420 protein-coding genes, 3 tRNA genes, 1 other RNA gene, 4 pseudogenes and 2 riboswitches (2 of these 430 only partly in view) are annotated in these 455,155 nt (G+C 64.0%); of the genes and pseudogenes, 264 read left to right on the top strand and 164 right to left on the bottom strand.

Annotation, left to right across the window (positions count from 1 at the left end; all coding sequences use genetic code 11):
• The 4 genes from K2U94_RS16960 to K2U94_RS16945 form a co-directional block, all read left to right on the top strand.
• Positions 1–62 carry the 3' portion of a DUF6129 family protein gene (locus tag K2U94_RS16960; RefSeq protein WP_243068336.1) on the top strand. It extends 208 nt beyond the left edge of the window, so the window shows 62 of its 270 coding nt (coding positions 209–270); its start codon lies off the left edge, out of view; the stop codon is at positions 60–62.
• Positions 59–1,252, top strand: coding sequence for a DegT/DnrJ/EryC1/StrS family aminotransferase (locus K2U94_RS16955; RefSeq protein ID WP_243068335.1), 1,194 nt, complete (start codon positions 59–61; stop codon positions 1,250–1,252). The genes K2U94_RS16960 and K2U94_RS16955 overlap by 4 nt, the downstream gene beginning before the upstream one ends.
• 34 nt (positions 1,253–1,286) lie before the next feature.
• Positions 1,287–1,586: a 2Fe-2S iron-sulfur cluster-binding protein gene (locus K2U94_RS16950; RefSeq protein WP_243068334.1), complete on the top strand. Its 300-nt coding sequence runs from the start codon at positions 1,287–1,289 to the stop codon at positions 1,584–1,586.
• 117 nt (positions 1,587–1,703) lie between these two features.
• Positions 1,704–1,919: a hypothetical protein gene (locus tag K2U94_RS16945; protein ID WP_243068333.1), complete on the top strand. Its 216-nt coding sequence runs from the start codon at positions 1,704–1,706 to the stop codon at positions 1,917–1,919.
• 69 nt (positions 1,920–1,988) lie between these two features.
• Here K2U94_RS16945 and gcvPB read toward each other — a convergent pair whose 3' ends face one another.
• The 4 genes from gcvPB to K2U94_RS16925 all read right to left on the bottom strand — a co-directional run bounded on the left by gcvPB (position 1,989) and on the right by K2U94_RS16925 (position 6,324).
• On the bottom strand, positions 1,989–3,539 hold the full coding sequence (gcvPB, locus tag K2U94_RS16940; protein ID WP_243068332.1) for an aminomethyl-transferring glycine dehydrogenase subunit GcvPB: 1,551 nt from the start codon (positions 3,537–3,539) through the stop codon (positions 1,989–1,991).
• Positions 3,536–4,882, bottom strand: a complete 1,347-nt coding sequence (gcvPA, locus tag K2U94_RS16935) for an aminomethyl-transferring glycine dehydrogenase subunit GcvPA (RefSeq protein ID WP_243068331.1) — start codon at positions 4,880–4,882, stop codon at positions 3,536–3,538. Before gcvPA ends, gcvPB begins: the two co-directional genes overlap by 4 nt.
• Before the next feature lie 10 nt (positions 4,883–4,892).
• Positions 4,893–5,564 carry a DsbA family protein gene (locus tag K2U94_RS16930; RefSeq protein ID WP_243068330.1) on the bottom strand — a complete coding sequence of 224 codons (672 nt, stop codon included), beginning with the start codon at positions 5,562–5,564 and terminating at the stop codon, positions 4,893–4,895.
• A 127-nt stretch (positions 5,565–5,691) separates the two neighbouring features.
• The gene (locus K2U94_RS16925) at positions 5,692–6,324 is read right to left on the bottom strand and encodes a DUF721 domain-containing protein (protein WP_243068329.1); all 633 of its coding nucleotides are present in this window, start codon (positions 6,322–6,324) and stop codon (positions 5,692–5,694) included.
• Between K2U94_RS16925 and mutY the strand changes: the two genes are divergently transcribed.
• The 3 genes from mutY to ypfJ all read left to right on the top strand — a co-directional run bounded on the left by mutY (position 6,323) and on the right by ypfJ (position 8,647).
• Positions 6,323–7,387, top strand: a complete 1,065-nt coding sequence (mutY, locus tag K2U94_RS16920; protein ID WP_243068328.1) for an A/G-specific adenine glycosylase — start codon at positions 6,323–6,325, stop codon at positions 7,385–7,387. The two genes, K2U94_RS16925 and mutY, sit on opposite strands and share 2 nt — an antisense overlap.
• Before the next feature lie 38 nt (positions 7,388–7,425).
• On the top strand, positions 7,426–7,695 hold the full coding sequence (locus K2U94_RS16915; RefSeq protein ID WP_243068327.1) for an Imm74 family immunity protein: 270 nt from the start codon (positions 7,426–7,428) through the stop codon (positions 7,693–7,695).
• A gap of 64 nt (positions 7,696–7,759) precedes the next feature.
• On the top strand, positions 7,760–8,647 hold the full coding sequence (ypfJ, locus tag K2U94_RS16910) for a KPN_02809 family neutral zinc metallopeptidase (protein WP_243068326.1): 888 nt from the start codon (positions 7,760–7,762) through the stop codon (positions 8,645–8,647).
• A gap of 2 nt (positions 8,648–8,649) precedes the next feature.
• On the opposite strand, the gene K2U94_RS16905 is transcribed toward ypfJ, so the two are convergent.
• The 3 genes from K2U94_RS16905 to K2U94_RS16895 form a co-directional block, all read right to left on the bottom strand.
• Positions 8,650–9,093 carry a cupin domain-containing protein gene (locus tag K2U94_RS16905; RefSeq protein ID WP_243068325.1) on the bottom strand — a complete coding sequence of 148 codons (444 nt, stop codon included), beginning with the start codon at positions 9,091–9,093 and terminating at the stop codon, positions 8,650–8,652.
• Between the two features lie 7 nt (positions 9,094–9,100).
• On the bottom strand, positions 9,101–10,927 hold the full coding sequence (locus K2U94_RS16900) for a B12-binding domain-containing radical SAM protein (protein WP_243068324.1): 1,827 nt from the start codon (positions 10,925–10,927) through the stop codon (positions 9,101–9,103).
• A gap of 137 nt (positions 10,928–11,064) precedes the next feature.
• The gene (locus K2U94_RS16895; protein ID WP_243068323.1) at positions 11,065–11,589 is read right to left on the bottom strand and encodes a transposase; all 525 of its coding nucleotides are present in this window, start codon (positions 11,587–11,589) and stop codon (positions 11,065–11,067) included.
• Between the two features lie 116 nt (positions 11,590–11,705).
• On the opposite strand from K2U94_RS16895, the gene K2U94_RS16890 reads away from it, so the two are divergent.
• A complete protein-coding gene (locus K2U94_RS16890) occupies positions 11,706–12,809 on the top strand; it encodes a PA0069 family radical SAM protein (RefSeq protein WP_243068322.1) in 1,104 nt (367 codons plus the stop codon).
• 3 nt (positions 12,810–12,812) lie between these two features.
• Here the strand turns inward: K2U94_RS16890 and K2U94_RS16885 are convergent, their stop codons facing one another.
• A complete protein-coding gene (locus K2U94_RS16885) occupies positions 12,813–13,679 on the bottom strand; it encodes a hypothetical protein (RefSeq protein ID WP_243068321.1) in 867 nt (288 codons plus the stop codon).
• A 224-nt stretch (positions 13,680–13,903) separates the two neighbouring features.
• Between K2U94_RS16885 and K2U94_RS16880 the strand changes: the two genes are divergently transcribed.
• Entirely contained in the window at positions 13,904–14,284 is a 381-nt protein-coding gene (locus K2U94_RS16880) for an SHOCT domain-containing protein (RefSeq protein WP_243068320.1), read from the top strand.
• A 199-nt stretch (positions 14,285–14,483) separates the two neighbouring features.
• Positions 14,484–14,813 carry a hypothetical protein gene (locus tag K2U94_RS16875; RefSeq protein WP_243068319.1) on the top strand — a complete coding sequence of 110 codons (330 nt, stop codon included), beginning with the start codon at positions 14,484–14,486 and terminating at the stop codon, positions 14,811–14,813.
• Between the two features lie 27 nt (positions 14,814–14,840).
• Here K2U94_RS16875 and K2U94_RS16870 read toward each other — a convergent pair whose 3' ends face one another.
• The 4 genes from K2U94_RS16870 to K2U94_RS16855 form a co-directional block, all read right to left on the bottom strand.
• On the bottom strand, positions 14,841–15,563 hold the full coding sequence (locus tag K2U94_RS16870) for a hypothetical protein (protein WP_243068318.1): 723 nt from the start codon (positions 15,561–15,563) through the stop codon (positions 14,841–14,843).
• Positions 15,564–15,696: 133 nt separating this feature from the next.
• Positions 15,697–15,912 (bottom strand): hypothetical protein, encoded by a 216-nt coding sequence (locus tag K2U94_RS16865; protein WP_243068317.1) that lies wholly within the window; start codon positions 15,910–15,912, stop codon positions 15,697–15,699.
• A gap of 58 nt (positions 15,913–15,970) precedes the next feature.
• Positions 15,971–16,396: a hypothetical protein gene (locus tag K2U94_RS16860; RefSeq protein WP_243068316.1), complete on the bottom strand. Its 426-nt coding sequence runs from the start codon at positions 16,394–16,396 to the stop codon at positions 15,971–15,973.
• 780 nt (positions 16,397–17,176) lie between these two features.
• Positions 17,177–17,542: an H-NS histone family protein gene (locus K2U94_RS16855; protein ID WP_243068903.1), complete on the bottom strand. Its 366-nt coding sequence runs from the start codon at positions 17,540–17,542 to the stop codon at positions 17,177–17,179.
• Positions 17,543–18,413: 871 nt separating this feature from the next.
• Here K2U94_RS16855 and K2U94_RS16850 point away from each other — a divergent pair.
• Positions 18,414–18,821 (top strand): H-NS histone family protein, encoded by a 408-nt coding sequence (locus tag K2U94_RS16850; protein ID WP_243068315.1) that lies wholly within the window; start codon positions 18,414–18,416, stop codon positions 18,819–18,821.
• 1 nt (position 18,822) lies between these two features.
• Here the strand turns inward: K2U94_RS16850 and K2U94_RS16845 are convergent, their stop codons facing one another.
• The 3 genes from K2U94_RS16845 to K2U94_RS16835 all read right to left on the bottom strand — a co-directional run bounded on the left by K2U94_RS16845 (position 18,823) and on the right by K2U94_RS16835 (position 24,681).
• Positions 18,823–20,289 carry an exopolysaccharide biosynthesis polyprenyl glycosylphosphotransferase gene (locus K2U94_RS16845; protein ID WP_243068314.1) on the bottom strand — a complete coding sequence of 489 codons (1,467 nt, stop codon included), beginning with the start codon at positions 20,287–20,289 and terminating at the stop codon, positions 18,823–18,825.
• A gap of 417 nt (positions 20,290–20,706) precedes the next feature.
• On the bottom strand, positions 20,707–21,897 hold the full coding sequence (locus K2U94_RS16840; RefSeq protein ID WP_243068313.1) for a polysaccharide biosynthesis/export family protein: 1,191 nt from the start codon (positions 21,895–21,897) through the stop codon (positions 20,707–20,709).
• Positions 21,898–22,356: 459 nt separating this feature from the next.
• Complete coding sequence (locus tag K2U94_RS16835) at positions 22,357–24,681, bottom strand: polysaccharide biosynthesis tyrosine autokinase (RefSeq protein WP_243068312.1); 2,325 nt, start codon at positions 24,679–24,681, stop codon at positions 22,357–22,359.
• A 499-nt stretch (positions 24,682–25,180) separates the two neighbouring features.
• Here K2U94_RS16835 and K2U94_RS16830 point away from each other — a divergent pair, with 499 nt between their 5' ends.
• Genes K2U94_RS16830 through K2U94_RS16810 form a run of 5 tightly spaced genes read left to right on the top strand, consistent with a single transcriptional unit; the run spans position 25,181 to position 37,144 of the window.
• Positions 25,181–31,858, top strand: a complete 6,678-nt coding sequence (locus K2U94_RS16830) for a DUF4082 domain-containing protein (RefSeq protein ID WP_243068311.1) — start codon at positions 25,181–25,183, stop codon at positions 31,856–31,858.
• A 10-nt stretch (positions 31,859–31,868) separates the two neighbouring features.
• Positions 31,869–32,201, top strand: a complete 333-nt coding sequence (locus K2U94_RS16825) for a hypothetical protein (RefSeq protein WP_243068310.1) — start codon at positions 31,869–31,871, stop codon at positions 32,199–32,201.
• Entirely contained in the window at positions 32,179–34,512 is a 2,334-nt protein-coding gene (locus K2U94_RS16820) for a peptidase domain-containing ABC transporter (protein ID WP_243068309.1), read from the top strand. The genes K2U94_RS16825 and K2U94_RS16820 overlap by 23 nt, the downstream gene beginning before the upstream one ends.
• A complete protein-coding gene (locus tag K2U94_RS16815) occupies positions 34,509–35,930 on the top strand; it encodes an HlyD family type I secretion periplasmic adaptor subunit (RefSeq protein WP_243068308.1) in 1,422 nt (473 codons plus the stop codon). The genes K2U94_RS16820 and K2U94_RS16815 overlap by 4 nt, the downstream gene beginning before the upstream one ends.
• A gap of 20 nt (positions 35,931–35,950) precedes the next feature.
• Complete coding sequence (locus K2U94_RS16810; protein ID WP_243068307.1) at positions 35,951–37,144, top strand: hypothetical protein; 1,194 nt, start codon at positions 35,951–35,953, stop codon at positions 37,142–37,144.
• Positions 37,145–37,251: 107 nt separating this feature from the next.
• Here K2U94_RS16810 and K2U94_RS16805 read toward each other — a convergent pair whose 3' ends face one another.
• Entirely contained in the window at positions 37,252–38,136 is an 885-nt protein-coding gene (locus tag K2U94_RS16805) for a glycosyltransferase family 2 protein (protein ID WP_243068306.1), read from the bottom strand.
• A 223-nt stretch (positions 38,137–38,359) separates the two neighbouring features.
• Between K2U94_RS16805 and K2U94_RS16800 the strand changes: the two genes are divergently transcribed.
• The 9 genes from K2U94_RS16800 to K2U94_RS16760 all read left to right on the top strand — a co-directional run bounded on the left by K2U94_RS16800 (position 38,360) and on the right by K2U94_RS16760 (position 48,195).
• Positions 38,360–39,151: a WecB/TagA/CpsF family glycosyltransferase gene (locus tag K2U94_RS16800; protein WP_243068305.1), complete on the top strand. Its 792-nt coding sequence runs from the start codon at positions 38,360–38,362 to the stop codon at positions 39,149–39,151.
• Positions 39,152–39,154: 3 nt separating this feature from the next.
• Positions 39,155–40,273, top strand: coding sequence for a non-hydrolyzing UDP-N-acetylglucosamine 2-epimerase (wecB, locus tag K2U94_RS16795; RefSeq protein WP_243068304.1), 1,119 nt, complete (start codon positions 39,155–39,157; stop codon positions 40,271–40,273).
• Positions 40,266–41,546: a UDP-N-acetyl-D-mannosamine dehydrogenase gene (wecC, locus tag K2U94_RS16790; RefSeq protein ID WP_243068303.1), complete on the top strand. Its 1,281-nt coding sequence runs from the start codon at positions 40,266–40,268 to the stop codon at positions 41,544–41,546. The genes wecB and wecC overlap by 8 nt, the downstream gene beginning before the upstream one ends.
• 88 nt (positions 41,547–41,634) lie before the next feature.
• Positions 41,635–42,690 (top strand): Gfo/Idh/MocA family protein, encoded by a 1,056-nt coding sequence (locus K2U94_RS16785; RefSeq protein ID WP_243068302.1) that lies wholly within the window; start codon positions 41,635–41,637, stop codon positions 42,688–42,690.
• A 34-nt stretch (positions 42,691–42,724) separates the two neighbouring features.
• Positions 42,725–44,257, top strand: coding sequence for an oligosaccharide flippase family protein (locus K2U94_RS16780; protein ID WP_243068301.1), 1,533 nt, complete (start codon positions 42,725–42,727; stop codon positions 44,255–44,257).
• Entirely contained in the window at positions 44,257–44,766 is a 510-nt protein-coding gene (locus K2U94_RS16775; protein WP_243068300.1) for an acyltransferase, read from the top strand. Before K2U94_RS16780 ends, K2U94_RS16775 begins: the two co-directional genes overlap by 1 nt.
• Before the next feature lie 137 nt (positions 44,767–44,903).
• On the top strand, positions 44,904–46,013 hold the full coding sequence (locus K2U94_RS16770; RefSeq protein WP_243068299.1) for a DegT/DnrJ/EryC1/StrS family aminotransferase: 1,110 nt from the start codon (positions 44,904–44,906) through the stop codon (positions 46,011–46,013).
• Between the two features lie 41 nt (positions 46,014–46,054).
• Positions 46,055–47,059, top strand: coding sequence for an NAD-dependent epimerase/dehydratase family protein (locus tag K2U94_RS16765; RefSeq protein ID WP_243068298.1), 1,005 nt, complete (start codon positions 46,055–46,057; stop codon positions 47,057–47,059).
• Entirely contained in the window at positions 47,056–48,195 is a 1,140-nt protein-coding gene (locus K2U94_RS16760) for a DegT/DnrJ/EryC1/StrS family aminotransferase (RefSeq protein ID WP_243068297.1), read from the top strand. Before K2U94_RS16765 ends, K2U94_RS16760 begins: the two co-directional genes overlap by 4 nt.
• Before the next feature lie 10 nt (positions 48,196–48,205).
• Here the strand turns inward: K2U94_RS16760 and K2U94_RS16755 are convergent, their stop codons facing one another.
• On the bottom strand, positions 48,206–49,507 hold the full coding sequence (locus K2U94_RS16755; protein WP_243068296.1) for a glycosyltransferase family 4 protein: 1,302 nt from the start codon (positions 49,505–49,507) through the stop codon (positions 48,206–48,208).
• Positions 49,508–49,683: 176 nt separating this feature from the next.
• Between K2U94_RS16755 and K2U94_RS16750 the strand changes: the two genes are divergently transcribed.
• Positions 49,684–51,159 (top strand): class I SAM-dependent methyltransferase, encoded by a 1,476-nt coding sequence (locus tag K2U94_RS16750; RefSeq protein ID WP_243068295.1) that lies wholly within the window; start codon positions 49,684–49,686, stop codon positions 51,157–51,159.
• Positions 51,156–52,457, top strand: a complete 1,302-nt coding sequence (locus tag K2U94_RS16745) for an O-antigen ligase family protein (RefSeq protein WP_243068294.1) — start codon at positions 51,156–51,158, stop codon at positions 52,455–52,457. The genes K2U94_RS16750 and K2U94_RS16745 overlap by 4 nt, the downstream gene beginning before the upstream one ends.
• A gap of 33 nt (positions 52,458–52,490) precedes the next feature.
• Here the strand turns inward: K2U94_RS16745 and K2U94_RS16740 are convergent, their stop codons facing one another.
• Positions 52,491–53,270 carry an FkbM family methyltransferase gene (locus K2U94_RS16740; RefSeq protein WP_243068293.1) on the bottom strand — a complete coding sequence of 260 codons (780 nt, stop codon included), beginning with the start codon at positions 53,268–53,270 and terminating at the stop codon, positions 52,491–52,493.
• Positions 53,271–53,401: 131 nt separating this feature from the next.
• Between K2U94_RS16740 and K2U94_RS16735 the strand changes: the two genes are divergently transcribed.
• Both K2U94_RS16735 and K2U94_RS16730 read left to right on the top strand, forming a co-directional pair.
• Positions 53,402–54,451 carry a glycosyltransferase gene (locus tag K2U94_RS16735; protein WP_243068292.1) on the top strand — a complete coding sequence of 350 codons (1,050 nt, stop codon included), beginning with the start codon at positions 53,402–53,404 and terminating at the stop codon, positions 54,449–54,451.
• Positions 54,448–55,296 carry a right-handed parallel beta-helix repeat-containing protein gene (locus K2U94_RS16730; protein WP_243068291.1) on the top strand — a complete coding sequence of 283 codons (849 nt, stop codon included), beginning with the start codon at positions 54,448–54,450 and terminating at the stop codon, positions 55,294–55,296. The genes K2U94_RS16735 and K2U94_RS16730 overlap by 4 nt, the downstream gene beginning before the upstream one ends.
• Positions 55,297–55,335: 39 nt before the next feature.
• Here K2U94_RS16730 and K2U94_RS16725 read toward each other — a convergent pair whose 3' ends face one another.
• Complete coding sequence (locus K2U94_RS16725; protein WP_243068290.1) at positions 55,336–56,421, bottom strand: 2OG-Fe(II) oxygenase; 1,086 nt, start codon at positions 56,419–56,421, stop codon at positions 55,336–55,338.
• Between the two features lie 1,176 nt (positions 56,422–57,597).
• On the opposite strand from K2U94_RS16725, the gene K2U94_RS16720 reads away from it, so the two are divergent.
• From K2U94_RS16720 to K2U94_RS16710, 3 genes are all read left to right on the top strand, one after another.
• Positions 57,598–59,541 (top strand): Ig-like domain-containing protein, encoded by a 1,944-nt coding sequence (locus tag K2U94_RS16720; protein WP_243068289.1) that lies wholly within the window; start codon positions 57,598–57,600, stop codon positions 59,539–59,541.
• Positions 59,542–59,851: 310 nt separating this feature from the next.
• Entirely contained in the window at positions 59,852–61,582 is a 1,731-nt protein-coding gene (locus tag K2U94_RS16715) for a type I secretion system permease/ATPase (protein WP_243068902.1), read from the top strand.
• Complete coding sequence (locus K2U94_RS16710; RefSeq protein ID WP_243068288.1) at positions 61,582–62,895, top strand: HlyD family type I secretion periplasmic adaptor subunit; 1,314 nt, start codon at positions 61,582–61,584, stop codon at positions 62,893–62,895. The genes K2U94_RS16715 and K2U94_RS16710 overlap by 1 nt, the downstream gene beginning before the upstream one ends.
• A gap of 70 nt (positions 62,896–62,965) precedes the next feature.
• On the opposite strand, the gene K2U94_RS16705 is transcribed toward K2U94_RS16710, so the two are convergent.
• Entirely contained in the window at positions 62,966–63,511 is a 546-nt protein-coding gene (locus K2U94_RS16705; RefSeq protein ID WP_243068287.1) for an acyltransferase, read from the bottom strand.
• Between the two features lie 497 nt (positions 63,512–64,008).
• Between K2U94_RS16705 and K2U94_RS16700 the strand changes: the two genes are divergently transcribed.
• Positions 64,009–66,057, top strand: a complete 2,049-nt coding sequence (locus K2U94_RS16700) for a PQQ-dependent sugar dehydrogenase (protein WP_243068286.1) — start codon at positions 64,009–64,011, stop codon at positions 66,055–66,057.
• A gap of 69 nt (positions 66,058–66,126) precedes the next feature.
• Here the strand turns inward: K2U94_RS16700 and K2U94_RS16695 are convergent, their stop codons facing one another.
• Both K2U94_RS16695 and K2U94_RS16690 read right to left on the bottom strand, forming a co-directional pair.
• Entirely contained in the window at positions 66,127–67,203 is a 1,077-nt protein-coding gene (locus K2U94_RS16695) for a nucleotidyltransferase family protein (RefSeq protein ID WP_243068285.1), read from the bottom strand.
• Positions 67,190–68,314, bottom strand: a complete 1,125-nt coding sequence (locus K2U94_RS16690; RefSeq protein WP_243068284.1) for a hypothetical protein — start codon at positions 68,312–68,314, stop codon at positions 67,190–67,192. The genes K2U94_RS16695 and K2U94_RS16690 overlap by 14 nt, the downstream gene beginning before the upstream one ends.
• A 340-nt stretch (positions 68,315–68,654) precedes the next feature.
• Between K2U94_RS16690 and K2U94_RS16685 the strand changes: the two genes are divergently transcribed.
• From K2U94_RS16685 to K2U94_RS16670, 4 genes are all read left to right on the top strand, one after another.
• A complete protein-coding gene (locus K2U94_RS16685) occupies positions 68,655–68,909 on the top strand; it encodes a hypothetical protein (protein ID WP_243068283.1) in 255 nt (84 codons plus the stop codon).
• Positions 68,910–69,060: 151 nt separating this feature from the next.
• Positions 69,061–69,342: a hypothetical protein gene (locus K2U94_RS16680; protein WP_243068282.1), complete on the top strand. Its 282-nt coding sequence runs from the start codon at positions 69,061–69,063 to the stop codon at positions 69,340–69,342.
• Between the two features lie 431 nt (positions 69,343–69,773).
• Positions 69,774–70,814, top strand: coding sequence for a tRNA dihydrouridine(20/20a) synthase DusA (dusA, locus tag K2U94_RS16675; RefSeq protein ID WP_272884878.1), 1,041 nt, complete (start codon positions 69,774–69,776; stop codon positions 70,812–70,814).
• Positions 70,815–70,842: 28 nt separating this feature from the next.
• Positions 70,843–71,364: a DUF2937 family protein gene (locus K2U94_RS16670; RefSeq protein WP_243068280.1), complete on the top strand. Its 522-nt coding sequence runs from the start codon at positions 70,843–70,845 to the stop codon at positions 71,362–71,364.
• A gap of 6 nt (positions 71,365–71,370) precedes the next feature.
• On the opposite strand, the gene K2U94_RS16665 is transcribed toward K2U94_RS16670, so the two are convergent.
• Positions 71,371–72,111 (bottom strand): adenosylcobinamide-GDP ribazoletransferase, encoded by a 741-nt coding sequence (locus K2U94_RS16665; RefSeq protein ID WP_243068279.1) that lies wholly within the window; start codon positions 72,109–72,111, stop codon positions 71,371–71,373.
• A gap of 87 nt (positions 72,112–72,198) precedes the next feature.
• Between K2U94_RS16665 and moaA the strand changes: the two genes are divergently transcribed.
• The 5 genes from moaA (at position 72,199) to K2U94_RS20595 (ending at position 75,503) form a co-directional block, all read left to right on the top strand.
• Positions 72,199–73,245 (top strand): GTP 3',8-cyclase MoaA, encoded by a 1,047-nt coding sequence (moaA, locus tag K2U94_RS16660; protein WP_243068278.1) that lies wholly within the window; start codon positions 72,199–72,201, stop codon positions 73,243–73,245.
• 110 nt (positions 73,246–73,355) lie between these two features.
• The gene (bufA2, locus tag K2U94_RS16655) at positions 73,356–73,613 is read left to right on the top strand and encodes a BufA2 family periplasmic bufferin-type metallophore (RefSeq protein ID WP_243068277.1); all 258 of its coding nucleotides are present in this window, start codon (positions 73,356–73,358) and stop codon (positions 73,611–73,613) included.
• Positions 73,614–73,675: 62 nt separating this feature from the next.
• A complete protein-coding gene (bufB, locus tag K2U94_RS16650; protein WP_243068276.1) occupies positions 73,676–74,512 on the top strand; it encodes an MNIO family bufferin maturase in 837 nt (278 codons plus the stop codon).
• Complete coding sequence (locus tag K2U94_RS16645) at positions 74,509–75,303, top strand: HvfC/BufC N-terminal domain-containing protein (RefSeq protein ID WP_243068275.1); 795 nt, start codon at positions 74,509–74,511, stop codon at positions 75,301–75,303. The genes bufB (K2U94_RS16650) and K2U94_RS16645 overlap by 4 nt, the downstream gene beginning before the upstream one ends.
• Before the next feature lie 74 nt (positions 75,304–75,377).
• The gene (locus tag K2U94_RS20595; protein WP_272884877.1) at positions 75,378–75,503 is read left to right on the top strand and encodes a hypothetical protein; all 126 of its coding nucleotides are present in this window, start codon (positions 75,378–75,380) and stop codon (positions 75,501–75,503) included.
• A 75-nt stretch (positions 75,504–75,578) separates the two neighbouring features.
• Here the strand turns inward: K2U94_RS20595 and K2U94_RS20590 are convergent, their stop codons facing one another.
• From K2U94_RS20590 to K2U94_RS16620, 5 genes are all read right to left on the bottom strand, one after another.
• Positions 75,579–78,086 (bottom strand): caspase family protein, encoded by a 2,508-nt coding sequence (locus tag K2U94_RS20590; RefSeq protein ID WP_272884876.1) that lies wholly within the window; start codon positions 78,084–78,086, stop codon positions 75,579–75,581.
• A 211-nt stretch (positions 78,087–78,297) separates the two neighbouring features.
• Positions 78,298–78,747 (bottom strand): L,D-transpeptidase, encoded by a 450-nt coding sequence (locus tag K2U94_RS16635; RefSeq protein WP_425332555.1) that lies wholly within the window; start codon positions 78,745–78,747, stop codon positions 78,298–78,300.
• Between the two features lie 247 nt (positions 78,748–78,994).
• Positions 78,995–80,416, bottom strand: a complete 1,422-nt coding sequence (cysG, locus tag K2U94_RS16630; protein ID WP_243068273.1) for a siroheme synthase CysG — start codon at positions 80,414–80,416, stop codon at positions 78,995–78,997.
• A 13-nt stretch (positions 80,417–80,429) separates the two neighbouring features.
• Complete coding sequence (locus K2U94_RS16625) at positions 80,430–81,431, bottom strand: glycosyl transferase family protein (protein WP_243068272.1); 1,002 nt, start codon at positions 81,429–81,431, stop codon at positions 80,430–80,432.
• A 70-nt stretch (positions 81,432–81,501) separates the two neighbouring features.
• Positions 81,502–82,302, bottom strand: a complete 801-nt coding sequence (locus K2U94_RS16620; RefSeq protein ID WP_243068271.1) for a sulfite exporter TauE/SafE family protein — start codon at positions 82,300–82,302, stop codon at positions 81,502–81,504.
• Between the two features lie 314 nt (positions 82,303–82,616).
• Between K2U94_RS16620 and K2U94_RS16615 the strand changes: the two genes are divergently transcribed.
• From K2U94_RS16615 to K2U94_RS16580, 8 genes are all read left to right on the top strand, one after another.
• Positions 82,617–83,921, top strand: coding sequence for an OmpP1/FadL family transporter (locus K2U94_RS16615; protein ID WP_243068270.1), 1,305 nt, complete (start codon positions 82,617–82,619; stop codon positions 83,919–83,921).
• A gap of 182 nt (positions 83,922–84,103) precedes the next feature.
• A complete protein-coding gene (locus K2U94_RS16610) occupies positions 84,104–84,568 on the top strand; it encodes a HyaD/HybD family hydrogenase maturation endopeptidase (protein ID WP_243068269.1) in 465 nt (154 codons plus the stop codon).
• On the top strand, positions 84,565–84,990 hold the full coding sequence (locus K2U94_RS16605; protein WP_243068268.1) for a hydrogenase expression/formation protein: 426 nt from the start codon (positions 84,565–84,567) through the stop codon (positions 84,988–84,990). The genes K2U94_RS16610 and K2U94_RS16605 overlap by 4 nt, the downstream gene beginning before the upstream one ends.
• Entirely contained in the window at positions 84,980–86,059 is a 1,080-nt protein-coding gene (locus K2U94_RS16600; protein WP_243068267.1) for a hydrogenase small subunit, read from the top strand. The genes K2U94_RS16605 and K2U94_RS16600 overlap by 11 nt, the downstream gene beginning before the upstream one ends.
• A gap of 3 nt (positions 86,060–86,062) precedes the next feature.
• Entirely contained in the window at positions 86,063–86,722 is a 660-nt protein-coding gene (locus tag K2U94_RS16595; protein WP_243068266.1) for a hypothetical protein, read from the top strand.
• Positions 86,719–88,026: a (Fe-S)-binding protein gene (locus tag K2U94_RS16590; protein WP_243068265.1), complete on the top strand. Its 1,308-nt coding sequence runs from the start codon at positions 86,719–86,721 to the stop codon at positions 88,024–88,026. Before K2U94_RS16595 ends, K2U94_RS16590 begins: the two co-directional genes overlap by 4 nt.
• 135 nt (positions 88,027–88,161) lie before the next feature.
• Positions 88,162–89,910: a nickel-dependent hydrogenase large subunit gene (locus tag K2U94_RS16585; RefSeq protein ID WP_243068264.1), complete on the top strand. Its 1,749-nt coding sequence runs from the start codon at positions 88,162–88,164 to the stop codon at positions 89,908–89,910.
• A 66-nt stretch (positions 89,911–89,976) separates the two neighbouring features.
• Complete coding sequence (locus K2U94_RS16580; protein WP_243068263.1) at positions 89,977–90,450, top strand: hypothetical protein; 474 nt, start codon at positions 89,977–89,979, stop codon at positions 90,448–90,450.
• A 4-nt stretch (positions 90,451–90,454) separates the two neighbouring features.
• Here the strand turns inward: K2U94_RS16580 and K2U94_RS16575 are convergent, their stop codons facing one another.
• The 3 genes from K2U94_RS16575 to dsrA all read right to left on the bottom strand — a co-directional run bounded on the left by K2U94_RS16575 (position 90,455) and on the right by dsrA (position 93,580).
• Positions 90,455–90,937, bottom strand: coding sequence for a methyltransferase family protein (locus K2U94_RS16575; protein ID WP_243068262.1), 483 nt, complete (start codon positions 90,935–90,937; stop codon positions 90,455–90,457).
• A 48-nt stretch (positions 90,938–90,985) separates the two neighbouring features.
• Complete coding sequence (locus K2U94_RS16570; RefSeq protein WP_243067184.1) at positions 90,986–92,113, bottom strand: Mrp/NBP35 family ATP-binding protein; 1,128 nt, start codon at positions 92,111–92,113, stop codon at positions 90,986–90,988.
• 186 nt (positions 92,114–92,299) lie between these two features.
• On the bottom strand, positions 92,300–93,580 hold the full coding sequence (gene dsrA, locus K2U94_RS16565; protein WP_243067183.1) for a dissimilatory-type sulfite reductase subunit alpha: 1,281 nt from the start codon (positions 93,578–93,580) through the stop codon (positions 92,300–92,302).
• Between the two features lie 311 nt (positions 93,581–93,891).
• On the opposite strand from dsrA, the gene K2U94_RS16560 reads away from it, so the two are divergent.
• On the top strand, positions 93,892–94,248 hold the full coding sequence (locus tag K2U94_RS16560; RefSeq protein ID WP_243067182.1) for a gamma-butyrobetaine hydroxylase family protein: 357 nt from the start codon (positions 93,892–93,894) through the stop codon (positions 94,246–94,248).
• 5 nt (positions 94,249–94,253) lie between these two features.
• Here the strand turns inward: K2U94_RS16560 and dinB are convergent, their stop codons facing one another.
• Together dinB and K2U94_RS16550 are read right to left on the bottom strand one after the other, a co-directional pair.
• Complete coding sequence (gene dinB, locus K2U94_RS16555; RefSeq protein ID WP_243068261.1) at positions 94,254–95,351, bottom strand: DNA polymerase IV; 1,098 nt, start codon at positions 95,349–95,351, stop codon at positions 94,254–94,256.
• A gap of 28 nt (positions 95,352–95,379) precedes the next feature.
• Positions 95,380–95,643, bottom strand: a complete 264-nt coding sequence (locus K2U94_RS16550) for a helix-turn-helix domain-containing protein (RefSeq protein ID WP_243068260.1) — start codon at positions 95,641–95,643, stop codon at positions 95,380–95,382.
• A 290-nt stretch (positions 95,644–95,933) separates the two neighbouring features.
• Here K2U94_RS16550 and hyfB point away from each other — a divergent pair, with 290 nt between their 5' ends.
• The 6 genes from hyfB to K2U94_RS16520 are packed head-to-tail and all read left to right on the top strand — an operon-like array spanning position 95,934 to position 103,048.
• Positions 95,934–97,937: a hydrogenase 4 subunit B gene (gene hyfB, locus K2U94_RS16545; protein WP_243068259.1), complete on the top strand. Its 2,004-nt coding sequence runs from the start codon at positions 95,934–95,936 to the stop codon at positions 97,935–97,937.
• A 4-nt stretch (positions 97,938–97,941) separates the two neighbouring features.
• Positions 97,942–98,898 (top strand): respiratory chain complex I subunit 1 family protein, encoded by a 957-nt coding sequence (locus K2U94_RS16540; RefSeq protein ID WP_243068258.1) that lies wholly within the window; start codon positions 97,942–97,944, stop codon positions 98,896–98,898.
• Position 98,899: 1 nt separating this feature from the next.
• Positions 98,900–99,562: a hydrogenase-4 component E gene (locus tag K2U94_RS16535; RefSeq protein ID WP_243068257.1), complete on the top strand. Its 663-nt coding sequence runs from the start codon at positions 98,900–98,902 to the stop codon at positions 99,560–99,562.
• Positions 99,559–101,007 (top strand): hydrogenase 4 subunit F, encoded by a 1,449-nt coding sequence (locus K2U94_RS16530; RefSeq protein WP_243068256.1) that lies wholly within the window; start codon positions 99,559–99,561, stop codon positions 101,005–101,007. The genes K2U94_RS16535 and K2U94_RS16530 overlap by 4 nt, the downstream gene beginning before the upstream one ends.
• A 49-nt stretch (positions 101,008–101,056) precedes the next feature.
• Positions 101,057–102,523: a hydrogenase large subunit gene (locus K2U94_RS16525; RefSeq protein ID WP_243068901.1), complete on the top strand. Its 1,467-nt coding sequence runs from the start codon at positions 101,057–101,059 to the stop codon at positions 102,521–102,523.
• A gap of 9 nt (positions 102,524–102,532) precedes the next feature.
• Positions 102,533–103,048, top strand: a complete 516-nt coding sequence (locus K2U94_RS16520) for an NADH-quinone oxidoreductase subunit B family protein (RefSeq protein WP_243068255.1) — start codon at positions 102,533–102,535, stop codon at positions 103,046–103,048.
• Positions 103,049–103,257: 209 nt separating this feature from the next.
• Here K2U94_RS16520 and K2U94_RS16515 read toward each other — a convergent pair whose 3' ends face one another.
• The 3 genes from K2U94_RS16515 to K2U94_RS16505 all read right to left on the bottom strand — a co-directional run bounded on the left by K2U94_RS16515 (position 103,258) and on the right by K2U94_RS16505 (position 104,909).
• Positions 103,258–103,704, bottom strand: coding sequence for a DUF6481 family protein (locus K2U94_RS16515; protein ID WP_243068254.1), 447 nt, complete (start codon positions 103,702–103,704; stop codon positions 103,258–103,260).
• A gap of 416 nt (positions 103,705–104,120) precedes the next feature.
• Positions 104,121–104,567, bottom strand: a complete 447-nt coding sequence (gene trxA, locus K2U94_RS16510) for a thioredoxin (protein ID WP_243068253.1) — start codon at positions 104,565–104,567, stop codon at positions 104,121–104,123.
• A gap of 99 nt (positions 104,568–104,666) precedes the next feature.
• Positions 104,667–104,909: a hypothetical protein gene (locus tag K2U94_RS16505; RefSeq protein ID WP_243068252.1), complete on the bottom strand. Its 243-nt coding sequence runs from the start codon at positions 104,907–104,909 to the stop codon at positions 104,667–104,669.
• A 152-nt stretch (positions 104,910–105,061) separates the two neighbouring features.
• Here K2U94_RS16505 and K2U94_RS16500 point away from each other — a divergent pair, with 152 nt between their 5' ends.
• From K2U94_RS16500 to K2U94_RS16490, 3 genes are read left to right on the top strand one after another with little or no spacing between them, the layout of a single operon-like run.
• On the top strand, positions 105,062–105,493 hold the full coding sequence (locus tag K2U94_RS16500) for a CoA-binding protein (protein WP_243068251.1): 432 nt from the start codon (positions 105,062–105,064) through the stop codon (positions 105,491–105,493).
• Between the two features lie 56 nt (positions 105,494–105,549).
• On the top strand, positions 105,550–106,059 hold the full coding sequence (gene parS / locus K2U94_RS16495; protein WP_243068250.1) for a type II RES/Xre toxin-antitoxin system antitoxin: 510 nt from the start codon (positions 105,550–105,552) through the stop codon (positions 106,057–106,059).
• Positions 106,059–106,493, top strand: coding sequence for an RES family NAD+ phosphorylase (locus K2U94_RS16490; protein WP_243068249.1), 435 nt, complete (start codon positions 106,059–106,061; stop codon positions 106,491–106,493). Before parS ends, K2U94_RS16490 begins: the two co-directional genes overlap by 1 nt.
• Before the next feature lie 21 nt (positions 106,494–106,514).
• Here the strand turns inward: K2U94_RS16490 and K2U94_RS16485 are convergent, their stop codons facing one another.
• On the bottom strand, positions 106,515–109,934 hold the full coding sequence (locus tag K2U94_RS16485; RefSeq protein ID WP_243068248.1) for an acyl-[ACP]--phospholipid O-acyltransferase: 3,420 nt from the start codon (positions 109,932–109,934) through the stop codon (positions 106,515–106,517).
• 208 nt (positions 109,935–110,142) lie between these two features.
• Here K2U94_RS16485 and K2U94_RS16480 point away from each other — a divergent pair, with 208 nt between their 5' ends.
• The 4 genes from K2U94_RS16480 (at position 110,143) to K2U94_RS16465 (ending at position 113,105) form a co-directional block, all read left to right on the top strand.
• The gene (locus tag K2U94_RS16480; RefSeq protein ID WP_243068247.1) at positions 110,143–110,832 is read left to right on the top strand and encodes an SDR family NAD(P)-dependent oxidoreductase; all 690 of its coding nucleotides are present in this window, start codon (positions 110,143–110,145) and stop codon (positions 110,830–110,832) included.
• Between the two features lie 236 nt (positions 110,833–111,068).
• Positions 111,069–111,512, top strand: a complete 444-nt coding sequence (locus tag K2U94_RS16475; protein ID WP_243068246.1) for a type II toxin-antitoxin system RatA family toxin — start codon at positions 111,069–111,071, stop codon at positions 111,510–111,512.
• Entirely contained in the window at positions 111,509–112,396 is an 888-nt protein-coding gene (locus tag K2U94_RS16470) for a 1,4-dihydroxy-2-naphthoate polyprenyltransferase (RefSeq protein ID WP_243068245.1), read from the top strand. The genes K2U94_RS16475 and K2U94_RS16470 overlap by 4 nt, the downstream gene beginning before the upstream one ends.
• Before the next feature lie 64 nt (positions 112,397–112,460).
• Entirely contained in the window at positions 112,461–113,105 is a 645-nt protein-coding gene (locus K2U94_RS16465) for a hypothetical protein (RefSeq protein ID WP_243068244.1), read from the top strand.
• Positions 113,106–113,114: 9 nt separating this feature from the next.
• Here K2U94_RS16465 and K2U94_RS16460 read toward each other — a convergent pair whose 3' ends face one another.
• Complete coding sequence (locus K2U94_RS16460; protein WP_243068243.1) at positions 113,115–114,533, bottom strand: hypothetical protein; 1,419 nt, start codon at positions 114,531–114,533, stop codon at positions 113,115–113,117.
• Between the two features lie 200 nt (positions 114,534–114,733).
• On the opposite strand from K2U94_RS16460, the gene K2U94_RS16455 reads away from it, so the two are divergent.
• Complete coding sequence (locus K2U94_RS16455) at positions 114,734–114,937, top strand: hypothetical protein (RefSeq protein ID WP_243068242.1); 204 nt, start codon at positions 114,734–114,736, stop codon at positions 114,935–114,937.
• Positions 114,938–115,055: 118 nt separating this feature from the next.
• Here the strand turns inward: K2U94_RS16455 and K2U94_RS16450 are convergent, their stop codons facing one another.
• A complete protein-coding gene (locus tag K2U94_RS16450; protein ID WP_243068241.1) occupies positions 115,056–115,259 on the bottom strand; it encodes a hypothetical protein in 204 nt (67 codons plus the stop codon).
• Here K2U94_RS16450 and K2U94_RS16445 point away from each other — a divergent pair.
• Positions 115,249–116,052: a DUF2147 domain-containing protein gene (locus K2U94_RS16445; RefSeq protein WP_243068240.1), complete on the top strand. Its 804-nt coding sequence runs from the start codon at positions 115,249–115,251 to the stop codon at positions 116,050–116,052. The two genes, K2U94_RS16450 and K2U94_RS16445, sit on opposite strands and share 11 nt — an antisense overlap.
• Before the next feature lie 8 nt (positions 116,053–116,060).
• Here the strand turns inward: K2U94_RS16445 and K2U94_RS16440 are convergent, their stop codons facing one another.
• Positions 116,061–116,666: a response regulator transcription factor gene (locus tag K2U94_RS16440; protein ID WP_243068239.1), complete on the bottom strand. Its 606-nt coding sequence runs from the start codon at positions 116,664–116,666 to the stop codon at positions 116,061–116,063.
• A 239-nt stretch (positions 116,667–116,905) separates the two neighbouring features.
• On the opposite strand from K2U94_RS16440, the gene K2U94_RS16435 reads away from it, so the two are divergent.
• Entirely contained in the window at positions 116,906–118,861 is a 1,956-nt protein-coding gene (locus K2U94_RS16435; RefSeq protein ID WP_243068238.1) for a PAS domain S-box protein, read from the top strand.
• Here K2U94_RS16435 and K2U94_RS16430 read toward each other — a convergent pair.
• The 5 genes from K2U94_RS16430 to K2U94_RS16410 all read right to left on the bottom strand — a co-directional run bounded on the left by K2U94_RS16430 (position 118,845) and on the right by K2U94_RS16410 (position 124,704).
• Positions 118,845–120,140 carry an alpha/beta family hydrolase gene (locus K2U94_RS16430; RefSeq protein ID WP_243068237.1) on the bottom strand — a complete coding sequence of 432 codons (1,296 nt, stop codon included), beginning with the start codon at positions 120,138–120,140 and terminating at the stop codon, positions 118,845–118,847. The genes K2U94_RS16435 and K2U94_RS16430 overlap by 17 nt on opposite strands.
• Positions 120,141–120,207: 67 nt before the next feature.
• Positions 120,208–121,086, bottom strand: coding sequence for a LysR family transcriptional regulator (locus tag K2U94_RS16425; RefSeq protein WP_243068236.1), 879 nt, complete (start codon positions 121,084–121,086; stop codon positions 120,208–120,210).
• A gap of 88 nt (positions 121,087–121,174) precedes the next feature.
• Entirely contained in the window at positions 121,175–123,007 is a 1,833-nt protein-coding gene (locus K2U94_RS16420; RefSeq protein WP_243068235.1) for an AsmA family protein, read from the bottom strand.
• Positions 123,008–123,132: 125 nt separating this feature from the next.
• Positions 123,133–124,275 carry a glycosyltransferase family 4 protein gene (locus tag K2U94_RS16415; protein ID WP_243068234.1) on the bottom strand — a complete coding sequence of 381 codons (1,143 nt, stop codon included), beginning with the start codon at positions 124,273–124,275 and terminating at the stop codon, positions 123,133–123,135.
• A gap of 48 nt (positions 124,276–124,323) precedes the next feature.
• The gene (locus K2U94_RS16410; protein WP_243068233.1) at positions 124,324–124,704 is read right to left on the bottom strand and encodes a DUF423 domain-containing protein; all 381 of its coding nucleotides are present in this window, start codon (positions 124,702–124,704) and stop codon (positions 124,324–124,326) included.
• Between the two features lie 73 nt (positions 124,705–124,777).
• On the opposite strand from K2U94_RS16410, the gene K2U94_RS16405 reads away from it, so the two are divergent.
• On the top strand, positions 124,778–126,028 hold the full coding sequence (locus K2U94_RS16405; protein ID WP_243068232.1) for a glycosyltransferase family 4 protein: 1,251 nt from the start codon (positions 124,778–124,780) through the stop codon (positions 126,026–126,028).
• Here K2U94_RS16405 and K2U94_RS16400 read toward each other — a convergent pair.
• The 4 genes from K2U94_RS16400 to K2U94_RS16385 all read right to left on the bottom strand — a co-directional run bounded on the left by K2U94_RS16400 (position 125,989) and on the right by K2U94_RS16385 (position 130,746).
• Positions 125,989–127,347, bottom strand: a complete 1,359-nt coding sequence (locus tag K2U94_RS16400; RefSeq protein ID WP_243068231.1) for an O-antigen ligase family protein — start codon at positions 127,345–127,347, stop codon at positions 125,989–125,991. The two genes, K2U94_RS16405 and K2U94_RS16400, sit on opposite strands and share 40 nt — an antisense overlap.
• Complete coding sequence (locus K2U94_RS16395; protein WP_243068230.1) at positions 127,344–128,534, bottom strand: glycosyltransferase; 1,191 nt, start codon at positions 128,532–128,534, stop codon at positions 127,344–127,346. The genes K2U94_RS16400 and K2U94_RS16395 overlap by 4 nt, the downstream gene beginning before the upstream one ends.
• Positions 128,535–128,589: 55 nt before the next feature.
• A complete protein-coding gene (locus K2U94_RS16390) occupies positions 128,590–130,032 on the bottom strand; it encodes an undecaprenyl-phosphate glucose phosphotransferase (RefSeq protein WP_243068229.1) in 1,443 nt (480 codons plus the stop codon).
• Between the two features lie 156 nt (positions 130,033–130,188).
• Entirely contained in the window at positions 130,189–130,746 is a 558-nt protein-coding gene (locus K2U94_RS16385) for a polysaccharide biosynthesis/export family protein (RefSeq protein ID WP_243068228.1), read from the bottom strand.
• A 257-nt stretch (positions 130,747–131,003) separates the two neighbouring features.
• Here K2U94_RS16385 and K2U94_RS16380 point away from each other — a divergent pair, with 257 nt between their 5' ends.
• Genes K2U94_RS16380 through K2U94_RS16370 form a run of 3 tightly spaced genes read left to right on the top strand, consistent with a single transcriptional unit; the run spans position 131,004 to position 134,420 of the window.
• On the top strand, positions 131,004–133,391 hold the full coding sequence (locus tag K2U94_RS16380) for an exopolysaccharide transport family protein (RefSeq protein WP_243068227.1): 2,388 nt from the start codon (positions 131,004–131,006) through the stop codon (positions 133,389–133,391).
• A gap of 36 nt (positions 133,392–133,427) precedes the next feature.
• Positions 133,428–133,910: a glutathione peroxidase gene (locus K2U94_RS16375; RefSeq protein ID WP_243068226.1), complete on the top strand. Its 483-nt coding sequence runs from the start codon at positions 133,428–133,430 to the stop codon at positions 133,908–133,910.
• 57 nt (positions 133,911–133,967) lie between these two features.
• On the top strand, positions 133,968–134,420 hold the full coding sequence (locus K2U94_RS16370; protein WP_243068225.1) for a DUF4260 domain-containing protein: 453 nt from the start codon (positions 133,968–133,970) through the stop codon (positions 134,418–134,420).
• On the opposite strand, the gene K2U94_RS16365 is transcribed toward K2U94_RS16370, so the two are convergent.
• From K2U94_RS16365 to K2U94_RS16340, 6 genes are all read right to left on the bottom strand, one after another.
• Positions 134,387–135,349 (bottom strand): division plane positioning ATPase MipZ, encoded by a 963-nt coding sequence (locus K2U94_RS16365; protein ID WP_243068224.1) that lies wholly within the window; start codon positions 135,347–135,349, stop codon positions 134,387–134,389. The two genes, K2U94_RS16370 and K2U94_RS16365, sit on opposite strands and share 34 nt — an antisense overlap.
• Before the next feature lie 204 nt (positions 135,350–135,553).
• A complete protein-coding gene (locus tag K2U94_RS16360) occupies positions 135,554–136,753 on the bottom strand; it encodes an FAD-dependent monooxygenase (RefSeq protein WP_243068223.1) in 1,200 nt (399 codons plus the stop codon).
• A 43-nt stretch (positions 136,754–136,796) separates the two neighbouring features.
• A complete protein-coding gene (locus K2U94_RS16355; RefSeq protein ID WP_243068222.1) occupies positions 136,797–137,039 on the bottom strand; it encodes a zinc-finger domain-containing protein in 243 nt (80 codons plus the stop codon).
• An 82-nt stretch (positions 137,040–137,121) separates the two neighbouring features.
• Positions 137,122–137,607 carry a DoxX family protein gene (locus K2U94_RS16350; RefSeq protein WP_243068221.1) on the bottom strand — a complete coding sequence of 162 codons (486 nt, stop codon included), beginning with the start codon at positions 137,605–137,607 and terminating at the stop codon, positions 137,122–137,124.
• A gap of 12 nt (positions 137,608–137,619) precedes the next feature.
• On the bottom strand, positions 137,620–139,362 hold the full coding sequence (bufB, locus tag K2U94_RS16345) for an MNIO family bufferin maturase (protein WP_243068220.1): 1,743 nt from the start codon (positions 139,360–139,362) through the stop codon (positions 137,620–137,622).
• Positions 139,363–139,388: 26 nt separating this feature from the next.
• Positions 139,389–139,682: a BufA1 family periplasmic bufferin-type metallophore gene (locus tag K2U94_RS16340; RefSeq protein ID WP_243068219.1), complete on the bottom strand. Its 294-nt coding sequence runs from the start codon at positions 139,680–139,682 to the stop codon at positions 139,389–139,391.
• A 176-nt stretch (positions 139,683–139,858) separates the two neighbouring features.
• Between K2U94_RS16340 and K2U94_RS16335 the strand changes: the two genes are divergently transcribed.
• The 5 genes from K2U94_RS16335 to K2U94_RS20585 all read left to right on the top strand — a co-directional run bounded on the left by K2U94_RS16335 (position 139,859) and on the right by K2U94_RS20585 (position 146,414).
• Positions 139,859–140,431: a sigma-70 family RNA polymerase sigma factor gene (locus tag K2U94_RS16335; RefSeq protein WP_272884875.1), complete on the top strand. Its 573-nt coding sequence runs from the start codon at positions 139,859–139,861 to the stop codon at positions 140,429–140,431.
• A gap of 10 nt (positions 140,432–140,441) precedes the next feature.
• A complete protein-coding gene (locus K2U94_RS16330; protein WP_243068217.1) occupies positions 140,442–141,080 on the top strand; it encodes an NrsF family protein in 639 nt (212 codons plus the stop codon).
• 24 nt (positions 141,081–141,104) lie between these two features.
• Entirely contained in the window at positions 141,105–141,875 is a 771-nt protein-coding gene (locus K2U94_RS16325; RefSeq protein WP_243068216.1) for an alpha/beta fold hydrolase, read from the top strand.
• Between the two features lie 108 nt (positions 141,876–141,983).
• Positions 141,984–142,814, top strand: a complete 831-nt coding sequence (gene cysE, locus K2U94_RS16320) for a serine O-acetyltransferase (protein ID WP_243068215.1) — start codon at positions 141,984–141,986, stop codon at positions 142,812–142,814.
• 615 nt (positions 142,815–143,429) lie between these two features.
• A complete protein-coding gene (locus K2U94_RS20585) occupies positions 143,430–146,414 on the top strand; it encodes a hypothetical protein (protein ID WP_272884874.1) in 2,985 nt (994 codons plus the stop codon).
• Between the two features lie 157 nt (positions 146,415–146,571).
• On the opposite strand, the gene K2U94_RS16310 is transcribed toward K2U94_RS20585, so the two are convergent.
• Positions 146,572–147,291: an HAD-IA family hydrolase gene (locus K2U94_RS16310; RefSeq protein ID WP_425332530.1), complete on the bottom strand. Its 720-nt coding sequence runs from the start codon at positions 147,289–147,291 to the stop codon at positions 146,572–146,574.
• Positions 147,292–147,438: 147 nt separating this feature from the next.
• Here K2U94_RS16310 and K2U94_RS16305 point away from each other — a divergent pair, with 147 nt between their 5' ends.
• The 4 genes from K2U94_RS16305 to K2U94_RS16290 all read left to right on the top strand — a co-directional run bounded on the left by K2U94_RS16305 (position 147,439) and on the right by K2U94_RS16290 (position 150,569).
• Entirely contained in the window at positions 147,439–147,792 is a 354-nt protein-coding gene (locus K2U94_RS16305; protein WP_243068214.1) for a hypothetical protein, read from the top strand.
• Positions 147,792–148,028 carry a hypothetical protein gene (locus tag K2U94_RS16300; RefSeq protein WP_243068213.1) on the top strand — a complete coding sequence of 79 codons (237 nt, stop codon included), beginning with the start codon at positions 147,792–147,794 and terminating at the stop codon, positions 148,026–148,028. Before K2U94_RS16305 ends, K2U94_RS16300 begins: the two co-directional genes overlap by 1 nt.
• Complete coding sequence (locus K2U94_RS16295) at positions 148,015–149,463, top strand: NAD-dependent succinate-semialdehyde dehydrogenase (protein ID WP_243068212.1); 1,449 nt, start codon at positions 148,015–148,017, stop codon at positions 149,461–149,463. Before K2U94_RS16300 ends, K2U94_RS16295 begins: the two co-directional genes overlap by 14 nt.
• Positions 149,464–149,558: 95 nt before the next feature.
• Positions 149,559–150,569: an acetylserotonin O-methyltransferase gene (locus tag K2U94_RS16290; RefSeq protein ID WP_243068211.1), complete on the top strand. Its 1,011-nt coding sequence runs from the start codon at positions 149,559–149,561 to the stop codon at positions 150,567–150,569.
• Positions 150,570–150,588: 19 nt separating this feature from the next.
• On the opposite strand, the gene K2U94_RS16285 is transcribed toward K2U94_RS16290, so the two are convergent.
• A complete protein-coding gene (locus K2U94_RS16285; RefSeq protein ID WP_243068210.1) occupies positions 150,589–151,278 on the bottom strand; it encodes a fumarylacetoacetate hydrolase family protein in 690 nt (229 codons plus the stop codon).
• 300 nt (positions 151,279–151,578) lie between these two features.
• Between K2U94_RS16285 and K2U94_RS16280 the strand changes: the two genes are divergently transcribed.
• On the top strand, positions 151,579–153,207 hold the full coding sequence (locus K2U94_RS16280) for an FMN-binding glutamate synthase family protein (RefSeq protein ID WP_243068209.1): 1,629 nt from the start codon (positions 151,579–151,581) through the stop codon (positions 153,205–153,207).
• A gap of 19 nt (positions 153,208–153,226) precedes the next feature.
• Here the strand turns inward: K2U94_RS16280 and K2U94_RS16275 are convergent, their stop codons facing one another.
• On the bottom strand, positions 153,227–153,784 hold the full coding sequence (locus K2U94_RS16275) for a hypothetical protein (protein ID WP_243068208.1): 558 nt from the start codon (positions 153,782–153,784) through the stop codon (positions 153,227–153,229).
• Positions 153,785–153,933: 149 nt separating this feature from the next.
• Positions 153,934–155,607 (bottom strand): electron transfer flavoprotein-ubiquinone oxidoreductase, encoded by a 1,674-nt coding sequence (locus K2U94_RS16270; RefSeq protein WP_243068207.1) that lies wholly within the window; start codon positions 155,605–155,607, stop codon positions 153,934–153,936.
• 159 nt (positions 155,608–155,766) lie between these two features.
• Here K2U94_RS16270 and K2U94_RS16265 point away from each other — a divergent pair, with 159 nt between their 5' ends.
• From K2U94_RS16265 to K2U94_RS16220, 10 genes are all read left to right on the top strand, one after another.
• Positions 155,767–156,621 carry a uracil-DNA glycosylase gene (locus tag K2U94_RS16265; protein ID WP_243068206.1) on the top strand — a complete coding sequence of 285 codons (855 nt, stop codon included), beginning with the start codon at positions 155,767–155,769 and terminating at the stop codon, positions 156,619–156,621.
• Complete coding sequence (locus K2U94_RS16260; RefSeq protein ID WP_243068205.1) at positions 156,621–157,241, top strand: ribonuclease HII; 621 nt, start codon at positions 156,621–156,623, stop codon at positions 157,239–157,241. Before K2U94_RS16265 ends, K2U94_RS16260 begins: the two co-directional genes overlap by 1 nt.
• A gap of 185 nt (positions 157,242–157,426) precedes the next feature.
• A complete protein-coding gene (locus K2U94_RS16255; protein ID WP_272884873.1) occupies positions 157,427–158,629 on the top strand; it encodes a site-specific DNA-methyltransferase in 1,203 nt (400 codons plus the stop codon).
• Positions 158,630–158,868: 239 nt separating this feature from the next.
• Positions 158,869–160,044: an acyltransferase family protein gene (locus K2U94_RS16250; protein ID WP_243068204.1), complete on the top strand. Its 1,176-nt coding sequence runs from the start codon at positions 158,869–158,871 to the stop codon at positions 160,042–160,044.
• 234 nt (positions 160,045–160,278) lie between these two features.
• Positions 160,279–160,932, top strand: coding sequence for an outer membrane protein (locus K2U94_RS16245; RefSeq protein ID WP_243068203.1), 654 nt, complete (start codon positions 160,279–160,281; stop codon positions 160,930–160,932).
• Positions 160,871–161,809 (top strand): oxygen-binding di-iron domain-containing protein, encoded by a 939-nt coding sequence (locus tag K2U94_RS20670; RefSeq protein ID WP_336606173.1) that lies wholly within the window; start codon positions 160,871–160,873, stop codon positions 161,807–161,809. The genes K2U94_RS16245 and K2U94_RS20670 overlap by 62 nt, the downstream gene beginning before the upstream one ends.
• 269 nt (positions 161,810–162,078) lie before the next feature.
• Positions 162,079–163,077: a methylmalonyl Co-A mutase-associated GTPase MeaB gene (gene meaB, locus K2U94_RS16235; protein ID WP_243068201.1), complete on the top strand. Its 999-nt coding sequence runs from the start codon at positions 162,079–162,081 to the stop codon at positions 163,075–163,077.
• Positions 163,078–163,080: 3 nt separating this feature from the next.
• Complete coding sequence (locus K2U94_RS16230) at positions 163,081–163,659, top strand: pyroglutamyl-peptidase I (protein ID WP_243068200.1); 579 nt, start codon at positions 163,081–163,083, stop codon at positions 163,657–163,659.
• A gap of 27 nt (positions 163,660–163,686) precedes the next feature.
• On the top strand, positions 163,687–164,370 hold the full coding sequence (locus K2U94_RS16225) for a TerC family protein (RefSeq protein WP_243068199.1): 684 nt from the start codon (positions 163,687–163,689) through the stop codon (positions 164,368–164,370).
• Complete coding sequence (locus K2U94_RS16220) at positions 164,367–165,407, top strand: glycosyltransferase 61 family protein (RefSeq protein WP_243068198.1); 1,041 nt, start codon at positions 164,367–164,369, stop codon at positions 165,405–165,407. Before K2U94_RS16225 ends, K2U94_RS16220 begins: the two co-directional genes overlap by 4 nt.
• A 6-nt stretch (positions 165,408–165,413) precedes the next feature.
• Here the strand turns inward: K2U94_RS16220 and K2U94_RS16215 are convergent, their stop codons facing one another.
• Entirely contained in the window at positions 165,414–166,262 is an 849-nt protein-coding gene (locus K2U94_RS16215; RefSeq protein ID WP_243068197.1) for a ChbG/HpnK family deacetylase, read from the bottom strand.
• A gap of 158 nt (positions 166,263–166,420) precedes the next feature.
• Between K2U94_RS16215 and K2U94_RS16210 the strand changes: the two genes are divergently transcribed.
• Positions 166,421–166,894, top strand: coding sequence for a hypothetical protein (locus tag K2U94_RS16210; protein WP_336606172.1), 474 nt, complete (start codon positions 166,421–166,423; stop codon positions 166,892–166,894).
• Between the two features lie 125 nt (positions 166,895–167,019).
• Positions 167,020–168,576 carry a murein biosynthesis integral membrane protein MurJ gene (gene murJ, locus K2U94_RS16205; protein ID WP_243068196.1) on the top strand — a complete coding sequence of 519 codons (1,557 nt, stop codon included), beginning with the start codon at positions 167,020–167,022 and terminating at the stop codon, positions 168,574–168,576.
• On the opposite strand, the gene K2U94_RS16200 is transcribed toward murJ, so the two are convergent.
• On the bottom strand, positions 168,573–170,798 hold the full coding sequence (locus tag K2U94_RS16200) for a transglycosylase domain-containing protein (protein WP_243068195.1): 2,226 nt from the start codon (positions 170,796–170,798) through the stop codon (positions 168,573–168,575). The two genes, murJ and K2U94_RS16200, sit on opposite strands and share 4 nt — an antisense overlap.
• 141 nt (positions 170,799–170,939) lie before the next feature.
• On the opposite strand from K2U94_RS16200, the gene K2U94_RS16195 reads away from it, so the two are divergent.
• Positions 170,940–171,461, top strand: a complete 522-nt coding sequence (locus tag K2U94_RS16195; protein WP_243068194.1) for a YcgN family cysteine cluster protein — start codon at positions 170,940–170,942, stop codon at positions 171,459–171,461.
• A gap of 235 nt (positions 171,462–171,696) precedes the next feature.
• Here the strand turns inward: K2U94_RS16195 and K2U94_RS16190 are convergent, their stop codons facing one another.
• Positions 171,697–172,374, bottom strand: coding sequence for a spermidine synthase (locus K2U94_RS16190; protein WP_243068193.1), 678 nt, complete (start codon positions 172,372–172,374; stop codon positions 171,697–171,699).
• A 149-nt stretch (positions 172,375–172,523) separates the two neighbouring features.
• Complete coding sequence (locus tag K2U94_RS16185; RefSeq protein ID WP_243068192.1) at positions 172,524–173,909, bottom strand: M20/M25/M40 family metallo-hydrolase; 1,386 nt, start codon at positions 173,907–173,909, stop codon at positions 172,524–172,526.
• Between the two features lie 95 nt (positions 173,910–174,004).
• On the opposite strand from K2U94_RS16185, the gene K2U94_RS16180 reads away from it, so the two are divergent.
• Positions 174,005–174,262, top strand: a complete 258-nt coding sequence (locus tag K2U94_RS16180; RefSeq protein ID WP_243068191.1) for a 4a-hydroxytetrahydrobiopterin dehydratase — start codon at positions 174,005–174,007, stop codon at positions 174,260–174,262.
• On the opposite strand, the gene K2U94_RS20460 is transcribed toward K2U94_RS16180, so the two are convergent.
• Together K2U94_RS20460 and pepN are read right to left on the bottom strand one after the other, a co-directional pair.
• The gene (locus K2U94_RS20460) at positions 174,263–176,554 is read right to left on the bottom strand and encodes a PAS domain-containing sensor histidine kinase (protein ID WP_243068190.1); all 2,292 of its coding nucleotides are present in this window, start codon (positions 176,552–176,554) and stop codon (positions 174,263–174,265) included.
• Positions 176,555–177,047: 493 nt separating this feature from the next.
• Entirely contained in the window at positions 177,048–179,708 is a 2,661-nt protein-coding gene (gene pepN, locus K2U94_RS16170) for an aminopeptidase N (RefSeq protein WP_243068189.1), read from the bottom strand.
• Positions 179,709–179,900: 192 nt separating this feature from the next.
• On the opposite strand from pepN, the gene K2U94_RS16165 reads away from it, so the two are divergent.
• Positions 179,901–180,494, top strand: a complete 594-nt coding sequence (locus K2U94_RS16165) for an LOG family protein (RefSeq protein WP_243068188.1) — start codon at positions 179,901–179,903, stop codon at positions 180,492–180,494.
• Positions 180,495–180,500: 6 nt separating this feature from the next.
• On the opposite strand, the gene K2U94_RS16160 is transcribed toward K2U94_RS16165, so the two are convergent.
• The 3 genes from K2U94_RS16160 to K2U94_RS16150 form a co-directional block, all read right to left on the bottom strand.
• Positions 180,501–181,289, bottom strand: a complete 789-nt coding sequence (locus tag K2U94_RS16160; protein WP_243068187.1) for a hypothetical protein — start codon at positions 181,287–181,289, stop codon at positions 180,501–180,503.
• A gap of 118 nt (positions 181,290–181,407) precedes the next feature.
• Positions 181,408–183,588, bottom strand: coding sequence for a glucans biosynthesis glucosyltransferase MdoH (gene mdoH / locus K2U94_RS16155; RefSeq protein WP_243068186.1), 2,181 nt, complete (start codon positions 183,586–183,588; stop codon positions 181,408–181,410).
• Positions 183,576–185,105, bottom strand: a complete 1,530-nt coding sequence (locus tag K2U94_RS16150) for an OpgD/OpgG family glucan biosynthesis protein (protein ID WP_243068185.1) — start codon at positions 185,103–185,105, stop codon at positions 183,576–183,578. The genes mdoH and K2U94_RS16150 overlap by 13 nt, the downstream gene beginning before the upstream one ends.
• Positions 185,106–185,287: 182 nt before the next feature.
• Here K2U94_RS16150 and glmU point away from each other — a divergent pair, with 182 nt between their 5' ends.
• Positions 185,288–186,667: a bifunctional UDP-N-acetylglucosamine diphosphorylase/glucosamine-1-phosphate N-acetyltransferase GlmU gene (gene glmU / locus K2U94_RS16145; protein ID WP_243068184.1), complete on the top strand. Its 1,380-nt coding sequence runs from the start codon at positions 185,288–185,290 to the stop codon at positions 186,665–186,667.
• Between the two features lie 230 nt (positions 186,668–186,897).
• Here glmU and K2U94_RS16140 read toward each other — a convergent pair whose 3' ends face one another.
• Both K2U94_RS16140 and K2U94_RS16135 read right to left on the bottom strand, forming a co-directional pair.
• Positions 186,898–187,857: a SphA family protein gene (locus tag K2U94_RS16140; protein WP_243068183.1), complete on the bottom strand. Its 960-nt coding sequence runs from the start codon at positions 187,855–187,857 to the stop codon at positions 186,898–186,900.
• 370 nt (positions 187,858–188,227) lie between these two features.
• Entirely contained in the window at positions 188,228–189,295 is a 1,068-nt protein-coding gene (locus tag K2U94_RS16135; RefSeq protein ID WP_243068182.1) for an MBL fold metallo-hydrolase, read from the bottom strand.
• A 421-nt stretch (positions 189,296–189,716) separates the two neighbouring features.
• Between K2U94_RS16135 and glmS the strand changes: the two genes are divergently transcribed.
• The 4 genes and pseudogenes from glmS (at position 189,717) to K2U94_RS16115 (ending at position 194,342) form a co-directional block, all read left to right on the top strand.
• Positions 189,717–191,546: a glutamine--fructose-6-phosphate transaminase (isomerizing) gene (glmS, locus tag K2U94_RS16130; protein WP_243068181.1), complete on the top strand. Its 1,830-nt coding sequence runs from the start codon at positions 189,717–189,719 to the stop codon at positions 191,544–191,546.
• Positions 191,547–191,789: 243 nt separating this feature from the next.
• Complete coding sequence (locus tag K2U94_RS16125; RefSeq protein ID WP_243068180.1) at positions 191,790–192,836, top strand: glycosyltransferase family 2 protein; 1,047 nt, start codon at positions 191,790–191,792, stop codon at positions 192,834–192,836.
• Positions 192,837–192,944: 108 nt separating this feature from the next.
• Positions 192,945–193,055 (top strand): annotated as a pseudogene (locus K2U94_RS16120) (IS481 family transposase); the annotation flags it as partial.
• 669 nt (positions 193,056–193,724) lie between these two features.
• Positions 193,725–194,342 carry a sulfotransferase family 2 domain-containing protein gene (locus tag K2U94_RS16115; RefSeq protein ID WP_243068179.1) on the top strand — a complete coding sequence of 206 codons (618 nt, stop codon included), beginning with the start codon at positions 193,725–193,727 and terminating at the stop codon, positions 194,340–194,342.
• Positions 194,343–194,557: 215 nt separating this feature from the next.
• Here K2U94_RS16115 and K2U94_RS16110 read toward each other — a convergent pair whose 3' ends face one another.
• Both K2U94_RS16110 and K2U94_RS20840 read right to left on the bottom strand, forming a co-directional pair.
• Positions 194,558–194,767, bottom strand: coding sequence for a hypothetical protein (locus K2U94_RS16110; RefSeq protein ID WP_243068178.1), 210 nt, complete (start codon positions 194,765–194,767; stop codon positions 194,558–194,560).
• Positions 194,768–195,095: 328 nt separating this feature from the next.
• Positions 195,096–195,221, bottom strand: a pseudogene (locus K2U94_RS20840) (transposase domain-containing protein); the annotation flags it as partial.
• A 115-nt stretch (positions 195,222–195,336) separates the two neighbouring features.
• Between K2U94_RS20840 and K2U94_RS16100 the strand changes: the two are divergent.
• Positions 195,337–196,389, top strand: a pseudogene (locus K2U94_RS16100) (IS110 family RNA-guided transposase).
• 356 nt (positions 196,390–196,745) lie between these two features.
• On the opposite strand, the gene K2U94_RS16095 reads toward K2U94_RS16100, so the two are convergent.
• Positions 196,746–198,155 (bottom strand): class I SAM-dependent methyltransferase, encoded by a 1,410-nt coding sequence (locus K2U94_RS16095; protein ID WP_243068176.1) that lies wholly within the window; start codon positions 198,153–198,155, stop codon positions 196,746–196,748.
• A gap of 687 nt (positions 198,156–198,842) precedes the next feature.
• On the opposite strand from K2U94_RS16095, the gene K2U94_RS16090 reads away from it, so the two are divergent.
• Positions 198,843–199,238: a DUF3126 family protein gene (locus K2U94_RS16090; protein ID WP_243068175.1), complete on the top strand. Its 396-nt coding sequence runs from the start codon at positions 198,843–198,845 to the stop codon at positions 199,236–199,238.
• Positions 199,239–199,241: 3 nt separating this feature from the next.
• On the opposite strand, the gene K2U94_RS16085 is transcribed toward K2U94_RS16090, so the two are convergent.
• Positions 199,242–199,898: a hypothetical protein gene (locus tag K2U94_RS16085; RefSeq protein ID WP_243068174.1), complete on the bottom strand. Its 657-nt coding sequence runs from the start codon at positions 199,896–199,898 to the stop codon at positions 199,242–199,244.
• 127 nt (positions 199,899–200,025) lie between these two features.
• On the opposite strand from K2U94_RS16085, the gene K2U94_RS16080 reads away from it, so the two are divergent.
• The gene (locus tag K2U94_RS16080; protein WP_243068173.1) at positions 200,026–200,556 is read left to right on the top strand and encodes a gamma carbonic anhydrase family protein; all 531 of its coding nucleotides are present in this window, start codon (positions 200,026–200,028) and stop codon (positions 200,554–200,556) included.
• Between the two features lie 120 nt (positions 200,557–200,676).
• On the opposite strand, the gene K2U94_RS16075 is transcribed toward K2U94_RS16080, so the two are convergent.
• Complete coding sequence (locus K2U94_RS16075) at positions 200,677–201,282, bottom strand: PilZ domain-containing protein (RefSeq protein WP_243068172.1); 606 nt, start codon at positions 201,280–201,282, stop codon at positions 200,677–200,679.
• Positions 201,283–201,397: 115 nt separating this feature from the next.
• Positions 201,398–202,018, bottom strand: coding sequence for a PAS domain-containing protein (locus K2U94_RS16070; RefSeq protein WP_243068171.1), 621 nt, complete (start codon positions 202,016–202,018; stop codon positions 201,398–201,400).
• Positions 202,019–202,454: 436 nt separating this feature from the next.
• On the opposite strand from K2U94_RS16070, the gene K2U94_RS16065 reads away from it, so the two are divergent.
• Together K2U94_RS16065 and K2U94_RS16060 are read left to right on the top strand one after the other, a co-directional pair.
• Positions 202,455–203,228, top strand: a complete 774-nt coding sequence (locus K2U94_RS16065) for a rhomboid family intramembrane serine protease (protein WP_243068170.1) — start codon at positions 202,455–202,457, stop codon at positions 203,226–203,228.
• A 90-nt stretch (positions 203,229–203,318) separates the two neighbouring features.
• Positions 203,319–203,750: a CBS domain-containing protein gene (locus K2U94_RS16060; RefSeq protein WP_243068169.1), complete on the top strand. Its 432-nt coding sequence runs from the start codon at positions 203,319–203,321 to the stop codon at positions 203,748–203,750.
• Positions 203,751–203,770: 20 nt separating this feature from the next.
• Here the strand turns inward: K2U94_RS16060 and K2U94_RS16055 are convergent, their stop codons facing one another.
• Positions 203,771–204,820 carry a patatin-like phospholipase family protein gene (locus K2U94_RS16055; RefSeq protein ID WP_243068168.1) on the bottom strand — a complete coding sequence of 350 codons (1,050 nt, stop codon included), beginning with the start codon at positions 204,818–204,820 and terminating at the stop codon, positions 203,771–203,773.
• 275 nt (positions 204,821–205,095) lie between these two features.
• On the opposite strand from K2U94_RS16055, the gene argS reads away from it, so the two are divergent.
• The 5 genes from argS to scpB all read left to right on the top strand — a co-directional run bounded on the left by argS (position 205,096) and on the right by scpB (position 210,947).
• On the top strand, positions 205,096–206,874 hold the full coding sequence (gene argS, locus K2U94_RS16050; protein WP_243068167.1) for an arginine--tRNA ligase: 1,779 nt from the start codon (positions 205,096–205,098) through the stop codon (positions 206,872–206,874).
• A 71-nt stretch (positions 206,875–206,945) separates the two neighbouring features.
• Positions 206,946–208,325, top strand: a complete 1,380-nt coding sequence (locus K2U94_RS16045; protein WP_243068166.1) for an SPOR domain-containing protein — start codon at positions 206,946–206,948, stop codon at positions 208,323–208,325.
• Positions 208,326–208,331: 6 nt separating this feature from the next.
• Positions 208,332–209,342, top strand: coding sequence for a beta-N-acetylhexosaminidase (nagZ, locus tag K2U94_RS16040; RefSeq protein ID WP_243068165.1), 1,011 nt, complete (start codon positions 208,332–208,334; stop codon positions 209,340–209,342).
• 43 nt (positions 209,343–209,385) lie between these two features.
• On the top strand, positions 209,386–210,222 hold the full coding sequence (locus tag K2U94_RS16035) for a segregation and condensation protein A (RefSeq protein WP_243068164.1): 837 nt from the start codon (positions 209,386–209,388) through the stop codon (positions 210,220–210,222).
• Complete coding sequence (gene scpB, locus K2U94_RS16030) at positions 210,219–210,947, top strand: SMC-Scp complex subunit ScpB (protein WP_243068163.1); 729 nt, start codon at positions 210,219–210,221, stop codon at positions 210,945–210,947. Before K2U94_RS16035 ends, scpB begins: the two co-directional genes overlap by 4 nt.
• 74 nt (positions 210,948–211,021) lie before the next feature.
• Here scpB and K2U94_RS16025 read toward each other — a convergent pair whose 3' ends face one another.
• From K2U94_RS16025 to K2U94_RS16010, 4 genes are all read right to left on the bottom strand, one after another.
• The gene (locus tag K2U94_RS16025) at positions 211,022–212,677 is read right to left on the bottom strand and encodes a DEAD/DEAH box helicase (RefSeq protein WP_243068162.1); all 1,656 of its coding nucleotides are present in this window, start codon (positions 212,675–212,677) and stop codon (positions 211,022–211,024) included.
• Positions 212,678–212,748: 71 nt separating this feature from the next.
• Positions 212,749–214,269, bottom strand: coding sequence for an anthranilate synthase component I (trpE, locus tag K2U94_RS16020; protein WP_243068161.1), 1,521 nt, complete (start codon positions 214,267–214,269; stop codon positions 212,749–212,751).
• An 11-nt stretch (positions 214,270–214,280) separates the two neighbouring features.
• Entirely contained in the window at positions 214,281–216,188 is a 1,908-nt protein-coding gene (locus K2U94_RS16015; protein ID WP_243068160.1) for a peptidyl-prolyl cis-trans isomerase, read from the bottom strand.
• Positions 216,189–216,392: 204 nt separating this feature from the next.
• Positions 216,393–217,211: a helix-turn-helix transcriptional regulator gene (locus tag K2U94_RS16010; RefSeq protein WP_243068159.1), complete on the bottom strand. Its 819-nt coding sequence runs from the start codon at positions 217,209–217,211 to the stop codon at positions 216,393–216,395.
• Positions 217,212–217,246: 35 nt separating this feature from the next.
• Between K2U94_RS16010 and K2U94_RS16005 the strand changes: the two genes are divergently transcribed.
• A complete protein-coding gene (locus K2U94_RS16005) occupies positions 217,247–218,011 on the top strand; it encodes a class I SAM-dependent methyltransferase (RefSeq protein ID WP_243068158.1) in 765 nt (254 codons plus the stop codon).
• A 111-nt stretch (positions 218,012–218,122) separates the two neighbouring features.
• On the opposite strand, the gene K2U94_RS16000 is transcribed toward K2U94_RS16005, so the two are convergent.
• Entirely contained in the window at positions 218,123–218,650 is a 528-nt protein-coding gene (locus K2U94_RS16000; RefSeq protein ID WP_243068157.1) for a hypothetical protein, read from the bottom strand.
• A 365-nt stretch (positions 218,651–219,015) separates the two neighbouring features.
• On the opposite strand from K2U94_RS16000, the gene tpiA reads away from it, so the two are divergent.
• The 5 genes from tpiA (at position 219,016) to kdsA (ending at position 223,587) form a co-directional block, all read left to right on the top strand.
• Positions 219,016–219,765, top strand: a complete 750-nt coding sequence (gene tpiA, locus K2U94_RS15995) for a triose-phosphate isomerase (protein ID WP_243068156.1) — start codon at positions 219,016–219,018, stop codon at positions 219,763–219,765.
• A 149-nt stretch (positions 219,766–219,914) separates the two neighbouring features.
• Positions 219,915–220,316, top strand: a complete 402-nt coding sequence (gene secG / locus K2U94_RS15990) for a preprotein translocase subunit SecG (protein ID WP_243068155.1) — start codon at positions 219,915–219,917, stop codon at positions 220,314–220,316.
• Positions 220,317–220,443: 127 nt separating this feature from the next.
• Entirely contained in the window at positions 220,444–222,072 is a 1,629-nt protein-coding gene (locus K2U94_RS15985) for a CTP synthase (RefSeq protein WP_243068154.1), read from the top strand.
• Between the two features lie 10 nt (positions 222,073–222,082).
• Positions 222,083–222,721 carry a hypothetical protein gene (locus tag K2U94_RS15980; RefSeq protein ID WP_243068153.1) on the top strand — a complete coding sequence of 213 codons (639 nt, stop codon included), beginning with the start codon at positions 222,083–222,085 and terminating at the stop codon, positions 222,719–222,721.
• An 11-nt stretch (positions 222,722–222,732) separates the two neighbouring features.
• Positions 222,733–223,587 carry a 3-deoxy-8-phosphooctulonate synthase gene (gene kdsA, locus K2U94_RS15975; protein ID WP_243068152.1) on the top strand — a complete coding sequence of 285 codons (855 nt, stop codon included), beginning with the start codon at positions 222,733–222,735 and terminating at the stop codon, positions 223,585–223,587.
• A gap of 24 nt (positions 223,588–223,611) precedes the next feature.
• On the opposite strand, the gene K2U94_RS15970 is transcribed toward kdsA, so the two are convergent.
• The 4 genes from K2U94_RS15970 to rpe form a co-directional block, all read right to left on the bottom strand.
• The gene (locus tag K2U94_RS15970) at positions 223,612–223,827 is read right to left on the bottom strand and encodes a hypothetical protein (RefSeq protein ID WP_243068151.1); all 216 of its coding nucleotides are present in this window, start codon (positions 223,825–223,827) and stop codon (positions 223,612–223,614) included.
• Positions 223,828–223,949: 122 nt separating this feature from the next.
• Complete coding sequence (locus K2U94_RS15965; protein ID WP_243068150.1) at positions 223,950–224,702, bottom strand: sulfite exporter TauE/SafE family protein; 753 nt, start codon at positions 224,700–224,702, stop codon at positions 223,950–223,952.
• Positions 224,699–226,009 (bottom strand): adenylosuccinate lyase, encoded by a 1,311-nt coding sequence (gene purB / locus K2U94_RS15960; protein WP_243068149.1) that lies wholly within the window; start codon positions 226,007–226,009, stop codon positions 224,699–224,701. Before purB ends, K2U94_RS15965 begins: the two co-directional genes overlap by 4 nt.
• Positions 226,010–226,115: 106 nt before the next feature.
• Positions 226,116–226,796 carry a ribulose-phosphate 3-epimerase gene (gene rpe, locus K2U94_RS15955; protein WP_243068148.1) on the bottom strand — a complete coding sequence of 227 codons (681 nt, stop codon included), beginning with the start codon at positions 226,794–226,796 and terminating at the stop codon, positions 226,116–226,118.
• A 118-nt stretch (positions 226,797–226,914) separates the two neighbouring features.
• Here rpe and K2U94_RS15950 point away from each other — a divergent pair, with 118 nt between their 5' ends.
• Complete coding sequence (locus K2U94_RS15950; protein WP_243068147.1) at positions 226,915–228,156, top strand: NAD(P)/FAD-dependent oxidoreductase; 1,242 nt, start codon at positions 226,915–226,917, stop codon at positions 228,154–228,156.
• On the opposite strand, the gene K2U94_RS15945 is transcribed toward K2U94_RS15950, so the two are convergent.
• The 10 genes from K2U94_RS15945 to K2U94_RS15900 all read right to left on the bottom strand — a co-directional run bounded on the left by K2U94_RS15945 (position 228,147) and on the right by K2U94_RS15900 (position 237,892).
• Positions 228,147–228,464 carry a GCG_CRPN prefix-to-repeats domain-containing protein gene (locus tag K2U94_RS15945; RefSeq protein ID WP_243068146.1) on the bottom strand — a complete coding sequence of 106 codons (318 nt, stop codon included), beginning with the start codon at positions 228,462–228,464 and terminating at the stop codon, positions 228,147–228,149. The genes K2U94_RS15950 and K2U94_RS15945 overlap by 10 nt on opposite strands.
• 312 nt (positions 228,465–228,776) lie before the next feature.
• Positions 228,777–228,992, bottom strand: coding sequence for a hypothetical protein (locus tag K2U94_RS15940; protein ID WP_243068145.1), 216 nt, complete (start codon positions 228,990–228,992; stop codon positions 228,777–228,779).
• A gap of 87 nt (positions 228,993–229,079) precedes the next feature.
• On the bottom strand, positions 229,080–229,553 hold the full coding sequence (locus tag K2U94_RS15935) for a hydrogenase maturation protease (RefSeq protein ID WP_243068144.1): 474 nt from the start codon (positions 229,551–229,553) through the stop codon (positions 229,080–229,082).
• Positions 229,550–231,025: a Ni/Fe hydrogenase subunit alpha gene (locus tag K2U94_RS15930; protein ID WP_243068143.1), complete on the bottom strand. Its 1,476-nt coding sequence runs from the start codon at positions 231,023–231,025 to the stop codon at positions 229,550–229,552. Before K2U94_RS15930 ends, K2U94_RS15935 begins: the two co-directional genes overlap by 4 nt.
• Before the next feature lie 7 nt (positions 231,026–231,032).
• Complete coding sequence (locus K2U94_RS15925; RefSeq protein ID WP_243068142.1) at positions 231,033–231,593, bottom strand: NADH-quinone oxidoreductase subunit B family protein; 561 nt, start codon at positions 231,591–231,593, stop codon at positions 231,033–231,035.
• Position 231,594: 1 nt separating this feature from the next.
• Positions 231,595–232,311, bottom strand: a complete 717-nt coding sequence (locus K2U94_RS15920; RefSeq protein ID WP_243068141.1) for a 2Fe-2S iron-sulfur cluster-binding protein — start codon at positions 232,309–232,311, stop codon at positions 231,595–231,597.
• The gene (locus K2U94_RS15915; protein ID WP_243068140.1) at positions 232,308–234,095 is read right to left on the bottom strand and encodes an NAD(P)H-dependent oxidoreductase subunit E; all 1,788 of its coding nucleotides are present in this window, start codon (positions 234,093–234,095) and stop codon (positions 232,308–232,310) included. The genes K2U94_RS15920 and K2U94_RS15915 overlap by 4 nt, the downstream gene beginning before the upstream one ends.
• 267 nt (positions 234,096–234,362) lie before the next feature.
• Positions 234,363–235,052, bottom strand: a complete 690-nt coding sequence (locus K2U94_RS15910; protein ID WP_243068139.1) for a response regulator — start codon at positions 235,050–235,052, stop codon at positions 234,363–234,365.
• On the bottom strand, positions 235,049–237,748 hold the full coding sequence (locus K2U94_RS15905) for a sensor histidine kinase (RefSeq protein WP_243068138.1): 2,700 nt from the start codon (positions 237,746–237,748) through the stop codon (positions 235,049–235,051). The genes K2U94_RS15910 and K2U94_RS15905 overlap by 4 nt, the downstream gene beginning before the upstream one ends.
• Before the next feature lie 3 nt (positions 237,749–237,751).
• On the bottom strand, positions 237,752–237,892 hold the full coding sequence (locus K2U94_RS15900) for a potassium-transporting ATPase subunit C (protein WP_243068898.1): 141 nt from the start codon (positions 237,890–237,892) through the stop codon (positions 237,752–237,754).
• Positions 237,893–238,364: 472 nt separating this feature from the next.
• Here K2U94_RS15900 and tuf point away from each other — a divergent pair, with 472 nt between their 5' ends.
• From tuf to K2U94_RS15880, 4 genes are all read left to right on the top strand, one after another.
• Positions 238,365–239,555, top strand: a complete 1,191-nt coding sequence (gene tuf, locus K2U94_RS15895; protein ID WP_243066920.1) for an elongation factor Tu — start codon at positions 238,365–238,367, stop codon at positions 239,553–239,555.
• 237 nt (positions 239,556–239,792) lie between these two features.
• Complete coding sequence (locus K2U94_RS15890; RefSeq protein ID WP_243068137.1) at positions 239,793–240,251, top strand: nuclear transport factor 2 family protein; 459 nt, start codon at positions 239,793–239,795, stop codon at positions 240,249–240,251.
• 80 nt (positions 240,252–240,331) lie between these two features.
• Complete coding sequence (locus tag K2U94_RS15885; RefSeq protein ID WP_243068136.1) at positions 240,332–240,856, top strand: DUF4188 domain-containing protein; 525 nt, start codon at positions 240,332–240,334, stop codon at positions 240,854–240,856.
• 79 nt (positions 240,857–240,935) lie between these two features.
• Positions 240,936–241,011 (top strand) — tRNA-Trp (locus tag K2U94_RS15880).
• A 206-nt stretch (positions 241,012–241,217) separates the two neighbouring features.
• Here K2U94_RS15880 and K2U94_RS15875 read toward each other — a convergent pair.
• Complete coding sequence (locus K2U94_RS15875; protein ID WP_336606171.1) at positions 241,218–241,562, bottom strand: H-NS histone family protein; 345 nt, start codon at positions 241,560–241,562, stop codon at positions 241,218–241,220.
• A 536-nt stretch (positions 241,563–242,098) separates the two neighbouring features.
• Positions 242,099–243,357 (bottom strand): IS3 family transposase gene (locus tag K2U94_RS15870; protein ID WP_243065398.1). Its coding sequence is split into 2 segments (ribosomal slippage): positions 242,099–243,018 and positions 243,018–243,357, totalling 1,260 coding nucleotides; the frame shifts between segments, so codons are not numbered across the junction.
• A gap of 120 nt (positions 243,358–243,477) precedes the next feature.
• Here K2U94_RS15870 and K2U94_RS15865 point away from each other — a divergent pair.
• Positions 243,478–243,891, top strand: a complete 414-nt coding sequence (locus tag K2U94_RS15865; protein WP_243068135.1) for a CYTH domain-containing protein — start codon at positions 243,478–243,480, stop codon at positions 243,889–243,891.
• A 550-nt stretch (positions 243,892–244,441) separates the two neighbouring features.
• Here the strand turns inward: K2U94_RS15865 and K2U94_RS15860 are convergent.
• Positions 244,442–244,939, bottom strand: coding sequence for a hypothetical protein (locus K2U94_RS15860; RefSeq protein ID WP_243068134.1), 498 nt, complete (start codon positions 244,937–244,939; stop codon positions 244,442–244,444).
• A 213-nt stretch (positions 244,940–245,152) separates the two neighbouring features.
• On the opposite strand from K2U94_RS15860, the gene K2U94_RS15855 reads away from it, so the two are divergent.
• From K2U94_RS15855 to K2U94_RS15820, 8 genes are all read left to right on the top strand, one after another.
• Complete coding sequence (locus K2U94_RS15855; protein WP_243068133.1) at positions 245,153–245,815, top strand: hypothetical protein; 663 nt, start codon at positions 245,153–245,155, stop codon at positions 245,813–245,815.
• Between the two features lie 125 nt (positions 245,816–245,940).
• The gene (locus K2U94_RS15850; protein WP_243068132.1) at positions 245,941–246,663 is read left to right on the top strand and encodes a DUF1614 domain-containing protein; all 723 of its coding nucleotides are present in this window, start codon (positions 245,941–245,943) and stop codon (positions 246,661–246,663) included.
• A gap of 127 nt (positions 246,664–246,790) precedes the next feature.
• The gene (locus K2U94_RS15845; RefSeq protein WP_243068131.1) at positions 246,791–247,081 is read left to right on the top strand and encodes a HypC/HybG/HupF family hydrogenase formation chaperone; all 291 of its coding nucleotides are present in this window, start codon (positions 246,791–246,793) and stop codon (positions 247,079–247,081) included.
• Positions 247,082–247,234: 153 nt separating this feature from the next.
• The gene (locus K2U94_RS15840; RefSeq protein WP_336606170.1) at positions 247,235–247,969 is read left to right on the top strand and encodes a TerC family protein; all 735 of its coding nucleotides are present in this window, start codon (positions 247,235–247,237) and stop codon (positions 247,967–247,969) included.
• A 172-nt stretch (positions 247,970–248,141) separates the two neighbouring features.
• Positions 248,142–248,333, top strand: coding sequence for a preprotein translocase subunit SecE (secE, locus tag K2U94_RS15835; protein ID WP_243068129.1), 192 nt, complete (start codon positions 248,142–248,144; stop codon positions 248,331–248,333).
• A gap of 43 nt (positions 248,334–248,376) precedes the next feature.
• Complete coding sequence (nusG, locus tag K2U94_RS15830) at positions 248,377–248,910, top strand: transcription termination/antitermination protein NusG (protein ID WP_243068128.1); 534 nt, start codon at positions 248,377–248,379, stop codon at positions 248,908–248,910.
• Between the two features lie 116 nt (positions 248,911–249,026).
• Positions 249,027–249,629, top strand: a complete 603-nt coding sequence (locus K2U94_RS15825) for a DJ-1/PfpI family protein (RefSeq protein ID WP_243068127.1) — start codon at positions 249,027–249,029, stop codon at positions 249,627–249,629.
• A 136-nt stretch (positions 249,630–249,765) separates the two neighbouring features.
• Complete coding sequence (locus tag K2U94_RS15820) at positions 249,766–250,185, top strand: ribbon-helix-helix domain-containing protein (RefSeq protein ID WP_243068126.1); 420 nt, start codon at positions 249,766–249,768, stop codon at positions 250,183–250,185.
• An 86-nt stretch (positions 250,186–250,271) separates the two neighbouring features.
• Here K2U94_RS15820 and K2U94_RS15815 read toward each other — a convergent pair whose 3' ends face one another.
• Positions 250,272–251,009 carry a Crp/Fnr family transcriptional regulator gene (locus K2U94_RS15815; protein WP_243068125.1) on the bottom strand — a complete coding sequence of 246 codons (738 nt, stop codon included), beginning with the start codon at positions 251,007–251,009 and terminating at the stop codon, positions 250,272–250,274.
• Positions 251,010–251,206: 197 nt separating this feature from the next.
• Here K2U94_RS15815 and K2U94_RS15810 point away from each other — a divergent pair, with 197 nt between their 5' ends.
• A complete protein-coding gene (locus K2U94_RS15810; RefSeq protein WP_243068124.1) occupies positions 251,207–251,446 on the top strand; it encodes a hypothetical protein in 240 nt (79 codons plus the stop codon).
• Between the two features lie 38 nt (positions 251,447–251,484).
• Here K2U94_RS15810 and K2U94_RS15805 read toward each other — a convergent pair whose 3' ends face one another.
• Entirely contained in the window at positions 251,485–252,138 is a 654-nt protein-coding gene (locus K2U94_RS15805; protein WP_243068123.1) for a MarC family protein, read from the bottom strand.
• Positions 252,139–252,254: 116 nt separating this feature from the next.
• Here K2U94_RS15805 and K2U94_RS15800 point away from each other — a divergent pair, with 116 nt between their 5' ends.
• From K2U94_RS15800 to K2U94_RS15765, 8 genes are all read left to right on the top strand, one after another.
• The gene (locus K2U94_RS15800; RefSeq protein ID WP_243068122.1) at positions 252,255–252,641 is read left to right on the top strand and encodes a cupin domain-containing protein; all 387 of its coding nucleotides are present in this window, start codon (positions 252,255–252,257) and stop codon (positions 252,639–252,641) included.
• A 213-nt stretch (positions 252,642–252,854) separates the two neighbouring features.
• A complete protein-coding gene (gene rplK, locus K2U94_RS15795) occupies positions 252,855–253,283 on the top strand; it encodes a 50S ribosomal protein L11 (protein ID WP_243068121.1) in 429 nt (142 codons plus the stop codon).
• A gap of 4 nt (positions 253,284–253,287) precedes the next feature.
• Positions 253,288–253,986, top strand: a complete 699-nt coding sequence (rplA, locus tag K2U94_RS15790; protein WP_243068120.1) for a 50S ribosomal protein L1 — start codon at positions 253,288–253,290, stop codon at positions 253,984–253,986.
• A 770-nt stretch (positions 253,987–254,756) separates the two neighbouring features.
• Positions 254,757–255,272 (top strand): 50S ribosomal protein L10, encoded by a 516-nt coding sequence (gene rplJ, locus K2U94_RS15785; protein ID WP_243068119.1) that lies wholly within the window; start codon positions 254,757–254,759, stop codon positions 255,270–255,272.
• Positions 255,273–255,329: 57 nt separating this feature from the next.
• Positions 255,330–255,710 (top strand): 50S ribosomal protein L7/L12, encoded by a 381-nt coding sequence (gene rplL / locus K2U94_RS15780; RefSeq protein WP_243068118.1) that lies wholly within the window; start codon positions 255,330–255,332, stop codon positions 255,708–255,710.
• Positions 255,711–256,031: 321 nt separating this feature from the next.
• Positions 256,032–260,165 (top strand): DNA-directed RNA polymerase subunit beta, encoded by a 4,134-nt coding sequence (rpoB, locus tag K2U94_RS15775; protein ID WP_243068117.1) that lies wholly within the window; start codon positions 256,032–256,034, stop codon positions 260,163–260,165.
• A gap of 91 nt (positions 260,166–260,256) precedes the next feature.
• Positions 260,257–264,465: a DNA-directed RNA polymerase subunit beta' gene (rpoC, locus tag K2U94_RS15770; protein WP_243068116.1), complete on the top strand. Its 4,209-nt coding sequence runs from the start codon at positions 260,257–260,259 to the stop codon at positions 264,463–264,465.
• 193 nt (positions 264,466–264,658) lie between these two features.
• Positions 264,659–264,732, top strand: a tRNA-Cys gene (locus tag K2U94_RS15765).
• Between the two features lie 497 nt (positions 264,733–265,229).
• On the opposite strand, the gene K2U94_RS15760 is transcribed toward K2U94_RS15765, so the two are convergent.
• Positions 265,230–265,586: a hypothetical protein gene (locus tag K2U94_RS15760; protein WP_243068115.1), complete on the bottom strand. Its 357-nt coding sequence runs from the start codon at positions 265,584–265,586 to the stop codon at positions 265,230–265,232.
• A 436-nt stretch (positions 265,587–266,022) separates the two neighbouring features.
• On the opposite strand from K2U94_RS15760, the gene K2U94_RS15755 reads away from it, so the two are divergent.
• Positions 266,023–266,532: an HIRAN domain-containing protein gene (locus K2U94_RS15755; protein ID WP_243068114.1), complete on the top strand. Its 510-nt coding sequence runs from the start codon at positions 266,023–266,025 to the stop codon at positions 266,530–266,532.
• A gap of 67 nt (positions 266,533–266,599) precedes the next feature.
• Here the strand turns inward: K2U94_RS15755 and K2U94_RS15750 are convergent, their stop codons facing one another.
• A complete protein-coding gene (locus tag K2U94_RS15750) occupies positions 266,600–266,809 on the bottom strand; it encodes a hypothetical protein (protein ID WP_243068113.1) in 210 nt (69 codons plus the stop codon).
• A gap of 392 nt (positions 266,810–267,201) precedes the next feature.
• Between K2U94_RS15750 and K2U94_RS15745 the strand changes: the two genes are divergently transcribed.
• A complete protein-coding gene (locus K2U94_RS15745) occupies positions 267,202–268,113 on the top strand; it encodes a type ISP restriction/modification enzyme (protein ID WP_336606183.1) in 912 nt (303 codons plus the stop codon).
• Positions 268,114–268,135: 22 nt separating this feature from the next.
• On the opposite strand, the gene hpnJ is transcribed toward K2U94_RS15745, so the two are convergent.
• The 3 genes from hpnJ to K2U94_RS15730 all read right to left on the bottom strand — a co-directional run bounded on the left by hpnJ (position 268,136) and on the right by K2U94_RS15730 (position 271,373).
• Positions 268,136–269,566 carry a hopanoid biosynthesis associated radical SAM protein HpnJ gene (hpnJ, locus tag K2U94_RS15740; RefSeq protein ID WP_243068111.1) on the bottom strand — a complete coding sequence of 477 codons (1,431 nt, stop codon included), beginning with the start codon at positions 269,564–269,566 and terminating at the stop codon, positions 268,136–268,138.
• A 119-nt stretch (positions 269,567–269,685) separates the two neighbouring features.
• Positions 269,686–270,804, bottom strand: a complete 1,119-nt coding sequence (locus K2U94_RS15735) for an AbrB family transcriptional regulator (RefSeq protein ID WP_243068110.1) — start codon at positions 270,802–270,804, stop codon at positions 269,686–269,688.
• Positions 270,801–271,373, bottom strand: a complete 573-nt coding sequence (locus K2U94_RS15730; protein WP_243068109.1) for a hydrolase — start codon at positions 271,371–271,373, stop codon at positions 270,801–270,803. The genes K2U94_RS15735 and K2U94_RS15730 overlap by 4 nt, the downstream gene beginning before the upstream one ends.
• 112 nt (positions 271,374–271,485) lie before the next feature.
• Between K2U94_RS15730 and K2U94_RS15725 the strand changes: the two genes are divergently transcribed.
• Entirely contained in the window at positions 271,486–272,229 is a 744-nt protein-coding gene (locus tag K2U94_RS15725) for a TetR/AcrR family transcriptional regulator (RefSeq protein WP_243068108.1), read from the top strand.
• A 4-nt stretch (positions 272,230–272,233) separates the two neighbouring features.
• On the opposite strand, the gene K2U94_RS15720 is transcribed toward K2U94_RS15725, so the two are convergent.
• Complete coding sequence (locus K2U94_RS15720; protein WP_243068107.1) at positions 272,234–273,163, bottom strand: glutaminase; 930 nt, start codon at positions 273,161–273,163, stop codon at positions 272,234–272,236.
• A 116-nt stretch (positions 273,164–273,279) separates the two neighbouring features.
• On the opposite strand from K2U94_RS15720, the gene K2U94_RS15715 reads away from it, so the two are divergent.
• Genes K2U94_RS15715 through K2U94_RS15705 form a run of 3 tightly spaced genes read left to right on the top strand, consistent with a single transcriptional unit; the run spans position 273,280 to position 278,323 of the window.
• Positions 273,280–274,407 carry an HlyD family secretion protein gene (locus tag K2U94_RS15715; protein WP_252393680.1) on the top strand — a complete coding sequence of 376 codons (1,128 nt, stop codon included), beginning with the start codon at positions 273,280–273,282 and terminating at the stop codon, positions 274,405–274,407.
• Positions 274,404–277,196, top strand: a complete 2,793-nt coding sequence (gene rbbA, locus K2U94_RS15710) for a ribosome-associated ATPase/putative transporter RbbA (RefSeq protein ID WP_243068106.1) — start codon at positions 274,404–274,406, stop codon at positions 277,194–277,196. Before K2U94_RS15715 ends, rbbA begins: the two co-directional genes overlap by 4 nt.
• On the top strand, positions 277,196–278,323 hold the full coding sequence (locus tag K2U94_RS15705; RefSeq protein ID WP_243068105.1) for an ABC transporter permease: 1,128 nt from the start codon (positions 277,196–277,198) through the stop codon (positions 278,321–278,323). The genes rbbA and K2U94_RS15705 overlap by 1 nt, the downstream gene beginning before the upstream one ends.
• 4 nt (positions 278,324–278,327) lie before the next feature.
• On the opposite strand, the gene K2U94_RS15700 is transcribed toward K2U94_RS15705, so the two are convergent.
• The 4 genes from K2U94_RS15700 to K2U94_RS15685 all read right to left on the bottom strand — a co-directional run bounded on the left by K2U94_RS15700 (position 278,328) and on the right by K2U94_RS15685 (position 280,912).
• On the bottom strand, positions 278,328–279,014 hold the full coding sequence (locus K2U94_RS15700) for a TetR/AcrR family transcriptional regulator (protein ID WP_243068104.1): 687 nt from the start codon (positions 279,012–279,014) through the stop codon (positions 278,328–278,330).
• Positions 279,015–279,071: 57 nt separating this feature from the next.
• The gene (proC, locus tag K2U94_RS15695; protein WP_243068103.1) at positions 279,072–279,878 is read right to left on the bottom strand and encodes a pyrroline-5-carboxylate reductase; all 807 of its coding nucleotides are present in this window, start codon (positions 279,876–279,878) and stop codon (positions 279,072–279,074) included.
• Positions 279,878–280,381, bottom strand: coding sequence for a type III secretion system chaperone family protein (locus tag K2U94_RS15690; protein ID WP_243068102.1), 504 nt, complete (start codon positions 280,379–280,381; stop codon positions 279,878–279,880). The genes proC and K2U94_RS15690 overlap by 1 nt, the downstream gene beginning before the upstream one ends.
• Positions 280,382–280,645: 264 nt before the next feature.
• Positions 280,646–280,912: an accessory factor UbiK family protein gene (locus K2U94_RS15685; RefSeq protein WP_243068101.1), complete on the bottom strand. Its 267-nt coding sequence runs from the start codon at positions 280,910–280,912 to the stop codon at positions 280,646–280,648.
• Between the two features lie 149 nt (positions 280,913–281,061).
• Here K2U94_RS15685 and lgt point away from each other — a divergent pair, with 149 nt between their 5' ends.
• From lgt to K2U94_RS15650, 7 genes are all read left to right on the top strand, one after another.
• On the top strand, positions 281,062–281,907 hold the full coding sequence (gene lgt / locus K2U94_RS15680) for a prolipoprotein diacylglyceryl transferase (protein ID WP_243068100.1): 846 nt from the start codon (positions 281,062–281,064) through the stop codon (positions 281,905–281,907).
• Entirely contained in the window at positions 281,904–283,007 is a 1,104-nt protein-coding gene (locus K2U94_RS15675) for a class I SAM-dependent methyltransferase (protein ID WP_243068099.1), read from the top strand. Before lgt ends, K2U94_RS15675 begins: the two co-directional genes overlap by 4 nt.
• Positions 283,007–283,789 (top strand): peptidoglycan editing factor PgeF, encoded by a 783-nt coding sequence (gene pgeF / locus K2U94_RS15670; protein ID WP_243068098.1) that lies wholly within the window; start codon positions 283,007–283,009, stop codon positions 283,787–283,789. The genes K2U94_RS15675 and pgeF overlap by 1 nt, the downstream gene beginning before the upstream one ends.
• Before the next feature lie 197 nt (positions 283,790–283,986).
• Positions 283,987–284,409 carry a hypothetical protein gene (locus K2U94_RS15665; protein WP_243068097.1) on the top strand — a complete coding sequence of 141 codons (423 nt, stop codon included), beginning with the start codon at positions 283,987–283,989 and terminating at the stop codon, positions 284,407–284,409.
• 74 nt (positions 284,410–284,483) lie between these two features.
• Positions 284,484–286,052 carry a galactosyltransferase-related protein gene (locus K2U94_RS15660; RefSeq protein WP_425332529.1) on the top strand — a complete coding sequence of 523 codons (1,569 nt, stop codon included), beginning with the start codon at positions 284,484–284,486 and terminating at the stop codon, positions 286,050–286,052.
• Position 286,053: 1 nt separating this feature from the next.
• On the top strand, positions 286,054–287,433 hold the full coding sequence (locus K2U94_RS15655; protein WP_243068095.1) for a glycosyltransferase: 1,380 nt from the start codon (positions 286,054–286,056) through the stop codon (positions 287,431–287,433).
• Between the two features lie 90 nt (positions 287,434–287,523).
• Positions 287,524–288,324 carry a class I SAM-dependent methyltransferase gene (locus K2U94_RS15650; RefSeq protein ID WP_243068094.1) on the top strand — a complete coding sequence of 267 codons (801 nt, stop codon included), beginning with the start codon at positions 287,524–287,526 and terminating at the stop codon, positions 288,322–288,324.
• Positions 288,325–288,369: 45 nt separating this feature from the next.
• Here K2U94_RS15650 and K2U94_RS15645 read toward each other — a convergent pair whose 3' ends face one another.
• Positions 288,370–289,683, bottom strand: coding sequence for a glycosyltransferase family 61 protein (locus K2U94_RS15645; RefSeq protein WP_243068093.1), 1,314 nt, complete (start codon positions 289,681–289,683; stop codon positions 288,370–288,372).
• Positions 289,684–290,097: 414 nt separating this feature from the next.
• Here K2U94_RS15645 and K2U94_RS15640 point away from each other — a divergent pair, with 414 nt between their 5' ends.
• The 5 genes from K2U94_RS15640 (at position 290,098) to hpnI (ending at position 296,549) form a co-directional block, all read left to right on the top strand.
• Positions 290,098–291,174 (top strand): hypothetical protein, encoded by a 1,077-nt coding sequence (locus tag K2U94_RS15640; RefSeq protein WP_243068092.1) that lies wholly within the window; start codon positions 290,098–290,100, stop codon positions 291,172–291,174.
• 106 nt (positions 291,175–291,280) lie between these two features.
• Positions 291,281–293,587: a Tex family protein gene (locus K2U94_RS15635; protein ID WP_243068091.1), complete on the top strand. Its 2,307-nt coding sequence runs from the start codon at positions 291,281–291,283 to the stop codon at positions 293,585–293,587.
• Between the two features lie 107 nt (positions 293,588–293,694).
• Positions 293,695–294,705, top strand: coding sequence for a lysylphosphatidylglycerol synthase domain-containing protein (locus K2U94_RS15630; RefSeq protein ID WP_243068090.1), 1,011 nt, complete (start codon positions 293,695–293,697; stop codon positions 294,703–294,705).
• The gene (locus K2U94_RS15625; protein ID WP_243068089.1) at positions 294,695–295,303 is read left to right on the top strand and encodes an ABC transporter substrate-binding protein; all 609 of its coding nucleotides are present in this window, start codon (positions 294,695–294,697) and stop codon (positions 295,301–295,303) included. Before K2U94_RS15630 ends, K2U94_RS15625 begins: the two co-directional genes overlap by 11 nt.
• Positions 295,304–295,319: 16 nt before the next feature.
• Positions 295,320–296,549, top strand: a complete 1,230-nt coding sequence (hpnI, locus tag K2U94_RS15620; protein WP_243068088.1) for a bacteriohopanetetrol glucosamine biosynthesis glycosyltransferase HpnI — start codon at positions 295,320–295,322, stop codon at positions 296,547–296,549.
• Positions 296,550–296,651: 102 nt separating this feature from the next.
• Here hpnI and thiC read toward each other — a convergent pair whose 3' ends face one another.
• The 5 genes from thiC to K2U94_RS15595 all read right to left on the bottom strand — a co-directional run bounded on the left by thiC (position 296,652) and on the right by K2U94_RS15595 (position 300,783).
• Positions 296,652–298,496, bottom strand: coding sequence for a phosphomethylpyrimidine synthase ThiC (gene thiC, locus K2U94_RS15615; RefSeq protein WP_243068087.1), 1,845 nt, complete (start codon positions 298,494–298,496; stop codon positions 296,652–296,654).
• 45 nt (positions 298,497–298,541) lie between these two features.
• A riboswitch (TPP riboswitch) is annotated at positions 298,542–298,644 on the bottom strand.
• A 361-nt stretch (positions 298,645–299,005) separates the two neighbouring features.
• Positions 299,006–299,272: a hypothetical protein gene (locus K2U94_RS15610; RefSeq protein ID WP_243068086.1), complete on the bottom strand. Its 267-nt coding sequence runs from the start codon at positions 299,270–299,272 to the stop codon at positions 299,006–299,008.
• A gap of 101 nt (positions 299,273–299,373) precedes the next feature.
• Entirely contained in the window at positions 299,374–299,643 is a 270-nt protein-coding gene (locus tag K2U94_RS15605) for a hypothetical protein (protein ID WP_243068085.1), read from the bottom strand.
• 36 nt (positions 299,644–299,679) lie between these two features.
• Positions 299,680–300,138: a Spy/CpxP family protein refolding chaperone gene (locus tag K2U94_RS15600; RefSeq protein WP_243068084.1), complete on the bottom strand. Its 459-nt coding sequence runs from the start codon at positions 300,136–300,138 to the stop codon at positions 299,680–299,682.
• 81 nt (positions 300,139–300,219) lie between these two features.
• On the bottom strand, positions 300,220–300,783 hold the full coding sequence (locus K2U94_RS15595) for a L,D-transpeptidase (protein WP_243068083.1): 564 nt from the start codon (positions 300,781–300,783) through the stop codon (positions 300,220–300,222).
• On the opposite strand from K2U94_RS15595, the gene K2U94_RS15590 reads away from it, so the two are divergent.
• The 3 genes from K2U94_RS15590 (at position 300,782) to K2U94_RS15580 (ending at position 302,425) form a co-directional block, all read left to right on the top strand.
• A complete protein-coding gene (locus K2U94_RS15590) occupies positions 300,782–301,357 on the top strand; it encodes a hypothetical protein (RefSeq protein WP_243068082.1) in 576 nt (191 codons plus the stop codon). The genes K2U94_RS15595 and K2U94_RS15590 overlap by 2 nt on opposite strands.
• Before the next feature lie 73 nt (positions 301,358–301,430).
• A complete protein-coding gene (locus K2U94_RS15585; protein ID WP_243068081.1) occupies positions 301,431–301,871 on the top strand; it encodes a DUF3775 domain-containing protein in 441 nt (146 codons plus the stop codon).
• A gap of 95 nt (positions 301,872–301,966) precedes the next feature.
• Complete coding sequence (locus tag K2U94_RS15580) at positions 301,967–302,425, top strand: hypothetical protein (RefSeq protein ID WP_243068080.1); 459 nt, start codon at positions 301,967–301,969, stop codon at positions 302,423–302,425.
• 10 nt (positions 302,426–302,435) lie between these two features.
• On the opposite strand, the gene cysN is transcribed toward K2U94_RS15580, so the two are convergent.
• From cysN to K2U94_RS15550, 6 genes are read right to left on the bottom strand one after another with little or no spacing between them, the layout of a single operon-like run.
• On the bottom strand, positions 302,436–304,037 hold the full coding sequence (gene cysN / locus K2U94_RS15575; RefSeq protein ID WP_243068079.1) for a sulfate adenylyltransferase subunit CysN: 1,602 nt from the start codon (positions 304,035–304,037) through the stop codon (positions 302,436–302,438).
• Complete coding sequence (cysD, locus tag K2U94_RS15570; protein ID WP_243068078.1) at positions 304,037–304,939, bottom strand: sulfate adenylyltransferase subunit CysD; 903 nt, start codon at positions 304,937–304,939, stop codon at positions 304,037–304,039. Before cysD ends, cysN begins: the two co-directional genes overlap by 1 nt.
• Positions 304,936–305,730, bottom strand: coding sequence for a phosphoadenylyl-sulfate reductase (locus K2U94_RS15565; RefSeq protein WP_425332528.1), 795 nt, complete (start codon positions 305,728–305,730; stop codon positions 304,936–304,938). The genes cysD and K2U94_RS15565 overlap by 4 nt, the downstream gene beginning before the upstream one ends.
• The gene (locus K2U94_RS15560) at positions 305,684–306,187 is read right to left on the bottom strand and encodes a DUF934 domain-containing protein (protein ID WP_243068076.1); all 504 of its coding nucleotides are present in this window, start codon (positions 306,185–306,187) and stop codon (positions 305,684–305,686) included. The genes K2U94_RS15565 and K2U94_RS15560 overlap by 47 nt, the downstream gene beginning before the upstream one ends.
• Positions 306,174–307,844: a nitrite/sulfite reductase gene (locus K2U94_RS15555; RefSeq protein ID WP_243068075.1), complete on the bottom strand. Its 1,671-nt coding sequence runs from the start codon at positions 307,842–307,844 to the stop codon at positions 306,174–306,176. The genes K2U94_RS15560 and K2U94_RS15555 overlap by 14 nt, the downstream gene beginning before the upstream one ends.
• Positions 307,845–307,855: 11 nt before the next feature.
• Positions 307,856–308,179 (bottom strand): DUF2849 domain-containing protein, encoded by a 324-nt coding sequence (locus tag K2U94_RS15550; RefSeq protein ID WP_243068074.1) that lies wholly within the window; start codon positions 308,177–308,179, stop codon positions 307,856–307,858.
• Between the two features lie 307 nt (positions 308,180–308,486).
• Between K2U94_RS15550 and hpnA the strand changes: the two genes are divergently transcribed.
• From hpnA to K2U94_RS15510, 8 genes are all read left to right on the top strand, one after another.
• Positions 308,487–309,488, top strand: a complete 1,002-nt coding sequence (gene hpnA / locus K2U94_RS15545) for a hopanoid-associated sugar epimerase (RefSeq protein WP_243068073.1) — start codon at positions 308,487–308,489, stop codon at positions 309,486–309,488.
• Complete coding sequence (locus K2U94_RS15540; protein WP_243068072.1) at positions 309,485–310,696, top strand: glycosyltransferase; 1,212 nt, start codon at positions 309,485–309,487, stop codon at positions 310,694–310,696. Before hpnA ends, K2U94_RS15540 begins: the two co-directional genes overlap by 4 nt.
• Positions 310,693–311,580 carry a squalene synthase HpnC gene (hpnC, locus tag K2U94_RS15535; RefSeq protein WP_243068071.1) on the top strand — a complete coding sequence of 296 codons (888 nt, stop codon included), beginning with the start codon at positions 310,693–310,695 and terminating at the stop codon, positions 311,578–311,580. Before K2U94_RS15540 ends, hpnC begins: the two co-directional genes overlap by 4 nt.
• Positions 311,577–312,416: a presqualene diphosphate synthase HpnD gene (hpnD, locus tag K2U94_RS15530; protein ID WP_336606169.1), complete on the top strand. Its 840-nt coding sequence runs from the start codon at positions 311,577–311,579 to the stop codon at positions 312,414–312,416. Before hpnC ends, hpnD begins: the two co-directional genes overlap by 4 nt.
• Positions 312,413–313,651 (top strand): hydroxysqualene dehydroxylase HpnE, encoded by a 1,239-nt coding sequence (gene hpnE / locus K2U94_RS15525; RefSeq protein WP_243068894.1) that lies wholly within the window; start codon positions 312,413–312,415, stop codon positions 313,649–313,651. Before hpnD ends, hpnE begins: the two co-directional genes overlap by 4 nt.
• A gap of 286 nt (positions 313,652–313,937) precedes the next feature.
• Positions 313,938–314,795: a DUF2189 domain-containing protein gene (locus tag K2U94_RS15520; protein WP_243068070.1), complete on the top strand. Its 858-nt coding sequence runs from the start codon at positions 313,938–313,940 to the stop codon at positions 314,793–314,795.
• A 577-nt stretch (positions 314,796–315,372) separates the two neighbouring features.
• Positions 315,373–316,596, top strand: coding sequence for a heme-binding protein (locus K2U94_RS15515; protein ID WP_243068069.1), 1,224 nt, complete (start codon positions 315,373–315,375; stop codon positions 316,594–316,596).
• A 618-nt stretch (positions 316,597–317,214) separates the two neighbouring features.
• Positions 317,215–317,958, top strand: coding sequence for a phosphorylase family protein (locus tag K2U94_RS15510; RefSeq protein WP_243068068.1), 744 nt, complete (start codon positions 317,215–317,217; stop codon positions 317,956–317,958).
• On the opposite strand, the gene hpnH is transcribed toward K2U94_RS15510, so the two are convergent.
• Positions 317,902–319,050 carry an adenosyl-hopene transferase HpnH gene (hpnH, locus tag K2U94_RS15505; protein ID WP_243068067.1) on the bottom strand — a complete coding sequence of 383 codons (1,149 nt, stop codon included), beginning with the start codon at positions 319,048–319,050 and terminating at the stop codon, positions 317,902–317,904. The two genes, K2U94_RS15510 and hpnH, sit on opposite strands and share 57 nt — an antisense overlap.
• 200 nt (positions 319,051–319,250) lie before the next feature.
• On the opposite strand from hpnH, the gene hpnN reads away from it, so the two are divergent.
• From hpnN to meaB (K2U94_RS15475), 6 genes are all read left to right on the top strand, one after another.
• Positions 319,251–321,869, top strand: coding sequence for a hopanoid transporter HpnN (hpnN, locus tag K2U94_RS15500; RefSeq protein WP_243068066.1), 2,619 nt, complete (start codon positions 319,251–319,253; stop codon positions 321,867–321,869).
• Positions 321,866–322,402 carry a molybdopterin adenylyltransferase gene (gene mog, locus K2U94_RS15495; RefSeq protein ID WP_243068065.1) on the top strand — a complete coding sequence of 179 codons (537 nt, stop codon included), beginning with the start codon at positions 321,866–321,868 and terminating at the stop codon, positions 322,400–322,402. Before hpnN ends, mog begins: the two co-directional genes overlap by 4 nt.
• A gap of 135 nt (positions 322,403–322,537) precedes the next feature.
• Positions 322,538–325,060, top strand: coding sequence for a circularly permuted type 2 ATP-grasp protein (locus K2U94_RS15490; RefSeq protein ID WP_243068064.1), 2,523 nt, complete (start codon positions 322,538–322,540; stop codon positions 325,058–325,060).
• Positions 325,057–325,956, top strand: coding sequence for a transglutaminase family protein (locus K2U94_RS15485; protein ID WP_243068063.1), 900 nt, complete (start codon positions 325,057–325,059; stop codon positions 325,954–325,956). Before K2U94_RS15490 ends, K2U94_RS15485 begins: the two co-directional genes overlap by 4 nt.
• Before the next feature lie 121 nt (positions 325,957–326,077).
• Positions 326,078–326,497 carry a secondary thiamine-phosphate synthase enzyme YjbQ gene (locus K2U94_RS15480; RefSeq protein WP_243068062.1) on the top strand — a complete coding sequence of 140 codons (420 nt, stop codon included), beginning with the start codon at positions 326,078–326,080 and terminating at the stop codon, positions 326,495–326,497.
• A 38-nt stretch (positions 326,498–326,535) separates the two neighbouring features.
• A complete protein-coding gene (gene meaB, locus K2U94_RS15475) occupies positions 326,536–327,474 on the top strand; it encodes a methylmalonyl Co-A mutase-associated GTPase MeaB (RefSeq protein WP_243068061.1) in 939 nt (312 codons plus the stop codon).
• On the opposite strand, the gene K2U94_RS15470 is transcribed toward meaB (K2U94_RS15475), so the two are convergent.
• Together K2U94_RS15470 and K2U94_RS15465 are read right to left on the bottom strand one after the other, a co-directional pair.
• Positions 327,471–328,157, bottom strand: coding sequence for a hypothetical protein (locus K2U94_RS15470; protein WP_243068060.1), 687 nt, complete (start codon positions 328,155–328,157; stop codon positions 327,471–327,473). The two genes, meaB (K2U94_RS15475) and K2U94_RS15470, sit on opposite strands and share 4 nt — an antisense overlap.
• A 26-nt stretch (positions 328,158–328,183) precedes the next feature.
• Positions 328,184–328,693, bottom strand: a complete 510-nt coding sequence (locus K2U94_RS15465; protein ID WP_243068059.1) for a hypothetical protein — start codon at positions 328,691–328,693, stop codon at positions 328,184–328,186.
• Positions 328,694–328,824: 131 nt separating this feature from the next.
• Between K2U94_RS15465 and K2U94_RS15460 the strand changes: the two genes are divergently transcribed.
• The 6 genes from K2U94_RS15460 (at position 328,825) to K2U94_RS15435 (ending at position 335,408) form a co-directional block, all read left to right on the top strand.
• Positions 328,825–329,574: an XRE family transcriptional regulator gene (locus K2U94_RS15460; RefSeq protein WP_243068058.1), complete on the top strand. Its 750-nt coding sequence runs from the start codon at positions 328,825–328,827 to the stop codon at positions 329,572–329,574.
• Between the two features lie 299 nt (positions 329,575–329,873).
• Positions 329,874–330,374, top strand: coding sequence for a hypothetical protein (locus K2U94_RS15455; RefSeq protein ID WP_243068057.1), 501 nt, complete (start codon positions 329,874–329,876; stop codon positions 330,372–330,374).
• Between the two features lie 5 nt (positions 330,375–330,379).
• Positions 330,380–331,729: a DNA-packaging protein gene (locus tag K2U94_RS15450; RefSeq protein ID WP_243068056.1), complete on the top strand. Its 1,350-nt coding sequence runs from the start codon at positions 330,380–330,382 to the stop codon at positions 331,727–331,729.
• Between the two features lie 282 nt (positions 331,730–332,011).
• Entirely contained in the window at positions 332,012–333,442 is a 1,431-nt protein-coding gene (locus K2U94_RS15445) for a phage portal protein (RefSeq protein WP_243068055.1), read from the top strand.
• A 132-nt stretch (positions 333,443–333,574) separates the two neighbouring features.
• Positions 333,575–334,777, top strand: a complete 1,203-nt coding sequence (locus K2U94_RS15440; RefSeq protein ID WP_243068054.1) for an IS256 family transposase — start codon at positions 333,575–333,577, stop codon at positions 334,775–334,777.
• A gap of 133 nt (positions 334,778–334,910) precedes the next feature.
• Positions 334,911–335,408 (top strand): hypothetical protein, encoded by a 498-nt coding sequence (locus K2U94_RS15435; RefSeq protein WP_243068053.1) that lies wholly within the window; start codon positions 334,911–334,913, stop codon positions 335,406–335,408.
• Here K2U94_RS15435 and K2U94_RS15430 read toward each other — a convergent pair.
• Entirely contained in the window at positions 335,405–335,566 is a 162-nt protein-coding gene (locus K2U94_RS15430) for a hypothetical protein (protein WP_243068052.1), read from the bottom strand. The two genes, K2U94_RS15435 and K2U94_RS15430, sit on opposite strands and share 4 nt — an antisense overlap.
• A gap of 183 nt (positions 335,567–335,749) precedes the next feature.
• Positions 335,750–336,808: a histidinol-phosphate transaminase gene (hisC, locus tag K2U94_RS15425; RefSeq protein ID WP_243068051.1), complete on the bottom strand. Its 1,059-nt coding sequence runs from the start codon at positions 336,806–336,808 to the stop codon at positions 335,750–335,752.
• 120 nt (positions 336,809–336,928) lie between these two features.
• On the opposite strand from hisC, the gene K2U94_RS15420 reads away from it, so the two are divergent.
• The 31 genes from K2U94_RS15420 to K2U94_RS15270 all read left to right on the top strand — a co-directional run bounded on the left by K2U94_RS15420 (position 336,929) and on the right by K2U94_RS15270 (position 366,055).
• Complete coding sequence (locus K2U94_RS15420) at positions 336,929–337,945, top strand: hypothetical protein (protein ID WP_243068050.1); 1,017 nt, start codon at positions 336,929–336,931, stop codon at positions 337,943–337,945.
• A 39-nt stretch (positions 337,946–337,984) separates the two neighbouring features.
• Entirely contained in the window at positions 337,985–339,493 is a 1,509-nt protein-coding gene (locus K2U94_RS15415; protein ID WP_243068049.1) for a hypothetical protein, read from the top strand.
• A 62-nt stretch (positions 339,494–339,555) separates the two neighbouring features.
• Complete coding sequence (locus K2U94_RS15410; protein ID WP_243068048.1) at positions 339,556–339,768, top strand: hypothetical protein; 213 nt, start codon at positions 339,556–339,558, stop codon at positions 339,766–339,768.
• Positions 339,769–339,770: 2 nt separating this feature from the next.
• A complete protein-coding gene (locus K2U94_RS15405; RefSeq protein ID WP_243068047.1) occupies positions 339,771–340,583 on the top strand; it encodes a head-tail connector protein in 813 nt (270 codons plus the stop codon).
• A gap of 3 nt (positions 340,584–340,586) precedes the next feature.
• On the top strand, positions 340,587–341,087 hold the full coding sequence (locus K2U94_RS15400; protein WP_243068046.1) for a hypothetical protein: 501 nt from the start codon (positions 340,587–340,589) through the stop codon (positions 341,085–341,087).
• Positions 341,084–341,545 (top strand): hypothetical protein, encoded by a 462-nt coding sequence (locus K2U94_RS15395; RefSeq protein ID WP_243068045.1) that lies wholly within the window; start codon positions 341,084–341,086, stop codon positions 341,543–341,545. Before K2U94_RS15400 ends, K2U94_RS15395 begins: the two co-directional genes overlap by 4 nt.
• A 37-nt stretch (positions 341,546–341,582) precedes the next feature.
• Positions 341,583–341,765: a hypothetical protein gene (locus K2U94_RS15390; protein WP_243068044.1), complete on the top strand. Its 183-nt coding sequence runs from the start codon at positions 341,583–341,585 to the stop codon at positions 341,763–341,765.
• A 3-nt stretch (positions 341,766–341,768) separates the two neighbouring features.
• Positions 341,769–342,521 carry a hypothetical protein gene (locus K2U94_RS15385; RefSeq protein ID WP_243068043.1) on the top strand — a complete coding sequence of 251 codons (753 nt, stop codon included), beginning with the start codon at positions 341,769–341,771 and terminating at the stop codon, positions 342,519–342,521.
• 1 nt (position 342,522) lies between these two features.
• Positions 342,523–342,903, top strand: a complete 381-nt coding sequence (locus K2U94_RS15380; protein WP_243068042.1) for a hypothetical protein — start codon at positions 342,523–342,525, stop codon at positions 342,901–342,903.
• 47 nt (positions 342,904–342,950) lie between these two features.
• A complete protein-coding gene (locus tag K2U94_RS15375) occupies positions 342,951–343,160 on the top strand; it encodes a hypothetical protein (RefSeq protein WP_243068041.1) in 210 nt (69 codons plus the stop codon).
• A 30-nt stretch (positions 343,161–343,190) separates the two neighbouring features.
• Positions 343,191–344,465 (top strand): hypothetical protein, encoded by a 1,275-nt coding sequence (locus K2U94_RS15370; RefSeq protein ID WP_243068040.1) that lies wholly within the window; start codon positions 343,191–343,193, stop codon positions 344,463–344,465.
• Positions 344,466–344,469: 4 nt separating this feature from the next.
• The gene (locus K2U94_RS15365; RefSeq protein WP_243068039.1) at positions 344,470–346,983 is read left to right on the top strand and encodes a baseplate megatron protein TIM-barrel domain-containing protein; all 2,514 of its coding nucleotides are present in this window, start codon (positions 344,470–344,472) and stop codon (positions 346,981–346,983) included.
• Positions 346,980–347,585 carry a DUF2460 domain-containing protein gene (locus tag K2U94_RS15360; protein WP_243068038.1) on the top strand — a complete coding sequence of 202 codons (606 nt, stop codon included), beginning with the start codon at positions 346,980–346,982 and terminating at the stop codon, positions 347,583–347,585. Before K2U94_RS15365 ends, K2U94_RS15360 begins: the two co-directional genes overlap by 4 nt.
• Positions 347,582–348,517 carry a DUF2163 domain-containing protein gene (locus tag K2U94_RS15355; protein ID WP_243068037.1) on the top strand — a complete coding sequence of 312 codons (936 nt, stop codon included), beginning with the start codon at positions 347,582–347,584 and terminating at the stop codon, positions 348,515–348,517. The genes K2U94_RS15360 and K2U94_RS15355 overlap by 4 nt, the downstream gene beginning before the upstream one ends.
• Positions 348,514–348,975: a C40 family peptidase gene (locus K2U94_RS15350; protein ID WP_243068036.1), complete on the top strand. Its 462-nt coding sequence runs from the start codon at positions 348,514–348,516 to the stop codon at positions 348,973–348,975. Before K2U94_RS15355 ends, K2U94_RS15350 begins: the two co-directional genes overlap by 4 nt.
• The gene (locus K2U94_RS15345) at positions 348,975–351,065 is read left to right on the top strand and encodes a phage tail protein (protein ID WP_243068035.1); all 2,091 of its coding nucleotides are present in this window, start codon (positions 348,975–348,977) and stop codon (positions 351,063–351,065) included. The genes K2U94_RS15350 and K2U94_RS15345 overlap by 1 nt, the downstream gene beginning before the upstream one ends.
• A gap of 15 nt (positions 351,066–351,080) precedes the next feature.
• A complete protein-coding gene (locus tag K2U94_RS15340; RefSeq protein WP_243068034.1) occupies positions 351,081–351,635 on the top strand; it encodes a hyaluronate lyase N-terminal domain-containing protein in 555 nt (184 codons plus the stop codon).
• Between the two features lie 11 nt (positions 351,636–351,646).
• Entirely contained in the window at positions 351,647–351,979 is a 333-nt protein-coding gene (locus K2U94_RS15335) for a hypothetical protein (protein ID WP_243068033.1), read from the top strand.
• Position 351,980: 1 nt separating this feature from the next.
• Positions 351,981–353,792, top strand: coding sequence for an SGNH/GDSL hydrolase family protein (locus tag K2U94_RS15330; protein WP_243068032.1), 1,812 nt, complete (start codon positions 351,981–351,983; stop codon positions 353,790–353,792).
• Positions 353,793–353,804: 12 nt separating this feature from the next.
• Complete coding sequence (locus K2U94_RS15325) at positions 353,805–354,371, top strand: hypothetical protein (RefSeq protein WP_243068031.1); 567 nt, start codon at positions 353,805–353,807, stop codon at positions 354,369–354,371.
• 4 nt (positions 354,372–354,375) lie between these two features.
• Positions 354,376–354,957 (top strand): hypothetical protein, encoded by a 582-nt coding sequence (locus K2U94_RS15320; RefSeq protein ID WP_243068030.1) that lies wholly within the window; start codon positions 354,376–354,378, stop codon positions 354,955–354,957.
• A 748-nt stretch (positions 354,958–355,705) separates the two neighbouring features.
• Positions 355,706–357,259 carry a right-handed parallel beta-helix repeat-containing protein gene (locus K2U94_RS15315; protein WP_243068029.1) on the top strand — a complete coding sequence of 518 codons (1,554 nt, stop codon included), beginning with the start codon at positions 355,706–355,708 and terminating at the stop codon, positions 357,257–357,259.
• An 86-nt stretch (positions 357,260–357,345) separates the two neighbouring features.
• Positions 357,346–357,609, top strand: a complete 264-nt coding sequence (locus tag K2U94_RS15310; RefSeq protein WP_243068028.1) for a hypothetical protein — start codon at positions 357,346–357,348, stop codon at positions 357,607–357,609.
• Entirely contained in the window at positions 357,606–358,406 is an 801-nt protein-coding gene (locus tag K2U94_RS15305) for a glycoside hydrolase family 19 protein (protein ID WP_243068027.1), read from the top strand. Before K2U94_RS15310 ends, K2U94_RS15305 begins: the two co-directional genes overlap by 4 nt.
• A 74-nt stretch (positions 358,407–358,480) precedes the next feature.
• A complete protein-coding gene (locus tag K2U94_RS15300) occupies positions 358,481–359,080 on the top strand; it encodes a hypothetical protein (RefSeq protein ID WP_243068026.1) in 600 nt (199 codons plus the stop codon).
• Positions 359,081–359,199: 119 nt separating this feature from the next.
• Complete coding sequence (locus tag K2U94_RS15295) at positions 359,200–359,610, top strand: hypothetical protein (RefSeq protein WP_243068025.1); 411 nt, start codon at positions 359,200–359,202, stop codon at positions 359,608–359,610.
• A gap of 200 nt (positions 359,611–359,810) precedes the next feature.
• Entirely contained in the window at positions 359,811–360,677 is an 867-nt protein-coding gene (locus K2U94_RS15290) for an ImuA family protein (protein ID WP_243068024.1), read from the top strand.
• Complete coding sequence (locus K2U94_RS15285; protein ID WP_243068023.1) at positions 360,595–362,133, top strand: Y-family DNA polymerase; 1,539 nt, start codon at positions 360,595–360,597, stop codon at positions 362,131–362,133. The genes K2U94_RS15290 and K2U94_RS15285 overlap by 83 nt, the downstream gene beginning before the upstream one ends.
• Positions 362,130–365,372 (top strand): error-prone DNA polymerase, encoded by a 3,243-nt coding sequence (locus K2U94_RS15280; RefSeq protein ID WP_243068022.1) that lies wholly within the window; start codon positions 362,130–362,132, stop codon positions 365,370–365,372. Before K2U94_RS15285 ends, K2U94_RS15280 begins: the two co-directional genes overlap by 4 nt.
• A gap of 59 nt (positions 365,373–365,431) precedes the next feature.
• Positions 365,432–365,516 (top strand) — tRNA-Leu (locus tag K2U94_RS15275).
• A gap of 47 nt (positions 365,517–365,563) precedes the next feature.
• A complete protein-coding gene (locus K2U94_RS15270) occupies positions 365,564–366,055 on the top strand; it encodes a DUF2321 domain-containing protein (protein WP_243068021.1) in 492 nt (163 codons plus the stop codon).
• A 64-nt stretch (positions 366,056–366,119) separates the two neighbouring features.
• On the opposite strand, the gene K2U94_RS15265 is transcribed toward K2U94_RS15270, so the two are convergent.
• Both K2U94_RS15265 and K2U94_RS15260 read right to left on the bottom strand, forming a co-directional pair.
• Positions 366,120–367,103, bottom strand: coding sequence for a DnaJ C-terminal domain-containing protein (locus tag K2U94_RS15265; protein WP_243068020.1), 984 nt, complete (start codon positions 367,101–367,103; stop codon positions 366,120–366,122).
• Positions 367,104–367,164: 61 nt separating this feature from the next.
• On the bottom strand, positions 367,165–367,701 hold the full coding sequence (locus tag K2U94_RS15260) for an RT0821/Lpp0805 family surface protein (RefSeq protein ID WP_243068019.1): 537 nt from the start codon (positions 367,699–367,701) through the stop codon (positions 367,165–367,167).
• Between the two features lie 72 nt (positions 367,702–367,773).
• Here K2U94_RS15260 and pdxH point away from each other — a divergent pair, with 72 nt between their 5' ends.
• The 5 genes and pseudogenes from pdxH (at position 367,774) to K2U94_RS15235 (ending at position 370,980) form a co-directional block, all read left to right on the top strand.
• On the top strand, positions 367,774–368,388 hold the full coding sequence (gene pdxH / locus K2U94_RS15255) for a pyridoxamine 5'-phosphate oxidase (protein ID WP_243068018.1): 615 nt from the start codon (positions 367,774–367,776) through the stop codon (positions 368,386–368,388).
• Positions 368,385–368,831: an NUDIX hydrolase gene (locus tag K2U94_RS15250; RefSeq protein WP_243068017.1), complete on the top strand. Its 447-nt coding sequence runs from the start codon at positions 368,385–368,387 to the stop codon at positions 368,829–368,831. Before pdxH ends, K2U94_RS15250 begins: the two co-directional genes overlap by 4 nt.
• Complete coding sequence (locus tag K2U94_RS15245; protein ID WP_243068016.1) at positions 368,828–369,457, top strand: TIGR02301 family protein; 630 nt, start codon at positions 368,828–368,830, stop codon at positions 369,455–369,457. Before K2U94_RS15250 ends, K2U94_RS15245 begins: the two co-directional genes overlap by 4 nt.
• 98 nt (positions 369,458–369,555) lie before the next feature.
• A complete protein-coding gene (locus K2U94_RS15240; protein WP_243068015.1) occupies positions 369,556–369,813 on the top strand; it encodes a hypothetical protein in 258 nt (85 codons plus the stop codon).
• A 119-nt stretch (positions 369,814–369,932) separates the two neighbouring features.
• Positions 369,933–370,980: pseudogene (locus K2U94_RS15235) on the top strand (IS110 family RNA-guided transposase).
• A gap of 360 nt (positions 370,981–371,340) precedes the next feature.
• Here K2U94_RS15235 and K2U94_RS15230 read toward each other — a convergent pair.
• Positions 371,341–372,210 carry a hypothetical protein gene (locus tag K2U94_RS15230; protein WP_243068014.1) on the bottom strand — a complete coding sequence of 290 codons (870 nt, stop codon included), beginning with the start codon at positions 372,208–372,210 and terminating at the stop codon, positions 371,341–371,343.
• Between the two features lie 252 nt (positions 372,211–372,462).
• Here K2U94_RS15230 and fabI point away from each other — a divergent pair, with 252 nt between their 5' ends.
• The 4 genes from fabI (at position 372,463) to K2U94_RS15210 (ending at position 375,078) form a co-directional block, all read left to right on the top strand.
• Positions 372,463–373,311, top strand: a complete 849-nt coding sequence (gene fabI / locus K2U94_RS15225) for an enoyl-ACP reductase FabI (protein ID WP_243068893.1) — start codon at positions 372,463–372,465, stop codon at positions 373,309–373,311.
• Between the two features lie 7 nt (positions 373,312–373,318).
• Positions 373,319–373,924, top strand: a complete 606-nt coding sequence (locus tag K2U94_RS15220; protein ID WP_243068013.1) for a histidine phosphatase family protein — start codon at positions 373,319–373,321, stop codon at positions 373,922–373,924.
• Between the two features lie 123 nt (positions 373,925–374,047).
• Positions 374,048–374,671 (top strand): TetR/AcrR family transcriptional regulator, encoded by a 624-nt coding sequence (locus K2U94_RS15215; RefSeq protein ID WP_243068012.1) that lies wholly within the window; start codon positions 374,048–374,050, stop codon positions 374,669–374,671.
• A gap of 125 nt (positions 374,672–374,796) precedes the next feature.
• The gene (locus K2U94_RS15210; protein WP_243068011.1) at positions 374,797–375,078 is read left to right on the top strand and encodes a DUF4242 domain-containing protein; all 282 of its coding nucleotides are present in this window, start codon (positions 374,797–374,799) and stop codon (positions 375,076–375,078) included.
• Between the two features lie 67 nt (positions 375,079–375,145).
• Here K2U94_RS15210 and K2U94_RS15205 read toward each other — a convergent pair whose 3' ends face one another.
• The 3 genes from K2U94_RS15205 to K2U94_RS15200 form a co-directional block, all read right to left on the bottom strand.
• Positions 375,146–375,928 (bottom strand): prephenate dehydrogenase/arogenate dehydrogenase family protein, encoded by a 783-nt coding sequence (locus K2U94_RS15205; protein ID WP_243068010.1) that lies wholly within the window; start codon positions 375,926–375,928, stop codon positions 375,146–375,148.
• Between the two features lie 21 nt (positions 375,929–375,949).
• Positions 375,950–376,078 carry a hypothetical protein gene (locus tag K2U94_RS20580; protein WP_272884871.1) on the bottom strand — a complete coding sequence of 43 codons (129 nt, stop codon included), beginning with the start codon at positions 376,076–376,078 and terminating at the stop codon, positions 375,950–375,952.
• A gap of 222 nt (positions 376,079–376,300) precedes the next feature.
• Positions 376,301–377,179, bottom strand: coding sequence for an oxidoreductase (locus K2U94_RS15200; protein WP_243068009.1), 879 nt, complete (start codon positions 377,177–377,179; stop codon positions 376,301–376,303).
• A 270-nt stretch (positions 377,180–377,449) separates the two neighbouring features.
• Here K2U94_RS15200 and K2U94_RS15195 point away from each other — a divergent pair, with 270 nt between their 5' ends.
• From K2U94_RS15195 to K2U94_RS15170, 6 genes are all read left to right on the top strand, one after another.
• The gene (locus K2U94_RS15195) at positions 377,450–381,508 is read left to right on the top strand and encodes a Pls/PosA family non-ribosomal peptide synthetase (RefSeq protein ID WP_243068008.1); all 4,059 of its coding nucleotides are present in this window, start codon (positions 377,450–377,452) and stop codon (positions 381,506–381,508) included.
• A gap of 137 nt (positions 381,509–381,645) precedes the next feature.
• A complete protein-coding gene (locus tag K2U94_RS15190; RefSeq protein ID WP_243068007.1) occupies positions 381,646–383,577 on the top strand; it encodes a putative bifunctional diguanylate cyclase/phosphodiesterase in 1,932 nt (643 codons plus the stop codon).
• Positions 383,578–383,657: 80 nt separating this feature from the next.
• On the top strand, positions 383,658–384,125 hold the full coding sequence (locus tag K2U94_RS15185) for a MarR family winged helix-turn-helix transcriptional regulator (protein ID WP_243068006.1): 468 nt from the start codon (positions 383,658–383,660) through the stop codon (positions 384,123–384,125).
• A 19-nt stretch (positions 384,126–384,144) separates the two neighbouring features.
• Positions 384,145–385,611: an amidase family protein gene (locus K2U94_RS15180; protein ID WP_243068005.1), complete on the top strand. Its 1,467-nt coding sequence runs from the start codon at positions 384,145–384,147 to the stop codon at positions 385,609–385,611.
• A 158-nt stretch (positions 385,612–385,769) separates the two neighbouring features.
• The gene (locus tag K2U94_RS15175) at positions 385,770–385,961 is read left to right on the top strand and encodes a hypothetical protein (RefSeq protein WP_243068004.1); all 192 of its coding nucleotides are present in this window, start codon (positions 385,770–385,772) and stop codon (positions 385,959–385,961) included.
• 98 nt (positions 385,962–386,059) lie between these two features.
• Entirely contained in the window at positions 386,060–387,001 is a 942-nt protein-coding gene (locus K2U94_RS15170; protein WP_243068003.1) for a metallophosphoesterase, read from the top strand.
• A 9-nt stretch (positions 387,002–387,010) separates the two neighbouring features.
• Here the strand turns inward: K2U94_RS15170 and K2U94_RS15165 are convergent, their stop codons facing one another.
• Entirely contained in the window at positions 387,011–387,940 is a 930-nt protein-coding gene (locus tag K2U94_RS15165) for a histone deacetylase family protein (protein ID WP_243068002.1), read from the bottom strand.
• 371 nt (positions 387,941–388,311) lie between these two features.
• Positions 388,312–388,452, bottom strand: coding sequence for a hypothetical protein (locus tag K2U94_RS15160; protein WP_243068923.1), 141 nt, complete (start codon positions 388,450–388,452; stop codon positions 388,312–388,314).
• On the opposite strand from K2U94_RS15160, the gene K2U94_RS15155 reads away from it, so the two are divergent.
• From K2U94_RS15155 to cobJ, 7 genes are all read left to right on the top strand, one after another.
• Positions 388,403–388,960, top strand: coding sequence for a L,D-transpeptidase (locus tag K2U94_RS15155; RefSeq protein WP_243068001.1), 558 nt, complete (start codon positions 388,403–388,405; stop codon positions 388,958–388,960). The two genes, K2U94_RS15160 and K2U94_RS15155, sit on opposite strands and share 50 nt — an antisense overlap.
• Before the next feature lie 115 nt (positions 388,961–389,075).
• Positions 389,076–389,272, top strand: a riboswitch (cobalamin riboswitch).
• Between the two features lie 82 nt (positions 389,273–389,354).
• Positions 389,355–390,386 carry a cobalamin biosynthesis protein CobW gene (gene cobW / locus K2U94_RS15150; protein ID WP_243068000.1) on the top strand — a complete coding sequence of 344 codons (1,032 nt, stop codon included), beginning with the start codon at positions 389,355–389,357 and terminating at the stop codon, positions 390,384–390,386.
• Between the two features lie 4 nt (positions 390,387–390,390).
• Positions 390,391–393,687 (top strand): cobaltochelatase subunit CobN, encoded by a 3,297-nt coding sequence (gene cobN / locus K2U94_RS15145; RefSeq protein WP_243067999.1) that lies wholly within the window; start codon positions 390,391–390,393, stop codon positions 393,685–393,687.
• Positions 393,684–394,949, top strand: coding sequence for a precorrin-3B synthase (cobG, locus tag K2U94_RS15140; RefSeq protein WP_243067998.1), 1,266 nt, complete (start codon positions 393,684–393,686; stop codon positions 394,947–394,949). Before cobN ends, cobG begins: the two co-directional genes overlap by 4 nt.
• Positions 394,936–395,565: a precorrin-8X methylmutase gene (locus K2U94_RS15135; RefSeq protein ID WP_243067997.1), complete on the top strand. Its 630-nt coding sequence runs from the start codon at positions 394,936–394,938 to the stop codon at positions 395,563–395,565. The genes cobG and K2U94_RS15135 overlap by 14 nt, the downstream gene beginning before the upstream one ends.
• Positions 395,562–396,290: a precorrin-2 C(20)-methyltransferase gene (locus tag K2U94_RS15130; protein WP_243067996.1), complete on the top strand. Its 729-nt coding sequence runs from the start codon at positions 395,562–395,564 to the stop codon at positions 396,288–396,290. Before K2U94_RS15135 ends, K2U94_RS15130 begins: the two co-directional genes overlap by 4 nt.
• A complete protein-coding gene (cobJ, locus tag K2U94_RS15125) occupies positions 396,287–397,072 on the top strand; it encodes a precorrin-3B C(17)-methyltransferase (RefSeq protein WP_243067995.1) in 786 nt (261 codons plus the stop codon). Before K2U94_RS15130 ends, cobJ begins: the two co-directional genes overlap by 4 nt.
• On the opposite strand, the gene K2U94_RS15120 is transcribed toward cobJ, so the two are convergent.
• Positions 397,054–397,800, bottom strand: coding sequence for a cobalt-precorrin-6A reductase (locus K2U94_RS15120; protein WP_243067994.1), 747 nt, complete (start codon positions 397,798–397,800; stop codon positions 397,054–397,056). The genes cobJ and K2U94_RS15120 overlap by 19 nt on opposite strands.
• Positions 397,801–397,826: 26 nt before the next feature.
• Between K2U94_RS15120 and cbiE the strand changes: the two genes are divergently transcribed.
• From cbiE to cobM, 3 genes are read left to right on the top strand one after another with little or no spacing between them, the layout of a single operon-like run.
• The gene (gene cbiE / locus K2U94_RS15115; protein ID WP_243067993.1) at positions 397,827–399,053 is read left to right on the top strand and encodes a precorrin-6y C5,15-methyltransferase (decarboxylating) subunit CbiE; all 1,227 of its coding nucleotides are present in this window, start codon (positions 397,827–397,829) and stop codon (positions 399,051–399,053) included.
• On the top strand, positions 399,047–399,454 hold the full coding sequence (locus tag K2U94_RS15110; protein WP_243067992.1) for a cobalamin biosynthesis protein: 408 nt from the start codon (positions 399,047–399,049) through the stop codon (positions 399,452–399,454). Before cbiE ends, K2U94_RS15110 begins: the two co-directional genes overlap by 7 nt.
• Positions 399,451–400,242, top strand: a complete 792-nt coding sequence (gene cobM, locus K2U94_RS15105; RefSeq protein WP_243067991.1) for a precorrin-4 C(11)-methyltransferase — start codon at positions 399,451–399,453, stop codon at positions 400,240–400,242. The genes K2U94_RS15110 and cobM overlap by 4 nt, the downstream gene beginning before the upstream one ends.
• A gap of 155 nt (positions 400,243–400,397) precedes the next feature.
• Here cobM and K2U94_RS15100 read toward each other — a convergent pair whose 3' ends face one another.
• Positions 400,398–401,486: a cobalt-precorrin-5B (C(1))-methyltransferase gene (locus K2U94_RS15100; RefSeq protein ID WP_243067990.1), complete on the bottom strand. Its 1,089-nt coding sequence runs from the start codon at positions 401,484–401,486 to the stop codon at positions 400,398–400,400.
• A gap of 47 nt (positions 401,487–401,533) precedes the next feature.
• Here K2U94_RS15100 and K2U94_RS15095 point away from each other — a divergent pair, with 47 nt between their 5' ends.
• From K2U94_RS15095 to K2U94_RS15055, 9 genes are all read left to right on the top strand, one after another.
• The gene (locus tag K2U94_RS15095; RefSeq protein ID WP_243067989.1) at positions 401,534–402,850 is read left to right on the top strand and encodes a cobyrinic acid a,c-diamide synthase CobB; all 1,317 of its coding nucleotides are present in this window, start codon (positions 401,534–401,536) and stop codon (positions 402,848–402,850) included.
• Positions 402,847–403,488 carry a 5,6-dimethylbenzimidazole synthase gene (gene bluB / locus K2U94_RS15090; protein WP_243067988.1) on the top strand — a complete coding sequence of 214 codons (642 nt, stop codon included), beginning with the start codon at positions 402,847–402,849 and terminating at the stop codon, positions 403,486–403,488. Before K2U94_RS15095 ends, bluB begins: the two co-directional genes overlap by 4 nt.
• Before the next feature lie 198 nt (positions 403,489–403,686).
• On the top strand, positions 403,687–403,929 hold the full coding sequence (locus tag K2U94_RS15085; RefSeq protein WP_243067987.1) for a hypothetical protein: 243 nt from the start codon (positions 403,687–403,689) through the stop codon (positions 403,927–403,929).
• Between the two features lie 159 nt (positions 403,930–404,088).
• Positions 404,089–405,222, top strand: a complete 1,134-nt coding sequence (locus K2U94_RS15080; RefSeq protein ID WP_243067986.1) for a cysteine desulfurase family protein — start codon at positions 404,089–404,091, stop codon at positions 405,220–405,222.
• Between the two features lie 63 nt (positions 405,223–405,285).
• Positions 405,286–406,767: a Fe-S cluster assembly protein SufB gene (gene sufB / locus K2U94_RS15075; protein ID WP_243067985.1), complete on the top strand. Its 1,482-nt coding sequence runs from the start codon at positions 405,286–405,288 to the stop codon at positions 406,765–406,767.
• 42 nt (positions 406,768–406,809) lie between these two features.
• Positions 406,810–407,559, top strand: coding sequence for a Fe-S cluster assembly ATPase SufC (sufC, locus tag K2U94_RS15070; RefSeq protein WP_243067984.1), 750 nt, complete (start codon positions 406,810–406,812; stop codon positions 407,557–407,559).
• Positions 407,556–408,830, top strand: a complete 1,275-nt coding sequence (locus K2U94_RS15065; protein ID WP_243067983.1) for a SufB/SufD family protein — start codon at positions 407,556–407,558, stop codon at positions 408,828–408,830. Before sufC ends, K2U94_RS15065 begins: the two co-directional genes overlap by 4 nt.
• The gene (locus tag K2U94_RS15060; RefSeq protein WP_243067982.1) at positions 408,827–410,068 is read left to right on the top strand and encodes a cysteine desulfurase; all 1,242 of its coding nucleotides are present in this window, start codon (positions 408,827–408,829) and stop codon (positions 410,066–410,068) included. The genes K2U94_RS15065 and K2U94_RS15060 overlap by 4 nt, the downstream gene beginning before the upstream one ends.
• A gap of 13 nt (positions 410,069–410,081) precedes the next feature.
• A complete protein-coding gene (locus K2U94_RS15055; RefSeq protein WP_243067981.1) occupies positions 410,082–410,471 on the top strand; it encodes an SUF system Fe-S cluster assembly protein in 390 nt (129 codons plus the stop codon).
• A 1-nt stretch (position 410,472) separates the two neighbouring features.
• Here K2U94_RS15055 and K2U94_RS15050 read toward each other — a convergent pair whose 3' ends face one another.
• From K2U94_RS15050 to K2U94_RS15035, 4 genes are all read right to left on the bottom strand, one after another.
• Positions 410,473–411,450 carry a YncE family protein gene (locus K2U94_RS15050; RefSeq protein WP_243067980.1) on the bottom strand — a complete coding sequence of 326 codons (978 nt, stop codon included), beginning with the start codon at positions 411,448–411,450 and terminating at the stop codon, positions 410,473–410,475.
• A complete protein-coding gene (locus K2U94_RS15045; protein WP_243067979.1) occupies positions 411,447–411,986 on the bottom strand; it encodes an SRPBCC family protein in 540 nt (179 codons plus the stop codon). Before K2U94_RS15045 ends, K2U94_RS15050 begins: the two co-directional genes overlap by 4 nt.
• Before the next feature lie 137 nt (positions 411,987–412,123).
• On the bottom strand, positions 412,124–412,810 hold the full coding sequence (locus tag K2U94_RS15040; protein ID WP_243067978.1) for a hypothetical protein: 687 nt from the start codon (positions 412,808–412,810) through the stop codon (positions 412,124–412,126).
• Between the two features lie 5 nt (positions 412,811–412,815).
• Positions 412,816–413,523, bottom strand: a complete 708-nt coding sequence (locus tag K2U94_RS15035) for an orotate phosphoribosyltransferase (RefSeq protein ID WP_243067977.1) — start codon at positions 413,521–413,523, stop codon at positions 412,816–412,818.
• Between the two features lie 93 nt (positions 413,524–413,616).
• On the opposite strand from K2U94_RS15035, the gene K2U94_RS15030 reads away from it, so the two are divergent.
• From K2U94_RS15030 to K2U94_RS15015, 4 genes are all read left to right on the top strand, one after another.
• The gene (locus tag K2U94_RS15030) at positions 413,617–414,927 is read left to right on the top strand and encodes a replication-associated recombination protein A (RefSeq protein WP_243067976.1); all 1,311 of its coding nucleotides are present in this window, start codon (positions 413,617–413,619) and stop codon (positions 414,925–414,927) included.
• Between the two features lie 130 nt (positions 414,928–415,057).
• Entirely contained in the window at positions 415,058–416,296 is a 1,239-nt protein-coding gene (locus K2U94_RS15025; RefSeq protein ID WP_243067975.1) for a chloride channel protein, read from the top strand.
• Between the two features lie 39 nt (positions 416,297–416,335).
• Positions 416,336–416,719, top strand: coding sequence for a fluoride efflux transporter CrcB (gene crcB, locus K2U94_RS15020; protein WP_243067974.1), 384 nt, complete (start codon positions 416,336–416,338; stop codon positions 416,717–416,719).
• A gap of 191 nt (positions 416,720–416,910) precedes the next feature.
• A complete protein-coding gene (locus K2U94_RS15015; protein ID WP_243068892.1) occupies positions 416,911–417,936 on the top strand; it encodes an RluA family pseudouridine synthase in 1,026 nt (341 codons plus the stop codon).
• A 186-nt stretch (positions 417,937–418,122) separates the two neighbouring features.
• Here the strand turns inward: K2U94_RS15015 and K2U94_RS15010 are convergent, their stop codons facing one another.
• Positions 418,123–419,277: a CobW family GTP-binding protein gene (locus tag K2U94_RS15010; RefSeq protein WP_243067973.1), complete on the bottom strand. Its 1,155-nt coding sequence runs from the start codon at positions 419,275–419,277 to the stop codon at positions 418,123–418,125.
• A gap of 281 nt (positions 419,278–419,558) precedes the next feature.
• Here K2U94_RS15010 and K2U94_RS15005 point away from each other — a divergent pair, with 281 nt between their 5' ends.
• Positions 419,559–419,972: a Fur family transcriptional regulator gene (locus tag K2U94_RS15005; RefSeq protein WP_243067972.1), complete on the top strand. Its 414-nt coding sequence runs from the start codon at positions 419,559–419,561 to the stop codon at positions 419,970–419,972.
• Between the two features lie 89 nt (positions 419,973–420,061).
• Here the strand turns inward: K2U94_RS15005 and K2U94_RS15000 are convergent, their stop codons facing one another.
• A complete protein-coding gene (locus K2U94_RS15000; protein WP_243067971.1) occupies positions 420,062–421,408 on the bottom strand; it encodes a pilus assembly protein TadG-related protein in 1,347 nt (448 codons plus the stop codon).
• Positions 421,409–421,619: 211 nt separating this feature from the next.
• Here K2U94_RS15000 and K2U94_RS14995 point away from each other — a divergent pair, with 211 nt between their 5' ends.
• Together K2U94_RS14995 and K2U94_RS14990 are read left to right on the top strand one after the other, a co-directional pair.
• The gene (locus tag K2U94_RS14995; RefSeq protein ID WP_243067970.1) at positions 421,620–423,989 is read left to right on the top strand and encodes an ATP-dependent helicase; all 2,370 of its coding nucleotides are present in this window, start codon (positions 421,620–421,622) and stop codon (positions 423,987–423,989) included.
• Between the two features lie 17 nt (positions 423,990–424,006).
• Complete coding sequence (locus K2U94_RS14990; protein WP_243067969.1) at positions 424,007–427,192, top strand: AsmA family protein; 3,186 nt, start codon at positions 424,007–424,009, stop codon at positions 427,190–427,192.
• Here K2U94_RS14990 and K2U94_RS14985 read toward each other — a convergent pair.
• From K2U94_RS14985 to K2U94_RS14965, 5 genes are all read right to left on the bottom strand, one after another.
• Positions 427,189–427,425: a ribbon-helix-helix domain-containing protein gene (locus K2U94_RS14985; protein ID WP_243067968.1), complete on the bottom strand. Its 237-nt coding sequence runs from the start codon at positions 427,423–427,425 to the stop codon at positions 427,189–427,191. The two genes, K2U94_RS14990 and K2U94_RS14985, sit on opposite strands and share 4 nt — an antisense overlap.
• Positions 427,422–427,622, bottom strand: a complete 201-nt coding sequence (locus tag K2U94_RS14980) for a DUF4169 family protein (protein WP_243067967.1) — start codon at positions 427,620–427,622, stop codon at positions 427,422–427,424. Before K2U94_RS14980 ends, K2U94_RS14985 begins: the two co-directional genes overlap by 4 nt.
• A gap of 4 nt (positions 427,623–427,626) precedes the next feature.
• Positions 427,627–428,274 (bottom strand): SspB family protein, encoded by a 648-nt coding sequence (locus K2U94_RS14975; RefSeq protein WP_243067966.1) that lies wholly within the window; start codon positions 428,272–428,274, stop codon positions 427,627–427,629.
• A gap of 100 nt (positions 428,275–428,374) precedes the next feature.
• Positions 428,375–428,745, bottom strand: a transfer-messenger RNA (tmRNA) gene (gene ssrA, locus K2U94_RS14970).
• 27 nt (positions 428,746–428,772) lie between these two features.
• Positions 428,773–428,961 (bottom strand): hypothetical protein, encoded by a 189-nt coding sequence (locus tag K2U94_RS14965; protein WP_243067965.1) that lies wholly within the window; start codon positions 428,959–428,961, stop codon positions 428,773–428,775.
• Positions 428,962–429,069: 108 nt separating this feature from the next.
• Here K2U94_RS14965 and K2U94_RS14960 point away from each other — a divergent pair, with 108 nt between their 5' ends.
• From K2U94_RS14960 to K2U94_RS14940, 5 genes are all read left to right on the top strand, one after another.
• Positions 429,070–429,423 carry a hypothetical protein gene (locus K2U94_RS14960; protein WP_243067964.1) on the top strand — a complete coding sequence of 118 codons (354 nt, stop codon included), beginning with the start codon at positions 429,070–429,072 and terminating at the stop codon, positions 429,421–429,423.
• A 209-nt stretch (positions 429,424–429,632) separates the two neighbouring features.
• Positions 429,633–429,950 carry an HAD family hydrolase gene (locus tag K2U94_RS14955; RefSeq protein WP_243067963.1) on the top strand — a complete coding sequence of 106 codons (318 nt, stop codon included), beginning with the start codon at positions 429,633–429,635 and terminating at the stop codon, positions 429,948–429,950.
• 42 nt (positions 429,951–429,992) lie between these two features.
• Entirely contained in the window at positions 429,993–430,601 is a 609-nt protein-coding gene (locus K2U94_RS14950) for a hypothetical protein (RefSeq protein ID WP_243067962.1), read from the top strand.
• Between the two features lie 323 nt (positions 430,602–430,924).
• A complete protein-coding gene (locus K2U94_RS14945) occupies positions 430,925–433,213 on the top strand; it encodes a tetratricopeptide repeat protein (RefSeq protein WP_243067961.1) in 2,289 nt (762 codons plus the stop codon).
• A gap of 83 nt (positions 433,214–433,296) precedes the next feature.
• The gene (locus tag K2U94_RS14940; RefSeq protein WP_243067960.1) at positions 433,297–434,409 is read left to right on the top strand and encodes a calcium:cation antiporter; all 1,113 of its coding nucleotides are present in this window, start codon (positions 433,297–433,299) and stop codon (positions 434,407–434,409) included.
• Here the strand turns inward: K2U94_RS14940 and K2U94_RS14935 are convergent, their stop codons facing one another.
• Together K2U94_RS14935 and K2U94_RS14930 are read right to left on the bottom strand one after the other, a co-directional pair.
• Positions 434,410–434,814, bottom strand: a complete 405-nt coding sequence (locus K2U94_RS14935) for a rhodanese-like domain-containing protein (RefSeq protein WP_243067959.1) — start codon at positions 434,812–434,814, stop codon at positions 434,410–434,412.
• Positions 434,815–435,156 (bottom strand): ArsR/SmtB family transcription factor, encoded by a 342-nt coding sequence (locus K2U94_RS14930; RefSeq protein ID WP_243067958.1) that lies wholly within the window; start codon positions 435,154–435,156, stop codon positions 434,815–434,817. It lies immediately after the preceding gene.
• 97 nt (positions 435,157–435,253) lie between these two features.
• Between K2U94_RS14930 and K2U94_RS14925 the strand changes: the two genes are divergently transcribed.
• The 3 genes from K2U94_RS14925 to K2U94_RS14915 all read left to right on the top strand — a co-directional run bounded on the left by K2U94_RS14925 (position 435,254) and on the right by K2U94_RS14915 (position 440,693).
• Positions 435,254–436,270 carry an efflux RND transporter periplasmic adaptor subunit gene (locus tag K2U94_RS14925; protein ID WP_243067957.1) on the top strand — a complete coding sequence of 339 codons (1,017 nt, stop codon included), beginning with the start codon at positions 435,254–435,256 and terminating at the stop codon, positions 436,268–436,270.
• A 5-nt stretch (positions 436,271–436,275) separates the two neighbouring features.
• Positions 436,276–439,527, top strand: coding sequence for an efflux RND transporter permease subunit (locus K2U94_RS14920; RefSeq protein ID WP_243068891.1), 3,252 nt, complete (start codon positions 436,276–436,278; stop codon positions 439,525–439,527).
• A 710-nt stretch (positions 439,528–440,237) separates the two neighbouring features.
• A complete protein-coding gene (locus K2U94_RS14915; RefSeq protein ID WP_243067956.1) occupies positions 440,238–440,693 on the top strand; it encodes a hypothetical protein in 456 nt (151 codons plus the stop codon).
• Between the two features lie 430 nt (positions 440,694–441,123).
• On the opposite strand, the gene K2U94_RS14910 is transcribed toward K2U94_RS14915, so the two are convergent.
• The 4 genes from K2U94_RS14910 to K2U94_RS14895 all read right to left on the bottom strand — a co-directional run bounded on the left by K2U94_RS14910 (position 441,124) and on the right by K2U94_RS14895 (position 444,517).
• Positions 441,124–441,741 (bottom strand): hypothetical protein, encoded by a 618-nt coding sequence (locus K2U94_RS14910; RefSeq protein WP_243067955.1) that lies wholly within the window; start codon positions 441,739–441,741, stop codon positions 441,124–441,126.
• Positions 441,742–441,756: 15 nt separating this feature from the next.
• Entirely contained in the window at positions 441,757–442,404 is a 648-nt protein-coding gene (locus K2U94_RS14905; protein ID WP_243067954.1) for a P-loop ATPase, Sll1717 family, read from the bottom strand.
• Positions 442,405–442,435: 31 nt separating this feature from the next.
• A protein-coding gene (locus tag K2U94_RS14900) for an IS3 family transposase (RefSeq protein WP_243065398.1) occupies positions 442,436–443,694 on the bottom strand; the annotation gives its coding sequence in 2 pieces (ribosomal slippage) (positions 442,436–443,355 and positions 443,355–443,694; 1,260 coding nt in all).
• Positions 443,695–443,755: 61 nt separating this feature from the next.
• On the bottom strand, positions 443,756–444,517 hold the full coding sequence (locus K2U94_RS14895) for an ATP-binding protein (RefSeq protein ID WP_243067953.1): 762 nt from the start codon (positions 444,515–444,517) through the stop codon (positions 443,756–443,758).
• A gap of 524 nt (positions 444,518–445,041) precedes the next feature.
• On the opposite strand from K2U94_RS14895, the gene K2U94_RS14890 reads away from it, so the two are divergent.
• From K2U94_RS14890 to K2U94_RS14880, 3 genes are all read left to right on the top strand, one after another.
• Positions 445,042–446,082 carry a cytochrome-c peroxidase gene (locus K2U94_RS14890; protein WP_243067952.1) on the top strand — a complete coding sequence of 347 codons (1,041 nt, stop codon included), beginning with the start codon at positions 445,042–445,044 and terminating at the stop codon, positions 446,080–446,082.
• A 294-nt stretch (positions 446,083–446,376) separates the two neighbouring features.
• Complete coding sequence (locus tag K2U94_RS14885) at positions 446,377–446,541, top strand: DUF3309 family protein (RefSeq protein WP_243067951.1); 165 nt, start codon at positions 446,377–446,379, stop codon at positions 446,539–446,541.
• 136 nt (positions 446,542–446,677) lie between these two features.
• The gene (locus tag K2U94_RS14880) at positions 446,678–446,881 is read left to right on the top strand and encodes a dodecin family protein (protein ID WP_243067950.1); all 204 of its coding nucleotides are present in this window, start codon (positions 446,678–446,680) and stop codon (positions 446,879–446,881) included.
• Positions 446,882–447,250: 369 nt separating this feature from the next.
• Here K2U94_RS14880 and K2U94_RS14875 read toward each other — a convergent pair whose 3' ends face one another.
• From K2U94_RS14875 to K2U94_RS14835, 9 genes are all read right to left on the bottom strand, one after another.
• Positions 447,251–447,478: a sulfurtransferase TusA family protein gene (locus K2U94_RS14875; protein ID WP_243067949.1), complete on the bottom strand. Its 228-nt coding sequence runs from the start codon at positions 447,476–447,478 to the stop codon at positions 447,251–447,253.
• Between the two features lie 32 nt (positions 447,479–447,510).
• A complete protein-coding gene (gene dsrE2 / locus K2U94_RS14870; protein ID WP_243067948.1) occupies positions 447,511–448,017 on the bottom strand; it encodes a sulfur carrier protein DsrE2 in 507 nt (168 codons plus the stop codon).
• A 53-nt stretch (positions 448,018–448,070) separates the two neighbouring features.
• On the bottom strand, positions 448,071–449,354 hold the full coding sequence (locus K2U94_RS14865) for an NAD(P)/FAD-dependent oxidoreductase (protein WP_243067947.1): 1,284 nt from the start codon (positions 449,352–449,354) through the stop codon (positions 448,071–448,073).
• Positions 449,355–449,491: 137 nt separating this feature from the next.
• On the bottom strand, positions 449,492–451,504 hold the full coding sequence (locus K2U94_RS14860; protein ID WP_243067946.1) for a c-type cytochrome: 2,013 nt from the start codon (positions 451,502–451,504) through the stop codon (positions 449,492–449,494).
• Positions 451,505–451,579: 75 nt separating this feature from the next.
• On the bottom strand, positions 451,580–452,104 hold the full coding sequence (locus tag K2U94_RS14855) for a YeeE/YedE thiosulfate transporter family protein (RefSeq protein ID WP_243067945.1): 525 nt from the start codon (positions 452,102–452,104) through the stop codon (positions 451,580–451,582).
• A complete protein-coding gene (locus K2U94_RS14850) occupies positions 452,104–452,658 on the bottom strand; it encodes a YeeE/YedE thiosulfate transporter family protein (protein ID WP_243067944.1) in 555 nt (184 codons plus the stop codon). Before K2U94_RS14850 ends, K2U94_RS14855 begins: the two co-directional genes overlap by 1 nt.
• A gap of 39 nt (positions 452,659–452,697) precedes the next feature.
• Entirely contained in the window at positions 452,698–453,690 is a 993-nt protein-coding gene (locus tag K2U94_RS14845) for a substrate-binding domain-containing protein (protein WP_243067943.1), read from the bottom strand.
• An 11-nt stretch (positions 453,691–453,701) separates the two neighbouring features.
• Positions 453,702–454,484 carry a thiosulfate dehydrogenase gene (gene tetH / locus K2U94_RS14840; protein WP_243067942.1) on the bottom strand — a complete coding sequence of 261 codons (783 nt, stop codon included), beginning with the start codon at positions 454,482–454,484 and terminating at the stop codon, positions 453,702–453,704.
• A 164-nt stretch (positions 454,485–454,648) separates the two neighbouring features.
• Positions 454,649–455,155: the final stretch of a YeiH family protein gene (locus tag K2U94_RS14835; RefSeq protein ID WP_243067941.1), read on the bottom strand. Its footprint extends 522 nt past the window's final position; only the last 507 of its 1,029 coding nucleotides appear in the window; the start codon falls outside the window, past its right edge; it ends in the stop codon at positions 454,649–454,651.

Here is a 455,155-nt window from a genome sequence, read left to right as displayed (position 1 = left end):
TCGTCGCCGATCCGGCGGCCGCCAGCGGCGCCATTCTCGCGACGCGGAGCGTCACAAGATGACAGAGCCGGCTTACGAGCCCGACGAGATCGAGGACGAGGACGTCGAGTCGGTCCGCATTCCTCTGTCCGACCCGGACATGACGATGGATGAGTTGCAGGCGGTCGATTCCGTCCTGCGCACGTCGCGCGTTTCCAACGGCGCAACGGTCGCCGAATTCGAGGCGGCGTTCGCGGCTTATCTCGGCCGGCGTTACGCGATCGCGGTTCCGAGCGGAACGATCGGGCTCTTTCTCATTCTGATGGCCAAGGGAATTGGGCCCGGCGACGAGGTGATCGCGCCGAGCTTTTCCTTTCGCGAGACGGCGCAGGCCATCGCCGCCATCGGCGCCACGCCGGTCTTCGCCGATATCGATTACTGGTCCGGCGCGATGGTCGCGCCAAAGGCGGAAGCGAAGATTACGCCGAAAACGCGGGCGATTCTCGCCGCCAATCCCAACGGCCATCCGGCGGATTGGTCGAGCCTGCGCGAACTCGCCGACAAGGCCGGGCTGATGCTGATCGAGGATTCGAGCGAGGCGATCGGCTCGAAATACAAGGACCAATTGGTCGGGACATTCGGCGACGCTTCGGTTTTCGATTTCGCCCAGCCCATGCCGCTGACCTGCGGCGAGGGCGGCATGATCGTCACCGACGATCCGGACCTCGCCATGGCGATCAAGCGCCGCCGCGCCCATGCCCCGGAAGAGCGCGGATCGGTCGCGGTGACGACCGCGCCGGCGCTGCAATTGCAGATGAGCGACATCACCGCGGCGCTCGGCCTCGCGCAATTGCGGCGGCTGGAGGAGATCCTCGAAAAGCGGCTGACGATCGAGCATCTCTACAACAAATATGTTCAGTCGTTCGAGGGGATCAAGCCGCCCTATGTCGCGCCGGACGTGACCGAGGTTCATTGGTTCCTCTATGTCGTCCATCTCGGCACGCGCTTCTCCAAGTCAAGCCGCGACGCCATAGTGGACGATCTCGCGACCGAGCACGTCGAGGCGACGGGCTATTGCAATCCATTGCATCTCCAGCGGTTCTACGTCGATCGGGGCTGGCGGCGCGGGGATCTCTTCGTCACCGAAAAGGTCGCGGACCGTGCGGTGGCCTTGCCTTACCACTGCCATCTTACCGAAGGGCAGATCGAATTCATCGTCGCGACCATGAAGGACGCGTCGATCAATGTGGGAGCCGGCGCGGCGATTTATTGACGCTCGCGTCACCTGAAAATGAGAGGGAAATACGATGTCTTTGGTTACCTTGGCGCCTTCGGGAAAGTCAGTTGAAGTTGGTGAGGGAACGACCCTGCTGGCGGCAATCCTTCAGGCCGATCCCGACTTTCCGCATAAATGCGACGGCAACGCCCAATGCGGCTCCTGCCACATCTTCGTACTCGAAGGCCGCAAAGGAGTGACCAAGACCACCCGCGAGGAAAACGAAAAGCTCGACGCGATCGTCGGCGTCGGCTCCAAGTCGCGTCTCGCCTGCCAGGTGAAGGTGCTCGGCACGGAAAACATCAAGGTCGAAATTCTGAGCTTCGTCTGAAGCATCGCGCCGGCGAGAGGGCCGGGGCGACGAAAAAGCGCGACGCAAATATGCGCGCGCGAACCGTCGGGCGCGGCCCGTCCGGCGGGATTGTCTCAGGGAAAAGGAGTGTGAGAGATGGCGCCTTCCGAAATCGTGATTCACGCGCGTTACGCCCCCGATGGCACCTGCATGGAAATCGGGGAACGCCCTGCGAGCCTCACGCCGCAGGCCTGGTTCAAATATCTGTATGAAAATGTCGGCGAGAGCGCCCAGCCGCTTTCCGGCGGCCGGTTGATCTTCCGCGTGCCGGCGACGGACCTGGAAAAGCATCAGACCGCCGCCGCCGCCTGATTTCGGCCGAACGCAACAAAAGAACCCGCCGGAGGCGCCGCCCCGGCGGGTTTGCTTTGCGGTCGAGGGTCAATCCTCGATCGGTTCGGGCGGGGTCCAGCGCAGGACCGGCTTGCGCGCGGCGGCCGTCTCGTCGAGCCTCTTGCGCGGGGCGTAATAAGGGGCGCCGAGGAAGCGCTCGGTCTCGCCACGCAGCGCCCGGATGGCTAGATCGCGCAAGGTGGCGATGAAGAGCGTCAGGGAGACGATCGATTCCGATTCAGTCGGCTCGATCAGCATGGCGCCATGGACCACGAGCGGGAAATAGACCGTCATCGGATGGATGCCCTCGTCGATCATCGCCTTGGCGAAATCGAGCGTGGTGATTCCGGTGTCCTTGAGCCAGCGGTCGTCGAACAGGACCTCGTGCATGCAGATGCGGTCGCCGAAGGGCGATGAGAACAGGTCGTTCAGGCAGACCCGGACATAATTGGCGGCGAGCACCGCGTCCTCCGAGGCCTTGGCGAGGCCGTCGGCGCCGTGGGACAGCATATAGGCCAGCGCGCGCACGAACATGCCCATCTGGCCGTGGAAGGCGGCCATGCGACCGAAAGATTGGGTTCCCTCCGTCTCTTCGACGAGCGTCAGCCTGTCGCCTTCGCGCTTGAGGAAGGGAACGGGAGCGAAAGGCGCGAGCCGGCTCGACAGCACTACCGGGCCGGCGCCGGGCCCGCCGCCGCCATGCGGCGTCGAAAAGGTCTTGTGCAGATTGATATGCATTGCGTCCACGCCGAGGTCGCCGGGCCGCACCTTGCCGACGATGGCGTTGAAATTGGCGCCGTCGCAGTAAAAATAGGCCCCGGCCTCGTGGACGAGACGGGCGATCTCGACGATGTCGCGCTCGAACAGCCCGCAGGTGTTGGGGTTGGTGAGCATGATCGCCGCGACGTCCGGTCCGAGCGCGGCGGCGACAGCTTCGGGATGGACGAGCCCGTCCGCCCCGGCGGGTACGGCGCGCACGGAAAAGCCGAGCGCGGCGGCGGTCGCGGGGTTGGTGCCATGGGCGGATTCGGGCGCCAGCACGACCTTGCGCGTCTCCGCCTCCCCGCGCGCGGAAATCGCGGCCTTGATCGCCATCATGCCGCACATTTCGCCATGCGCCCCGGCCTTCGGCGTCAGCGCCACGGCGTCCATATTGGTCAGCTTCAGCAGCCAGTCGGCCAGTTCCTCCATCAGCGCCAGCGCGCCCTGGACGGTGGAGACCGGCTGCAGCGGATGGATGTCGGCAAAGCCGGGCAGGCGAGCCATTTTCTCGTTGAGGCGCGGATTGTGCTTCATCGTGCAGGAGCCGAGCGGATAGGGCCCCATGTCGATGGCGTAATTCTTCTGCGACAGCCGGACATAATGGCGCATCGTTTCCGGCTCGGACAGGCCGGGAAGGCCGATCTCGCTCTTGCGCTCCAGCCCGCCGAGGCGCGGCGTGAAGGGCTTTGGCGGATCCAGATCGACGCCGGTGAAATCGAGGCGGCCGGTGTCGAAAATGAGGGCTTCGTGAATCTGCAGCGCCCGCGCGCCGGTAAAGGTTTGCGGCGCGAGGGGCGTCGCGATCTGCGGCTGGGTGGGGCGGCCTTCGCTGTTCATGCGCGCAGCTCCTCCGTGAGCGCCGTGACAAAGGCGGCGCGATCCTCGTCGGTGTTGACTTCGCTCGAAGCGACGAGCAGCAGATCGTCGAGGCCGGCCTTGGGCAGCAGACGCGAGACCGGGACGCCGGCGAGCACGCCGCGCTCCGCCATGCCTTCGACAACTTGCGCCGCCGAGCCTTTCACCCGCAATGTGAATTCGTTGAAGAAGCTGCGGTTCAGCACTTCGACGCCGGAGGTCTTCTCCAGCGCCTCCGCCAAGGACACGGCGTTGGCGTGGTTGATCAGCGCCAGCTGCTTCAATCCCGTTTCGCCGAGCATGGCCATATGGATCGAGAAGGCGAGGGCGCACAGGCCGGAATTGGTGCAGATGTTCGAGGTCGCCTTCTCGCGGCGGATATGCTGCTCGCGGGTCGAGAGCGTCAGGACGAAGCCGCGCCGCCCGTCGGCGTCCACGGTCTGGCCGCACAGCCGGCCCGGCGTCTGGCGCAGATATTTTTCCCTGGTCGCGAAGAGGCCGAGATAGGGACCGCCGAAATTGAGGCCGTTGCCGATCGACTGGCCCTCGCCGACGACGATGTCGGCGCCCATGGTCCCGGGCGCTTCGACGAGGCCGAGCGAGAGGATTTCGGTCACCACGACGACCAGCAGCACGCCCTTGGCCCGGCAGGCCTCCGCCAGCGGCGTAAGATCGCGCAGATTGCCGAAGAAGTCGGGGTTTTGGACGACGACGCAGGACAGGCCGCTGTCAAGCGCGCCGATCAGATCTTCCGAAGCGCGCGGGTCCGGCGGCAGGATCGCGATCTCGTCCTCCGCCATGTCCGAGAGGGTGCGCGCGGTTTCGGCATAATGCGGGTGCAGCCCGCCCGAAAGCAGGGCCTTGCGGCGGCGCGTCACGCGATGCGCCATCAAAATCGCCTCGGCGGTCGCGGTCGAGCCGTCATACATCGAGGCGTTGGCGACCTCCATGCCGGTGAGATTGGCGACCTGGGTCTGGAATTCGAACAGGACCTGCAGCGTGCCCTGGGAAATTTCCGGCTGGTAGGGCGTATAGGCGGTCAGGAATTCCGAGCGCTGGATCAGATGATCGACCGTCGCCGGCACATGGTGCTTATAGGCGCCGGCCCCGACGAAGAAGGGAGCGGCGCCCGCGGCGACATTTTTCGCGGCCAGCGCCGCCAGCCGGCGCTCGACCTCCGGCTCCGTCTTGCGCAAAGGCAGGTCGAGCGGCCCTTTCAGCAGGGCGTCGCGCGGCGCGTCGGCATAGAGGTCGTCGATGGCCGCCGCGCCGATGCGCAGCAGCATGTCGTCGCGTTCCTGGAGGCTGAGCGGCAGATAACGCATCCGATCCGCTTCACTTCTTGAGATAGGGGGCGAGCACGCCGTCGAGCGCGTCGGGAGGAATTTCGCCGGTCTTCTTGTCGCCATTGATGAAGAAGGTCGGGGTGGCGTCGATGCCGAATTTCTGCGCGGCGATGTTCCGTTCCTGGCTGACCTTGTCGAACATGGACTGGTTGTTCAGGCAGGCGTCGAATTCCTTCGGCCCGATGCCGGTCTGCTTGACGACGTCGCGCAAAGCCTCCAGCGGCTTGTCCACGTAAGCCCAGTTCTTCTGCTGCGTGAACAACAGCTCGATCATGGCCTGGCGCTTGTCGCCCGAGCAGCGCGCCAGCATGGCGGCGGCGGCGGCGAGCGGATCGAGCGGGAACTCGCGCATGGTGTAGCGCACCTTGCCGGTGTCGATATATTTCTTTTTCAGGATCGGGAAGACCTCGTCCTCGAATCGCGCGCAATGGCCGCAGGTCATCGAGGCATATTCGATGATGGTGACCGGCGCATCGGGGCTGCCGAGCCAGACGTCGGGCAGGGGCGGCGCGGCCATCAGCGCGTCGACGGTCTCCTTGCCGGCGTCATGCGCTGGGCCGGGCTTCGCGGCCTGTGCATGAGCGGCGAAAGGGGCCACGCACAGGACGGCGGCGAAAGCGAGGAGAAAACGGCGCGTCGCGCCGGACCGGGTGAGTGACATGGGGCGAGCCTGCCTGAAGGGAACAACCGGACATTCTTATACTTCGGCGCGGCGACTCGTAAAGCCGTCCCGCCGCGATGCACAAGAAACTCGGCACAAGGAACTTGGGGCAAAAAACTCGGCGGCCTCACGCGTCTTGACCGGGGCCGCCGAGCGCGCGGGCGCCGAGCGCGACCAGCGCTTTGCGCAGCGCCTCGTCCTCGACGCCCGTTACGGCCTGTTCGGCGCGGGCGATGGCCCGCGGGTCGGGCGGGGGCGGGCGTCCGGGGCGCGCGGCGCGGGTCAGAGGGCCCTGGCGGATAGCCAATCTGCCGACCGCGCGCCAGCCGAGATGGGCGTTGACGCGCGCGATGAGCTGTGGCGCGCTATGCTGGATTTCGAGCGCCATGGCCCCGGCAACACGCAGGACGAGCGTCGCGGGCTCCAGAGCCTTTTCCGGTTCGAAATATTCGAACCGGGGCTCTGGCTTCCTATGAGGGCGCGTTTTCTTTACGCCTCCGGGTTCCCCTTCCGCTTGAAAACGCTTTGGAGCGGCGTCATCGGGGCGCTTCGCGGGCCGCTGCGGCCATTGCAGCTTGATCGGCTCGCAACAGGCGGCGATCCGCTCGCCGACGATGTCGTCCCAGTGCAAAATAAGACTAGACTGGCCGAATCCGAGTTTGGCCAAAACGGGATCGACCGCCGCGCCGACAAAATCGGCGAGCGGCGCGGGGCGCGATTTTTTCCGGTGCGGAACCATAAGCCATTGTGGGAGGGTCATGGCCAAAAGCAAGATGCAAGCGAGCGAAAAACTGCTTGCCTGGTATGACCGCCATCGCCGCGACCTGCCCTGGCGGGCAAGGCCGGGCCAGCGGCCCGACCCCTATGCGGTCTGGCTGTCGGAGGTCATGCTGCAGCAGACCACGGTCGCCGCCGTCGCGGCCTATTTCCAAAAATTCCTGGCGCTGTGGCCGCGCGTGGAAAATCTTGCGGCGGCGCCGGTCGAGGCGGTGATGCAGGCCTGGGCGGGCCTGGGCTATTATTCGCGCGCCCGCAATCTGCACGCCTGCGCCCAAAAGCTGGTCGCGGACCATGGCGGGCGCTTTCCCGAGGACGAGGCGGAACTGCGCCGCCTGCCGGGGATCGGGCCCTATACGGCGGCGGCGATCGCCGCGATCGCCTTTGACCGGCCGGCGATCGTGGTGGACGGTAATGTCGAACGGGTGATCGCGCGGCTATGGGCGCTGGAGACTCCATTGCCGGCAGCGAAAAAGGAGATGCCCGGCCTCGTCGCCGAAATTGCGCCGCGCCAAAGGCCGGGGGATTTCGCCCAGGCGATGATGGACCTCGGCGCCACCATCTGCACGCCGCGCAGGCCCGCCTGCGTCCTCTGCCCGCTGAGCGGGGAATGCGCGGCGCGAAAACTGGGCGCGGCCCAGGATTTTCCGCGCAAGGCGGCGAAAAAGCCGCGGCCGTCGCGGCGGGGAGCGGTTTTTTACCTGCGCCGCGCCGACGGCGCGGTGCTGACGCGGACCCGCCCACCGCACGGTCTGCTCGGCGGCATGGAGGAATTTTTCGGCGCCGACTGGCGCGAGGATTTTCCCGCCAACCCCGATATGCCCGCTTTTGGCGCCAACTGGGCCTTTGCCGGGGAAATCGACCATGTTTTCACCCATTTCGCGTTGAAGCTTTCGATATTCGTCGGGGAAGCGCCGCGCGGGGCGCCGGCGCCGGAGGGCGGGCGCTGGCGCGGCGCGGCGGATATGAAGGCCGCCGCGCTGCCAAGCGTCATGCGCAAGGCGGAGGCGCGAGCGCATAAATTTCTGAGCGCCCGTCTTGCCTGACGCGCAGATCCGTCCATGATGCGGGACCGGAGGCGGGCATGGCGAAGAAACGCGGCGACAAGCCGGAGGTGGAACTGACGGAGGGCGCGATCCGCGTCGTCTGGCGGGGCCGCGCCCGCACCATCCTGTCGGCTCCGCCGCCGCCCGGCTGCGAGGAGAAGGCGGATTTCATCGTCGTCCTGGACGATCTCGTATGCTGGGATCCGCCGGACGAAGAGACCGAAATCGAAATGAACGAATTGCAGCGGATTCTCGAGGCGATCGACGAGGCGTTCGACCGGCTCGGCCTTGAAGTAGCCTATGAATGACCCGCTCCTCAGGGAAGGGGCAGGCTGCTAAAAGACTCGCGCGCCTTCGCGGAGACCAAGTGCGATGAAATGGGAAGATTTCCGTCAGTCCGAAAATATCGAAGACCGCCGCGGCGACGGCCCGATGATGGCCGGCGGCGGCGGGTCGTCGGGCCATCTCGGCCTTGGCGCGATCATCGTACTCGGTTTGATCGGCTATGCGCTCGGCATCGACCCGCGCGTCCTGATCGGCGGCGCCGAAATGGTCAGCCATATGGGCGGACGCTCGCAGCAGCAGCAGGCCGGGCCGCAGGGCCAGCGGGGCGCGCCCAAGGACCAGGTCGGCCGTTTCGTCGCCGCGATCCTCGCCGAAAACGAGGACGTCTGGTCCGACGTCCTGCCTGCCCAGACCGGCGTGAAGTTCAAGCCGGCCCCGATCGTGCTGTTCAACGGCGCGACCCGTTCCGCCTGCGGCGTGGCGCAATCGGCGATGGGGCCGTTCTATTGCCCGCTTGACGGGAAAATCTATCTCGACACGTCCTTTTTCCGCGACATGAAGACCAAATTCGGCGGCGGCGGCGATTTCGCCTATGCCTATGTGATCTCGCATGAAATGGGTCACCACATTCAGGACCTGCTCGGCATCCTGCGCAAAGCCCAGGCCGCGGAGCAGAACGCTTCGTCGCGGGAACGGGCCAACGCCATTTCCGTGCGCATCGAGTTGCAGGCGGATTGCTTCGCCGGCGTATGGGCGGCCAACGCCAACCAGAAATGGCAGGTGATCGAGCCGGGCGACATCGAAAAGGCGGTCGCCACCGCCCAGGCCATCGGCGACGACCGCCTGCAGAAGGCCTCGCGCGGCTATGCGGTGCCGGATTCCTTCACCCACGGCACGTCGGCCCAGCGCGTGCAATGGTTGGAGCGAGGCCTGCATTCGGGGAAGGTCAAGGATTGCAACACTTTCGCGCAGTGATCTCAGCCCGGCGACCAGCCCGGCGGCGCCAGTTCGAAGCCCGAAAATTGGAACGCCGGCGCCACGACGCATGACGCCAGCGTCCAGGCGCCGAGGCTTTCCGCCGCCTGCCAGGCGCCGACGGGAACGACGGCCTGAAAGGCTTCGCCGGCGCCGAGATTTGGGCCGAGACGGATCTGCTCGACCCTTCCCGCCACGGTGCTGAACGCCAGCCGCAAGGGCGCGCCCGCCTGCCAGATCCAAAGTTCGGCGGCGTCCACCCGATGCCAGTGCGAGCGCTCGCCGGCCGCCAGCAGGAAATAGATGCTGGTCGCGGCGCCGCGCGCGCCGCCTTGCGGCGCGTCGCGCCAGATTTCACGAAAAGCGCCGCCTTCCGGATGTGGGACGAGGCCGAGCGCGTCGCGCACGGCCTGCGCGTCGAGCGCGGGATCGCGCAGATCGATCATTTTGGGATCATTCCGCCGCCGGCGCGGCCACGTCCTCCGCCGCCGGCTTTTGGGAGCCCTTGCGGATCGCCTCGTCGCGGCGCTTGCGGGCGAGTGCGTTCTCACCGCCCGAGGTGGCGTGATAGAGGGCCATTTCCTCGAATTCCGCGGCGCCGGGATGGGCGACCGCGATATCCGTATAGCTTTCGCGGTCCGGGGCCTCCATGACTTCCTTCATGAATCCGTCGAATTTGCGGATTGTTCGCCAATAGCCGACGCCCTTGCGCAGGGTGTCGAACGCGAAACGCGGATAGAAAAGCAGCGGATTTTCCAATTTCATCCCGGGGCGGCGGTCCCTGCGGAATTTCAGGCGCAAGGCCCCGCCTTCCAGCGGATGGACGCCCTCATATTTGATCATGAGGTGGAACATCAAAAGCTTGGAGCGCAGCGATTTGATCGAGCGTAGTCCATGGACGGCCGAACGGCGCAGGACCGTCTTGACATGGTCGTCGGTGTAATAGGCCGCCCAGGCGGCGTGATAGGCCTCTTCCCATTCGGCGTCCGTCATTTTCCCATGATGGGTGACGCGATGGTTGAGGTCATATTTGTTGAGGTCCGCGTCCATCCACACGCCCTTGGCGAGCAGGCGCTTGTGGTCCTCCGAGCCCGGCAGGGGCGTGAGGAAAAAGAATTCGAGAATGTCGAGCGGCAGTTCGCGCTTGATGATCTCGACATCGCGCAAGATGCTTTCCTTGGTGTCGGCGGGAAAGCCCAGAATATAACCGGCGGCGGTATGGGCGCCATGCTCGCGCCATTTCTGCAGCATGGCGCGATATTCGGTGATCTTGTTCTGGCGCTTGTTGGCCCCGATCAGATTGTCGGGGTTGATGTTCTCGAGCCCGATGAAGACGCGGTTGGCGCCGGCACGCGCCGCCTTTTCGATGAAATTCGGAATCTTGTGGCAGAGCGTATCCACTTGAATTGTAAAGCCGAAGGTCATGCCTTCTTCTTCCCGCAGCTTGATGATGCGGTCGAACAAAGCCTCCCACTCCTGATTGCGGGCGAAATTGTCGTCAGTGATGAAGAAGCGGTTCACGCCCTGCGCCTGGTTCTCGCGCAGGATGCGTTCGAGATCGTCGGCGTTGCGGAAGCGGCTTTTGCGGCCCTGCACATTGATAATGGTGCAGAACGAGCATTGATAGGGGCAGCCGCGCCCGAAATCGAGGCTCGACAATTTGCCCATGGTGCGGCGGACGCGGGCGCGCGGCAAAATCGGCAGGGGCTCGCCCTCGAGCGAGGGCAGGTCGTCGAGATAATTATAGAGCGGCTGAAGTTTTCGCGCGAAGGCGTCCTGCAGAAAGCCTTCGAGGCGGCAGTTCTCGGATTCGCCGGCGAACAGCGAAATGCCGAGCGCCTGGGCCTCGCGGATTTCGGGCGGCAGTTCGGGCAGCATGGCGAGGCAGCCGGACACGTGAAAGCCGCCGATGCCGACCTGGAGCCCTTCGGCGCGAAACATCCGCGCGAGGTCGAGGGCGCGGGGAAACTGGTTCGACTGCACGCCGACCAGGCAGATCACGCCCTCGCCGCCGGCCTCGCGCACCAGCGCGGCAATTTCTTTCGGGCGAATGCGGGTGTTGGTCTCGTCGAACGTATGGAGACGAAGCTCGACGCCGGAGCCGAGGATTTGCCGCCGCGCGGCGTCCTGCGCCAGTCCAAACATGCAGGCGAGCGTATTGGACGGGATGGCCGAACGAAACCATTGGATCGGATAGCCCTGGTCGTCGTAATGCGTGGGTTTGATCAGCACGACATTGAAGATGCGGGCGGCCTGTTCGCAGTTCGATGCGGGCGCCATGCCGCCTCCTTTGCTAAAGCGAAACTATAATCATTGATTTCATTGCAGATAGACGCGCGACCTTAGCCGATCCCCTTGAGGGGGGAAAGCGACAAAGGCGTTTTTCCTGCGTCAGATTCTCGCCTTCGGCGCAAATGTCACAGGATTTTGTGGGCGCGGGCGGTGAGCGTGTGCCGGATCTTGAGACGCCGGATCAATTCGGCGAGGTCGCGCGGGGCCGCGCCGCGCAAATCGTCGCGCGCCGCGAAGGCCCCCACCGGCCGCGCCAGCGAAGGCGCGAGCCAGGTCATCAGACTGTCCGGCGAGCGCCGCAACAGCGCGCCGCGGAAGCCGGCGTCATGCAGAAGGTCGCCAGCTTCTTCGACAAAGCCCTGCTGCGGCGCATAGCCGCCTTCGAGCACGAAGGCGATGTCACTGCGCGACTGGGCGACGGCGCGCGCGAAACCTTCCTGCGCGGAAGAGGCCTCGATATAGGAGCAGCCGGCCTCGTCGGCGATTTCGGCGAGTTGGTCCTCGGCGGGGCCGATGATGAGGGCGTCGCGGACGATCCCCTCCACCGAGGCGCGCACCAGGGCGCACAGGCTGCGCGCCACCGCCTCGGCCGCGCGCTGGACCGGGGCGGTCGCGTCAAGCGAGGGGGAAAGGACGATAACGGTAACCATGGCGGATCGCTTTAAATGTTTTCGCTGTTTTGGCAAGCGGCTTGACCAAACCGGTTGACAACGCGTTACCGTTCTTTAATTGTTCTTTGTATCTGATTTGTTCTCAAGGAACGTCAATGGCTTCCCTGGCCTCATCCCCGGTTTCGAGCGCCGCGGTCGCGCCCGGGCGGCGGCGCGGCCGCGCGGCGGCGAACAATGTGTCCGGGCGTTTCGAAAAATTCCAGCGCGTCGATCTCGACGACGGCTGGGGTTCGCTGGACGAGTTGCCGCCGTTCAGGACCGAGATCACGCATGAAAAGCCGCGCAGGCTCATCACCCGCAACGATTCTCCGGACATCGCCTTCGAACGCTCGATCAATCCGTATCGGGGTTGCGAACACGGCTGCGTCTATTGTTTCGCTCGCCCCACCCACGCTTATCTCGGCCTCTCGCCGGGTCTCGATTTCGAGAGCCGGCTGTTCGTCAAGGACGGCGCGGCGGAGGCGCTGCGGCGCGAATTGTCGGCTCCCGGCTATCAGCCCAAGGTACTGGCGATCGGGACCAATACCGATCCCTATCAGCCGATCGAGCACGAGCATCGGGTCATGCGCGGCATATTGGAGGTGCTGGCGGCGGCCAACCATCCGGTCGCGATCGTCACCAAATCGGCGCTGGTGCTGCGCGATCTCGATCTGCTCGCGCCGATGGCCGAAAAAGGTCTGGTCAAGGTCGCGTTGTCGGTGACCACGCTCGATCGCGCTCTGGCGCGGGCGATGGAGCCGCGCGCGACCACGCCGGCGCGCCGGCTGGAGGCGATAGAAAAACTCACTCAGGCCGGCGTTCCGACGGCGGTCATGGTCGCGCCGGTCATTCCCGGCGTCACCGATCAGGAGATCGAAACCATTCTTGCCCGCGCCTTCGCCCACGGCGCGCGGGAGGCGGGCTATATCCTGCTGCGCCTGCCGCTGGAGACGCAGGACCTGTTCGCCAATTGGCTGTTGGAGCATTTCCCCGACAAATATCGCAAGGTGCTGGCGCTGCTGCGCTCGACCAGGGAAGGCAAGCTCTACGACGCCGCCTGGGGCAAGCGCATGACCGGAACCGGGCCCTACGCCTGGATGATTGGCCGGCGCTTCGAGCTTGCCAGCGAAAAGCTCGGCTTCGGCAAGACGAAAATCAGGTTGCGAACCGACCTTTTCCGCCCGCCGGAAGGAGGCGAGCGCCAGCTGAGCCTCTTTTAGAGATCAGCCGTCGCCAGTCAGGCGATAGGGAAAGGGCGTAAAGCGCGCCGATGCCAGAACCGGCGCCGAGCCGCGGATCTGGGCGGTCCAGGCGGAAAACCGGGTCCGCGGAGCAGGCGGACGATCGGGCGGCGCGGGGACGGGCGGAGCCGCTTCCGGGGGCGCGGCCGCAGGATCGGGCAGGCCGGCCAGTTCCAGCGGACGGGGCGGCGGGAGGGGCGCTTCCATGCTTGGCGCGGTCGCGGGCGATGTCGCGGTCGCGTCGCCTTGGGACGCCGGGACGGGCCCGGCTTCAGCGGGCTGGTCTTGGGCGCGCTGGTCTTGGGCGGGCGGGATTTTGACGCGCGCGACCCGGACCGGCGCGCCATATCCGTGGTAAACGGGAATATCGGGCGCGCTAAAGCCGACGGTCAGCGCGGCGAAGGCGTTGGAGAGGGGATTTCGCGGGCCAACCGGCCGGGCGCTCGCCCGCGCGACCATGATCCCCGGGCTCGCCGGCGCGTTGCAGTCGCGCACGCCGAGCCGGATCAACTCGGAGCCCGTCAGCGTCTTATATTGGCGGTTGAGGATGCCGAGCCGCGCGCGCACTGCCGGCGGATAGGCCACCATCATCGCGTCGGAAACCCAGTCGTTGGTCGCTTTCGTGATCGGATTATAAGCCTTGTGGAACCGCAGGAGGCTGTTCGGATAGACGCAGACATTGGGCACGGCCAACGCCAGGGTGCAGGCCGAGCGGCATTCGTGCAGGCGCACCTCGCGGCCGCTGCGAATATAAGCATTGGTCTGGGCGGCATATTGCCGGACGTCGCCGCCGACGTCCTTGATCACGACGACCGGCGCATTGCCCGGCGGCGGATGCAAATATCCCATGGCTCTCCGATCCCGACTATCGCACCAGTTTTGAAGCCACATGGTAAAGGCTTAATTAAGGCGCGCCCGCGCGGCGCGATGGCGTCAGTTCGGCTTGCTCGTCGGCGCTAGCTAGGCTATTGAGTGAAGAACTTCGTGCATACTTGCTGCTGATCGTGACAGCGGCAATGAGAACATTAAAGTTAAAGTGATCTTAAATTTCAAGCGATCCTGGGAGTTCGATCATGTTGTTCGACGGCGGCTTCAATTTTTGGAATTTTCTGGCGGACGCCATCACGATCTTTCTTTTCATCATGTGGATCTGGATTCTGATCAATGTGATCAGCGATTTGTTCCGCCGTCACGATGTTTCGGGCTGGATCAAGGCGGTCTGGATCGTCGTTCTGATCTTCGTGCCCTATCTCGGCGTGCTCGCCTATCTGATCTTCCAGGGGCGCGGCATGGCTGAGCGCCGCCTGCAGGACGCCAAGCATGCGCGCGACGATATGCGCCGTTTCGCCGGCTTCAGCGTCGCCGACGAACTGGCCAAGCTCGAAAAGCTCAAAGAATCCAAGACAATCACGGACGAGGAATATGCCCGGCTGCGCGCCCGGATGGTTGATTGATTCAAGCCCTGTTCTTCGCCCCGCGCCATGATCCCGCGCGCCGTTAACGCGGCGCGCGGGATTTTCCTTTCATCAACGCGCGTTACGGAAAGACTCGGGCAAATTCGACGCGGAACATATTAGCGCGGGCGACGTTGGCTCTTCGTCAGCTCTCGCCGGCTTCGGCAGGAGCCGGCTTGGACTATTGGAGAAAATGCCCATGTCCGAAAAACTTCCTCTTCTCGCCGGCGCCGCCGCGCTTGCCATCGTCGGCGCCGCGCCGGCCGCTCCGGCGCAGGCGCTTGAAGCCTATTCCTTCGCGGAACTGTTGCAGCCGATTCCGAATGCGCAGGAAAAGCTGGCCGCGATCGATTCAGCGCCGCGCGCCGTGGGTGGGGCCGCGCGTGGGAAGGTCCAACTCGTGCAATATTACAACCATCACCACCACCATCATCATCACCATTGGCGGCGCTATTACCCCTATCCGCTCCCCTTCTGGCGTCACCATCACCATCACCACCACCATCATCACCATCACAACTATTGGTGACGAGAAGCCGGCCCCATGGCCGGCTTTTCACTTGTCTTTGGCGAGGGTTTTTGCGGCGCGCAACATCTGGCGATAAGTGCCGTCGAAGACGGTGTCGGTCTGCGAAACCCAACGCGAGTCCCCGCTCAGCCGGTCGCGATTGGCGTGAATGCGGCGCGCCTGCAATTCGCGCTCGGCCGCTTCCTCGGGCGCCATTTCCTCCAGGTCGAACGGCGCTTCCTCGGGAATGACCAGGATTTGCGCGAAAGGTTCGCCTGGACGAAAAATATGAACGCGTCCCTCCGCCGGCGATTTGAACACGCAGAAAAACATCATCGGCCACCAGCGCCGGATGAGCGCCTGCACAGCAATGGGGCAGGTGTCAGTGCGGTCGGTGTAAAAGCGTGGATGCGGCTCGATGCGCAGCGCAAAGCCCGGGGGGACTTTCAGGTCGAGCAGGATTTGATAGGTGTAGTAATTCCCGCCGAAATCGCGGAATGGCGGCCATTGCAGGCCTTCTTCGGGGCAGGGGCCGAAATCGCCCTCCAGGTGCAACCGGCCGTCGCGGGTTTCGACCCGCAATTCATTTCTGTAAGGATAAAACAGCTCGATTCCATATTGAGCACCCTCGGAGAAAAGGGCGCAATGCCAAGGCTGCTCGCGCGCGCCCTCGCCGCGAGGCGTTCGTTCGCCCGCCCAGCCGGGGATTTCGAGCCTGGTCCGCCGCGGCGCCAACGCCTTTTCGCGGGTTCGGACAAAAACTTTCATCATTTTGCGCGCATGCCTGGTCCGACGTTGGCCATTTCCGGATAGGACGCGCGGCGCGCCTTTTTGTTCCGCTTGAGTTTGTCTCGCTCGCCCGCGGCTGGCGTTGGCGTGGCGTCGCCATCGTCGCGAAAGCGTTTCAGGCGGCAAGGACGCGCGCCGAGGCTATCCCCACGAAAACGACAAGTTCGCCGCGCTCGTCCCTGACGATAATGCTCTCGCCCGCTTCAGGGTCGGTCTGCCGCGCGATTTCTCCGATCGCCTGCCAGGCGTCGGCGACGTCCTCGCAATCCATGGTGCGTTTGAAGACGGTGGCGCCGTCGATCTTACGCAGCAGAAAACTATAGCGCGCCATTGACGAACTCAATTTTGTTCGTGGAAGATCGGGTTGTGCGGCCGGAAACCAGGGCCAGCTAGAGGGCGCTGCCGACCCAGCCGGATGCGCTCATGCACGCATGGCGCGCGCTTGGCTTGGCCATTGCCTGTGGGATCTTGACGCCCGGCGCCGGTTTCAAACCGTCTTTATATTGGCGTTCGCGCGCAGGTGGGAAGGCCGCATCCCGCGTCGCCCGGCTGTTGAAAGCCTCGGATGGGGTTGCATTCAAAACGCCTTCCGCAATCGCCGAAACGATGGCGCGGGGTTTCCGGGCTTGGTCGATCATCGCCTGAACGAGATTTCCCGCGCTGTTCGCCACCGCTCCCCGAAGCGGGCTTTGGGCGAGATTTTGAAACGCGTGCAACATTCTGTCCTCCCCCGTTTCAACCGCCCGGACGACGCGCCGTCGTTCTGTTTGCGCTTTGGCGCCGTCGCGGTCAGGTAAGTTAATAAAGAAAGTCACGTTCTGAGCAATCCGTAGAATCCGCTACGCATTATTACGACGCCGTACCGCTGACTAGATCGTTTTGACTTAAACGTCTGCCGCATTGAAAGCTTACGTTTGAAGGCGGGCGAAAGAAATTCTCCTTCGGCGGGGTTCGCGGCATCCGTGGGAACTCCGGTGTAACCAGCAGGGTGTCGTTGAAATATCGAGTGGCGGTGTCCCGCCATGTCGGCGCGCACAAATGAAAACGCTTGCAGCTCCAGCTCAGCAGGCCGTTTTTTCATGTGACCGTAAAATTACGTAAACTGTTTGCATTGCACCAAGTGAGGCGGCCGTGCGATAACCTTGACGATGCAAGCTGTCGGTGGAACATGGTTTCGAGACGAAAATTTATCCTTACTTTTACTGCGATGTATAGCGTAGCTAGTAAAATAGGTTAGAGTTAAAATAAAAATCACTAGCTGGTCAGGCCATGTGAAAAATATCTTTGCATCGGGGCTTGGATTGTTGTTGGGGGGGAGTAAGATGAAACACATAGACATTTCGGATGGAATGGGTAGGGATTCTGTCGGTCGTTCATTAAACACGATCAGGAACGCCCATTTTCGCTTGCATTATTTAGGAGACGGATCGGCTACGCCCGCGGCTTTGGTGCGGCGGATCCAGCTCTGCAATGTTCTGCTCAGCGAAATCTCTGGAATTCGTAGGCGGCTCGAAAAGGACGTCAAGATTGGGCGGTCAAGCCCGTGCGGCGCCGCGCCCGATCGTTTCCGCCGGCCTCATTGAGGGGCCGGCTTTTTAGCTGCGCTTTCCGCCTGTCTTCTCGCCGGCCAGCGAGTCTTCTGCTCCCTCGATTTTGAACTCTTCGATCCTGTGACCCGCCTTCAGCGCCGCGGCAAGCCACCGCGGATGCTTGCCCCGTCCCGACCATGTCTCGTTTGGTGCTGCGGGATTGCGATATTTCGGCTTTACCTTCGGATATTTACGCGGCGCCGCCATGCCGGTCGCGCCGCCGATATCGCCACGCCTCTGGCTGAGTTGGGCGAGGCGCCTTTCCAGCTGAACCTTTTCGGTCTTGATCTTCTCGACCAGGACCTTCGTGAGCTCTTCGTGTAAAATCCAGAGTTCTTCGAAGTCCATTGTCTCGAGATCCTGTCTGCGCATCGTGCTCTCGCGATTTTCCGACAGGTTACGCCAACATTCGGCGCGGAAACGCCGCGGCGCCGCATCCACTCCGCGAGCGCCCGCCGGTATTGGACGCCGAGTTTCGGTTGATTGTCGAACGCCTTCGTCTTTGCGCAGTCTCTAATGACCGTACTGCGCAAAGACGCGCGGTGTTCGCGTTTCTGCCACATGACCGAAATTGTTTCCCGAACGGAACGCTTCAACTGTGTGCGGTAAGCCAATTTCAATCGTGGGGATTTATAAAACGACATTTAATTTATTATGTCAAGAGTTAATTATTAAATTGCCAGGCGGGAATTAATAAATAAATAACAGACCTGCATCCTGCTGATTTGCCGGCTTCGGTTTCGGCGTCGCGGCTGCGGGCGGCTCTGTCCGGCGAAGCGGCCGTGTGACGCGCCAGGCCCTGCGTTCCAGGCTTCAGCGGGCGTCGAAGGGCGACCGCTTGTCCGGCGGTTTGTCCGGCGGGGCGGCGAATCTCCGGCGTTCGGCATGTTTCTTGCTTATTATTTTTCTGATTGCGGGCTGGGGCGCCTGCCCACTCGGCGCGCGCCCATGGCAGCGCCGAATTCGATAAATTTTATCTAGTTTAATCAAAGAGATTCGGAATCCTCAGGATAACCTGCGAAATTCTGCGCCATATGTGCCTTTGTCGTCCGGCCGGACCAAAAGGCCGCTCGGGACGGTTTCGCTCCGGATTTTCGGTCATATTTCCGTCACTTGATCGCCTGTTTGGCATAACCTGCGGAAAATACCTAGTTGGCGCTTGTGGAGATCATCGATCCGACGATATAATTGGAGATCATAAAATGTCGATTCGCAAGCGGCGTTATGGCGGGAAACCGGCGCTATGGTTGGGAACAAAGTCGATTTTAATTCAATGACCGTGGACGAGCTATGGTCGCTCCACGAGGAAGTCAGCGCGATTCTGTCGGCGCGGATTTTGGAGGAGAAGCGCGAGCTGGAGAAGCGTCTCGCAATCCTCAGCCGCGGCGCGGACATGGTCGTCAATGGTACCCCGCCGCGTTTCGCGCCGGAGGCGAAGCCGCGCCGGAAATATCCGAAGGTCGTGCCTCAATATCGCAATCCCGAGACGTTCGAAACATGGTCGGGGCGCGGCAAGCGGCCGCGCTGGGTCGTCCTCGCCATGGCGTCGGGCCATGACATCGAAGATTTCCGCATCAAGGACCCGGGCGACCTGAAATTCAATCCGGCTTCGCCGGCGCCGCCCGACGGCTCCATCGAGCGGAGCGCTTGATTCAAAACGCATTGCGGCCGCGCAGCAGCTCGAATGGAGTCTTCAGCAGAATGACCATGTCCAGCCGCAGGCTCCAATTATCGACATACCACAGGTCGTATTCGACCCGCCGTTCTACCGCCGCGGCGTTCGGGGTTGGTCCGCGGCAACCGTGTATCTGCGCCCAGCCGGTCAGGCCGGGTTTGACGCGACGCCGGAAGGCGTAATTGCGTACGAGCTTGTCGAACTCATTGTCATGCGCAAGGGCGTGAGGGCGCGGTCCGACGAGGCACATGCTGCCGCCGATCACGTTGAACAATTGCGGCAACTCGTCGATGCTGGTCCGGCGCAGCCATTTTCCGACGCGGGTCACCCTTTGATCGTCCTGACGCGCCTGAACCACAGTCGGGCCGTCTTCGAGCACCGACATGGTCCGGAATTTCCGGATGGTGAAGCTACGGCCGTTGAAGCCGCAACGCTGTTGCCGGAAAAGAACCGGTCCCGGCGAATCCAGCTTGATCGCGATCGCCGCGGCGACCAGCAAGGGCGCGAGCAGAACCAGCGCGAGCCCGGCGCCGATGAGATCGAGGGCGCGTTTTGCCGCATGTTCGGCTTCGGCGAGTGGGCTGGGCTGAAGCTCGACGCATAGGGCGCCGCCGAGGTCGCGGGTCGGACGCCTGAAAAAGTCCGCGGGGGCGCCAATGGGAACAAACAGGATGGGGAGTGGCAGAACCCTCAGATCTCCCAGGAAAGAGCGCAATTGACGCCAGCTCTTGGGATCCGCGTCGATGACAATTTCTTCGACGTCGGACCCCTGGACATAGTCGATCACCCGGGCGCTGAACCGTTTCCGTTCGCCTGAGCCGGCGTCCGGCGGCGGCAAAACGAAGCTCTGCGCCACCGAAAAGCCAAGGGTTGCAAGCGTCTGATCGGAATCGACCGCTGATCGCTTTGGCTGGTCGGTGAGCAGGAGGGCCTTGTGGCCGGCGAACCTGCGACCGCCGATCCCGATCGCGAGCAGGCGCTTGGCGAGGATGCGGACCGCGGTCAGCATGAAGAGGCTGAGGGCGGCGAACAGGCCGGCGCCGCGAGGCATATGGCCGCCGATATCGGATGCTGCGACGACGGCGGCGAGCAGGATGAAGACCGACGCCCAGGCGAGAGCGACGGCGCGCAGCTGATTGCGGAGCGCGAGGAGTTCGGCCGGGCGATATTTGTCGCGAATTTGCTGCAGCGAAACGAAAAGCGCCGAGACCAGAATGGTCGATCCGAGCGCTTTGCCAAAATCGACGACGCCGCTTTCGATCGGTGCGGCCAGAGCGGCCAGAACGCTCGCGACGAGGATCGCGGCGACATCGGCCAAGGCGACCAGCGGCGCGACCGCCTGATGCCGAATCGGCCATTTCCGCCGTTTACGCGGGTGCGGAGCGTCGCGTGGCGCGGCGCTTTCCGCGCGCGCAGCGACGATCATGCGATTATGAGCGTTCATCGTCGAAACCGATGGCGTGCGGTTGCTGATTTAAATAATTAACCAGAGCGGATTTAATTAATCAAGCGTTAAATTTTAACATTTAATTGAAGCGCGATATAAGCGGCGCCGGCGAATCGGGAATGGCCTCACGCGGCGCGGCTGCGCCCAAGCCCAAGCCCAAGCCCAAACCCAAACCCAAACCCAAGCCAGTCTTTCAGTCGGAAAGACAGGATAAGATTGATCAGCGAAGCGGGCGGAAGGAATGGAAGGGCCATCCGGATTTATCCGGGCGCGATCGAGAACCCCGCCATTCATGGGGCAGGCGGCAAAATTTAAATTAGCGGATATAATTCCGAAAATCGCGGACAGCGATGTGTGATTTCGCCTCATCGGCGAAGGCCAGTTCCTCGTCTTTGCCGACGAGGAACTGGTCGCTTATTGGGCTGCGGGGTTCACCGTGACGGACGTGGTGTTGATCGGCGTCCCGACGTTGCTGATGGTGGTCGGCGTGAAGCCATGGATGGCGGCGTTCAGCGTGTAGCCATTCGTCGCATAGATGACCGGATCGTTCACCGTGGCCAGGATAGTCCGCACGAAGGTCAGGAATTTGGTGGCTTCGACAGAGGTTGCGTTGGAGCTGTAGAGCACGTCCTTGTTGCGCATCGGGAAATTCTGGGCGAGGAAATAGCCCGATGAATCGCGCAGATTGACGTTGTAGATCACAGGAATGATCTTGCTGTCGAACCTGTTGACGTTCACGCCCAAGCGACGCGCGACCTCCCGGGTTTCGCCGCGATAGATGAAGACCGAGGAGGGATCGGCCACCGCGTCGTTGAGGCCGCCCTGCTTGGCGAGCGCTTCGGCGAGCGACAGGCGCCAGGCGTCGAACTTGAACTGGCCCTGGTTTCCGGCGGCGCCGAAGGCGACGAAGGTCTGCGGCTGAGCGTAAACGAAGATGACGTCGTTCGGCAGCACATAAATATTGTTGGCCGGCTCATACATGAGCGCGCCGAAGGGGACGGCGGCGCGGTGTCCCGACCGTTCGAGCGCGGCCCATACGTCGTAGCCCTGGTTGCCCGGGCCGCCGGCGCGGGCGATGGCGTCGAGTATGCGCTCGCCCGACGGGCTGGCGGGGAACCGCCCGGCGGTCTTCACGTCGCCGAGGACGCTGTAGAGGGAAGTGCGCTGCTCGGCGAGCGCGACCACGACTTGCGGTTCGAGCGCGCGGCCTTTCAGCCGGTCCGTGATTTCGTTCTGGATTTCGGAAGGCGTCAGCCCCTTTGCGCGGATCGCGCCCGCATAAGGGATGGTGATGTCGCCGCGATCGTCAACCGCCTGGTTCGGCACGGTGACATAATTGCCCGCCCTGACGCCGGCGTCGGAGGTGAAGAGACCGCCGGCGGCCGCTTCGAATATGGTCACGCTGACAATGTCGCCGATTCCGAAGCGGAAGGTCTTCGGCGGGGTGCGCGAGGCGAAGGCGGTCGACAGCCTGGGCGTGATCTGCTGCAGGACGTTCACGACTTGCGGCGTCACGGGAATGAGGGCGTAGGGCAGGGCGTTCGTCTGCCCGTTTTGCGAGCCGGCGCCAATATCATGTCCCTGGGGACCGCTGATCGGCATCATCGCGCATCCGGCGCTCGATAGCGCCAGGACGCAGGCAGCGATCTTTGTCCATTTGTGTGAAGCGGAAATCAGCATTGCCCCCAAATTTAATGCAATAGGCGACATAAAATGGCGCCTTGAATCGTTTCGAGCCAGCCAATAATCCACGAAATTCAAATAGTTTGGCGTGTGTTGCGAGATTATCACAGCGTCAGTCGCGCCTCGGCTTCCGGGCGGGGAAAAAGTTCAAGTAAATCAACTGAATCGGCGTCGCGCCGTGGCGCGGACTTACTGAGGTTAACCTGAGGTTAATGCCGCCGTCCTGCCCGCCGCGGTCGCGGGATCGACGCCAAGGGGGCTGGAGCAATTGATTTCGCGCGCCGGACCCGTCCGGACGGCAGCGACAACGCCCCAAGTCAAGCCCGGGCGCGGTTGCGATGGCTCAGTCTCAATCGCCATGTATCCAGCGGCTTCGCCCGGTCACACCCGTTCCGTCGCGCCATATCGGGCGTAATGCCTGTCGCTGTAATAGTCGCTGCGATGGGAATCGTAATGCGTCATCGCCTTGACGTCGGTCTTGTTGAGCACGGCGCCGACGAGGTTTTCATACACGTTCGGGGCATTGTGCAGGGCGTGCTGGACGACATCGACCTTGGTGCGTCCCCATTCGATCACGAGGACGAAACAATCGGTGAAGGACGCCGCCGCGCGGGCGTCCACCAGCGGCGACAGCGGCGGAAGATCGACGATGACATAATCATAGGCCGCCCGAAGCCGATCGAAGAGCTTGTGGGTCGCCTCGGACGCCAGGATTTCGCTGGTGTGAAACGGGGGGTCGCGGCGCCATACCACCGGCAGGAAGGCTAGGTCGGTCGCCCGATCGCGCCAGATCGCCTCCTCGAGCGGCCGCACGCCGCGCAGGACCTCGAGAAGGCCTGTGGTGGCGCCGGGGGCGAGGCTGGCCGAAAGCGAGGGATTTCTCAGGTCGCAGTCGACGGCGATCACGCGGCCGCCGCCATGGGCGATGAGCCGGGCAAGGGAAGCGGCTGTGGTCGTCTTGCCTTCATTGGGCAGGGCCGAGGTGATGCCAATGACCTTGTTGCTGGTCTTGCTCGGACTCAGGTCGATTCCGATCTTGATCGCCCTTATGGCTTCGACGTAGCGCGACAGCGGCGTTGCGACCACCGAGGAGTCGATCGAGGATCGCCTCGGCACGATGCGTTGGCGGCGTTCGGCGTCGAGCAGCGGGATGTCGGCATCGGTGATTTTGGGCGATTTCGGCGCCTGGACGCGCGGCGTCAGGGCAAGGCAGGGCGTTTGCAGCGCCGTCTCGACCTCCGTGGACGTGCGGAAGACGCGATCCATCATCTCCCGCAGCAGTCCCAGCCCAAGGCCGAGCGCGACGCCGCCGAAGGCGCCGAGCGCCAGGATAAGAGCGGATTTCGGTTTGCTTTTGCTGTCCGGCGGCAGGGCTGGGTAGATGACGCGCGCCTCGGAGATCGGGTAGGATTCCTGCTGAACCGCGCCCATATAGCGGTGCTGGAAGGTTTCATAGAGGCTGCGGTAGCCCTTGGCTTTGGCTTCCAGGTCGCGCAGGGCGACTTCCGCCGAATTGGCGCCGCGGGATTTGGATACGGCGTCGTCGAGTTGCTTTTCGATCGATTTCTGCCGCGCTACGGCCACGTCGTAATCGCTTTGGGCGGTCGCGGCGAGTCTGCCGACCTCGTCGCGAATGGAGTTTCGGACGTCGCGCATGCGGGTGCGCAGATTGACCACCGCGACGTGGTTCTTGCCAAACCGCGCGGCCCATTCGCTCTCTCGCCGGTACAGCTCCAGATATTGAGTTCGCAGGCTGTTGATGACGGGGCTGCTCAGCGCGTCGGACACGGCGCCCAGCGCTTCGGTAGTGGAGGCATTCTTTGCATCGGCATGCAAAATCGCCTGATAGCTGTTCAGTCGCGCCAGCGCGTCCGACGCCTGCGCGCGGGTCGCGACCAGGCGGGCGTTCAAATCGGTGATCTGCTGCTCGTCGAGCGGCTTGCCGCCGCTCGACACCATATTGTGACTGACTTTGAAGGCGTCGACGTCGCGCTCGGCGGCGCGCGCCTGATCGCCGAGCCGCTGCAGCCTGTCCTGAAGCCAGGCGGTGGCGCGGCGGTTGGCTTCGAATCTCGAATTCATCTGGTCATTGATGAAAACATTGGCGACCGCATTGGCGACCGCCGCGGCGCGCACGGGGCTGCGGGAACTATAGCTGATGCCGATGATATTGCTGAAGCTCACCCGATTGACCCGGAGTCGGTTCTCGAACGCGGCGATCAGCCCTTCCGGCGGCTCGTCCGCCGCCGTCCTGGGCGGCGTCTGGTCCGGCGGCGCGAACAGGTTGCGAATGCTCCGCCAGATCGAGGAGAGCGAGAGCGGCGCGCTCGTCAGATCGGGGTCTTGCGCGAGATTCATCTGTTTGATGACGGGAATGGCGACCGCCGAGGATCTGACGATCTGAATTTGCGATTCAATCCGGGTGATGTCGAAATCCGGCTCGGCGAGCGGCGATTCCTGTTTGACGTACTGGGCCTTGCGATCGTCCAGCATGACCTGGACCTCAGCCTTGTATGTCGGCGGCGTGATGCGCAGATAAAAAACGGCGAGCGCCAGCGCGAGTGCGGTCGAGACCAGGATCACCGGATATTGGCGCCGGACGAGGCCGAACGCGAAATTGATCATGTCGCCGACGCCGGCCTCGCCGGACGGCGCGGCGGCGGGGCGGCGGTCGCGATTCATCTGCGGCATGTTGCTGTGAAGCATGGGACGCCTTTCTGCCTTCGCCACGACTCTCGTCGGATGTCGCTCAAACACATGTCGGAATCGCCATCTGAGCCTCGACGGATTGAATTTAATCTTTTAATCAAGATAACCAATAAAGCGGACCTTGTCCAAATTAAATAACGTGAAAATGATCGGGCCAGCCGCCGGGGCCGCACGGAGCCGGCGGCTGGCCCGGCGGACCGGTTCGCCCGGCCGCGCCCGGGCAGACGGGGCCGATCCCCGGAGCGGCGCCGATCCGGCTGGGTTGTAAGTGACGATTTACTCTTGGTTTTTGCGGGATTTTCAGCGAGGCGGGACATCTGCTTCTTCCTGAGCCGCCCGGGCGCCCGCTTTCCGGCGCGAGGCGGGAAAAGTCTTTGTATTGAATGTTCTGCCGATGCTCTATTAAAAATAATTGAATGTGAATTGACGAATTAAATTTCGTTGGTTTAAATGCATTATTCCGTTGCGCCCGGACGGGCTTTATAGGGGCTCCGCCATGCCCAATGAAACCGAAAATCTCGCGTTTGCCGCCAACCAATCGCTTGACCAGACCCAGCCGCTTCTGGCGTCGCCGGCGACCACGCCGCCCGCCGCCCCAGTCATCGCGTCCTGGTCGCCCGACTCAGGCGTGGTCGGCGATGGGCTCACCAACGCCAGTCAACTGACGTTCACGGGGACCGCCGCGGATAGCGCCACGGTCAATATCTTTGACGACGCGACCCTGATCGGGACGGTGACGGCGGATGCGACCGGCGCCTGGAGCTTGACCACCCCGGCGCTCCCAGACGGCAGCCAGGTCTTCACGGCCACGGCGACCGACAGCGCGGGCCAGACGAGCGCGGCGTCGAGTCCGCTCAGCGTGATTGTGGACACGACGCCGCCGGCGGCGCCGGTCCTGACGGGCGAGTCGATCGTCAACGTCAACCAGGTGGTGCTGACGGGAACGGCCGAGGCGAACAGCGCGATCAAGATCTATAATGGAACAACCGTAATCGGGACCGGCATAACCGACGCCAAAGGCGCCTTCAGCGTGACCACGGTTCCGCTGCCGGCCGGCTCCTATGATTTCACCGCGACCGCGACCGACGCCGCCGGCAATGTCAGCGCCATGTCGGCGCCGATCGACCCGGTGACGGGGACGCCGAACGCCATCGTCGCGGAGAACCAGCTTGCGGGCACGCCGATGAGCGTCTGGTGGGTCGATCCGGGCCAGGATTCGACCAAGTTGGAAGGCTTCACCACCCAGATGGGGACCAATGTCGGCGGCACAGTCCAGTTCAAGATCGATAACCTGACCGGCAATGGCAGCTACACCATCAGCATTTACCGGTTGGGTTATTACGGCGGCGACGGGGCGCGTCTCGTCACCACTATCAATCATAGCGGCGGCGTCATCGCCCAGCCCGCGGCCCTGACCGATCCCTCGACCGGGCTGGTCGACGCCGGCAACTGGAGCGTCACCGATTCCTGGAATGTGCCGACAACCGCAGTGTCCGGCGTCTATATCGCCAATGTCACCCAAGGGAGCCAGGTCTTCCAGATTCCCTTCATCGTCAGCGACCCCAGCTCGACCAGCGACATCATCTTCCAGACCGCCGACGAAACCTGGCAGGCGTACAATCCCTGGGGCGGCGCCGACCTCTATGCCGGCAACGGTCCTGGCTACAATGGCTCGGCCTATGCGGTCAGCTACAATCGCCCTATCACCACTCGCGACAGCAGCTATCCTGGATTCGGCAGCCTTTATGGCTCGTCCAACGACATGGTGTTCTCGGCCGAGTTTCCGACAATCTACTGGCTCGAACAGAACGGCTACAACGTCAGCTATATTTCTGGTCAACAACTCGCCACCGCTCCTAACGACTCTTTGCTGCTCAATCACAAAGTCTATATGGACAGCGGCCACGACGAATACTGGACAGACCAGCAATATGCGAATGTTCAGGCCGCGGGGCAAGCCGGCGTCAGCCTCATGTTCCTGAGCGGCAACGAAGCCTATTGGCAGACGCGGTTCGCGCCGAGCATCGACGCGACCAGCGACCCCAACCGCACCCTGGTCTCATATAAGGACACTCACGCCAACACCTTGATCGATCCCTCGGGAACGGCGACCAGCACCTTCATGGACGCGCGCTTCGCCTCGACCGGCGGGCTGGCGGGAACGCCGTCCAACGCCCTGACGGGGCAGGTCTTCTCGGTCGATTCCGAGCGTTTCGACACACTCACCATTCCCTATGGCATGACGCAGCTGCGCATCTGGGACAATACCGCCGTCGCCAACACGCAGCCTGGCGGAACCGCCTCGCTCCAACCGGGCATCCTCGGTTACGAATGGGATTCGTCGCCGGACAACGGTTTCCGGCCCGGCGGCCTGGTCAGCCTGTCTTCGACGACGCTGCAGGTCAGCACCCTTCTGCTCGACTATGGCAATACGACCGGGAACGGGACGGCGACCCACAATCTGGTCGAATTCCGCGATCCCGTCAGCGGCGCGCTCGTCTTCAGCACAGGCACCGTGTTCTGGTCGTGGGGTCTGTCCGACCAGCATGACGTCTATCAGGGCACGCTGCAGCCGGTCGACCCCAGCGTTCAGCAGGCGACGGTCAATGTCCTCGCCGATATGGGCGTTCAGCCTCAGACATTGCAGGCGAGTCTCGTGCTGGCGTCGGCTACGACGGACCATACCGCGCCGACCTCGTATATCACCAGTCTCTCGACCACGAGCATTGTCGAGGGAAGCCAGATGACGGTGACTGGAACTGCGACCGACGTCGGCGGCGTGATTGGCGGGGTCGAGGTCTCAACCGACGGAGGGAATACCTGGCATCCCGCCACGAGCAATGTCGGCGCGGCGACCGTGTCGTGGTCCTATACCTTCAAGGCGGGCGCTGCGGGAACTTTCAAGGTGGAAAGCCGCGCTGTCGATGACAGCATCAATCTCGAAACGCCGAGCGACGCGACCTCCTATACGGTCCTGCCCTCGTCCAATCTGTCGATCTTCAGCGCCACGGCGACTCCTGCGGTCGCCAACACGCCCGACAACAGCCCGATCGAGGTTGGGGTCAAGTTCGTGTCCGCGGACGCGGGCATGATCACCGGGATAAGATTTTACAAGGGGTCGCAGAATACCGGAACCCATATCGGCGATCTCTGGTCGTCGAGCGGCCAGTTGCTCGCCAGCGCGACCTTCTCCAATGAGACCTCCAGCGGCTGGCAGCAGGTCAGTTTCGCGTCGCCCGTCGCGATTCAGGCTGGTCAAACCTACATCGCGTCCTATTGGACCAGTTCCGGCTATTATTCGACCACCAATTTCTATTTCGACAATGCCGGCACGACCAATGGCGCCCTGACGGCGACCGGAAGCGGCCTCAATGGCGTCTACGCCTATGGCTCGGGTCCGATCTTCCCCAATAATGTTTCTTTCACCAACAGCGACAATTATTGGGTCGACGTCGTCTTCGACGACACCAATTCGGGGGGGCCGCAGGCCAATAGCGACAGCGGATTCACCGTCACCGAAAACGGCTCGATCTCGATCGCCGCTTCGGCCCTGCTCGCCAATGACACGGACACCAACGGCCTGTCCTTGTCGCTGACCGGCGTGAGCGGGCCGGTGAATGGGACAGTGAGCTATAATTCCCAGACCCAGATGGTCACCTTCACGCCGACCGCAAATTATGCTGGATTGGCGAGCTTCCTTTATACGATCAAGGATACGAGCGGCGCCTCCGCAACGGGCGCGGTGTCGCTCAACGTCACCTATCCCGTTTCGGCCCAGAGCCTGTTCGGCACCAATGTCACGCCGGCCGAGGTCAATTCCAACGACGGCAGTCCCGTCGAACTTGGCGTCAAGTTCACGGCGACGACGAATGGAAAGATCACGGGCATACGCTTCTACAAGGGAACCGCAAACGTCGGCACGCATATCGGCGACCTTTGGAGCTCCTCGGGCCAGTTGCTGGCGACCGCGACCTTTACCAACGAGACGTCGAGCGGCTGGCAGCAGGTGAATTTCTCGACGCCAGTCGCGATCACCGCCGGCACGACCTATGTCGCGGCCTACCATACCAATGGCTATTATTCCGACACCGCGAATTATTTCACGTCGCCGGTGACCAACGGCAATCTGACGGCGCCGACCGCTGGCAATGGCGTCTATGCCTATGGCTCGACCGACATTTTCCCCACCAACACCTATAAGGCCACCAATTACTGGGTCGATGTCGTCTTCAACGGCTCCTCGGGGGGGCTGCCGCCGGTCGCGAACAATGACAGCGGCTTTTCGACGGTCGAGAACACCGCGCTCAACATTGCCGCCTCGGCGCTGCTGGCCAACGACACCGATCCCAACGGCCTGACCCTGTCGATCGCCGGGGTGAGCGGCCCGGTCAATGGAACGGTGAGCTACAATTCCCAGACCCAGACGGTCACCTTCACGCCGACGACGGGCTATACCGGGGCGGCAAACTTCACTTATTCGATCACCGACGCCGACGGCGGAACCGCCTCCGCCAATGTCGCTTTGACGGTGAATGTGGCGCCGCCGCCCGTCGCGAACAATGACAGCGGCTTTTCGACCAATGCGAACACCGCGCTCAGCATTGCCGCTTCCGCGCTGCTGGCAAACGACACCGATCCCAACGGTCTGCCTCTGTCGATCACCGGGGTGAGCAGTCCGGCAAACGGAACGGTGAGCTACAATTCCCAGACGCAGATCGTCACTTTCACGCCGACCAGCAATTACACCGGGCCGGCGAGCTTCACCTATTCGATCACCGACGCCGACGGCGGAACAGCCTCCGCCAATGTCGCTTTGACGGTGGGCAATTCCACCGTGACGACGGAAAACCTGTTCAGTCTGACCTCGACCCCGACATCCGTCACCGTCAACGACCCCAGCGCGGTTGAACTCGGCGTGAAATTCACCGCCGACGCCAATGGCTCGATCACCGGCATCCGCTTCTACAAGGGTCCGTCGAACACCGGGACACATATCGGCGATTTGTGGAGTTCGACGGGAACGCTGCTCGCCAGCGCGACCTTCACCGGCGAGACCGCGAGCGGCTGGCAGCAGGTGAATTTCTCGACGCCGGTCGCGATCACCGCAGGCGTGACCTATGTCGCCGCCTATCACACCAATGTCGGCGAATATTCGGCCAGCGCCAATTATTTCTCATCGAATGTGGTGAGCGGCGACCTCACCGCGCCGGCTTCCGGCAATGGCGTCTATGCCTATGGCGCGACCGACACCTTCCCGACCAGCACCTATAACGCGACCAATTATTGGGTGGATGTCGTTTATACCAAAGTCATTCAACCGCCGCCGGTCGCGAACAATGACAGCGGCTTTTCGACAGTCGAGAACACCGCGCTCAATATTGCCGCCTCCGCGCTGCTGGCCAACGACACCGATCCCAACGGCCTGACTCTGTCCATCGCCGGGGTGAGCAGCCCGGTGAACGGAACGGTGAGCTATAATTCCCAGACACAGACGGTCACCTTCACCCCGACGACCGGCTACACCGGGCCGGCGAACTTCACTTATTCGATCACCGACGCTGGCGGCGGAACCGCCTCCGCCAGTGTCGCGCTGACGGTGAATGCGGCGCCGCCGCCCGTCGCCAATAACGACAGCGGCTTTTCGACCAATCTGAACACCGCGCTCAACATTCCTGCGGCCGCGCTGCTCGCCAACGACACCGATCCCAACGGCCTGCCTCTGTCGATCACCGGGGTGAGCAGTCCGGTGAACGGAACGGTGAGCTATAATTCGCAGACCCAGACGGTCACATTCACGCCGACCAGCAATTACACCGGGCCGGCGAACTTCACTTATTCGATCACCGACGCCGACGGCGGAACGGCCTCCGCCAATGTCGCTTTGACGGTCTCGAATTCCGTAGCGACGGAAAGCCTGTTCGGCACGACCTCGACTCCGGCGACCGTCACCGTCAACGACCCGAACGCCATCGAACTCGGCGTGAAATTCACCGCCGCCGCCAATGGCTCGATCACCGGCATCCGCTTCTACAAGGGCCCGTCGAATACCGGGACCCATATCGCCGATTTGTGGAGTTCGACGGGAACGCTGCTCGCCAGCGCGACCTTCACCGGCGAGACCGCGAGCGGCTGGCAGCAGGTGAATTTCTCGACGCCGGTCGCGATCACCGCCGGCATGACCTATGTCGCCGCCTATCACACCAATGTCGGCGAATATTCGGCCAGCGGCAATTATTTCACGTCGAATGTGGTGAGCGGCGATCTGACCGCGCCGGCTTCCGGCAATGGCGTCTATGCCTATGGCGGAACCGACACATTCCCGACCAGCACCTATAACGCGACCAATTATTGGGTCGATGTCGTTTATACGAAATCCACTGGCGTGCTGGCGCCCGTCGCCAATAATGACAGCGGCTTCGTAACGACCGAGAACACGGCGCTCGCGATCAACGCCTCCCAGTTGCTCGCCAACGACACCGATCCCAACGGCCTGACGCCGTCGATCACCGGGGTGAGCAGCCCGGTGAACGGAACGGTGAGCTATAATTCCCAGACGCAGGTCGTCACCTTCACGCCGACCAGCAATTACGCCGGCGCGGCGAGCTTCACTTATTCGATCACCGACGCCGACGGCGGGACCGCTTCCGCCAATGTCGCGCTGACGGTGAACAATCCGAATACGGCGACCCTTTTCAGCGCAAGCTCGACGCCGTCGATCGTCACCGTCAACGATCCCAACGCGGTCGAACTCGGTGTCAAGTTCACGTCATCGCAGAGTGGCGCGATCAGCGGCATAAGGTTCTACAAGGGGCCGCAAAATACCGGAACCCATGTCGCCGATCTGTGGAGCTCGACCGGGACGCTGCTCGCCACCGCGACCTTCACCAACGAGACCACGAGCGGCTGGCAGGAGGCCGATTTCTCCACGCCGGTCAATATTGCCGCGGGGACGACCTATGTCGCGTCTTACCATACCAATACCGGGGAATATTCGGCCGATCCGAACCTGTTCGCGACCTCGCTTGCCAACGGACCGCTCACGGCGCCGTCGTCATCGAGCAGCGGCGGCAATGGCGTCTATGCCTATGGCGGTTCGAGCCTCTTCCCCACCAACTCGTATAACGCCACGAGCTATGGCGTGGACGTCGTTTTCAAGGCGCAACTGGCGGCATAGGAGATATCGCATGCATGCCGAGATCTACACGGATGGAGTGGACGAAATCACCGTTGGCGGATCGATCGTGCGGGTCGATCTGGTCAGCCTGTCGCCGACCGAGCGCGACGCCAATAACGCGCCCAAGCGCGTGCTCTGCCAGAGGCTGATCTTCTCGGTCGAAGCCTTCGCCAATTCGGTCGAGGTGATGCAGAAGGCGTTGCAGGGCCTCGTGGAAGCCGGCGCGATCCGCCGCGGTGCGCCGACCTTGGCCGCGACGTCCGACATCGCCCCCGGAGAAAACCACCAGGTCACCACAAACAACAGCTCGCGGGCGCCAAATGTCTCAGCCAATTTCCGTTGACGTCCCCAAGCGTCGCCCGAAAAAGTGGTTCTCGGCCTTTCGCAACAACAAGGCCGGGAAAGCCGCAGTCGGGAGCGATCCGGCCGAAGCGCCGCCGGCGCCGGTAGTCGAGGTTGCGGCGCCGCCGGACATCGAAGTCGCGGCGGCTCCGGCGGAAGATTCCGGCGAGGCCGCGCGCACCGGCCTGGAATGTCTATCGCTGATCGCGGGCCGTCACGGTGTCGAACTCTCGGCGGAGCGCCTGCGGCACGCCTATGCCGTCGATGGCGGAGCGCTCGCCGCGACGCAATTGCTGCGCATGGCCAAGGACGCGGGCCTGCGCGCGCGCAGCGCGCGGCTCGACTGGAAAGTCCTGCTCCGGCTCGGGGAAGCCTATCCCGCGCTGCTTCGCCTCGACAACGGCAATTGGATCGTGGTTCTCGGACCCGGAGAGGCGCCCGATGGCGGCGAGGCGGTCGTCGTGTTCGATCCGCTCGCGGATCGCCGCTACGAGCCTCTCGTGGTCGAAAAGGAACTGTTTTGCGCCCGGTGGTCCGGCGACGCGATCCTCATGAAACGCGAATCGCGCCTGGCTGACGGAAGGCCGGCCTTCGGCCTGCGCTGGTTCGTTCCCGAGCTTCTGCGCCAATGGCGGCTGTTCATCGACGTCGCCGTCGCCGCGATCCTGCTCTATGCGCTTGGCCTCGCTTTGCCGATCTTCTTCCAACTCGTCATCGACAAGGTGCTGGTGCACGAGAGCTTCACGACCCTTTACGTGCTTGCGGCGGGCGCCGCGGCGGCGCTCTCGTTCGAAGCTGTATTCACCTTCCTGCGGCGCTATCTTCTGCTCTACGCCACCAACAAGGTCGATATCCGCGTCGCGACCCAGACCTTCGGCCATCTGCTTGGGCTTCCTGTCTCCTTCTTCGAGCATATTTCGGCCGGCGTGCTGGTGAAGCACATGCAGCAGGCGGCGCGGATCCGGGAGTTTCTGACCGGGCGGCTGTTCCTGACCACGCTCGACGCGCTTTCGCTCGTCGTCTTCATTCCCGTCCTGCTGCTCTACAGCGTCAAGCTCACTTTCGTCGTGCTGGCCTTTACCGCGTTGAGCGCCTTGGTGGTCATGACGCTGATGGGGCCGTTCCGGCGCCGCCTCGCCGATCTCTATCAGGCGGAAGGCGCGCGCCAGGCGCTGCTCGTCGAGACCGTCCACGGCATGCGCACGGTCAAGTCATTGGCCATGGAGCCTATGCAGGGCCGCAGATGGGACGAGCGTTGCGCCCAGGCGGTGACCATGCGCTTCGGCGTCGAGAAGATTTCGGCGGGCGCCCAGGCGCTGACCGGTTTTCTGGAAAAAATCATGACGCTCGGGATCATCACGCTGGGCGCATTCGACGTGTTCAACGGCGTGATGACCATTGGCGCCCTGGTCGCCTTCAACATGCTGGCCGGGCGGGTTTCGGGACCGCTGGTGCAGATGGTCGCCATGGTCCACGAATATCAGGAAGTCGCCCTGGCGGTGAAGATGCTTGGCGAGGTGATGAATCAGAAGCCCGAGCGCGAGGGCAAAAGCGAAGGCCTGCGGCCGGAAATCGCGGGCGGGATCGAATTCGAGAATGTCTCCTTCCGCTACGGCCCGGAGGGCGCGCCGGCGCTGGACGACGTCTCGTTTTCGGTCGAGCCCGGCTCGATCTTCGGGATCGTCGGCCGCAGCGGCTCCGGCAAGACGACGCTGACGCGCCTGATCTCGGGCATTTACGCGGCGCAGCAGGGGGTGCTGCGGATCGACGGCGCCGATTCCCGCGAGATCGATCTCGCGCATCTGCGCAACAGCCTCGGCGTCGTGCTGCAGGACAATTTTCTGTTTCGCGGCACGGTGCGCGAGAACATCGCCTGCGTGAAGCGCGACGCGACTTTCGCCGAGGTCGCGCACGCCGCGCGATTGGCGGGCGCCGACGAATTCATCGAGCGTCTGCCGCGCGGCTTCGACACCATGCTTGAAGAGGACGGCTCGAATCTTTCGGGCGGACAGAAGCAGCGCCTCGCCATCGCGCGGGCGCTCGTCGTCGATCCGCGCATTCTCATCCTCGACGAGGCGACGAGCGCGCTGGATTCGGAAAGCGAGCTGATCATCCGCCGCAACCTCCGCCGGATCGCGGCGGGACGGACGGTGATCATCGTGTCGCACCGGCTGTCGATGCTCGCCGACTCCAACCAGATCCTGGTGATCGACCGCGGCCGGATCGTCGACGTCGACTCCCATGACCGGCTGCTGTCGAAATGCACGATCTACCGGCATTTGTGGAACCAGCAGATGAGGCACGTCGCATGAGCGCAACCGACGAGACGCGGGCCGAGACGAAATCCGCGCCGGCGGCGCGCGGGCCGGCGGAGCGGCGCCGTCGGGCGCGGCCGGCGCCGCGACGGCCGGCTTTGGTCACGGAATTTCAGTCCGACGCCATAGAGATCGAGCACCGGCCGCCGCCGCGCCTCGCCCGCCTGACGCTCTATGCGGTCGTCGCTCTGATCGCGACGGCGATCGGCTGGGCGTCGGTTTCCCACGTCGACATGATCGTCGTCGCGCAGGGCAAGCTCATCACCACCCGGCCGAATCTCGTGGTCCAGCCGCTCGAAACCTCCGTGATCCGCGACATTCGCGTCAGGGTCGGCGACCGGGTCCGTCGCGGCGATGTGCTGGCGACTCTCGACCCGACCTTCTCCCAGGCCGATCAGGATCTTTTGCGCAACCGGGTGGCGGCGTTCGACGCCACGATCGACCGGCTGCGGGCGGAGCTGAACGGCAAGGTTTATGTCATTACGGACCCCGCCAATTCCGACGAGATTCTCCAGCGCAAAATCTTCCTGCAGCGCAAGAGCGCCTACGACGCCCAGATCGAGGATGACGACGCGCAGATCGCCTCCGCTCAGGCCAATCTCAAGACCGCTCGTGACGAGGAGGCGGTGCTGGTTCAGCGGCTCGACACCACCCGGTCGATCGAGACCATGCGCACCACGCTGATGAACAAGGAGATCGGGTCGAAGCTGAACTTCCTGCTGTCGCGTGACGCCCGCCTCGAAGTGGAGAGCAATCTGGCGCGGATTCGCGGCAATATCGCCGACGACTCGCATCGCGTCGACAAGGCGCGCGCGGATCGAAAAGTCTTCGCCGAGGAATTTCTGCGCAAGGCCTATGAGGAGCTTGTCGACACGCTGACCAAGCGCAACAGCGCGGCGGAAGATCTCAAGAAGGCGGAGTTGCGTCGCAAGCTGATCGTGCTTCAGGCGCCGGCCGACGCCACCGTTCTGCAGATCGCCGACCGGACGGTCGGCTCGGTGGCGCGCGAAGCGGAGACTCTCTTCGTTCTCGTGCCTCGCGACGCGACGCTGCAGGCCGAAGTGAATGTCCAGGGAAGAGACATCGGCCAGGTGTCGGTCGGCCAATCGGCGCGGATCAAGTTCGAGGCCTTCCCGTTCCAGAAATATGGAACGGCCGCGGGAGAGGTCAGAGTCATCAGCGAGGACGCCTTTTCGCCGGACCCGAAAGCCGAAACGGGGCGCCGTGACGCCGCGCCCTATTATCGCGTCCTGATCGACCTGAAGGATACGCGTCTGCGGGCGCCGGAGGGACGCGCGCCACTGCTTCCGGGCATGGCGGTGACCGCCGAGATGAAGGTCGGTCGCCGCAGCGTGATTTCCTATTTCCTCTATCCGCTCATGCGTGGACTGGACGAGAGCATCCGCGAATATTGACCAGCCAGGGTGGGAAAATGATGACGATCAACACGCTCGCCGACGCGGCTCCTCCGGCCGCCGCCAACAGGAACGAGCCGGTCCGCAATTCGCCGCTCGTAAATTTCGCCTTGCGCGGCCTCGAACATTGCTGGCTTCCCGAGCACGGGCGCTGGTCGCATATATATCACCTCGACGGCCGCGCCTCGCCGAACGAATCCCTGCCGCACAGCGACGTCTTCTACACGCTCAACGTTCTGCTCGGCATGTCGCGGGTCGCCGAAATTCCTGAAGGTCTCGACCTGCGCGAGATTTTCGATCGCAATGCGCGCGAGCTGACCCGCCTGCCGGTGCGCAAATACGCTTTCGGCATGGCGCTTTGGGCCAGCGCCGAACTGGGCTTCGCCATCCCCGACGATGTCGCGCGCGCGGTCAGGGCGATTCTCGAGGACAGCGACGCCTGGCGGGATTTTCATGCGCAGGATCTCGGCATGCTGCTGACAGGCGTCGTGGCGCAAACACGCGCCGGCCGCGACGAATGGCGTCCATACGCCCAGCCTTTGTTCCGGTTCCTGCAGGATCGCTACCATGGCGGCGCGGGCCTGTTCTTCGACACGCCCTATGGGTTGCGGCGGCGCTTTGCGTCTTTCGCGACCCAGATCTATCTGGCGATCGCCTGCTATCAATATGGCGATCTCACGGGCGACGTTCCGGCGATCGCAATGGCGTCGGCCTGCGCCGGGAAATTGATCGCGCTTCAGGGGCCCCAGGGCGAGTGGCCCTGGTTCTTCGACGCGGCGAGCGGCCGCGTGCTGGACTTTTACGAGGTCTATTCGGTGCATCAATACGGCATGGCGCCGGCGCTGCTCGAATGGGGCGAGCGTTATGGCGTTCCCGGCGCGCGCGAGGCGCTGATCCGCGGCTTCCAATGGGTCTTCGGCCGCAACCAGCTCGGGCGCTCCATGCTGCTGCGGGAAAGCGGCCTGAGCATACGCTCGCAGATCCGCAAGGACGAACTTCAAAACAAGACGCCGCGCATGCTGCGCGCTGTCGGCAATATGCTTCTTGGACGCTCTTCGGGCCTGATCGACAGCGCCGGCGTCGGCCTTCGCCTCGAATGCCGCAGCTATGAACTCGGTTGGATCCTGTGGTCGTTCGGGCGCCGCAACGATCTGCCGCAACTCACCGACCATGGCCTGTTCCAGTCGGCGCAGGCGCAAACAAGCGCCGCTTAGCGCTTAGAGAATGATTTCCGAAAAGCGGTCGCCCGCTTTCGGACAAAAATCCTGCTGAAACAAAGAAATCTAAGCACGAAGTCGTTGGTGGGCCAACGACTTCATGCTCAGCGGTTCCAGGCCATCGCCCGCTCGCCGCGCAGCAGGGAGAGCATGGTCGCAGCGCGATGGGAGCGGACCGCAGTCATCACCGCGATCGCGCGCCAGCGCGCGGACAGGCCCGAAATCCGGTCGCTTGCGAGCACGGTGAAGGCGGCGGCGATGGGGGAGGCGAGAACGAGCAGGGCCCGGCCGGTCCAGCGTAGGCGCCAATGGGGCTCGCCTTCGGCCATGCGCCGATAATGCAGGATCTGCCGATCCCATTTGACGTAAAGCTCTTCAAGCGAGCCGCGGGCGGGATGATAGACCACCATTTCGGGAATATAGCGGAAATGCAGCCCGGCGGCGCGGGCGCGCCGCCCCCATTCCATATCCTCGGCGACCTCGATGCCGTCGAACGGCCCGACCGCGTGGAAATCGCTGCGCCAGGCCGCCAGATTCCCGGTGCCGGCATAGCCGTGCTTTTCGATATAGAGCTTGAAGCGGTAGGCGAACACGCTCTCATAGGCCTCGATCGCATTGAGCCGGGCGCCGGAACGCCAGATTCTGACGTCGCCGCCGAGCACGACGCCGGGCCCGGAGACGGCGAGCGCGGCCTGGATGCTGCGCAGCCAGTTCGGGTCCGCACGGCAATCGGCGTCGATGAAGGCGAAGACGTCGCCACGCGCCTCCGCCGCGCCCCTGTTGCGCGCGGGGCCGGGACCGGGGCGGCTTTCCTGAAGCAGGCGCGCGTTGGGATGGCGCGCGATGACCTCGACCGGGAGCGCCCGCGAGCCGTTGTCGACGACAATGACCTCGAACAGGCCAGGGTCGAGGGTCTGGGCGTCGAGGCTGGCGAGGCAGTGCTCGAGCCCCTCCGGTTGATTGAGATGCGGAATAATCACGGAAATCATGATATTATTTAATCTCCGATTATTTTTTCGGCGACTGCGCTTGACATAAAAACACGAATGGCCGCAATCCCCAAGCGTGACCGCCGGAATCTCCCCGGAATTTTAAAGCGCAAATTAAATCCGCTTGCAATTAAATAGAGTTTGATTATTGTCTTTTTTATTCATTTAATTGCGCATGCGGCGCCGGCGCGGCGAAGCAGCGCGATGAAGAATGGGGGGGCCGATGCGTTATTCGTTCCTGGGTTGTCCCATCGACGCGCTGTCCATGGCGGAGACGGTCGAAGTCGCGCGAGGCGCGATGCGCAGCCGGCGGCGCGTTCAGCATGTGGCGCTCAATGTCGCCAAGCTGGTCAATATGCGTTCCGATCCGGTGCTCGCCGCCGACGTCGCCAACAGCGACGTCGTCGGGATCGACGGCATGGGAATCGTCTGGGGCGCCCGCGCCTTGGGCCTGCCGGTCACGTCCCGCGTCGCGGGCGTCGATCTCCTCGGCGAACTTCTCGCCATCTGCGCCTGGGAAGGGTTCAAGCCTTTTTTTCTCGGCGCCAGGCCGGAAGTGCTTCAGGGCGCCGCCGAGCGCGTCCGCGAACTTTATCCCGCCATTCGTTTCGCCGGACTGCGGGACGGCTATTTCACCCGCGAGCAAGAGCCTGAGGTCGTCCGCGCGATCCGCGAAAGCGGCGCCGACTGCCTGTTCATCGGCATGCCCACGCCCCGCAAGGAGCGCTTCCTCGCCGCCCATCGCGACGAACTCGCAACGCCCTTCATCATGGGCGTCGGCGGATCCTTTGATGTTCTCGCCGGGGCGGTGCAGAGGGCGCCCGAGCGCATGCAGCGGTTCGGCCTCGAATGGCTCTACCGGGTCTACCAGGAGCCGCGCCGCATGTGGTGGCGCTACGCCAGGACCAATGCGCTCTATGCCGGAATTCTGACGACGGCGCTGGTCCGCCAGGGCCTGGGGGGCGCGGTCGGGCCGGGCGGGTTCGCGCCGCCCGCCGGCCGGGTGGGAGGCTGACGCATGCAGAAACATCTCTTCGTCCTGGTGGGAACGCGTCCCGAGGCGATCAAACTCTTTCCCGTGATCAACCGGCTCAAGGCCGAAAAGGACGTGGCGCTGACCGTCTGCGCCACCGCCCAGCACCGCCATCTGCTCGATCAGGTGCTCAAGCTCGCCAAGGTCACGCCCGACGTCGATTTGAACATCATGACGGCCAACCAGAACCTCGACCGCCTCACCTCGCAACTGGTCGAGGATATCGGCGAGGTGCTCGAACGGGTGAAGCCGACTCGGGTCGTCGTCCAGGGCGACACCGCGACGGCCATGACCGGGGCGCTCGCCTCCTATTACCATCGCATTCCGGTCTCTCATGTCGAGGCGGGCCTGCGCAGCGGCGACATTTATGCGCCCTGGCCGGAGGAGGTGAACCGCAAGATCGTCGGCTCGATCGCCGACCAGCATTTCGCGCCGACCCAGCGCGCCGCCAGCGCGCTGCGCGCCGAGAACGTGCCGGACGAGCGCATTCACGTCACCGGCAACACCGTCGTGGACGCGCTGATCCTGGCCAAAGCCATGGTGGACGCCGATCCCGACCTCGCGTCGCGATGGGACGGCGTCAGGGCGCGCCACGGCAACCGGCGCATCATCCTGGTGACCTGCCATCGCCGGGAAAATTTCGGCGGCGGCGTCCTCAACATCGTCAATGCGCTGGAGACGATCCTGAAGCGGGAGGATGTCGCCATCGTCCTGCCGGCGCATCCCAATCCGAACGTCCATGACGTCTTCGCGGCGCGCCTGTCGAACCACCCGCGCGTCGTTCTCACCTCGCCGCAGGAATACACCGATTTCGTCAGCCTCCTGTCGATGTCCTATCTGGTGCTGACCGATTCCGGCGGCGTGCAGGAGGAGGCTCCCACATTCGGCAAGCCGGTGCTGGTGATGCGGGAGACGACGGAGCGGCCCGAGGGCGTGGAGGCCGGCACGGCCCGCCTCGTCGGCTCCGATTACGACAAGATCGTCGAAGAGACCTTCCGGCTGCTCGACGACGAGGACAGCTACGCCGCCATGGCCCGCACCCACAATCCGTTTGGCGACGGCCACGCCAGCGAACGAATCGTAAAGGCGCTCCTCGATGCCTGAATTCCAGAAAATCGCTGTGATCGGTCTGGGCTATATCGGGCTGCCGACGGCGGCGCTGATCGCCAGCCGCGGCATGCAGGTGCTCGGCGTCGACGCCAAGGAAGATGTTGTGCGCACCGTCGCCGCCGGCACGATCCATATTTCCGAGCCCGATCTCGACGGTCTCGTCTCGAAGGTGGTGTCGAGCGGCGCGCTGACGACGGCGTCCAAACCGCAGCCGGCGGATGTTTTCATGATCGCGGTGCCGACCCCGATCGACGCCAGCAGCCGGCCGGACCTCTCCATGGTTTACGCCGCGGTGGACAGTTTCGTCGAGGTGCTGGCGCCGGGAAATCTCGTCATTCTCGAATCGACTTCGCCGATCGGCACGACCGAGGGCGTCGCCGTCCGGATCGCCAAGATGCGGCCGGACCTCCATGTCGACGGCGTCGGCTGGGAGAACGGCAATGGCAAAGACAAGGGCGCGATTTCCGTCGCTTATTGTCCCGAACGGGTTCTCCCCGGACGCATCCTGACCGAACTCATCAACAACGACCGCTGCATCGGCGGCGTCACGCCTGCCTCGACGCGGCGCGCCCAGCGTTTCTACAAGAGCTTCGTGCGGGGCGCCTGCGTCGCCACGACCGCCCGCGCCGCCGAACTGGTCAAGCTGACCGAAAACGCCTTTCGCGACGCCAATATCGCCTTCGCCAACGAATTGTCGCTGATCTGCGATCGCTTCGACATCAATGTCTGGGAAGTGATCGATCTCGCCAACCGCCACCCGCGCGTCAATGTGCTGCGGCCCGGTCCGGGCGTCGGCGGGCACTGCATCGCGGTCGATCCCTGGTTTATCATCGATTCCGCGCCCGATCTCGCGCGGCTGATGCGGACGAGCCGCGACGTGAACAACGACAAGACGCGGAAGGTGATCGAAAAGGCCGAAGCCCTGATCGACGATCATCCTTACGCCAGCGTCGCCTGCTGCGGCCTGACCTTCAAGGCGAATATCGACGATTTGCGCGAAAGCCCGGCGATGGAGGTCGCCCATGCCCTCGCCGCCAAATATGGCGCGCGGATCAAGATCGTCGAGCCCAACCTGCGGCGCCCGCCGCCGGAGCTCGCCGAATTCGGCGTCGAATTCATGACGATCGACGAGGCGCTGCACTGCTGCGAGATCGCGATCCTGCTGGTCGATCACGACGAATTCAAAATGATCCCGCTGGCGGAGCGGCGTCACCTCGACGTCATCGACACCCGCGGCGTGTGGCAGGACATGCCCGTGCGGACGTAACGCCGGCGGGACGAGAAATTTCGCGGCTCCCGCGCGGGCGCCGCGGCCCACAAGGAGGCCGTCCGGCCTCAAAGCGTGAGGACAGATCATGCGTGACAGCCAATTTGGCGTCGGGGTCGTGGGATACGGCTACTGGGGTCCGAATCTCGTGCGTAATTTCGCCGCCAATCCGGGGGCAAGAGTCGTCGCCGTGGCGGATCTCGATCCGGCCAGGCTCGCCAATTGCGCGCGCTTCAATCCCGGCGTGACGACGACAAACCGATATGACGACTTGCTGAACGATCCGGATATCGAGGCGATCGCCGTGGCGACGCCGGTGCACAGCCATTACGACCTGGCGCTCGCGGCGCTCGAAGCCGGGAAGCACGTCCTGGTCGAGAAGCCGATGGCGCCGACCGCGGACCTGGCGCGCCGCCTGATCGATGAAGCGGATCGTCGCGGATTGATGCTGATGGTCGATCACACTTTCCTGTACACGCCGGCGGTCAGGAAGATCAGCGAACTCGTCCGCAAGGGCGATCTAGGCGACGTCTATTATTACGACAGCACGCGCGTGAGCCTCGGCCTGTTTCAGAGCGACGTCAGCGTGTTGTGGGACCTCGCCGTTCACGACCTCTCGATCATCGATCACATTATTGAGGAGGAGCCGGTCGCGGTGTCGGCGACGGGATGCCGCCATGTCGCCGGGTCGCCCGAGAATATGGCGCATATCACTCTGTTCTTCGACAGCCCCTGCGTCGCCCATGTCAATGTCAACTGGCTGTCGCCGGTCAAGGTGCGCCAGACCTTCATCGGCGGCAGCAAGAAGATGATCGTCTATGACGACATGCAGCCGACCGAGAAGATCAAGGTTTACGACAAGGGCATCACCGTCGACGGCTCGCAGGAAAAAGCCCACCAGCTCCGCATCGGCTACCGCGCCGGGGACATGTGGGCGCCACATGTCCCGGCCAAGGAGGCGCTGGAGACCGAGGTCGAACATTTCATCGATTGCGTGCGCAACGGCGCGCAGCCTTTGTGCGACGGCCTGTCGGGGCTGCGGGTCATCGAAGTGTTGGAGGCGGCGTCGCGCTCGGTGGCCGAGCAGGGCAAGCCGGTGTCGCTCAGGCGGCCCGCTCGTTTGCGCGCCCGGGCGACGGCGTGAACCGCCGGCCCAGCCCGCGCGCCGGGATTTCGCGATGACCCCGATTCAGCGTTCAATTTTTTTCTCGGCGGCCGAACGCTACGCCAGTCTCATTCTGTTTTTCATTTCGACGGCGGTGCTGGCGCGCCTGCTGACGCCGAAGGAATTCGGCGTCTATGCCGTCGTCGGCGCGGTGACCACAATGGTTTCGGTCTCGTCGCAGGAATTCGGCGGCGCCAATTATCTGATCCAGAAAACCACCCTTGACGAAGGCCATGTCCGAACCGCCTTCACCATCACGCTCGCGCTGTCGTTGGCGATCGGCGCGCTTCTTGCCGTTCTGGGCGGAGCGCTCGGCGCCTGGTTCCGCGTGGACGGGGTCGGCGCCGGCGTGCGCATCGCCGCGCTCGGCTTCCTGGTGTCGCCCTTCTCGACGACATTGCTCGCGCTGCTGCGCCGCGACCTCAAATTCGGGGAGATCGCCGCCAGCAACCTCCTCGGCAATGTCGCGATGGTCGTGGTTTCGATCACACTTGCCGCGATGGGCTACAGTTTTTTCGCGCCGATCTGGGGACAGGTCGCCGGAAGCGTCGTCCAGACCGCTTATCTGGTGGCGGCGCACAGAGATTTCCGGATCTTCCGGCCCTCGCTTTCCGGGCAACGCGAGGTCGTCCATTTCGGCCTCTATTCCAGCGGCGTGGTGCTCATCAATGTGGCCTATAATTCGGCTCCGCAGCTTTTCCTGGCGCGGGTGCTCGGCTTTACCGCCGTCGGTCTCTATAGCCGCGCGGTCGCGGTCACCCAGGTGTTCGACCGGCTGGTGATCCAGGCGATCAGCCCCGTTATCATGCCCGCCGTAGCGGCGCAGAACCGGGCGGGCGACGATCTCAAGCGGGTCTATCTTCACGCCGTCTCGCTGCTGACGGCGCTACAATGGCCCTTCTTCCTGTTTGTCGCGATGCTGGCTGAGCCGATCATCGCCTTTTGGCTGGGGCCGTCCTGGCTGGCCGCGGCGCCGCTCGTCCGGCTGCTCAGCATTGCCTATCTCGCTCTCTTCGGCGCCTGCCTGACCTATCCTGTCCTGGTCGCGGCCGGCAGCGTCCGCGACACTTTGGTCTCGTCCCTGATCTCGCTGCCGCCGTCGCTTGCGGCGATCTTCATCGCGTCCTTTTTCAGCGTCGAGGCGGTGGCCGCTTCGGCCCTGGCGACGCTGCCGTTCCAGGCGGCGGTGGCGATCTATTTCGTCGGGCGGCGCCTTCATTTCGGCGTCGGCGACCTCGTCGGCGCCCTGCGCAAAAGCGCCTTCGTCGCTTTGTGCGCCGGCGCTGCGGTGGCAATCGGCGCTTCAACGGCGCATTATGGCCATCTCGCCCCCATCGCCGCGATCGCGCTGAGCGCGGCGCTGGCGGCGCCGGCATGGCTCGCCGCGCTCGCGGTCGCGGATCATCCGCTGCTTGCGGAGCTCAAGTCCGCGGCCCGCGGCCTGCGCGCCGTCCTCGGCCGCGGGGCTCCGCCGGTTGCGGCCGGCGCCGGAGGGCCGGGCCACGATATTGTCGAAACGGTTTGCAACGCCAGGGAGTCGAATTGATGCCCATCGCCAAGGACGTAATTCTCGGCCGCGACGTGCGGATCTTCCATCCCGATCTCGTCAATCTCTACGGCTGTTCCGTCGGCGACGAAACCCGGATCGGGACCTTCGTCGAGATTCAGGTCGGCGCGCAGATCGGCGCGCGCTGCAAGATTTCGTCGCACAGTTTCATCTGCGAAGGCGTGACCATCGAGGACGAGGTTTTCATCGGCCACGGCGTCATGTTCACCAATGACAAATATCCGCGCGCGACCACCGCCGACGGCAGGCTTCAGGGCGGCGAGGACTGGGCGGTCGTGCCGATCCGCATTGGCAGGGGCGCCTCGATCGGATCGAACGCGACCATCCTGTGCGGGGTCGCCGTCGGGGCCGGCGCCATCGTCGGGGCTGGCGCGGTCGTCACCCGGGACGTGCCCGCCGGCGCCGTCGTGGCCGGCGTTCCGGCGCGGATCGTCCGGCCGGGCGGCGCCGCCACCCGCTTCGTCGAAGCGGCGCGATCCGAGGCCTGAAGCGCGAGCGCGTCCATTTTGGAAAAATTATGCTTAATATAAAAATCCAGTTTATTTTATTTTAAATAGAGTATTTAATATTAAATCAAGGGCGCAGGCCCGCAACCAAGGGCGCGCGCGCAACGATGGGGGATGTCTTGATACCCTTCCTGGATTTGAAGACCCAATATCGCCAGATCAAGCCGCAGGTGGACGACGCCGTCCTGCGGGTCATGGAAAGCGGTCAATATGTGCTCGGGCCGCAGGTTGAGGCGTTCGAGGAGCGTTTCGCGGCCTATTGCGGCGCCAGCCATTGCCGGGCGGTCAACAGCGGCACGTCGGCGCTTCATCTGGCCCTGCTCGCGGCGGGCGTCGGCCCGGGCGACGAAGTGATCACGGTGTCGATGACCTTCGTCGCGACTGCGGCCGCCATTCTCTATGCCGGCGCGCAGCCGGTTTATGTCGATGTCGATCCGGTCACATGGACCATGGATCCGGCGCGCGTCGCGGCGGCGGTCACGCCGCGGACCAAGGCCATATTGCCGGTCCATCTTCACGGCCTGATGGCCGACATGGACCCGATCATGGACATAGCCCGGCGCCATGGTCTGGTGGTGATCGAGGACGCGGCGCAGGCCCATGGCGCGGAATATAAGGGCCGCCGCGCCGGATCGATCGGCGATCTCGGCTGTTTCAGCTTCTATCCCGGCAAGAATCTCGGTGCTTACGGTGAGGGCGGGGCGGTGACGACCTCGCGCGCCGACCTTGCGCAGCGTATCGCCTTGCTGCGGGATTGGGGCCAGGCGTCGAAATATAACCACGTCATCGCCGGCTATAATTACCGCATGGACGCCATTCAGGGCGCCGTGCTCAACGTCAAGATGGATTATATCGAGGAATGGACCGAAGCGCGCCGCGCGGTCGGCGCGCGCTATGACCAGCTTCTCGCCTCTTCGGGGCTCGCCCGGCCGAATCCGCCCGCGCATAGCCGGCATGTCTATCACGTTTACGCAATCAGCCATCCGCGCCGCGATGTGGCTTTGAAAACCTTGCAGGCCGCGGGCGTCGGCGTCGGGATCCATTATCCGGTCCCCGTCCATCTGCAGAAGGCCTATGCCGACCTTCGCTTCAAGCCCGGCTCTCTTCCCGTGACGGAGCGTCTGGCGGGCGAATTCCTGTCTCTGCCGATTTATCCCGAACTGGCGCCCGAACAGGCGGAATATGTCGCGCGCGCGCTCGATGCGGTCCCGGGCGTCGAGGCCGCGTAGTTTCGGGATGGAACCTTTAATGGAACGAAGGGAGAGTCGTCGTGACTGATCTCAAGGGAAAACGCATTCTGGTCACCGGCGGCGCCGGTTTCATCGGCTCCCATATCGTCGATCTGCTGTGCGACGAGGGCTGTATCGAGATCGTCGCGCTCGACAATATGATCCGGGGCCGGCCGGAAAATCTCAGCCGGGCCTTCGGGCGCGGCCCGGTCCGTCTCGTCGACGGCGACATCCGCGACGCCGCGCTGATGGACACTTTGGTGAGGTCGGCCGACATCGTCTTCCACCAGGCCGCCCTGCGCATCACCCATTGCGCCGCCGAGCCGCGCCAGGCCATGGAAGTCATGGCGCAGGCGACCTTCGATCTGCTGGAGCTTTGCGTCCAGCACAATGTCGAGAAACTCGTCGCCGCCTCGTCGGCCTCGGTCTATGGCCTGGCCGAGGAATTTCCGACCACGGAGCGGCAGAATCCTTATAACAACCGCACGCTCTACGGGGCGGCCAAGGCCTTCAACGAAGGCCTCATGCGCGCCTTCAACGACATGTACGGCCTCGACTATGTCGCCTTCCGCTATTTCAACGTCTATGGCGAGCGCATGGACATTCATGGCCGCTATACCGAGGTTCTGATCCGCTGGATGGAGCGGCTCGACGCCGGCCTTCCGCCGATCATCTTCGGAGACGGCCAGCAGACCATGGATTTCGTCCATGTCCGCGACGTGGCGCGGGCGAACATCCTCGGCGCCAAATCCAAGGTGACGGACGAGGTGTTCAACGTGGCGAGCGGGACGGAAACCAGCCTGCTGCAGCTCGCCGAGGCTTTGGCCTCGGTCATGGGCCGTCGCGGCATGGTCCCGGAATTCGCGCCCGAACGTTCGGTCAATCCGGTGCCGCGCCGGCTGGCCTCGACCGGGAAGGCGGAGCGCCTGCTCGGCTTCCGCGCCTCGGCGTCATTGGATAAAGGCCTCGGCGATCTGGTGAAATGGTGGCGGGCCGAACGCGCGGCGGCGATCGCGGCTTCGCAACCGCAGGCGGTGGCGTCGTGATCCCGATCGCTCTGCCGCTGCTCGCGGAGGACGAGGCCGAGGCGGCGCGCGCCGCCGTGCTTTCGGGCTGGGTCTCGCAGGGCCCTCAGGTCGCGGCTTTCGAACAGGAATTCGCGACCCTTGTCGGCGCGCCCCACGCCTGCGCCGTGTCGAGTTGCACCAGCGCGCTGCACATCGCGCTCAAGGCGCTCGGGATCAGGGCGGGCGACGAGGTGATCGTCCCCAGCCATTCCTTCATCGCGACCGCGAACTGCGTCCGCTATTGCGACGCCACGCCGGTCTTCGTCGATATCGAGGCGGAGACCTACAATATCGATCCCGCGCGGGTCGCCGAAGCGATTACGCCTCGCACCCGCGCCATCATCGCCGTCCACCAGATGGGGATGCCCTGCGACGTCACCGCGCTGGCGACCTTGGCCGATCGTCACGGAATCTTTTTGGTCGAGGACGCCGCCTGCGCCGCAGGAAGCATGATCCGCATCGACCAAAATTGGGAGCCGGTTGGCCGGCCTCGCGGCGCCATCGCCTGCTTCTCCTTCCATCCGCGCAAGGTCATCACCACCGGCGAGGGCGGGATGCTGACCACCGCGGACCCGGCGCTCGACCGGAAATTCCGCCTGCTGCGCCAGCACGGGATGAGCGTGCCCGACACCGTCCGCCACGGTTCGCGACAGGTGCTGTTCGAAGATTACCTGATGGTCGGCTTCAACTACCGCATGACCGACATCCAGGCCGCGATCGGCCGCAAGCAGCTCGAACGACTGCCTGAACTGGTGGCGCGGCGCCGGGCGCTCGCGGCGCGCTATACCGAATTGCTCGGCAATATCGAAGGCCTGGTTCTGCCTTTCGAGCCGGATTGGGCGCGATCCAATTGGCAGAGCTATTGCGTTCTCCTGCCGGACCGGATCGATCAGCGCGGGGTGATGCAGAGACTGCTCGACCAGGACATAGCCACCCGCCGTGGCATCATGTGTTCGCACCGCGAGGCGCCCTATGCCAACGGCGCGCCGCGCCACGATCTGCGCTGGTCGGAGCACGCGCAGGATCACGCGATCCTGTTGCCGCTTTATGCGCAATTGACGGAAAAGGACCAGGAACGGATCGCCGCCGCGCTGCGCGCCGGGCTTGAATTTTGAATTGACGGCTTCAGGCCGTTCGGCCGCGTGGAAGACGATCGGTCTTCTCGACGCTGGAAGGGTCTGTGGCCGACAGGACGGCGGCGATTTTGGCGCGGGCGTTGGCGTCGTCGGCGGCGGCCCGGCCCATCCATCTCATATAGCGGCGCTCCAGCTTGTAGCTCAGCACGCGAGAGCCGCAAAAGAGGGCGTCGAGGGCGCGCGCGCCGGCCGGCGCGGGCTCTCCTGCAACGGCGAGATAGATCCGCTCCATGGTTTGCGCGGCGCCCGTCAGGCTGAAGCGGGCCTCGACCAGCCGCCGGCCGAACCGTCCCAGTTCGGCGCGCAGGGGCGGGGAAGAGATCAGCCGCCGCAGCGCCTCCTGCAGCGCCGGCGCGCCGGATCCTTGTGAGCCGGGCCCGAGGCCATACCAGCCCTGATGCAGGAAAATCGGCGCGCTGCCGGGCGTTAGCAATTCGCTGAAGCCATCCTCGCCGACCACCACGACCGGCTTGGCGAAGGCCATGCCCCGCAGCGCCGAACCGCCCTGACCGAGGACGATGTCGGCGGCGGCGTAGCAGGGTCGTGGGTCGGCCATCTCCCCCGTTAGCATGACGATGGGCCGGCCGAGCGCCGCATTGGCGGCCTCGGCCTCGGCCGCCACCTGCCCGCGCGCGGCGCCGTCGCCGACGATCGCCAGCCGCACGGGCGCGCCGGATTCGGCGAGGGCGCGCACGGCGCGGCAGGCTGAAAGCAGGCCCTCGAGCTTCAAATCGGGCGCCAGCCGGCAGACTATGCCGATGAGAATCTCGTCCGGCGCGACGCCGAGCGCGCCCCGGAACGCGCCGCTGTCGAGTTGCGGGCGATCCGCTTCGGCGTCGATGGGTGGTTCGAGCAAGGCGGCGCGCCGATGGCCGCCGGCGACGGCGGCCAGACGGATCGCCTCGGTTCCGAGCGTGAGCGGGATGCGGCGGGGCAGAAAGGCGGGGACGGACATCGACATCACCGTTCCCACCACGGCGGCGCGGCCAGGAAGGCCGACGCCGAAAAAGGCGTCGAGAATCGGCGGCCATTCCCAGCCGTGAACGACGTCGAAGGCGCGGGCGCCGACGAGGTCGCGGAGCAGACGGGCGACGCCCGGCGAAGGCCGCGACCGGCGCGAGGGCAGTTCGATATGTTCGAGTCCCATGGCGGCGACCCGGGCGACCAGCGGGCCAGGATCGGAAATCACGGCCACCTCGTGGCCGCGGTCGCGCAGGGCGCCGGCGATCTGAATGGCGTTCATCTGGGAGCCGCCGAGCTCCATGGAATGCGGATAAACAAGCACCCTCATTCGGCGCGGCTCCCCTCCCGCCGGCCCGACGAGGGAAAACGGCGTCCGGCGCGATTGGATCAAATTTGAAAATAATATTATCTCGATTTAAAAATTGCGCAATCTTATTATATTGCTGTATTTAATTAGCAGCGCCGGCGGACGCGGCGCCGGCGCGCCAGGGAGGGCTGACCGGCATGGAAGGAACGGCGACCAATGAAGCGGCTGGGCCGCCGCGCGTGCTGGCGGCGATCGCGAGCTATGGCGCGGCGAACGATCGTTATCTGAAGGAGATCATTCGCACATATCGCTCGATGTCGTTTGCCGTCGATATCGTCGTTCTGTCCGATATCGACAAGGGTCCTGCTTTCGGGGTCGAATGCCGCGTCGGCCTGCCGGCGAAAAATCCATGGTCGCTCCCGTTCGCGCACCGGAAATTATTCGTCGAGCGGCGCGACCGCTATGATCTCTTCATCTATTCCGAGGACGACATCCTCATTTCCGAGCGCAACCTCCGCGCCTTTATCGAGGTGAACGCGGCGCTGGCGGAGGATGAGGCGCCCGGTTTCCTTCGGGTCGAACACGGCCCCGACGGCGAAACCCATTTTCCCGACGCCCACGCCTTCTTTCACTGGGATCCGTCGTCGGTGCGGCGGCGCGGCCCTTACACGCTGGCCTGTTTCACCAACGAGCACGCCGCCTGCTATGCGCTCACCCGCGCACAGCTCGACAAAGCGATGAAATCCGGCGGCTTCGACGTGCCGCCGCACGAAGGCAAATATGACATGCTCTGCGCCGCGGCCACTGACGTCTATACCCAATGCGGCCTCACCAAGCTGATCCCGGTCTCGCGCCTCGACGCTTTCACCGTTCATCACATGTCAAACCGCTATGCCGGCAAGATGGGCCTGCCGGCCAAGGACTTCACGAAGCAGACTGAAGCCTTGATGCGGATTGCGGACGGGACGCTGCCGCCGCGCGCGCTGCTGCCGACGGAGACGCGGCTGTGGCGGGCGGAATATTCCAAGGATTATTACGAACCGGCGCGCGAGGAAATCGTCGAACTTGTTCCCGCGTCGGCCCGCTCCGTGCTTTCCGTCGGCTGCGGCTCCGGAGCGACCGAAATCGCGCTGGCGGCGCGCGGCCTTCGCGTCGCCGCGATCCCGCTCGATTTCGTCATCGCGGCGGGCGCGGCGGAAGCCGGCGTCGAGCTGATCGAAGGCGACCTCGTCGAAGCCAGCCGCAGTCTCGAAGGCCGGGCGTTCGACTGCATATTGTTACTGAACGTGCTGCATCTCACGCCGGACCCGGCGGAAGCGCTGTCGCTGTTCGGCAAGCTGCTTGCGCCCGGCGCGCCGATCATCGTTCAGAGCCCGCATATGGCGGCTCTGCCGATCGTCTGGCGGCGCCTTCGCGACCGCCGCAACCGGGCGCCGCAGGGTTTTGCGGAGTCCGGAGCCCATTTCGTCTCCGGCAGGAGCGTGGAGAAATGGTGCCGCAGCGCCGGCCTGACCGTCGAACGCGCCGCCGACATTCTACATCGCCGCGTCGAACACTATGAAGGCGTGATCCCTCTTGCCGCGCGGCGCGCGCTCGCCTCGGACATCGTCGTCGTCGCCAGACCGGCGGCCTCGCCGGCGAAACATGCTTCCCGGCAGGAAGAATTCATATGAGGGTTGCGCCGATGACGGAATGGGGCGCGAGGGACCTCGCCTGGCCGGAATCGGCGGACGAAGCCGCCTCATACGCCGTCCGTGCCGACCCTCCGCGCCGGCTGGTGAGCTGGCTTGCGCTGCTCGGCCTGGTCATCCCGGCCTGGGAGGCGCAAATCTCGATCGCCGACGCCAAATTCACCGCCGGACGATTTCTGATCACTGTGCTGGTCGTCCCCGCGCTCGTCGTTCTGGCGCGCAGCGGGCGGCGCCTCATGGCCGCCGATGTCGCGGCGCTGTTCATGGCGATCTGGATGTTTGTCTCGGCCGCCTCCAACGGAGGTTCGCTCTCGTCGCCGGCGGCCGAAGCCTTGCAGATGCTGTTCGCCTATATCGTCGGCAGGGCGTTCTTTTCCGGCCCGGCGTCGCTCGACGCCTTCGTCCGCACATTGGCGACTTTGACTTTCTTCATGATCGCGATCGCCATCGGCGAACATGTCGCCGGACGCTGGATCGCTCACGACGCCGCGGCGTCGATCTTTGGGACCACGCCGCTCACCCCGGTCTATCGCGGCGACACCATTCGCGCGACGTCGACCCTGGATCACCCCATCCTGTTCGGCGTTTTCTGCGCGCTGGTCAATGCGATCCTGCTGCTGTGGGAGAAAAACGCCGGCCGGCGCGTCCTGTTCTCCGCGATCTGCCTTCTCGGATGCGTCCTGTCCCAGTCCTCCGCGGCGCTCATGGCCTATGTGCTGGGCGTGGCGGCCTATTCCTATGACCGCCTGATGCGGACGGCGCCGGCGCGATGGACCTTGTTCTGGATCGTGCTCGGGACCGTCCTCGGCGTCGTGTTCATCGTCTCCCGACATCCGATCGGCTGGCTGATCTCGCATCTGACCCTCGATCCGGTGACCGGCTATTATCGCATCCTGATCTGGGACGCCGCGCTCGCCGAGATCGGACAGAGCCCAATCACCGGATTTTCCTTCGAACTGTTCCACAAGAATATTCTCGACTCCACGGTCGATTGCGTCTGGCTGGTCGAGGCCCTGCGCTATGGAATTCCCGCGAGCGCCCTTCTGTTTTGCGCCAATATTGCGGCGGTCTGGCCAGCGCGGCGGCGGGCGCCGGGCGTAGAGAGCGATTTCGATCGGCGGATGAATCTCGCTTTCGCGATCGTGCTGCTGCTGTTCATCTTCAGCGGCATCACCGTTCATTTCTGGAATTATATGTGGATTTTCTGGGGCCTGTGCATCGGCATCAAGGCTTCGCTGCGCGAGCGCGCCATGAACCCCGACGTCTCGCATATGGCGTAGCGGAACCGGCCCACGACGCTTACGGCGCCGATCTCAACCGCGCGACAGATGCGCCGCGGTCAGGAACCAGGTGAAAGTCGCGCCGCCCCCGGCGAGACCGGGAATGAAGCCTCGGCCATCGAACGAAAATGGCCGATAGTCGAGCTTCTGGAAAAATTCGACGACCGCGCCGGTTGGAAAGGCGCACATCAGCGCCGGCCGGCTGCGGCGAAGTGTGTCGACGGCGCCCTCCAGAATGTCGAGTTCGGCGCCCTGGGCATGCAATTTGATCAGGACGGGCGACAAGATGAAGGAATCCAACGTCCGGCATTCGACCCAATGCTCCTCGACGTTCAGGAGGCGCTCGTCGAAACGAAACATTCGGCCGCCGTCGCGCAACCAAAGCGTCGCCTCCTCGCGACTCGTCGCGGCCATTCCGTCGCAATCCCACATGCCGTAATGCGGGATGAAGAAGGAAAATCGGCCAGGGGCGTGGCCCAGGGCGCAATCGTTCAGGACGATTCCTTTCGCGCCATGAAAATATTTTCGCAGCAGGGCCGCAGCGCGCGGCTCCGGCTCGAAGGCGATGATTTCGCATCCGGGCGCCAGCCGTCTGAAGGCCGCGACGCTTTGGCCGCGATTGGCGCCGACGTCGATGATCGGCCCGCCGTCCAGCGCCAATCGCGTCATTCCCTCGAATTCCGGTTTCGACACATATTTCGCGGCTATATCTTTAAGCGCGAAGCGAAATCGCGCCGCGCCGGGAACGCGGGCATAGAGATATCTGGCGAAAGCCTTGGCGCTTAAGGGCTTTAGGTCGAGTGCGGCCGCCATCATGGACTCCGAAACCACGATATTTAAAATCACCTTGCATTTAATACCAACGAGCGTAATTAATGTCGAATTAAATAATAGGCGCCGGTTGGGCTGCGCCGGCGCAGCCCAAGGCGATTCGGGAGCGGCTGATGGCGAGCGGAAAGATGGATATCGCCGAGGCGGTGGTCTTGATTGTCGGCTACAACAATCCGAACGACATCGCCAATTGTCTCGCCGCGCTGGCGCGCGCCGCCGCCGTTCCGCGTTTCGACGTCTACATCTGCGAGAACGGCGGGCGCGCGGCTTATGAAAGATTGGTCCGCCGCCTGATCGAGGAAAATCTGTGTCGCGCCTGCGCGGAGGCGGGCGATGCGCGGGGCGAAGCGCCGCCGTCGCCGTTCCTGGCCGTCCAGCGATTGGAACTCGGTTCGCGACCCGCAACGGTCACGGTCGGCTGGGCCGAGGCCAATCTTGGCTATGCGGGCGGAGTCAACGCCTGGCTGCGTCCTCTCATGGGCCGCGAGGGCTGGAAGGGCGTATGGATCCTCAATCCGGACGCGGAGCCGGCGCCGGACGCTCTGGGCGCGCTGGTCGCGCGGGCCGAAGACGGCGGCAAAGGCATGGTCGGCAGCACCATTCTGGAAGCGGGCAGCGAGGAGGTCGTTCGTTTTCGCGGCGGCCTTCAATGGCGGAAGCTTTCGGCGCGCAGCGTCGCCATCGGGCTCGGCGAGCGACTCGGAGCGCCCATCGACCTGCCGGCGATCGAGCGCGCCATGGATAGCCCTTCGGGCGCGTCAATGTATGTGACGCGGCGTTGCGTCGAGCAGATCGGGATGATGGACGAGAGCTATTTTCTGTTCTTCGAGGATCTCGACTGGGGCGTCAGGGCCAAGAAGCTCGGCCTGGGCTACGCCAGCACTTCCGTCGTCGCCCATCGGCGCGGCACCACGACCGGCTCCGCCGGGCGCGGCGCGGCTTTGTCCAGGCTTGCCGTCTATTTGCAGCATCGCAACGCGATTCATTTTGTCCGGCGCCATTACCCATGGACGCTGCCCCTCCGGATCGCCATGTCGATCGCTTACGCCGTTCGCTTTGCGCTCAATCGCGCCCCCGGCGCCGGCGCCGCGGCGCTCGAAGGAATGAGCGCCGGGATTCGCGGCGAGACGGGGGCGCCGAGTTGGCATCGAAATCCCTCATGAGGCGACCGATCGATAAATCGAGATCGTGGGACCCGGCGCTCGCCGGTTTGCGCCTGTCCGTCGTGGCCGCATCCCTGGCGTCCGTTTCGGTTCCGGCGCAACCAGCGGCCGCCGCGACCGCGCGCTGGCCGGACGCCGCCAACACCGGCGCGCCCGCCAATGTCGCGCTGCAGCCCTCCGGCGAACTCGTCATCACGAAGCCGGGCGCGGTCGTTTCCGGGCGCGATATTCATGGGGCGGTCACGATCAAGGCGCCCAATGTCACGATCGTCGATTGCAGGATCACGGCGGCGGGCCTCGGCGTGGTGCAGATCGCGCCGGGCGTGACCGGCGCAATCGTCAAGAATTCCGAGATCAACGGCGTCGGCAGCGACAATGCCGGCTCCAATGGGATTAACGGCGAGGGGACCTTTATCGGCAACAACATTTACAATGTCGAGAATGGCGTCAATGTCACCGGCCCCTCGGTGATCCGCGACAATTATATCCATGACCTGCTCGCGTCGGGATCGCCGCATTACGATGGCGTCCAGATCGATGGCGGCCATGATGTCACGATCAGCCACAACACCATCATCAATCCCCATGGCCAGACTTCGGCGATCATGATCGACAATTATTTTTCGCCCGTGTCCAACATCAAAGTCGACGGCAATCGCCTCGTGGGGGGCGGCTATACCGTCTATAGCGACGGCCGCTTCAAGGGAGGGGCCGTCAGCGGCGTGTCCTTCACCAACAATCGGATGGGAAAGGGTCGCTGGGGCTATAGCGCATTCGAGAAGAACAGCCCGGTCTGGCGCGGGAATGTCGACGACAGGACCGGAGCTAATCTCGGTTCGCGATAGGGTGATGGAAATGGCGGGCGCGACGCCGTCGCGGCCAAACTAGCCCTTGACCGTTTGCTTGGCCGCGGCGTCCTTTGCGTAGGCGTCGCGCATTCTTTGCCCCAGCTCGTCATAGAAGAATGAGATGAAGGCATAGCGCCGGCCGGCGGTCACGGGCGTGACTTCATGCAGGAGCGCGCAGGAAAACACGATGGCGTCGCCCGGCGCCGCAGTGAATTCGCGGGCGCCGTATTCGGGAAAGCGAAGCCGACCGCCTTCATATTCGTCATTGAGAGGCAAGGTAAGGGCGAAACGGCGGTGTGCGACCGACGGCGCGGTATTGTCGCGATGCGCCCCGAAATATCCGCCCGTGGTCGCGTCGTAGCAGCCGACGAGATAGCGCTCGATGCGCGTCGTGGGAAACTGGAAGGCGCGATAGACGAGCGGCAGCAGCCGGCGTTCGAGCGATTCCCTGCATCTTTGCAGCGCGCCGTCATCCGCGACGTAATAGTCGAGACGTTTCCGGTACGCCGTGTCGGTTCGTTCGACGATCTGTCCCTTGTTTTCGATCAAGCCGATTTCGCGCCCGCCGTTCGCGTCATAGAGTTCGATCAGGCGGCGACAGAGGTCCCGGTCGAAGACATGGGGAACCACGAGGATGGGAGCGTTCTGCTCCGCGGCCGGTTCGGCCAGGGCCGCGCCAAGCAGCAGGGTCGATCGCCGAACGAAATCGTCGGCGCGCTCGAATGGAATGATATTCAGGATTTGCAGCGCGGGGCTCAACAGGAAGGCAATGGGTCGAAACGGGCTCGCCGGCGTCGCGGCGATCCCGTAGCGCGCGGCGGCGGCGGCGCTCGCGTCCAGAAAATAGACCTGGCCGGCGCGCCCAGGCAGGCGCCCCGACGCGAAATCATTCGGATCGTTGCTGACGCCGACGAATTGGGAACGCCTGCCATCGAAAATCTCGGCCTTCGAATCGAGGGACGAGAGCGCTGCCGCGATGTCGGGCGCGCCGGCTGAGCTGAAGAAAAACAGCAGGATGAAGCGGCCGGCCAATTCGTCAAAGGCTACCGGGCCGCGATCGGCTCCTGCCGCCGCGGCGAACCACGGCGCTGGATCGCCGATCTTCAGGGATGGTTGCGCCATGGCCTTGCTCCCTGTTCGTTTCGTTCGTCGAAAGATCACCGTCCCGGCGACCTTTCCCATTTGAATATGGCCCGACCATGTCGGCTGGCGAAATCGCCGGCGTAGCGAGACGTGACGAACCAGATGCGCATCGGCTGCGATGTTCGCGGCGCGCGAATCGCTGCGAATCGATCAAACACAGGCTCCGATTCGTCGCACCGAAGCCAGCAGCCGGTCGAAGCAATCGGGAAGCGAAGAACGCCTTTCGTCCGGCTCAGGGTATTAATGTATAGAATAATGCCTGCGACCAGGTTTTAGGTAAATATTGATACATAATACCGAATATATTAGCATAAACAAGGGTTATGCCGTATCCGCGACGATCCCAGTCCCGTCGAAACCGGGCGGTCCACGAAGGCGCTTCACGGTGCCGGAGCCGCGTCGCTGCGCACGACAATTCTAATCGAATTTTAATCGATCGTTAACCATGAGATTCATACAATGGAGGTCAATGGCGGCCATTTTCAGCGTGGCGTCAGCGCTTGTTAATAGCATTGGCGAATTATACTTGATCGAGTTTTAAATGGTTGGCCTTGGCAGGGATCGAACGGTCGCCGCCATGAATCAATAGCAAAAACAATATGATAATATAATAAACCACGATCACGGAAAATTGAAAAATATAAAAATAGAAACAAAATAAAAAAGCGGATGGCAACCTATGATTATTCAAGGTGGAGACAAACAGATTGCCCCATGAGCGCGGGAGAGGTAGAAGGGGGCGTTCATGCAGATTGAAAGCGTTACCTTGGCTATTGAATGGTGACGGTGTCACAAAAAAATGCAATGGCGCCAGATCGTTGATCCGTTTCTAAGTTTTAAAAAGTTGTAAGTATATCAATGGAATGGTGGCCGTACGGGACGAACGAACGAGCGCTTGGCGTGATGAAATGACCTTTTTTGGACGATCATCTCGCCACAAAAATGCCTCTTCGGCAAATTCTTTTACGACCGGCAGCTATGCCGATTGTCGTCTTGGTTCATGAGAATAACTGAGTCGCTCAAATCGCGTTATACGCTGACAAAACCATCAGGAGAGATACCTTGGCTACATCGACTACAAACACCGGATGGCCTGACGCCACGAATACTGGTGTCCCAGCGGGTGTAACGCTGACGCCATCGGGCAGTCTCGTCGTGACGCAGGCTGGCGCCGTGATCTCCGGGCTCAACATTTCCGGTACCGTCTATATCAACGCCCCGAATGTCACGCTGATCGACTGTAAGATCACCGCGGCAAGCTTCAGCGTGGTCCAGATCGCTTCCGGCGTAACGGGAACGACGATCGAAAATTGCGAGATCAACGGCGTCGGCAGCGGCAACGACGGCTCTAACGGCATCAATGGCCAGGGCACGTTCATCAACAACAACATCTACAACGTCGAAAACGGCATCAACGTCACCGGCTCTTCGACGATCCAGAACAACTATATCCACAGCCTGCTCGCGTCCGGCTCGCCGCATTACGACGGCATCCAGATCGACGGCGGCGTGTCCAATGTGACGATCAGCCATAACACCGTCATCAATTCGTACGGCCAGACGTCGGCGATCATGATCGACAATTATTTCGGGCCGATCTCCAATATCAGCGTGGACAACAATCTCCTCTCTGGCGGCGGCTTTACCGTTTACGACGACAGCCAGTTCAGCGGCGGGTCGATCGGCGGCGTGTCGTTCACGAACAATCACATGCAATCGGGCGCCTACGGCGTTACGGATTTCAACGGCACCAATCCCACCTATACCGGGAACGTCAATGATGGCGCGACCCTCATCGCGACGCTGAACACGTCGGCGAACCAGTCGACATCGTCGACCTCTACCTCTACCTCTACCTCTACCTCTACCTCGACCTCCACCTCGTCCTCTGCATCCACGCCGCCGGCCGCGCCCGCGATTGCGTCCTGGTCGCCCGACAGCGGCGTCTCCGGCGACGGGATCACCAACGCCAACCATCTGACGCTGAAGGGAACGGCTGCGGCCAACAGCACGATCACGGTCTTCGACGGCTCGACCAAGCTCGGGACGGCGACGGCCAATTCGAGCGGCGCCTGGAGCTATGCCACTTCGACGCTGAGCGACGGCCATCACGCCCTGACCGCGACCGACACGGTTTCGGGCGCGACAAGCGCCGCGTCCAGCGTGACCAACGTCACCGTGGACACCATCGCGCCGTCTGCTCCGGTGGAGACGAGCGACGCCGTCGTCAACACCAACCATGTGCAGATTTCGGGAACGGCCGAGGCGAACAGCACCATCACCGTCTATGACGGGACGACGGCGGTCGGCACGGGCACGACAAATTCGAGCGGCGCCTGGAGCGTTACGACGTCCGCCTTGTCGAGCGGGAACCACGCCCTTGACGCGACGGCGACCGACGCCGCCGGCAATGTCAGCGCGCATTCCGTCGCTCTCGATCCGGTGATCGGCACGACCTCGAGTTCGAGCACAACGTCGGCCTCGGGTTCGACCTCGGCTTCCAGCTCAAGCTCGACTTCGAGTTCCGGTTCGACTTCGACCTCGGGCGGGATCGCCTTCTCCAATCTCCACGAGAACTGGAGCGGCCTCGCTTCGCTCAAGGGCACGGCCGACGCCAACAGTCATGTCAATGTCTATGACGCCGGCGTCAAGGTCGGCGCCGTGACGGCCGATTCGAGCGGGAATTGGAATTTCGTGACCACGCCCGATTCGACCGTTGTCCACACCTATACCGCACAGGAGGTCAACAGCTCCGGCCAGGTCGTGGCCAAGACTTCGGGCGAGGCGATCCTTGGCACGAATGGCGCCAACACGCTGACGGGCACGCCGGGCGACGATTATTTCGTCGGCAACGGCCATCCCGACACTTTCGTGTTCGCCGCCAATTTCGGCCACGATACGATCAGGGATTTCCGCGCCGGGTACCGCGGGCACGATACGATTCAGTTCAGCTCCAGCGAGTTTGACAGTTTCGCCAGCGTGCTCTCCCACGCCCAGCAGGTCGGTCACGACACGGTCATCGCATCGGGGCACGACACGCTCACGCTGAAGAACACCAGCCTGAGCTCGCTCAATTCTCATGACTTCCACTTCGCATAATGCGGGCGGGTTACAAGGTCATGATGAGGATTGATATGCTTTGGGAGAATCATCTCAATGACGGCGCGATTCAGGAGCGAACGCTTTGACTGAATTCGGACGGAGAAGAGAAATCTCTCAATTCGGAAGGCGGAGGGAACTCTCTCCGCCTGACCGTGACGGCAATGCGCAGGCCTCGCGCCTGCCGTTGCGGGCGCGGCTCGGCCTGGCGGCCGAGCGCGTCCGCGCGCATGCCGCCGGCCTGGCTGCAGCCACGACCCGCCCGGTAGAGACTCTGCGGCACCGGATCTTTTCCGATCACGCCCGGCCGGTGGACGAATTCGCGGAATCCAGCTCCGAGGTTCTGGCTTTTCTCGCCTCGTGCCGGCGGATTTTCTGGGGCCTCGCCGCCTTCAGCGGCCTGAGCAATTTATTGATGCTCACCGGCTCGTTCTTCATGCTTCAGGTCTATGATCGGGTGCTGCCGAGCCGCAGCGTGCCGACCCTGCTGGCGCTGCTCGTTCTGGCGATCGTGCTCTATCTGTTTCAGGGCGGGCTGGATCTCGTGCGCAACCGCATCGGCGTGCGCGTCGGCCGCCATTTCGACGAGCGGATCGGCGCGCGGGTGTTCGACTCCCTGGTCCGGATGCCGTTGAAGACCCGCGCCGACGGCGACGGGATGCAGCCTTTGCGCGACCTCGACCAGCTGCGCGCCTTCCTGTCGGGGAGCGGGCCGACGGCTTTGTTCGACCTGCCCTGGATGCCGGTCTATATCGGCGTCTGCTTCCTGTTTCATTTCTGGATCGGGGTCACCGCCGTGATCGGCGCCGTGATCCTGATCGCAATCACCATTCTCACCGAGTTCAAGACGCAGGGGCCGGCGAAGGCCTTCGCGCGCCTTGCGGTGTCGCGCACGGCGCTCGCGGCGGAGGGCCGGCGCAACGCCGAAGTCCTCCACGCCATGGGCATGCGGAGCCAGGCGGCGCAGCGCTGGCAGGAGGTCAACAGCAAATATCTCGCGGCGCATGAACGCGCGAGCGACGTTTCCAGCGGGCTTGGCGGCGTCTCGAAAGTGTTCCGGTCGATGTTGCAGTCCGTGGTCCTCGCGGTCGGCGCCTATCTGGTGATCTACCAGGAATCGACCGCCGGCATCATCATCGCCGGATCGATCCTGACCGCGCGGGCGCTGGCGCCGGTCGATGTCGCCATTGCCAACTGGAAGGGTTTCGTGTCGGCGCGGCAATCGGGCCGGCGGCTCAACCAGTTGCTCAAGCTGCTGCCCGCGGAGGAGGAGCCCCTGGCGCTGCCGGCGCCGAAGGAGGCGCTCGTCGTGCAAGGGCTTTGCGTGGCGGCGCCGGATTCCGAACGCCAGATCCTCACCGACATTTCCTTCGAATTGCGCGCCGGCCAGGCAGTCGGGATCATCGGGCCGAGCGGCGCGGGCAAATCGACGCTGGCGCGGGCGCTGGTCGGGGTCTGGCCGCGCGTTCGCGGCAGGGTCAAGCTCGACAATGCGGCGATCGATCAATGGTCTTCCGAGGCGCTCGGCAGGCATATCGGCTATCTGCCGCAGGATGTGGCGCTGTTCGACGGCACCATAGCCAAGAACATTTCCCGCTTCGATCCGCGCGCCAAGGCGGCGGACGTTCTGAAAGCGGCGCAGGCCGCGGGGGCTCATGAACTGATTCTGTCCTTTCCCGAGGGCTATGGGACAAAGATCGGCGAAGGCGGACTCGCCCTTTCGGCCGGGCAGCGCCAAAGGATCGGCTTGGCCCGCGCCCTTTATGGCGAACCCTTCCTGGTGGTGCTCGACGAGCCGTCGTCCAACCTCGACGCCGAAGGCGAGGAGGCCCTTACCAAGGCGATCGCCGGGGTGCGCGAGCGCGAAGGCGTCGTCGTCATCGTCGCGCACCGGCCCAAGGCACTGGAGGCTGTGGACCAGGTGCTGGTGATCGGCGAGGGGCGCGCGCAGGCGTTCGGACCACGTCAGCAGATTCTCGACCGGGTGCTGCGGACGCCGGTCGCGTTCAAGGTGGTCGCCTCCGGCCAGGGAGGCCGATAATGGAACGAGTCACGATAACGGCGCTGCATTCGATTCAGCGTCATCTGGTGGTCGGCATGATCCTTGTCGGCTTCGTAACATTCGGCGTCGGCGGCTGGGCCGCCACCGCGCGCATCGCCGGCGCTGTGATCGGCGAAGGCGTGGTCGTGGTGGATTCGAGCGTCAAGAAAGTGCAACACGCCACTGGCGGCGTCGTCGCCGAATTGCGCGTGCGCGACGGCGACCGGGTCAAGGCCGGCGAAGTCCTGGTCCGGCTCGACCCGACCCAGACGCTGGCCAACGCCACCACGGTGTCGCAGAGCCTCGACCAATTGCTCGCCCGCGAGGCGCGCCTCGAGGCGGAGCGCGACAGTTCCGACGCCATCGTCTTTCCGGCCGCCTTGCTCGACCGCGCCAAAAAGCCGAATTCCGAAGCCGAACGGGCCATTGTCGCCGAACGGAAGCTGTTCGACCTGCGGCGCCAGTCCCGGAGCGGACAGAAGGCCCAGCTCAAGGAGCGTACTTCCGAGCTGCAGGATGAAATCAAGGGCTATTCCGGCCAGGGCGACGCCAAGCAGAAGGAAGTCGAACTGATCCATCAGGAACTCGACGGCGTCCGCGCGCTCTATGCGAAGAAGCTCATTCCGCTCACCCGGCTGACGGCTCTGGAGCGCGACGCCGCGCGGCTCGAAGGCGAGCGCAGCCAGCTTTCGGGCATGATCGCCCAGACGAAAGGCAAGATCGCCGAAACCCAGCTGCAGATCATTCAGATCGACCAGGATCTTCGCAGCGAGGTCGGCAAGGATCTGATCGAAACGCGCTCCAAACTGTCGGAACTCGCCGAGCGCAAGATCGCCGCGGACGACCAGCTCAACCGCATCGACATCAGGGCGCCGCAGTCGGGCCGCGTCCATGAGCTCGCCGTCCACACGGTCGGCGGCGTGATCGAGCCGGGCCAGCAGATCATGCTCATCGTGCCCGATGACGACGCCCTCGCGGTCGAGGTCAAATTCGCGCCGCGCGACATCAACGAGGTTCATGTCGGCCAGAAGGTGCAAATGCGCTTCACCGCCTTCGACCAGAAGACCACGCCGGAGATCGAGGGGAAGATCGGAGTCGTCTCGGCGGATCTGATCACGGATCAGCGCAGCGGCCACAGCTATTACACGGCGCGGGTCGAGCTCAACGCGCAGGAGCTCGCCAAGATCGGGTCCCTCAAGGTCGTACCCGGCATGCCGGTCGAAGTCTTCATCGAATCGCCCGAACGCACCGTGCTGTCCTATCTGACCAAGCCCCTTCTGGACCAGGCGGCGCATGCGATGAAGGAGCGTTGAGGCGGACGCGGGCCTTTTGTTAGAGCATGATCTTTTCCGAAAACCGGAAGCCGCTTTTCGGGATCATGTTCTAACGGGCCCGCGCTGGCGAGCCGAACGCCCGCGCGCCTGCCGGGATGTCGCGGTTGACCAGGGAATTCGCGCCGATCACGGCCTTGTCGCCGATGGTCACGCCCATCTGGACGATGGCGTTCGGCCCGAGATAGACGCCGTTCCCGATCCGGGTCGGCGCATAATCGATCGGCGATTGTCCGAGTGAAATCGACCTGTTGACGGTGTGATGGGTGTAAATCTGGACGCCGGCGGAGATCGAGCACCAGTCGCCGATCCGCAGGCCGCCGCCGGACCCGTCGAGAATGCAGCCGGGGCCGATCCAGGTGTCGCGCCCCACCTCTACGTCGCCGAGGACCAGGACATTGTCGTACATCGTCGTCCCCTCGCCGAAGCCATAGGCGGCGGCGTTGTCCGCGCGTTCGGTCAGGAGATCGCCCAGGGAAACCCGGCGATTGAACTGCTGCTTCTTGCGCGCGGTCAGGATGCTCAGGAAACCGCGGACCCGCTCAAGCCATTGATCGACGAGTTCGGCGGTTGGCTCGGTGTCGAATGGCGCTTGCACTGCTCATGTCCTGCGCGATTGAAAACGATATTGGCGGCCGAATGACGGCGACGGCTCGGTCATGGCCGCGAAGGCGCGCGCATAATCTCACACGGAATAATAAGAGCTCAATCGGAAAAATAAATGAAAATATCGCGCCGGGGGGTATGTTTCCAATTAAAGGCGCGGCCCTCCCGGCGACCGTCAGTGCGGCCAAGGCAGAGTCGGACGCGGCGTTCATCAAAAACGCCTCTTAATCAAATGTTAAAGACCTGTTGCGGTCGGTGCGGTTCTGCCGGATTCCGATTGGATCGCGTCGCGTCTGGCGCTCGGAAAAATGGTGAGGAGCCGCTACGCATGAAAACAAATATAATTTATCCGACAAGGCTGTCATTTTATTTCGGATAGCGCTATTATTTTTTCTGCGGATTATAATTAAATAGCCGGGGAAGGACCTTGGCGACCCGCGCCGGCGGCTTCCCGGTTAAAGGCGGTCGAAGCCAAAGAGGCTTGAACCGATGCGCGATCTCGGTATTTCTGAGGGCGCTCCAAACAGTGGCGCCGTTGCTCACTTCGATCAGCTTGGGTGGTCGACGGCCAGGATCAACCGATGGTCGTCGTGGATCTTTCTGCTGGCCTGGAACGTTTTAGCGCTCGCGGTCATCGCGCTCATTCCCTATTGGAAATTCGGCGTGCCGGTATGGCGCTTGCCGCCATCGAAATTCCTGCCCGGCGTCGCTTTGTGCGGCGCATTCGTGGCCAGCGCCGTAGTCGCCGGCTGGCTCCACCGTGAGTGTGGAAGGCGTGGCCTGCTGCTGACGGCCATGTCCACCATGGCGATTTATGGCATGGTCTTCCTGGGGCTCAATGTTTTCAAGAATGATTTTTCACGCGGCGTGACATTATCCGTCTTTGTTTTGGCCCTCATATTGAACCTGGCGCCCCGCCTTCTGCCGGCGTCATGGCCTTTGCGGACGCTGGCGCTCGGCGCGCTGATGTTCATTCTGGTCGTTAACCAATCCACGGCGCATCTGGCGTCCGAGCTCGCCGCGCGCTTCACGCCAGCGCACAGTTCCGCGCTCATCAGATCGTCCTATTATAATTTGAGGCTGGACACGCACCAGGGGCCCGGTTCGGCGGTCCACGGCGGCTCGCTCGGGCGGATCGGAGACCGCTATCTCCTCGTGACGGGAGACGGCCATCTGTTCCTCTTTGGTCCGAATTTTTCGTCAAACGGGCGAAATTTTTCGCGGCTGCCCTATCGCGTTCCATTGAATGGCGACGCTTTCGCCGCGGCGGCGGGGCGTCCATGGGAGACTTTTCCCGGGGAACGCGCGGGAATCGAACAATCTGGCGGAGACGAGAGGCTCAATCCCGAAAACTTCCGCACTTATGGCCTTCTTTTGCAGGAAATCGGAACCAAGGCGCGAATATTCGTTTCGCACGCCTATTGGCATTGGCGCCGTGCGTGTTTCGTCGAACGGGTCTCGATGCTGGAAGGAGACCGGGCGGCGATTTTTCGCGGCGCGCCCGGTCTCGAATGGAGAACTCTTTATGAGACGTCGCCGTGCCTGCCCGTCCACGGAAAAGACCGGCGGCATGGCTTGCCGTTCGTCGGCTATTTTGGCGGCGGCCGGATGCAGATGATGGATCCGCAGACAATTCTCTTGAGCGTCGGCGACTTCGGTTTCGACGGCTTGGCTTCCGTAGATGCGTTGGCGCAGGATCGCTCAACCTCCTACGGCAAGACGGTCGCCATCAATATCGCCGACGGGCATGCTGAAACGTTCACGATCGGCCACAGGAATCCGGAAGGCCTGTTTATCGACAATGCCGGAAACATATGGTCCACGGAACATGGACCGGCAGGCGGCGACAAACTTAACCGGCTGATACGCGGCGCGAATTATGGCTGGCCTTACGCCACGTTCGGAACGGATTACGGATCTTTCACCTGGCCGTTGAACAAACCGGAGTCGAGTTGGGGAGCCTATCGGGAGCCGCTGTTCGCCTGGGTCCCGTCAATCGGGGTCTCGAACCTCCTGGTCGTCGAACGGGGTCTGTTCCCGCGCTGGCGCGGCGATCTCCTGATCGGCTCGCTCAAGGCCAAAACTCTCTTTCGCGCGCATGTCAGAAACGATCATGTCCTTTATTTCGAAAGCATTTATATCGGGAGTCGGATCCGCGATCTGATTGAGGGCCAGGACGGACGCATCCTGCTCTGGACCGATGACAGCACGCTGATTTCGATTGTCCCGAATACGGGCGGAACGGCGGAAGCTCTTTTCGCGGAGAAATGCGGCGGCTGCCATCAATCGACCGAGATGAGCGGCAATCGGATAGGTCCCAATTTGGCCGGCGTCTTCGGCCGGGGGGTCGCATCGCTTTCAGGATATCCCGACTATTCGCCGGCGCTGCGCCACATGGGAGGCGTCTGGACCGCCAGTCGATTGGACGCCTTTCTCAAGGCGCCGGCTGTCGTTTGCCCGGGCACGAATATGGATATGAACGGCGTCCCGGACGACAAGGAACGCTCCGCCCTTATTGCCTATATTCGAACGCTTTAGCGCAGGACGCGTCCCACCCTGACGTTCCGCCCGGGTGCGGCGCGCGCCAAGACTTCAGGCGAACATGCTTCAAAGCTTCGAGGCGCGGCTTTCCCGGGCCAGCGCGAGGAGGAAGCGCAAAGTCTCGATCCGGGGCAGCAGCCGCCGCGCGGCGGGCGCATGCGCCTCGCTTTCCCGCGATCCTATTTCCGCCCGGTAATGGAAAAGGTCGATCAGAGCCATCCCCATCAGCAGAGGCCGCAAAAAGGGAAAGCGGAGCTGAAGCATGCGTCGCCGGTGCTGAAGACGCGGGACAAGCCTGCTGCGCATGTCCGCGGGCGTGTCCACGCCAAGGAGGGCGTGGAGGGCTGTCAGTTCGGTCTCGAGTGCGTTGCGTGCGAGCGGTGCGGCGGCAAACGAGGCCAGGCTCCGCCAGTCGAGGCCCTCCGGCGCGGTGGCGAGTTCGCGCAGATCGAGCAGATGGCGCAGGTCGATGTCGCCGATCCAATAATCGTGATCCTGAAACTGATCGTGGATGATCAATATCATCGCCTGACAGGCGGGAGACGGCGCCAAGGCGACGCCCTGTCCGACCCAGACCGGGCGGCAATGGTTCCGGACCTTGCCCATTGCCCGGTAATAGAACGCCGGACCCGGGAGCGCCGTGTGCAGATCGATCATGCCCACGTCGCCCTCGCGCGCGAGATCGACGAACCATTTGCCGGCGTCGTCCGGCGCCTGGCGAAACGGGCGATAGCCCAAAGCCGACAGGGCCTCGATCGTGGTGGCGGCCTCGCGCGGGGAAACCAGAAGGTCGAGGTCGCAGGTCAGGCGGCGGCCGCGCCGGCTGCTGTCGGCGGCGGCGAGAAAAGCCGCGCCTTTCAGCAGAACCGGCGTCACGCCGCGCGCGTTCAGCGCCGCGACCGCCTCGCCCAATTGCGCGGCGAGCCTGTCGTTGCGCAGGACGTTGCGGTTGAACATTTCCTCGACGCAGGCCCGAACGTCCTCCGGAATTTCGGCGGCGAAGCGGCGGACGAAATCGATCAGAAACGGCGTGGTCAGCGACCTGTTGGCCACAGCGACGATCTCGACCCAGTCCGGCGCCTCGGGCAGGGCGCCGCGCAGGCACCGGCACAGGTCGTTGAAGCTGCGGTCAGGCGCCGTCATGACAGATCGCTGAAATGGCGTCGGCCGCTTCGGCCGAGTGCTCATAGGTCAGTTCGAAGATTTGCGCGCGGGTCACGACCCGCCGCAGCGCGCCGAAGCCCGGGAGGCTCAGGCGGCCGAGAGGCGAAAAAGCGGCGTCGATCAGCCGGCGCATGGCCTCCAGGGCGTCGAGCCGCCTGAATTCGACCGCGCCGCCGGCTTCCCGGCGAAGGAAGACAATCCATCCGGCCGGCTTCGGCTTGGCGTCGATCGCGCCGGCTTCGAGATATTTCACCTTCACGCCGTCGGGCCGGCGCCAGACGGGCGCGTCGCGCAGTTCGGGCCGGATCTGGCCGACGATGTCCCAGGCGCCGGGCTTCACCGCGGCCGCGCAGGGCAGGCCCCTGACGTAGCCGGCGGGGGAAATGAGGGCGACATCGTCGCCGCCATAGCCGAAACCTTTCGCCGCCAGATGCAGCGTCAGCGTGGTCTTGCCCGCTCCCGGCTCCCCGCTGATGAGAAGCGCTCTGCCGCGCTGCGACAGGCAGGCGGCGTGGAAGGCGATGTCCTGCCCCATTTGCGCGAGAATGCGCTCGGTCGCGAGGCCCTTGATCGCCGGCGGCGTTTCCTCTGGCGAACAGACGGCGAGTCGCTGGTCGTCGAGATAGACGTGCGACCGTCCGTCGATCTCGACGACCCTTATCCGAGTCGCCTCCGCGTCATCCATCTCCGACGGATGGTGGTCGAACAGGGCGGCGATCTGGCGCGACAGCCGCGGGCTCGACGTTTCGACGGTGAAGGATTGGCCGTCGATGCAAAAAGCGCAGGCGTGGGGCTCCCGCGCGGGATGGAAATCGACGTCCAGCAGTCCAAGTTCGAGCCAGTCGCGGACGGCGTCCTCCACCCGGCTTCCGGCGGCGGCCGGGTTGACGCCGGCCGCGACCAGACGCGCCTGCGCCGCCTGCCGCCCGCCGCCTTCATCCAGACAGCACCAGATCAGGGCCGCGACCGGGTTGAGGGCATAGAGTTTCTGGGCGGATTCGCAGAAGACCGTCGGCGTGTCGTCGAACAGCGCGAAAACAGCGTCCTTTGCCGCGCGCAAGACGAATTCAGGCGCGTCGTCGTTTTGCATTTCGTGAGCTTTGCATTGAGCTCGTTCCATTGTCGTGCTTTCCAGCTCCGCCATGCGCTTTCCCGGGGGTGGGCGCGCATCGACTTCCCGAGATTTCCCTTTGCGCGACGCTATTTAATACCATGGTTAATTGATTTAATAATTCCATCGTTGACTTATTAAATCAGGGGCGCATTCTAGTCGCAAGGTTGGGTGGCGAAAAGGGCGGAAAATGAAAAAACGCCCCGGGGGCACATGGCGCTGAGTTTCAGTTTGCGATGCGGGCGATCACCCAAGCGATTAAATTTAAAAATCAATGCGCGTAGCAAATCGTTATCACGGATTCGAATGGAGAAATGCGATGGAACTAGAACATCATGACAAGCCAGCCGAAAACGGGCTGCTCGGGCTTGGCGAAGCTGAGGCCGATCGTCGGAAGTTCCTTTCCGCGCTGGGGCGATTCTCCGTCGTGACGCCCCCCGCGGTCACGCTGCTGTTATCGACAACGCTCACATCCCAGGCAATCGCCCAATCCGGCGGCAGAGGGAACAACGGCTTCGGCAACGGCGGTTCGGACGGAAGCCCGAACGGCAAGTTTGAAGACACGGACCGCTGAGACATATTGTTCCGGCGGACGGGGTCTGGCGCTGTTTCGGGACGAAATGCCGCGCGGGGCCTGCGCGATCGGTTGTGGTCGCGCCGGATGATGGCTGTCGATATTGGTTCGCACAGTCGGCAAGGATCCTAACGCGGAGTGGAGGGACGTCATGGAACATCGGCAAGACGACAATTCAGGCGAGGACGGGCTTGGCGCGGGAGAAGCCGCCCAAGCCGATCGCCGGAAATTCCTTTCCACCTTGGGAAGGTTCGCGGCGGCGACGCCACCGGCCATCACCATGCTGTTGTCGACGTCTTTGACCTCTCAGGCGATCGCTCATTCAGGCGGGCGCAGCTGGGGCCCTCCGGGCGATCCACCCCACGGCGGACCTCCCGGCGGCGGTGGCTGGGGGCCTCCGCGTGGCCCGCACCGCCGCGACGACGACGACTGAGCCTGAATCAGGCTGGGCCGATTGGCCGGCGCGGCGACGGGCGGTCGCGTCGCGCCGGCCAATGGCGTTCGGCGTCGCCAAGGCCTTGGCCCGTTCGTGATCGCCTCGCCCCAGGCAGGCCTTGCAATACGGCCAAGCGCAGGGCGCTATGATGCGTCGCTGCGATGCGTCATCGAGGGCGGGCCGCCACCGGCTGTCGCGCCCCGGTGATTTGCGCGCCCCAGTCATCTGCGCCGAAGCGCGCTGTCTACAAGAAGTGCGCCGTCTAAAAATTTCGAGGGGAAGAGCGCGCTAAAAATTTCGAGGGGAAGAGCGCGCCTTCCGCCGATTGTCCCGAGTCCCGACATTCCTTGAATTCAGGCCATATTGTCATTAAAGGCCAAAATCGGCACAAATGGCGACGACTGGCGTGAAAAGAGAATCGGCTGGAAATGGCGGGACAAATTGAATTTCGAGAAATAGGCACAAAATTCAGCCCGTGGCGCTTTTCCGTCGCGCCTATGATGGAGTGGACGGATCGTCATTACCGGGTTCTTGCGCGGCTTCATTCGCGCAACGTCCGGCTTTACACGGAAATGGTCACTTCGGCCGCGATCCTTCATGGCGACCGCGAAAGGCTGCTTGGCTATGACGCCGTCGAACATCCGCTTGCCGTCCAGCTTGGCGGCTCGGATGCGCGGGAACTGGCGCAGGCGGCGAAGATCTGCGCCGCATTCGGCTATGACGAGATCAACCTCAATGTCGGCTGCCCGTCGGACCGGGTGCAGAATGGGGCCTTCGGCGCTTGTCTCATGCGCGATCCCGCGCTCGTCGCCGCCTGCGTTGCGGCGATGAAGGACGCGTCCGACCTGCCGGTCACAGTCAAATGCCGCATCGGCGTCGACGACCAGGAGCCGCGCCCGGCGCTTTTCGCGATGGCGCGGGCCGTGGTCGGCGCCGGGGCCGACGCCTTGATCGTCCATGCCCGCAAAGCCTGGCTCAAGGGCCTGTCGCCGAAGGAGAACCGCGACATTCCGCCGCTCGATTATCCCCTGGTCCATGAATTGAAGCGCGCGCTGCCCGAGGTCGCGATCGCGATCAATGGCGGCGTCGCAACGCTTGCCGACGCCGCGGGCCAGCTCGAAAGCGTCGATGGCGTCATGATCGGTCGCGCCGCCTATCACGATCTGTCGATGCTGCAGGAGGTCGATCCGGTGCTGTTCGGGGTTCCGGCGCCCTTCGCCAGCGGCCGCCTCGCGGTCGAAGCCTTTCTGCCCTATATCGAAAACAAGCTGAGCGAAGGCGCGCGTCTTGCCGACATCACCCGGCATATGCTCGGTCTTTTCGCGGGTCGCCCGGGCGCCCGGGCCTTCCGCCGCCATCTCGCGACCCATGCCGTGCGCCGGGGCGCCGACGGGCAGGTCGTCGCCGACGCTCTCGCTCTGGTCGATCATTCTTTCGCCCCCCGCGCGTCTGAGCGTCTGAGCGCCTGACGCCTTTCGGGCGCCTGTCAGGATTCACATGTTGAGCTTGTGGCGCAGGACGAGTTTCGCCGCGGCGGTCGCCGCGGGCCTGGGTTTTTCGCAGGCGCCGGAATATGCCCAGCAATATCGCCAGCGCCTTGCCGGCGCGATCGACGAATTGCAGGCGGTCGTCGGCGCCTTCGACGCCGACAGCGCAGCGTCGGGCATGACGCACGATCAGGGCGTCGCGCATCTGGAAGGCTCGACGGATTCCTTCGTGCGCCAGCGCGGCGAACGTATCCAGCAACAGAAGACGCGGCTCGAACGGCTTGAGCGCCAGGCCGCGCATCTCAAGGGCGACATGCCCCTGTCCAAACTCTTCGGCCTTGCCTTTCACGCCGATCCGAAAGTGGCGCGCGGCGCCTTCGCAGACTATGAGCCCGCCCTGCCGCTCACCGCCGACGGCGCCGCGAGCGCCGCCATCGGTTTCGGCGGGGTTCTGCTCGCGCTCCGCCTGCTGGAACTGCCGTTCCGCCGCAGGAAAAAGCACGCCGCCATGCCGGCGGCGGAGCGCGGCTGAGGCGGATCAGGCCGCCGCCGAAAAGGTGAGCAGGACCGCGATTTCCGCGATCTGCTGCGCGGCGCCGGCGACGTCGCCGGTCTGGCCGCCGATCTGGGCGCGGGCAAGAGCGCACAATCCGAGAACGCCGCCGCTCGCCGCGACCAGCGCGGCAAGACAGGCTGAAAGGCTCGAAGCCCCGAGCGCCGGCAGGAAGGCGAAGGGCAAAGCAAGCCAAAAGGCCGGGCGCAGCCCGGCATTCTCGCCGCCCGCCGCCCGGCCCGCGCCATCCGCCCGCGCCGGCGGCAGCAGAACCAATGGCGCAAGCGCGGCGGCGCGCGAAACGGCGCCGGCGGCGATCATGACCAGAAAAGCGCTCGCCGGCGCCGTGGCGAGCGCGGCGAGGGCGCTGGCGCGCAGGCCCAAACTCAGGATCAGGACGATCGCGCCAAAGGCGCCGATGCGGCTGTCCTTCATGATGTCGAGCTTGCGCTGACGCGTAAAACCGCCGCCAAAGCCGTCGGCGACGTCGGCGAGGCCATCCTCATGCAGGCCGCGCGTGATCAGGGCGCCGAAGCCGAGCGCCAGGAGCGCGGCGGCGCCGGCCGGCAGGCGCAAACGCAAGGCCGCGACGAAAACCAGCCCGCCCGCAAGGCCGAGCATTGCGCCGGCGAGCGGCGCGAGGCGCAGGCTCTGGCGGAAATCGCCGCCCGGCGCCGGGATCGGCAGACTTGAAAAGAATTTAAGAGCGCCGGCGAGGTCGCGCATCCATTGGTTCATTGAATCAAAAGGCCTTTCGCCGCGTTGCTTGCGCCATGTCCTGTATGCAGCGGGAAAAAAGCCTATATAGAGAGGATGCGCCCGCACAAGCTCGAAAACCAATCTCCCGCCGCCGAATTTCCCGCTTCGGCGCCGCTGATCGATTCCTACGCCCGCCGTATCGACTATATTCGGCTTTCGGTCACCGACCGCTGCGATTTCCGCTGCGTCTATTGCATGTCGGAAAACATGAATTTCCTGCCCAAGGCAGACCTGCTGACTTTGGAGGAGCTGGAGCGGCTGTCGGCGGCCTTTGTCGCGCGCGGCGTGCACAAGATCAGAATCACCGGCGGCGAGCCTCTGGTGCGGCGCAATATCATGCAATTGTTCCGCGGCCTGGCGCGCCTGTTCGACCAAGGCCTGCGCGAGCTGACCCTGACCACCAACGGCTCGCAGCTCGCGCGTTTCGCCCAAGATCTGGCGGATTGCGGCGTGCGCCGCGTCAATGTTTCGCTCGACACCCTCGACCCGGAGAAATTCCGCGCCATCACCCGCTGGGGCGACATGGCCAGGGTTCTGGACGGGATCGAGGCGGCGCGGGCGGCCGGGCTCAAAGTCAAAATCAATTGCGTGGCGCTCAAGGGCGTCAATGAGGACGAATTTCTAGCGCTGGTCGAATGGGCGCATGACCTGGGCATGGAGGTCTCCTTCATCGAGGCCATGCCGCTCGGCGAGGACGCCGTCCATAATATAGAAAGTTTCCTTCCGCTCGACGTTGTCACGGAGGCGCTGTCGCGGCGCCTGACGCTTTCGCCTTCGACCCACGCCAGCGGCGGCCCGGCGCGTTTTTTCGACGTCGCCGAGACCGGCGGCCGGGTCGGCTTCATCACCCCGCTCAGCCAGCATTTCTGCGACAGCTGCAACCGCGTCCGGGTCACCTGCACCGGCGCGCTGTACACCTGTCTCGGCCAGGAGGATCGAACCGACCTGCGCGGCCCGCTGCGCGCCTCGATGGATGGCGCCGCGCTCCATGCCGCGCTCGACGACGCCATGCGCCGCAAGCCACGCGGTCACGATTTCGTCGCGCAATGGTCCGGCGCGCTGGCGCCGTCGAAGCGCCCCATGAGCATGACCGGCGGCTGATTTTTTCCCGGCGGATGTAATCTTTTCATCCGACCTCCCGTACTCCCTCCTGCAGGCCGGCAGTGCTTGCGCGATGCGCCCGCGCCTGGGCGCTCTCAGGGAGTATGACTATGCAGATGAAGGTCGTTTCCGGCGCGAGCATCGCCGCCGCCGCCATTGCGCTCGCCGTTTCCTGCGCCGCCGTCTCCACCCCGGCGCAGGCCAAGAAGGCCATGGTCCATTGCATGGGAATCAACGCCTGCAAGGGCAAGGGCGCCTGCAAGACCGCCAGCAACGCCTGCAAGGGCCAGAACGCCTGCAAGGGCCAGGGCTTCCTGCTCGAAAAATCCGCCACGGCCTGCAAGAAGCTCGGCGGCACGGTCGGCTGATTGCGCGCGAAACTTTTCCCCGCGCGCATTTCCGCGCGGGGAGTTCCGACCGGGAGGACGCGATGATTGCGAAGGATCGGGCGCTAGGTTTCGGGCTTGGCCTGCGGCACGTCTATTATCCTGAAATTCTCGAATCCCCGCAGCCGGTGGACTGGTTCGAGATCATTTCCGAAAATTACATGGTTCCCGGCGGGCGGCCCCTGGCGACGCTCGACCGTATCCGCGCCGATTATCCGATGCGCATGCATGGCGTGTCGCTGTCGCTGGCTTCGGCCGACCCGCTCGACTTCGATTATCTGCGCGCCCTCAAAAGGCTGATCGAACGGGTCGAGCCGGAACTGGTGTCCGACCATCTCGCCTGGACCGGCGTTCACGGCCTGAACCTGCATGATCTGCTGCCGGCGCCGCTGACGCGGGAATCGCTCGATCATTGCGTGGAGCGCGCCTCGCGCGTGCAGGATTTCCTTGGCCGCCGGATCGCGCTGGAAAATCCTTCGACCTATGTCGCCTTCGCCGCCGACGAAATGAGCGAGGCGGATTTTCTGGCCGAACTCGCGCGGCGGGCCGATTGCCTGCTGCTGCTCGACGTCAACAATGTCTATGTCTCGGCCTTCAACCACGGTTTTCGCGCACGCGACTATTTCGACAAATTGCCGAAGGAGCGCGTCGCCCAGATCCATGTCGCCGGCCACAGCGACGCCGGAACACACAAGATCGACACCCACGATCACCCCGTCTGCGACGATGTCTGGGCTTTGTTTTCCTATGTGCGGGAGCGGTTCGGGCCGGTCCCGGCGATGATCGAGCGCGACGATCTTTTTCCGCCCTTTGCCGAACTGCTCGACGAATTGCGCCACATGCGGGCGCTCGCCGAAGCCGGGGAGAGAGCGGCGGCATGAAGCTCGGCGAGCTGCAATCCCTGTTTCAGGACAGCGTGCTGGCGGGGGCGCCGTCGTCGCGTCTGCTCGCGCTGCTGCGTCCGCCCGCCCGCGCGCAAAATATCGCCGCGACCTTCGCCGTCTATCACGACGGCTTTCGCCTGCGGATGGCGGAATTTCTCAGCAATGATTATCCGGTCCTGGCCGAGGCGATGGGGAACGACGGCTTCGCGGCCATGGTCGAAGCCTATTGGCGGGCGCATCCCTCGAAATTCCGCAATGCGCGCTGGGTCGGCGCCTCCCTCCCGCAATTCTTGCGCGCGACGCCGCCCTATGCCGAGGATCGCTTCCTTTGCGGGCTGGCGGCGCTGGAGGCGGCGCTGGCCAAAAGTTTCGACGCCGCGGACGCCGCAGCGCTTGCCATCGAAATTCTCCGCGCGACGAGCGCCGACGACTGGCCCGGCCTGCGTTTCGGCTTCCATCCGAGCGTGATCAGGATCGAGACCTGCGCCGCCGCGCTTGCGGCATATGAGGCGTTTCAGGCGGGCGAGCCGGTCCTGCGCGGGCGCGATGAGGCTGAAACTGCGCTGGCGGTGTGGCGGTGCGAGCTTGATGTCAATTATCGCGTTCTCGACACGCTCGAAGACATCGCCCTGGCCGAGGCGATGGCCGGCGCGCCGTTCGGGGACATTTGCGCGGGTCTGGCTTTCGCCCGTCCGAAACAGGACGCCGGCGAGATGGCGCAGGCGGCGGGCGGCTTTCTCGTCCGCTGGTTCGCCGATGGCGTGATCGTCGCGGCGGCGTCCGGGTAAAACCTGGATTTGCGGCGTAACCTTGGCCGAGGCGACGCGTCGCGCGCCGACCGCAAAACCTTGGGGAGGACCGGATGATCGACCCCGAAAAAGAGCTCGGAATCGTCTTCGTCACCAATTTTCCCGGCAAGAAAACCGACGACGCCTCCGACCTCGTGGCGCGGGAGCTTTACCAGCGCTTTGCCGGAAAATCGCGTTAGCGCTCGTTTCCTTGGGAGCTTTCGGCGCCCCGGCGTCGCGTCTCGCAACGCCGGGGCGCGATTTTACCGGCCGTTTCAACGGCAGGGCGGTTGGCCGGGCGCGCCGCAATTGCCGTGTCCGTGCGGCCCCGGACCGCCGGCATGCGGCGGCTCCATATGGGGGCGGGCGCCAGGAGCGGCCATGGGCGGGGCCATATGCGGGACCTGGACATGAGGCGCAGGCGGCGGCGCGACATGGGGCGCGGGCGGCGGCGCGACATGGGGCGCGGGGCGCGGCGCAATACGGGGCGCAGGCGGGGGCGCGACATGGGGCGCGGGCGGCGCGACATGGGGCGCGGGGCGCGGCGCGATATGGGGCGCAGGCGGCGGCGCGACATGAGGCGCCGGTGGTGGCGCGACATGGGGCGCGGGTGGCGGCACGAAATGAGGCGCGGGGCGCGGCGCGATATGGGGCGCCGGTGGTGGCGCGACATGAGGCGCGGGCGGCGGCGCGACATGGGGCGCGGGGCGCGGCGCGATATGGGGCGCAGGCGGTGGCGCGACATGGGGCGCGGGCAAGGGCGCGACATGGGGCGCGGGCAAGGGCGCGACATGGGGCGCGGGCAAGGGCGCGACATGGGGCGCGGGCAAGGGCGCGACATGGGGCGCGGGCAGGGGCGCGACATGGGGCGCGGGCAAGGGCGCAACATGGGGCGCGGGCAGGGGCGCGACATGGGGCGCGGGCAGGGGCGCGACATGGGGCGCGGGCAGGGGAGCGACATGGGGCGCGGGACCGGCCGGATGTGGCGCTGGAACAGGCGCAATCGGTCCCGCCGGATGCGGAAGCCGCGCTCCGCCCGGCGCGCCGGGATGATTGGCTGTGGGCGCTGGTCCGCCGCCCGCGCCGGGGTGCGGCCAGGGCGCGCCGGGATGGGGCGAAGGCCCGCCGGGATGAGCGAAGCCGCCGCCAGGAACTGCGCTTGGAACGCCAGGAGCTGCGCCTGGAACGCCGGGAACTGCGCCTGGAACGCCGGGAGCTGCGCCTGGAACGCCAGGAGCGGCGCCTGGAACGCCAGGAGCGGCGCCTGGAACGCCAGGAGCCGCGGCGGGAAAGCCAGGAGCCGCCGCGCCTGGCGCCGGCCCGCCCGGCGGATGGTTGAAGCGGTTGTAATAATTCTGCGCGCCGGGCGACTGCGCCCGAACCACCGCCGGGGCGTGGAACGCGCCCATATGGCCCGCGATCGCCGCGCCGACCAGCGGCGCGACGACGAGCGGCAGCGGCAGCAGGCCGGCATGAGGCGGGGGCGGCGGCGGTTCGTGGACGATCATGACCGGCGGCGGCAGGAAGCCTTCCGGTGGCGGGGGCGGCGGGACCCAGTCGCGATCCTCGAACATGTAATAGGGCCGGCGGACGATGACGATCTCGTCGGGCGGCGGCGGCGGCACGTCGAAATGGACGACGTCAAAATCCTCCGGCGGTTCGAATGGCGCGCTCAAGATCGCGAGCCGGCGGCGGGCGTCATAAGCGTGGGGTCCGTGCGGGTAAAAGCGCAGATAGCTCCAATAGGAATCGGGCGTGTTGCGCATAAGCGCCCGACGCCACAAGATCGCCTCGCGCCGCACCGCGACGATGGCGCGCACGCGCGGGGCGTAGGGCGAATGCGGATAGACCGCGAGGAAGTCGAGATAGGCCTGGATGGTGTCGCGGTCGAGCGCGGCGATATAGGCGTCGTCCACGGAATAATCGCGGATCGGCCGCGCCCGCAGCCGCGTCACGCTCTCGGCGGCGGCAGCCTGCGGAACGCCCGGCGCGCGGGCGAACAGAGCCGGCGGCGCGGAGAGTTTCGATTCGTCCCACGGAATCACCGCGCCCTTGGTCGCTTCCGCGACGCGCAGTCGCGTCTGGTCGAATGCCTGGTCGATGGGCAGGCCCGGCTGTCGCAGGGCTTCGGCGAGGGCCTGGGCATAGACGCCATAGGGGCCGGACTCGTCGGGCGCGACCGAGCCGGGCGCGGTGTTCTCGGCAAAGAGCTCGCCGGGCGGCGGATCGACCAAGGCGAGGCCCCCCGCCAGCGGCTCGCCGCTTTTGGCGAAGGAATTGATGCGGGCCGCGTCGAGCACCACGATCTTCGCCCTCATTGGCGTTTGCGCGAGCGGCTGGAGATAATCGCTCAGCCGCACCGCCTCCAGCGGCGCGTCCACCGCGCGCGGAATCGTCGCCTCGATGGGGGCGATGTAATTGTCGCCGGCATATTGCAAACCGCGCCCGGAAATATAGACGAAGGCGATGGCGTTCGGCCCGGCGGCGGCCGCCTTGTCCACGAATTCGCGCAAAGCCTTGCGCAGGCCGTCCTGGTCGAGGTCGGCGGCGCCGGTGACGTCGAAGCCGGCGCGCTGCAAAGTGTCGGCGATCAGGCCGGCATCATTGGCCGCGGTCGGCAGGCGGCCGTCCTTGTAATTCGATTCGCCGATGACGAGAGCAATGCGGGGCGCGACGCCCGGCGCCGGCTGCGCGCCTGCGGGGGCCGCTCCGGTCAGAATCGCTCCGACAAAAAATGCGCCGGCGGCGAGGCGGCGTTTGAACTTTTCGGTCCTGACCCGCATGGAAGTCCTTCCTGATGCCACGAATCGCGCGCCCATCGAACAGGCGCGGACCGGGATATGACGCGCCCGGCCGCCTGAACGCCGACTGAATGAGCGGGAGCTAAGCAGGATTTCCGAAAAGTGGCCGCCGGTTTTCGGACAAAAATCCTGCCAACTCAAAGGAATCTAAGCATGAATTCGTTGGCGAGCCAACGAATTCATGCTTAGGCCGTCAGCGGGTGACGACGACCTTCGCCCCGACGTGAACCCGGCTGTAAAGGTCGACCACGTCGCCATTGGTCATGCGGATGCAGCCCGAGGACACCGCATGTCCGATCGTGTCCGGCTCGTTCGAGCCGTGGATGCGGTAGAGCGTGCCGCCGATATAGATGGCGCGGGCGCCGAGCGGGTTGTCCATTCCGCCGTCCATATGGCGCGGCAGGTCGGGGCGGCGCTGGAGCATCTGCCGCGGCGGGGTCCAGCCCGGCCATTCGCGCTTGTTGGTGACGTGATGAACTCCGGCCCATTCGAAGCCGGGACGCCCGACGCCGACGCCATAGCGTAGGGCCCGGCCGTCGCCGAGCACATAATAAAGCCGGCGCTCGCCGGTCGAGACGATGATCGTTCCCGGCTTTTCCCGCCCGTGATAGGTCACCACTTCGCGCGGGATGGGCGCGGCCATCGGCCGCCCCTCGCGCGCGCTTTGCTGGTCGTCGCCGAAATCGAAGAACAGGAAGGCGCGCGCCGGCGTCGCCGCGCTGAGCAGGAGGCCCGCAAGAAGGGCGGCGCGGGCGGAAAAGGATGGACTGGCAAGCATGATCGACCTCTCAGGCTTGAACATATCAGGATAATAACGCGCCCAATCGCCAAAAGGATGCGGCGATCGGGCGCGAAATCCGCAAAGTCTTCAAGCCGGTTTCGCGGACTGCTTATGCATGGCTCTCCGCGTGTTCGGGATGGGGCGTGTACCAGTTCAGCTTGTCGCGCAAGGTCACGACCTCGCCGACGATGATGATGGTCGGGCCGCGCAGGCCATGGGCTTCCGCCTTGGCGGCGATGTCGGCGATGGTTCCCGTCACCGTGATCTGATTGGGCCTTGTGCCGTTCTCGATAATCGCGATCGGCAGGGCCGGGTCCGCGCCATGGCGTATGAATTCCTTGGTCAGATAGTCCAGATTCGCGAGGCCCATATAGATCGCGACGGTCTGGCGCGGGCGCAGGATCGCCGCCCAGTCGAGTTCGATCGGGCCGTCGCGGCCGTGGCCGGTCACGAAGACGCAGGATTGCGCATAGTCGCGATGGGTGAGCGGAATCCCGGCATAGGACGAGCAGCCCGCTGCAGCGGTGACGCCGGGGCAGACCTGGAACGGAATGCGGTGTTCGGCGAGCTTTTCGATCTCCTCGCCGCCGCGCCCGAAAATGAAGGGGTCGCCGCCCTTGAGGCGCAGCACCCTTTTGCCCTCCTTGGCCAACCTGACCATCAGCTCGCCGATTTCCTCCTGCGGCACGGCGTGTTTGTCGCGCCTCTTGCCGACATAGATGCGCTCGGCGTCGCGGCGCACCCGGTCCATGATCGCCGGCTCGACCAGCCGGTCGTAGAGCACGACATCGGCCTTCTGCATCAGGCGGAAGGCGCGGAAGGTGAGGAGGTCCGGGTCGCCGGGACCGGCGCCGATCAGATAGACCTCGCCCTTGGGCGTCTCGTCGGCCGCCGAGCCGTCGGGACGGCAGGACGCGATCTCGCGGTCGAGCATGGTCCTGGCGGTGGCGTCGTCGCCGGCCAGCGCCATTTCCGCGATCGGGCCGTCATAGATCCGCTCCCAGAAGCGCAGCCGCGCCTGGTGACTCGACAGTTTTTCCGCCAGGGCCGCGCGGCCGGCGCCGGCGAGCGCCGCGAGCCGCCCATAGCTCGACGGGATCAGGGTTTCGAGCCGCGCCTTCAACATGCGGCCGAGCAAGGGGGCGTCGCCGCCGGTCGAGATGGCGACCACCAGCGGATTGCGGTCGAGCACCGAGGGCGTGATGAAATCGCTCATCCGGGGATAATCGGCGACATTGACCAGCGCCCCGGCTTTGCGCACCCGGGCGATCAAGGCTTCGTCAGGTTCTTCGTCCGGCTCATAGGCGAAATAGACGATGGCGAAGCCGGCGAAGGCGTCCGGCGCGGCGAGGTCGCCGCGTCGATATCCGCCTTGGAGCGATTCGAATTCGTCGCTCGGACTTGCAGCGAAAAGCCACACTTCGGCGCCGGCGCGCGAAAGAGTGTCCACGCGGCGCGCGGCGAGCGATCCATGGCCGACGACGGCGACCTTACGGCCGCGGACTTCGAGGAAGATGGGCAGGCGGTCCATTGGCGCTCCGGGCTCAGGCGGCCAAAAGGCGGCCGGGGTCCCGGCCGCGCCACATGGCCTCGGCGCGGCTCTGCGCGCTTTCCATGTCTGTCGCGAGTTTCATGGCGCGCAGGATCAGCGCCAATGTCCCGGTGACGGCGGCCTCGGCGTAAGCGTCATGCGCATCGCCGCGCCAAACGCTGAGCAGGCGGGAAACGTCCATCGCCTCGTCCGGGAGCTGACGCGGCTCCTCCATTATTGGCGGCCAGCGCTCTTCGAAAGCGACGCCGTCGCGCACGCCGAGAGTTTCGCAGGGCTTGCCGGGACGGCGCTCGATCTCGCCGCCCTCGCCGCGGAACACCACCATATTGTCCTCGCCGAGCAGCAGCGCGGCGTCGCGATGGGTGGTCATGTAATTGGGGTGGAAAATGCCCTGCGGCAGAACCGGCGCGCCGAAGGGATTGATCATCCGCGCGAGCGTATGGATCGGCGAGCGCAGGCCGAGGATCGGCTTGAAGCCCATCATGCGGGCGAGCGGCGCGGAGATCGCGGAAAGATCCATATAGGCGAAGCCGCTCTGGCGCAGCGCGCGGGTCGCGGTCGGGAAATCAGGCGCGACCGCGAGGCCGAGCTCGGTGAGAACCTCGCCGGTATAGAGCCGGCCGGGGGTGTGGCCGTCGAAGCCGTGCATGAAGACGGAATGGCCGGCCTGCACCAGGGAGAGCGCCGCGAGCAGGAACCAGAGCAGCTGGCGCTTCTTGCCGGCGTAGGACGACCAGTCGACCGCGACGAGCCCGGGCTCGGGCGCGGGCAGGGTCTTGCGCACGGCTTTGACGAAGCCCGCGAGTTCGCTCGGGCTTTCCTCCTTTATGCGCAGCAGCATGAGAAAGGCGCCGAGCTGTTCGGGCAGGACGTCGCCGGCGAGGATCATGGTCATCGCCTCTTCCGCCTCCTCGACGGTGAGCGCGCGCGAAAGATTCCTGCCGCGCCCGAGGATCGCGATGAAGCGGGCGAAGGGATGGGGCGTCTGGAGCATGTCGGAATTCCCCTTGATGGTTTGCTTTATGATATAAGCGATCTTGGATATTAGCGAACTTGGCGGGGCGTCACGGCTTCATCAGCACCAGAACGCCCCGATAGATGACATAAATTCCAACCGCCGCGACGAGGGCGGCGAAGACCTGCGTGAGCAGCTGCCTGCGGGCGGCGAGGACGCCCGCAAGCCTTCCTCCGAACACGCCGCCGACGACGCCGCCTGCCACGAGAAAGGCGGTGACCGGCCAGTCCACCAGGCCGGACCAGGCGTAATTGGCGGCGGTCGCGGCTCCGAAAGCGGTCACCGAGACCAGCGACGAGCCGATCGCCGCGATCATCGGCATGCCGGTCGCGGCGAGAATGCCGGGCACCACCAGGAAGCCCCCGCCGATGCCGAAAAAGCCTGACAGGACCCCGACCACCAGCCCGATCAGCACGAGGGCGGGCACGGTCTTGCCGGCGTTCTCCCGGGTCAGGCGAAAATCGTGCCCCTGCGGCGGCGGGCGCTTGATCGCCATCTGCGCCGCGACCACCAGCATCACCACGCCGAACAGCAGGAGCAGCTTCTGGCCGTCGACGATCTTGCCGAGCGAGGATCCGATGATCGCGCCGCCCGAGCCGGCCGCCGCGAAAATGGCGGCGCACGCCCATTTGACGCGGCCGGCGCGGGCGTGGCCGAGGAGATTGGCCAAGGCGTTCACCGCCACGGCGGCGGCGCCCGTGCCGATCGCGACATGCGGATTGGCGACGCCCACGAAATAATAAAGCAGGGGCGTGGCGAAGACCGAGCCGCCGCCGCCGATGAGACCAAGGACGAAACCGACGATCACGCCGGAAAGGAGGGCGGCGCCGTCGAGATAGGATAGGTGCAAGCGTTCCGCTCCCCGAAGCGTTTTTAATATATTTATAAAGCTGAATATATTCCGGCCGACGATGCGGTCAAGTCTTCGTCGCCGTTTGATTTTTTGCGTAGGCGCGTGGAATTCAGCTGTGTCCGGCGTCTACGGGAGGCAAATGTCGCCCGAATATAACGATGTGTTGCAAAAACGCGACATTCTTCAACCCATTCAAATGTTATGATCTGACAAACGTAACGCTCAAGATAGCAGCGGACCAAGCTCGGCGATTCGAAAAATCACGTCGACGTTTCAAGTGGGGGAGAAATATGCGGAAATGGCGAAATCTGGTGGGCGCGAATCTGGCCGCCCTGGTCTTGACAGCGGCGACCGCCGCCCACGCGACCGAGGGCTATTTCGTTGAAGGTGAAAGCGCGCGCCAGCAATCGCTTGCCGGCGCAGGTTCCGCCAATCCCGCAACCGCTCTCTCCATCGCGGTCAACCCGGCAAGTCTCGTCGATGTCGGCCGCCAGTTCAACGGCGATATCTCGGCTTTCATGCCCTGGCGCGGCTATGACGCCACGGGGACCATGCTGACCGCGCCGGGAAGCGTGGACAGCTATCGCAACGTCTTCCCGATTCCGGCGATCGGCTATTCGCAGCCCATCAACGCCGATTCGTCCTTCGGCTTCGCCATGGTCGGCAATGGTGGCATGAACACCACTTTTTCGAGCGGGACCATCAATCCGGCCTGCGCCCAGTTCGGTTCGCCGTTGCAGGGCGTGTTCTGTGGCGGCCGCGCGGGCGTCGACCTCAACCAGGCCCTGATCTATGCCGGCTACGCCCAGCGCTTCGGCAATTTGTCGTTCGGCATCGCGCCGGTGCTCGGCGTCCAGATTTTCTCGGCCTATGGCATCGGCGCGTTCAGCATGTTCGGGCTGTCATCCAATCCGATGAATGTCAGCGACCATTCGCCGGCCTATTCGGTCGGCGGCGGGGTGCGCGCCGGCATGCTCTATCACGTCACGCCGGACTTCTCGCTCTCGGTGCAGGGTTCGACGCCGATCTGGAGCACGCCGTTCCACGATTACAGCGGCCTGTTCGCGGGCGGCGGCAGCTTTGACGTCCCCGCGACGATCGGCGCGGGCATTTCATACAAGCTCCTGCCCACCCTCGCGATGATGATCGACTACAAGCACATCTTCTATTCGCTGGTGCCGTCGATCTCCAATCCGATGGCCCCGATCCTGCCCGCCTCGCTGGGCACGGCGAACGGCCCCGGCTTCGGCTGGAAGGACGTGGACGTCATCGCGATAGGCTTCGAGTGGATGTACAATGACCGCCTGACCCTGCGCGCGGGCTATTCCTATAGCTCGCAGCCGGTCACCGCCGCCAACGTGATGCTGAACATCCTCGCCCCGGGCGTCGTCACCAACCATATCGGCGGCGGCTTCACCTACAAATGGACCCATAATTCGGATATCGATTTCTCGGCGCTCTATTCGCCGCGGACCAGCGTCTCCGGTCAGGAATATGTCCCGGGCTTCGGCTACAATCCCTATTCCAACATCAACGTTTGGCTCGAGGAACTCGAAGTCACGATCGGCTATACCTATCATTGGGACCAGCCGGCGCCCGTCCTCGCCAAATATTGATCCCTCCGCTCCAAGCGGATTCGGTAAGGGCCGGCAATCGCCGGCCCTTATTTTTTTCAATCTCCGCCTTTGGCGTCTTTAGCCAAAAGTTGCAGAGGTTCAGATTAATCCATGTCATGGCGCTTATTGCAAAACGGGTGAACATATCGGAATATGAATAATAAAGAAGAGGTTCCCATCTCATGGCGGATCCCGTTCTGGTGCTCGGAATTGGCAATGTGCTGATGTGCGACGACGGGGCGGGCGTTCATGCGGCGCGTGGCTTCGATCGGCTTGGCGACGAAGATTTGCGCGTGCTCGACGGCGGCACCCTTGGCCTCTCCTTGCTGACAGAAGTCGATTCCTGCTCCGCCCTGATCGTCTTCGACGCCGCCCGTTTCGGCGCCCAGCCCGGCGCGGTCCGGACGTTCGCGGGGGCTGAAATGGACGCCCAGCTTTCCGGCGTCAAGCGCACCGCGCACGAGGTTGCGCTGTTCGATCTCCTGGCGACGGCCGAACTCATCGGTCGCAAGCCGGCGCTGCGGGCTCTGATCGGCGTCGAGCCGGAACGCGTCGATTGGGGGCTTGAGCCGACGCCCGCCATCGCCTCGGCGATTCCGGAAATGCGGCGCGCGGCGCGCGAACTGATCGAGAGGTGGGCGCCATGACTTCACCCTGCGCATCGACCGCGATCGCGGAAGAGGACAGCGGCTTCGCCGACGCCCTCTTGTGGGAAGCCATTGCAAGGCTGACCGATTTCGCGGCGAGCGGCGAGTCCTCTTCAATCGACCTCGGCGGCCTGCCGATGTCGAACCGCGACCGCGAATCGCTGGACGATTTCCTCGGCCGGGGCGAGGTGAGCGCGACCATCGAGGTCGCCGGCCGCACCGAGGTCTGGGAAACGCGGTTTTCCGCGGTCTGGCGCGTCCGCCATTTCGGCGACGGGAAGATCGCGACCGATCTGATCGAAATCACATCCTGTCCCAGGATTTTGTCCGCCGATCGGCGCGACGCCGAAGTCGCGGCGCGCCGCATGGGGGAAGCGCTCGAACTCAAAAACGGGATCGCGGAGGCGCCGCATGAAACATGACGATACTCTTGCCGCCGAACTGCAAAGACGCGGCGTGTCGCGGCGCGCCTTTCTCAAATTCGGCTCCTATATCGCCTCAATCATGGCGCTGCCGCCCTCGTCGGTCGAAGCCCTGGCCGAAGGCCTGGCGGCTGCGCATCGGCAATCGGTGATCTGGCTGTCGTTCCAGGAATGCACCGGCTGCACCGAATCGCTCACCCGCTCCCATTCGCCGACCTTCGAGAACCTGATCTTCGATTTCATCTCTCTCGATTACCACCACACTTTGATGGCCGTGTCGGGCGAGGCGGCCGAGCAAGCCCGCAAGGCGGCTATGGCCGCCAACAAGGGCAAATATATCGTCGTCGTTGACGGCTCCGTGCCGCTCAAGGACGGCGGCGTCTATTCGACCATCGCCGGCGTGACCAATCATCAGATGCTGGAGGACACGCTCAAGGACGCCTTCGCCGTCATCGCGGTCGGCACCTGCGCCGCCTTCGGCGGCATCCCCAAGGCCAATCCCAATCCGACCGGCGCGGTCCCGATTTCCGAACTCTCTGGCGGCAAGCCGCTAATCAATATTTCGGGCTGCCCGCCGATCGCCGATGTGATGACCGGCGTCGTGTCCTATCTACTTGCCTTCGGGAAAGTGCCCGATCTCGACCATCTCAGCCGTCCCAAGGCCTTTTTCGGCGAGACGATCCATGACCGCTGCTACCGGCGCCCATTTTACGAGCGCGGCCTGTTCGCGGACGGCTTCGACGACCACGGCGCGCGGCAGGGTTATTGTCTCTACAAGGTCGGCTGCAAAGGTCCGGTGACCTATAATTCCTGCGCCACGATGAAATGGAACGGCGGCGTATCCTTCCCCATCCAGTCGGGGCATGGCTGCCTCGGCTGTTCGGAGCCCGATTTCTGGGACATGGGCGGCTTCTACCGGCCGCTGCCGACGCCGCTCGGCGCGACGGGGCCGGCGCTTGCCGGCGCGGCGCTCGCCGGCGCGGCGCTCGGCGTCGGCGCCGCCTATTCGGCCCGCCATCACCAGAAAACCTATCTCGCGTCGCTCGAAAAAGAGAAAGAGAAGGAGTGAGCCATGGATCTGCTCTCGTTCGCCCGCGGTCCGGCGCTGACATTCTCCATGGCGGTTTTTGTCCTCGGCGTCCTGTGGCGTCTTGTCGGCGTGCTGGCCCTGGCGCCCTGGAACGACTTTTCGCCGGCGCGCGAGGGCGCGCCGCCCAACTGGCTCTCGGCCACTCGGGCGGTCTTCCGCAAGATGATCCCCCACAAGACCTTCCTCAAACTGGGGATGTTCACGACGGTCAACGGCTATGTGTTCCATATCGGGCTGGCGATTGTCGTCTTCCTGTTCGTGCCGCACATCCTGTTCCTGAAGAGCCTGTTCGGGGTGAGTTGGCCAGGCCTTCCCAATAGCGTCATTTACGGCGTCGGGGCGCTGACCGCCGCCTCGCTGCTCGCGGCCTTGGCCTATCGCCTCACCAGCCCGGTGCTGAAGCTGATCTCGCGCCCGAACGATTACATCAGCTGGCTCCTGACCTTCCTGCCGGTGGTCACCGGGCTCGCTGCGGCGGCCCATGTCGGGGCGCGCTACGAGACCCTGCTGGCGCTGCATATTCTCAGCATCTGCGCCTTTTTGATCTGGTTCCCGTTCGGCAAATTGATGCACGCCTTCCTGTTCGTTCTGTCGCGCGGCGCGACGGGCATTCGCTTCGGGCATAGAGGAGCGCAGATATGACCGCCAAGACGACAGCCTCGGGCGTCGCTTATGACGTGCAGGGCGATCGCGCCGACACGGAGCGCCGCGACGCCGCGATGCAGGCCTTCGTGCGCGATTTCGCGCGCACGGCGGCGATCCATATGGAATCCTGCCTGCGCTGCGGCATGTGCGCCAACGCCTGCCAGTATTATGTGACGACCGGCGAGCCGAAATATACCCCAATCAACAAGCTCAAGCCGTTCGAACAGGCCTATAACCGGCATGTCGGGCCGTTCGCGCCGATCTACCGGTTGCTCGGCATCAAATCCAACGTCTCGATCGAGATGCTGCAGGAATGGGAATCGCTGCTGTTCGACGCCTGCAGCCTGTGCGGGCGCTGCACGCTCGCCTGTCCGATGGGCATCGACATTTCCGAACTGATCAAGGAGGCGCGGCACGGCATGTACAAGGCCGGGCTGGTGCCCGACCGCCTCGAACTGATGGACCGCACCACCAAGGCCTGGGGCAGCCCGGCGACGCCGTCCGACGATTTCGCCGACATCGTCCGCGACGCCAGCGAAGAGAATGGCGTGCCGGTCAATATCGACTTGCCCAAGGCCGATTACGTCGTCACTACCGCGCCCGCGGAGCTCACCGAACACACCAAGGCGCTGACCGACGTCGCCAAGATCCTCAACAAGATCGGCGCGAGCTGGACCTATAGCAGCGAGGGATTCGAGGCCTCCAACATCGGCTATATCAACGGCGATCTCGACCTGCAGGAAAAGATGACCCGCAAGATGATCGACAATGCGATCGCCATCGGCGCGCATACGATCATCCTGCCGGAATGCGGCCACGCCTACGGCGCGGCGCGCTGGGAGGCTTCGCGCTGGTACGGCAAGAAGCTTCCGGTGCGGATCATCCATATGACGGAGTTCCTCGCCGAGGTCGTCGCCAACGGCAAGATCAAGCTGAAGACGATCGGCGAAACCACCTCTTTCCACGATCCCTGCCAGCTCGGGCGCCGTGGCGGCGTGATCCAGGAGCCGCGCGCGGTGCTCAAGGCGCTCGGCCTGGAGCTGAAGGAATTCGAGGACCACGGCGAACTCGGCTGGTGCTGTGGCGGCGGCGGTGGCGTGGTCTCCAACGTCCGCGCCGACCCGCTGCGCTTCAAGGCCTTCGAGATCAAGCGCAAGCAGGTCGAGGACGCTCACGCCCAGCATTTCGTCACCGCCTGCGGCCAGTGCCGGATCACGCTGACGCTCGGGGCCAAGCACGCCAAATGGGACCAGAAGGTCGAGAGCCTGCTGGAGCTCGTGGCCGACAATCTCGAAGACTGAAAGCAAGAGCATGATCCCGGAAAGTGGAATCCGGCTTTCGGAAAAGATCATCCTCAATCAAAGAGGTAGGAGCATGTTTCGTTTCCGTGGAAACGCAACATGCTCGGACAGAACACCCGCATCGAGGAAAATGCCATGAGCAAGCGCGTCGTCGTGGACCCGATCACCCGGATCGAGGGCCATCTGCGAATCGAAGCCGAACTGGGCGAAGGCAACGCCATCCGCCAGGCCTATTCCTCCGGGACCATGGTGCGCGGCATCGAGCTGATCCTGAAAGATCGGGACCCGCGCGAGGCCTGGGCCTTCGCCCAGCGCATCTGCGGCGTCTGCACTCTGGTTCACGGCATCGCTTCGGTGCGCGCGGTGGAAAACGCCTTGGGCTATGACATTCCGCCCAACGCTCAGCTCATCCGCAATCTGATGATCTCCGCCCAATATGTGCATGACCATGTCATGCATTTCTATCATCTCCATGCTTTGGACTGGGTGGACGTGGTCTCGGCGCTGAAGGCCGATCCCAAGGCGACCTCGGCGCTGGCGCAGAGCATTTCCACTTACGCCAAATCCAGCCCCGGCTATTTTTCCGACGTCCAGAAGCGTCTCCAGACCTTCGTCAATTCGGGCCAGCTCGGCATTTTCGCCAATGGATTCTGGGGCAATCCGGGCTACAAGCTGCCGCCCGAGGCCAATCTCATGGCCGTGGCGCATTATCTCGAAGCGCTCAACTGGCAGCGCAATGTCGTCCAGATCCACACGATTTTCGGCGGCAAGAACCCGCATCCGAATTTTCTGGTCGGCGGCGCGCCGTCGCCGATCAGCGCCGGCCCGGGCGAAGGGGGCAACGGCAGCGCCTCGACGGCGGTCAATATCGTCTCCCTCAATCAGGTGCGCAGCATCATCAAATCGATGCGCGACTTCGTTGATGAGGTCTATCTGCCAGACACGCTCGCCATCGCCGGCTTCTACAAGGACTGGTTCGCGCGCGGCGAGGGCCTGGGCAATTTCATGACCTATGGCGATTTCCCCGCCGACGGCCGCGCCGGCAGCCATTCGATGCTCATTCCGGCCGGCGTGATCGTCGGACGCGATCTTTCTCACATCGAGCCGGTCGATCTCAACGATCCGGCCCAGATCCAGGAATTCGCGGCCCATAGCTGGTACGATTATTCCGCCGGCAAGACGGCGGGCCTCCATCCCTATGCCGGCGAGACCAATCTTGCCTATTCCGGCCCGCAGCCGCCTTATGACCAGCTCGATGTCGAAAAATCCTATTCCTGGCTCAAATCGCCGCGCTGGCGCGGCAAGGCGGTCGAGGTCGGGCCGCTCGCGCGGGTGCTGATGCTCTATGCCAAGGGCGACGCGCAGACCCGCGAACTGGCCAATATGGCGCTGAAAAAGCTAGATCTTCCGCTCACCGCCATGTTTTCGACGCTCGGACGCACCGCGTCGCGCACGTTGGAATCCAAGATCATCGCCGATCACATGGACAGCTGGCTCGACGCGCTCATGGTCAATATCCGCAAAGGCGAGGTCTCGGTTCACAACGAGGCGATGTGGGATCCCTCGACCTGGCCGCGCGAGGCGCGCGGCTTCGGCGCCATGGAGGCGCCGCGCGGGGCGCTCGGTCATTGGGTCGTGATCAAGAACGGCAAGATCGACAATTATCAAGCCGTGGTGCCGAGCACCTGGAACGCCGGCCCGCGCGACGCCACCGGCCAGCCCGGCGCCTATGAGGCGGCGCTGCAGGACCGCCACACTTTGGCGGTTCCATCCCAGCCGCTCGAAATCCAGCGCACCATCCATTCCTTCGATCCCTGCATCGCCTGCGCGGTGCATGTGGTCGATCCCGACGGCGAGGAAATGTCGTCGATTCGGGTGGCTTGAGCGGGCTTTCCGCTACCGCGCCGCGGCGCGATCCATTAAGCTTGCGCCATCTCGTGAGGGTGGCGGATGCATAAATTTGCATTGATGGCGGCGATCGCGGCGGCGGTGCTTTGCGCGGGAGGCATCGCCATGGCGCGGTTGCCGTCCGATGCGATCGGGACGCCGTCGCCGGCCCGCTTCGTGGCGGATGGACGGCAGGCGGTTCCGGTCAGCGATCCGACCCGCGCACTGATCCTCGGCGAGATGCGCAGGATGGTGGCCGTCATCGAGGCGGCGGACGAGGCCGCCAACGGCCGCGACTGGGCGGCCGTCGCGCGGGCCGCCCGCAAGGCCGGCGCCTTTCAGACCTTTCCGGATCGGGCGACGATGGAGCTGCCCACGGATTTCGGCAGGATGGGACGGCAGACCGGCCTGGCCTTCGACGCCATCGCCGAGGTGGCCGGGCGTTCCGATCCCTTCGCCGTCAACGCCAATCTCGCCAATGCGATGGAATATTGCGTGGCCTGCCACAAAACCTACCGGCTGACCCAAAAGCCCTGAAGGCTCAGAACGGCAATCTCAGCCAGCGCGGCGTTTTTGCGGCATAGGCCTCCCATTCCGCCCCGAAGCGCAGGGCGAGATGCGCTTCCTCGCGCCGGATCGCCAGCCTGTCGACAAGAAAGGCGGCGAGCAGCGCCAGCGGCAGAAACCAGAGCGCGCTGAAGGCGAGGCCGATCCCGATCAGGAGGAGCGTGTTGCCCAGATAGATCGGGTTGCGGGTCAGGGTGAAGGGCCCGCGCGTGACCAGCCGCCCCGCGCCGCGATTGGGCAGGATATTGGTGCGGGCAAGAAACATCACGCCCATCGCCCAGAAATCGAAAGCCAATCCCAGCGCCAAAACCGCCTCGCCGAAACTCATGAGCCAGTCCGGGAGAAGGCCGCTGGTCGGGAAGCCGCGCTGCAACAAATAAGCGGCGCCCCCGGCCGCGATCAGCAGGATCGGCGGCCAGGGAATCCAGTTGGGGCGAGTGTTGAAATCGATGGCCAAGGGCGACCGGATTCGCTTCGATGCGGCGTTGGAGTGAGGGGAACCCCCTCACTCGACGGCGATTTTGGGGGCTTTTTTGGCTGGGGCCTGGTTGAGGGCGTCTCGGACTTTTTCGGCGAGGGCGAGATAGGGTTTGGCCTGGGGGCTTTCGGGGTCCTTGGCGACGACGGGGAGGCCGGCGTCGGAGGTTTCGCGCACCATGGCGTCGAGCGGGGCGTCGCCGAGGAAGGGCACGTCCATCTTTTCGGCTTCGGCCCTGGCTCCGCCATGGGCGAAAATCTCGGTGCGGCCGCCGCAATGCGGGCACAGGAAATAGCTCATGTTCTCGAACAGGCCGATGATCGGCACGTGAACCTGGTTGAACATGGCGATGCCGCGCCGCGCGTCGATCAAGGCGAGGTCCTGCGGCGTCGAGACGATCACCGCGCCCGCGAGCCCGACATTCTGCGCCATGGTGAGCTGGGTGTCGCCGGTGCCGGGCGGCATGTCCACCACCAGCACGTCGAGTTCTCCCCAAGAGACGTCGCGCAGCAATTGGGTCAGGGCCGACATCACCATCGGCCCGCGCCATACGATCGCCGCGTCGTCGGGAACGAGGAAGCCGATCGACATCACCTTGACGCCGAACTTCTCCATCGGCACGAGCGCGCCGCCCTCGGCCAGGTCCGGGCGTCCGGAAAGGCCGAACAGCCGCGGCTGGGACGGGCCGAACAGGTCGGCGTCGAGCAGGCCGACCTTCAAGCCGAGCCGGGCGAGGCCGATCGCCAGATTGGCCGAGGTCGTGGACTTGCCGACGCCGCCCTTGCCCGAGGCCACCGCGACGATCTTCTTGATTCCCTCGACGCCCGAGCCTTGGCTCGCGCCGCGCGGCGCGTGGCCATGGCCGCCTCTGGGCGCATTTTGCGGCGCGGCCTGCGGCGCGCTTTGCGGCGCGCGCTCCGAGGTCAGCACCGCCAGCGCGCCCTTGGCGCCGGGCAAAGCCTTGAGCGCCTCTTCCGCGGCCAGCCGCATCGGCTCGCAATGGGGAGCCTGCTCCGGCGTCACCGAAATCGACAGGAAAACCTTGCCCTCGCGGATGCTGACGCCCGAGATCGCGCCGGACTGCGGCAGCGGCGTCTTGCCGTCCGGCCCCGCAACATTGTTCAAAGCCGCAAGAATGTCGTCGTTGTTGAACATGAACTTAACCCTTTTCGCGCGCTTCGCCCCGAGCGCGTCGGCGTTTCCAAAATGTGTGATTGTTCCGAGCGCTTGTCCAGCCTCCGCCGCGCCGACTGACCCTCCCCGCAAGGCGGAGGGAGCCGCGCGCCAAAAAGCGCAAAGGCCCCGCCATGCGGGCGGGGCCTGATTGGCGTTGCGCTGGTCTCAGTCGGCGGCGACGTCGAGGCCGGCTTCGCGGGCCTTGCGCTCGAAATATTTCTCCGCCTCGTCGGTGAAGTCGTCGGTGCGCACATAGCAGGACGTGCGCGGATGATTGACCATGTTCGGGTCCGGCTCGATCTCCATCGCCTCGAGGAACATCGGCAGGCCGATGCGGTCGATGGTCTCGCCGATGCGCTCGTGCTCCAGCGCGTTGTCGGCGAAGAAGTCCAGCATCCGGCGGGCCAGCGCCACCAGATTCTCGTAATCCTCGTCGCTCTCGAGCTTGACGAAGGGAATGAGCATCGTGCCCATCAGGTCGCCGACCTTGAGCGCGCGCTTGCCGCCGACCAGGATCGAGGCGCCCTTGTCGTCGCCCGGCGCCAGCGCCTTGTTCATCACGTTCAGGCAGTGCATGCAGCGCACGCAGCTCTTGTTGTCGACATCGAGCGTGTCGTCGTCGTTGAGCGACAGCGCGCGGGTCGGACACATGGCGATGACATGGTCGATCGCATATTTGCGCCCGACCCGGCCGACATAGGCCTTCACCTCGTCCTGATTGACCTTCATGTCGTCGCGCCAGGTGCCGATCACCGCGAAATCGGCGCGATGGATGGCGTTGACGCAATCATTGCCGCAGCCCGAGAACTTGAACTTGAACTTGTAGGGCAGCGCCGGACGATGCATCTCGTCCAGAAACTCGTTGATCACCGAGCGATGCGCCTTGACCTCGTCATAGCAGGACATCTCGCAGCGGGCGTGGCCGACGCAGCTCATCGAGGTGCGCAGCGCCGGGCCGGCGCCGCCGAGGTCGAAGCCGATCTCGTTCAATTCGTCGAAGGCCGGCTGGACGTTCTCGCTCGAACAGCCCTGGAACATGATGTCGCCCGACTGGCCGTGGAAGGCGATCAGGCCCGAGCCGTGCTTCTCCCAGATGTCGCAGAGCTGGCGCAGGACATTGGTGTCGTAATGCATGCCGGCCGGGGGCTGGACGCGCAGGGTGTGGAATTCTTTCGAAGCCGGATATTTGTCGGCGACTTCTGAAAAGCGTGGAATGACGCCGCCGCCATAGCCGAACACCGAAACCGTGCCGCCCTTCCAGAAGCCGAGCCGCTCCTCATAGGAATGTTCGAGCTGGCCGAGCAGGTCGTTCATCATCGGCGCATATTGCGCGTCGGCGTTGTCGCGCAGACGCTTCAGCCCCGACACGAAGCTCGGCCACGGACCGCTCTCAAGCTCGTCGAGCATCGGCGTGGGATGATGGGCTTTGGATTCTTCCTGTGACATCGATGTCCTCCAGATACGGGCGCCGCGCAAGTGCGGCGCCGATCGTTGGTTCTCGCGTGAGCTTCGCAAATCTCTCCCGCCGGGAGTTGGTTCCCCGGGCCGCATTTTTGTGATTTTGGCGCATCATAACATGGATTATGAATATGAAAACGGACTTGCCCGGCAAAATTGGAATTTTTCTCAAAACCCGATAACAGAGCTGTGAATCAGCCGGTTAGGCCCTATCTGTCAAATTCCTCCCCCTCGCGGGGAGGGTGGCGGACGCAAAGTGAGCCGGGCGCGGACAGCCGGCGCGATCAGGGAGGACGAACATGAGCGACGCGAAATGGCCGAGCGAATTGAAGCTCGCCGACAAGGGCAGGACGTTGAAAGTGACCTTCGAGAACGGCGAAGCCTTCGCCCTTCCCGCCGAACTGCTGCGGGTCGAAAGCCCCAGCGCCGAAGTCCAGGGCCATTCGCCCGAAGAGCGCAAGACCGTCGCGGGCAAACGCGACGTCGCGATCACCGCGATCGAGCCGGTCGGCAATTACGCCGCAAAACTGGAATTCGACGACACGCACTCAACCGGCATCTACACCTGGGACTATCTCTACGACCTCGGAGCCAGACAAGAAATCATCTGGCAAAGCTACCTCAACGAACTCAAGGATAAGGGATTGTCCCGCTAAGGGCGTCAATCGTCGCCCGACGAAAAGGCGAAGCCGAGTTGGCGCGAGGGCGGGCGGTCCGCGAAAGCGGAAACGGTGACGCCAAGCAGCCGCACGCCCTTTTTGGGCGGGAACAAAGGCTCAAGCAAGGCAAGGCTGCGCCGCATCAGGTCGTCGGCGGATTCGACCGGATTCGGCGCGGTATGGGCGCGGGTGACCTGCTGGAAATCCTCATATTTGACTTTCAGCGTCACCGTCCGGCCGCGCAGATGGGCGCGTTCGCAGGCGGCCCAGACTTTCTGCACGATCGGCGCGATTCTGTCCCGCGCGGCTTCGCAGGCGAAGACATCCTCCAAAAAGGTGTTTTCGGCGCCGATCGATTTTCGCGCGCGATCCGGGCGGACCGGGCGTTCGTCGATCCCGCGCGCGATGGCGTAGTAAAAGCCGCCCGCCTTGCCGAAATGCTTGCGCAGGAATTCGGGCGCGCAGGCCTTGAGGTCGGCGCCGGTCTCGATGCCGAGGCGCCGCATTTTCGCCGCTGTCGCAGGGCCGACGCCATGAAATTTGTGGACCGGCAGCGCTTCGACAAAACTGGGGCCTATTTTCGGCGTGATGACGAAAAGCCCGTCCGGCTTGCGCTGGTCCGAGGCCATTTTGGCCAAAAATTTGTTGTAGGACACGCCGGCCGACGCGGTGAGGCCGGTTTCGGCGCGGATCGCGGCGCGAATCGCTTCCGCCGCCGCCGTGGCGGTCTCGTCCGCCGCCAGAAAATCGGTGACGTCGAGAAAAGCCTCGTCGAGCGCGAGCGGCTCGACGATTGGCGTGCGGCGGGCGAAAATTTCTCTGATCTGCAGCGAAATCCGGCGATAGACGTCGAAACGGGGCGGCGCAAAAATCAGGTCGGGGCATTTGCGCTGCGCCGTCACCGAGGGCATGGCGGAATGGACGCCGAAGGCCCGCGCCTCATAGCTCGCCGCCGCCACCACGCCGCGCGCCCGCCCATGGCCGACCGCGACCGGCTTGCCGCGCAATTCAGGATTGTCCCGCTGCTCGACGGAGGCATAGAAGGCGTCCATGTCGATGTGGAGGATTTTTCTGACCGGCGGTTCGGGGCTTGGGCTCATGGTGGCCGATCTCCCGGAGGCTGCGGGATTATAAGGCCTCGGTGCGCGGCTGTCTCAGGCGCACGCCGCGCCCGCCGCCCCGGCTTTCGACGTTTTCGCCGATCAGCTCGACGCCGGCGCGCTCCAACGCCTCGATCACCTTGGTCAAAGTGTCCACCACGCCCCGGACATTGCCCTCGCTCGCCTCCATGCGCTGGATGGTCGGCAGGGACACGCCGGCCATCTCGGCAAGCTGGCGCTGATCGACGCCGAGCAGGGCGCGGGCGGCCCGTAATTGGGAGGCGGTGATCAAAACTCTGTCGCTCCGCTGTTCAGGCATCCGGTCGGGCCGAGGGCGATTCGCCCCGTCGGCCCTGACGCCCCCCAAACGGAACAGGCGACCGGAAACGGCAAGTCCATCTTTTGCCGAAAATCCGAGCGCTTCCCGAGGACGCCGCTGTTTTTTCAACTTATCATATTGACCGAAAAAATATAGGGCGTAGGCTGCAAAGATTGGTGATTTACCATCAACACTGATGGTTGAAACATGACTATGAATGGTCCTGATATGAGACCAGCGCTCGCGCGGCGGCGAGGCCGCGGGTGACTCTCGTTCTTTGCCTGGTCGGCGCCGCGGCGCTTGTCGCGCTCGGTGCGTTCGCGCTTTTGCGCGCGCGCTGGATGTCCTCCTTCGTCTATGGCGGCGCCTTGCTGGTCTGCGGCGCGATGTTCGTCGCCTCGGTTCAAAACCTGTTCGCTGCGGCGCCGGCCGAGGCGCTGACCCTGCCGCTCGGCCTGCCCTGGCTCGGCGCCCATTTCCGCATCGACGCTTTGTCGGCCTTTTTTCTCGCCATCGTCAATTTCGGCGCGGCGGGCGCGAGCTTTTACGCTTTGGGCTATGGCCGGCACGAATCGGCGCCGGGCCGCGTTCTGCCCTTCTTCCCGCTTTTCCTCGCCGCGATGAATCTCGTCGTCCTCGCCGACGACGCCTATGCCTTCCTCCTGTCGTGGGAGTTGATGTCGCTCGCCTCCTGGGCTCTGGTCATGGCCCATCATCGTGAAGGCGACAACGCCCGCGCCGGCTATGTCTATATTCTGATGGCGACGCTTGGGACCTTCGCGCTCCTGCTCGCCTTCGGCCTGCTCGGCGGCGCCGACGGCGATTTCGGTTTCGGCGCGATGCGCGGCCATTCGCCCGGCGCAGGGGTCGCGGGCGTCGTTCTGGCGCTGGCCTTGATGGGCGCCGGCTCGAAGGCCGGCCTGAGCCCGCTCCATCTCTGGCTGCCTCTCGCCCATCCCGCCGCGCCGAGCCATGTCTCCGCGCTGATGAGCGGCGTCATGACCAAGGTCGCGATCTACGCCTTCCTGCGCATCGTCTTCGACCTGATCGGCCCGGCCGCCTGGTGGTGGGGCGTTCCTGTCATGGCGGTGGGCGCCGCAACCGCCGTCGTGGGGGTGCTGTTCGCGCTGCTCCATAACGATCTCAAGCGTGTGCTGGCCTATAGCACGATCGAGAATATCGGCGTGGTCTTTGTCGCGCTCGGCCTGGCGCTGGCCTTCGAGACCGAGGGCAACGGCCCGGCCGCCGCTTTGGCGATGACCGCCGCCTTGTTCCATGTCCTCAACCATTCCCTGTTCAAGAGCCTGCTCTTCTTCGGCTCGGGCGCGGTGCTGACGGCGACGTCCGAGCGCGACATGGGCCGTCTCGGCGGCCTCCTGAACCTCATGCCTGCGACCGGCCTCTTCATGCTGGTCGGCGCCGCGGCGATCTCGGCCCTGCCGCCCCTCAACGGTTTCGCTTCGGAATGGCTGATCTTTCAGGCCATTCTCCTCAGCCCTTCGCTACCGTCCTGGTCGCTCAAGCTGGAAATTCCGGCGGTCGGCGCGCTTCTGGCGCTGGCCGCCGCCCTGGCGGGCGCCTGTTTCGTGCGGCTTTTTGGCGTCAGCTTTCTCGGCCGGCCGCGCAGCGAAGCGGCGCGCGCGGCAAAAGAGGTCGATCGTTTTTCTCTCGGCGCCATGGGCGCGCTCGCGGCGCTCTGTCTGGCCGCGGGCGTCCTGCCGGGGAGCGTCATGGACGCGCTCGGCCCGATCGTCGAAAAACTGGTCGGCGCGCGGATGACGACGCAAGCGGGTCTCGGCTGGTTCGCCATCGCGCCGATCGCCGAAAGCCGTAGCTCCTATGACGGCATGCTCGTTTTCCTGTTCATCGCCAGTTCGGCGCTGCTCGCGGCGGTCGTGATCCACCGCGTCGCCTCGAACGCCACGCGAATCGCGCCGGCCTGGGACTGCGGCTTTCCAGACCCCGACCCGGCGACGCAATATACGCCGGAGAGTTTCGCCCAGCCGGTGCGGAGGGTCTTCGCCGGCTTCGTCTTCCGGACGCGCGAAAAGGTCGATATGCCGGCGCCGGGCGAACTTCGTCCCGCCCGCTTCGAGCTTTCCGTGCAGGATCTGGTGTGGGACGCGCTCTATCGCCCGGTCGCACGCGGCGTTCTGGCTGTGGCGGACGCGCTGAACAAATTGCAGTTCCTGACCATAAGGCAATATCTCAGCCTGGTTTTCGCGGCTCTGGTGCTGCTGTTGCTCGTCCTTGCGGTCTGGACGTGACGCCATGACGCTGCTCGTCCACCTTGCCGTCCAGATCGTCCAGATGCTCGTCGTGCTGCTCGCGGCGCCGCTGCTGACCGGCCTTGTTCGCAAGGTCAAGGCGCGGCTGTTGCGCCGGCGCGGCCCGCCGCTGCTCCAGCCCTATCGCGATCTCGTCAAGCTCGTAAAAAAAGAGACCATTGTGGCGAAGAGCGCGTCCTGGCTGTTCCGCGTCATTCCCTATCTCGTCTTCGCGGCGACCTGGGTCGCGGCGGCTCTGGTCCCGACCTTCGCGACCGGCCTGCTGTTCAGCTGGTCGGCCGATCTGATCGCGATCACCGCCCTGCTCGGCAGCGCCCGCTTCTTCCTGGCGCTCGCCGGCATGGATGTCGGCACGAGTTTCGGCGGCATCGGCTCCAGCCGGGAAATGATGTTCGCGACGCTCGCCGAGCCGGCGATGCTCATGGTCGTCTTTTCCCTTGCCTTGATCGCCGGCTCGACCCAGCTTTCCACTGTCGCCGCTTTCATGCTGTCGCCGGCGGTGGGCGTGCGCGTTTCCCTCGGGCTCGCCATGATCGGGCTGGTGATCGTGGCGCTTGCCGAAAATGCGCGCATACCGGTGGACAATCCAGCGACCCATCTCGAATTGACCATGGTGCATGAGGCGATGGTGCTGGAATATTCCGGCCGCCATCTCGCGATGATCGAGCTTTCCGCGCAGCTCAAACTGCTTCTCTATGTCTCGCTGATCGCCTGCATTTTCGTTCCCTTCGGCCTCGCGCCGACCGGGGCCGCGCCGGGCGCCCTGCTCCTCGGCGCGGCCGCCTATCTCGCCAAGCTCGCCGGCGCCGGCGCGCTGCTGGCCCTGTTCGAAACCTCGGTCGCCAAGATGCGGGTGTTCCGCGTGCCGGACTTCATCGGCGTCGCGCTGATGCTCGGCCTGCTCGCCACCTTGCTGCGCTTCGTGTCGCGGGAGATGTGACATGAATCGCCTCGCCTTCGACATCGCCCATCTGCTCGCCGGCGGCCTGGTCCTGACCAGCTTCATGCTGCTCTATCAGGACCGGCTCTATGCTCTCCTGAACGTCTTCGCGCTTCAGGCGCTGACTTTGGCGCTGGCGGTCGGCTGGCAGGCTCATATTCAGCACGCGCCGCACCTCTACATCACGGCCGCGATCGCGGTGTTCTTCAAGGCGCTGGTCATCCCCGTGGCGCTGCATCGCATGGTGGCGCGGCTCGGCGTCCATCGCGAGGTCGAAACCGTGGTCAGCCTCGTCCCGACCATGCTGGCCGGAATCGGTCTCGTCGCTCTGTCGATGGTGGTCATGCTGCGCGTCACCCACGGCGCCGATCCTTTGGCGCGCGAGGATCTCGCCTTCGCGCTTTCCGTGATCCTGCTCGGCCTCTTGATGATGGTGACGCGCAGCAACGCCGTCAGCCAGGTGGTCGGCTTCATGTCGCTCGAAAACGGTCTGATCCTTGCCGCCGCAGGGGCCAAGGGCATGCCCCTGGTGGTGGAGATCAGCGTCGCCTTCTCGGTCCTGATCGCGCTGATCGTCATCGGCATCTTCCTGTTCCGCATCCGCGAGCGCTTCGACACCGTCGATCTCCAGGCGCTCGACGATTTCAGGGGCGAACGCCGATGAGCGCGCTGGTCTCCCATAATCTTCAGGCCATCCTGTTCCTGCCGCTGCTGTCGGCGGCGGTGCTCGCGGCCGTGAAGTCCTATCGCGCTTCGGCGCGGCTCAATATTTTGTCGTCCTTCCTGACCTTCGTCGCGGCCCTGTCGCTGCTGGTCGCGCGTCCGCCCACCGGACGCTATCTTCTGGTGGACGATCTCAACATCGTCTTCATCGTCCTGAACACTTTCGTCGCCTTCACCACCAGCGCCTTCAGCGCCAGCTACATCGCCCATGAGCTGAGCGCCCATCGTCTCACGCGGACCCATCTGCGCTTCTATCACGCCATGTACCAACTGCTGCTCGGGGCGATGAATCTGGCGCTGATCGCCAATAACATCGGCCTGATGTGGGTCGCGATCGAGGTCGCGACGCTCACCACCGTGGTCATGGTCGGCATCTACCGCACGCCGGCGGCGCTGGAGGCGGCGTGGAAATATTTCATTCTCGGCAGCGTCGGCATTGCGCTCGCTTTGTTCGGCACGATCCTGATCTATATGGCGGCGCGGCCGGTGGTCGGCGAAGGCCTCAACGGCATGGTATGGACCGTGCTGATCGCCCATGTCGCGCGTTTCGACCCGGCGCTGCTCAATCTCGCCTTCGTCTTCCTGCTGCTGGGCTATGGAACCAAGGTGGGCCTCGCGCCGCTCCACGCCTGGCTGCCCGACGCCCACGCCGAGGGGCCGACGCCGATTTCGGCCGTGCTGTCCGGCCTGCTGCTCAATGTCGCGCTCTATGCCGTGCTGCGCTTCAAGCTCTTGATGTCGGCCAATCCGGGCGCGATCGCGCCGGGGCCGCTGATGATGACGCTCGGCCTGCTGTCGCTGGTCTTCGCCGCCTTCATGCTGTACCGGCGCGGGGACATCAAGCGTCTGTTCGCTTATTCCTCGATCGAACATATGGGCATCATCGTCTTCGCCTTCGGCATGGGCGGGGCCCTGGCCAATTTCGCCGGCCTTCTGCATATGGCGATGCACAGCCTGACCAAATCGGCGATCTTTTTCGCGGTCGGCCAGGTCTCGCAGGTCAAGGGAACCCAGCAGATCGCCGAAATCCGCGGCCTCACCGCAAGCCATCCTTTCCTGGGGTGGGCGCTCGTCGTCGGCGTCATCGCCATTGTTGGCATGCCGCCGGCCGGCGTGTTCATGAGCGAGTTTCTGATCGTCACTTCCACCGTGGCGCAGGCGCCTGCGCTGGCGGCGCTGGTCGTGTTCGGGCTCGTCGTCGCCTTCGGCGCGCTCATGCTGAGGCTGCACGGCTTGGCCTTCGGCGAGCCGACGGGCTCGCTGCAGCCGGTCAAGGCGACCTCTTTGCCAATGATCCTTCATCTCGCGCCGGTGCTGGTCGCCGGCGTCTATCTGCCGCCGCCGCTGGTCGCCTGGTTCCAGCATGTCGCGGCCTCGCTGCATTGATCGGGGAGGCGCGTTGGCCGTGACGGAGTCCTTCGACCAACTGCCGCCGATGGCAAATCATCGGCCCTGGCCCCGGCGCGCGGTCGATGCCGGCCAGTGGTCGGCGCTCGTCGCCAGTCTTGCCGCGGGCGAGCGGACTTTGCTCGGGTTATGGGGCGACGCGGATTGCGTCCATATGGCGCTGCTCGGCGAAAAAGGCAGGGACGTCGCTGTGGCCAGCTTCTCCTGCGCGCAAGGCTGCTTCCCCTCGGTCGCGGCGCGCCACCCCCCGGCCATGCGCTTCGAGCGCGCGATTCACGACCTGTTCGGCTATGAGCCGATCGACGCGCCCGACGAGCGGCCCTGGCTCGACCATGGCCGCTGGCCGGTCCGCGCGCCCCTCGGCGACAGGCAGCCGCCGGCGCCCGAACCGCCGCCCTATCCCTTCCTGACGAGCGTCGGCGAGGGGCTGCACCAGATTCCGGTCGGCCCGGTCCATGCCGGAATCATCGAGCCGGGCCATTTCCGCTTCACCGCCAATGGCGAGACCGTGGTGCGGCTGGAGGAGCGGCTCGGCTATGTCCACAAGGGCATCGAGGGACTGATGACCGGCGCGCCCATCGCCCGAGCGGCCAAACTTGCCGGACGCTGCTCGGGCGACAGCACCGTGGCCTACGCCATCGCTTTCGCCCGCGCCGTCGAGGCGGCCTTGGCGGTCGAAATCCCCGAAAGGGCGGTCTGGCTTCGGGCGCTGATGGCGGAATTGGAGCGCGTCGCCAATCATCTCGGCGACATCGGCGCGATCTGCAACGACGCCGCTTTCGCCTTGATGCTCGCCCATTGCTCGGCCCTGCGCGAAAAAGTCTTGCGCGCGAGCGCCGCCTGTTTCGGCCATCGCCTGATGATGGACGCGGTCGTCCCCGGCGGCGTCGCCGTCGATCTCGACGCCCGGGCGCCGCACATCCTGCGGTCCCTGGTCGGCCGCATCCGGGCGGTCTTTCCCCGCCTGGTCGAGCTTTATGACAATACCGCCTCGCTTCAGGACCGCACCGTGGCGACCGGCCGCCTCGATTCGGCTTTGGCGCAAAAATTCGGCTGCGGCGGTTTTGTCGGCCGCGCCTCGGGACGGTCTTTCGACGCCCGCCGCGATCTTGCCTATCCGCCCTACGACCGGCTCGAATTCGAGGTTCCGGTGCTGGCGGAGGGCGATGTCAACGCCCGTGTCTGGGTCAGAATCAGGGAAGTCGAACAGAGCTTGCGGCTGATCGAGCAGATTCTCGTCCGCCTGCCGGCCGGAGAGGTCATGGCCGCGACAGGCGAAGGCTCCGGCGAGGGGATCGCGCTGGTCGAAGGCTTTCGCGGCGACATCCTCGCCTGGGTGCGGCTTGGCGGCGGATTGGTCGAGCGCTGCCACCTGCGCGACCCGTCCTGGCTGCAATGGCCGGTGCTCGAAGCGGCGATCGAGGGCAATATCGTCGCCGACTTCCCGCTCTGCAACAAATCCTTCAACTGCTCCTATTCGGGGCATGATCTTTGAGGCGCCCTCATGCGGCGGATTTTATTCGATAGCCTGCTGAAAGGCCCGCTGACCGAGCCGGCGCCTTCGGGCGACGATCCCGAATTGCTTGCGCTTGGCCGCGAGCTGAAAACCGCGCTCGACGCCTGGTTCGGCGGCAGCCTGGCGATCCGCATGGTGGACGCGGGCTCGTGCAACGGCTGCGAACTGGAAATCCACGCCCTCAACAATCCTTTTTACGACCTGGAGCGCTTTGGGCTGAAATTCGTCGCCTCGCCGCGCCATGCCGATATGCTGCTGGTCACCGGGCCGGTGACGCGCAACATGCGCGAGGCGCTGGAGCGAACTTTTGACGCGACGCCCTCGCCGAAATGGGTGGTCGCCGCGGGCGACTGCGCCCGCGACGGCGGCGTTTTCGCCGGGAGCTACGCCGTCGCCGGCGGGGTTGGGGTGGTTGTGCCGGTCGATCTGCACATTCCCGGCTGCCCGCCGACGCCGCTGCAACTCGTCAAGGGCCTGCTGGCGCTGACGGGAAAAGCGCGCTAGCGGTTGAAATCTGACGATTGGTTCCCGTTCGCGAACGTCCCGGAACGGCGGAGTCCGGTGTCGAAGGTCTGGTTCGAGACGGAGAACGGACCGAGACGCGACGGCAGGGTTGCGCCAAGCGGCTCTGACCAGGCCCGGCTCCGCCGCCTGTCCAGAACCGCCGTTTCATTCAGATCGACGATGTGAGCCAAGGCCAAAAATTGCGCCGGTCAGCGATACCGCCGCTGTTCGGACTTGGATTCCGCCTTGCGCCCTTTGCGCGCCGCATAGCGGGCGTCGCGCTCGGCTCTCTTTTCGATTTCAAGCAGGGCTTTGGCCTGAATCGCTGCTTCCGCCTCAAGCTGAAGTCGCGCCGCTTCGGCGATGCTGTCCGCCTCTCGCGCCTCTTCCTCGGCTTTCAAACGAGCCTGCAGCGCCGCATGTTCTTCGGCTTCCTGACGGGCCCGCTCTTCAGCCTCGGCGCGCAAACGGGCGTCCCGTTCGGCGGCCCGCGCCTCGCGCGCCGCGACGATTTCCCGGCGCTGCGCGTCGCGCTCGATCACTGCGGGATCGTCGGCGGCAGGCCGCGCCTTGAATTTTTCCAGCAAGGCTTTTTTTGCCTCAGCCGTGGATTTCTGTCTGTCCTGAAAGCTCGCGCCTTTGAAAAAAGCCGGCATCCTTATCCTGTTCTGTAGGAGATTTGGAATGTGACGTGTATGCCTCGCAGGAGGGGGCGTCAAATTTTTCCGTGTCATCGACCATCAAGAAGGGCCGCTCATGAGCGCCGGCCAGACATTGCCGAGCGGGATGACGACCTTCCGGAATTGGCGTGTCCAGCGGTCGTGACCGTCGATACCTTTGGAGTTCCGTTTGCCGCCGTTGGAGCTGGCGACGATCCTAAGCGCGACCGGCCGCCTTGGGTCCCGATCGCCGGTTCATTTCGGCATCGGAACGTCCGCTGAATGTGCGACAGCCGCCGTCGGGACCTTCATGTCGTAAGACCGCTTCGAGCGGAACATCGCGCGCCAACGGCTCCGGCCTTCGGCCGGTCCTATGAAAAGCTCCGCGACGCGTCCTCTCGACCCGCTTGCCCTCAGGCGCGGGCGCCGTGGCTCATCGCCCAGCGGATGATGTTGTTGGCGTCGGTGGCGCCGGCCTGGCGGGCGACTTCCTGGCCGTTGGCGATCATGACCATGGTCGGAATGCTGCGGATGTTGAAACGGGCCGCCGTCTGCTGAAGCTTTTCGGTATCGACTTTGATGAAGCGGGCGGAAGCGTCCATTTTTTTGGCGGCTGCCGCGAATTGCGGCGCCATCATTTTGCACGGCCCGCACCAGGCGGCCCAGAAATCGACGATGACCGGCAGATTGGTGCGCGCGACATGGCGTTCGAAATCGGCGTCGTCCCTGGCTTCGATCGCGCCGGGAAACAGGGCCGAGCCGCAGGCGCCGCAATCGGGCCGCAAGCCGGCGCCGAGCTTTTCCCTGCTGGCGCGATTGACCTTGCCGCAATGCGGGCACACCACGAAAATCTCGTCCACCTTTCGCCTCCATCGCCTGAGCGCGGCCCGAACGCCAGCCGCGCTCAGGTCATATATTCATGGATGGCGATCCGTTCCATAGGACCGAAGCGGCGGGCGTCAGGAATGGAGATTGTTCGGAGCCTCCTCGTTCGGACCGGAGAGGCTCTGCTTGATTTCGCGGCAGTCGCGATCCGCCTGGTCGAAATCGAGCGAGGCCCGGACCAGATCGGCAAGCGGCGCGCCATTGCGCTTGAGCCATTCGGCCCGCGCGGCGTGGCGGCCGAGGTCTTCGGCGCATTTTCTGGCCTTGTGCTGCAAAAGCGCGGTTTTTCTGGACTGGAAGTCGATAATCTCACACATGATGGTTTGTCCTCAGTGGTTCATCCTCGGCGAGCTTCCCAATTCCATTGTGCGGCGCAGCAAAATTGGCGCCAGTTTTCTCGGCGCCATCTGATTGGCCAATTGTCGGAAGTCGTCCAAAATGTCGCCGCCCCTCGCGACCGGAGCCTGAAATGTCCGAACTCGTCTATGCCAACGAGGAGATCGCCCGGATCCTGCGCGAATCGCGCATCATCGCCTTGGTCGGCGCGAGCCGGAACCCGTTGCGCCCCAGCCACGAGGTCATGGCCTATCTCCAGCGCCGGGGCTATCGGGTCATCCCCGTCAATCCCGGCCTCGCGGGCCAGACGCTGCTCGGCGAAACAGTGCGCGCGCGCCTTTCCGAGATCGACGAGCCGGTGGATCTGGTGGATATTTTCCGCCGCTCCGAAGCCGTTCCGCCCATCGTGGACGAAGCCATCGCCAAGGGTGCGAAATTTGTCTGGATGCAGATCGGCGTCCGCCACGACGCCGCGGCGGCCAAGGCCGAGGCCGCCGGCCTGGCGGTGATCATGAACCGCTGCCCGGCGATCGAAATTCCGCGACTGGGGTTGCCACGGATTTGATTGGACACTTTGGCCATATGCACATATAAATAGTGCATATGGCACATAGGCGCAGCATGAACACGATTCACAAGGCCGCCGAACTGCTTGGCTTGAACATAAGTCAGGCGATGGGCGATCAGGAGACCAGAATTTTAGAAGGCCTCGTTCGCAACGGACCCGAAATCACATCGTCCACGCTCCGTGTCACACATTTGCCGCCTCGCGTTCGGCTGCTGGACAAGATCCGGGAGGGTTTTCCTGTCGGAGCCGTCCAGCACATCGTCGACAGCGGCCGCCTGAATCTGAGCGAGGTCGATCAGGTCGTGTTGCCTCGCAAGACGCTGGCGAACAGAAGAAAGGTCGGCGCCCTCACCGCCGATCAATCGGATCGCCTGTTGCGCGTGGCGCGCGTCATCGCCGCCGCGGAAGAGGTGTTCGGAAATGCCGAGAAGGCGCATGTCTGGCTGCGACGCCCGACCACCGCGCTCGACGGAGAGCCGCCGCTCGATCTGCTCGACACCGAGGAGGGGGCGCGGGAGGTCGAGACTCTTCTGACCCGCATCGCCCACGGCATAGCCGCCTGATGCTGGTTGGATGGAGGATTTGCCGGCGACCTCATGCCGATCTCGCCGGCGCGGGCGCGCGTCTCGTCGGCGGTCGCTGGAACAATCCTGGCCGGCCCATGCTCTATATGGCGGCAACGCCGGAATTGGCCGCCCTCGAAGTGCGCGTCCATCTCGACCTGCCGCCCGAACTGATTCCGGACGACTATGTGCTCATGAGCGTCGATCTCGATGGCTTGACCATCGAGGAGGTTCCTGACCTGCCGGCCGATCCGGCGGAATTCGGCGACCGATGGCTTGCCGGGCGGCGGACGCCGATATTGCGCGTCCCGTCCTTCATCGTCCCGGAATCCAGCAACCTTCTGGTCAATCCGCTCCATCCCGACGGCGGCGGCCGCATGCGGACGGTCCGGGATTTCTCCTTCGATCGCCGGCTTTGGCTGCCTCTGCGGTAAGCCGACGGCCGCGCGCAAGCTCTATGCTGCGGCGCTGCCGTCCGATGAATTGGCGCGGTCGTCCCGGGTCTCCGCGACAATCCTGGCCAAAGCAGGATAATCGATCTTGCCCGAGCCGAGCAGGGGCAGTCTGTCCATCACCAAAATCCTGGCCGGGAACATCAACTCCGAGGCGCCGCGCGCCTTGGCGAAGGCCATGAAATCGGCTCGGGTTGCGCCCGCCTGTTCCGTGCAAAGCACGATCCGCTCGCCCTTGCGCGGATCCGGCAAAGCGACCGCCGCGACCTTGGCGTCCGGCCAGCACATGGACGCGAGATTTTCCACCGCCGCGAGCGAAATCATCTCGCCGCCGACCTTGGCGAAGCGCTTGGCGCGGCCCTTGATCGCGATGAAATTCTGCTTGTCGATCGCGACAATGTCGCCGGTGTCGTGCCAGCCGTCCGGCGGCGGCTCCAGCACGCCGGGATTTTCCGCGCGCAGATAGCCCATCATGACATTGGGGCCGCGCACATGGAGCCGGGCGCCCTCCTCGATGCCTTCGATCTTTTCGAGCCGCGCCGTCATGCCGGGGCAAAGCATGCCGACCGCGCCGAAACGGTTGAACATCGGCGTGTTGAGGGCGAGGACCGGAGAGGTTTCGGTGACGCCATAGCCTTCGAGAACGCGCAGGCCGAATTTTTCGGCGTAAAGCCTGCGGGTCGATTCCTTCACCGCCTCGGCGCCGGCGATGATGTAACGCAGCGAGCGCATGTCATAAGGGTGGGCGGTGCGCGCATAGCCGTTGAGAAGCGTGTCGGTGCCGAACAATATCGTGGCGTTGCTGTCGTAGATCAGTTCGGGAATCACGCGGTAATGGAGCGGCGAGGGATAGAGAAAGATCGGCACGCCGGAAACGAGCGGCAGGACGAAACCGCCCGTCAGCCCGAAGGAATGGAAGATCGGCAGCACATTGAACAGACGGTCGCTGCGGCCGAAATCGATGCGCGCGGCGACCTGCGCGACATTGGACAGGATATTGTGGTGGGAGAGGACGACGCCTTTGGGCGCGCCCTCCGAGCCCGAGGTGAACAGGATCACCGCGCGATCCTCCGCTTTCGCTTTGGCGAGCGGCGCGCGGCAGTTGAGAAAAGCGCGGGCCTTGTCGAAGCTCGAAATTTTTTCGCGCAAATCCTCCAGATAGAAAAAGGCGACGCTTTCGCCGAGGCGCTCGACCAGGGCCTGTAGCTTGGCCTTTTCAATGAAGGCGCGCGAGGTGACGATGGTTTTGACCTCGGACGCCGCGCAGGCCGCGGCGATATTGGCCGGGCCCGCGGTGAAATTGATCATCGCCGGCGGGCGGTTGGCCGAGAGCAGGCCGAGGAAGGCGGCGCCGGCCCCATTGGCGTTGGGCAGCATCAGGCCGAGCGGCTGGCCTTCCGGGGCAAGGCGTGAAAATTCCTTTCCCAGGAGGCGGGCGCCGATCAGCAGTTTTCGGTAGGACAAAGCCGGCGAGGTCGGGTCCTCCAGCGTCACGCGCCCCATGCCGTGTCTGCGCGCGGCCTTGGCGACGGCGGCGAAAATCGTCTGGTCGCAATCGGCGGTGCGGAAGAACAGATCGGACATGATTTGATAGAGCGCCGCGCCCGCCGCCTGCCGCCGCGCCTTGCCGCGCAGATTGTCGTCGATTTTGAGATCGACCGGCTCAAGGATCGTCACCTTCACCTTGCTGAAGAAGCGGCGCGGGGCGAGCTGGCGCGAAAGCGCCGAAAACATGGTGGCTTCGAGCCCCTCGATGCGCGCCGGGACGATTTTCCGGCCGGATTTTTCCGCGATCATTCCCGCGCCGTCATAGACCTTCATCAAAGTGCCGGTGACGGTGAGGCGCCCTTCGGGGAAAATGATCAGGGTCTCGCCATTGCGCACCGCATGGATCATGCGGCGCGTCGCCATCGGGCTCGTTGGATCGAGCGGCAGAGCGCGAACGAAGCGCAGGAAGGGTTTGACCCACCAGCGCCGGGCGATGCCGGAATCGATGGCGAAGATCGGATCGTGGTCGAGCAGCGACAAGGCCAGCGCCGCGTCGAGGAAGCTGACATGATTGAGCGCGATGATCGCATTGGGCCCCGCCTTGGCGATATTGTCGCGGCCCTTCACCTCCAGCCGATAGAAGGCGCGGAACAGGATCGACAGGAAATCGCGCATCGGATTGGTCGGCAGGCGGGCGAACATCCACAATGCGCTGACCAATGCGACGCCGGCCATGAGGGCGAAAACGCCGTCGAGGCCGAGGCCTTTCGCCTGAAGCGCGGCCGTCGCCAGCGTCCCGACGACCATGAAGGCGGCGTTGAGCACATTGATGGCGGCGACGATACGGGCGCGCCGCTCAATCGGCGCCCAGGCCTGGGCGGCGGCGAAACTCGGCACCGCCAGCACGCCGCCGGCCATGGCCATCATGGCGAGATCGAAGCCGACGCGCCATGCGGCGGGATGTGTGAAAAATTCGGCCACGGCAAGCTGCGTCGTCGCCGGCGGCATGGAATGGAGGGCCAGAGCCAGCTCCGCCGAGAAAAAGCCGAGGACCAGAGTCGCGATCGGGGCGGGCAGCAGCACGATGCGGCCGCTGCAGAAAAAGGCGCCCAAGCCCGAGCCGATCGCGACCGAAACCGCGAAGACGCTGAGATAGAGGCTCACCACCATTTCCTCGCCGCCCATGCGCAATTTGATCAGCGGCGGCAGGACGGAAAGGACGATGGCCCCGAACATCCAGAACAGGCTGACCATGACGCCGGCGCGCCACAGCCTCTTGTCGCCCCAGAGGTCGAGGAGAAGGTTTTTGGTCGAGCGGAAAATATTGGCGTCGATTTTCAGGTTTGGCGCCTCGCCGCCGGTAGGCGGGATGAAGCGGCTGGCGCCGTAGCAGGCGAGCGCGACCGCCAGCATGAAGCCCGAGATTTTCGAAGGATCGCCGCCGTTGCGGGAGGCGAGGCCGCCGACGATCGTGCCGAGCAGAATGGCGATGAAGGTCGCGCCCTCGATCAGGGCGTTGCCGGCGGGCAGCTCCGACTTTTCCAGATGATCCGGCAGGATGCCATATTTGATCGGGCCGAACAGGGTGGAAATGATTCCAAACAGCGCCAGCGCGACAAGGAGAATGGGCACGGAAGCATAAAAGAAGCCGGTAACGGCGACGAAAGCGGCGAAAATTTCGGCGAGTTTCAACCGCCGCGCGATCATCGCCTTGTCGTAGCGGTCGGCCATTTCGCCGCCGAGGCCCGACAGGATGAAGAAGGGCAGGATGAAGATCGCCCCGGCCAATGTAATCAGGGATTCCGCGCCAGGCCCCGACAATTGGTACATGATGAGAAAAATGAGCGCGTTTTTCAGGAAATTGTCGTTAAAGGCGGAAAGAAATTGCGTCCAGAACAGGGGCGCGAAACGTTTCTGGGACAGAAGCGCGAACATTGGAAACTCCGAAAGATTTGCGCAATTAGACCCACAGGCCGGTAAAAAAAACAATTCGAACGGCGCAATTGGCCGTCCGACAAAGATATTTCTAATAAATTCAATAGGATAAAAAATAAACGCCGGCATCGTTCGCGGCCGCGCTCGGGTCTTGCCAAGACGCCTGGACGCGGCCAATCTTGAGCTCGAACGGGAGGCGGGAAGCGCCATGGACAAGAGAATCATTGTTGTCACCGGCGCCTTCGGCGCCCTTGGCCGGGCGGTCGTCAGGCGCGCTTTGGACAAGGGGGCTTTTGTCGCGCAGGTGGACGTCGGCGAAGCCGCCTCCGGCGCGCCGCAGGCCGAGGAGCGGAGCTTGAGCCTTGCGGGCATCGATCTCGCCGACGCGCAAGCGGCGCGCGACGCCTTTGCCCGCATCAACGCGCATTTCGGCGGCATCGACGCGCTGCTCAATGTCGCCGGCGGATTCGTCTGGCAAACCGTCGCGGAGGGCGACCTCGCCGCCTGGGACCGCATGTTCGCGCTGAACCTGCGCACGGCGGCTTCCGCCTGCATGGCGGCGCTGCCCTTCCTCGAAAAGAGCGGCGCGGGCTCGATCGTCAATGTCGGCGCGCTCGGCGCGGTCAAGGCGGGCGCCGGCATGGGCGCCTATGCCGCCTCCAAGGCGGGCGTCGCCAAATTGACGGAAAGTCTCGCCGAGGAACTCAAGGGCAAGGTGACGGTCAACGCCGTCCTGCCCTCGATCATCGACACGCCCGCCAATCGCGCCGCCATGCCGGACGCGGATTTCAGCAAATGGGTAAGCCCCGATGATTTGGCCGAGGCCATGCTGTTCCTCGCCTCGACACATTCGCGCGCCATCACCGGCGCCCTGCTGCCGGTGACCGGAGGGGTGTGAGAGAGGAAGCGCCGCCTTCCCCTTCCTCAAACCGTGCAAAAATTCGCTCGGCTTTTGTTTGCGATTTGCCATTTCGCGGCGGCTGACAGGGCCGCGAGCAGGAGACGAAGCGCTGCGCGGACATACTTGAGGTCCTCAAGGCGGGCGGCGCGAAGACAATATCAATTCTCCCTGAGTCCGGCTTGCGTTCAAGTCAATTTCGGTCGAAATGCGGCCAGGCTGAGGGAGGGGTGAGGGTGCGGCGAAAGTTCGAAGTCTTCTTTCCGCACCATGGGCCGGAGGCCCTGTTCGCCCTGGTCGATGACATCGAAGCCTATCCCGCTTTCGTTCCCGCCTGCCTCGGGACGCGGGTGCTGGCGCGCGAAGGCGCCTGGCGGCGGGTGCGGAATGTCTTCGGTCTTGGCCGGCTCCGCATCGCCTTCGTCAGCGAAGCCCGCGCCGATCCGCCGCGCGAACTGGTGATCGAATCCTGCGACGGGCCGCTGCGCGCCTTGCGCCTGCGCTGGCTGTTCGAGCCGCGGGGCGAGGGCTGCCTGCTGACCTGCGACATTCTGCTCGAATTCGCCTCCGGCCTGTTCAACGCCTTGGCGGTTCTCGCGGCGCCCGAATTCGAGCGCAAGATCGTCGCGGCCTTCGAGCGGCGCGCCGCCGGCCTGCCGAAGGGGAGGGCGCCGGCATGAGCGGCGCGCCGAAATTTTCCGTCTGGCTCGCGGCGATGCGGCCGCGCACCCTGTCCATGGCTTTGGCGCCGGTTTTCGTCGGCGGCTGTCTGGCGCAAGGCCTCGTCGGCCGGGCCGACCTTCCGCCGATTCTCGTCGCCGCCTTTTCCGCCGTCTGCATCCAGATCGCGACCAATCTTTTCAACGACGCCCGCGACTTCGAGCGCGGCGGCGACGGGGCGGACCGTCTCGGGCCGAAGCGCGCCGCCGCCAGCGGCTTGCTGACGCCGCATGAGATCAAGCGCGCCGCTTATGGCTTTTTCGCTCTGGCCGCGCTCGGCGGATTTTATCTCGTCGCCGTGGGCGGGTGGCCCATCCTGGTTCTCGGCCTGCTCTCGATCCTTTCGGGCTGGGCCTATACCGGCGGCCCGGCGCCGATCTCCTACACGCCGCTTGGCGAGCTTTTCGTGATCGTCTTTTTCGGGCTTGGCGCGGTCGGCGGAACCTTTTGGCTCGCGGCTGACGCGCTCGCGCCGGCGCCTTTGATCGCCGGCCTCGCGCTCGGCTTGTTCGCGGCGGGCGTGCTCATGGTCAACAATTATCGCGACGCCGCCGCCGACGCCAGGGTCGGGCGGCGGACGCTCGCCATCCTCGCCGGGCAGCGTGTCTCGCGCGCTCTATTCGCGGCGATGACGCTCGCGCCTTTTCTGCTGGCGGGCGTGCTGACCGCGCTGGCGCCGCAACGCGCGCTCTGGCTCGCGCTCGGCGCGCTGCCGATGGCCTGGGCGCAGGTCCGCCAGCTTTACGCCGAGCCGGCGGGACCGGGGCTGAACGCGCTGCTCGCGCGCACGGCGCAAACCCAGGCGCTTTATGCGCTCCTGCTGGGGATCGGGGCGCTGGTTTAGGACGCTCGCTTTTCAATGGCGTGGCGGCGGCCCTATAGTGCCGCGGGTTTCACTGGAGACGCCGATGTCCGCAAGCGATGCGCTGTTCCGGCTCGTCTGGGCCGCCGCGCTTTGGTTCGCCGGGCTTTCGCTCGCCGGGCTTGGCGCCGCAGCGGCGCAGGACGGCCCTTTTTCCTATTATTCCGGCGCCTTCCGCGGCCCCGGCTACTTCATGTCGGACGACGGCGCGCGCAAAAACCTGTCCTGCCGCGCGACCGGCGAGACGGCGGGCGACGGGCGCGTCCTGTCGCAGAACATCGCCTGCGATTCGAATAACTACAAATTCGACATCCGCGCCCAGATCGTCGCCGACGGCGCCCAGACGCGCGGCCAATGGCGCGAGGCGACGCGCGGCGCCTCGGGCCCGGTCTCGGGACACATCGCCGGCCAGCTTTTCACCGGCGCGAGCGAGGCCAAGGGCTTTGCTGGACGTTTCAAATTTCACGCCGGCCCGCGCAAGCTGATCTTCACCTTCTGGCCCGACGGCGGCAAGCCGGCGCGAGTCCATGCCTCGCTCGTCCGGCAGCAATCCGGCGCCGCGCAGCCGCCAGTCGCCGCGCAGCCGCCAGTCTCCGCGCAGCCGCCCTTGGCGCGCGAAAAGCCGCGCCAGCCGCCGCGCCGGAAGCGACATCGGCACAGGACCACGGACGGGCTGATTCTGCTGAATTAGCAGCGCGGGTCAGAGGCCGTCCTGCGCGAGTTCGCTCCACCGTGCGAAGGTCTCGTGCAGGTCGTCGGCGAGCGGCCGGAAGGCCTCGGCAAAGCTTTCGCCTGCGGCGAGCCGTTCGGCGACGTCATTGACCTGCGGCGCGCCCAGAGCCAGGCGGAGGGCGTCGCGGCTCCCGATCGCGACCGGGGCGCCCAGATGAATCGGGCGACCGCGCGCGGCGCGCCGCCCAGGACGGGCCGCCGGTTCGGCGAGGGCGCGGCGCAGATTTGCGGCCCTGATCGCCCGGCCGCGTTCATCGAAGGTCAGGATCGGCAAAATCGTCGGCGCGCCATCGCCCGGATGGCGGAAATCCGTGGCCTTCAGCAAGGGCGCGGCGGCGAGATGACGATGGGTTTCGCGCAGGAACGCGCTCGCGATCGCCGCGCGCATATCGGGCGCGATGGCGAAAAGCGCTTCGAGTTCGGCCAGCGCGCTTTCCCAGCGCAGCCCCAGGCGCGGGTCGGCCAAAGCGGCGAAGGCGCCGCGGCGGCGCTCGCGCAAAATCGGCGGCCAGTCGAGCGCCGCCGATTGAAAGGCGAGCGCGCCGGGCAGGTCGAACGGCCCGATTCTTTCGATCAGCGCGCCGGGCAGCAGCACGGCGGCGGCGCCACAGGGGCCGCCGGCGAAGGTCGAGCCCGAAAGCAGCACGGCGCGGCCGGCGTCGAGGTCGGCGGCGATGGTTTCGCGCCCGGCGCGCATCTGGCGGGCGTCGATCAGCACGGTCAGCCGCCCGGGATGGTCCTGTTCGAGCGCGGCGACGGCCGCGCGCGACGGCGCGGAAAGCCCCGTTTCCGAACAATCCGTCACATGGAGCGCCACGTCCGCGCCTTTCGCGATTGCTTCGGCGACCTGCCGCGCCACCCGCGAGTCAATGTCGTCGGCCGGCAGCGCCAGGCCGTAACGGTCGCGCAGCGCGAAAGTCTCAGCTGGCTGGCCGGCGCCTTCGGGCCGCTCGGGCGGGGCGGCGACATGGACGATTGGACGGTCCGACGCGGCGCGGGCGAGCGCGGCGAACAGCATTTCGCCTTCGTGGACAGAGGCGGCGAGCACGGCCTCGCAGTTCCGCGCGCCGAACAGGCCGGCAAGGCGGCGGCGCAATTCATCGAGCCAATGGGGCAGGGGGCGGCTGGCTTCGCCGCCGAAAACGCCGGCATAGGTTTCGCGCGCCGCCCGATGCGCCCGGGCCGAAAGCGCGACCGCATCGCAGGAGGAAAACCAGATTTCGCCCGTCGCCCAGCGCGGGCCGGCGGACGCCTCGCCCAGTCTTTCGTCGGGTCCGAACAGGAAGAGGTCGAGAACGGCGCCAGAAGCGGCGCGGCCTGCGTGGACCGGCGTCGCCACGTGCGCCGGAACGGACGCAAAGGGAAAAATCTGAAACGGTTTGTTCACGAAATTCCACCCGGCGCGGCGGCGGCCCGAACTTCTTTCTAGCGCGGAGGCGCTTAAATTTGGTTAATTTTGTCTATCTTTCGCTTTCGGCACGCGCCGCGCGCGCGTGACATAGGAACGTCGGGCGACATCGCTTATAATCGGCAAGCCTGCGTCCTGAGCTCGCCGGCGGCGAACGTTCGTCGAATGGGAGGAAGCCGATGCGCTACATTCTTGCCGCGATCATTCTTTGCGCGCTCGTCCCGCTCGGCGCGACCGCCGCCTCGGCGAAAAGCTCCCATGCGAGCGCCAAGGTCAAGCGGGAAGCGAGCGCGCACACGGCCCGGAAAGGCCGCCCGGCCGCCAGCCGCCACGGCCGCGGTCTCGGCGGCATCCACCCGCTGGTCGGAAGCGGCGATTATTGAACCTTATTGTCGCGCATTCGGCGCAACGGCGCTTCGCAGCGAAGATTTTCTGCATTATGGTCCGACGCGCCAGGCAGGATTCCCGAAAAGCGGGCGCCGGTTTTCGGACAGATCCTGCCTAAATGAAGAACGCCAGGCGGGAATTCGATGGCGCGCCAATCAATTCCAGCCTGGGCGGACGATTCCAGCCCGGGCGGACGATGGGGCCGACGAAGAATTTGTCGCTTTTTTTCGTTTCGTCCGAATTTCTCCATTTAGCGCGGACAAAATATCCTGTCTTGTTCTTTGCCTTGCAGCCCAGGAGAGCGCGGATGCGCCCCATTTCTCGTTACCTTTCCTCGTCGCTCCTGTCCCGCGTCCTGTCGGGCGTCGGCGCGGCGGCAATGATCGCCGCCGCCGTACCGGCCGCCAGAGCGCAGGACGCGAAGCCGGAGCCGGCGGCGCCTGCCGCCGCCCCTGCCCATCCTTCCGGCCCCCCCCTGACCGGCTTCTGGACCGCCTATAACGACGACGGCCGGCCGGGCGGCGTGTTCTACTTCTACAAGAAGGACGGTCTCTATGAGGGCCGGCTGGTCAAGGAGGTCACCTATCCGGAAGATCCGCCGGGAAATCCGCTCTGCACCCATTGTCCGGGCGAGAAAAAGAACACGCCGATGCTGGGGCTGGTGATTGTGTGGGGCATGAAGAAAGCCAGCGCCACCAAATATCAGAACGGCCACGTCCTCGACCCGCGCGACGGCTCCATCTGGAGCGCGCAGATCGAACTGTCTCCGGACGACCAGAAGCTCAATCTGCGCGGCTATCTCGCCACGCCCCTTTTGGGTCAGACCCGGGTGTGGACGCGGCTGCCCGACGACACCATGGCGATTGCGGACATTCCCGGCGATCCCCTCCCCGAACCGGCTGGCGTCCAAGGCAAGGCTGGCGTCCAAGGCAAGGCTGGCGTCCAAGGCAAGGCTGGCGTCGAGGGCAAGGCTGGCGTCGAGGGCAAGGCTGGCGTCGAGGGCAAGGCTGGCGTCCCGGGCAAGAAGCACGGCGGCCACGGCGCGGGAAGCGCGACGCATTCGGCGCCTCATCCCGCAAAGCCCCGTTCGGCGACGACGCATCCGGAATAAGGCGGCGTTCACGCCTCGAGGTCGACGCCTTCGGCGAGAAGCGACATCCTGATCAATTCGGACAGGCTTCGCGCCTGGGTCTTGACCATCAGATTGGCGCGGTGGGACTCCACGGTGCGGACGCTCACCCCGAGATCATGCGCGATTGTCTTGTTGAGCTTGCCCTGGAGCAAGCCTTCGAGGACGTCGCGCTCGCGCGCGGTGAGTTTCTCGAGTTTCTCGTGGGCCATGATCGCGGTATCGCCAACCCGGCGGACCAGAGCCGCGCGCACGGACGACACCATCAATTCGTCATCGAAGGGTTTTTCGATGAAATCCACGGCGCCGAGCTTCATCGCCCTGACTGCCTGCGGGACGTCGGCGAAAGCGGTCATCAGGATGACCGGCTGGGGCATTCGCCGATTTTTCATCTCGCCGAGCAGGTCGATCCCGGTCATGCCCGGCATCCGCACGTCGCTCACCACGCAGCCGCCGGGCGGCGGGCAGGAATGGAGAAAATCCGCCGCAGAGCTGTGCAGCCTGGTTTCAAGGCCGGCGCTGTTGAGAAGCAGGGAAAGCGATTCGCCGACCCCCGCGTCGTCCTCGATGATGTGAACGATCTGTCCGTTATGCATTGCCCAGGCTCCCTCCCCGGCGTCCGGCCCTGCTCTTTTTTGGTATGGCCCAAGGCTGTACCGATCATATGCTAAAGTCAAGAATGCGCTCATGGCCAGCCAAATGATTTGCCTTGGCGCAATTCGCCGGGCCGCCCCGCGCGGACGTTGGACGCGGCGGCGCATTGCGCTAGACTGTCCCGCTTTTTGGCAGGGACCTTGCTTAAATTGCCGCATAGGCGGGGGAACGGGGGCGTAAATTGGGCGAGCGCGGCGAGCTTGGCAATACGGCGTCGCGCGCGACCTCGGCCCTGGAGGCGCGCGCGCTGCATTACTTCGACTCCCTGGCGGCGACGCCGCTCAGCCTGCGGGCGTCGATCTGCCTCGTCGTCGTTATCGGCTCCTTGTTCATCATCAGCGTCCTTCCCAACGCCTTCGACCTGTTCGCAGGGCGGGACGTCGCCTATCCCGCCATCTTCGTCTCGGCCCTGCTGTGCGGCGGCGCCGGCGGTGTCGCCTCTGTCGCCGTCTTCATGCTTTTCGGCCATCTCGGCGTCGTGCAATCGATTCTGGGGCAGCCGGTCGCGCCCCTTGTCCATTTCTCGGTCTATTTCGATTTCCTGTTCGATTCCGCGGCCTATATCGCCTTCGCGCGTCTGCCCTATTTCCTCGTCCGCGCGCGGCGCGCCGCCGATGAACTCGCTCGCGTCGAGGCCGAGCAGTTGCGCCATTTCGTCGAACAGACGCCGGCGGCCATGGCCATGTTCGATCAGGACATGAATTATCTGGCGACAAGCGCCCGCTGGCGCGACATTAACGACCTCGACGGCGACGCGAAGGGGATATCGCATTATGCGCTTCATCCGAATCTTCCTGAAGCGTGGAAAGACGCGCACCGCCGCGGGCTCAATGGTGAGACCGTGCGCTGCGAGCAGGATGGGGCGCCGCTGGCCGACGGGAGCGAGCGCTGGGTGCGCTGGGAGGTCCGGCCCTGGCGGCTCGGCAGCGGGCAGATCGGCGGTATCGTCATTTTCGCGGAAGACATCACCGAGCGCATCCGTATGCAGCAGGAGCTTTTCGAGAACGAAAGGCGCCTCGAGGCCATTTTCGACACGGCGATGGACGCCATCGTGACCATTGGCGCCGACTGCATGATCCGCTCGGCCAATCCGGCGGCGGAGGACATTTTCGGCCATCGCGCCGAGGAGCTGCTTGGGCGCGACGTCAAGTTGCTGATGTCCGAGCCTTTTGTCGCCAGCGACGATCGCCTTCGCGCCGCCCAGGGGCAGATCGGCGTGAAACAGATCATCGGGCAGCGGCGCGTGGTCGAGGGCCTGCGCAAGAACGGCGAAGTCTTCCCGCTCGAGCTCACGGTGAGCGAGGCGGCTTTGAACGGCGACGTGCTTTTCGTCGGGATCATGCGCGACCTGAGCCCGATCGAGGCCGAGCGGCGCCGGGTGAGCCTGCTGCGCGAGGAACTGGCCCATGTCAGCCGGCTCAACGACATGGGCGAAATGGTCGCGGGCCTCGCGCATGAAGTGGGCCAGCCTCTCGCCGCTATCTTGAATTTCGCCGCCGCCTATCGCCGGGCGCTCGCGACCAAGGGCAAGGCGCCCGAGCCTGGGCTGATCGGCAAGATCGAGGAGCAGGCGCGGCGGGCGACGGAAATCCTGAAGCGGCTGCGCGGCTTCATCGAAAAGCGTCCGCCGGAGCAACGCGAGGTCGCGGTGGCCGCGCTGATCGACGACGCGCTCGAACTGGTTTCGCTGCGCTCTCATGCGAAAATCGTCCGCGCGCCGGTCCCAAGCGAACTCGACGACGCGCGCGTCCTTGCTGAGCCGATCCTGATCCAACAGGTTCTCGTCAATCTGCTGCGCAACGCCGACGACGCCCTGATCGACGCCGAGACGCCGGAGATCGTCGTCGAGACCAGCCGAGTCGGACGCGACCGCGTCCGGATCGCCGTCGCGGACAATGGCGCGGGGGTGGCCGGCGACGCCGTCCCGCAATTGTTCGAGCCTTTCTTCACCACAAGGCATGACGGGATGGGCGTCGGCCTGTCCATCAGCAAGAGCATTGTCGAGAGCCACGGCGGCGCCATCGCCTATCGGCCGAACGCGCCGCGCGGCTCCATCTTCGAATTCGAGCTGCCGCTTTGTTCCGACTATGGCGGCGTCCCGGATGCGGCTGTGGAGGAGGTCAGCGTCGCCCGCTGAATTCGGCCAGCGTGCGGATCACCTGGTCGTCCTCGATCTGGTGGAAGTTCCGGTAGAACTGTCCGACCCCGAAGAAATTGGCGGGCGTGGCGAGGCAGACGGTCTCATCGGCAAGGGCCATGAGGCGTTCGAGCGAGTCCGGCGGCGCGACCGGAAGCGCGAGGATGATCTTTTGCGGATCGCGCCGGCGCACGGCGCGCAGCGCCGCCTCCATGCTCGCTCCGGTCGCGACGCCGTCATCGACCACGACGGCGGCGCGCCCGTGCGCGGAGACCGGCGGCGCGTCGCCAAGATAGATCCGGCGCCGCCGCTCGATTTCGGCGAATTCGCGCGCGGCGAGGCGCTGGATTTCGGCGTCCTTGAAATGGAGGGCGACAGCGATGTCGTGGTTGATGACGATGTCCCGTTTTTCGCCGTCCACCGCGGCGCCGAGCGCCAGCTCCGGATTGCCGGGCGTCCCGATCTTGCGCGCGAGAATGAGGTCGAGCGGGGCGCCGAGCGCGCGTGCGATCGGCGCCGCGACGGGAACGCCGCCGCGCGGCAAAGCGTAAACCACGGGGTTTTCCGGCGCGCGCCGCACGAGCGCGCGGGCGAGGACGCGGCCGGCGGCCTCGCGGTCGTCGAAGCGGATCGGCCGGGGCCGCAGATAAAGGTCGAACCAAAGCGCTGCGGCCTCGACGACCTGGTCCAGCGCGCCCGGCTCTTCGAACAGATGGGTCGCGCCGGGGATGATGCGCAGTTGGGTCTTGGCATGGCAATGTTTTTGGGCGGCGCGGTTGAACTCCAGGACCTCGTCGTCGTCGCCGCCGACGATGAAAAGGATGGGCGCCGCCAATTCCTCCAGTCCCGATCCGGCGAGATCGGGCCGGCCGCCGCGCGAGACCACGGCCGCGATCTCGCTGCGCTGGACGACGGCGGCGAGAATGGCCGCGGCGGCGCCCGTGCTTGCCCCGAACAGGCCGAAGGGAAGGGAAAACACGCGGTCGTCCTCGCGCGCCCAGTCGATGGCTTCGACAAGACGGCAGCCCAGTAATTGGATGTCGAAGACCTTGCGCCGGTCCTGCGCCTCCTCTTCGGTGAGCAGGTCGAATAAAAGGGTCGCATAGCCCGCGGCGTTGAGCGCGTCGGCGACCTGACGATTGCGCGGGCTGAATCGGCTCGACCCCGAGCCGTGGGCGAAGAGGACCAGGCCGCGCGGATCGGCCGGGATTGCGAGGAGGCCCGGCAGGGCTTCCCGTCCGAGAGTGATTTCAGCGGCGGTCGTGGCGGTCTGGATCATGGCGTGCCCCGACCGAAATGTTTTCATCCATCGCGCGCGTCCGCAAGGTGGGAAATCTACGGGGCCTTCACAGCGCGGCGGCGCTTTGCATCAGGCGCCGGGCGAGCGGCGGCGCCGGGTCGCGGTCGGCTGCGACAAGGCCGATGATCCGCCGCGCCTCCGGCTCGACCAGCGGCAGCGCCTTGACGCCGAGGGGCAAACCGAAAAACTCCAGCACCTGGACCGACGCGATGCTGTTCACCCCGGGAATGGTGGCGTGGGTGCAGAGATTGAAGATCGAATTGGTCTCGACGGTCGGCTTGGGCGCCTTGCCGACCGCACGGAAAATGCCGTCGATGATGCGGCGGTTCTGCATGTCGCCGCTGAGCAGGCAGAGGTTCAGTTCGGCGGCCTCCGCCCAGGCGATGTTCTCGCGGTCGGCGAGCGGCCCGTCGGCGCGGGTCAGCAGGCAATAGGTTTCGGCATAGATCGGCTTGGCGATAACCCCGGACAGGGGTTCGTTGTCGAGGTAGGTCATGCCGGCGTCGAGTTCGAAATTATGCAGCCGCGCCAGAATTTCCGCCGAGGTCAGCGACAGAATCTCCAGCGTCACGGCGGGGCAGGCGGCGCAGAATGGTGCGGTGACGTGAACGGCGAGCGGCAGGGCGGTGGGAATGACGCCAAGGCGCAGCTTGCCGGAAATCCCGTCGCGCGCCTCGGCGATTTCGGCGCGCATCATCTCGATTTCGACCAGCACCCGCCGCGCGCGGGCGAGAACGATGTCGCCTTCCGGCGTCAGGCCCTGAAAGCGCGAATCACGCTCGATGAGCAGCACGCCGAGTTCGTCCTCCAACTGCGCAAGCGCGGATGACAGGGTGGGCTGCGAAACATGGCAGGCCTCGGCGGCGCGCCGGAAGTGCTTTTCGCGGGCGAGGGCGTCGAGATATTCGAACTGCCGGATGAACATGGGTTCTTACTTTTTGTTTTGCGCATATCCGCTAACGCGGACCTTCGGTTCCTGTCCAAAAATCGGAGCCGCTTTTCGGGAATATACGCTAGTTCTGCGGCGGTTGCGGCTTGGGCAGGAGCGGCGCCGCGGCGTCGGAGCGCTGGATCAGGCCAAGCGCGTCGGGCGCGAGCACGGCGTCGTCCCAGGCCCCGGACAGGGTGAAGCCGATCTGCAGCGGCTTGGCGTCGGACCCGGCGGGCGGAGCGCGGGTCGCCACCGCATGCAGGTCCACGGTGCGATCGGCGATCCGGGCGCGGCCCGAGAAATAGAGCGCAATGCCGTCCTCTCGCGCCGCGCCCTCCTCGATTTCGGCCTGGCCCTGGATGACGTCGAATTTGGCGGAGAGCTGGTCGAAGGCGGTGCGGCCGGAACGCAATTCGATCCCGGCGGTCAAAGGCTGGCGCTCCATGCGGCGGAAGGCGAGGTCGAGATCGAGGCCGTAAACCTCGCCGTTTTCGATGCTGAAATCGCCGCGCGCGTCGAGATGATCGGCAAAATCGTAGAAGGATTGGCCATTGGTTTCGAAACTGACGGCGCCGCGCGCCGTTCCGGAGACGGTTTGGCGCCGGAAGACGTCCCAGAGAAAGGCGGAGGCGTCGATCTTTTCGACCGAGGCGGAGCCGCGCACGTCCAGCCCCTCGGCGCCTTCCGCGACGATCGCGCGCGCATGAATCTGGCCGGAATAGGCCGAGGCGCCGGCGAGCGACAGGTCGAGGCGGCCGTTCTTCAGGATCGCCGACAATGCGGCGTCGTCGGCCCGGAACTCCCCAAGGCGGGCGTGGCTCGCGGAAAGCCGCAGATCGAGATCGGCGGCGCCGAGGCGCGAGGGCGCGAAAGTTTCGTGACTCCATTGCCCATTGGCCGAGGGCGAGGGAACGTCCTCGAACATCGGGTCGAGATTGACGTCGGCGCCGGCGAGCGTGGCCGAGATTTGCGGCCGCAGCGTGTCGAGACGCACGGAGGCGGCGCCGTCGAGGGAATTGCCGTCGAGCGTGACGGACAGCGGCGAGAAGGACAGAGCGCCCGGGTCGATCGTCGCCTCGCCCTGGACCGACACGTCGCGATAGCGGCCGGGCAGAGGAAGGGTCAGTCCGAACCAGTCGGCGACCTGACGCAGCGAGGGCGCGAGGCCGGCGACGCGGCCATGGAAATGGGGCTTGGGCGTGAGCGTGAAGGCGCCGTTGAGATTGAGATGGAAGGCGTCGCCCTCGGCGCGCAACGTGACCGGGCTCTCTCCCCCCTTGCGCAAATTGTTGGGCTTGGCGACCCAGAGCGCGAAGCGGGTCGGGGAGTCGTCGTCATTCAGCGCCGGCAGGGCGGCGCAATGGCCAATGAGCGAAACCGGCGCGCTGGCGCGGCTGAAGTCGAGCCGCGCGTCGCATTGGTCGGCGATGGCCTGGGGCGGGCCGTCCGTGCGCTTCAGAAACGCCTTGGCGTTGGTGGCCTCGACCTCGTCCGGCGGAGAGTCCCAGTGCGACTTCGCCGCGACGATCGGGCCGTCGATCCGCGCGCGCGCCGGATCGATGGTGATGACGGCGTTGGCGAGCACCACCCGCGCGATGCTGAGCCGGCGGGTCAAAAGGCCGGAAAGCCCGAGATCGACCCTCAGGCTGGAGGCTTCGACGGTCGCGGCGCCGTCGCGATAGTCGAGCTGGACGTCATAGATGCGGATATGCGGGCGCGGCAGCATGGCGAAGACCGACCGCCCGTGCGAGGCGAGCCGTATGTCCGACGAACCGCGGATTTCCCTTTTGATCGCGTCGATCTGCGCGCTCTGCGACACGGTCCAGGGCGCGGCGGCGAGCGCCAGCAGCACGACGACGACCGCGGCCAGAATCCATCTGACGTTGATTTTGGCCCATACGGCGTTGATTTTCATTTCCCGAGAATAGCCGTCCGCTCCGCTGCGGCAAACAGCAAAAAGCTGAGAGCGGTCGCGCCGCGGAGCATCGCGACCGCATCCTATGTCCAAGGTCTTTCCAGCGTTTTTGTGAAAATATGCCTTCAGGCGGCCTTCCGCAAGGATCCGGCCGCGCGCGCGATCTCCTCGTCCACGATGGCCTTGAAATGGGCGCGGAAGGCCTCGCGCGAGAAGCGCGCGGCGTTGGCGCGGCAGTTTTCCGGGGCGAAACGCGCGGCCTCGGCGTCGAACCGCCGCACCGCGGCGATGATCGCTTCCTCGCTCTGGCAGTCGAAGAACAGGCCTGTCGGCCGGACGCCCTCGGGGCCGACGATCGTCTCCAGAGCGCCGCCGCGCCCGAAGGCGATGACCGGCGCGCCGCACGCCTGCGCCTCGACCGGCATGATGCCGAAATCCTCCTCCGCCGCGAAGACGAAGGCTTTTGCGCGGCGCATGTAGTCGCGCAGGCCGGCGTCGTCGAGATAGCCGAGCACTTCGATATTGGAGGTCGCGATGCGGCGCACCAGCGGCAGTTCCGGGCCGTCGCCGATCACCACCAGCTTCTTGTCCGGCATGCGGGCGAAGGCGCTGACGATCAGCGCCATGCGCTTGTAAGGCGCCATGCGCGAGGCGGCGAGATAGAAATTTTCGCGATGAGCGGAGAAGGGCATGGCGGCGATATCGACCGGCGGGAACACCACATCCGCCTCGCGCCGATAGACCTTGGCGATGCGCCGGGCGATATAGGCCGAATTGGCGACCATGCGCTCCGGCCCGTTGGCGGTGCGGATGTCCCATATGCGCAGGTAATGCAGGAGAATGCGGGCCAAAGCCGAGCCGAAGCCGCGCGACAGGCCGGATTCGGCGAGATAGGTGTGCTGGAGATCCCAGGCGTAGCGCATGGGCGAGTGGATATAGGAAATGTGGATCTGGTTCGGCCCGGTGATGACGCCCTTGGCGACCGCATGGGACGAGGAAATAACCAGATCATAGCCGGAAAGGTCGAATTGCTCGACCGCGAGCGGCATCAGCGGCATGAACAGGCGATGCCTTTTATGCGCGCCCCACAGATTCTGCAGAAAGGAGGTCGTGACCTTGCGGCCCCGGATCATGTCGTCCTGACCGGGCGGCAAGGCGCAGATCAAGGTGAAGAGGTCGGCTTCCGGATAGAGGGCGAGGATTTCCTCGACGACTTTTTCCGAGCCCGCGCGCGTCACCAGCCATTCATGAACGATTGCGACTTTCATCCCTGACCCGCGCGCCCGATTGCGGACAGGATAAAAGCCCGGCGTTAATTAAGGGTAGCGTCTGAAGAGGTCGACGAGACCGGCGGCGCAGACGACGAGCCAGCCGAGCATGGTGGTCGTCCCGCCGACCGGCGCCGCCCACAGGAAGGGACCGGGGCCGCGCAGGGTCAGGAGCGTCACGGCGGCGGAAAACAGCGCCGCGCCGAGCGCGATCGCCAGCGCCGAGACGAACCACAGCCGCGCGCCCGGCGAGGCCTCCCGGGCGCGGGCGGTGATGGCGAGCAGAGCGGCGGCGTGGACCAGCAGGATGAGTGCGACGGAGCGAAGATTTTCGGCGCCCGACACATGGGCTGCGGCGGCCGCGGCGGCGACGCCGCAGAACCCGAACAGGCCGGCGCAGGCGTTCAGGGCGTCAAGGATTTTTCCCATGGTTCTTCAGCCTTCCGAAAAAGTTTTGAGCCATTGTCGCGGCTTGGACGGCTCAGGCTCGGCGGGAACATTGATGAGCGCAAACAGCTCCGGCATCAATATCGTCATCGCGATCGATCACGCCTCGATCACCGGCGGGCAGGCCAAGGTGGCGCTGGAAAGCGCGCTCGGGCTCAAAAAGGCGCGCTATAATCCGATCGTCTTCGCCGCCGCCGCGCCGGTCGATCCGCGTCTCGCCGAGGCCGGGATCGAGGTGATCTGCCTCGACCAGGCCGACCTGCTCGGCAATGAATCGAAGGCGGCGGCCGCCGTGCAGGGAACCTGGAATTTCCGGGCCGAGACGGAAATGCGCAGGCTGCTCTCGCGCCTGAAGGGCGAAAAGACCATCGTCCATGTCCACGGCTGGGCCAAGGCGCTTTCGGCTTCGATCGCGCGGCCGATCCAACAGTCGGGCCTGCCGGCGGTCTATACGATGCATGAATATTTCATGTTCTGCCCCAATGGCGGCTTCTACAATTATCAGCAGAACCATGTCTGCGAGCTGACCCCGCTGTCGGCGGCGTGCTGGGCGACCCATTGCGATTCCCGCACTTATCCGCGGAAAGTGTGGCGCTGCCTGCGCCAGACGGTGATGGAGCGCGTCGCCCGCCTGCCGCGGACTTTCGACGATTTCATCCTCATCTCGCGCTTTCAGGCCGGCGTGGTCGCCCATCGCCTGCCCAATGGCGCGCGGGTCCATGCAATCTCCAATCCCATCGATTGCCTCGATCTCGGCCGTAAGCCGCAAGCTGCGAGCGGCGATTTTCTGTTCGTCGGGCGCGTATCGACGGAAAAGGGGCCGTTGCTGTTTGCGGAAGCCGCGCGCAAGGCGGGCGTGACCCCGGTCTTCGCCGGCGACGGGCCTGCGCTCGAAGCTGTGCGGGCGACTTATCCGGAGGCGCGGCTGCTCGGCTGGAAATCGCCGGACGAGGTCAAGGTTTTGATGCGCAACGCCCGCGCCCTGGTCTTCCCCTCTTTGTGGTTCGAGGGCCAGCCGCTCACGGTGCTGGAGGCCAAGGCCATGGGCACGCCGATCATCGTCTCGGACGGCTGCGCGGGCCGCGAAGAGGTCGAGAACGGCGTCAGCGGCCTGTGGTTTCAGAGCGCCAATCCGGATTCGCTCGCGCAATCCCTGGTCAAGGCCAAGGACGACGCTTTGGTCACGTCGATGTCCAACGCCTGTTACGACCAATTCTGGGCCGATCCGCCGACGCTCGCGCGCCATGTCGAGCGGCTGGGCGCGGTCTATGGCGAAATGCTGGAGCGCCGCCGCGCGGCGGCGTGAGGCTCGGACCTTCCGGCGGCGGAGCCTGGCGGACGCGCCGCCTGCCCCGCCGGTTCCGCAACCTGCTCCCCTTGGGGCGGAACTCGCGCGAGCCAACGGCGTCGCGCCGCTTCGAGGCCCCAGACGGCGCCGAGCGACACGTAAAACATGCGCCAATGGTCGATGTCGATCTGGAGGCCCTGCAGGAAAAACACGAAGGTCGCCGAGAACAGCACCTGCGCCTGCCTGGTCCAGGGATGTCGGGTGAGGCAAAGCCGGAAGCCGACGAAACAGGTCGAGAGCACCATGCTGATGAAGGCGAAGCCGCCGAGCCAGCCGTTGGAGGCGAAAGCGTTGATATAGGAATTATGCGGCTCCAGCCCGAAAGTCAGCCGGAAGCGCAGGGGCCCGAAGCCATTGGGCAGGGCAAGCAGCATCGGGATCGAGCGTTCCTGGTTGCCGAAGCGCCCGTTCGGGCCGCTGTCGTAGCTTTGCTCGACTTCGGCGCGCTTGAAGAAGAAGGCGCGTATGTCGGGCGAGCTCAGCGCGCCCATGATCCCGAGGAAAACGGTGAAAACGACGGCAGCCGCCCCGGCCACGATCCGCAGGCGCATCCGGCGCGAATCGGCGGTCATGACGAGAAAGGCGATGATCATCGTCGTAGAGACGACGGCCGCGCCCCATGAGCCGCGCGAGAAGGACAGGAACAAGGCGGCGAGGATCAGGGCGAGGCTCGGCAGAACGAGCTGCCAGTAGCGGGTGCGGCCGAGCAGCAGGCGCTGGACGAGATAGAGCACGCCGGTGACCATATAGGAGCCGAGCACGTTCGGGTCCTTGAAGGGCGCCATGGCGCGCCCGTCCTTGACCCAATCGCCGCTCCCGTCGAATGCCGCGAGCCAGGTCGTCACCGCGACCGCCGCCGCGAGGACGCAGGAGGCGGCGTAAGCCGAAAGCAGCACCTCCGCGCGGCGCGAGGTCTGATCGGTGAGGAACAGCGCATAGAACAGGCCGGTCGAGCTGATGAACAGCGTATGGAACATGAAGCTGACGGGGTCGGGTTCGTTCCAATAGGGAATGAGGCCGATGAAGCCGCCGAGGACCCAGAGCGACAGGAACAGGACGAAGGGCAGGATGGCGCGGTGGACGGTGAAGCCGCCGAAACCCCATAGCGCGATGGTGATGAGAATCAGGATATCGAAAGGCGCGGGCTCGAAGAACACGACCGAGCCACTGGCCATGGTCAGCCAGAACAAGCCATTGACCAGCTTGCGGTAATCCAGGGTCCAGCGGCGGGCCGGGAAGGGCGTCGGTCTGGGCGCGGCGAGGCCGATTTCGCTCATATCGCGGCCTCCGAAAGCGCCGCCGGCGCGCGGCCTTTTCGCGAAAGGCCTTGTGCATAGGCGGCGAGCGCCGAATCGGCCATGACCTTGACGCTGAAATGGGTCGCGACCTGGCGCGACAGGGCGGCGCGTTCGGCGGCGGCGTCCGCCGGATCGCGGCGCAAGGCCGCGGCCATGGCCCGCGCCAGGGCCGCCGGGTCGTCGCGCGGGATGAGGCGGTCGCGCAAGGGGCCGAAAATCTCGGCGACGCCGCCGACGTCGGTGGCGATGACGGTCTTGTCGGCGGCGATCGCCTCCATGACGATATAGGGCAGGGATTCCGCGCGGCTCGGCGCCACCACGATCCGGCCCAGCGCAAAGGCGTCGCGGGCGGGAAGCGCGCCATGAAAGGCGACGTGGCGGTTGAGGTCGTAATGTTCGACGATGGCGGCGAGGCGGGCGAGTTCGCAGCCCGAGCCGACGATGGCGAGCCGCGCCTTGGCCGCGCCGCTGCGATGAAGGGCGGCCAGCGCCTCGATCAACGTATCCACGCCCTTATAGGCGGACAGTTCGCCGACATAGAGGAATTCAGCTCCCTCCGGCGCGGCGGCGACCGGGGCGAATTCGTTCGGGAGCAAGCCGTTCCTGGCGATGCGCCGCAGCGCCCGCGTCGGCCCGACGCCCTTGGCGTATTCACGGGCGATGAACTCGCTCTCGAACAGCAGGAGATCGGTCTGGCTGGCGACGACCCGCTCGACCGCCATATAGAGGGCGCGGCCCGGCTGCTGATGGAAACTGCCGCCATGCGGCGTATAGACGCGCAAGGGATCGCCGAGCCCTGGGACGAAGCCCGAGGCGCGGGCGTAAAGACCGCCCTTGGAGCCGTGGCCGTGAACGACGTCCGGCTTGAGCCGGGCGATCTCGCGGCAGACGCGGGCGATCGCCGGGAGATCGCTGGCGTGCGGCTTGCGGCGCATGGGGAGGCGGACGACGCCGAGCCGCAGCAAAGGCGCGATCCGGGCGAGCCGACGGTCGGCGGTTTCGCCGCCGGTGCGCGAATCCGCGATCAAACCGACCGCGTGGCCGCGCGCCGCCTGCTCCTGCGCGAGGTCGAGCACATGGCGGAACAGGCCGCCGACCGGCGCTCTGAGCACATGGAGAATGCGCAGGCTTGGCTCACACAAAGGCATATCATCGAAATTCCGCACCGGCTTTTTCATAATCGACGAATGTTAAAGAATAGGCCCAGCGCCGCTGGCGCATTCAATAAGCGTTGGGACTCCGCGCCAAAGCAAAGGGTGTGAGGGCAAGGATGGCGAGGTCGAGCCAGATCGACCAGTTCTCGATATAGTCGAGATCGTGATCGACCCGGCGCTGGATTTTCTCGAATGTGTCGGTCTCGCCGCGCCAGCCCTTGACCTGGGCCCAGCCGGTGACGCCGGGCTTGACGCGGTGGCGGGCGAAATAGCCGTCCACGACCTTTTCATATTCGCAATCCGCCGCCTTGGCTCCGGGCGCGTGGGGGCGCGGGCCGACCAGCGAGAGATCGCCCTTCAGCACATTGAAAAGCTGCGGCAATTCGTCGAGCGACGTTCGCCGGATGAAGCGGCCGAACGGCGTCACGCGCGGATCGTCGCGGGTCACCAGCCGGCTGGCTTCGAGGTCGCAGCGATCGAGATGGAGCGAGCGGAACTTATAGATCGTGATCCGCTCGTTGTTGAAGCCGAACCTTTCCTGCCGGAACAGGACGGGCCCCGGCGAGGTCAGCTTCACCCCCGCCGCCACCGCCAGCATGACCGGCGCGAACAGCAGCGCGACGGCGAGGCCGACGACGCGGTCGAACGCGGCCTTGGTCGCGATCGCCGCCTCGGACATCGGCTTGTCGAGCAGGTCGAACAGGGGCGCCTCGCCGAGGAAGGAATAGGCGCGCGGCCGGAAGCGCAGGCGATTGGCGTGGGCCGCGAGGCGAATGTCGGTCGGCAGCACCCAGAGGCGGCGCAGGATGTCGAGGATGCGCGTCTCGGCATGGACGGGCAGCGCGAAGAGAATCTGATCGACCCGGACATTGCGGGCGAAACCGATCAGATCGTCGATGGTCCCGAGCTTGGGATAGCCGGCGACCACATCGGGAGTCCGGTCGTCGCCGCGATCGTCGAACAGGCCGAGAATGCGGGTGTCCGGCAGGGGCGGCTCGGACAAGGCGCGCAGCAGGTCTTCGGCGGGCCGGCCGCCGCCGACGATCACCACATAACGGTCGAGTTTTCCGCGCCGGGCGAGCAGGAAAGCGGCGAGCGCTGCGCCAAGGCGGATGAAGAAAAGGGCTGGAAGACCTGTCGCCGTCCACACGCCGAACCACTCGCGCGAAAGCCCCTCGGCGCCGAGGATGACGCCGAGCGCCAGAGTGGCGAGCGCGGCGCCGGCCCAGGTGAAAGCGGCGCGCAGCCAGCCCTGAAAAGGCTTGCGCAGGATGGCGAGCGAATAGGCGCCGGAAGCGCGTGCGAAAAGCGAAAAGGCGACGGCGACGAAGGGAACGACGAGGACAGGCGCGACATCGCCGCCCGGCGCGAGGCCCTGGCGCAGGGCGAGGCCGAGGAGCAGCACCGCGGCGAATTCGGCGGCCCGCGCCGACGCCGCCAGCGCGAAGCCCGAAAAGGCGGCATTGCGCCGGTTCTGCGTGACGGCTTCCGCCGGGGGGCCAGGTCGCATGTCGATCGCTGCTTTGGCCGGCGCGTCGGCGCGCCGGTCTTCGCGGGATCATAACCTTAAGAAAGAATGAATGAACCGGAATGCGAAACCCGCGCCCGATTTTCCGATATTTACCTTTATTCTTAACCGTCTTGTATTCTTGAGCGTTTTGACGGTTCAGAAGAACCGCTCGGGAATATAGATGGTGTCGCCCGGGCGGACCGGGGTCGTCACCGGCACGTCCACGGTGACCGTGCGGTCGCCCCGGGTGCGGGTGACCTGCGCGTCGTCCTTCCGGGCGCGCGCGGTGTAGCCGCCGGCGATGGCCACGGCGGTCTCGACGCTCATGCCGTTGACGAAGGGATATTGCCCGGCGGTGGTGACCTCGCCGAGGATGAAGAAGGGGCGATAGGCCTCGACCTCGACCGAAACCTGGGGATCGCGGATATAGCCGGCGCGCAGGCGCGCCGCGATCTCGCGCGCGAGTTCGGAGGGGCTTCGGCCAGTGGCGGGAACAAAGCCGATGAGCGGCATGGCGATCTTGCCGGAACTGTCCACCGCGTAGGAATTGCTCAGCGAATCCTGGCCGAACACGATCACCCGCAGGCGGTCGCCCGGGCCGAGCGAATAGGGTGCATCCGCATAGGCCTGGAATTCGGCCGGAATCCGGCGATCGGCGCAGCCCTGGAGGGCGGCCGAAAGGACCAGACAGGCGAGCAACAGGAAACGGCGCATGAGAGGGACCCGGCAAGCGTGCGCCGCAACATGGCGCCAGGGCGGAAACTATCCGCTTATGGTTAACAAAGCTTTGCCTTTAACCATCGCGGCCGCGCCAAACGCAGCGGCTGCGAGGCGAAGTGTATGGCCGGGCGGAGAAATTTCCCGCCCGGGTTGCGGGGATGAAAAATGAAGATGATTAAACATTAGCGGGTGCGGTTAACATTGCTTCAACCATAACGACCCTAAAGTCCCGGCGTTGCACGGAGTCGGGAATGAGCGCGCGGCAAAGCGATTTCGAGATGGATGACGCCCGGGACGAGATCGATCTCGGCGGCGTCGCGGCGGCGCTCGGGCGCAGGAAACGCCTCATCCTGACCGCGACCATCGGCGCGGCGGCGGCGGCCGTCCTGTTCTGCCTGGTCGTGAAGCCGAGCTATATGGCCGAATCGCGCATCCTGGTCGAGAATCAGGAAACCTATTTCACCAGCGCGGCCCCCGAGGGCGCCCGCGTCGAATCGACCGAGGCGCTCGACGCCGAAGCGATCAACAGCCAGATTCAGCTCCTCACCTCGCGCGACCTCGCGCGCAGGGCCGTCAAGGCGCTTCATCTTCAGGGCAATCCGGAATTCGATCCCGCCGCCAGCGGCCTCGGCCTGCTCCTGCGGCCGCTCGCCCTGCTGGGCTTCGGCCGCCGCCCCACGGACGATTCGATCGATGACCGGCTGCTGACCAATTTCATCAATCATCTCACCGTGATGTCGCCCGCCAAGACCCGGGTGCTTCAGGTCGAATTCACCTCGCACGATCCCGAACTCGCCGCGCGCGGCGCCAATACGGTCGCGAAAATCTATATCGACATGAAGTCGCGGGCCAAGCGCGAGGACGCCCATCAGGCGGCGCAGGCGCTCAAACCCCTGATCGCTTCACTCGAGGTGAAGGTCGCCCAGGCCGACGCCAGGGTCGAAGCCTTCCGCGCCAGGACCGGGCTTTACGAGAGCAGCGAAAACACCAGCGTGCCGACCCAGCAGCTCGGTGAAATCGCGACCAAGCTCGCGGAGGCGCGCGCCGCGCAATCGGAGGCGCTCGCCAAGGCGCACAGCCTGCGCGACCTGCTCAGAAAGGGGCGGCTCGGCGACGCCGGCGACATCGCCAAAAACGATCTGGTGCGGAGAATCGCGGACCAGCGCGTCGCGGTGCGCGCGCAGCTCGCGGCGGAATCGCGCACTCTGCTGCCGGGCCATCCGCGCATCAAGGAGCTTCAGGCGCAATTGTCCGACCTCGACGCGCAATTGCGCGCGGCGGTGGACAAGGCGGCGCGCGGCTTCGAGGACGACGCCCATGTCGCCTCGGCGCGGGTCGTCAATCTGGAGGCTTTGCTCCAGGAGCAGAAAGGCGCGGTCGGCGCCTCCAACATCGACGCCGCCAAACTGTTCGAACTGCAGCGCGACTCCAAGATCCTGAAGGATCAGCTCGCCAGCCTGTCCTCGAAATATCAGGCGGCGCTCGCCCGCGACCTCGGCGATTCGGCGCCGCCCGACGCGCGGATCATTTCCCGGGCGCTGGCGCCGAGCCAGCCGGTGTTCCCCAAAAAAGTTCCGATCACCATTTTCGCGGCGCTCGCCGGCCTGTTCTTCTCCGTCGCCTATGTCATCGCCGGCGAATTGTCCGGCGGTCGCCGCCAGCGGCAGGCGGAGGGCGCGCCCGCGCCGGTCGAGGCGCCGGAATTCGCCCCGATCGCGGAACTGAAACGCGGCCTCGCCGGATTTGGCGAAGAGAAGCTGGAAGACGAGCCCGGAGCGGCGCGCGAAAAAGTGGATACCGATTTGTCGCAAAAGCGCCGAGAAAACAAAGAAAGCCCCGGCTTTTTCGAGCGCATCAAGCAGGTGGCGGCGGAATATGCCGCGCCCGCCGCGCCGCTCGATCCGGAGGAAGCGGAAGACGCCGCGCCTGCCGTCGCGCTCGAACCGGAGGAAGTGGTATTTGCCGCGCCCGCCACGCCCGAGCCTGAGCCGGAGGCCGTGACGGCGGCCGTCGTCGCGGCCGAGGCGGCGGCGCCCGCGCCGCGCAACGCACGCTCCGCCCTTTCGCGCGCCTTCATCCAGCGGGTCGCCGCATTCGCCGCCGACGGCGGAGCCAAGCTTCTGGTGGTGAGCGATCCCGCCGCGGCGCCCGCCTGCGCCGCTCTGGCGCTGGCGCGCGCCCTGGCCCGCGAGGGCCGCGCCATCCTCGTCCAGATCGACGATTCCGACCACGCTCTGGCGGCCGAGCTAGCGGCGGCCCAGGATATCGACGTCTTCGAGGATGCCCAGCTCGGGCTGGCGCAGCTCTTGTCGGGGGAAGCCTCCTTCGCCGAGACGATTTATCGCGACGGGGCCTCGCGGCTGCACATCATCCAGTCGGGCGGCGCGGTCTCGGCCGAACCAGCCGACATCGATCTGGTGCTCGACGCGCTCCAGGCGACCTATGATTTCGCCATCGTCGCTTCGGGCGCCGGCCCCGAAGCGACGCGAATCGCGCGCGACGCCGACCTCACGGTGATTTATGCCGAGGATGCGCGGGCGCGCGATTTCCTGTCCGACGATTTCGCCGCCGCCGGGGCGCGGACGGTCCTGCTCGCCGGACGCGATTCGCTTGGCGAAATCGCCGAAATGGCGGCATGATCGCAGGGCGCGAACGCCGCGCCCGGAGATTGTTTCATGACCGAATTCTCGGAGATCGACGTCCGCTCCATCGACGGGCAGGCCAAAAGAATGGCTGATTTCGACGGCAAGGTCCTGCTGATCGTCAATGTCGCCAGCAAATGCGGCTTCACCCCGCAATATGCCGGGCTGGAGGCGCTGCAACAAAGATTCGCCGGGCGCGGCTTCGATGTTCTGGGCTTTCCCTGCGACCAGTTCGGCCATCAGGAGCCGGGCGACGAGGCCGAGATCAGGAATTTCTGCACCCTGAACTATGGCGTGACCTTCCCGATGTTCGCCAAGATCGAGGTCAATGGCGACAACGCTCACCCGCTCTATCGCCATCTCAAGAAGGCGGCGCCCGGCCTGCTCGGGACCGAATCGATCAAATGGAATTTCACCAAATTCCTGGTCGGCCGCGACGGCAAGGTCGTGAAGCGCTATGCGCCGAACGACAAGCCCGAGGACATTGTGGGCGACATCGAAAAGTCGCTCGGATAACCTATATCGGGGCCACGTTGGCGCATCCTGTCGTGCGCCTTGCGAAGGAGATCATCCTTGGCGACACATTCGCTTGCCTCCTCCCCGGACCAAGGCGATTCGCCCGCGGCAGCCGCGACCGGCGCCGTCAAATGGCTGTTGCGAGCGGAAGGCGCGCTGGTCCTGGCCCTGGCCACCTTGGCCTACCACCGCCTGGGCGGCGGCTGGGCGCTGTTCGCTTTGCTTTTTCTCGCCCCCGACCTGACCATGCTGGGTTATCTGATCGACCCGCGCTGGGGCGCCAGGGTCTATAATTTCGGCCATACCTATCTGACGCCGACGATTCTCGCCGTGGCGGGATATGCGCTGGCGACGCCTGCGCTTTATGGAATCGCCTTGATCTGGATCGCGCATATCGGGACGGACCGGCTTTTAGGTTTTGGCCTCAAATATCCGACCGGATTCGGCGCCACCCATCTGGGATCGAACGGACGGGATCAGTCCGCCTTTTTCGCCGTCAGCTCGCGATAATAGGAAGAAAGCGCCTCGAACCAGATGTGGCGCGATTCGAGGTAATCGCCGCCCTCGACCCGCGAGGGCAGGCGCAGGTCGCTGACCAGGGTCTCGATTTCGCGCCGCGCGGAGAGTTGCGACGGCGTGAGTGTGTGATTGGCCGTCTCCAGCGCGTCGAGCGCGGTCAGGCCGAGCGGGAAAAGTTCGCGGAAAATGACGCGGTCATGCAGGCCCTCGGCGACGCGGAACTGCAATTCGACCGCGAGCTTGCGCAAGGCGTGATCGACCTGGCGGGCGTTGTTGCTTTGGAGGCTCGCGATACGGTTGCGCACCAGCACCCAGTCGATCAGGCCATTGTCCACCAGGCGGCGCTTGCGCCGCGCCTCGATCACGATTTCCGCATATTGCGCCACCATGCCGCGTTTGACGCGGTCGTGGTGGACCCGGGACAGCACGTCCATGTCGATGAAACTGTCGTTCATCGGCGAAATCAGCGTGTCGGCCAGCGAATGGGCAAGCCGCATGAGGTAGGAATCGCTCGCCGGCGTGTCGATCACCACGAATTCATATTCGTGCTCGACCTCGCCGATCGCCTCGGCGAAAACCGCGAAATCGGCTGATTCGTTATCCTGGACGCTGGCGGTTTCGGCGCGGTCCGGCGCGAAATGGCGCGGCAGCTCCACTGCCCACGGCGCGGTGCGGGCCCAGGACTCACGATTCTCGAAAAAGCGGGTCAAAGTGCGCTGGCGGACGTCGAGATCGATGGTCGCCACCCGATAACCGGCCTTCAGCAGCGCGACGGCGAGGTGAATCGACATTGTGGACTTGCCGGAGCCGCCCTTTTCATTGGCGACGACGATCACATGGGCGGTCCGCAGCTCGGGCGCTTCGCTGGCGTCAAAGGTCATCGGGCGTGCGCTCTCGGGATACATTTGTTTTCGCAGCATTTTTGCGAAAAATCGGCTTCCACTTTTCCGCATGCCGCTCGTTGCGTCAGGCGCCGCTGCTTAGACTGATTTGGCCCCGGACCGCAAGTCACCGGCCGCACTTGCCAAAGCATGAACCCGAAAGTGGGAGCCGGTTTTCGGAAAAGATCGTGCGCAATCAAAAGGCATGGAGCATGCGGCATTTTTGTGGAAACGCCGCATGCTCTATTGCGCGTAGAGCCAATCCTGGCGCCCGCGCAGCAGGCCAGGCGTCGAGAGCCGCAGGGCGGCGTCGCGGGCGAAAGCCTTGAAGCCGGCGAGATGGTAAATCTGGCCCTGGGCGCGGGCGGCTTCCTGAACCCGGCGGGCGCGGGCGGCGCGGGCGGCGGAATATTGCGACAGAGCGGCGGCGGGATCGTGCTCATTGGCGGCGACGGCCGCCGCCAGCGCCGCCGCGTCCTCGATCGCCTGGGCCGCGCCCTGGGCGAGATAGGGCAGCATGGGATGGGCGGCGTCGCCGAGCAGGGCGACCCTTCCGCGCGACCACGAATCGAGCGGCGGGCGGTCGAACAAAGGCCAGCGCAGCCAGGTTTCGCCGGCGCCGATCAGCTCGCGCGCCTCGCCGCACCAGTCCTTGAAGCGGTTCATGAGGAAGCGCCGGTCGCCCTCATTGTCCCAGAATTCCATATCGCTCTCGGCCTCGCCGCGCCAGGCGTCCTCGACCAGCGCGACCACATTGACGATCGAGCCGCCGCGCAAGGGATAATGGACGAGATGGGCGCGCTCGCCGAACCAGAGATTGGCGACGGGGCGCAGGAAGGCTTCCGGCAGGCCAGCGGCGGGCAGAATCGTGCGCCAGGCGGTGTGGCCAGTATAGGCCGGCTGGTCGGCGACGCCCTGAATGAGTCGCGTGCGCGTCATCGAGCGCACCCCATCGGCGCCGATCAGCGCGGCGCCGGAGGCGCGGCGGAACTCGCCGTCGAAACGATAGGTGACGGCGACGCCCTTCTCGTCCTGGATGAAGCCGGTGAGGGCGGAATCATTGCTGATCGTGATCAGGTTTTCGCTGCGGGCGCGATCGACCAGAGCCGCGAGCAGATCGGCGCGATGGACGACGAGATAGGGCGCGCCCCAGCGCTTTTCGGCGTCGTCAAACGGCACGCGCGCGAGATCGGCGCCGTCGGCCCCCCGCCGCAGCCGGACATATTTCGGCGCGACCGCGAGGTCCATCAGGGCGTCGAGCACGCCCAGCTTGCGCAGGATGCGGCTGGCGTTGGGGGAAAGCTGCAGACCGGCGCCGACCTCCCGAAAAGCCGAGGCGCGCTCGAACAGCAGGGAAGGACGGCCGATCTGCGCCAGGGCGAGCGCGGCGGTCAGGCCGCCGACGCCGCCCCCGGCTATCACGAAAGGCTGTTGCGGGGTCACGTTTCAAACTCCCTCGGCGCGCCTGGGCGCGTCGGCAAACGCCTCAGGCCGCCTGAGCCGGGGCCTCGCATTCGGCGGGATCGGCATGGCCGTGAAGGGAGGCGTCATAAACGAAAAGCGTCGAGCAATAGGGGCAGATCGCCTCGTCGTCGGCGCCCATGTCGATATAGACATGCGGATGGTCGCAAGGCGGCAGCGCGCCGATGCACATGAATTCCTTGGCGCCGACGCGAATTTTGGCAAGGCCGGGCTGGTTATGGAAATGCGGAATGGCGTGGTCCGACATGGCTCTTTTTTCCGAAATGGGGCGGCTTTTTTCGCTCGACGCGGCGCACCATAATCAATGCCGCCCCTTTTGGGTAGGGGGCTCAATTCCGCAATCCGGCCAGTCCTTTGCCAATCAGGGCGTCGAGCGAGACTTTTCCCGGTCCGTGGACGAAAAGGGCGAGCGCGGTCGCCGCCCAGATCAGGTGGAAATTGGCCCAGCCCTGCGGTTCGGTGAGCTGGATGATCGCGGTCATGCCGAGAAGGCCGAGCGCGGCGGCCCGCGTCCCGAGGCCGAACACGAGCAAAACCGGCAGCACGACCTCCATGACGCCGGAGGCCAGCGCCATATAATGCGGGGCGGGGAAAGGATATTCGCCGCCAAAGAGATGCAGTTTGAACTCATCGGTGAACAAGGCGTCGGCGCTGTCGCTGAGCTGCAGGAAGCCGTCCCATTTGGTGATTCCCGACCGATAGAAGGGAATGGCGAGCGCGATCCGCAGCGCGAGTTGCGCAAGGCTGACGAGATAGGGCCTCGCCGTCCGCCATAACGGTAGTTCGATCGGAAACAAGGCTGTAGACGCGGTCATGGGTTTCTCCCTTCAGATGTCGAAGATGAAGTCGAGGAAGGCGCCGGTCCGGGTCAGCGCAACCAGCGTATGGCCGAAGTCGAAACCGGATTGGGCGGCTTCGCAGGCCTGCGCCGCCTCGCCGAGCGTCGCGCCCGCGGCGCAGGCGGCCAGAAAGGCGGCGGCGCCGGGCTCGAGCGCGATCAGAACGGCCTCGCTTTCGGGGCGCAGGACCAGTATCGTCTCGCCGCGCCAGTCCGCAATGTCGCGGGTTTCCGGGTCGCGCAGCGCAAGCAGCGGCCAGTGCGAGGCGACGAGCGCAAGCGAGGGATGAAGCCGGGCGCGGGCGGCGCCGATTCGCGCTACGTCGAGCGCGGCGAGGCGTTCGAGGCCGCAAGGCTCTGCTTCTTTTGCGCGCAGGGATTGCAGCACGGCCCAGTCGAGGCGGGCGGCGTCCGGCAGATAGGGCAGGTCTTCGACGCCGTTTTCGGCGAGGAAGACGGCGGCAAAGGCGGGAAAATCCGCGCCATATGCGGCGAGAACCGGCGAGCGCGGCGGGTTTTCGCGGGCAAAGGCGCGGGCGAGGCCGGAAAAGGCTTCGTCGCCGACGAGGCGCAGCACGGTCGGGAACTGCTCCTTGAGCGCGTTAATCTCCGCGACCGCCGAATTGTTGCGATAGACCGCGAAGCGCGACGCTGTGTCGCAGGGCGCGAACAGAGGCGGGGCCGGCGCGACGGGGTCTTGCAGGGCCGAGGCGAAGGCCGATTGCCAATGGGCGTCGAGGGCCTCGGCGGCGCCCCTCACCCCATGGCTGGTCGCAAGACGCCCTTCCGGACATGCGCCAGACGCGAGGGGAGCCGGATGGAACGCCCGCATTTCCGCCCGCGCCTTCTCCGTCTCGGCCAGCAGTTCGGCCCAGTCCGGGACATTATTGTCCCATTCGATCAGGGTCGGGCGCGGGCCGGCGGCGGCGATCACATCGCGGTAAAGCGCCCAGACTTCGGCGCTCACCGGCCCGCCGTGGTCGTCGATCAGGAAGGCGCCGTCGGCGTCGTGGGCCTGGACATGGCCGGCGAGATGGATTTCGCCGACCCGCTCAAGGGGAAATGCGTCGAGATAAGCGCAGGCGTAGAAGCCGTGGTTGACCGCTGCGACATGGACATTGTTGACGTCGAGGAGCAGGCCGCTGCCGGTTCGCGCGCAAAGTTCGGCCAGAAAATCCGGCTCGGCCAGGGCGTCGCCGCGAAAGCGCAGATAGGTCGCCGGATTTTCGATCAGGATGGCGCGGCCAAGAACCTCCTGAACCGCGTCGATTTTTCCGGCGACCCGGAAAAGCGCCGCTTCGTCATAGGGCAGGGGCAGAAGGTCGGGAAAGGCGCGGCCGGAAAAATCGCTCCAGGCGAGATGTTCTGAGATCAGCGCCGGCGCGGCGAAGTCCACGACCTCTTTCAGCCGCGCCAGATGATCGCGGTCGAGCTTTCCGTTCGAGCCGAGCGAAAGCCCCACGCCATGGACTGAAATCGGAAAAGTTTCGCGGATCGCGGCGAGCAGGCGGCGGTTCGGGCCGCCCGGATTCATGTAATTTTCGGCGTGGATTTCGAAAAAGCCGATGTCGGGCCGCGTCGCCAGGATTTCCGCGCCATGCGCCGGCTTCAGCCCGGCGCCGACCGCATCATGCGTCGGCTTTAGTCCGGCGCCGACAACGTCACCAGCGGGCTTCAGCCCGGCGACAACATCGTCTTGCGCGAGCGCGAGGGATGGGATGTGGATATTCATGGCGACGCGGCTCCGTTTTCCAAAAATCAGACTTTCGGGCGGTCGCGGTCGAGCGGGGCCAGCGCGCCGGTGCGCCCGCCGGGAAGTTTGATCCCCGCGCAGGTTCCCTTGGGCACGAATTTCCAGCTGTTGCCCTGGTAGTCGATGGCCGAGGTCCCGGCGCAGGTCGTGCCCGGACCCGCGGCGCAATCATTGGTTCCCTTGAGCGCGACGCCAAAGCATTTTTCCTGCTTGCTGGCGGCATGGGCGGGGACGGCGGCGAGCGCCGACAACAGGGAGGCGGCGAGCGCGAGATCGCGGGACAAACTGGTCTTGCTCATTCTGAAATCTCCGATTGGGGCGGTCGTCGCCGCCTGCTCCCCTTACGAGGCCGGAGGCGCTGCGTTACGCTGAACCGCCGAAAAATTCCCGGGCGCCGGAAATTGTTCCTGCGAAGATGCAATTGTGACGTTTCCGTTGTAACAATCCGCCGGCCCAGGGCGAAAAAGGGTGTTGGATGCCGGATTTACTGGCGCAGGATCGGGAATGGAGCGCGGCCATGCGGGCGGCCCTTGCGGGCGACGCCGCGGCCTACCAGCGCCTGTTGACCGCGCTCGTTCCCTTTCTGCGCAAGGTTTGCCTCAGGGCCTGCGCGCGCGCAGGCCTGTCGGCCAGCGACGCGGAGGACGCCGTGCAGGAAACCCTGCTCGCCATTCATCTCAAGCGGCACACCTGGGACCCGGCCCAGCCGCTGGCGCCGTGGCTTGCGGCCATCGCGCGCAACAAGATGATCGACGCGGCGCGCCGACGCGGGCGCCGCGCCGAGACGGACATCGCCGATTTCGAGGATGTGCTCGCCGCGCCCGCCGAGGCCGACGGCTTCGACCGCGAATTGGACCGGCAGGGGGCGCTTCGCCTGCTCGACCAGTTGAGCCCGAAGCAGCGCGAGGCGATCGAGGCGGTGTCGATCCGCGGCGAAAGCCTGCGCGACGCCGCGAAAAGCCTGGGCGTCACCGAGGGGGCGCTGCGCGTGTCGGTGCATCGCGGCCTGAAGGCGCTTGCGGCGCTCTATCAAAGATTGAACAGTTGAAGATGCGAGAATGAAGACCGAGGACCTCATCGCCGCGATTGCCGCGGACAACGACACGAAGCCGACGCCGATGCCGCGGGCCTTCGCGCTCGACCTCGGCGCGGGTTTTGTCGTCTCGGCTCTGTTCTTCTTCGCCTTTCTCGGCCTGCGCCCGACCTTTTTCTCCTCGCTCGACGAGCCGCGCTTCCTGTTCAAATTCGCTTTTTCCCTGACCATGGCCATAACCGGCCTGGTCCTGGCGTGGCGGTTGTCGCGGCCGGGCGCCGATCCTGGCCTTGCCCGCCGCGCGGTTCTCCTCGCGCCGGCTTTGGTCGTGGCCGCGTCCCTGATCGAAATGGCGGTCGTTCCGCCCGATCAATGGGCGGCGCGGATGATCGGCCATAACGCCGTTCATTGCCTGACGCTCATCCCCTTCATGGCGCTGGCGCCGCTTGCCGGGCTGTTCCTAGCGCTGCGCCACGGCGCGCCGAGCGATCCGCGCCGCGCGGGGGCGGCGGCGGCCTTCGCTGCGGCCGGCTTTTCCGCGCTGCTTTACGCCGCCAACTGTCCTGACGACTCGCCCTTCTTCGTCGCGGTCTGGTATATGATCGCGACATCGATCGTCGTCGCGCTCGGCTGGTTCGCAGGCGGACGCCTGCTGCGCTGGTAAGCGCGGCTCAATCCGGAAAGACCCATGCAGGAATTCACGTCCGACGGCGCGCGCCTCGCTTTCATCGATTTCGCGCCCACGACGCAGGACCGGGGCGAACCGATCCTCCTCATCCACGGCTTCGCCTCCAACCACGGCGTCAACTGGGTTTTTCCGCAATGGGTCAAGACCCTGACCCATGCCGGCCGTCGCACCATCGTCTTCGACAATCGCGGCCACGGCCGCAGCGAAAAGCTCTACGATCCCGCGCTTTACACGCCCTGGATCATGGCGCGCGACGCCGTCAACCTGCTCGACCATCTCGGGATCGACCGCGCCGACGTGATGGGCTATTCCATGGGCGCGCGCATCGCCGCCCATATGGCCCTGGCGAGTCCGGAAAAGCTGCGGGGCCTTGTACTGGCGGGCCTCGGTTTCCATCTGGTGGACGGAGAGGGGTTGCCGGCCGGCATCGCCGACGCCATGGAGGCGCCGTCGCTGGAGGTTGTGACCGATCCGATGCAGCGCATGTTCCGCTCTTTCGCCGAGGCGACCAAGAGCGATCTGCGGGCGCTGGCCGCCTGCATGCGGGGCTCGCGCCACGCCATGAGCGAGGCCGAGGTCGGAGCGATCCGCGCGCCGGCTCTCGTTTGCGTCGGCTCGGAAGACGATGTCGCCGGACCGCCGGAGCCGCTGGCGCGGCTCATGCCGAACGCCCGCGTCCTGGTCATTCCCGGACGCGACCATAACAAGGCGGTCGGCGACAAGGTCTTCAAGGACGGCGTGCTGGCCTTCCTTAACGACCTTTCGGCCTAGGCCCGACAGCGCGTCGGGCGCGTGATATAAGTCTTTGCCCGCGAAGGCGGCAAATTTTCGCCCGAGAAGGCGGCAAGTCCTCGCCCGAGAAGGCGAAAGGAGTTTTCGATGACGACGACCGGCAATGTCCGCCCGCTGCGCAAGAGCGACGCCGATCCGGTGTTCGCGCAGATCCGGCGCGAGGCCGAGGAGGCGCTGCATCGCGAGCCGGAACTCGGCTGCTTCCTCACCTCCTTCATTCTCAATCATGCGACCTTGGAGCAGGCGGTCGGCCATCGCCTCGCCTCGCGCCTGTCGCATCCCGATTTCTCGGGCGATCTGATCCGCCAGAATTTCCTCGATCTCGCCGCGCGCGATCCTTCGATCGGCGAGGCGCTTCGCGCCGACATTCTCGCCGTCGCCGACCGCGACCCGGCCTGCCAACGCCTGATCGAGCCGGTGCTCTATTTCAAGGGCTTCCACGCCTTGCAGGCCCATAGGCTGGCGCATGCGCTATGGAACGCGGGCCGCAAGGATTTCGCGCTCTATCTGCAAAGCCGTTCGTCCGCGGCCTTCCAGACCGACATCAATCCGGCGGCGCGGATCGGCAAGGGCATATTCCTCGACCATGCGACGGGGCTTGTCGTGGGCGCCACGGCGGTGATCGACGACGATGTGTCGATTCTGCACAGCGTCACGCTCGGCGGCACCGGCCACGAGCGCGGCGACCGCCATCCGAAAATCCGCCACGGCGTGCTGATCGGCGCGGGCGCCAAGATCATCGGCAATATCGAGATCGGTCATTGCTCGCGCATCGCGGCGGGCTCGGTGGTGCTCAAACCCGTGCCGCCCAATGTCACGGTCGCCGGGGTGCCGGCGAAAGTCGTCGGCGCCTCGGGCTGCTCCGAACCGGCGCGTGAAATGGACCAGGTTCTCGCCGCCAAGGCCGAGGATGTTTAGCGGTTGAAATCTGAGGATTGGCTCCCGTTCGCGAATGACCCAAAACGGCGGAAAAGGGACCTGCGCAACCGCCGCGACTAAGGACTGCTCGGCGCTAATTAGCGGAAATTCGTGGCTGGTCGGCCCGGATTCCGGAGTCAACCCGGATAAGCCATTTCGGCTGTTGGCGCGAACGGCCGCAACATTTCGGTAACCCAGCGTTCCGTCTGTGCTGCTTCGGGCGCCCGCGGGTCGTTTGAGCGTCCCCTCCTCACCAGAAAATTAAGCGTCTGGCGCCCATCCGTCGCGACAACCTCGGCGCTTATCGCGATCTGCGGTGCTGACGCCGTCAACAAGCTCACCGATCTTGGCGCCGATGAGCGAGTCCGGGAAGTTCAACGAGCCGCTGAACTAAGGGCGCGGAGTGGCGTTAATGTCGTCATAAGGGCTTTCGACGGCCGTACGCTCACGCCGAGGAACATGACCATTGCGACGCTTCCCCGTATAAAAGACAGCTTCAGGTTCCGCGCGTCCCCACGAAACAATTGATCGTCGGCGGTCAAACGCATGACCCGGCGCCAGCGAGCGGGGAGCGAGAAACCTTTATATATTTCACAAGATAATGGAGACCGGAACATGGCCACCTGGATCGTCGACAATGACACGACGACCCCCGTCAGCGGGGAAACCAACGTCGCCCAAGCGGTCGCCGAGGCGCAGAACGGCGACACGATCGTGATTCAGGGCTTTGCGACGGCGGGCTTACTCGACATCGGCAAGTCGCTGACGATCGAGGGAAGCCCGACGTTCGGCGGCGAGCTTGCGACGAGCCAGATCACGGTCGAGGCCGGCGCGAACGTCACCTTCGCCTATCTGGAAATTTCTGGCGGCGGCGGCGGCTCCGGCTCGGGCCTGAAGGGGGCCGACGGAGCGGACTCGACGGCTGTCGGCGCCAACGGCGTCGATGGGACCGCTTTCACCGGACAGCCGGGGTCGAAAGGCGGCGACGGCGGAAACGGCGACGCAGGGAGCGACGCCGCGCCGATCGTCGGCGTCGCCGGGGGCGCCATCGTCAATGATGGCGCGCTGACGATCGTCGATTCCGTTGTCATCGGCCTTTCCTTCTCGGGCAAATCCGGCGGCAAGGGCGGGAACGGCGGCGCCGGCGCTCCTGGCGGATATGGTGGCTCCGGGGGCGGCACCTCGACGCCCGGCGGCAATGGCGGCAACGGGGCTGACGGCGGCGCCGGCGGCAGCGGCGGCGCCGGCGCCGCCGGCGCCAATGGCGGCGGGGCGGTGGGGGGCATCGACAACAAAGGTTCGCTCACCCTCGAAAACAGCGCCGTCACCGGCAGCGCGTTCGGCGGCGCCGGCGGCAAGGGCGGGAACGGCGGCGCCGGCGCACAGGCCGGCTATGGTGGCAACGGCGGCTTCACGACCATGAACGCGACCGGGGCGACCCCGGGCAAGGGCGGCAACGGCGGCAATGGCGGCGACGGCGGCAGCGGCGGCGCCGGCGGCGACGGCGGTTCGGCCGTGGGCGGCGTCTATAACGAGGGCTCGCTCGCCATTCTCGGCGCGGCCGTGCTTTATGACGACAGCGCGACTGGCGGGCAGGGCGGCGCGGGCGGCGCAGGCGCTCCCGGGGGCGCGGGCGGAGCTTTTGGCGTTGGCGGCGATTTTCTGGGGACGGGACTGGCCGGGGCCGCCGGGACCGCCGGCAGCGACGGGGCCAGCGGCGCATCGGGCTCGGCTTACGCCGATTTCTACGGGGCCGGGCCTACGGCGGGCGCCTTCACGATCGGGTCGTCGATCATCGCGTCCTTCGTCGCCGAGCCGGAGACCGTCACGGATACGAACACGAATTTCGGCCAGACATTCACCTATCACCTGTTCACCTTCGGCGCCGACGGCGCCTCGGGTTCGGTGTCCTGGCACGTCACGACAGGGGCTGGCGGACCGCCGCTCGGCGATTTTTCGGGGGCGACCTCGGGCACGTTCAATTACAATTCGCTGTCCGGCATCACCTTCGCCTACGGCGCTGCGGTGACGCTCAAGGCCGATGCGGCGGCCCCGGCGATCGAGACGTTCTCGATCGAGCTCACCAATCCGACCGGAAGCGTCAAGCTCGGCGACCTCACGACCATCACGCAGAGCGTGATCAACGCCGCCGCCAACACGATCTCGGATCTCACGTCGCTGAGCTACAAGACGTCCTATGAAGCGGTCTGGACCGTCTCGACGGGCGTCCTACAGATCGTCGACACCGCGGCTTCGAACGCCGTGGTGGCGACGCTGACCTTTCCCAACGCCGATCTTTCCGGCGAACTCATCAGCCTCTCCGATGACGGGAGCGGGGGAACGAAACTCAAGCTCGCTTCGGCCCCGATCGTCAGCGCCGATCCGGGCTCGGTCGTCGCCTATGGCGTGCCCGGTGCGGCGTATAACGCGGTCGAAACCCTCGCCGACGGCGCGAAAGCTTACTTTTTCACCAATGTCGCCGGCCAGCCCTATACGGCCCGCCGGAAGGATGTCGACGCCCATGGCCTGCTCGTGGATCAGGTCTTCACGGGCGTCACCGGCCAGGGCTTCCTCACCTCATACAAATACCTCTATGCGGGCGGTGGGTTTGTCGGCGCGCAGGACTTCTACACGGGCGTCACCGGGCAGGCCTATACGGCGGAGGAGGCCGATTACGATGGCGCGGGCCGGCTGACCCGCGCCGCCTTTTCCGGCGTCAGCGGCCAGCCTTACGCGGCTTATGAATATGATTATGTCGGCGGCGTCTTTTCTGGCTCCATGTTCACCTACACGACCGCGCCTTCCGGCGCCGCTTATTCGTCCTACGAGGTCGACTACGATAACGCCAACGCCTTCGCCGGCGAGAAATTCTTTTTCACCGGCGTCACGGGCCAGGATTACACCGGCGAGGAGGCGGACTTCGACGCGAGCGGCCAGCTTTCGCGCATCGTCCTCACTGGCTTCCAGGATCAGGCCTATTCCTCGCTTCAACTCGACTATTCCGCCGGAGCCTACCAAGGCTACAAGGCCTTCTACAACGTCATGGGCCAAAGCTACACCAGTGAAGAAGTGGACGTTTCGGCCTCGGGAGCGCTCGAGAAGGTTGTCTATTCCGGCCTGACCGGGACGCCCTATGCCTCGGTCGAGCAGGATTATTCCAACGGCTCCGTTTCCGATCTGGTCTATGATTTCACCAATGTGACCGGCGGGAATTATCATTCCTATCAGATCGTGACCGATGCGAACGGAGTCGCACAGCGGGAAACCTTCGACCTCGACAGCGGCGGCCATACGCTGATCGCGCTCGCGAGCGGACAGACGCTGACGAGTCTGGGCGACGACAAGATGACCGGCTCGGGCGCGACGACTTTCCTGCTCGACGCCAGCTATGGAGCCGACACAATCACGAATTTCAACAGCGGCGACAAGGTGTCGCTGTCGTCGGCGGAATATGCGCAACTGAGCCCGGCGATCCAGAATGGAACCTATTCCGGCGGCAATGCGACGCTGCACTTCAGCGATGGCGACACGCTGACCTTCAAGGGCATGACCGAGGCAACGCTTTCCGGCATGACCGCGAATTTCATGTCACACGCGTGACGCGACAAATTTAAAGGCGCCTTAAGCTCTGAGTTTCACGCCTGCCGAATGTCCGTTGAGCACGCCAAGCCGCTCTTGCCGAAGGAGTTCGCGGCCGGCCGCTTCGAGCCGAACGCCGCCATCCCGCAAAGGCGCCGAGTTTCAGATTTCGACGATTCTAGCCCGCCATCACGTCGTCTTTCCCGCCTTCGCTCGCCGCGAAAAACGCCGCGGCCGCGTCCGGAAGTTCGGAGAAATGGGAGATGATCCGGTCGGGGGCATATTCGCTCACCGGGAGGTCGGTATAGCCGAAATCGACGGCGATGACCGGGACTTCCGCGGCGCGCGCGGTGGCGATATCGGTCTTGGAATCGCCGATCATGATGGCGCGCCTGACCTCGCCGCCCGCCGCCTCGATGGTTTTGAGCAGGGGCCTGGGGTCGGGCTTGGCGATGCCGAAAGTGTCCTGGCCGCAGATGAAGGCGAAACGGTCGGCGACGCCGAGTTTTTCCAGCAGGAGCTTGGCCGGGCGCTCGACCTTGTTGGTGCAGACGGCGAAAAGGCCGCCGCGCTGTTCGAGCGCGTCGAGCGCCTCGACAACGCCAGGGAAAAGCCGGCTCTCGTCCGCGATCCGCGTCTCGTAATGGGCGAGAAAGCGCTCGAACATGTCGTTCAGTCGCTCCGGCGAGACTTCCTTGTCCTGAGCCTCCAACGCGCGAACGATGAGCGCGCGCGCCCCCGCGCCGAGCAGGGAGCGGGAATCTTCGAGCGGCGTCGGCGCAAAACCCTCGCCCAGCATGATATGATCCAGCGTTCCCATCAGGTCGCCGGCCGTATCGGCCAGGGTGCCGTCCAGATCGAAGACGTAAAGCACGGGGTCGGATTTCATCGCGGCCATCAAGTCCTCCTTATATTCAACTTTAGACTATAGATGGTCCCTGATTATATGTCATGCCATCGCCGCCTTTGCCGGACCATGATGATAAATTCCCAAGAAAGGGGATGATTCGCGCTTTTCGGGCGAATCGAGGGGGAGGGAGCCGCCATGCTGCGCTGGACTATGATGGTCTTGCTCATAACGACCGCGGCGGCGCAAGCCGCGACCTATGATTTTCTGCCGGCGCCCCAGATCGACCTCAACCGGGTCTATCGGCTCGACAAGGCGACGGGCGAGGTCGGCGCCTGCCAGTTCGGGCTCAAGGACGGAGCGCCGGTTGGCGTGACCCTGTGCTATCCGCCCGGCGACGGCGGCGGGCCTCAGGTCCCGGGCGAATATGCCCTGGTCGCCACCAGGCACGAGCGCGAGGCCAGCGTCTTCCGGGTCAATCAGCGCACCGGCGAGATGTCGATCTGCTATGTGCTGAAAGGCGCCGTGGTCTGCACCCCGCCGGCGAAATGATGGACCCGCTGACGGCCTTCGGTCTTTTCGCCGTCAGCGCCATGCTGCTGTTCTATGCATTGGAGCCGCGCGGCCCCATCTATATTCTCGGCTTCGCCGCGTCCTGCGCGCTCGGTTCCGCCTATGGCTTCCTGCAGGGCGCCTGGCCCTTCGGTCTGGTCGAGGCGGTATGGTCGATGGTGGCGTTGCGGCGTTATCTTGCCGCGCGGAAAGGAAAATCCGATGCGGCTCAATGATCCCTCCGTCCTGAAAACCCAAAATCTCATCGGCGGCGTGTGGCGCGGCGCGGGCGCGCTGGAGATCAAAAACCCCGCCAATGGCGCGGTTCTCGGCCATGTTCCCAACGGCGGCGCGGCGGAGGCGACGGAGGCGGTTGAGATCGCGGCGCGGGCGCAAAAGCTCTGGGCGGCCCATACCGCCAAACAGCGCTCCGGCCTGCTGCGCAAATGGTTCGAGCTGATCCTTGCCGCGCGCGAGGACCTCGCGGTCATCATGACCAGCGAGCAGGGCAAGCCGCTGGCGGAGGCGCGCGCCGAGATCGATTACGCCGCAAGCTTCATTGAATTTTTCGCCGAGGAGGCCAAGCGCGTCTATGGCGAGACCATTCCCTCGCCCTGGCCCGATTCGCGCATTGTCACTTTGCGCCAGCCGATCGGCGTCATGACCGCGATCACGCCGTGGAATTTCCCTGCGGCGATGATCACCCGCAAATGCGCGCCGGCGCTGGCCGCCGGTTGCGCCTGCGTCGTCAAGCCGGCGCCGGAGACGCCGCTCACCGCTCTGGCGCTCGGGGAACTCGCGGTCCGCGCCGGCCTGCCGCCCGGCGTGCTGAACATCATCACCGGCGACGCGCCTTCGATCGGCAAGGTGTTCTGCGAACATCCCTCGGTCCGTTTCGTCGGCTTCACCGGCTCGACCGAGGTTGGCAAACTGCTGATGCGGCAGGCAGCGTCCGGCGTCAAAAAGGTCGGGCTGGAGCTTGGCGGCAATGCGCCCTTCATCGTCTTCGACGACGCCGATCTCGACGCGGCGGTCGCCGGCGCCATGCTGTCGAAATATCGCAACATGGGGCAGACCTGCGTCTGCGCCAACCGGCTCTATGTGCAGGAGGGCGTGTACGACGCCTTCGCCGCCAAATTGGCCGAGGCGGTGGCGAAACTGAAAGTCGGCGACGGCTTGGAGGAGGGGGTGCAGCAGGGGCCGTTGATCACGTCCGAGGCGTTGGACAAGGTCGAGGCCCATATCGCCGACGCCCTCGCCAAGGGTGGGCGGGTCCTGGTCGGCGGCCATAGGCACAAACTGGGCGGGACCTTTTTCCAGCCTACGGTGCTTGCCGACGTCACGCCTGAAATGATCGTCGCGCGCGAGGAAACTTTCGGCCCGGTCGCGCCTTTGTTCCGCTTCAAGGACGAGGCCGATGTCATCGCCCAGGCCAATGCGACGCAATTTGGTTTGGCCGCCTATTTCTACGCCCGCGACCTCGGCCGGGTGTTCCGGGTCGTCGAGGCGCTGGAATATGGCATGGTCGGCGTCAATTCCGGCATCATCTCCACCGAAGTCGCGCCCTTCGGCGGCGTCAAGGAATCCGGCATCGGCCGCGAGGGCTCCCGCCACGGCATCGAGGAATTCGTCGAAATCAAATATGTCTTGCTCGGCGGCTTAGGGGGGTAGGCTAGCCGTGGGGGCCTGCGGGACAAGAGGCTCGCGCCGGGATTGGCGTTGCGCTAGCTTGATCTTCCCTGGACCCGTTCGCAGAGAGCCGCCACATGACCTCGCAATTGTCGCCCGAAAGACTTCTTGGTGTCGGCATGGGCTTTTGGGGCGCCAAGGCGCTCCTTTCCGCCGTCGAGCTCGGCGTTTTCACCCGGCTCGGCAAGGGCCGCGCCAATCTCGCCGAGCTGACCGAAGACCTCGGCTTGCACGAACGCGGCGCGCGCGATTTTTTTGACGCGCTCGTCGCCATGAAGCTTCTCGATCGCGAGGACGGCGTCTATGGCAACACGCCGGAGACGGATCTTTTTCTCGATCGCGCGAAGCCGAGCTATGTCGGCGGCATTCTCGAAATGGCGAACGCCCGGCTCTATGCGACCTGGGGCCGGCTGACCCACGCCCTGCGGACGGGGCGGCGCGAGAGCGAGGACCCCGCCGACGAGGATTTTTTTGGCGCGCTCTATGCCGATCCTGATCGCCTGCGCGGCTTCCTTGCCGCGATGAGCGGCGTCAGCGCCGGTCCGGCCAAGGCCATCGCCGCCAAAATCCCGTGGCGGGATTACAAGAGTTTCGTGGACGTCGGCGCCGCGCAGGGGATGGTCCCGGTGACGATCGCGCGCGCGCATCCGCATCTCGCCGGCGCCGCCTTCGACCTGCCGGCAGTGGGCCCCATTTTCGAGGAATTTGTCGCGCGCAACGGCCTTTCGGACCGGCTGCGTTTCATGCCGGGCGATTTCTTCAAGGACAAGCTTCCCACCGCGGACGTCATGATCATGGGCCATATCCTCCACGACTGGGGCATGGAGGAAAAACGGGTTCTGCTCGCGAAGGCCTATGAGGCGCTGCCGAAGGGCGGCTTGCTGGTCGTTTATGAAGCGCTCATTGATGACGACCGCCGCGAGAACGCCTTCGGCCTGTTGATGAGCCTCAACATGCTGATCGAGACGCCGGGCGGCTTCGACTATACCGGCGCCGACTGCCAGAACTGGATGCGCGAGGCGGGCTTTGCCGAAATCCGGGTCGAACATCTGCTCGGCCCGGATTCCATGGTGATCGGCGTGAAGTGAGGACCTGACCTCCGTCGCCTCACACGATTTTCGTCCGCACCTCGCCGACGCCCGCGATTTCCCCGACGAGCGCATCGCCGGCAACGACCGGGCCGACGCCGGAGGGCGTGCCGGTAAAAATCAGGTCGCCGGGGCTGAGCGCGACAAAGGTCGAGAGCGCGGCGACCACTTCCGGCACGGACCAGATCAGGTCGGCGAGGTCGCCATCCTGTTTCACCGCGCCATTCACTTGCAGCGAAATGCGGCCGGTCTTGGGATGGCCGATTTGCGCGGCCGCGTGGATGAGGCCGAGCGGGGCGGAAAAATCGAAGCCCTTGCTCATATCCCAGGGCCTGCCGGCCTTGCGCGCCTCGGCCTGGATGTCGCGGCGGGTCATGTCCAACCCGGCGGCATAGCCGTAAACATGATCGAGCGCGGCGGCCGCGGGAATATCGACGCCGCCCTTGCCGATCGCGACGACCAGTTCGATCTCGTGATGGAGGTTCTTCGTCAGGCTGGGGTACGGCGCGTCGGCGCCGTCGGTCACCAGCGCATCGGCCGGCTTGGCGAAGAAGAAGGGCGGCTCGCGGGTCGGGTCGCCGCCCATTTCGCGGGTATGCGCCGCGTAGTTCTGGCCGACGCAGAAAATCCGGCGCACCGGGAACGATTTTCCGCCCGCGACCGGCGCGGCGGCTTGCGGCGGCGGCGCAAACACATAATCAACCATCATCCTGCTCCCCGCATTCCTGCATGCGAAAAACGATTTGCCTCAGCCTCGCTCAACCTTGGCGGTCCATTTTGGCGCGGCAAGCTAGCATGTCGCCCGCCGGCCGTCCCGCGCCGCGAGGCGATCCCGGCGCCCGGAAGTCTTAGGGCATTGTTTTAACGCATATTCGTGTCAAAAAAGTCTCCAACTTTTTGGGAATATGCCTTAGTGAAAGGTCATGCGGCTGTCGCCGATCTGCAATGTTATGGTCGCCCCCCGCCGAGGACCCTCAAAATCCTGCTGCGCAGCGCCAAGGAAACGCCAATGCGCCTGCTCCGACTGATTTTCGCGCCCCGTCACATCGCTTTGCTTCTCAGCATGGCGTTTTTTGTCTGGGTCCTGTTCTCGATGGCGCTTCACCACGAGCGCAGCCATCTGCTGGCGCTGCCGTTGGTGATCTTCGGCGGCCTGACCACGGTGGGGGTGGGCGACGTCCTCCAGAAGCGCCATTCGGTGCTCCGCAATTATCCGATTCTCGCCCATCTGCGCTTCATCATCGAGGAAATCCGTCCCGAGATCAGGCAATATCTGTTCGAAAGCGAAACCGACGGCGCGCCCTTCAGCCGCGACCGCCGCGCCGTGGTATATCAGCGCGCCAAGATGCAGCTCGACAAAAGGCCGTTCGGCACCCAGCTCGCGGTCTATGCCGACGGCTTCGAATGGATGCTGCATTCGCTCAATCCGAAGCCGGTGGCGACGGCGCCGTTCCGCATCGACATCGGCGGGCCGCACTGCAAACAGCCCTATTCGGCCTCGGTGCTGAACATTTCCGCGATGAGCTTCGGCTCGCTGAGCGCCAACGCCATTCGCGCCCTCAATGGCGGGGCGAAGCTCGGCAATTTCGCCCATGACACCGGCGAAGGCGGCTTTTCGCCCTATCACGCGGAAAAGGGCGGCGACGTCATCTGGGAGATCGGCTCGGGCTATTTCGGCTGCCGCACGCCGGAGGGCGTGTTCAGCCCCGAACATTTCGCCGCGACCGCGCAAAATCCCCAGATCAAGATGGTTGAGATCAAGCTGAGCCAGGGCGCGAAGCCCGGCCATGGCGGCGTGCTGCCGGCCGCCAAGGTGACGCCGGAAATTTCCGCCATTCGCGGCGTCCCGGTGGGCCGCGACTGCGTATCGCCGCCTGGCCACAGCGCCTTTTCGACCCCGCTGGAGCTGATGGCCTTCATCCAGAAACTGCGCGAGCTCTCTAGCGGCAAGCCGGTCGGCGTCAAATTCTGCCTCGGCCAGCCGATCGAATTTTTAGGCGTCTGCAAGGCCATGCTGGAGAGCGGGACGGCGCCCGATTTCATCGTCGTGGACGGCAAGGAGGGCGGCACCGGCGCCGCTCCGCTGGAATTCATGGACCATCTCGGCATGCCGATGCGCGATGGCCTGAGCTTCGTGCATAACGCCCTGGTCGGAATCGGCCTGCGCCGTCAGGTGAAGATCGGCTGCGCCGGCAAGATTCTCACCGCCTTCGACATGGCCCGCGCCATGGCGATCGGCGCCGACTGGTGCAACAGCGCGCGCGGCTTCATGTTCTCGATCGGCTGCATCCAGTCCCTGTCCTGCCACACCGACGCCTGCCCGACCGGCGTCGCGACCCAGGACCCCTGGCGCGGACGCGCCCTTCACGTGCCGGACAAGGTCGAGCGCGTCGCCAATTTTCACCGCGCGACCCTGCATGTCCTCGCCGAACTGACGGCGGCCGCCGGGCTGGAGCATCCCGAAGAATTCACGCTCGATCATTTCCGCCGGCGGATTTTGGAAAGCCGGGTGGTCAGCTTCGCCGATCTCTATCCGGCGCTGGAGGAAGGCGAATTGCTGAGCGGCGCGCGCGATCCGCGTCTGGCGGCGATGTGGGAGCAGGCGAGCGCCGAGCGATTTTCGCCGCGCCCGGCGTAATTGCGGGCCAATGCGAAGTTCAATCCTTCTTGCGAAGGGCGGCGGCGATGCGCGGCTCGACCTTCGGTTCAGTCTGGATCGGCGCCGGGCGGGGAGGGCGGCCAATCACGATGAAGCCGCGCGTGAGCAGGCGCGAGACCATGCTCTTGGCGACCGCCGCGACCACCAGCGCAAAAGCGGCGCCGGCCCCGGCGGCGATCATCGCCAGATTGAAGCGCATCTTGTCGGACGCGTCATTCAGCAGCGACAGGCGCGGCAGCACCAGGTGAAGCGCCAAAGCGATTCCGCCGACCCCGACGACGCCGTTCACAATCGCGCCGAGGCCGCGCTCCTTGAGCGCGAGATTGGTGAAATAGCCGAAAGCAAGGGCGAAGCCGATCACGGCATAGCCGAACAGGTTGCGGCGATCGCCGCTCAGACCGTCGAAGCCGATCCATTCGACGACAGGGTCGAGGAAGGGCAGGGAGGAGCCGTGCCCATAACCGCCCGCCATCGCGTGGCCGGCGCCGAGAAGCAAAAACGCCGCGCCGACGACGGCGGGCGTCGGAGAAAGCGGATTTTCTCGATTATTCAGCATGTTCGCGTCTCGGGTCGGAATGGAGCGACGCATTGTCGCGACGAGCTTATCCACTTCCGCTTGAGACTTCGTAAAAGCCTTTCGCGCTCAACGATATGCGCGGCGGCGCCCGCCGCGCGCGAACGAAGCTCTTCGTCCCCCGAGGCGCCTCACATATTGGGATAGTTCGGGCCGCCGCCGCCTTCCGGCGTGGTCCAGGTGATGTTCTGGGCCGGGTCCTTGACGTCGCAGGTTTTGCAATGGACGCAATTCTGGGCGTTGATGACGAAACGCGGGTCCTTTTTGGCCGCCTCGTCGCCATAGACCACTTCATAGACGCCGGCCGGGCAGTAAAGCCGCGCCGGTTCGCCATAGACCGGCAGGTTTTTCTCCACCGGAATGGAGGGGTCGGCCAGTTTGAGATGGCAGGGCTGGTCTTCCTCGTGATTGGTGTTCGAGAGGAAGACCGACGACAGCTTGTCGAAGGTGATGACGCCGTCGGGCTTGGGATAGACGATCGGCTTGACCGCGGCGAGCGGCTTTAACGTCGCAAAATCCGGCTTGCCGTGCTTGAGCGTGCCGAACAAGGTCAGGCCGAACATGTTGTTGAGCCACATATCGATTCCGCCGAGCGAAATGCCGATATAAGTGCCGAGCTTCGACCATAGCGGCTTGACGTTGCGCACCATTTTCAGGTCGGCGCCGATCGGCCCGGCGCGCCAGCCGTTTTCGTAATCGGCCAGTTCGTCATGGGAGCGGCCGGTTTGAATCGCCTTGGCCGCGGCCTCGGCCGCCTCCATCCCCGACAGAACGGCGTTGTGCGAGCCTTTTATGCGCGGGACGTTCATGAAGCCGGCGCCGCAGCCGATCAGCGCGCCGCCGGGGAAGACGAGTTTCGGCACGGATTGCCAGCCGCCTTCGGTAAGCGCGCGGGCGCCATAGGCGAGGCGCTTGCCGCCCTCGAAAGTCTCGCGCACCAAAGGATGGGTCTTGAAGCGCTGGAACTCGTCGAAGGGCGAGAGGGTCGGATTCTTGTAATTGAGATGGATGACGAAGCCGACGACGACCTGATTGTCCTCGATATGGTAGAGAAAGGAGCCGCCGCCGGTGTCGGAGCCGAGCGGCCAGCCGAAGGAATGCTGCACCAGGCCCGGCCTGTGTTTCGCCGGGTCGACGCGCCACAACTCCTTGAGTCCGATGCCGAATTTTTGCGGCTCGCGGCCGGCGCCAAGCCCGTATTTCGCGATCAGCAGTTTGGAGAGCGAGCCGCGCGCGCCCTCGGCGAAGAGGGTGTATTTGCCCCGCAGCTCCATGCCGCGGGTGAAACTGTCTTTCGGCTTGCCGTCGCGCCCGACGCCCATGTCGCCGGTGGCGATGCCGACGACTTCGCCCTTGTCGCCGTAAAGCACCTCGTTGGCGGCGAAGCCGGGATAGATTTCGACGCCGAGTTCTTCCGCTTTGGTTGCGAGAAAGCGGCAGACATTGCCGAGCGAGCCGGCGAAATTGCCGTGATTGTTCATCAGCGGCGGCATCAGGAAATTGGGAAGGCGGACGCCGCCCGAGGGGCCGAGCAGGTAGAAACGGTCTTCCGTCACCTGGACCTTGAGCGGGCAGGCGGGGTCGTCGCGCCAGCCGGGCAGGAGCTGGTCGAGGCCTTTCGGGTCGATCACGGCGCCGGAAAGGATATGGGCGCCGACTTCCGAGCCCTTTTCCACCACGACGACGGCAAGGTCCGGATTGATCTGCTTGAGCCGGATCGCCGCCGCCAGGCCCGAAGGACCGCCGCCGACGATCACAACGTCATAATCCATCGCCTCGCGAGGCTCCAATGCGACTTCGCTCATCTGCGTCTCCGAACAGGGCGCCGGACGGGGCGTTCCGGCAGAATTCTCATGCTCTTCTTAGCGCGCTCATCGGCGCTGTCTACCGAAGCATTGGATCAATGGCGCGTTCGTTTGAATTGCAACTCTTGCGCCAGCAACGAGCGCTGGCTAAAAGCCGCTATGATCGACGCCGGCGCCATGGATCGGGAGACTTTGGCCGCGCTCCTGCGGTGGTACGCCGCCATGGGGGTCGATTGCGCCCTTGAGGATGCGCCGGTCGATCGTTTCGCGCGGTCGGCGCAAAAAAAGGCGCAGGCCGAGCCCGAACCGGCGCAGGCCGACCCTCCCGCGCCGCCGCCCGCGCCCAGAGCGCTCCGTCAGCCTCCGCCGCCCGCGCCCAAACCGGCCGCGGCGCTGTCACACGAAACGGCCGCGGCGAGCGCGCGCGAACAGGCCGCGAGCGCGCAAACCCTCGACGAATTGCGCGAAAAACTGGCGAGTTTCGATGGCTGCGCCCTGAAGAATTCCGCGACCCAGCTCGTTTTCGCCGATGGCGCGCCGGATGCGAAAATCATGATCGTGGGCGAAGGCCCGGGGGCCGACGAGGACCGCATCGGCAAGCCTTTCGTCGGCCGCGCCGGGCAATTGCTCGACAAGATGCTGGCGGCGATCGGCCTCGACCGCTCGAAAGTCTATATCGCCAATGTCGTGCCTTGGCGCCCGCCCGGCAATCGCACGCCGACGCCGCAGGAACTGGCTTTGTGCCTGCCTTTCGTGCGCCGCCAGATCGAGCTGGTCGCGCCGGATTATCTGGTTCTGCTCGGGGCCTCGGCGGCGCAGACCCTGCTGAACGAGAAGGAAGGCATCATGCGTCTGCGCGGCCACTGGCGCGATTATCGCTGCGGCGACAGGACGATCCGCGCCCTGCCCATGCTGCATCCGGCCTATCTTCTGCGCGCGCCGTTGAAAAAAGCCCAGGCCTGGCGCGACCTGCGCGCCTTGAAACACGCGCTCGATCGCGCCGGCGCCGCCTGATGGCCGCGCATTTCGATCTCGAAGCCGAACTGATCGCGCAGGGCCTCGGTCCGGTGGCGGGCATAGACGAGGTCGGGCGCGGCCCGCTCGCCGGGCCGGTCTGCGTGGCGGCGGTCATTCTCGACCCGAATGACCCGCCCGCCGGCATTGACGATTCCAAACAGCTGACCGCGCGCCGGCGCGAGGCGCTCTATGAAGAGATTTGCGCGCGCGCGCTCGCGATCTCCGTCGCATTGGGGCCGGCGGCGGAAATCGACGCGCTGAACATAAGGGGCGCGACATTGACCTGTATGAGCCGCGCCGCGCGCGGGCTCATCCTGGCGCCGCGTTTCGCTCTGGTGGACGGGCGCGATCTGCCCGATCTGCCCTGTCCCGGCCGCGCCGTGATCGCGGGCGACGCCATCAGCCTTTCCATCGCCGCCGCCTCGATCGTCGCCAAGGTGACCCGCGACCGGCTGATGGCGCGGCTCGATACGTTCCACCGCGGCTATGGTTTCGCCGCCCATGCAGGCTATCCGACGCCCATGCACAAGGCGGCGCTGAAAAGTCTGGGTCCGTGCGGCGCCCATCGCCGCTCCTTCGCGCCGGTGCGCAAGGCCCTGGGCTTGTGCGAGCAATGATCCGACCGGCGCGCCCCGCCTTCGCGACATGTTAATTTTTTGCCGCGACCCAAGGGTCAGTCGAACGATCTGTTAAGCGTTCCGTTCGGAAAAGGGACAATCGCCTGTCCGCTCCCTAAACGCGCCTTTTACCCCATTAAGCTTAACTGGCCCATGTCAGTCAGTCGCGTTGTGGTTGTGAGTGCATGCGTATCCTTCGCGCCGGGGCGGCCGGCCCAAAAGTCCAGAAACTGGTTTCGCGTGCTGGACTTGAGGCCGTCCGAGGCCCCGTCGCGGGAGTCGCGCCGCGCGCCATTCGCGAGGCGCCGCTCGACAGCGTCCTTCGCGGCGATTGCGTCGAGGCCATGCTCGGCCTGCCCGAAGCCAGCGTCGATCTGGTCTTCGCCGACCCGCCCTATAATCTCCAGCTCGAAGGCGGCCTGACCCGGCCGGATCAGAGCGAAGTGGACGCGGTCGACGACGACTGGGACAAATTCGCCTCCTTCGCCGATTACGACCGCTTCACACGCGACTGGCTCGCGGCGGCGCATCGCGCCATGAAGCCCGAGGCGACGATCTTCGTCATCGGCTCCTATCACAATATCTTCCGCGTCGGCGCGATCCTGCAGGATCTCGGCTTCTGGATTCTCAACGACATCGTCTGGCGCAAAGCCAATCCGATGCCCAATTTCCGCGGCCGGCGCTTCACCAATGCCCATGAGACCCTGATCTGGGCTTCGAAAAGCGCGGGCGCGAAACGTTACACATTCAATTACGAGGCGCTGAAGGCGGGCAACGAGGACCGCCAGATGCGTTCGGACTGGTTCTTTCCGCTGTGCACCGGCGCCGAGCGCCTGAAGGACGAGACGGGCCGCAAGACCCATCCGACCCAGAAGCCCGAGGCCTTGCTCGCCCGCATCGTCATGGCGGCGTCAAAGCCCGGCGACGTGGTGCTCGACCCGTTTTTCGGCTCCGGCACCACCGGCGCGGTGGCGAAAAAGCTTGGCCGTCGCTTCATCGGCTGCGAGCGCGACCCCGATTACATCGCCGCGGCCTTGCGCCGCATCGCCTCCGTCAAGCCCGCGCCCGAGACGGCCTTCGCGACGCCGGTGGCGAAAAGACAGGAAAAGCGCGTCGCCTTCGCCAGCCTGATCGAGGCGGGAATGATCGCGCCAGGCGCCGAACTGTTCGACGAAAAACGCCGCTGGCGGGCGGTGGTCCGCGCCGACGGCGCGGTGGCGCTGGGCGACATCGTCGGCTCGATCCACAAGATCGGCGCCCTGGCGCAAGGGTTGCCGGCCTGCAACGGCTGGACCTTCTGGCGCGCCATGCGCGACGGCGCCGAGACCAGCATCGACGACCTGCGGGCGGAATATCGCGCGCGGGCGGGCGAGGCGGACGAGGGGTGAGTTTAGCAGAGCTTCGACCTGAATTTCGTATTTCGGCTCGAAGTCGACCTTGCTGCTCGATCCGGCGACCAGTGTCAATCGGCACGTAAAATGCTTGGACGCCGATCCCCGATTCAAGGGAGCATTTTTGCAAGCAGAATAAGACATTGACATCGGCCTCTGCGCGCGTTCCATTTCTTGATCGCGTTATGACGTAAGGTTGCGGCGTCCAATCTTAAGCGTAGCCGTAGAGGTATTAGATGCTCAGCGACAACCTGTGTAAAAGCAGCAAATCTGATCGACTCACATTCAATGATGTATTCACTGGAAAAGATAATAATTTTAATTTTATTCGTGTCGTCGCCGCGAGTTTTGTGCTGCTTAGCCACTGCTATCCTTTGGCGGGCATGAATAATTTTGATCCATTCTATTATTATCTTGGTGGATATGACACGGGAGGCGGATACGGTGTTGCTATTTTTTTCGTCATCAGCGGTTTCCTGGTAACGAAATCTGTACTACAACACGATTTGATGTCCTATCTGCTTTCGAGACTGTTGCGGATCGTTCCGGGGCTAGCCTTTGCCTTGATTTTCTCAGCATTCGTCATTGGCCCGATCGTTACGCAAAAGCCTCTGTCCTATTATTTGCTCAGCCATGAAACGTGGCGCTATTTGGAGGGAGTGAATGTTTTTGCCATCAGGCAGGATTTGCCAGGCGTTTTTCTTGCGAATCCCGAGGCGAAGATCGTCAACGGCAGCTTGTGGACGCTGCCGATTGAATTCGGATTTTATCTGATCCTGCCCGTCATCGGCGGACTCGGTTTGCTGAAACGATGGACGGCGCTCGGTGTCCTGTTGGCAGGCATTGTTTCTTACGCCGCTCTTGTGCTGGTTTTCCATTTTAGCTGGAATGCTCAAGGAGGAAATTTGTTTCGCGGCGCCCCGGTTTTTTCCACCGCGCGCAATTTTATCTTCTTCTTCTCGGGAGCGAGTTTATGGCTATGGCGCGACCGGATCATTTATAGCAGGGGTATGGCAATAGTGATGGTCATTATGCTATATATATTTTCAGTTAATTCTTATAAAACGGCTGTATTTTACATTGCACTACCTTATATAGTTATGTATTTAGCCTTTTCAAGGAGCGATATATTAGGCATGTATAAACGTGTTGGTGATTATTCTTATGGAGTTTATATTTATGCTTTTCCGGTGCAACAGTTCATCGTGGCGAAAATGGACGGCGTCAGCCCATTGGCCTTGTTCGTCATCGCCGCGCCGATAACGCTCCTCTTGGCGGTGGCGTCGTGGCATATTGTGGAGCATCCCGCACTTCGGTTGCGCGAGCGAATTTTTCGGCGTGAAAATTCGCCAGGCCCCGCGGCTCTAGTCAGGAGTTGCCGAGAAAGAGATTTTAACGTGGGGCGGAATTGATGAGACTTTTAGACGCTCCCTGTCTGAAAAGTGCTCAAAATTCCCGCCGCCGCTCGCCGCCCCCACCGCGAGAGCGGTTTAATCCCATGGCGCGATCCTGCCCTTGTTGGCGCCGCTCGCGGCCTTCCGCTTCCCGCCGTAAGCTGAATTCCAGCCTTTGCCGTTCGATCGGAGTCCGCCACTTTGCAGCCCAACTTGGCTGCGATTAAACTCGCGCCGACGAAAGAGGTCCGCATGATCCGCGCCGCCTGCATTTCCGCCCTGTTTTGCCTTGCGCTTGCCCCTTCGGCCAAGGCCGACGGCCTGCCTTTCTTCGCCGGCGGCGACGGGGACTGGACCCTCGATTCGCCGCCGCCGCTGCGGGCGTCGAAAGCGCCGTCGTGGGACGCGCCGGCGCCTTCCAATCCGTGGTCGGGGCTGACGGTGGGCGCGGACATGTTCGGCGCCGTGGGTTCGGGCCATGGCGGGCGCGGCGGCTTTGGCGGCGACGCTTATCTCGGCTATTACAAGGAGTTCGACAACCGCATCGTCATCGGCGCGCAGGGGACCGCGGGCTATGCGCCGGGGCTTTATGATTACGGCCCGCGCGGCTATGATTTCGGTCTCGCCCAGGTCAAGGTCGGCTATGACATGGGCCGGCTGATGCCTTATGTGACTTTCGGCGCCGGCCTCGCCCGTCCGACCAGCGCGCTGAACGGCGCGCCGTTGGGTTTTGCCGCGCTCGACGACATGGCCATCGGCTCGCAGCCGACGAGTTCGATCACCATGGTCGGGGCGGGCGTCAATTATGCCGTCACCAACAATCTGACGGTCGGCGTCGAGGTCGATGCGGTGCAGCAGCACGGCGGCTTCGGCCCGCCGCTCATCCCGCAGCCGGGAATGCCCTGACAGCGCGATCCGGTCTGTCTCCGATTGCATTCCGGTTTCGGCCGGATTGCAGTCGTCGGCCCAAAGCCCGGTCAAATATGGAACAGCGGCCGGCGCCGCGCGTTTCGGCTCCAAAGACCGGCAACCCAAAACCGCTTCCGGGGGCGCTTCAATGGAAACGCGGACAGATGAAATCGCCGCCGGCGTCTACCGCATTTCGACCTTTATCGCGGAAGCAGGCCCTGAAGGCCTCTCCTTCAACCAGTTCCTCATAGAGGCGGATCAGCCGCTCCTCTTCCACACCGGTCCGCGACGGCTGTTCCCTCTTGTCTCGCAGGCGATCAGCCGCATCGTGGCGCTCGATCGGCTGAGATGGATCACGTTTGGCCATGTCGAGTCCGATGAATGCGGCGCAATGAACAATTTCCTTGCCGCGGCCCCGCGCGCCGAAGTCGCGCACGGCGCTCTCGGTTGCATGGTTTCGCTTGACGATCTGGCGGATCGGCAACCGCGCCGATTGGGCGATGGTGAAATCATCGATCTGGGGGGCAGACGCGTGCGGCACATCGATACGCCGCATATTCCGCACAATTGGGAGGCTCGCGTTCTCTTCGAGGAAACCACCGGGACGCTTTTCTGTGGCGATCTGTTCACACATACGGGCGACGGGCCGGCGCTCACCGATGATGATATTGTCGGGCCAGCGCTCGCGGCGGAAAGTCTTTTCGGGGCCACGGCCCTTACGCCCAATACAGGCGCAACGATCCGCCGTCTCGCAACGCTCAGGCCGCAGACGCTCGCGCTCATGCACGGCTCGTCCACGAAGATGCGATGCAGCGAGTCGCTCGTCCGCCTGGCCGAGGCCTACGACTCGAAGCTCCGCGAGGCCTTGACGTAAACGCGGCCGAAACTGTGGCGCCGGATGAAATCCGCGTGGCGCGCCGACGGGCTTTGCGCCGTCCAGAGCGCAGCCAGGACCTCATCCGTCCCTTTGGCGTTTCATGACGAGCCGATCGCCGCGTTGCCTGAATGGCGGCCGCGCGTGATCTTGCCGCCGCTCACGACGCCGCGCCGCCACCGCTCGGGCTCGAAGCCCAAAATTGAAAGGGAGACGCTGACGGCGATCCACGACTTCCGCCGGGGACGCCGCCCGCCTATAAGCGTGCCATGACTTCGCCGACGAATCCCCGTGTCCTCGATGTTCCGACCCTCGCCGAGCGTCTGCGCGCGGGCGACCGCGCCGCGCTCGCCCGCGCCATCACTTTGGTCGAGAGCCGAAAAGTCGAGCACCAGCGTCAGGCGCGCGAGCTGGTCCAGCTCGTGCTGCCGCATACGGGACGCGCGATGCGCGTCGGGATCACCGGCGTTCCGGGCGTCGGCAAATCCACCACCATTGATACTCTGGGCTCCAATCTCATCGCCGCCGGCCACAGGGTCGCGGTTTTGGCGGTCGATCCCTCCTCGGCGCGCACCGGCGGCTCGATTCTGGGCGACAAGACCCGCATGGCGCGGCTCGCGGTCGAGCGCAACGCCTTCATCCGGCCGTCGCCGTCTTCCGGAACGCTCGGCGGGGTGGCGGCGAAGACCCGCGAGACCATGCTGCTGTGCGAGGCGGCGGGCTTCGACGTGATCCTGGTCGAGACCGTCGGCGTCGGCCAGTCCGAAACCACGGTCGCGGAAATGACCGATTTCTTCCTGGTGCTGATGCTGCCGGGGGCGGGTGACGAATTGCAGGGCATCAAGAAGGGCGTGCTCGAACTTGCCGACATGATCGCGGTCAACAAGTCCGAAGGCGAGGGCCGCGCCCGCGCGGTGCGGGCGGCGGGCGAATATCGCGCCGCGCTCCATATCATGCAGCCGGCGTCGCAGAACTGGTCGCCGCCGGTGGTGCTGGTCTCGGGGCTCGACAATATCGGGCTCGACGAGATGTGGGCCAAGGTGGTCGAGCATCGCCACAGATTCGAGGCCACCGGGGAACTGGCGCAAAAGCGCCGTGACCAGCAGGTCAGATGGATGTGGACGATGCTGGAGGAGCTGATGTTCTCGCGTCTGCGCTCCGACGCCCAAGTGCGGGCGCTGCTGCCCGACCTGGAGCGCCGGGTCGCCGAGGGCGCGCTGTCGCCGACGCTCGCGGTCGAGAAGATCGCGGCCGTCCTGGGTCTTTAGCGCATGACGAGGTCGCTGCTCGTCGCGGGCTTCGGCGCCTTTGCGGGCCACAGGCGCAATCCGGCCGAATTCGTCGTGCGGATGCTCGAAAGGCAAGAACGCTCTTTCGCCCTCGCCGGCATCGATCTTCACACCGCCGTCCTGCCGGTCGAATATTTCGCCTTGTCGCCCACTTTGTCGCGGCTGTTCGCGGAAAAAAGCCCGGACGCGGTGCTGTTGCTCGGCGTGGCGGGGCGCCGGCGGCGGCTGACGATCGAGACGCTCGCCCGCAATCGCGTCTCGACTCTGAAAAGCGACGCCGCCCGCCAGCGGGCCTATTGCCGCTTCATCGTCCATGGCGGGCCGGACGTCTTGCGCGCCGGCGGCTCCGTCCCGCGCCTCGCGGCGATCGCGCGCCGGCATGGCCTGCCGGCCTCGCCCTCGCGCGACGCCGGCGATTATCTGTGCAACGAGAGCCTTTATCTTTCGCTGCTGATGGACCGGCGGGCCTGTTTCGTCCACCTTCCCGACTGGCGGGGCGCGCAATTGCGGCGCGCGGCCCGCGTCATTCTGCTCATGGCCAAAGACTTTGCGCTGTCCTAGTTTGCGGCGGGAAACGCGGTGAACAGCATGGATCTTTCGCAAACGATCAGCAGTCTGATCGAAATTCTCTGGGTCGATCTGGTTCTAGCCGGAGAGAACGCCATCGTCCTGGCCATGGCGACGCGGGCGCTGCCGCTGGATCGCAGGCGCATCGGCATCAATCTGGGCACGATCCTGTTCATCCTGCTGCGCGTCGCGCTGGCCTATGCGCTGATGGCGGTCTCTGGCCTGCCCGGCGTCGGCTTCGCCAGCGCCGCTTTGCTGATGTGGGCCGCCTTGTGGGTCGCGATCCGCGGCGAATCGGACAAGACGCCGCAAATGCCGCCCAATCGCAGCCTCGCCCCGGCCATGGCGGCCGCGCTCGCCTATGACGCGCAGGGCGCTCTGCTCAATATGACCGGGGTGGTGGGGGCGGCGCAGGGCGAAAAGCCTTTCGTGATGCTCGGCCTCGCGCTGTCCATTCCGCTGCTGGCGCTGGGTTCGGCGCAATTCATCACGATTTTGCGCAAGCCGCCGCTGCTGTGGGCGACCGCGGGCCTCCTGGGCTGGATCGCCGGGCGGATGACTTGCGCCGACGCCTTGGTGCTCGCGAGCCCGATGCCGCCGGACCTCATGCGCGATTACGCCCCGCCGATCGGCGCCCTGATCGCGATTCTGCTCGCCTATGGCTATTCGCGCGGGCGAAAAATCAAGCGCGTCAAAGACCAGTGACGGACGCGGCGTTCGTCTGGCGGTTCTTCGACCTTGGCGAGAGCCGCCTCGCCCTGACCGCGCCGTTCCGGCGCCGGGCGCAAGTCCGGCCGGCGGCGGAATTGGCGCGCGCCTTTCACGCTTTGGCGCACGAGCCGCCCTATGGCGAAGGCGCGGTCCAGCCGCCCCCGGGCGGCCTCGCTTTGTTCGAGGACGCCTGCTGCCTCGGCGGCGCGCTGATCGCCGCCAGCGGCGCGCTTGTCGCCGAAAGTCTTGTCGCCAAAAGTCTTGTCGCCGGGCCCCGTCGCGGCGCCCTGCGCCAGGAAAGCGACGGCGCCGCGTCCGTCCGGATCTGGCCCCTGACCTCGATGCGGCGTCTCGCTGGCGATTATATTTTCCTGCGCCAGCCGGGCGACGGCGATTACGCCCGCTGGCTGATCGACCTGCTGCCGCGCGTGGTGGTCGCCGCGCAATTCTGCGACCTGTCGGCGTTCCGATTCGTGGTCGCGCGCTCAACCTCGCAAAGGATGCAGGTCGTGCGCGACAGCCTGGGTCTTTTCGGCGTGCGGCCGGAGCGGATCGTCGCGATCGGCGACGCGCCGACCTTTTTCCAGCGCCTCGTCTTTCCCTTACCGGCGGCCAAATATCCTTGCGGCAAATCGCCGCGCGCGATCGAGGCGCTCGAATACCTGCCGGCGCGCTTTCCCGACGCGTCCGACGCGCCGAGGCGCCTTTATGTGAAGACCGGCGAGGATGAAGCTTTGCTCGACCTGCTCAAGCCTTCGGGATTCGTGGCGGTCGAACCGGAGCGCATGAGTTTCGCCGAGCGCGCGCGGGCTTTTGGAAAAGCGGAATGGATCGCGGGCGCGGCGGGCGCGGGCCTCGCCAACGCCGCCTTGGCGCCGCGCGGGCTGCGCCTGCTCGCGGTCACGGCGCGAGGCGACGAAGAGGCCTTCTATCGCGATCTGGCCGAGGTCAAGCAGGGCCGTTTCTTTTCGCTCCGCCCCGACGCCGATTCGGCCGCCGTCACGGCGCTCTTCGACGACTTCCTCGCCTGAACGGCCTCACATCGCCGAAATCCGTTCAAGTTTTGCACCCGCGGCGCCGAGAATCGCCAAAAAACGGTCGGACAGCAGAAAGGCCAGCTCCGTCTCGCGCGACGCCGTCACCGGATCGAGCCGCGCCAGTTCCTCGTCCACATGGCCGGGATGGCACATGATCAACGGCTTCGCGCCCGGCGCGCGCAGGAAAGTCGCGAAGTCCTCGGCGTAATCCGTCTTGGCGTCGAAATCGGAAAAGCCGGAAAAGCCGTCGTTGAGCTTGAAGGCCGCCGCTTTCGCCTTGGCGCGAAAACCGCGCGCCAGCGCCGCCACGGTCAGCGCCTTGCCCCAATGCTTGCCGCGGGCGAAAATCCTTTTGGGCCGGTCGGCGCTGTCGCGCAGCCAGATTTTCCCGGCGAGCCCGCGATGGGCGAGTTCGGCGATCAGATCGTCGGCTATTCCCGGCAAGACCTGGACATGCTGATGCCCGTCGACATAATCCGGCGGCGCGCCATAGGCGTCCTCGAAGGCGTCGAGCTGGCGGCGCAATTCGTCGCGGATTTCCTGGCGCGGCAAAGCGCCGCGCCAGGCGGCGGGAACGATGGCGTTCATCGCCGGAAACGCCCCGTCGGGCGCGAATTTCGTCATCTTTCCCAAAGGCCCGCCGAGGGTCAGGTTGAAATGCAGCCCGAGATCTGCCCGCGGCGCGAGGCCGCGAAAGGCCCTGGCGGCCTCGGGCCAGTTCGCCTGCGTGGTCATGGCGGAGGTCGCGGTGAGCCGCCCGGCGGCCAAAGCTTCGAGAATCCCCCGGGTGACGGCGGGTGAAAGGGCGAAATCGTCGGCGCAGAGCGCGAAGGCGGCAGGCGGGGACATGGCCGATCGGGGACGGACGTGAATTCGTCTCTTTCTTGCGCATTTTTGCGGCGCGGCCTAGAGCATGATCCAGAAAAGCGGAGGCCGGTTTTCGGAAAAGATCATGCTCGAACGGAAGACGAGCGCGCCGCTTCGGCGTTGCAACGGCGGAAACGTGAATGTCTGAACCACCAAATGGCGCGGGTCCGGAACTCTCCGTGATCGTGCCGGTTTTCAACGAGAGCGGGAACTTGCGGCCGCTCGTCGGGCGGCTCATTCCGGCGCTCGCCTGCGTCGAGAGTTTCGAGATCATCTTCATCTCAAAAGGCCTTTATGCCTGGATCGGCTTCAAATCGATCGGGGCGCCTTTCGAGGTCGCCGAGCGCCATTCCGGCGAAGCGAAATTCTCGTACCGCAAGCTCACCCGCTTCGCCTTCGACGGGCTCGTGTCCTTCACCACCGCGCCGCTGAAAATTTGGACCTATGTCGGCACGGCGGTCGTCGCTTTTGCGCTGGCCAACGCCGTCTATTACGTGCTTGAAGTGGTGATCTGGGGCGTCAAAGTCCCGGGCTTCGCCACGTTGATCGTCTCGATCATGTTCTTTGCCGGAGTCCAAGCTGATTTCGCTCGGCATTCTGGGCGAATATATTGACCGCGTCTTCGCCGAGGTGAAAGGCCGCCCGCTTTATGTCGTCGCCAATCGGATCGGCGCGGCGGCGGAGGCCCCGCGCGGCGAATAATCTCACCGAACGACCCAGCCGAGAGCGATCCCGCCTTATGTACAGAAGCTTTCTTTCGGTCAGCGGGTTCACGCTGCTCTCCCGTCTGACGGGATTTTTGCGCGACGTCATGCTCGCCGGCCTGATCGGCGAGGGCATGATGGGCGACGCTCTGGCGGTCGCCCTGCGCCTGCCCAATCACTTCCGGGCGATCTTCGGCGAGGGCGCCTTCAACGCGGCTTACGTCCCGACCTATCTGCGGGTCTATGAGCAATCCGACATCTGGGCGGCGCGCCATTTCGCCAATCAGATTTTCACTTTGCTCCTGATCTCCCAGGTCGTGATGCTGGCGCTCGGCTGGATATTCATGCCGAGCTTCGTCCACCTTTTGGCGCCGGGCTTTGCCGCCCATCCGGAAAAATTCGACCTCGCCGTCAAGCTGACGCGGATCACCTTCCCCTATCTGTTCTGCGTGACTCTGGTCACGATGCATTCGGCGACCCTGAACGCCCATGGCAAATTCGCCGTCGCCGCCTTCGCGCCGGTGCTGCTCAATGTCTTCATCATGGCCTTTCTCGCCATCGCCTTCCTTTTCCCCAATGCGGCCTATGCGGCGGCGGCGGGCGTCACCGCCTCGGGCCTTGCCCAGCTCGCCTTGCTGATGTCGTCGGCGCGGCGGCTGCATCTGATGGAAAAACTCGCGCGGCCGACTTTGAGCGCCGACGTTCGCTCTTTTTTCCGCATGTTCGGCCCGGCGGTGATCGGCTCGTCCGGGCTGCAGATCGCCATGTTCGCCGATACGATCATCGGCTCGATGCTGCCGACCGGCGGCCTGTCCTCGATCTATTACGCCGAGCGGCTCTATCAATTGCCGATCGGGCTCGTCGGGGTCGCGGCCGGCACCGTCCTGCTGCCGGAAATGAGCCGCTGTTTCGCGCGCGAGGACTGGGCCGGGGCCTTTACCGCGCAGAACCGCACGCTCGCCCTGACCTTCGCCCTGACCGCGCCTTTCGTCGTCGCCTTCATGGTCATTCCCGACGTCATCGTGCGCGCCCTGTTCCAGCACGGCATGTTCAGCGCCGCCGACACCGCCGCCACGGCGGCCGTGCTGCGCGCCTATGGCTCGGGCCTCGTCGCCATCGTCGCCATCAATGCGCTGCGCTCGGGCTTTCAGGCCATGGGCGACACCAAGACGCCGATGCTGGTCTCGCTCGGCGCGCTGGCGATCAATCTGCTGCTCAAGATCCTGCTCTACAAGCCCTTGGGCGCGGTGGGCATCGCGCTCGCGACCTCGGCCAACGCCTGGATCAATCTCGTCGCGCTCGTCATTATCGGATTGCGGCGCTATCTGTTCCAGCCCGACGACATATTCAAGGGCGTGGCGCTGGCGGCGGCGACGGCGGCGGTGGTGCTCGCCAATATCGCCCTCTGGCTTCAGGGGCCTTTCGAGGCGCTCGGCCACCGGCTCGGCATTTTCGGCAGCCTGATCGCCCTGGCCCTGTTCGGACTCGTCGGGCTGCTCGTCTATGGCGGCGCGGTCGTCGGCGGCTGCCGGGCGCTTGGCGTCACCGCCGCGCAAATGGGCCTCGGCCGGCTGGTCCGCAAAAAGGCTTAGCGCAGATTGACGATCGGCGCCGGTCGGCGCGCGGCGACGACGGACAGCCCGGCCTTCGCATAATGCGGGCCGGCAAGATCGACCGCGCCGTGTTTTTCGCCGGCCATTTTCATGAGAATTTCGATCGTTCCCAGGGCCTGCGCCGCGTTTTTCGACAATTGCTCGCGCGCGACCGGGGTCTGGCCGCCGTCGGCGCTCGTGAACTGGGCGACCGGACCAACCGGGTTCGCGAGGGTCATGCCGGGCAGAGGCTTCAGATCGACGCCGCTATGGGCGTATTGCATGATGTCGTGCCAGGTGGCGGCGGGCATGGAGCCGCCGGTCATTTTGTTCATCGCCTGGTCGTCGTCGTTGCCGTACCAGACTATGCCGACGAAATTGCCGGTATAGCCGCAGAACCAGGCGTCCTTGTAATCATTGGTGGTGCCGGTCTTGCCCGCGACCTCGATGCCGTCGAGCTGGGCCCGCCGCCCGGTGCCCTGCTGAACCACCTGGGTCATCATGAAGACGAGTTCGTTGATATAGCGCGGATCGATCACCTGCTGCGGCTTCTCGCCGTCGCGGTCGTGGCTGTAAACCAGCTCGCCGCGGCTGTTGTATATCTCCAGCGCGGCATAGGGTTTGACCCGCTTGCCGCCATTGGCGAAGGCGGCATAGCCGGTGGCCTGGTCCATCGGGCTCACTTCGTCGGCGCCGAGCGGCAGCGACTGGGTGTCGGGCAGGGGGGCGGTCACGCCGAGCCGGCGCGCGGTGGCGATGATCCGAGAGCGCCCGAGCTTGGCGTTGCCGTCGCCGACAGCCACCGAGAGCCGCACCGCCACCGAATTGATCGAATGGGCGAGGGCGTTCCACAGCGGCATCGAGCCGCGAAAGTGGCCGCCGTAATTCTTCGGGCACCAGTTGCCGAGGCAGATCGGCGCGTCCACCACCGTGGTGTAGGGCGTGAATTTGCCGCTCATCAAGGCGGTGAGATAGACATAGGGCTTGAAGGACGAGCCCGGCTGACGCAGGGCGTCGGTGGCGCGGTTGAACTGGCTGACGGCGTAATCGTGGCCGCCGACGAGCGCCCGTACGGCGCCGTCCGGCTCCATGACGATCGCCGCGCCCTGATGGGCGTCGAAGCTCGGCCCGCTCTCGCGCAACATCTGGTCGATGGTCGATTCCGCCTTCTGCTGCAAGCCCGAGTCGAGCGCGGTGCGCACGGTGACGACGCGATCCTTGCCGAGCTTGCCGGCGTCGGCGAGCGCCTTGACCTCGTTGAAGGCCCAGTCGAGATACCAGTCGGGGGTCGGGGCCTCGCCGGCGCGATCGACCGGCGACGCCGGATGGCGCAAAGCGTCGGCGATCTGGTTCTCCTGCAGATAGCCTGCCGCGACCATGTTGTTGAGCACCTCGTTGGCGCGGGCGCGGGCGGCGGGCAGGTTGACATGAGGCGCGAATTTGGTCGGGGCCTTGAACAGGCCGGCGAGCATGGCGGCCTGGGCGAGCGTCACGTCCTTGATCGAGCGGCCGAAATAGAATTGCGCCGCCGCCTGGATGCCGAAGGCGCCGCCGCCCATATAGGCGCGGTCGAGATAGAGCCGCAGAATCTGCTTCTTGGTGAGATGCGATTCGAGCCAGAAGGCGAGGAAGGCCTCATTGATCTTGCGGGTGATGGTGCGCTCGTTCGAAAGAAACAGGTTCTTCGCGAGCTGCTGGGTGAGGGTCGAGCCGCCCTGCACCACGCCCGAGGCGCGGGCGTTGACGGTGAGCGCCCGCAAGAGGCCGATGGGATCGACGCCCCAATGGTCGTAGAAGCGACGGTCCTCGGTGGAGATCACCGCCTGGACCACATAATCGGGATATTGGTCGAGCGGCACCGCGTCGTCGTGGAGAATGCCGCGCCGGCCGACCTCCTTGCCGTAGCGGTCCTCGAAGGTGACGGCGAGATCGGTCTTCTTGAGCCAGTTGGGCGAGGCGGTGAGGCGGAAGGCGGGCTGGGCGAGCGTCACCATGACGACGCCGCCGAACACGCCGAGGGTCAGGGCCTCGCAGGCGAGTTCGACCGCCGCGCGGGACGCGCCGCGCACGTGGAACCGCTCCATGAAGCTGGAAAAATCGCGCCACAGTTCCCCGGTGTCGACGCCGAGCGAATAGAACGTGCTGTCGATCCAGGAATCGATCCAGAGGAGCGCGTTGCGCAGCGCGCGAAACCATCCGGCTTTTTCGAAATCATAGGCCAAGGCGGTTCCGCTCCTTACCAGTCCTCGTCCGCGCCGGTCTTGACAGGCCGCCCCCGCAGACGCCTTTAGATTGCCTTAACGCTAACGACGATCAAGCGCAAAATGCGCGCCAGCGTCGCCTGCGCCATTTTGAAACGGACGATGAGCGAAAAGAAAAAATCGCGGAAATCCGGCGCGGCAAGCGAGCCGTTCTGGCGCGGACGCGCCCTCGCCGATTTCTCCAAGACCGAATGGGAGCGCCTGTGCGACGGCTGCGGCCGCTGCTGCCTGGTCAAGCTGGAGGACGAGGACACCGGCGAGATCCATTTCACCGACGTCGGCTGCCGCCTGCTCGACCCGGCAAGGGCGTGTTGTTCCGATTACGGCCACCGCTCGCGGCGGGTCAGGGATTGCATCCGCCTGAGCCCGGAAAGCGTGGCGACCCTGACCTGGCTGCCGCCGACCTGCGCCTATCGCCTGCTGGCGCAGGGCGAGGATCTGCCCGACTGGCATCCGCTGGTCAGCGGAAGGCCGGAAAGCGTGGTCGAAGCCGGGGTTTCGGTGCTGGGACGGGTCAGCGCGCTGGAGGACGAATTGTCGGTCGATGAATTGCTCGACCACATCGTCGCCTGGCCCGCCAAGGTTCCCAAGGCCGCGAAAAAGGGGCGGAAGAAACGAGATTAGATGCAATGGCGAGGGGCGGTTAATATCGTCTTTCCATTTTACCTTCTCTTAACCCCAAAAATGGGATTTCGCGATCAGGACGGGAATGATCCCTGAACGAATCGCTGAATTGTGGATATTTAGGCTTTGTTCCGTCGTTGAACCGATCCTTTACGCGGTTCTCGCGCAAGCCGCCCCAAAATGGGAATCGCGGAATCTCGCGCGAACGAAACGGGCGCGAATTGGCTTCGCGGCGTCAGTCGCGGTTTGTTCGGGAGGCGAGCCAGATCATGTGCCGGGCGCCGCGCCCGCGGCCGGCGCGCACCGGGCGTTCCTCGGTCTCGAAACCCGCCTTGCGCAATCGTCGGGTGAAGCTTTCGTCCGGCGCGCAGGACCAGACCGCGAGAACGCCGCCGGGTTTCAGCGCCGCGCGGGCGGCGGCAAGGCCCGGCCCGTTGTAAAGACGGTCGTTGGCGCTTTGCGTCAGGCCGTCGGGGCCATTGTCCACATCAAGCAGGATGGCGTCATAGGCGCCCGCGCGCGCGCCGATGAAGGAGCCGACGTCGCCCTCCAGAATTTTCACACGAGGGTCGTCGAGGCTGCCGCGAAAAACGTCGGCCATCGGACCGCGCGCCCAGGCGACGACTGCGGGAACCAGTTCCGCGACCTCGACCCGCGCCGACGCATCGAGTGACGCCAATGCCGCGCGCAAGGTAAAGCCCATGCCGAGCCCGCCGATCAGGATCACTGGCGCGGGGCGCCGTCCGATCTTGTTCAGACTCAGCGTCGCCAGCGCCTCCTCGGAGCCGCTGAGGCGCGAATTCATCAGCTCGTTGTCGCCGAGCATGATCGAAAATTCGCCGCCCCGCTTTTTTAGCCGCAGCGCGCCGCCGCCCGGAATTTGCGCGGTATCGAGGAGAATCCAGGGGAGCACGACTGGGCGCCTTCGAACGGTCAGGGTTAATGAATTTCGGGTCGTTCGGCCTCGCCGGCCGCCCGAAATGGGAATCGACGATCAAGACGCGAACAAAAGGAGCGCGAATCGGCGCAAGGCCAGGTTTCGGCTTTCGTTCTTCCCTCAGGCTATTCCGCGAGCGCCGTGAGGATGCGGACCCAGCTGCGCGCGCCCTTCTGGAACGAGGACAATTCATATTTCTCGTTGGGCGAGTGGATGCGGTCGTCGTCGAGACCGAAGCCGACCATCAGCGAATCCATCTTCAATTCGCGCTTGAACAGGCCGACGATCGGGATCGAGCCGCCGGAGGCCGCAAGCACCGGAGGCCTGCCCCATTCGGCTTCGAGCGCCCGGCTGGCGCGCAGGATCGCCTCGGAGCGGAAGGGCAGCGACAAGGCCGGGCTTGCGCCATGGCTCAAGAATTCCGCCTCGCAATCCTCGGGCAGGCTCTTGCGCACATGTTCGCGGAAGGCGTCGATGACGCTTTGCGGATTCTGCTTGCCGACGAGGCGGAAGGAGAATTTCGCGCTCGCCTGCGCCGGCAGCACGGTCTTCGAGCCCTCTCCAATATAGCCGCCGACAATGCCGTTGACGTCGCAGGTCGGCCGCGCCCAGATCTGCTCCAGAACGGAATAATTCGCCTCGCCGGCCGGAACCGACAGGCCGACGTCGCCCAGGAAGGCGGCCTCGTTGAAATCGAGCGCCGCCCATTGCGCCTTGATCTCCTCGGGCAGTTCGGGGACGCCGTCATAAAAGCCCGGCAGGGTCACGCGGCCATCGTCATCGTGCAGGCCGGCGACGATCCGCGCCAGGACATGGATCGGATTGACGGCGGGGCCGCCGAACATCCCGGAATGGAGGTCGCGGCTCGCCGCCTTGACGATGACTTCCTCCAGAACCAGCCCGCGCAACATGCAGGTGATGAGCGGGGTGTCGCGATCCCACATATTGGTGTCGCAGACCAGCATCAGATCGGCTTTCAGCTCCTTGCCATTGGCGGCGAGAAAGGCGGGCAGGGAGGACGAGCCGGACTCCTCCTCCCCTTCGAACAGGATGGTGACGTGGCAGGGGAGGCCGCCGTCGGCGTGGAGGGCGCGGCAGGCTTCGACGAAGGTCATGAGCTGGCCCTTGTCGTCGGCGGCGCCGCGCGCGACGATCTGGCTTCGGCCCGGCTCGGCCTCGACCACGGCCGGCGCGAAGGGTTCGGCCTTCCACAGCTCCAGCGGATCGACCGGCTGCACGTCGTAATGGCCGTAAAACAGCACATGGGGCGCGTCGGGCCGCGCCGCCCTGGCCTTGCCGACGACCATCGGATGGCCGGCTGTCGGCCGGACGGAGGCCTCGAAGCCGACCTCCCGCAGCTGGCCGGCGAGCCATTCGGCGGCGGCCGCGCAATCGGGGACATGGGCGGGGTCGGTGGAAATCGAGGGCAGGCGCAGCAGGTCGAACAAGCGGTCCAGCGCCCCCTGGCGGTCGGAGTCGAGGGCGGCGAGCGCTCTATCGAGTTTGGACATGACGGCTCCTGGGTGAATCGCTAAATTAAACTATCAGCAGAGCGATTTGGCGTCACGCGGGCGACTACCTCTCCCCCGCATAGGGAGCAACGAGAATGGCGATGATTCCGGAAGGGTGGCGCGGCGACGACCGAAGGATGACGAAAGTCTTTGAGTTCGACAATTTCGCTCAGGCCTTGGCCTTCATGGTCGAGGTGGGGCTCTATTGCGAGCGCGTCGACCATCATCCCGAGTGGAAAAACATCTACAACAAGATCTGGGTCGAACTGTCGACCCACGACGCTGGCGGGGTCACCGAAAAGGATCTCGCGCTCGCCGGCCATATGGACAGGATTTTTCTGCTCGGGCGCTGATCATTCCGCCGCGCTGATCGCGGCGATGCGGTTCTGGGCCTGTTGGCGCGGGCCGGGCAGATGGATGCCGACCCGCGTGCCTTGGCCCGGTGTGGAATCGATGCGCAATTCGCCGCCGTGCAGTTCGACCAGGGAGCGGGCGATCGCCAGGCCGAGGCCGGGGCCCTTCATGCCGTCCTGCATCAGCGGCGAGCGCTGCTCGAACGGATGGCACACCGGGGCCAGCTCTTCCGCGCTCATGCCGCAGCCGCTGTCCTCGACGATGATGTCGTACGCCGCGCCGTCGCGGACCGCGCGCACCGCGACGCTTCCGCCCTCGGGCGTGAATTTCACGGCGTTTTTCAGCAGGATGACGACGACCCGGCGCAGGAGGGAGGGATCGGCGAAAACCCGGGCCTCGGCGGGCGGGTCGAAGGCGATCTTGACCTTTTTGGCTTCGGCCGGGGCGCGATAGGCGTCCACCGTTTCGGCAAGCGTCGGCGCGAGATCGACCTCGCGGGCGTTGAGAGCGACCTGGCCGGCGTCGAGCCGCGACATTTCCAGCACGTCGCTGATGACGCCATGGAGATATTCGCCGGACTGGCGGATATGATTGGCGTATTGCAGATAGCGCGGATTGCCGATTTCGCCGAAATATTGCTGCTCCATGACTTCCGCGAAGCCGATGATATGGGTCAGCGGCGTGCGCAACTCATGGCTCATATTGGCGAGAAAATCGGATTTGGCGCGATTGGCGGTCTCGGCCACGGCCTTCTGTTCGAGATAGCGTTCGGCGAGCTCGGCGAGCTGCTGGGCCTGAAACTCAAGGGTCTGGCGGGACTTGCGCAGGTCGGCGACGGTGGCGGTCAGCCGGCGCTCGCTGTCGAGCAATTGCTGCTCGTGCTGCTTGAGGGCGGAAATATCGGCGCCGACCGAGACATAGCCGCCGTCCTTGGTGCGGCGCTCGTTGATCTGGAGCCAGCGGCCGTCGGCGAGGCGCGCCTCATAGACCCTTCCGGCGCCGTCGTCGGGCAAGGCCTCGGCCTGTTCGGCGACGTTCCGGGAATGCGCCATCACTTTCAGATAAGGCGTCCCCGGCGCGGCGGCTTCCGCCGGCAGGCCGTGCACGCGCTGGAATTTGGAATTGCACAGTACGAGACGGTTCTGCGCGTCCCACAGCACGAAGGCTTCGGAAATCGATTCCACTGCATCTCTCAAACGCAGGTCGGCGGCGGCGGAACGCTCGGCGAGGCGGACCTGTTCGGAAATGTCCACCGCGATGCCGACGAGATGCGGCGCGCGTTCGCGGCCCTCGTGGATCACCTGGGCGCGGGCGCGAATCCATATCCACTGCCCCTCGGCGTCGCGGATGCGGAAGGCGTGGTCGATCGAGGCGATACGCCCGGCGGTGAGCTGCTCGGCGACGCCGGCGAGATTTTCGTCCTCGGGATGGATCAGCGCCCGGAGGTCGCCGAAGGACAGGAATTCGTCGGTCCGGGTCATGGACAGCATGTCATACATGGAATCCGACCAATAGATGCGGCCGGTGGCGAGATCCCAGTCCCACAATCCGCAGCGGCCGCGATTGAGCGCGGCGTCGATGCGGTTGCGGATGCGGGCGCGGTCGGATTCGGCGTCGACGGCGCGGCTGGTCTGGGCGAAATAGGCGAAGGCGACCACGCCCATCACCGCCGCGGTGAGCAGGAACAGCAGGGCCGAGCGCCAGACCGTCGCGCGCCATTCCGACATGGTGCTGTCGAGCGGCCGGATGATCGCGAGCTGGCCGAACGGCGGCCGGAGGTTACGCACCGTGGCGAGAACATCGGCGCCGCTCGGCAGGCTGAGGCGCATCGGTCCCGCTTTTTCCGCGAATACGGTGAGCGGCTGGGCGGGGCCGAGATGATCGGCAAGCGGGATTTCCGGCACGGCGCCGCGCGGGAGCGTGGCGATGACCAGGCCGCTGGCGTCGGTTACGGCGATGATGCGGCCGTGGGTGTCAAGGTTTCCGAGCGCGGATTCGAGGATCATCTGGGCGGGCTCGCCCGGCGGCGCGCGGCGGGCGGCGGCGTTGAGGTCTTCGGCGGCGATGCGGCCGACCATATCCATCTGGGCGAGGGCCTCGGGGACGACGCGGTCGTGCGTTTGCATCGCGACCTGGGCGGCGACGCCGAACAGGGTGAGCAGAAAAAGCGCGATCAGCGTGGGGACGGCGGCGCGCAGCAGCGGCTCCAGCCGCTCCTTCGACGACGGCGAGGCGGGCGCGGCTTGTTCTCGATGGGGGGCGTTGTCGCCGCGTGGGAAAAGCGGGGTCACCGAGGCGCCTCCTTCGGGGGCGCCGGCGGGGATGGAGTGAGGCCACCGGGTCTCGATCGGCCCCGCAGCGTCGAGGCATAATGAGGCATCGGCTGCGTTCGCACGCGCCATCATACGCTCCTACAATGTTGAAATGGGATGACCCGGAGCCTTACGGCGACGCTTCCGAATCATCCCCATTCGAATCCCAAGCAGGCTTTTTGTCCAGACTAAATTTTCGTTAATGCAGGCGTTTTTTGCAGCGAAAATCAGGCGCGATTTGAAGACGTTAGGGAAGGCCGACGCGCGCGCCCGAAGCCGGAAAAGGGCATAAATGAGAGTCAAAACAATGCGCTGGTTGTCTCGCTCAAGCTCGACTCGGGCCGCGACGATTTTTCGCCGGAGGATTGCGAAATTTTGGCGGAATTGGCGCGAAACCAAGGCAGAACGCCCCGCCGGACGGGTGGGGCGTTCATGGTTCGGCCATTCGGTCCAAAATTGTCGCGGGGCCTGATCAGGCGAGGGCGCGCGCGACGATATCGCGCACGTCGGGCGAGAGCTTTTCGTGGCCGGCGACGCTTTCGAGGGCGTCCCGGGCGAGCTGGCGGCGCCCCGATTCGAGATTGCGCCAGGACCGGAAGGCCGAAAGCAGCCGCGCCGCGACCTGCGGATTGATCTCGTCGAGCTTGAGCGCGGTCTCCGCGATGAAGCGGTAGCCGGCGCCGTCGGCGGCGTTGAATCCGGTCGGATTGCCGTTGGCGAAGGCGGAAATCAGCGCCCGCACGCGGTTGGGATTGGTCAGGCTGAAGGCGTGGTTGTGGGTCAGGCGTTTGACGCGCGCAAGGGTTTCCAGCTCCGGAATCATCGCCTGGAGCGAGAACCATTTATCGACGATCAGAGGCTCTTCGGCGTGCGACCGGAAGAAGGAGTCGAGCGCGCGCTCGCGTTGCGGCGTGGCGTGGGCGCAGAGCGTCGAGAGCGCGGCCATGGTGTCGGTCATATTGGCGCCGAGCTGGAACTGGCGCATCGCAATGTCCGATCCGTCCGCCGGCGCGCCGGCCGCGTAAAGGTCGAGACAGGCGTTGCGCAGGGACCGCCGTCCGGCGCTCGCCGCGTCCGGGGAAAAGGGCGCGTCGGACGTCAGGCGCTCATAGACCGCGAGCAGGCGGGCGCCGAGACTCTTGCTGATTTCGGTCCGCAGCGAGCGCCGCGCCATGAAAATGGCGTCGGGATCGACGTCGGAGCCGATGTCGCGGGCGATGTCGCTCTCGCTCGGCAGCATGGCCATTTGCGCGGCGAAGGCGGGGTCGGCCGCTCCCGCCTCGATCAGGGCGCCCAAAGCCTCGGCGAAGGCCGGGTTGAAATCCGGCAGCTCGCCGGCGTGGATCAGCGTGGTCGAGCGGATCATCAGCCGCGTGGCGAAGGTCTGCGCCGCCTGCCAGCGGTTGAACGGATCCGTGTCATGCGCCATGAGCAGCAGGAGGTCGTCCTCGGAGAGTTCGACATCGAGGATGGCGGGGGTCGAGAAGCGCCGCAGCAGCGATGGGACCGGCTTGCTTGGCACGTCCTTGAAGACGATCCGCCGTTCCGTTCCGGCCAGTTCGAAAATCCCGAACTCGGCTTCGCGCGGGCTTGTCGGATTGTCCTGAACGAGCGGAATTTCCTGGCCGTCCTGGCCGATCAGGCCAAGCCGGATCGGCATGAGCAGCGGTTTTTTGTCCGGCTGGCCAGGGGTGGGCGGGGTCTCCTGCGACAGGTCGAGCGTGTAGGTCCTCGCCGCGGCGTCATAGGCGCCGCGCGCTTTCAAGCGCGGCGTGCCGGCCTGATTGTACCACAGGAAGAATTGCGACAGGTCGCGGCCGGAGCTTTCCGCGAAACAGGAAATGAAATCCTCCACCGTCGCCGCCTTGCCGTCGAAGCGCTCGAAATAGAGCGCCATGCCGTTGTGATAGGCGTCATGGCCGATCAGGGCGCGCAGCATGCGAATGATCTCGGCGCCCTTCTCATAGACCGTCGCGGTGTAGAAGTTGTTGATCTCGTTATAGGCGTCCGGGCGGACATTATGGGCGAGCGGGCCGGCGTCCTCGGGGAACTGGCTGGCGCGCAGGGTGCGGACATTGGCGATGCGGCCGACCGCCCGCGAACGCTGGTCGGCGGAGAATTCCTGATCGCGATAGACGGTCAGGCCTTCCTTGAGGCAGAGCTGGAACCAGTCGCGGCAGGTGATGCGGTTGCCGGTCCAGTTGTGGAAATATTCATGGGCGACGACGGTCTCGATCCCGACGTAATCGCCGTCGGTCGCGGTCTCCTGGATCGCCAGGATATATTTGTCGTTGAAGATGTTGAGACCCTTGTTCTCCATCGCGCCCATGTTGAAGTCGGGCACGGCGACGATGTTGAACACGTCGAGGTCATATTCGCGGCCATAGACGAATTCGTCCCAGCGCATCGCATGGATGAGCGATTCCATCGCGTAATGGGCGCGATGCTCCTTGCCCTTCTCGACATAAATGCCCAGCTTGATCTTGCGGCCCGAAACGGTTTCGAACTCGTCTTCGATCGAGCCGAGATCGCCGCCGACCAAGGCGAACAGATAGCATGGTTTGGGGAAGGGATCATGCCAGACGGCATAATGGCGGCCGCCGGGGAGATCGCCCTTTTCCATCGGATTGCCGTTGGAGAGCAGGACGGGCGCTTCCTCCTTGTCGGCCTCGATGCGCACGGTGAAGACGCTCATCGCGTCGGGCCGGTCGAGATAATAAGTGATGCGCCGAAAGCCTTCGGCTTCGCATTGGGTGCAATAGGTCGAGCCCGAGCGGTAGAGCCCTTCGAGCCTGGTGTTGGCCGAGGGGTCGAGCAGGGTTTCGACCTCCAGGGTGAAGGGGCGCGCCGGCGGGTGGGCGATGATCATTCTGTCGGGTGTGGCGACCTCGGCCAGATCGAGCGCCTGATTGTCGAGCAAGGCGCGGAAGGGCCGCAGGTCCCCGCCGTCGAGGATGAGCGGCGCGCCGGCGATTCCGGCCGGATTGGGCCTGAGCTCCAGGCGGGAGACGACCCGCGTCGCGACGCGGTCGAGGCTGATGTCGAGACGGACCGCGTCAATCAGATAATCGGCGGGGCGATATTCGGCGAGACGGACGGGGGGATTGGGCGCGGCTTCGGGCTTGTCGGACATGACGCCTCTTCGATCTCGGGATCCGGCGGGCAGTCGAGGCTTCCCGCGACTCGGAAGCCGGACTGCGCGTTCACGCCCTATTTATTCTTGCGGCGCCGGAATCGCCATCCGCCAAAAGAGAAAATCATCGCCCGGCTTGACCGTCCCGGCCGGTCGCGGGAAAAGGGAAGGGACGGGGCGAAGGGACGCAGCATGCAGGGGATCGGCAAAATCTGCGTTTATTGTGGCTCCTCGGCCGGAGCGGACCCAGCTTTTGTCGGGGCGGCGCGCGATTTCGGGCGGATTCTCGCGGAAAACGGCGTCGGCCTCGTTTATGGCGGCGGCGACCTCGGCCTGATGGGGGCGGTCGCCCATGCCGTGCTGAACGCCGGCGGCCATGTCACCGGAATCATCCCGCGCTTCCTGCAAAAACGCGAGCACATGCTCGAAAGCGTCCAGGACCTGGTGGTCGTCGAGGACATGCACGAGCGCAAAAGGCTGATGTTCGAGAAGGCCGACGCCTTTGTCGCGCTCCCCGGGGGCCTCGGGACGCTGGAGGAGCTGGTTGAACAGCTCACCTGGGTCCAGTTGCAGCGCCACGACAAGCCGGTGCTGATCGCCGACATCGCGGGGTTCTGGGCGCCGCTGCTGTCGCTGCTCGACCATATGCGCGGCCAGGGTTTTATTCGCCCCCAACTGGAGGCGCGCTATCTGGTGCGCGAAAAGGTCGAGGACATTCTGCCGGCCCTGCAGGCGGCCTTTGCCGAAGCGCGGCAGCCGCGGCTCGCGCTGGGCCCGGAATTCTGAAATTCCTCAATCGTCCCACATGAATTCTGGGCCGATATAGCCGCGGTCGGTCCGCACCACCCATCTTTGTCCGTGGCGTTCGATCCGCTCGACCAGGGCGCCGCCGGGCAGGATGTCGCCCGGTTGGACCTCCTCCATCCTTCCAGCGCCTTCGATCAGGGCGTGGCCGTGGCCGGCGTCGCGCAGGACGAAGTCGCGGTAGGGGCTGAGAATGACAGTCTCGTCCGGGGGCGAAACGGCGGCCGTCCGAGCCCGCGCCGCATGGGGCAGGGGCTTGCCGATCGAGGCGGTCGGAGTGCGGTCCACCTTCTTCTGCGCGATCTTCTCGGCCTCCGATTGGACCTTTTCCAGCTTCGCCTGCAAATGCGAGGCGGTGGCCGCGACATTGGCCTTGGCGTCGGCGATATTCTTTTGCAGCGAGGCGATGGTCGCTTCTTCCGAGCGCGACTTGCGCGCCTGGGCGTCGAGCTTGTTTTTCAGGCTTTCGACATGGACGCGCAGCGCGGCCAGTTCCTGGCCCTGCGCCTTGGCGGCGTGGAGGGCTTGCGCCGCCGCCGTCGCGACCGGGTCGGGCTTGGCCGGCGCGGGCTGGAGCAGGGCGCCGATGCGGTCGGCAGTCGCCCAGCCGGCGCCGAGCGTCAGCACCAGGACCGCGGCCGAGGCGGCGAGGAAGCGCCACCCGTTGCCGCGCGGCTCGACAGCGCGGAATTCGATCTCCGGCCTTTCGTCGGCATAGAACCGATAGGGCTCGCGAGGCTCCGGCACGGGTTTGGAGGGCGGGATCAGGTCTTGCATCGGGCGGCTCCGCGCGGGCGCTCGCCGCCCGCTTCACATGAGACGGTATTTTCCCGGCATCAGCTTAACCCGCGATTAATAACGCCGCGATTTTCGCCGCGGGTGTCGCTAAAAAGCATCACTCGCCCGCGCTCGATTCGGCCGGCAGGCGGACCAGTACGGCGATCAGGGCGCGATCGTGCATCAAGGCCGCGCGCTCCTTGCGCTGGATCCACGCCGAAGCCTCCTCGATCGTGCGGGCCTCGCCGAGCTTGGCGATCGCCATCGCCCGCTCCGGCGCGATGTCGCCGCGCGCGTGGTGGGGGGCAGGGGGCAGAAAGGCCTGATGGGCGGCGCAGAAATGCGGATCGGCATGAAGGACGCGCAAGCCATCCGCCTTGTCGAAGCCTTCCGATGCGAGTTCTTCCGACAAGGCGTTGGCGCGGGTCGCGATCGGCGGCGGCGCGCGTTCTTCCGGCGTCGTCAGAAGGCCGATGCGGCGGAAGGCCATGCCGACCGATTTCAGGCCGGTGCCCCAGGACAGCAGGATCGCCAGGATGAGGCCGGCGATGGTCGGCGACATCCAGGCTGCGAGCGAGGGCGAGATCAGGAGCGCCGCGACCAGGGAAATGACGCCGAGAATGACATGGTCGCGATGGCGGCGCATGATCGACTTGAACGGCACCGAGCCGTCGTCGCGCCGCTGCGGCTCCCAGCCGGTGTCGAAGCCGAACAGGATATGCAGGACATGGCCGGCGTGGACCATCATCATGATCGGCGCCAGCAGCGCCGACATCAGCACTTCGAACAGGGTCGAGAACAGGAGGCGGATGGCGCCGCCGGCGCCGCGCCGCGTCGGGCCGTCGAACAAAGCGACGATCAGCCCGAATAATTTCGGCGCGAGCAGAACCGCCATGGTCACGATGAATAGTTCCAGCGACCGCTCGGCGTCGAATCGCGGCCAGGTCGGGAAAAGCGCGAATTCCTTGGAGAAATATTCCGGCCTGATATAGCTCGCCTGCAGCACGATCACGATGCCGATCAGGAGTTGCGCGAGCCACAGCGGCGAGGCGACATAGGCCATGATTCCGGTGACGAAATGCTGGCGGGTCGCGAGCGCGAGCCCCTTGGCCGGCAACACCCTGATATGCTGGAGATTGCCCTGGCACCAGCGCCGGTCGCGGGCGGCGACGTCGATCAGCGAAGGCGGGCATTCCTCATAGGAGCCCGGCAGCGAGGGAAGCATATAGACGGAATAGCCGGCGCGGCGCATCAGCGCGGCCTCGACGAAATCGTGGGAGAGGATATGGCCGCCGAACGGCGGCTTGCCCTTGAGATGGGGCAGGCCGCAATGGGCGGCGAAGGCCTTCGTGCGGATGATCGCGTTATGGCCCCAGTAATTGCCGTCGCGGCCCATCCAGCACGACAGGCCGTCGGCGATCACGGGACCGTAGATGCGGGCGGCGAATTGCTGGACGCGGGCGAAAAGCGTGTTGCGGTTGATGATCAGCGGCAGGGTCTGGATGATGCCGGCGTCGGGGTCGGCCTCCATCGCGGCGGCGAGCGCGACGATGGCCTGCCCGGTCATCAGGCTGTCGGCGTCGAGCACCACCATTTGATCATAGGCGCCGCCCCAGCGCGCGACGAAATCGCCGACATTGCCGGCCTTGCGCGCGACATTTCTGGCGCGGTGGCGGTAATAGATCCGCGCCCTGGGCCCGAGCCTTTGCCGCAGGGCGATCAGCGCCCGCTCCTCGGCGATCCAGACGTCGGGATCGGTCGAATCGGACAGCATGAACCAGTCGAAACCCGCGCCGTGGCCTGTCGCCTCAAGGTCTTCGTGGATCGCCTGGAGCGCCCCGAACACGCGCGAGGGCGCTTCGTTGTAGATCGGCATGATGACCGCGGTGCGGGAGTTGAGCTTTTCAGGCGGTTCCGGAGGTTTGGGCCGGGCGAAGAGCAGATGCAGGAAGCCGACGATGGAGGCGCTGAAGGACAGCGCGATCCAGGAGAAATTGGCCAGGAACAGGACCAGCAGCGCCCATTTCAGGAAGGTGATGCCGCCGACGTCGATGACGCGGTACATTTCATAGCCGCCCCAGACGGTAAGGGCGAGGCCGCCGCCGAAGGTGACGAGCCGCGACAGCCAGGGCGCGCGCATCTTTCGCGCGAAAGGGCGCCGTTCCGTCGCCGCGTCGAAGCGGTACAGTTTCTGCGCCGGCATGGCGAGCGGCGATTCCTCCGGCATGGCCGGCGCTGGAGCGGGCGCTCCGTGGGCGGCCGGCGAGGGAGGCGAGGCGGTTTCGATTATGTCGTCCATCGGTAGAGCCAGGTCTCGGTCTGTGGCGCGCCCTGAACGTCCAGCGTCAGGCGGATTTCGCAGGCCGTCTCGCCGGCGGGATCCATGTCGAACTGGACATAGCAGCTCTTGCGCTCCGGCGCGGGATAGAGATGCTGGGCGATCACCTTTCCAGGAGAAACGGACAAATTGGGTTTGAGGTCCGCGACGCGGGCGGAATCGCCCAGGGCGTCGCCGCGGAATTCGACCAGGAAGCGCCTCTGCTTGGCCGCCGGTCCGCGCCCGCCGCGCGAATCCGTCGTCTTGGCGAGCGGCGGACGCGAGGGCGGCGACCAGCACCAGAACTGGCGATAGGCAAAATCGGCCTGCTGGCCCTTGACGAGTGGAGTCTTCGATCGCCAGAACGCGACCATGTTCTGGGCGCTCTCGTTGTCGGAGGGAATTTCGACCAGTTCGACCGAGCCGTCGCCCCAGTCGCCGATCGGTTCGATCCAGAGCGACGGCTTCAGCTCCCAATGCTGGGCGAAATCGTAGAAGTCGTCGAAGGCGCGATGGCGCTGCAGGAAGCCGAATCCCTTGGGATTGCTGTCGACGAACTCGGAAATCTGGAGATTGCTGCGGTTGGTGACCGGGCGCCAAAGCCATTCGCCCGCGCCGGTGAGCATCTGCAGGCCGGTCAGCTCGGTGGCCGCGTCGCGGACGTCGTCGTCGCCGCGCCGGTCGAGCGGACTGAACAGGCTGGTCGCGCTCATCGTCGCGAGCCCGTAAACGTCGATCGTCGCGCGCGGGAACAGCGAACATTCGACGTCGATGATGGTGGCGTCGCCCGGATGAATGGTGAAGCGATAGGCCCCGGCGACGCTTTCGGAGTCGAGCAAGGCGTTGATCGTCAGCGCATTGTCGGCGACGCTCGCCTTTTGAATCCAGACCGCCCGGAACAGGGGAAACTCCTCGCCGCGCGGGTCGCCGGTGCGAATCGAAAGGCCGCGCGAAGTCACTCCTAAAATCTGGCCCGGAGCGGCGGAGCGGAAAAAGCTCGCGCCCTGGAACACCGCGATCTCGTGCAGGCCGCCTTTCTCGTCGCGCCGCAGGACGCGGAAGCCGGAGAAGTCGAGATTGGCCGGGGGCGGCTTAAGGCTGAGCCCGCCGAAGTCGAACTGGGAGGCGTCATAGTTCAACCGCCGCGACATCCCGTCCTCGACGAGATAGACCTGCATTGGCGAGGTGTAAACGAAGCCGCGATGCAGCGGCTCGATGACGAAGCCGCTGGATTTGTCGTTCCAGATCAACCCGTCGGGTTTGATCTTGATGGCGGCGAAGGCCTCGCGCGAAAGATTGGTCAGGGGCGCGGGCAGATTGGTCGAGGGCGCGGAAAAGGGTTTGGCCGCAACGCTCTTGGCCAGATCGAGCACCGACGAGCTGCTGAAAGGCGCGGCGTCCGGCTTCTGGTTCTCGGCCGGAGCGGCGGAAGCGGGGCTGAAGGCGGCGACGGCGGCGGCCGTTCCCGCCAGTTGCAATACGTCACGTCGCTTCAGCATCGACAGGGTCGTCCGTTCCGTCCCGTGAGGTGGTTGCGGGGCGTGGCGGGTCGCCCGCTCGCGCGCATGTTTCCCGATTCCGCGGTTTATAACCTAATTTGCGGCGGAGGCGAGGCAGATTTTTTGCTTTGCGGTATTTTGCGGCTCCCCTATACCTTTCCCGACATTTCCGAGGTTCTCTCATGACGACGCAAAGGAACCGCGCCGCGCCGCCGCGACGCTGCCTCGCCATCGTGCTCGCCGCCGGCGAGGGCAAGCGCATGCGCTCCAGCCTGCCAAAAGTGCTCCATAAGGTCGCCGGGCGCACTATGCTCGCCCATGTGCTCGACGCCGTCGCCCGCGCCGGAGCCGACTCCGTCGCCGTGGTGGTCGGCCCGGGACGCGACGACGTCGCCGCCGAGGCGCGCGCCTGCGCGCCATCGGCCAAAGTCTTCGTCCAGGCCGAGCGGCTCGGCACCGCCCATGCGGTGCTGGAGGCGCGCGAGGCGCTTGCCGAGGGTTTCGACGATATTCTGGTCCTGTTCGCCGACACGCCGCTGGCGCTGCCCGACACTTTTATCCATTTGCGCGAAAAGCTCGGAGAGGGCGCGGGCGTCGTCGCGCTCGGATTCACGCCCGCCGATCCCTCGGGCTACGGCCGGCTGCTGACCGATGACAGCGGCGCGTTGCTGGCGATCCGCGAACACAAGGACGCGAGCCCCGCCGAACGTGCGGTCAAGCTCTGCAACGCCGGGCTGATGGCGCTCGACGGCGCCCGGGCGCTCGACTGGCTGGGCCGGATCGGCAATGCCAACGCCCAGAAGGAATATTACCTCCCCGACGCCGTGGCGGTCGCGCGCGGCGAGGGCGCAATTTGCGCTTTTGTCATGGCGCCCGCCGAGGAAGTGCTCGGCGTCAACGACCGCGTCCAGCTCGCCGCCGCCGAAGAGGAAATCCAGAACCGGCTGCGCCGCGCCGCCATGCTCAACGGGGCGACCCTGATCGCCCCGGAGACGGTTTTCTTCTCCTTCGACACGGTTCTGGGCGCCGATGTCGTGGTCGAGCCCCATGTCGTGTTCGGCCCCGGCGTGAGCGTCGGCGAGGGCTGCGTCATCCACGCCTTTTCGCATCTCGAAGGCGCGACTCTGGCGGAAAATGTCTCGATCGGGCCTTATGCGCGGCTGCGGCCCGGAGCGAGACTGGCGACCAAAGCGCGGGTCGGCAATTTCGTCGAGATCAAGCAGGCGGAGATCGGCGAGGGGGCCAAGGTCAACCATCTGACCTACGTCGGCGACGCCAGCATCGGCGCGCGCGCCAATATCGGCGCCGGCGTCATCACCTGCAATTATGACGGCTTTTTGAAATATCGCACCAAGGTCGGCGCCGACGCCTTCATCGGCTCGAATTCGGCCCTGGTCGCGCCGGTCGAGGTCGGCGACGGCGCCTTTGTCGGCTCGGGCTCGGTGGTGACCGACAATGTCGAGGCCGACGCCTTGGCGGTGGCGCGCGGCCGCCAGGCCGTCATCCCCGGCTGGGCGACGGCTTTTCGCAAGAAGATGGCGGCGCTCAAGGCCGCGAAATAAAGTTTTGGCGTCGGCAAAAGCGCCGCCGCCAAAGCCGCCCCTGCTACGCGCTTTCGCGATGCCGGGTTTCGGCTCGAACGCGTCTTTCAAGCCTTTCGCGCAATGGCCGGTGCAACGTCGTCAGCGGACTTTCCCGGCCAGAAATTCCGTTGTCGCCTGTGTATGATGGGACAACTGGGCCAATTTCGCACTCCGTTGCCTCCACCAGGTTGTCGCCATGGCGCCCCGCCTCAGCCGGGGCTGTGGGTGGGCGAAGGCTTCGCCCCTCCCAACGGAACGGTCAGGGTAAACATTCCGACATCGCCGCTGAGGCGGTTTTCAACATCGAACTCGCGCATGTATTTCACGGATGTCAAAAGCAGCACGCCGCCGACTTCCAAATTATAGGTTAGGTTCGGACCGAGGGCCGATACGCGTCCTTTGAACGGCCCAATTACGGCGCCAGCTCCGCTATCGCCTGTGATCTGTTCATAGTGATATCCGGCGACGCCGATCGCAAAGGCCTTCGAGAGGTGCTGCATGAGCGCCCCCTCGAAATGAAATTCGGTGCCCGTCCTGTATTTTGTGGCCGGATTTTCTCCGTTGAAGGTGAAGCCGACCGCGCCAGAAACTTCCAGGCCAGACTGCGGATTCAGGTACGTCATCGAGCCCGTCAAGTCGCCGGCCCACCGGTTGAATCCCATGTTGACGAGGTTGGTGGCGGAGTAACTTCCAACAGGAACATTGAGAAGACCGGTCAGTTTCCAGTGGAAGAAACTCGAATTCCATCCGATGAACGCCGTCGCCAGCGGATCGCCGAACGCAAACGTATGATCGGATTCGCGAAGGACGCGTCCAGTCTGCAACGTGTTTCCATTTGGAAGCGTCAGGCTCGACAATGCCGTCACATCAAGGTCGACACCCTGATAACCGACAGGCGCAAGCACGCCGAACCCCGCGTTCCCTCCCAGGACCTGCTCAGGCGCCACGTAAATCAGCGTAAAGATATTGATCCCGACCTGCGCCTTGACGCTCAAGCTAGCGTTGGTCTGCAAAACGCCCAATGGTGGAAGTTCGGTTCCTGCGCGGCTCAGGGACCAACTCAATGCCGTATTGCCGCTTCCATTGCCTTCGTAAAAATAGGTGAACGAGGAAAAATAGAAGCCGGGGGGCGGCGTCACGCCAGCCATCGACGTCGCGGCGCCGAGCAAGTAGACGCTCTTTCCCTCCTCAGCCGCCGTCGCACCGCCAGCCCACAAGAGGGAGCCTGCAAGAATTGATGCGGCGCCGAGCCTCCCAATAGCCCCCATATCCTGTCCCTATTCCATTTTGTCGTCGGTCCCGGATGAAGCGCGCTCCGATTTTCGGCGGGCGGGATCCGGAGTTTCCAGTCCTACGCTACAATGTCTCGAGGGTGCCGGCGAGTGCTACTCGACGAAATCAACAGGTTGTTCCTGTTCGCTTTGCGTGTCAGAAGCTCATGGATGACGCTTCCGCCAAGCTTTCATAGTCTACCAATCGCTTTCACGGCTTGATCAGCGTCAATACGCGCGGAATAATTCGGGGGAGTGAGCGCCACAGTTATTTCGATGGCAACCTCACGCTTGCCAGATCGGTTCCTACGACGACATGACCTGTATAGCCGCCATCTTGGGCAGCCTTCTCGTAATCTTTTTCTGTCAGCGGCCCGCCTTTGATCTGCACGGTTCCCTGCATGGAGGCGCCGATCGGCGGCGCCAAATGCGTGAGCATGAGGTGCTTGGCGCCGTCTCTCTGCGCCATGGCGCCGAGATCGGTGGCGTTGCTCTGACGATAGTAGACTGCGGGTGGCGTGCTGGCGCCGCTTTCCGGCGACAGCACGGGATGAATGGTCGTATTCACGATGACGTCGACGCCTTTGGCCAGTTTTTCGAATTCATCCGATGTCGAAGTCCTGCGGGGCGGGGCAGGCGTGTCATTGGAGGAGTCTCCCCCGATCGCAACGCTGCCGGCCGGCGTGTCGACGCGAAACGCAGCGGAGCCCGGAATATGGGTTGTCCGAATAGCGCTGACCTTCACTTCGCCTGACGTCCAAACGACCTGAGGCTCATCCTTGGGATCGAACGTGATGACATTCAACCCGGCGACGGGTCCGGCCGGGTTGACGATGCCTTTCAACTCAAAGGCGCGGTAGGCTGTTTCGCCGGACTGCTCATAGGCGTCATCGATATGGGCTACGAATTTGCTGCAGCTCAAGTCGGGCCCGGACGGCGACTTCGCATCCACGGCGCAAACGATGTCGAGCTTCGGCGTTTTTGGTGAGCCGAAGATCCAGCGCATCTGAACGATATCGGAAAAACCTTCCGTGTGGTCGGAGTGCATGTGCGTGAAAAAGACAGCGTTGAGCTGAGCCGCCTGGACGCCGACCTGCGACAGGCGCATGAGTGTCCCGCGCCCAGCGTCAAACTGCATCAGCACGGAACTGCAGTTGTCGGCGTCATCGCCATAGCGGACCACTGTTCCGGGCCCGGCGAGGCCATTATAGGGCGGCGGGCCGCTGGTGCCGGTCAACGTGACGATCAGGCAAGGCGCGGCTTGCACGCTTGATGTGGCGGAAAACCCCGCCAATATCACGAACAAAGATGCAGCCGCGCATCGTACCTTGATCATTGCTTTTCCCCTTGAGTAGGCTTCGAATCTAAATTGGGACTCGGTCGTTTCAGCGTAGCCGCAAAAGTGGCATGAAAGGAACATGGCAATAATCGCCGCTGCGGATCACGTCTGAATGAAAAAATCGGGTCAGTTGCGCGCGAGCCGACCGACCACGTTTGAATTCCCGCTCTTGGCGCATCCTTCCCGTTCAGCCATCGACCGGTGTTTTCTCGGGACCGGTCCTTCCCGTTATTCCCGCTTCCCGCCGTTTTGCGCCATTCGCTGGCGGGCCGCAGTCTTGGCTTTCGACCGCGGCCGCGCCGACGCGAGGCGGCGGAGGCGCCTTGCCGCATCAAGCATGAAAAGAAAATTGACTTGCGCCGGAGCCTGAACCTAGCCTTTCCTGCGGCCAAAGTTCCATTGGAAAGTGAGCGGATTCATGTGCGGCATTGTCGGCATTCTCGGTCAGGGCCCGGTCGCCGGTTCGCTGATCGACGCCCTGAAGCGGCTCGAATATCGCGGCTATGATTCGGCGGGCGTCGCCACGCTGGAGGATGGCAGGCTGGAGCGCCGCCGCGCCGAGGGCAAGCTGCGCAATCTCGAAGCCCTTTTGCGCGAAAAACCTTTGCATGGCTGCGTCGGCATCGGCCACACCCGCTGGGCGACCCACGGCCGCCCGACCGAGAACAACGCCCATCCCCACGCCAGCGATAAACTGGCGGTGGTGCATAACGGGATCATCGAGAATTTCCGCGAATTGCGCGACGAGCTGATCGCGCTCGGCCATAAATTCGTCACCCAGACCGATACCGAGGCGGTCGTCCATCTGGTGACCGAGCAGATCAGGCGCGGCCTGTCGCCGGTCGAGGCGGTCGCGGCGAGCCTGCCTAGGCTCAAGGGGGCCTTCGCGCTCGCCATTCTGTTCGAGGGCGAGGAAAACCTGCTGATCGGCGCGCGGCGCGGCGCGCCTCTGGCGGTGGGCTATGGCGAGGGCGGGGAAATGTATCTCGGCTCCGACGCGCTCGCGCTCGCCGCCTTCACCGACACCATCACCTATCTCGAAGACGGCGACTGGGTGATCCTGCGGCGCGGCTCGGCCGAATTCCGCGACGAGGAGAACAAGCCGGTCGAGCGCCCGAAGCTCAAGACCCAGGCCTCGGCTTTCCTTGTCGACAAGGGCAATTACCGGCATTTCATGGCCAAGGAAATCCATGAGCAGCCGGAAGTCGTGGCGCGCACGCTCGCCCATTACATCGATTTTTCGAACGGCTGCGTGCGCCTGCCCTTCGAACTGCCCTTCGACCCGAAGGATTTGAGGGCGATCACGATCACCGCCTGCGGCACGGCCTATTACGCCGGCATGGTCGCGAAATATTGGTTCGAGCGTTTCGCCCGCCTGCCTGTCGAAATCGACGTCGCTTCCGAATTCCGCTATCGCGACGCGCCCATGCCGGAAAAGGGCCTGATGATCGTCGTCTCGCAATCGGGCGAGACGGCGGATTCACTGGCGAGCCTGCGCTTCGCCAGGGCCCATGGCCAGAAGGTGATCGGCGTCGTCAATGTGCCGACCTCGACCATCGCCCGCGAAAGCGACGTCGCCGCGCCGACCCTCGCCGGGCCGGAAATCGGCGTCGCCTCGACCAAGGCCTTCACCTGCCAGCTCACCGTGCTGGCGGCTTTGGCTTTGGCCTTGGGACGGGCGCGCGGCGTGCTCGACGCGGCGGAGGAGAAGCGGCTGGTCAACGAGCTGATGGTCGTGCCCGGCCTTTTGGCGGAAGCGATGAAGCTTGAGCCGGGCATCGAGGCTTTGTCCCACCAGCTCGGCAAGGCGCGGGACGTGCTTTATCTGGGGCGCGGCCCGTCCTATCCCCTGGCCCTGGAAGGCGCGCTGAAACTCAAGGAAATTTCCTATATCCACGCCGAGGGCTATGCCGCGGGCGAGCTGAAGCACGGGCCGATCGCGCTGATCGACGAGCAATTGCCGGTGATCGTGATCGCGCCGACCGATTCTGTGCTGGAAAAGACGGTTTCGAACCTGCAGGAAGTCGCCGCGCGGGGCGGCAGGATCATCATGGTCGGCGATTCCCACGCCATCGACGCCGCCGCCGTCTCGCTCGCGGGCGAAATCCGCCTGCCCGACATGGCGCCCGATTTCGCGGCCATCGTCTATGCCGCGCCGATCCAGATGCTGGCCTATTACACCGCGGTCTTCATGGGCAAGGACGTGGACCAGCCGCGCAATCTGGCGAAGAGCGTCACGGTGGAGTGAGCGGGAGTGATTTGGGGACTGGAAGAGCGTTGTACGGGTAATAAGCGCGCGGTTCGCGGCAAAATGGGAGCGAGGGGACGGTGAGCCGAAATCTTTTAGGGGTTTCGTATCATGTCACCGTAATTCCGCATGTCACCGGAGTTAGAACTTGTGCCTGGCCCGTCCAACGGGTTAGGACAGAAAGACGGTCGGAACGCGGATTCGAGGGCAAGACCATGCAGTGCATCACACGAGGCGATTGACATGGCGCCGTCAATATCAGTGATTGTGCCGATTTATAATACAGAATCCTATCTCGAACGATGTCTGTCGTCGATTGTCGAGCAGAGCCTGAAAGACATTGATATATGGTGCATAGATGATTGTTCTTCGGATGGAAGCGCCGATATAGTTCGAAGGATGCAAAGGGCAGACAGTCGAATAAATTTGTTACAGCACAAAACAAACCGAGGTCTTGGCGCAGCGCTTAACACTGGTATCAACGCTTCCTCGGCGCAATTTGTAGCCTCTGTTGATAGTGACGATTTCATCGACAAAGATATGCTCGAGCATATGCTCCGGGTCGCGTCAACGGACGATTTTGATATGATTGAGGCTGGATTTCACTGCGTTGACGGCAATGGGAACATTCTTTCGACTTATCGCCCTGAGAGCCGTGAAATTGATGTCAAAAATCAAATGAAAGGTTTGTTTCAGATCGGCAAGCATAGCGTCTGGGCGAAACTATGGCGTCGGTCTCTTTTTGCTGATACTGGCATTGAATTTCCTGAAAAAACCTATTTTGAAGATATGGCAACGACACCAAGACTTATCGCCGGCGCCAAAAGAATCAGAATTTTATCGGATGTATATTATAACTATACGGTTGGCAGGGGCGATTCGATAATGTCTCGCGTGTCTGCAAAACACATATTGGACTATATGTATTGTTTTGATATTTTGAGGACATTTTTCTTCAGGGATAGAAACATGTTTCAATGTGTGGATAGCTACAATAAATTTGTTGCTGACAACATAAATTATTTCAAGGAGATCGTTGAAGAGGCTGGCTTGTCTCGCGGAGAAAAGGAGAAATATGACCGTCTTCTGTCGATGGTTGAAGATGCGAGTCATGAAACGGCGATCGAAGACGCCGGCGCTCAGCGAGACGCGCCGTCAGCACAGGGGAGATCTTCGGGGCAGAACTCCTCGGCGCCCTTCTCTTCGTTCGTGAAAAAAATCGGCTCCGGCAAGTTGTGCGCATGGAAAACGAGAGCCTCAAAACGATTCAAGCCGGACCGTCATTGCTAGCGAAGCGATCCATCCTGCGACGCCCCTGAGCGGCCGAACCCTCATGAACCCTGACGTTGCCCCAAGGTGTTATCCAGTTCTGAGTTCGCGCCGGCGGTTGGTATAGCCGAAGGCAGGCTCAAACTTGTCGTCGCCATCGACAGGACGTCAAGATTCGCGTTCGTCGAATTGCACGAGAGGGCCGCCGCGCGCATCGCAGCCGATTTCCACAACGCGGTGCGACCACACGGCTTTTTTGGCTTCGAACCTTCGGCGCCTGATGTGTTCCTCCCGACGCCGCCAGAGCGGCCGCCAGCCTGATCGGCGCCGGCTCCGGCGTCGGCTCTGGCCCCGACGCCAATCCTGAATTAACATTCCAAGGGGCCAATCGATGGGGGCGATCACTTGCCTCGTTTCGCCAGACGTGGGAGCGGGTTGCCTTCCGCCATGCGTTTAGGGTTTCTATGAGCGCTTCGCGAAAGTCGGAAGGTTATGATTCCCTGAGGACAGTTGGAGACCGAGTCGCAGATGTCGCGCAAAAGTTTTAGCCCCTGTTCGCTCGCCGCTCTTCTGTCGAACGTCAACTGCGAAGCCAAAGGCGCGCCAGGCTACCCGGCGCTCGTGAATGTCAAGGTCGCGCTTTTGCAGCAGTGGCGCTTGCCTCTCGGAGCCCTCCCCCAAGGAGGCGGTGCGTGACCGCCGGTCATGTCGCGGGCGGCGCGAGCCGCGCCAGGGGCGAATTGCGCCTCCACTCGGGAGATTGAGGGGAAATGAGCGGCTCAACGGGTCGAAATTGCCGGCGGGAAGGCCAAATTCGACCTCGGTGCGGCTCCATCGCGCGGCGCTTGAGCGCCAATCTGGCCGACATCATGCGTTTTTCAAAGCGTTCCAACTGACCTGGGGATAGAAATGCCGATCTTCCACACCAACGGTAAGAACGTGCTGTTTGTCCATATTCCGAAGACTGGGGGAACCTCGGTTGAGAAATGGCTAAGGCGACATGTCAATATTAGCTTCTTTTCGATTGGCGTTCCGAGTGCAATGAAATGCACACCACAGCACTTGACTAATCATGATTTTTTTCAGATATTTGGCAAAGGATATTTTGATTACACTTTTGCGATAGTGCGCAATCCGTTCGATCGAATCGTCAGTGAATACAGGATGCGGGAAGCAGAGGGAAATGCTGGCTTCTGGGGTGCTTTCCCGGAGTTTTCTCTGTGGTTGGAAGAGAACCTTCCTTTGCAAACTCGCGATCCCTGGCGCCTCGACAACCATTTGCGCCCGCAATGGGAGTTCATATCGAGCGACACAGAAGTGTTCCGCTTCGAGGACGGGCTGGAAAACATCATGCGCAGCGTAGCCGATCGGGTCGGCTTACCACCGCCCGACGACGTGCCGCATGAAATGGGACGACCCCTCGGGCCCACAAAACTGGCTTGGGATGAGCGCGACATTCTGAAGATGCGCATTCATTATGGTCAGGATTTTTCTCATTTCGGTTATTCCGATACGCCGCGCACATGAACCGACGTGCAAAATCCCCCCCCCCAATGAACCGGGGGTCGGCTTCCAAAAACTGTCATTACAGTGATGGTGTGGACGGGGCTCCATCTGACGGTTGCTTAAACGACGACCATCATGGCGCATCGATGCCACTTCGGGGCGCCGTCCACCCCATCACCGTAATTCCGTTTCCGATCAGGCCGGAATCATTTCGCGACTATTTCACGTAGACCATCTTACTCTTCGATCTCTCCGAGCAGGAATATCTCGTACGATTCAAGTGTCTTCAATGTGCGGATGAACGTTTGAAGTGTGCTTTCCGCGTTTTCAGTCCGGTGGCCTGCGCGTCGAAGATCGGCAACGATAGTGCGCCAGTCTACAATGACACTCTTCAGCCAAGCGATGTGTCCAGTGGCCAGTTCAAGATCATCTTGCAGCTTGCACATCGGCGACCCACTCCCTGCTTAGATTTCTTATTTTTCGCTTAGAATAGCAAGGTGGTAGATTGTCTTCAAGCTGTTGAAAATACCGAGATTTCCCCGTCTCAATGCCGCTTAAAATTTTTCGCATTGCGGGATGATGACGACGGCAATCTGCGTTCCGGCTTCGGTAAAGCACGGCAAGAAACAGCTTTTTCATTTCCGATTCGCCTTTGGCGGGATGTTCGGCATTGCGCCATGAACCTCGACCTGACGACCCTCTTGGAAAGGCGCCGTCGCACTCACTCGTCGCGTGGAATGGGGCGCGGGCGACCGTTCTCGTGTAAGCGTCCGGTCAGGCAGTCTTTGCTTTGAAGGCGTCGCCCCATGGCAGGAGATCGGCGACCTTCTTGGCGGGATGGTCGGCGATTTGGGCGAGGACGGTTCTCAGATCGGCCGCAGGGTCAAGGCCGTTGTGCTTGCGGATTACGGTGATGGGGTGGACGGCGCCCCGCAGCGGCATCGATGTGCCAAGATGGTCGTCGTTGCAACATCCATCGAATGGAGCGCCGTCCATGGGCAAGTCTATCGGCAATTTGGCTGCTGTCACGCGCGTTGGCCTCGATCTCGCGAGAAATGTCTTTCAGGTTCATGCGGTCGACGCGCGCGGCGATGTCGTGGTCGCGCGCAAGGTTCGGCGCGGCGGGCTGCTTGAGTTTTTCTTGCGCCCGCCGCCCGGCCTGGTGGCGATGGAGGCCTGTTCGTCGGCGCATCATTGGGGCCGCCTTCTGGTCGCGCGGGGCCATGAAGTGCGGCTGATCCCGGCGGCGCATGTCAAACCTTAGGTGCGGCGCGGCAAGAACGACGCGGCCGACGCTGCGGCGATTTGCGAAGCGTCTCTGCGTCCGGGCCAGCGCTTCGTCGCCGTGCGCTCGGTCGAGAACCAGGCGGCGTTGATGCGCCATCGCGTGCGCGAGCAACTTTCCGGCCAGCGCACCGCGCTGCTCAACGCGCTGCGCGGCCATCTGGCCGAAATCGGCGTCATCGCCGCGCAGGGCGCGCAACACGCCTATGAGCTGAAACAGCTTCTCGACCAAGGCGGCGACGCGCATGGCGAAATCGTCGTTCCCGATTGCGTCCGCGCCGCGCTTTTGCCTTTGGCGAAGCAGATCGACGCGCTCGACGAAACCATCGGCGCGATCACCGACGAACTGGCGGACGCGGCGGAGAGGGATGCGACAACGCGGCGGCTGATGACCATCCCCGGCGTCGGACCAGTCATCGCTTCGGCCATCGTCGCCACCGCGCCGGATATGAGCGCCTTCGCCAATGGGCGCGAATTCGCCGCCTTTCTCGGCCTGACGCCGCGCCAGCATTCGACCGGCGGCAAGCAGCGGCTCGGGCGCATCACCAAAATGGGCGACCGCTATTTGCGCAAACTGCTGGTGGTCGGCGCGACCTCGGTCCTTTGCCACCGTCAGGGCCATAATGACGCGCTGCGCAACTGGGCCAAGGCGCTGCTGGCGCGCAGGCCGGAAAAATACGGCTTCAAGCTGACGGCGGTCGCGCTCGCCAACAAGCTCGCCCGCCTCATCTTCGCCCTGATGAGCCGTGGCGGCGTCTACGAGGGCCGCCCAGTCGCCGCCTGAGGCCGCCGGCGCGACGCGCGCCGGAAAAGGATCGAGGGTGACAGCGACGTGATGTGAAAAAATGGAAAGGCTTCGAAGCCAGATATCGTGTCGGCGCCAATGCGAGCGCGCTACGGTGATTGCGGCGAAGAGCCAAGCGGACGATCCATCAAGGCCAGCCGGAAAAGCCCGGCGCAAACAGGCCGTAGACAGTACCGCACCCGAGACATTCACGCTACTTCGAGAAAACCCTTGCTCAAAGGGCGTCGTCCAGACATGACATGATACGAATTCTCTAAATTATTTTGGTTGCGGCCACCTGAAATGAATCCCCTTCGGCTAATTGTGCAATTCATATCATGTCACCGTAATTTCGGCTATTTTTGCAGAACAACAATATCTTGAAACAAGTCGAGGCATGCTGGGTAGTACGCGATTATGTTCATATATTTGCTCCACTGAGAGAGTATCTGGCTTTTGGTTTGAAATGTTCCTCGATAATAATTCTTCATTGCCAGTAGCGGACCAAGGTTGTTATCCAATAATAAATCAGAAATACCGATTGAACTGAGTTGTTGCATGACTAAGCGTGACTTAGATGCTTCTGTATGCTGCAAAAAAGCATACTCGCCATGTGTCGACAATATACAAATACCCCCAGGTCTCAATATACGCCTAAGTTCCTTCAGCCAAGCGTACTGCGCTCCTTCTGTGAGGTGCGTCATAACAGAAATACCATAGACGAGATCGATCGACGCGGATTGAATTTCTAATGGAGGAAAAAAATCGGAACAGGAACTCTCGATGTCCGGACAATTATCCATGCACCACTTAGCGTTAACTTGGTCGACATCGACGCCAATCACTCGCGCATCTGGGCAGAGAACACGCTTAAGGGGTATCGCAACTCGGCCGACGCCGATGCCCCAATCCAAAATGGCTGGTGAATTCAGTTTGCCGAGAAAATGATTTGCAAGTGAAATAATCTGATACGCTAGGTTCAAGCCGGGAGTCGCAAAATTTTCTCGACTGTCTGGGGCCCCAAGCACACGGGTAATGTTCTGTCCTTCTGGAACCACCCTTAGCCAACTGTAATCCAAAGGTATACACATAGAAGCAAATGGAACAGTTTGAAGAGACGCAGGAGAACGCTTGGTCGAATTGCTTTCCGTCAAACCGAGAGTTATATAGCGTTTCTCATTGGCATTATGAACTGTTATATCGGCACTTATACGTCGATAATTTGGTGCGCCCTTAGGAATACTATCGCGGATAGCGTCTGACCATTCAAGTCGATCAATGTGAATATCTTGCTCGTCCTCCGTCGGGGCGAGGCGGAGATTGGCGCTCAAGGGAACTAAAGCGCGTGCCCGGAGAGAGAAGCGCACGCGCTTTCTATCTGTTGTCAAAAGACTCGAACTTGGATCTTCGCATAGGTTCGGCGCGCTTTCAGGAACGACGGCGTAGATTGGTTCAAAAGGGGTGTCATCCCTGAAGGGATGAATATTCTTTGTTGCGTTGACGACGCGTGGGAGAATTTCGCCGGAGGAGACGGCGCGGACCTGTAATGCCTCGGAATCAAACGCGCTATGATGAACATAGCAGAAGCCGCCATTGCCAGTGCCCAAGCCAAGTTGCATAAGGTCTAGTCGCGGTAACTGGCACGGCACCTGCGCAATTTCTGTATCGCCCAGAAATATAATCACCTTGTCGGCGGCGTTACTATGTTCCTGAAGACACCAGCCAGATACTTGGAAATTGTCAATTAACTCAACATAACCCGGCATGTGAGGCCCTTTACGACAGGTTCATAAATTAAACTTGGAATGTCCGTCATCGGATAGCCCAAAATGGCGGCCGCGCGCAAGATGCCGGAGTTACCCGGACGTGATACGAATTCCCCAGTTGCTGCTGGCGTGAATCCCGGCGGCGGGTTGGATCGGGCCGGCGGCGGAGAGGTCGCCTGGGCTTTTGGCGTTGTCACGGCGGCCGGGGCTTCGGTGGAGCGGAGAATTGCAATCTTAGATTGTGAAATGGTGTGAAAAAACAGTGAAAAAACGCGCCTTTTTTGCAAATTTGGACCATTTTCGCGCAAAAAATACGTCGATTTCCACCCAATGCAACTGTATGGTTGTGCGCTCGCCGCTGGGCGCCAGTGGATTTTCGCGCCGGGCGGAACATGGGAAGCGCGCCGAACTCCCGTCCGCGCGCAGCGCCCAATATTCTCGTTAGACCAATAGCTTATGGCAAAAGAGGTCTTGACGCCCGCAGGGATCTCGGACAGCGGATGATCACGGGCGTTTCACATGAAACAAAACAAGAACAAAATTTCGCGACTCCGGAGGGGCTTTTTTCCTGTCAGATCCATTTCCACTCCGCCGCTTTCACCAAAACCGCCCGAAACCGCGCGCCGTCCTTGCGCGCGCCATAACTTTTTGGCAAGCCTCGCTTCGCGAACGGAACGGAGATGGGTCTTGGACAAGATCGAATTGCGCAAGTTGCAGGAATTCCTGCGTCAATCCTTCGGCGCGCCGGGAATCAAGGTCGGGCTCGATCCCAAAAACATCGAGGAGGCCGTCGTCACCTTCGGCGAACGGCCGCTGGGCCGGATCAGCGTGGACGACGAGGATGGCGACCGCTCTTTCTCCTTCGCCATGAAGATTCCGGTCGAGCGTCCGGTGCTGCAGGATTATCTGCGCCGGCTGTTCGATAATGACGAGCTGAAAATCGTCGCCCGCGCGAAAAAGACCGATTCGGTCGAACTCAACCGTGGCGACGACTTTTTGGGCGTCATCTCGGCCGACGATCCCAAGGGCAAGTCCTACACCCTGCAGATGGCGATCCTCGATTTCGACCTCGAGGATCTATGATCCTCATTTCGGTTGTCGCGGGCTCATCGCGCCGCGCACCAGAAGCAAGGCATTGGCGCGCAGACGCGACCATTCGCCCAGCCAGACCGGGTCGAACCGCGCCAGGATCTGCAGGTTCTCGACCCTGAATTCACTCGTGCAGGCGACAGGCAAGCCGTCGGAAGGAATTTTCGGGCGCTCGCAGCGGGCAAAAAACTCCTCGCCGTCGGGCGGCGCGAGATAAAGGTCCTCGCCGGCATAGGGCGAACTGTCTTCGAACCGTCGGCGCAGCAGGCCGCCCTCCGTCACTTGCGCTTCCGACGCGAGATAGGGGCCGTAGCGTTCGGCCGGCGAGGCGGCGTCCGCGCTTCCGTCGCTTTTCGGCGCCGGCGTGATCGAGAGGAAGATCTGGGCGCGGCCTTTCGGGCCGGCTTCGCCGGGGGCGGGCAGGCGGCGCGGATCGGCGGCGCCGGGGGTGAAATCGGGCGCCAAAGCGACGAGATCGACCCTTTCCGGGTCGGGCGCATCGGTCATGCGGACGTAATCGGCAGGGAAGCGCAGGCTATGGCCGGCGAGGACGAAGGTCATCGTCCCGGCGGGCGGCGCCGCCGGCCAGAAGCGCCAAAGGGCGAGGCCCGCGACCAGCGCGAGACCGGAAAGAAGGAGGAAAATCTTGCGCAAGCGAATCGGACGAAAGCGGACGAAAAAGCGCGGGCTTTTTGCTTGGGCTGACGCCCTTGCGAAAGCAAGGGCCAGCGTGATTATGTTGGACCCGATTATGCCGCCCTTGGCAAGGGAGTCGTGAAGGATGAGTCTCTATTCGCTCGACGGCGTCGCGCCGGAATTGCCGCCCGAGGGCCGCTATTTCGTGGCGCCGGACGCCAATCTGATTGGCCGGGTGCGCCTGCGCGAGGACGCCAATGTCTGGTTCGGCGCGACCTTGCGCGGCGACAATGAATGGATCGACGTCGGCGAGCGGAGCAATGTGCAGGATTTGTCGGTGCTGCACACCGACATGGGCTGTCCGCTGACCATCGGGCCCGACGTCACCATTGGCCATGCCGTCATCCTGCACGGCTGCGTCATCGGCGAGGGCAGCCTGATCGGCATGGGCGCGACCATCATGAACAACGCCCGCGTCGGCAGGTTCTGCATCGTCGGGGCCAACGCCCTCATTCCCGAGGGCAAGGAATATCCCGATTATTCGCTGATTGTCGGCGCGCCGGCCAAGGTCGTGCGCACGCTCGATCCCTCGGCGGCGGAAGGGCTGCTCAAGAGCGCCCGCCATTATGTCGAGAACGGCCGCCGCTACGCCGCTGGCCTGAAGAAAATCGGCTGAGGCCAGGGCGCGCCGCGCCCGTTACACCTATCCGCTGGCGCGAAAATCCCCTCGCGGTTCGCAGGGGTTTTCGCGTCATGGCGTTCCCGCGGATTGTGCTGCAATTTTGCGGAAACGGCGTTACAAGACCACGTTTTCGTCGAACTGGTCGAACGACAACGGCAGGGCGAATTCGAGCGCCAAGCCATGATCGAACACGCGCACGACGCGGGCGCGGCGGCGCCCGACTTGGATCATGGCGCCCAAAGGCGTCCCCTTGGTGCAGGTGACAGCCGCGCCGGAAATGGAAATATCGACGATTTTCGCCGGCGCCGTACTGCCGTCGGGAAGGCGGATGATCGTATTGATTTCCTTCGGGATGATTCGCTCGTGACGGCGGTCCTCCGGCAGGCCGAGCGTCTCTCGGTTGACGAGCCAGGTCAGCTGATTGACCAGCTTTTCCCGTTTGGCCGTGGTGAGGACGGCGGTCATCGCGAAGCCATGTTCGAGATGGCGCACGATATTGCCCTCGATTCGCCCCAGGGCGTCGAAATAGGCCACGACCCGCTCGCCGATCTCCCCCTTCACCGGCGCGGTCAAGGCCAGGCCGCCGACGGAGACGTCGATCGTCTGGCAGGGAAATTCGCGCCGGTCTTCAAGCATATAGCGTCCGAGCAGCGAAAGCTTGACGCGCGCATGGCGCCGCCGCTCGTGGGGCTCGGTAGTGATTTTTGCCTGAACTTGCATCTCGATCGCCAGAAGGTCTGCGTCAATTGCGGCAAATATAGCCGCTCGTCGTTAATTCATTATTACGGCGCAGCTTTGAATCCTTCGGGACAGTCTTGCGCAAATATTGAGCAGACTAGTTTTTGCGTCCTCCGCGGATGACGAAGAATGATTTGCGTCGCGTTCGGGCGCGGCGAGCGAGATCGGAAGGCTGAAGGTCTTCGTCGTTCTCGTATGCGGCGAAAATGGGCAGGGCGGCGGCCTGCTCGTCGCCGACGAATCGCATGGCGACCAAGCGAAGATGGTCGGTCCGCCGCAGGCCGAACCAGCTGGGAATGGCGGTCGGGGTCAGCATGCCCAGCACGCGGGCGTGGGTCTTGCCGTGATGACGCAGGGGAAGGAGCAAAAGCTCCAGATGGGCCGGCATGTCGTCGCAGAGTTCGGCCGTCAATCCGGCCACCACCGGTCGTACGCCCTCCACCACCCCCGAGATCATGGCGCTGGCGGCGTCGCGGTCCTCGGGCGCGAACAGGCCCACGAAGGCATGGCCCTTGCGCTCGTCCAGGAACAGGGCGCTCAGCCTCGTGCCGGAAATGCGCAGCGGAAACTGCCGCTCGTCGTCAACCTCCAGAATCATCGTGTCGGCGAGAATATGGCGGATTTCGACTGGATCGATTTCCTCGCGCTCCGGCGAAAGCCGCGCTCCTCGCAGCTTGTTCCAATAGCTGTAAAGCTCTTGCGTGGCCGCCTGTCTCATCTTCTCGCCCTTGTTCTATTGCGGGTCGTTGCTGAGCCATTTCGGGCCGAATCGCCGGCCATCATGGTTTACAAAATCTGATTTGCGAAGTTCGGGCCAGGGTCGGAAGACGGCGGAAGAGGCGTTAAGGTTAATGAAACGTCGACGTTGCAAAGGCGTTAGGACTTTGGCAATATTTTCTCGATGGAACGGCGCGGAAGTGGTGAAGCGAATCGGGCGACGCGACGTTCATTAGATGGCAACTGCTTGTTTCTGGCGGGTTTTCTGGTTCGTCGCGTTCTTTGCCGAGACGGCCGGACGGTTTGAACCCTCCAGATCGCGGAACGACCGCAAGCGAACCGCGCAAGCCAGACGGTTAACGTCGTTGCAAAGAGGGGGGAGAGCTTGCTCCAGCTCTCCCCCTTTTTTTGCCGGTCGAAAGGGAAGGGCGCCAGCGATGCGCGAGCGCAAACGCGAGCCTATCTTCAATCTGCCGGCGGTGGTCGTTCTGCTTTTGGCGGTCCTGACGATCATCCAGATCGCGCGCAGCCTGATCTCGCCCGAATTGGACAGCGCGATCATCGCGATCTTCGGCTTCGTCCCCGCCCGCTTCACTTTTCTCGTCGACCAGGGCGCGGTGCTCAGCCATCTGACCGAAGTCGCGCGACATTCCGAACTCGAAGGCCAGATCGGCCAATTCTTCCTGACCTATGCGCCGCCCGGCTGGCTTTGGTTCACGCCCTTGTCCTACGCCTTCCTGCATGGCGACAAAACCCACGTCATCTTCAACGGAATCTGGCTCGCCGCCTTCGGCTCGCCGGTGGCTCGGCGTTTCGGCGCTGGCCCTTTCCTGCTGCTTGGCGCCGTTGGGTCGGTCGCCGGGGCTTTCGCCTATCTGGCGGTCCATCCGGCCGAGCTCTCGCCCATGATCGGCGCCTCGGCGGCGATTTCGGCTTTCATGGGCGCGGCCGCGCGGTTCGTTTTCCCGTTGGGCGATTTCTACCGGGTGGGCGCGGAGCCCGCGCCGCCGCTCCTCACCTACCGTGAGATGCTGGCCAACCGCCAGACCATGGCCTTCGTCGTGATCTGGTTCGTCTCCAACCTGCTGATCGGGATGGGGGCGCAGGCTTTTGGCTTTTCCGAGGCCCCGATCGCCTGGCAGGCCCATATCGGCGGCTTTCTGGCGGGACTGTTCCTCGCGCCGATATTCGACAAAGGGCGCAAGGCGTAAGGGCAAAGCTCTCGCTTGCGCTCTCCCGCGATTGGGGGCATCCTTAATGCAATAATGGGGAAAATCCCCTTTTTTAGCGGAGGAAGTCTTATGAGCGTCGCACTCATCATCGCGGCCAAGGGTAATGACGTCACCACCACCCAGCCGCATCGCACCATGCAGGAAGCGACGGCCCTTCTCGCCGAAAAGAAAATCGGCGCGGTGATCGTCACCGGCGACGACGGCGGAGTGCTCGGCATTCTTTCCGAACGCGACATCGTTCGCGCCGTCGGCCTGCACGGCTGCGGCGTGCTTCAGGATCCCGTGTCGAAATATATGACCGGCCGGGTCGTCACCACCAGCATGGACGAATCGATCGACCAGGTGATGGAGCAGATGACCGCCGGGCGGTTCCGCCATCTGCCGGTGATCAAGGAGGGCCGCCTCGCCGGGGTCATTTCCATCGGCGACGTGGTCAAGCACCGCCTCGACGGGCTGGAGTCCGAGCACCGGGCAATGCGCGAATATATCGCCACCGCCTGAGCAAAGTCACAGGCGGCGGTTCAGTGTTTCGGCTTGAAGCCGTGGATTTGGCCTTCCAGCGCCGCGACTTCGGCGATGTCGTTCAACGCGCGCCGCGCCGCCTCGCGCCCCAAGGCGATCAGCTCGTCGGCGCGGTGGAAGTCGAAAAATCCGATTTTCGACAACCGGGCGGCGATCAGCACGTCGGGGGGATCGCCTGCGAGACGCGAGCGCGCAATGCGATCCTGGGTGATGTTGAAGGCGTCGAGCATGGCGGCGGCGATGCCCGGCGCGCCATTGGCCGCGCGCCCGAACTGCCGGCGCAGCTGCCGCGCTTCCGCCGCGCGCGGTGACGCAGGGTCGGGCTCGCGACCCTGAGCGGTTTCGTGCGGCTTCAATTCCGGCTCGTTCGCCATCGCGGCGGCGTCGGCGATCAAAGTCCCGCGATAGGCGACGTCGCCCACCAGGTTGACTGCGATCACCAGTTCGGCGCCCATCGCCCGGCACAGGGTCACGGGCACCGGATTGACGAGAGCGCCGTCGAACAGCCAGCGATGGTCGATTTGCAAAGGCTCGAATATGCCTGGCATCGCGTATGAGGCGCGGATAGCGTGGACGAGGTCGCCCTTGCGCAGCCAGACCTCGTGCCCGGCCCCGATCTCGGTCGCCACCGCGCCGAATGTGATCGGCAGGTTTTCGATGCGCCGCTCTTCAAGTTCGCGCGAAAGTTCGTCGCGCAATTTGCCGCCGGACATCATGCCCGCGCCGGAAAAAGAAATGTCCATCAGCGAAAAAACGCGCCGCTTGGTCAGCGCGCGCGCGAACTTTTCCAGTTCGGCGAGCTTGTCGGCGGCATAGCAGCCGCCGACCACCGCGCCGATCGAGCAGCCGGCGATGACGTCGATCGGCACCTGCCGCGCCTCCAGCTCCTGCAGCACGCCGATATGGGACCAGCCGCGCGCGGCGCCGGAGCCGAGCGCGAGCCCGATGCGGGGACGTCCGGTGCGGCGAGGCGGATGCGCGCCGCCGTCGCTCGCGGCGGAGAAGGATTCGCCGGATTTCTCGAAAGTCTTCCAATTAAAACCGAACATGGCCGGTCCTCAATTGAAACGCTTGTCCGAATTCAGGGCCCGATGCAATGATCCTGCCGTTGCCCGAACCGTCGCCAGGAATCTTGCATTTTAGTAAAGGTCGAGGCTGCGCGCGAATTGTTGCGAAACGGTTAAGCTGTTTCCTTTTCGCAAATGGGCGCCGGCGCAGCGGAATTGAAGCCCCGTGGCGCCGATTTTGCCCAAAATTCCCGGCGCGCTTTGACCTCGACGGCGAATTGGTTTAGCCCCTCGGCGCGAAAAGAGCCGAGGCCGCCATGAACATTTACGCCGAATTCCACGCCCGCATCGCCGCGCTTCTGGAGCGGCTCGGCGCGGAAGCGCGCCTGCCGACGAGCCTCGACTTAGCCCGTTTCGTGGTCGAGCCGCCGCGCGATCCGAGCCTTGGCGATCTCGCCTGCAACGCCGCCATGGTTTTCGCCAAGGAGGTCAAAGCGTTCTACCCCAATCCGCGCCAGCTCGCGGCTGAACTCGCCTTCAGCCTGGGCGAAATGGAGGATGTGGAGCAGGCCGAAGTCGCCGGGCCGGGCTTTTTGAACATTCGTCTCAAGCCGGCGGTCTATGGCGACATCCTGCGCGCGATCCTGCGCGAGGGGGAAAATTTCGGGCGCGGCGCGTCCGGCCGGGTCGCGGCGAAAAAGGTCAATGTCGAATATGTTTCGGCCAACCCGACCGGTCCGATGCATGTCGGACACGGCCGCGGCGCCGTGTTCGGCGACGCCCTCGCCAGCCTGATGGAATTTTCCGGCTCCGAGGTCACCCGCGAATATTACATCAACGACGCCGGCGCCCAGGTGGACGTGCTCGCGCGCTCGGCATATCTGCGCTATCTCGAAGCGCTCGGCGAGGTCGTGACCGTGCCGGAGGGCCTCTATCCCGGCGATTATTTGAAACCCGTCGGCGCGGCGCTCGCGGCGAAATATGGCGATAGCCTGCGCGGCAAGCCGGAAGGCGAATGGCTGCCCCCGGTGCGCGCCTTCGCCATCGACGCGATGATGGAGATGATCCGCGACGATCTGGCGGCGTTGAACATCACCCATGAGTCGTTTTTCTCGGAGCGCAGCCTGCACGACAGTTCGAACGGACCTTCGGAAGTCGAGGCGGCGCTGGAAGATTTGCGCGCGAAAGGCCTGATCTACGAGGGCCGCCTGCCGCCGCCCAAAGGCCAGCTGCCCGACGATTGGGAAGATCGCGAACAGATCCTGTTCCGCTCGACCGCCTTCGGCGACGACGTCGACCGCCCGCTGAAAAAATCGGACGGCTCCTTCACCTATTTCGCTTCCGACATCGCCTATCACCGCAAGAAGATCGCAGGCGGCTACGACGTTCTGGTGGATGTCTGGGGCGCCGACCATGGCGGCTATGTCAAGCGCATGAGCGCGGCGGTCGAGGCTTTGTCCGGCGGCAAGGTCGCGCTCGACGTCAAATTGTGCCAGCTCGTCAAGCTGATGCGCGACGGCGAGCCGGTGAAAATGTCCAAGCGCTCCGGCGATTTCGTCACCTTGCGCGAAGTCGTGGACGAGGTCGGCGTGGACGCCGTCCGCTTCATTATGCTCTATCGCAAGAACGATGCGCCGCTCGAATTCGACCTCGCCAAGGTCATTGAACAATCGAAGGACAATCCGGTATTTTATGTTCAATACGCCCATGCCCGCGCCCATTCCGTGCTGCGCCAAGCGCTCGCGGCTTTTGCCGAACTCGATCTCGCGCCGGCGCGCCTCGCCGAGACCGAGCTTGCGCTGCTCGCCGATGAAAACGAATGGGCGCTCATCAAATTATTGGCGCAATATCCGCGCGTTATCGAAAGCGCCGCGACCGCGCATGAACCGCATCGACTGGCCTTTTACCTGCATGACGTGGCGAGTTTTTTCCATTCTCATTGGAATCGGGGCAAAGATCAGCCACAATTACGCTTTGTTAATCAAGATCGTAGAGATTTGACCTGCGCCAGACTCGCCCTCGTCACGGGGTTAATGAAAGTTCTGGCGTCTGGACTGTCCGTTTTAGGTGTTAAAGCGCCGGAAGAGATGCGCTGAACTTTTCGCGCATGGCCCTTGGGAGAGGGCGCCGCCTCCGCGTCGCTTTGCGTTGATCGTGAGGGTTGGCCATGGGTGAATATGCCGCCAAATTTCGTCCGGAGGTCGATCTGGACGAGTTCGAACGTCGCCTGCGCGCCGCCGCGCCGGCGCCTCAGCCGCGCCCCGAGGAAGCCGCCGATCCGCTTGCCGAACTCGCCCGGCTCGTCAATGGCGAGGGGATGGCCGGCCGGTCCGATCCTTTCGAATCCTTGTTCCGGGCCCAGACGGCGGTGGCCGAAGGCCGCAGGGCCGCGCAGTCGCGGTCCGCGGCCGCGCAGCCGCAAATAGCTCCCTATGGTCTGCGCGAGCCTTATTTCGAACAGCCTCCGCATGGGGAAGATTATGCCGGCGCCGAGGCGCCGGCGGCCCAGGGCGGCCATGCTCATCCCGACGAGGCTTATGCCTATCCCGACGAGCGCTATGCGGCGGACCCGCTGCCCTATCAGGAATCGGAGCCGGCCTGGGCCGAGACGTCCGGGGCCGCGGAGCAGCCGGCTTGGCCGGCGGCCTTCAGCGAAGCCGCGCCGCCGGAGCCCGCGCCGCGGATCCGCCGCAAGGTGATGTATGGCATGGCGGCCGTTCTCGCGCTTGGCGTCGCCGGAATCGCCGGCGTCCTGGCGCTGCGCGGCCATTCGGGCAGCCGTGAGGTCGTGACCATCGAGCCCGACCGCGATCCGGCCCGGGTCAAGCCGGCGCAGGTCGAGAATGCGACGCCCGAAGGTCAGGCTCTTTTCGACCGCAAGGGCGGAAACAATGTGTCCAAGGTCGTCGCCAATGCGGAACAGCCGGCCGACCTGAAGACGGCCGTCAAGAACGCGCCCGCCGGCGCCGCTGGCGTCGCCACCCCGACCCCGCCTGCGCCTTCGGCCGGGGGCGCGCAGACGGATTCCCTGTTCCCGCCGCCGAAAAAGGTGAAAACCATCGCCGTGCGCGCCGACGGCAGCGTGATCGGCGGCCCTGAGGCTCCCGTGCCGGTGCCCATGACGAGGACGCTGCCGACCATGGCCGCCGGAGCCCCCGAACCCGATGTGGCGCCCGCGCCGCCGCGCCGGTCGGCGGAAAAATCGACCCAGCGCGCCGCCGCGCTGACGGAATCCGCGTCGAAGCCTTCGGCTCATTCCCGGCCGGCCAAGGTCGAAGCCGCGCGCGAAACGGCCGGCCAAGGCGGCGGCTATGCCGTGCAGCTCGCCGGCACGCCCAGCGAAAGCGCCGCCCGCGCCGCGGCGAAGCGGCTGTCGGCCAAATATTCGAGCGCGCTGGCCGGCCATCAGGCCAGCTATGTGCAGGCCAAGATCGGCGCCAAAACCATCTGGCGCGTGCGCGTCAACCATCTCGCCGAGGATAAGGCGAAAAGCATATGCGAGGCGGTCAAGGCCCAGGGCGGGCGCTGCTTCGTCGCCCGAGACTGACGCGGAATGGGAGTTCGCGCCTTCATCGCCGGCTGCGCCGGCCTCGCCCTCAGCCCCGACGAACGCGCTTTCTTCACCGAGGCGCGCCCGTGGGGGCTGATCCTGTTCCGCCGCAATGTCGAGTCGCCGGATCAGGTTCGCGCTTTGACCGATTCCTTCCGCGATCTGCTCGGGGCGGACGCCGCCGTCCTGGTCGATCAGGAAGGCGGCCGGGTGCAGCGGCTCGGCCCGCCGCATTGGCCGGCCTATCCGCCGGCCGCGGCGTTTGGGCGCATGGGGGCGGACGGCGCGCGTCTCGCGCAACTCGGCGCGCGGCTGATCGCATATGATCTGCGCGCTGTGGGGATCGACTTCGATTGCCTGCCGGTGCTCGATTCGCCGGCGCCGTGCGCGCATGAAGTGATCGGCGACCGCGCCTATGCCGATAATCCCCGGGACGTCGCCCGGCTCGGCCGCGCCGCGGCGCTTGGCCTCATGGCCGGCGGAATCGCGCCAGTCATGAAACATATTCCCGGCCATGGCCGCGCCCGGGCCGACAGCCACGTCGAACTGCCCCGGGTGAAGAGTTCCCGCGCGGAGCTGGAGGTGGATTTCGCGCCGTTCAAGGCCAATGCCGACCTTCCGGCGGCCATGACCGCCCATGTTGTCTATGAGGCGCTCGATCCCCTGTTCCCGGCGACCCATTCGCGGGCGATCGTGGAGAATGTCGTGCGCGGCGAGATCGGCTTCGACGGCCTGCTGATGACCGACGATCTTTCGATGAAGGCGCTGGAAGGGCGCTTCTTCGAGCGCGCGGCGCGGGCCTTCGGCGCCGGCGTCGATCTTGCCTTGCACTGCAACGGCGATCTGGCCGAGGCTGGCGCGGTGGCGCAGGCCTCGCCGCTCCTCGGCGGCCGGGCGCTGGAGCGGGTGGAGCGCGCCCGCGCCGCCGTCGCGGCGGCAGAAAGCACGGCGGCGGCGTTCGATCCTGTGGAAGCTCGCGCGGAACTGTTCGCGGCGCTTGCGGCTCTGGCGTGATTCGCCCACGCTGAACGCCTGATTCGATTTGAGACGTAAGGAAATGGAGCGGGACAGCGAAAATCCGCCCGACGCCGCGACGCGAGGCCTGACGACGGCCGAAGTGGCTTTCGAGGCGGAGGGCGCGAAAGAGCACGGCGAGGCGGATTTCCGGGTCGACGTAGAGGGCTATGAGGGCCCGCTCGACCTGCTGCTTGAGCTTGCCCGGCGCCAGAAGGTCGACCTGAGCCGCATTTCCGTCCTTGCTTTGGCCGAGCAATATCTCGAATTCGTCGAGGCCGCGCGCCGCGTCCGTCTTGAGCTTGCAGCCGATTATCTCGTTATGGCGGCGTGGCTCGCCTACCTCAAATCGCGCCTGCTGCTGCCCGCTCCGCCCCGGGCCGAGGAGCCGGACCCGAGGGACCTCGCCGCCAATCTCGCCCGCCGCCTCAGCCGCCTGCAGGCGATCCGCGTCGCGGCGGAACGGCTGATGAATCGTCCCCGGTTCGGCCGCGACCTTTTCGCGCGCGGCGCGCCGGAGGGGCTCGACGTGATCAATGCGCCGCTCTACCGGGCGAGCCTGTTCGACCTGCTTTCAGCCTATGCCCGCCAGCGCCAGAAACAGGCCATGTCCCATGTTTCACTCAAGACCCGTCACGTCTGGTCGCTGGCCGAGGCGCGCGAGGCGCTTGAGCGCATCATCGGAATGGCGGTCGAATGGACCGCGCTCGACGATTATCTGATAGACTGGGTCGCAAGCCCGGCCCAGGTTCGCACCGCCCGCGCCTCGACCTTTTCCGCCTCGCTGGAAATGGTGAAGGAGGGGCTGATCGACCTGCGCCAGGACCGCGCCTTCGCGCCGCTGATGCTGCGGCGTCGGCAGGCGCTGGCGGCGGAGTGAGTCTTTTGGCGGAACAAGAGCCCCTGTTCGACCTCAAGGCGGCGGACGCAGCCGCCCTTCTCGCCCGCGAAAAGCCAAGCGAGGCGCAGCGCGAGGTCATGCGGCTGTGCGAGGCGATGATTTTCGCCGCGACCGAGCCTCTGGACGAGGACGAAATGCGCAAGCGCCTGCCCCAGGGCGCGGAGCTTGCGCCGGCTCTGGCCTATCTCAGGGCCGAATATTTCGCGCGAGGCGTCAATCTCGTCAGGGTCGGCAGGAAATGGATGTTCCGCACCGCGCCCGACCTCGCCTACGTGCTGAGCCGCGAGCAGCAGGAGCCGAAAAAGCTGTCGCGCGCCGCGATGGAGACCCTGGCCATCGTCGCCTATCACCAGCCGGTGACCCGCGCCGAGATCGAGGACATTCGCGGCGTCGCACTCTCCAAGGGCACCATGGACGTGTTGTTGGAGACCGGCTGGGTGCGCTTGCGCGGCCGCCGCCGCGCGCCAGGCCGCCCGGTGACCTATGGCACGACCGAGGCGTTTCTCCTGCATTTCGGCCTTGAGCAGATCTCGGACCTTCCTGGTCTCGACGAGTTGAAGGGGGCGGGCCTGTTCGACGGCCGCCTGCCCAAGGGTTTCGGCGTGCCGCAGCCGCGCGACGATTCCGCTTTGATGGAGGACGAGGAGCCTCTCGGCGACGAACCGCTCACCGAGGCTTTCGCCTCGGACATGCCGGAGGCGTGAGCGCGACGGCCGCGCCGGCGCCCAGTTCCTTCAGCCCGTCGCCGAAACGCCGACGCTTTCCGCCGTCGTGTGAACTACCGCTTCTTTTCGCCCTTGCGCGGCTGGCGCTCCTTCGGACCAGCATTATCTCCTGAAGGACCGATCCTTTCGACGCGGATCGGATCGCCGCCGGGCCTGCGCATATTGTGAAGGAAGGCCTCGGCTGCGGCTGCCGCGATTTCCACCTTGCTGTCCTTGGGGAAGATGCGGATGGCGCCGATGTCGGCGCGGGTCACGCCGCCCTTGCGGCACAACATGGGCAGCAGCCATTTCGGGTCGGCGTTGCGGTCGCGGCCGACGTCGAGGCGGAACCATACCCCGCCAGCGAGCGGCTGACGCCCGCCGCGCGGCGCCTTGCCGCTGGCAAAGTCCGGCGCGTGGCCGGGGTCGGCGACTTCCTCGGCCTCGGGCAGGCGGGCGCGCAACAGACGGGCAAGCGCCTGCGCGCATTTCTCGGCGCCGAGTTCTCCGAGCAGCGCGGCGGCGATCTCGCTTTCCTCCTCGCTCGGCTCGCCCGAAAAGGCTTCGTCGCGCGTCATGCGTTCGCGATCGAGCTTGCGAATTTCGTCGGCGGTCGGGGGCGCCTGCCAGTCGGGGACGACCTTCGCCTCGGCGAAGAGATTTTCCGCGCGCCGCCGCGCCTTGGGTGGCACGAGCAGAACGCTCACCCCCTTGCGCCCGGCGCGGCCGGTTCTCCCTGAGCGATGTTGCAAAGCCTCGGCGTCATGGGGCAGGTCGGCGTGGATCACCAGCCCGACCGTCGGCAGGTCGAGGCCGCGCGCGGCGACGTCGGTGGCGACGCAGACCCGGGCGCGGCCGTCGCGCAGGGCCTGGATCGAGAGATTGCGCTCATGCTGGCCGAGTTCGCCGGAGAGCAGGGCGGCGGTGAAGCCGCGCTCCTGCAGCATGGCTTGCAAATGGCGCGAGGAATCGCGCGTGTTGCAGAAGACGATGGCGGTGGGCGAATCGAAAAAGCGCAGCAGGTTGATCACCGCCTTCTCGGCCTCGCGCGGATCGACCCGCACGGCGCGATATTCGATGTCGGCATGGCCGGTTTCGCCGCCAGTCGCCTCGATGCGCAAGGCGTTGCGCTGGTACTTCTTCGCGAGTGCGACGATGCTTTTCGGCATGGTCGCGGAAAACAGCAGGGTGCGGCGGGTCTCCGGCGTGGCGTCGAGGATGAATTCGAGATCCTCGCGAAAGCCCATGTCGAGCATTTCGTCGGCTTCGTCGAGCGCGACCGCGGCGAGGCGCGACAGGTCGAGCGCGCCGCGTTCGAGATGGTCGCGCAACCGGCCCGGCGTGCCGACGACGACGGCCGCGCCGGCCTCCAAAGCGCGGCGCTCGGAGCGCGGGTCCATGCCGCCGACACAGGCGACGATCCGCGCCCCCGCCTGCGAATAGAGCCAGCGCAACTCCTGCGCCACCTGAAGCGCCAGTTCGCGCGTCGGGGCGATGACGAGGCCGAGCGGGGCGCCGACGTCGGGGACTTTGTCTCCGGCGCCGATCAGGTCCGAGGCCATGGCGAGGCCGAAGGCCACGGTCTTGCCGGAGCCGGTCTGGGCCGAGACGAGAATGTCGCGACCCTCGGCCTCGGGCTTCAGGACGGCGGCCTGGACGGGCGTGAGCACGACATAGCCATGTTCGGCGAGGGCGCGGGCCAGTGCGGGACTGGCGAGTTCAAATGTCAATTCAGGTCCGATCAACTGGTTGAGAAGAGCGCCAGGTGGCTCCTTACTCCTTGCGCGCGGGGAGAGGAAGCCTATTGCCCCCTTCTGGCCGACGAGGCGAAACGCAGGGCCTCCTCGGCGGCGCGGAACAGGGCGCGGGCCTTGTTCACGCATTCGCGCTGCTCGCTCGCCGGGTCGGAATCATAGACGATCCCGGCGCCGGCCTGGACATGCATCTGGCCGTCCTTCACCACCGAGGTGCGCAGCACGATGCAGGTGTCCATCTCGCCCGAGGCGCCGAAATAGCCGATGCAGCCGCCGTAAATGCCGCGCTTGTCCACTTCCAGCTCGTCGATGATCTCCATGGCGCGCACTTTAGGCGCGCCTGAGACAGTGCCCGCCGGAAAGCCGGCCGACAAAGCGTCGATGAGGTCGCGGTTGGGGTCGAGCTTGCCCTCGACATTGGAGACGATGTGCATGACATGGCTGTAGCGCTCGACCACGAATTGCTCGGTGACGTTGACCGTGCCGATCTCGGCGACGCGGCCGACGTCGTTGCGGCCAAGATCAAGCAGCATCAGATGTTCGGCGCGCTCTTTTTCGTCGGCCAGCAATTCGCGCTCCAGGGCCTCGTCCTCCTCGCGGGTCGCGCCACGCCAGCGGGTCCCGGCGATGGGCCTTATCGTGACCTTGCCGTCGCGCGCCCGCACCAGGATTTCGGGGCTCGAGCAGACGATCTGGAAATCGGCGAAATCGAGATAGCAGAGAAAGGGCGCCGGATTGACGCGGCGCAAGGCGCGATAGAGCGAGAAGGCCGGCAGCTGGAACGGCGAGGTGAAACGTTGCGACAGCACGACCTGAAAGATGTCGCCGGCGCGGATATAGGATTTGGCCGCTTCGACCATTCGCATATAGCGCGCCTCGCCGGTGTTCGAGACCGGATCGTGCGCCTGGAGGAGAAGCGCGTCGCCGGACTGGCCCTCCAGCCGCATCGGCCCTTCGAGCGCGGCCACCGCCTCGTCGAGCCGGGCGAGCGCCTCTTCATAGGCCGCCTTGGCGGCGATATGGGCCTGCGGGCGGACGGGGGTCACGAGCCAGATTTCGTCGCGCACCGAATCGAACACCGCCATCAGCGTCGGGCGCACCAGAAGCGCGTCGGGCGTGCCGATCGGATCGGGCTTGGCGGGCGCGAGTCGCTCCATCTCGCGCACCATGTCATAGCCGAGATAGCCGAATACGCCCGCCGCCATCGGCGGCATGCCGGGAACGGCGGGAATGGACGATTCGTCGAGCAGAGCGCGCAAAGCGTCGAGCGGCTTGCCATCGCAGGCGACGAATTGTTCGCGATCGCGCCGCGCGGCGCGGTTGATCTCGGCCTCGCCGTCGCGCACGCGAAAAATCACGTCGGGATCGAGGCCAATCATCGAATAGCGGCCCCGGGTCGCGCCGCCTTCCACCGATTCGAGCAGGAAAACGTCGCCCGCGCGGCCATGCGAGAGTTTCAGAAAGGCCGAGACGGGGGTTTCGAGATCGGCGACCAGGGTCAGGCTGACCAGCGACGGTTCGCCGGCTTCATAGAGCGCGGCGAAAGCGTCGAATTCCGGCGTGAACATGCGGGCTCCCTTCATTCCTGCCCGACGATCGCGGCCAGGGCGGTCTGGTTCACACGCATGCCCAATTGCGATTGCAGTCCGGAAATATATTGGCTGAACAGATCGTCGGCGAGGCTCGAATCGAGCTGCGGCGCGAGCCCGGCGAGGGTCGGGTTTTTCAGGTCGATCGGCGGAGTCGCGGCGTCGGTCACCTTGAACACGATGCGACCGCCCCCGCCCGCCAGAGCGGCCCCCGCGCCGCCGACCGGCGTGCCGAAAATCTGCTGGACGGCGGCGGCCGACAGGCCCGGCGCGCTGGAGCGCTTGAACGGCCCCGCATGGATCGTGGCGACGCCATTGGCGGTCGCGATCTTTTCGAGGCTGTCGCCGGCTTCGATCTTGCGCGCCAGATCGTTGGCCTTGGCCGCGACCTGCTTCTGGGCCTCGCTGTTCTCCATGGCCTTGACGACCGCGGCGCGGACCTCGTTGAGCGGCAATTGCCGCGAAGGCGCGATGGAATTGATCTCGAACCAGTCATAGCCGCCGTCCTTGCGCGAGACGGCGTCATTGTCCACGCCGACGTCCGAGGCGAAAATCGCCTTGAGCAATTCGGGCGCGCTGGCGAGCGCGGGGATCGGCGCGCCGGGCTGGCCAGCCTCGCCCGTGCCAGCGCCGGAGGCGTCGGTGACATCGATTTGCGTCTTCAGGCCCACCGCCTTGGCGGCTTCGGTCAGGTTCTTGCCGGCGGAGCGCAGATCCTCGATCTTGTCGTGCAGCTTCTGGATCGCCCTCTCCGCCTGGGCCTTGGCGAGTTCGGCCTTGATTTGGTCCTTGACCTCGTCGAAGGGTTTTGTCGAGCCGGGCTCGATGCGCGAAATCCTGGCGAGGACATAGCCGAACTTGCCGGCGATGGGTTCCGTCACGCCGGGCTGTTTCAGGGCGAACGCGGCCTGGGCGATCGCGGGATCGAACATGGAGGCCTTGGTGGTGACGCCGATATCGGCGAGTACGCCGCCGGCCTTCTTGTCGGCGGCGACCGCGTCGAAACTCTGGCCGGCGTCGATCCGGGCGCGCGCCTTGTTCGCGGCGGCCTGGTCGAGGAAGGTGAGCAGCCGGATCGCGCGCTTTTCCGGTGTGGCGTAAAGGCGGGCGGCGTCCTGCTCATAGACTTTTCGGGCGGCGTCGTCGCTGACGGCGATCGTCTTGACGACCTCGGACGGCGACACGATCAGGACATTGACGGTGCGATATTCCGGGCTGCGATAGGCGTCCTTGTGCAAATCGTAATAGGACTTGACCGAATCTTCCGACGGCGGCGGCCCCTTGGAGAGATCGGGCGGCGGCAGGATGAAATAATCCGCCTTGCGGGTCTCGTTGGCGAAAGTGTTGACGGCCGACAGCAGGACTTCGGGCGCCTTGAGGTTGCCGGTCACCGCCGCGCCGATCTGCTTGCGCAAGGCGAGCTGGCGCTGCTCGCGGATGAAGCTCGTCTCGGTATAGCCGTTGTCGCGCAAAATCTGGTCCATGCGGGCCTGGTCGAACCCATCCGGGCCGGCGAAAATCTTCAGGGCGCGGATGATCTTGGCGATCTCCACATCGGAGAGGGCGAGGCTGAGGCGCTGGGCGTCCTGGTCGAGCGCGGCGCCGGTCAAGAGCTGGGCGAGGACCTGGCGGTCGAGTCCGAACTGGCGCGCCTCCCGGCTGGTGATGGCGCGGCGCGCCTGCTGCTGCAGCCGCTGCAATTCGGTCTGGTAGGAGCTGCGATATTGCTGGACGGTGATTTCCTGTTCGCCGATCGTCGCGAGCTGGTTGGCGCGGAAATTGGTGAACATGTCGCGGATGCCCCACAGGCCGAAGCCGACCACGATCAGCGCGGCGAAGACCGAGAGAATGACGCGGCCGAAAATATTCTTCGACATGATCCGAAGACCATCGAGCATTGGGTTTTTCCTGTTCTGGCGACCGTCCCGAAGGACGACCGGTCTGGGCCGGCTTGGGCGCCGGACTATAGAAACGCCAAAGGCCGCGCGCAATCCACTTGCGACATCTTGTGGCGCCGGTCGCTTCGTATCCGAATTTCAGCTTCGGGCGGGCGGTTGTGGGAGGCGAGCGACCTTTTGGAAGGCCGGTCGGAAAGATTCGCCTCACAGCGGGGTCAGGCTGACGAGACGGATGTCCGGATTCGAACTGACGATGAGCGTCGATTGGTAGAAACGCCGCGGCGGGTCGATGAAGCGGCGCTCTCCACCCTCCCGCGCCAAAACCGATTGTTCCTGCCAAAGGCGTTCAAAAACAGCCGAACGATCGATCAGGTCGTCCACAAGCGCCAGCAGGGTTTGATCGTGAAGGCGACAACTGAAATCGGCGCGAAATTCCGCCACGATGCGGCGGGCGCGATCGTCCCAATTCGCGATCAGGCGAGGAGCTCTGGATGAAAGGAAGATGAACCGCAACTGATTGCGATCATGGTCGCCGTCCAGCCATCCGTTGAAAAGTTCGGCGGCGAGGCTGTTCCAGGACCTCGCCGTCCATGTCCGGTCGAGCAGATAGGCCGGGATGGTCATGCGCTCCGGCAACGCCAGGACCTCTGGCGGCAAATCGTCTGTGGCGGGCGCGGGCTCCGCCGGATCGCGCTTGCCGGCCAGCGTGAACAAATAAGACCGTTCGGCCGAGGCGAGACGAAGCGCTTCGGCGAGCCGCGCGAGGGCGTGCGGAGAAGCCGAAACGTCGCGCCCCTGTTCCAGCCAGGTAATCCATGTCGCGCTGACGCCGCAGGCTTCGGCCAGTTCTTCCCGTCGGAATCCGGGCGTGCGGCGTCTGCCCGAGAACGCGGCCGGCGGCGGCAGGCGCTCGCGGTGCGCGCGGATGAAGGCGCCGAGGGCGCGGCGGGGATTGGCGGCAATCATGGCGATATTTATACCAGGATAAATGGTGGCCTTGTACCAGTTTAATTGCCCGCTCATGGTAGCCGCGATCACGATGCCGACAGGAGCCGCACATGCAGGGGAAAACGCACGAAACCATCGTCAGCCAGCAATTTGGCCCCCAGGCGGAGGCTTATCTTGCGAGCCCGGTGCACGCCCAGGGTGAGGATTTGGCGCAATTGGCGCGGATCGTCGGAGGCCGACAGCATAGTGTCGCGCTGGATTTGGGGTGCGGCGGCGGACATGTTTCCTTCCTGATCGCGCCAAAGGTGCAAAAGGCGTTCGCCTATGATCTCTCCGAACCCATGGTGGAGATCGTCCGGGCGGAGGCCCTCCGCCGGGGTCTGAACAATCTGGAAGCTGTTCAGGGATCGGTCGAACGGCTTCCCTGGCCTGATCATTCGTTCGATCTCGTAACGACGCGCTACAGCGCCCATCACTGGCATGACGTCGACGCGGCGCTTCTCGAGGCCCGCCGCGTCCTGAGGCCGGGCGGCCTGATGGTCGTCATGGACGTTGTGGCGCCGGAGCACCCGCTGCTGGACAACTGGCTGCAGTGCCTGGAGTTGCTGCGCGACACGTCCCACGTGAGGGATTATTCGGTCGAGGAATGGCGGGCGAAATTCGAATCGGCGGGCTTTCGGCCGTCAACGGCGTCGCGTTTCAGGCTTCGCCTGGAATTCTTGTCGTGGGTCGAGCGGATCGGCGCGCCGGTCCTTCATCGCGAGGCCATTCGATCCTTGCAATCGCGAGCCGGCGCGCAAGTGAGCGGGCATTTTGCGTTGGAGCCGGACGGCAGCTTCACGATCGACACCATGTTGATGACGGCCGAAGTCTGATTTGTCGTAGCCTGGAATGAATCGTCTTCAAGCGACTCGAAATCAAAAGGGAGAAGATGAAGGGCCGCTTGGCGCCCGTCTGCTGGGCAGGGACGGGCGCGACGCGCGGGATCAAATCCTGGCGAGGCCTTCCTCATAAGTGACCTTCGGGAAGGTCTCGTCATATTTGGCGGCGCCGTCGGCAATGGCGTCGATTTTCGCGGCGGTGTCGAATTTCTTCATCTTGGTCTTGTCGAGATAGAGAAAGTCGATCAGCTCATTATAAACCGACACGTCGTCATAGGGCAGGACATAGAGCGACGAATCGCCGAACGAGACCTGGTAGCGGTCGCCACGCTTCACGTCGCCGACATAGATGAAATATTTGCCGTCGGGCGCCAGCGCGCCGTCGAGCGCCGCGACAAGGGCGGGAAGTTCGCTGAAGGTCGCGAGCTGGCCGGCCAGGAAGGAGAGAGCCGTCTCGCCGCCCTGCGCGGCCGCGAAAGCGGCGGTCAGCAGGACCTCGGGATCGCTGGTCAGCTCGATTTCACCGCGGAAGGCGAAACGGCCGGCGACGTGGGTCGGACCCTTGTGGGCGGGCTTCACCAGGCGGCCGTCCGCTTCGAGACGCTGGAAGGCGGTGGTTTCGATGGAGGTCATGTTTGGCTTTCAAAAGACCCGCTCCTTCTTGAGATATTCAAGACCGTAGCGGTCGCGCAATTTTGGAGACTGCGATGGGCAGCCTTGCGGACGCCGCGACGGCGCGCGCCGGCCTGCCGGCGGCGCCCGTTGCGACAATTGTGGCTTTTTCCGATAGTGGAGCTTTCCCGACAAAATGGGCAAACCCTGCCAGCGGTGGCATGGATGGCCTGCGCGAGACGCCATTATGGCGATCGTTCCGCAGGCCCGGCGAACTCCCATGGGCGACGAAGCAAGTTTTGCGCCGGAAGCCGCCGCAACAGGACCTCTGGGCAAAAGTGCGCTCCTCTGCTAAGCGGAGCGCAACGATTTAGGGGGGAAATGACATGACAACGATCCGTCCGCTCGCGGCGGGCAATTGGAAAATGAACGGTTTGACCGCCTCTGTGGCCGAAATCGCGGCCATCGCCGAGGCGGCGGCGCGCGAGGCCGGCGGGGCCGACGTGCTGATCTGCCCGCCGGCGACGCTGATTTCCGCCGCTTGCTCGGCAGCGGCCGGGCGAATCGCGATCGGCGGCCAGGATTGCCACGCCAGGGCGTCGGGCGCCCATACCGGCGACATTTCCGCCGAACAGCTCAAGGATGCGGGCGCGAGCTTCGCCATCGTCGGTCATTCCGAACGTCGCGCCGACCACGGCGAGAGCGACGAGGTCGTGCGCGCCAAGGCCGAGGGGGCGCTGCGCGCGGGGCTCACCGCCATCGTCTGCGTTGGCGAGACCCATCTCCAGCGCGAGTCCGGCCAGACCCTCGCGGTTGTCGGGGCGCAGCTTGCAGGCTCCCTGCCGCATGGGGGGAAAGCAACCAATCTCGTGGTCGCCTATGAGCCGGTATGGGCGATCGGCACCGGCCTCACTCCGACGCTCGCGGACGTCGCCGAGGTCCATAACTTCATCCGTCACGAGTTGATCGACCTCTTGCCGGGCGAGGGCGCCGCCGTGCGCATTCTGTATGGCGGCTCGGTCAAGCCGGCCAACGCCGCCGAACTGATGGCGGTCGAGAATGTCAATGGCGCACTGGTCGGCGGCGCCAGCCTCACCGCGAAGGACTTTCTCGGCATCGCATCCGTTTATAAGTAAACCTATGTGTCGGGGTTTCCATCGGCGAACTTTTGCGATATGACGCCCCGACTTCGCCGCCGCGGTCGCTTCCCCGGCGGCTTTGGCGGTTTGAATGGCTCCTGCCGCCCGGCTAGGGGGAAAATCCGGCCTGGCCTGAGGACGAAAAAATGCAGACAGTACTGATCGTCGTTCATCTCCTGATCGTGTTGGCGCTGATCGTCGTCGTCCTGTTGCAGCGCTCCGAAGGCGGCGCCCTGGGAATGGGCGGCGGCGGCGGGGGGGGCGGCTTCTTCACCGGGCGCGGCCAGGCCAATGCGCTGACAAGGGCGACGGCGATTCTGGCGACTTTGTTCTTCATGACCAGCCTCGGCCTGACGATCCTTTCGACCTACAGCCACCACTCGCAGAAATCGATCTTCGAGACGACCGCTCCCGCTCCGCCTTCGCAGCAGGGCGGCGCCGCGCAGCCCAAGGGAACGGTTCTCGAACAGTTGAAGCAGTTGGAAAAAAAGAAGGCGCCGCCCGCGGCGCCGGCGCCGGCTCCGGTCCCGGCGCCGCCGCGGCAGTGAGTTCGCGCGTCGCGCTTTTTGAATTTCGCGGGCCGGCTCGCCGGCCCTTCCGACCGAGACCGTTGAGAACCTTGAAGGACGACCAGCGCCCCGGCGCCGGTCCGGCTTGAACGCGAGGCGGCCTGCGATGGCGCGGTATATTTTCATCACCGGCGGCGTGGTTTCCTCGCTCGGCAAGGGGCTGGCCTCGGCGGCGCTCGGCGCGCTGTTGCAGGCGCGCGGCTATACCGCGCGCCTGCGCAAGCTCGACCCCTATCTCAATGTCGATCCCGGCACGATGTCGCCCTATCAGCACGGCGAGTGCTTCGTGACCGACGATGGCGCCGAGACCGATCTCGATCTCGGCCATTACGAGCGCTTCACCGGCCGCTCGGCCAACAAACGGGACAATGTCACCACCGGGCGTATCTATCAGGACATCATCGCCCGCGAGCGGCGCGGCGACTATCTCGGCGGCACGGTGCAGGTCATTCCCCATGTCACCAACGCCATCAAGGAATTTATCCTCGACGGCAATGACGGCTATGATTTCGTCCTGGTCGAGATCGGCGGCACGGTCGGCGACATCGAGGCCATGCCCTTCCTCGAAGCGATCCGCCAGCTCGGCAATGAGCTGCCGCGCCAGCATTGCGTCTATATCCATCTGACGCTGCTGCCCTTCATTCCCGCGGCGGGCGAGCTCAAGACCAAGCCGACCCAGCACTCGGTCAAGGAGCTGCGCTCGATCGGCATCCAGCCCGATATTCTTTTGTGCCGCGCCGACCGCGCCATCCCGCCGGAAGAACGGCGCAAGCTCAGCTTGTTCTGCAATGTCCGCGAGACGGCTGTGATCGAGGCGCTCGACGTCGCCTCGATCTATGATGTGCCGCGCGCCTATCACGCCGCCGGCCTCGACCATGAGGTTCTGGCGGCCTTCGGCATCGAGCCCGCGCCGCGCCCCGACATGAGCCGCTGGAACGCGGTGACCGAGGCGGTCCACAATCCCGAGGGCGAGGTCACGATCGCCATCGTCGGCAAATATACCGGCCTCAAGGACGCCTATAAGTCGCTGAACGAGGCTCTGGCCCATGGCGGCATCGCCAATCGGGTCAAGGTCAATCTCGACTGGATCGAGGCGGAAATTTTCGAGCACCAGGACCCGACGCCCTTTCTCGAACATGTCCATGGCATATTGGTGCCGGGCGGTTTCGGCTCGCGGGGCACGGAAGGAAAAATCGCGGCGGCGCGCTTCGCCCGCGAGCGCAAGGCGCCTTATTTCGGCATTTGCTTCGGCATGCAGATGGCGGTGATCGAGGCGGCGCGCTCGCTCGCCGGCATCAGTCAGGCGGGCTCGACCGAATTCGGCCCGACGCCTGAGCCTGTCGTCGGCCTGATGACCGAATGGATGCGCGGCAACGAGCTGGAAAAGCGCGCCGAAAGCGGCGATCTCGGCGGCACCATGCGGCTCGGCGCTTATCCGGCGGTGCTTCAGGAAGGCTCGAAGATCGCGGGAATCTATGGCGCGACCCATATTTCCGAGCGCCACCGCCATCGCTACGAGGTCAATATGGGCTATCGCGAGCGGCTGGAAGCCTGCGGGCTCATTTTCGCCGGGACTTCGCCCGACGGCCTGCTGCCGGAGACGGTGGAACTGGCCGATCACCCCTGGTTCATCGGGGTGCAATATCATCCCGAGCTGAAATCGCGGCCCTTCGAGCCGCATCCTTTGTTCGCGAGTTTCATCGCCGCCGCCAAGGCGCAAAGCCGGCTGGTGTGAGGGGGAGAAGATGCGCAAGGTCGCCCGTATCGCCCTCACCGCCGCCAGCCGGCAGGATCTCGTCGGGGCCTGGACGCGTCTGGGCTTCGCCCTCGATCCGGGCGGCAATGGCGTCACGCTGGCCGATGGCGTCGCTCTCGCCTTTGCCGCGACCGACGATCCGGCGCGGCGCGCGGCCTCGGTCGGATTGAGCGCCGCTCCGGGAGCCCCGCCGTCCCTGCCCGTAGACGAGGCGGCGGCGTGTTTCCATCTGGTCGAGGCGTTCCCGGCCGCGCCGGCGCCCGATCATCCCAATGGCGCGCTTCGGCTGAGCGAAGTCGCCGCCATCGCGCCCGAGCCGGCCAATCATGGTGAATATCTTTCCGCGCTCACCGGCCAGCGCGAGATGCTGGCGACCTCGGCCGGGCTCGAAATCCGTCTCGATGGCGGGACGAGCCTCCAGGTCCTGAGTCCATCGGCCTTCGCCTTTCGTTTCGGCGTCACGCCGCAGGCGAGCGGCTTTCGCATTGCGGGCCTCGTCTTCGCCGTCAAGAATGCGCGACAGACCGAAGGGGTTCTGGTCGCCAACAAGGTGATGTCGATTTTTCAGGTCGGGCGGCTCGCGGCAGGCGACGCCGAGGGCGTCGCGGTGGCGTTCGAACAGGGTTGATCGGAGGAGGCATGGCGGAAGCGCGGAAGAATGCGACGGTCACGATCGGCGAAGGACCGCGCGCGGCGCGTTTCGGAAATGATTTGCCGCTCGCTTTGATCGCCGGTCCCTGCGCGCTCGAAAGCCGTGATCACGCCTTGTTCATGGCCGAGAAAATGGCGGCGCTGACTGAAAAGCTCGGCATGGATTACGTGTTCAAGTCGTCGTTCGACAAGGCGAACCGCACCTCGTCCGAGGGCAGGCGCGGCATCGGGCTCGACGCGGCGTTGAAAATCTTCGCGGAGATCAAGCAGACTTTCGGCGTGCCCGTCGTCACCGACGTTCACGAAAAGGAGCAATGCGCGCCCGTGGCGGAAGTCGTGGATCTGTTGCAGATTCCGGCCTTCCTGTGCCGCCAGACCGACCTGCTGCTGGCGGCGGCGGCGACCGGCAAGCCGATCAATGTGAAAAAGGGGCAGTTCCTCGCGCCCTGGGACATGAAGAATGTCGCCGCCAAGATCTATGGCGCCGGCAATCCCAATGTTCTGGTCACCGAGCGCGGCGCCTCCTTCGGCTACAACACTCTGGTCACCGATTTCCGCGGCCTGCCGATCATGGCCCAGCAGATCGGCGCACCCGTGATTTTCGACGCCACGCATAGCGTGCAACAGCCGGGAGGGCAGGGAGCTTCGTCCGGCGGCCAGCGCGAATTCGTCCCCGTGCTGGCGCGCGCGGCGGTCGCGGTCGGCGTCGCCGGCCTGTTCATCGAGACGCACGACCGGCCCGACGAAGCCTTTTCCGACGGGCCGAACATGGTGCCGTTGAGCGAAATGCCAGCCTTGCTGGCGAGGCTGATCGCCTTCGACCGCCTCGCCAAGGGACGCTGAAAGCGACGCTGACCACGCCCAATTTCAATAATAATGCCACCTGCGCCGGTGATAATAATGCGGGTGGTGATAGTACCTATGATAGTAATGCCTGTGATAGTAGCGGTGCGGGTGATAGTAATAATGTCTGTGATAATAATGGTGGTGGGGGCGGACATAGACCCAATAGGCCTCGGCCGGGGCTGAGGGCGTGGCCAGCGAGGCGGCCAGCACGGCCGCGGCAAGACTTTGTTTCAGCATGAGAGCCTCCTCCCCGAGTTTCGGCGGTCGCCGAAAATCCGGTCTCAAACTCGATGCAAACGCACTGGCCAAGCTTTGGTTCCCCGCGCGGCTGAGTTTGGGGCGAGTTTCGCCGGTAGGCCTCAATGGCCGAAAGTGCGCCAGAAAATATAGGCGGTCATCGCGGCGTTGAGGCCCGAAATAACGATGCGGGCCAGCGACGGATCGATTTTTCGCGCATAATAGGCGCCGAAATAGCCCCCTAGGATCGCGCCGACGAACAATATGAAAGTCTCGCGCCAATAAATCAGTCCGCCGATCACGAACAGCAGGGTCGCGGTGGCGTTCATCGCGGCGTTGAGCAGGTTGCGTGCAGGCTGCATGGCGGCGATCGAGGCCGAAGTCATCAGGCTCCAGGCCGCCAACATCATGACGCCGACGGCGCCGCCGAAATAGCCGCCATAAACGCCGAGAACGAATTGGCTGATCAGCAGCATGCGCGGCGTGATATGGATGCGCTCGCGCAAAAAGACGCCGGCGTTGCGGCCGAAGGCGAAAGCGAGCGTTCCGAACAGCAGCAGGAAGGGCACGAGGATTTTGAACACGTCCTGCGGCGTGAATTCGAGCAGCAGCGCGCCGGCGGCGCCGCCGGCTACGCTCAGCAAAGCCATGTCGCGGAAGCGCACGCCCTCAAGGCCCTGAAAATCCTTGCGATAGGCATAGGCGCTGGCAAGCGCGCTCGGAACCAGCGCAACGGTCGAAGAGGCGTTGGCGTTGAGCGCCGGCACGCCCGCCGTGATCAAAGCCGGCAGGGTCACGAAGGAGCCGCCGCCGGCGATGGCGTTCATCGTTCCGCCGACGAAGCCGGCGCCCGCAATAAGCAGGACGTCATTCATGCGTCTTTGCCGAACACGCGGCCGAAAATCGTATCGACATGCTTGAGGTGGTAGCCGAGGTCGAATTTCTCTTCCAGTTCGGTGTCACTCAGAAGCCGCTTCACGTCGGGGTCTTTTTTCAACAGGTCGAGGAAATCGCCCTCGCCGCGCCACACCGGCATGGCGTTGCGCTGGACATATTTATAGGCGTCCTCGCGCGAGGCGCCTTTTTGCGTCAGCGCCAGCAGCACGCGCTGGGAATGGACGAGGCCGCCGAGCAGGTCGAGGTTTTTTTGCATGTTTTTTGGGTAGACCAGCAGCTTGTCGATCACGCCGGTGAGGCGCGCGAGCGCGAAATCGAGCGTCACCGTGGCGTCGGGGCCGATCATGCGCTCGACGGACGAATGGGAAATGTCGCGCTCGTGCCACAGCGCCACATTTTCCAGCGCCGGCGTGACCATGCCGCGCACGAGGCGGGCAAGGCCGGTCAGGTTTTCGGTCAGCACCGGATTGCGCTTGTGCGGCATGGCGGAGGAGCCTTTCTGCCCCTCCGAGAAAAATTCCTCCGCCTCCAGCACCTCGGTGCGTTGCAAATGGCGGATTTCAATCGCCAGACGCTCGACACTCGACGCCACGACGCCGAGCGTAGCGAAGAACATGGCGTGGCGGTCGCGGGGGATGACCTGGGTCGAAACCGGCTCCGGCTTCAGGCCCATTTTTTTCGCGACATGCTCTTCGACGCGCGGGTCAATATTGGCGAAAGTGCCGACCGCGCCGGAAATGGCGCAGACCGCGATTTCCTCCCGCGCGTCGACGAGCCTTTTACGCGCGCGGGCGAACTCGGCGTAAGCCTCGGCCATCTTCAGACCGAAAGTCACCGGCTCGGCATGGATGCCGTGCGAGCGGCCGATCGATGGCGTCATCTTGTGCTCGAAGGCGCGGCGTTTGAGCGCGGCGAGCAGATCGTCCACATCCTTGATGAGAATGTCGGCGGCGCGCGTGAGCTGCACCGAAAGGCAGGTGTCGAGCACGTCCGACGAGGTCATGCCCTGATGGACGAAGCGCGAATCCGGCCCGATGAATTCGGCGAGATGGGTCAGGAAGGCGATGACGTCATGCTTGGTGACGCGCTCGATTTCGTCGATGCGATCGACATCGAACGTGACATGGCCCGCCTTCTCCCAGATCGCCCTGGCGCTTTCCTTGGGGATGACGCCGATCTCGGCCAAGGCGTCGCAGGCATGGGCCTCGATCTCGAACCAGATCTTGAACCGGGTCTGCGGCTCCCAGATCGCAACCATTTCGGGGCGGGAATAACGGGGGATCATGGCTTATCTCGCAACGGGACGGGAAAACTCTCTTCCCCGATTGCGGGGAGAGGGCATAGGGCGTCCTGACGGACGCCCTATGCGGGGAGAGCGGGAAGGATTGCGGCTAGATCACCTCGCCCCGCGCCATATGGGCGGCGAGGCGTAGGGCGTCGATGTTCTTCTTGTAATGCTCCGGGCCGCCTTTGAAGACGGCGGAGCCGGCGACGAGCCAGTTGGCCCCGGCGCCGACGACGTCCATGGCGTTTTCAGGCGTCACCCCACCGTCCACTTCAAGATCGATTGGACGGTCGCCGATCATCGCCTTGAGCCGGCGCAGCTTTTCGAGCGTGGCGGGGATGAATTTCTGGCCGCCGAAACCCGGATTGACCGACATGACCAGAATGAGGTCGAGCTCGTCGAGCACATATTCGACCACATCCGCCGGCGTCGCCGGATTGAGCGAGACGCCGGCCTTTTTCCCGAGCGCCCGGATCGCCTGCAACGAGCGGTGCAAATGCGGGCCGGCCTCGGCATGGACGACGATATAATCGGAGCCCGCCTTGGCGAAGGCTTCCAGGTAAGGATCGCAGGGCGCGATCATCAGATGGACGTCGAAAATCCTGTCCGTATACGGCCGCAGGCTTTTTACGACGTCGGGACCGATGGTGATATTAGGCACGAAATGGCCGTCCATGACATCGACATGGACGATGTCGGCGCCCGCCGCGACAATGGCGCGGACTTCCTCGCCGAGTTTGGAGAAATCGGCGGAAAGAATCGACGGGGCGATTTTCAACGGGCGCATCGGCGTTTCCTGGTTTTTGTTCGAATTCGCTCCTACATGATCGGGGACGCGGCGTCCACCGGCCGCCTTTTGGCGCCCGCATTGCTTGGGCGAAGCAGGGATGCGCGAGGCCAAGGGAATGCGTCGGACGGAAGTGCTTGTGCTGGGCGCGGGAATCGTCGGTGTGGCGACGGCGCTGCAAATCCAGGCGCGCGGGCGCGAGGTCGTTCTCGTGGACCGGCGCGGCGCCGGAGAGGAAACCTCTTACGGCAACGCCGGGCTGATCGAGCGCGCCTCGATCTTTCCCTATCTTTTCCCGCACGACTGGCGGGCGCTGGCGCTTTATGCCGTCAACGGCGCCAATGAGGCGCGCTATCACCTGCGCGATCTGCCTTATTTTGCGCCCTGGCTGTTGCGCTATTGGTGGGAGAGCGCGCCGGAGCGCGCCTTGCGCCACGCTCTTGCCGCGCGGCCGCTGATCGAAAACTCGCTGAGCGAACATGAAAAGCTGATGGCGGAGGCCGGCGCGCTCGACTTGATGCGCAAGACCGGCTGGCTGAAGCTTTTTCGCAGCGAAAGAACTTTCGCTGCCGGGCGCGCGGCGGCGAAAGCGATCGAGCCTTACGGTCTCAAGGTCGCGCTCTATGATTCCGCGGCGCTGAGCAGGATCGAGCCTTCGCTCAACGGCGTCCATGGCGCCGTGCATTATCTCGACCCCGCCTCGCTCAAAGATCCGCTGGCGCTGACGCTGAAATATCTTGCCCTGTTCGAGAAGCGCGGCGGCGTTTTCCTGCGCGGCGACGCCAAAACCTTCCGGCCCGCCAGCGCGGGTTACGGCGTCGTGACGGAGGAGGGGCCATTGACGGCGGAAGCGGCGGTGGTCTGCCTCGGCCCCTGGGCGGAGACTGTCATCGCGCCCCTTGGCTATTCCTGCCCTTTGGCCGTCAAGCGCGGCTATCACATGCATTTCGCGCCGCGCGCGGTTCTCAACCATCCCGCGCTCGACGCCGACAACGGTTTTCTCCTCGCGCCCATGGCGCGCGGAATCCGCATGACTTCCGGCGCGGAATTCGCGCGGCGCGACGCGCCGCCCGATTATACCCAGATCGACGCGAGCGAAGTCATCGCACGCCAATTATTCCCGTTGGGGGAGCGGCTTGATCCGAAACCCTGGATCGGTCGGCGCCCCTGCCTGCCGGATATGTTGCCGATCATCGGCCCGGCGCCGCGCCACAGGGGATTGTGGTTCAATTTCGGCCACCAGCATCATGGCCTGACGCTGGCGGCGGTCACCGGCCGCCTGCTGGCGGAAATGATGACCGGCGAAAAGCCTTTCGCCGATCCCGAGCCCTTTGCGATCGGGCGGTTCTCTCACCAATAGCGGCGGTGATAATAGTGGCGGTGATAATAGGGGTGGCCATAATAGGGGCGACGATAATAGGGGCGATAAACGCCATAGGGACGATAGACCGGCGCGCCGTAATAGACCCTGCGGTTGGGAACGCAGCGGCCCCAGGGATTGATGTGCCAGCCCGGGCCGCAGCGCCATCCGACCGTTTCGATCGGCGCTGTCGAAGTATGGGCGCCGCCATCGGGCGCGATCGGCATGGCGCTCGCGGCGCCCGTTCCGATCAGACTGGCACCAAACAGCGCGCCGGCGACGACAAGGCATTTTGCGAAGATATGCATTTCATCCCTCCCTCGTCAGAGTGTTTTCATTCTCTTCAGGGCGAATGAACCCGACGTGAACCGAGCCGTTCGCCGCCGCAAGCGTGGTCGCGGGAACAGAATATTCCGTTAACTTCCCCGTTACGAATGAAAGCGGCAGACAGCGAGGAATGCAAGTCGGCAGAGGGTTGACGCCGCTATCGCCATCGTTCCGGGCCTGTTGCTGGCGTCGGAGGCGCAGGCGCTGGACCGCCGAAAGCGTCGGGGCCGAGTCGCCGGCGCTTTCGGCACCAAAGGGCGCATAGGGTCTTCGCGATAGCGTTCCGATGCGCCTTATTTCCACAGATCGAGCGGCGCGGGCGCAGGCTTTGCGACGCCTTGGCCGCGGGGTCTGGCGGTTCTGGCGAATTTCACCGCCTCCTCGCGGCTGACGAACAGGCCGCCCTCGCGCCCGTCGGCGTCGCGCGCGGTCCAGAATCCCTGTTCGTCGCGGCCGATCCAGAATTCGAGCGCCGCGTCGCGCCGCGGCTGGCGTTGTTGCGAACTCATTGACGCATTCCTTGCGATCCGGTTCAAATTGGTCGCGTTTATGTTGGGAAATCGCGGCCTTTCCGCAGCGGGAAAATGGTGTCCGCCTCAAATTTTTGTGGCGTGACGGCGCCAGTTTTCCGCGCTGCGCCCCGCTTCAAGCCGTTGCAGGAAAGCCCAGGCTTGTTCCAGCCGCGCGGCGCCGTCATCGCTCAAACCCGCGCCGAGATCGAAATTTTCGCCGCGCATGCAGAGAAGAAAGGCCGGCGGCGGGTTGCCCCCGAGCGTCTGTTCGTAAACCGCCAGCACGCTCTCCGGCGCGAGCGCATGGCTGGTGTGGGTCAGGTTTTTGCGCGGGAAAATCTCGCTGAAGGCGAAGGGCGCCGGCGTGGCCCTGCCGGCGTCGAGAAAGAGCGCGAGTTCGGCGCCTTGCAGGTCGAGCACATGTTCGAGCTGAAGCTGGAAATCCTCGATCAAAGCGCTGTCAGGCCATTGGGCTGCGGCGATGCGCGCGAGCAGCAGAGGCCCGAGCGCGTCGTCGCCGCGCGCTTCATTGCCCCATCCGAAGACGACGAGCCTCACGCGGCGGAAAAATTCTTCGCGCGACGGCTCACGAGCGCGCCCGAGGAATCCACCAGATCGACCTGCAGCGGCATCTGGCCGATGGCGTGGGTGGCGCAGGACAGGCAGGGATCATAGGCGCGGATCGCGACCTCGATATGGTTGAGCAGGCCCTCGGTGACCTCGTTTCCGTCAATGAAGCTCCGCGCCACGCTGCGGACGGCCTCGTTCATCGCCTGGTTGTTGTTGGTGGTCGAGACGATGAGATTGCAATATTTGACGAGATCGTCGGCGCCGACGCGATAATGATGGATCAGCGTTCCGCGCGGCGCCTCGATCACCCCGACCGCCTCTTCGCGGCGTTCGCCTTTTTCGCCGATCAGATCGGTCCCGACGATCTCGACATCGTCGAGGAGATCGCGGATCGTTTCCGCCGCGTGGAGGGCCTCGATCATTCGCGCCCAATGGTACAGCAGCGTGCCGTGGCGCGGCTTGCCGCCGCCGGCTGCGAGGAAGTTTTTCCGCTCGGCCTCGGCGAGCGGGGTCGCGATGAAATCGCAGGTCTGGACGCGCGCAAGCGGGCCGACGCGATACCAGCCCGCTTCCGCGCCGAGCGCGCGGATATGCGGGAATTTCATATAGGTCCAGGACTTGACCTCTTCCTGCAGGAATTCGTTGTAGCTGGCGCAGGGCGCGCCGTCGAAGATCAATCCGCCATCGGCGTCGCGGGCGCGAAGCGCGCCGTCATAAAGCTCCAGCGCGCCATCGGGCCCGACGAGGCTCATCATCGAGGCGCGGAATTCGCCGAAGGAGTCGTAGAATTCCGGATGGGTCGTGTGAATCCTCGCCACGAGGCGGACGGCGTCGCGCGCCCATTGGATCATGGTGTCGACGTCGCGGCGCAATTCGTCGCGCTCCACGTCGGTCAGCGCTTTGGAGACGCCGCCGGGGATGGCGCCGACGCCATGGATGCGCTTGCCCGAAACATGGCGGATGACCTCCTGGCCATATTTGCGCAGGAAGATGCCCTGTTTCGCAATATCGGGAAATTGCGCCGCGACCCCGAGAATGTTGCGCTTCGTCGGCTCGCTGTCGAAGCCGAGCAGGAGATCGGGCGAGGCGAGATGGAAGAAATGCACCGCATGCGATTGCAGGATCTGGCCGTAATGCATCAGCCGGCGCAATTTCTCGGCCGTCGGCGTCAGCCGCTCATAGCCCGCGATCAGGTCCATCGCCTTGACCGCGGCGAGCTGGTGGCTGACCGGGCAGATGCCGCACAGGCGCTGCACGGTGACCGGAACCTCCCAGTACGGCCGACCCTCGATGAAAGCCTCGAAGCCGCGGAATTCGACGATGTGCAGGCGCGCCTGATGGACGTGATTGTCGTCGTCGAGCAGCAGAGTGACTTTGCCGTGGCCTTCGACCCTCGTCACCGGATCGATGGCGATGCGGCGGAGGCCCTGTTTGGTTTCGGCGTTTTCCAGCGGGAACATGGCGATCTCAATCGAAACGGAAATGAGCGTAATCGAGGCGCGGCGTGCGTCCGCCGATCAGATCGGTCAGAAATTTCCACAAGGCGTCGGCCGAAGGCGGACAGCCGGGAATGGCGTAATCGACCCGCACGATTTCGTGGATCGGATAGACCTTGTCGAGCAGCAGCGGCAGTTCGGGATCGCTCGGAATTTGCGGGTTTTCGTCCACGCGCTCGCAATAGACTTCGCGCAGCAGGTCGCCGATGTCGATCGGATTGCGTTGCGCCGGCAGGCCGCCATTGATCGCGCAGGCGCCAACCGCGATCAGGGTCCGGCAATTGGCGCGGAATTCGCGCAGCACATGGACATTTTCGGAGTTGGTGACGCCACCTTCGATCAGGCCGATGTCGCTTGGCCCGCAATGTTTGATGTCGGTGAAGGGCGAGCGGTCGAAATCGGCGATCTTCGCCAGCTCCAATATGCGCTCGTCGATGTCGAGCAGCGACATATGGCAGCCGAAACAGCCGCCGAGCGTCGCGGTGGCGATCCTCAGGCGTTTTTCCGGGCGTTGCGAGGGAAAAGCGTTCATCTCATTTTCCCTCCTCGCGCAGGCTGACGTCCTCGATGGTCTCGCGGTCATACAGCCGCGCGCCGATCGGCTGCGCGAAACCGATTTCCTTGATCAGGATCGCCCCGATCGGACAGATATGAGCGGCTGCATCATCGATCGAGAAAGTGGAATCGCCAAGGCGGCCGCTCGGCGAATTGACGACGATATGGGAGTCGCGGCCTCTCCCTGCGAGCGCGAAGACATTCTTGCCGTCGACGTCGCGGGAGGCGCGCACGCACAGCTCGCACATGATGCAGCGGTTGAAATCCAGCAGGGCCCGGGGATGGGAGGCGTCCACCTCGCGCGCGGGAAAGAATTGCGCGAAATGAGGATCGTACATTTCGAGGTCATAGGCGAGCGCCTGCAACTGGCAATTGCCGCTCTTCTCGCAGCCCGGGCAGAAATGATTGCCCTCCGCGAACAGCATTTGCAGCAAGGCGCGGCGATGCTCGTTCAACTCCGGCGTGTCGCTGCGCGCGTCCTGTCCGGGCATGGCCCCGATGGTGCAGGCCGAGCCGTGGCGGCCGTTGACGACGATCGTGCAGAGCTTGCAGGAGCCATGCGGTTCGAAGTCCGGATGGGCGCAGAGATGGGGAATATAAATTCCCGCCGCGAGCGCCGCCTGCAAAATGGTCTGGCCGGGCTCGAAGGCGACTGGCTGGCCGTCAAGAGTGAAGCGCGCCGGAATATCGCTCATGAATCCGCTCCAAGATGGGCTTCGGCGTCGTCGCGCCCGGTGAGAGCGCGCGCTTCCGCCAGCGCCGCGTCGAGATCGAAGCCCGGCGCGAAATCGCGAAAAGTCAGCCGGCGCTCGAAGGCGGGCGCGAATTTGCGCATCATGTCGTCGAGCGCCATGGTCGCGCTCTGGCCGAGGCCGCAATGGCTCGACGTGCGCACGAGGTCGTGCAGGCGGCCCAATTCGTTGAGTTCGTAATGCGCGCCCTGGCCGGCGTCGATCTTGTTCAGGATCCGCGCGACGATCGCGGTTCCGACCCGGCAGGGCGTGCAGAATCCGCAGCTCTCATGCTCGAAGAATTGCGCGAAATTGTGCGCGGCGTCGAACATGTCGCGCCCGGCGCCGAACACCATGAAGGCGCCGGCGGTCGGCACGTCCTCGAAGGCGATGCGGCGCTCGAATTCATGCGGCGCGAGGCAATAGCCGGCGGCGCCGCCGATCTGGACCGCGAGCACGTCCGAGGCGCCGCAATCCTCCAGGACCTGCGAGATTTTCACGCCGAAAGGATATTCGTAGAGCCCGGGCCGGGCGCAATCGCCGGAAACCGAGATGATTTTCGTTCCGGTCGATTGGCGCGTGCCCTGGCCGAGAAAAGCGGCCCCGCCGCCGAGCGCGATTTCACTCGCCTTGCACAGGGTTTCGACATTGTTGACCACGGTAGGCTGGCCGAGATAGCCGTGGGTCGCGGGGAAGGGCGGTCTGATGCGCGGCTTGCCGGCCTTGCCTTCGAGCGATTCGATCAGCGCGGTCTCCTCGCCGCAGATATAGGCGCCGGCGCCGAGGTGAATGTCGATGTCGAAGGAAAAGCCGGGATCGCCGCAGATGGCGAGGCCGAGCAGGCCGTCGCGACGCATTTCGGCGAGCCGTTCTTCGAGCGGCGCGCGCAAATAGGAATATTCGCCGCGCAGATAGAGGAAGCCTTTCCGCGCGCCCGTCACGTAAGCGGCGATGATCATGCCTTCGAACACCTGTCCGGCGTAGGATTGCAGCAGCACGCGGTCCTTGAACGTGCCGGGCTCGCCCTCGTCAGCGTTGCAGACGACATAGCGCGTCTCGCCCGGCGCGTCGCGGCAGGCCTCCCATTTGACCGCGGTGGTGAAGCCCGCGCCGCCGCGTCCGCGCAGGTTCGATGTCTTCATTTCGGCGGCCATGCCGTCGCGCCCCCGCGCCAGCGCGGCGCGGATCGCCGCGCCCGGCGCGTAATGCGACCCGAGCACGATGTCGGCGCGGCGGATATTGTCGTGAACCTCGAAGAAAGCGGCCGGCCATTGGTCGAGCGGGGCGCGCGCCCGGATCAGATCGCAGATGGCGTCAATGCGCTCGGGCGTCAGGCGGGTGACGGCGCGGTTGTTGACGAGCAGGGCCGGGCCCTGGTCGCACATGCCGGTGCAGGATGTGCGGTCGACGCTGACGAGGCCGTCCGGCGAAACCTCGCCGCGCCCAAGGGCGAAATGGTCGAGCATGCGCGCCATCAGCGCCGGGGCGCCGGCCATGCGGTCGGTGATGTTGTCGGCGAACAGCACGCGGTATTTTCCGCGCGGCGCATCGTAAAGATGGGCGTAGAACTGCGTCAGGCTGTCGATGCGCGTAGCCGGTATGCCGAGCGCGTCGGCGATCGCGGCGCGGATTTCGGGTGAAATCCAGTCGAAAATTTCCTGCGCGTCGCGCAGGATCTGCAACAAGGCAGTCGGATCGCGGCGATATTTCACGATGATGGAGTCGAGGGCGGGATCGATCGAATTCATTCAGCCGTTCCCTGTATGGCGCCGTCCGCCAGCTTTGGCGACGATTCGGCCGAATCGCTGCCGAGGCTAGATTCCCTTGTTTTCGCGTCAAATTTGCGAAATGCCGGCGTCCGAATTTTCGCACGCCGCTATTCCGGACTTTCGCCTGCCTCGCGATTTTGATCAAGTCCGATGAAACGCCGTCCCTGGCGGCTTGCCGGGCAAGCCTGGTCGCGACCGTTGAGTCTTGGGCCTGAACCGTCGCTCGATAATGCGACCCGGCGGGATTCAGGCGTCAGGCGCCCAGAGCCGGTAGCCGATGCCCGGCTCGGTCAGGATCAGGCGCGGCGTTTCCGGATTGGGTTCGATCTTGGCGCGCAACTGGCCGACGAAGACCCGCAGATATTGCATGTCGTCGGCATGGGCGGGACCCCAGACGGCGGAGAGGATCTGGCGATGCGTCACCACGCGTCCCGCGTGGCGCACCAGGATCGTAAGCAGGTCGAATTCCTTGGGGGTGAGTTTCAGGACATGGCCGTTCTTGACGACGCGCCGCAAATCGAGATCGACCGCGAGGCCCTCGGCGCGATAGACATTGGTCTTCGCCTGGTCCGGCGCGGCGTGGCGCAGAGCCGTGCGCAGACGGGCGAGGAATTCGCCGATGGCGAAGGGCTTTTCGACATAATCGTCCGCGCCGAGGTCGAGCGCGGCGATCTTTTCCGCCTCCTGGTCGCGCGCGGAAAGAATGACGATCGGGCATTTGCAGAATTTTCGCGCTTCGAACAGAACTTCCTTGCCATCCATGTCGGGCAGGCCGAGATCGAGCACGACGATGTCCGGTGCCGAGGTCGCCATGACGCGAAGAGCCTGGGCGCCCGTTTCGGCGGTGAGCGTTTCATAGCCCGAGGCCTGCAGCGCCGGGCGGAGAAAACGCTGGATCGGCGTCTCGTCGTCCACGATCAGCACCCGGGTCTTCATGCCTTGAGCTCCTTTTCCATCGCCGTGACCGGCAGGCGCGCCAATATGCGCGCGCCGCGCCGGCGCATGGCGGGGCTTTGCGCCTCGATCGTTCCGCCCATGGCCTCGACCAGCCCCTTGCAGATCGACAGGCCGAGGCCCGTGCCCGCCTTGCGTCCGTCGGGCCGGCCGCCGCGGTAGAATTTCTCGAAAATCCGTTCGAGATCGCCCGGCTTGATTCCCGGCCCCTCGTCAGTCACCGACAGCACGACGAATTGGCCCTCCTGCCGCGCGTGAATCGTCGCGCCCGCCTCGCCGCCATATTTATGCGCATTGTCGAGCAGGTTGAACAGCACCTGTTCGAGCAGGCCGGCGTCGCCGCGGATGAACGGGAGATCGCGCGCAAGCGAGGTTTCGATCCGCATCCCCGGGAACGCCTTGCGCGCGCGCTCGACCGCGCCGCGGACGATCTCGGTCGGATCGAGGAAATCGCCGCGCACCTTTACGGCGCCCGACTCGAGCCGCGACATGTCGAGCAGATTGGCGACGAAACGGGCGAGGCGCCCGGCTTCCTCCTCGATCGAGGCGAGCAGGTCGCGGCGGTCTTCCGCCGGCATGCGGTCGCCGAGTTCGCGCAAGGCGGTGACGGCGCCGGTGATCGAGGAAAGCGGCGTCTTGAGGTCGTGTGACAGGGAAGAGAGCAAAGTCGTGCGCAATTTTTCGTTTTCTTCCAGCGCCGCGCTGCGCACCGCCTCGTCCACCAGCACCGAGCGGTCGATCGCCAACGCGGTCTGGTCGAGCATGGCGGTCAGCGACCGCTCGTCCTCGGGCGAGAGCGGCTCGCTAAGCTCGCGCGGCTCGAAGCCGCAGACCCCGACGGCGCCACGCGGCGTGATCAGCGGCCTGAACTGGAAAGGAAGGTTGGGCAAAGTGTCGGTGCGCCAGCCGGCGGCCTCGCGCTTGGCGAAGGCCCAGCGCGCGGCGCTCATCTCGCCCGCACTCACCTCGTCCGTCGGCGGCCAGGCGGCGGCCAGCCGCAATTCATCGCCCTGCGGCAGAAGGAAGACGATCGTGCCGCCCCGCGCCTTGTGCAAATGGGCGGCGGCCGCCCACAAAGCGTCGTCGAGTTTCGGCGCGGCCGACAATTTGCGAGAAAAATCATAAAGCAATTCAGTATAGCGCGCCCGCGCGCGCACTTCCTCGGATTTGTCGTGCACCCTTCCCGCCAGCGAACTGGTCAGGATCGAGACGATCAGGAACGCCAGGAGCGAGAGAAAGTCCGCCGGCGCCGCCACGGTGAAGGAAAAGATCGGCTCGGTGACGAAAAAGCTGTAGGCGAGATAGGACAGAAGCGAGGCGGCCACTGCCGACCACAGCCCGAATCTTTCCGCGCAGACCACCACCGCGAGCAGGAAAACCATGGACACGTTGTGGACGCCCACAAGCCGCTTCAGGCTGTCGGCGATGGGAACGGCGACCGCCACCGCCGCGACCGAGCCGAACAGGCCGCGCCATTGCATCTCGCGCGCGTCGAGCCGCCGTTTGCGGGGCGGCATTGCGACGTGGTCCGCCGCATCCGGCATGGCGATGACATGGACCGGAATGTCCAGCGAGCGGCGCACGAGCGCGATGGCGAAATCCCGGCGCAGCCAGCGCCGCCAGGCTGCGCCGCGCGCGCGGCCCACCATAATTTGGGTGACGTTTTCGCGCCGCGCATAGCGCAGGACCTCCGCGATCATGTCCGAGGAGGACAGGCTCGCCGCCTCGGCGCCGAGACGCTTGGCGAGGCGGAAAGCCCGGTCCATGGCGCGAATCCTGGCGGGGTCGGTTTCCGCATGGGTCTCTGGTGCAACATGAACCACGACCCATGAGGCGTTGAGCCGCGTCGCCAGCCGTGCGCCGGCGTTCACCACCATTTCGGCCTGGCTGTCGGCGGCGACGCAGACGAGCAGATGCTCCGAAGTATCCCACGGGCCCTCTATGGCGTGCTGACGCAGCAAATCGACCATCTGGTCGTCGACGCGGTCGGCGGTGCGGCGCAGCGCAAGTTCGCGCAAAGCGGTGAGGTTGCGCGGCGTGAAGAAATTCTGGGTGGCGCGGCGGGCGGTTTCGGGCAGATAGACCTTGCCCTCGTGCAGGCGCTGGATCAGTTCGTCGGGCGTGATGTCCACCAGCACCACGTCGTCGGCGCGCTGCAGGACGCGGTCGGGCACGGTTTCGCGCACGGCGACGCCGATGAACCGGCTCACCACTTCGGCGAGGCTTTCGAGGTGCTGGATGTTCAGCGTGGTCCAGACGTCGAGCCCGGCGTCGAGCAATTCCTCGACGTCCTGCCAGCGTTTGGGGTGGCGGCTGTCCGGCGGATTGGCGTGGGCGAATTCGTCCACCACGATCAGCGCCGGGCGGCGCTTGAGCGCTGCGTCGATGTCGAACGCCTCCAATTCGCGCCCGCGACAGGGGATTTTCTTGCGCGGCAGAACCTCCTGGCCCGCGAGGAACGCAGCGGTCTCGGCGCGGCCGTGGGTTTCGGCGAGGCCGACGACCACGTCGCCGCCCTCCGCCTTCAGCCTTTGGGCTGCGGCCAGCATGGCGTAGGTCTTGCCGACGCCGGGGGCGGCGCCGAGGAAGACCTTCAATTTGCCGCGCCCTTCGCGACCCGCCAGCGCCGGCAGCGCATCGGGATCGGGAAGGCGGTCGAGTTCGCGCTCTGTCGCCATTCCCTATAGTAGCTTGTCCAGGGCCAGGTTCAGCAAGAGAACATTTACGCGCGGTTCTCCGACAAAGCCGAAGATCGCCTTCTGGACATGGGCGTGGCCGAGATCGCATTTTCGCCGCGTCGAGGCCGCGCGCCTTGGCGACATCGCGTTTGAGGCGAAATGTCCGGATCGAACCCGGAGGCCGAAGCGGCGGCCGGTTGGCGTCGACCCATGATTAGAGGCGAAGGATGAGAGGTGAAGGAGTAGAGGCGAGCCGGCCTTGCTCGTATGCCGGCGTCTCCCCGGCGAGCGCGATCCGAGGTCTGCAAAGCCAAGATCGAACATGACGAGGCCTTACGTTGCATCGCCAAATCTGTCGATACCCGCGCCAGGATTCGAGGGGAATCTGGCGGTCGCGCCATAAGGCGCGCGCGCAAAAGCCGGGACGGTTGGACGCAGGCTTGGTGGAAGCCAGAAGAAAAACAATCTGTTGGAAGCAGGGCGGCGGCGCGGCGGCGCGGCGGGAGCGCGCGCGAATCCGCCCATTCGCGATGATTTGGCTCTTGAAGTTGCCGGCAAAGCCTTCTATTGAGCGCCCTCGTTGGATTCTACCCGCCTGACATTCGGAACGAGGGCCATGGCCAAGGAAAAATTTTCGCGCACGAAGCCGCACTGCAACATCGGGACGATTGGTCACGTTGACCACGGCAAGACGTCGCTGACGGCGGCGATCACCAAGGTTCTGGCGGAGACGGGCGGCGCGACCTTCACGGCTTACGACCAGATCGACAAGGCGCCGGAAGAAAAGGCGCGCGGCATTACGATTTCGACGGCGCATGTCGAATATGAGACCGCGAAGCGCCATTACGCCCACGTCGACTGCCCCGGGCACGCCGACTATGTGAAGAACATGATCACCGGCGCGGCGCAGATGGACGGCGCGATCCTGGTGGTTTCGGCGGCCGACGGCCCGATGCCGCAGACCCGCGAGCATATTCTTCTCGCCCGTCAGGTCGGCGTTCCGGCGCTGGTCGTGTTCCTGAACAAGGTCGATCTCGTTGACGATCCGGAGCTTCTGGAGCTGGTCGAGCTTGAGGTTCGCGAACTGCTGTCGAAGTACGAATTCCCTGGCGACGACATTCCGATCACCAAGGGCTCGGCGAAGGTCGCGCTCGACAATGGCGATCCGGAGCTTGGCCGCAACGCCATCCTGAAGCTGATGGAGACGGTTGACGACTATATTCCGCAGCCGGAGCGCCCGGTCGATCTGCCCTTCCTGATGCCGGTCGAAGACGTGTTCTCGATCTCGGGCCGCGGCACGGTGGTGACCGGGCGCGTTGAGCGCGGCATCATCAAGGTCGGCGAGGAAGTCGAGATCGTCGGCCTGCGTCCGACCATCAAGACTACGGTGACCGGCGTCGAAATGTTCCGCAAGCTGCTCGACCAGGGCCAGGCGGGCGACAACGTCGGCTGTCTGCTGCGCGGCACCAAGCGCGAGGACGTCGAGCGCGGCCAGGTTCTGTGCAAGCCCGGCTCGGTGAAGCCCCACACCAAGTTCAAGGCCGAGGCCTACATCCTGACCAAGGAAGAGGGCGGCCGCCACACGCCGTTCTTCACGAACTATCGTCCGCAGTTCTATTTCCGCACCACGGACGTGACCGGCATCGTGACCCTGCCGGAAGGCACGGAAATGGTGATGCCGGGCGACAATGTCACGATGACGGTGGCTTTGATCGTTCCGATCGCGATGGAAGAGAAGCTGCGCTTCGCCATCCGCGAAGGCGGCCGCACCGTCGGCGCGGGCGTCGTCGCTTCGATCATCGAGTAATTTACGAAACGGATCAAAGTTCTGAAGGGGGCCGCGAGCCCCCCTTTTTCTTGTTCTCACGCGCCTGTGATTGGGCGAACATTCCCTCAGGTGCTACGTTTCGTCGCTTCAACACGCCGGAGCGCGCCGTGATTGCGCCGGGCCCAGGATGGCGCAGAGGACGCCCAGCCCCCTTCCCGCAATTGCATTTTGGCCTCGCCGGAGGCGTGAGGAGCCGCGTTGCAAGGAGGGAACGTCATGAACAATATCGATTTCATCAAGTCGCTGTACGCCGCCTTCTTGAGCGGCGGCATCGACAAGATCCTCGCGGCGGCGGACCCGCATATCGAGTGGAAGTCGAACACCGATCCGGGACTTCTGCCTTGGGGCGGAGAGCGAAAGGGCATCGAGCAGGTCACGGCCTTTTTTTCGGAACTGGCGTTGAACGTCGAGATCGAAAGCTTCACGCCGCGCGAATATCTGTCCGGACCCGGCTTCGTCGTCGTCACAGGCCATACTACCGGCCGGATGCGGCGATCCGGCGTCCGTTTCGACGACGATTGGTGTCACGTCTTCAAGATCGTGGGCGGCAAGGTGACGACCGTCCATGAATTCGTCGACACCCATGCGCTGGTGCAGGCCTTCATCGGCGGCAATGTCCACGCCATCGGCCTGCCGTCCTCCGCGATGGAGACAATCACGCCGCGTTCGCACTGACGCCAAGCGTCGTTGATCGCGACGCCTCGCGGTCAACGACGTCCCTGGCGCCAACCACAGTTCGCGTCGGGGAGGGCGCAATGGCGGAAGTCATTCCGGGCAAAATGACGGCCAGGATCGACGGCGATTTCGTCGTTTTCCTGATCGGCATGCGCATCAACAATTTTTTCAAATTCGGTCAATGGCTTCCCGTGGCGCGGGCGATGGGCCCGATGATCGAGGAACTCACCCGGGCGCCAGACCTCGGGCTGCTCCATGCGCGCACCCATTTCGGCATGCGGAACATTATGGTCGTGCAATATTGGCGCAGCTTCGATCATTTGCGGGGTTACGCGACGGGCGGCGATCATCTGCATCTCAAGGCGTGGCGGGATTTCAACAAGGCGGTCGCCGCCAGCGCCGGCAATGACGCGGTGGGCATTTGGCACGAGACCTATCTGGTTGGCGCAGGCCAATATGAAACGCTCTACACCAATATGCCGCCCTATGGCCTCGGGGCCTTCGCCGAACTCGGCCCCGCCAAAAGCCGCTTGAATTCGGCGGCGGGACGGCTTGGCCGCACGGACGGATCGGACCAGCCCGAGGGGCGTGACCGCCGCCGTTGAAATTTATCGATGGCAGGCTTGCTTTCGCCCCGCCAATCCGGCTAAGAAGCGCCAAGCCGTCGGCGCGTCGCGCCTATGGAGGAGTGTAGCTCAGTTGGTAGAGCACCGGTCTCCAAAACCGGGTGTCGTCGGTTCGAGCCCGGCCACTCCTGCCAATAAATCAAAGACTTGGAACCTAAGTCTCGAAGCGCTGTTTTTCCAGGGTAATCAATCGGGTAACAAGAAGAGCCGGGTAGCGCGCAAAATTCCGGCCGATTTTTCTCTATCCCTGATTCTCCGTCGTCGCCTTTTCGCCATTCTTGGCCGGTCGGGTGACGCCGAACGGCGGCGGTTTCGCGCGCCTTCTTAAGCCCGGCGCACGTTAATCCGGGTCTTTGATGCGAAAATCGTCCATGTCTTGGCCAGACGCTATGGCGCGCACGAGCCAGCGCGGCCGCTTCCCGCGCCCAGACCATGTCTCGAACGTCTCCGGGTTGCGGTACTGGGGGGACACCTTTGGGTATTTGCGACGCGGTTTCGCCTGCGATGCGGAACGCGCCAAACCGGCGTCGCCAGCTATGTCCGCGCTCCCGCTGACGATCGCGAGACGCCTCTCGAGTTCGGATTTTTGTTCCAATATTCGCGCCGATAAGATGGTGCTCACTTCGACGTGAAGCGCCCAGAGTTGCTCAAGAGACATTGATTCAAAATTGAGCTTATTTTTCAATTTAAATCTGCCTTGATGTCAGGCGTTTACTGTGATTATATTGTAATAGATAAATTGGATGTTAAGCAAGATGCGGATGACTGTTTTCAACATGCCTGTTGAGTTCCAGTGAGAACTGACCCAAGAGTGGGGTGAACCCCGGGACGTGGACAGGCTGGGCTTAACATTTGATCAGCAAGCCGGGTGCTCGATGCGTCCGCTCTTCGTGAGCTTCTGTCGAAAAATGGCAGGGGGCGCCCGCCAAGCGCGAGGGAGTCGCGCATCTGCGGGCAGTGATGGACCTGTCGGAGCGGCTACCGCGCGCCAGGGATGGGGAGGATGTGAGCGAGCCGGTCTTTACCGCTCGTTAACGGCTCGACTCGCTTTACGGGATTCTGACTGGTAAAAGACGGTCGTCGACGGCGTCTTCCTCGCCGCCCTGATCCTTCTCAGCGACCAGAATGAAAGGAATTTGCGATGTCTCTTGAGATCGAGCGCAAATTCCTTGTCATTGGGGATGGTTGGCGCGCTTCCGTCATCGATAGTGTTGTAGCCCCTTAAGTTTCGGACAGACACTCTCCGGCTTCGGCGGCCAAGCGATCCGCGATGAACTCGCGGGGTGAACGATAGCCAAGCGCGCGATGCGGATGGCGTGTGTTGTAATGCTCGAACCACGACGGCAGCAAGCGGATCACGGTTTCGGCGTCCGGCAGTGGCGACACGCGCGCGTAATCGCGTTTGATCGTGCGGACGAAGGCTTCGGCCATTCCATTCGATTGGGGGCTTTCGACCGGCGTGGTCAGCGGCTCAAGGCCGATTTCGCGGGCAAAATGTTTCGTGTCGCCAGCGATGTAGCAAGACCCGTTGTCGGTCAGCCATTCGATCGGGCTGGGCAGGCGATTGACCGGGCCAAAGCGATATTCGACGGCGCTGACCATCAGGTCGCGGATGTCCTCGCCCTTGACGCCCGCCGTCGTGGCGACATGGCCGAGGGCTTCCCGGTCGCAGCAATCAAGCGCGAAGGCGACGCGGACTTTTTCGGCATTGTCGCAAGCGATCTCGAAGCCGTCGGAACACCAACGCAGGTTGGAGCGCAGAACGGCGATCTTGCCGTCATGCCGGCGGTTTTCGCCGCCGCCGGCATGACGTTGAAGCAACAGGCCGTGCGCCCTCATCACCCGATAAACCCGCTTGCGGTTGACCGGCGCCGCGCCCTCGGCGCGTCTTTTGCGGCGCAGGTCGGCCCACACGCGGGCGTAGCCCCAGGACGGCTGTTCGGCGATGATCCCCTTGATCTCGCAGAGCAGATCGTCTTCCGGCAGGGGCGGTCGGCCCATGCGTTTGGCCGCGCCGCCGGCAATGCGCGCGGCGACATTCGAGCGGGCGACGCCGAGGGTTTCGCAGACGGCCTTCATCGCGAACCGTCCCGTGGATTGAGCGTCGGCAGCGACAACGACCGCAACATCCGTTTTTTTGAGCCTACGGCGACTTCAAGCGCCTCTTTGAGGATTTCGGCCTCCATCGACTTCTTGCCGAGCAGGCGCTGCAGTTCGCGCACCTGGTCGACCAAAGCCCTGTAGGCGGACGCCGGAACGACGTCCTCCTCGGCCTGCGTCGCGGTCAGGGCGCCTTGGTTCGCCAGCCGCCGCCAGGTGAACAGCTGATTGGGGGCGATGCCGTGACGGCGCGCGACAAGGCTAACCGTCATGCCCGGCTCCATCGTCTCGGCAATGATCGCCAATTTCTCCGCCGACGTGCGCCGACGCCGTCGTTCTCGGCCCGGCAGGACCTCACTCTTCGGATTGTCACCAGTCATAAACACCACATTACTCCTACCTCTTAGCGAAGTGGGAGTGCCTGTCCGGCGACTTACGGGGCTATTTCAGATAGCGAGGTGATCCGAGACTGTACGATTAGCGAAGGCAACGGCGCAAAGGTGCGCGTGCGCATCGCGCGGGGAAAGGCTTGGCTGACCGTCAAGAGTGACCGCTCCGGCCCAAGCCGTTTGGAGTTCGAATATGAAATCCCACCATCCGACGCGGAGGAGATGCTTAAACGCATCTGCGGCAAGGCCATTTTTGTGAAGACCCGACACAAGGTCAGACATGCCGGAAACATTTGGCTTGTTGACGTTTACAGTGGGCAGCTTTCCGGGATCGTCCTGGCGGAATTCGAACTTCAGCACATCGATCAAGTTTTTGAATTGCCCAAATGGATCGGGCAGGAAGTCACGCACAACGAGCGTTTCCACAAAAGGGCTATTGGTCGCCTTTGTCGCGAAGCTGGGCGTCCCTTGAGCGTTGCAGAACTATTGAATGGCGATCAGGAGGGGATTTCCGCGGAAATGTAAGACGGTCTGGCCAGGAAATTCTTGCCAATTACTTATTAAACGCCCGCCAGTGCATCCGTGGCGGGCGTTCATGCGGTCGTTCAGCCAGCAAGTAGGCTGAATTGACCTTACGATATACCAAATTGCCAATTTTCCAAGAGCGGGACTTAATTAGCGTTACCCGCGCGCGGCAAGAGCACAGCGGGCGGCGCGACGATCCAATTCCGCCAGCAGGAAAAGAAAAACCCCGCCTCGGTTTTCACCGTGCGGGGCCGGATCCTCGGCGGCTGTACATCCGAGCGCGCCTTGGAATTGTCGTCACCATAGCCGACGCATGTGTCAAACTGAAGACGCCTCGGACTGCGTGACGGCGGCGCTTACCGTTCCTTTTCGAGCGAGGCCTTCGCTTCCCGCTCGGCGCGTTTCGCCTGTTCCTCGATCTCGTCGTCGGACAGGTCGGGCGGAACGTCGGCATGATTGATCTCCAAAACCGGGTGTGGTCGGTTCGAGCCCGGCCACTCCTGCCATTTTATCTTCAGACGAGATTTGACCCGACGCGGCTGCGGCCGGATCAGGCGACGTTCAGCGCCTTCGCCACTTCGGCGATCGTCGCCTTTTCGACTTCCGTCACCTGCACGCCGCCAAGGCCCAGGAACCCGCCTTCGCTTGCCGCTTCCGCGACGCGCTCGGCGACCTGCTTCAGCCAGATCTTGAAGGCGAGGGCGTCGTCGGGCGCCTTGGCGTCCGCTATTCTGCCGATTTCGGCCAGGGCCGCCAGCGTCTGGGCTTTCATTTCTTCCTTCGATCGGCCGGTCAATGCCGCCTGAATTCCTTCCTTGGCGGCGTTGCGGTCCTCCAGCGCGCCCATGGCGTCGCCGATCTCCTTGACCAGGCGGATCGCGCCCGGCGCATTCTTGGCCTCGATCAGCGCCTGGCTGCTGGCCATGCTCTCCTTGAGCACGCCGAATAATCCGGACGGTTCGGCGAAGGTCACCGCCAGGCCCGCGAGCATCGGGGCGCCCAAAAGCTTCTGCCACTCGTCCGCCTTGAAATCCGCCTTGCTGGCCATGCTTTCCTCCTGCGCCATTCGAATTTGGCCGCCGCGCCCTTTTTTTGAGCGTCGCGACAAAGAGCTTAATCGCCCTTCCTGACAAATCTTAGAGTATGGCGGGCTTGCGTCCAGCGCGCCCAGGCGGCTATGAGGCGGCGTCCATCGGCGCATCGCGACGCCAAAGGGAGGGTGGCCCGGATGAAACGCGGACCACGGCGATCGGGAGCGCGTGTGGCGGGCCCCTCCGCGCTCGCCCTTTCCTGCCTGCTTTCATTCGCCGCCTTGATCGGCGCCGGGCAGGGCGCCGGCGCGGAGACGAACTGGCCCAACAATGCCTTGAACCGCTGGCAGGCGACGGCGCTGCTGGAGACGCTCAACGCCGAAATTCTGGCGAGCCCAAGCGCGACCACGAGCCTCGAAAAATGGTGCGGCGCCCATCATCTCGCCGCCGAGGCCCGGCTGGTCGCCGAAAAGATCGCGGCCGCCGCGCCCAAGCCGCTGTCGCGCGAGCAGCGCCGGCGACTCGCGATAGGGCCGGACGAGCCGGTCAAATACCGCAATGTGCGACTGCGCTGCGGCGATCATGTGCTCTCCGAAGCCGATAATTGGTATGTGCCCTCGCGCCTGACGCCGGAGATGAACCGGGCGCTGGAGACCAGCGACGCGCCGTTCGGCCGGGTCGTGCGCCCGCTCGGCCCCTGGCGCAAAACTTTCGCGGCGACCATGCTCTGGGCGCCGCTCGACGCGCCGAAGGACGCCGCGACCATGGCGCCGCCCCAGGCCCTGTTCGAACATCGCGCCGTGCTCTACACCAAAAATAACCTGCCGTTTTCGGAGGTCGACGAGGTCTATCAGCGCGACGTGCTGGATTTCCCGCCCGATGAGTCCCGATAGGCGCCGAGCGAACGCTCGCCGGGCTTTCTGGCGCTCTCCCCTTAATCTGCGGCTTCGGTGTTGCCGAAACAGGCCGTGACGGTCACATGTGACCTGTCCCCCGTTCCGGCGGCCGGAGCGCCCTCATGAATTACAGCGAAATGCATTACCTGCCGCTCGCCCTCCCGTTCTTCACCATTCTGGTCGGGGCGTTCATCCTCCTGATCGTTCTGCTGCAGATCGGCGTCCTGAGCTATGCCTATACGCGTCTCGGGGTCAGCCTGGGCGGGGCCTATCTGCTGCTCGTCGGCTCGCTGGTGGGCAGTTATTTCAACATTCCGGTGGGCGAACTGCCCGGACGGAACATCATGGTGGGGCGGGAAATCGTTTTCTACGGCATCCATTATGTCGTGCCGCTCATCGTCCCCCATCCCGGCACGATCATCGCGATCAATGTCGGCGGCGCCGTCATTCCCGGCCTGATGTCGCTCTATCTGCTCTTCCGGCATCAGCTCTGGGCGAAGGGCATCGTCGCGACCGCCGTGGTCGCCGCCGTCTGCCACGGGCTCGCGAAACCCGTGCCCGGCCTGGGGATCGCCTTGCCGGTTTTCGTTCCGGCAGCCGTGACCGCGCTGGTCGCGATCCTGCTGTCGCGGCGGGAAGCTGCGCCTTTGGCCTATATTGCGGGCAGCCTCGGCGTACTCATCGGCGCCGATCTTCTCAATCTCGGCCACATTCAGGGCCTTGGCGCGCCGATCGCCTCGATCGGCGGGGCAGGAACGTTCGATGGCATCTATCTGTGCGGAATTCTGGCCGTGCTCCTCGCGAGCCTTTCCGGGCGCCCGGACCAAAGGACGGCGCCGCGCTGAAGCTCGCGGGACGATGGGCGGCGCCCCGGCGAGGCGCGAAAACGCCCGCCGGCCTTGTCGGCCATCGCGCCTTCTGGCAAGGTTTGGCCCCGGCGCCGGTCGCCCGGCGTCGCCTGGGGTTTGCATCATGTGCCTTGGAATTCCGATGACCATCGTCGAAGGCGGCGAGATTTCGGCGCTTTGCGAACGTGGCGGCGAGCGGCGGCGGGTGTCGTTGCTCCTGATCGGGCCTCAGGCCGTTGGAACAAAGGTTCTCGTCCATATTGATTCCGCGATCCGGACGCTGGACGAGGAAGAGGCCGCCCAGCTCGACCGGGCGCTCGACGGCCTCGCGGCCGCCTTGCGCGGCGAGAATTTCGAAGACGCTTTCGCCGATCTGATCGAACGCGGACCGCAACTGCCCGAGCATTTGCGCTGAAACGATAAAAACTTCGGCGGGTGAGAACGCCGGTCTGCGGCTCTCACGCTCTTTTGGTTCTCTCCCTTGGCGCGCGAGGAGCTTTTCCTTCACATTCCACCGGCGCTATATTGGCGCGCCAGCGCAAGCGTCGCCATGCGACAAGGAGCACATTTGGAATATATCGCCGTTTTCGCCCACCCCGACGCCTGGGCCAGCCTGCTGACCCTGACGGTGCTGGAAATCGTCCTCGGCGTGGACAATCTGGTCTTTGTGGCGCTCGCCACCCAGGGGCTGTCGCCTGACCGCGCCGTGAAGGCAAGCCGTCTCGGCCTCGGCATGGCGGTAGTCTTCCGCCTCGTCCTGCTCGCCGGCATGGTCTGGCTGACCCGCCTCACCCTGCCGCTCTTCGCTGTCTGGGGGCATGAGGTTTCGGGCCGCGACATCATTCTCACCCTCGGCGGCCTGTTCCTGCTTTACAAGGGCACGGTTGAAATCCACGAGGAAATCGACCCGGAAGGCGAAGACGGGCATCGCAAAGGGGGCAAGAGCTTCTGGCGGGCGATTTTCCAGATCGCCCTGCTCGATATCGTCTTTTCGCTCGACAGCGTGCTGACGGCGATCGGCATGGCCGACGAATTCGTGGTGATGGCCCTGGCCGTGATCATCGCCGTAACCATGATGATTCTCGCCGCCGGGCCGGTCGGCCAGTTCATCCGGGAAAACCCGACCGTGAAAATGCTTGCCCTGTCCTTCCTGCTGCTGATCGGCATGACCTTGATCGCCGATGGCGCGGGCTATGACATTCCCAAGGGCTTCATTTATTCCGCGATCGGCTTCTCGCTCATGGTCGAGGGGCTCAATCAATGGGCGCGCCGCAGCCGCAAGGCGCGGGGCGCGGACGAATAGGCGCTGTCAAGAAAAAACTTGGCGCGCTCGGATGCGTTCGCTATATAGGGCCAGTGTGGCGCGCGGCCGAAAGGTCCCGCGCCGCCTTTCTTTTCGCAACCCGCCGCCAAGTTCCCGTCGAAGGACGAATTCTCTCGTCCATAGGGCGCGCCGGCGGCCCAACGGGACGACCATGGCCAATCCGTTCAATTTCATGCAGGAAGTGCGCGCCGAAGCCAATAAGGTGACCTGGCCGACCCGCCGTGAAACCATGATCACCACCGGCCTCGTCGTCCTGATGGTGTTCCTGACCGCGGTGTTCTTCGTCTCGGTCGATGAGATCATTCGTCTCGCCGTCGGCTTCATCCTCAGCCTCGGCCGTTAACGGCCCGAGCCGCTAAAGGCTTCCACATTTCGCGGAAAAATTCATGACCAAACGGTGGTATATCGTCCACGCCTATTCCAACTTCGAGAAAAAGGTCGCCGAAGCGATCAAGGAAGGGGCGGCGCAGCGCGGCTTGAGCGACAATTTCGACGAAATCCTGGTCCCGACGGAACAGGTCGTCGAGGTGCGCCGCGGCCGCAAGTTCAATTCCGAAAGAAAATTCTTCCCCGGCTATGTGCTGGTGAAATGCGACCTGACCGACGACGTCTTCCATCTCATCAAGAACACGCCCAAGGTCACCGGCTTCCTCGGCGCCGACAACAAGCCCATGGCTATCCCCGAGCATGAGGCCGAGCGCATCAAGGGCCAGGTCGCGGAGGGCGTCGATCGCCCGAAAACCTCGATCTCCTTCGAGGTCGGCGAAAAGGTGCGGGTCAACGACGGCCCCTTCGCCACTTTCGAAGGCTTGGTGGAAGAGGTCGACGAAGGCCGCTCGCGGGTCAAGGTCGCGGTCTCGATTTTCGGCCGCGCCACGCCGGTCGAGTTGGAATATGGCCAGGTGGACAAACTCGGCTGAGCCGGGCGCCGTTTTCCGTCCCGGCCCTTATCCTTTGCGCGCGATAGCGGGGTAACACCCCGAAACGCGCCGCCCGCCTCATACTGACCTCCCGCGGCTAGCGGAGGGAGGACAATATGAGCGTCAAGAATATCCTGATGATCGTCGGCGATTTCGGCGAGGACTACGAGATCATGGTGCCGTTCCAGACGCTGGCGGCGGTCGGCCATCGCGTCGACGCCGTCTGCCCCGGCAAGGCGGCAGGCGAGACGATCGCCACCGCGATCCATGATTTCGAAGGCGATCAGACCTATAGCGAGAAGCGCGGCCATAATTTCGCGCTCAACGCCAGTTTTGCGGACATCAAGCCGGAAAACTATGACGTTCTCGTCATTCCCGGCGGCCGCGCTCCGGAATATCTGCGGCTCAACGAATCGGTGCTGGAAATGGTCCGCCATTTCTTCGCCGCCAGCAAGCCGGTCGCCGCCATCTGCCACGGCGCGCAGCTTCTCGCCGCGGCGGGCGTGCTGAAGGGAAGGAACTGCTCGGCCTATCCGGCCTGCCAGCCGGATGTCGAACTTGCCGGCGGACATTACGCCAATATTCCGATCGACGCCGCCGTGACGGACGGAAACCTGATTACCGCGCCGGCCTGGCCCGCGCATCCCGCCTGGCTCGGCCAGTTGCTGACGAAAATTGGCGCGCCGGTCGGCGAGGTCGAGCGGCGCTCGGCCGCGTGACAGAAGCCGGGAGGCGATCTGGGGCGCGGATTTGCAAAGATCCGCGCCCGGACTTATCTCTTGTCGTGTCGTGCGGCGGTCCGGGGGCGCGAGGGGCCGCGGCGACGGCGTGAGGCGATGACGGCGCGAGGCGATCATGTGCCAACTGTTCATCAAGGCCGATCCCACCCTGTGGGAAACGCGGCTTCGCTCGGTGCGGATGCATGGTTTCGCCACCAGCGTCCGGCTGGAAAATATTTATTGGATTCTTCTTGAGGAAATCGCCAGCCGCGATCGTCTGAGCGTCTCCGAAATTCTGGCGCGGCTTTACGAGGAATTGCTGGAGGCCCACGGGGCCGTCGAGAATTTCGCTTCGTTTCTGCGGGTCTGTTGCGCGCGTTATCTGATGTTGCAGCTTGCCGGGGACATTCCGGCAGATCCGGGACAATCCATCGCCGGGCTCGACGCCAAATCAATTCTGGCGCGCGAGCAAAGCCGGTTCGCAGCGCGCGCCGGGGCCGAACCCAAGGAGCGCCGCGCGTTGCGCCGGCCGGCCTCTTCCGCCGCCGCGATCTGACGGCTTGGCTTCGATCTGACGGCTTGGCTTCGATCTGACGACTTGGCTTCGATCTGACGACTTGGCTTTGATCTGACGATTTGGCTTCAGCCCAGCCTGCGGGCCGGCTTGCGCGGCGCGCTCGCGGGGACGTTGTCGTCCGCAATATAGGCATGCAACCTGGCGCGCGAGGGGATGATGACCGCGCCATAGCGCATCTCGATCAGGCCCTTGTCGGCGAGGCCGCGCAGCAAGCGGCTGACCTTCTGGCGCGAGCCGAAGCCGAACTGGCTGATATGGGTCTGGGTGACCGCGGTTTCCTGGCCCTCCTGGGTGATCGCGCAAGCGTCCGACGAGGCGAGCAGCAGAAGATAGACCAGCCTCTTTTCCGGGCCATAGGCGGCGAAGGAAAGCATCCAGCCGGTGAGGAAGCGCGTCCATTCGCCGACATGTTCGATCACCTCGAGCAGGGCTTCGGGATTGTTCGCGACCGCCTTGTTGACGTCGCGGCAGGGGATCGCGACATAGGTCGCGTTATTGGAGCTCCAGAGATCGTGGACGAGCGGTTCAGACCCGAAACAGCCAAGCCAGGTCGCCCAGCGGCCTTCCAGCATCGGCAGGCTGGAAAAGCCGCCTTCCGCGGTAGAAAGCACAATGTCGATGCTGCCGCTGGCGATATACCTTATGTGGTCCGGCAACTCGCCACGCAGGGTGAGCAGGGTGCGCTCGGAATAATGCTCTATCCTCGCCTTTCCAACCAGCTCACGCCTCTGGGCCTCGGTAAGTGTCGCGAAGACGCTGCAGCTCTTCAAAACGCCGAGGATGTCGATGGATTTGCCGTTCATTGTTCAGCTTGTAGTTTGCGCGCTAACCATAAAGATAAAACTGTAGGAAATTTGCGCAAATGTTATTTGCGGGACATTTCCTGCCGAACACGCCACTTACGGTTGCGTTCGCCGCGAAAGGAAAAACCCTTACGCGACCACAGCTTAGACTCGTTGGCGCTGTACCGCCGCAATTTGGGCGTAAAGGGTTAAGGGTTATGAAAAATCACGCGCCATTCGCGCATGAAAATGTCGCCGTCAAGGATATTCTGCTCGATACGATCGTTTCCGCGCATTATCTGGTTTTGCAAATGCGCATGCTGACGGCGTCGGGAGATTTCGCCGGACAGGCCGAGACGGAAGTCATGGCCGACGCCCTTAGCCGCTGGGCCCAGATCGCCGGCGCCAAATGGGGCGAGGGCGCGCCGGACGCGCAATCCTGGCAGGCGCGCCAATAGGCGGCGCCGCCAAGATCCGCCAGTGCGCGGCGATTCCGTCAATGCGCGGCGATGACGCCATATTCCTGGAGCGCCTGGATGACGCCCTGGAAAATCAGGCCGCCGCCCATGGCCGCGACGAAAAAGCCGACGATGCGAGTAACCGCGTCTATGCCGAGCGGACCGATCCGGTCAACCAGCGTTTCGGCATAGGCGAGGCATAGAAAAGTTACGGCCATGCTCAGGACGATCGCGGCGGCGACGACCAGCAAGGCCCCTGCTGCGAATTGTGAGCTTTTGACCATCGAGGTCATGCCGAGCAGGGTCGCGATGGCGCCGGGCCCGCACATCAGCGGCATGGCCAGCGGCACGAAGGCGATGTCGCCCTGATCCTTGCCGCTCGCCGCGACGCCGATGGCGCCGGATGGCGAGCCTGAGAAGAGATCGAAGCCGATGCGCAGCAGGACGATGCCGCCGACGACGCGGACCATGCTGAGCGACACGCCGAAGATTTTCAGAATAATCGTCCCGAAGATCAGAAAAAAGAACATGAGCCCGGCGGCGTAAAGGCTGGCGCGGCGGGCGACGCCGCGATATTCCGCCTTGGGTTTGCCTTCCATCATCTTCAGGAAGACGGGCAGGGCCTCCAGCGGATTGACGATCGCCAGCAAGGTCGAGAACGTGCTGACGAAGAGTGTGACTTCGCGTCCCAATTTCTCCTCCGCGAATCGCGCCTTGCAGTGCATGACATGATTTGCCTGGATCAGTCCATAACGGATGGCGTGGTCGAGAATCGGCCCCGCAAACGAGGCCGGGAGGCCTGGCTTTGATGCATCGCTCGATCGGATTTTGCCCTTTCTGCGCCGCGGCGGAGTCAGGCGGGGCGGGACGCCCCGCGCCGGGCGGACTGCGCTATGACATTCTGGCGCGGATCGACGGGCCGACGGCCGATTACGAAACCTTCATCGTCGCGGCGGAGGCCGGCCCCGATTTCGACGTCCCGCGGCATATCCATCCCGGCATTGAATCCGCCTATATCGTCGCGGGCGGGGGCGTGCTGCTGGTGGACGGCGAGGCGCCGCGCGAACTCACCGCCGGCGATGTCGCCCAGATTGCCGCGCGGCGCCCGCATTCGTTCAGGACAGGCGCCGCGGCGACGCGGATCGTCTCGACCTATATTCTCGAAAAAGGCCAGCCGATATCCATTCCCGCCTGATTTTGTCGCGTCAATGCTTGCCAAGCGCGGCAAAGCTGGATAAAGACCAACATCCTTCAAATGAAGGTCATTCCGCGGGAGGTTTTCCGGTCGCCAGCCGGGCAAAAAACCGCACCGCGACCTGCAACCCGCGCGGGGCGGAAATTTCCGTCGTCCGCGCATTTTCGTTTCGCTCCGGTAGGGCGGACGAAAAAGCTCATGGGAGCAGCCAATATGGCGAAGAAGATCACGGGTTACGTGAAGCTTCAGGTCCCGGCCGGCGCGGCGAATCCGTCGCCGCCGATCGGTCCCGCGCTCGGTCAGCGCGGCCTGAACATCATGGAGTTCTGCAAGGCGTTCAACGCCAAGACGCAGCAGATGGAAAAGGGGATGCCGATCCCCGTCATCATCACGGCCTATGCCGACCGCAGCTTCACCTTCGAGATGAAGCAGCCGCCGGTCACCTATTTCCTCAAGAAGGCGGCCAACATCAAGTCCGGCTCCAAGACCACGGGCCGCGGCTTTGTCGGCAAGGTGACCCGCGACCAGATTCGCGAAATCGCGGAAAAGAAGCAGGCGGATTTGAATTCCCACACGATCGAGGCCGCCATGGCTATGATCGAGGGCTCCGCCAAGTCCATCGGCCTGGAAGTGGTGGGGTAAGACGATGAGCGGCAAGAGAATCGTCAAGGCCCGCGAGGGCATCGAGCGCACCAAGCTCTATCCGGTGACGGAAGCCATCAAGATGGTGCGCGAGCGCGCCAGCGCCAAATTCGACGAGACCGTCGAAATCGCAATGAATCTCGGCGTCGATCCCAAGCACGCCGATCAGATGGTGCGCGGAGTGGTCAATCTGCCGAACGGCACCGGCCGCACCCTGCGCGTGGCGGTCTTCGCGCGCGGCGCCAAGGCGGACGAGGCCAAGGCGGCGGGCGCGGACGTGGTCGGTGCGGAAGAGCTGGTGACGGCCGTGCAGGGCGGCGCGATCGACTTCGATCGCTGCATCGCCACGCCGGACATGATGCCTTTGGTCGGGCGTCTAGGCAAGGTTCTGGGCCCGCGCGGCCTCATGCCCAACCCGAAGGTCGGCACCGTGACCATGGATGTCGCGGCTGCGGTGGAGGCTTCCAAGGGCGGCGCGGTCGAGTTCCGCGTCGAAAAGGCGGGCATCGTGCAGGGCTCGGTCGGCAAGGCCTCGTTCGGCGAGGAAAAGCTGGCGGAGAACATCGCCGCTTTCGTCGAGGCGGTGATCAAAGCCAAGCCGGCCGGCGCCAAGGGAACCTATCTGCAGCGGATCGCGCTTACCTCGACCATGGGGCCTGGGGTGAAGGTCGATCCTGCCACGATCGAGATCGCCCAGCACTGATTTCGGCCTTGGGGCGCGGCGGCGCGACTTTGTCGTCGCGCCGTCGGCATCGCCCTGAAAAGTTGCGGATTTTTCCGCACGGGCTATGCGGTCTCTAAGATGGAAGGCGGCGCAATTTTGAAATCACGCCGCTTGACATTTGCAAAAAAATGTTTTCGCCCCTCTTGGCAGATGGCGCGAGAGCGTTTACAAACCTCGGTTCCGGCGACGGCGATGTCGCCTTGCGGATATGGCGTCGCGAGATTTCTCCGCCTTTTGGAAAGATGTTGTGTCGAAACAGGATTTTGGGCGCTTTGGGCCTCGCGGCTCGATCGTCCAGGTTTGGTTTGCTTCACGAATTGACCGATCGGCACGGTTTCGCGCCATGTTTGCGGAAATTCAGCTTCCGCCGGGTTTGGGCCTCGGGCTCAGGCTTTGGCGGCGGATTGGCCGGGAGGCCCTGTTTTCGTCCCTCGGGACAGAAGAGGGGTCTTGCGGTCATGTCCTGTCCAAGACTGCCGGCGCTCTCGCTTCGTGCAAGGGCTTAATTATCCACCAGGCGCCCGGTCACGGGAGGCGGATGGCCAGCATAGACGGGGAAAGACCTAATATTCCGGAGGTTTTCGCCTCCGGCGGTTTGGTTCGAACCCTCTGATCCACAGGGGCGCGCGCATTTCGCGCTCACTTCTCGTGGGGACAGGCTTTTCGGCGTCGCGTGGCCTCAAACCGCGCGGCAAGTCGGCAACCGGCGGGCGCCTTCGCCAGGCTCCGCCCATTGAAGTGAGAGCACTGTGGACAGAGCGGAAAAGAAAGAAGCCGTAGCCACGCTCCACGACGTCTTCTCGAAGACGGGCGTGGTGGTGGTCGCGCGTTATTCCGGCCTGACCGTCGCACAGCTTCAGACCCTGCGCAAGCAGGCGCGCGAAGCCGGCGCGAGCGTTCAGGTCGCCAAGAACCGCCTCGCCAAGATCGCCCTCGAAGGCACTGACGTCGCCTCCATCGGAGCCCTGCTCAAGGGCCCGACCCTGATCGCCTTTTCGGACGATCCGGTGGCGGCGCCAAAGGTCGCGGCCGCATTCGCCAAGGATTTCGATAAATTCGTCATCCTCGGCGGCGCCATGGGCGCGACCGCCCTGAACCCGGACGGGGTGAAGTCGCTTGCGACCATGCCCTCTCTCGACGAACTGCGCGGCAAGCTGGTTGGCCTCATCTCGGCCCCGGCGACCAAGCTCGCGCAGCTCTCGACCGCGCCTGCTGCGAAGCTCGCGCGCGTGTTCGGGGCTTACGCCAACAAGGACGCGGCCTGATTGCAGGCGTGGCATTGAAATCAAACGAACCAAACCCGAAATATACAGGAACTGAAAATGGCTAACCTCGAAAAGATCGTCGAAGAGCTTTCGGCCCTCACCGTCCTAGAAGCGGCCGAGCTCGCCAAGATGCTGGAAGAGAAGTGGGGCGTGTCGGCCGCTGCGGCCGTCGCGGTCGCCGCCGCTCCCGGCGCGGGCGCCGCTGCGGCTGCTCCGGTCGAAGAGCAGACGGAATTCACGGTCGTTCTCGCCGCCGCCGGCGAAAAGAAGATCGAAGTCATCAAGGAAGTCCGCGCCATCACCGGCCTCGGCCTCAAGGAAGCCAAGGACCTGGTCGAAGGCGCGCCGAAGCCGGTCAAGGAGGGCGCGTCCAAGGATGACGCCGCCAAGATCAAGGCCGCCCTGGAAAAGGTCGGCGCCAAGGTCGAGCTCAAGTAATTATCGGCGCTTTCGCCCGGGCCGCCTGCTTCGCTTGCGGAGCGGGCGCGCGGCGGATGCGGGGACGGGCGCGCGCCTTGCGCGCCCGGACAGAAATAGAGGCGGTCTCGGGGCTTTCTCCGGGGCCGCCGCAGCCGTAACAGGGACCCGTGCGGTCCCGGTCGCGGCGAAGAGGCGGGAAGGCCTCCGATCCTTCCCAGGAATTTGCGCGGAGTTTTCCGCGGGTCCCGGCGAGGCCGGGGGGGGCGAACGGAACCGCATGATCCCGACGAAGCGGATCATGGGCAAATCAGTCCGCCTGATTGTGGTGCGAGGAGCGATATGGCGCAAGTGTTCACCGGCCGGAAGCGTGTCCGTAAATTCTTCGGTCATATCCGCGAAGTCGCGGTCATGCCCAATCTGATCGAAGTGCAGAAGGCTTCGTACGATCAATTCCTGATGGTCGAGGAGCCCAAGGGCGGGCGCGACGACGAGGGATTGCAGGCCGTGTTCAAATCGGTCTTCCCGATTTCGGATTTCGCCGGGACCGCTTTGCTCGAATTTGTCAAATATGAATTCGAGCCGCCGAAATATGACGTGGACGAATGCCGCCAGCGCGGCATGACCTTCGCCGCGCCGCTCAAGGTGACCTTGCGCCTGATCGTGTTCGATGTGGATCCGGACACGGGCGCCAAGTCGGTCAAGGACATCAAGGAGCAGGATGTCTATATGGGCGACATGCCCTTCATGACCATGAACGGCACCTTCATCGTCAACGGCACCGAGCGCGTCATCGTCTCGCAGATGCACCGTTCGCCGGGCGTGTTCTTCGACCACGACAAGGGCAAGAGCCACAGCTCGGGCAAGCTGCTGTTCGCCGCCCGCATCATTCCCTATCGCGGCTCTTGGCTCGATATCGAATTCGACGCCAAGGACATCGTTTACGCCCGCATCGACCGCCGCCGCAAGATTCCGGCGACGTCGCTGCTTTATGCTTTGGGCCTCGACGGCGAGGAAATTCTGTCCGCCTTCTACAAGAAGATCGCTTACGTCCGTGAAAAGGACGGCTGGCGCCTGCCTTTCGACGCCGAGCGCATGAAGGGCCTCAAGGCCGTGGTGGACATTGTCGACGCCGACACCGGCGACGTGGTGGTCGAGGCCGGCAAGAAGCTCTCGGTGCGCGCCGCGCGCCAGCTCGCCGAGCGCGGCGTGAAGTTCATCCGCGCCGTGGACGAGGACCTTTACGGTCAGTTCATCGCCGAAGATCTCTACAATCCGCAGACCGGCGAAATCTATGCGGAAGCCGGCGAGGAAATCACCGCCAAGTCGCTGGAGGCTTTGGTCGGCATCGGCTTCACCGAACTGCCGGTGCTCGACATCGACCATATCAATGTCGGCCCCTATATCCGCAATACGCTCGCGCTCGACAAGAATTCGTCGCGCGAGGAGGCTCTGTTCGACATTTATCGCGTGATGCGCCCGGGCGAGCCGCCGACCATCGACTCGGCCGAGGCGATGTTCCATTCCTTGTTCTTCGATTCCGAACGTTACGATCTCTCGGCTGTCGGTCGCGTGAAGATGAACATGCGTCTCGACCTCGATTGCCCGGACACGACCCGCGTGCTGCGCCGCGACGACATTCTCGCGGTCGTAAAGGCCCTGGTCGATCTGCGCGACGGCCGCGGCGAGATCGACGACATCGATCACCTAGGCAACCGCCGCGTCCGCTCCGTCGGCGAGCTGATGGAAAACCAGTATCGCCTTGGTCTTTTGCGCATGGAGCGTGCGATCAAGGAGCGTATGTCCTCGGTCGATATCGACACGATCATGCCCCAGGACCTGATCAACGCCAAGCCGGCGGCGGCCGCCGTGCGCGAGTTCTTCGGCTCGTCGCAGCTGTCGCAATTCATGGACCAGACCAATCCGCTGTCGGAAATCACCCACAAGCGCCGCCTCTCGGCTCTTGGTCCGGGCGGCCTGACCCGCGAGCGCGCGGGCTTCGAGGTGCGCGACGTCCATCCGACCCATTACGGCCGCATCTGCCCGATCGAGACGCCGGAAGGTCCGAATATCGGCCTGATCAATTCGCTCGCGACGTTCGCGCGCGTCAACAAATACGGCTTCATCGAGGCTCCCTATCGCCGAGTTAAGGAAGGACTTGTCTCGGACGAGGTCGTCTATCTCTCAGCGATGGAAGAGCAGAAATATTCTGTCGCCCAGGCCAACGCCTCGCTCGATCCCGAAGGCCGCCTGACGGAAGACCTCGTGGTCTGCCGCCGCGCCGGCGACGTGGTGATGCTGACGCCGGACCATGTGGACTTCATGGACGTGTCGCCGAAACAGCTCGTTTCGGTCGCCGCGGCGCTCATCCCATTCCTTGAGAACGACGACGCCAACCGCGCGCTGATGGGCTCGAACATGCAGCGCCAGGCCGTGCCTCTGGTGCGCGCCGACGCGCCGCTGGTCGGCACCGGCATGGAAGGCGTGGTGGCGCGCGATTCCGGCGCGGCAATCGCCGCGCGCCGCTCCGGCGTGGTGGACCAGATCGACGCCACCCGCATCGTTATTCGCGCGACCGAAGATCTCGGGCAAGGGCGTCCGGGCGTCGACATCTACCGCCTGATGAAGTTCCAGCGCTCGAACCAGTCGACCTGCATCAACCAGCGTCCGCTGGTGCGCGTCGGCGACATCGTACGCAAGGGCGACATCATCGCCGATGGCCCCTCGACCGACATGGGCGATCTCGCGCTCGGCCGCAATGTGGTCGTCGCCTTCATGCCCTGGAACGGCTATAATTTCGAGGACTCGATCCTCCTCAACGAGAAGATCGTCAAGGAGGACATTTTCACCTCGATTCACATCGACGAATTCGAGGTGATGGCCCGCGACACCAAGCTCGGCCCCGAGGAAATCACCCGCGACATTCCCAACGTCTCGGAAGAGGCGCTGAAGAATCTCGACGAGGCGGGCATCGTCTATATTGGCGCGGAAGTGCAGGCGGGCGACATTCTCGTCGGCAAGATCACGCCGAAGGGCGAAAGCCCGATGACCCCGGAAGAAAAGCTGCTGCGCGCCATTTTCGGCGAGAAGGCTTCGGACGTCCGCGACACCAGCTTGCGCGTGCCGCCGGGCGTCCAGGGCACGATCGTCGAGGTGCGCGTCTTCAACCGCCATGGCGTGGACAAGGACGAGCGCGCCCAGGCGATCGAGCGCGAGGAAATCGAGCGTCTCGCCAAGGACCGCGACGACGAACTGGCGATCCTCGACCGCAACGTCTATGCCCGTCTCGCCGAAATGCTGATCGGCAAGATGGCTCTTTCCGGCCCCAAGGGCTTCAAGAAGGAGCAGGTGCTGACCCGCGAGCTGATCGACGAATATCCGCGCTCGCAATGGTGGGTATTCGCGGTGGACGACGACGCCCTGATGGGCGAGATCGAAGCCATGCGCAAGCAATATGACGAGGCGAAGAAGGGGCTGGAAAGCCGCTTCCTCGACAAGGTCGAAAAGCTGCAGCGCGGCGACGAATTGTCGCCCGGCGTGATGAAGATGGTGAAAGTCTTCGTCGCGGTGAAGCGCAAGATCCAGCCCGGCGACAAAATGGCGGGCCGCCACGGCAACAAGGGCGTGGTCTCGCGCATTCTGGCGCAGGAGGACATGCCCTTCCTCGCCGACGGCACGCCCGTCGATATCGTGCTGAACCCGCTCGGCGTGCCCTCGCGTATGAATGTCGGCCAGATCCTCGAAACGCATCTCGGCTGGGCCTGCCGCAATCTCGGCAGGCAGGTCGCGGAAGCGGTCAACGCCTATCAGCGCTCGATGAATTCCTCAGCCTTGCGCGACAAACTCGCCGAGCTTTACGGCGAGGGCGCCCAAACCTCCGACCTCGGGGAGGTTGGCGACGGCGAACTGCTGGAGATCGCACAGAACCTGACGCGCGGCGTGCCGATCGCGACTCCGGTCTTCGACGGCGCCCGCGAGGCGGACATCGTCAAGATGCTGGAGCAGGCCGGCCTCGACGCCTCCGGTCAGACCCTTCTCTATGACGGGCGCACGGGCGAGGTTTTCGACCGCAAGGTGACGGTGGGCGTGATCTACATGCTCAAGCTGCATCATCTCGTGGACGACAAGATCCACGCGCGTTCGATCGGCCCCTATTCGCTCGTCACCCAGCAGCCTTTGGGCGGCAAGGCGCAGTTCGGCGGCCAGCGCTTCGGCGAAATGGAAGTCTGGGCGCTGGAAGCCTATGGCGCGGCCTATACGCTGCAGGAAATGCTGACGGTGAAATCGGACGACGTCGCTGGCCGCACCAAGGTCTACGAATCCATCGTCCGCGGCGACGACACGTTCGAGTCGGGCATTCCCGAAAGCTTCAACGTGCTGGTGAAGGAAATGCGTTCGCTCGGCCTCAATGTCGAACTGAACCAGTCCGCGCCTAATGCGGACGAAGAGACGCCGCCGGCCGAAGCCGCCGAATAAGCGACGGGCGGCGTAGACGCCGCCCGATGTGGCCCCCTTTCGGAGCGGGATCCCGCGCGCGCAGCCGGGATCGCCAGCCCAGGAGAAAACCATGAATCAAGAGGTTATGAATCTCTTCAATCCGGTCGTCGCGCCCCAGACGTTCGACCAGATTCAGATCTCCATCGCCAGCCCGGAAAAGATTCTGTCCTGGTCCTTCGGCGAGATCAAAAAGCCCGAGACGATCAATTACCGCACGTTCAAGCCGGAACGCGACGGTCTGTTTTGCGCGCGCATTTTCGGTCCGATCAAGGATTACGAATGCTTGTGCGGCAAGTACAAGCGCATGAAATACAAGGGCGTCATCTGCGAAAAGTGCGGCGTCGAAGTCACTTTGTCGCGGGTGCGCCGCGACCGCATGGGACATATCTCGCTCGCAGCCCCGGTCGCCCATATCTGGTTCCTGAAGAGCCTGCCGTCGCGTATCGGCCTGCTGCTCGACATGACGCTCAAGGATCTCGAGCGCATCCTCTATTTCGAGTCCTATATCGTCATCGACTCGGGCCTCACGCCGCTCAAGACCCGCCAGCTCCTCAATGAAGAGGAATATCTGATCGCCCAGGACGAATATGGGCAGGATTCCTTTACCGCGTTGATCGGCGCCGAGGCGATTCGCGAACTTTTGCGCAGCCTCGACCTCGAGAATATCGCGGCGCAGCTCAAGGTGGAGATCGCCGAGGCGACCACCGAGCTCAAGCCCAAAAAGCTCGCCAAGCGCCTGAAGATCATCGAGGCCTTCATCAATTCCGGCAACAAGCCGGAATGGATGATTCTCACCGAGGTTCCCGTCATCCCGCCGGATCTGCGACCGCTCGTGCCGCTCGACGGCGGCCGCTTCGCGACCTCGGATCTCAATGATCTCTACCGCCGCGTCATCAACCGCAACAACCGTCTGAAGCGGCTGATCGAACTGCGCGCGCCGGACATCATCATCCGCAACGAAAAGCGCATGCTGCAGGAAGCAGTGGACGCTCTGTTCGACAACGGCCGCCGCGGCCGCGTCATCACCGGCGCGAACAAGCGTCCGCTGAAGTCTCTCGCCGACATGCTCAAGGGCAAGCAGGGCCGTTTCCGCCAGAACCTGCTCGGCAAGCGCGTCGATTATTCCGGCCGCTCGGTCATCGTGGTCGGTCCGGAACTCAAGCTGCATCAATGCGGCCTGCCGAAGAAGATGGCGCTGGAGCTGTTCAAGCCGTTCATCTATTCGCGCCTCGACGCCAAGGGCCTGTCCGCCACGGTGAAACAGGCCAAGAAACTGGTAGAGAAGGAAAAGCCGGAAGTCTGGGACATCCTCGACGAGGTGATCCGCGAACATCCGGTCATGCTCAACCGCGCGCCGACTTTGCACCGGCTGGGCATCCAGGCGTTCGAGCCGACGCTGATCGAAGGCAAGGCGATCCAGTTGCACCCGCTGGTCTGCGCGGCCTTCAACGCTGACTTCGACGGCGACCAGATGGCCGTGCACGTGCCGCTTTCGCTGGAAGCGCAGCTCGAGGCGCGCGTGCTGATGATGTCCACCAACAACATCCTGCACCCCGCGAACGGCCAGCCGATCATCGTGCCGTCGCAGGACATCGTGCTCGGCCTCTATTACCTGACCCTCGTCCGCGACGGCGAGCCGGGCCAGTACCGCGAAGATCCCGTGACCAAAGCGCCGCTTGCCGGCATCTATTCGAATATGGCCGAGATCGAACACGCTCTGTTCGCCAAGGCGATCACCCTGCATACCAAGATCAAGGGCAGGGCCTGGACTTTTGACGAGAATGGCAAGCGCGTCGCGAAGATTTTCGACACCACGCCGGGCCGCATGATGCTGGGCCAGCTCGCGCCCGACCATAACAAGATCCCCTTCGACGTCATGAACAAGCTCATGACGAAAAAGGAAATCTCGGGGATGATCGACACCGTCTACCGCAATTGCGGTCAGAAGGAGACGGTGATCTTCTGCGACAAGATCATGGGTCTTGGCTTCCGCGAAGCCTGCAAGGCCGGCATTTCCTTCGGCAAGGACGACATGGTCGTTCCCGAGACGAAGGGCCGCATCGTCGAGGAGACCCGCAGCCTCGCCAAGGAATATGAGCAGCAGTACAACGACGGCCTGATCACCCAGGGCGAGAAATACAACAAGGTCGTGGACGCCTGGGCGAAATGCACCGACAAGCTCGCCGAGGAAATGATGGCGCGCATCTCGGCGGTCCGCAAGGACGACGACGGCCGTGACAAGCCGATCAACTCGATCTACATGATGTCCCACTCCGGGGCGCGCGGCTCGCCCGCTCAGATGAAACAGCTCGCCGCCATGCGCGGCCTGATGGCCAAGCCTTCCGGCGAGATCATCGAGAGCCCGATCATCTCGAACTTCAAGGAAGGCCTCACGGTTCTCGAATATTTCAACTCGACCCATGGCGCCCGCAAGGGCCTCGCGGACACCGCGTTGAAGACCGCGAACTCGGGCTATCTGACCCGCCGCCTCGTCGATGTGGCGCAGGATTCGATCATCACCTCATATGATTGCGGTTCGACCAACGGCATCCGCATGCGGGCGATCATCGACGCCGGCCAGGTGGTGGCGACGCTCGCCGTTCGCATCCTGGGCCGCTTCACGGCCGAGGATCTGGTCGATCAGGATGGCGCGGTCATCGTCAAGGCCGGCGAGATGATCCAGGAATGGCATATCGACCGCATCAACGCGGCCGGCATCCAGGAAGTGAAGATCCGCTCGGTGCTGACGTGCGAAGCCAAAAACGGCTGCTGCGCGGCGTGCTACGGACGCGATCTCGCGCGCGGCACGCCCGTCAACATGGGCGAGGCGGTCGGTGTCATCGCGGCGCAGTCGATCGGCGAGCCGGGCACCCAGCTCACCATGCGCACCTTCCATATCGGCGGCGCGGCGCAGATCGCGGACAGCTCGTTCATCGAAACCAATTTCGAGGGCGTGGTGAAGCTCCGCAATCGCCATGTCGCGCGCAATTCGGATGGCGATCTGATGGTCATGGCGCGTAACGTCGCCGTGGTCATCTGCGGCCCTGACGGAACCGAGCGCGCGGTGCACCGCGTGCAATATGGTTCGCGCCTTAAGGTGGACGATGGTGATCACGTCAAGCGCGGCCAGCGCGTGGCGGAATGGGACCCCTATACCCGTCCCATCCTGACCGAAGTCGAAGGCGTCATCGGTTTCGAAGACTTGGTCGAAGGCCAGTCCATGTCGGAAACGGTGGACGAGGCGACCGGCATCGCCAAGCGCATGGTCATGGACTGGCGCCTGAACGCCCGTTCGTCGAGCCTCAAGCCGGCCCTGGTCATCAAGGGCAAGGACGGCAAGATCCTGAAACTGGCGCGTGGCGGCGAGGCCCGTTACACGCTTCCGGTGGAGTCGATCCTCGCGGCCGACCCGGGCGCGACGGTCCAGGCGGGCGACGTCATCGCCCGTATCTCGCTCGAAAGCGCCAAGACCCGCGACATCACCGGCGGTCTGCCGCGCGTCGCGGAATTGTTCGAGGCGCGCCGTCCCAAGGATCACGCGATTATCGCGGAGATCGGCGGCACGGTGCAGTTCGGCCGCGACTACAAGAACAAGCAGCGACTGAGCATCATCCCGAGCGAGGAGGGCGCCGAGCCCGTCGAATATCTGATCCCCAAGGGCAAGCACATCCATCTGCAGGATGGCGATATTGTCGAAAAGGGCGATTACATCGTCGACGGCAACCCGGCGCCGCATGACATTCTCGCGATCAAGGGCGTCGAGGAACTGGCCGCCTATCTCGTCAACGAGATTCAGGAGGTCTATCGCCTGCAGGGCGTGAGCATCAACGACAAACACATCGAGGTGATCGTCCGCCAGATGCTGCAGAAGGTCGATATCACCGATCCCGGCGACACCGACTTCCTGTCCGGCGAGCAGGTCGATCGCATGGAGATGGACGAGGTCAACGAACGGGCGATCGAGGAGGGCCGCAAGCCTGCCGCGGGCGTGCCGGTCCTGCTCGGCATCACCAAGGCGAGCCTGCAGACCCGTTCCTTCATCTCGGCGGCTTCGTTCCAGGAGACCACCCGCGTCCTCACCGAGGCGGCGGTCAACGGCAAGATCGATACGCTGGAAGGCCTCAAGGAGAACGTCATCGTCGGCCGCCTGATCCCGGCCGGTACCGGCGCCGCCATGGCGAAGCTCCGCCATATCGCGACGACCCGCGACGACCTGATCCTGCAGCAGAAGGCGGAAGCGTCGAGCGCGCCGCCGCCGCAGCTTCCCGCCGCGGAATGATCAAGCACAAGGCCGCCCTTCGGGGCGGCCTTTTTGTTCGGGACGGTCGCGCGGCGGCCGAAGAATGTTTCGAATTTGGAGGATTTTAACTATCTGTGCGCTGGCGCCGCAGAAAGTTGGCGAGACTCTTGCCCCCGGCGCCTTCCTGCTGCTATAGCCGTCGAACCGAGCCGGACGAAAACGTCCGACTTACGGCCTCGTGGCGGAGTGGCTACGCAGAGGACTGCAAATCCTTGTACGGGGGTTCGATTCCCTCCGAGGCCTCCATTAAATCAATAACTTAGATACAAAAGATTTCGTCGCCAAATTCCAGTCAGCGTTTCGTCATGATTGCAGGGTCGCCGGGATGCCCTCCGCAAAAATGCCGATTAGGCTCGCGCCTCCGGTTTTGGACAATGCCGAATCCCGACCAAATCACGCCGCCCTCGATCGCCCATTTGAAGGCGCAAGGCGTGACGGGCGTCTCTCCATTCTGCCGCGCCTGCGGTCATTCCGGCGCCGTCACCTTCGATGCAATCGGGTTTCCCGACTCGACGCCGTTCCCTGCGATCGCCAGGGCGCGGCGGTTCCGTTGCTCGGCTTGCGGGGCGCGGGACTATGCGGTCATGCCGGATTGGAGCGGCTATCGCGCGCCGGGAATGGGGCAAATGAGAAACGCCCGCCAGTACATCCGTGGTGGGCGTTTCGTTGGCCTTGGCTCTTGGGGCAAAGCCTCGGCTAGCGGCTGATATGGTCCGCCGGCCGTTGCAGCGCTAGGGGAGCGATCAGGCGATGGCCGGGCGTCGATCTTCGCCGGCCCGTCCCATAGCGGCCAGCGCCTCCACAATCTGCGAAGCAAGCCGCACATCCTGCGCGGCCTCGTGGCCCGGCTCAAGAGCGGCGGAATCGGGATAGAACGCCTTGAGCGCCCGCGCCTTCAAGATCAGGTCGCCGATCGTCGCGGCCGGCGGCGCCTCGATCTCGTCAATGACGTCGTCACGGCGATCGAACAGGCGATCAAGTTCGGCGTCGAATGCATCCGGCCCGAATTGGGTTCGGCGCGACCTCAAAGCGTCGATCGCAGTCATGGCGGCGTCGAGCCGTTCGGCGAGTTCATGAGAGTTTTTGCATATTGCGTTCATCGGAAGCCCCGGATTTGTTGGGTTACGGGGCGATCCAGCATCAAAAATTGATCGGGAAGCAACCGGGAAATTTCCCGACCACTTTTTCAGGGGAGAGCGGCGCACGGTCGGGAAAATTCCCGACGCAAATCCCGGCGAATCGCGCAATTATGTGAAGCGTGCTTTTGCCATCGCCGCAGATTGGCCGGCCCAAGCGTCGGGTTCCTAAAGCCGATTTGAAGTTCGAAGGGGTTTTGTTTTGCTGAGTTTCATTCGACGGCTTTTTCGACCGCGCGATGGCGTTACGATCTCGCCGAAGGACCAAAGCAACGCGGAGGCTTCTATTCCGGGGCCGGCCGCTGCGAATCCCGATCCACCTGCCGCATCAATCGATTCCCAAGACGCGACGCCAAAAGAAAATGGTGGGCGACCCCACGAATGCGCGTCCGAAATTCCGTTGGACGCATATGGCTATCAAAAGGTTTCCAGCCGCAGCAGGCCCTGGTCATTCTATTACCGCAATGCCCTTCCGGCGCCGATACCCGATGTTCCGAAAATCCGCGGCGATGGACTGTTCACCTATCGCGTTCCAAGCGCCGCCCATTATCAAAGCGAATTAGAAGCCGTCGCCGGCGGCCAACGTGACGCGAAGATCATCTTCCGGACAAACTGCTTGCTCTGCCCCGATCCCGAGAATCCGCACGATTCCGATGCGGTCGCCGTGCGTATTGGCGGGATGAAAGTCGGATACATCGCCCGCGCCGACAATCGCCAAATCCTGTCGGCGTTGAGCGCCGCAGGTGTTTATGACCGTGTTCAATGTCGCGCTGAAATCTGCGGCGAAGGCTTTGGACAGGCGACCGGATCCACGAAATTCCGTCTCAGCCTCGACCTCTTTCTCCCGATTGAAATCGTATCGGGACCGAAGCGACAAAAAAGAGGCGTGGCATCCAAAAACGAAAACTGAAAATTCATGCGCCGCTGAACGGGACAAGCTCGGGGCGATGATCGGGCCGGCCCGGCTCGCGCGCTTTTCATTCGATGCGCGTGAACCCCGCCCCCAACAGCCCCGGCGCGTCGCTCTCGACAACCTGGACCAACCGATCGTCGGGAATGGTCAGGCGTTCCCCGGATAGCGTGTAGGCGAGGGAAAGCCCCTCCGGCGCCCGGAGCGTCACCAATGCTTGCGCCCGGCCTTCGATGACCGGATCCGAAGCCTTGGAACAGATATTCGTTTCGTCCACTCAATATATCGAGCCGTTACCGCTCATGGCCAAAACTACCTGACCTCGCAAATACGCCACCTTTTGCCGGTGTTTCGGAAGACAGAGGCAAGGCACTCAGCTCGATAGACAAGTCACCTTTACAGAACAGGATGCAGGTGTACTTTGATGGATCGAATGATTGGCTCTCAGTTCAGGCATTGGAGAGTGGTCTATCAATAGATGTTCCACGCTTCGATGCGAAGGCGGCTCGCACTACCATGCTCGCGGCGGAAGGCTATGACCCCACCCGTATTATTCGCTTCGCTATGAGGCCGTTTGATGTTCAATGGGCCTATTACTCTCCATGTCGGCCCTTGTGGCGCGAGCCACGCCCGGAATAATGGGGCAGCTTCCAGAATTCGAAATGGTCCATTGTTTCACGTTTTAAAGCAGCCAAGGAAAAAGAAGGACCTCAGATATTATTTTCTCGTTGTTTGTGCGACTACCACGCTATGCCGCCAAATGCGTCGATATTTACATCCCACTATGTAGTCAACGATGTGAGCCTATTTGCTTTGCGCGTCCACGATAACGTCTCAGAGAAGGCGGTAGTATATCTCTCGAGTATTGGAGATGCTGGGAATAATGCAGAAGATAACGCAAAAATAATTTGGATGCACTGTCTTTCAATTTCCTATTCGCCTATGTACGTCGATCAAAATTGTCACGGAGTTACGACCGACTGGCCGCGCATCCCGCTGCCCGACCAACGGGCGCTGCTCGACAATTCGGTGGCGCTCGGTGCGCAAGTGGCGGCGCTGCTCGACACGGAGGCCGATGTGCCGGGCGTCACCAGCGGCACCGTCGCGGAGCACCTGCGTGTGCTGGGTGGCATTTCCAGCACCGATCTGAGCGTGAGGGCCGGCTGGGGCAGCCGCGACTCCAAGGGGCGCGTCAATCCGGGCCTCGGCAAGACTGAGACGCGGGATTGGACCGGCCCCGAAAAGGAGGCTCTGCGCAACGGATTTGCGGCTCAAGGTATTGACGAGGCGCGGGGTTTCGCGCTGCTCGGCCGCGCGATCGATGTCTTTCTGAACGAGACGACCTTCTGGGCGTGTGTGCCCGAGGCCGCATGGGACTATGTGATCGGCGGCTATCTAGTGATTAAGAAATGGCTCTCCTATCGTGAGGAAGCCATTCTCGGCCGACCGATTGTTAAGGATGAGGCTCGCGAGGTGACGGCCATGATACGGCGCCTGACCACGCTGATCCTTCTGAGCGATCGGCTCGACGAAAATTACGAGGCTTGTCGCGATAACTGTTACAGCTGGCCTACGCCCTGACAATGCCGTGGCTCGCGGCGCCTCAGCACTGCGCGCCTTGCTTCCGCTCCCGCAGGAACTGGAAGAATTCCACGCCTTCGCGCAGGCGGCGTTTCATCATGGCGCGGTCGCGCACCATCTCGTTGACGATCGCCCCGATTTTGCGCGGGCGGAAATAGAACTGGCGATAGAACGTCTCGACCGCGTCGAAGATTTCCTTGTGGCTTAGGTCGGGATAATGCAGCGGCGCGATCTGGACGCCGTTCTCGTCCACCAGTTCGGCGTTGGCGCTATCGAGCCAGCCGTTCTCCAAAGCCTCATTATAGAGGAAAGTGCCGGGATAGGGCGCGGCCAGCGACACCTGCAAGGTGTGCGGGTTGACCTCCTTGGCGAATTCGATCGTCTCCTTGATCGTCTCGCGGGTTTCGCCGGGCAGGCCCATGATGAAGGTGCCGTGGACGGCAATGCCGAGTTCGCGGCAGTCCTTGGCGAATTGCTTGGCGACCTCGACCCGCATGCCCTTCTTGATATTGTGCAAAATCTGCTGGTTGCCGGATTCATAGCCGACGAGCAGCAGGCGCAAGCCGTTGTCGCGCATCACCTTCAGCGAGGCGCGCGGCACATTGGCCTTGGCGTTGCACGACCAGGTCACGCCGAGCTTGCCCAGTTCCTTGGCGATCGCTTCGGCGCGCGGCAGGTCGTCGGTAAAAGTGTCGTCGTCGAAGAAATATTCCTGCACCTGCGGGAAGTTCTCCTTGCACCATTTGATCTCTTCGATCACGTGGCCGACGCTCCGGGTGCGGTAACGGTGGCCGCCGACGGTCTGCGGCCACAGGCAGAAGGTGCAGCGCGATTTGCAGCCGCGCCCCGTATAGATCGAAATATAGGGGTGCTTGAGATAGCCGATGAAATAATTCTCGATCTTCAGGTCGCGCTTGTAGATCGGCGAGACGAAGGGGAGCGAATCCATATTTTCGAGGATCGGCCGCTCTTCATTGTGCTGGATATTGCCGTTGGCGTCGCGGTAGCTCAGGCCCAGAATATCCTTCCAGTCCTTGCCATCGGCGACGTCCTTGATGGTGAAGTCGAATTCGTTGCGGGCGACGAAATCGACCACCGGCGCGTTTTTCAGGCTGCCATCGGCGTCCACCGCGACCTTGGCGCCGATCAGACCGGCCTTGAGGCTGGGGTTGGCCGCTTTCAGCGCCTCGATGCATTTCACATCCGAGGCGAAGGACGGCACGGAAGTGTGCACCACGACGAGGTCGAAATCCTTGGCCTGCGCGACCACTTCGGCGAGCTTGGTCTTGTGCGGCGGGGCGTCGATCAGCTTGGAGTTCTCGACCAGAGCGGCGGGTTGCGCCAGCCAGGTCGGGTACCAGAACGAGGCGATCTCGCGGCGCGCCTGATAGCGTGAGCCGGCGCCGCCGTCGAAACCGTCGAAGGAAGGCGCTTGCAAAAAGAGAGTGCGCATGAAAGGCTGCTCCGCCCAAGCTTATGTTAATGGTCGAAATTCCGTCGCGCCACCAAGCCCGCCGATCGCGGCCATTCCGTGGCGCCAGTGAAGGGCGACTTAAACAACATCGCGGCCGTTCAATCAATCGCCGGGTCGTCATCGCCCGCCAACATGGTGCTCGCCGCGGGCGCGGCGCCGGAGAGGAAGCGCGCGACGCCGGGGCCGATGAGGATGACCATGAGCACCCGCGCCGCCTGCAAGGCCATGACGAAGGGCAGATCGAGCTTGGCGGACGCCGCGATAATGGCGACGGCGTCGATCCCGCCCGGGCTCATCGCGAGATAAGCGGTCAACGGGTCCTTGTGAGTGATCGCCGCGAGGATGACGGAGAGCCCGGCGCACAGCGCGATCAGCGCCACGACCGAGCCGAGGATCGCGGGCAGAGCTTTGAAGGCGTGCAGCAGGATTGCGCGCGAAAAGCGCTGTCCGACGCACCAGCCGAGAATGGCGTAATTCAGCGCCAGGAACCGGGGCGGAAGCTCAAGTGCGAACAGGCCTGAGTCCTGCGCCAGGGCGCCGACGAAGAGCGGCAGCAACAGCGGGCCGGCGGGGATGCGCAGACGCTGCGCCACAAAGGCGGCTCCGAGTAGAACGGCCAGCGTCACGGCAAAGGCGGGCCAGGCGACCGGCGCGAAGAAATGGGCGAGAGGGCCGGCGCCAGCGCCCGCGCCCGGCGCCCAGAACCGCGCGATCAGGCTGGCGACCAAAGCGACGAGGAGGACCCGCAAATATTGCATGAAAGCGACCAGGCGCATGTCGGCGCCATAGGCGTCGGCCATGACGACCATGGCGGAAGCCGCGCCGGGCAGGGCGCCCCAGATCGCGGTGGTTCCCGGAAACAGGCGCCATTTGGTCAGCAGCCAGCCGAACAGTCCGCTCACCGCCACGACGGAGAAGGCGGCGGCGATGAAGAGCGGCCAGTCCCGCGCCATTTCATGCAGGATCGCCGGCGTCATTTTCTGCGCGATCATGCCGCCGATCGCCGCCTGCGCCATGATGAACGCCCGCGACGAAACGTGGGTTTTGCCGTCGAAATTGGAAATGGCCGCGGCGGCGACGATCGCGCCCAGCATCAGGCCGGCAGGCAGGCGCAGGGCGATCAGAACGCCGCTGAGCAGCAGGGTGAGGGCGATCAGCGCCGCCCATTGCGTCGGGACGGCGCTGTCGCGGAACGAGAAATTTCGCCGCGCGCTCATGCCGTGGCGAAGACCACATCCACGCTGGTCGTCACCCGTGAGACCCGGGGAAGGATTTGGCGGATCGCGAAGTCGTGCAGTTCGGCCGCGCGCGAGGCGCAGGCGTCTTCGACGATCACCACTTCGAACCCAAGCTCCCAGGCCTGGCGGGCGGTGGATTGGACGCCGAAATTGGTGGCGATCCCGCCGAGGACCAGTGTCTTCACGCTGCGTCGCCGCAGTTGGAGCTCAAGCTCCGTGCCGTGGAAGGCGCCCCATTGGCGCTTGGTGACGACGATATCGCCCGGCGCCGCGACGCCTTCGACCAGATCGCTCCAGCCGGGCGGCAGACCGCCGGCGGGAAGCTGCATCGGCGCATCGACCTTCTGGCGCGGCGCATCGGCGAAATCCGGCGCAAAGGCGACGCGAACGGGAAAGAGCGGCGCGCCATTCTGCCGGAAACGCGTGGCGAGCGATCTGGCGCGGATGACGACTTCCGGCGCGGAATGCGGGGCGGTGGGCGTCTGGACAATGCCGTTCTGGAGGTCGATCAGGACCAGCGCGGCGGATTTCGGATCGAGCGTGATCATCGCGGGTCTTTGGCAAGAATTTGCCGCGCCGGAACTGGCTGGCGTGGCGAAAATATGAGAGGATACCCTCGTATTTATGAATTTGAGGATATCCTCGTAAAAGTCAAGGTCGATGTCGGACAAGCTCATCGAAGAGGCGGAAGCGAAAACGGAGGGTGCCGAGCCCAAATCCGAAGGTGCCGAGCCCAAATCCGAAGGCGCCGAGCCCAAATCCGAAGGCGCCGAGCCCAAATCCGAAGGCGCCGAGCCCAAATCCGAAGGCGCCGAGCCCAAATCCGAAGGCGCCGAGCCAAAGCGCCGGCGCGGTCACCTGCGGGTCGCCGCGATTTTGGAGTCCGCCGGCGCTCTCTTCGCACAGCAGGGCTATGATGCGGTGACCATGACTGAGGTCGCCGTGCGGTCCGGGACCGCGATCGGCTCGCTCTATCGTTTTTTCCCGACCAAGGAAACACTGGCCGACGCTTTGCTCAAGCGCTATGCCGAGCGGCTCGACGGGGCGCTGGCGGGGCTGGAGCGCGCTGCGCGGAATATGCCGCTTGACGCTTTTGCCGACGCCCTGGTCGAACACGCCCTCGCCTGGGGCGCGCAACGCGCGGCGGCGCTGGTCCTGATCGAGGCGCGCAGCGTCGGTGGCGCCCAAAGGGGGAAATTGCGCGCGGTCCTGCACGACCGGCTCGCCGAGGCGGTCGCCGCGATCAATCCGAAGCTGCCGGCGGACGAGGTCGAGACCAAAGCCCGGGTTCTGCAGTTGATCTTCAAGATGGCGGCGGGCAATGCGGGGGAGGGCGAGGGAGTCTTAAGCGAAATCCGCGCTCTGGCGCGCCTGTTCCTGAGGGAGCGCGTGGCCGCGGGCTGAAGGCTCAATCGCCGAAGATCGACCATTTCATTTTGTGCGCCAGAATCTCCAAAGCCATGCGGCCCAGATGCGAATTGCCGGCGGCGTCGAGGCCGGGCGACCACACTGCGATCGAGGCGCGTCCCGGCGCTATGGCCAGAATGCCGCCGCCGACCCCGCTTTTTCCCGGCAGGCCGACGCGAAAGGCGAATTCGCCCGAGCCGTCATAATGGCCGCAGGTGAGCATCAAGGCATTGATGCGGCGCGCGCGTTCCGGCGAAACCAGGCTGAAGCCGGTGTCCGGATTGCGCCCCGATTGGGCGAGGAAGCGCCCGGCCAGCGCGAGCTGGCGGCAGGTCATGGCGATGGCGCAATGGTGGAAATAGGTTCCCAGCACATGGTCCACCGGGTGCTGCAAAACCGCGAAGCTCTTCATGAAATTGGCGAGCGCCGCGTTGCGGAAGCCGGTCGCCTTTTCCGAACGCGCCACCGCCTCATCGATGAAAATGGAATCGTCCTGCGCCGCGAAGCGGATGAAACGCAGGATCTCGCCGAGCGCCTCGCGCGGCGGATGGCCGGACAGGATCACGTCGGTCACCGCCAGCGCGCCGGCGTTGATGAAGGGATTGCGCGGCACGCCCTTTTCCAGTTCGAGCTGAGCGATGGAGTTGAAGGCGTTGCCGGACGGTTCGCGGCCGACACGCCGCCACAGCGAATCGCCCACGACGCCCAAAGCCAAAGTCAGGGTGAAGACCTTGGAAATGCTCTGGATCGAGAAGGGGATTTCACTGTCCCCGGCGCAGGCGAGCGTCCCGTCGGCGGTCGCGACCGCGATGCCGAAATGGCGCGGGTCGACGCGGGCAAGCTGGGGAATATAGGTCGCGACCGCGCCGCGGTCTTCGCGCTGCCCCATCTTCTCGGCGATCTCATCGACAACATCATGCAGATCGGGCATTGCCGCCTCCGTTCGCGCCGCTACCGAAAAACGCGCCGCCGCAATAGCGTCAGATCATGGCGCTAAAGAGAGACCGCGGGTAATTTTGAACTTGCGTCAATCGCGAGGTTTCCCCCTTGAACGAAACCGATGACAAGAACCAGGCCGCGTCGTCGCCTCCGGCGGTTGAACCCGTCGCGCCCGCGCAGCTTCCGGCGAAACTTCCCCCGGAGGCGCTGCATGCGGTGATCGAGCATCATCCGCCGAGCCGGCGCAGCATATGGACGCGGCGGCTGGCGATTCTCGCCGTTGTCGGCGGCGGAATCGGCTTCGCGATCTGGCAGGCCCATCGCGCGCCGGCGATCCCATCCTGGATCGTTTACGGCAACGGCCGGCTGGAGGCCGACCCGATCGATATTGCGACCAAATTCGCCGGCCGGGTCGCCGAATTGCGCGCGGACGAGGGCGACAAGGTGACAGCGGGCCAGATCGTCGCGGTGATGGACACCCGCGATCTCGCCCAGACCCTGCAAAAACAGCAGGCGCAGGTCGAGCAGGCGCAAAAGGCGGTGGAGGCGGCGTCGTCCACGCTGGAGCAGGCGCGCAGTTCGACCATCCTCGCCGGGCAGGAGATGGAGCGCGCGCAAAAACTGCTCGCCAATGGCTGGACCACCAGGGAAGTCTACGACCAGCGCAAACAGGCGCTGGATTCCGCGCGCGCGATCCAGAACGTCGCCGAACATCGGGTTACCGAGGCGCAGCACGCGCTGGAGGCGGCGCGGCACGACGCCAAATTGACCCAGGTCAATATCGACGACAACAAGCTGATCGCACCGAAGGACGGGCGGATCGAATATCGCCTCTCCAATGTCGGAGAAGTGCTCCCGGTCGGCGGCAAGGTCTTCACCATGCTCGACACGTCCTATGTCTATATGGAGGTCTATCTGCCGACGCTTTCGGCGGACAAGGTCAGGATCGGCGCCGATTCGCGCATCGTGCTCGACGCTTTTCCCGACCGCCCCGTTCCGGCCAAAGTCTCCTTTCTGGCGAGCCAGGCGCAATTCACGCCGAAAATGGTCGAGACGAAGAGCGATCGCGACAAGCTGATGTTCAGGGTGCGGGTAAAGGTCGACCCCGATCTCGCCCGGGCGCACGCCGACGCGGTGCGTAGCGGCCTGCCCGGAATGGCCTATATCAAGACCGACCCGGCCCAGCCCTGGCCGGCCTCGCTCCTGGGCCGCCAGGTTCAGGGAAACAAGGAATGAATGCGGACCCGGTCGTCCGCCTGCGCCATCTGCGCCATGCCTATGGCCGGACCCGCGCGCTCGACGGCCTGTCGCTCGACATTCCCGCCGGCTGCATGGTCGGCCTCGTCGGGCCGGACGGCGTCGGCAAATCGACCCTGCTGGGCCTGATCGCCGGCGCCAAGGCCCTGCAGGATGGCGGCGTCGAGGTTCTGGGCGGCGACATCGCCGATTCCGGCTTTCGCGACGAGGCCTGCCACCGCATCGCCTATATGCCGCAGGGCCTCGGCAGGAATCTCTATCCCGATCTCACCGTCGCGGAAAACATCCGTTTCTTCTCCCGGCTTTTCGGCCAGAGTCGGGCGGAAGGAACCGCGCGCTCCGCCCAGCTCATGCGCGACGTCGGCCTCGCGCCCTTCGCCGACCGCCCCGCCAACAAGCTGTCGGGCGGCATGAGGCAAAAGCTCGGTCTGTGCTGCGCCCTGATCCACGATCCCGAGTTCCTGATCCTCGACGAGCCCACCACCGGCGTCGATCCCCTGTCGCGTCGGCAGTTCTGGGAATTGGTCGAGCGCATGAGACAACGCGCCGCGACGCCGATGAGCGTGCTGGTGGCGACCGCCTATATGGAGGAGGCCGAGCGTTTCGATTTCCTGATCGTGCTTCACGCCGGCAAAATCCTCGCCGCCGGCGCCCCCGCCGAGGTCAAGGCGCAGGCAGGCGCCGCCAGCGGAAAAGGAGCTTCCGCCAGCGGAAAAGGAGCTGCCGCCAGCGGAAAAGGAGCTGCCGCCAGCATCGAGGAGGCCTTTGTCGCGCTGCTGCCCGAGGCCGAACGGGCGCGGGCGAAAAAGCTCGACATTCCGCCGCGCCGCGCGGACAGCGACGGGCCGGTGATCTCCGCCCGGGGCCTGACCCGCCGCTTCGGCGATTTCATCGCCGTCGATCATGTCGATCTCGACATCGGGCGGGGCGAGATTTTCGGCTTCCTCGGCTCCAACGGCTGCGGCAAGACCACGACCATGAAAATGCTCACCGGCCTGCTGCCGGCGAGCGAAGGGACGGCGCGCCTGTTCGGCCAGACCATGGAGGCGGGCGGCATGGAATCGCGCCGCCGTGTCGGCTATATGTCGCAGGGCTTTTCGCTCTATACAGAGCTGACGGTCGAGCAGAATCTCGACCTCCACGCCCGGCTGTTCCACCTCCCGCGCGCGGCGGCGCGGGCCCAGATCGCCACATTGACCGAGCGCTTCGGCCTCGACGATTACCGGGGCGCGCTTGCCGCCGACCTGCCGCTCGGAGTCCGCCAGCGCCTCGCGCTCGCCGTGGCTTTGGTCCACAAGCCGGAACTGCTGATCCTCGACGAGCCGACCTCGGGCGTCGATCCGGTGGCGCGCGACGAATTCTGGCGGCTGTTGATCGAGCTTTCACGTGAAAGCGGCGTCACCATTTTCATTTCGACCCATTTCATGAACGAGGCGGCGCGTTGCGACCGGATTTCGCTCATGGATTCCGGACGCATTCTCGCCACCGGCGCGCCGTCGGACCTCGCCGCCGCGAAAGGCGCGGACAATCTGGAAGACGCCTTCATCTCATATCTGGAGCAGGCCGGGGCGCGCGGCGACGAGGAGGCCGCGGCCGAGCCGCCGCGCCTCGCAGCGCCCGCGACGCCGCCGCGAAATCCCTCCTTCAGCTGGCGCCGGATGATGGCCTATACGATCCGCGAGATACTGGAGCTGTCGCGCGATTCGATCCGCCTCGGCTACGCGCTGCTCGGCCCTGCCGTGCTGCTGCTGGTGCTCGGTTTCGGCATCACCACCGACGTCGATTCGCTGACCTATGCCGTGCTCGACCGTGACAATTCCTTCCTGAGTCGCGCCTATTCGAGCGAAATCCGCGGCTCCGCCTATTTTCTCGAACAGAAGCCGATCCGCGACGCCGCCGACCTGCGCAACCGCTTGAAAGGCGGCGCGGTCAGCGCCACCATAGAAATTCCCCCTGGTTTCGGCCGCGACATCGAGCGTGGCCGGCCGACCGAGGTTTCGGTGTGGATCGACGGCGCCATGCCCTTCCGCGCGGAGACGATCCATGGCTATCTCGCGGGCGTTCACCAGCAATTCCTCGCCGATCCCGCCATTCGCGGGATGGCCCCGGGAGGCAAGACCGCGCCCGCCAATATAGAGACTCGCTTCCGTTACAATCAGGATTTCGATTCGATCTATGCGATGGTTCCCGGCGCCATCGCGCTCCAGCTCGCCTTGATCCCGGCGATTCTGATGGCGCTCGCGATCGTGCGCGAAAAGGAGCTGGGCTCGATCACCAATCTCTATGTGACCCCGGTGACGCGGCTCGAATTCCTCCTCGGCAAGCAATTGCCTTATATCGCGCTGGCCTTCGTCAATTTCCTCGTCATGTTCCTGATGGCGATCTTCATTTTCAATGTGCCGCTCAAAGGCGGCTTCGGCATTCTCGCGCTCGGCGCGCTCGTTTATGTCATGGGAACGACGGCCTATGGCATGGTGGTCTCCGCCTTCACCACAACCCAGATCGCGGCTTTGTTCGGCACGGTCATCCTCACCATCCTGCCCGCGAGCATGTTCGCCGGCATGTCCATCCCGGCGTCCTCGATCACCGGCTTCGGTCGCGTGCTGGGCGCTTTGTTCCCCATGACCTATTTTCTGCCGATCTCGGTCGGCGCCTTCACCAAGGGTCTCGGCTTCGTTGACCTGGCGCGCCATCTCGTGATCCTGTCGCTGTTCCCGCCGGCGCTGATCCTGGTCAGCTGGCTGCTCCTGCGCAAACAGGAGAAATGATGCAGACCTTGAGCAACATCTTCTGGCTGGGGACCAAGGAGCTGCGCAGTTTCTTCCGCGACTGGGTGCTGCTCGGACTGGTGATCTATTCCTTTTCGCTCGCGATCATCGCCCAGGCGCAGAGCAATGCGCAGGAGCTGCATAACGCTTCGATCGCTTATGTCGACGAGGATCATTCGGAATTGTCGGCGCGTCTGGCCCGGGCCTTTCTGCCGCCTTATTTCCTGCCCGCCGTTCCCGTCGGCCAGGGCGACATCGACCGCCTGATGAACACCGGGGCCTATACGTTCATCCTCGACATTCCGCCCAATTTCGAGCGCGACGCGCTCGCGGGCCGCCAGCCGACCCTTCAGCTCAATGTGGACGCGACCGCCATGATGCAGGCGGGGATCGGCGCGGGCTACACGCAGCAGATTCTATCCAACGAAATCGCCAGATTCCTCACCCGGCAGGACCACCCGTCGCCCGTTCCGATCGGCCAGGTCGTGCGCATCGCGTTCAATCCCAATCTCGTCACCGCATGGTTTTCCAGCGTCATGGGCATCATCGGCTCCGTCACCATGCTGTCGATCATCCTCGCCGGCGCGGCGGTGGTGCGCGAACGCGAGCACGGCACGGTCGAGCACCTGTTGGTGATGCCGGTGACGCCTTTCGAAATCGCCATGGCCAAGATCTGGGCCAACAGCCTGATCATCGCCGGCGCCGTCTTGCTTTCCCTGATCTTCGTGGTGAAAAGGCTGCTCGCCATTCCGATCGAGGGCTCGATCCCGCTCTTCATGTGCGGCGTGGCGCTCTATCTGTTCTTCGCGACCTCGGTCGGGATTTTCCTGGCGACCATCGCGCGGACCATGCCGCAGCTTGGCCTGCTCTACCTCCTCGTCGCCGTGCCGCTGAACCTGCTTTCGGGCGCGAATACGCCGCTGGAATCCATGCCGCCCTTTTTGCGCGCCATCATGCAGGCTTCGCCGACGACCCATTTCGTCGCCATCGCCCAGGCGGTCCTTTACCGCGGCGCCGGCTTCGATATCGTCTGGCCGCGATTCGTGGCGATGGCGGCGATCGGCGGCGTTTTCCTCGCCCTCGGCCTGTGGCGTTTCCGCGCCGTGTCGTCGCAGTCGAACAATTAGCCGATCATCGCGACCTGCCGGCGCCGAGCATTCGCTCTGCCAGGCCGATGAAAGGCCTGGCAAGGGGCTCCAGCCGGCGGCGGGCGCCTTCGGCGCGCTCAACCAAAATCTCGCCCCGCGACAGTTCGCGGTCGAGCGCGGCCATGGTTTTGGCGTGGTCGGTGCTGTCGTCGTCGAGCCAGATATGAAAGACGCGGGTCCAGGCCAGCGCGAGGCCCTGCAATTTCAGGGCGCCGAGCGCGTCTTCGCTGGAAAGTCCCGCCGCCTCCAGCATGAAGCGCAGCGAATTGAGCGCGAGCTGGTTCAAGGCGGGAAGGGCGAGCGGATCGCGCATCGCCCAGTCATTGATGTTTTTCAGCGCGTCCCGGTAGGGCTCCATGGCGTCGAAGCGCCGCATCAGCACGTCGAACAGACGGTCCCTGGGGCGGTCCCGGTCTGTTTCGCCCGCGCTTTCGCCACCTTCCAGCACGATCTTGTCGATGCGCCGGGAAAAGCCGGCGAGAACGGCGCCTTTGGAGGGGAAGCAATCGCGGAACTGGGCCAAGGTGAGGCCGGCGCGGTCGGCGACATCGGCGAGCGAAATCTCCTCCCAAGGCTTTTCGCCCGCAAGCGCCATCAGCGCGTCAATGATTTTTTCGCGCGGATCGCTCTTCGGCTGCGGTCCCTTGTCGTCCTTGATCGCCTTGTTCATCGCCGAGCTCCGGTCTTTCCCCCTTGAAAATGGGATAAAACCGGCGCGGCGGCAAGGTCAGCCGGCCAATTCCTCCGCGCGCTTCGCCGCCGCCGCCGTCGCCCGGGCCATCAGCGCCGCGAGACCGTCGTCAGCCATCAGCACGTCGAGCGCTGCCTGGGTCGTGCCCCCGGGCGAGGTGACGTTCTTGCGCAAAATCTCTGCGGAAATTTCGGGCGAAAGATGCAGCAATTCGCCGGAGCCCTCGACGGTCGCCCGCGCCAGACGCATGGCGAGGTCCGGGGGCAGGCCGAGCGCTTCGCCGCCTTTCGCCAGCGCCTCGACAAGCAGAAAGACATAGGCCGGGCCGGAGCCGGAAATCGCGGTCACCACGTCGATCGCCTGTTCCGAGCTGACCCATTCGACCGCTCCGACGCCGGACAAAAGCTCTTGCGCGGTCTCGCGCTGCGCCGGCGTCACTTGGGCGATGGCGAAAGCGCCGGTGATCCCGCGCCCGATCGCGGCCGGTGTATTGGGCATGGCCCGGACGATCGCGCGCGCCGGCAGGCGCGACGCGAGATTGGCGACCGTCTTGCCGGCGAGAATCGAAATCAGCAGGCTGTCAGCGTCGAGGAATGGCGCGAGACCGGGCGCGGCGGCATCGAGCATCTGCGGCTTGATCGCGAGAACCATCGTGCGCGCCGGCGCCGGCGCGGGGTTGAGCGCAAACCCTTTTTCCGCCGCGAGATTTTTCAGGGCGTCGGAAGGTTCGGGCTCGACGACGCCGATCGTCCCGGGCTCGACCCCGGCGGCGAGCCAGCCGCCGAGCAAGGCGCCGCCCATCTTGCCCGCGCCGACCAGAACGAGGGCGGGGGCCGCGTCCATCACGCTTCGCCGCGGGTGTCGATCAATGCGCCTTCCAGCGCCTCGGCCGCCGACTTGCCGGCCCAGACGACGAATTGGAAGGCCTGGAAATAACGCTCGCAGGCGTCGATCGCGCCCGCCAGAGCCGCTTCGCATTGGGCGTCGTTGGGCTCCGCCCCGCCGGCGAGCAGCAAGGCGTGGCGGAACATGACGACATTGTCCTTGGACCAGACGTCGAAATGGCCGACCCACAATTGCTCGTTGATGCGGGCGACGAGCTGGGAGGCCTCGGCGCGGCGACGATCGGGAACCTTGAGATCGAAGGCGCAGGCGAGATGCAGCGCCTGGTGTTGCGGCAGCCAGGTGAACGCTATGGTGTAATCCGCCCAGGTTCCGGACACGCCGATCGAAATTTCGTCGGGATCGTCGCGGTCGAAGGCCCAATCTCTGAGAATGGCGATCCGCTCGACCACATCGACCGGATGCTCGACCCTCTCATTCGTTTCAATTCCAGACAGCAGCATGAATCGGTCCCAGGGTCGAGCAGCGCGCGAGCAGCCCACCACAGATGCGGGCTGCGCGGCAAAGATAAAGGAACGCGGCTTTTACTCGGCGATGGCCCGGACCCCCTCGATCCGCCTGAGTTCTCAGCCGAATCACCGGACTTATCCAATATAATCAGATTTGCCCGGCGAAGGAATCCTGTCCGCCTTCCCTGCGCAAGCTGCTGGATTCGCGCGGAATCGTCCATCCGCGCGCGGGCGGCGTCCACAGCTAATCGGATTTGTTCAGGCCTTCTTTTCGAGCTCGGCGATTTTCGCTTCGAGTTCGACGATGCGGCGCTCTAGCGCGTCATTGGCGTTGCGCGCGGCGACCGCCATGTCGCGCGTCGCCTCGAATTCCTCGCGCGTCACCACATCCATATTCGCGAGCAGGCGTTCGACCTGGGTCTTGACCGCCATTTCCGCCTCGCGGCCGAGGCTGCGTGCGGCGCCGGCGGCGTCGCTGAACAGGCGCGACATGTCGTCGAAGAAGCGGTTGGGCGAGGCGCTCATGGGAAGGCTCCAGAATGTGGCGTTTTCAACAGACATGGGCGCAGAGCGGCGGGAGCGCAAGAATTTTGTTGAACGGCCTTAATACAGGCGCCCTATTCAGGTTCTAACGGCCCCGCGCGCTTGTTCCTGCCAAAAAGGTTTTCGACGACATGCCGCTTTTTCTGCTGCCCTATCCGGTCATCGATCCGGTGATGGTCCATCTCGGGCCGTTTCCAATCCGCTGGTACGCCATGGGCTATATCGTCTCGCTCATCGCGGGCTGGCTGATCGCGGCGCGGCTGGCGCGCAGCGACGCCTTATGGGGCGACGTCAGGCGGCCCCGGGCCGAGCGGCTCGACGACCTGCTCGTCTATGTCGCCTTCGGCGCCGTGCTCGGCGGCCGCACCGGCTATGTCCTGTTCTACAATCTTCCCTATTTCCTCCAGCATCCGCTGGAGATTCCCCAGGTCTGGAACGGCGGCATGTCCTTCCACGGCGGCCTGACCGGCGCCGCGCTCGGCGCCTATCTCTTCTCGCGCCGGGAAAAAATTTCCTTCCTGAGCGTCGGCGACCTGTGCTGCGCGGTGGCGCCCATCGGTCTCTTCCTGGTGCGCATCGCCAATTTCATCAAGCCGGAATTATGGGGCCGGCCGACCGATGTTCCCTGGGCCATGATCTTTCCCGGCGCCGGACCTTTGCCGCGTCATCCGAGCCAGCTTTACGAGGCCGGGCTCGAAGGAATCGCGCTTGGGATCATCCTGGCTCTGGCGGTGCGCGCCGGCGCCTTCCGGCGGCCAGGCTTGACCTCGGGCCTGTTCATCGGCCTTTATGGTCTGGCGCGGATTTTCTGCGAATTCTTCCGCGAGCCGGACCCGCAACTGGGCTTCCTGTTCGGCGGCGCGACCATGGGCATGATTCTTTCCGTGCCGCTCGTTCTGCTGGGAGCGCTTATGGTTTTCTATTCCTTGCGCCGCGCCCGGCCCGCGGCGCGCGATCTGGCGGCGGAGGGGCGATGACGCAGGCGCAGGAGCGGACGCTCAAGGAAGATATACGCGAGATCATCGCCGACGAAGGGCCGATCTCGCTCGAACGTTATATGGCGCTCGCCCTTACCCATCCGATCAAGGGCTATTACACCACCCGCAATCCGTTCGGCGCCGACGGCGATTTCATCACGGCGCCGGAAATCTCCCAGATGTTCGGGGAGCTGATCGGCCTGTGGGCGGCGGAAATCTGGAGCCAGATCGGCGCGCCGCGCCACGTCCGCCTGGTCGAGCTGGGGCCGGGCCGCGGCGCGCTGATGGCTGACGCCTTGCGCGCCGCCCGCGCCGCGCCGGAATTCTTCGCGGCGGTCGAAGTCGAACTCATCGAGGCCAGCGACCTGCTCGCCGCGCAGCAGAGCGCGGCGCTCGCGGCAAGCGGCAAGGCGGCGTCCTGGCGCAAGAGCCTCGACGAGGTTCCGCCCGGTCCGGCGATCTTCATCGCCAATGAATTTTTCGACGCCCTGCCGGTCCGCCACTATCTCAAGACCGCCGAGGGCTGGCGCGAGCGGCTGGTCGGGCTCGACCCCGACGGCGAGCTCGCTTTCGGCCTCAGCCTCGAGGTCGAGCCCTATATCAAGGCGGAGGCGCCGGTCGGCGCCGTTCTCGAGGTTGGCGCCGCCGCGCAGAGGCTCATGACCCGGATCGCGGCGCGCATCGTCTCGGAAGGCGGGGCCGCGCTGATCATCGATTACGGCTATGAACGCACCGCTTTCGGCGAGACCCTGCAGGCGGTGAAAGCGCATCAATTCGTCGATCCTTTGACCGAGCCGGGCCTCGCCGACCTGACCACCCATGTCGATTTCTCGGCGCTCGCCCGCGCCGCCGCTTCGGCCAACGCCCTCGTCCACGGCCCGGTCGAACAGGGCGCCTTCCTGACCGAGTTGGGGATTTACCAGCGCGCCGAAGCGCTCAAGCGCAATGCGACGGCGGAACAGGCGGCGGCGGTCGATTCGGCCGTGGCGCGGCTGAGCGGCGACGGCGAAGGCCAGATGGGCGCCTTGTTCAAGGTTCTCGCGGCGACCCGCCGCGGCCTGAAGGAGGCGCCGGGCTTCGCGCCGGCGGGCGCGGCCTGATGAGCGAAGAGATTTCGTGCGCCGCCATACGCGCGCCGGCGCTCGATGGCGCGCCCCACGCTTTTTTCACCCGCCAGGGCGGCGTGTCGCAGGGCGTCTATGCGACGCTAAACGGCGGCGTCGGCTCGAGGGACGATCCCGCCGCCGTGGCGGAGAACCGGGCCCGGATGGCGCGGGCGCTCGGCGTGGCGCCGGCGCGTTTTCTCGTTCCCTATCAAATTCATTCGGCAGAGGCGCAAGCGGTCGCGGCGCCCTGGGCCGAGGGCGAAAGGCCGCGCTGCGACGGTCTGGTCACAGCCACGCCGGGCCTGGCGCTGGGCGTCACCGGGGCGGATTGCGGCGTGCTGCTCTTCGTCGACTTTTCCGCCGGCGTCATCGGCGCCGCTCATGCTGGCTGGAAGGGGGCGCTGACCGGCATGGTCGAGGCCTTGGTTTCGGCGATGGAGGCGCTCGGCGCGCGCCGGGCCAATATAGCTGCGGCGCTGGGGCCGACCATCGGGCCGAAAAACTATGAGGTCGGCTCGGAGTTTATCGCCCGGTTCGAGGCCGAGGACCCGAGCTTCGCAAGGTTTTTCGCGCCGTCCAGCAAGCCTGGCCATTTCCTGTTCGACCTGCCGGGCTTTATCGATATGCGCGCCCGGCGGGCCGGCGTCGGGCGGTTCGAAAATCTTGGCCTCGACACTTATGCCGACGAGACGCGCTTCTATTCCTACCGCCGCACGACCCACCGCAAGGAGCCGGACTACGGCCGGCTGGTCGCGGCGATCGCCTTGCCGGCGTGAGGACGCCAAGGCTTTCTTCGGCGGCGGCTTGCGGGGATTCGTCGCCCCGCTATACAAGGCGCTACGATTTTTCCGAGCCTTTGCCGCCTACGTCCCGGGGTCGTGAAATGAAAGTTGCACCGCATTTCGAAGCGCTCAGCGAAACTTTGAAAAACATCGCCCAATTGCGGGAAAGCAATCGGGCCGCGGATTTTTTCATGCGTTCCTATCTGTCGTCATGGGACTTCGACGAGGATTGGTATCTGCATTCAAATCCCGATCTCATCCGCGCCTTTCCCTCATCCGCCTTTCCCGACGCTTTTTCGCATTATCTCGCCGTCGGATATTACGAAGGGCGAGCGCCCGTTCCTCTAGAAGTTGACGAGGACTGGTATCTCTCCACCTATCCCGATGTCGCGAACGCGCTCATCCAGGGCCTTCTAGCCGGCGCGCAAGAGCATTTCGCAACCAATGGCTATCGCGAAGGCCGTATTCCCGCCGACCCCGACATCGATCCGCACTGGTACGCCGCGACCTATATGGGCGCCGGGCGCGCCAACGACGCCACGCCGGAGAAATGCTTCGACCACTTTGTCACGATAGGCTATCTGAATGGCGCTCTTCCGCGTCCCAAAGCATGACGCGTTTCCGTGGAGACGCGTCATGCTTTGGGATGTGGGGCCTCCTTCGCAACGCCAGCCGGTGATTTCCCCCGATGTTCAAGGTGACCTTTCCCAAATTCAGCGAAGAGGCCTATCTCGAAGCCAATCCGGACGTCGCGGAGGGCATTGTGGCCGGGCGGCACCGCAATGCCTACGATCATTACCTGAACCATGGCGTCGATGAGAACCGCACCCCCAAACTGAGCCGGGAACCCATGACCCTCGTAGGCTCCGTCGAACATTTCGCCGTGTCGGAATCGGGCTATTTCACCATTTTCGGCTGGCTTGGCGACGAGGGCGTCGCTCCTCCGCAATGGCGCCTGGTCGGGGCGGAGTTCGATGTCGAGATCACGCCGGACGCTATCTTCCGGCATGCGCGCAAGGACGTCGAAAGTGGCTATCGCGACGGCGCCTATGATTACGGCTTCATCATTTTCGGGCGCACGCCGTCGAAAAACCTGCTCAAACAACCGGTCATGCTTCAGGCGCGCTCGCGCGCGGCGCAGTTCAAGGGCACGGCGACGCCCGACGCCTGGTCCGACCGGCGCGTCCTCGACACGCTCCTGATCCGCCTGAAAAACGCCCAGTCGCATCGCGGCCTGGAGGCTGGCGTCCACCAGTTTCTCGCCGGATCGGCCGGCGAGACCATGACGTCGCTGTTTACCGCCCACGCCCAGGCCAATTCGCAGTCGCCACATGTCGAGACGTTCCGGCCGCGTCCGGTCTCCCGGTCCTTTCTCACCGTCCTGTTCGGTTCGGTCGAGCCGATGCTGCTCCAGCCGCTTCTGTTCAACCGCGCCGGCGTCGATTTCGGCGAATGGATCTATGTCTGCAACTCGCCGGAGGACGGCAATTCCGCCTTGCGCATCGGCCGCACGATTTCCGAGCTTTATGACGTCATGATCACTGTGGTCGTGATGGCGGACAATGTCGGTTTCGGCGCGGCCAACAACGTCGGCGTTTCGCTCGCGCGCGGCAATTCGATCTATATCGTCAATCCCGACATCTATCCGATGAAGTCGCAAATCGCGCCGTTGCGGCGCGCTCTGGACCGCGATGGTCTGGGCGATGTGCTTTGGGGCGGCCTGCTGTTTTATGACGAACAGAATCTGATGCATTCGGGCATGTTCATCGAGCAGGACGTCTTCATCCGGGGTCGCGGGCTGGGGTCCATCGGCGATGCGCAGCCGGTCTCCGTCAAGCTCGCGCGCGTCGAACATTTCGACAAGGGCGTTCCCTTCGTCGCCGGGCAATGGAAGCGTCCGCTCATCGTTCCGGCGATTTCCGGCGCCGTGATGGCCTTCGATCGCCGCATGTTCGACAGGATCGGCGGCTTCTCGACCCGCTATATCTACGGCCATTACGAGGACGCCGATCTTTCGCTTCGCTGGGCCCAGGAAAACGGCCCGGTCGCGGTCGATCCGGACCTGCGCCTGGTCCATCTCGAAGGGCAGGGCTCCAAGGCCAAGGGCGAGCAATATCGCGGCGCCCAGCTCGCCAACCGTCATCTGTTCTCGGCGCGCTACGCCGACCTGTTCCAGTCTCATCCCGAACTCATGACGGGCGCGCGCGAGTTTCCCGAACACGAGCCCGAAACGCCGGCCCAATCGACGGAAGCCTGAAATGCGCATTCTGTTCGTCAGCTACATGCATCCGTCCGTCACGCCCGGGGGCGCCCAGCAGGTCGCCGACGAAATGCGTCAGGCGGCGATCGCGCGCGGCCATGAGGCCTTTATGGTCGCGGCGCTGGAAGCCGATCAGGAGGGGGCGTTCGGCAAGCCGGGCGCCCCGATCGTGCCGATGCCGGGGGAGAAAAACCAATATTTCTACTTTCCCCAGCACTATAATTTCGTTCACAAATCGGTCGGCGAATGGCGCTCGCTCAAGTTTTTCCACAATCTGGTCGCTTCGATCGCGCCCGACGTCATTCATTTCCATCATTATCACCGCATCGGGGTGGAATCGATCCGCGCCGCGCGCATGGCCGCGCCAGACGCCAGAATCTGCATGACCTTCCACGAGATGATGGCGATCTGTCTCGCCGGCGGCCAGATGGTCAAAACGACCAATCGCGACCTCTGCCGCAAGGCGACTCCGATCGACTGTCACGGCTGTTTCGAGCATCTCCGCCCGGAATTCTTCACCCTGCGCGAGGCGCGCCTCCAGGCGATCCTTGACGAATGCGATTTTTTCTTCTTCCCGTCGGAGTTCATCTCGCGGCGTTATCAGGACTGGGGCCTCGACCCGGCGAAATGCCATGTCGTTCCAAACGGCCAAGTCCATCCGGAGCCCCGCGTCGAGCGTTCGCGGCACAGTCGCGGCGTCAATCGCTTCGGCTTTTTCGGCCAGTTCATCGACAACAAGGGCATTGACGTCATTCTCGACGCGGTCCTGCTGCTCGCCCGCGAGGAACGCCTGCCGGAAGGCGGCGTCGAAATCATGATCAATGGCGGCAACCGCCATTATGCGACCAAGGACTATCTCGCCAGGGTCGACGCCCTGATCGCGGAGATTCGCGCGCTCGACGACGACCGCGTCCGGATCCACGAACTCGGGCGCTACAGCCGCGACGAACTCGCCGAACGCATGATGATGGTGGATTGGGTGATCGCGCCCTCGACCTGGTGGGAGGTTTTCGGCCTTGTCGTGTCTGAGGCGTGGATGTTCGGCCGCCCGGCGATCGTCAGCGACATCGCCGGCCTCGGCGAGCGCGTCAAGCACGAAGTGAACGGCTTCACCTTCCCTGCGCGCAATAGCGCCGCGCTCGCCGATCTCATCGCCGAGCTGGCCGGCAACGAGCTGGAATGGCGCCGCGCCCATGAGGGGATCAAGCCGGACTGGAGCGAGCTCGACATGTTCGACGCCCATATGCAGGTGTGGGGCGAGCCGGAAGGGAAGCCCGCGCCGCCTCCCAAACCCGATGCGAAAGCTTTGGCGGCCGAGATCGGGCCGGAAAAGTTTCCCAATCTGGAGGCGCTGTTCGGCTCCGTCGACGAAGCCTGAGACATGGTGGCTCCGCATTAATTTTCTTGCTTTTGGCCGCCTCGTTTCTTCCAGGGGATAGAGACGGACTGCCTACGGAGTGCTTGCGCGATGTATAGTTTCGATATTGTTCAGAGCCTGTCTCCTTCCCGTGACGTCCATCCGCAAGACACAATGTATAAAAAAGATTCTCCTGATCATTACTTTGCGGTGGGGAGGAGCATGCTCTGGGCTGTCTTCAATTGCTTGAATTTGAGAGCGTCCTACAAATTTGGCTTGTCGAACATTGAACGAATATTTGATTTTGGCTGTGGTTACGGGCGCGTTACGCGCTATTTTCGTTCAGCCTTTCCGGAAGCCGAGGTTCATGTGACCGATTTTGACGCGCGGGGCGTGCAATTTTGCGTCGAGCAGTTCCAATGCCTTGATACGCAAGGGGGCATCGCCGAAAATTTCTATGATCTCATATTCCTTGGTTCGGTTTTTACGCACTTACCGTCCCAAACGGTGTCGCAACTGCTTCCACTTCTTCTGAAGGCCCTGCGCCCAAATGGCGTTTTGATCTTTACGACGCAAGGACGCTTCCCGGTGGAGCGAATGCGTGGGTTCGATTGGGAAAACGACAAAGGTCGCAGTTGGATGCATTATAATCTCGAAAGGGAAGCTTTTGAGAAACTCGTAAGAATGTTCCAGGAGACCGATTATGGATTTGTCGATTATCCAAAGAGAACGGGATATGGGGTGGCGATCGCCAGCCCCTTTTGGTATTCAAGAGAAATACTTAAGAATACGAGTTTCATTCAAATTCTCCTGCAAGAAAAGGGGTTCGATAATCACCAAGATGTCAGCGCCTTCATGCGCGCGGACGTCGCGGATCTTGCAAAGGGTCCTCTTTTTTTCGCTCGGGGTTAAACGATTCTTGTCGACTGGTTTGTGGTCGACATCGACGTTGCCAGCTCACATCTTTACAGCTTCTTGCAATTTTTTTTCAAACGATTCGCAATCGATCGCGTATGAACCGCGATTGTCTTCAATTTCCTCGCCGACCAAGAGGTCATATTTAAAGCCGTAAGCTCGCGCAATGAGGGCGTAAGCGTCGGTTCCAATCCTAGGGTGAAAGAGTTCGATCAGGCTTAAGTGAGGGTCACGACGAAACGCGATGTGGGTCAGGCCCATGCCGTGCGCTCCAACGATGATTTGCGCGCCTTGGACGACAGAAATCTGCTCTAAGAGGGTCATGGAACTCATCGTTACGATCGTGAAGTCATATTTCCGGGCAACTTCAATTAACTCATGTTCGTTGCGGATTTTTCTCAGTTTTGCATCTTCGCGCGTGATGAAGATCCTCGCATGCGGGGCCGGTGCAATCGGAAATCGGGCGGTCAAGGCTTTTATGTGGCTCACGGATTCAGGGTGAGCAAGCTGTGCGGGGTGCATGCGCCTGATTTTCTGGTCGGAGAAGAACATAAATCTCTTCTTCAAAGTCAGAATCTGACGATCGCTTGGGAAATAGAACATTTCGCGGCGAAGTTTAAAAATCTTGCAGGCTGAATCGATCAAAACATCGTGGAAAACGCCTCTGGTTCCTCCCATGATAAAAATGGGATCCGTCAATCCGCACTCGCCTTTCGATACCAGAAGGCTGAGGCGTGTCATCCAGTCAAAAAGAAAATGAGCAAAATTGGCTCCGTCGGCCGAGTCCTGGATCAAGACAACGTCTTTATCTACTTCTTCCGGTCTATATTTTACGACTTCTTTCGAGAATCGTCTTGAGGAGGCAGCGGGGTAAAAGAAATTATTTTTATCGTCAAAATATTCGAATTGATAAGGGCCGACGAAAAGGCTTTTTGCGTCGCTTATAAAAAGAGAAAGCGGCGGGCGTCGAGCTCTATTCAGGCTACTTGAATAGTGAATAGTAGGAAAAGCGCCCGCGCATTGCAACTCGTTTTCAGTTCCTTCTAGCAGTATCTTCTCGTCGAAGGATTGCGTATCGTTTTCGGTGAAATATAGCTCACTCAGTTCCGGGCAGGTTAGCTCCACAAACGTTTTCTGAAAGGCTCCATCTTGGTCGAAAACAGAATTTATTGAAAGTTCTGGATAGCGGTCTTGAAGTATGGCTTTTAACAGCTTAAAAACTATTTGTTTTTGATCGCCAAATATAACGCCATCGTATAATATATAGTACTTTACTAAGGCGTAAAGATCATCCTTTTTCGATAAAATTTGTTTGAAGAACTCCCGTTTGTCTGCCTCGATGCTAGCGAACTTCATTGTATAATCCTGCGCGCAACCGGCGAAGCCGGTCTTCGAGCTTTGCGGTTTGGGTTGACGGCGCTTGGGTTCGATATGCAGTCCAGTCGTGGGCTACTGGGATCGAACAAAGTGTTCCGAGGTCGAAAACGGTCGTGTGGGAGTATCGGCGTAGCGATCGCGGGCATGCAAGCGATTTCTTGAAAGGTGCGAAAACTGTTAAGGGAAATGCCAGTTCGCAGTCGCGATTGGTGGGTTTTTTTCCGAGTTGGGGGCTTAAGCATGGCGTCGGTAATTTCCCGGGTCGGAGCATGCCTTGCCGTTATCATTTTTTTTCCTAGCGTTGGCTTTGGGCAAAGCCGCGCTGACCCGAATTCAAGCCATCTGGACGCCAGAGGCTGCGATGGCGCCGACTGCCCGACGGGCGCAAAGCCCTTGATCAAGGGCCTCATGTCGATGGGCGACAGGGCAAATGACCTGCAGGATGCGTTCTCCAGGCCGAATGTTCTGGCGGGCTATGTCATCAACGTTACATGGAGGCAGTTGCAGCCGCAATCTGTGGCCAGCTTGGATACGTCGGTCATTGACGCATCCCTCGACAAGGTTCGCCGTTACAATCACGAAAACCCCGGCCATCCGTTGAAAGTCGTGCTCCGCGTCAATGGCGCCGTGGACGCTCCGGAATGGGTCAGGACGCTCGATGGCGGGCCGGTCGGGATCAAGCTTCGCGTCAACCGGAACAGGATTTTGGAAGCGCCGCTGTTCTGGACCGACTCATACCGCAAAGCTTGGCGAAATCTGCAGGCGCGGCTGGCGGCGCGATATGATCCCGAACCGCTCATCGCGCAGGTTTCAAACACGGAATGCGCGCATCAGACGGACGAGCCCTATGTCAATCCGACCGATTCGGACTCGATCGTCGCCTTATTCAAGGCGGGGTTCACCAATGACAAGTTCAAGGCCTGCCTGCGGAATTCGATCCAAGATTATGACGCCTGGAAAACGACCCGCGTCGATTTCACCCAGAATCCTTTCGAGACTCTGTCGGTCAAAACCGACGCGCAGGGGGTCACGACCGGCGTTTACGGGCCCCTGGACAATCAGATTACTATCGCCATCATGCGGGCGTTCCGCGCCGCCCTCGGCGCCCGCGCCATCATCAGCAATCACAACCTCGCGGCGCCGCCTTTCCCAGTGAATCGCACGCTTTATGCCGCGATGAAGGCCCTGGGCGGGCCGATGCAGTTCCAGACCGCCTCGGCCGGCGCTCTGCGTCCTGATGGAACCACCACCGGCCTGTTGAAGGACTGGGACGGGACCATTCGTCTTGGCGTCGAGCTCGGCGCGTCGGCGATTGAAATATGGCCGTCCGTCGCCTTCCATGGAAAGCCCGTCAACGACGGATGGAATCCGCCCCCCGTTTGCCGCTCCGAGATTGATCCGCACGAATGCGATGGAAAGCCGGTCGAGCAATTGCTCAAGTGGGACACCGAGCTTGAAGCGGTCCGCTGACAGCTTGCAACCCGTCTGTCGCTTGCAGTGTAGCCGATCCTCGCCCGCGCCACTTGCAACGCCCGACGGGACGGCGGTAAAAGCGCGGCCCGCATAGGAGTCGCGCATGGTTTCGATCGCCCGCCGCATCGCTTTGGAGCTGAAGGTCGAAGAGCGGCAGGTCGCCGCGGCAGTCGAACTGCTGGACGCCGGCTCCACCGTTCCTTTCATCGCCCGCTATCGCAAGGAGGCGACCGGCGCGCTGGATGACACCCAATTGCGCAATCTGGAGGAGCGGTTGCGCTATCTGCGCGAGCTGGAGGACCGCCGCAAGGTGATTCTCGAGTCGGTCAAATCGCAGGACAAGCTGACGCCGCAGCTCGAATCCGAGATTCTGGCGGCCGAATCCAAGGCCAAGCTCGAAGATATCTATCTGCCCTATAAGCCGAAGCGCCGCACCAGGGCGACCATCGCCCGCGAGGCCGGGCTCGCGCCGCTTGCCGCCGACCTGCTCGCCGACCCGACCCGCGATCCGCGCACTGAGGCGGCGCGCTATGTGGACGAGGCCAAGGGCGTCAAAACCCCGGAAGAGGCGCTCGAAGGCGCCCGCGCCATTCTGGTCGAGCAATTTTCCGAAAAGTCCGACCTCATCGGCCGCCTGCGCGAGAATTTCTGGACGCGTGGCCGGATCGTGTCGAAAGTCCGCGACGGCAAGGCGCAGGAGGGGGCGAAATATGCCGATTATTTCGATTTTGCCGAGCCGCTGACGAAACTGCCCTCTCATCGCATCCTCGCCTTGTTCAGGGCCGAGAAGGAGGAAATCCTCGATCTCGCCCTGGAGCCGGAAAGCGCGGCCGACGCGAGCCTGCAGGGCGAGACGGCTTACGAACAGGCGGTCGCCGCCAGCGCGGGGATCGCCGATCGCGGCCGTCCGGCCGACAAATGGCTGACGGACTGTGCGCGCTGGGCCTGGCGCACGCGCATAAAAATTTCTCTCGCCGTCGATCTCCGCTCACGCCTGTGGCAGAACGCCGAGGATCAGGCGGTCAAGGTATTTGCGGGCAATCTGCGCGACCTGCTGCTCGCGGCCCCTGCCGGCCCGAGGGCGACCATGGGGCTCGACCCTGGGTTTCGCACCGGCGTCAAGGTCGCGGTGGTGGACGCCACCGGAAAGGTGGTGGACACCGGCGTCATCTATCCGCACGAACCGCAACGTCGCTGGGATGACGCGCTGCTCGCGCTTGCCCGGCTCTGCCGTATTCACAAGGTCGAACTCATCGCCATCGGCAACGGCACGGCCTCGCGCGAAACCGATAAGCTCGCGGGCGAACTCATCGCCAAAATGCCCGAGCAGAAGCTGACCAAGATCGTGGTGTCGGAGGCGGGGGCCTCGGTCTATTCGGCCTCCGCCTTCGCCGCCAGCGAACTGCCGGAGCTCGACGTGACCCTGCGCGGGGCGGTCTCGATCGCCCGAAGGCTTCAGGACCCGCTGGCGGAACTGGTGAAAATCGACCCGAAATCGATCGGTGTCGGGCAATACCAACACGACTTGGCTGAGGCTACCTTGTCGCGCTCGCTCGACGCGGTGGTGGAGGATTGCGTCAACGGGGTCGGCGTCGATCTCAACACGGCCTCCGCGCCCCTGCTCGCGCGCGTGTCCGGGCTCGGGACGAACCTTGCCGCCAATGTCGTCGCCCATCGCGACGCCAACGGCCCGTTCCGCTCGCGCGAGTCCTTGAAGAAAGTGCCGCGCCTGGGGGCCAAGGCCTTCGAGCAATGCGCCGGATTCCTGCGCATTCGCGGCGGCGACGACCCACTCGACGCCTCGGGCGTGCATCCGGAGGCCTATCCTTTGGTGCGCAAAATCCTGGCCGCGACCAAGAGCGACATTCACGCCCTGATCGGCAACGCCAAGGTTTTGCGCGGCCTGAGCCCGAAGAATTTCGTCGATGACGCCTTTGGGGCGCCGACCGTGACCGATGTGCTGCGCGAACTGGAAAAACCCGGCCGCGACCCACGCCCGGAATTCAAGACGGCGAGTTTCAAGGAGGGTGTCGAGAGCCTGTCGGACCTCAGACCGGGCATGATTCTGGAGGGCGTGGTGACCAATGTCGCCGCCTTCGGCGCCTTCGTCGACATTGGCGTGCATCAGGATGGGCTGGTCCATATTTCGGCCATGTCCAGAACCTTCATCAAGGATCCGCGCGAGGTCGCCAAGCCGGGCGATGTGGTCAATGTCAAGGTGCTGGAGGTCGATGTCCCCCGTAAGCGCATCGCCTTGACCATGCGCCTCGAAGACGACGCCGACGCGCGTCCGCCGCGGCCGGAGAGCAGGGGGCCCGCGCCGCGCCGGGAAAAAGCTCAGGCCCCGAGCGGCAACGCCTTCGCCGAGGCTTTCGCCCGCGCGGCGCGCGAGCGGCCGAAAGGGCGCTGATTTGTCGCGGGTGGAAGCGTTTCCTTGCGGACACACATTCAGCATATTGCGCATGAGCGCGGCTGTTCGGGCTGACATCCCGGCAAAATGCGTTTAAGTGCTGTGCAATGAAGACCGCCGCCGGATTCGCCCTACTGTTGGGGCTGAGCCTGTTCGCCGCCCTGACCTTCTACGAGGGGGCGGGAGACGTCGCGAAAGCTTTCGCCTCGGTGGGCTTTGGCGGCGCGTTTGCTTTGGCGGCGCTCCGGCTCGCCCAGACCTTTCTTTCCAGTTTCGCCTGGCGCGCGCTGCTGTCGCGCCCGCGTCCCCGGGCCTGGCTCGTAGCCCGGCTGCGCTGGGTGCGCGAATCGGTGAATAATCTGCTGCCCGTCGCGCAGATCGGCGGCGACGTGCTCGGCGCGCGGCTGTTGCGCAACGGGGGCGTGCCCGGCGGACTCGCCTCGGCGAGCGTGATCGGCGATCTGCTGGCGCAGACGGCGACCCAGGTCGTTTTCACCCTGCTTGGGGTTTTCTTCCTGGTGGACAGCGGCGCCGGCAGCGACCTTGCCTTTGCGGTCGTGATCGGCCTGGTCATGATGGCTCCGGCGTTGACCGGTTTCTGGCTCGCGCCGCGCCTGCTCTCGATGGGCTGGATCGACCGCCTCGCCGCTTATGTCGAGCGCGGCGCCGGCTGGGCGCTGGTAAGCGGCCTGCCCGCTTTGCGCGAGGGGCTCGACGGCGTTCTGCGCCGCCGCTCCGGGCTTGCGGCGGCGCTGGCGATTCATATGGGCATATGGTTCCTCGGCGTGTTCGAAATCTGGCTGGCGCTCTATCTGCTCGGCGACCCGCGCTCCTTCGCCATCGCCCTGACGATCGAGAGCCTCGGCCATGCGGTGAGGGCGGCGGGCTTCCTCATTCCCGGCGCCTGGGGAATTCAGGAGGGCGGCTTCATCGCGCTGTGCGCGGCCTTCGGCATCGGATCGCCCACGGCCATTGCTTTGTCGCTCACCAAGCGCATTCCGGATTTCGTCTGCGGCGCGCCGGGCCTGTGGGTTTGGCGGAAGATGGAGGGGTCGAATTTGCGCGACGTCTTTTTCGGCCAAAAATTTTCGGCAAGGGAGGAGTCCCATGGTTTGTGATCGTCGGTTTTTTCTGGCTGCCCTCGCCGTCCTTCCCGCGCTTTCAGCCGCCCGGGCGGATGACGCGGCCGAGGCTGTCGCCGCCGTCCAGCAGCTCCAGGACAGTCAGCTCGAAATCATCCCGAAGATCGGCCAGATGAGCGTAAAGCAGCGCTATGACGCCCTGCGGCCTCCCATCGGCGCCACCTTCGACCTGCCGGACATAGCCAGAATCGTCTATGGCGCCGGATGGGGCTCATTGACCGACGCCCAGAAAGCCGAATGGACCGGCGCGCTTGCCGATTACATCGCCGCCTCCTATGCGGCGCATCTCGAAGGCTTCAACGGCAAGGGCTTCGAGCGCGACGACAAGACCGTCGCGCGCGACGGCGCTCAGATCGTGACGTCGCGGGTCATTCTCACCAAGGGGCCGCCGATGGCGCTCGACTATGTCGTACGCCGGACGCCGAAAGGTTGGAAAATCGGCGACATTCTCGCGGAAGGTTCGATCAGCGAATTGGCGCAATGGCGCCGTTCACTGCGCGGGCTGAGTCAGAGCGGCTTCGCCGGCGCCGTGGCGACCCTGCGTCAGCGCACGGAATCGCTGCTGACGCCTTGAACGATCGGATGCGACGATGGATCATGGGTGGCTCGACACGATAGCGAAGGCGTTTCTCGCGGCGCCCGTCGCGGCGGCTCTTTCCGTGCTTGCCCTCGCGGCCATTCTCTACACTTTTCTCGCCTTGGCCAGTCTGCGGCGCTTTCCGCGGCCGGCCAAGGCGCCGGCGCCGACATCGCCGGGCGTGACTGTGCTCAAGCCGCTTTATGGCGCCGAGGTCGGGCTTTACGAGCACCTGCTGAGTTTCTGCCGCCAGACCTATGCCGGGCCGGTGCAGATTCTCCTTGGCGTTCATGAGGCCAAGGATCCGGCCGCAGTGGCTGCCCGGCGCATCGTGGCCCTGGCGCGCGCCGGGCTGATAGAGGGCGCGCCGTCGCAGCTTAGCGTCGAACTGGTGGTCGATCCGACGATTCACGGAACCAACGGCAAGGTCTCGAATCTCATCAATCTGTCGCGGCGCATCGAACATCCGCTCGTGGTGCTGGCCGACAGCGACATCGCCGTAGAGCCCGATTATCTCGACCGTCTGGCGGCGGCGCTCCAGCGTCCGGACGTCGGTATCGTGACCTGTCTTTATCGCGGCCGGCCGCTGGCCGGCTTCTGGTCGCGCCTTGGCGCGATGGGGGTTGACTACGGCTTCCTGCCCAATGCCTTGACCGGGGTGGCGCTGAACATGGCCCGGCCCTGTGTCGGCGCGACCATCGCTTTGCGCCGCTGCACGCTGGAAGACATCGGCGGCTTCGAGCGGATCAAGGATCAACTCGCGGATGATTATGTGCTTGGCGAGGCGGTGCGCGAAAACGGCCTGCAGGTGGCGGTCGCCGATTTCGTCGTCGGCCACGCTCATGCCGAGCGCGGTTTCGGCGAGGTTTGGCGGCGCGACCTGCGCTGGGGGCGCACCATCCGCTCGCTGGACCCGCTCGGCTATATCGGCCTGGCGGTGAGTTTTCCGGTCGCCTGGGCCTTGCTGGCCCTGGTCGTCAGCGGATTCGCGCCGGCGCTCGTCGCCCTCGTCGGCACCGCCGTCCTCGCCCGCATGGTCCTGCAGGTCGAAATCGACCGTCGTTTTCCCGGCCACGATCACGCGCTTTGGCTTGGGCCCGTCCGCGACCTGTTCAGTTTCGCGATTTTCGTCGTCAGCTTCCTGCCCGGACAGGTCCATTGGCGCGGACGCGACTATGCGCTCGGCGATGACGGCAGCATGGCGCCCACCGATGTCGAGGGCGCCGAAGCCGAGGTCGCTTGAGCGCAGGCGTCGCGCGGACCGCCACGGCAACGTCATTGCGAGCGCAGCGAAGCAATGACGGCCTGATTGCCGAAGGGCGCCCGGGGGCGCAGTTCGCCCGCCTCACGTCTCCAGATAAAGCTTGCCGCCCTTTTCCAGAAACTCCGCGCTCTTGTCCGCCAAGCCATTTTCAATAACCGCCTGTTCGGCGAGCGCGGCGGCTTCCTGACGCAAATCCTGCGTGATCCTCATCGAGCAGAATTTCGGCCCGCACATCGAGCAGAAATGCGCGACTTTGTGCGCTTCCTTGGGCAGGGTCTCGTCGTGGAAGCGCAAAGCGGTCTCGGGATCGAGGCCGATATGGAACTGGTCCTGCCAGCGGAAGTCGAAGCGCGCCCGGCTCATGGCGTCGTCGCGCAGCCGCGCGCCGGGATGCCCCTTGGCGAGGTCCGCCGCATGGGCCGCGATGCGATAGGTGATGACGCCGGTCTTGACGTCGTCACGGTCCGGCAGACCGAGATGCTCCTTGGGCGTGACATAACAGAGCATAGCGGTGCCGAACCAGCCGATCATCGCGGCGCCGATCGCCGAAGTGATATGGTCATAGCCTGGCGCGATGTCGGTGGTCAGCGGCCCGAGCGTGTAGAAGGGCGCTTCGCCGCATTCGCGCAACTGCTTGTCCATATTGTCCTTGATCTTGTGCATCGGCACATGGCCGGGACCCTCGATCATGACCTGGCAACCCTTGTCCCAGGCGATCTTGGTCAGTTCTCCCAGCGTCTCCAACTCGGCGAATTGCGCCGCGTCGTTGGCGTCGGCGTTGGAGCCGGGCCGCAGGCCGTCGCCGAGCGAGAAGGAGACGTCATATTTGCGCATGATCTCGCAAATCTCGTCGAACCGCTCGTAGAGGAAGCTCTCTCTGTGCTTGGAGAGGCACCAGCGCGCCATGATCGAGCCGCCGCGCGAAACGATGCCGGTGACGCGGCTCGCGGTGAGCGGCACATAGGCGAGGCGCACGCCGGCGTGAATGGTGAAATAATCGACGCCCTGCTCGGCCTGTTCGATCAGTGTGTCCTTGAACACTTCCCAGTCGAGCTTGAGCGCGTCGCCATCGACCTTTTCCAGCGCCTGATAGATCGGCACCGTGCCGATCGGCGTCGGCGAATTGCGCAGGATCCAGTCGCGGATATTGTGGATGTTGCGGCCGGTGGAGAGGTCCATCACCGTGTCGGCGCCCCAGCGGATCGACCACACCATTTTCTCCACTTCCTCGGCGACCGACGAAGTGACGGCGGAATTGCCGATATTGGAATTGACCTTCACCAGAAAATTGCGGCCGATGATCATCGGCTCCAGCTCGGTGTGGTTGATATTGGCGGGAATGATCGCCCGCCCGCGGGCAATCTCCTGGCGCACGAATTCAGGGGTCACGAAATCGGGGATGTCGGCGCCAAAGCTCTCGCCGTCGTTGCGGCGCTCGGCGGCCCCGGCGAGCGCGGCCTCGCGGCCGAGATTCTCGCGGTGCGCCACATAGATCATTTCCTCGGTGATGATCCCGGCGCGGGCGAATTCAAGCTGGGTGACGAGGCCACCCGCCCGGCCGCGCCGCAGGGTTCGTTGCGCGGGGCAGGGCGCGACGAGGGCGTCGCCCGAGGCGTAGCCATTGTCCTCGGCCTTGATCCCGCGGCCCTCATAGGCTTCGAGCCCCTCCCGCCGCGCGATCCACCCTTCGCGCAACTGCGGCAGGCCGGCGGCGAGATCGGGGGCGAAACCGGCCTCGGTATAGGGGCCGGAAGGATCATAGACCCGCAGGGGCGCCTCGCCGGAGGAGGGATCGAGCGGGATTTCGCGCACCGGCACGCGCATGTCCGGCGAACAGGCCGGCGAAACGTACAGCTTGCGGGAGCCGGGAATGGGGCCGGTGGTGACGCTTTCAGGCCTGCGGACGGATTTCGAATGGACGTTCATCGCGCTCTCCCGGCTCAACCTTATGAACGCGCAAGAAAGAGACGCGGCCTCGCCGCCCGCCTTCCCTGCGCTGGCATTATCCAGATCAGGTCAATGGGTATGATCTCAGCCGCCGCTCGAAGGGAGGGCAGCACCCCATGGCATGAAGGAGAAAGCTAACAGGGAAGGGGCGCCCGCGCAAGCGGAGCGATTCACTCCAGATCGGGGTGAAAATCCGCTCCAGGGATGGACGGCCATTTGGGCCGGTGGAATTTGTCCTGTCCCGCCGACAGCGTTAGCGCAACAGTTCGACGAAGACCGTCCCCGGGGTGGCCGTCGGCTTCACCGAATATCTCACCCTTGTCGAGATCGAACCTTTCGACCCGCGGGACAATCTCAACAGCGAGTCGGCGCGCCGAAAATTTCCGTCTTTCGCCAGTTGATTGATCAGGGGCTTGAGCGAAATCACGTAAGTGACGGCGCAAATGAGCTTTCCGGTGGCGCGCCGCGCCTCGGCGCTCCTTCACGGCTTACCATGGGAAGCCGAGGTCCGGGCCCACCGGGACGATATTGCCGACCGGCTCGGCGACGAGGCGGATGTAATCATAATTGTCCGCGACGCTTCGGCGCCTTGGGATGGGGCCGGGATAGAGCCAGTAATGTTTCGAGGTGACATAGACGGGCAAAAGAATGCCGCGGCCGCGATGAACCGTCAGCCTCGACATGGCGAAAGCCGGACCGGCAGCCGCAAAAGTTAAAGCAAGGGCCGCGCCGGCCGAGAGAAAACGCTTATGCATCGGAGCGCCTCCAAAGGGGCAACGCCCCATTGTGGAGGTGGCGATTTCCGTCGTTTTTTTCAAGCGTGCGGCAAGTTCGCGCCGGCGTCGCCCGGCCGGCGTCAGTTCCACGGCATCGGCCCGTAATCCGGGCCCACCGGGACGATATTGCCGATCGGGTCCTCGACCAGACGCGCGTAATTCTGGCTGGGGTCGGAATGTTCGGGGACGACATTGCCGGGATTGAGCCAGTCGTCGCTCGAGGTGACATAGGACGGCAGCGGTATGCCGCGGCGCGGATGAACCGTCAGGCTCGACTGAGCCAGAACGGGACCGAAGGCCGCAAGGACGCCTAGGCAGGCCGCGCCCACCGCCAGAAAGCTTTTACGCATCTCAACCTCTTTTCAAGCTTCGGGTGGCGGGCCGGTCTAATGTTGGGCGGAGGGCGCGAAGGAGTGCAGAAGCATGGCGAAGCGATGCTTCTGGGCCGCGTCCATGCTTGCGTAAAGAGGCGCCGCGGCCTCCGCGACCTTCTGCACTTCCTCGCCGCGCGCGATGAGCTCCTTGGAGGCGAGTTTCATGCCGTCGATGACGTCGTCCTTGTCGTGAAAGGCGGCGGCTTCCTTCATCGCTTCCTGTTGGCGCGCCGCCCGCGCGGCGATGACCTCGCGCGCGACCGTTTCCAGATTGTCCCAATCCTTTTCCTGGGCCGGAGCGAGGCGCAATCCAGCCTTGATGGCGGCGATCCGCGCGTCGACGATCGTGGCGCGATCCGCCTCGAATTTCTGCGCCTGGGCCTGAGATTGGGAGGGTTCCGCCGCCGCCGGGCGGAGCAGGGGCAGGGCCAGCACGGCCGCAGCAACGGCGAGGAGGAGATGTTTTTTCATGGAATCTTCTTCCCTTGGCGCATCCGAATGGCGCCGAACATGCCCGGATTTGTTGCCTTCCACAAGCCGAGGCCGCGCCTTTTACGGCAGCATCAGAACCGGGGTGCCGATATGGACGCGCTTATAGAGGTCGATGACGTCCTCATTGTACATTCTTATGCAGCCATGCGACGCCGCGCCGCCGATGGTCGCGCGCATTCTCCGGGTCGAGCCGTGGATCGCGACCTCGGAGCGTTCGAGGGTGATGGCCCGGGCGCCCATCGGATTGTTCGGCGCGCCGCCGTTGATCTCGTCGGGAAGCCAAGGCTCCTCCTCCTTGATCTCGGGCGTCGGCGCCCAGGCCGGTCGAACATATTTGCCGTTGACATAAGTTTCGCCGGACCATTCGGCGCCGTGGCGCGGCACGCCGACGCGATATTCGATCGCCCGCCCGCCGCCGAGGACGAAAAACAATTTTCGCCGCGCGGCCTCGATGACGATGGTTCCGGGCCCGGCCTCCGTCTCGTAATGCACGATTTTTTTCGCTTGCGCGATGGAAGGCGGGACGCAGAGCGCGGCGGCGACGAACAATGCGGCCGCTACGCGCTTGCGCAAGGCGGCGATCAGCCGCAGATTTCTGCTAAAGGAAGGAAGGGGAGGGGCCATGTTCGCGCGTGTAAGAGTTATCGCCGCTGTTCTTTCCTGGCTTGCCACGGGCCAGTCAGGCGCGACCGCGGCCGTGTCCGCGCTCGACGGCGTCAAGGATATCGTGCTGCACGCCAGGGACGGCAAGCACATCGTGATCGGACGCGTGACCTTCACGCCGCAGGGCGACAAGGCGCGCTTCAGGATCGACTTCGACGACAGCAAGTTCACCCAATATTTCCTCTCGATGCGCGAGTTCAAATGCGTCGAGGGCCCGGAAGTCCTTTGCCATGTGCCTTATCCCTATCCCAACCCGGCCGTCGTGACGGCTTCTGACCTGTCCTGGCTCGAACACGCTTTGTTATTCTTTTACAAGAGCCCGGCGGATTATGGCGCGAAAATGTCGCATGGGCTGATTTATAGCCTGAGCGTGAACGGGGATCGCCTGACGGGCAAGCCGGAATCGATCGACCTCGACGAGATCGCCATCCCGCCCGACGATCAGAGCGCGGCTTTTTTCACCGGCGACCACCGCTATGAGATCCAGCCCGGCGCGCGCTGGATAGAAAATCTGACCATCGAGCCGCATCGTTGATGCGCCGCAAGGCGAAATCGCCATAAGGCGCCTATATTGAACAAAAAGGGAGACGGCGCGCGCCGGTCGAGACATGCGCATTATTGACGACACCAACCCCGCCATGCCGGAGATCAATCCGAGCAAAGTCTGCTTCATCGCCGCCAAGGCGCGGGAATTGCTCAGCGAGGACGAAGGCTCCAGGCCCGACGCCTCCAACGCCACGGACGACGGCGAACGCTCGATTCTGACGGACGCGGCCTATGGGCCGGTGCACGCCGAACTCGTGCAATTCATCGCTGATCTTGACGACGACGAGGCGGCGGCGCTCGTCGCGCTGATGTGGATCGGGCGCGGCGATTTCGAGTCGACGGACTGGGAGGACGCCGTGGCCCAGGCCCGCGACCGCCGCCAGACGCCGACCGCGCAATATCTGCTCGGCGAGCCCCTTCTGCCGGATTATCTGGAGGACGCCTTGGCCGCCTATGGCCATTCCTGCCGGGATTTCGATCAGGGGCCGGACGCTGACGTTTAATGCGGTTCCCGCGAGATTGCCGCGCAATCCACATGAGTTGCGCAGGGCTTTCGCTTGTGCGAATTTGACCCCGCCGACTCGCAGGCGAGGCGCCGATGACTTTTGCTCAAGTCGAAAAATTTCCCAAAATCGCGCCCCTGGCGCTTGCTCTCGCGCTTCCCCTGGCGCTCGGCGCCTGCGCCAGCGCGCCGCCGTCGGGGCCGACTGTCAGCGCCATCGCCGGGCCCAATGTCTCGAACAGGAAATTCGCGCGCGACGATTCCGCATGCCGGGCGCGCGCCTATGCGGCGACGGTGAAGGCGGCGACCATCGCCGGTCAATTCGGGCTGCAGGACCAGTATAATTCGGTCTATTCCAATTGCATGCTCGATCGCGGCTACACGATCTCCGAAACGGTCACACGCTATTATTACAATCCCGGCCCCGGCTTTTACGGGCCGGATCCCTTCTTCTATGGCGGCCCCGTTTATTACGGCTGGGGCTGGCGCGGCGGCTGGGCCGGCGCCTGGAACGGCGGCGGAGCCTGGGGACACGGCTGGGCGCGCCGCTGGTGATCGGCGGGGGTCAGATCCCGCCGCCATCGCCGAGCGTTTCCTCGCTACGACTTGCCGCGCGCCGCGCCCGGTTCAGGCGATAATCGGCGCAGAGCCTGCGCGCCAGCGGGCGCAGGGCGGCGTCGGCGAGGCCGAGGATCACGCCGGTGGCCGGGCTCGCGCCGAGCAAAACCGCGCCCAATCCCACGCAAAGCCCGCTGAACAAAGCCGGCGCCAGCCGCGTCCGCAGGCGCCGCCGCAGACGGGGCCAATCCGCCGTCTCGGTCGCCGGGGCAGGCGCCACTTCTTCCGCTTCCGGCGCCGGGCGGGGGTCGATCAGACCGAAGGCCACCGTCTCGTTGGTGATGCGGTCGATCAGGATAAAGCCGCCGAGATCGCGATTGTCGCGATAATCGCCGAGGATCATCGGCCGGTCGAAACGGAGGGTGGCGAGGGCGATCTCGTTGAGGCCGAGCGGCCGCGCCGGCTCCGGCTCGAAGGTGTGAATATCGACCAGATGATGGAGCTTCGCGATGGCCGCATTGGCGGTGCGGGCGCCGAGCTTGATGATATAAGAGGCGCCGGGATGCATATCGGTCTCGGCCGTCCACAGCAGGCGCGCCCGGGCCTCCAAGGCGATCTCCGGGCGCTCGTCCGTCCCAACCAGCACGTCGCCGCGCGAGGCGTCGATTTCTTCCGCCAGCGTCAGCGTCACCGACTGGCCGGCGATCGCCATGTCGAGATCGCCGTCCTGGGTGACGATGCGCTGCACGCGGCTGGTCTTGCCCGAAGGCATGGAGGCGATTTCGTCGCCGATTTTGACCGCGCCGGAGGCGACAGAGCCGGAGAAGCCGCGGAAATCGAGATTGGGTCGGTTGACCCATTGCACCGGGAAGCGGAAGGGCGCCTCGGCGGCTTGGGGGCCGGTGGTTTCGATATTTTCGAGGAAGGGCAGCAGGGCCTCGCCCTGGAACCATGGCGTGCGCTCGGACAATGTCGCGATATTGTCGCCGTTCAGCGCCGAGATCGGCAGCGGCGCGGTCGAGCGGAAACCGAGGTCGCGCGCCATGTCGCGAAAATCGGAGGCGATCGCGTTGAAGCGCGCCTCGCTGTAATCGACCAGATCCATCTTGTTGATCGCCAGCGCCACGTCGCGCACGCCGAGCATGGCGACGATGAAGGCATGGCGGCGCGTCTGCGGCAATATGCCCTTGCGCGCGTCGATCAGGATGATGGCGAGATCGGCGGTCGAGGCGCCGGTCGCCATGTTGCGGGTATATTGCTCGTGCCCGGGCGTGTCGGCGACGATGAAAGAGCGTTTGTCGGTGCGGAAATAGCGATAGGCGACGTCGATGGTGATGCCCTGTTCGCGCTCGGCGGCGAGGCCGTCCACCAGCAGCGCGAAATCGAGCGCGCCGTTCTGCGTGCCGAACTTTTTCGAGTCGCGGTCGAGCGCGGCGAGCTGGTCCTCGGCGATCATCTGCGAGTCATAGAGCATCCGGCCGATCAGGGTCGATTTGCCGTCGTCCACCGAGCCGCAGGTGATGAAGCGCAGCAGGGCCTTTTCGCCCGCGTCATGCGCGGCGAAGGGCGCGGCGCGTGAAAAATCGCGTTCCGCCAAAGCATAGGTCATCAGAAATAGCCTTCCTGCTTTTTCTGCTCCATCGAGGCGGAGCCGTCGTGGTCGATGATGCGGCCTTCGCGTTCGGAAACTTTCGACGCGCGCATTTCGGCGATGATCTCGGGGAGGGTCGCGGCGGTGCTTTCGACGGCGCCGGTGAGCGGATAGCAGCCAAGGGTGCGGAAGCGCACGCTCAGGTTCTCGACCGCCTCGCCGGGACGCAGTTTCATGCGCTCGTCGTCGCGCATGATGAGCGCGCCGTCGCGGCGCACGACCGAACGCGTTTTAGCGAAATAGAGCGGCGGGACGGGAATGTTTTCCCTGGCGATATAGTCCCACACATCCGCTTCCGTCCAATTGGAGAGCGGGAAGACGCGAAAGCTTTCGCCGGGGCGTTTGCGGGTGTTGTAGAGCCGCCAGGGTTCGGGGCGTTGGTTCTTGGGGTCCCAGCGATGTTCGGCCGAGCGCAGCGAGAACACGCGCTCCTTGGCGCGGGATTTTTCCTCGTCGCGCCGCGCGCCGCCGAAAGCCGCGTCGAACCGATATTTGTCGAGCGCCTGTTTCAGGCCTTGCGTCTTCATCACGTCGGTATGGAGACGCGAGCCGGACTCGAAGGGATTGACGCCCGCCTTCACGCCGTCTTCATTGATATGAACCAGGAGTTCGAGCCCGAGTTCTTTCGCGCGGTGGTCGCGGAATTCGATCATCTCGTGGAACTTCCAGGTCGTATCGACATGGAGCAGCGGGAAGGGCGGCCGCGACGGATAAAAGGCCTTCATCGCGAGATGAAGCAGCACCGCGGAATCCTTGCCGATCGAATAGAGCAGCACCGGCCTTTCGCATTCCGCCGCGACCTCGCGGAAAATGTGGATGGCTTCGGCTTCGAGCTTCTGTAGATGGGTGAGCTGGATCATGAATTCGCCAATTCCTTCGCGCGGCGCAGACGGCCGTCGGCGCCGACGTGGAGGCCGCATTCCTTCCTGTCTTCGCTCTCCCACCACCAGCGGCCGGCGCGTTCCGGCTCTCCGGGTTCGATCGCGCGGGTGCAGGGGGCGCAGCCGATCGAGAGAAAACCTCTCTCGTGCAGTGTGCTGACAGGAACCTCATTCGTCGCGCAAAAAGCGGCGATCTGGCCGCGCGAAAAATCGAGCAGGGGGCTCGCCTTGATCAGGCCGCGCGCCGCGTCATATTCGACGAAGCACAGGCCGGCGCGATGGCCGGACTGGTCGCTGCGGAGGCCGGCGATCCAGCCCTGCGCGCCAGCGAGCGCGCGGCCCAAGGGTTCGACCTTGCGCACGTCGCAGCAGGCCTTGCGCATGTCGAGGCCGTAATAGAAGCCGTTGACGCCCTGGTCGGCGACCAAATCCTGGAGGGCGTCGGCGTCCGGATAGAACGCCTTGATCCGCAGTTGATATTTTTCCTCCGTCCGCGCCCAGACGTCATAGGTTTCGGGGAACATCCGGCCGGTGTCGAGCGTGGCGAATTCCACGTCGAGATCCTGCGAGCGGATCGCATGGGTCAGCGCCTGATCCTCGATCCCGAAGCTGGTGGTGAAAACGATGGGCCCGGCGAGCGCCTCGCGCAGCAGGCGCAGGCGTCCGGCGAGATCGGTCTGGGCGAAGGCCTCGTCGAGCCGCCCGGCGAGCGTGCGAAGCGCGTCAGCCATTGGCGGCTCGCGCGACGCGCTGATCGGGGATGCTGTCATCCGCGCCATAATCGCGCTGATACAGGAAGCTGATGCGATTCAGAGCCTCCATCCAATGCTCGACCGGCTGGCGCGTCGCGGCGGCGCCGATGATTTCGACCTCGTCGAAGCCGCAGGCGAGCGCCTGAGGGAACTGGTCGGCGATCAAGGGCCCGAAGGCGCGCAATGTTCCCTTGTAGCCCGCCTGGCGCAATTGGCGCGCTGTCGAAAAGCCGCGCCCGTTGGCGGCGTTGGGAAAATGGATGACGATCATATCGAGCCGGTCGAAAAAGGGCGCGACTTCCTCGACCGTGCGGTTGGGCTCAAGCAAGGCGCCGAGCTTGAGGTCGTCAGTGATCGCATCCGAGCCGACGATTGAAGCGAGGGGAGCGAGCACCTGTTTGGTCTCGGCCTGGCAGAGATATTCGGCGCGCTCCCACACGTCTTCCTTGGGGCCGTGACGATCAAGCAACAACATCGGCGATCTCCTTGAATGCGGATTTGAACGGCGCAAGGCCGAGACGACGGTAGGTTTCGATAAAGGTCTCGCCGGATTGGCGCTGTGCGAGATAGACGGCGACGATGCGATCGACGGCCTCGGGAACCATTTCGGCAGGCAGGCCCGGCCCGAGCAATTCGCCAAGCGCGTAAGAATCGCCTGGGTCGCCGCCGATGGTAATCTGGTAGGATTCGGCGTCCTTCTTTTCGAGACCGAGAATGCCGATATTGCCGATGTGATGATGGCCGCAGGCGTTGATGCAGCCGGAGATTTTTATGCTGAGCGGGCCGATCTCCTTCTGCTTCGCGGGATCGGCGAAATGCAGCGCCAAAGCCTGCGCGACGGGGATCGAGCGCGCGGTGGCGAGCGCGCAATAATCGAGGCCGGGGCAGCTTATTATATCGGTGATCAGGCCGGCGTTGGCCTCGCCTAGACCCTCGGCGCGCAGGATCGCAAAAATATCGGCGACGTCGTCGAGCCGGACATGGGGCAGCACGATATTCTGGGTGTGGGCGACGCGCGCCTCGTCGAATGAGTATTTTTCGGCGAGATCGGCGATTGCCCGCATCTGGCGCGAGGTCAGGTCGCCCGGCGGCAGGCCGATGGGCTTCAGCGAAATGGTCAGCGCCGCATAGCCGCGCTGCTTGTGGCGGGTGAGATTGTGCTCGACGAAGCGCGACAGCGCTTCGTCCTTCGCGACCGCCTCTTCCAGCCTGCGCGAGACGGCGGGCAGGCTCTCATGGGCCGGCGGGGCGAAATGCGCGGCGATCCGCGCGAATTCGCGCGGGTCCACATCATGGCGCGGGGAATCGATGGCGGCGAATTCCTCTTCGACCCGGGCCCGGAAAGCGTCGATCCCGAGCTCGTGGACGAGGATTTTGATACGCGCCTTGTATTTGTTGTCGCGCCGGCCTTCGAGATTGAAAACCCGCAGCACGGCTTCGAGATAGCTCAGCAGTTTTTCGCGCGGCAGGAAGTCGCGTAACACCTTGCCTTCCATCGGCGTCCGGCCGAGGCCGCCGCCGGCGAGAATGCAATAGCCGATCTTTTGGCTCGCCGGATCGCGGACGATGCGCACGCCGACATCATGCGCTTTCAGCACGGCGCGGTCCTGCGCCGCGCCGGTGACCGCGATCTTGAATTTTCGGCCGAGCCAGTCGAACTCCGGGTGCAGGCTCGACCATTGCCGCAACAGTTCGGCGATCGGGCGCGGATCTTCGATCTCGTCATGGGCGACGCCGGCGAAATGGTCAGAGGTGACATTGCGGATGCAATTGCCCGAGGTCTGGATGCAATGCATCTCGACATCGGCGAGAAGGCTCAGGATCGCCGGGACGTCCTTCAGCTTCGGCCAGTTGAACTGGAGATTCTGCCGCGTGGTGAAATGGCCGTAGCCGCGATCATAGACGTCCGCGATATGGGCGAGCATGCGCAGCTTGCGCCCGTTCAAGGCGCCATAGGGAATGGCTATGCGCAGCATATAGGCGTGAAGCTGCAGATAGAGGCCGTTCTTCAGACGTAGAGGCTTGAATTCGTCCTCGGTCAGCGCGCCCGAGAGGCGTCGCTCGACCTGGCTCGCGAATTGCGCCACGCGCTCGCGCACCAACCGCTCGTCGAATTCATCAAAAGCATACATGGGGCGGCCTTTCAGATCTGGAAATCGGCCTGCTTGCCGAGGTCCGGGCGCACGCTCGGCCCGAGCGCGCGCAAGACCTCGCGATAATGCCGGGGGCGGGGCGCGCCGTCGGCGCCGGTCTCGACGGCGACCAGATAGGGATCGACCACTTTGGCGTGGAGGAATTCGGTCGCGCCGAAACGCTCCAGCGCCTGGGCGGCCAGTTCGTCACTGGCGACGAGGGCCTGCCGCAGGTCGCGCGTCCAGCCCTGCTCGGCGGCGAAAACCACCTCGCCTTCGAGCAGATCGCTGGCGACCAGAATCGCCGGCAGGTTGGGACGCTTCGGGGCGGCCATCGTCTGTCCTCTTCATGCGCCGCATGGCGGCGGGATCATTTGGAGGCGCGGGACATTTCTCTTCCGCGCCGTTCCGGAAGAGATTAGGGCCGTGCGAATGACGTTTCAACGGTATGAAAAAGAATATTTTTGCAAATACAGCATGATTACAAGAAGAATTGTCTATATCAAGAGTCTCATGTCGCTCGTGGGGAGAAATTTATCCTATATGGATCCAAAAGCAGTCGCGCCGCGCCATCCGGGCGTTTTTCGCCGTTCAGGCGGCGGCCAACCCATGTTAGGACGGGGGAGGAGGAAAAGCGCCAATATGAATCCGTCAGGCAAAACGCTTGTCACCGGCGCGACCGGCTTCGTCGGCGCGGCGGTCGCCCGCGCCCTGATCGCGCGCGGCGAGCGCGTCGTGCTGCTGGCGCGCCAGACTTCGGCGCGCGGCAATATCGAGGGGCTGGACGCCGAGGTGGTTGTTGGCGACCTGCGCGACGCCGCGTCGCTGCGTCCCGCCCTGCGCGGGGTGGAGCGGCTCTATCATGTCGCGGCGGATTATCGCATGTGGGCGCCGGACCCCAATGAGATCGTCGAGGCCAATCGCATCGGGACCGGCAATATCATGGCGGAGGCCCTGCGCGCCGGGGTGAGCCGCATCGTCTATTGCTCCTCGGTGGCGACGCTCAAGCTCAAGGACGACGGCCGTCCGGTGGACGAGACTTCGCCCGCCAAGCCGCACCAGGCGATCGGGGCTTACAAGAAAAGCAAGACCATCGCCGAGCGGCTGGTCGAGCAGATGGTCGCGGAACAGGGCCTGCCGGCGGTCATCGTCAACCCCTCCACACCCATCGGCCCGCGTGACATCAAGCCGACCCCGACCGGGCGGATCATTGTCGAGGCCGCCAGCGGCCGCATGCCCGGCTATGTCGACACCGGGCTCAATCTCGTCCATGTTGACGACGTCGCCGCCGGCCATATCGCCGCCATGGAGCGCGGCCGCATCGGCGAGCGCTATATTCTCGGCGGACAGGACGCGCCGCTCGGAACGATGCTTGCCGAGATCGCGGCGCTGGTCGGGCGCAGGCCGCCCAAGCTGAAAATGCCGCGCAGGCCGCTGTTCCCGCTGGCCTATGGCGCCGAGGCCGTGGCCCGCATCACCCGCAAGGAGCCTTTCATTACCGCCGATGCTTTGCGCATGGCGAAATATCGCATGTATTTCTCCTCCGCCAAGGCCGAGCGCGAATTGGGTTTTTCCGCGCGGCCTTACGCGCAGGCGCTCGCCGACGCCGTGGAATGGTTCCGCGAAAAAGGCATGATCGCGTGAACTGGCTCGGCCTTCTGGTCCTCGCGATCTGGCCGGTTCTCGTATGCGCGCGCGGAAATTTCTGGCGCTGCCGCGACCGCGACGATCTGGATGATCCGCCGGCGCCGGCGCAATGGCCGAGTGTCGTGGCGGTAGTTCCGGCGCGCGACGAGGCGGCCTTGATCGGCGAAAGCCTCGGTTCGCTGCTGGCGCAGGATTATCCGGGCGAGTTTCACATCATTCTGGCCGACGACCAGAGCGGCGACGGCACAGCGGACAAGGCCCGCGCCGCCGCCGCCGCATCGCCCCATCTCGAACGCCTCGCCATTCTTCCCGGCGCGCCTTTGCCCGCCGGTTGGGCCGGAAAGGTCTGGGCCATGGCCCAGGGCGAAGCTTTGGCGCGGAAGAATTTCGCGCCCCGCTATATTCTTTTCACCGACGCCGACATCCTGCATGCGCCAGAAAATCTGCGCGCCGTGGTGGCGCGGGCGGAGGCCGGCTCTTATGCGCTCGTCTCGCTGATGGCGACCTGGCGTTGCGAGAGCGCGGCCGAGAAATGGCTGATCCCCGCCTTCACTTATTTTTTCCAGATGCTTTATCCCTTCCGCTGGGTCTCCGATCCGCGCAGGAAAATCGCCGCCGCGGCGGGCAATCTCATGCTGGCGCGCGCCGATCTGCTGGAAAAGGCGGGCGGCGTCGCCTCGATTTCCGACGCCCTGATCGACGATTGCGCCTTCGGCGCGCGCATGAAAAGCGTGGGGCCGATCTGGCTCGGCCTGTCGAACCGCCTGCACTCGCTGCGCTCCTATCCGAGTTTCGCCGACATTCGTCGCATGGTGTCGCGTTCGGCCTATGCGCAACTGCGCTTTTCGCCGCTTTGGCTCGCGCTGACGAGCCTCGGCCTCGTCCTGACCTTTTTCGTCCCCGTTGTGCTCGCCTTTTTCGCGGACGGTGTTGCCGGATTGTGCGGCATTGCGGCCTTCGTGCTGATGAGCGTGAGTTTCGGGCCGATCCAGCGTTTTTATGGGCTCAAGCGCTGGCGGGCCATGACTTTGCCGCTTATCGCCGCGCCCTATTTGCTCTATACGCTCGATTCCGCCCTGCAATTTTTCCGCGGGCGCGGCGGGATGTGGAAGGGCAGGGCGCAAGCCCACCTCGTGCGGCGCGCGCGCGGAAAAGAACTCGTGCGGCGCGCGCGCGGAAAAGAAATCGAGACGGAGACGCCATGAGCGCCGCTGCGAGACAAGTCGAGCCCGCGCCGGTCACGGCGGAAAGCCTGCGCTCGGGCAAGGGCGGAAACGACGAGAATTTTCCCGTCGCCTCCCTGCTGATCGCCTCGCCTTTGCGCCCGGTCATCTTCGCCTTTTACGATTTCGTCCGCGCCGGCGACGATGTCGCCGATCATCCGGACCTCGCGCCGGCGCAAAAACGCGCGCTGCTCGACCAACTCGACCAGAGTCTGACCGGCGCGAGCGACGCCGAACCGCTCGGCGTGAAACTGCGCGCCAAACTCGCGGAATGCGGCCTGACCGACCGTCACGCCCGCGACCTGCTCGACGCCTTCCGCCGCGACGTGGACCAGAACCGCTATGCGACCTGGGACGAGCTGATCGATTATTGCCGGCTGTCGGCCATGCCGGTCGGGCGTTTCCTGCTCGACGTCCATGGCGAGAGCCGCGACCTGTGGCCGGCCTCCGACGCGATCTGCGCTGCGCTCCAAATCAACAACCATCTGCAGGACTGCGGCAAGGATTTTCGCGCGCTGGACCGCGTCTATGTCCCGCAGGATGCGCTTGCGGCGGCAGGGGCGCGGGCCGAGGATCTCGGCGCAGGCAAGGCGACGCCCGCTTTGCGCGCCTGTCTGCGCGACCTTGCGCTGCGCAATCGCGGCCTGCTGGCCGAAGGAATGAGCTTGCCCCATGACATCAAGGATTTGCGTTTGGGCATGGAGATCGCAGTGATCGTGCGCCATGCGTTCACGATCGCCGATCTGCTGATCGCGCGCGATCCGCTCAGCGAAAATGTGAGGCTTTCCAAGAGCGGCATGCTCATCGGCGCGATCGCCGCGGCGATGGGCGAGGCTGTCTCCCGTCTGACCCGGAGGGCCGCGTGACCGCTGCGTTTGACGAAGCCGCCGAACTCGCCCGCCAGCGCGCCAGCAAGAGTTCGTTCTACCGCGCCATGGCCATTCTCCCGCGCGAAAAACGCGACGCCATGTTCGAGATTTATTCCTTCTGCCGCGCCGTGGACGACGTCGCCGACGAGGGCGGCGACAAGGCCACGAAAAAGGCCGCGCTCGACGCCTGGCGCCGCGCCATTGATGCGCTTTACGCCGGGAAGCCGCCGGGCCTTGCCGCCGGCCTCGCGGCGCCTTTGCGCCGGTTCGGCTTCGCCCGCGAAGATTTTGTCGCCGTGATCGACGGCATGGAGATGGATGTTGATTCCGACATTGTCGCGCCCGACGCCGCGACGCTCGACCTTTACTGCGACCGGGTGGCGAGCGCGGTCGGGCGGCTTTCGGTGCGCGTTTTCGGCTTGCCGGAGGCGGAAGGAATCGCGCTGGCGCGTCATCTCGGCCGCGCCCTACAGCTCACCAATATTTTGCGCGACATCGACGAGGACGCTGCAATAGGGCGGCTCTATCTGCCGCGCGAAAATCTTGCGGCCGCCGGAATTTCCGACCCGACGCCGGGAAAAGTGGCGGCGATGGACGATCTCGACGCCGTCTGCCGGCCTTTGCTGCAACAGGCCAAAGATCATTTCGAGGAGGCCGACGCGATCATGGCGCGCCGGCCTCGCGATGAAATTCGCGCGCCGAAAATCATGAGCCTCGCCTATGGCGCGATCTGGCGGCGGCTCGCCGCCCGGGGTTTCAGGAAGCCGCGCGAAAAAATCCCGACGCCGAAGATCGCCTTGATCGGCGCGATCCTGCGCTATGGTTTTTTCTGATGGCGCGCGTCCACATCGTCGGGGCGGGGCTGGCCGGCCTTTCGGCGGCGGTCGAGCTTTGCGGCGCCGCCGAGGTGTCGCTCTATGAGGCCGCGCCGCAGGCGGGCGGGCGCTGCCGGTCCTATTTCGACGCCGGCCTCAATATGACGATCGACAACGGCAATCATCTGCTGCTGTCGGGCAATCACGCCGCTTTGGCCTATGTGAAAAAAATCGGCGGCGCGGAAAAGCTGGCCGGGCCGGAAGAGGCCGCGTTCGATTTCTGCGATCTCGCGCGCAAGACGCGCTGGAAACTGCGGCCAAACGCCGGGAAATTGCCGTGGTGGATTCTCGCGCCCGACCGCCGTGTTCCCAATACGGCGGGCCTCGATTATCTCGCTTTGATCAAACTGCTTTTCGCCAGACCCGACCAGACCTTGCAGCCCTTTCTCGGGACCGGCGAGATCGCCCGCAATCTTTGGAATCCGTTGTTCGTCTCGGCGCTGAACACCGATCCTGCCGAGGCGTCCGCCGCGCTCGCCGGCGCCATCGTGCGCGAGACTTTTGCTAAAGGAGGCGACGCCTGCCGGCCGGTGGTGGCGGTGGAGGGGCTGTCCGCCGCCTTTGTCGATCCGGCGCTGGAGTTTTTGCGGGGCAAAGGCGCGGAGATTCGCTTCGGCGCCAGTTTGAAGGCCATCGACTTCGCGGAGGATCGCGCGGCGGCGCTCGATTTCGGCGACGAGAAAGTGACGATCGCGTCGCAGGACAAGGTTGTGCTTGCGGTCACCGCGCCGGTCGCGGCGGCGCTGCTGCCCGGTCTCAAGGCGCCGACGGAATTCCGCGCCATCGTCAACGCCCATTTCGCTCATCCCGCGCCCCAGAACCTGCCGCTGCTGACAGGAGTGATCGGCGCCGCGAGTGAATGGCTGTTCGGCTTTTCCGATCGTCTCTCGGTGACGATCAGCGCGGCGGAGCGTTTTCTTGGCGTCCCGCGCGAGGAACTGGCCGAAAGAATCTGGGCCGAGGTCCAGGCGGTCGCGGGTTTTTCGGCGCCCCTGCCGGCGTGGCAGGTCATCAAGGAAAAACGTGCGACCTTCGCCGCGACCCCCGCCCAGGACGCGCTTCGACCGGGCGCCGGAACCGCGTGGCGCAATCTCTTCCTCGCCGGCGACTGGACCCAGACCGGCCTGCCCGCAACCATCGAAGGCGCGGTGCGGTCGGGCGTGCGGGCGGCGGGGTTTTGCGCAGGGCGCTGACCATAAAGGGGCTGGCTCGTCACGGCGGGAAAGCCAAGGCGCAGGGCCGACGCGCGGGGACTTTCTTCCCAATCGGGATTTGAAGCCCTGTCCATCAACAGCGTGGCGCGGCGATTGAGGGGCAGAATTGACCGCGTTCGGGCCAAGGACACGCCTCCAGAAATTGTGATCGCTTTGGCGCTGGCGGGAGCGCGGCGAGCGACTAGATAAGATGAGGTTCTGCGCCGACGGGGGCGCCAGGCCGTAGGGCGCCCGCCGGCTGCTTCAGTCTCGGGAGGATTTGCCAATGTGGATCAGGAACCCCGCCGAATGGGGCGCGGTGCAAATCGCCGCCTCAGGCCACGCTTTGCGCTCGATCGGGCGGGCAATGTTTCGTCCCGATGTCGACAAGTCGCTCGCGCCGCAGGTGCGGCGGATTTCCTTCGCCGATCTCAGGAACGCGCTCGGCCAGGGTTTCGACGATTTCCTCTTCTTCCGCGACGATGTGATCTTCATCTGCCTGATTTACCCCGCTGTCGGTCTTGCCTTGACCTGGGCCATATCCCATTCGCACGCGTTGCCGCTGCTGTTTCCGGTCTTTGCCGGCTTCGCCCTGATCGGTCCCTTTGCCGCGGTCTGGCTCTATGAAATGAGCCGCCGGCGTGAACGCGGCGAGAAGGCGAACTGGATCGACGGTTTTAAGGCCTTCGCCTCGCAGTCCGCCGCCGAAATTTTCAAGCTCGGGCTGCTGCTCATCGCCATCTATGGGCTGTGGATCCTCGCGGCGTGGAAAATCTATGTTTTGACGATCGGACCGGAAATGCCGGCGTCGCTTACGTCATTGACCAGTAACGTTTTCACGACCCATGCCGGTTGGACGATGATCGCCGTCGGCTGTGGCGTCGGTTTCATTTTCGCCCTTGTCGTCTTTGCGATCAGCGTCGTGTCCTTTCCCCTGCTTCTCGATCGCAAGGTCACGATCTTCACAGCGATCGCCACGTCCATCCGCGCCTGCGAGGCCAATCCGGGGCCGATGCTGGCCTGGGGCCTGATCATCGCCACGGGGCTCGCCCTGGGCATGCTTTCGGCTTTGACCGCGCTCATCGTCGTGCTGCCGGTCCTCGGCCACGCGACCTGGCGTCTTTACCGCAAGGTTGTCGTTTAGCGTCGGTTTCGGCGGGATTTGCGGAAATCCTGCCGGTGGTTCAAATCCGACGTTTGGCGCCCGATCGCCCGTTGCTCCGATGGACGGTGGTCGACTCGAATGAGACGGCCGCCTTACGGCCCCGTCCGTCTCGTCACGACCGTTCCGCAAAGCTCGTTCACCGAAATCCTATGCACGATCGCCGAGCTGCTGTCGCCATTGGGCGCATCTGTGGCGTGACGTGGTCGCGTGTCGCACACGGCCGCCGGTCCGATGACAGGCCGGCCACCGTCCACCTGGTCCGAAAGTCCAGCGACCAGCGTCGTCCCGGCCGAAATGCGAGAGCCTCCAGCAAAAGTCGGCTGGATAAATCCCATATCGACGAATTCTGATAGTTTGGCAATATTGGCTGTAGATAAGTTTGATAAAAAGTATGTTAAATTTTTATCACTATAAATTTACTAATTATTCTAGCGCGTTGTGTTACAGTACATGAGACGTTGTGTTATAAATAATGACAGATGTCGGCACGTTAAACAACAATGTTGCATTTAAGTGTCTATATTTGATATAGGTAACTGAAATGAGGGAGGTTCCAATGACGAACGCGAATGCTCCTGCTTCGATGAAATTACCGGAGGGATTCCACATTAATGAAGTCAAGTCGCTGGCAAACGAGCGGCTGAGGTCGCTACTGAATTTTGCGCCATCGCTTGGCGTTCTGTCCAATTTCCAAGGCGCTTTTGCGGGCAAGGGATTCAATCTGATATTCCGACCCCAAAGCGCCGCCACGCCCACGCCGCTGCCCAATCCCGCGAACGGCCCCAACGACAACATCCTCGAACTCAATGTCACAACTGAAAACCTGGCGTTTTCGGCGAGTCTTGGCAGCATTCCCAATCGCGGGATGGTCCAGGGCGATATTTTTCTAAACGGCGTTCCCTATGTTCAAACCGTCAATGATGTGACGAATGGCGCGCCCGTCGCGATCCATTTCGAACCGGGAATTTGGCTTGCCGTGCCGGCAACCACAAACCCGGCCGAGGCGGTCACATTCGTGCGCATGGCCTCGGTTCCGCATGGAACGACAATCAACCTGCAAGGGTCCGCTTCCGCGGTCATTGCCGGTCCACCGACGATTCCGTCGGTGGACCCGACGCCGTTCTTCGACGCGACGCGGGCGCCGTTCCGCTTCCCGAGCCAGACCGCGACCGACAAGAATACTTTTCGCATACCCCAGGATCTTACCAGCCATATTGCCAGCGGCTCGATTACGCAGGCAATCCTCGATGATCCCAATACCGTGCTCCGCAACGCCATCGCGGGACAGACGATCGTCAGCACGGTGATCCTCGAAGTCGCCAGCGCGCCGGAGACGCCCGCGGGGCAGCTCGCGATCCCGGCAGTTGGCGGCGGGAACGCGGACATCGCCTTTCTCACCGTCAACGCCAATGTTCCTAATCAGCAGGCTGGTCCCGCAAATAAAATTTTTGCGGGCGCAAAGGCGACCTTCTGGATCGAAACAGTCGAGCACGAAATTCTCGTGCCTATATTTCACCCCGGACAGCTCCCGCTCACGCTTCCAGGCGCCCCGCACCCAACGTTGGGCATTCCGGGCCCCCGTTTCGTGATCCATCCGCCGTTCCCGATTCCCCGCCCGATCCCGATCAAAGTTCATTCGACGCAAATCCAATATTCGCAGGTCGTCCTCCTGAACTTCAACGGCCTGACGTGGCCTCATGTTTCGGTGGCGACGCTGGCGCCTTCCACGCCGATCGCGCCACCGCCTTCGGTCTGGGATGCTGTGCGCAGGGCGCCGTAAACGGCGCAGTCAGGCCGGGATCGTGATCCGAAACGGTCACGCCGGGAGGGAGCCAATCAAATGACGCGGGCTTGTCGAAGCTAACGCGGTTCGTCGCTCCGGAACCGACGCGAAAATAGGGCAAAACGACCTCGCCGGCCAATTGGGTGCGTTCGGAGAGATGGCCCTTCCCGGCGCTATGGCCGGCGAACCGGACCATCCCGTTCTCGAACCGTTGCGCGAGATGCGGGGTGGACCTTGCGCGCATCGAATCCAGGCGCGACGCAAAAAATGGACGACCTGCCTTCCGAAATTGATTTCGTGCTCACCGTCGAAAAACCTTTAGGCGAGCAAATCATCGGTCTTCGGCGCGCGGTGAGGGACGATCGCTCCTCGGGGGCCTGAATTTGCGGCCTGCTTCAGTCGCATGGATGGGCGGCTTGGAGCGAAGCGGCGATCGAGCAACCGGGCAAAATTCGTCGTCTCGTCAGGGACGATGGAATGGAAGTCGATTTCGAAATCTGCTACGCCTGTGATCATGGCCGGCGGAAACGAAAATCTCGAACGCCTTCGCGAATGGTATCGCGCCGTGTGGCGCGATACCATTCGCGGCGATTTGCGGGCGATCGAGCCGCATCGATGAACGGCCGCCTTCCTTCCAGATCTCGCGAATTTGCGGCGGCCGCGCTTGCGAAGCCGCGCATCGCGATCGTCGTGGGCATGACGTCCGAGGCGCGCATCGCCGACGCCGGGCCGGATCTGACCATCATCGGCGGCGGTTCGGCGGCGCGGGTCGAGGCCGGCCTCGCGCAGGCCCATCGCCGGGCCGCCGACCAGGGCCGTCCGTTACAGGGCGTGCTGAGCTTCGGGGTCGCTGGCGCGCTCGCGCCCCATTTGCGGCCGGGCGACCTGCTCGCGCCGGTGGTCGTGATGGCGGAGGCGGGCGTCTTTCCCTGTCATGCCGGTTGGGCCGGCCATCTGGCGCGCGTCCTGCCCGGGGCGCGGACCGGCGCTCTGCTCGGCGCCGACGCGGCCATCGTCACGCCGGAACGCAAGCGCCGCCTGCATCAGGAGCGCGGCGCTCACGCCGTGGATATGGAATCGCATGGCGCCGCGCGTTTTGCGGCGGAAAACGACCTGCCCTTCGCGGTTCTGCGCGCGGTCGCCGACCCGCAGGAACGCGCCATTCCCCCCGCCGCCCTGGCCGGTTTCCGGCCGGACGGCGCGGCCGACGGCTGGGCGGTGCTGGCTGCGCTCGCCCGCAGTCCCGGCCAGACCGCCGCGCTGATCCGCACGGCCTTCGACGCGCGGGCGGCGATCGCCGCCTTACTCGGCAGCCGCCGTCTGCTTGGGGGCTTTTTCGGTTTCGACCAGGTCGTTTAGCTGACGCTCGACCTGATCCGCATAACCGAATTTCGCGGGACGCTGCTTGTCGAGCGGAATGTCCGGAGCGAGCGGGCCTTCGGTGTTCACGCCGAACAGAGCGACTTTCAGCGCGGCGAAGGGATTTTTCACGGCATGGGCCACGGCGCTCGGCTCGAAGCCGGAATGGACCATGCAATCGGCGCATTTCTCGTAATTTCCGACCCCATAGGCGTCCCAGTCGGTCTCCTCCATCAGCTCCTTGAACGTCGAGGCGTAGCCTTCGTTGAGCAGATAGCATGGGCGCTGCCAACCGAAGACCGTGCGCAGGGGATTCCCCCAGGGCGTGCAATGATAGGTCTGGTTGCCGGCGAGGAAGTCGAGGTAGAGCGACGACTGGAAAAAGGCCCATTTGCGGCCATTGTTCCCGCGCCGGAAGATGGCGCGGAACAGTTCCTTGGTCTTGGTCCGGTTGAGGAAATGGTCCTGGTCCGGCGCGCGTTCATAGGCGTAGCCAGGCGAAATCGTGGCGCTGTCCACGCCCATTTCCTTGAGCCTGTCGAGGAAGCCGGCCACGCGTTCGGGATCGGCGTCGTTGAACAGGGTGCAGTTGACGGTGACCTTGAAGCCTTTTTCGCGCGCGGCTTTGATTGCGGCCACGGCGCGGTCGTAGACGCCCGCCTGGCAGACGGATTTGTCGTGCATCTCGCGATCGCCGTCGAGATGAACCGAGAAATTGAAGGCGCGATGGGGCTCGAACTCGCCCATTTTCTTTTCGAGCAGCAGCGCGTTGGTGCAAAGCGTGACATATTTCTTGCGGTCGAGCGCTCCGCGCACGATCCGGCCGATGTCCTTATGCAATAGGGGCTCGCCACCGGCGATCACCACGACCGGGGCGCCGCATTCGTCGATCGCCGACATGCAGTCTTCATAGGGCAGCCGCTGGTTCAGGATCTTGTCGGGATAGTCGATCTTGCCGCAGCCGGCGCAGGCGAGATTGCAGCGAAACAAAGGCTCCAGCATCAGGACGAGGGGATAGCGCTTGCGCCCAATCAAGTGCTGCTTGAGGATATAGGCGCCGATTCGCGCGCCTTCGATCACCGGGATACCCATGGTCGCTCCTGTTGCGCTGCGTCAAACTCTCACTGCAAAAGCGACCATTAGGCCGAACTTGCCCGGGGCCGCAAGCAAAAACCGCCTCAACCCAAAAGCTTAGGGAAAATTGTGCGACCCCGGTTTCTTTTCCTTACAAAATAACGCAATTTCGCGGCGCCGGGAGAGAGAAATTGAAATTTCGCCGGCGCGGGAGCGACATGGCTGACGCTGAAGAAACTTTCCATCCGGAAGCCGAGGTGATCGGCATTGTCGCCAGGACCGTTGCGTTCAGCGCAGCGCACAAATTCACGGTTCTGGCGCTGGCGCTGCTGGTGACGGCGCTCGCCGGCTGGTTCGCGGCGGATCATTTCGCCATCAGCACCGACCTCAACAAGCTGATCAATCCGCATTTGCCGTGGCGCCAGCGCGAGATCGCGCTCGGAGACGCCTTTCCCCAGCGTGCCAACGCGCTGCTCGTGGTGCTCGACGCGCGGTCGCCGGAACTCGCGACCGACGGGGCGCTGAAGCTGGAGGCGGCGCTGAAAGCCGAGCCCAGATATTTCGCCGACGTCTCCAGCATGGAAACCAGCGAATTCTTTCGCCGCAACGGCTTGCTCTATCTGCCGGCGAAGGAGGTTCAGGCCAAGACCGACCAGTTGATCGACGCCCAGCCCTTTTTGGGCGCGCTGGCGCGCGACCCCTCGCTGCGCGGCTTCGCCGGAGCGCTTGGCCTGATGGCGCGCGGCGGGGCTGAGTCCGCCGGGCTCGCCAAGCCGCTCGAAAGCATCACTGGCGCGATCGACGACGCCGTCAGGGGAAAGGCGAGCGACTTCTCGTGGTCGGCGCTGTTCTCCGGCGCGCCGCCAACCGTTCGCGACAAGCGCCGCTTCATTATGGTCAAGCCGGTGCTCGATTTTTCGGCGCTGGAGCCGGGCGCCGAAGCCTCCGACGCCCTGCGCGCCGTCGCGCGCAGGATCGGCCTGACGCCCGAGTCGGGTTATCGCGTGCGCCTGACCGGCGACGTCGCCATGCAGGACGAGGAGTTCGGCACGCTCGCCGAGGGCGCCGTGCTCAGCAACAGCCTGACCGTCATCGCCGTTCTTTTCATTCTTTGGCGCGCCTTGCGCTGGCGAAGGCTGATCCTCGCCGTCATGCTCAACATGTTCATGGGTCTGGCGATCACCGCCGCCGTCGGCCTCGCGATGGTCGGGTCGCTCAATCCGATTTCGGTGGCCTTCGCTGTGCTGTTCGTCGGCATCGGCGTCGATTTCGGCATCCAGTTCTGCGTGCGCTATCGCGAGGAGCGCTATCGCGACAACGATCTGCGCCGCGCCCTGAATTCCGCCGGCGCCAAGGCGAGCCTGCCGCTGGCCTTGGCCGCGGCGGCCACCGCGGCGGGCTTCTATTCCTTCATCCCGACCGATTATCGCGGCGTGTCGGAACTGGGCCTGGTGGCCGGCACCGGCATGATCATCGCCTTCTTGACTTCGATCACCGCGCTGCCGGCGCTGCTGGCCCTGCTGCGGCCGCGCGCGGAAACGAAGACGGTCGGCTATTCCTTCCTCGCCCCGCTCGACGAATTCCAGATGCGCCATCGCCGCGGGATCATCGCCTTCGCGCTTGGCCTCGCGGTGCTCGGCGCGCCGCTGCTCCTGAAAGTGCGCTTCGACTATAATCCCCTGCATCTGCGCAGCGTGAAGACGGAATCGGTCTCGACCCTGCTCGACGTCATGCAGGACCCACACATGACGCCGAACATCATCGAGATCCTTAAGCCATCCCTCAAGGCGGCGAATGCGCTCGCGGTCAAATTGCGGGCGCTGCCGACGGTCGAGAGCGTCACCACCCTGTCGGATTTCGTGCCGGAGGACCAGAAGGCCAAGCTCGCCATGATCGCCGACGCCCGCAGCCTGCTTGGTCCGAGCCTCGATCCCGTCAATCCGCCTCCGCCGCCGACCGACGCCGAAGACGCCCGCGCCTTGTCCGACGCCGGCGCGGCATTGCAAAAGGCGGCGGAGGGCAAGCCCGCGCTCGCGTCGCTGGCGCGGGCCGGCGCGGCGCTCGAACGGCTTGGGCAGGGGCCGGAAAGCGCGCGCGCGCGGGCCCGTGCGCTGCTGATCCAGCCGATGAAAAGTCTGCTCGACGACGTGCGCCTGTCGCTGCAGGCCGGGCCGGTGACGCTCGCCGACCTGCCGACGGAACTGCGCCGCGACTGGATCGCGGCCGACGGCCGCGCCCGGATGGAGGTCGCCCCGCGCGGCGACAAGAACGATTACGAACGGATGCGGCCCTTCGTGAACGCGGTGCTGAAAATCGCGCCCGACGCCTCGGGCGCGCCTGTGGGGATTCTCGCCTCCGGCGACACCGTGCTGCGCGCCTTCGCCGAGGCCGGGGCTCTCGCCTTCGCCTCGATCGCTCTGCTGCTCTATATCGCCTTGCGGCGGATCGGCGACGTCGCCCTGACCCTGGCGCCCCTGCTGCTCGCCGGGGTCTATACGATGGAGATCTGCGCGCTGATCGGGCTGAAGCTGAATTTCGCCAATATCATCGCGCTGCCGCTGCTTCTCGGCCTCGGCGTCGCCTTCAAGATCTATTACGTGATCGCGTGGCGCGCGGGCTCGGCCAAATTGCTGCGCACCGGCCTCACCCGTGCGATCTTCTTCAGCGCCATGACCACGGCCACCGCCTTCGGCAGTCTGTGGCTGTCCAATCATCCCGGCACGTCGAGCATGGGCAAGCTGCTCGCCCTGTCGCTGGCGACCACGCTTTGCGCGGCGATTCTGTTCCAGCCGGCTCTGATGGGTCCGCCCCGCGTCAGCAAGGAGAACGAGCCGTGACCGCGCCCGCACGGATCGGAGTCCTGACCATTTCCGACCGCGCCAGCGCCGGAGTCTATGAGGATATTTCCGGCCCCGCCATCGCGGAATGGCTCGGCAAGGCGCTTTCCGTGCCGTTCGAACTCGACATGCGGGTCATTCCCGACGGTTTCGAGCGGGTGCGCGACGAATTGATCGACATGGCCGACCGGGCGGGCTGCTGCCTGGTGCTCACCACCGGCGGCACCGGGCCGGCTCCGCGCGACCTGACGCCTGAGGCGACGCTTGCGGCCGCCGACCGCGAACTGCCTGGCTTCGGCGAGTTGATGCGCCTGAAAAGCCTCGAACAGACGCCGACCGCCATTCTCTCGCGCCAGACGGCGGCTCATCGCGGCGCCTGCCTTTATGTCAATCTGCCCGGCAGCCCGCGCTCCATCGATCTTTGCCTGCGGGCTGTCTTCCCGGCCGTTCCCTATTGTGTCGAATTGATCGGCGGCGCCTGGCTCGACACCCATCCGGAATTTGTCAAAACGGTCCGGCCGATTAAAAAATAGGCTGAAATCGCTGCCTTTTTGTCCTGCGATTTTTTTGACGGACGGCTATCATATTCCGCACCGGCCGTTAAATTCACGCTTGACCACGCCTAAGGGAGCGCGCCGGGGCCAGGGATGGGTTCATCAGGGGGGATAATGCTGGGACCGACGCCGGGGAGGGCCTCGAACGCCAAGGCGAGGCGCCTGGTGGAGATGACCGCGGCCTATCGGCCGCTCGACGGCGTTCCGGATGAATTCATCGGCGCGGATGGACGCCCGCGCGGTCATTGGCTGGAATTTTTCGACAAACTGGCCGGGCTCGGCAGCGACGACATCGCACGCCGTTTCGAGACCATCGAGCGCAACATCCGCGAACAGGGCGTCTCCTACCGCGCCTATGGCGAGACAGTGGACCGCGCCTGGCCGCTCAGCCACATGCCGCTCCTGATTTCGGAACAGGAGTGGGCGGTGATCGAGGCGGGCGTCACCCAGCGCGCCGAGGTTTTCGAGGGGCTGCTCGCCGACCTTTACGGTGGGGGCGAACTGATCTCCGAGGGTTATCTGCCCGCCGCGGCGGTCACCGGGAGCGCCGATTTCCTCCATCCCATGATCGGCGTCAAGCCGCGCTGCGGTCGCTATCTGAGCATCTACGCCGCCGATCTCGGGCGGGGGCCTGACGGGCAATGGTGGGTGTTGAACGACCGCGCCCAGGCCCCTTCGGGCCTTGGCTATGCGCTGGAGAACCGCCTCAACCTGTCGCGCGCCTTCCAGTCCATCTATCGCGAAATGAACGTGCGACGGCTCGCGCCCTTCTTCCAGGATTTCCGCGCCGGCCTGGCCAATCTCGCCAACCGTTCCGAGCCGCGCATCTGTTTGCACACGCCCGGCCCCTATAGCGAGACCTATTACGAGCAGGCCTATCTCGCCCGTTATCTCGGCTTCGTGCTCGTCGAGGGCGCTGACCTCGTCGCGCGCGACGGTCTCGTCCATGTCCGCACCATCGCCGGCCTTAAGCGCGCCGACGTGATCTGGCGGCGCATCGATTCGGATTTCGCCGATCCGCTGGAGCTGAAAAGCGGCTCGCAGCTCGGCGTGCCGGGCCTGATCGATACGATCCGCCAGGGCAATGTCGCGGTGGCCAACGCCATCGGCGCCGGCGTGGCGGAGACGCCGGCTCTGCTCGGCTTCATGGCCAATATCGCCGGCCGGATGCTCGGCGAGAAGCTGATCCTGCCGACCATCGCGACCTGGTGGTGCGGGCAGGAGGCGGAACGCGAATATGTGCTCGCCCGGCTGCAGGACATGGCGATCGCGCCGGCCTTCAGCGGCTCGGCCTCCGCGCGCAGGCTCCTCGGCCGTTCGGTGGTCGCCGGCGAGGTTTCGGATAAGCAGCGCGCCGCGCTCGCCACGGCGATCCGCGAACGTGGCGCCGATTTCGTCGGCCAGGAGGTCGTTCGCCTTTCGACGACGCCGGTCTGGGTGGACAACAAGCTGGAGCCGCGCCCTTTCGTGCTGCGCGTCTATGCCGCCGTGGGGCCGGATGGCAAGTTCCAGGTCATGCCCGGGGGCTTCTGCCGCATTTCCGACCGCATGGATTCGCGCGCCGTGGCCATGGGGCAGGGGGTGCAGACCGCCGACGTCTGGATCGCCGCCAGCCGCCCGGTCGAGCAGACGACGCTGCTTCCGCGCAGCGACGCGGTTTCGATCCGCCGCATCATGGGCAATCTGCCGAGCCGCGCCGCCGACAATCTGTTCTGGCTGGGCCGCTATATCGAGCGCGCCGAGGCGACGCTTCGCCTTATCCGCTGCCTGGCGCGCCGCGCCATCGAAAACGAGGATATGTATCAGGAAGGCGCCGCGACCACCCAGCGCCTGCGCAAGGTGCTCGGCGACTGGGGCGCGGTCCCGGCCAAGACCACGACCGCGTTGACGCCGCAGATGTTTCTCAACGCCGCAATGTTCAACGTCGATGAATTCGGCTCGGCGGTGTCGCTCGCCCGCGCCTCGCAACGCACCGCCGCGGCGATCCGGGAGCGCCTGTCGCCCGACACCTGGCGCATCATCGTCGATTTGAGCCAGAAGCTGGAGGACGGCCGCGTTCCGCTCGACGAGCCGGAAATCCTGGAGCTGACCGACAGCGCGCTGCAGGCGGTCGCCAGCATTTCCGGCCTCGCGCAGGAGAACATGAACCGGGTCGCCGGCTGGCGCTTCCTTGAAATAGGCCGGCGCCTCGAGCGCGGCGTCAACACCTGCCGCCTGGCGCGGACCTTTGGCATGGAGCAGGCCCGCGCCGCCGATTTCGACGTGCTGCTCGACCTGATCGATTCGCAGATCACCTATCGCTCGCGCTATATCGTCGGCGTCGCGCCCTATCCGGTGCGCGACATGGTGCTGCTCGATCCCTACAATCCGCGCTCGGTCGCCTTCCAGATCGAAAGGCTCGCCGAGCACATCGCGACCTTGCCGGTGCTGAAGTTCGACGGCATGCTGGAGGCGCCGAACCGTATCGCGATCGAGGTCCACGCCGATTTGAAAACCAAGGTCGCGTCCTGCATCACCGCCGAATTCGTGTTGTCGGTCGAGCGCCGCCTGATGGGCCTCGCCGACGCCGTCGCCACGCGCTATTTCCTGCAGGGCGCCAACGCCGCGCGCGCGGAGAAACAGGTGGGGCTCGCGTGATTTACGACATTCGGCACATCACGACCTACAGCTATGACGCGCCGGTCGCCTATTCGCTGTGCGCGCTGCGGTTGCGGCCGACCAGCCGCGCCGGCCAAAGAGTCATCGACGTGCATGTCGACATCGATCCGCCGGCCGCCAAGCGCATTGAGCGCGAATGTTTTTTCGGCAACAAATTCGAGATCGTCAATATCGAAGCCGAGCACCGCGAGCTATTGGTCACCGCGCGCGCGCGCATCGTCGTCTCGCGCCCGGTGGCGCCGGCGGCGACGCCCAATTGGGAGGAGGTGCGCCAGCACGCCTTCAGCGTCAACGATCTCGGGCCGCAGTCGCCCGCCCATTTCATCTATGCGAGCCGGGTGGTGACGCTCGACGAACCGGTCGTCGCCTATGCGCGCAGGAGCTTTCCGGAGGGACAGCCGATTCTCGACGGCGCGACCGATCTGATGGAGCGCATCTGGAACGATTTCGACTATGATTCCAAGGCGACCTTGGTTTCGACGCCGCTTGGCGAAGCTTTCGAGAAGAAGCGCGGCGTCTGCCAGGATTTCGCCCATATCATGATCGCGGGCTTGCGGGGGATCGGATTGCCGGCGCGCTATGTCAGCGGCTATCTGCGCACCGTGCCGCCGCCGGGCCAGGAGCGGCTGGAGGGCGCCGACGCCACCCATGCCTGGGTCGCGGTGTGGTGCGGGCCGCTCGACGGCTGGGTCGGGCTCGACCCGACCAACAAGATTCTGGTCGGCGACGACCATATCATCCTCGCCGAAGGCCGCGATTATGCGGACATTTCGCCGATCAACGGCGTCATCCTGTCCTCGGGCGGACAGGACGTCGGAGTCGCCGTGGATGTCATCCCCGTCAAGTCCGAGGACACGCCGCCGACTTTTTCTTGAGTTTTCGGTGGAGCCCGGAGACGGCGTCTTTGACGAAATGCTCCTTTCCCGTGATATGACGATCTCTGTTGCAGCAGGCGGGAGAGGGAGCCGCCGCTGTGTTCGTCACGAAGGATCGTTCATGCGTCAGGCCCAGCAAAGAATCTCCATTGCGACCAGCGGGCGCGGGCTGCTCGAATTTACTGGCGAGGCGCGCGCCTTTTTGCGCGCCAGCGGGATGTCGATGGGCCAGATGACGATTTTCTGCCGGCACTCTTCGGCGTCGCTGCTGATTCAGGAAAACGCCGATCCTTCCGTGGCCGCCGACCTGCTCTCCTTTTTCGATCGGGTCGCGCCGGAGGGGCGGGGCCTCTATCGCCATGAGAACGAGGGGCCGGACGACATGCCGGCACATATCCGCACGGCTCTGACGCCATCGAGCCTGACTATTCCCTTCGCCTCCGGCGATCTGGTCCTGGGGACGTGGCAGGGGATCTTTCTGTTCGAACATCGTCGCGACCCGCGTCGTCGCGAGGTGGTCTTGCATGTGATCGGAGAATGACGACGTCCTCCGCATTTGTTTCGGTTTTTTGAGGATATATGCTGGCGTCCTTCCCCGATCTCCAGTCCATCGCCGCGGGCGGCAAGCGCGGCCTTTCGCGCGCCCTGGCTTTGATCGAAACCCATGAGGGCACGGCGGAGCTGGCCGAACTGCTTGACGCTGCTTTGGCGCAGACCCGCGCGCATACGGCGGGCCTCACCGGGCCGCCGGGCGTCGGCAAATCGACCCTGACCAATGCGCTGATATGCGACTGGCGCGGGCGCGGCGAGACATTGGGGGTGATCGCCGTCGATCCTTCCTCGCGGCGCACCGGCGGGGCGTTGCTCGGCGACCGCGCGCGCATGGCGACCGATCCCGAGGATCAGGGCGTTTTCGTCCGTTCCATGGCGGCGCGCGACCGGCTGGGCGGCCTGTCCGATCAGACCATCGCCGCCGCCGCTTTGATGCGCGCTCTGTTCGATCGCGTGTTGATTGAAAGCGTCGGTATCGGCCAGTCGGAAGCCGATATTTCCTTCGCCGTGGATTCGGTGATCCTGTGCGTTCAGCCGGGTTCGGGCGACAGTTTGCAATTCATGAAGGCTGGCGTAATGGAATTGCCTGATATTGTCGTCGTCACCAAGGCCGACATGGGCGACGCCGCCAAACGCGCGAAAAGCGAGGTCGAGGGGGCGCTGACGCTGTTCGAGCGCGACGACGATTGGCGCGTGCCGGTGATCCTGGCCTCGGCCGCGAGCGGCGCCGGCATGGCGGAATTGCACAAGGCATTGGCCGATCATCGCGCCTGGGCCGAGCGCGGCGGCGCGTTGAAGGCGCGCCGCGCGGCGCAGGAAAAGGCCTGGGTGGAGCAATCGATCCGCGCCCGTTTCGGCAGCGAGGGTTTTTCGCGCGCGAGCTCCATCCCTTTTTCCGCGCCAGGCCCGTTCACGCGCGAACTGGAAATCGCGCGTGAACTGACACGGCTGCTGCAGAAGGGTTAGCCGGCGCCGGCCGCCGAAATCAGCCGGTAATGGCGGGCAAGCGCCGTAAGGCCGCGGCGCAGGGTGAAGAGGGCGACCGCGCCCGCCATTTTGGCGTCCTTATAGGCGCCGATCTCGCGGCCGACATCGACGATCTCGCGGTCTTCGAGCACGATCGCCGCCAAAGGATCGCGAAAATCCTCGGGAATCGCCTCGCGCGCGGCGCGGAATTTCTGCAGGTTTTCGATCTGGCTCTCGCAACGCCACATCCCGTTGGGGGAAAAAGCCGCCTTGACCTCCTGCGAGGGATCGAGCGAGCGCAAGGGATCGAGGCCGGCGCGGAAAAAGCTTTCGCGATATTTCTCGCCGGCCTGGGCGAGGACGAAGTTGCGCGCCTTGTCGGCGCGGTCGAGCTGGTTGCGGTCGCGCAGCCGCGCCAGCGGCCCGTCATCGAGCCGCATCCGGACCGAATCCACCGTTTCCGTTTCAAATTTGTCACCGCGCGAAACCTCGACCATTTCGGAAAAGGTTTCGATGCGCGCGGCGCCGCCCGCCTGTATCAGGCGCTCGACGCTCGGGCCTTCCGGGGCGCGATCGCCGGCGCGCTGAAATTTTTTCAGAGCGCGCCGCGCGCTTTCGCGCGACGGCGTTTCGAGGCAGCCAAGTTTGGGCAGGGAAATCTTGTTCTTGTGCGTCTTGCTCATCTTGCGCTCGGAATTTTGAGGGGGATTCAGGCGGCGGGAAAGTTGCTGATGGTCAGCGCCAGTTCAGCGCCGGCGCCGTAAGTTGCGCTGAATTTTTCCGGCGGCAGGCCGCGGCGGACGATGCGGCAGCGGGCGAGGAGTTCGACCAGCGGACGTTCCAGCGCGCCGAACTGGCGGGTGCGGGCGTTGCGCGGCGCGATGACGTCCAGCGCGTAAATCGCGCCGATCCGGCCCGGCTTCTGGGCGTTCAGCCGGCGCGCGGCCTGGTCGAGCCATTCCTCGTAAGATTCGGAGCGCACGAGGCCCTTTGGGGTGGGAACGTAAAGGACCGATGCTGGCGGCGGGACGGGGACGCGCACCGTGATTTTCTGCGCGGCGGGGCGGGGTTCGGCGCTGAGGCCGAAGGACCCGGTCTTCGGCGCCGCCGCGCGGGCTTTGACGGTCTCGACCCGCAGGGGCCTCGCGCCGGCGCGGGGCACGATGATGGTGGTGGAGGAAAAGGGCGAAAAGACGCGGAAAGGTGCGGGGAAAGTCATGGTCGCCTTGGGGTGGTGGGAAGGAAAAACTTGACTGCGCAGCGAAATAGAACATAAAGGGAACATTGCTAAACTGTCAATGGGCAAAATCCCCCTGGCTCGATCAAGGTAAATATGGGAGAATTCCCATCATGGATGAAGTGATCCGCAATCGCGTCAAAGCCGAGATGGAGCGGCAGGGCCTCGATATGAAAGGCCTGTCGAAACTTGCCGGTCTGGGCGAAACCTATGTTCGCGACGCGCTCAAGCGCGGGCGCGGCGGCTCGCTGCCGGCGCTCAACAAACTTGCCGCGGCCCTTGGCCGGTCGCTGGACTGGCTTTTGACCGGCGCGGAGACGGCGGGCGGCGAATTCGCCCCGGAAAAACCGCCACGCCGTCGACTCGACACCAGCGTGGACCGAAAGATCGTCGACGGCGCGACCGAGGCGGGGACGACAATCCTCGAAGTCGACGTGCGCGCGGGGGCGGGCGGCGGCGGCGTGCCGGTCGAGGCCTTCGTCCATGACGAACAGGGCAATGTTTACGCGGCCGAGGGGATCGCGGCGGAATGGAGCCTGCCGCCGTCCGTCGTGCAGGGCGTGCTCCATGCTTCGGCGCGCCATATCAGGGTTTTCGAGGTCATTGGCGATTCGATGGAGCCGCGCCTGTTCGAGGGCGACCGGGTGTTCATCGATCTGCGTTACACCACGCCGAGCCCCGAGGGCATTTTTGCGCTGTGGGACGGTTTCGGCCTGGTGATCAAAAGGCTGCAGATCGTCATGGGGTCGGAGCCGACCCGGGTGCGGGTGATCTCGGCCAATTCGTCTTACGCGCCTTATGAGACTCCGCTGGATGAAATCCGGATCATCGGCCGTTTCGCCGGGCGCTTCACCGTCAACTGACGGAGCCCATCAAAGCCCATCGGGCTGATTGGGCACCAAAATGGGAAAAATCCCAGAATATTGCAAAAATCCCATCAAAGCCCATTGACCGGTCGACCGACTTTTGCTAGAAATATCCATGTTGACGATGTGCGCCCGGCGCTCCCGAAGCGGAGCCGCCGGGTTTTTGTTTCGGACTCGATTTGATGGCGCGTCCGCCGAACCGTCGTCAAATCGAAATTCTTCAGTTTCGCGGCGTTTCCACGAAAACCCGGCGTCCACTTTTCGCACGCCGCTTCAGCAGACGAATTGGAAGAGATATGGCGTCCGATCCGCGCGAGGATTTGCAGGAAAATGGCAAGGGCCGGGGCGGGTCGAAGGCGAACGGGAGCAACCCGGCGCCGTCCTGCGTCGATCGCGACCTCGCGATCCTGAACATGCGCCTGCATGGGCTGACCTTTCATGAAATCGCCCGCCAATTGCCGGAAGCAGGGTTCCGCCCGGTCAGCGTCAGCCGCGTTCATGCGATCGTCGCGAAGAGCCTGCGTTCGTGCCGCGAACAGCCGGCGCGCGAATTGCGCCAGCTTGAACTGCTGCGGCTCGATCAGTTGCAGGCGGCCCATTACAAGGCGGCGATGGGCGGCGACGCCGCCGCCGCTTCGCGTGTGTTGTCGATCATGGACCGGCGCGCGAAGCTGCTCGGCCTCGACGCCGGGCCGGAGGCCGTGGTTTCGCTGGAGGAGGCGCGCGTTACGCTGTTGAAGAAGCTCGACGCTCTCGCGCGCGGGCTGGCGGACGGCGACGCCAAGGCCAAGAAATGATCGCCATGGATCGGACGCCGACCGACGCCCGCGCACTGGCGCGCCTGAGCCCGCGCGAGCGCGCGACGTTTTTCGCCCGGCTTGACGCCGATGAACTGGAATCACTGAAAACCCTGTGGCCCTTCTGGGCGCGGCCCGAGCAACTCGCGCCGCCGGGCGACTGGGTCTATTGGCTGCCGCTGGCCGGGCGCGGCTGGGGCAAGACTCGCACCGGGGCGGAGACCGTGCGTCATTGGACGCGCGAATTTTCCCTGGTCAACCTGATCGGCGCCACCGCCGATGATGTGCGCGACGTAATGGTAGAGGGCGAATCGGGCGTGCTGGCGGTGTGTCCGCGCGACGAACGTCCTCGCTACGTCGCGCACAGGCGGCGGCTGGAATGGCCGAACGGCGCCAGAAGCCTGTTGTTTTCCGCCGAGGAGCCGGAACGGCTGCGTGGCAAGCAGCATATGAAGCTCTGGGCCGACGAACTCGCCGCCTGGCGCTATCCCGAGGCCTGGGACCAGGCGGTGTTCGGTTTGCGGCTTGGCGCGAAACCCCAGGCGATCATCACCACGACGCCGCGTCCGACCAAACTGATGCGCGAGTTGCTGGCCGACCCACTGACCATTTCGACCCAGCATTCGACCTATGAAAACATCGGCAATCTGGCTGAAAGCTTTTTGGCTCGCGTCGTGCGCAAATACGAGGGCACGCGATTGGGGCGCCAGGAATTGCACGCCCATATGCTGCTCGATGTTCCGGGCGCCCTGTGGACGCGCGAGATGATCGAGGCCGCCCATGTCGCCAAGGAAGAGGCGCCGAAGCTTGGTCGCATCGTGGTGGCGCTGGACCCGCCCGCGACCTCCGGCGAAAACGCCGACGAATGCGGCATGATCGTCGCCGGGCTGGCGGCGGACCGACAGGTTTTCGTGCTCGCCGATCTGTCCCGCCGGGGCGAGACGCCGCTCGGCTGGGCGACGCGGGCGGTGGCGGCTTTGCGCGATTTCGCCGGAGATTGCATCGTCGCCGAAGTGAATAATGGCGGCGAGATGATCGAGACGCTCATCCGGCAGGTGGACGCCAAAGTCGCTTTCCGCGCCGTGCGGGCGTCGCGCGGCAAGTTCACGCGGGCGGAGCCGGTGGCGGCGCTCTACGAGCAGGGCCGGGTGCGCCATTGTGGAACTTTTGCTCGGCTCGAAGACCAGATGTGTCTGATGACGCCGGATTTCGACCGGGCGCGCGCCGGTTTTTCGCCCGACCGGGTGGATGCGCTGGTTTGGGCGGTTTCCTCGCTGGTTTTCGAACAGGAAGCGGGCGCGGCTCTGTTTGAATTTTACCGCAGCATGACGGCCGATATGAGCGGGCGGACCTGACCGCTGCCGCGCCGAGACAATTCACTGGAGTTCATCATGACCGAACGCGGCGCGGGCCTGCCTCGCTGGACCCTTTCGCCTGTCGAAATCACCGCGCGCTATGGCGGCGTCGAGGGCGCGGCCGATTGGTTTGGCCCGTCGGCGCCGCAGGCGCCGGGCGCGCCGGCGGATGTCGCCGGGCGGCAGTGGGATTTTCCCTCGGGCTACAACCTTGCCACGCGCACCCGCAATTTCGAGGCCTTTTCGTTCTCAGATCTGCGCACGCTGGCCGACGCCTATGATTTGCTGCGTCTGGCGATCGAGACGCGCAAGGATCAGATCGAGCGCCTGAACTGGACGATCCGCCCGAAGTCGGGTCTGATCGCGGAGTCCGCCCAGATCGCGCGCGTGGAAAAGTTCTTCCAGAGCCCGGACGGCGCGCAGGATTGGTGCGCCTGGATGCGGATGATTCTGGAGGATCTGTTCGTGATCGACGCGCCGGCTTTGTGGTGCGAACGCGACCGTGGCGGCGCGTTGCTGGCGCTGCATGTGCTAGACGGGGCGACAATCAAGCCGGTGCTCGACGCCTGGGGCCGCACACCGCGGCCCTTCGTGCAGAATGGTAGGCTGGTGTATCCGGTCGCCTATCAGCAGATTCTCAAAGGGCTGCCAGCGGTCGATTATTCGGCGCGCGACATTCTCTATCGTCCGCGCAACAGGCGCGCCCATCGCGCCTATGGCTATTCGCCGGTCGAGCAGGTGATGGCGACGGTCAATATCGGCCTGAAGCGGCAGTTGCATCAACTGACCTATTTCAGCGAAGGCAATGTGCCGGAGAGCCTGATCGGGGTGCCGGACGGTTGGACGCCGGATCAGATCAAGAATTTCCAGGATTATTGGGACCTCTATTTCACCGGCGATCTGGCGCGCCGGCGGCGGGCGAAATTCGTGCCCGGAGGCGTCGCAAAAACTTTTATTCAGACCAAGGAGCCAGAGCTCAAGAACGCGTTCGACGAGTGGATTGCGCGCGTGGTCTGTTTCGCCTTTTCGATCTCGCCGCAGCCGTTTGTCAATCAGGTGAATCGCGCGACCGGCGAGACCCAGAAGGAAACCTCCGACCAGGAAGGCTTGCTGCCGATTTTGGCCTGGGTCAAGCGTCTGTGCGACCATGTGATCCAGAATCTGCTGGGTGCGGACAATCTGGAATTTGTCTGGCGCCACGAGCCGACCATCGATCCGACGGTGCAGCGGGAAAATCTGGTCGCTTATGTTAGCGCCGGGATGATGACCCGGCGCCGCGCGGCGGAGATTTTGGGCGAGACCCTTCCGGACGATCCGATGGCCGATGTGCTCGCGGTGACCACGGGGCAGGGCGTAGTGCGGTTGGGTGGCGATTTGGCGCAGTGCGCGGCGGTGAAACGCTTCGACGTTGAACCCGCGAGCTTCGGTAAGTATAGTCCGGAACAGCCGCGCGGCAGCGATGGGCGGTGGATCAGCGCGGACGATTCACAAAAACCCGTCGACCAAAATTCGCAACCGAACGCTCAAGGCGGTGATCGCCAACCGAACACAAAAATTGAAGTTGCGGCGACAACAAAAAATTATGATTACGCTTGCAAGGTTTTGGGCCTCGATCCAAAGGAGGCGTCAAAAGCTTTACATGATGCGAAGGCACATGCGAATTTGTCGGGTGCCGATAACTGCCAATTGGTCGTGTCCCGGCGCGTGGTGTAGGACGCGGGGAGAAAGCCGCTTGCGAAGCGCGCTTTTCATAGCGCCGTAGCGAGCGAGCGGCTTTCGGCGGCCACCGACGATTCTCCGGTTAAGTTCGGGTTGCAACACACCAACGCAACCGAGGAACCACCGATGACCGACGAGATGATGAGCCTTCGCGCGCTTGTGGAAAAGGCGCCCGACACGGATTTTCTGCGCGAGATGATCGGCTTTGCCGCCGAGCGGCTGATGGAACTGGAGATCGGCGCGCTGACCGGCGCCGCCCACGGCGAACGCAATCCCGCCGCGCGGCTTGCCCAGCGCAACGGCTATCGCGATCGCGATTGGGAGACGCGCGCCGGCGCGGTTGAACTGCGCATCCCGAAACTGCGCAAGGGCTCGTACTTCCCGAGCTTCCTTGAGCCGCGCCGGATGGCGGAGAAGGCGCTCGCCGCCGTGATCCAGGAGGCCTATGTGCAGGGCGTGTCGACCCGATCGGTCGATGAACTCGTCAAGGCGATGGGCGGCTCCGGCGTTTCGAAAAGCCAGGTGTCGCGCCTGTGCGAGGAGATCGACGAGAAGGTCCAGGCCTTCCTCACCCGACCGCTCGAAGGCGAATGGCCCTACGTCTGGCTCGACGCCACCTATGTCAAAGTGCGGCGCAACAACCGCATCGTCTCCACCGCGGTGATTGTTGCGATCGGCGTCAACGCCGACGGCAGACGCGAAGTGCTGGGCATGGACGTCGGCCCCTCGGAGGCGGAGACCTTCTGGACCGAGTTCCTCCGCAAGCTGCGCCGGCGCGGCCTTCGCGGGGTTCAACTTGTGATTTCGGACGCCCATGAAGGCGTCAAGGCCGCTGTCTCCAAGTTGATGAACGCCACTTGGCAACGCTGCCGCGTCCACACCATGCGCAACGCCCTCGCCCACGCCGGCAAGAGCGGGCGGCGCGTCGTCTCCGCCTTCATGGCCACCGCCTTCGCGCAGGACAGCGCCGAAGCCGCGAAGACGCAATGGCGCAAGGTCGCCGACCAGTTGCGCCCAAAACTGTCCAAGCTCGCCGGTTTCATGGATGAATCCGAGGCCGACGTGCTGGCCTATATGACCTTTCCCAAGGAGCGCTGGCAAAAAATACATTCGACCAACGGCATGGAGCGTCTCAACGGCGAGGTGAAACGCCGCACCGAGGTCGTCGGCATCTTCCCCAACGACGCAGCCATCACAAGGCTCGTAGGCGCCATCCTGCTGGAGCAGAACGATGAATGGGCGGTGCAGCGCTGCCGCTACATGACGCTGGAAACCATCGCCAGCTTGAGCGATGATGCCACCGTCGGACTGCCCGCAGTGGCCGTCTGACCAACCCGGCCCATGCCGGAAAACGCGGTGCAAGGCCAAGCTTCAGCTACACCACCGCCGGGGACACGATCCTGCCAATTCGACCTCGACAATGGAGATATTTGTTTCAACGATGAATGGATCGGAAACCTTCATGGCTGAAACCAAGGTAAAATCCGTCGGAAACCACGAACCTCCGACCTTCAAAACGAGCCTGCGGCTTTGGAGCGATCACGAACCCTTGAAACCTGTCGTTCATGCTTCAAAGCTACAATGGAAGCATTTTTACGTCAAAGGACAGACGATTCCCGCTCAAGGCCGAGCGCCGGCGCGTATCGCTTCTCGGAATTACGCATGCAGTGAGGATGTAGAATACGACAATATCGAACATATAGCGCCGGGGCTGGCGCAATGGCTGGATGAAATTGAATGTCGAGCGCCGTCCATTACCGCGCTCGCCAAAGCGGGCAAGATTGAACCGCTTCTGTGGGTCGCGATCTTCGGCCGAGATCAAGTTGCTACGCCTGTTCTTCCGGCGGAACTCGATGCGCGAGCCAAACAAGCCGGCTTCAAAATCCTGATCGAGAATTATACGGTTATGGATGAAGAAACTGGCAATCCAGCCAAAAGGTTTTTCGGCGCCAAGGGCTAAGAAAACGCGCGGCCAGCGAGACCCAAAAGGACAGCGCCGACCAGGAAGGCCTGCTGCCGATTTTGGCCTGGATCAAGCGGCTGTGCGACCATGTGATCCAGAACCTGCTCGGCGCCGACGATCTGGAATTCGTCTAGCTGGAATTCGTCTGTCGCCATGAGCCGACCATCGATCCGAAGGTGCAGCGGGAAAATCTGGTCGCTTATGTCAGCGCCGGGATGGTGACCCGGCGCCGCGCGGCGGAGATTTTGGGCGAGACGCTTCCGGACGATCCGATGGCTGATGTATCGACGGTGATGACGGCGTTGGGGGCAACGTCGCGCGGCGACGGAAAGGCGAAATCAATTGAGAATGGCGTCGAGCGCCGTCACGAGCTTTGCCGTCTGTTCCGCCGCGCCAATGGTGATCCGCAAAAAATCCTCAATGCGCGGGGCGTTGAAATGGCGCACCAGTACGGCGCGCTCGCGCAAGGCGCGGGCAAGCTCTGCGCCTTTGGCTGTCTTGTGGCGGGCGAAGATGAAATTGGCGCTCGACGGCAGGATGTCGAAGCCGAGTTCGCTCAGGCGCGCGGTCGCGTTTGCGCGCTCGGTGACGATCTGTTTCAGGCTGTGCTGGAAGTAAGCCTCATCCTCGACCGCGGCGACAGCGCCGGCGACGGCGATGCGGTTGAGGGGGTAGGAATTAAAGCTGTTTTTGACCCGTGAGAGGGCTTCGATCAGTCTAGATTGGCCCAACGCATAGCCGACGCGCAGGCCCGCGAGCGCCCGCGATTTGGAAAACGTGCGCACGACGATAAGATTTGGGTTGTCGGAGATGAGCGGGATTGCGGTCTCGCCACCGAAATCGACATAGGCTTCATCGACGACCACCGGGATGTCGGCGTGCTGTTCGAGCATGCGGGCGATGTCGCCGCGCGATATGGCGACGCCAGTCGGCGCGTTGGGATTGGCGAGTACGATCGCGCCCGCGCGGTTACGCCGATAATCATCGATTCGGACGCACATGTTTTCATCGAGCGGGACCGTTTCGTAGGCGATGTCATAGAGCTGCGCCCAGACCGGATAGAAGCTGTAGGTCACGTCAGGAAAGAGCAACGGTTTTTCGTGCTTGAGCAGCGCGAGGAAAGCGTGGGCGAGCACCTCGTCCGAGCCGTTGCCGACGAACACGTTTTCCGGGCGCAGACCGTGATAGGCGGCCAGCGTTTCGCGCAGAGCGTCGGATTCTGGCGCGGGATAGAGACGCAGGGAGTCGTTCGCGGCCTCGCGCATCGCTTTGAGCGCGCGCGGCGAGGGCGGCAGTGGGCTTTCATTGGTGTTGAGCTTCACCAAGCCCTCGATACGCGGCTGCTCGCCGGGCGTGTAGGGGCTCAAGGCTTTCGCCTTAGCGCTCCAGAATTCCATGTTTCAGCGCCTTTTCCTGCGCCCGCGACGGGCGCGCGCCCGTCTTTAGCAAAATTTCGGACCACCTGGCCAGCCTCGTCAAGACCGGGGCTGGCGCAACCCAGTGAGGAGCGCGGAAGCGTGTCAGACCCGTTGCAAATGTTCATACCCCTGCGCAAGGCGGACGCCGCCCGGCGCCTGATCTACGGCTATGCCACAGCGGAACTGCCGGACCGGGCCGGCGAGATCTGCGATTACGCCAGCACCAGGCCCTATTACGAGAAATGGTCGGAGGATTTCGCCAAGGCCTCCGGCGGCAAGAGTTTTGGAAACTTGCGCGCCATGCATGGCAAGGTGGCGGCGGGAAAGATTTCGGCGATCACCTTCAACGACGACGCCAAGCGGATAGAAATCGCCGCCAAGATCGTCGACGAGGACGAATGGCGCAAGATCGAGGAAGGCGTCTATACCGGCTTCAGCCAGGGCGGCGCCTATGTGAAGCGCTGGCCCGACCCGGAGAATCCTGAACTCACGCGCTACACTGCGTCGCCGAGTGAAATTTCGCTGGTCGATCTGCCCTGTCTGCCCGAGGCGAGTTTTGAGCTGGTCAAGGCCGACGGGGCGACCGAGCGGCGCGCCTTTTCCCCGCCGGCCGAGAAAACGGAAGGTCAACCGCAGAACTCCGCATTGCGGGACTGGCTGGTCGGCAATGTGAACAGCGACATCGACGCCGCGGAGACCATCGCCGATTTCTTCGCGGCGCTGGACGCCGACCTCAACGCGGACCCCGTTCACGATGCGCCATTGACTGATCTGCTCGCGCGACTGAAGGCCCGTTGTGTCGCGACGCTGCAACCGGCGGCCGCGCAAAAGGCCGCGGCGCTCGACCTGCGGCTGCAAAAGCTCGCCAGCGACGGCGAAACCGCGCGCCGGACGGCCGCGGAAATCGCGTCGCAGATCGCGGCGCTCAGTGAGCGCGTCGGCGCGCTCGAAGCCGCGCCGGCGCAGCCCGTTCATCTGCCGGGCTTCACGCCGGTGTCCAAATCCGCGGAGTCCGGCCTCGACGATCTGGCCGCCGAACTCGCGCGCCTGTCGCCCGAAAAGGCCTCTCTCGTCCTGATCAAGGCCGCCCAGACCCAGCCGAAACGATTCGGCTGAGTCTTTCCGTTTTTGAATCCCAACAGAGAAAGCATGTCCATGACCGCACAACAGAACGCGCTGGAATTGACTCAGGCGATCCGCAAGGCTCAGTCCGCGCCCTTGTTCGATCCGCGTTTCGCCAGCCTGGAGAAATCCACTTTCGCGCAGAGCGCTTCCGCCACTTCGGGCCTGACCTATTATGATCTCGAAGCCGGCGCCAAGCTGCTCTATCCGGTCCTCACCCCGTTGCGCAATTCGATCCCGCGCGTGTCGGGCAGGGGTGGCGTGCAGGCCGCCTGGCGCGCGATCACCGCGATCAATTCGACCGGCCTGCGCATCGGCGTTTCCGGCGGCAATCGCGGCGCGGTCCAGGCGGACACGACCAAGGATTTCGTCGCCACCTACAAGGGTATCGGCATCGAAACCAATGTCGATTTCGAGGCCCAGTACGCCGGCCAGAATTTCGACGACATTCGGGCGCTCGCCGCGCAGACCGGTCTCGAAGCGCTGATGATCGGCGAAGAGGCGATGATCCTCGGCGGCAATACGTCGCTGGCGCTCGGCGCGACCGCGACCCCGACGCTCGCGGCCTCGACCAGCGGCGGTTCGCTGGCGGCCGGGACCTGGTCGGTGATCTGCGTCGCCCTGACCCTCGACGGTCTGATGAATTCTTCCGTTGCGACCGGCGTTCAGGCCTCGATCAGCCGCACCAACGCCGATTCCTCGGTCGATACGTTCGGCGGCGGTGCCGCGCAGAAATCCGCCAGTGCCACCGTCGCCACCACCGGCTCGACAGGCAGCGTCACAGCGAGCGTCGCCGTCAAGTCGGGCGCTTTCGGCTACGCCTGGTATTGGGGCGCGGCCGGTTCGGAGACGCTCGGCGCGATCACCACCATCAACAGCGTGGCGATCGCCGCCGCGGCCACCGGGACGCAGACTGCCGCTTCGCTGCCTTCGGCCGACTGGTCGGCCAATTCGCTCGCCTTCGACGGTCTGCTCACCCAGGCGTTGCTGCCGGGGGCCGGCTCCTTGGTGACCGCGCAGCCGACCGGCTCGGCTGGCGTCGGCACGCCGCTGACCGGCGACGGCGCGGGCGGCATTGTCGAGATCGAGAATGTTCTCAAGGCGAACTGGGATCTCTATCGGCTCTCGCCGGACGAGGTCTGGGTGTCGTCGCAGGAGGCGAACAATATTTCGAAGAAGATTCTCGCCGGCGGCGGCTCCGGCGCCCAGCGCTTCATCTTCGACTCCGAGCAGGACGCCATCGGCGGCGGCGTCATGGTGACGACCTACAAGAACAAATATTCGCTCGCCGGCGCCAAATCGCTCGACATCAAGATCCATCCCAACATGCCGGCCGGCACGATGCTGTTCCTGACGCGCAGGCTGCCCTATCCGCTGGCCAATGTCGGCAATGTGATCCAGGTCCGCGCCCGGCAGGATTATTACCAGATCGAGTGGCCGTTGCGTGCGCGCCGTTACGAATATGGCGTCTATGCCGACGAAGTGCTGCAGCATTATTTCCCGCCAAGCATGTCGGTCATCACCAATATCGGCAATGGCTGACGTCTGATTGGCGCCGCCTCCCGACGAGGCGGCGCCCGTGCTTTTCACGACGGAGTTGCGACATGAAATATCGGGCGCCCGAGGGCGTGACCGCGCTGTCCTGCGCGGGTGAAACCATTGCGCCGGACGAGGCGGGACGGTTCGAGGCCGCTGACGAACTGGCTCATGAACTCGCCGCGCATGGCTGCGTGGTCTGCGCCGAGGCGGCACCCGGCGAGGACGCGGCGCCCGTTCGGCCAGCGCGCGCGCGGGCCCGCGCCGAGAAGGCGGACTGACCGTGGCGCAAGGCGATCTCATCTCACTGGCGCAGCTCAAGGCGCATCTCGGCGTGCAATCCAACGGCGACGATTTCGTTCTCTCGGTTCTGATCAGCCAGATCAGCCGCGCGATCGCGGCCTATATCAATCGCCCCTTCATCTGGCCGCGTGATGTCGTCGACGCCTTCGATGGCAACGGGCGCGACCGGATTCAGCTGCGCCATTGGCCGGTGATTTCGGTTTCTTCCGTGTCGATCGACGGGCAAGCGGTTCTTCAGGCGGCCACGCCGCAAAGCGTGGGGTGGCTGCTCGAGCCCTCGGATCTGGAGCCTCCCGGCGCGATGCAGATGGTGATGTTGCGCGGCGGCGTCTTCATGCGCGGCTGGCAGAACGTCTCGATCGCTTACCGCGCAGGGTATCAGGTGAGCGGCGAGGCTGTCGTCGTCCCGTCGCTCGCGCCGTTTTTCGTCCAGGCGGCGCAGCCCTTTGGCGCCTTCGTTTCCGACATGGGCGCAACCTATGCCGACGGAGCCGCGCTATCCTGCGTTCCGGCTAATCCGGGGGCGGGTCAATATGTTCTCGACGGCGGCGGCGGCTACTACTTTTCGGCCGCCGACGCCGGGCGGTCCCTTCTCCTGAACTATGGCTATGCGCCGTCGGACCTGGCGCTGTGCGCGCTTGAATGGGCCGCCGACCGCTATCGTTATCGGGAAAGGATCGGCATGACGTCGAAGAGTCTCGGCGGTCAGGAGACCACGGCTTTTCGTATTTCCGCCATGCCGGATTTCGTCGCGATGGCATTGCGCAATTTCGCCCGCATCATCGCGAATTGACCGATGTTCGAACTCAGCCTCAAGGGCGCTTCGGAGCTTAGGGAGCGCTTCGACGAACTTCCCGACGCTCTGCGCGCGGCCCTGACCGACAAGGTCGAAGTCCTCGCCAGAGCGCTTTATTCCGAAGTCGTCGACGTCAATCTGAGCGGCGGCGTTCTGAACGCCCGCAGCGGCGCCCTGCGCGACTCCATCCAGATGAACGTCGAGCCACAGGATTTGCGGATCGACGCGGAGATATTCGCTAATGGCGACGTCCCCTATTCCGGGATTCTGGAATATGGCGGCAAGACCTCGGCGCATGAAATCCTTCCCGACAAGGCCAAAGCCTTGTCGTTCCTGATGAACGGAAAGCAATTTTTCGCGCGGCGGATTCAGCATCCCGGTTCGACCTTCGCGGCGCGCGCCTATCTTGGCTCGGCGCTCGATGAGCAGGGCGACGACATCGTTCAGGGCTTGCAGGAGACCGTGTTTGCGGCAGCCGGAAAGCTGAAGGATTCCTCATGACCAACACCCGCGAGGCGATTATGGCGGCGCTGTGCGCCTGTCTGGCGAAGGCGCAATTCGCAACGCCGATCAATGGATGCGACACATGGGCGATGCTTTCGCGCCGGGTGAAATTGTGGAGCGATGTGGCGGCGGCGGATCAGCCTGCCCTGTTCGTCGGCGAGCATGGGGAAAACGTGGCCTATGCCGGCGATAGTTTCCCGAGCAAGACGACGCTGAATGTGGACCTGTTGATCTACACGTCGGCGGGACGCGATCCGGACAGTACGCCGGCGCGCGATTTGAACGTCGCAATCGAAGCCCTGATCGCGACGCTCGCGCCGGACCCCAAGATCGGCCGGCAAACGCTTGGCGGCCTCGTCCAGTCCTGTCGGGTGGAGGGGCGGGTCATCAAGGATCCTGGCGACCTCGACGGGCAGGGCTTCGCTCTCGTTCCCGTGAAAATCCTGATCCCATAACGCTCTGACGCAGACGCAAAAAATCGAGGAGTTCACAATGACATCGCCCACGGAGCAATCCGAGCGTCTCGGCCCGAAAATCGAAGCGGAAATCGAGTCCTGGTTTGTCGAGGCCATCCATCATTCACCGGTCTCTCGCGCCACGGAAATTTTCAACCATGTCCGGGTCGCGGTTGACGCCTTGAAGGCGCGGCTGGCCGGCCTTCTCCAGGAGCACTGATTCATGTCGAACACCACTTCCGTCGCCTTCGGTTCGGGCGTTTTGATCGCCACGCCGTCGGGCCCCAACGCCACGCCCGTTCAGTTCGGTTCGTTGCAGGACATCTCGATCGACATCAGCTTTTCGTCGAAACAATTGTTCGGCCAATATCAGTTCCCGATTGCGCTGGCGCGCGGCGAGGGCAAGATTTCCGGCAAGGCGAAATTCGCCAATATCGACGGCCCCTTGTTCAACAATTGCTTTTTCGGCCAGAGCCTGAATCCGGGCCAGAAATTGTGGGCCTATAATGAGGCCGGCGCCGTTCCTTCGTCTGCGTCCTACACGTACAGCGCCGCGAACGCGGTAAATTTCGACGAGGATCTTGGCGTGGTCTATGCGGCGAGCGGTCTCGCCCTGGTCAAGGTCGCCTCGGCGCCCGCCGTCGGCCAGTACAGCGTCGCCGGGGGCGTCTATACGTTCAATTCCGGCGACGCTGGCAAGGCGGTGCTGGTGTCCTATTCCTACACCCAGACGAGCGGAGGCTCGCGCGCAGTGATCTCGAACAAGGTCATGGGCACCGCGCCGACATTCCAGATCGACTTCTATCAGACCAATCCCAATGTCGCCGGCGCGCAATGGTCTTTGCGCCTGTACAATTGCGTGTCGAGCAAATTGAGCATCGCGTCGAAGATGCAGGACTTCGCCATTCCGGAACTCGATTTCGAGGCGCTGGCCAATTCGGCCAACGCCATCGGCGAAATCAACACGGCGGTCTGACATGCGGCCGGATCCGAAAATCGATTGCGCGCGCGCTCCCGTCGTCGCTCTTGGCGGAGAGGAATTTTTCGTTCCAACCCTGGCCTTGCGTCAGGCGCGCTTGGTGGTGCCGGGCCTGCTGAAACTCATGCCGCGCCTCAATGCGGTGCAGGCGCGCATCGCGGCCGGCGATCCGCTCGGCGCGACCCTGATCGACCAGGACGACGTCGAATTGATGATTGATGTCGTGCATTGCGGATTGACGCGGGCCTATCCCGATTTTTCCCGCGACGATCTGCTCGACCGCGAGGCGGCGTTCCCTGAACTCGTGGCCGCGCTTGGCGTGATCGCGAGGCAAACGGGGCTGTTCGCGGCCCCGGAAGCGCAGGCGCCGGGGGAGTAGAAATCGACGATCCGGACTTCGACCGGATCGTCGCCCAATATTGCCAGATGTCGGGGGAAGCCTGGACCGACGCGCTGGAAAGTGAGCTGACCTTTTCGCGCATTGTCGCCCGCCACGAATATTGGCGCGACAACCCGCCGCCGTCCGCCATGCTCATGGCGATTGCGGCGGGGCTTGGCGTTTGGGAGCCGACGCGGCGCGCGACAGCCGACTCCGTCGCGACCTTGCGCGGACTCTTCCCGTCTGGACAGATCTGACGGCGCCTCTGGCGCGAAAAGAGGAATGGGATGGCTCAGTCCAACGTTTCGATTTCCTTTGGCGCGGACGCTTCCGATTTTCTCGACGGCGTCGCGCGCGTATCGGCGTCGCTCCAGTCGTTGCCGACCGGAGTCAACCAGGTCGCCGCCGGTCTCGCCAAGACATCGCAAAGCTTTTCCGCCTTTGGCGCGGGCGCGGCCAATGCTCTCGCCAAAACAGGAGAGGCGTCGCGCGAGGCCAGTGCGTCTCAGCGGGACGCCGCGCATGCAAGTCTCGCTGAGATCAACGGTGAGATTTTCGCCGAACGGCTCGCATTTTCGGAAAAGAAATCGCTTTATGACGCGCTGTCCAGGCTGAAGATTGTGAGCGCCGACGAACGTCTGGCGGCGACCCAACGGGCGCTGGCCAGCGAATATTCGGCGGAAAAGGCGTTGATTGCAAGAGAATTGCAACTCGGCGACCTGAGCGTGCAGCAACGCGAGGATATCCAGAATCGGAACCTGGCGCTCGACGCGAGATATGCGCTCGAAAGCCAGAAGATCATGCTGCAATCGGTCCAGCAAATGGTCGGACCGATGGGCCGCGTCGTGGATTCGATGGCGTCCTCGTTCGCGTCCGGTTTGACAGGCATGATTTTTCATGCCCGCACGCTCAATCAGGCAATGGCGTCGGTGGCGCAGTCCGTCGTTTCGCATTTCATTCGCATGGGCGTTGAGGTCGTCGCCGATTGGGGGAAGCGGCAGATCGCTCTCGTCGTCCTGTCGCAGACGGCGGAGAGTCAGAAGACAGCCGCCGCGCTCAGCGGCGCGGCCGCGCGCGAGGGTATTGCGGGTGGCGAAGCGACGAGCGGGCTCGCGTCGATCATCGCCAATGCGATCAAGTCGATCACGGTGTCGGCCGGTGAAGCGGGCGCAGGAGCAGCCGCCTTCATGGCGCCTTTCATAGGTCCCGGAGCGGTTGCGGAAGGCGCAGCGGTCAAGGGCGCGGTCCTCGCGATGGGGGCTTATGACATTGGCGCCTGGCAGATCGACCAGGATCAGATCGCGATGGTCCACCGCAATGAGATGGTCATGCCCGCGGCCGAAGCCGGCGCCTTCCGCTCAATGCTTACCAATGCGGCCAATGGCGGCGCCGCCGGCGCGGCGGGCGGCGGGGACACGCATGTTCACTTGAATGTCAGCGCGCTCGACGCCGGCTCGGTGAAAAGCTGGCTGTCGAACAATTCGCGGCAGATCATGAAGGCGCTCGATGGCGCGGTGAGGAACGGCGACCATCTGGGGCTTCGCCGGCTCGCAACGGGTTGAGATCATGGCGCAAGTCTTCGGCGTTTGCCTTCTTCCGGCTACGGGCGAGTTCTCCTATGACACAATCCCCGCGCAAGGCGCACGCTGGGATCCGGCCGGCGGCGTCGCGGGCGGCGGCGCGCTGGAAAGCCTGTCGCCGATCAATTGCTTTTATGCGCCCGGCGGGACCAGGACCGACTATTCGGTTGCGCTCGATCAATTGCAGGCGGAGCATCCGGAATGCCAGACTGTCGCGCTCGTCGTCGCCTGGTTCGGCGATTCCACCGACGCGGCGTCGTGCCGGATTTACCCTTCGACCAGCTATATCGTGGGGGCGTTCGAGAGTTGGGGCGGGTCGGCATGGTCGGCCGTCAACTGGCAATGTTCGGGCCTGACGCAAGCCTCCTCCGGCTTGATCCCGATCTCGCAGACGAATGGCGGCTTCACCTATGGGGGCACGCCCTCGGACCAGAGCGTCGTTCGTTGTATTCGGGATTTGAAGGCGCGCGGATTTCGCGTGATCTTCTATCCGTTCATTCTGATGGATTGCGCCGGAAAGCCCTGGCGCGGGCGGATCGGCCTGTCGTCCGATCTGTCGAGCGCCGCGACTTCCGCCGTGAGCGATTTTCTCGGCTCGGCGGCGCCCTCGCAATTTTCGCGGGACACCGTCAATTTGACCGTGGCTTATTCGGGTTCGTCGGCCGATTACACATTCCGGCGCTTCATCCTGCATTACGCCAATTTGTGCGTCGTCGCGGGCGGCGTCGATCTCTTCCTCATCGGGTCGGAACTGCGCGGCCTTGAAGTCATTCGCGGGCCGGCGTGGACGAAAACCGGGTCAGTCGACGCCAATGGCGATGCGGTCTGGGACTATCCTTTTGTCGCCGGCTTGGCGCAACTGGCAGCCGATGTACGTTTGGTCTTCGATGGCGCCGGCCTGACAAAAAACCTGACGAGCTGGAAGAACCTGATCGCCTATTCGCCGGACTGGTCCAGTTGGAACGGCTGGCAGCACGCGGGCGAGAACGGCCAGTGGCCGCACCTCGATTCTCTATTCGCCTCGCCGAACATCGATCTCGTGTCCTTCGACAATTATCTGCCCTTGTCCGATTGGACGACCGGGAGCGGCGGCCTGGATTGCGCGAATTGGACGGCGCCCAAGGCGACGACCTGGCCGGCCTCGACGGCGGCCATGAACGGGCTCGGGCTCTTCGGTTCGCCGACGATCTATTCGGAACATTATCTTGCTGGGAATATCGAGGGCGGCGAGCAGTTCGACTGGTATTATGGCGACTCGAACAATGATGGGCGCGGGCTCGATCCCAATGGCTCGGGGGTCATGGTCAGCCTGCCGGAAGGCGACCGGCTGACGCAAGGCCGCAACCCCTATTATGCGGGGCAGCAGCTTCTTGCCCGCAAGCAATTTCGCTGGTGGTGGCGGAACACGCATCAGGCGATCTATGACGCGGGCGACGGCAATGGCTGGGCGCCGCACGGCCCGGCGACGCAATGGACGGCGCAGATGAAGCCGATGATCTTCGCCGAATATGGCTTTGCGACCGTCGACCGCTGCACCAACCAGCCGAACGTCTTTTTCGATCCGAATTCGACCGAGAGCGACACGCCGTTCTGGTCCGTCTGGAATTCTTCGGATGGCGACACATGGACACCGCGCCGCGACGACAATCTCGCCAATCTCGGTTTGCAGACAATCTATGACTATTGGTCCGAGGCCTCGAACAACCCAAGTTCGAACGGCGGCCCAATGATCCTGACGCCGTTCTGTTGCGCCTGGAACTGGGATGCGCGGCCGTTCCCGACCTTTCCGCTCAATGCGAGCGCGTGGGGCGACGCGGCCAATTGGGCGGCCGGCAACTGGATCGGCGGCAAGGGGCCATATGTCGCAATTCCAGCGCCGGATGCGCCGCCGGGGCCCGGGGCGTATGCGACTTTCCCGACGCTTTCGGGCGAGGCGTGGAGTGCGCATTACAAGCCGCGGTTCTCGACCCGGACGGCCGCCAAGGCTTCCGGGCGTGAGACGCCGGCGGCCGTCTTTGCGTCGCCGCTGTGGGACATCGAACTCCGGTTTGATGTCTTGCGCTCGGCGACCGCTTTTTCTGAAATGCAGGAGGTTCTTGCTTTCGCGGACGAAGTTGCGGGGCAGGGGGCGCCATTCCTGTTCGCGCCGCCGGGGAGCCTCGGCGTCTATTTCGGCGCCTCGCTCGGAAGCGGCGACGGGGCGACGAGGGCCTTCGTCCTCTCGCGGGCGATCGGCGGCTATGTCGAAAGGGTCCAGGCGCTGATCGGATCGCCGACCGTTTATGTCGATGGCGTCGCGCTCGGCCCGAGCGCCTATAGCGTCTCGGTTCTGCCGGCGACGATAACCTTTGCGACGGCGCCCGCCGCGGGCGCGGCGCTGACGATCGACTTCTCCGTCGCTCATCTGGCGCGTTTTTCTGACGACACCGAAGATTTGGAGCAGATCATGTCAGGGCTTTGGCAGGCTGGAGCGATCCGCCTTGAGACGGTGCGCGCATGACGACGCCCCCGACCTTCCCGGCGCTCCCTGGCCAAGGCTGGAGCGTCCACAAAAAACCTGTCTTCTCGACCCGCGTCGCCTCCCATGTGTCGGGCCGGGAAGTCCGCGCCGGGCTTTATGCTCACGCGCTTTACGAATTCGAACTGACTTTCAACGGCCTCGATTCCTCGGGCGAGTTCGCAGGTTTGCAAGCGCAATCGCTGCAAATACTGATGGGTTTCTTTCTGACCGCTCAAGGACGGCTGAACACATTTCTTTATGTCGATCCAACCGATAGCGCTGCGACGGGTCAGTTCATCGGTACCGGCGACGGATCGACGACGACCTTCACCCTCGGGCGCGCGATCGGTGGCTATTTTGAGCCGGTTTCCTATGTGACGGCGATCTTTGGCGTCACGGTCAACGGAGCCCCGGCAAGCAATTATTCTTTCACGGCGCCGAACACGATCACTTTTGCCGGAGCCCCGATCGCCGGCCAAGCTGTCGCCTGGACTGGGACTTACGCTTTTCAGTGCCGCTTCCTCGACGACCAGATGGACTTCGAGGAAATCACATCCGGGGCCTGGCAGAACAAGAGCGTCAAATTCAGGTCGATCCGATGAAAACCGCAACCGCCGCGCTCATCAGCTATTTGAACAACCTGCGCCCGACCTCCGACGCTCCCCTTCAAGTCGGCGATCTGTTCACGATCTGGCTCGCGAACGGCTCGATCCTGACCTACACCAATCTGGACTTGCCGGTTTCATGGAACGGCTACGTCTATTCGGCCTCGGCGGTTCTGGTCGCGGGCCTGCGCTATAAATGCGCGCTCGGCCTGAATGTGGACAGTCAGCAGATCACGATTTCGGCGCGGTCGACCGACACGCTCGGCGGCGTTCCCTTCATGCAGGCGTTGCAGGAAGGCGCTTTCGACGGCGCGATCATTCAGCGCGAGAAGGCGTTTTTCTCGTCCTGGGCGACGACTGGCGGCTCACTCGTCCCGATCGGAGCCGCCATCATGTTCAAGGGCCGCGATTCGTCGGTCGATCAGATCGGGCGCACCACGGCGCAAATCACGGTCGCGGCCGACACCGTCTTTCTCGACATCGACATGCCGCGCCGGGTGTGGTCGCCCCAATGCACGCACGTCCTCTATGATTCGGGCTGCAGCCTCGCGCGCGGGACTTATTCGGCGAGCGGCGCGGTCGGAGCCGCGTCCAGCCAAACAATAATCGCGTGGAGCGGGTCAAGCATCAATTACGCGCAAGGGTCGATAACCTTCACGTCCGGCGCGAATGCGGGCGTGGTTCGGACGATCAAGACGGCCAACTCGGCAGTCCTTGGGTTGGCCTATCCGCTGCCGAATGTTCCGGCTGTCGGGGACGCCTTCACCGTCGCGCAGGGCTGCGATCACACGATGGCGACCTGTCAGAGCAGGTTCAACAACCTGTCGAATTTTCGCGGCTATCCCTTCGTCCCGCCACCGCAGATCATGACCGGGCCGCTCTCGACGAGTTGGGCAAGCAACAGCGGCGCCGGCAAGGGGGGCAAATGACGACCGAGGATTGCCAGCGCAGGGCCGTTGTCGCCGATGCGCGCAAATGGATCGGAACCCCCTACCACGACGGCGCCGACATTCGCGGAGCCGGCGTCGATTGCGGCATGTTGATCGTGCGCGTCTTCGTCGATCTCGGGCTTGTGCCGCCCTTCGACCCGCGTCCCTATCCGCCGGATTGGATGATCCACCGGAGCGACGAAAAATATCTCCGATGGCTCGATGAAACGTGCGGCGAGGTCGAAAGCCCGCGCCCCGGCGACATTGCCATCTTTCGCTATGGGCGTTGCTACGGCCATGGCGGGATCATCACCTCCGCCGAACCGCTCACGCTCGTTCATTCCTATGTCGATGCGCGCCAGGTCATCGAAGAAGGATTCGGGCAAAACCACGAATTGACGAAGCCGAGCCGGAAAACTCGGTTCTTCTCGATTTGGGCCAAAAAAGGCGCATCGTAATGGGACGTTTGAGCTCGGCCGGAAATCAATGGACCGAAAACACGATCTATTCCGGCATTCAAATCCAATCGACGTCGAGCGCCATCCCGGTGCCGATCGTCTATGGACGCAACATCGTCTCGCCGAACATCATCTGGTACAATGGCTTCGGCGCTTGGGCGAGCGTGACCGGCAAGGGCGGCCAGAAGCAGTGGACCGCCCACTATTACGCCGACGTCATCATGGGGATTTGCGAAGGGCCGATTTCAGGCGTCGGGAACGTCTGGCAGTCCTCGACAATACCTTTGAGCCTCGGCCTCATGGGGCTGACGCTCGAACTTGGCGGGTCGCCGCAGGCGGTTTGGCCCTATCTCGCGGCGAAATATCCAAGCCAAGCATTGACCTATCCCGGCACGGCCTATGTCTATGCGTCAACCTTCAATCTCGGAGCGAGCGCGACCATCAATTCGAGCAATTTCGAGGTTTACGGCATCCTCGCCGGCTCGGGGTTCAACAGCATCGACGCCGATCCGGCGCAAATGATCTATGACTTTCTGACGAACAGCCAATATGGCGTCGGCTTCCCGCCCGCCTCGATTTCGGGCGATTCGCTCTACAATTCGGCTTACGGCTACCAGAACTATTGCAAGGCGGTCGGGATGGCATTTTCAGCTGTCCTCAATGCTCAGGAGCGTGCGGCCTCGATCCTGACCCGCTGGCTTCAACTCTCCAACTCGACCGCGATCTGGTCTGACGGAATGCTCAAGTTCATTCCGTTGGGGGATTCGGTCGTCACCGGCAATGGCGCGACTTTCACGCCCAACACGACGGCGCTTTACAGCCTGACGGACGAGGATTTCGTCTATTCGCAGGGCGAGGACCCGGTCCAGATCACGCGCTCGGACCCCTATTCGCTCCCGAACTGGCAATCCATCGAAATTCAAGGCCGCGCCGACAATTACAACACCGGGCCGGTGACGGCTTTCGACCAATCGATGATCGATCGCTTCGGCCTTCGGCTCGGCTCGACTATCACCGCGCACGAAATTTGCGACGCGGCCATGGGGCAGACGGCGGCCCAACTGATCCTTCAGCGCGGGCTCTACATCCGCAACGCATACAAATTCAAGCTCGGCGAGGAATTCTGCCTGCTCGAACCGATGGATTTGGTGCAACTGACGGATTCCGTACTCGGGTTGAACGCGACGACGGTTCGGATCATGGAAATCGACGAGGACGAGGCCGGTGTCCTGACCGTCGCCGCCGAGGAATGGCCGGGGAACGTCCAGACCTCCGTCGCCTATCCGACCCAAAATGTCAGCAGCGGCGCGCCGACCGCGTCGAACACGCCGAACCAGGTCAACGCGCCGCTGGTTATCGAGCCGCCGCCAGCCCTGACGGATAATGCCTCGCAAATCTGGATTGGCGTCTCGCCGCAAAACGCCGACCCGAATTGGGGCGGTTGCGTTGTCATGGCTTCGTTCGACGGGACGACTTACGCCGAGGTCGCGACGATCTATGCGGCGGCGAAGCAGGGCGTCCTTTCGGCCAACCTGCCGGCTTATTCAGGGGGCAATCCCGACACCACCGATACGCTTGTGGTCAATCTGACGGAAAGCGGTGCGACGCTGACGTCGACCACGGCCGCGTCTGCCGCGGCGGGCGTGACGATGTGCTATGTCGGGGGCGAATATCTCTCGTTCACGACGGCGACGCTGACGGCGGCGAATCAATACAACCTGACCGGGCTCTATCGTGGCCAGGGCGGCGTTGAGAGCGTCGGAAGCAGCGCCGGGGCGCCCTTCTGTCTGCTCGACTCGGCGATCCTGAAATATGCGATTCCGAGCGCCGAAATCGGACAGACGATCTATCTCAAATTCCAGTCGTTCAACATCTTCGGCGGCGGCCCGCAAGACCTCTCGACTTGCACGGCCTATGCCTATGCGGTCCAGGGGACGGGGGCGCTCGGGGCGGTCGCCACGGCGCTCGCGGTCGGGGCGGCGATGGACTTTGGCCATGTCGCCGGCGACGGCGTTTCCGAGAGCGACGATTACGGGACCCTCTCAGGGACCGTGACGGCCGTGATCGACATCGGCAACTGCACTTCATAATCCAAGGGAAATCCCATGTCCGTTCAGGTCAAGCGACGCCGCGACACGGCGGCGAATGTCGCCGCTTACGCCGGCGCCCAGGGCGAGCTCATCGTCGATACGACCAATAATCGCGTCACCGTCCATGACGGCGCGACCCCCGGTGGATTCCCGGCCGCCAAATTGTCGGAAGTCCTGACCGGGACGACCGCCGTGACGCCCATCGCGCAAGGCGCGAATGGCGCGGCGATCAAGTTTCAGGTGATCGAGCAGACGGTCAATTTATCGTCGGGGACATCGGTCGCCGCCGGAACGCCGATCCCGGCTGATTGCATCGTGTTCGGCGTCGGCTGCCGCGTTCTGACAGCCGTCACCGGCGCGCCGTCTTTCAATCTTGGGACGTCCGGCAGTGCGACGCAGTTCGGCGGCTCGCTCGGCGTGGCTGCGGGCTCCACGAATTACGGCATCGTCGGGCCCTACGGCTGCTATTCGGCGACCAATGTCCTGGTCGCCTCGACCGGCGCGGCCTTCACCGGCGGGCAGGTGCGGCTGTCCTTTCACATCATGCTGATCAGCCCGCCGACTTCATAAGGACAAATCCAATGACATTGACAAAGCTTGCTTTTGCAGGCGCGCTGGCGCTCGCCTCAACCGGCGGCGCTTTCGCCCAGACCGCCAATCCGATCGTCTCCGGCGTCCAGTCCTGCTCCGCCTCCGCCGCGCCTCTGCCGGGCGGCGCCCTGACCAATGGTGTCGTTCTGACCGCCGACCCCTCGAACAGCGGCAAGATTTACATCGGGGGTCCGGGCGTTACGGCCGCGACCGGCTATCCGCTCACCCCTGGCGCCTCGATCTCCTACGGCTCGACCAGCCTTTCGATGATTTATCTGGTTTGCGCCAACGCGGTCGACACGCTGCATTTTACGGGGAACTGAGATGGCTAAGCGTTCCTTTGCCGCGCTCATCGCGCTTCTCTCCTCCGTCGGACTGGCGTTCGCCGGAGCCCCACCGATTCCGCCGCCTCCGCCCACCGCGGCAGCGACCAACTGGACCGCGCCTGACGGAGGCGTACGACAGGCGTCGGAGAGTTCGGGGCCGTCCTATAACGCCGACACCGGACTGTTCACTCCCGCCGCAACGCCGACCGATATCGCCGCGATTTATGGCGTCAGCCAGTTCGGGCCCACGAGCTACGTCAAGCAGGTGCGCGTTTCCTGCCTTTCGACCTCGGGCGGCTCTTTTCCTGTCCGGCTCCAGTTCACCAATGGATCGAACCTCTCGACGGGATCATATACGACCCTGACGACGAGCAATGGCGGCCTGACCAAACACGATATTTTCGACCCCGGTCCCTATGCCACGGTGCAATATTGGACGGCGAATCCGACGTCGCGTAACGGCCTTTCCGGCACGCGGTCTCTTGTCTCCGAACAGGATATCGTTTGCGGCGCCAATGGGACGAGCGCCGGGACGCCGGTCGTGTTCGACTTCAGCAGTTTGCGCACGAAAAGCATGGTTCTTCGTTACGGCGCGAATTACACGTTGTCGGTCAATCTGAATGGCGTGACGCTGCCGGCCGGCGCGCAGCTTCGCGTCGAAATCGCATGGGAGGAGCAGAAGCTCGTCAATGTCTGCATGGTCGGCGATAGCACGACCGCGATTGCGACAGCCGGCTATCTCAACGGCAGCTCAAATTATCTCGGCGGTCTGAGCAAGACCGGCGCGCTCAACGCCTACACCAACATTTACAACATGGGGTCGAACGGCTTCCGGCTCGCCGACATATTGAACGATCTCAACGGCGTGACCTGGCCTCTCGGGCAAATCCTCGGATCAGGAGCCGGCTCGCCTTCGACCACGAGCGCCTTGCAGACCGGGAATTATTATCAGAACTGTGATGTCGTGGTGCTGACGGCCGGGATCAACGACGTGCGCCAGGGGCTGGTCGCCGTCGATCCGCCGTCGATGACCAACCGGCTTGAGACGCTGGTCGACACCTTCGTCGATGCGGTGAAGAACGGCACGATCGCCGGGCAGTCCTACACGTCTCCGCTGGCTGCGCCGTACAAGGTTTCGAATATCGCCTGGTCTTCCGGCGTCGCTACTGTGACGACCAGCGCGCCGCATCAGTTCTCGACAGCGGGAGGCGGCGAGAGTTTTTCCGGCGGTGGCGTCGCCGTGACCATCTCCGGTTCGTCCAACACGGCCTTCAACGGAACCTGGCAGCTTGCCAGCGTGATCGACGCGACGCATTTCATGCTGGCCATGCCGAGCAATCCGGGAAGCTTCTCGGGGACCGCGCAGGAACAATTCGCCACGATCTGGTACGGCACGTTCAGCGCGATGCCTTCGGCCAAGGTCATTCTCTATTCGCCGAACAGTCTTACGGCCGACGATCCTGCGACCGGCTCCGGTGGAACCGGCTATTACATGGATTATCCGCAAACTTCGAGTGGCGCGCTAGTCGGCGTGTGGAGCGGCCTCACTCTGGCACAGGCGGCGCAGGATGCGAGCAATGTCCTGTTTGGCGCATATCAGGCGTTTTCCGGCGACAGCCGCCTCTATGCGCTGATCCACAAGCAGAGCGCCGGAGGCGGTCCCTTTCCCTCGGCGGTGACCACGCTCGCCAACGATCCCCTGATGATGAACCAGCTTCATCCTGGCTCATATGGTCAATGGCTCGAAAACCAGCAGATCTCGCCCGTGATCGTGAACGCCGCGTCCGCCGTCGCGGCGACGCGTTATTGAGGTGAGGCGTCGATGTCAAACATTTCGCTGTTGTCGCTGCAACAGGTCGTCGCCAGCGTCGAGGGGGACGAGGATTTCGCTCCGCCGCCGCTGCAATTCTTCGAAGCCGACGGCGTGACGCCAATCGACCTGACGGGGATCGAATTTACCGCTCGGGTCGGGATGCTTCCGCCGCTGACGAGCGCGAGCGGCGGCGGAATTGCCGTTTCCGGCAATTCTCTGACGTTCTTTATGCCCGCGGCGGCGAAGATCTGGCCCACGGGTCGGTTCCCTTTCATGCTTCTCGCGAGCGATGGAGCCTATACGCGCGACCTTTTCGCCCATTCGACGCTCACGGTCGGACAGCCGGCGTCTTTCTCGGTCACGTCCTGTTCGCCCGCTGGCCCGGCCAACGCCTTGTCCAGCCTGTCGGGCGCCGCTCTGCTGGCCCTGATCGCCAACATGCCGGCAAGCGTTCAGCAGAGCCTGTTCTCGATCCTTGCGGACGCCCAGGCGGCCTATGTCCCGAACCTCGATTGTTCCCATGTGGTGAACAGCCAATACATCGGCTCGACGCCCTTTCTCTTCACCTTGGGGTGAACTTATGACGGTCTATTATCTGAAAGACGCGAACGGGAATCTCATCCCGGTCAATTCAACCCCCATCGGTCCCCAGCCAGGCGCGTCGAGCCTTTGCGTGACGCCGGCCTCGGACGCCGTCGCGGAGCCGGGCGGATTGCCGATTTCCGGCATATCCATGCCGTCCGGCGGGGCCGGGCTGACGGGCTGGCTCTCGGCAATTTGGAAAACTCTGACGGGGACGCTTTCCGTTTCATGGACTGGTCAGAGCGTCGGCGTATCGTCGCTTCCCGCGCTTCCCGCCGGCTCCAACGTGATTGGCAGAATCGGCGTCGATCAGACGACGCCCGGAACGACCAATGCGGTTTATGACACGCAAAGCGCGCCCTTCGCCGGCGCCGTCGCCATGACGCCTGGGACGATCTATGCGGCGGCGCGCTCGGTCGGCGTTCTTTGCACTGTCGCCGGCAACGTCACATTTCAGTTTTCGGACAGTTCGACAGCGACGATCCCGGTCTCGGCCGGATGGCAGACCTTTCCTTTCGCTTGCATGCAGATCGTCGTCGCCGGGACCACGGCGTCCGCCACTTATTACAACCTCAAGTGAGGCGCGAGATGAAGCTTCGAAATCTGCTTCCCGTTGTCGTCCTCGCGGCGCTGACATCGAACGCATTCGCCGTCCCGGCAGGAACGCCGGCGCCATCCGTTAGCGTCAACGGAACCTTCTCCAATGGCGACATGGTCGTCGGCGGCCCAGGCCCCAACCAGATACAAGATTCCGGCGTTCAGCCGACCAAAAGCAACGCCACGACGCGCGATCCAACGTCCACGGACGACAGCACGCAGGGCTATGCCGTAGGCTCGATCTGGCTCAATGCTTCCACCAGTTATTTGTGGACCGCGACCAGCGTTTCACCAGGCGCCGCGACTTGGACTTCCTACTATCCCGTAGGGGGAGTTCCTGCGTCAACGCCATTTGGGTGGGTTTTCAGTGTCCCCGCCAATACGTCGTATTTTACAGTGCCCGGGTCGGGCGGCGCAAACCAGAATTATGAAGCAATGGCGCCGACAGGCGGCAGCCTATCCAACCTTCAAGTTCATGTCGCGAATGCGCCCGGGACGGGGAATAGCGATACGATCACCCTCTATGTTGGAGCGCCTACGTCGATGACGGCAACGGGGATCACATGCACTGTCGCGGGGGCGTCAAATAGCTGCTCAGACACAGCGCATACGGCGGCAATCGCGGCTGGTGAGGCGTGGGCGGTTCAAGTGACCACAAGCGCGTCCGCTCCTGCGACCGGAGCAAGTTCTGTCGGAGTGCTTTACTCCACCAAGCAATAGGGGCGCGCGTCATGAAAAAATATGTCGCGATTCTCGCCTGCATCGTCGCCGCAGTTGTTTCTGTCGACGTCCGCGCCGGCGTGATTTTCTCCGTCGATACCGCATGGCAGGAGCAATTCGCCAATGCCGTCAGATGGTCCATGCTTGGCATCAGCGACGACAGCGGGACGACCGACAACACGGCGGCGCTCAACGCGCTGCCGGCAAACCAGCCTATTATCGCCGATTGTCCGCATGGCGGCTATGTGTCGTTCAGCGGGAATTGGCATTGGCAAAGCGGCCTGACGATCTGGCAGCAGCCCGGTTGCTGGCTGAAATCGACGATAACGACGCCAGCAGACTATCCGATCATGATGCCGGTCGGCACGACCGACACCGCGCCGATCGCGAATGTCCAGTATTACGGCATGAACTTCGGCTTCGTCACGCCGACGAGCACTGTCCGCGTGATGCAGCTTTGGGTCGATCATTTCAAGTTCAAATATTTCATGATCGACGGATCGGGTGGCTTCGCCTTTCTGCGCGGCAGCGACCAGGAAATCGCCTACGGCGTGCTGAGAAATACCGTCTCGTCGCCGGGAAATCCGGGCATCCGCCACTTCGGCAATGTGCCTCTGGTCACAACGTCGCCGGGAATGCGCGCGAATGATTGGTTCCACAACCTCAATTTCCAGACCGGCGACGCCTCATTTCAGGCCTGCCAGCCGGGCAACAACTCGGCAACCTGGTTTTACAATACGAGCACTGACGGCCTACTCTACGAAGACAGTTATGGCGAATCCGATGGCTCGGCCGTGATTCTCGTTAACGCGCCGATGCCGGTTGGCCAGGATCAATATTATTGCAAGAATATTACTTATCGAAATATTCGTGGATATGGACTCTGGTTTGCCAGCGTAGGCAACAGCACAGCGAGAACGGAGAACGTCATGATCGACGGCGGCTCATTCGATGGTTCGATGTATTCGAGCAACCTGCCGAGTCTTGGCGTTGGGACGGTTCCATTTGGCGGCAGCGCGGCGACGAGCGCGAATACCACCAATGTGACCATCAGCAATGTCACGATGACCAACGTCTATCAGGATGCGATCGAAGCGATCGGTTCGGTTACAGGGTTGACGATCATCGGAAACACGCTCGGGGCTCCTCGCGTGGGTATAGCGTCGCCAGGCGCTACGATCGCTCTGGATGGAACGTCGAGTACGGTAATCAGAAACAATACGATTGTGGCCGGCAACAGCCCAGCCGGGATCGCGCTCGGCGCCGGATCGAACGTGACCGCCAACGCCTTTGTGGCCAATAACACGATCACAGGGATCAACAATTCCAAGGCCGGTATCTCCATCGAAAATTCTTCTGGCGTATCGGTGACCGGGAACACGATCGCGCCGGCGTCAGGCGCAACAAGCGCCATCGGGGTTAGCCTTACGGCCGATCCGAACGGCACGAACAACGCCTTGGTTAGCGGGAATGACGCTTCCGCCATGCCGACGCCGATTGTCTGCGCCTCGGGCCAGGGCAATTCGGTGACCGGCAACGCCGGCGTCGCGAACTGCGCGCCATAAGCTCGGCCTGCGCCGGTTTTTCCCCAACAATTCGTCTTCGGGGACCCTCGTGACGCGGGGGCGCTCCCGCTCTCCGGAAACTTCGAATGGATCGCGACAATACATTCGCGTCGGCCATCGTGTCGGCGCTCGTCATTCTTTTGCTCGGAGCCGTGACGGCGCTTGTCGTCACACGCTCGGCGCCGCTTGCCGACTGGCAGGTGACCTATCTCAACCAGCTCGGCGGCGGCGTGATCGCCGCCTTCTCCACTGTCGTCGGCTATTGGGTCGGATCGTCGCGTGGGTCGCAGTCGAAGGACCGGACGATCGCCGAGCTCACCTCTCACATCAGCGCAAGGGCGCCGCAATGACTGATTTCCGCAAGGTTCTTCTTGCCGTTTGTCCGCATGGCAAGCCCTCGATAATCGAGGGTTTCGCCGACGCCATGCAATCTTGCATCAGCTGTGCCGACATCTCCACGCCGAACCGGCTCGCGGCTTTCATCGGCCAATGCGCGGAGGAAAGCGCGGGCTTCGCCACGACGACAGAATATGCGAGCGGGAAGGCCTATAATGGCCGCAAGGACCTTGGCAACACCCAGCCTGGCGATGGGCCGCGCTTCAAGGGCCGCGGGGTTATCCAGCTCACCGGCCGCGCCAATTACAGGCAAGCAGGCGCGGCGCTTGGGCTGCCGCTCGAAACCGATCCCGCGCGCGCGGCGGATTTCCCCGCGGCGGCCCTCGTCGCGGCGTGGTTCTGGAAGAAGCGCGGGATCAACGCTTACGCCGACCGTGGGCTGATCCAGACTGTGACCAAACTGGTTAACGGCGGCGAGAACGGCTATGCGCGGCGGCTGGCCTATACCAAAAAGGCGGCAGCGGCGCTCGCCGATCTGAAAGGCGCCCTGCTTCAGACCGTGAAAGAGGAAAAGGCCAAAGCGGCCATCAAAGGGAGTATCGCCAGCAGCGCGGCCCTCGTCGCCGCGCCGGCCGTGCCGCAGGGCGTCAGTCCGATCGTGGCCGCTCATGCGACTGTCGGCGCGAGCAGCGCCGCAGCGCTGGTCGTTGGCGGCGTCGCCCTTGTCGGCGCGGTCGCTTGGCTCACGCTGGCGGCAAAAAAACATAGCGACGCGGCGCAGGCTTTGACCAAAGCGGCGAAGGGGGCGTGACATGCTTGTGGCGATTCAATGCGCCGTCGGTTTGATGGCCTGGGCCGAATGCCAATCTTTCTGGGATGCGGTCTATGGCCTTTGATTTTTCAACCCTCGGCCCCCTAGCGAACGCTGTCGAAAAGGCCGGCGCCCCGATCCTCGGCGCTGCTTTTCGCGCTGGCTCGACCGTTTCGACGGCCGCGCCTTTTCCACTTAATATGGTTCTGCCCGTCGTGCTGAACAGCCTGGCGGATGTGGTGGGCGGCGCGGCCGACGATCCTGCCGCACTGGCCGAGAAGATCGGCGCCGATCCGAATGCAGCGGTAAAGGTTCAGGCGATTGAGGGCAGGCACAAGGATGATCTCCAGAGCGCGCTCGATTTCGCGAAATTGCAGGCCGACCAGAACGCGGCCTATCTGGCGGTCGACATGCCGATCTGGTCGAAGATTTTCTTCGCCGGCGCTCGGCCATTGCAAATGTGGCTGACGGGCCCGCTGTTGACGCTTTATCAGATCGTAGCGGCGACCGGCTACGCCGCGCCGCTCGATCCGTCGAGCTATGCGATCATGGCGGCGCAATACGCCATGCTTGCCGGGGCGCGGACCTATGAAAAGGGCGTCGGAACGGCGTCGCCGGCTCCGCTGCTTCCCGCGCAGGTCAAGCGCATCCTGTCGCGCAAGGAAATGAAATGACGATGGAGTTGCTCGCTCCGATCTTGGTTTTGCTCCTCTTCTTCTTCCTCGCGGCGGCATAGCCGCGTTTCCTCAAAGTTGCGGACAAGAGAGCGGCGAAGCCGCCGAAAGGAATGACCATGGCTGACAGCCTCGGGCAACCGGCGCCGTCCTGGTGGAATATTGTGGCGACGGCGTTAGGCGTTCTGGGCGCTCCGGTTCTTCTGCAAAAACTGCTTGAGCATTTTTTCGGACACAAAAAGACGGATGCAGAGTCCGAGTTGATGCTCGCCCAGGCGCGCAAGACGGAAAGCGAGGCAGAAGAACTGGTCGCCGGCCGGACCGGCGAATTCGAAAAGGCAGTCAACGATCGTGTCAAGGCCGTGCTCGATTCATGGGAACGACAGGTTAATTTGCTGACGGCCCGGATACAGGCGCAACAGGATGAAATCCACGGCCTGCGTCAGGAAGTCGTCGAGTTGCGCAAGGCGCTGGACGCGACGACGCGAGAACTGCACGCCGCGCGAACGAATGCTGGTTTCGGGGTTTAGCCCCGTCTGAGATCCATCTGGCTGTACCTCATCTGCCCCGCCGTCCGGCTCACGCCGGCGGCGGGGCTTTTTTGCGTTTTGATCCGACGAAGGCGTCGAGAAACATCACGGATGTCCGATTGGCGCTCCCGAGACTCTGCTTGACTCTGGATGGATTTCGGTTTTTGTTATAGAACATAACAGGAACATTGGATTGGCCCATGCATGCGATCAATGCGTGGCGTGGCGATGCGTCGCCCCGCGCAAAGACTTTGGCCGCCTTGCGTCTGGCGCTCGCCAAAATCGAGGCGCGGCGCGAGGGCGGTTTTCGGGCCGCGTCCCTGGAGCGCTCCGAACGTTTCTCTCTGGGCGCGGCGGAGGTCGACGCCGCTCTCGGCGGCGGGTTGAAGCGCGCCGGCCTGCATGAAGTGCTGGCGCCGCGCGGCGGCGACTGGTCCGCCGCCGCCGGCTTCGGCCTCGCCCTTGCCCTGCGCGCGGCGCCGGGGCGGCCGCTGCTCTGGGCCAGGCAGGATTTTCTCGACGGCGAGACCGGGCGGCTGAACGGCGTCGGATTGGCGGAGTTTGGCGCCGATCCCGCTGGCTTATCGCTGGTGCGCGGACGCGACGCCGAGGCCGTCTTGCGCGCGGGGGTCGAAGCCGCGCGCTGCAAGGGTCTCGGCGCCGCCCTGATCGAAATTTTCGGCGCGCCGCGCGCGCTTGATCTCACCGCGACCCTGCGTTTGGCGCGATTGGCGGAATCGTCCGGCGTCACGCTTTTCCTGCTGCGGATCTGCGCCGGCGAGGCGACAAGGGCGCCGCCCAGCGCCGCCGTTTCGCGCTGGCGCGCGCGCCCGCAAAATTCCCGCGCCTTGCTTGCCAATGCGCCGGGCGCGCCGCGTTTTTTCGTCACGCTGCTGCGCCATCGCGGCGGCGCAGCCGATTGTTCCTGGCGTTTGGAGTGGCAGCGTGACCGAGGCTTCTTTCGCGAAACCGCCGAGACTTACAATGCGGCGCTATCTGGCTCTGTTCCTGCCTTTCCTGCCGACGGAGCGGTGGCGTTCCCGCCAGGCTGGCGGCGCGCCGGATGAGGCGGCGCCTTTCGCGCTGGTCGAAAAGAAAAACAATGCGCAAAGACTTTATGCGCTCAATCCCGCCGCTTTGCGCCAGGGACTTGCGCCCGGCCTGACCTTGGCGGACGCTCGCGCCCGCCTCCCACAGCTTGCCGTCGCCGAGGCCGATCGCAGAGCGGATCATGAACTCCTTCTTTCCCTGGCGGCGCATTGCGAACGCTATACGCCGCTGACGGCTCTGGACGAGCCGCATGGCCTCGTTCTCGACGTAACGGGTTGCGCTCACTTGTTCGGCGGCGAGGCCGGGCTTGCGTCCCTTACATGCAAGGATCTGGCGGCATTGGGCTTTTCCGCCCGCGCGGCTCTCGCGCAGACGCCCGATTGCGCGCGCGCTTTGGCCTGTTTTTCGGAAGGCGGCGTCTTTTCTCCTGACGAGGCGGCAGCCTCCGCCGCCCGCCTGCCGCTTGCCGCTCTGGAGCTTGACGACGATAAGCTGCTCGCCCTGAGCCGCGCCGGGTTGAAAACCATCGGCGACCTTGCCTGCCGTCCCGCGCGCGCTTTCGCAGCGCGTTTCGGCGCCGATTTTCCGCATAGAATCGAGCGCTTGCTGGGACGGGAGGATGTGCGCGTCACGCCTTTGCGTCCGCCGCCCGATTGCATGGTCGAGCGGCATTTCGCCGAGCCTCTGGCGCAAAGCGAGTCCATCGAAGCCGTTCTGATGGATCTGATCCAGGAGGCCAAAGTTTTTTTGGAGCGGCGCAGCCAGGGCGGGCGTTTATTCGAAGCGAGTTTTTTCCGCGCCGACGGTTTTGTGCGGCGGCTGTCGGTCGAAACCCTGCAGCCAACGCGCGACCCGAAAATCCTCGCCTTGCTGTTTCATGAGAAGCTCGATTCCCTGGCCGATCCGCTCGATCCTGGGTTCGGTTTCGACGCCCTGCGCCTGGCCGTGCCGCGCGCGGAAAATTTCGACTCCGCGCAAGGCGATTTCGCCGCCGCCGAAACGCAGGAAGCCGAGCGGGAACTCGGCGAATTGCTTGATCGTCTGACGACGCGTTTCGGCCGCGCGCGCGTCTTGCGCTTCATGCAGGGCGACGCCCATGAGCCGGAACGCGAAAGCCGCGCCGTCCCCGTCGCCGCGGCCGCTGCCGAAACCTGGTCCAAGCCGCGGGCGGGCGAGCCTCCGGCGCGCCCGCTCACCTTGTTCGATCCGCCCCAGCCGGTCGAGGTTCTGGCGCTCGCCCCGGACGGCCCCCCGGCGCGGTTCCGCTGGCGTCGGAAAATGCACGAGATTTTGCGCGCCGAAGGGCCGGAGCGCATTGTCCCGGATTGGTCCGTTTTCGGGATGCAGGAGCCGACCCGCGACTATTACCGTGTCGAGGATATCGAGGGCCGGCGGTTCTGGCTGTTCCGGCGTGGCCTTTACGAACGCGGCGACGACATGCCGCGCTGGTTTTTGCATGGGCTGTTCGCGTGAGCCATTACTCAGAACTTGTCTGCGCCAGCCATTATTCCTTCCTGCGCGGCGCCTCGCCGCCGGCGGAATTGATCGGCGCCGCGCTGCGCATGAATTACGGCGGGCTCGGCCTGTGCGACCATAATTCCGTGGCCGGCGTCGTGCGTGCCCTCAGCGCGCTGGAGGAATTTGCGCGTGCCGGCGGCGAGCTTTCCGCGCGCGCGAAAAAATTCAAGCTTCTCGCCGGCGCGCGCCTCGTCTTTTCCGACGGCGCTTCGGATGTCGCCGCCTATCCAGCCAATCGCGCCGGCTGGGGCCAATTGTGCCGCCTGCTCACGCTCGGAAAACGCCGCGCCAAAAAGGGCGAATGTCTTCTCGCGCTCGACGATCTCACGGCCGACGCCGGCGACCTGCTCTTGATCGTTCTCCCGATGCAGACTTTCGAAATTCTCGAACAAACCATCGCGCGTCTGCGCGCAGCCTCATGCCGCGTTCGGCTCGGCGCCAATATGCCGCGCGACGGCGCGGATCGCCGCCGTCTTTTGCGCCTGCGGGACATCGCGCGCGCACAGGGCGTCAGATTGCTGGCGCAGAACGACGCGCTCTATGCCGACCGGCAAGATCGCGCCTTGCAGGACGTGCTGACCTGTGTGCGCGAACATGTGACTCTCGCCGAGGCCGGACGGCGTCTTGAAAGCAACGCCGAGCGGCATTTGAAAGAGCCGCAGGAAATGGCGCGGCTTTTCGTCGATGCGCCGGAGGCGATCGAGGAAATCGAAAATTTTCTCAAGGAAGCGCAATTCCATTTGCGCGAACTCTCCTATGAATATCCTGACGAGCCGGTTCCCGCCGGCTGGACGCCGCAGGCCTGGCTGGAGGAACTGGTCCGCCGCGCTTTGCCGAAACGTTATCCTCAAGGCGCGCCGCAGAAGGTGCGCGACCTTCTCAATCAGGAACTGGCGCTGATCAAGAAGCTCGATTACGCGCCCTATTTCCTCACCATTCACGACATCGTCGCTTTCGCGCGCGAGAAGAATATTCTGTGCCAGGGACGCGGCTCCGCCGCCAATTCGGCGGTCTGTTATGTGCTCGGAATCACCTCCGTCGATCCCGCCGAAAACGACCTGCTTTTCGCGCGCTTCATTTCCGTGGAGCGGCGCGAGCCGCCGGATATCGATGTCGATTTCGAGCACGAGCGGCGCGAGGAGGTCATCCAGCACATCTATGAAAAATACGGCCGCGAGCGCGCCGGACTCGCGGCGGAAGTGATTTCCTATCGCCCGCGCAGCGCCTTGCGCGACATGGGCAAAGTTTTCGGGCTTTCGGAGGACATGATCGGCGCGCTCGGTTCGCTGCAATGGGGCGCCTATGGGCCGCCGCGCCTGCACAAGGAACATATCGGCGAAACCGGCCTCGATCCGGACAATCCCATCATCGAGCAGGTCCTGTTTTTCGCGCGCAAGATTCTCGGTTTTCCGCGCCATCTCTCGCAGCATGTCGGCGGATTTATCCTGACGCGCGGGCGTCTGGATTCTTTGGCGCCGATCGGCAACGCCGCCATGCCCGACCGCACATTCATCGAATGGGACAAGGACGACATCGACGCGCTCGGTCTGATGAAGGTCGATATTCTCGCGCTCGGCATGCTCACCTGCATCCGCAAGGGTTTTGATTTGCTCGCGCAACATGAAGGCCTGAGCATCGGCCTCGCCGATGTCCCGCGCGAGGACCGCGCTGTCTATGACATGTTGTGCACAGGCGATTCGATCGGCGTGTTCCAGGTCGAAAGCCGCGCGCAGATGAACATGCTGCCGCATCTGCGGCCGCGCAAATTCTACGATCTGGTGATCGAGGTCGCGATCGTGCGGCCGGGTCCAATCCAAGGCGACATGGTCCATCCCTATCTGCGCCGCCGAGCGGGGGAGGAGAAGGTCAGCTTCCCGTCGCCGGCGCCGGAACATGGCCCGCCCGACGAATTGCATCGCGTGCTCGGCAAGACGCTCGGCGTGCCTCTGTTCCAGGAACAGGCGATGAGCCTCGCCATGGTCGCCGCCAAATTCACTGAAGCAGAGGCCAATCGCCTGCGGCGCGCCATGGCGACCTTCCGGCATCTCGGAACCATCGGCGAATTCGAGACGATGATGGTCGAGCGCATGTGCGCGCGCGGCTATGCGCGCGATTTCGCCCAGCGTTGTTTCGAGCAGATCAAAGGCTTCGGCTCTTATGGCTTTCCTGAGAGCCACGCCGCCTCATTCGCCCAGCTTGTTTACGTTTCCGCCTGGCTGAAATGCCGCCATCCGGCGGTCTTCGCCTGCGCTCTTCTCAATGCGCAGCCCATGGGCTTCTATGCGCCGGCCCAGATCGTGCGCGATGCGCGCGAGCATGGCGTCGAAATTCGCCCCGTGGACATCAATCATTCGTGTTGGGACAACACGCTGGAACAGGCGGGCGACGCCTTGGCGTTGCGGCTCGGCTTTCGCCAGATCGGCGGGCTGGTCAAGGAGGAGATGGAACATCTCATCGCTGTGCGCGAAACGGGTTTTGCAACGCTCGAATCCTGCGCCGCCCGCGCCGGGCTTTCCGTCCGCAGCCTGAAAATTATCGCCGACGCCGACGCCTTCCGCTCCTGTCGCGCCTTGTCCCTGGCGCCGGAAAAAAATCTCGACCGTCGCGCGGCATTGTGGGCGGCGCGGCGTCTGCCGGGGGCAAAGCCTCTGCCGCTGTTCGCCGCGGCGAATGTCGAGGAACTGGGCGCCGAGCCAGATCCGGAACTCCCGGATTTGCGGATCGGCGAACAGGTCGTCGCCGATTATCAGACCCTGCGTCTGTCCTTGCGCGCGCATCCGATGCGCATTTTACGCCCGATCTTTGCGAGCGACCATTTTATTCGCGCCAGCGATCTTCCGTTCTGCCGCGACGGCGCCTGGAAGAAGGCGGCGGGTCTCGTTATCGTGCGGCAGCGGCCGGGCAATGGCAAAATGATCTTCATCACGCTGGAGGACGAGACCGGCGTCGTCAATGTCGCGCTTTATTCGACTTTGTTCGAACTCTATCGCAAGCCGACCATGGCTTCGCGGCTGATGGCGGTGGAGGGGCGCATCCAGAAGAGCTGGGCCGGCGTGGTCCATCTTCTGGGGCGGCGGATTTACGATCGCTCCGACGAACTCTCGCGCCTGTCGGAATCGGCGCGCGGCGATCCAGACCGCGCCCGCCACCCGCGCAATGTGCGAGTCATTCCGAAGTCGCGGGATTTTCACTGACGGAATGACGGAAATTCCGCTTGGCCGCTGCCCACGCCCGACTTTATAACAAGGCCGCTGCGGGCGTGGCGAAATTGGTAGACGCAAGGGACTTAAAATCCCTCGGCTTCGGCCGTGCCGGTTCGAGCCCGGCCGCCCGCACCATACCTTCGATGTTTCGGTCAGAAAGCTATCAAGTGGAGTATAGTTTCGTGCTGAGCGACGCCTGTTTTGATTTCCTGCAAGCATTTTCAATTGCCGCCGTGAAACTTTTTCAGGACGTGCATCATTATTCCGCACCTGCATTTTCTTCAGCATATGGACCGGAAATCGCCGCATTACGCCGAGCTTGCGCCAAATTCCAAGAACAACCTTATGACGCCGAGGCAGGGGCAGAACTCCTACGCTTAGCCAAAACAATAATGTTTTTCCACGATACACCTCCATCGAGCGAAAAGTGGGAGGCTCGTCGCCACGAAATGAAACGTTTGATACAAGTCATTCAAAATGATTTGGATGAAGCAGAGCGAGGGCTTGTCCCGCAGATTGTTTCGGAAGCGTTAACAAGTGAAGATACTACAAACAGTGCCGCAATCCGAATGAAAGGGCTTTTATCAAAGCTTACAAAAGGTGCTTACGATATAGCGATAAAAATAATTTCTGACATTGGCTCAGAAGTAATCAAGAAACCCCTTGGACTCTAAAATCCTAAAACATATATCGAAAATCCATCACAACAAAGCCCCCGGCCACACGGCCGGGGGCTTTTTATTTGCCCAATTCGCTACGCGGATTATAGGGCTTGTCGGCGCGCATCCGCCGCGCCAGCTCTTCCAACTCATGATCGGCGCTGTCCGGCAGAACGATGCGCAGGGTCACCAGCAGGTCGCCGGCGGGCTTTCCGCCCGCGGCGGGCAATCCCTTGCCACGCAGGCGAAGCGTGCGGCCTGAATTGGAATGCGGCGGCAGGGTCAGTTCGACCTTGCCGCTCAGCGTCGGCGACTCGACCTTGGCGCCGAGCACGGCTTCATAAAGCGTGATCGGCAGGTCGAGGCGCAGGTCGCGGCCGTCGATGCGGAACAGTCCATGCTTTTCGAAGCGCACGCTCACCAGGGCGTCGCCGGCCGGGCCGCCGGCCGGGCTGGGCTGGCCCTGGCCGCGCAGGCGGATCTGCTTTCCTTCCTCGATGCCGGCGGGAATATTGACTTCAAGCGTCCGGCCGCTCGGCATAAGAACCCGCGCCTTGCCCCCATGAATGGCGGTTTCGAGCGGAATGGCGGCTTCCAGCGCGATGTCGGCGCCCGCCTCGTGCGTCTGCCGTCCGCCGCCGGCGCCAGAGCGGGCGCCGCGCCCGCCGAACAAATCCGCAAAAATATCCGCGGCGTCGAAGCCTGCGCCGGCGCCGGGGGCGCCGCCGCCAAAATTGAATTCGAAATGCTGGCCGCCGCCGGGGCCGCCGCCGCGGCGGAAACCGCTGAAGCCTCCCGGGCCTGCGCCGGCGCCGAAACCTTCAAATCCGGGATGGCGCGGCTTGCCCTCGGCGTCGATCTCGCCGCGGTCGAATTGGGCGCGCTTCTTCTCGTCGCCGACAATCTCGTACGCCGTATTGATCTCGGCGAATTTTTCCTTCGCCTTGGGATCCTTCGGATTCTGGTCGGGATGATGCTGTTTGGCGAGCTTGCGGAACGCCTTTTTGACATCGGCCTGCGAGGCGCCCTTGGCGACGCCGAGAACTTGATAGGGATCGCGCATTCTCGTGATAAGCCCAATTCATCGGCGGCCCACGCGAGGCGCCGCCGCTATGTCTTGACATTTATTTGGGCGCGATTCCGGCTTCGCGCAAGAGGGAGGGACCCGGCTTCTCCGGCTGGAGTTCCGCGATCGTCCATTCCGCGTCCTTGCCGCGGCAGGCCGAGCCTTGCTCGGTCCGGGAGCCGGCGGAAGTGTCGAACCGGGCGGAGAACTTGCGGCAGATGAGATCTTTGGACGGATAAGCGAAGCCGATCGGCGTCACCTGCCCGTGGGCCTTGCTCACCGGATTGTCCCAGCGCACCGCGGCGCCATTGCCCTGGGGGTCGAGCGCGATCGCCAATGCGCCGAGCGCGCGCCGGCGGTCCTCCTCGTCGAGCGAGGCGGGGAGGGAGGCGGAGGCCGCGGCATCCGGGGCCGGGGCCGGGGCCGAGATCGAACCGGTCGGCCGGGTGTCGATGCCTTCGCCGAGCGGTGTCATGACGGCGCAGGCGGCCAGCGCCTGGCACAGGACGGCGCAGGCAATCAGGCGACGCGCGAGCGGAAAATATTGCTGCCCGGCCGACGACGATTCACTATGCTGGAGCGAGGTCAGGCGCACGCGGGCGTAATCCGGACGAAAGAGACGAGTCCAAGAGACGCGTCAAAGAGACATTTGGAAGGCCATATTCCGATGAACGCATTAACGGGGCGTAACCATAGGCCCTTGCGCGAGCCCTTCAGTCTCTTCAGGGAATGGATGGACGAGGCGGAAAAGCACGAGATCAACGATCCCAACGCCATGAGCCTGGCGACGGTGGACGCCGGGGGAAATCCCAACGTTCGCATGGTGTTGCTGAAGGGCTTCGATGAGGAGGGCTTCGTCTTCTACACCAATCGGGAGAGCGCCAAGGGGCGGGAACTGGCGGCGAATAGCTCCGCCGCGGGCGTGCTGCATTGGAAGAGCCTGCGCCGGCAGTTCCGTTTCCGAGGCCCTGTCGAATGGGTCAGTGACGCCGAATCGGACGCCTATTTCGCCAGCCGCCCGCGCGACAGCCGCATCGGCGCCTGGGCCAGCCAGCAGTCGCGGCCGCTGGAAAGCCGGTTCGCGCTGGAAAAGGCGGTCGCGGTCCAGGCCGCCAAATTCAACATTGGCCACGTCCCGCGACCGGCTTATTGGGGCGGCTATCGCATTCGTCCGGTCGAAATCGAATTCTGGACGGACAAGCCCTTCCGCCTGCACGAACGCATACGATATGTGCGTGAAAAACCCGAAGGCGATTGGATGAGCGAGGCGCTCTATCCGTGAGCTTGTCACGCCGCCATTATCCGGCGCATCCGGCTCTCGCCGTCAGCATTGCGGTCTTTCGCGAAGGCCGCGTGCTGCTGGCGAGCCGCGCCGAGGCGCCCTACCGGCGCATGTTCACCCTTCCAGGCGGGCTGGTCGAGACTGGCGAGACGGTGGAATTCGCCGCCCTGCGCGAATTGCGCGAGGAGACCGGGGTGCTGGCGCGGCTCGCCGGCTTCAACCAGGTTTTTCAGCACATTTCCCGTGACGGGACCGGCCGCGTCGAGCGGCATTATGTGATTCTTTCCTTCGTCGCGCTTTGGATCGGGGGCGAGGCGGCGCCGAGCCGCGAGGCTATCGAGGTGCTTTGGCGCGCGCCCGGCGATTACGAGGGGCTTTCACTGACCCCCGGACTGACCCATATAGTCGCCGACGCCAAACGAATCGTCGAAGGAGCGCGATGAGGGCGGATTTGCGACTGTCGCGGTCAGGCTTGCTGGTTCTGGGCCTGTGCGTAGGGGGCTTGGCCTGGGCCGCGCAATCCGGCGCGCCCGCGCGCGCGCAGTTCTTTTTTCCCTTTTTCGACAACCGGCCGACCACCAGGCCGGACATGGGCTATCGCCGCCATCGCGACGGCGGCGTGATCGAGCTTCGTCCCAAGTCGCATCGGAAGCGGCCGCGCGCCGCCGATAAGAAGCCGAAGGCTCCGAAGCTGGCGCCGGCTGCGCCGGAAAACGCGAAAGCCGTCCCCACACCCGCGCCCGCAGTCGAAGGGCCGCCGCCACCCTATGAGCCGCAATTGTTGCGCCTGTCCGAGATCATGGGCGCCTTGAGCTATTTGCAGACGCTCTGCGGCGCCTCGGACGGAAACGCCGCGCTCTGGCGCGACCAGATGGAAAATCTCATGAGCGCTGAAAACGCGGGGCCGTCGCAGCGGGAAAAACTTGCCGGCGCCTATAATCGCGGCCTGCGCGGCTACGAATATTCCTACCACGTCTGTACGCCCAACGCGCGCCTGGTCAGCGAGCGTTTCCTCGACGAGGGCGCCCGCATCGCGCATGACATATCGTCGAAATATCGTGCTAACTGATTCTCGGCCCGTCTTGACGATAAAACGAGGGGTTCCGTTAACCGTTTCTTAAGACGTAGCTCGCATTGCGTCGCCGCGCCGGGTAAGGTCTGCGCGTTATGACATCTTCTCCCGCTCCCTTCATTGAAATCGCCGGCGCCGAAGACGAGCGCCGCGCCGCGCTGGCTTTCGTTACCGAGGCCTTTGCCGAGGCGATTCTGGCAGGGCTCGAGAGCGAGAGTTTCGCCCACGCCGCTCTCTTCGCGGCCTTGCAGGAATTGGTCGAAACCTATGGCGAGGAAGCGGTAGCCGTTTTCGCCGGGCGTTTGCCCGAGCGCATTCGGGCAGGCGAATTCACGATCGCGATCAAGCACTAGATGGGGTAACGGGCCGCCGCCAATGCGGTCTGGCGGGAAGAGGTGGTCGTCCTTCAAAATGATGGTGTGAACAACGGAGTCGGGCTTTGACCTGCTCCAAACATCATTGAGGGACGACCATGGATTATTATGCTGGAATTGATGTCTCATTGGAAGCGTCGAGCGTTTGCGTGGTCGATTCTGACGGCCGGATCGTGCGCGAGGCGAAAGTGCTGAGCGAGCCTGAAATTTTGATCGCATGGTTTGGCGGGCTTGGTGTTGGGCTTTCCCGGATCGGACTGGAGGCGGGTCCGTTGTCGCAATGGCTTTACGCGGCGATGAAAAAGGCAGGCTTGGCGGTGGAGCTTTTGGAGACGCGCCATGTGCGCGACGCCTTCAAGGCGATGCCGGTCAAAACCGACCGCAAGGACGGGCGCGGGATTGCGCAATTGATGCGGCTTGGCTGGTTCCGTTCGGTTCATTGCAAGTCGATGTCGGCGCAGGAGGTTCGCGCTTTGCTGACCGCGCGCAAACTGGTCCAGTCGAAGCTGATCGACATGGAGATGAGCCTGCGCGGAATATTGCGCGGTTTTGGCCTTAAGGTCGGGGCGACGAAGCCAAACCGGTTCGGCGGCCGGATTGAGGAACTGGTCGCGGGCCATGCGACATTGGAGACCGTCGCCAGGGCGCTGCTGGCGGCGCATGAGGTTTTGCTGCGTGAGTTGAAGGGGTTTGAGAAGCGCGTGCGGACGATGGCGCGCGATGACAAGCGGGTGGCGGCTATTGATGTCGGCGCCAGGCGTCGGCGTCGTCGTGGGGCTGACCTATGTCGCGGCGATCGACGATCCCGGCCGGTTCAAGTCCTCCAAACAGGTGGGGCCGCATTTTGGACTGACGCCAAAGAAATATCAGTCCGGCGAAAAGGACATCAGCGGCCGGATCAGCAAGATCGGCGACGCCTCGGTGCGCACGGCTCTTTACGAGGCCGCTCATATTATTCTGACGCGGCCGATCAAGGGAGCGAGCACGCTGAAAAGCTGGGCGATGAAATTGGCCAGGCGGGCGGGAATGAAAAAGGCGAAGGTGGCGCTGGCGCGCAAGCTCGGCGTCATCCTGCACCGGATGTGGGTCGATGGAACCCCGTTCGCAGGCGAGCCGGCCGGCGCGCTCAGGCCTGCGTCCGCATAGGAGGATACGAGAAACAGTTTTCGGGCGGGTCGCAACACCAGCCTTCCCGAAGCGAAGTCCCTTCGCCGGGACGATGGACGAGGTCAGACCGTGGAATGCTCCGTGGCGGCAACGACCACGCGCAACTAGATTGGCCGGCCTCATCCTCATCTAATCCCATCAGGTGGCGGCCATGCGCCGACCACGGACAGAAGAGTGACCCGGCGAGAGGATAGCGCAAAACGGGATTGACTAACCGAGGCCCGTTACAGAAGCATATTCCCAAAAAGTTGCAGACTTTTTGGACAAGAATATGCGTTAAAATAATGAATTAGAGCAATCTTCCGATTCGGAACGAACGGAAAATGCACTAAAACGGCGTCAGTGAGCCGGGCTCCGCGCCGAACGGCCGGCGGGCTCGCTGAAAAACGCCGCGAGGCGCCGGAAGACGCCGCGTGGCGGCGCGGCGTGGCGGCGCGTCCCGAAGCCAGTCTCCAATGCGGCGAAATCGAGCGACAGGGGCGGGGGCTGGCGCATCAGGGGCGCGAAGGCGCCGCGCAGCCGCTCGCTCTGACGACGCCAATCCGCGACCCGGCGCGCCGCGTCGGGACGGGTGGCGAGAAAAGCGGCGATTTCCGCCCGCCGCGGCGCGCCGAGCAAATCGTCAGCGAATCGGTGCAGATCGCTCTCAATCATTGTGGCGGCGACGAGATGGGGGCGGGCGGCGCCGGCCATTTCGCCGGCCAGCCGCGCGCGCGCCACGACGAGACGAGCGAGCGCGCGTTCCGGCGTCATGTCGAGGACGATTCCCGCTTTGGCATAGTCGAGACGCTCCAGCGCGATCAAAGCGAGAATCGCGCGCAAATCGAGCGGCAGGCGCGGCAGCGCGCTCGCCTCGGGCGCCCAGGCGAAATGCGCCGCCCGCTCGCCGGCAGGCGCGAGCGGCTCGACGCGGCTTTCTCCGGCGAGGATTTCCGCCGCCTTGTCGGCGAAATGGTGGCGCGCGCGCAACGTCACCCGGCGGAACAGGGCTAGGCGCAGGTCTTTTCCCGGGGATGCGTCAAGTCCGCGCTGGCCCGCGCGCCAAAAGCCGAGCAAGGCTTCATGGACAAGATCGTCGGCGTCCTGATCGGCGCGCGCCGGCGGGACGCCATCCCGACGCGGCGAATGCGCCGGCAAAGGCAAAGCCGCCAGCAAAGCATGAGCGTAGCGTCGCAGATGCGGCGTTGCGCTGGCGATCGTTTCGCCCATGGCGGTTGCGACTCCCCTTTGCCCTGCTCGCGAATCGAACCCGACGGTCAATTAATGTTAACGACTTTTAACCGTTTCGGTTCGACTTGAACAGGGCGCGGCGGTCCGCGCCCTGACTTTCGCTGCTTCTTCAACAAAGGGGCGCCGCCAGAGCCGCTTCGCCGCCCGGCCGGCGCCTGTCAGCCGGCTCTTGCCTCCGGCGCGGGCCAAGGCTAAATGGCCCGACACGTTTTCCTGGGACAGATCATGACAATGACAGAAGCGCAAGCGGCCGCCGTGAACCTTGAGACGGGCGTCATGCGGGGCAAGCGCGGGCTTGTCATGGGCCTGGCCAACAACCGTTCGATCGCCTGGGGCATCGCCAAGGCGGCGCGACAGGCCGGGGCCGAAATCGCGCTCACCTATCAGGGCGAGCCGCTGGAGCGCCGGGTGCGGCCGCTCGCCGAGGAGCTCGACGCTTTGGTCGTCGGCGAATGCGACGTCACCGACACGGCGTCTCTCGACCGTGTCTTCGCGGAGATCGAGCGGGTCTGGGGCGGGCTGGACTTTGTCGTCCATTGCATCGCCTTTTCCGACAAGGACGAACTGACCGGCCGCTATGTCGACACCAGCGAGGAGAATTTCAAAACTTCGCTGCTCATCTCCTGCTATTCCTTCACGGCCGTCGCCCAGCGCGCCGAAAAGCTGATGAAGAACGGCGGGTCGCTGCTGACCCTGACTTATTACGGCGCCGAGAAATGGATGCCGCATTATAATGTGATGGGCGTCGCCAAGGCCGCGCTTGAGGCGAGCGTCCGCTATCTCGCCGCCGATCTCGGCGCGAAGGACATCCGCGTCAACGCCATTTCGGCGGGTCCGATCAAGACTCTTGCAGCATCCGGCATCGGCGATTTCCGCTATATCCTGAAATGGAATGAATATAACGCGCCCCTGCGCCGCACGGTGACGATCGAGGAAGTCGGCGAAAGCGCGGTGTTCCTGCTCTCGCCGATGGGACGCAGCGTCACTGGGGAAATCCTCCACGTTGACGCCGGCTATCATATTGTCGGCATGAAGAATCCCAACGCGCCGGACATCGCCGACATCGTCAAGAAGCCCTGACCCGGGCATGCCCGTCAGTTCATCGCCGCGCCTTTTTTTTCTGCGCCATGGCGAGACCGACTGGAATGTGGAAGGGCGGCTGCAGGGCCGGCGGGACGTCCCGCTCAACCCCGAGGGGCGCGCCCAGGCGGCGCGCGCCGGCCGGACCCTGAGAAAGCTGCTGGCTTCGGCCGGCCTGGTGCCGCAAGACGTGGCGTTTCAATGTTCCCCTTTGTCCCGCACCCGCGAGACCCTGGCCATAGCGCGCCGCGAACTGGGACTGCCGGCCGAGGGCGGGGATCTCGACGACAGGCTGGTGGAATTCACTTTCGGACGCTGGGAGGGGCTGACCTGGCCTGAGGTCTGCGCGAGCGACCCGGGCCTTGCCCGGGCGCGTGAGGCCGATAAGTGGAATTTCACCCCGCCGGGCGGCGAGAGCTACGCCCAACTGGCCGAAAGGCTTGCGCCCTGGCTGGCGGAACAGCGCCAGCCGAGCGTGGTGGTTTCTCATGGCGGCGTCGCCCGCGCCCTGATGCGAATGATCGGGGGCCTGCGCGAGGAGCGCGCGCCGACCGCCGACATCTGGCAGGGCCGGGTGCTGGTTTTTTCAGGACAGCGTTTCGATTGGCGTTGACGCCCGAAGATTTGCCGGCCGGATCGCTTTCGCCTGGAGGCGAGGGGAGGGCCTCGAATTGCGGCGATGAGATTGCCAATCTGAAGAAAAAGATTTAGCGACATTTCCAACGGGAGAAATGTCATGCCGACGCGGAATGGAGCCCGTCGCGGAATCGCCGGGCGAACTGCATCTGTTCATCGGGACACTCCCGATCCGGAGAACGGGCGTCTGCGCGCTCTCGTCACGATCGCCGAGGTTTTTCGTCGCTTCGGCTACGAAGCCGCGACAATGAGCATCCTTTCCCGCGAGACCGGCCTCGGGCGATCCAGCCTTTATCACTATTTTCCTCGTGGAAAGCAGGAGATGGCGCTCGCCATTTTCGATCTCGCCGAGATTTTTCTGCGCGACGACCTGGTCGCGCGGCTGGGGGGCGAAGGGTCGCTGGAACAGCGGATCGACCGATATGTCGCGCGCCTGAAGGAATATTATTGCGATGGCGCGGTGGGATGCGTTTTCGCCAGCCTGACCCTTCACGATTGCCCGCCGCCGGTCGCGGCGCGCGTTTCGGCCCTGATGTCCGTCTGGATCGACGAATTGGCGAGCCGCTTTGCCGAACTGGGGCTGCCATCCGCGCGCGATCTGGCGGCCCGAACGATCCGGAACGTCCAGGGCGGTCTGGTTGTCGCTTTGGCGACGCGGGATCGCGGCCAGTTCGACGCGGCGATGGCGGACCTGCGGGAGGCGGTTCTCAATCTTCGCGGATAGATCCCGCATTGCCGGCCTCGGCGCGCCTTGACCTTTGCCGCTATTGACCGCGGCGGCTCAGTCTGCATAATTGAACCGAACGTTCGTTTCAAAACAAAGCAAAGCAGAAGGGAACGGGAGGATATATGCCGAAATTCATCATCGAACGGGAAATGCCGGGCGTCGGAAACCTGACCGACGCCGACATCGTCGGCGCGTCGCAGACGTCATGCAATGTCTTGCGCGACCTCGGGCCGCAAATTCAGTGGGTCGAAAGCTATGTGACGGACGACAAGATTTTTTGCGTCTATATCGCCCCGAATGAAGACTTGATCCGCGAGCACGCCCAGCGCGGCGGTTTTCCCGCCAACCAGATTCACAAGGTCGCGCGTATGATCGATCCGACGACGGCGGAAGCGGGCGCCTAACCGGACCTCTCGCGAATACGCTCGAAGGGCGCGTCGAAAGGCGGCGCGCTTCGAGCGAATCGCAGGTTCAGGCCGCGCCGTTCTTTTCCAGAGATTCCGCTAGTTCCGCCGCAAGGGCGAAGAAGCGGCGGCGCACGTCGGGGGCGAAGGGATTCATGCGCTCGATGGCGTAAAAGACTTCGGGCGCGTCGTAACGCACCATGTCCACGGCGCGCAGCAGCAGGTCGAAGCTGGCGGTGGTCATGTTGCGGGGCAGGGGCTCCATCTCCACTAAAACCTTGGCGATGAGATGGGTGAGCCCCTGCACCATGGCCGCCTCGCGGTCGTGCTCCTCGGGCGTGGCGATGATCGCGTCGAGGCCGAAGGTCTTGCGCAGATAAGCCGCGAGCGGGCGCGCGCCGGGGCCGCGGATCGGGCAGACGACGATTTTCAGGCCCTTGACGCCGCCGCGCGCGCTTTGCGGGCCGAACATCGGATGGGTGCCGATAATGTCCACATGGTCGGGCAATTCGGCGCGCATGATCTTGGCGGGCAAAGCCTTGACGGAGCAGACGTCGAGCACCGTCGCGCCCGGGCGCAGATGCGGCCTGATCGCGGCGATGGCCGCGCTCAGTTGCGGCACCGGCATGGCGAGGATGACGAGGTCGCAGGCGCCGGCGGTCGCCGCGTCGCATAGGGTCACGCCCTTCGCCGCGGCTTGTCCGTCGGCGCCGCAGGCAGGATCATGGACGAAGATCGGGAACAGGGGGCCGAGATGGGCGGCGACCAGCCGACCGAAGGCGCCGAAGCCGATCAGGCCGATTGTTATGCGCGGCCGCGCTTTCGGCCGTCTTTTCTGGCGCTCGCTCACGTCTGTTCCCCGCCGGGCGCCTCATTTCGCCTGGTCGTAATTGCAGACGCCCGGGAATTTGCTGAATTTGGGCCAGCCGCCGCAGGGATCGCAGCCGGCCACAAGAGCGCAAAGCGCGAGAACGGCGCCCAGCCGAATAACTTTCGTCACGATCCCTCTCCCATCGCTTTGCGGGCTATTCCTTGCGCCGCGCGGCGGCCGAAAGTCAAGACGCGGACGTCTGCCCGCCAGCTATTGCGGGCCGAAAGCCGAGGGGCGGCGCAATTGCTTCAAATCAATTGGAGGTCCGCGAAAAGCAATTATGGGGGAACGTTAACGTTTCCTTCGTCCTGCTGATCGCCCTCGTATCACGGTTCGCGAAGCTCCCGCGGCTCAAGTGAACTTCATGGCGCCGGCCGGCGGCTCTTCCTTGGGAAAGTCGCAGGCGAGCGCGACATCCCTGCCGGCGCGAAGCTCGGCGAGGAAAGCCTCGGTCCGGGCGGAAATGACGTCCTGGGCGACCGAGCCCAGCACGAGCCGCAGCGGCGGACTTTTCTGCTCCACGGCCTGGATCATGGCCCGCGCCCCCCGCACGGGATCGCCGGCCTGGGTGCCGCTATAGGCCTGGGTCGCCTGGCGCCGGGCGACGGCGGTCTCGGCATAGGCGTCAATCGCATTTTTGGGCGTTTTCAGCGAGCGGCCGGCCCAATCGGTGCGGAAGGGACCAGGCTCGACGATCAGCACCTTCACCCCGAGCGGCGCCAGTTCCTTGGCCATGGCCTCGGACAGGCCTTCGACCGCGAATTTCGTGGCGTTATAATAGCCGATCCCCGGAAAACCGCAGACGCCGCCCATGGAGGAAATATTGACGATTGTTCCACTCTTCCGGGCCCGCATGATCGGCAGGACCGCGCGGCACATGGCGGCGAGGCCGAAGACATTGGTTTCGAACATGGCGCGGATTTCGGAATCCTCGCCTTCCTCGACCGCCGCCAGATAGCCGTAGCCGGCGTTGTTGACCAATACGTCGATGCGGCCGAATTTTTCCTGCGCCGCCTTGACCGCAGACGCGATTTGCGCCGGATCGTCGACATTGAGCGCGAGCGCCAGGCCGGTTTCGGAATGACCGGCGACGATATCGGCGATTTTCGCCGGATCGCGGGCGGTGACCACGACCCGATAGCCGTCCTCCAGCAGCATTTTCGACAATTCCCGGCCGAATCCGGTCGAACAGCCGGTGATGAACCAGATCGGCTTCAAATTTTCCGTCATAACGCGGCTCCCAAATCGTTTTGGTTCCGTTCAGGTTGCGGAGCCTAACATTGCAACAATGCGCCGCAAGCGAATCGGGGCATAAGGCGCTTGCGAAAACGCAGGACCGCATTTTCGCCGCCAAATGAACCGCTGTCCGGCGCCGCCAGCGCCGGGGAGGGGGCGATTCGCGCTCTTGCTTGTGGGTGTAGGAGGGCGGCGAGTCCTGTGCTATGGCGGAGCCCGCTGAGGGGCTGGCGAGCGCATTTTTCGCGCGATTGGGATCAGGCGATGACGGAAATCGATACGGAACTCCTGGCGGAAAAGCAGCCCGCGCTGGAGCGCGCGCCGGCGACGCTTTCGGTTCTGCGCGGGGCTGTCCGCCCGGATCTGATTCGCGACGAATTGCTCGCCGAGATTTTCGCTTCCACCGTCGCGGCCGCGCCTCAGGCCATCGCCATGATGACCATGGAGCGCAAGCTGACCTATGCGCAGGTCGATCACGAGGCGACAGCGCTCGCGCGCGGCTTCGTCCGGCGCGGAATCGGCCCGGGAGACGTCGTGGGCCTATGGGGGCCGCGCGGGCCGGAACTGCTGATCTGCCAGATCGCCATCGCCAAGACCGGCGCAGCCTGGCTGCCTTTCGACGCCGATGCGCCGCTCGACCGCATCGAAACCTGCCTCCTTGACGCCGAGGCCAAGGCGCTGCTCACCTCCGAGGCTTTCGCCCTCAAGACCCATGGGGCGATCACCGCCCCGGTCCTGACCGAGGTCGATCTCATCGACCGCGGCGACGAGACTCCGGTCGATGCGCGCAAGGCCGGGGCGACGCCCGATCATCCCGCCTATATGATCTATACTTCGGGTTCGACAGGCACGCCCAAAGGCATCGTCATCACCGGGCGCAACATCTGCCATTATCTGCGCTCCGCCAACGAAACCTATAAAATCAACCGAACCGACATCGTCTTCCAGGGCGCCTCGATCGCCTTCGATCTGTCGATGGAGGAAATCTGGATTCCCTATCTGGCCGGGGCGACCCTGTTCGTCGCCACGCCGACGGTGATGGGCGAGGCCGAAGCTTTGCCGGACCTTATGGAAGAAGTCGGCGTCACCGTGCTCGACACCGTCCCGACCCTGCTTTCCCTGATGCCGCGCGACATAAATTCTCTTCGCGTCATCATCCTTGGCGGCGAGGCCTGCCCGCCGGCCGTCGCGACGCGCTGGTCGAAGCCCGGCCGAACCATCTTCAATTCCTATGGCCCGACCGAGGCGACGGTGGTCGCGACGGTCGCGGAAGTATGGCCCGACGAGCCGGTCACGATCGGCGGCCCGATCGCCAACTACACCTGTTATGTGGCGGATGAAGCCAACAACCTGCTCGAACGCGAGGTCGAGGGCGAATTGCTGATCGGCGGCCCCGGCGTGGCGCGCGGCTATCTCAAGCGCGACGCTTTGACGGCGGAAAAATTCGTCGCCAATCCCTTCGATTCCAAGGGGCGCGATCCGATCCTCTATCGTTCGGGCGACGCCGTGGTCATGGAGCGCGACGGCAAGATCGCCTTCCGCGGCCGCATCGACGACCAGGTGAAAATCCGCGGCTTCCGCGTGGAGCTGGGCGAGATCGAGGCGAAGCTCGCCGATCTTCCCGGCGTCAATCAGGCGGCCGTGGTTTTGCGCAACGACGACGGCCTCGACCAGCTCGTCGCCTTTCTCGTCGCCGAAAAGGGCGCGGAGCTCGACGCAAGACATCTGCGCGCCGAACTGCGCGGCGTCCTGCCGCCCTATATGGTGCCGTCGCGTTATGAGACGCGAGACGCGCTGCCGCGTCTGTCCTCGGGCAAGGTCAACCGCAACGCCCTGAAAAAAGAGCCGCTGAGCGCGCCCGCAGCGGCGGAAGCGCAGGAGGATCCGGCGACGGAGACCGAGCGCGTCCTGCTGGAAGCCGCGCAAAAAACCCTGCCGCCACAGACCATTCCCTTCGACGCCGATTTCTTCACCGATCTTGGCGGCCATTCGCTGCTTGCGGCGCGTTTCGTCTCCGTCGTGCGCCAGACGCCGGCGTTTGCCGGCATCACCCTTCAGGATATGTACGACGGGCGGTCCCTGCGCGCCATCGCGGCGCTGCTTGACGTCAAGGCGGCGGAAAGGGGCGGTCCGAAGGATCTGTCCTTCGAGCCGCCGCCGCTTCGCCGGCGCTTTCTGTGCGGCCTCGCCCAGGCGGCCGCGCTGCCCTTCCTGCTGGCTTTGTCCACCGCGCAATGGCTGGGCATTTTCGTCTCCTATATGCTGCTGACCGACACCGACGCCACGATCTGGCAGGAAATCGGCTCGCTGCTCGGCGTCTATGTCTGCGTCAACATCGCGACCGTCCTGCTCGCCATCGCCACCAAATGGCTGGTCATCGGCCGTTTCAAGCCCGGCCGCTATCCTATTTGGGGCGTCTATTATTTCCGCTGGTGGCTGGTCCAGCGCATGCTCGGCCTGACCCATATCAAATGGTTCCAGGGCTCGCCGCTCATGCGCCTCTATCTCTTGGCGCTGGGCGTGAAAGTCGGCCAGGACGCCAATATTTCCGAGCTGGAAATCGGGGCGGTCGATCTCCTGACCATCGGCGCGGGGACGACCGTCGGCGCCCGCGCCAAATTTTCCAATGTCAGCTTCGTCGGCGCCGACATGATCGTCGGCCCAATCGAGGTCGGCCCGGATTGCTATATCGGCTCCTCCTGCGTCCTCGAACATGACGTCGTCATGGAGGAAGGCTCGGAGCTGCGCGACCTGACCGCGATCGAGCCCTTCACCCGGGTCAACGCCTGGGAGATCTGGGACGGCTCCCCCGGCCGTTTCGTTGGCTCGGTGGACAAGGAATCCCTGCGGCCTTTCGCCCAGGTTTCGCCGGGCAAGCGCGCCTTGCAGACCTTCCTCTATACGATTCTGCTGCTCGCGATTCCCCCGGTCGGCTTGCTGCCGCTGTTCCCGGCCTTCTGGGTCTTCGACCGCATCGACGATTATCTCGGCCTCGCGGCGGCGAGCCGCAGGCTCTATATGGCGGCGATCCCGATCATGGCCTGGCCGACCTCCTTCGTCATGGTTCTGGTGACGGTCGCCTTCATCGCGGCGGTGCGCTGGACCGTGCTGCCGCGGGTGCGCGAGGGGCTTTATTCGGTCTTTTCCTGGTTCTACCTGCGCAAATGGGCGGTGTCGCTGGCGACCGAAGTCACTCTGGAGACGCTGTCCTCGCTTTACGCCACCGTCTATATGCGCGCCTGGTACCGGCTGATGGGCGCGAAGATCGGCAAGGATTCGGAAATCTCGACCAATCTTGCCGGCCGCTATGATCTGGTCGAGATCGGCGACAAATGCTTCATCGCTGACGAGGTGATCCTCGGCGACGAGGATGTCCGGCGCGGTTGGATGCGGCTGGAAAAGCTGCGCACCGGTTCGCGCGTCTTCATCGGCAATGACGGTGTGCTGCCGCCGGGCGCCGACATACCGGATGGGACCCTGGTCGGCATCAAATCCAAGCCGCCGGCCAATGACGCGATCTCGGCCGGCGACACCTGGTTCGGCTCGCCGCCGATCAAGCTGCCGGTGCGGCAGAAATTCGACGGCGGCGGCGCCAACTGGACCTATGAGGCGCCGCGCTGGAAGAAATTCGCCCGCGCGGTGTTTGAGGCGGTCCATATTTCCCTGCCGACCATGCTGTTCATCACCTTCGGCACCTGGGCCATCGAATGGTTCGGTTCCGCCATGCTGGAGGGCGCCTATTTCCGGGTGTTCTGGATGTTCGTCGCATCCTCGACGATGATCGCCGCGGCGATGACGCTCATCGTCATCGGCGTCAAATGGGCGACCATGGGCCGCTATGAGCCGGTTACCAAGCCGATGTGGTCATGGTGGGCGATGCGCACAGAGGCGGTGGCGGTGCTCTATTGGGGGCTCGCCGGCAAGGTCATGCTCGATCATCTGCGCGGCACGCCCTTCCTGCCCTGGCTCCTGCGCCTGTTCGGCGCCAAATTCGGCAAGGGCTGCGTGCTCGACATGACCGACATCACCGAATTCGACTGCATCGAGGTCGGCGATTTCTGCAATCTCAATTCGCTGTGCGCCTTGCAGACCCATCTTTACGAGGATCGCGTGATGAAGGTCGGGCGGGTCAAGGTCGGCTCAGGCGTCACCGTCGGCGCCGGCTCCACGGTGCTCTACGACTCCCATATTGGCGATTTCGCCCGCCTGGGACCGCTGACCATCGTGATGAAGGGCGAATCCATTCCCGCCCATACCGAATGGACCGGCGCGCCCGCCGCACCGACCCGGCATGTCGCGGCGCAGGATCGTCCCGCAGCCTGATTGGCCGGTTTTCCGGAACGGCGGCCGCCGTTCCGGAAAACCGAATACGGTTTAACTAACTCATTTGAACGCTATTTCAGATCATTTTATTAAGCTTCGGCCAGCTAGGCTGGAGCATGTTCAGGCGCCTGGCTTCCATGCGGCGATGGTTACGCTCTGCTGCAGCGACATATTCCGACAGGAATGCGGATGACGAACTGCTTCGTCACCTGATCGATTCTCTGTTTTCCGCGCCTGGCGCCTTGTTCGCGTCGATGTTCATGGGGCTGGTGCTGACGCTGACGGTCTGGCTGATGACCTGGTCGGCGATCTGCGGCTTTTTCGTGGCGCTCAACATTCTGGTCGGGATCAAGCGGCTGCGCCTGACCGGCGAATATGGACGGATGGCTGGGATTGCGCTCGACAGGCGGCGTTTGCAGGACTTCGATCGCCGCTTCCTGTTCTGGTGGACGATGTTCTCGCTCGGCATAGGGGTCGAGAATTTCCTGCTGGTGGCGAAAACGACCGAACCGGCCGATTGGACGCTGGCGTCGGGCGTCACCATCGGCTTTACGGTTGCTTTCGCCTCGCGCAACGCCGGCCGTCTCAAGCTGTTTCTCGCCCAGGTCTTCAGCATGTGCGCGCCGATGATCGTGGCCTACGCCGTCTTCCCGGTGAAGAACGGCGTGGTTTACGCCGGCTTGCTGTGCGGCCTGCTGGTCGTCGCGATACTGCTCGGCTTTTCCGCCCATGACCAGATCGTCGAGCTTTACCGCGCCAATCTGAAGACGCGGCAGATGGCGCTCAACGATATGCTCACCGGCCTGATGAACCGCTTCGCCTTCACCGAGGCGCTGGAGCGGGAGATCGAGCGCTGCGGCCTCGGGTCGCGCGAGGCCTTCAGCCTGATCGTGGTCGATCTCGATCGTTTCAAGGAAATCAATGATATGCTCGGCCACAACGCCGGCGACGCGGTCATTGTCGAAATGGCCGCGCGGCTGCGCCGCGTCATTGACGGCGACGATGTCGTCGCACGCCTCGGCGGCGACGAATTCGTGGTGCTCTCCCGCGAACGGCGCCGGGAATGGCCGCAGGAGGCGAGCGCCCTCGCCGAGCGCATTGTAGTCGCCTTGCGCGAGCCGGCGGTGATCGACGCCTCCTCCATTCCGATCAGCGCCAGCCTGGGCGTCGCCCATTACCCCGACCACGGGGTCGCGGCGACGGAGCTGATGAAAAAGGTGGACATCGCCCTTTACGAGGCCAAGCGCGAGGGACGAAACCGGGCGGCGATCTTCGACTCCTCGATGCAGGCGCGCTTCAATGAGGAGCGGGTCATGGAGCTCGAGATCGAAACCGCGATCGCGCGCGACGAATTCGAGCCCTGGTTCCAGCCGATCGGCAATATCGAAACCGGCCAGATCGTCGGCTATGAGGCGCTGGCGCGGTGGCCGCATCCGGTACGCGGCATGATTTCGCCAGGAAAATTCATTCCCAGCGCCGAACAGACCGGCGCTATCGTCCACATCGGCGAGCAGATCCTGCAAAAAGCCTGCGCCGCCGCCGCGGCCTGGCCTGATCCGATCTATGTTTCGGTCAATCTGTCGCCCGTTCAGTTCCGCCAGACGAGCCGGCTGGTAGCCTCGGTTCGCGAGGCCCTTGCGCGCAGCGGCCTGCCGCCGCGACGCCTCACGCTGGAGATCACGGAATCTCTCATGATGGAGGATACGGCCGAGACGCGCGCCGCGATCGCCGAATTCGATCAGATGGGGATCAGCGTCTCGCTCGACGATTTCGGCGCCGGCTATTCATCGCTCTCCTATATTCACTCCTACCCCTTTTCCAAGATCAAAATCGACAAGACCTTCATCGACAATATCGAAAGCGAGCGCGAATCGATCGCGATCGTGTCGGCGGTCCGCGTCCTTGCCGAGAAGCTCGACATGGAGCTGATTGCGGAGGGCGTGGAAACCCTGCGCCAGCATCTCGCCCTCCGCCAGCTCGGCGTGACCCGGGCCCAGGGCTATTACTACGGCAAGCCCGTGCCTCAGGCCGAGGCCGCCGTCGCCGTGCGCCATCTGGCCGCCGGTTGACGCCGGACGCCGCGCTTGCGGCCGCCCAATGAGCGCGCTAACGTCGAAATTTAACCAAAACGAAAAGTCCGGGCAGGAAAATGGCCAGCGAAATTGACGCCTTACGGGTTTGGTTCCGCCTTATTCGGCTTCACACGCGGTCCCGACTTGCGATCGCCAGCCGTCTGCGCGCCCTCGACCTCTCCGTGCCGCAATGCGACGTCCTCAGCACTTTGACTGAGCGGGAAGGCCTGTCGCAGCAGGAGCTGGCGGCCCGGCTTTACGTCACCAAGGGCAATATTTCCGGGTTGATCGACCGGCTGGTCGCTAATGGCCTGGTCGAACGCCGCTCGCTGGCGGGCGACCGGCGCTCCCACGCCGTCCATCTCACTCCCGCCGGGCGCGAGCTGGCGCGCCGGGGGATCGAAGCGCAAATGGCCTTCGTCGCCGAGACCTTCGGCAAGATCGCGCCGGAGCGCCTGGCGCAATTCGAGCAGCTGCTGATCGAAGCGCGCGAGCTGGTCCGGGCGATGGATGGCGCGTCGGTTCCGGAAAACGCCGAAGCATGACTATTCAGGAGCGCGGCAGGTGAATTCGGCGTCGGCCGGCTTCGACGAGGCCTTCTTCGCGGCTTCCGCCTCGACCTGGCTGCGCGGCCTTGCGAAGGGCGATTTTTCCGCGCGCGAAGCGTTTGATGCGGTCTGGGAGCGCATTCTCGCGCGCAATCCCCAGATCAATGCGCTCGCCGCCTACGATTATGAATCCGCCCGGGAACAGGCCGCCGAGGCCGACAGGTCTTACGCGCGCGGCGCCGCCCGGCCGCTGGAAGGGCTGCCGATCACGATCAAGGACAGTTTCGAGACCGCAGGCCTGCTGACCGCCTGCGGCGACGAGGCGCTCGCCGAACATATTCCGCGACAGGACGCGGCGGCTGTCGCGCGCTTGCGCGCGGCGGGCGCGATCATCCTCGCCAAGACCAATGTTCCCCGCCTCACCGCCGATTTCCAGACACATAACGCCTTGTTCGGGGTGACCTGCAATCCGTGGGATCTCGCGTTGACGCCAGGCGGCTCGTCCGGGGGCGCGGCGGCGGCGGTCGCCGCGGGCTTGAGCGCCTTCGATCTCGCCTCGGATCTTGGCGGGTCGATCCGCTGGCCGGCCCAGGCCTGCGGCCTGTTCGGGCTCAAGCCGAGCTGGGGCCGGATTTCCCTTGCCGGCCACATTCCGCCGCTGCCCACAGTCCGGCTGAAAAACCCGCCCGATCTCGCGGTCGCCGGCCCGCTCGCGCGCTCGGCCTCCGACCTCGGCCTCGTCCTGTCCCTGACCGCCAGCGCAGAAAACGCCGCTCCGGCGGCGCGCGGGAAAAAGCCGGACGACCTCCGGCTTGCTTTGTGGCTCGACCCCGATTTCGCGCCGGTCGATCGCGACGTCGAAGCCGGCATCCTGCTGGCCGCCGAGGTTTTTCGCGACGCTGGCGCCGCGGTGGTCGAAGCGCGTCCCGATTTTTCCTTCCAGGACGCCTTCGAAATCTATGTCCTGCTCAATTTCGCGATCGGCTTCGCCGGAACGCCGGCGGAAGATCGGGCGCGCTTCGCGGCGGAAGCGAAGAGTTTCGCGACCGACGACATCTCCTATTACGCCCTGCGGGCGCGGGCGGCGAAAATGGACGCGGCGACCTTCTCGCGTCTCACCGAGCGCCGCGCGGCGATCAACGCCGCCTTCGCCGAATTCTTCAAGGACTACGACGCGATCCTCTGCCCGCCCGCGCCCTGTCTCGCCTTTCCCCACGATTTCGCGCCGGACCCTTTCGCCCGCCGCCTGCCGACCAGCGCCGGCCCCTTGCCCTATCACGACCTTCTGAAATGGGCGAGCCTCGCCTCGCTCAGCCTTCTGCCCGCGGTCGTCGCGCCGGTCGCGCTGACGTCGGCAAAGGGGAAAGATCGAGTCCTGCCGACCGGCGTCCAGATCATTTGCGCGCGCGACGATGACCGCACCGCCGTCGCCCTCGCCGGATTGATCGAAAAAGCAACCGGCGGCTTCCGCGCGCCCAAATAATTTTCCGCTTCCGAGCGGGGTCTCCGATTCAGGACAGGCTTTTCGCGTCAGGCTTAACGCGGAATTTATCTTGCCGGCGCAAATTCGCGAATGGAATTCAGGGTCCGTGAACCATTCATCGCGGCTTTTCGGTTAGTTCGAGTGAGATGAGCCCCGCCATGAGCGAACAAGAAATCATTCTTCCGCCGCAGCAGCCGCGCCGTCAGGACGCGCGCGACCTGCAATCGCGCCTCTATCGTGAAATCGGCGTCGCCGCAGTCGAGGCGGCCCTGTTCACGCCGGAGCAGGCCGAAAGCGCGCGCGCCGAGCGCCAGGCCGCGCCCGCCCTCCCCAAGCGCGACGCCGCCTGAGTCCGCGTCGCGTCTGGCCTTGCCGTCGAACTTCCGGGCGCCTATGTGCTCGCGGCGGGCGCGCATTTTTCGAGGCGGGTCGCGTCAGGGCGGAATGAATGATCGATCGTCGCCGTTTTCTTAGCCGTGGGCTGGCGCTTCCCCTGCTTGGCGCGTCCACGGCGGTTTACGCGATCGGGATCGAGCCGAATTTCATCCTCAAGGTCAAAAGATACGCTCTGACCCCGGCCGGCTGGCCGGCCGGCCTGCATCTGCGATTCGCGGTCATTTCCGATATTCATGCCGGCGAGCCCTTCATGAGCGCGGCGCGCATCCGCCGGATCGCTCAGGCCGCCAACGCCCTCAATCCCGACGCCGTCCTGTTGCTCGGCGATTTTAACGCCGGCCATTTCTTCGTCACCCGGGCGGTCGATTCGCAGCAGGTCGGCGAGGCTTTGTCCGCGCTGCGCGCTCCACTCGGCTGCTATGCCGTGCTTGGCAACCATGACTGGTGGCACGGCCCGCTCCTGACCTCGCCCTCCGACGGTACGGTCGCGATCCGCCGCGCCCTTCGCCAGGCAGGGATCGTGGTGCTGGAAAACGACGCCGTCGCGCTGGCCAAGGATGGGAAAGGATTCTGGATCGTCGGCCTCGCCGACCAGCTGATCGACGCCATGGCGCAGATCGATTCGGGCGCGCAAAAGGTCGGCGGAGACGACCTCGACGGGGCGTTGGCCAAGGTGAGCGACGATGCGCCGGTCATCCTTCTCGCTCACGAACCGATGATCTTCCGCTCCGCGCCGCAACGGATCGCCTTGACTCTTTGCGGCCACACCCATGGCGGTCAGGTCAATCTACCCTTGCTCGGCCCGGTCGTCGGCGATCTGCGCTTCGGCGCGGATTTCGTCTATGGCCATGTCGAACTTGGCGGGCGCAATATGATCATTTCGGGCGGGCTGGGCGAATCGGTCGCCCCCGTCCGCTTCCTGCGGCCGCCGGAGATCGTCGAGGTTGAACTGGGCGCGCCGGCAAATGAAACGGCGCAATTATCGGGCCTATGAGCCTTCGCGTCAGGCGCCCATCAAGGTGAGGACATGGGCGGCGACGGATCGCGCCAGCCCATCGAGATCGTAGCCGCCTTCGAGCAGCGACAGCAGCCTTCCGTCGCAGACGCGATCCGAGACATCCATCAGTTTGGAGGTCGCCCAGGCGAAATCGGCCTCGACCAGATTGAGATTGGCGAGCGGATCGCGGCGGTGGGCGTCGAAGCCGGCGGAAATGATGATCAGGTTGGGACGGAACTGCTCGACCCGGGGCAGGATCGCCATCTCCATTGCCTCGCGGAACTGCGGGCCGGCGTCGCCGGCATTGAGCGGCGCGTTGACGATATTGTTGTGTTCGCCGCGTTCTGAGGTTGAGCCGGTGCCGGGATAGAGCGGCATTTCATGGGTCGAGAGATACATCACATTCGGGTCGGACCAGAAAATGTCCTGGGTCCCATTGCCGTGATGGACGTCGAAATCCATGATCGCGACCCGTTCGGCGCCATGGACGGCAATGGCGTGGCGGGCGGCGACGGCGGCGTTGTTGAAGAAGCAGAAGCCCATGGGCGTCGCGCGTTCGGCATGATGTCCCGGCGGCCGCATGGCGACGAAGGCGTTGTCCACGTCGCGGCGCATCACTTCGTCCACGGCCTGGCAGGCGCCGCCGATCGCGCGAAAGGCTGCGGTCAGCGTGCCGGGGCTCATGGTGGTGTCGCTGTCCAGTCGGGCGAATCCGTCGCGTGGCGACGTCTGCTCCAGCGCCTGGATGTAGGATTCCGGATGGACGCGAAGCGCCTGTTCGCGCGTGCCGTCCTCGGCCTGCGCGCGGATCAGGGTCATGAACTTTTCATGTTCGAGAATACGCTCGATAACACGGACACGATCCGCCCGCTCGGGATGGCCAGGGCCATTGTCATGTGACAGTCCGGCGGGATGGGTAAGCAGCAATGTGTTCAAATCAGGCTCACGAACCGAATTCAGTTGTTTGCTGTCCCGGGAACCGATTTCGAAGGCCCGAAAGGCGCCAAGGAGGGCGCAGGGGCGACGGTAGACGCCGGGACGGCATTATTTCTTCTGAGCATCGCGCCAATCGGCGCGCCTGTCCAACAAAGTTTGCGTCTTAAACCGAAAGTCTTAAATGATGGCGATCTTCACCGAGATTTGATCGCGCGCTCAATCGGAAGCGGCTTCCCTGGCCATGGCGGCGCTGCGACACTGTTGCTGAGGGGCCACAAAGGGCGGTAATCTGCCCAATAAGCGTCCTTCCAGCCGCGTGCTGATGTGACGGCCGAGGTGATTATGGTAAGTAATTGATCAAATTTTGGCGCTCAGGCGGCGCAGGCGATTCGGGGCAGACTGATGAAATTGCGGGCAATTGTGGGAATCGGTTTGGTTTCGGCGGCGTTGGCCGGCTGCAACATGGCGAGCACGCCGGATCCGACCTTGACCGGGAGGGACCGCGAATTCATGTCGCTCGCGCCTTCGGGCAATCCCCCCGCGCAATATGGCCGCTATATCGTCGATGATCCAACCGGCGAGCCTCCGGGCACTGTCACCATCGATACGTTTAACAATTATCTTTATTATTCAATGCCAAACCACAAGGCGATCCGCTATGGCGTCGCCACCGGCAACGAGGCGAGCGGCTGGACCGGCCAGGCGACGATCGGCAAGAAGGCCGAATGGCCGCGCTGGATGCCGCCGGCCGACATGCTCGAACGCTGGCCGCACCTGCGCCCGACGGCGGAAGCCGGCGGCCTGCCCGGCGGCCCGGACAATCCGCTCGGCGCGCGCGCCATGTATCTCTTCCAGGGCAACAAGGACACGCTTTACCGCATCCACGGCACAAACGAGCCGTCCTTGATCGGCCAGCACGTTTCTTCGGGCTGTATCCGGATGCGCGACATCGACGCGATCGACCTCTACAACCGTGTCCGTGTCGGCACCAAGGTGATCGTCGCCGACAAACCGGTTTGAGGCGGCCGCGCCGGGTTTCCGTTGAACCAGTTGTGCAGCCTCTCGCGCCGGCCGGCGGGGGAGGCTTCGTCTTATTCGCCGGCGAGGGCGCGATTGACTTGAGGCGCCGGCGCTCTTAACAAGACCTTTCGACGGTTCCCCCGTGACTGGGGGTAAAAGGGAATGCGGAAAGGCTTTCGGCCTCAACCGCAGCTGCCCCCGCAACTGTAAACGGGAAGCCCCGCCACGAAGCCACTGGCCCTTGCGGCCGGGAAGGCGGCGCGAGGCGCAACACCCGCGAGCCAGGAGACCTGCCGTCAGTGAATGCGCGCGATGGGCGGGGCGCTCCTGTCGCGGTTCGGCCAGCCGGCCGAATGGCGGACTCCCGCCGGGCGCCCCTCCGGAGCCCGAACGCATGCGCCTCGCCAAAATTCCCGTCACCATCGTCACCGGCTTTCTCGGCGCCGGCAAGACCACGCTCATCCGCCATGTTCTGGCCAACGCCCGCGGCCGGCGGCTGGCGCTGGTCATCAACGAATTCGGCGACGTCGGGGTGGATGGCGAAATCCTGAAAAATTGCGGCGTCGATTCCTGCGCGGCGGAAAATATCGTCGAACTCGCCAATGGTTGCCTGTGCTGCACCGTGGCGGACGATTTCCTGCCCGCCATCGAGGGCCTGCTGGCGCGCGAGCCGCGCCCCGATCACATCGTCATCGAAACCTCGGGCCTTGCTCTGCCGAAGCCGCTGGTGAAGGCGTTCGACTGGCCGGATATTCGCGCGAAGCTCACGGTCGACGGCGTGATCGCGGTGGTGGATTCCGCCGCCGTCGCCGAAGGGCGCTTCGCCGACGATGAAGAAAAACTCGCCGCCCAGCGCGCGATAGATCCTTCGCTCAACCACGACAATCCGCTGGAGGAGGTCTACGAGGATCAGCTCCTGTGCGCCGATCTCATCCTGCTCAACAAAGCCGATCTGATCGACGACGCGACGCTCGAACGGGTGCGCGCCGAGATCGCTTCCGCCGCCCCGCGCGCGACGAAAATCGTGCCGACGCGCGGGGGGCGGCTCGACGTCGATGTCCTGCTCGGCCTTGCGGCGGCAGCCGAAGACGATCTCGCCGCGCGGCCCTCGCATCATGACGACGAGGAGGGACACGACCACGACGATTTCGAATCTTTCATTGCGCCGCTCGCGCCGGTCGCCGATCCGGCGGCGCTTGCGGCGAAGCTCACGGCGATCGCTCGCGATCATGACGTGTTGCGGATGAAGGGTTTCGTCGAGGTCGCCGGAAAGCCGATGCGCCTGCTGGTCCAGGGCGTCGGCGGGCGGTTCTCCCATCAGTTCGACCGCCCGTGGCGGCCCGAGGAAAACCGCGCGGGACGGCTGGTGGTGATCGGCCAAAAGGGTTTCGACCGCTCACAAATCGAAGCGGCTTTGTCGGCGTAAAACGATGCATCTCGTCCGCACGGATCAAAGATCGTTCGACGAGGCGGCGCAAGCCGTCGATCTCGAACAATCGCCCGCGGATATTGTCGTTCTGTCTTTCGCCGACAGCGACTTGTCGCTGCTCGCGGGCGCCCATGCGGCGCGCCATCCGAGCCTGCGCCTCGCGCCGCTGGCCTTGCTGAAACATCCTTTTTCGGTCGATCTCTATATCGAAAAAGTCTGCGCCATGGCGCGCTTCGTTCTGGTTCGCCTGCTCGGCGGCCTGGATTATTGGCGCTATGGCGTCGAGGAACTCGCAGCGGCGGCGCGCAAGCACGGTTTTGCGTTGGCGATCGTCCCCGGCGACGCCATGGAGGACGCGCGGCTCGACGCCGCCTCGACCCTGCCGCCACAGCAATTGCGCCAGATCTGGGACTATTTTCGTCAGGGCGGCCCGGACAATATCGCCGCCTGTCTCGACTTCATCGCTACCAAGATTTCAGGCGAGGGCGACGCCAGGCCGCCCCATCCGGTTGCGCCCTTCGGCGCCTTCGCCCCGGGCTGCCTCGAAGCGCCCGAGGCTGCGCCGACCGCCTTCGTCCTGTTCTATCGCAGCGCCTTTCTTGCCGGAGACGACGCGCCCATCCGCGCTTTGGCCGAAGCTTTGGCGCGCGAAAATTTCCTCGTCCGTAGTTCTTTCATCTCCAGCCTCAAGGACCCGGCCGCCTGCGCGCTGCTGGCTGAGCGCATCGTTCAGGAAAGGCCGGACGTCATCCTCAACGCCACCGCCTTTTCCGCGCGGCTCGACGCGGGCGCCGTGCTCGACGGTGCCGATGCGCCGGTGCTGCAGGTCATTCTCTCCGGCGCCCAGGAAGCGCAATGGCGCGAATCGCGTCGCGGCCTGTCGGCGGCCGATCTGGCGATGAATGTCGTTCTGCCGGAAGTGGACGGCCGCATCGTCACCCGCGCCATTTCCTTCAAGCGCGAGGCGGAGCGGCGCGACGCGCTCGAATATGCGCCTGCCCGCCACGAGCCTGAACCGTCGCGCGTCGCTTTCGTCGCCGCGCTCGCCGCGCGCTGGGCGCGCCTGCGCCGCCTCGCCAATGCCGAGAAAAAGCTGGCGCTGATCCTGTCCGACTATCCCGCCAAGGGCGGTCGCGCCGGCTATGCCGTCGGTCTCGACACCGAGCAAAGCGCGCGCGCCATCATCGCGCGGCTCATCGCCGAAGGATATGACGCGCAACGCGCGCACGAAAAATTTTTGGAGGCGCTGCAGTCCGCGCCGCTCGTCGGCGCGGTATCGCTACGCGCCTATCGCGCCTTTCTCAAAAATCTGCCGCAGGATTTCGTCGCAGCGCTCGACGCCTGCTGGGGCGCGCCGGAAAACGACCTTGCGGTCCGCGACGGCGCTTTCGCCTTTCGTTTCTTGCGCCTCGGCAAAATCATCGTCGCTTTGCAGCCGGATCGCGGCGCGCCGGAAAATCGCAAGGCGGATTATCACGACGCGACCCTGCCGCCGCGCCACGCCTTTCTCGCCTTCTATCTCTGGCTGCGCGAGCGCGAAAAAATCGACGCTCTCGTTCATTGCGGCGCTCATGGCGCGCTCGAATGGCTGCCGGGCAAGAGCGTGGCGCTGGCGCAAGATTGTGCGCCGGAAATCGCGCTCGGCCCCTTGCCGTTGATCTATCCCTTCATCGTCAATAATCCGGGCGAGGCGGCGCAGGCCAAGCGCCGCTCGGCAGCCGTCATCGTCAGCCATCTGTCGCCGCCGCTCGTGAAGGCGGGCGCACATGGCGCGCTGGCCGAAATCGAGAACCTGTTTGACGAATATGCCCAGGCCCAGGGGCTTGACCCTCGCAGAGCCAATCTGCTGGCCGATCTCATCCTCCAGCGCGCCGAATCCGCCGGCTTGTTGCGCGAATGCGGCGCCGGCGGGGGCGAGGACGCGCTGATCCGGCTCGACGCCTGGCTGTGCGATCTGAAAGAAATGCGGATCAACGACGGCTTGCACGTTTTTGGCCGTTCGCCGCAAGGCGCCTTGCGCGACGAAATGCTCGCGTGCTGCGCCGCTTCCGACTTCGCGCAAAAAATCGACGATTGCGGCGCGGCGGAAATGGACGCCCTCGTTCACGCGCTGAATGGCGGCTTCGTTGCGCCAAGCCCGGCCGGGGCGCCGGGGCGTGGCCGCATGGACGTCCTCCCAACCGGCAGAAATCTCTTTTCGGTCGATCCGCGCGCTGTTCCCACCCGCACCGCCTGGGACATCGGCCGCAAGCTGGCGCAGGATGTCATCGAGCGTTATCTGCAGGACCATGGCGACTGGCCGCGCCGCATGGTGCTTGATTTATGGGGCAGCGCCTCGATGCGCACCGGCGGCGACGATCTCGCGCAGGCCTTTGCGCTTCTCGGCGTGCGGCCTGTTTGGGACGCCGCCTCCACGCGTATGAGCGGCTTTGAAATCCTGCCGCTCGCCCAGCTCGGCCGCCCACGCGTGGACGTCACTTTGCGCATTTCCGGCCTGTTTCGCGACGTCTTTCCGCAGCAGATCGAGGCCTTCGATGCGGCCGTGCGCGCTTTGGCGCAGCTGGACGAACCGGCGGAAGAAAATCCGCTCGCCGGCGCGCGCGACCCGAGCCGCATTTTCGGCGCGGCGCCGGGCGCCTATGGCGTAGATCTGTCGAGCGCGTTCGCGAGCGCGCAATGGCAAGACCGCGCCGATCTGGCGCGCAAATATCTCGCCGCCAATGCGCAAAGCTATGGACGCGACGGCGCGCCGCAAGGCCAGGGCGATTTCGCCGAACGCATCCGCGCCGCCGACGCCTTCGTCCATGTGCAGGATCTGGCGGGACAGGATATTCTCAACGCCGACGCTTTTTCCACCCATGAAGGCGGCTTCGCGGCCGCGGCCGAACTTTTGGGCGCGGCGCCGCGGCTTTATCACGTGGACGCCACCGACCCCGAGGCCGCCAAAGTGCGAAGCCTCGATGAAGAAATAGCGCGCGTGGTTCACGGGCGCGCGACCAACCCGCGCTGGATCGACGGCATGATGCGCCACGGCGCCAATGGCGCGGCGGAAATCGCCGAAACCGTCGATAATTTTTTCGCCTTTGCCGCTCTCGCTGATGTCGTGCAAGAGCGCCAATTCGATCTGCTGTTCGACGCCTTTTGCGGCGACGACAAGGTGCGCGCCTTTCTCGAAACCGCAAACCCGCGCGCGGCGAAAAGCATTGCCGAAAAATTCGGCGAGGCCGAGCGGCGCGGGCTATGGACGTCGCGGCGCAATTCCACCGCGGCGATCCTCGCAGAAATGAGGAACGCATGACGATCGAGAATTTGCGCAAAGGCTGGTGTCCTGGCGCCCTTGCTCCCATGCTTAGCGGAGACGGCTATATTTTCCGCCTGCGCCTGACCAATGGCGTTCTCTCTTTTCGCCGAGCAACCATTTTTGCCGCTCTCGCACGGCGTTTCGGCAATGGCGCCTTCGATCTTTCATCGCGCGCCAATCTCCAGATGCGCGGGGTCGCAGAAGAGGAAATCGAGGTTCTGCAAGCGGAATTGCGCGGCCTTGGTCTGCTCGACGATGACACGCGCGCGGATGACACGCGCGCGGAAGCCGTGCGCAATGTCGTCCCCAGCCCGCTCGCCGGTTTCGACCCGTCGGCTTTTCTGGACGTGCGCCCTCTGGTCGCAAAGCTGGATCAGTTGCTGAAACGCAGCCAGGAGATGCACGACCTGCCGCCGAAATTCGGCTTCGCCGTCGACGGCGGCGGCGCCTTGCCGCTCGATGTTGCAACCGACATCGTTTTCACCGCAATGGCGCCGGATCGCCTCGCTATTTTCCTCGGCGGCGTTCTGTCGGGTGAGGTCGCGCCGGAAAATTTGTGCGCAGCGGCCGAAGGCCTTGCGCGGAATTTTTTGGCCTTGCGCGGCGACGACCGCCGCATGGCCTCCGTGGTCGCGCGGCTCGGCGTTGCGCCGCTGGCGCAAGACGTTTCCGTCATTGCGCGCCCTATGGCTCGCAATGACGGAAAGAACGACGCCAAAATCCTCGGCGCGCAACCTTGCGGCCAAGACGCCTTTGTCGGCGCCGGGCTGTTGTTCGGACGCATCGAGGCCGACGCGCTGGAAGCCTTGGCGCATGAAGCCGAAGCCCATGGCGCCGCCGAACTGCGCCTGACGCCCTGGCGCGCGATCCTCGCCGTCGGTCTCCAAACTCAAGCCGCGCCGGCTCTTGCCGCGAAACTTGGCGCGCTCGGCTTCTTGATCGACGCGCGCGATTCCCGCCTCGCCTTCACCGCCTGTCCCGGCGCGCCGGCCTGTCCCTCGGCGCGCGGCGACACGCGGGCTCTGGCGCTGGCGCTCGCGCCTCATTGGTCGGCGGAGGCGCGCCGCATTCACATTTCCGGCTGCATCAAGGGCTGCGCGCTCCACGCGCCGGCGCTCACTTTCGTCGCGGAAAGCGACGGCTATGCGCTCGTCGAAAACGCCCTGGCGCGCGACGAGCCTTCCGCGCGCGGACTCGATCTCGCCGCCATGAAGCAAAAACTTCTCTCGCTGAAGGAACGCGGGCTTGACCGCCTATGATTATATCCGCGACGGCGCGGAAATTTATAAAAACTCATTCGCCATCATCCGGCGCGAGGCCGATCTCGCGCGTTTCGACGCAATCGAGGAACGCGTCGCCGTGCGCGTCATTCATGCCTGCGGCATGGTCGAGATCGCGCCGCATCTCTTCTTCTCGCCGGGCGCGGCGCAGGCCGGCGTCGCCGCGCTTGCCGCGGGCGCTCCCATCTTCTGCGACGCCAATATGGTGGCTCATGGCGTCACCCGCGCGCGCCTGCCCGCCAATAATGAAGTGATCTGCACGCTCGCCGATCCGCGCGTCGCGGAACTCGCCAGAGAAATGGGCACGACGCGTACGGCCGCCGCAATGGAATTGTGGCGGCCAAAACTCGGCGGCGCCGTGGTCGCCTTCGGCAATGCGCCGACCGCGCTCTTTCATATGCTGGAAATGCTTGACGCGGACGCCCAGCGCCCGGCCCTGATCCTCGCCATGCCGGTCGGCTTCGTCGGCGCGGCGGAATCGAAAGAGGCGGCGATCGCCGACGCCCGCGTTCCGGTGATCGCCATGCGTGGGCGAAAAGGCGGCAGCGCCATGGCGGCGGCCGCGCTCAATGCTCTTGCGAGCGACAAGGAATGAACATGGGCCGCCTCTATGGCGTCGGGCTCGGCCCCGGCGATCCGGAACTCGTGACGGTCAAGGCCGTGCGCGTCATCGAAAGCGCGGCGGTCGTCGCCTTTTTCGCCAAGACCGGCCGCCAGGGCAACGCCCGCACCATCGCCGACCGCTGGATACCGGCCAAAGCCCGCGAACTGCCGCTCAACTATCCGGTGACCACCGAAATTCCGGTGAGCGACCCCGCCTATAATGAAATGCTGCGCGCCTTTTACCAGGAGGCGACGGAAAAGCTCGCCGCCGAACTTGCCGCCGGCAATGACGTGGCTTTGCTCGCCGAGGGCGATCCCCTGTTCTACGGCTCCTTCATGCATCTCTACATCCGGCTGAGGGAGCGTTTCCCCGTCACCATCGTTCCGGGCGTCACCGGCATGGCCGGATGCTGGGCGGCGGCCGGCGAGACCATGACCTGGGGCGACGACGTGATGACGATTCTGCCCGGGACCCTGCCGCTGGAAACGCTCGCCGACAGGCTGAAGCGCACGGATGCGGCGGTCATCATGAAGGTCGGCAAGAATTTCGCGAAAGTGCGGCAGGCCTTGCGCGACAGCGGCCATTACGAGCGCGCGATCTATGTCGAGCGCGGCACCATGTCCGGGGAAAAGATCGTCAAGCTCAGCGACAAGGCCGACGATTCCGCGCCTTATTTCGCGATCGTGCTGGTGAGCGGGCAGGGGCGGCGGCCGTGACATCGACCGATAAAAGCAGCGGGCAGGGCAAACTGTTCATCGTCGGCCTTGGTCCCGGCCCGGACAAATGGGTGGCGCCCGAAGCGCGCGAGGCTCTTGAAGAGGCCGACGCCCTGATCGGCTACAAGCCCTATACTGACCGGGTGCCCGAGCGCGCGGGACTGGAACGTTTCCCGTCCGACAATCGCGTCGAGCTCGATCGCGCCCGCCACGCCTTGCGGCTTGCCTGCGCGGGACGAAAAGTCGCGGTCGTTTCCGGCGGCGACGCAGGCGTTTTCGGCATGGCGGCGGCGGTGCTGGAGGCGGCGGAGACGGGCGAAGCCGACTGGCGCGCGCTCGACATTCAGGTCGTGCCGGGCGTCAGCGCCGTGCTGGCGGCGGCGGCTCGTCTCGGCGCCCCGCTCGGCCATGATTTCTGCGTGATTTCACTTTCCGATAATCTCAAGCCCTGGGACATCATCGTCCGGCGGCTGCGCTCGGCGGCGGAGGGCGATTTCGTCATAGCGCTCTATAATCCGGCGTCCAAGGCGCGCCCACGCCAGATTTTCGACGCCTTCGAGCTTTTGCGCGAATTGAAGGACGGCGCCACGCCGGTCGCGCTGGCGCGCGCCGTTGGCCGCGCCGACGAGCGCATCATCCTCGGCGATCTCGCCTTGATCGACCCCGGCCTCGTCGATATGGCGACCCTGGTGCTGGTCGGTTCGTCGGAGACGCGTTTCATCCCGCGGCCGGGCGGCGAAAAGTGGCTGCTGACGCCGCGCTCCTATGGGGCGGGACGATGAGCCTCGATCCAGGCCAGAACGTCGGCGAGATTCGCGGTTTCCTCGGCGCTTTCCCGTTGCGGCCGCGCGATGAGGATCACGGGAATGTTCAGCTCGCGCGCGGCGACGAGTTTCGCGGCGGTCGCGCCGCCGCCGCTGTTCTTCGAGACGAGAAACTCGATGCCTTCGCCGCGCATCAATGCGCGCTCGCCTTCGAGCGTGAAAGGTCCCCGCGCGGAAATGAATTTGTGATGCGGCAGCAGGCGCAATTCCTCCGGCTGGTCGATCGCGCGCACCAGATAGAAGTGCTGGGGCGCGGCGGCGAAGGCCGCGAGCTGAAGGCGTCCCTGGGTGAGGAAAACCCGGCGCGGCCTTTCGCCCAAAGCGGCGACGGCCTCGCTCACATCGGCGACTTCCCGCCAATCGTCGCCGTCGCTCGCTTCCCAGGCCGGACGGGAAAAGACAAGCAAGGGCGCGCCGCTCGCCGCGCTCGCCGCGCGGGCGTTGGCGGAAATCCGCGCCGCAAAGGGGTGGGTGGCGTCGATCAAAGCGTCGAATTGTTCTTCCCGCAGGAATTTCGCGAGACCCTCGGCGCCGCCGAAGCCGCCGATGCGGCAGGGAATGGGCGCGGGCGCGGGATTTTGCGTGCGCCCGGCGAGCGAGAGCAAAGGTTGCACGTCAGCGCGGCCCGCGAGCGCCCGCGCCAGTTCGCTCGCCTGCGTCGTGCCGCCGAGAATCAGAATGCGCACGGGCGCGCTCCAAAGGAAAAATCGTCATGAGCCCGCCTTTCCCTCGTGGACCTTGGCTCACTCTGGTGGGCCTCGGCGAGGATGGGCGCGCGAGCCTGTCTCCTGCCGCAAATGCCGCGCTGGCGCAAGCGGCGCTGGTCGTCGGCGGCGCGCGTCATCTCGCGCTCGTCGCGCCGCTCGCTTGCGAAACACTCGCCTGGCCTTCGCCGATGGATGCGGCCTATCCGCAAATATTGGCGCGTCGCGGCGAAAAGATCGTAGTGCTCGCCTCGGGCGATCCTTTTTTCTACGGCGTTGGCTCGGTTCTGGCGCGTTTCATCCCCGCCGAGGAAATGACCTGTTTGCCGGCGCCCTCCGCCTTCAGTCTCGTCGCCGCGCGGCTCGGCTGGGCGCAGCAGGATTGCGCTTTGATCACCCTGCATGGACGGCCGCTCGAAAAAATCATTCCGCATCTCGTCGATGGCGCGAAGATCATCGCTTTGTCCTGGGACGGCGCGACGCCGCAAAAGCTCGCTTCATTGCTGACGCAGCTTGGCTTCGGCGCCTCGCGCCTCACCATTTGCGAAAGGCTTGGCGGGCCGCATGAGTGCATGCGCGCGGCGGTCGCGCGCGATTTCGCGCTGGCTGACGTCGATGCGCTCAATACGATCGCGCTCGATCTCGTCGCCGATCGCGACGCGAGGATCATTTCGCGCGCGCCGGGCTTGCCGGATGATTTTTTCGAACATGATGGGCAGATCACCAAGGCGGAAATCCGAGCGCTCACCCTTTCAGCGCTAAAGCCCCGCCGGGGCGAATTGCTGTGGGACATTGGCGCGGGCTCGGGTTCGGTCGCGATCGAATTTCTGCTCGCGGACGCGAACAATTCAGCGATCGCCATCGAGGCGCACGCTGAACGCGCGGCGCGCATCCGCCGCAACGCTCTGGTGCTGGGAGCGCCGCAACTCAAAGTGATCGAAGGCCGCGCGCCCGAGGCTTTGCGCGCTCTGCCGCAACCGCAAAAAATCTTTGTCGGCGGCGGCGTGACTGCGCCGGGCATGCTGGACGCCGCGCTTGACGCTCTGGCGCCGGGTGGGCGGCTGGTCGTCAATGGCGTGACATTGGAGACGCAGGCGTTGCTCATCGCGCGTCATGGCGCCCTTGGCGGCGAGCTGATTTCGGCGCAAATTTCACGCGCGGAAAAGCTCGGGGGTTTTTTCGCCTTTCGGCCGGCTTTGCCCATCGTGCAATGGAGCTTCGACAAGGCATGGTGAGCGAGATCGCCATCGGCCTTGGCTTTGCGTCGAGCGCGCGCGCGGAGGATATTTGCGCCCTCGTCCGCGATATGTTGCGCTTGGCGCCGCCACACGCCCGCGCGAAAGTTTTTACTCTCGCGCGCAAGGCGCAAAGCGCCGCCTTGCGTGAGGCCGCGGCGACGCTCGGCCTCGAGGTCGCATATTTCGACGAGGCGGAAATGGTCGCGCGCGAGAAAGAAATTTTCGTGCGCGGCGCGACGGTCTCGCAAATCGCGCAAGAAAAAATCGGCCTCGCCAGCGTCGCCGAAGCGGCGGCCTTGCTCGGCGCGGGCCCGAGCGCCTTATTGCTCGCGCCGCGCCGCGCGGAAAAAAACGTCACCTGCGCCCTGGCCGCGCCAGCAGACGAGTTGAACGCATGAAGGTCCATTTCATCGGCGCCGGACCGGGCGCGCCCGACCTTATCACCTTGCGCGGCCACGATATCCTCGCGCGCTGCCCGGTGTGCCTTTACGCCGGCTCGCTCGTTCCGACCGAATTGCTCAAGCATTGTCCGTCCAAGGCGCGGATCATCGACACCGCGCCGATGACACTCGACGAAATCGAGGCCGAATTTGTGCGCGCCCGCGACGCGGACGAGGATGTCGCGCGGCTTCATTCCGGCGATCTCTCGGTGTGGAGCGCGATGGGCGAGCAGTTGCGCCGCCTCGACGATTTGGGAATTGCCTATGACGTCACGCCTGGCGTGCCCTCCTTCGCGGCGGCGGCGGCGGCTCTGCGGCGCGAACTCACCTTGCCGGAAGTCGCGCAATCCCTGGTGCTGACGCGCACCTCCGGCCGCGCTTCGGCCATGCCCGAAAAGGAAAAGCTCGCCGCCTTCGCCGCGACCGGCGCGACGCTCGCGATCCATCTTTCCATCCATGTGCTCGAAAAAATCGTCGCCGAACTGCTGCCTTTTTACGGTCCGGACTGTCCCATCGCGCTGGTCTTCCGCGCGAGTTGGCCGGACGAAAAAATCGTTCAGGCGACGCTCTCGACCATCGTCGCCGCAACCCGCGACAATCCGATGGAGCGCACGGCGCTAATCCTCGTCGGGCCGGCCCTCGGCGCCAATGATTTTCGCGAGAGCGCGCTTTATGATCCGGATTACCGCCGCCGTTATCGCGGCGGATTTGTCCGGCCTGACGGAACGATCGCGGAGGATGAATGAATCGCACGTTACTCCCCGTCATTGCGCGCTCGTTTGCTTCGACGCTCGACGCCAGGTGTCGCGCTTTGGCGAAACAATCCTCTTCCTTACGGAGTCGCGGCGTGGATTGCGTCGTCGCATACGCTCCTCGCAATGACGGCGGCGTAACGCCGCGATCAACCTTCTATGGGACGAAATCCCGTCCGCGCCAGCAATCCGCCGTCGCGGTCGAAAATGACGATTTCCAATGCGCTCGGCGTGCCGCCCAGAGCTTGGGCGGCGGTTCGCCACGCCGCATCGGCGACGGTGGGCGCAAGGTCCATTCCGGCGGCGGCGGCGATTTCGAAAGCGTGTTTGGCGGAATTGGCGGCGCTTATCGCGTCAGCTGTTTCGCCTTTGGCGAAACCCGCCAGAAAGGCCAGATCGACCTCGCCGCGTTTGGAATGAAGGTCGAGCAGGCCCTGCGCCAGCTTGGTCATCTTGGCCATGCCGCCGGCGACGATCACGCGCGTGACCGGATGTTTGCGCAGATATTTGAGCATGCCGCCGACGAAATCGCCCATATCGATCAGGGCTTCGTCCGGCAAGGCGTAAAGCGCCTTGATGGCGGCTTCGGACGTCGAGCCGGTCGCGCCGGCCACCATGTCGAGGCCGCTGGCGCGGGCGACGTCTATGCCGCGATGGATCGAGGAAATCCACGCCGCGCAGGAAAAGGGCGTCACGATTCCCGTCGTGCCGAGAATCGAAAGGCCGCCGATGATCCCCAGCCGCGCATTGAGCGTGCGTTCGGCGATCTTTTCGCCGCCGGGAATGGAAATCTCGACATGAACGTCGCCGCCGCCGCCGCCGCGCAAGGTCGCTTCGGCGGCGATGGCCTCGCGGATCATCTGGCGCGGCATGGGATTGATCGCAGGCTCGCCGACGCCAATCGGCAGGCCTGGTCTGGTGACCATTCCGACGCCTTCCCCGGCGGAAAAAGTCACGCCCGCGCCCGGCGCGCCGCGCGAGACGCGCGCGACGATAAGCGCCCCATGGGTGACGTCCGGGTCGTCGCCGGCGTCCTTCACGACCCCGGCGCGGCAGAAACCTTCGCCGCGTTCGGCCAAAGCGAGCGCGAAGGCCGGGGTCTGGCCGCCGGGCAGGCGAATGGTCACCGGATCGGGAAAATCGCCGCCCGTCAGCGCCGCGTAAGCGGCGCGGGCGGCGGCCGCCGCGCAGGCGCCGGTCGTCCAGCCGCGCCGAAGTTCTGGGGCGTTCTTCTCCATGGCCTGTGCTACCGCGGCCGTCCGGCCATGCAAAAGGATTTTTTGCCATGAGCGCGAAGGGCCTGCTCATCGCCGCGCCGCGCTCCGGCTCCGGCAAGACCACATTGACGCTCGGCGCGATGCGCGCCCTGCGCCAGCGCGGGGTGGCGGTCGCGGGCGTCAAATCGGGGCCGGACTATATCGATCCGGCCTTCCATCGCGCGGCGGTCGGGCGCGACAGTTTCAATCTCGATAGCTGGGCCATGGAGCCCGGCCTCGTCGCGGCTTTGGCCGGACAGGCGGCGGCGGGCGCCGACCTGCTGCTGGCCGAGGCCTCGATGGGCCTGTTCGACGGCGTCCCGGCGCCGATGGGCCGTTCCGGCGCTTCCGCAGATGTCGCCGCCGCGCTTGGGCTGCCGGTCCTGCTGGTGCTCGACGCCTCGGGGCAGGCGCAATCGGCCGGCGCGGTCGCCAGGGGATTTTCGGCTTTCGATCCGCGCCTGCGCATCGCAGGCGTGGTCCTGAACAATATCGCCAGCCCGCGCCATCTGGCCTTGGCGCGCGCCGGGGTCGCGGCGGCCGGCCTGAGGCTGATCGGATCCATGCCGAAATGCAAGGACGTCTCGCTGCCGGAGCGCCATCTCGGGCTGGTGCAGGCCTCGGAAACGGCGGAATTGGAGAAAAAACTCGATTCGCTCGCCAATTTCGTCGAAAATCACGTCGATCTCGACGCTTTGCTCGAAATCGCCGCGCGCCTTGACCTGCCGGCGCGGGCGGCCGTGGCGCTCACGCCGCCGGCGCAAAAAATAGCCATCGCCCGCGACGAGGCTTTTTCCTTCCTTTATCCCCATATTCTCGCGGGGTGGCGCTGGCGTGGGGCGGAATTTCTGTTCTTTTCGCCACTCGCCGACGAGCCGCCGCCGCGCGCCGCCGATTGCGTCTGGTTGCCGGGCGGCTATCCGGAGCTTCACGCCGGGAGGCTCGCGGCCAACGCCCGCTTCCTCGATGGGCTCAGAACTTTCGCGAGCGTGAAGCCTGTTCACGGCGAATGCGGCGGCTATATGGTTCTCGGCGAGAGCCTCACGGACGCCGGAGGGATCCTTCATCCCATGGCCGGACTGCTTTCGGTGCGGACCTCTTTCGCGAAGCGCAAGATGGCGCTTGGCTATCGCGACGCGACGCTTGTGGAAGATTGCCTTCTGGGCCGGAAAGGGCAAAGGTTTCGTGGCCACGAGTTTCATTACGCCAGCATTGTCGCTCAGGGCGAAGACGCGCCGATGGCGATGGCCGCGGACGCCTATGGGGCTCAGCCGGCGCCGGCCGGATCGCGGCGGGGGCTCGTGACGGGCGGCTTTTTCCATTGCGTCGCGGAGGTCTCATCATGACGGAAAATCCAGTCTTCGACGCCCGTTTCCAGGAGGAGCTCGCCGAGTTGATGCGCTGGCGGCGCGACGTGCGCCGCTTTCGCGCCGATCCCGTGCCCGAGGCCCTGCTCGCCGCGTTGTTCGATCTCGCGCAGATTTCGCCTTCGGTCGGCAACAGCCAGCCCTGGCGCATCATCCGGGTCCAAAGCGCCGACAAGCGCGGCGAAATCCGGCGCAATTTCCTGGACTGCAACGCGGAGGCGCTGGCGGCGCAGAGCGACGACCGCGCCGCGCTTTACGCGCGGCTCAAGCTTGCCGGCCTCGACGCTGCGCCGGTCCAGCTTGCGGTCTTTTGCGATCACGCCACCGAACAGGGCCATGGGCTCGGCACGCGCACCATGCCGGAGATGCTCGATTATTCGGTGGTCTGCATGATCTCCGGCCTGTGGCTCGCGGCGCGCGCGGCGGGACTGGGCCTCGGCTGGGTCTCGATCCTCGATCCCGCACGGGTCGCCGCCGCGCTGAACGCTCCGGCGAGCTACAAGTTGATCGCCTTTCTTTGCATCGGGTGGCCGGAAGAAGAGCATGTCGATCCCGAACTCGTCCGCAGCGGTTGGCAGGCGCGCACGGATGCAGGACAGAAGATCGTGACGGTCTGATCGTGTTATTCGCAAGAATGACGTTTAGTAATTTAATACAATTATAGTAACTATACTGATTGCTGATTCATCGTAAAATTAAACTGACGAAAGGGTAGCTTGAGTTTCATGGGATAGTTGGCAAATATATTCGTCGTATTTGGTCACGCTACACTGAAAAGCGTTGGGTCACGGCATCTCATTTTCAGGAGAGAAGCGATGGGCCGTTTCCTTATGGAGTTCGAAGATCAGAGAAGGTCGCTGCGCACGAAAAGAGATTTCGTGGCGTCCGTCGTTTTCATCGTGCGCACAGCTTTTATGATCATCGTCCTGGGCTACGTCGCCACGGTGCTTTGGCATCTCGCTTTGGGCGAGGAAATGTCTGCGATCACGCTGGTCCGGATGATCCGCGAATCGATAGGTCGAGGCGTCGGCTGGGTGTTTTTCCACCAGCAGGGATAATTTGCGAGCGCCGAACTCGGCGCGGCGGCCGCAGGCCTGATTGCAATCAGGCCAAATCGAGCGCCAGTTGCACTATCGTGTCCCATCGCTGTCGAATCCAGTTGAAGCGCCACGTTCGCCGCGCGATAAGGCGGGCTCGCGGGATGAAACATCGATCCGATGAGCCGCATCTATTTCGACTATAACGCCACCGCGCCTTTGCGCCCCGCCGCCCGGGACGCCTTAGTCGGGGCGCTTGACGCGGGCAATGCGTCGAGCGTTCACGCCGAAGGCCGCGCCGCCCGCGCAATGGTCGAGACCGCGCGCGTCGCGACCGCCAGGGCGCTCGGGACGCGGACCGACCAGGTGATTTTCGTCTCCGGCGCGACCGAGGCGGCGGCGACGGCACTGCGGCCGCGCGAGGGCGAGCGGCTGCTGATCGGAGCGGGCGAGCACGTTTGTGTCCAGAGCGGCCATTCTTTCCCGGCCGAGGCGGTCGCGTCCGTGCGCCTCAATCCGCAGGGCAGGCTCGATCTCGAAGATTTGCACGCCTGCCTGGCCGAGGCGCCCGGCGCCCGCGCCGTGCTGGCATTACAGGCGGTGAACAACGAGACCGGCGTCGTCCAGCCGGTCGCGGAAGCGGCCGCAATCGTCCATGCGGCAGGCGGGACGCTCGTCTGCGACGCGGTTCAGGCTTTCTCGCGCATTCCCTGCTCTTTCGCCGCGACCGGCGCCGACATCCTGTTTCTCTCCAGCCATAAGCTCGGCGGGCCGAAGGGCGCGGGTGCGCTTGCTTTTGCCCGGCGTGATCTGATGCCGACGCCGGCTTTCATTCGTGGCGGCGGACAGGAGCGGTCTTTTCGCGGCGGCACGGAAAATGTCGCGGCGGTAGCCGGCTTCGCGGCGGCGCTCCAGGAAGCCGAAGCGCAGCGCGAGGCAGAAACGATGCGGCTTGTGCAATTGCGCGACTTTTTGCAGGCGGGCGTGCTGGAAATCGCGCCCGAAGCTGCCATATTCGGACAAGAGGCGGCGCGCGTCGCCAATAGTCTGGCTTTCGCCCTTCCGGGGCTCGCCGCCGAGACAATGGTTGCGGCTTTCGATGTCGAAGGCGTGGCTCTGTCGTCCGGCTCGGCTTGCTCCTCGGGCAAAGTGGCGCCCTCCCATGTGCTGGCCGCCATGGGCGTTTCGCCAGATCTCGCGCGCTCCGCCCTGCGCATCAGCCTCGGCTGGGATTCCACGACAGAAGAGGGCGTGCGTTTTCTTGAAATATTCGCTAAAGTGCATGAGCGAATGCGGCGAAGGCTCCGGAGCTGATCCGCTTGGACACATAAACTCAACCAGCGGGCCTTGAACCCGCGTTAGGTGAGGAGAAACTCGATGGCGGCTGTCCAGGAGACTGTCGACAAGGTCAAAACGCTTGACGTTGACGCTTATAAATACGGCTTTACCACCGATATCGAATCGGACAAGGCCCCCAAGGGCCTGAACGAGGACACCGTCCGGTTCATTTCGGCTAAGAAGAACGAGCCGGAATGGCTCACCGAATGGCGGCTCGACGCCTTCCGCCGCTGGCGGACCATGACCGAGCCGCAATGGGCGCGGGTCCATTATCCGCCGATCGACTATCAGGATCTCTATTATTACGCCGCGCCGAAAACGGCCGAGGGGCCGAAATCGCTCGGCGAGGTCGATCCAGAGCTTCTGCGCACCTATGAAAAGCTCGGCATTCCGCTGCGCGAGCAGGAAATCCTGGCCGGCGTTCAGGCCGACCCCAGCGCGCGCAGGGTCGCGGTGGACGCGGTGTTCGATTCGGTTTCGGTCGCCACGACCTTCAAGGCGGAACTGGCCAAGGCCGGCGTCATCTTCTGCCCGATTTCCGAAGCGGTGCAGACCCATCCGGACCTCGTGAAGAAATATCTCGGCTCGGTCGTGCCAGTGACCGACAATTATTTCGCCACCCTCAATTCGGCGGTCTATTCCGACGGCTCCTTCGTCTATGTGCCGCCGGGCGTGCGCTGCCCGATGGAGCTTTCGACCTATTTCCGTATCAACGAGCGCAACACCGGCCAGTTCGAGCGCACCCTCATCATCGCCGACAAGGGCTCGTACGTTTCCTATCTCGAAGGCTGCACCGCGCCGCAGCGCGACGAGAACCAGCTCCATGCGGCGGTGGTCGAACTGATCGCGCTGGACGACGCCGAGATCAAATACTCAACGGTGCAGAACTGGTATCCGGGCGACAGCGAGGGGAAGGGCGGCATCTATAATTTCGTCACCAAGCGTGGTGATTGCCGGGGGCCGCGCTCGAAAATCTCCTGGACCCAGGTCGAGACCGGCTCGGCGATCACCTGGAAATATCCGTCCTGCATCCTGCGCGGCGAGTCTTCGCGCGGCGAATTCTATTCGATCGCCATTTCAAACGGCTGGCAGCAGGTCGATTCCGGCACCAAGATGATCCATCTCGGCGCCAATACGTCGAGCCGGGTGATTTCCAAGGGCATTGCCGCCGGCCATTCCCAAAACACTTATCGCGGCCAGATTTCGGCTCACCGCAAGGCAGCCAACGCCCGCAATTTCACCAATTGCGACTCGCTGCTGATCGGCAATGTATGCGGCGCCCATACCGTGCCCTATATCGAGGCCAAGAATTCCTCCGCCAATTTCGAGCACGAGGCGACGACCTCGAAAATCTCCGACGACCAGCTGTTCTACTGCATGCAGCGCGGACTTTCGGCGGAAGAGGCTACGGCTCTGATCGTCAATGGCTTCGTGCGCGACGTGCTCCAGCAGCTGCCGATGGAGTTCGCGGTCGAGGCGCAGAAACTCATCGCCATTTCGCTTGAGGGCAGCGTCGGCTGATTGCGCCGCTGCTCTCGCGTCCTGCTTGTTCAAGGTTCCATCATGCTCGAAATCGAAAATCTCCACGTTTCCGTCGCCGGCAAGAAGATCATCGACGGCCTTTCGCTCAAAGTCGCGGATGGCGAGGTCGCCGCGATCATGGGGCCGAACGGCTCCGGCAAATCGACCTTGTCCTATGTCGTCGCCGGCCGCCCGAATTACGAAGTCACCGAAGGTGCGGTCCGGCTCGATGGCGTCGATCTGCTCGACAAGACGCCCGCCGAGCGCGCCGCGCTCGGCCTGTTCCTCGTCTTCCAATATCCGCTCGAAATTCCTGGCGTCGCGACCATGACTTTTCTGAAGGCCGCGATCAACGCTCAGCGCAAGGCGCGCGAGGAGGGTGAGCTTTCGACGCCCGATTTCATGAAAAAGGTGCGCGAGGCGGCCAAGAAGCTCAATATTCCGCAGGACATGCTCAAGCGCCCGGTGAACCTTGGCTTTTCCGGCGGCGAGAAGAAGCGCATGGAAATCCTGCAGATGGCGTTGCTTGAACCGAAATTCGCCATTCTCGACGAAATGGATTCCGGCCTCGACATCGACGCGCTGCGCGTCTGCGCCGAGGGCGTCAACGCTTTGCGCTCGAAGGAGCGCGGTCTGCTGGTTATCACCCATTACCAGCGCCTGCTCGACTATATTGCGCCCGACACGGTGCATGTGATGTCCCACGGCCGTATCGTAAAAAGCGGCGGGCCGGAACTGGCGCTGGAGTTGGAAAAGAGCGGCTATGCCGATTATGCCGAAGAGGCCGCATGATGGGCGCCCTGTTGCAAAATCCAACCCAGGCCGAGCAGGACCTGCTTGCGAGCTTCACGCTCGAACAGGCGGGCGGCGAGCGCAAGGCGGCCTTCGAGCGTTTCGCCCGCGCTGGCCTGCCGTCGCGCCGCAACGAGGCCTGGCATTACACCGATCTGCGCGCCAGGTTGCGCGCCGCCCCGCCGCGCGCGAAAAAGCCTGACGCTGTGGCGCTGGAACGGGCGAAGGAAAAGCTCGCGCCGGTCGATCGCCTTCGGATCGTGACCTTGGACGGCTTTTTCGTTCCTGAACTGTCCGACGATTTTTCCTTCACGCGCGGCGTCACGCTTCGTCCGCTGACCGATAACGATCCTGTGCTCAAGCGTCTCGCCGAGGACGCCGACGACGCCTTGCTCGACTTGAACGCAGCCTTTGCCGAAGGCGGGGCCGTGCTTGAGATCGCGCCCGACGTCCAGATGGACGCGGTTTTGGAGGTGGTCGCGCTCGGCGGCGCGACGGGCGCGGTCAGCCGCTATGGCCGGCTTTTTGTCGTGCTCGGCGACGGCGCGCGCGCTTCGGTGCTGGAGACGCGCGCCGAGGGCGGCGAGGGCTTTGGCGACAGCGCGATCTTTCTGTCGCTTGGCCGCGGCGCTGAGCTCGACTACGCCTGCCGCGCGCGAGAGGGCGCCGCGGTCGAGGTGCAGACTTTCGTCGCGCGGCTGGAGGCGGAGGCGCATCTGCGCGCGGTCGCCTTCGTCGGCGGCGCGCCCTTCCTGCGCCGTCAGCTGTTCGTTTCCTGCGCCGGCGAAAACGCTGAAGTTTATCTCGCGGGCGCTGCTCTGCTGCGCGGGCGGGAGCATGCCGACACCACGCTTGTGCTGACCCATGACGCGCCGTCCTGCATCAGCCGCGAGACCTTCAAATATGTTCTCGCCGATCAATCGAATGGCGTGTTCCAGGGCAAGATCGTCGTCCCGCCGCACGCGCAAAAGACGGACGGCAAGATGTTGTGCCGTGGGCTTTTGCTCTCGGACGACGCCGCCATGTCGTCCAAGCCCGAGCTGGAAATCTTTGCCGACGACGTCGCCTGCGGCCATGGCGCGGCCTGCGCGCGGCTCGACGCCAGCCAGCTCTTTTACATGGAGTCGCGCGGCGTTCCGCGCGAAGAGGCTCAGGCCATATTGGTCGAGGCCTTCGCGGCCGAAGCTTTTGACATTCTCGACGACGAGGAATTGCGCGATTTGCTCACGGCCGATCTTGCGCGTCTGCTTGCCGGGGGAGGTTTCGCATGAACCAGCCGGTCAGGATCGTGCCCTATGACATCGAGAAAATTCGCGCCGATTTTCCGATTCTCGCCGAACGGCCCTATGGCAAGCCTCTGGTCTATCTCGACAATGCGGCTTCGGCGCAGAAGCCGCGCGCGGTGATCGAGCGCATGGTTCATGTGTTCGAACATGAATACGCCAATGTCCATCGCGGCCTGCATTATCTCGCCAATGCCGCGACTGACGCGTTCGAGGCGGCGCGCGAGAAAATGCGCGGCTTCCTCAACGCGGGCTCGACCGAGGAAATCATTTTCACCCGCGGCGCGACGGAGGCCCTGAACCTCGTCGCCTCGTCCTATGGCCTCGCCCATATCGGCGAGGGCGACGAAATCGTGCTCTCGATCATGGAGCACCATTCCAATGTCGTGCCCTGGCATTTCCTGCGCGAGCGCAAGGGCGCGAAGCTGAAATGGGTCGATGTCGAGGACGACGGCTCGTTCTCGCTGGAGAAATTCGCGGCGGCGCTGAGCGACAGGACCAAGATCGTCGCGCTCACCCATATGTCCAATGTGCTGGGCACGGTGACGCCGGTGAAGGACATCGTCCGCCTCGCCCACGAGCGCGGGATTCCGGTGTTGATTGACGGCTCGCAGGGCGCTGTCCACTGCGACGTGGACGTGCGGGATCTCGACGTCGATTTCTATGTCGTGACCGGCCACAAGCTTTACGGCCCGACCGGGATCGGCGCGCTTTACGGCAAGAAGGAATGGCTGGAAAAGCTGCCGCCCTTCGCCGGCGGCGGCGAGATGATCGAGACGGTGACGCTGGACGATGTCACCTATGGCGTCCCGCCACAGAGATTCGAGGCCGGCACGCCGCCGATCGTCGAGGCGGTGGGCCTCGGAGCCGCGCTCGATTATATGGAAAGCATCGGCCGCGACGCGATCGACGCCCATGAGGCCGATCTCGCGGCCTATGCCGCAAAGCGCCTGGGCGAATTGCCTTATCTGCGGCTGTTCGGCCATGCGCCGGGCAAGGGCGCCATTTTCTCTTTCGAAATGAAGGGGGCGCATGCCCATGACGTCGCGACGGTGATCGACCGTTCCGGCGTGGCCGTGCGCGCCGGCACCCATTGCGCCCAGCCTTTGCTGTCGCGTTTCGGCGTGACTTCGACCTGCCGGGCGAGCTTCGCGCTCTATAACACCCGCGCGGAAGCGGACGCACTCGTCGCGGCGCTGGACCGCGCCGCCCATCTCTTTGCCTGAACGGAATGTCGCGATGAACGAGCACGCCAAGCCTGAGGCCGAACTTGAGCCGAACCGTCCCGCCTTCGCCGTGCGGGACGCCATTTCACCGCATGAACTCGACCGGCTCACCGATGGCATCATTGGGGCGCTGAAGTCGGTTTTCGACCCGGAGATCCCGGCCGACATATACGAACTCGGTCTGATCTATCGCGTCGATGTCGACGAGAGCCGCTTTGTCACCATCGACATGACGCTCACCGCGCCGGGCTGTCCGGTGGCCGGCGAAATGCCGGTCTGGGTGCAGAACGCCGTCTCCGCCGTGCCGGGCGTCGCGGGGGTCGAGGTCAATATGGTGTTCGATCCGCCGTGGGATCAAAGCCGGATGTCGGAAGAGGCCCGCATCGCGCTCGATATGTGGTGAATCACTTCGCGTCCGGCGCGATGAACTGGCCGAAGCCGCGCGGGTTCGAGCCGACGGAGATCTTTTTCGTCACTTTGAGCGTCTTCACGTCGATCTCGGTGATGTTGTCCTCCATCCAGCACACGGCCGCCGCCGATTTCTGGTCGGGCGCGATCAGTAATCCTTCCGGATAGCCGCAGGCGTCGATGACGCCGAGCGGCGCATAGGTCCTGCCGTCGAAGGCGGAAACGCTGTCGTCGTGCTGGTTGGTGACGAAAATGCGCGAGCCGTCCCGGGTCACGGCAGCGACATAGGGATATTTCCGCACCTTCAGCCGCCGCGTCTCGCGCCGGGTTTTGGGATCGACCACCGACACGTCGAAGGATTTCACATTGGCGACGAGAATGCGCGGCCCGTCGGGTCCGTTGGGGTCATAGGTTACGCCGAAGGGCGACTTGCCGACCGGAATTTCGGCCACGGCGTGGAGGCTGGCGAGATCGACCACGGAAATCGTGTCGCTCTCGCGATTGGCGACATAGAGCCAGCGGTCGTCCGGACTCACGGCCATGCCGGACGGCGATTTGCCGACCGGAATTTCCCCGGTCACGGCAAGTTTTTTCGTGTCGATCGCGTAGACGCGGTTGGTGTACCAATCGGCGACGAACAGGCGCGCGCCGGTTCGATCGAGCGTGACGCCCAGCGGCCCTTCACCGACGGGGATGTTGGCGATCATGCGATAGGCGCCGTCTGATTCGCGCTCGACGACGGAAACGCTGCGCCCTTCGGGATTGGTCACATAGACCCGCGCGGCGCCGGGGGCGACAGCGACGCCCGCCGGTTTCTGCCCGACCTTCACCTTCTGGACCGTGCGCCCTTGGGCGAGATCGACAATCGAGAGGGCGTTGGCGCCCTGGTCGGTGATGAAAGCGAGCGGCCCCGCCCGGACGGCGCCCGCCGTCAGCAGGACGAGGCCGACGCCTCCAAGGAGGCGCGCGATCACCTTTCGGCTTCGGCGATCTTCTTGAGATTGTCGAGCCCCGCCCGATAGACCTTGCGCACGGCGGCGGCGGAAGCCGCGTCGTTCAGATTGGGCGGCGGGTCGTTGTTCATATAGCCGCGGTAGAAGGCGCCCTTCCATTCGACGATCGAGCCGCCCTTGCCGTCATCGAGCACGGTGAGGAAGGACTCGTAATCGTTCACGGGCAGGATCTTCGGATCGACCTTCGGAATCTCGTATTTATAGGTGCGCTTGGCGGCGTCATATTTGTCGAGCACTTCGTTGAAGCTCGGATTGCCCGGGGCTTTGAGCACGACCTTGCGGGTGGAGCCCTCTTCATTGCCCTTGTCGGCGACGCTGGAGGCGACCATCGGGTGCCATTTGGAGAGGCTGTCAAAATCCTTGATGATCGCCCAGACCTGATCGGCCGGCTGATTGATATAGACGAGTTCGACAACCTTCTGCCGCGTGGGTCCATGCGCCGAAGCGGGCGCGACAAACAGGGCGATCAAGGCCGCCGCCAGAGCAAAAACTCTCATTTCTCCCTCATTCCTTTGCGCCGGATTCCATCCGGCCGGGGGGATATTGTCGGGAACCAGGGCGGCCTGCCAATAGAGGCAGGAGCGAAACAGGCGGTCGAAGGCCGAATTATGCTAAAATTAAGAGGCTGACGCGGTTAGTTCCCGGCCTTGCGGTACATGCCGGAAAAGGACACGTTCATCCCGCCGCATTGCATATTGTCGCGCACGAATAGAAAGGCGCCGGCGCGGACCATGCGCAGGTCGCAACCGCTGACCGAATCGCTGTCGACCACGGTCCCCTGGCCATTTTTCAGCACGAGTGGCCCGGAAAACGAGCCGAGATTGACAGCGCCGCGCTTGACCCGTTCGGGATCAAGGGCGCCGAAAGTCGCTTCGCCTTGGGCTTGCAAGCCATTTTTGGCGTTTTCGATGGTGATGTCGGCCTCGACGCGTTTCCAATGGCCGGTCCAGCTTTCCGGGCTGGTCTCGACGGGCGCCGGCTCGATCGCCGAAGAAGGCAGCCAGCCGCCGCGATCCCCCTTGCCATTGTCATAAGCGACACAGGTGAATTCTCCACGCTTCGCGCCGACCGCGACGAGGTCGCCGGGCACGAGATAGGCCTTTTCCTGACATGCGGCCGCAGCAGAGGGGCAGGCGTTCTTTTTGTCGCCATTCTTGCGGAAATTGACTTTTCCCGCATCCGCCTTGATCCGGCCGATCACAAGACTGGGCGTGTTGGCGAAATCGACGCCGGAGCAGAACCGGTCGTCGCTCTGCGCCCGAGCCGCGAGGGGAGCGACGAAGAGCGCCGTCGCGGCGCAGGCCAGACCGAGGCGCCGCATGAGGATCACTCCTTTTTGCCGAATTCGGAAACCCCGCCATGGGCCGCCGACCATTCGGCCGGAGCGTGCAGGAATTTCTCGACCTCGTCGAGCGTGGCGCCAGGCAGGTAATTGGTCTTGCGCGCGACCTTCAGCACGTCCCACCAGGTGGTGAGCTGGTGCAGCTCGATGTTTTCCTTACGCAGCTCGTCGCGCGCCTGCGGGAAAATATCGTAGAAGAAGAACACGAAAGTGTGGTCGCATTTCTGCCCCGCCTCGCGAATGGCGGAGATGAAATTGACCTTCGAGGCGCCGTCGGTGGCGAGGTCCTCCACCAGCAGGGTGCGCGCGCCGTCCTGCAATTCGCCTTCGATGCGGGCGTTGCGGCCAAAGCCTTTCGGCTTCTTGCGGACATATTGCATCGGCAAGGCGAATCGGTCGGAAATCCAGGCGGCGAAAGGAATGCCCGCGGTCTCGCCGCCGGCGATAATGTCGAGGCTCTCATAGCCGATCTCGCGCTGGATGGTCTTCACCGCGAAATCCATCAGCGCGTTGCGCAGGCGGGGGAAGGCGATCAGCTTGCGCATGTCGGTATAGACCGGGCTCGCCCAGCCCGAAGTGAAAATGAAAGGCTTTTCCGCATTGAAAAGGACGGCGCCGACTTCGAGCAGCATCTTGGCGGTTTCTTCGGCGATCAACTGCTTTTCCAGGGCGGCGGGGGAAAGGTCGGTCATCTTTGGCCTCGTGGTTTGGCGCTGGTTTGAACCGGATGGCGGCCGAGGTCAATCGCCTGTTGCCCAGCCAGCTCAGAAGCGCGAAAAGGGGCCATGACCGATCTCTTCGCCAGCGCCGGACTGGACCGGGACGCGCCGCGCCCGCTCGCGGAAAAGCTGCGGCCGAAAAGCCTCGCCGACGTCGCCGGCCAGGACCATCTGCTCGGCCCAAACGGGGCGCTGACGCGGCTGGTCCAATCGGGGTCCCTCGGCAGCCTGATCTTCTGGGGCCCGCCCGGCACCGGCAAGACCACGGCGGCGCGCCTGCTGGCGCATGAAACGAAACTCCATTTCGTCCAGGCTTCGGCGATTTTTTCCGGCGTCGGCGAGTTGAAAAAAATCTTTGAAGAGGCGCGCGGGCGTCGCGCCACAGGGCAGGGAACCCTGCTGTTCGTTGACGAAATCCATCGCTTCAACCGCGCCCAGCAGGATTCCTTTCTGCCGGTGATGGAGGACGGGACGATCACCCTGATCGGCGCCACCACCGAAAATCCGTCTTTCGAACTCAATGCTGCGCTGTTGTCGCGGGCCCGCGTGCTGACCTTCCACAGCCTCGACGCCGCGGCGATTGAAAAGCTCCTTGAGCGCGCGGAAGACGCCGAGGGCAAAACACTGCCGCTCGATTCCGAGGCGCGCGCGGCGCTGGTCCTGATGGCCGACGGCGACGGCCGCGCCGCCCTGACTTTGGTCGAAGAGATTTTCCGCGCCGCCCGGCCGGGCGAGGTTTTTGACGCCAAGACGCTGACCGAGATCGTCCAGCGCCGCGCGCCAATCTATGACAAGGGCCAGGAGGGCCATTACAATCTCATCAGCGCCCTGCACAAGACCGTGCGCGGCTCGGACCCCGACGCCGCGCTCTATTATCTCGCCCGCATGTTCGACGCCGGCGAGGACCCGCTTTTCATCGTCCGCCGCGTGGTGCGCATGGCGGTCGAGGACATCGGCCTCGCCGATCCCCAGGCGCTCGTGATCGCCAACGCCGCCAAGGACGCCTATGATTTTCTGGGCTCGCCGGAGGGCGAACTGGCGATCGCCCAGGCCGTGGTCTATTGCGCGACGGCGCCCAAATCCAATGCCAATTATGTCGCCTACAAAGCGGCGATGAAGCTCGCCCGCGAGCATGGCTCGCTCATGCCGCCGAAAATCATTCTCAACGCGCCGACCAAACTGATGAAATCGGAAGGCTATGGCGCCGGCTACGCCTATGACCACGACGAGCCCGACGCCTTTTCCGGCCAGGACTATTGGCCCGAGGTTTTGGGGCGGCAAAGGCTCTATCGTCCGGTCGAGCGCGGATTCGAGCGGGAAATCACCAAACGCCTGGACTATTGGGAAAAATTGCGAAAAGAACGCGAAGGAAATTGAGCGCGCGGATTTGATCCATCGCGGCGTCGCGGAGTGGGACAGCGTGATCAGGTTGAGACCGAGCAGTCGCTATCAGCAGCATATTGCAGCGCGTTCGCGTATTGCGTTCAAGCGATCGTCGCGGCAGGCGATGTTCCTCGCCGGCGGCCTGACGGTGGGCGGCGTCGCCGTGCTGATGGCCTGGCTTGCCGACAAGGCGCAGGAAATCCTGACCCTGGTCCTGCATCACGCGCCCGACATCGGACTGGTGGCGACGCCGATCGGATTCGGCATTGCGGTCTATCTGTCGCGCCATGTTTTTCCCAATTCGCAGGGCAGCGGCATCCCGCAGGTCATCGCGGCTTTGCAGATCGAGGACAAGGAGCAGCGCTCGCCGCTGGTTTCGCTGCGGGTCGCCGTGGGCAAGATCGTGGTGATGACGCTCGGCCTGCTGTTCGGCGCCTCGACCGGGCGCGAGGGGCCGACGGTGCAGGTCGGCGGCGCGATTATGTATGCGCTGGGCCATCGCGCGCCTTACCGGCAGGCGGGCTTCCTGCTCGCGGGGGCGGCGGCGGGGGTGTCGGCGGCGTTCAACACGCCGCTCGCCGGCATCGTGTTCGGCATCGAGGAATTGAGCCGATCCTTCGAAACGCGCACCAGCGGCCTGATCATCGGCGCGGTGATCGCGGCGGGTCTGACCTCGCTGGCGCTCGTTGGCGACTATTCCTATTTCGGCTCGACCGCGGCAATTCTGCCGCTCGGCTCCGCCTGGGCCGCGATCCCGATCGGCGCCGTCGCCGGCGGGCTCAGCGGCGGCGTCTTCATCCGCATCGTTCTGGCCTTCGCCGGCGGCCTCTCCGGCCGATTCGGCGCGGCGATCGCAAGACAGCCAATCCTTTTCGCCATGCTTTGCGGCTTCGGCGTCGCCCTCTGCGGTCTGCACGGCGACACGTCGGTTTTCGGCACCGGCTATGCCGAGGCGCGCGCCATCGTCCATGCCAGCGCCAATATCGATTACTGGTTCGCGCCGCTGAAATTCATCGCCACCACGCTCTCCACCATCAGCGGCATTCCCGGCGGCCTGTTCTCGCCGTCGCTCTCGATCGGGGCGGGCGAGGGCGCCTTGCTCCGTCTCGTCTTCCCCCATGTTCCCCTCGGCGCCCTGGCCCTGATCGGCATGGTCTCCTTTCTTACCGGCGTGACTCATGCCCCGATCACGGCCTTCGTCATCGTTTCGGAAATGACTGACGATCACGCCATGATCATCCCATTGATGATCGCGGCGCTGGTCGCCGAGGCGACTTCGAGGCTGATGAGCCGGGAAGGGCTCTATCACGCCCTCTCCCATCATTTCCTCGCCAAAGCGGAAACGGCCGGTCACGCCAAATAGGCGGATGACGGCGCGTCGCGGCTTGGCTATAGAAAGAAAATGCGGGCCTATCTTCTCATCTTCCTCGGCGCCGGCGTCGGCGGCTGTCTGCGTCACACCGTGAATCTTATCGCGGCGCGGCTGCTCGGGACCAATTTCCCGTGGGGAACGTTCCTGATCAACATTTCCGGCTCCACGATCATGGGGCTGGCGGCGGGCTATCTCGCTTTCCGCACCGGCGCGAACTGGACGCAGCACGTGCGCCTTTTCCTGCTGACGGGGGTTCTCGGCGGCTACACCACCTTTTCGGCCTTTTCGCTCGATTCCGCTCTGCTGTTCGAACGCGGGGAAGTGGTTTTGACGGCGGCCTATGTCGGCGGCTCGGTGCTGTTGGCGCTTGCCGGCGTCTTCAGCGGCCTTTTCGTCGCGAGGGCGCTGTCGTGATCGGCCCACGAGCGCGATCGCCGCGAAAAGGCGCTCCACGCAAGGGCGCGGCGGCGCCCAGGTCTTCCGCCAAAAAGTCCACCGCCGAAAAGTCCGCGGCCGAAACGTCGGCCGTCGTAAAGAAAACGCCCGAGCCGGTCAAATTGGCGCTTGGCGTGCAGACCCTCGTCGTGACGGAAGACGAGGAGGGGATGCGCGTCGACCGCTGGTTCAAGCGCCGCATTCCGACCCTCACGCTTTCCTATCTCGCCAAGATCTGCCGCAAGGGCGAAGTGCGCCTCGACGGCAAAAGGGTGGAAACCTCGTCGCGCGTCGCGGCGGGGCAGAAGGTGCGGGTTCCGCCGCTGAACGTCGAGGCGCCCAGGGCGCCGGCGGTGAAGCGGCCGGAGCAATCCGAAGCCGACGCCCGCGCGATCCGCGACATGATCCTGCTCGACGACCGCGATCTGATGGTGCTGAACAAGCCCTATGGCCTCGCGGTCCAGGGCGGTTCCGGCACCAAGGTCCATCTCGACGGCATGTTGCAGTCGCTCGCCGATGAACGCGGCGAGCGCCCGGTACTGGTCCATCGCCTCGACCGCGACACATCCGGCGTGCTGCTGATCGCCAAGACCAGAAAAATGGCCGCCGATCTTGGCGAGATTTTCCGCTCGCGGTCGGCCAGCAAGATCTATTGGGCCATGGTCGAGGGCGTGCCGCGCCCGGCGCAGGGGCGCATCTCGCTCTATCTCGCCAAGGGCGAGGGCATGGGGGATAATCGCCTGCCGCGCGGCCGCCACGGCATGGAGGAGCGCCGCGACATCGAGAAAATGCGCGTCGCCAGACATGGCGACGACGACGCCCAGCATTCAGTGACTTATTACGCGGTGGTGGACAAGCTGGCGCCCCGACTGTCCTGGCTGTCGCTAAAGCCGCTGACCGGCCGCACCCATCAGCTTCGCGCCCACGCGGAAGCCATCGGCTGCCCCATTGTCGGCGACCCAAAATATGGCCACGGCGACGAAGACCGCCGCCGCCGCGCCGACCCCAACCGCAACATACCCGAGGGCGTCGAGAACAAGCTGCATCTGCTGGCCCGCCGCTTGATCCTGCCTCATCCCAAAGGCGGCGTGCTCGACGTCACCGCGCCGCTGCCGCCGCATATGAAAAAAAGCTTTGAGATGTTCGGCTTCGACATCAGCCAGCGCGATCCGATTTTAGACGCGCCGGAGGAGTGAAGGCTTCGCCCTTGCGAACCACGGGCGCGTTTCGCGCGCCCGTCGAAGCGACGACCGGCGTCTGAACCGGTCTATGGCGAAGCAAGCCACCTGTTAGCCTGCTGAAAGATTGCGTGGATCGCTTTGCGGAGCCTGTCATCGGACCGGCCGAAGGCCGGATCCGTTGGCTCGCAATGACGTGGCGGCTTATGCGGCATATGCCGCGCAGGCCATGAATCCTGCGCGCAATTCCTCTTCCTTCAGCTTGCGGCCGATGAAGACGATGCGGCTGGAGCGCTTTTCTTCGGACTTCCAGTCGCGCTGGAGGTTGCCGTCGAGAATCATGTGGACGCCTTGGAAGACATAGCGTTTCGGCTCGTTCGGAAAGGCGAGGATGCCCTTGGAGCGCAAAATGTCTGGGCCGTCGCGCTGAACCACTTCATTGATCCAGGGCATGAAGAGGTCGGGGTCGACCGGACCGTCGAGTTGGAAGGCGACCGAGCGGACCTGCTCGTCATGGATCACCTTGGGCGGGTGATGCTCATGTTCGTGATGATCATGCCCGTGCTCATGTCCGTGCTCATGTCCGTGCTTGTGATCATGCTCGTGATCGCAATCCGGACCGCAATCATGGTCATGATTATGATGGTGATCATGATCATGGTGGTGATGATGACCACGATCGTGATCATGGTGGTCATGATCGTGCTCTTCGGCGGTCAGAAATTCCGGCTCCAGCTCCAGGATCCGGTCGAGATCGAAGGCCTTGCGGTCGAGCACGGCGTCGAGCGCGACGTCGCATTTGGTCGTACGGTAGAGTTTCGCATAAGGGTTGAGGCCGCGAATCCGCGCCTCGACCTCTTCCAGCTCCTCCTCGCTCACGAGATCGGTCTTGTTGATGAGGACGACGTCGGCGAAGGCGATCTGGTTCTTGGCTTCCGGCGCATCCTTCAGGCGCGCCGCCAGAAATTTGGCGTCGGCGACGGTGACGATGGCGTCGAGCCGGGTCTCGTTCTGGACGTCGGCGTCGACAAAAAACGTCTGCGCCACCGGCGCCGGGTCGGCGAGCCCGGTGGTCTCGACCAGAATGGCGTCAAACTTGCCCTTGCGGCGCATCAGGCCCTCGATGATGCGGATCAGGTCGCCGCGCACGGTGCAGCAGATGCAGCCGTTATTCATTTCGAAGACTTCCTCGTCGGCGTCCACCACGAGTTCGTTGTCGATGCCGATCTCGCCGAATTCATTGACGATGACGGCGAATTTCTTGCCGTGATCCTCGGTCAGAATGCGGTTGAGCAATGTAGTTTTTCCCGCCCCCAGATAGCCGGTGAGGACGGTGACGGGAATTTTTTCGACAGACATGCGAACTCCGGTCATGCGTTGGGCGCGAGCGCCTTGGTCAGTTCGACTATATTGTGGTTCGGCGCGTCAATGTAAGCGCCTGCGGGGCCATTTCGCGGCAAAAGCGAGTCTTAAAAATGCTTGAGCCGATTTTCGCCCCAAGCCCTCGGGGCGATCGGCGCGCGAGACGTCTTTGCAGGCGCATGGTTGCACCCTATTCTGGTAAGAGTCCCTGGCTACGAAGCCCAACATTGGTTCAGAAGTCCATGTCCGCCCAATCGGCGCCCGCGCGTTTGAACGAAATGCAGACCCGGATCCGGGATTTACTGGAGCGCGCGCAAAAGCCCCTTTCGGCCTATGACGTGATCGACGCCTTGCGCGAGCATGGCCGCGTCGCCCCGCCGACGGTCTATCGCGCTTTGCAGAAGCTGATCGACGAGGGGCTCGCCCATAGGCTTGAGACGCGCAACGCTTATGTCGCCTGCCGCGACGAGGGCCATGCCTGCGGCCATCGGCATCGCGCCGGCTTCATGATCTGCCGCGCCTGCGGCCGGACGTTGGAATTCGGCGACGCGGAGATCGAGAGCCTGCTGTCTCGCGCGGCGGCGCGCAGCGGTTTTTCGGCCGAACGCGTCGCAATCGAAATCCAGGGGCTCTGCGCCTCCTGCGCGGAGGAGGACGCCAGTTCCGCAGATGCGGAGCAGGGCGGGCCTTAGCCCTCCCGACGCAAAGGAGGCGGGCGCAAAAGACGCCCGTGCTTGCGGACGGGCGTCGGCTTGCGATGGTTGGGAAGCAAAGGCCGATGTTATTGGGTGAGATGGCCTTCCGCGAGGAGTTTCTGGAAGATATTCGCCAAGGCGCTGGACACGTTGCCGCCGATTCCAACCGCCTGATAAAGGTCGGGTGAGCTGGCGCAGGCTTGCACCGCCGCGCCGATTTGGTCGGTTGGGCTCTGATATTGCGCGACTTTTTGGTTGTAAAACGCATTGGTCGGCAGCGGATAATAGGTCGTGTAGAGCGTCGCGATCTGAACGCCGCGGTTTTTGATCGCCGTGCAAAGGTTCGGGTCGATCGGCTTGATCGCCCGGGCGCCGTTGAGTTTTTCGTCCGTCAGGCCGTCGGTGATGATGATCACGAATTTTTTCCGGAAATTTGCGCTCGATCCGTCGCCAGGACTCGGGATGACGTTATTCAGGGCCGGCACGGCAGTGTCGAAGGACGTGTCCTCGTCGCTATATTGATTCTGGAAATCGACCGACATGAGGTCGAGGGACTGCACCTGCGTCTTGATGGCGCTGGTGTCGGCGCTGAGCGGCGCGACATTGGCGATCGCGTTGGTTTGCGCGGCGGTCGCGGTTGCGCCGAACGAATAGACCGCGAATTGATACTGGTTGGAAACGTTGTTGACCGCCTCGATGCTGGCCGCCATATCCATGAGGTTCTGGGTCGCCGACCGGAGCAGGTCGATGCGCAAAGTGACATTGTTGGCGCGCGCGATGGAGTAATAATCGACGCTCGCCGACTGACTAGAGACATGACAGGCGAAACCGCAACTCGCCTCGTTCGGGTTGTTGGGAATGTGAGACGTCAGGCTGATAAGATTGTTGATGTCGGTCTGCGTCGCGCCAATGCCCATCGACGGCGTATTGTCGAGCAGGAGATAGAAGTCGTAATAGCTGGGAAGCGTCAATGTCGCTTTTGTCGAATGTGCGCCCGTCTGGGCGACATTCATTGACGCGACATTGGCCAATGCGCCGAACAGGTTGGGCGATTTCGCCTGGAAGCTGACGTCCGCCGTGATGACCAGGCCGCTCTGCTGAACGGTGACGGTCGGGGGCTGGCTGAGATTGGAATAATAATTCCCGGCATTGGCGACAAAAGCGCGCTGGCCCGCCGCCTGCGCGTCCAGGATCATCTGCGCGGCGTTGACATTGTTGGCGTAGTCCGTTTGAGCGGTACTGAGCGCCGCCAGAGCGGCGGCGTCGGCGGCGGTTTTCAGCGTCCCTTTCATCGAAAGCGCCCTGCCGTAATCGAGCGTAAGTCCGACGATCAGCGCTATCCCGACGACGGCGAAAGCGAAGAGAAGCACGACCGAGCCGGATGTTTCCTCGCGAAACGCGACGATTTTCCGCCGAAACTGTTCAGGTTGCACGGGCTCGCCTCCATTGGTCCCCGCTTGCGCCGGACGCCTCGCCGGCCATTGCGCCGAGATTTACGGGAATCGTGTTGAAATCGACCAAAATCGATCGCTCAAATTTTATGGAACATTCCTTGTCCCAGGCTGCGCGCCGGATTCGACAAGGGCGGCGTCAGGCCCCACATTGCGGGTGACGATTCGCTTATCGTTCGTCCGGGGCCGCGTATTGACCGATCCTTTTTCGCCAGGCGATGACGACCTGTCCGCCCCGAGGCCGGGTGGGATAGCCGCGCGCGCCCTTGCGGCTGCGCGCGGGTCTCCCGATTGGCTCGCCGCCCTCAATCCCGAGCAGCGCGAGGCGGTGGAGACCCTCGACGGCCCCCTGCTAGCGCTGGCCGGCGCCGGGACCGGCAAGACCCGGGTGCTGACGTCGCGCATCGCCCATATTCTGGCGCTTGGCCGCGCCCGGCCGCATGAAATCCTCGCCGTCACCTTCACCAACAAGGCGGCGCGCGAGATGCGGGAGCGCATCGCCATGCTCATCGGCCCGGCCGCCGAGGGCATGGGCTGGCTCGGCACCTTCCACGCCATTTCCGCGAAAATCCTGCGCCGCCATGCCGAACTGGTCGATCTCAAGTCGAATTTCACCATTCTCGATACCGACGACCAGATTCGCCTGCTCAAACAGGTGCTGAAGGCGGAGAACATCGACGAGAAGCGCTGGACCGCGCGGGTCCTGGCCTATCTGATCGACAATTGGAAGAATCGCGGCCTCGACGCCAGGCATGTTCCAGCCGGCGAGGCGCAGGCCTTCGCCAATGGCAAGGGCGCGGCGCTCTACACGCTTTATCAGGAACGGCTCAAGACGCTGAACGCGGTCGATTTCGGCGATCTTCTGCTCGAAACCCTGCGTCTGCTGCGCGAAAATCCCGACGTGCTGCGCGATTATCAGCAGCGGTTCAAATTCATTCTGGTGGACGAATATCAGGACACCAACGCCGCGCAATATCTCTGGCTGCGGCTGCTGGTCCAGCGCGCCGAACCGTCCCAGCCGCAAAACCTTTGTTGCGTGGGCGACGACGATCAGTCGATCTATGGCTGGCGCGGCGCCGACGTGGACAATATTCTGCGCTTCGAGACGGATTTCCCCGGCGCCAAAGTGGTGCGGCTGGAGCGCAATTACCGCTCGACCGGCCATATTCTCGCCGCCGCCTCCCATCTCATCGCCCGCAACCGCGACCGGCTTGGCAAGACCCTGTTCACCGATGGCGAATGGGGCGAGAAGGTCACGGTCGCCGGCGTGTGGGATTCCGAGGAGGAGGCCCGGGTCGTCGGCGAGGAGATCGAACAGTTGCAGCGCCAGGGCGCATCGCTCGACGACATGGCCATATTGGTGCGCGCCTCCTTCCAGATGCGCGAATTCGAGGAACGTTTCATCAATCTTGGCCTGCCTTACAAGGTGATCGGCGGCCCGCGCTTCTACGAGCGGCTCGAAATCCGCGACGCCTTGGCCTATCTGCGCTGCGTCGCCCAGCCGGCCGACGATCTCGCGTTCGAACGCATCGTCAACACCCCCAAAAGGGGGCTGGGCGAAAGCACGCTGCAGACGGTCCATGAATACGCGCGGTTGAGCCGAATTCCGTTGATGCAGGCGGCCCGCGCCCTGGTCGAAACCGAGGAGCTCAAGCCCAAGCCGCGCGGGGCTTTACGGACCCTGCTCGGCGATTTCTCGCGCTGGTCGGCGCAGATCGCCGAAAAGCCGCATTACGAACTTGCCGAACAGGTGCTCGAGGAATCCGGCTATACCGATTTCTGGAAACAGGAACGTACGGTCGAAGCCGAGGGACGGCTGGAAAACCTGAAAGAGCTGATCCGCTCGATGGAGGAATTCCCCGATCTCGGCGCCTTCCTCGAACATGTCTCGCTGGTGATGGACGTGGAGAACAATGAGGCCGGCGCGCGGGTTTCGATCATGACTCTGCACGGCGCCAAGGGCCTCGAATTCGACACGGTGTTCCTGCCCGGCTGGGAGGAGGGCCTGTTCCCCCACCAGCGCTCGCTGGACGAAAACGGCCGCGCCGGCCTGGAGGAAGAGCGACGCCTCGCCTATGTCGGGGTGACGCGGGCGCGACGGCGAGCGAAAATCCTGTTCGCCAGCAACCGCCGCATCCATGGATTGTGGCAGAGCACGGTTCCCTCGCGCTTCGTCGACGATCTGCCGGTTGATCACGTTCAGGTGAGGGACGAGGCGCGCAGCGGCGGCTCCTATGGCGCCTATGCCCAATCGCGCTTCGCCAATATCGACGCTTTCGGCTCGACTTATGAAACGCCGGGCTGGAAGCGGGCCAGGAGCCGCGCCGAGCAAACGCGCGCCTCCGAGAAAGGGGCGCCTTCTTCGCGCGGGCCGAAAACGATCGAGGGAGAAGTTCTGTCGCGCGCGGCGCCGGCCGGCAAATTCGCGCCAGGCGCGCGCATTTTCCATCAGAAATTCGGCTCCGGCTCGGTCGCCGCAGTCGACGGCTCGAAGCTGACGATTGACTTCGACAAGGCTGGCCGCAAACTGGTTCTCGACACTTTTGTCGAGTTGCGGGGCTGAGGCGACGGGATTGAGCGATGCGCGATCTCCTGACCTATATCGGCATCGCGCTGATCCTCGTCCTGAGCGCCGCCTTCGCCGCGCCTTATTTCATCGATTTCAACGCCTTCCGCTCCGGCATCGCCGCCGAGCTGTCGCAGGCGGTCGGCGCGCGGACGCGTTTTGAGGGTCCGATCGCGCTGCATTTCCTGCCCACGCCGCGGTTCAGCGCCGAGGACATCGACATTTCGGGCGATTTCGGCCATGTCCACGCCAAAAGCGCCGTCTTCGCGCTCGCTTTGCCGGGGCTGCTGCAAGGACGGCTGCAATTCATCCGCGCCGCGCTCGATGACGCCGATGTCGTCCTCGACGCCGACAAGGCCCGCCCGCCAGCGCTCGCGGGCGCGCTGCAATTCGACGATCTCGCCCTGCGCCGCGCCGATGTGACGATCTTGCGCGGCGGCGCGCCGGCGATCGAGGTCAAGGGGCTCGACCTTTCCGCGCGGGTTCCCGGTCCGCAGGGGCCGTTCGACGGGCGCGGCGCTTTCGATTGGCGCGGGCGAAGGCTGGCCTTTTCCTTCTCGTCCGACGTGCTGGCGAAAGAGGTCGTGCCGCTGAAGGCGAGCCTGACCTGGCCCGGCGACACGGCGAGACTCGACCTCGACGGTCGCGTCGATTTTTCCAGGTCGCCGGCCTTCGAGGGCGAGGTCAAAGCCTCGGGCAAGGCGGCGCCGGGACCGTGGACGGCGCAGGCTTCGGCGCTGCTTTGGCTCGACGGCGCGCTGGCCCGCAATTTTTCGGCCCGGCTCGGCGACGGCCCGCTCGCCGATCAACTGTCGGGCAGCCTGCGCTATGAGACGCGCAGCAGGAAGCTCGTTCTTGCCCTCGAGACGCCGCGTCTTTCGCAATCCTGGACGGCGTTTTTCGCCGCGCCTTTGAGTCAGGCGACAAGCGGCGGCGCGCCGTTCGACCTGCGCCTCGGGGCCGACGCCATCACTTGGCGTGGCGTTCCCTGGTCGCAGGCGCGGCTGATCTGGCGGACGGACGCCCCCGCCAATCTCCAGGCGACGGGGCCGGGCGAATCCCGGATCGAGATTTCGGCGACGCCCGAGGCTGGCGGCTGGCGCGGCAAGGCGCGGCTGAAGGCGGGGGACTTTGGCGCCTTTGCCGCCGCCTTGCGCGAGAGCGCGCCCGGAATGGGCGCGGTGCTCGCTCCTGCCGGCCTTCACGCCGTGGACGCCTCCGCCGCTTTCGTCGCGACGCCGGACGAATGGGCCTTGAGCAATGGCGATTTTCTGCTCGGCCGCAACCGCTTCAGCGGCGACGTCCGGCTTCGCCTGGCCAAAGCCGGAACCCCGCCGCTCCTAACCGCGCGCCTTTCCGCGCCCGCGCTCGATCTCGACGCCGCGCCGGATTTTGCGGCGGAAGGGTTCGCCGGTCTCGATCTCGACCTTTCGCTGCAGGCGCGCACCCTCACATCGTCGCGCGCCGGCGCCCTGTCGGGAGCGGGGGGGCGCATCGACGTCCATTTCCTGCGCCAGGGCGAAGCGATGCGGCTGGAGCGGCTCGACATGCGCAATATCGGCGGCGCCGATCTCACCGCCTCCGCCGCCTGGAGCAGGAATTTTTCCGACCTGCGCGGCGAGGCGCGGCTCAAGGCGGGCGATCTCGGGCCACTGGCGCAGGCGCTAGCCCGGGTCTGGCCCAGCGCGGCGACCAAGGCGCTCGCGGCGCGGGCGAAAATCCTGTCGCCGGCCGATCTGTCGGGCAAGGCGACGGATGGCGGCTTTTCGGTCAAGGGGACGCTCGGCGCAACCCGGATCGCCGCGAATTTTCCGCCCACGACCGGCGGCGGGCGCGCGGTCGCGATCGATCTGAACGCGCCGGAAGCGGGGGCCCTGCTCAACCAGCTCGGCGCGCCGGTGGTCTGGACCCAGAAGCTCGGCCCCGCGCGGCTCTCCGCCCACGCCCAGCCCAATCCGGCGCGCCAGGGCGCGCGGAGTCTCGCCGCTTCCGCCGACCTCGCCGGTCTCCACGGCGAATTTCGTGGCGCGCTCGCCGATTCTACTTTGGAGGGTGAAGCGCGCCTTTCCGGCGACGCCGGAAAAGTCCTGGCGCTTTATGGCCAGTCCGGCTCCGCGCCTTTGCGTTTCTCTGCCCGCGTCGCCTGGCGCGACGGCGTCCTCAATGCGCAAAATCTCGACGGCGACTGGGCCGGCGCCAAGGTCGCGGGCGACCTGTCGGCCGATTCGACTGGTCTGAAAGGCGCCCTGCATTGCGGGCGGTTCTCGGGCCCGGCGCTTGTCGCGCTCGTGCTCGGCCCGCCTGAGCCGGCCAAAGCCGGCGCTTTATGGTCGAGCCTGTCCTTTGCCCCGGTCCTGCTCGATCCGCCGCCGGCGAAACTGTCGGTGACGACCGACGACCTCGAGCCGTTTGGCGGGAAGGCTCATTTTGACTTCATGCTTCGCCGAGGCGCGCTTTCGGTGGCGCGGGCAGAGGCCGCCGTGCTGGACGGGGCCGTGCGCGGCGGGTTCGACTTGCGCCGCGACGGCCGGCAGATCTCCTTGAGCGGCGAAGCGGACGCAGAGAATCTTGCGTTGCGCGATCGGGCTTTTTCCGCGCGGCTCGACGGCAGGCTGAAATTCGCCGGCGGCGGCGGCGCCAGCGCGGCGGCGCTTGCCGCGTCCCTTGCGGGCGACGGCGCCGTCCGCCTGCGCGACCTCGTCGTTCAGCAGGCCGCGCCCGGCGCTCCCGATGAGGCGCTCAAGGCCAGCGAGGCCAATGACGCGACTTTCGACGCCAAGGCGGTCGCGAAAAGCCTCGACGCCGCTTTTGCCCGCGCCGCCCTGCGCCGCCCGCAGGCGAATTTCGCGGCGCGGCTCGCGGATGGACAATTGGCGCTGACCCCGTCCGACGACGGCGGTAAGGGAATCGAGGCCGGCTTCGACCTGCGCGACGCGAACTTGTCGCTCGCTTTTTCCGCCTCGGCGCAAACGCCCGCCGGCTGGAGCGCGCCGGCGCCGGTCGGGGCGGTGGCGTGGTCGGGACCTTGGCGGGCGCCGTCGCGCCGGGTCGACGCCGCAGCCTTCGTCGATGCGGTCGCGACCCGCGCGCTGGAGCGCGAACAGGCTCGCATCGCCACGCAGAAAAAAGAGGACATGGAGAGATTACGTACGCTCTCGCTGCAGCCCGCGCCGGCGCTAACGCCGGCGCCGCCGCCCTAAGGCTGCGTCGCCTTTTCGCGATAATGCTCCAGAAGCCGCACGCGCAGCGCGGAAGAGAGATTGGCCTCGCCGCGCTCGGCGTCAATTTCCGCGACCAGAGCCGCGACGCTTACGCCGCGCTCTTGGGCGAGTTCGCGCAGGGCGTCCCAGAAGGCGGATTCCAGCGATATGCTGGTGCTGTGACCGGCGATGACCAGGGAATGTTTGCGCATCCGGCCCGAAGCCGGAGTCATGGCTCGCCGTCGCCGCCGGGCGCTTCATCCAGCCGATGCCCTTCGAGCCGACGCTCGGCGAGCGATTTCGTCTTTTCCGCAAGACCGCGCTCCGCCTTGCTCAGGCCGAAGCGGACGCGGTTTTCCTGCGCCTTTTCGTCGTCCTTGCGGCGTTCCCGCGTCTTGCGGGCGCGGCGGAGATTGACGATCTCGCCCATCGTCTCAGGTCTTTTTGCGGAAGGCGTCGATCGACACGACCTTCGATTCCTCGCCGTCGGCGGACGCGCCCGCCTGGGCAGGTTTGTCCTCGGCCTTGCCCCTGCCGGCATTCGCCTTCGCCGATTCGGCCAGCCCGGACTTGGCGGGAAGCACTTCCGGCTCCGAGGCGGCGCCGCGCGGGCGGGACTTTTCGCTTTCCGATTCGGGCGCCGCGCCGGGCCTGTTGGCGATGCTCTCGACCACGGCCTCTTCGTCCTGGTCGTCGTCCTCGAAACCCATCTCCTCGTCGTCCTCGGACAGGGCCTCGAATTTCAGGCCGAATTGCACCGAAGGATCGTAGAAGCCGGTGATGGCCTCGAACGGAATGTGGAGACGTTCGGGAATGTTCTTGAAATGGAGCCCGACCTCGAAACTCTCGTCATCGACCTGCAGATCCCAGAATTGATATTGCAGGATGATGGTCATCTCGTCGGGATATTGCTCGCGCAGCCGGGCCGAGAGATTGACGCCCGGCGCGTGGGTGCGGAAAGTGATATAAAAATGATGCTCACCGGGCAGCCCGTCGCGCGCCGCGTCGGCCAGCACCTTGCGCACCACGCCACGCAGCGCGTCCTGAACTTGAAGGTCGTAGCGAATCACATCTGTCGGCATGAACGGCGTCGCATCGGTTCTCGCCGGGACCGCAAAACCGAGGACACCGCGGGAAAATCGACCCGTCCGGCCCCCCGCCGCCGCGCGCCGGCATGAAGGAAGTGGAGGCTTCTGTTGCCAGGCGCCTCCGGGCCCCGCCTGAAACGGCTAAGCCTCAGGACTTTGATTTCGGTGCTAGCGCCGCATTACGCGGCGACGGCGACCGGAGCATAGTTGTCGTTGGCAACTATAAGTTTGACCCGATAACGGCGGTATCATGCCGGACAGCAAGCAAAACCTTTCAGCCCACGTCGATCCTGTTTCGGGCCCGCCGCAACCTTCCCGGAGAAAAACCCGGTTGGAAAGGCTGGGGTGGACCCGCCCGGTACTGCCCCGGGGTCCGTAAAACCTAGTTGGCTTAGCCGTCTACCGTCATAGTCATCCGAGGATGACAGCGGGAATATACGGTTTCGCCGCGCCGGCCACAAGATGATGGAGGGAGGTAATCGGCAACCTTTGTCATTCTTCTCCGGGCGGGCGGCCTTCGCGCCACAGCCGGGCGACGACGGCGTTGGCGGCGCGAATGGCGCGGCCTTCGTCTCCGGTCTCGGCGAGGACCCGGTTGGCCACTGCGGCCCAGACCGCGCAAAGCTCTTCGGTTTCGGCCTTGTGGGTGTGGCGCGGGGCGTCTTCGGGAGTCCAGGGCATGATTTCCTCGCTCCCGGCGCGCAGCGCGTCGACACCGCGACCGGCCCGGCTTAAGTTGTGAGACGTTGGACCGGGCAGGGCGCGCCGTTCCGCAAAGGGAGAATGGAAATGAAGATTATCGTCGCCAGGCGAATGGCGGTTTTTCTCGTCGCGGGCCTCGCGCTCGGCGCGGGCGTGCCCGCGGCGTCGGCGCTCGAATGCCCCAGACTGCAATCGCTCGACGGCTCCACCACGCTCCCCGACCTGACCGCCCAGCTGAAGACGAAAGACGTTCTCTCGCAGATTCCCGGCATTCTCGGATATCTGCATGAGCAATTTCCCCATGCGGGCAAGCTGCCGCTCGATAATTACCTCATCGCCTCCTATTGCGCGGTCGTCAAGGCGGACGCCACTCTGAGCGAAGTTGAAAGGCAGGCCAAGATCAGGGATTTCGCGGATAAGGTCGTCTCGAAATCCTTTTGAGCCGCGTCAGGCGCCGCGCCGGATTGATGTGTTATCTGCGCGAACGGCTTCAAGACCTGTCTCGTCACCAGCGGCGGCCAGGATTTCGTCCGGGTCTATTCGGAGCGGGTCGATGGCGTTCCGCCCGCACAGGTGATCGGCTCGGCCATTGCCGCGAAATTCGGCTATGACGCGAATGGCAAGCTGGCGCTGATCAAGGACTGAAGCTGTTGCTCAACGACGACAAGGCGGGCAAGCCCGAAGGGATTCATCTCGAATTCGGCCGGCGCCCGACCGTCGCCTTCGGCAATTCGACCGAAGACCGGGAAATGCTGGAATATACGACCGCCGGTTCCGGCGTGCGGCTTGGCCGGCTCGTTCTTCACGACGATCCGGCGCGCGAATATGCCTATAGGCCGGCGCGCGGCCTTCCGGACGCCACGATCGGAACCTTTCCGCTCGCGCTCGACGACGAAGCCGAGCAGAAGGGCTGGCAGGTCGTCAGCACGAAGAACGACTGGAAAAAGATTTTCGCCTTCGGCGACTGACGGGCGGCAAGAGACCCAACAAGAGTTTCACCGGGGTGTGTCATGATGGAAAGGCGGAAAAGCCTGACGCCGAAAATCCTCTCCTTCGTGGCCATGGCCGGTTGGCTGGCGGCGGCGACAGCGGCTCATGCGCAATCGGCGCCGGGCGCTTCGGGAGGTGACCAGTCGGAGGGACAGGACGCCAGCGCGCTTGCCAAAAAGATCCAGAACCCGATCGGCGACCTCTATTCCTTCCCCTTCCAGAGCAACACCAATTTCGGCTACGGCCCGCACGCCGGAGCGCAAGAGCTTCTCAATATCCAGCCGGTAATTCCGCTTCATGTGACAGAGGATTGGAACGTCATCACCCGGACCATTCTCCCGCTGGTCTGGAACCCGGACCTTTCGCCGGCTCGGACAGCGCCGTTTGGAAGCGGAGCGACCACTTTCTCGGCCTTCCTGTCGCCGGCCAAGCCCGTGAACGGCTGGCTGTGGGGCTTGGGCCCGGTCGTCCAGATCCTGACGATCAGTGATCCGACACTTGGATCGAGCGTTTGGGGCGCGGGTCCGACCGGCGTCGTGGTCAATATGAACGGGCCGATCGTTTCCGGCCTGCTCGTCAACAATATCTGGTCGCTCGGCGACCGCTACGGCAGGGGCGGCAACGGCTAAAGCAGCTTCCTGGCGCAGCCGTTCTTCAACTACAATTTCCCCGGCGGCTGGTATGTCGGCAGTTCGCCCGTCATCACCGCCGACTGGGAGGCGAGCGGAACCAAATGGACACTCCCCGTCGGCGCGCAGGCCGGCCGCGTGATGAAGATCGGCAAGCTGCCGGTCAACTTGCTGATCGGCGCCTATTACAACGCCATCCGTCCGACCTATGGCGCCGATTGGCAGCTCAGGACGCAGATGACCTTGATTTTCTGAAGTGGACCGTCGTCAAACGGCGCGCGAATAAACGGCGGTTGCCTTTCGTGCGCCGCGTCGGGAGTCTCATGCGGCTTTTCATCCTTTCCGTGACCCTGCTCGTTCTGGTCCTCGCTCCAGCGCGGGCGAAGGACACCGCGGCCTTCGTCGGCTCGGAAAGCTGCGCCGCCTGTCACAGGGCGCAATATGAGGATTGGCGGAAATCGCATCACGCCGGAGCAATGCAGATCGCCGACGAAAAGAACGTGCTGGGCGATTTCAATGACGCGCATTTCCGCAAGGGTTCAATCGAAACCACCTTCTTCCGCCGCGACGGCAAATATTTCGTCCGAACCGACGGGCCGGACGGCAAGCTGGCCGATTTCGAGATCAAATATACGTTCGGACTCTCTCCTCTTCAGCAATATCTGATCGAACTGCCCGGCGGCCGGCTACAGGCCTTCGGGATTGCCTGGGATTCCCGGCCGAAGGAGCATGGCGGCCAAAAATGGTTCGACCTTTACCCGAACCGCGAATTGGCGGCGGGCGATCCCTTGCATTGGACCGGGATCGACCAGAACTGGAACTATCAATGCGCCTGGTGCCATTCGACCGATCTGAAAAAGAACTATGACCCGACGAAAGACACTTTCGCCACTCATTGGAGCGAGATCAGCATCGGTTGCGAGGCCTGCCACGGTCCGGCGTCGCGCCATCTCGCCTGGGCCAAGGGCGGCGCCGGCCTGACGCCTGACGAGAAGAAGGCCCACGGCTTCGCGTTTCGCTTCGACCAGCGCAAGGGCGTGACCTGGACGCCCAATCCGCAAGGAACCGCCGCGCGTTCACAGCCGCCGGGCGCCCGGACCGAAGAACTGGTCTGCGCTGGCTGCCATTCCCGGCGCGGCCAGTTCGCGGACGCGCCGCAGGACGTTCATCATTTCTACGACGCCTTTCGGCCGGCGACGCTCGCGCCGGGCCTCTATTATCCCGACGGCCAGCAGCGCGAAGAAGTCTATAATTTCGCCTCCTTCGCCCAGAGCCGGATGCATGCGGCGGGCGTGACCTGTTCGGACTGCCACAATCCCCATTCCGGCAAGCTGCGCCTTCCCGGCAACCAGGTCTGCGGCCAGTGCCATGCCGCGAAAGTGTTCGACACGCCGGCCCATCACCATCATCCGCAGGGTTCCCCCGGCGCGCAATGCGCCGCCTGTCACATGCCGACGACCAATTACATGGTCATCCACGCGCGGCAGGATCATTCGATCCGCATTCCCCGCCCGGATCGCACGATCAGTATGGGAACGCCCAACGCCTGCAATAAATGCCACGCCGACGAGGACGCGAACTGGGCCGAGGCGGCGCTGAAAGGCTGGGGGATGACCAATAATCCCGGCGCCCAGACCTTCGCCGAGGCTTTTGCGCTCGCCGACGCCGACGGGCCGGGCGCAACCGGCGCGCTGCTCGGCGTCGCCAATGATTCCGGGCAATCTTCGATCGCCCGCGCCAGCGCGCTGGCGCGGCTCGACGGCGACGCCGCCCCCGCGGTGATCGAGGCGGCCGCGCAACTGACCAAGGCCGACGATCCGATGATCCGCGTCGCGGCGGCGGAGGTTCTCGCCAACGCCGATTCCGCGGCCAAGGCGCGCGCTTTGGCGCCGCTGCTGCGCGATCCGACCCGCCTCGTGCGCATGCAGGCGGCGCGCAGCCTCGCGGGCGCGGGCGAGGCGAATCTCGCGCCCGGCGATCTCGTGGCCTTCGAAAAGGCGCTCGACGAATATGTGGCGGGCGAGATGTTCACCGCCGAACGCCCGGAATCGCGCGCCAATCTGGGTGCGCTCGACCTTGCGCGCGGCAAGATCGATGCGGCTCAGGCCGAGTTCGCGAAGGCGCTGGCGCTCGACAAGACTTTCGCGCCCGCCGCCATACAGCTTGCGGAAATTGCCCGGCATCGCGGCGACGAGCCGGGAGCGGAAGCGATTCTGGCCAAGGCTTTGGCCGACAATCCCCGCTCCGGCCCGCTTGCGCATGCTTTGGGCCTCAGTCTGATCCGTCAGAAACGCACGGCCGAGGCCGTCGCCAAACTGGAGCTGGCGACAAAACTCGCCCCCGATAATGCGCATTACGCCTATGTCTACGCCGTTGCCTTGCACGACACCGGCGAGCCGGCCAAGGCCCGCGAAGTCTTGCGGGCGGCCCTCGCACGACGGCCCAACGACCGCGAAATTCTTGCCGCGCTCGCCTCCTACGAGGCCCAGGAGGGCGATTACGCCTCCGCGCTCGGCCATGTCCAGGCGCTGCAAAAGCTCGAGCCCGACAACCCGCGCATCCAGGGATTCGCCGACGCCCTGCGCGCCAAGCTCGTCAGGCCCGAACAATAAGCGCTATTGACACTAGGCCTCACGAAAGCCAAAGCCTTGCGGGACAAGCGCCTTTGGCTTCACCTTTTTGGAGGACGGCCGGAATGGCTTCGTCGAGCGATGCGCATGGCGCCGGATGGATGAAATTGGCGATGACGGTGCTGGCGCCGCTCGCCGCGCTGGTTCTGGTCGGCTTGAAATATGCGCATGTCGTGGATGCGGAGCATCTCGCCGTGCTTTTGGCCGCCTCGGTCCTGCTGTTTGTTTCGGTCTTCGCCGCCGTCCATCATGCGGAAGTGGTCGCGCTCAAAGTGGGCGAGCCGATGGGGTCGATTCTCCTCGCTTTGGCCGTGACCGCGATTGAGACCGCGCTGATCGTCGCCGCCATGGTCGGTTCCGAATCGGGCGACAATTCCCTGGCGCGCGACACGGTGTTTTCGGCGGTCGCGATCGTGCTGAACGGCGTCGTCGGCCTTTGCCTGCTGCTCGGCGCCGCGCGTTATCGCGAACAGGGATACAGCGTTCACGGCACGGTTTCGGCGCTGAGCGTTCTCTCCACGCTGGCGGTCCTCAGCCTGATCCTGCCCAATTTCACCGTAACCCGGCTCGGCCCGCAATATTCGCCGACACAGCTGATTTTTGTCGGCGTGGCCTCCATTCTGCTTTATGGCGTCTTCGTTTTCGTGCAGTCCGTCCGCCATCGCGATTATTTTCTTGTCGATCCCGACGCCGATGAAGAGCAAGCTTTGGCGCCGCCTTCGGCCGGCGTCACTGCTTTCAGCGGTCTGATGCTCGTTCTATCGCTGACGGGCGTCGTGCTCCTGGCGAAAACCCTGGCGCCGGCGCTGGAGCATGGCATCCGCTCGGTCGGCCTGCCGGTCTCTTTCCTCGGCGTCGTCATCGCGACCCTGGTCCTGCTGCCCGAGAGCGTCGCCGCGGTGAACGCCGCGCGCGCGAACAAGCTGCAGATCAGCCTCAATCTCGCGATCGGTTCGGCGATCGCGAGCATCGGCCTGACCATTCCCACTGTCGCCGCCGTGTCGCTCTATCTGGGCAAGCCGCTCACGCTCGGCCTCGACGGCGAAGGCATGACGGTGCTGATGCTGACCCTGTTCGTCTCCACGCTCACTCTTGCGACGGGCCGCGCCACCATCTTGCAGGGCGCGGTCCATCTGGTGATTTTCGGCGTTTTCCTGCTGTTTTCGGCCGTGCCTTGATCAGATGACCTCGATCGGGCCGTTTGCGGCTTTCCAGGCTTCGAATCCGCCGGCGAGGTTGAAAATTTTGTCGAGGTCGTAACCCATGTCGACGAGGGTCTTGGCGGCGAAGGTCGAGCGGCCTCCGGTAGCGCAATAGAGGATGATTTTTTCGGCTCTGGCCATTTCCGGCTTGTGCATCGTGGAGTCCGGATCGGCGTAGAACTCTAGGAAACCTCTGGGGGCGTGGAGGGCGCCGAGAATTTCGCCCTTCTGGAGTTCGACGGCCTCGCGCACGTCCAGGAACAGGATGGACTTTTCGCCGACGAGGGGAAGGGCGTCATGGACGGAAATTGTCTCGATGAGCGCATTGGCCTCCGCGAGCATCTGCTTGAAGCCTTTCTTCAAGGGCCTTTTCAGGGTCATTCAAACCTTCCTTCGTTTGGCGTTCGGCGGCGCGACGGCGCAAAAGGTCGCGGCGAGGATGTCGACGAATTTGCCCACATTCTCGTCGTTCAGGGAATAGAACACAGTCTGGCGGGCGCGGCGCGTCTTGACAATCCTGTCCTTGCGCAGCAAGGCAAGGTGGCGGGATATGGTCGAGATCGGGACGGCGGCGATTTCGGCGAGGCTCGTCACGCAGCATTCGTGTCCCGATAGGGCGCAGACGATGCGCAGCCGCGCCGGATGAGCCAGCGCCTTGATCAGGTCGCAGGCGTGGTCCGCCGCCGAGTCGAAAAGCTCAAGTTCGAACTGCTTGACAATCATTCCCCATTATTTGCATATATTTGAATATATGTAAATCTCCTCATGGCGCGCCGGATGGCGCGCTTTGCATGCGGATCACCGGACTACGAGACTTTTCATGCGCAAGCGAAGCCCATTCTTTCCCATTGTCCAAGGCCTTGCGGCGGTCGCCGTCTGCGCGGCGCTATCCGGCGCGGCGCAGGCGGGGGAATTCGTCGTCAAGAAGCGCAATGTTCCCGACATGAAGGCGATGTTCGGCCAGGTCGAGAGCCGGGACATCGTGCCGGCGCGCACGCGAATCGGCGGCGTCCTGGCGAGCCGTTCGGTGGATGAAGGCGCCCATGTCAAGGCGGGGGACGTGATCGCGACGGTGGCCGACGAGAAATTGGCGCTGCAGGCGCAATCGCTCGACGGCCAGCTGAAAGCGCTGCAATCGCAGCTAGCCAACGCCACCGACGCGTTGAAGCGGGCGCAGGACCTCCTGCCGCGCGGCTTCATCACCAAGGCGGCCTATGACCAGGCCAAGACCAACGTGGATGTTCTGCAACACCAGGTCGAGGCGATGCAGTCGCAGCGGGCGGTCGTTTCGCAGCAGATGAGTGAAGGCAATGTCCTGGCCCCGCGGGACGGGGTGGTGCTGACCGTTTCGGTCATTCCCGGCTCGGTGGTCCTGCCAGGCGAGACGATCGCGCGAATCGCGGCGGGCAATTTGTTCCTGCGCCTGAGCCTGCCGGAACGCCATGCGGCGCTGCTGAAGCTCGGCTCGCCGGTGTTGCTGACGGCGCGCGGCCAGGACGCCGGCCTTGAACTCGGTTCGGGGGCGGCGCGCAAGGGCAGCATCGTGAAAATCTATCCCGAGATCGAGAACGGCCGGGTCATCGCGGACGCCGAAGTCGCCGATCTCAGCAAATATTTCGTCGGTGAGCGCGTGCAGATATATGCGCCGGTCGGCGAGCGCGAAGTGATGCTGATTCCGCGTTCGGCGATAATGACGCGCTCGGGCGTCGATTATGTTCGCGTGCTGCGCGCCGAGGGACCGCTCGACGTCGCGGTGGTTTACGCCGATTCCGCCGAGCCCGGCATGGTCGAAGTTCTCACCGGCCTTCAGTCCGGCGACAAGGTTCAGCTTCCATGAGCGATATGAGTCACCAGACGCCGCACGGCGCGCGCCCGCCCGCCGACGGCCGTCCACTTGGAATCGCCGGGTCGCTGACCCGCGCTTTCATCACATCGCCCCTGACGCCGTTGCTGCTGATCGCGGCCCTGGCGCTGGGCCTGATCGCGCTGATTACCCTGCCGCGCGAGGAAGAGCCGCAAATCGCGGTGCCGATGGTCGACATCATCGTCCAGGCCAACGGCCTCAAGGCGACGGATGCGGTCAAGCTGGTGACCGAGCCGCTGGAAACCATCGTCAAGGGAATCGACGGCGTCGAGCACGTCTATTCCAAGACCTATGACGACCAGGTCGTGGTCACGGCGCGCTTTCTGGTCGGCTCCTCGACCGACGCCGCGATTCTGCGCGTGCACGACAAAGTCCGGGCCAATCTCGACAAGATTCCGGCCGGCATTCCCGAACCCCTGATCATCGGGCGCGGCATCGACGACGTCGCGATCGTGGTCCTGACCCTGTCGCCCAAGCCCGCGGCGGCGGCGCGCTGGAGCTCCGACGGCCTGACCTCGGTCGCCCGCGAATTGCGCACCGAAATCTCCAAGCTCGACAATGTCGGTCTGACTTATCTTGTCGGCGACCAGGCCGACGAAATAAGGGTCGAGCCGGATTCCGAAGCCCTCGCCAAATATGGCGTGACGCTGCAGCAGCTCGCGGCCAAGGTGCAGGGCGCCAACACCGCGTTCAAGGCCGGCCTGATCCGCGACAAGGGATTGCAGATCGAGGCGGTGGCGGGGCGGACCCTGCAGACGATCCCGCAGATCGGCGACCTGCTCATCACCACCCGCGACAACCGCCCGGTCTATTTGCGCGACGTGGCCAAGGTGACCATCGTTGGCGAGCCCAATGAAACCCGCGTCGGCCGTTTCGTGAAGGATGGCCACGGCGGATTGCAGGGCGCCCCGGCGGTGTCGGTGGCGATCGCCAAGCGCGCGGGCTCGAACGCCGTGGTGATCGCCAAACAGATCATCGAACAGTTGCAGGACCTCAAGGGGAGGGTGGTTCCCAACGACATCAATGTCGAGGTGTCGCGCAATTACGGCCAGACGGCGAACGAGAAAGCCAACGAACTATTGTTCCATCTCGGCCTCGCCACCCTGTCGATCGTGGCGCTGGTGGCCTTCGCGATCGGCTGGCGCGAGGGCGTCGTCGTGGCGGTCGTCATTCCGACCACGATTTTGCTCACCCTCTTCGCGGCGCGGATCATGGGCTACACGCTGAATCGCGTCAGTCTGTTCGCGTTGATATTCTCGATCGGTATTCTGGTGGACGACGCGATCGTGGTGATCGAGAACATCGCGCGCCATTGGGCGATGCGGGACGGCCGCTCGCGCGTCCAGGCGGCGATCGACGGCGTGGCGGAAGTCGGCAATCCGACCATTGTGGCGACGCTCACCGTGGTGGCGGCGCTGCTGCCGATGCTGTTCGTGTCGGGCCTCATGGGGCCCTATATGAGCCCGATCCCGGCCAACGCCTCCGCCGCGATGGTGTTCTCCTTCTTCGTGGCGGTGATCCTGACGCCGTGGCTGATGATCAAGGTCGCCGGCAAGGCGCCGCCGGCCCATCACGAAGCGAGCGACGGCGGCAAGCTCGGCGGCCTTTACCGGATTTTCGCCGCGCCGGTGCTGCGCACGCGGCGCTCGGCCAAACGTTTCCTGATCATTGTCGGCGTGGCGACGCTGGCCTCGCTCAGCCTGTTCTATTTCAAGCTGGTGACGGTGAAGCTGCTGCCCTTCGACAACAAATCGGAGATCGCCATCATCGCCGACCTGCCGCACGGCACGTCGGTCGAGGAGACCAACCGCGTCCTGCGCGCGGCGATCGAACGGCTGCGCGACATTCCCGAGATCGTCTCGTTCGAGACCTATGCGGGAACCGCCGCGCCCTTCAACTTCAACGGCCTGGTGCGCCATTATTACATGCGCAACCAGCCCGAAATGGGCGATGTGCAGATCAATCTGACGTCGAAGGACGAGCGCGAGCGCACCAGCCATCAGATCGCGCTGGAAATCCGCCATCGCCTGGCGGGCCTGGCCATGCCCAAGCACGGCTCGCTCAAAGTGGTGGAGCCGCCGCCGGGGCCGCCGGTGCTGGCGACGCTGCTCGCCGAAATCTACGGGCCTGACCCGCAGACGCGGCGGGCGGTGGCGGCGCAGGTGCGCAAGGCTTTCGAGAGCGCGCCCTTCATTGTGGACGTGGACGATTCATATGGCGTCCAGGCCCCGCGCAAGCGGATCGAGATCGACCAGGATTCGCTGGAGTTCTTCGGCGTCCAGCAGAGCGACGTGTTCCAGACCCTCAAGCTGCTCTATGGCGACACGGTGGTGGGCTATTCCCATCGCGGCGGCGGTCGCCAGCCCTTGCCGATCGTGCTGGCCCTGGCCAAGAACCAGATCAAGATCGACGAGTCGGCGCTGACCACGCCGGTTCCAGCCAACAGCCTGCCGGGCAACCGCTCGGTGGTCGAACTCGGCGACGTCGTGCGGGTGTCGGACGAACAATCGTCCTTCCCGCTGTTCCGCCACAACGGCCGTTTCGCCGAAATGGTGACGGCGGAGCTCGCCGGCGCCTATGAGGCGCCGCTCTATGGCATGCTGGCGGTGGACAAGAAGCTCGACGAGATGAAATTCCCGCCGGGCCTCGAAAAGCCGCGCATCATCCTGCACGGCCAGCCTCTGGACGAGTCCAAGCCCTCGCTGCTGTGGGACGGCGAATGGGAGGTGACCTGGGTGACCTTCCGCGACATGGGCGCCGCCTTCATGGCGGCCCTGGTCGGGATCTATATTCTGGTGGTCGCGCAGTTCAAATCGTTCAAGCTGCCGCTGGTGATCCTGACGCCGATCCCGCTCACCTTCATCGGCATCATGTTCGGCCATTGGCTGTTCCACGCCGATTTCACCGCGACCTCGATGATCGGTTTCATCGCGCTCGCCGGCATCATCGTGCGCAACTCGATCCTGCTGGTGGATTTCGTGCGCCATGCCGACAAGTCCCAGGGCTTGCGGAACGTGCTGATCGAGGCGGGCGCCATCCGCTTCAAGCCGATTTTGCTGACGGCTTTGGCGGCGATGATCGGCGCGGCGGTGATTTTGTCCGACCCGATCTTCCAGGGCCTGGCGATCTCGCTGTTGTTCGGCCTCGCCTCCTCGACCGCGCTGACCGTGCTGGTAATCCCGGCGATCTATGTCGTGATGCGCGGCGGCCCGAAGTTCGACAACAGCTAAAAGGAAATGCGGCGGCGGGCGAAAGCCCGCCGTTTTGGCGAAAGCGGGCGGGGTGGAAATCATTTGGGCAGGAAAAAGCCGGCTTGGAACAGCCGATTTATGTTCTTGTTTTGTTTCATGTGAAACGCTGGCGGGCAATCGCCGCGCCGGCATAGCCCGCGAGAACAAAAACGGTTTTTTGTAAGGTATTGTTAAAAGGTTAGAAATCGGCGTTTGCGGCCAATCGGGAACCGATGCGGAGGGCTGATGGGGCGGGGGCAAAAATCCGCTTGTGGCCGGTGGAGGGCATGCAACTGCGCGGTTGCAGGGGGTGGAAATCGACCGGCTTTTGCCCGAAAATGACGAGAATCAGCAAGATTCGTGCGTTTTTTCAATGGTTTTTCATGCCGTTTTACAACCGAAGATTGAAATAACCATCGGCTTGGAAGCTCCCGGCTGCGGCGGAGCCGGCTAAAACCCAACCGACCGTCGCGACGCCAGGACGCGGCCATCCAACGATCCCTGCCGAGACTTGCCCCAATGGGGAATTCGTATCATGTCCCCGTAACTCCCCCTATGCGGCGACCACGTGACGCTGCTTCAACTACTCCAACGACTGGGACACGATCCGGCGCGCATGCTATAGGCAGTCACGCTTCTGTATTGCTAACCGAGTCGAAAGGGAGTACGATAACAATTTGAATTAAGTCAATATTCAAGGGGAGCCAGTAATGGCGAAGATCCTTATGACTGCCCTTAGTATTGTTTATGTAAATTCTGACCCTGTTGGACAGGGCCAGATTAATAAAAGAGACGACGTTTTGCTGATAAAGTATCTTCTGAAAAGAGCTATTGAAATAATACCACTTGATCATAGATTTTTTAAGTTTATTGATGACTCTGCGATCTGGACGCCGGATAGCGCGCAGGCCCTTATGGACTATCAAGACGCAAAATCCAGGCAAAGGGGGAACATTATTATTAGCCCCTCAGGTTCAGTAAGTCGCGCATTGGGCGTCGATGGAGTCGTTTCTCCGCCAAAAGGTATAATAAACAGATTTGGTTTTACTTATACAATTTTAGATTTAAATTTTGATTGCAAAGACATAGTCGGTGATTTTGTATTTGGCAACCTTTACCGAGATTCCGCATTTCCGATAGAATTGAAAAAATCGCTTGGTCTTTAGGGCGTTTACACTATGCGTCTTCGCGTCCCATTAGCAGGCTGCTGCAAAACCCTTTCGCTTAAGCCGAGTTCGTGATTTCCTTCGATGCGAAGGGGATCGATGGATGCGCGGAACGGACGAACGGTCGGGTCAGCATTTCAGTTATGGGAGTTACGGTGACAGGATACTAAATCCCTAAATAGGCATGGCGCGAAGCTTTCCGCCTTTCAGACCATCGAAAGGTGGCAGGGGATTGTGTCGTGGTTGATTTGCCGACGTTCCGCGTCAAGCGTTGGGATCGGAGGGGCGCATTGGCGCGCCCTGGGTTCCGGTGACACGTTACTAAAATGCCATTTAGCGTCATAAAAACATTTTGCCTGCGACGCGCGCCCGCAAATAGGGGCCGAAAAAAGGGATTTAGTAACGTGTCACGGGAACGACAAATCCTTTTTCAAAATAACTGGCTGAAAAAAACACGGCAAACTTTTAGAAATACAACGACAGATGGGATCGCGAGCAATGCTAAGCCACAACCGAACGCAAGAAACGTTGCCCAACGTAGGGCCGTAAAGTTCTCATCTTTAATCCTATACACCGTCTTGTATACGAAAAATTTTGACTCCTGGGTTAACGTTGGCTGCACCCCGGATAAGGTTGAACTAGCAATAAGCGTTGCCTGAGTTCTTTCGGTGTCACTCGAACCTTTGGCAGATTGAATATAGTCGCAATATGCAATTATATCACTTGTAACGCTTGCTGCTGCGCTATAACTACAGAATGCCTCGCTGTCCACATGGCGTTTTATAATAGGATCGCACGCGATAAAAAATATAAATGATCCGACGCCAAATATAAATAGACCGAAATAAATAAAATATAAATTTGTGTCGATCTGGCCTGATGGCGTTATTCTATCTAATTGGTGATATGAAAAGTATACCTTCGACGCCGCGTGAACGATATCTTGTTGAAAAATTATCAAATAACCTAAGAACGGCATGACGGTGGATAGCTTCGCGGGCGGTGAACTTCCAATTGGCCGAAGGGCTGACCATTTCGGGGCCATCATCTTCTTAACTCCAATTTATGAAAACAGTGAATTCAAGATTGATTGGACGTCTTGAGGCTGCAATGCCCAACGGTAAGCGGGATGTATCTCCCAATTGTACCCAAAGTCTGCAACCTCGCTTGCTAAGAACCGGCTCTCGTCAAAATATTTTCGATTTATTTCGCCGTCTGGAAGTTCCTTTCTCGCGGTGATAAAATCAATCTTGTATAGGAATTGAATCAGGCTCCTAGCGGAGATCGGTCGGCCATTCGTAAACTTAAAAGTGTTTTGGCTAATTATGTTATTCAGCTTCACTGAAAGTGCATCCGTCGTAAATTGATAGCTCGAAGCAGTTTTTCGTTCGCGTTTTGATGGCTTCATCGAAAGCAGTAGGCGCTCTATATCAGGCAATTCACTTTTGAATTCGTTTATAATGTCTTGTAGGCGTTCCTGAGAATATGCTTCAAAAATATCCTCTAAATAAATTGACGCTATGAATTGGGCGCCTTTCTGATGAGCTCGCTTTGCGGCGAGGTGAAAAAGCTTGATTAAGTCCCTCGGGCGCGCTCGTGTGAGCGAAAGTAGCACGTTATGAATAGGTCGATCGTCCCAGTGGCCTTTGCCCTTAAATTTTGGATCGATAACCTTCGACAAAATATTTTGCGATATTGTCAGTTGATCCATTTTGTCGATGGCCGTTTGGTGTTGTAGCCCCTTAAGTTTCGGACAGACACTCTCCGGCTTCGGCGGCCAAGCGATCCGCGATGAACTCGCGGGGTGAACGATAGCCAAGCGCGCGATGCGGATGGCGTGTGTTGTAATGCTCGAACCACGACGGCAGCAAGCGGATCACGGTTTCGGCGTCCGGCAGTGGCGACACGCGCGCGTAATCGCGTTTGATCGTGCGGACGAAGGCTTCGGCCATTCCATTCGATTGGGGGCTTTCGACCGGCGTGGTCAGCGGCTCAAGGCCGATTTCGCGGGCAAAATGTTTCGTGTCGCCAGCGATGTAGCAAGACCCGTTGTCGGTCAGCCATTCGATCGGGCTGGGCAGGCGATTGACCGGGCCAAAGCGATATTCGACGGCGCTGACCATCAGGTCGCGGATGTCCTCGCCCTTGACGCCCGCCGTCGTGGCGACATGGCCGAGGGCTTCCCGGTCGCAGCAATCAAGCGCGAAGGCGACGCGGACTTTTTCGGCATTGTCGCAAGCGATCTCGAAGCCGTCGGAACACCAACGCAGGTTGGAGCGCAGAACGGCGATCTTGCCGTCATGCCGGCGGTTTTCGCCGCCGCCGGCATGACGTTGAAGCAACAGGCCGTGCGCCCTCATCACCCGATAAACCCGCTTGCGGTTGACCGGCGCCGCGCCCTCGGCGCGTCTTTTGCGGCGCAGGTCGGCCCACACGCGGGCGTAGCCCCAGGACGGCTGTTCGGCGATGATCCCCTTGATCTCGCAGAGCAGATCGTCTTCCGGCAGGGGCGGTCGGCCCATGCGTTTGGCCGCGCCGCCGGCAATGCGCGCGGCGACATTCGAGCGGGCGACGCCGAGGGTTTCGCAGACGGCCTTCATCGCGAACCGTCCCGTGGATTGAGCGTCGGCAGCGACAACGACCGCAACATCCGTTTTTTTGAGCCTACGGCGACTTCAAGCGCCTCTTTGAGGATTTCGGCCTCCATCGACTTCTTGCCGAGCAGGCGCTGCAGTTCGCGCACCTGGTCGACCAAAGCCCTGTAGGCGGACGCCGGAACGACGTCCTCCTCGGCCTGCGTCGCGGTCAGGGCGCCTTGGTTCGCCAGCCGCCGCCAGGTGAACAGCTGATTGGGGGCGATGCCGTGACGGCGCGCGACAAGGCTAACCGTCATGCCCGGCTCCATCGTCTCGGCAATGATCGCCAATTTCTCCGCCGACGTGCGCCGACGCCGTCGTTCTCGGCCCGGCAGGACCTCACTCTTCGGATTGTCACCAGTCATAAACACCACATTACTCCTACCTCTTAGCGAAGTGGGAGTGCCTGTCCGGCGACTTACGGGGCTATTTCATTTGGTCCGTATTTAGGTGAAAAAAAGTGGCAATACGCTTCGCCATAACACGAAGTACCTGATCATTTGACCATCTGAGCCAAATAACGTTACGTTCAATTTTGTCCGTTGATTCGTCTGAGGTTCGAACAAGAAAATATACATCGCTTCGTAAGCCGATTCGGATTCGAATTCGTGACTCTAATCCGCCTATATCGCGAATAGCATTCAGCAATGCTGAGATATTCTTTATTGCATCGGCGCTTGCTGACCAGCCCCGATCGATATCGTCTATATATATGTTTACTACGGAGTCCGATGTCGTCCCAATTGTATTCGCGTCAGTGTTAATGGATTTAATAACGAGTTTTACGAGGTCTGCTGCTTTGGCGGTGTTCAGCTCTGGAGCGATTTGTGATGCGTTATCGCCGAAAAAATTATTGATGATCTGAACAAGAATGCCTCGTTTCCATGTTTCTATTAATTTAATAAACTGATTATCGGCACTAGCGCTTGTCTGAATACTAAGTAGCGCATCTGGGCGAATCCAAATGCACTTTATATCTCTGTCTATATCAGATAGGTATGCCCGTTTTAACAAAGCACTTTTGCCGACGCCTTTGTGTCCGACGAGAACACGAACTGGAAGATCGGATACTAACGATTCATAAGCGTGGTTATAATAAAAGTATTCTTTAAATCGCTCCGACCGTTCGTTCTCTGCATCGTCGGCGCCGAACAATTTTTCGATAGTTGCATCGTCGAAATTTGGCATTTCACCACACGTGGCCAGTGTTTGCTCGCGTAATGGCTATACTACGAGATTCGAACATTGGATTCCAGCGCAGAGCCCAGCGGACACCAGCCCTTGACGAAATCCAATTGGACCTGATTCCTTGGAGTTCGGAGTTACGGTTTCGGTGACACGTTACTAAATTACCATTTAGCGTCACAATGACATTTTGCCTGCGACGCGCGCCCGCAAATAGGGGCCGAAAAAAGGGATTTAGTAACGTGTCACGGTAATGCCGTCATCATACGGGGGACAGCCACCATCCTGAACCAAAGGCTCGGGTCCGGGGCCATTATGGCATCTAGGTAGTTTCCGAGCCTGCGCCCTTCGAAGGCCAACGTCCATTGTGAGTTGCTAGGTAGATTCCGAACCTGCCCCCTTCGAAGGCCAACGTCCATTGTGGGTTGCTGCGTGGACAGACCGCTCGTCATCCAGGCAAGCGCCCGTAAAGCAATAAAGCGATAGGGATGGCGCAACCGCGTCCCAGGTTTGGAAGGATGGCTGTCATGCTGGGAAGAAATGCCCTGATCGCCATGTGGTTAGGTCTTCTTGCGTCGTCGTCCGCCATTGCTCAAACGGCCCAAATGAGCGAGGCCCTGAAGCTCTTCAAGCCGATTCCGTCAGCGCCGCCGGCCTTGCCCGGCAACCCGGCTACGCCAGCGAAGCTGGAGCTCGGCAGGTTGCTCTATTTCGATCCGCGCCTTTCAGCGAGCCACGCAATCAGCTGCGCTTCATGCCACAATCTCGGACTAGGCGGCGCTGACGCCGAGCCGACCTCGATCGGGCACCGATGGCAGCATGGCGGGCGCAACGCCCCCACGGTTTTCAACGCGGTTTTCAATATCGCACAGTTCTGGGACGGGCGCGCCAAGGACCTGGAGCAACAGGCATCAGGCCCGATGATGAACTCGGTGGAAATGGCGTCGCCGGCTCCGCACGTCGCTGAACAGTTGAAGGGTATTCCAGGCTACGAACCGTTATTTGCCGCGGCCTTTCCCGATGCTTCCGACAAAATCACGCTGTCGCACGTCCAGCAAGCGATTGCGGTGTTTGAGGCGACGCTGATTACTCCGAATGCCCCATTCGATCGTTACCTCAAAGGCGACGCAAATGCGCTTTCTGCCGTTCAAAAGGAAGGGTTGGCGCTCTTTATAGGAAAAGGCTGCGCCACTTGCCATAATGGGATCAACATAGGCGGCGGGTCCTACGCACCGTTCGGGGTTGTTGCCAAGCCAGGCGACGATCTTCTTCCTCCGTCCGACAAGGGCCGCTTTATGGTGACCAAGACGGCCGGCGACGAGTACGTGTTCAGGATCCCCAGCCTTCGCAACGTTGCACTGACGGCGCCATATTTTCATACCGGACAGGTTTGGGATCTGCGGCAGGCGGTTGCCGTCATGGGATCAAGCCAACTTGGCATACAACTCAGCGGCGATGAGGTTGACAGAATCACAGCGTTCCTCGTCAGCCTGTCGGGTGATCCACCAAAGGTTGTCGTCCCTGTACTCCCTCCCAGCGGCGCGCTTACACCCAAACCCGAGCCCTGAGCGGAGGATGATCGAACCCGCCCGCCCCCCGGGTTTTGCCGAAGGCCCCAACTCCTGAGAGGATGGGGTTATGACGAGCGCTACGACAAACAAATTTTGACCCGAAGTCCGCGCCCGCGCGGTGCGGCTGGTTCTGGATCACGAAGGCGAGCCGTGGAATTCTGCTGTGGCTGTTGGGGGGGCAATCCGGATCATCATTCTTCTTGCTATCTGCTATCGTTAGGTAACGGGACAATAAATTTGCGTTGAACGCGCCGCGACCGTCGCGGCCGACCCAGAACAGGAACCTTCAAAATGTCTCTTTGGACCATCATTATCATCATTTTGGTGATCGCGTTGTTGGGCGGCTTTAGTGGAATCGGCGGCGGCCCCTTTTATGGTACTGGCTACTATGGCGGCGGCGGCCTCGGCCTCGTTATTATTATTCTGGTGGTCCTCCTCTTGCTGGGCAAGCTTTAACCCAGCAAAGAGTTTCTGGCTGACGAAGCTCGGTTCTGACTGGCTCGCTCATTCCGCTGCTGTTGAACAATAATGTATCGCGACAATTAGACCCTAAAGGTTGCAAGGTAGTTTTAATCCCACGAAGGAGGAAGCAATGTCGGTAGCGAGAGTAACGGAGATTATCTCCAGTTCGAACAAGAGCTTCGAGGATGCCATCGAGAAGGGCATAAAGCGCGCGGTAGAGACACTCAAGAATGTCGAGGGAGCGTGGGTCAAAGAACAGAAGGTCATCGTGAAAGACGGCAAAATTTCTGAGTACCGTGTCGATCTCAAGGTCACCTTTGTCTTGATCGATTAGAGGCTGACTGAAAAAGAAGTTGGGTGATTTCAGTAGGTTTTGATTCTGTCGGGATTTACGAGATTCGAGGGAAACAGACGGCCTGGACGGAAATCACCCGACGCAAAGAACTGAGTTACGGTGACAGGATACTAAATCCCTAAATAGGCATGGCGCGAAGCTTTCCGCCTTTCAAACCATCGAAAGGTGGCAGGGGATTGTGTTGCGGTTCATTTGCCGACGCTTCGCGTCGAGCGTTGGAAGCCACAGGGCGCGCTGGCGCGCCCTGTGGCTTCTCGCAATGACCGCGCCCGGCGGGGCGGATCGCGTAAAATGAAACGGCCCGCCTCCGGGGAGGCGGGCCGTGGCGGGCGTCGCGGGATCGGGAGGTTACGCGACGTGCTTGATCAGGAAGCGATAGACGCCGCCGTCGGACGACGACTCGACCAGTTCGTTGCCGGTGGTGCGGCAGAAGGCGGCGAAATCCGCCACCGAGCCGGGGTCGGTGGCGAGGATTTCCAGGGTGCCCCCGGCGGGGACCTCCTTGAGGGTCTTCTTCGCGCGCAGGATCGGCAGCGGGCAGTTCAGGCCCTTGGCGTCGAGAGTTTTGTCAGCCATTGTTTCCTCTTGGTTTCGTTGGGATTTAAGCTTCAGATGAAGAGATTGATGTCGGATTTCAGCGCCTGTTCCATATAGGTCGCCGCGCCGCCGATGGTGATGCCGTCGATGAGGTCGGACTGCTTGTATTCGAACAGGTCGAGCGTCATCTGGCAGGCGATAATCTTGACGTCGGATTCGATCGCCGCCTCGCGCAGGTCCTCGATCGAGGCGACGCCCTTCTTCTTGATCAGGTTCTTCATCATCGTGGTGGCGCCGGCGTCGACGCCGGGCAGCATGCCGACGATGTTGGGCATGGCCATATGCATGCCCATCATCGGCATCTTCATCGCCGCATTGCCGAGCGCCGTGACCTGGAGGTCGAGCTTCTTCTTCAGGATCTCGAGGCCGTAGAAAGTGAAGAACAGGGTGACGTCGACGCCCATCGCCGCCGCGGTCGTCGCGAGGATGAGAGGGGGATAGGCCCAGTCGAGCGACCCCTTGGTGACGATGATTGTCATGGTCTTGGCGTTGGCGCCCGCTTCTGCATTTTCAGTCATTGAGCGTTCCTTGGTATTGGTGGCGGCGCGGCGGGGTCTCCGGCGCGCGAGGTTCAATCGGTGGTGACGCTTTTGAGCTTGGAGATGCCCATCATGTTGAGCGCGGCGGACTCATAGAACGGCTCGCTTTCGCCCTTGCGCATCTTGCGAATGAAATATTTCTCGAAGCCGATCTTGGCCGCATGGACCCATTTGCCCGACCCCGACCAGTTGACATTGCGCGGCGGGATCTGCGGCTGCGCGACGAAGGCCACCCCGGTGTCGCCGAAATCGGCGAGGCAGATCGCATTCCAGCTGCCGCGATAGATCGGCTCGCGACCGCGCAGAATTTCGCCGATGTTCTTCGCCGCCGCCGTCACCATGGATTCAATCATGAATCCGGTCTTCGGGACGCCGCAGGGCACCGGCGTCGGGCCCATCGGCGGGATCGCGACGCACACGCCCACCGAGAAGACGTTCTTGTATTTCGGATTCTGCTGGTGCTTGTCGACGATGACGAAGCCGCGCGGATTGACCAGACCGTCGATGCCGCGCAACGGCTTGATGCCGCGGAAGGCCGGCAGCATCATCGACATGCCGAAGGGCATCTCATGGGTCGCCTTGACCGAACCGTCGTCGGCGATCTCCTCGACGGTCATCTTGCCGCTCTCGACCTTCTTCACCCGTGAGCTGGTCATCCATTTGATGTGCTTCTCGCGCATCGCGCTTTCAAGCAGGCCCTTGGTGTCGCCGACCCCGTCGAGGCCGAGATGGCCGATATAGGGCTCGGAGGTCACGAAGGTCATCGGCACCTGATCGCGGATCTTGCGCCGGCGCAATTCGGTTTCGACGATGAAGGTGAATTCATAGGCCGGTCCGTAGCAGGACGCGCCCTGCACCGCGCCGGTGACGATCGGCCCCGGCTTTTTGCAGAATTCCTCGAAGGTCAACGCCGCCTTTTCGGCGTGGTCGATGTGGCAGACCGAACTGGTGAAGCCATCCGGCCCCAGACCCTCGATCTCGTCGAAGGCGAGTTCGGGGCCGGTGGCGATGATCAGATAATCATACTTGACCGTCGAGCCGTCCTCGAGCTCCAGGCTGTTGGCCTCGGGGTCCACCTTGGCGACCGGGACCGGCTTGAATTCGATGCCGCGTTTGGCGAAGGTCGGGGCAAGGTCGATCTCGATCGATTCCCGCGTCCGCCATCCCACTGGAATCCACGGATTGCTCGGCACGAAATGATAGACCGGGTCCTTGGTGACAACCGTCAGGCGGTCCTCCGGACGCATATGGTCCTTCATTTCGTAGGCCATGATGGTGCCGCCCAGGCCGGCGCCCATGATGACGATTTCCGCCATCCTCCCCTCCTATGTTGACGACGTTAGGATACGCCGTTCTATGTTCTCGCATTAGATTATTCGTATTTGTGTGAATGTCGAGTGGAATCCTCGGGACGCCGCCCCCCTTTTTTGGCGGCGTCCCGCGCTGCAAGGCTTCAATAGCGGGCGTCTGACGGCTTGCCGCCATTGGGCCAGTCGTTGACCTTGGGCGGGAAGTCGGGGCGCGGCTGGTGGCTGAAAAATTCCGCGATGTCCACGGCGTCCTGATCGGAAAGGCCGCCCTGGTCCTGGGGAAAATTCTTGACGTGGGCGATCGGCATGTTCGCCTTGATGAAATTCGCCGCCGTATAAGTGCGGGCAATGCCGGCGCCGATGTTATAGGACTTGTCCCCCCAAAGCGGCGGGAACAGCCAATCGCCGGCGGCGTTCTTCGCGCCCTCGCCGTCCTTGCCATGGCAGACGGCGCATTCCGCCTTGTAGAGTTTTTCGCCGTGGACCGGATCGGGTTTGAGCGTACGCGGAACCTTGCCGGTGCCGCGCCCGACGATCTTGCCGTCGGGGCCTTTGTCGCCTTTCATCCAGGCCATGAAGGCGACCATGGCCTGCATTTCCTTGGAATCGACCGCCAACGGCGAACCGGCCTCGGAGCGCTGGAAACAGCCGTTCAGACGGTCCTCGATGGTGATGATCTTGCCGGCGCGCTTGTTCATCATCGGGAACAGCGAGACGACGCCGAAGAAGGGCGACGCCTTGGCGACCGTGCCGCCGTTGATATGGCACGAAGCGCAGTTCATCGCATTGCCGACATTCTTGGGCAGCAGCTTTACGGTGTCCATCATCAGTTGCGCGCCAAAGACCAGCTTTCCGGAATCCGGTTCGCCGAGCAGATCCGCGAAACGCGGCGTTTCATTGCTCTTGGGCGCCGGGGGCGGCAGCGCCAGTTTCTTGCGCATGGCGGCGACCTGGGCAGCGGTCACGGCGCTGGCGGAATTGCCCCAGGATTTGCGCGCGAAGGTGAGGATTTCCGCCAATTCTTCATCGCCGAGCGGCGCGAAGGCGGGCATGTGGAAGACGTGATCCCGCGCCTTGGTTTCCGCCGAGCCGCCCCCCGCAAGAACAATATTCAGCACCGACGTCGGGTCGTCGGACAGGAAGGCGGGATTTCCGGCGAGCGCGGGGAAGATGCGCGGCGCGCCGAGGCCGCCGGCGTGATGGCAGGAACTGCAGAACTGGACATAGCCCAGGCCGCCGCGCGTTCCCCACAGTTCCTTCTCGTCCACGGCGGCGGTTTCCGGCGGCTTGGCGCCGGCCGGCGCCAGCGACACGAGATATTTCGCCATCGCGCGCAGGTCGTCGTCGGTGAAATATTGGGTGCTGTGATGAATGACCTCGGTCATCGGGCCGAAGGCCATCGAATGTTTGTTGGCGCCGGTCTTCAGCAGTTCGACGATGTCGTCTTCCGACGTCAGATTGCGCAGGCTGATCGCGCGCCACGGCGAGAGGGTCGATCCGGCCAGATAGGACGGGCTGTCGTCGCCATAGGCCTTTTCCTGCATCGCGAGGCCGCGCGGCGTATGGCAGGTTCCGCAATGTCCGAGCCCCTCGACGATATAGGCGCCGCGATTCCACTGGGCGTCCTTGGCGGGGTCGGGCGTGAAGGGCTTCTTGTCGAGGAACAGCAGGTTCCAGAAATACATGCTCGCCCGGATGTTGAAGGGGAAATGCATTTCATCCGGTTTGTTGGCCTGCTCGACCGGGGTCACGCCTTTCATGAAATAGGCATAGAGCGCCTTGATGTCCTCGTCCGTCGTCTTGGCGAAGGAGGGATAGGGCATGGCGGGATAGAGATGATGGCCGTCCGCCGCGACGCCGCGCCGCACCGCGCGGTCGAATTGTTCGAGCGTATAGGAGCCGATGCCGGTCTTGGGGTCGGGCGTGATGTTGGTCGAAAACACGGTTCCGCCGGGCGTTTCGAAGGCGAGGCCGCCCGCCATGAACTTGCCGCTCTTGGCGGTGTGGCAGGCGCCGCAGTCGCCGAGCCGCGCGACATATTCGCCGCGCGCGACCAAGGCGTCGTCGGACGAAGCCGCGAAGGACGGAGCGCAACCCAGCGCCTGGGCGATGAAAACAGCCGCGGCCAAGGGCGCGAGCAGACGTGTCGCCAACATTCTTCCCCCCAATTTCGCGCGCCTTTGCGGCGCGTCAATCATTCGCGCGGGCGATCGAGGCCCGCGCTCTCGACGTTACGCCGCGCGGCGCTCGAGCCAGACGAAGCCCGCAACGGCGATCGCGCCGAGACCCGCGAGCCAGATGATGTCCGGAACGCCGGTCAATTCCGGCAGGCGGACTTTTCCCACGGCCCAGACATTGAGAATATGCGTCTTGATCCAGCTGAAGGAAAACGCATAGAGCATCGCGCCTGCGAGCATGCCCAGCACGCCGACGAGGGCATGGACGCTCCCCGTCGCTGTGGCGGCCAGGCTGGTGCCAGGGCAATAGCCGAGAAACACCAGCGCCAGGCCGAACATCGTCGCGCCGAGCGCGACGCCCAGAATATTGGCGTCCTTGATGTGATACTTCGCGTCGCCAAAATGGATCAGGACCAGGACGCCAAGCCCGCCGATGACGATGGCGGGAAGCATCACCTTCAGCATGGTGAAGTCGCAGAGGCAGAACTGCCCCTCGATGACATTGCTGTCCGTCACCTTGGAGCGGTTGAGCAGGATTCCGAAAGCGAATCCCATGATCAGGGGTAAAAGGACGTGCATCACTTCCCCTTCCGCCCATAGACGATACGCGAGCCGATCAAGCCGCTGGCGAAGACGATGGCGATGAAGATCCAGCTCGACAAGGCCAGTTGCAACGTGCCGGAAATGCCGTGGCCGCTGGTGCAGCCGCCGGCCATGCGCGCGCCGAACATCATGACCGCGCCCGCGACAAACGCAACGGCGAAGCGCTTGAGGACCGAGCCCCCGAAACGTTCGCGCCAGAAACGCGGCACGCTCTCGAAGCGGAATGTTCCCGCAACGAGCGAGGAAACGAGCGCGCCGGCCATGAGCCCGACCAGAAACAGGACGCCGTAATTCCAGGAGAAGGGCATCGGCGCCCAATAGGGATTTTTCGCGGCCGTCTCGGCGCCGAAAAGGAGGGCCGCGATCGGCTGGGCGGCCTGCGACAGCGCCGTGGTGACGCCGAGCGGGTCGCCCGCGACGGAGAAGGCGACCCAGCTCAGCACGCCGACGGCGGAGCCGATGAGGTAGGGCGACAGGTCAAGCCTGCGCCCTGCCGTGCGTTGCGAGAGGCGGTCCGTCAGCATCGACATGATGGTTCTCCGCTGAATCAAGCGCCAGTGTTGCGGCATTCAGTTGGCGCCGCCCTTGTACGGCTTGAAGCCGTATTTTTCGAAAATCGCCAATGACGCCGGCGACTTGATGAATTCGAGCCACAGCTTCGCGGCGTCGGGATGCGGCGCCCCCTTCACCACGGCGCCGGCGTAGATCGCCGTCGCATTATGGGCGTCGGGAATATCGACGTTCTCGATCGGGTGGCCGGCCTTCTCCTGGAAGATCGCTTCGGATTGCCAGGTGACGCCCGCCTGCGCACGGCCCTGCATGAGATAAAGCGGGGTCTGGCGATGGTGGATGTGGGTGAGAATCGTCGAGCCGTCGGCGACCTTGGTCTCGTAAACGGCCTTGACCAGAGCCTCGCCGCCCGCCTTGCCGAGCGCCGCCTTGATCTGGCGTCCGATGCCCTCATAGGCCGGGTTGGGCATGACGAGCTTGATGCTCGGCTTGCCGAGATCCGACAGACTGGTCACGTGGGCGGGATTGCCCTTGGGAACCATGATCGTCAGCGTATTGGTGACATAGGGAACGGCCGGCGCTTCGACTATGCCCTCGTCGATGGATTGCTTGATCCTTCTGAGTCCGGCGAAATAGACGTCCGCCTGCGCGGTCCAGGTCATATTGCCGACCGTGATCGTTCCGCCCGCCTTGATCTGCTGGGCGAGCAGGCCCGGCGGGATCGTCTCCCAATAGATGCGGCCCTTGAACTCGGGATGCTGCTTCTCGAAAGTGTCAACCAGTTCTGCGGTGGCGAAAAAATAATTGCCGCCGAAGTACAGGGTCAGTTTCGGATCCTGCGGCGAGCCGTGAAAATCCGCGAGATTGTCGGCGTCCGGCTCGGTGAAGTCGAGGCCGCGCTGGGCCGGAGCGACGTCATTATTGGCGCCGCCCTGCCACGGCGGAGCGAAATCAGGACGCAGCTTCACATTTTCCGCCCGCGCCCCGGCGGATGCGCCGGCGACCAGAAGCGCCGCGGCGGCGAAGAACGCCGCGCGTGAAAGAAATTTCATGTCTGCGATCCTTATTTCACGTAGGAATAGCCGGCCGCGGCGAGTTCGGGGAGAGTGCCGACGATGCCGGGCGTCAGGACGCAGCCCGGGATGATGTGGTTGGTCAATTCCGCGGCCATCGCGTCATGCGAAAGCTTGTCGGGATTGATCCCGGCCTTCATCAGCTTCTCAGAGACTTCCCACATGGTGTTGTGGCAGGCGAGGAAAACGACGCCGCGACGCATCAGCGCAGGAATCGAGACGTTGTGCCCGGAGAAGACGCCTTCGGCGTTCTCGAAATCCTTGGGATCGGCCTTGGCGCCTGGCTGCTCGGCAATGAAGGTGTTCTTCTCGAACTTGTCCTTGATCAGCTTGGCGAGCTGATATTTGTCCCACATCGCCTGGTCGAGCAGGGCGAAATGCGCGGTGCCATGGGTCGCGGAGACGACGAGGAAGTTCGCGTGCTTGAAACCGAAGACCTGGGCGTTGAGCGCATTGCGCATGCCGTTCAGCCACGGGCTGGCGATGTCGGTGTTGTCCCAGGCCTGCCGCGGCGAACCGCGATAGGACAGAACGTCGGCGAGCGCCTCATGGTCCCAATAATTCTTGTCGGTGAGGATCATCGGGACGGACTTGAAATCGCGCCGGCGGGGCGCCTTTTCGAGCTTGGCGACCAGATCCGCCAGCGTGCTCGAACCGGCGGGAAGGACCATCGATTCGGCGGCCTTGGCCGAACCGTCGGCGGCGAGCGCGGCGGTGAGCCCGAGGCCCATGGCCAGGATGGCGTCTCTACGTCCCAAAACAGCGTCAGTCATGATTCCTCCCCTGAGAAAACCGCCGCCGGGCTGAACGCCCCGACGGCGAAACTTGATGAGGCTGCGCTCTGGTATGGCGCAACACATTATCACATTCGTATCATTTCAGCCACGTGACGGATGTCAAGACGGCGGCGAAGCTTTCCTTCGCCGCCGACCGAAAATCACATGGTCAGCTTGATCAGGGCCAGCGCCCAGAGGCTGATGAAGGCCGAGGCGAACAGGCCCAAAGCCAGCGGTTTGACGCCCGCCGAGAAGACATGGCGGAGATTGGTGTGCAATCCCATGGCCGCCATGGCCATCGACAGCAGGAAGGTCGTCGCGCCGCGGACGGGGTCCATGATGACGTGGGGGATCGTGACCAGGCTGTTCAGCGCCGACATGGCGAGGAAGCCGATGAGGAACCACGGGAACGGCGGCCTTTTGCCCGCGCCTTCGCCGGAAAGGCCCATGCGGGCGTAAACTTCGCCGAGCACGATGATCACCGGGGCCATCATCGCGACGCGGGTCAGCTTGGCGATGGTGCCGATATAGAGCGCTTCCTTGCCGCCCTGCGAGGAGGCGAACACCGCCTGGGCCACTTCATGCACCGACGAGCCGGCCCACAGGCCGAAATCGAGACCGTTCAGGTGAAGAATGCCCTTCAGCGCCGGATAGAGGAACATGGCGGT

Source organism: Candidatus Rhodoblastus alkanivorans (genome assembly GCF_022760755.1).
In the GTDB taxonomy this organism is placed as follows: Bacteria; Pseudomonadota; Alphaproteobacteria; order Rhizobiales; family Beijerinckiaceae; genus Rhodoblastus; species Rhodoblastus alkanivorans.
This window is presented reverse-complemented; position numbering and strand designations above follow the sequence as displayed.

Bases quoted from the DNA above. Each gene is read 5' to 3' on its own strand.
- K2U94_RS16215 (WP_243068197.1), bottom strand. From the start codon at position 166,262: ATGTCCCCGCCTGCCGCCTTCGCGCTCTGCGCCGACGATTTCGCCCTT.
- K2U94_RS15240 (WP_243068015.1), top strand. From the start codon at position 369,556: ATGACATCTTCTCCCGCTCCCTTCATTGAAATCGCCGGCGCCGAAGAC.
- K2U94_RS16525 (WP_243068901.1), top strand. From the start codon at position 101,057: ATGGCAAATCATCGGCCCTGGCCCCGGCGCGCGGTCGATGCCGGCCAG.
- K2U94_RS15705 (WP_243068105.1), top strand. From the start codon at position 277,196: ATGCAGACCTTGAGCAACATCTTCTGGCTGGGGACCAAGGAGCTGCGC.
- K2U94_RS15215 (WP_243068012.1), top strand. From the start codon at position 374,048: ATGCCGACGCGGAATGGAGCCCGTCGCGGAATCGCCGGGCGAACTGCA.
- argS (WP_243068167.1), top strand. From the start codon at position 205,096: ATGAACATTTACGCCGAATTCCACGCCCGCATCGCCGCGCTTCTGGAG.
- sufB (WP_243067985.1), top strand. From the start codon at position 405,286: ATGGCGGCTGTCCAGGAGACTGTCGACAAGGTCAAAACGCTTGACGTT.
- K2U94_RS15410 (WP_243068048.1), top strand. From the start codon at position 339,556: ATGAAATATCGGGCGCCCGAGGGCGTGACCGCGCTGTCCTGCGCGGGT.
- K2U94_RS15005 (WP_243067972.1), top strand. From the start codon at position 419,559: ATGCAGACCCGGATCCGGGATTTACTGGAGCGCGCGCAAAAGCCCCTT.
- K2U94_RS16445 (WP_243068240.1), top strand. From the start codon at position 115,249: ATGCGCCCCATTTCTCGTTACCTTTCCTCGTCGCTCCTGTCCCGCGTC.
- K2U94_RS16645 (WP_243068275.1), top strand. From the start codon at position 74,509: ATGAAGCTCGGCGAGCTGCAATCCCTGTTTCAGGACAGCGTGCTGGCG.
- K2U94_RS14880 (WP_243067950.1), top strand. From the start codon at position 446,678: ATGTCGGTAGCGAGAGTAACGGAGATTATCTCCAGTTCGAACAAGAGC.
- K2U94_RS16330 (WP_243068217.1), top strand. From the start codon at position 140,442: ATGAAGACCGAGGACCTCATCGCCGCGATTGCCGCGGACAACGACACG.
- K2U94_RS15210 (WP_243068011.1), top strand. From the start codon at position 374,797: ATGCCGAAATTCATCATCGAACGGGAAATGCCGGGCGTCGGAAACCTG.
- K2U94_RS16820 (WP_243068309.1), top strand. From the start codon at position 32,179: ATGTCTCAGCCAATTTCCGTTGACGTCCCCAAGCGTCGCCCGAAAAAG.
- K2U94_RS15930 (WP_243068143.1), bottom strand. From the start codon at position 231,025: ATGTTCCCGCTGGAAAACGCCGAAACCAAACAGGGCCTCCGCCGCATC.
- K2U94_RS15465 (WP_243068059.1), bottom strand. From the start codon at position 328,693: ATGACTTTCCCCGCACCTTTCCGCGTCTTTTCGCCCTTTTCCTCCACC.
- K2U94_RS15920 (WP_243068141.1), bottom strand. From the start codon at position 232,311: ATGAGCGATATTCCGGCGCGCTTCACTCTTGACGGCCAGCCAGTCGCC.
- K2U94_RS16815 (WP_243068308.1), top strand. From the start codon at position 34,509: ATGAGCGCAACCGACGAGACGCGGGCCGAGACGAAATCCGCGCCGGCG.
- K2U94_RS16670 (WP_243068280.1), top strand. From the start codon at position 70,843: ATGTTGAGCTTGTGGCGCAGGACGAGTTTCGCCGCGGCGGTCGCCGCG.
- hpnH (WP_243068067.1), bottom strand. From the start codon at position 319,050: ATGGGTATCCCGGTGATCGAAGGCGCGCGAATCGGCGCCTATATCCTC.
- K2U94_RS16160 (WP_243068187.1), bottom strand. From the start codon at position 181,289: ATGCAAGACCTGATCCCGCCCTCCAAACCCGTGCCGGAGCCTCGCGAG.
- K2U94_RS15305 (WP_243068027.1), top strand. From the start codon at position 357,606: ATGACTGATTTCCGCAAGGTTCTTCTTGCCGTTTGTCCGCATGGCAAG.
- K2U94_RS16340 (WP_243068219.1), bottom strand. From the start codon at position 139,682: ATGAGCAAGACCAGTTTGTCCCGCGATCTCGCGCTCGCCGCCTCCCTG.
- mdoH (WP_243068186.1), bottom strand. From the start codon at position 183,588: ATGGACGACATAATCGAAACCGCCTCGCCTCCCTCGCCGGCCGCCCAC.
- K2U94_RS16610 (WP_243068269.1), top strand. From the start codon at position 84,104: ATGGCGGATCCCGTTCTGGTGCTCGGAATTGGCAATGTGCTGATGTGC.
- K2U94_RS15025 (WP_243067975.1), top strand. From the start codon at position 415,058: ATGTTCCTCGCCGGCGGCCTGACGGTGGGCGGCGTCGCCGTGCTGATG.
- K2U94_RS16480 (WP_243068247.1), top strand. From the start codon at position 110,143: ATGGACAAGAGAATCATTGTTGTCACCGGCGCCTTCGGCGCCCTTGGC.
- K2U94_RS16165 (WP_243068188.1), top strand. From the start codon at position 179,901: ATGCAGGGGATCGGCAAAATCTGCGTTTATTGTGGCTCCTCGGCCGGA.
- K2U94_RS14990 (WP_243067969.1), top strand. From the start codon at position 424,007: ATGCGCGATCTCCTGACCTATATCGGCATCGCGCTGATCCTCGTCCTG.
- K2U94_RS15335 (WP_243068033.1), top strand. From the start codon at position 351,647: ATGACATTGACAAAGCTTGCTTTTGCAGGCGCGCTGGCGCTCGCCTCA.
- K2U94_RS15650 (WP_243068094.1), top strand. From the start codon at position 287,524: ATGTATAGTTTCGATATTGTTCAGAGCCTGTCTCCTTCCCGTGACGTC.
- gcvPB (WP_243068332.1), bottom strand. From the start codon at position 3,539: ATGAACAGCGAAGGCCGCCCCACCCAGCCGCAGATCGCGACGCCCCTC.
- K2U94_RS15625 (WP_243068089.1), top strand. From the start codon at position 294,695: ATGGTTTGTGATCGTCGGTTTTTTCTGGCTGCCCTCGCCGTCCTTCCC.
- K2U94_RS16600 (WP_243068267.1), top strand. From the start codon at position 84,980: ATGAAACATGACGATACTCTTGCCGCCGAACTGCAAAGACGCGGCGTG.
- K2U94_RS16425 (WP_243068236.1), bottom strand. From the start codon at position 121,086: ATGTTCATCCGGCAGTTCGAATATCTCGACGCCCTCGCCCGCGAAAAG.
- trpE (WP_243068161.1), bottom strand. From the start codon at position 214,269: ATGTTCACGCCGGAATTCGACGCTTTCGCCGCGCTCTATGAAGCCGGC.
- K2U94_RS16055 (WP_243068168.1), bottom strand. From the start codon at position 204,820: ATGTTCGGTTTTAATTGGAAGACTTTCGAGAAATCCGGCGAATCCTTC.
- K2U94_RS16185 (WP_243068192.1), bottom strand. From the start codon at position 173,909: ATGTCCAAACTCGATAGAGCGCTCGCCGCCCTCGACTCCGACCGCCAG.
- K2U94_RS15060 (WP_243067982.1), top strand. From the start codon at position 408,827: ATGAACCAGCCGGTCAGGATCGTGCCCTATGACATCGAGAAAATTCGC.
- K2U94_RS16255 (WP_272884873.1), top strand. From the start codon at position 157,427: ATGCGTATCCTTCGCGCCGGGGCGGCCGGCCCAAAAGTCCAGAAACTG.
- K2U94_RS15370 (WP_243068040.1), top strand. From the start codon at position 343,191: ATGGCTCAGTCCAACGTTTCGATTTCCTTTGGCGCGGACGCTTCCGAT.
- K2U94_RS15645 (WP_243068093.1), bottom strand. From the start codon at position 289,683: ATGAAGTTCGCTAGCATCGAGGCAGACAAACGGGAGTTCTTCAAACAA.
- K2U94_RS16875 (WP_243068319.1), top strand. From the start codon at position 14,484: ATGTCCGAAAAACTTCCTCTTCTCGCCGGCGCCGCCGCGCTTGCCATC.
- hpnC (WP_243068071.1), top strand. From the start codon at position 310,693: ATGAGCGCCGCTGCGAGACAAGTCGAGCCCGCGCCGGTCACGGCGGAA.
- meaB (WP_243068201.1), top strand. From the start codon at position 162,079: ATGACTTCGCCGACGAATCCCCGTGTCCTCGATGTTCCGACCCTCGCC.
- parS (WP_243068250.1), top strand. From the start codon at position 105,550: ATGAACACGATTCACAAGGCCGCCGAACTGCTTGGCTTGAACATAAGT.
- K2U94_RS14915 (WP_243067956.1), top strand. From the start codon at position 440,238: ATGGCGAAGATCCTTATGACTGCCCTTAGTATTGTTTATGTAAATTCT.
- K2U94_RS16540 (WP_243068258.1), top strand. From the start codon at position 97,942: ATGACGCTGCTCGTCCACCTTGCCGTCCAGATCGTCCAGATGCTCGTC.
- K2U94_RS15245 (WP_243068016.1), top strand. From the start codon at position 368,828: ATGAGGGCGGATTTGCGACTGTCGCGGTCAGGCTTGCTGGTTCTGGGC.
- K2U94_RS15300 (WP_243068026.1), top strand. From the start codon at position 358,481: ATGGCCTTTGATTTTTCAACCCTCGGCCCCCTAGCGAACGCTGTCGAA.
- K2U94_RS14850 (WP_243067944.1), bottom strand. From the start codon at position 452,658: ATGTCGATGCTGACGGACCGCCTCTCGCAACGCACGGCAGGGCGCAGG.
- K2U94_RS16365 (WP_243068224.1), bottom strand. From the start codon at position 135,349: ATGCTGCGAAAACAAATGTATCCCGAGAGCGCACGCCCGATGACCTTT.
- K2U94_RS15460 (WP_243068058.1), top strand. From the start codon at position 328,825: ATGGATGAAGTGATCCGCAATCGCGTCAAAGCCGAGATGGAGCGGCAG.
- K2U94_RS16180 (WP_243068191.1), top strand. From the start codon at position 174,005: ATGGCGATGATTCCGGAAGGGTGGCGCGGCGACGACCGAAGGATGACG.
- K2U94_RS15030 (WP_243067976.1), top strand. From the start codon at position 413,617: ATGACCGATCTCTTCGCCAGCGCCGGACTGGACCGGGACGCGCCGCGC.
- K2U94_RS14965 (WP_243067965.1), bottom strand. From the start codon at position 428,961: ATGCCCTGGACTCCCGAAGACGCCCCGCGCCACACCCACAAGGCCGAA.
- K2U94_RS16530 (WP_243068256.1), top strand. From the start codon at position 99,559: ATGAGCGCGCTGGTCTCCCATAATCTTCAGGCCATCCTGTTCCTGCCG.
- crcB (WP_243067974.1), top strand. From the start codon at position 416,336: ATGCGGGCCTATCTTCTCATCTTCCTCGGCGCCGGCGTCGGCGGCTGT.
- secG (WP_243068155.1), top strand. From the start codon at position 219,915: ATGCAGACAGTACTGATCGTCGTTCATCTCCTGATCGTGTTGGCGCTG.
- K2U94_RS14905 (WP_243067954.1), bottom strand. From the start codon at position 442,404: ATGGATCAACTGACAATATCGCAAAATATTTTGTCGAAGGTTATCGAT.
- K2U94_RS15970 (WP_243068151.1), bottom strand. From the start codon at position 223,827: ATGCTGAAACAAAGTCTTGCCGCGGCCGTGCTGGCCGCCTCGCTGGCC.
- K2U94_RS16450 (WP_243068241.1), bottom strand. From the start codon at position 115,259: ATGGGGCGCATCCGCGCTCTCCTGGGCTGCAAGGCAAAGAACAAGACA.
- pgeF (WP_243068098.1), top strand. From the start codon at position 283,007: ATGAGCGAAGAGATTTCGTGCGCCGCCATACGCGCGCCGGCGCTCGAT.
- nagZ (WP_243068165.1), top strand. From the start codon at position 208,332: ATGGGAGTTCGCGCCTTCATCGCCGGCTGCGCCGGCCTCGCCCTCAGC.
- K2U94_RS16845 (WP_243068314.1), bottom strand. From the start codon at position 20,289: ATGAACGCTCATAATCGCATGATCGTCGCTGCGCGCGCGGAAAGCGCC.
- K2U94_RS16830 (WP_243068311.1), top strand. From the start codon at position 25,181: ATGCCCAATGAAACCGAAAATCTCGCGTTTGCCGCCAACCAATCGCTT.
- K2U94_RS16505 (WP_243068252.1), bottom strand. From the start codon at position 104,909: ATGTGTGAGATTATCGACTTCCAGTCCAGAAAAACCGCGCTTTTGCAG.
- K2U94_RS15665 (WP_243068097.1), top strand. From the start codon at position 283,987: ATGCGTTCCTATCTGTCGTCATGGGACTTCGACGAGGATTGGTATCTG.
- K2U94_RS16585 (WP_243068264.1), top strand. From the start codon at position 88,162: ATGAGCAAGCGCGTCGTCGTGGACCCGATCACCCGGATCGAGGGCCAT.
- K2U94_RS16695 (WP_243068285.1), bottom strand. From the start codon at position 67,203: ATGACGGCGCCTGACCGCAGCTTCAACGACCTGTGCCGGTGCCTGCGC.
- K2U94_RS15015 (WP_243068892.1), top strand. From the start codon at position 416,911: ATGCGCGTCGACCGCTGGTTCAAGCGCCGCATTCCGACCCTCACGCTT.
- K2U94_RS15390 (WP_243068044.1), top strand. From the start codon at position 341,583: ATGACATCGCCCACGGAGCAATCCGAGCGTCTCGGCCCGAAAATCGAA.
- K2U94_RS15940 (WP_243068145.1), bottom strand. From the start codon at position 228,992: ATGAGTTCGCAACAACGCCAGCCGCGGCGCGACGCGGCGCTCGAATTC.
- secE (WP_243068129.1), top strand. From the start codon at position 248,142: ATGGCCAATCCGTTCAATTTCATGCAGGAAGTGCGCGCCGAAGCCAAT.
- K2U94_RS16325 (WP_243068216.1), top strand. From the start codon at position 141,105: ATGCAGGAATTCACGTCCGACGGCGCGCGCCTCGCTTTCATCGATTTC.
- thiC (WP_243068087.1), bottom strand. From the start codon at position 298,496: ATGAACGTCCATTCGAAATCCGTCCGCAGGCCTGAAAGCGTCACCACC.
- K2U94_RS16895 (WP_243068323.1), bottom strand. From the start codon at position 11,589: ATGGTTACCGTTATCGTCCTTTCCCCCTCGCTTGACGCGACCGCCCCG.
- K2U94_RS16440 (WP_243068239.1), bottom strand. From the start codon at position 116,666: ATGCATAACGGACAGATCGTTCACATCATCGAGGACGACGCGGGGGTC.
- tpiA (WP_243068156.1), top strand. From the start codon at position 219,016: ATGACAACGATCCGTCCGCTCGCGGCGGGCAATTGGAAAATGAACGGT.
- K2U94_RS15035 (WP_243067977.1), bottom strand. From the start codon at position 413,523: ATGACCGACCTTTCCCCCGCCGCCCTGGAAAAGCAGTTGATCGCCGAA.
- K2U94_RS15520 (WP_243068070.1), top strand. From the start codon at position 313,938: ATGTGGATCAGGAACCCCGCCGAATGGGGCGCGGTGCAAATCGCCGCC.
- K2U94_RS15950 (WP_243068147.1), top strand. From the start codon at position 226,915: ATGCGTCGGACGGAAGTGCTTGTGCTGGGCGCGGGAATCGTCGGTGTG.
- K2U94_RS16955 (WP_243068335.1), top strand. From the start codon at position 59: ATGACAGAGCCGGCTTACGAGCCCGACGAGATCGAGGACGAGGACGTC.
- K2U94_RS15925 (WP_243068142.1), bottom strand. From the start codon at position 231,593: ATGAACGCTTTTCCCTCGCAACGCCCGGAAAAACGCCTGAGGATCGCC.
- hpnA (WP_243068073.1), top strand. From the start codon at position 308,487: ATGAATCCGTCAGGCAAAACGCTTGTCACCGGCGCGACCGGCTTCGTC.
- K2U94_RS16745 (WP_243068294.1), top strand. From the start codon at position 51,156: ATGAGGGTTGCGCCGATGACGGAATGGGGCGCGAGGGACCTCGCCTGG.
- cobG (WP_243067998.1), top strand. From the start codon at position 393,684: ATGACGATCGAGAATTTGCGCAAAGGCTGGTGTCCTGGCGCCCTTGCT.
- K2U94_RS16900 (WP_243068324.1), bottom strand. From the start codon at position 10,927: ATGGCGCCCGCATCGAACTGCGAACAGGCCGCCCGCATCTTCAATGTC.
- cobW (WP_243068000.1), top strand. From the start codon at position 389,355: ATGCGCCTCGCCAAAATTCCCGTCACCATCGTCACCGGCTTTCTCGGC.
- K2U94_RS16905 (WP_243068325.1), bottom strand. From the start codon at position 9,093: ATGATCGATCTGCGCGATCCCGCGCTCGACGCGCAGGCCGTGCGCGAC.
- cysN (WP_243068079.1), bottom strand. From the start codon at position 304,037: ATGACCTATGCTTTGGCGGAACGCGATTTTTCACGCGCCGCGCCCTTC.
- K2U94_RS16825 (WP_243068310.1), top strand. From the start codon at position 31,869: ATGCATGCCGAGATCTACACGGATGGAGTGGACGAAATCACCGTTGGC.
- K2U94_RS15340 (WP_243068034.1), top strand. From the start codon at position 351,081: ATGTCCGTTCAGGTCAAGCGACGCCGCGACACGGCGGCGAATGTCGCC.
- K2U94_RS14860 (WP_243067946.1), bottom strand. From the start codon at position 451,504: ATGTTGGCGACACGTCTGCTCGCGCCCTTGGCCGCGGCTGTTTTCATC.
- K2U94_RS16250 (WP_243068204.1), top strand. From the start codon at position 158,869: ATGCTCAGCGACAACCTGTGTAAAAGCAGCAAATCTGATCGACTCACA.
- bluB (WP_243067988.1), top strand. From the start codon at position 402,847: ATGACGGAAAATCCAGTCTTCGACGCCCGTTTCCAGGAGGAGCTCGCC.
- K2U94_RS15285 (WP_243068023.1), top strand. From the start codon at position 360,595: ATGCGGCGCTATCTGGCTCTGTTCCTGCCTTTCCTGCCGACGGAGCGG.
- K2U94_RS16135 (WP_243068182.1), bottom strand. From the start codon at position 189,295: ATGATCAAGGTACGATGCGCGGCTGCATCTTTGTTCGTGATATTGGCG.
- K2U94_RS15350 (WP_243068036.1), top strand. From the start codon at position 348,514: ATGACGACCGAGGATTGCCAGCGCAGGGCCGTTGTCGCCGATGCGCGC.
- K2U94_RS16380 (WP_243068227.1), top strand. From the start codon at position 131,004: ATGAGCGCGCGGCAAAGCGATTTCGAGATGGATGACGCCCGGGACGAG.
- K2U94_RS15395 (WP_243068045.1), top strand. From the start codon at position 341,084: ATGACCAACACCCGCGAGGCGATTATGGCGGCGCTGTGCGCCTGTCTG.
- K2U94_RS15415 (WP_243068049.1), top strand. From the start codon at position 337,985: ATGACCGCACAACAGAACGCGCTGGAATTGACTCAGGCGATCCGCAAG.
- rplL (WP_243068118.1), top strand. From the start codon at position 255,330: ATGGCTAACCTCGAAAAGATCGTCGAAGAGCTTTCGGCCCTCACCGTC.
- K2U94_RS16430 (WP_243068237.1), bottom strand. From the start codon at position 120,140: ATGATCCAGACCGCCACGACCGCCGCTGAAATCACTCTCGGACGGGAA.
- K2U94_RS15635 (WP_243068091.1), top strand. From the start codon at position 291,281: ATGGTTTCGATCGCCCGCCGCATCGCTTTGGAGCTGAAGGTCGAAGAG.
- K2U94_RS16335 (WP_272884875.1), top strand. From the start codon at position 139,859: ATGCCGGATTTACTGGCGCAGGATCGGGAATGGAGCGCGGCCATGCGG.
- K2U94_RS16355 (WP_243068222.1), bottom strand. From the start codon at position 137,039: ATGTCGGACCACGCCATTCCGCATTTCCATAACCAGCCCGGCCTTGCC.
- K2U94_RS16755 (WP_243068296.1), bottom strand. From the start codon at position 49,507: ATGAGGGTGCTTGTTTATCCGCATTCCATGGAGCTCGGCGGCTCCCAG.
- proC (WP_243068103.1), bottom strand. From the start codon at position 279,878: ATGGACGCGGCCCCCGCCCTCGTTCTGGTCGGCGCGGGCAAGATGGGC.
- K2U94_RS16390 (WP_243068229.1), bottom strand. From the start codon at position 130,032: ATGCGACCTGGCCCCCCGGCGGAAGCCGTCACGCAGAACCGGCGCAAT.
- K2U94_RS15610 (WP_243068086.1), bottom strand. From the start codon at position 299,272: ATGCATAAGCGTTTTCTCTCGGCCGGCGCGGCCCTTGCTTTAACTTTT.
- K2U94_RS16780 (WP_243068301.1), top strand. From the start codon at position 42,725: ATGACCCCGATTCAGCGTTCAATTTTTTTCTCGGCGGCCGAACGCTAC.
- K2U94_RS16570 (WP_243067184.1), bottom strand. From the start codon at position 92,113: ATGTTCAACAACGACGACATTCTTGCGGCTTTGAACAATGTTGCGGGG.
- K2U94_RS15550 (WP_243068074.1), bottom strand. From the start codon at position 308,179: ATGGCCGCCCCGAAGCGTCCCAACCTGCCGGCGATTCTGGTCGCCAGC.
- K2U94_RS16275 (WP_243068208.1), bottom strand. From the start codon at position 153,784: ATGCTGAATAATCGAGAAAATCCGCTTTCTCCGACGCCCGCCGTCGTC.
- K2U94_RS15010 (WP_243067973.1), bottom strand. From the start codon at position 419,277: ATGTCTGTCGAAAAAATTCCCGTCACCGTCCTCACCGGCTATCTGGGG.
- K2U94_RS16035 (WP_243068164.1), top strand. From the start codon at position 209,386: ATGGAGCGGGACAGCGAAAATCCGCCCGACGCCGCGACGCGAGGCCTG.
- K2U94_RS16000 (WP_243068157.1), bottom strand. From the start codon at position 218,650: ATGACCTCCATCGAAACCACCGCCTTCCAGCGTCTCGAAGCGGACGGC.
- K2U94_RS15565 (WP_425332528.1), bottom strand. From the start codon at position 305,730: ATGACAGCATCCCCGATCAGCGCGTCGCGCGAGCCGCCAATGGCTGAC.
- K2U94_RS16595 (WP_243068266.1), top strand. From the start codon at position 86,063: ATGGATCTGCTCTCGTTCGCCCGCGGTCCGGCGCTGACATTCTCCATG.
- rpoC (WP_243068116.1), top strand. From the start codon at position 260,257: ATGAATCAAGAGGTTATGAATCTCTTCAATCCGGTCGTCGCGCCCCAG.
- K2U94_RS15130 (WP_243067996.1), top strand. From the start codon at position 395,562: ATGAACATGGGCCGCCTCTATGGCGTCGGGCTCGGCCCCGGCGATCCG.
- K2U94_RS16840 (WP_243068313.1), bottom strand. From the start codon at position 21,897: ATGATGCCGATCAGCGGTCCCCAGGGACATGATATTGGCGCCGGCTCG.
- K2U94_RS16290 (WP_243068211.1), top strand. From the start codon at position 149,559: ATGACCTCGCAATTGTCGCCCGAAAGACTTCTTGGTGTCGGCATGGGC.
- lgt (WP_243068100.1), top strand. From the start codon at position 281,062: ATGCCGCTTTTTCTGCTGCCCTATCCGGTCATCGATCCGGTGATGGTC.
- K2U94_RS15045 (WP_243067979.1), bottom strand. From the start codon at position 411,986: ATGAGAGTTTTTGCTCTGGCGGCGGCCTTGATCGCCCTGTTTGTCGCG.
- K2U94_RS15055 (WP_243067981.1), top strand. From the start codon at position 410,082: ATGAACGAGCACGCCAAGCCTGAGGCCGAACTTGAGCCGAACCGTCCC.
- K2U94_RS16515 (WP_243068254.1), bottom strand. From the start codon at position 103,704: ATGCCGGCTTTTTTCAAAGGCGCGAGCTTTCAGGACAGACAGAAATCC.
- K2U94_RS15595 (WP_243068083.1), bottom strand. From the start codon at position 300,783: ATGGCCCCTCCCCTTCCTTCCTTTAGCAGAAATCTGCGGCTGATCGCC.
- K2U94_RS16060 (WP_243068169.1), top strand. From the start codon at position 203,319: ATGAGCGTCGCACTCATCATCGCGGCCAAGGGTAATGACGTCACCACC.
- K2U94_RS16075 (WP_243068172.1), bottom strand. From the start codon at position 201,282: ATGCAAGTTCAGGCAAAAATCACTACCGAGCCCCACGAGCGGCGGCGC.
- K2U94_RS15085 (WP_243067987.1), top strand. From the start codon at position 403,687: ATGGGCCGTTTCCTTATGGAGTTCGAAGATCAGAGAAGGTCGCTGCGC.
- K2U94_RS16195 (WP_243068194.1), top strand. From the start codon at position 170,940: ATGAGCGAAAAGAAAAAATCGCGGAAATCCGGCGCGGCAAGCGAGCCG.
- K2U94_RS16095 (WP_243068176.1), bottom strand. From the start codon at position 198,155: ATGCCGGGTTATGTTGAGTTAATTGACAATTTCCAAGTATCTGGCTGG.
- K2U94_RS15725 (WP_243068108.1), top strand. From the start codon at position 271,486: ATGTCGGACAAGCTCATCGAAGAGGCGGAAGCGAAAACGGAGGGTGCC.
- K2U94_RS16930 (WP_243068330.1), bottom strand. From the start codon at position 5,564: ATGTCACTCACCCGGTCCGGCGCGACGCGCCGTTTTCTCCTCGCTTTC.
- sufC (WP_243067984.1), top strand. From the start codon at position 406,810: ATGCTCGAAATCGAAAATCTCCACGTTTCCGTCGCCGGCAAGAAGATC.
- K2U94_RS15360 (WP_243068038.1), top strand. From the start codon at position 346,980: ATGACGACGCCCCCGACCTTCCCGGCGCTCCCTGGCCAAGGCTGGAGC.
- K2U94_RS16015 (WP_243068160.1), bottom strand. From the start codon at position 216,188: ATGCTCGATGGTCTTCGGATCATGTCGAAGAATATTTTCGGCCGCGTC.
- rplK (WP_243068121.1), top strand. From the start codon at position 252,855: ATGGCGAAGAAGATCACGGGTTACGTGAAGCTTCAGGTCCCGGCCGGC.
- K2U94_RS15065 (WP_243067983.1), top strand. From the start codon at position 407,556: ATGATGGGCGCCCTGTTGCAAAATCCAACCCAGGCCGAGCAGGACCTG.
- tetH (WP_243067942.1), bottom strand. From the start codon at position 454,484: ATGACTGACGCTGTTTTGGGACGTAGAGACGCCATCCTGGCCATGGGC.
- dusA (WP_272884878.1), top strand. From the start codon at position 69,774: ATGGCGGGACAAATTGAATTTCGAGAAATAGGCACAAAATTCAGCCCG.
- K2U94_RS15810 (WP_243068124.1), top strand. From the start codon at position 251,207: ATGAAAAATCACGCGCCATTCGCGCATGAAAATGTCGCCGTCAAGGAT.
- hpnI (WP_243068088.1), top strand. From the start codon at position 295,320: ATGGATCATGGGTGGCTCGACACGATAGCGAAGGCGTTTCTCGCGGCG.
- cysE (WP_243068215.1), top strand. From the start codon at position 141,984: ATGACGACGACCGGCAATGTCCGCCCGCTGCGCAAGAGCGACGCCGAT.
- K2U94_RS15905 (WP_243068138.1), bottom strand. From the start codon at position 237,748: ATGGCGACAGAGCGCGAACTCGACCGCCTTCCCGATCCCGATGCGCTG.
- K2U94_RS16725 (WP_243068290.1), bottom strand. From the start codon at position 56,421: ATGGCGCAACCATCCCTGAAGATCGGCGATCCAGCGCCGTGGTTCGCC.
- K2U94_RS14935 (WP_243067959.1), bottom strand. From the start codon at position 434,814: ATGACCCTGAAAAGGCCCTTGAAGAAAGGCTTCAAGCAGATGCTCGCG.
- K2U94_RS16915 (WP_243068327.1), top strand. From the start codon at position 7,426: ATGGCGAAGAAACGCGGCGACAAGCCGGAGGTGGAACTGACGGAGGGC.
- K2U94_RS16045 (WP_243068166.1), top strand. From the start codon at position 206,946: ATGGGTGAATATGCCGCCAAATTTCGTCCGGAGGTCGATCTGGACGAG.
- K2U94_RS16740 (WP_243068293.1), bottom strand. From the start codon at position 53,270: ATGGCGGCCGCACTCGACCTAAAGCCCTTAAGCGCCAAGGCTTTCGCC.
- K2U94_RS15915 (WP_243068140.1), bottom strand. From the start codon at position 234,095: ATGAATTCGATCGATCCCGCCCTCGACTCCATCATCGTGAAATATCGC.
- K2U94_RS15850 (WP_243068132.1), top strand. From the start codon at position 245,941: ATGAATTACAGCGAAATGCATTACCTGCCGCTCGCCCTCCCGTTCTTC.
- K2U94_RS16150 (WP_243068185.1), bottom strand. From the start codon at position 185,105: ATGCTGAAGCGACGTGACGTATTGCAACTGGCGGGAACGGCCGCCGCC.
- K2U94_RS16405 (WP_243068232.1), top strand. From the start codon at position 124,778: ATGAGCGCAAACAGCTCCGGCATCAATATCGTCATCGCGATCGATCAC.
- K2U94_RS15380 (WP_243068042.1), top strand. From the start codon at position 342,523: ATGCGGCCGGATCCGAAAATCGATTGCGCGCGCGCTCCCGTCGTCGCT.
- K2U94_RS16865 (WP_243068317.1), bottom strand. From the start codon at position 15,912: ATGGCGCGCTATAGTTTTCTGCTGCGTAAGATCGACGGCGCCACCGTC.
- K2U94_RS15375 (WP_243068041.1), top strand. From the start codon at position 342,951: ATGTCGGGGGAAGCCTGGACCGACGCGCTGGAAAGTGAGCTGACCTTT.
- K2U94_RS15675 (WP_243068099.1), top strand. From the start codon at position 281,904: ATGACGCAGGCGCAGGAGCGGACGCTCAAGGAAGATATACGCGAGATC.
- K2U94_RS15735 (WP_243068110.1), bottom strand. From the start codon at position 270,804: ATGAGCGCGCGGCGAAATTTCTCGTTCCGCGACAGCGCCGTCCCGACG.
- K2U94_RS16700 (WP_243068286.1), top strand. From the start codon at position 64,009: ATGCGCGATCTCGGTATTTCTGAGGGCGCTCCAAACAGTGGCGCCGTT.
- K2U94_RS16010 (WP_243068159.1), bottom strand. From the start codon at position 217,211: ATGAGCGGGCAATTAAACTGGTACAAGGCCACCATTTATCCTGGTATA.
- K2U94_RS15080 (WP_243067986.1), top strand. From the start codon at position 404,089: ATGAGCCGCATCTATTTCGACTATAACGCCACCGCGCCTTTGCGCCCC.
- K2U94_RS16925 (WP_243068329.1), bottom strand. From the start codon at position 6,324: ATGACCCTCCCACAATGGCTTATGGTTCCGCACCGGAAAAAATCGCGC.
- K2U94_RS16665 (WP_243068279.1), bottom strand. From the start codon at position 72,111: ATGCGCGACCTCGCCGGCGCTCTTAAATTCTTTTCAAGTCTGCCGATC.
- K2U94_RS16810 (WP_243068307.1), top strand. From the start codon at position 35,951: ATGACGATCAACACGCTCGCCGACGCGGCTCCTCCGGCCGCCGCCAAC.
- dsrA (WP_243067183.1), bottom strand. From the start codon at position 93,580: ATGTCACAGGAAGAATCCAAAGCCCATCATCCCACGCCGATGCTCGAC.
- bufB (WP_243068220.1), bottom strand. From the start codon at position 139,362: ATGAATATCCACATCCCATCCCTCGCGCTCGCGCAAGACGATGTTGTC.
- K2U94_RS14925 (WP_243067957.1), top strand. From the start codon at position 435,254: ATGCGCAAGCGAAGCCCATTCTTTCCCATTGTCCAAGGCCTTGCGGCG.
- K2U94_RS14945 (WP_243067961.1), top strand. From the start codon at position 430,925: ATGCGGCTTTTCATCCTTTCCGTGACCCTGCTCGTTCTGGTCCTCGCT.
- K2U94_RS16125 (WP_243068180.1), top strand. From the start codon at position 191,790: ATGGCGCCGTCAATATCAGTGATTGTGCCGATTTATAATACAGAATCC.
- K2U94_RS15295 (WP_243068025.1), top strand. From the start codon at position 359,200: ATGGCTGACAGCCTCGGGCAACCGGCGCCGTCCTGGTGGAATATTGTG.
- K2U94_RS16680 (WP_243068282.1), top strand. From the start codon at position 69,061: ATGGAACATCGGCAAGACGACAATTCAGGCGAGGACGGGCTTGGCGCG.
- K2U94_RS15490 (WP_243068064.1), top strand. From the start codon at position 322,538: ATGCTGGGACCGACGCCGGGGAGGGCCTCGAACGCCAAGGCGAGGCGC.
- K2U94_RS15365 (WP_243068039.1), top strand. From the start codon at position 344,470: ATGGCGCAAGTCTTCGGCGTTTGCCTTCTTCCGGCTACGGGCGAGTTC.
- K2U94_RS16260 (WP_243068205.1), top strand. From the start codon at position 156,621: ATGGCCGCGCATTTCGATCTCGAAGCCGAACTGATCGCGCAGGGCCTC.
- K2U94_RS15690 (WP_243068102.1), bottom strand. From the start codon at position 280,381: ATGCTGCTGTCTGGAATTGAAACGAATGAGAGGGTCGAGCATCCGGTC.
- meaB (WP_243068061.1), top strand. From the start codon at position 326,536: ATGCTGGCGTCCTTCCCCGATCTCCAGTCCATCGCCGCGGGCGGCAAG.
- glmS (WP_243068181.1), top strand. From the start codon at position 189,717: ATGTGCGGCATTGTCGGCATTCTCGGTCAGGGCCCGGTCGCCGGTTCG.
- K2U94_RS16750 (WP_243068295.1), top strand. From the start codon at position 49,684: ATGGAAGGAACGGCGACCAATGAAGCGGCTGGGCCGCCGCGCGTGCTG.
- K2U94_RS15555 (WP_243068075.1), bottom strand. From the start codon at position 307,844: ATGTATGCTTTTGATGAATTCGACGAGCGGTTGGTGCGCGAGCGCGTG.
- K2U94_RS15845 (WP_243068131.1), top strand. From the start codon at position 246,791: ATGTGCCTTGGAATTCCGATGACCATCGTCGAAGGCGGCGAGATTTCG.
- K2U94_RS16415 (WP_243068234.1), bottom strand. From the start codon at position 124,275: ATGAAAGTCGCAATCGTTCATGAATGGCTGGTGACGCGCGCGGGCTCG.
- K2U94_RS14950 (WP_243067962.1), top strand. From the start codon at position 429,993: ATGATGGAAAGGCGGAAAAGCCTGACGCCGAAAATCCTCTCCTTCGTG.
- K2U94_RS16560 (WP_243067182.1), top strand. From the start codon at position 93,892: ATGAGCGACGCGAAATGGCCGAGCGAATTGAAGCTCGCCGACAAGGGC.
- K2U94_RS15310 (WP_243068028.1), top strand. From the start codon at position 357,346: ATGGATCGCGACAATACATTCGCGTCGGCCATCGTGTCGGCGCTCGTC.
- K2U94_RS14960 (WP_243067964.1), top strand. From the start codon at position 429,070: ATGAAGATTATCGTCGCCAGGCGAATGGCGGTTTTTCTCGTCGCGGGC.
- cobM (WP_243067991.1), top strand. From the start codon at position 399,451: ATGAAGGTCCATTTCATCGGCGCCGGACCGGGCGCGCCCGACCTTATC.
- K2U94_RS15580 (WP_243068080.1), top strand. From the start codon at position 301,967: ATGACTTTTGCTCAAGTCGAAAAATTTCCCAAAATCGCGCCCCTGGCG.
- K2U94_RS15510 (WP_243068068.1), top strand. From the start codon at position 317,215: ATGAACGGCCGCCTTCCTTCCAGATCTCGCGAATTTGCGGCGGCCGCG.
- K2U94_RS14980 (WP_243067967.1), bottom strand. From the start codon at position 427,622: ATGGGCGAGATCGTCAATCTCCGCCGCGCCCGCAAGACGCGGGAACGC.
- K2U94_RS16785 (WP_243068302.1), top strand. From the start codon at position 41,635: ATGCGTGACAGCCAATTTGGCGTCGGGGTCGTGGGATACGGCTACTGG.
- K2U94_RS15265 (WP_243068020.1), bottom strand. From the start codon at position 367,103: ATGCGCGATCCCTATCAAGTTCTCGGCGTCGCCAAGGGCGCCTCGCAG.
- K2U94_RS16885 (WP_243068321.1), bottom strand. From the start codon at position 13,679: ATGGGATATTTGCATCCGCCGCCGGGCAATGCGCCGGTCGTCGTGATC.
- K2U94_RS16420 (WP_243068235.1), bottom strand. From the start codon at position 123,007: ATGAAAATCAACGCCGTATGGGCCAAAATCAACGTCAGATGGATTCTG.
- hpnN (WP_243068066.1), top strand. From the start codon at position 319,251: ATGGCTGACGCTGAAGAAACTTTCCATCCGGAAGCCGAGGTGATCGGC.
- dsrE2 (WP_243067948.1), bottom strand. From the start codon at position 448,017: ATGACTGAAAATGCAGAAGCGGGCGCCAACGCCAAGACCATGACAATC.
- K2U94_RS16775 (WP_243068300.1), top strand. From the start codon at position 44,257: ATGCCCATCGCCAAGGACGTAATTCTCGGCCGCGACGTGCGGATCTTC.
- K2U94_RS16285 (WP_243068210.1), bottom strand. From the start codon at position 151,278: ATGATGGTTGATTATGTGTTTGCGCCGCCGCCGCAAGCCGCCGCGCCG.
- K2U94_RS16535 (WP_243068257.1), top strand. From the start codon at position 98,900: ATGAATCGCCTCGCCTTCGACATCGCCCATCTGCTCGCCGGCGGCCTG.
- moaA (WP_243068278.1), top strand. From the start codon at position 72,199: ATGCGCCCGCACAAGCTCGAAAACCAATCTCCCGCCGCCGAATTTCCC.
- rpoB (WP_243068117.1), top strand. From the start codon at position 256,032: ATGGCGCAAGTGTTCACCGGCCGGAAGCGTGTCCGTAAATTCTTCGGT.
- K2U94_RS15660 (WP_425332529.1), top strand. From the start codon at position 284,484: ATGTTCAAGGTGACCTTTCCCAAATTCAGCGAAGAGGCCTATCTCGAA.
- K2U94_RS15800 (WP_243068122.1), top strand. From the start codon at position 252,255: ATGCATCGCTCGATCGGATTTTGCCCTTTCTGCGCCGCGGCGGAGTCA.
- K2U94_RS15430 (WP_243068052.1), bottom strand. From the start codon at position 335,566: ATGGCGACAGACGAATTCCAGCTAGACGAATTCCAGATCGTCGGCGCC.
- K2U94_RS15820 (WP_243068126.1), top strand. From the start codon at position 249,766: ATGTGCCAACTGTTCATCAAGGCCGATCCCACCCTGTGGGAAACGCGG.
- K2U94_RS15110 (WP_243067992.1), top strand. From the start codon at position 399,047: ATGGTGAGCGAGATCGCCATCGGCCTTGGCTTTGCGTCGAGCGCGCGC.
- K2U94_RS15325 (WP_243068031.1), top strand. From the start codon at position 353,805: ATGTCAAACATTTCGCTGTTGTCGCTGCAACAGGTCGTCGCCAGCGTC.
- gcvPA (WP_243068331.1), bottom strand. From the start codon at position 4,882: ATGCGTTATCTGCCGCTCAGCCTCCAGGAACGCGACGACATGCTGCTG.
- K2U94_RS16350 (WP_243068221.1), bottom strand. From the start codon at position 137,607: ATGACCGCGTCTACAGCCTTGTTTCCGATCGAACTACCGTTATGGCGG.
- K2U94_RS20670 (WP_336606173.1), top strand. From the start codon at position 160,871: ATGCGGTGCAGCAGCACGGCGGCTTCGGCCCGCCGCTCATCCCGCAGC.
- K2U94_RS20590 (WP_272884876.1), bottom strand. From the start codon at position 78,086: ATGCGGGTCAGGACCGAAAAGTTCAAACGCCGCCTCGCCGCCGGCGCA.
- K2U94_RS15315 (WP_243068029.1), top strand. From the start codon at position 355,706: ATGAAAAAATATGTCGCGATTCTCGCCTGCATCGTCGCCGCAGTTGTT.
- K2U94_RS15455 (WP_243068057.1), top strand. From the start codon at position 329,874: ATGGCGTCCGATCCGCGCGAGGATTTGCAGGAAAATGGCAAGGGCCGG.
- K2U94_RS15345 (WP_243068035.1), top strand. From the start codon at position 348,975: ATGGGACGTTTGAGCTCGGCCGGAAATCAATGGACCGAAAACACGATC.
- hisC (WP_243068051.1), bottom strand. From the start codon at position 336,808: ATGGAATTCTGGAGCGCTAAGGCGAAAGCCTTGAGCCCCTACACGCCC.
- K2U94_RS15515 (WP_243068069.1), top strand. From the start codon at position 315,373: ATGACGAACGCGAATGCTCCTGCTTCGATGAAATTACCGGAGGGATTC.
- K2U94_RS14875 (WP_243067949.1), bottom strand. From the start codon at position 447,478: ATGGCTGACAAAACTCTCGACGCCAAGGGCCTGAACTGCCCGCTGCCG.
- K2U94_RS16070 (WP_243068171.1), bottom strand. From the start codon at position 202,018: ATGAGACAGGCGGCCACGCAAGAGCTTTACAGCTATTGGAACAAGCTG.
- fabI (WP_243068893.1), top strand. From the start codon at position 372,463: ATGACAGAAGCGCAAGCGGCCGCCGTGAACCTTGAGACGGGCGTCATG.
- K2U94_RS15175 (WP_243068004.1), top strand. From the start codon at position 385,770: ATGAGCGAACAAGAAATCATTCTTCCGCCGCAGCAGCCGCGCCGTCAG.
- K2U94_RS15910 (WP_243068139.1), bottom strand. From the start codon at position 235,052: ATGAAGACCCGGGTGCTGATCGTGGACGACGAGACGCCGATCCAGCGT.
- K2U94_RS20585 (WP_272884874.1), top strand. From the start codon at position 143,430: ATGGCCACCTGGATCGTCGACAATGACACGACGACCCCCGTCAGCGGG.
- K2U94_RS15815 (WP_243068125.1), bottom strand. From the start codon at position 251,009: ATGAACGGCAAATCCATCGACATCCTCGGCGTTTTGAAGAGCTGCAGC.
- dinB (WP_243068261.1), bottom strand. From the start codon at position 95,351: ATGAGCCCAAGCCCCGAACCGCCGGTCAGAAAAATCCTCCACATCGAC.
- K2U94_RS15435 (WP_243068053.1), top strand. From the start codon at position 334,911: ATGGCTGAAACCAAGGTAAAATCCGTCGGAAACCACGAACCTCCGACC.
- K2U94_RS14885 (WP_243067951.1), top strand. From the start codon at position 446,377: ATGTCTCTTTGGACCATCATTATCATCATTTTGGTGATCGCGTTGTTG.
- K2U94_RS16110 (WP_243068178.1), bottom strand. From the start codon at position 194,767: ATGTGCAAGCTGCAAGATGATCTTGAACTGGCCACTGGACACATCGCT.
- K2U94_RS16800 (WP_243068305.1), top strand. From the start codon at position 38,360: ATGCGTTATTCGTTCCTGGGTTGTCCCATCGACGCGCTGTCCATGGCG.
- K2U94_RS15700 (WP_243068104.1), bottom strand. From the start codon at position 279,014: ATGAACAAGGCGATCAAGGACGACAAGGGACCGCAGCCGAAGAGCGAT.
- K2U94_RS16400 (WP_243068231.1), bottom strand. From the start codon at position 127,347: ATGAGCGAAATCGGCCTCGCCGCGCCCAGACCGACGCCCTTCCCGGCC.
- rpe (WP_243068148.1), bottom strand. From the start codon at position 226,796: ATGCGCCCGTTGAAAATCGCCCCGTCGATTCTTTCCGCCGATTTCTCC.
- hpnJ (WP_243068111.1), bottom strand. From the start codon at position 269,566: ATGCGCACTCTCTTTTTGCAAGCGCCTTCCTTCGACGGTTTCGACGGC.
- K2U94_RS16590 (WP_243068265.1), top strand. From the start codon at position 86,719: ATGACCGCCAAGACGACAGCCTCGGGCGTCGCTTATGACGTGCAGGGC.
- K2U94_RS15945 (WP_243068146.1), bottom strand. From the start codon at position 228,464: ATGCATATCTTCGCAAAATGCCTTGTCGTCGCCGGCGCGCTGTTTGGT.
- K2U94_RS15400 (WP_243068046.1), top strand. From the start codon at position 340,587: ATGTTCGAACTCAGCCTCAAGGGCGCTTCGGAGCTTAGGGAGCGCTTC.
- K2U94_RS15600 (WP_243068084.1), bottom strand. From the start codon at position 300,138: ATGAAAAAACATCTCCTCCTCGCCGTTGCTGCGGCCGTGCTGGCCCTG.
- K2U94_RS20595 (WP_272884877.1), top strand. From the start codon at position 75,378: ATGATCGACCCCGAAAAAGAGCTCGGAATCGTCTTCGTCACCAATTTT.
- K2U94_RS16625 (WP_243068272.1), bottom strand. From the start codon at position 81,431: ATGCTCCAGACGCCCCATCCCTTCGCCCGCTTCATCGCGATCCTCGGG.
- K2U94_RS16375 (WP_243068226.1), top strand. From the start codon at position 133,428: ATGACCGAATTCTCGGAGATCGACGTCCGCTCCATCGACGGGCAGGCC.
- K2U94_RS15040 (WP_243067978.1), bottom strand. From the start codon at position 412,810: ATGCGGCGCCTCGGTCTGGCCTGCGCCGCGACGGCGCTCTTCGTCGCT.
- K2U94_RS16730 (WP_243068291.1), top strand. From the start codon at position 54,448: ATGAGGCGACCGATCGATAAATCGAGATCGTGGGACCCGGCGCTCGCC.
- ypfJ (WP_243068326.1), top strand. From the start codon at position 7,760: ATGAAATGGGAAGATTTCCGTCAGTCCGAAAATATCGAAGACCGCCGC.
- K2U94_RS15100 (WP_243067990.1), bottom strand. From the start codon at position 401,486: ATGGAGAAGAACGCCCCAGAACTTCGGCGCGGCTGGACGACCGGCGCC.
- K2U94_RS15450 (WP_243068056.1), top strand. From the start codon at position 330,380: ATGGATCGGACGCCGACCGACGCCCGCGCACTGGCGCGCCTGAGCCCG.
- K2U94_RS16245 (WP_243068203.1), top strand. From the start codon at position 160,279: ATGATCCGCGCCGCCTGCATTTCCGCCCTGTTTTGCCTTGCGCTTGCC.
- cobN (WP_243067999.1), top strand. From the start codon at position 390,391: ATGCATCTCGTCCGCACGGATCAAAGATCGTTCGACGAGGCGGCGCAA.
- K2U94_RS16735 (WP_243068292.1), top strand. From the start codon at position 53,402: ATGGCGAGCGGAAAGATGGATATCGCCGAGGCGGTGGTCTTGATTGTC.
- K2U94_RS15590 (WP_243068082.1), top strand. From the start codon at position 300,782: ATGTTCGCGCGTGTAAGAGTTATCGCCGCTGTTCTTTCCTGGCTTGCC.
- K2U94_RS16300 (WP_243068213.1), top strand. From the start codon at position 147,792: ATGGACCCGCTGACGGCCTTCGGTCTTTTCGCCGTCAGCGCCATGCTG.
- K2U94_RS16270 (WP_243068207.1), bottom strand. From the start codon at position 155,607: ATGAGCGAAGTCGCATTGGAGCCTCGCGAGGCGATGGATTATGACGTT.
- K2U94_RS16500 (WP_243068251.1), top strand. From the start codon at position 105,062: ATGTCCGAACTCGTCTATGCCAACGAGGAGATCGCCCGGATCCTGCGC.
- K2U94_RS15470 (WP_243068060.1), bottom strand. From the start codon at position 328,157: ATGAGCAAGACGCACAAGAACAAGATTTCCCTGCCCAAACTTGGCTGC.
- K2U94_RS15195 (WP_243068008.1), top strand. From the start codon at position 377,450: ATGACGGAAATCGATACGGAACTCCTGGCGGAAAAGCAGCCCGCGCTG.
- pdxH (WP_243068018.1), top strand. From the start codon at position 367,774: ATGAACGCATTAACGGGGCGTAACCATAGGCCCTTGCGCGAGCCCTTC.
- rplA (WP_243068120.1), top strand. From the start codon at position 253,288: ATGAGCGGCAAGAGAATCGTCAAGGCCCGCGAGGGCATCGAGCGCACC.
- K2U94_RS15605 (WP_243068085.1), bottom strand. From the start codon at position 299,643: ATGCGTAAAAGCTTTCTGGCGGTGGGCGCGGCCTGCCTAGGCGTCCTT.
- wecC (WP_243068303.1), top strand. From the start codon at position 40,266: ATGCCTGAATTCCAGAAAATCGCTGTGATCGGTCTGGGCTATATCGGG.
- K2U94_RS15330 (WP_243068032.1), top strand. From the start codon at position 351,981: ATGGCTAAGCGTTCCTTTGCCGCGCTCATCGCGCTTCTCTCCTCCGTC.
- K2U94_RS16950 (WP_243068334.1), top strand. From the start codon at position 1,287: ATGTCTTTGGTTACCTTGGCGCCTTCGGGAAAGTCAGTTGAAGTTGGT.
- K2U94_RS15320 (WP_243068030.1), top strand. From the start codon at position 354,376: ATGACGGTCTATTATCTGAAAGACGCGAACGGGAATCTCATCCCGGTC.
- K2U94_RS15860 (WP_243068134.1), bottom strand. From the start codon at position 244,939: ATGGCCAGCAAGGCGGATTTCAAGGCGGACGAGTGGCAGAAGCTTTTG.
- K2U94_RS15965 (WP_243068150.1), bottom strand. From the start codon at position 224,702: ATGAATGACGTCCTGCTTATTGCGGGCGCCGGCTTCGTCGGCGGAACG.
- K2U94_RS16855 (WP_243068903.1), bottom strand. From the start codon at position 17,542: ATGCGCAGACAGGATCTCGAGACAATGGACTTCGAAGAACTCTGGATT.
- glmU (WP_243068184.1), top strand. From the start codon at position 185,288: ATGACGACGCAAAGGAACCGCGCCGCGCCGCCGCGACGCTGCCTCGCC.
- K2U94_RS15290 (WP_243068024.1), top strand. From the start codon at position 359,811: ATGCATGCGATCAATGCGTGGCGTGGCGATGCGTCGCCCCGCGCAAAG.
- kdsA (WP_243068152.1), top strand. From the start codon at position 222,733: ATGGCGGAAGCGCGGAAGAATGCGACGGTCACGATCGGCGAAGGACCG.
- K2U94_RS16880 (WP_243068320.1), top strand. From the start codon at position 13,904: ATGTTGTTCGACGGCGGCTTCAATTTTTGGAATTTTCTGGCGGACGCC.
- K2U94_RS16470 (WP_243068245.1), top strand. From the start codon at position 111,509: ATGAGCGGCGCGCCGAAATTTTCCGTCTGGCTCGCGGCGATGCGGCCG.
- K2U94_RS14910 (WP_243067955.1), bottom strand. From the start codon at position 441,741: ATGATGGCCCCGAAATGGTCAGCCCTTCGGCCAATTGGAAGTTCACCG.
- K2U94_RS16410 (WP_243068233.1), bottom strand. From the start codon at position 124,704: ATGGGAAAAATCCTTGACGCCCTGAACGCCTGCGCCGGCCTGTTCGGG.
- cysG (WP_243068273.1), bottom strand. From the start codon at position 80,416: ATGGACCGCCTGCCCATCTTCCTCGAAGTCCGCGGCCGTAAGGTCGCC.
- K2U94_RS16890 (WP_243068322.1), top strand. From the start codon at position 11,706: ATGGCTTCCCTGGCCTCATCCCCGGTTTCGAGCGCCGCGGTCGCGCCC.
- K2U94_RS14895 (WP_243067953.1), bottom strand. From the start codon at position 444,517: ATGCCAAATTTCGACGATGCAACTATCGAAAAATTGTTCGGCGCCGAC.
- K2U94_RS16520 (WP_243068255.1), top strand. From the start codon at position 102,533: ATGCGGCGGATTTTATTCGATAGCCTGCTGAAAGGCCCGCTGACCGAG.
- K2U94_RS16580 (WP_243068263.1), top strand. From the start codon at position 89,977: ATGCATAAATTTGCATTGATGGCGGCGATCGCGGCGGCGGTGCTTTGC.
- K2U94_RS16065 (WP_243068170.1), top strand. From the start codon at position 202,455: ATGCGCGAGCGCAAACGCGAGCCTATCTTCAATCTGCCGGCGGTGGTC.
- bufB (WP_243068276.1), top strand. From the start codon at position 73,676: ATGATTGCGAAGGATCGGGCGCTAGGTTTCGGGCTTGGCCTGCGGCAC.
- K2U94_RS15185 (WP_243068006.1), top strand. From the start codon at position 383,658: ATGGCCAGCGAAATTGACGCCTTACGGGTTTGGTTCCGCCTTATTCGG.
- K2U94_RS15825 (WP_243068127.1), top strand. From the start codon at position 249,027: ATGAGCGTCAAGAATATCCTGATGATCGTCGGCGATTTCGGCGAGGAC.
- K2U94_RS16690 (WP_243068284.1), bottom strand. From the start codon at position 68,314: ATGCAAAACGACGACGCGCCTGAATTCGTCTTGCGCGCGGCAAAGGAC.
- K2U94_RS16685 (WP_243068283.1), top strand. From the start codon at position 68,655: ATGGAACTAGAACATCATGACAAGCCAGCCGAAAACGGGCTGCTCGGG.
- K2U94_RS15160 (WP_243068923.1), bottom strand. From the start codon at position 388,452: ATGAATTCGCGGTCCCTCCCGGTCAAGGTCGGATCCGGCGTGCTCGCC.
- purB (WP_243068149.1), bottom strand. From the start codon at position 226,009: ATGATCCCCCGTTATTCCCGCCCCGAAATGGTTGCGATCTGGGAGCCG.
- K2U94_RS16635 (WP_425332555.1), bottom strand. From the start codon at position 78,747: ATGGCCGCGCCCATCCCGCGCGAAGTGGTGACCTATCACGGGCGGGAA.
- K2U94_RS16295 (WP_243068212.1), top strand. From the start codon at position 148,015: ATGCGGCTCAATGATCCCTCCGTCCTGAAAACCCAAAATCTCATCGGC.
- K2U94_RS16265 (WP_243068206.1), top strand. From the start codon at position 155,767: ATGATCGACGCCGGCGCCATGGATCGGGAGACTTTGGCCGCGCTCCTG.
- K2U94_RS15190 (WP_243068007.1), top strand. From the start codon at position 381,646: ATGCGGCGATGGTTACGCTCTGCTGCAGCGACATATTCCGACAGGAAT.
- K2U94_RS15885 (WP_243068136.1), top strand. From the start codon at position 240,332: ATGGCGGAAGTCATTCCGGGCAAAATGACGGCCAGGATCGACGGCGAT.
- rbbA (WP_243068106.1), top strand. From the start codon at position 274,404: ATGAATGCGGACCCGGTCGTCCGCCTGCGCCATCTGCGCCATGCCTAT.
- K2U94_RS15730 (WP_243068109.1), bottom strand. From the start codon at position 271,373: ATGATCACGCTCGATCCGAAATCCGCCGCGCTGGTCCTGATCGACCTC.
- K2U94_RS14845 (WP_243067943.1), bottom strand. From the start codon at position 453,690: ATGAAATTTCTTTCACGCGCGGCGTTCTTCGCCGCCGCGGCGCTTCTG.
- K2U94_RS16225 (WP_243068199.1), top strand. From the start codon at position 163,687: ATGGATCTTTCGCAAACGATCAGCAGTCTGATCGAAATTCTCTGGGTC.
- tuf (WP_243066920.1), top strand. From the start codon at position 238,365: ATGGCCAAGGAAAAATTTTCGCGCACGAAGCCGCACTGCAACATCGGG.
- K2U94_RS15890 (WP_243068137.1), top strand. From the start codon at position 239,793: ATGAACAATATCGATTTCATCAAGTCGCTGTACGCCGCCTTCTTGAGC.
- K2U94_RS15560 (WP_243068076.1), bottom strand. From the start codon at position 306,187: ATGTTGTTGCTTGATCGTCACGGCCCCAAGGAAGACGTGTGGGAGCGC.
- nusG (WP_243068128.1), top strand. From the start codon at position 248,377: ATGACCAAACGGTGGTATATCGTCCACGCCTATTCCAACTTCGAGAAA.
- K2U94_RS16455 (WP_243068242.1), top strand. From the start codon at position 114,734: ATGCGCTACATTCTTGCCGCGATCATTCTTTGCGCGCTCGTCCCGCTC.
- K2U94_RS16945 (WP_243068333.1), top strand. From the start codon at position 1,704: ATGGCGCCTTCCGAAATCGTGATTCACGCGCGTTACGCCCCCGATGGC.
- K2U94_RS15230 (WP_243068014.1), bottom strand. From the start codon at position 372,210: ATGGGCGAAACGATCGCCAGCGCAACGCCGCATCTGCGACGCTACGCT.
- mutY (WP_243068328.1), top strand. From the start codon at position 6,323: ATGGCCAAAAGCAAGATGCAAGCGAGCGAAAAACTGCTTGCCTGGTAT.
- K2U94_RS15440 (WP_243068054.1), top strand. From the start codon at position 333,575: ATGACCGACGAGATGATGAGCCTTCGCGCGCTTGTGGAAAAGGCGCCC.
- K2U94_RS15900 (WP_243068898.1), bottom strand. From the start codon at position 237,892: ATGTCGCCAAGGCGCGCGGCCTCGACGCGGCGAAAATGCGATCTCGGC.
- K2U94_RS16490 (WP_243068249.1), top strand. From the start codon at position 106,059: ATGCTGGTTGGATGGAGGATTTGCCGGCGACCTCATGCCGATCTCGCC.
- murJ (WP_243068196.1), top strand. From the start codon at position 167,020: ATGTACAGAAGCTTTCTTTCGGTCAGCGGGTTCACGCTGCTCTCCCGT.
- pepN (WP_243068189.1), bottom strand. From the start codon at position 179,708: ATGTCCGACAAGCCCGAAGCCGCGCCCAATCCCCCCGTCCGTCTCGCC.
- K2U94_RS15985 (WP_243068154.1), top strand. From the start codon at position 220,444: ATGGCGCGGTATATTTTCATCACCGGCGGCGTGGTTTCCTCGCTCGGC.
- bufA2 (WP_243068277.1), top strand. From the start codon at position 73,356: ATGCAGATGAAGGTCGTTTCCGGCGCGAGCATCGCCGCCGCCGCCATT.
- K2U94_RS15385 (WP_243068043.1), top strand. From the start codon at position 341,769: ATGTCGAACACCACTTCCGTCGCCTTCGGTTCGGGCGTTTTGATCGCC.
- K2U94_RS15155 (WP_243068001.1), top strand. From the start codon at position 388,403: ATGGCGAGCACGCCGGATCCGACCTTGACCGGGAGGGACCGCGAATTC.
- K2U94_RS14890 (WP_243067952.1), top strand. From the start codon at position 445,042: ATGCTGGGAAGAAATGCCCTGATCGCCATGTGGTTAGGTCTTCTTGCG.
- K2U94_RS16805 (WP_243068306.1), bottom strand. From the start codon at position 38,136: ATGATTTCCGTGATTATTCCGCATCTCAATCAACCGGAGGGGCTCGAG.
- K2U94_RS14855 (WP_243067945.1), bottom strand. From the start codon at position 452,104: ATGCACGTCCTTTTACCCCTGATCATGGGATTCGCTTTCGGAATCCTG.
- K2U94_RS15720 (WP_243068107.1), bottom strand. From the start codon at position 273,163: ATGCCCGATCTGCATGATGTTGTCGATGAGATCGCCGAGAAGATGGGG.
- K2U94_RS15980 (WP_243068153.1), top strand. From the start codon at position 222,083: ATGCGCAAGGTCGCCCGTATCGCCCTCACCGCCGCCAGCCGGCAGGAT.
- K2U94_RS16310 (WP_425332530.1), bottom strand. From the start codon at position 147,291: ATGGCCGCGATGAAATCCGACCCCGTGCTTTACGTCTTCGATCTGGAC.
- K2U94_RS15760 (WP_243068115.1), bottom strand. From the start codon at position 265,586: ATGAACGCAATATGCAAAAACTCTCATGAACTCGCCGAACGGCTCGAC.
- K2U94_RS14940 (WP_243067960.1), top strand. From the start codon at position 433,297: ATGGCTTCGTCGAGCGATGCGCATGGCGCCGGATGGATGAAATTGGCG.
- K2U94_RS16710 (WP_243068288.1), top strand. From the start codon at position 61,582: ATGGAACGAGTCACGATAACGGCGCTGCATTCGATTCAGCGTCATCTG.
- K2U94_RS16005 (WP_243068158.1), top strand. From the start codon at position 217,247: ATGCAGGGGAAAACGCACGAAACCATCGTCAGCCAGCAATTTGGCCCC.
- K2U94_RS15220 (WP_243068013.1), top strand. From the start codon at position 373,319: ATGCCCGTCAGTTCATCGCCGCGCCTTTTTTTTCTGCGCCATGGCGAG.
- K2U94_RS16305 (WP_243068214.1), top strand. From the start codon at position 147,439: ATGCTGCGCTGGACTATGATGGTCTTGCTCATAACGACCGCGGCGGCG.
- cysD (WP_243068078.1), bottom strand. From the start codon at position 304,939: ATGATCCAGCTCACCCATCTACAGAAGCTCGAAGCCGAAGCCATCCAC.
- K2U94_RS16870 (WP_243068318.1), bottom strand. From the start codon at position 15,563: ATGATGAAAGTTTTTGTCCGAACCCGCGAAAAGGCGTTGGCGCCGCGG.
- K2U94_RS15480 (WP_243068062.1), top strand. From the start codon at position 326,078: ATGCGTCAGGCCCAGCAAAGAATCTCCATTGCGACCAGCGGGCGCGGG.
- K2U94_RS14985 (WP_243067968.1), bottom strand. From the start codon at position 427,425: ATGACTCCGGCTTCGGGCCGGATGCGCAAACATTCCCTGGTCATCGCC.
- K2U94_RS16605 (WP_243068268.1), top strand. From the start codon at position 84,565: ATGACTTCACCCTGCGCATCGACCGCGATCGCGGAAGAGGACAGCGGC.
- K2U94_RS14930 (WP_243067958.1), bottom strand. From the start codon at position 435,156: ATGATTGTCAAGCAGTTCGAACTTGAGCTTTTCGACTCGGCGGCGGAC.
- K2U94_RS16835 (WP_243068312.1), bottom strand. From the start codon at position 24,681: ATGCTTCACAGCAACATGCCGCAGATGAATCGCGACCGCCGCCCCGCC.
- K2U94_RS16230 (WP_243068200.1), top strand. From the start codon at position 163,081: ATGACGAGGTCGCTGCTCGTCGCGGGCTTCGGCGCCTTTGCGGGCCAC.
- K2U94_RS16080 (WP_243068173.1), top strand. From the start codon at position 200,026: ATGAGTCTCTATTCGCTCGACGGCGTCGCGCCGGAATTGCCGCCCGAG.
- K2U94_RS16280 (WP_243068209.1), top strand. From the start codon at position 151,579: ATGCGCCTGCTCCGACTGATTTTCGCGCCCCGTCACATCGCTTTGCTT.
- K2U94_RS14920 (WP_243068891.1), top strand. From the start codon at position 436,276: ATGAGTCACCAGACGCCGCACGGCGCGCGCCCGCCCGCCGACGGCCGT.
- K2U94_RS15200 (WP_243068009.1), bottom strand. From the start codon at position 377,179: ATGACGGAAAATTTGAAGCCGATCTGGTTCATCACCGGCTGTTCGACC.
- K2U94_RS15355 (WP_243068037.1), top strand. From the start codon at position 347,582: ATGAAAACCGCAACCGCCGCGCTCATCAGCTATTTGAACAACCTGCGC.
- K2U94_RS16850 (WP_243068315.1), top strand. From the start codon at position 18,414: ATGGTTGGGAACAAAGTCGATTTTAATTCAATGACCGTGGACGAGCTA.
- K2U94_RS15630 (WP_243068090.1), top strand. From the start codon at position 293,695: ATGAAGACCGCCGCCGGATTCGCCCTACTGTTGGGGCTGAGCCTGTTC.
- K2U94_RS16465 (WP_243068244.1), top strand. From the start codon at position 112,461: ATGTCCGCAAGCGATGCGCTGTTCCGGCTCGTCTGGGCCGCCGCGCTT.
- cbiE (WP_243067993.1), top strand. From the start codon at position 397,827: ATGAGCCCGCCTTTCCCTCGTGGACCTTGGCTCACTCTGGTGGGCCTC.
- K2U94_RS15685 (WP_243068101.1), bottom strand. From the start codon at position 280,912: ATGAGCGCCTCGCCCAACCGCTTCTTCGACGACATGTCGCGCCTGTTC.
- K2U94_RS14975 (WP_243067966.1), bottom strand. From the start codon at position 428,274: ATGCCGACAGATGTGATTCGCTACGACCTTCAAGTTCAGGACGCGCTG.
- K2U94_RS15095 (WP_243067989.1), top strand. From the start codon at position 401,534: ATGAGCGCGAAGGGCCTGCTCATCGCCGCGCCGCGCTCCGGCTCCGGC.
- K2U94_RS16385 (WP_243068228.1), bottom strand. From the start codon at position 130,746: ATGCGCCGTTTCCTGTTGCTCGCCTGTCTGGTCCTTTCGGCCGCCCTC.
- K2U94_RS16485 (WP_243068248.1), bottom strand. From the start codon at position 109,934: ATGTTCGCGCTTCTGTCCCAGAAACGTTTCGCGCCCCTGTTCTGGACG.
- K2U94_RS16210 (WP_336606172.1), top strand. From the start codon at position 166,421: ATGTCTGAACCACCAAATGGCGCGGGTCCGGAACTCTCCGTGATCGTG.
- K2U94_RS16115 (WP_243068179.1), top strand. From the start codon at position 193,725: ATGCCGATCTTCCACACCAACGGTAAGAACGTGCTGTTTGTCCATATT.
- wecB (WP_243068304.1), top strand. From the start codon at position 39,155: ATGCAGAAACATCTCTTCGTCCTGGTGGGAACGCGTCCCGAGGCGATC.
- K2U94_RS15170 (WP_243068003.1), top strand. From the start codon at position 386,060: ATGATCGATCGTCGCCGTTTTCTTAGCCGTGGGCTGGCGCTTCCCCTG.
- K2U94_RS15655 (WP_243068095.1), top strand. From the start codon at position 286,054: ATGCGCATTCTGTTCGTCAGCTACATGCATCCGTCCGTCACGCCCGGG.
- K2U94_RS14865 (WP_243067947.1), bottom strand. From the start codon at position 449,354: ATGGCGGAAATCGTCATCATGGGCGCCGGCCTGGGCGGCACCATCATG.
- K2U94_RS15585 (WP_243068081.1), top strand. From the start codon at position 301,431: ATGCGCATTATTGACGACACCAACCCCGCCATGCCGGAGATCAATCCG.